This window comes from Streptomyces sp. HP-A2021, assembly GCF_022807935.1.
GTDB lineage: Bacteria > Actinomycetota > Actinomycetes > Streptomycetales > Streptomycetaceae > Streptomyces > Streptomyces afghaniensis.
In genome coordinates, this window is the sequence record NZ_CP094344.1 from 3869222 (window position 1) to 4324204 (window position 454983).

At 70.3% G+C, this 454983-nt stretch carries 422 protein-coding genes, 4 tRNA genes, 3 rRNA genes, 11 pseudogenes and 2 riboswitches (2 of these 442 only partly in view); of the genes and pseudogenes, 147 read left to right on the forward strand and 293 right to left on the reverse strand.

Annotated features, from left to right (window positions below):
- Positions 1-965 carry the 5' portion of a DNA helicase PcrA gene (gene pcrA / locus MQE23_RS17395; protein ID WP_243379553.1) on the reverse strand. The gene continues 1513 nt to the left of window position 1, outside the view, so the window shows 965 of its 2478 coding nt (coding positions 1-965); its start codon is at positions 963-965; its stop codon lies off the left edge, out of view.
- A 290-nt stretch (positions 966-1255) separates the two neighbouring features.
- A riboswitch (cyclic di-AMP (ydaO/yuaA leader) is annotated at positions 1256-1429 on the forward strand.
- 8 nt (positions 1430-1437) lie between these two features.
- Here pcrA and MQE23_RS17400 point away from each other — a divergent pair.
- Together MQE23_RS17400 and MQE23_RS17405 are read left to right on the forward strand one after the other, a co-directional pair.
- Positions 1438-2613: a C40 family peptidase gene (locus tag MQE23_RS17400; RefSeq protein WP_020269456.1), complete on the forward strand. Its 1176-nt coding sequence runs from the start codon at positions 1438-1440 to the stop codon at positions 2611-2613.
- Positions 2614-2737: 124 nt separating this feature from the next.
- Positions 2738-3757, forward strand: a complete 1020-nt coding sequence (locus MQE23_RS17405) for a hypothetical protein (protein WP_243379554.1) — start codon at positions 2738-2740, stop codon at positions 3755-3757.
- Here MQE23_RS17405 and MQE23_RS17410 read toward each other — a convergent pair.
- Positions 3735-4088 (reverse strand): hypothetical protein, encoded by a 354-nt coding sequence (locus MQE23_RS17410; RefSeq protein WP_010036449.1) that lies wholly within the window; start codon positions 4086-4088, stop codon positions 3735-3737. The two genes, MQE23_RS17405 and MQE23_RS17410, sit on opposite strands and share 23 nt — an antisense overlap.
- Before the next feature lie 420 nt (positions 4089-4508).
- Here MQE23_RS17410 and MQE23_RS17415 point away from each other — a divergent pair, with 420 nt between their 5' ends.
- The gene (locus MQE23_RS17415) at positions 4509-5576 is read left to right on the forward strand and encodes a C40 family peptidase (RefSeq protein ID WP_243379555.1); all 1068 of its coding nucleotides are present in this window, start codon (positions 4509-4511) and stop codon (positions 5574-5576) included.
- Positions 5577-5617: 41 nt separating this feature from the next.
- Here MQE23_RS17415 and MQE23_RS17420 read toward each other — a convergent pair whose 3' ends face one another.
- The 5 genes from MQE23_RS17420 to MQE23_RS17440 form a co-directional block, all read right to left on the reverse strand.
- Positions 5618-6346, reverse strand: a complete 729-nt coding sequence (locus tag MQE23_RS17420) for a SprT family zinc-dependent metalloprotease (RefSeq protein WP_243379556.1) — start codon at positions 6344-6346, stop codon at positions 5618-5620.
- Positions 6347-6408: 62 nt separating this feature from the next.
- Complete coding sequence (locus MQE23_RS17425; protein WP_243379557.1) at positions 6409-10074, reverse strand: type I restriction endonuclease; 3666 nt, start codon at positions 10072-10074, stop codon at positions 6409-6411.
- A 113-nt stretch (positions 10075-10187) separates the two neighbouring features.
- A complete protein-coding gene (locus tag MQE23_RS17430; protein ID WP_243379558.1) occupies positions 10188-11237 on the reverse strand; it encodes a MarR family transcriptional regulator in 1050 nt (349 codons plus the stop codon).
- Between the two features lie 260 nt (positions 11238-11497).
- The gene (locus MQE23_RS17435) at positions 11498-11746 is read right to left on the reverse strand and encodes a DUF397 domain-containing protein (RefSeq protein ID WP_243379559.1); all 249 of its coding nucleotides are present in this window, start codon (positions 11744-11746) and stop codon (positions 11498-11500) included.
- Positions 11743-12561 (reverse strand): helix-turn-helix transcriptional regulator, encoded by an 819-nt coding sequence (locus MQE23_RS17440; protein WP_243379560.1) that lies wholly within the window; start codon positions 12559-12561, stop codon positions 11743-11745. The genes MQE23_RS17435 and MQE23_RS17440 overlap by 4 nt, the downstream gene beginning before the upstream one ends.
- 131 nt (positions 12562-12692) lie before the next feature.
- Here MQE23_RS17440 and MQE23_RS17445 point away from each other — a divergent pair, with 131 nt between their 5' ends.
- Entirely contained in the window at positions 12693-13133 is a 441-nt protein-coding gene (locus MQE23_RS17445; protein WP_347710136.1) for an ATP-binding protein, read from the forward strand.
- Here MQE23_RS17445 and MQE23_RS17450 read toward each other — a convergent pair whose 3' ends face one another.
- The 6 genes from MQE23_RS17450 to MQE23_RS17475 form a co-directional block, all read right to left on the reverse strand.
- Positions 13134-14324, reverse strand: coding sequence for a restriction endonuclease subunit S (locus MQE23_RS17450; RefSeq protein ID WP_243379562.1), 1191 nt, complete (start codon positions 14322-14324; stop codon positions 13134-13136).
- On the reverse strand, positions 14314-17082 hold the full coding sequence (locus MQE23_RS17455) for a class I SAM-dependent DNA methyltransferase (protein ID WP_243379563.1): 2769 nt from the start codon (positions 17080-17082) through the stop codon (positions 14314-14316). Before MQE23_RS17455 ends, MQE23_RS17450 begins: the two co-directional genes overlap by 11 nt.
- Positions 17083-17227: 145 nt before the next feature.
- The gene (locus tag MQE23_RS17460) at positions 17228-17941 is read right to left on the reverse strand and encodes an RloB family protein (RefSeq protein WP_243379564.1); all 714 of its coding nucleotides are present in this window, start codon (positions 17939-17941) and stop codon (positions 17228-17230) included.
- Positions 17941-19200, reverse strand: a complete 1260-nt coding sequence (locus MQE23_RS17465) for an ATP-binding protein (RefSeq protein WP_243379565.1) — start codon at positions 19198-19200, stop codon at positions 17941-17943. Before MQE23_RS17465 ends, MQE23_RS17460 begins: the two co-directional genes overlap by 1 nt.
- Before the next feature lie 62 nt (positions 19201-19262).
- Complete coding sequence (locus MQE23_RS17470) at positions 19263-20006, reverse strand: response regulator transcription factor (RefSeq protein ID WP_020271967.1); 744 nt, start codon at positions 20004-20006, stop codon at positions 19263-19265.
- A complete protein-coding gene (locus tag MQE23_RS17475; protein WP_243379566.1) occupies positions 20003-21295 on the reverse strand; it encodes an ATP-binding protein in 1293 nt (430 codons plus the stop codon). The genes MQE23_RS17470 and MQE23_RS17475 overlap by 4 nt, the downstream gene beginning before the upstream one ends.
- 177 nt (positions 21296-21472) lie before the next feature.
- Between MQE23_RS17475 and MQE23_RS17480 the strand changes: the two genes are divergently transcribed.
- Both MQE23_RS17480 and MQE23_RS17485 read left to right on the forward strand, forming a co-directional pair.
- Positions 21473-22873, forward strand: a complete 1401-nt coding sequence (locus MQE23_RS17480) for a PspC domain-containing protein (RefSeq protein WP_243379567.1) — start codon at positions 21473-21475, stop codon at positions 22871-22873.
- Complete coding sequence (locus MQE23_RS17485) at positions 22860-23099, forward strand: hypothetical protein (protein ID WP_243379568.1); 240 nt, start codon at positions 22860-22862, stop codon at positions 23097-23099. The genes MQE23_RS17480 and MQE23_RS17485 overlap by 14 nt, the downstream gene beginning before the upstream one ends.
- Positions 23100-23132: 33 nt before the next feature.
- On the opposite strand, the gene MQE23_RS17490 is transcribed toward MQE23_RS17485, so the two are convergent.
- Both MQE23_RS17490 and MQE23_RS17495 read right to left on the reverse strand, forming a co-directional pair.
- Positions 23133-23663, reverse strand: coding sequence for a DoxX family membrane protein (locus MQE23_RS17490; protein WP_037668567.1), 531 nt, complete (start codon positions 23661-23663; stop codon positions 23133-23135).
- Positions 23664-23825: 162 nt separating this feature from the next.
- A complete protein-coding gene (locus MQE23_RS17495) occupies positions 23826-25100 on the reverse strand; it encodes a hypothetical protein (RefSeq protein WP_243382668.1) in 1275 nt (424 codons plus the stop codon).
- A 339-nt stretch (positions 25101-25439) separates the two neighbouring features.
- On the opposite strand from MQE23_RS17495, the gene MQE23_RS17500 reads away from it, so the two are divergent.
- Positions 25440-26336: a DUF4429 domain-containing protein gene (locus MQE23_RS17500; protein WP_020271974.1), complete on the forward strand. Its 897-nt coding sequence runs from the start codon at positions 25440-25442 to the stop codon at positions 26334-26336.
- Between the two features lie 10 nt (positions 26337-26346).
- Here the strand turns inward: MQE23_RS17500 and MQE23_RS17505 are convergent, their stop codons facing one another.
- Positions 26347-27141, reverse strand: coding sequence for a class II aldolase/adducin family protein (locus MQE23_RS17505; protein WP_243379569.1), 795 nt, complete (start codon positions 27139-27141; stop codon positions 26347-26349).
- 231 nt (positions 27142-27372) lie between these two features.
- Here MQE23_RS17505 and MQE23_RS17510 point away from each other — a divergent pair, with 231 nt between their 5' ends.
- Entirely contained in the window at positions 27373-27846 is a 474-nt protein-coding gene (locus tag MQE23_RS17510; protein WP_243379570.1) for a pyridoxamine 5'-phosphate oxidase family protein, read from the forward strand.
- Between the two features lie 3 nt (positions 27847-27849).
- Here the strand turns inward: MQE23_RS17510 and guaA are convergent, their stop codons facing one another.
- Positions 27850-29430 carry a glutamine-hydrolyzing GMP synthase gene (guaA, locus tag MQE23_RS17515; RefSeq protein WP_243379571.1) on the reverse strand — a complete coding sequence of 527 codons (1581 nt, stop codon included), beginning with the start codon at positions 29428-29430 and terminating at the stop codon, positions 27850-27852.
- Positions 29431-29757: 327 nt separating this feature from the next.
- Between guaA and MQE23_RS17520 the strand changes: the two genes are divergently transcribed.
- Complete coding sequence (locus MQE23_RS17520; protein ID WP_243379572.1) at positions 29758-30039, forward strand: chorismate mutase; 282 nt, start codon at positions 29758-29760, stop codon at positions 30037-30039.
- Positions 30040-30562: 523 nt separating this feature from the next.
- Here the strand turns inward: MQE23_RS17520 and MQE23_RS17525 are convergent.
- On the reverse strand, positions 30563-31699 hold the full coding sequence (locus tag MQE23_RS17525) for a hypothetical protein (protein ID WP_243379573.1): 1137 nt from the start codon (positions 31697-31699) through the stop codon (positions 30563-30565).
- A 214-nt stretch (positions 31700-31913) separates the two neighbouring features.
- Here MQE23_RS17525 and MQE23_RS17530 point away from each other — a divergent pair, with 214 nt between their 5' ends.
- Positions 31914-32903, forward strand: coding sequence for an LAETG motif-containing sortase-dependent surface protein (locus MQE23_RS17530; RefSeq protein ID WP_243379574.1), 990 nt, complete (start codon positions 31914-31916; stop codon positions 32901-32903).
- Positions 32904-32992: 89 nt separating this feature from the next.
- On the opposite strand, the gene MQE23_RS17535 is transcribed toward MQE23_RS17530, so the two are convergent.
- From MQE23_RS17535 to MQE23_RS17565, 7 genes are all read right to left on the reverse strand, one after another.
- Positions 32993-34780, reverse strand: a complete 1788-nt coding sequence (locus MQE23_RS17535; RefSeq protein ID WP_020271981.1) for a GMC family oxidoreductase — start codon at positions 34778-34780, stop codon at positions 32993-32995.
- Positions 34781-34815: 35 nt separating this feature from the next.
- Positions 34816-36444: a succinic semialdehyde dehydrogenase gene (locus tag MQE23_RS17540; protein ID WP_243379575.1), complete on the reverse strand. Its 1629-nt coding sequence runs from the start codon at positions 36442-36444 to the stop codon at positions 34816-34818.
- A 137-nt stretch (positions 36445-36581) separates the two neighbouring features.
- Positions 36582-38279: a serine/threonine-protein kinase gene (locus MQE23_RS17545; RefSeq protein WP_243379576.1), complete on the reverse strand. Its 1698-nt coding sequence runs from the start codon at positions 38277-38279 to the stop codon at positions 36582-36584.
- An 86-nt stretch (positions 38280-38365) separates the two neighbouring features.
- Positions 38366-39577, reverse strand: coding sequence for a serine/threonine-protein kinase (locus MQE23_RS17550; RefSeq protein WP_243379577.1), 1212 nt, complete (start codon positions 39575-39577; stop codon positions 38366-38368).
- 75 nt (positions 39578-39652) lie between these two features.
- Positions 39653-41392, reverse strand: coding sequence for a serine/threonine-protein kinase (locus MQE23_RS17555; RefSeq protein ID WP_020271984.1), 1740 nt, complete (start codon positions 41390-41392; stop codon positions 39653-39655).
- A gap of 166 nt (positions 41393-41558) precedes the next feature.
- Entirely contained in the window at positions 41559-44057 is a 2499-nt protein-coding gene (locus tag MQE23_RS17560) for a protein kinase (RefSeq protein ID WP_243379578.1), read from the reverse strand.
- 152 nt (positions 44058-44209) lie between these two features.
- Positions 44210-46231, reverse strand: coding sequence for a serine/threonine-protein kinase (locus tag MQE23_RS17565; RefSeq protein WP_243379579.1), 2022 nt, complete (start codon positions 46229-46231; stop codon positions 44210-44212).
- 183 nt (positions 46232-46414) lie between these two features.
- Here MQE23_RS17565 and MQE23_RS17570 point away from each other — a divergent pair, with 183 nt between their 5' ends.
- A complete protein-coding gene (locus tag MQE23_RS17570; RefSeq protein WP_243379580.1) occupies positions 46415-47458 on the forward strand; it encodes a serine hydrolase domain-containing protein in 1044 nt (347 codons plus the stop codon).
- 102 nt (positions 47459-47560) lie between these two features.
- Here the strand turns inward: MQE23_RS17570 and MQE23_RS17575 are convergent, their stop codons facing one another.
- Positions 47561-49267, reverse strand: a complete 1707-nt coding sequence (locus MQE23_RS17575; RefSeq protein ID WP_037672834.1) for a glycerol-3-phosphate dehydrogenase/oxidase — start codon at positions 49265-49267, stop codon at positions 47561-47563.
- 290 nt (positions 49268-49557) lie between these two features.
- Between MQE23_RS17575 and MQE23_RS17580 the strand changes: the two genes are divergently transcribed.
- Positions 49558-50766: a nucleotide sugar dehydrogenase gene (locus MQE23_RS17580; protein WP_243379581.1), complete on the forward strand. Its 1209-nt coding sequence runs from the start codon at positions 49558-49560 to the stop codon at positions 50764-50766.
- Between the two features lie 404 nt (positions 50767-51170).
- On the opposite strand, the gene MQE23_RS17585 is transcribed toward MQE23_RS17580, so the two are convergent.
- From MQE23_RS17585 to MQE23_RS17600, 4 genes are all read right to left on the reverse strand, one after another.
- Positions 51171-52295: a GuaB3 family IMP dehydrogenase-related protein gene (locus MQE23_RS17585; RefSeq protein WP_020276389.1), complete on the reverse strand. Its 1125-nt coding sequence runs from the start codon at positions 52293-52295 to the stop codon at positions 51171-51173.
- A 104-nt stretch (positions 52296-52399) separates the two neighbouring features.
- Positions 52400-53905, reverse strand: a complete 1506-nt coding sequence (guaB, locus tag MQE23_RS17590; protein ID WP_243379582.1) for an IMP dehydrogenase — start codon at positions 53903-53905, stop codon at positions 52400-52402.
- Positions 53906-54057: 152 nt separating this feature from the next.
- Positions 54058-54645 carry a sigma-70 family RNA polymerase sigma factor gene (locus tag MQE23_RS17595; RefSeq protein WP_010036508.1) on the reverse strand — a complete coding sequence of 196 codons (588 nt, stop codon included), beginning with the start codon at positions 54643-54645 and terminating at the stop codon, positions 54058-54060.
- 487 nt (positions 54646-55132) lie between these two features.
- The gene (locus MQE23_RS17600; protein ID WP_003948568.1) at positions 55133-55744 is read right to left on the reverse strand and encodes a response regulator transcription factor; all 612 of its coding nucleotides are present in this window, start codon (positions 55742-55744) and stop codon (positions 55133-55135) included.
- A gap of 380 nt (positions 55745-56124) precedes the next feature.
- On the opposite strand from MQE23_RS17600, the gene MQE23_RS17605 reads away from it, so the two are divergent.
- Positions 56125-56454, forward strand: coding sequence for a WhiB family transcriptional regulator (locus MQE23_RS17605; protein ID WP_037672815.1), 330 nt, complete (start codon positions 56125-56127; stop codon positions 56452-56454).
- A 129-nt stretch (positions 56455-56583) separates the two neighbouring features.
- Here the strand turns inward: MQE23_RS17605 and MQE23_RS17610 are convergent, their stop codons facing one another.
- Entirely contained in the window at positions 56584-57480 is an 897-nt protein-coding gene (locus MQE23_RS17610; RefSeq protein ID WP_020276386.1) for a LysR family transcriptional regulator, read from the reverse strand.
- Between the two features lie 80 nt (positions 57481-57560).
- Between MQE23_RS17610 and MQE23_RS17615 the strand changes: the two genes are divergently transcribed.
- A complete protein-coding gene (locus tag MQE23_RS17615; protein ID WP_243379583.1) occupies positions 57561-58229 on the forward strand; it encodes an MOSC domain-containing protein in 669 nt (222 codons plus the stop codon).
- A gap of 119 nt (positions 58230-58348) precedes the next feature.
- The gene (locus MQE23_RS17620) at positions 58349-59122 is read left to right on the forward strand and encodes an SDR family oxidoreductase (RefSeq protein WP_020276384.1); all 774 of its coding nucleotides are present in this window, start codon (positions 58349-58351) and stop codon (positions 59120-59122) included.
- Between the two features lie 13 nt (positions 59123-59135).
- Here MQE23_RS17620 and MQE23_RS17625 read toward each other — a convergent pair whose 3' ends face one another.
- Positions 59136-62702, reverse strand: a complete 3567-nt coding sequence (locus MQE23_RS17625; RefSeq protein ID WP_243379584.1) for a hypothetical protein — start codon at positions 62700-62702, stop codon at positions 59136-59138.
- Positions 62703-62797: 95 nt separating this feature from the next.
- Here MQE23_RS17625 and MQE23_RS17630 point away from each other — a divergent pair, with 95 nt between their 5' ends.
- Positions 62798-63505 (forward strand): ester cyclase, encoded by a 708-nt coding sequence (locus MQE23_RS17630; protein ID WP_020276767.1) that lies wholly within the window; start codon positions 62798-62800, stop codon positions 63503-63505.
- 72 nt (positions 63506-63577) lie between these two features.
- Here the strand turns inward: MQE23_RS17630 and groL are convergent, their stop codons facing one another.
- The 4 genes from groL to MQE23_RS17650 form a co-directional block, all read right to left on the reverse strand.
- Positions 63578-65203, reverse strand: coding sequence for a chaperonin GroEL (gene groL / locus MQE23_RS17635; protein WP_020276766.1), 1626 nt, complete (start codon positions 65201-65203; stop codon positions 63578-63580).
- A 116-nt stretch (positions 65204-65319) separates the two neighbouring features.
- Positions 65320-65628: a co-chaperone GroES gene (groES, locus tag MQE23_RS17640; protein WP_003974211.1), complete on the reverse strand. Its 309-nt coding sequence runs from the start codon at positions 65626-65628 to the stop codon at positions 65320-65322.
- Between the two features lie 217 nt (positions 65629-65845).
- Entirely contained in the window at positions 65846-66583 is a 738-nt protein-coding gene (locus MQE23_RS17645; protein WP_037673312.1) for a polysaccharide deacetylase family protein, read from the reverse strand.
- Complete coding sequence (locus tag MQE23_RS17650; RefSeq protein WP_243379585.1) at positions 66580-67458, reverse strand: polysaccharide deacetylase family protein; 879 nt, start codon at positions 67456-67458, stop codon at positions 66580-66582. Before MQE23_RS17650 ends, MQE23_RS17645 begins: the two co-directional genes overlap by 4 nt.
- A gap of 450 nt (positions 67459-67908) precedes the next feature.
- Between MQE23_RS17650 and MQE23_RS17655 the strand changes: the two genes are divergently transcribed.
- The gene (locus MQE23_RS17655; protein WP_243379586.1) at positions 67909-69072 is read left to right on the forward strand and encodes a methyltransferase domain-containing protein; all 1164 of its coding nucleotides are present in this window, start codon (positions 67909-67911) and stop codon (positions 69070-69072) included.
- 3 nt (positions 69073-69075) lie between these two features.
- On the opposite strand, the gene MQE23_RS17660 is transcribed toward MQE23_RS17655, so the two are convergent.
- From MQE23_RS17660 to MQE23_RS17675, 4 genes are all read right to left on the reverse strand, one after another.
- A complete protein-coding gene (locus MQE23_RS17660) occupies positions 69076-70356 on the reverse strand; it encodes an RNA polymerase sigma factor (protein WP_020276762.1) in 1281 nt (426 codons plus the stop codon).
- A gap of 47 nt (positions 70357-70403) precedes the next feature.
- On the reverse strand, positions 70404-70760 hold the full coding sequence (locus MQE23_RS17665) for a YciI family protein (protein ID WP_020276761.1): 357 nt from the start codon (positions 70758-70760) through the stop codon (positions 70404-70406).
- Between the two features lie 130 nt (positions 70761-70890).
- A complete protein-coding gene (locus MQE23_RS17670; protein WP_243379587.1) occupies positions 70891-71946 on the reverse strand; it encodes an LCP family protein in 1056 nt (351 codons plus the stop codon).
- A 216-nt stretch (positions 71947-72162) separates the two neighbouring features.
- Positions 72163-73224, reverse strand: a complete 1062-nt coding sequence (locus MQE23_RS17675) for a LacI family DNA-binding transcriptional regulator (protein WP_020276759.1) — start codon at positions 73222-73224, stop codon at positions 72163-72165.
- A 126-nt stretch (positions 73225-73350) separates the two neighbouring features.
- On the opposite strand from MQE23_RS17675, the gene MQE23_RS17680 reads away from it, so the two are divergent.
- Together MQE23_RS17680 and MQE23_RS17685 are read left to right on the forward strand one after the other, a co-directional pair.
- The gene (locus tag MQE23_RS17680) at positions 73351-75672 is read left to right on the forward strand and encodes a glycoside hydrolase family 3 N-terminal domain-containing protein (protein ID WP_243379588.1); all 2322 of its coding nucleotides are present in this window, start codon (positions 73351-73353) and stop codon (positions 75670-75672) included.
- 37 nt (positions 75673-75709) lie between these two features.
- Positions 75710-76240 carry a hypothetical protein gene (locus tag MQE23_RS17685; protein WP_020276757.1) on the forward strand — a complete coding sequence of 177 codons (531 nt, stop codon included), beginning with the start codon at positions 75710-75712 and terminating at the stop codon, positions 76238-76240.
- Here MQE23_RS17685 and MQE23_RS17690 read toward each other — a convergent pair.
- The 4 genes from MQE23_RS17690 to tsaB are packed head-to-tail and all read right to left on the reverse strand — an operon-like array spanning position 76191 to position 78724.
- Entirely contained in the window at positions 76191-76448 is a 258-nt protein-coding gene (locus MQE23_RS17690; protein ID WP_243379589.1) for a hypothetical protein, read from the reverse strand. The genes MQE23_RS17685 and MQE23_RS17690 overlap by 50 nt on opposite strands.
- Entirely contained in the window at positions 76445-77551 is a 1107-nt protein-coding gene (gene tsaD / locus MQE23_RS17695; protein ID WP_020276755.1) for a tRNA (adenosine(37)-N6)-threonylcarbamoyltransferase complex transferase subunit TsaD, read from the reverse strand. The genes MQE23_RS17690 and tsaD overlap by 4 nt, the downstream gene beginning before the upstream one ends.
- Complete coding sequence (rimI, locus tag MQE23_RS17700) at positions 77544-78041, reverse strand: ribosomal protein S18-alanine N-acetyltransferase (RefSeq protein ID WP_037673319.1); 498 nt, start codon at positions 78039-78041, stop codon at positions 77544-77546. Before rimI ends, tsaD begins: the two co-directional genes overlap by 8 nt.
- Before the next feature lie 29 nt (positions 78042-78070).
- Positions 78071-78724 (reverse strand): tRNA (adenosine(37)-N6)-threonylcarbamoyltransferase complex dimerization subunit type 1 TsaB, encoded by a 654-nt coding sequence (gene tsaB, locus MQE23_RS17705; RefSeq protein ID WP_037672652.1) that lies wholly within the window; start codon positions 78722-78724, stop codon positions 78071-78073.
- Between the two features lie 137 nt (positions 78725-78861).
- Here tsaB and MQE23_RS17710 point away from each other — a divergent pair, with 137 nt between their 5' ends.
- On the forward strand, positions 78862-79419 hold the full coding sequence (locus MQE23_RS17710) for a hypothetical protein (protein WP_243379590.1): 558 nt from the start codon (positions 78862-78864) through the stop codon (positions 79417-79419).
- On the opposite strand, the gene MQE23_RS17715 is transcribed toward MQE23_RS17710, so the two are convergent.
- The 6 genes and pseudogenes from MQE23_RS17715 to MQE23_RS17740 form a co-directional block, all read right to left on the reverse strand.
- On the reverse strand, positions 79416-79592 hold the full coding sequence (locus MQE23_RS17715; RefSeq protein ID WP_020276259.1) for a hypothetical protein: 177 nt from the start codon (positions 79590-79592) through the stop codon (positions 79416-79418). The two genes, MQE23_RS17710 and MQE23_RS17715, sit on opposite strands and share 4 nt — an antisense overlap.
- 142 nt (positions 79593-79734) lie before the next feature.
- Complete coding sequence (gene tsaE / locus MQE23_RS17720; RefSeq protein WP_020276260.1) at positions 79735-80253, reverse strand: tRNA (adenosine(37)-N6)-threonylcarbamoyltransferase complex ATPase subunit type 1 TsaE; 519 nt, start codon at positions 80251-80253, stop codon at positions 79735-79737.
- Positions 80222-81478 carry an alpha/beta hydrolase gene (locus MQE23_RS17725; protein WP_020276261.1) on the reverse strand — a complete coding sequence of 419 codons (1257 nt, stop codon included), beginning with the start codon at positions 81476-81478 and terminating at the stop codon, positions 80222-80224. Before MQE23_RS17725 ends, tsaE begins: the two co-directional genes overlap by 32 nt.
- Positions 81479-81588: 110 nt before the next feature.
- On the reverse strand, positions 81589-82758 hold the full coding sequence (gene alr / locus MQE23_RS17730; protein WP_020276262.1) for an alanine racemase: 1170 nt from the start codon (positions 82756-82758) through the stop codon (positions 81589-81591).
- Positions 82759-82818: 60 nt separating this feature from the next.
- Positions 82819-83509 (reverse strand): annotated as a pseudogene (locus tag MQE23_RS17735) (L,D-transpeptidase).
- A gap of 216 nt (positions 83510-83725) precedes the next feature.
- A complete protein-coding gene (locus tag MQE23_RS17740; RefSeq protein WP_243379591.1) occupies positions 83726-85189 on the reverse strand; it encodes an NAD(P)H-hydrate dehydratase in 1464 nt (487 codons plus the stop codon).
- Positions 85190-85349: 160 nt separating this feature from the next.
- On the opposite strand from MQE23_RS17740, the gene MQE23_RS17745 reads away from it, so the two are divergent.
- Complete coding sequence (locus MQE23_RS17745; RefSeq protein ID WP_037672665.1) at positions 85350-86504, forward strand: hypothetical protein; 1155 nt, start codon at positions 85350-85352, stop codon at positions 86502-86504.
- A gap of 43 nt (positions 86505-86547) precedes the next feature.
- On the opposite strand, the gene MQE23_RS17750 is transcribed toward MQE23_RS17745, so the two are convergent.
- Both MQE23_RS17750 and MQE23_RS17755 read right to left on the reverse strand, forming a co-directional pair.
- Positions 86548-87552 (reverse strand): BtrH N-terminal domain-containing protein, encoded by a 1005-nt coding sequence (locus MQE23_RS17750; RefSeq protein WP_243379592.1) that lies wholly within the window; start codon positions 87550-87552, stop codon positions 86548-86550.
- A gap of 40 nt (positions 87553-87592) precedes the next feature.
- On the reverse strand, positions 87593-87964 hold the full coding sequence (locus MQE23_RS17755; protein ID WP_086601633.1) for a holo-ACP synthase: 372 nt from the start codon (positions 87962-87964) through the stop codon (positions 87593-87595).
- 65 nt (positions 87965-88029) lie between these two features.
- On the opposite strand from MQE23_RS17755, the gene MQE23_RS17760 reads away from it, so the two are divergent.
- On the forward strand, positions 88030-88695 hold the full coding sequence (locus MQE23_RS17760) for an ankyrin repeat domain-containing protein (RefSeq protein ID WP_243379593.1): 666 nt from the start codon (positions 88030-88032) through the stop codon (positions 88693-88695).
- A 91-nt stretch (positions 88696-88786) separates the two neighbouring features.
- Positions 88787-89134, forward strand: a complete 348-nt coding sequence (locus MQE23_RS17765) for a hypothetical protein (protein ID WP_086565406.1) — start codon at positions 88787-88789, stop codon at positions 89132-89134.
- Positions 89135-89191: 57 nt separating this feature from the next.
- On the opposite strand, the gene glmS is transcribed toward MQE23_RS17765, so the two are convergent.
- The 3 genes from glmS to MQE23_RS17780 all read right to left on the reverse strand — a co-directional run bounded on the left by glmS (position 89192) and on the right by MQE23_RS17780 (position 92953).
- Positions 89192-91039, reverse strand: a complete 1848-nt coding sequence (gene glmS, locus MQE23_RS17770; protein WP_037672669.1) for a glutamine--fructose-6-phosphate transaminase (isomerizing) — start codon at positions 91037-91039, stop codon at positions 89192-89194.
- A 97-nt stretch (positions 91040-91136) separates the two neighbouring features.
- Positions 91137-91949, reverse strand: coding sequence for an ABC transporter permease (locus MQE23_RS17775; RefSeq protein WP_243379594.1), 813 nt, complete (start codon positions 91947-91949; stop codon positions 91137-91139).
- Complete coding sequence (locus tag MQE23_RS17780) at positions 91946-92953, reverse strand: ATP-binding cassette domain-containing protein (RefSeq protein ID WP_243379595.1); 1008 nt, start codon at positions 92951-92953, stop codon at positions 91946-91948. Before MQE23_RS17780 ends, MQE23_RS17775 begins: the two co-directional genes overlap by 4 nt.
- 173 nt (positions 92954-93126) lie before the next feature.
- On the opposite strand from MQE23_RS17780, the gene coaA reads away from it, so the two are divergent.
- Together coaA and MQE23_RS17790 are read left to right on the forward strand one after the other, a co-directional pair.
- Positions 93127-94116 (forward strand): type I pantothenate kinase, encoded by a 990-nt coding sequence (gene coaA, locus MQE23_RS17785; RefSeq protein WP_020276273.1) that lies wholly within the window; start codon positions 93127-93129, stop codon positions 94114-94116.
- A 32-nt stretch (positions 94117-94148) separates the two neighbouring features.
- Positions 94149-95081: a DUF389 domain-containing protein gene (locus tag MQE23_RS17790; RefSeq protein ID WP_020276274.1), complete on the forward strand. Its 933-nt coding sequence runs from the start codon at positions 94149-94151 to the stop codon at positions 95079-95081.
- 95 nt (positions 95082-95176) lie between these two features.
- On the opposite strand, the gene glmM is transcribed toward MQE23_RS17790, so the two are convergent.
- From glmM to MQE23_RS17810, 4 genes are all read right to left on the reverse strand, one after another.
- Complete coding sequence (gene glmM / locus MQE23_RS17795; RefSeq protein WP_020276275.1) at positions 95177-96535, reverse strand: phosphoglucosamine mutase; 1359 nt, start codon at positions 96533-96535, stop codon at positions 95177-95179.
- 180 nt (positions 96536-96715) lie between these two features.
- Positions 96716-97228 (reverse strand): 30S ribosomal protein S9, encoded by a 513-nt coding sequence (gene rpsI / locus MQE23_RS17800; RefSeq protein WP_020276276.1) that lies wholly within the window; start codon positions 97226-97228, stop codon positions 96716-96718.
- A gap of 42 nt (positions 97229-97270) precedes the next feature.
- Positions 97271-97714 carry a 50S ribosomal protein L13 gene (gene rplM / locus MQE23_RS17805; RefSeq protein WP_010036634.1) on the reverse strand — a complete coding sequence of 148 codons (444 nt, stop codon included), beginning with the start codon at positions 97712-97714 and terminating at the stop codon, positions 97271-97273.
- Between the two features lie 214 nt (positions 97715-97928).
- On the reverse strand, positions 97929-98255 hold the full coding sequence (locus MQE23_RS17810; RefSeq protein WP_167338042.1) for a hypothetical protein: 327 nt from the start codon (positions 98253-98255) through the stop codon (positions 97929-97931).
- 65 nt (positions 98256-98320) lie between these two features.
- Between MQE23_RS17810 and MQE23_RS17815 the strand changes: the two genes are divergently transcribed.
- Entirely contained in the window at positions 98321-99202 is an 882-nt protein-coding gene (locus tag MQE23_RS17815; protein ID WP_020276278.1) for a hypothetical protein, read from the forward strand.
- Between the two features lie 19 nt (positions 99203-99221).
- Here the strand turns inward: MQE23_RS17815 and MQE23_RS17820 are convergent, their stop codons facing one another.
- The 5 genes from MQE23_RS17820 to MQE23_RS17840 form a co-directional block, all read right to left on the reverse strand.
- Positions 99222-100307, reverse strand: a complete 1086-nt coding sequence (locus MQE23_RS17820; RefSeq protein WP_020276279.1) for an NlpC/P60 family protein — start codon at positions 100305-100307, stop codon at positions 99222-99224.
- A 39-nt stretch (positions 100308-100346) separates the two neighbouring features.
- Positions 100347-100829 carry a poly-gamma-glutamate biosynthesis protein PgsC/CapC gene (locus MQE23_RS17825; protein WP_020276280.1) on the reverse strand — a complete coding sequence of 161 codons (483 nt, stop codon included), beginning with the start codon at positions 100827-100829 and terminating at the stop codon, positions 100347-100349.
- A gap of 71 nt (positions 100830-100900) precedes the next feature.
- Positions 100901-102391 (reverse strand): poly-gamma-glutamate synthase PgsB, encoded by a 1491-nt coding sequence (pgsB, locus tag MQE23_RS17830; RefSeq protein WP_243379596.1) that lies wholly within the window; start codon positions 102389-102391, stop codon positions 100901-100903.
- 7 nt (positions 102392-102398) lie between these two features.
- Positions 102399-104645: a HAMP domain-containing protein gene (locus tag MQE23_RS17835; RefSeq protein WP_243382670.1), complete on the reverse strand. Its 2247-nt coding sequence runs from the start codon at positions 104643-104645 to the stop codon at positions 102399-102401.
- Between the two features lie 201 nt (positions 104646-104846).
- Positions 104847-105989: a CapA family protein gene (locus tag MQE23_RS17840; RefSeq protein ID WP_020272628.1), complete on the reverse strand. Its 1143-nt coding sequence runs from the start codon at positions 105987-105989 to the stop codon at positions 104847-104849.
- 230 nt (positions 105990-106219) lie between these two features.
- Here MQE23_RS17840 and MQE23_RS17845 point away from each other — a divergent pair, with 230 nt between their 5' ends.
- Positions 106220-107035: a hypothetical protein gene (locus MQE23_RS17845; protein WP_020272629.1), complete on the forward strand. Its 816-nt coding sequence runs from the start codon at positions 106220-106222 to the stop codon at positions 107033-107035.
- 17 nt (positions 107036-107052) lie between these two features.
- On the opposite strand, the gene truA is transcribed toward MQE23_RS17845, so the two are convergent.
- The 33 genes from truA to MQE23_RS18010 form a co-directional block, all read right to left on the reverse strand.
- The gene (truA, locus tag MQE23_RS17850; protein WP_037669191.1) at positions 107053-107907 is read right to left on the reverse strand and encodes a tRNA pseudouridine(38-40) synthase TruA; all 855 of its coding nucleotides are present in this window, start codon (positions 107905-107907) and stop codon (positions 107053-107055) included.
- Between the two features lie 141 nt (positions 107908-108048).
- Positions 108049-108534 carry a 50S ribosomal protein L17 gene (gene rplQ, locus MQE23_RS17855; RefSeq protein ID WP_020272631.1) on the reverse strand — a complete coding sequence of 162 codons (486 nt, stop codon included), beginning with the start codon at positions 108532-108534 and terminating at the stop codon, positions 108049-108051.
- A 117-nt stretch (positions 108535-108651) separates the two neighbouring features.
- Positions 108652-109674, reverse strand: a complete 1023-nt coding sequence (locus tag MQE23_RS17860; RefSeq protein ID WP_003966937.1) for a DNA-directed RNA polymerase subunit alpha — start codon at positions 109672-109674, stop codon at positions 108652-108654.
- A gap of 150 nt (positions 109675-109824) precedes the next feature.
- A complete protein-coding gene (rpsK, locus tag MQE23_RS17865) occupies positions 109825-110229 on the reverse strand; it encodes a 30S ribosomal protein S11 (RefSeq protein WP_003956432.1) in 405 nt (134 codons plus the stop codon).
- A gap of 64 nt (positions 110230-110293) precedes the next feature.
- On the reverse strand, positions 110294-110674 hold the full coding sequence (gene rpsM, locus MQE23_RS17870) for a 30S ribosomal protein S13 (RefSeq protein WP_010036675.1): 381 nt from the start codon (positions 110672-110674) through the stop codon (positions 110294-110296).
- A 187-nt stretch (positions 110675-110861) separates the two neighbouring features.
- Entirely contained in the window at positions 110862-110975 is a 114-nt protein-coding gene (rpmJ, locus tag MQE23_RS17875) for a 50S ribosomal protein L36 (RefSeq protein ID WP_003974245.1), read from the reverse strand.
- A gap of 56 nt (positions 110976-111031) precedes the next feature.
- Positions 111032-111253 (reverse strand): translation initiation factor IF-1, encoded by a 222-nt coding sequence (infA, locus tag MQE23_RS17880; RefSeq protein ID WP_003948620.1) that lies wholly within the window; start codon positions 111251-111253, stop codon positions 111032-111034.
- A 261-nt stretch (positions 111254-111514) separates the two neighbouring features.
- Positions 111515-112351, reverse strand: coding sequence for a type I methionyl aminopeptidase (gene map / locus MQE23_RS17885; protein ID WP_243379597.1), 837 nt, complete (start codon positions 112349-112351; stop codon positions 111515-111517).
- Between the two features lie 175 nt (positions 112352-112526).
- Positions 112527-113189: an adenylate kinase gene (locus MQE23_RS17890; protein ID WP_020272634.1), complete on the reverse strand. Its 663-nt coding sequence runs from the start codon at positions 113187-113189 to the stop codon at positions 112527-112529.
- Positions 113189-114502, reverse strand: coding sequence for a preprotein translocase subunit SecY (secY, locus tag MQE23_RS17895; protein ID WP_020272635.1), 1314 nt, complete (start codon positions 114500-114502; stop codon positions 113189-113191). Before secY ends, MQE23_RS17890 begins: the two co-directional genes overlap by 1 nt.
- Before the next feature lie 235 nt (positions 114503-114737).
- Positions 114738-115193 (reverse strand): 50S ribosomal protein L15, encoded by a 456-nt coding sequence (rplO, locus tag MQE23_RS17900; RefSeq protein WP_010036696.1) that lies wholly within the window; start codon positions 115191-115193, stop codon positions 114738-114740.
- Positions 115194-115195: 2 nt separating this feature from the next.
- On the reverse strand, positions 115196-115378 hold the full coding sequence (gene rpmD / locus MQE23_RS17905) for a 50S ribosomal protein L30 (protein ID WP_003974250.1): 183 nt from the start codon (positions 115376-115378) through the stop codon (positions 115196-115198).
- Between the two features lie 2 nt (positions 115379-115380).
- Entirely contained in the window at positions 115381-115986 is a 606-nt protein-coding gene (gene rpsE / locus MQE23_RS17910; RefSeq protein ID WP_009190144.1) for a 30S ribosomal protein S5, read from the reverse strand.
- 43 nt (positions 115987-116029) lie between these two features.
- A complete protein-coding gene (gene rplR, locus MQE23_RS17915; protein ID WP_003992369.1) occupies positions 116030-116413 on the reverse strand; it encodes a 50S ribosomal protein L18 in 384 nt (127 codons plus the stop codon).
- 3 nt (positions 116414-116416) lie between these two features.
- Entirely contained in the window at positions 116417-116956 is a 540-nt protein-coding gene (rplF, locus tag MQE23_RS17920; protein WP_010036705.1) for a 50S ribosomal protein L6, read from the reverse strand.
- A 23-nt stretch (positions 116957-116979) separates the two neighbouring features.
- A complete protein-coding gene (gene rpsH / locus MQE23_RS17925; protein WP_003992367.1) occupies positions 116980-117378 on the reverse strand; it encodes a 30S ribosomal protein S8 in 399 nt (132 codons plus the stop codon).
- 213 nt (positions 117379-117591) lie between these two features.
- Entirely contained in the window at positions 117592-117777 is a 186-nt protein-coding gene (locus MQE23_RS17930) for a type Z 30S ribosomal protein S14 (protein WP_003948630.1), read from the reverse strand.
- A 5-nt stretch (positions 117778-117782) separates the two neighbouring features.
- Positions 117783-118340, reverse strand: coding sequence for a 50S ribosomal protein L5 (rplE, locus tag MQE23_RS17935; RefSeq protein WP_030233867.1), 558 nt, complete (start codon positions 118338-118340; stop codon positions 117783-117785).
- Entirely contained in the window at positions 118340-118663 is a 324-nt protein-coding gene (gene rplX, locus MQE23_RS17940) for a 50S ribosomal protein L24 (RefSeq protein WP_010036713.1), read from the reverse strand. The genes rplE and rplX overlap by 1 nt, the downstream gene beginning before the upstream one ends.
- A gap of 2 nt (positions 118664-118665) precedes the next feature.
- Positions 118666-119034, reverse strand: a complete 369-nt coding sequence (gene rplN, locus MQE23_RS17945; RefSeq protein WP_003998823.1) for a 50S ribosomal protein L14 — start codon at positions 119032-119034, stop codon at positions 118666-118668.
- Positions 119035-119221: 187 nt separating this feature from the next.
- Complete coding sequence (gene rpsQ, locus MQE23_RS17950) at positions 119222-119509, reverse strand: 30S ribosomal protein S17 (RefSeq protein WP_010036717.1); 288 nt, start codon at positions 119507-119509, stop codon at positions 119222-119224.
- Positions 119509-119733: a 50S ribosomal protein L29 gene (rpmC, locus tag MQE23_RS17955; protein WP_010036720.1), complete on the reverse strand. Its 225-nt coding sequence runs from the start codon at positions 119731-119733 to the stop codon at positions 119509-119511. The genes rpsQ and rpmC overlap by 1 nt, the downstream gene beginning before the upstream one ends.
- A complete protein-coding gene (rplP, locus tag MQE23_RS17960) occupies positions 119733-120152 on the reverse strand; it encodes a 50S ribosomal protein L16 (protein ID WP_004984526.1) in 420 nt (139 codons plus the stop codon). The genes rpmC and rplP overlap by 1 nt, the downstream gene beginning before the upstream one ends.
- 5 nt (positions 120153-120157) lie before the next feature.
- Positions 120158-120982, reverse strand: a complete 825-nt coding sequence (gene rpsC / locus MQE23_RS17965) for a 30S ribosomal protein S3 (RefSeq protein ID WP_086560684.1) — start codon at positions 120980-120982, stop codon at positions 120158-120160.
- The gene (gene rplV, locus MQE23_RS17970) at positions 120982-121329 is read right to left on the reverse strand and encodes a 50S ribosomal protein L22 (protein WP_010036727.1); all 348 of its coding nucleotides are present in this window, start codon (positions 121327-121329) and stop codon (positions 120982-120984) included. The genes rpsC and rplV overlap by 1 nt, the downstream gene beginning before the upstream one ends.
- Before the next feature lie 44 nt (positions 121330-121373).
- Complete coding sequence (rpsS, locus tag MQE23_RS17975; protein ID WP_010036728.1) at positions 121374-121655, reverse strand: 30S ribosomal protein S19; 282 nt, start codon at positions 121653-121655, stop codon at positions 121374-121376.
- Positions 121656-121667: 12 nt separating this feature from the next.
- Positions 121668-122504 carry a 50S ribosomal protein L2 gene (gene rplB / locus MQE23_RS17980; protein ID WP_037669203.1) on the reverse strand — a complete coding sequence of 279 codons (837 nt, stop codon included), beginning with the start codon at positions 122502-122504 and terminating at the stop codon, positions 121668-121670.
- Positions 122505-122542: 38 nt separating this feature from the next.
- Positions 122543-122962: a 50S ribosomal protein L23 gene (gene rplW / locus MQE23_RS17985; protein WP_020272643.1), complete on the reverse strand. Its 420-nt coding sequence runs from the start codon at positions 122960-122962 to the stop codon at positions 122543-122545.
- Positions 122962-123618, reverse strand: coding sequence for a 50S ribosomal protein L4 (gene rplD / locus MQE23_RS17990; RefSeq protein WP_020272644.1), 657 nt, complete (start codon positions 123616-123618; stop codon positions 122962-122964). The genes rplW and rplD overlap by 1 nt, the downstream gene beginning before the upstream one ends.
- A gap of 4 nt (positions 123619-123622) precedes the next feature.
- The gene (gene rplC, locus MQE23_RS17995) at positions 123623-124267 is read right to left on the reverse strand and encodes a 50S ribosomal protein L3 (protein ID WP_010036739.1); all 645 of its coding nucleotides are present in this window, start codon (positions 124265-124267) and stop codon (positions 123623-123625) included.
- A gap of 17 nt (positions 124268-124284) precedes the next feature.
- The gene (gene rpsJ, locus MQE23_RS18000; RefSeq protein WP_003948644.1) at positions 124285-124593 is read right to left on the reverse strand and encodes a 30S ribosomal protein S10; all 309 of its coding nucleotides are present in this window, start codon (positions 124591-124593) and stop codon (positions 124285-124287) included.
- Positions 124594-125576: 983 nt separating this feature from the next.
- Entirely contained in the window at positions 125577-125735 is a 159-nt protein-coding gene (locus MQE23_RS18005; RefSeq protein WP_243379598.1) for a hypothetical protein, read from the reverse strand.
- Between the two features lie 86 nt (positions 125736-125821).
- Positions 125822-126418 (reverse strand): TetR/AcrR family transcriptional regulator, encoded by a 597-nt coding sequence (locus tag MQE23_RS18010; protein ID WP_020272647.1) that lies wholly within the window; start codon positions 126416-126418, stop codon positions 125822-125824.
- Positions 126419-126488: 70 nt separating this feature from the next.
- Between MQE23_RS18010 and MQE23_RS18015 the strand changes: the two genes are divergently transcribed.
- Positions 126489-127076 carry a dihydrofolate reductase family protein gene (locus tag MQE23_RS18015; RefSeq protein ID WP_020272648.1) on the forward strand — a complete coding sequence of 196 codons (588 nt, stop codon included), beginning with the start codon at positions 126489-126491 and terminating at the stop codon, positions 127074-127076.
- On the opposite strand, the gene MQE23_RS18020 is transcribed toward MQE23_RS18015, so the two are convergent.
- The 4 genes from MQE23_RS18020 to MQE23_RS18035 all read right to left on the reverse strand — a co-directional run bounded on the left by MQE23_RS18020 (position 127063) and on the right by MQE23_RS18035 (position 128917).
- Positions 127063-127509: a hypothetical protein gene (locus MQE23_RS18020; protein ID WP_243379599.1), complete on the reverse strand. Its 447-nt coding sequence runs from the start codon at positions 127507-127509 to the stop codon at positions 127063-127065. The two genes, MQE23_RS18015 and MQE23_RS18020, sit on opposite strands and share 14 nt — an antisense overlap.
- A gap of 11 nt (positions 127510-127520) precedes the next feature.
- Positions 127521-127766, reverse strand: coding sequence for an SMI1/KNR4 family protein (locus MQE23_RS18025; protein WP_347710165.1), 246 nt, complete (start codon positions 127764-127766; stop codon positions 127521-127523).
- Positions 127767-127841: 75 nt separating this feature from the next.
- Positions 127842-128042 (reverse strand): DUF397 domain-containing protein, encoded by a 201-nt coding sequence (locus MQE23_RS18030; protein WP_020272651.1) that lies wholly within the window; start codon positions 128040-128042, stop codon positions 127842-127844.
- A complete protein-coding gene (locus MQE23_RS18035) occupies positions 128039-128917 on the reverse strand; it encodes a helix-turn-helix transcriptional regulator (RefSeq protein ID WP_243379600.1) in 879 nt (292 codons plus the stop codon). The genes MQE23_RS18030 and MQE23_RS18035 overlap by 4 nt, the downstream gene beginning before the upstream one ends.
- 152 nt (positions 128918-129069) lie before the next feature.
- Between MQE23_RS18035 and MQE23_RS18040 the strand changes: the two genes are divergently transcribed.
- The 4 genes from MQE23_RS18040 (at position 129070) to MQE23_RS18055 (ending at position 132306) form a co-directional block, all read left to right on the forward strand.
- Positions 129070-129480: an ATP-binding protein gene (locus MQE23_RS18040; RefSeq protein WP_243379601.1), complete on the forward strand. Its 411-nt coding sequence runs from the start codon at positions 129070-129072 to the stop codon at positions 129478-129480.
- 282 nt (positions 129481-129762) lie between these two features.
- Positions 129763-130617, forward strand: coding sequence for a helix-turn-helix domain-containing protein (locus MQE23_RS18045; protein ID WP_243379602.1), 855 nt, complete (start codon positions 129763-129765; stop codon positions 130615-130617).
- Positions 130618-130666: 49 nt separating this feature from the next.
- Positions 130667-131278 (forward strand): Uma2 family endonuclease, encoded by a 612-nt coding sequence (locus tag MQE23_RS18050; protein WP_020274923.1) that lies wholly within the window; start codon positions 130667-130669, stop codon positions 131276-131278.
- Between the two features lie 32 nt (positions 131279-131310).
- A complete protein-coding gene (locus tag MQE23_RS18055) occupies positions 131311-132306 on the forward strand; it encodes a hypothetical protein (RefSeq protein ID WP_243379603.1) in 996 nt (331 codons plus the stop codon).
- 86 nt (positions 132307-132392) lie between these two features.
- Here MQE23_RS18055 and tuf read toward each other — a convergent pair whose 3' ends face one another.
- From tuf to rpsL, 4 genes are all read right to left on the reverse strand, one after another.
- Positions 132393-133586 (reverse strand): elongation factor Tu, encoded by a 1194-nt coding sequence (gene tuf, locus MQE23_RS18060; protein WP_020274921.1) that lies wholly within the window; start codon positions 133584-133586, stop codon positions 132393-132395.
- Positions 133587-133741: 155 nt separating this feature from the next.
- Entirely contained in the window at positions 133742-135868 is a 2127-nt protein-coding gene (fusA, locus tag MQE23_RS18065) for an elongation factor G (RefSeq protein WP_020274920.1), read from the reverse strand.
- A 39-nt stretch (positions 135869-135907) separates the two neighbouring features.
- Positions 135908-136378, reverse strand: coding sequence for a 30S ribosomal protein S7 (gene rpsG, locus MQE23_RS18070; protein WP_003998848.1), 471 nt, complete (start codon positions 136376-136378; stop codon positions 135908-135910).
- 2 nt (positions 136379-136380) lie between these two features.
- Positions 136381-136752 (reverse strand): 30S ribosomal protein S12, encoded by a 372-nt coding sequence (gene rpsL, locus MQE23_RS18075; RefSeq protein ID WP_003948652.1) that lies wholly within the window; start codon positions 136750-136752, stop codon positions 136381-136383.
- Positions 136753-137093: 341 nt separating this feature from the next.
- On the opposite strand from rpsL, the gene MQE23_RS18080 reads away from it, so the two are divergent.
- The gene (locus MQE23_RS18080) at positions 137094-137540 is read left to right on the forward strand and encodes a DUF5946 family protein (protein ID WP_279345150.1); all 447 of its coding nucleotides are present in this window, start codon (positions 137094-137096) and stop codon (positions 137538-137540) included.
- Here the strand turns inward: MQE23_RS18080 and MQE23_RS18085 are convergent.
- The 12 genes from MQE23_RS18085 to nocL are packed head-to-tail and all read right to left on the reverse strand — an operon-like array spanning position 137533 to position 153498.
- A complete protein-coding gene (locus MQE23_RS18085) occupies positions 137533-138030 on the reverse strand; it encodes a YdhR family protein (RefSeq protein ID WP_243379604.1) in 498 nt (165 codons plus the stop codon). The two genes, MQE23_RS18080 and MQE23_RS18085, sit on opposite strands and share 8 nt — an antisense overlap.
- Positions 138027-139280, reverse strand: coding sequence for a cytochrome P450 (locus MQE23_RS18090; protein ID WP_243379605.1), 1254 nt, complete (start codon positions 139278-139280; stop codon positions 138027-138029). Before MQE23_RS18090 ends, MQE23_RS18085 begins: the two co-directional genes overlap by 4 nt.
- A gap of 10 nt (positions 139281-139290) precedes the next feature.
- A complete protein-coding gene (locus MQE23_RS18095) occupies positions 139291-140517 on the reverse strand; it encodes a cytochrome P450 (protein ID WP_020274915.1) in 1227 nt (408 codons plus the stop codon).
- A 13-nt stretch (positions 140518-140530) separates the two neighbouring features.
- A complete protein-coding gene (locus MQE23_RS18100) occupies positions 140531-141571 on the reverse strand; it encodes a lantibiotic dehydratase C-terminal domain-containing protein (RefSeq protein ID WP_243379606.1) in 1041 nt (346 codons plus the stop codon).
- Complete coding sequence (locus tag MQE23_RS18105; protein WP_243379607.1) at positions 141558-144356, reverse strand: lantibiotic dehydratase; 2799 nt, start codon at positions 144354-144356, stop codon at positions 141558-141560. The genes MQE23_RS18100 and MQE23_RS18105 overlap by 14 nt, the downstream gene beginning before the upstream one ends.
- A gap of 50 nt (positions 144357-144406) precedes the next feature.
- The gene (locus MQE23_RS18110; RefSeq protein WP_243379608.1) at positions 144407-146005 is read right to left on the reverse strand and encodes a hypothetical protein; all 1599 of its coding nucleotides are present in this window, start codon (positions 146003-146005) and stop codon (positions 144407-144409) included.
- A gap of 43 nt (positions 146006-146048) precedes the next feature.
- Complete coding sequence (locus tag MQE23_RS18115; RefSeq protein ID WP_243379609.1) at positions 146049-148019, reverse strand: TOMM precursor leader peptide-binding protein; 1971 nt, start codon at positions 148017-148019, stop codon at positions 146049-146051.
- Entirely contained in the window at positions 148016-150010 is a 1995-nt protein-coding gene (locus MQE23_RS18120) for a hypothetical protein (RefSeq protein ID WP_243379610.1), read from the reverse strand. The genes MQE23_RS18115 and MQE23_RS18120 overlap by 4 nt, the downstream gene beginning before the upstream one ends.
- Positions 150011-150023: 13 nt before the next feature.
- Complete coding sequence (locus MQE23_RS18125) at positions 150024-151349, reverse strand: AMP-binding protein (RefSeq protein ID WP_243379611.1); 1326 nt, start codon at positions 151347-151349, stop codon at positions 150024-150026.
- A complete protein-coding gene (locus MQE23_RS18130) occupies positions 151319-151582 on the reverse strand; it encodes a hypothetical protein (RefSeq protein WP_020274906.1) in 264 nt (87 codons plus the stop codon). Before MQE23_RS18130 ends, MQE23_RS18125 begins: the two co-directional genes overlap by 31 nt.
- Positions 151579-152304, reverse strand: a complete 726-nt coding sequence (locus MQE23_RS18135) for an alpha/beta hydrolase (RefSeq protein ID WP_243379612.1) — start codon at positions 152302-152304, stop codon at positions 151579-151581. The genes MQE23_RS18130 and MQE23_RS18135 overlap by 4 nt, the downstream gene beginning before the upstream one ends.
- A gap of 6 nt (positions 152305-152310) precedes the next feature.
- Positions 152311-153498, reverse strand: a complete 1188-nt coding sequence (gene nocL / locus MQE23_RS18140; RefSeq protein WP_020274904.1) for a 3-methyl-2-indolic acid synthase — start codon at positions 153496-153498, stop codon at positions 152311-152313.
- 291 nt (positions 153499-153789) lie between these two features.
- Here nocL and MQE23_RS18145 point away from each other — a divergent pair, with 291 nt between their 5' ends.
- The 4 genes from MQE23_RS18145 to MQE23_RS18160 all read left to right on the forward strand — a co-directional run bounded on the left by MQE23_RS18145 (position 153790) and on the right by MQE23_RS18160 (position 157837).
- Positions 153790-153942 (forward strand): thiocillin/thiostrepton family thiazolyl peptide, encoded by a 153-nt coding sequence (locus MQE23_RS18145; protein ID WP_082319995.1) that lies wholly within the window; start codon positions 153790-153792, stop codon positions 153940-153942.
- Positions 153943-154064: 122 nt separating this feature from the next.
- On the forward strand, positions 154065-155312 hold the full coding sequence (locus MQE23_RS18150) for a radical SAM protein (protein ID WP_020274902.1): 1248 nt from the start codon (positions 154065-154067) through the stop codon (positions 155310-155312).
- Positions 155309-156439, forward strand: coding sequence for a hypothetical protein (locus MQE23_RS18155; protein WP_243379613.1), 1131 nt, complete (start codon positions 155309-155311; stop codon positions 156437-156439). The genes MQE23_RS18150 and MQE23_RS18155 overlap by 4 nt, the downstream gene beginning before the upstream one ends.
- A 570-nt stretch (positions 156440-157009) precedes the next feature.
- Entirely contained in the window at positions 157010-157837 is an 828-nt protein-coding gene (locus MQE23_RS18160) for an AfsR/SARP family transcriptional regulator (protein ID WP_051185653.1), read from the forward strand.
- 63 nt (positions 157838-157900) lie between these two features.
- Here the strand turns inward: MQE23_RS18160 and MQE23_RS18165 are convergent, their stop codons facing one another.
- The 11 genes from MQE23_RS18165 to MQE23_RS18215 form a co-directional block, all read right to left on the reverse strand.
- Positions 157901-161800: a DNA-directed RNA polymerase subunit beta' gene (locus MQE23_RS18165; RefSeq protein WP_020274899.1), complete on the reverse strand. Its 3900-nt coding sequence runs from the start codon at positions 161798-161800 to the stop codon at positions 157901-157903.
- 96 nt (positions 161801-161896) lie between these two features.
- Complete coding sequence (rpoB, locus tag MQE23_RS18170) at positions 161897-165382, reverse strand: DNA-directed RNA polymerase subunit beta (RefSeq protein WP_020274898.1); 3486 nt, start codon at positions 165380-165382, stop codon at positions 161897-161899.
- Between the two features lie 575 nt (positions 165383-165957).
- Positions 165958-166347 (reverse strand): 50S ribosomal protein L7/L12, encoded by a 390-nt coding sequence (rplL, locus tag MQE23_RS18175; RefSeq protein ID WP_020274897.1) that lies wholly within the window; start codon positions 166345-166347, stop codon positions 165958-165960.
- Between the two features lie 115 nt (positions 166348-166462).
- Positions 166463-166993, reverse strand: coding sequence for a 50S ribosomal protein L10 (gene rplJ / locus MQE23_RS18180; RefSeq protein WP_010036787.1), 531 nt, complete (start codon positions 166991-166993; stop codon positions 166463-166465).
- A gap of 295 nt (positions 166994-167288) precedes the next feature.
- Positions 167289-168116: a lipoprotein gene (locus tag MQE23_RS18185; RefSeq protein ID WP_020274896.1), complete on the reverse strand. Its 828-nt coding sequence runs from the start codon at positions 168114-168116 to the stop codon at positions 167289-167291.
- Between the two features lie 93 nt (positions 168117-168209).
- Positions 168210-169067, reverse strand: coding sequence for a hypothetical protein (locus tag MQE23_RS18190; protein WP_243379614.1), 858 nt, complete (start codon positions 169065-169067; stop codon positions 168210-168212).
- A gap of 128 nt (positions 169068-169195) precedes the next feature.
- Positions 169196-169921, reverse strand: a complete 726-nt coding sequence (gene rplA / locus MQE23_RS18195; protein WP_010036794.1) for a 50S ribosomal protein L1 — start codon at positions 169919-169921, stop codon at positions 169196-169198.
- A gap of 76 nt (positions 169922-169997) precedes the next feature.
- Positions 169998-170432, reverse strand: a complete 435-nt coding sequence (gene rplK, locus MQE23_RS18200; RefSeq protein WP_010036796.1) for a 50S ribosomal protein L11 — start codon at positions 170430-170432, stop codon at positions 169998-170000.
- Between the two features lie 163 nt (positions 170433-170595).
- On the reverse strand, positions 170596-171420 hold the full coding sequence (gene nusG, locus MQE23_RS18205) for a transcription termination/antitermination protein NusG (protein WP_243379615.1): 825 nt from the start codon (positions 171418-171420) through the stop codon (positions 170596-170598).
- Positions 171421-171500: 80 nt separating this feature from the next.
- Complete coding sequence (gene secE, locus MQE23_RS18210; protein ID WP_020274892.1) at positions 171501-171785, reverse strand: preprotein translocase subunit SecE; 285 nt, start codon at positions 171783-171785, stop codon at positions 171501-171503.
- A gap of 108 nt (positions 171786-171893) precedes the next feature.
- Positions 171894-171966: transfer RNA gene (locus MQE23_RS18215), tRNA-Trp, on the reverse strand.
- A gap of 306 nt (positions 171967-172272) precedes the next feature.
- On the opposite strand from MQE23_RS18215, the gene MQE23_RS18220 reads away from it, so the two are divergent.
- Positions 172273-173499 (forward strand): pyridoxal phosphate-dependent aminotransferase, encoded by a 1227-nt coding sequence (locus tag MQE23_RS18220; protein WP_243379616.1) that lies wholly within the window; start codon positions 172273-172275, stop codon positions 173497-173499.
- Between the two features lie 123 nt (positions 173500-173622).
- A complete protein-coding gene (locus tag MQE23_RS18225; protein ID WP_020275019.1) occupies positions 173623-174654 on the forward strand; it encodes an adenosine deaminase in 1032 nt (343 codons plus the stop codon).
- Positions 174655-174884: 230 nt separating this feature from the next.
- Here the strand turns inward: MQE23_RS18225 and MQE23_RS18230 are convergent, their stop codons facing one another.
- The 9 genes from MQE23_RS18230 to MQE23_RS18270 form a co-directional block, all read right to left on the reverse strand.
- Positions 174885-175940 carry a UDP-N-acetylmuramate dehydrogenase gene (locus MQE23_RS18230; RefSeq protein ID WP_020275020.1) on the reverse strand — a complete coding sequence of 352 codons (1056 nt, stop codon included), beginning with the start codon at positions 175938-175940 and terminating at the stop codon, positions 174885-174887.
- A 95-nt stretch (positions 175941-176035) separates the two neighbouring features.
- Positions 176036-176416: a hypothetical protein gene (locus MQE23_RS18235; RefSeq protein WP_020275021.1), complete on the reverse strand. Its 381-nt coding sequence runs from the start codon at positions 176414-176416 to the stop codon at positions 176036-176038.
- Between the two features lie 27 nt (positions 176417-176443).
- Complete coding sequence (locus MQE23_RS18240) at positions 176444-177880, reverse strand: MFS transporter (RefSeq protein ID WP_020275022.1); 1437 nt, start codon at positions 177878-177880, stop codon at positions 176444-176446.
- Between the two features lie 92 nt (positions 177881-177972).
- Complete coding sequence (locus tag MQE23_RS18245; RefSeq protein WP_020275023.1) at positions 177973-178542, reverse strand: TetR/AcrR family transcriptional regulator; 570 nt, start codon at positions 178540-178542, stop codon at positions 177973-177975.
- Positions 178543-178658: 116 nt separating this feature from the next.
- Positions 178659-179087, reverse strand: coding sequence for a MaoC family dehydratase (locus tag MQE23_RS18250; RefSeq protein WP_020275024.1), 429 nt, complete (start codon positions 179085-179087; stop codon positions 178659-178661).
- Between the two features lie 8 nt (positions 179088-179095).
- A complete protein-coding gene (locus MQE23_RS18255; RefSeq protein ID WP_010036815.1) occupies positions 179096-179548 on the reverse strand; it encodes a MaoC family dehydratase N-terminal domain-containing protein in 453 nt (150 codons plus the stop codon).
- A 100-nt stretch (positions 179549-179648) separates the two neighbouring features.
- On the reverse strand, positions 179649-179813 hold the full coding sequence (gene rpmG, locus MQE23_RS18260) for a 50S ribosomal protein L33 (protein ID WP_003948671.1): 165 nt from the start codon (positions 179811-179813) through the stop codon (positions 179649-179651).
- Between the two features lie 88 nt (positions 179814-179901).
- A tRNA-Met gene (locus MQE23_RS18265) sits at positions 179902-179974 on the reverse strand.
- A gap of 47 nt (positions 179975-180021) precedes the next feature.
- Positions 180022-180094, reverse strand: a tRNA-Thr gene (locus MQE23_RS18270).
- 248 nt (positions 180095-180342) lie between these two features.
- Between MQE23_RS18270 and MQE23_RS18275 the strand changes: the two genes are divergently transcribed.
- Both MQE23_RS18275 and MQE23_RS18280 read left to right on the forward strand, forming a co-directional pair.
- Complete coding sequence (locus tag MQE23_RS18275) at positions 180343-181602, forward strand: amidohydrolase family protein (RefSeq protein ID WP_243379617.1); 1260 nt, start codon at positions 180343-180345, stop codon at positions 181600-181602.
- A 130-nt stretch (positions 181603-181732) separates the two neighbouring features.
- A complete protein-coding gene (locus MQE23_RS18280; RefSeq protein WP_037671423.1) occupies positions 181733-182389 on the forward strand; it encodes an NAD(P)H-binding protein in 657 nt (218 codons plus the stop codon).
- An 18-nt stretch (positions 182390-182407) separates the two neighbouring features.
- On the opposite strand, the gene MQE23_RS18285 is transcribed toward MQE23_RS18280, so the two are convergent.
- Positions 182408-182620 carry a hypothetical protein gene (locus MQE23_RS18285; protein WP_020275027.1) on the reverse strand — a complete coding sequence of 71 codons (213 nt, stop codon included), beginning with the start codon at positions 182618-182620 and terminating at the stop codon, positions 182408-182410.
- Between the two features lie 206 nt (positions 182621-182826).
- Between MQE23_RS18285 and MQE23_RS18290 the strand changes: the two genes are divergently transcribed.
- The 3 genes from MQE23_RS18290 (at position 182827) to MQE23_RS18300 (ending at position 185378) form a co-directional block, all read left to right on the forward strand.
- Positions 182827-184332: an MFS transporter gene (locus MQE23_RS18290; protein WP_243379618.1), complete on the forward strand. Its 1506-nt coding sequence runs from the start codon at positions 182827-182829 to the stop codon at positions 184330-184332.
- Positions 184329-185123 carry a carboxypeptidase-like regulatory domain-containing protein gene (locus MQE23_RS18295; protein ID WP_243379619.1) on the forward strand — a complete coding sequence of 265 codons (795 nt, stop codon included), beginning with the start codon at positions 184329-184331 and terminating at the stop codon, positions 185121-185123. The genes MQE23_RS18290 and MQE23_RS18295 overlap by 4 nt, the downstream gene beginning before the upstream one ends.
- A 66-nt stretch (positions 185124-185189) precedes the next feature.
- Positions 185190-185378 carry a hypothetical protein gene (locus MQE23_RS18300; RefSeq protein WP_243379620.1) on the forward strand — a complete coding sequence of 63 codons (189 nt, stop codon included), beginning with the start codon at positions 185190-185192 and terminating at the stop codon, positions 185376-185378.
- Between the two features lie 345 nt (positions 185379-185723).
- On the opposite strand, the gene MQE23_RS18305 is transcribed toward MQE23_RS18300, so the two are convergent.
- Positions 185724-185805, reverse strand: a tRNA-Tyr gene (locus tag MQE23_RS18305).
- Positions 185806-186027: 222 nt separating this feature from the next.
- Between MQE23_RS18305 and MQE23_RS18310 the strand changes: the two genes are divergently transcribed.
- On the forward strand, positions 186028-186516 hold the full coding sequence (locus MQE23_RS18310; protein ID WP_020275031.1) for a YajQ family cyclic di-GMP-binding protein: 489 nt from the start codon (positions 186028-186030) through the stop codon (positions 186514-186516).
- Positions 186517-186655: 139 nt separating this feature from the next.
- Here MQE23_RS18310 and MQE23_RS18315 read toward each other — a convergent pair whose 3' ends face one another.
- A complete protein-coding gene (locus tag MQE23_RS18315; RefSeq protein WP_020275032.1) occupies positions 186656-186922 on the reverse strand; it encodes a GlsB/YeaQ/YmgE family stress response membrane protein in 267 nt (88 codons plus the stop codon).
- 193 nt (positions 186923-187115) lie between these two features.
- On the opposite strand from MQE23_RS18315, the gene MQE23_RS18320 reads away from it, so the two are divergent.
- Positions 187116-188372 (forward strand): APC family permease, encoded by a 1257-nt coding sequence (locus MQE23_RS18320; RefSeq protein ID WP_020275033.1) that lies wholly within the window; start codon positions 187116-187118, stop codon positions 188370-188372.
- A 199-nt stretch (positions 188373-188571) separates the two neighbouring features.
- On the opposite strand, the gene MQE23_RS18325 is transcribed toward MQE23_RS18320, so the two are convergent.
- From MQE23_RS18325 to MQE23_RS18380, 12 genes are all read right to left on the reverse strand, one after another.
- Positions 188572-188964 carry a YccF domain-containing protein gene (locus tag MQE23_RS18325; protein ID WP_020275034.1) on the reverse strand — a complete coding sequence of 131 codons (393 nt, stop codon included), beginning with the start codon at positions 188962-188964 and terminating at the stop codon, positions 188572-188574.
- Positions 188961-189824, reverse strand: a complete 864-nt coding sequence (gene htpX, locus MQE23_RS18330) for a zinc metalloprotease HtpX (RefSeq protein WP_020275035.1) — start codon at positions 189822-189824, stop codon at positions 188961-188963. The genes MQE23_RS18325 and htpX overlap by 4 nt, the downstream gene beginning before the upstream one ends.
- Before the next feature lie 238 nt (positions 189825-190062).
- Positions 190063-191586 carry an NADH-quinone oxidoreductase subunit N gene (locus MQE23_RS18335; RefSeq protein WP_020275036.1) on the reverse strand — a complete coding sequence of 508 codons (1524 nt, stop codon included), beginning with the start codon at positions 191584-191586 and terminating at the stop codon, positions 190063-190065.
- Positions 191583-193157 carry an NADH-quinone oxidoreductase subunit M gene (locus tag MQE23_RS18340; RefSeq protein WP_243379621.1) on the reverse strand — a complete coding sequence of 525 codons (1575 nt, stop codon included), beginning with the start codon at positions 193155-193157 and terminating at the stop codon, positions 191583-191585. Before MQE23_RS18340 ends, MQE23_RS18335 begins: the two co-directional genes overlap by 4 nt.
- Before the next feature lie 6 nt (positions 193158-193163).
- On the reverse strand, positions 193164-195158 hold the full coding sequence (locus MQE23_RS18345) for an NADH-quinone oxidoreductase subunit L (RefSeq protein WP_020275038.1): 1995 nt from the start codon (positions 195156-195158) through the stop codon (positions 193164-193166).
- Positions 195155-195553: an NADH-quinone oxidoreductase subunit NuoK gene (gene nuoK, locus MQE23_RS18350; RefSeq protein WP_020275039.1), complete on the reverse strand. Its 399-nt coding sequence runs from the start codon at positions 195551-195553 to the stop codon at positions 195155-195157. The genes MQE23_RS18345 and nuoK (MQE23_RS18350) overlap by 4 nt, the downstream gene beginning before the upstream one ends.
- Positions 195553-196272: an NADH-quinone oxidoreductase subunit J gene (locus tag MQE23_RS18355; protein ID WP_243379622.1), complete on the reverse strand. Its 720-nt coding sequence runs from the start codon at positions 196270-196272 to the stop codon at positions 195553-195555. Before MQE23_RS18355 ends, nuoK (MQE23_RS18350) begins: the two co-directional genes overlap by 1 nt.
- Positions 196269-196919 (reverse strand): 4Fe-4S binding protein, encoded by a 651-nt coding sequence (locus MQE23_RS18360; protein WP_020275041.1) that lies wholly within the window; start codon positions 196917-196919, stop codon positions 196269-196271. The genes MQE23_RS18355 and MQE23_RS18360 overlap by 4 nt, the downstream gene beginning before the upstream one ends.
- Positions 196920-196921: 2 nt before the next feature.
- Positions 196922-197890, reverse strand: a complete 969-nt coding sequence (locus MQE23_RS18365; protein WP_010049241.1) for a complex I subunit 1 family protein — start codon at positions 197888-197890, stop codon at positions 196922-196924.
- Positions 197887-199302: an NADH-quinone oxidoreductase subunit C gene (locus tag MQE23_RS18370; RefSeq protein WP_243379623.1), complete on the reverse strand. Its 1416-nt coding sequence runs from the start codon at positions 199300-199302 to the stop codon at positions 197887-197889. The genes MQE23_RS18365 and MQE23_RS18370 overlap by 4 nt, the downstream gene beginning before the upstream one ends.
- Positions 199299-199925, reverse strand: coding sequence for an NADH-quinone oxidoreductase subunit B (locus tag MQE23_RS18375; RefSeq protein WP_037674189.1), 627 nt, complete (start codon positions 199923-199925; stop codon positions 199299-199301). Before MQE23_RS18375 ends, MQE23_RS18370 begins: the two co-directional genes overlap by 4 nt.
- Positions 199916-200323, reverse strand: coding sequence for an NADH-quinone oxidoreductase subunit A (locus tag MQE23_RS18380; RefSeq protein WP_010041427.1), 408 nt, complete (start codon positions 200321-200323; stop codon positions 199916-199918). The genes MQE23_RS18375 and MQE23_RS18380 overlap by 10 nt, the downstream gene beginning before the upstream one ends.
- Positions 200324-200586: 263 nt before the next feature.
- Between MQE23_RS18380 and MQE23_RS18385 the strand changes: the two genes are divergently transcribed.
- The 5 genes from MQE23_RS18385 to MQE23_RS18405 all read left to right on the forward strand — a co-directional run bounded on the left by MQE23_RS18385 (position 200587) and on the right by MQE23_RS18405 (position 207371).
- Positions 200587-201807: a sensor domain-containing protein gene (locus MQE23_RS18385; protein ID WP_020277444.1), complete on the forward strand. Its 1221-nt coding sequence runs from the start codon at positions 200587-200589 to the stop codon at positions 201805-201807.
- A 128-nt stretch (positions 201808-201935) separates the two neighbouring features.
- On the forward strand, positions 201936-203297 hold the full coding sequence (locus MQE23_RS18390) for a sensor histidine kinase (RefSeq protein WP_243379624.1): 1362 nt from the start codon (positions 201936-201938) through the stop codon (positions 203295-203297).
- A 217-nt stretch (positions 203298-203514) separates the two neighbouring features.
- A complete protein-coding gene (locus tag MQE23_RS18395; RefSeq protein ID WP_020277446.1) occupies positions 203515-204186 on the forward strand; it encodes a response regulator transcription factor in 672 nt (223 codons plus the stop codon).
- Between the two features lie 184 nt (positions 204187-204370).
- Positions 204371-206299, forward strand: coding sequence for a 2-oxoacid:acceptor oxidoreductase subunit alpha (locus MQE23_RS18400; protein WP_243379625.1), 1929 nt, complete (start codon positions 204371-204373; stop codon positions 206297-206299).
- Positions 206292-207371: a 2-oxoacid:ferredoxin oxidoreductase subunit beta gene (locus MQE23_RS18405; RefSeq protein ID WP_020277448.1), complete on the forward strand. Its 1080-nt coding sequence runs from the start codon at positions 206292-206294 to the stop codon at positions 207369-207371. Before MQE23_RS18400 ends, MQE23_RS18405 begins: the two co-directional genes overlap by 8 nt.
- Positions 207372-207405: 34 nt before the next feature.
- Here MQE23_RS18405 and MQE23_RS18410 read toward each other — a convergent pair whose 3' ends face one another.
- A complete protein-coding gene (locus MQE23_RS18410; protein ID WP_020277449.1) occupies positions 207406-207792 on the reverse strand; it encodes a helix-turn-helix domain-containing protein in 387 nt (128 codons plus the stop codon).
- 91 nt (positions 207793-207883) lie between these two features.
- On the opposite strand from MQE23_RS18410, the gene MQE23_RS18415 reads away from it, so the two are divergent.
- Both MQE23_RS18415 and rarD read left to right on the forward strand, forming a co-directional pair.
- On the forward strand, positions 207884-208738 hold the full coding sequence (locus tag MQE23_RS18415; RefSeq protein WP_020277450.1) for an SDR family oxidoreductase: 855 nt from the start codon (positions 207884-207886) through the stop codon (positions 208736-208738).
- Positions 208739-208867: 129 nt separating this feature from the next.
- Positions 208868-209668: pseudogene (gene rarD / locus MQE23_RS18420) on the forward strand (EamA family transporter RarD); the annotation flags it as partial.
- Here the strand turns inward: rarD and MQE23_RS18425 are convergent.
- Entirely contained in the window at positions 209653-211116 is a 1464-nt protein-coding gene (locus MQE23_RS18425; RefSeq protein ID WP_243379626.1) for an MFS transporter, read from the reverse strand. The pseudogene rarD and the gene MQE23_RS18425 sit on opposite strands and share 16 nt — an antisense overlap.
- A 67-nt stretch (positions 211117-211183) precedes the next feature.
- Positions 211184-211807: a CGNR zinc finger domain-containing protein gene (locus MQE23_RS18430; protein ID WP_243379627.1), complete on the reverse strand. Its 624-nt coding sequence runs from the start codon at positions 211805-211807 to the stop codon at positions 211184-211186.
- 21 nt (positions 211808-211828) lie between these two features.
- Between MQE23_RS18430 and MQE23_RS18435 the strand changes: the two genes are divergently transcribed.
- Together MQE23_RS18435 and MQE23_RS18440 are read left to right on the forward strand one after the other, a co-directional pair.
- Positions 211829-212302 (forward strand): VOC family protein, encoded by a 474-nt coding sequence (locus tag MQE23_RS18435; RefSeq protein WP_037674194.1) that lies wholly within the window; start codon positions 211829-211831, stop codon positions 212300-212302.
- 152 nt (positions 212303-212454) lie between these two features.
- Positions 212455-213402 (forward strand): M28 family metallopeptidase, encoded by a 948-nt coding sequence (locus MQE23_RS18440; RefSeq protein ID WP_020277454.1) that lies wholly within the window; start codon positions 212455-212457, stop codon positions 213400-213402.
- A 6-nt stretch (positions 213403-213408) separates the two neighbouring features.
- On the opposite strand, the gene MQE23_RS18445 is transcribed toward MQE23_RS18440, so the two are convergent.
- Positions 213409-214821, reverse strand: a complete 1413-nt coding sequence (locus tag MQE23_RS18445; protein ID WP_243379628.1) for a tetratricopeptide repeat protein — start codon at positions 214819-214821, stop codon at positions 213409-213411.
- A gap of 157 nt (positions 214822-214978) precedes the next feature.
- Here MQE23_RS18445 and MQE23_RS18450 point away from each other — a divergent pair, with 157 nt between their 5' ends.
- From MQE23_RS18450 to MQE23_RS18460, 3 genes are all read left to right on the forward strand, one after another.
- Positions 214979-215482 carry a DUF6668 family protein gene (locus MQE23_RS18450; RefSeq protein WP_037674196.1) on the forward strand — a complete coding sequence of 168 codons (504 nt, stop codon included), beginning with the start codon at positions 214979-214981 and terminating at the stop codon, positions 215480-215482.
- A 5-nt stretch (positions 215483-215487) separates the two neighbouring features.
- Complete coding sequence (locus tag MQE23_RS18455) at positions 215488-216642, forward strand: amidase (protein ID WP_243379629.1); 1155 nt, start codon at positions 215488-215490, stop codon at positions 216640-216642.
- A gap of 108 nt (positions 216643-216750) precedes the next feature.
- Positions 216751-217332, forward strand: coding sequence for an NAD(P)H-dependent oxidoreductase (locus MQE23_RS18460; RefSeq protein WP_020273379.1), 582 nt, complete (start codon positions 216751-216753; stop codon positions 217330-217332).
- Between the two features lie 35 nt (positions 217333-217367).
- On the opposite strand, the gene MQE23_RS18465 is transcribed toward MQE23_RS18460, so the two are convergent.
- From MQE23_RS18465 to MQE23_RS18480, 4 genes are all read right to left on the reverse strand, one after another.
- Positions 217368-218243, reverse strand: coding sequence for an ABC transporter permease (locus MQE23_RS18465; RefSeq protein WP_037669932.1), 876 nt, complete (start codon positions 218241-218243; stop codon positions 217368-217370).
- Entirely contained in the window at positions 218230-219210 is a 981-nt protein-coding gene (locus tag MQE23_RS18470; RefSeq protein WP_243379630.1) for an ABC transporter ATP-binding protein, read from the reverse strand. The genes MQE23_RS18465 and MQE23_RS18470 overlap by 14 nt, the downstream gene beginning before the upstream one ends.
- A 26-nt stretch (positions 219211-219236) precedes the next feature.
- On the reverse strand, positions 219237-220490 hold the full coding sequence (locus MQE23_RS18475) for an outer membrane lipoprotein carrier protein LolA (protein ID WP_020273376.1): 1254 nt from the start codon (positions 220488-220490) through the stop codon (positions 219237-219239).
- A gap of 231 nt (positions 220491-220721) precedes the next feature.
- Complete coding sequence (locus MQE23_RS18480; protein WP_243379631.1) at positions 220722-221732, reverse strand: polyprenyl synthetase family protein; 1011 nt, start codon at positions 221730-221732, stop codon at positions 220722-220724.
- 505 nt (positions 221733-222237) lie between these two features.
- Positions 222238-222411, forward strand: a riboswitch (cyclic di-AMP (ydaO/yuaA leader).
- 3 nt (positions 222412-222414) lie between these two features.
- On the opposite strand from MQE23_RS18480, the gene MQE23_RS18485 reads away from it, so the two are divergent.
- Positions 222415-223185 carry a LysM peptidoglycan-binding domain-containing protein gene (locus tag MQE23_RS18485; protein ID WP_020273373.1) on the forward strand — a complete coding sequence of 257 codons (771 nt, stop codon included), beginning with the start codon at positions 222415-222417 and terminating at the stop codon, positions 223183-223185.
- Here the strand turns inward: MQE23_RS18485 and MQE23_RS18490 are convergent.
- The gene (locus MQE23_RS18490) at positions 223149-223997 is read right to left on the reverse strand and encodes a Cof-type HAD-IIB family hydrolase (RefSeq protein ID WP_020273372.1); all 849 of its coding nucleotides are present in this window, start codon (positions 223995-223997) and stop codon (positions 223149-223151) included. The two genes, MQE23_RS18485 and MQE23_RS18490, sit on opposite strands and share 37 nt — an antisense overlap.
- A gap of 192 nt (positions 223998-224189) precedes the next feature.
- Between MQE23_RS18490 and MQE23_RS18495 the strand changes: the two genes are divergently transcribed.
- From MQE23_RS18495 to MQE23_RS18505, 3 genes are all read left to right on the forward strand, one after another.
- Entirely contained in the window at positions 224190-225254 is a 1065-nt protein-coding gene (locus MQE23_RS18495; RefSeq protein ID WP_020273371.1) for a GNAT family N-acetyltransferase, read from the forward strand.
- A 20-nt stretch (positions 225255-225274) separates the two neighbouring features.
- The gene (locus MQE23_RS18500; RefSeq protein WP_020273370.1) at positions 225275-226570 is read left to right on the forward strand and encodes a glycosyltransferase; all 1296 of its coding nucleotides are present in this window, start codon (positions 225275-225277) and stop codon (positions 226568-226570) included.
- Positions 226571-226713: 143 nt separating this feature from the next.
- Positions 226714-227469 carry a polysaccharide deacetylase family protein gene (locus tag MQE23_RS18505; protein WP_037669928.1) on the forward strand — a complete coding sequence of 252 codons (756 nt, stop codon included), beginning with the start codon at positions 226714-226716 and terminating at the stop codon, positions 227467-227469.
- A gap of 13 nt (positions 227470-227482) precedes the next feature.
- Here MQE23_RS18505 and MQE23_RS18510 read toward each other — a convergent pair whose 3' ends face one another.
- From MQE23_RS18510 to MQE23_RS18530, 5 genes are all read right to left on the reverse strand, one after another.
- Complete coding sequence (locus MQE23_RS18510) at positions 227483-228634, reverse strand: glycosyl hydrolase (RefSeq protein WP_020273368.1); 1152 nt, start codon at positions 228632-228634, stop codon at positions 227483-227485.
- Positions 228631-229071: a hypothetical protein gene (locus tag MQE23_RS18515; protein ID WP_020273367.1), complete on the reverse strand. Its 441-nt coding sequence runs from the start codon at positions 229069-229071 to the stop codon at positions 228631-228633. The genes MQE23_RS18510 and MQE23_RS18515 overlap by 4 nt, the downstream gene beginning before the upstream one ends.
- Entirely contained in the window at positions 229068-230882 is a 1815-nt protein-coding gene (locus MQE23_RS18520; protein WP_243379632.1) for a glycosyltransferase, read from the reverse strand. Before MQE23_RS18520 ends, MQE23_RS18515 begins: the two co-directional genes overlap by 4 nt.
- Before the next feature lie 197 nt (positions 230883-231079).
- Positions 231080-233338 carry a lipopolysaccharide biosynthesis protein gene (locus MQE23_RS18525; RefSeq protein WP_243379633.1) on the reverse strand — a complete coding sequence of 753 codons (2259 nt, stop codon included), beginning with the start codon at positions 233336-233338 and terminating at the stop codon, positions 231080-231082.
- Positions 233331-234590, reverse strand: coding sequence for a DegT/DnrJ/EryC1/StrS family aminotransferase (locus MQE23_RS18530; protein WP_279345151.1), 1260 nt, complete (start codon positions 234588-234590; stop codon positions 233331-233333). Before MQE23_RS18530 ends, MQE23_RS18525 begins: the two co-directional genes overlap by 8 nt.
- Before the next feature lie 310 nt (positions 234591-234900).
- Here MQE23_RS18530 and fahA point away from each other — a divergent pair, with 310 nt between their 5' ends.
- The 8 genes from fahA to MQE23_RS18570 all read left to right on the forward strand — a co-directional run bounded on the left by fahA (position 234901) and on the right by MQE23_RS18570 (position 244377).
- Complete coding sequence (gene fahA / locus MQE23_RS18535) at positions 234901-236112, forward strand: fumarylacetoacetase (RefSeq protein ID WP_243379634.1); 1212 nt, start codon at positions 234901-234903, stop codon at positions 236110-236112.
- Between the two features lie 251 nt (positions 236113-236363).
- The gene (locus MQE23_RS18540) at positions 236364-237302 is read left to right on the forward strand and encodes a M56 family metallopeptidase (protein WP_037669925.1); all 939 of its coding nucleotides are present in this window, start codon (positions 236364-236366) and stop codon (positions 237300-237302) included.
- Between the two features lie 140 nt (positions 237303-237442).
- On the forward strand, positions 237443-238231 hold the full coding sequence (locus MQE23_RS18545; protein WP_020273361.1) for a GntR family transcriptional regulator: 789 nt from the start codon (positions 237443-237445) through the stop codon (positions 238229-238231).
- A 33-nt stretch (positions 238232-238264) separates the two neighbouring features.
- Positions 238265-238492 (forward strand): ferredoxin family protein, encoded by a 228-nt coding sequence (locus tag MQE23_RS18550; protein ID WP_037669921.1) that lies wholly within the window; start codon positions 238265-238267, stop codon positions 238490-238492.
- A 45-nt stretch (positions 238493-238537) separates the two neighbouring features.
- Positions 238538-239884: an ABC transporter substrate-binding protein gene (locus MQE23_RS18555; protein ID WP_020273359.1), complete on the forward strand. Its 1347-nt coding sequence runs from the start codon at positions 238538-238540 to the stop codon at positions 239882-239884.
- Entirely contained in the window at positions 239881-240768 is an 888-nt protein-coding gene (locus MQE23_RS18560; RefSeq protein ID WP_243379635.1) for an ABC transporter permease, read from the forward strand. The genes MQE23_RS18555 and MQE23_RS18560 overlap by 4 nt, the downstream gene beginning before the upstream one ends.
- A complete protein-coding gene (locus tag MQE23_RS18565) occupies positions 240752-241549 on the forward strand; it encodes an ABC transporter ATP-binding protein (protein ID WP_243379636.1) in 798 nt (265 codons plus the stop codon). Before MQE23_RS18560 ends, MQE23_RS18565 begins: the two co-directional genes overlap by 17 nt.
- 11 nt (positions 241550-241560) lie before the next feature.
- On the forward strand, positions 241561-244377 hold the full coding sequence (locus MQE23_RS18570) for a fumarate reductase/succinate dehydrogenase flavoprotein subunit (RefSeq protein WP_243379637.1): 2817 nt from the start codon (positions 241561-241563) through the stop codon (positions 244375-244377).
- A gap of 45 nt (positions 244378-244422) precedes the next feature.
- Here MQE23_RS18570 and recQ read toward each other — a convergent pair whose 3' ends face one another.
- Positions 244423-246522: a DNA helicase RecQ gene (gene recQ / locus MQE23_RS18575; RefSeq protein WP_243379638.1), complete on the reverse strand. Its 2100-nt coding sequence runs from the start codon at positions 246520-246522 to the stop codon at positions 244423-244425.
- Positions 246523-246722: 200 nt separating this feature from the next.
- Between recQ and MQE23_RS18580 the strand changes: the two are divergent.
- Positions 246723-246998, forward strand: a pseudogene (locus tag MQE23_RS18580) (Uma2 family endonuclease); the annotation flags it as partial.
- A gap of 202 nt (positions 246999-247200) precedes the next feature.
- On the opposite strand, the gene nuoN reads toward MQE23_RS18580, so the two are convergent.
- The 14 genes from nuoN to MQE23_RS18650 are packed head-to-tail and all read right to left on the reverse strand — an operon-like array spanning position 247201 to position 263281.
- On the reverse strand, positions 247201-248850 hold the full coding sequence (nuoN, locus tag MQE23_RS18585; RefSeq protein ID WP_243379639.1) for an NADH-quinone oxidoreductase subunit NuoN: 1650 nt from the start codon (positions 248848-248850) through the stop codon (positions 247201-247203).
- Positions 248847-250418 carry an NADH-quinone oxidoreductase subunit M gene (locus tag MQE23_RS18590; RefSeq protein ID WP_020273466.1) on the reverse strand — a complete coding sequence of 524 codons (1572 nt, stop codon included), beginning with the start codon at positions 250416-250418 and terminating at the stop codon, positions 248847-248849. The genes nuoN and MQE23_RS18590 overlap by 4 nt, the downstream gene beginning before the upstream one ends.
- A 5-nt stretch (positions 250419-250423) precedes the next feature.
- A complete protein-coding gene (nuoL, locus tag MQE23_RS18595; RefSeq protein WP_020273467.1) occupies positions 250424-252388 on the reverse strand; it encodes an NADH-quinone oxidoreductase subunit L in 1965 nt (654 codons plus the stop codon).
- 15 nt (positions 252389-252403) lie between these two features.
- Entirely contained in the window at positions 252404-252703 is a 300-nt protein-coding gene (gene nuoK, locus MQE23_RS18600) for an NADH-quinone oxidoreductase subunit NuoK (protein ID WP_003992252.1), read from the reverse strand.
- Positions 252700-253542: an NADH-quinone oxidoreductase subunit J gene (locus MQE23_RS18605; protein ID WP_020273468.1), complete on the reverse strand. Its 843-nt coding sequence runs from the start codon at positions 253540-253542 to the stop codon at positions 252700-252702. The genes nuoK (MQE23_RS18600) and MQE23_RS18605 overlap by 4 nt, the downstream gene beginning before the upstream one ends.
- Entirely contained in the window at positions 253539-254180 is a 642-nt protein-coding gene (gene nuoI, locus MQE23_RS18610) for an NADH-quinone oxidoreductase subunit NuoI (protein WP_020273469.1), read from the reverse strand. Before nuoI ends, MQE23_RS18605 begins: the two co-directional genes overlap by 4 nt.
- Positions 254173-255552: an NADH-quinone oxidoreductase subunit NuoH gene (gene nuoH, locus MQE23_RS18615; RefSeq protein WP_037670103.1), complete on the reverse strand. Its 1380-nt coding sequence runs from the start codon at positions 255550-255552 to the stop codon at positions 254173-254175. The genes nuoI and nuoH overlap by 8 nt, the downstream gene beginning before the upstream one ends.
- Positions 255549-258053, reverse strand: coding sequence for an NADH-quinone oxidoreductase subunit G (locus MQE23_RS18620; RefSeq protein WP_020273586.1), 2505 nt, complete (start codon positions 258051-258053; stop codon positions 255549-255551). The genes nuoH and MQE23_RS18620 overlap by 4 nt, the downstream gene beginning before the upstream one ends.
- The gene (gene nuoF / locus MQE23_RS18625) at positions 258050-259399 is read right to left on the reverse strand and encodes an NADH-quinone oxidoreductase subunit NuoF (RefSeq protein WP_243379640.1); all 1350 of its coding nucleotides are present in this window, start codon (positions 259397-259399) and stop codon (positions 258050-258052) included. The genes MQE23_RS18620 and nuoF overlap by 4 nt, the downstream gene beginning before the upstream one ends.
- On the reverse strand, positions 259396-260256 hold the full coding sequence (gene nuoE, locus MQE23_RS18630) for an NADH-quinone oxidoreductase subunit NuoE (RefSeq protein WP_020273588.1): 861 nt from the start codon (positions 260254-260256) through the stop codon (positions 259396-259398). The genes nuoF and nuoE overlap by 4 nt, the downstream gene beginning before the upstream one ends.
- Positions 260253-261599, reverse strand: coding sequence for an NADH-quinone oxidoreductase subunit D (locus MQE23_RS18635; RefSeq protein ID WP_020273589.1), 1347 nt, complete (start codon positions 261597-261599; stop codon positions 260253-260255). The genes nuoE and MQE23_RS18635 overlap by 4 nt, the downstream gene beginning before the upstream one ends.
- On the reverse strand, positions 261596-262357 hold the full coding sequence (locus tag MQE23_RS18640; protein WP_020273590.1) for an NADH-quinone oxidoreductase subunit C: 762 nt from the start codon (positions 262355-262357) through the stop codon (positions 261596-261598). Before MQE23_RS18640 ends, MQE23_RS18635 begins: the two co-directional genes overlap by 4 nt.
- Positions 262354-262908: an NADH-quinone oxidoreductase subunit B gene (locus tag MQE23_RS18645; RefSeq protein WP_010041554.1), complete on the reverse strand. Its 555-nt coding sequence runs from the start codon at positions 262906-262908 to the stop codon at positions 262354-262356. The genes MQE23_RS18640 and MQE23_RS18645 overlap by 4 nt, the downstream gene beginning before the upstream one ends.
- Positions 262909-262921: 13 nt before the next feature.
- The gene (locus MQE23_RS18650) at positions 262922-263281 is read right to left on the reverse strand and encodes an NADH-quinone oxidoreductase subunit A (protein ID WP_003974383.1); all 360 of its coding nucleotides are present in this window, start codon (positions 263279-263281) and stop codon (positions 262922-262924) included.
- 724 nt (positions 263282-264005) lie between these two features.
- Here MQE23_RS18650 and MQE23_RS18655 point away from each other — a divergent pair.
- The gene (locus tag MQE23_RS18655) at positions 264006-264845 is read left to right on the forward strand and encodes an NlpC/P60 family protein (protein WP_037670107.1); all 840 of its coding nucleotides are present in this window, start codon (positions 264006-264008) and stop codon (positions 264843-264845) included.
- Between the two features lie 309 nt (positions 264846-265154).
- On the forward strand, positions 265155-265781 hold the full coding sequence (def, locus tag MQE23_RS18660; protein ID WP_243379641.1) for a peptide deformylase: 627 nt from the start codon (positions 265155-265157) through the stop codon (positions 265779-265781).
- A gap of 66 nt (positions 265782-265847) precedes the next feature.
- On the opposite strand, the gene MQE23_RS18665 is transcribed toward def, so the two are convergent.
- Positions 265848-267140, reverse strand: coding sequence for a geranylgeranyl reductase family protein (locus MQE23_RS18665; protein WP_020273593.1), 1293 nt, complete (start codon positions 267138-267140; stop codon positions 265848-265850).
- 239 nt (positions 267141-267379) lie between these two features.
- On the opposite strand from MQE23_RS18665, the gene MQE23_RS18670 reads away from it, so the two are divergent.
- Positions 267380-267691 carry a PASTA domain-containing protein gene (locus tag MQE23_RS18670; protein ID WP_082319916.1) on the forward strand — a complete coding sequence of 104 codons (312 nt, stop codon included), beginning with the start codon at positions 267380-267382 and terminating at the stop codon, positions 267689-267691.
- Between the two features lie 3 nt (positions 267692-267694).
- On the opposite strand, the gene MQE23_RS18675 is transcribed toward MQE23_RS18670, so the two are convergent.
- Both MQE23_RS18675 and MQE23_RS18680 read right to left on the reverse strand, forming a co-directional pair.
- Entirely contained in the window at positions 267695-268390 is a 696-nt protein-coding gene (locus tag MQE23_RS18675) for a demethylmenaquinone methyltransferase (protein WP_020273595.1), read from the reverse strand.
- Positions 268387-268581, reverse strand: a pseudogene (locus tag MQE23_RS18680) (acyltransferase); the annotation flags it as partial. The gene MQE23_RS18675 and the pseudogene MQE23_RS18680, both read right to left, overlap by 4 nt.
- A gap of 789 nt (positions 268582-269370) precedes the next feature.
- Here MQE23_RS18680 and MQE23_RS18685 point away from each other — a divergent pair.
- Positions 269371-270399, forward strand: coding sequence for a chitinase (locus tag MQE23_RS18685; RefSeq protein ID WP_243379642.1), 1029 nt, complete (start codon positions 269371-269373; stop codon positions 270397-270399).
- Between the two features lie 56 nt (positions 270400-270455).
- Here the strand turns inward: MQE23_RS18685 and MQE23_RS18690 are convergent, their stop codons facing one another.
- From MQE23_RS18690 to MQE23_RS18705, 4 genes are all read right to left on the reverse strand, one after another.
- Complete coding sequence (locus MQE23_RS18690; protein WP_243379643.1) at positions 270456-270902, reverse strand: hypothetical protein; 447 nt, start codon at positions 270900-270902, stop codon at positions 270456-270458.
- An 18-nt stretch (positions 270903-270920) separates the two neighbouring features.
- Positions 270921-272120, reverse strand: a complete 1200-nt coding sequence (gene mqnC, locus MQE23_RS18695) for a cyclic dehypoxanthinyl futalosine synthase (RefSeq protein WP_243379644.1) — start codon at positions 272118-272120, stop codon at positions 270921-270923.
- 70 nt (positions 272121-272190) lie between these two features.
- Positions 272191-272949, reverse strand: a complete 759-nt coding sequence (locus MQE23_RS18700) for an A24 family peptidase (RefSeq protein ID WP_020272667.1) — start codon at positions 272947-272949, stop codon at positions 272191-272193.
- The gene (locus MQE23_RS18705) at positions 272946-275930 is read right to left on the reverse strand and encodes a BTAD domain-containing putative transcriptional regulator (protein WP_243379645.1); all 2985 of its coding nucleotides are present in this window, start codon (positions 275928-275930) and stop codon (positions 272946-272948) included. Before MQE23_RS18705 ends, MQE23_RS18700 begins: the two co-directional genes overlap by 4 nt.
- A gap of 331 nt (positions 275931-276261) precedes the next feature.
- Between MQE23_RS18705 and MQE23_RS18710 the strand changes: the two genes are divergently transcribed.
- From MQE23_RS18710 to MQE23_RS18745, 8 genes and pseudogenes are all read left to right on the forward strand, one after another.
- Positions 276262-276927 (forward strand): hypothetical protein, encoded by a 666-nt coding sequence (locus MQE23_RS18710; RefSeq protein ID WP_243379646.1) that lies wholly within the window; start codon positions 276262-276264, stop codon positions 276925-276927.
- Positions 276915-278012 carry a hypothetical protein gene (locus tag MQE23_RS18715; RefSeq protein WP_243379647.1) on the forward strand — a complete coding sequence of 366 codons (1098 nt, stop codon included), beginning with the start codon at positions 276915-276917 and terminating at the stop codon, positions 278010-278012. The genes MQE23_RS18710 and MQE23_RS18715 overlap by 13 nt, the downstream gene beginning before the upstream one ends.
- A 90-nt stretch (positions 278013-278102) precedes the next feature.
- Positions 278103-278771, forward strand: a complete 669-nt coding sequence (locus MQE23_RS18720) for a hypothetical protein (protein ID WP_243379648.1) — start codon at positions 278103-278105, stop codon at positions 278769-278771.
- 290 nt (positions 278772-279061) lie between these two features.
- The gene (locus MQE23_RS18725; RefSeq protein ID WP_243379649.1) at positions 279062-279712 is read left to right on the forward strand and encodes a hypothetical protein; all 651 of its coding nucleotides are present in this window, start codon (positions 279062-279064) and stop codon (positions 279710-279712) included.
- Complete coding sequence (locus MQE23_RS18730; RefSeq protein WP_243379650.1) at positions 279709-280797, forward strand: hypothetical protein; 1089 nt, start codon at positions 279709-279711, stop codon at positions 280795-280797. The genes MQE23_RS18725 and MQE23_RS18730 overlap by 4 nt, the downstream gene beginning before the upstream one ends.
- Before the next feature lie 150 nt (positions 280798-280947).
- The gene (locus tag MQE23_RS18735; protein ID WP_243379651.1) at positions 280948-281595 is read left to right on the forward strand and encodes a hypothetical protein; all 648 of its coding nucleotides are present in this window, start codon (positions 280948-280950) and stop codon (positions 281593-281595) included.
- 6 nt (positions 281596-281601) lie between these two features.
- A pseudogene (locus MQE23_RS18740) lies at positions 281602-282081 on the forward strand (hypothetical protein); the annotation flags it as partial.
- A gap of 202 nt (positions 282082-282283) precedes the next feature.
- A pseudogene (locus MQE23_RS18745) lies at positions 282284-282485 on the forward strand (hypothetical protein).
- Between the two features lie 88 nt (positions 282486-282573).
- Here MQE23_RS18745 and MQE23_RS18750 read toward each other — a convergent pair.
- The 12 genes from MQE23_RS18750 to MQE23_RS18805 all read right to left on the reverse strand — a co-directional run bounded on the left by MQE23_RS18750 (position 282574) and on the right by MQE23_RS18805 (position 291505).
- Positions 282574-282801: a hypothetical protein gene (locus MQE23_RS18750; protein WP_020272659.1), complete on the reverse strand. Its 228-nt coding sequence runs from the start codon at positions 282799-282801 to the stop codon at positions 282574-282576.
- Positions 282802-283092: 291 nt separating this feature from the next.
- On the reverse strand, positions 283093-284142 hold the full coding sequence (locus MQE23_RS18755) for a hypothetical protein (protein ID WP_243379652.1): 1050 nt from the start codon (positions 284140-284142) through the stop codon (positions 283093-283095).
- Positions 284142-284801 (reverse strand): hypothetical protein, encoded by a 660-nt coding sequence (locus MQE23_RS18760; protein WP_243379653.1) that lies wholly within the window; start codon positions 284799-284801, stop codon positions 284142-284144. Before MQE23_RS18760 ends, MQE23_RS18755 begins: the two co-directional genes overlap by 1 nt.
- Positions 284802-284880: 79 nt before the next feature.
- Positions 284881-285351 carry a pilus assembly protein TadG-related protein gene (locus tag MQE23_RS18765; protein ID WP_020272657.1) on the reverse strand — a complete coding sequence of 157 codons (471 nt, stop codon included), beginning with the start codon at positions 285349-285351 and terminating at the stop codon, positions 284881-284883.
- A complete protein-coding gene (locus MQE23_RS18770; RefSeq protein ID WP_020272656.1) occupies positions 285348-285782 on the reverse strand; it encodes a TadE/TadG family type IV pilus assembly protein in 435 nt (144 codons plus the stop codon). The genes MQE23_RS18765 and MQE23_RS18770 overlap by 4 nt, the downstream gene beginning before the upstream one ends.
- Entirely contained in the window at positions 285782-286240 is a 459-nt protein-coding gene (locus MQE23_RS18775; protein WP_037669214.1) for a TadE family protein, read from the reverse strand. The genes MQE23_RS18770 and MQE23_RS18775 overlap by 1 nt, the downstream gene beginning before the upstream one ends.
- Before the next feature lie 63 nt (positions 286241-286303).
- The gene (locus tag MQE23_RS18780) at positions 286304-286555 is read right to left on the reverse strand and encodes a hypothetical protein (protein ID WP_020272654.1); all 252 of its coding nucleotides are present in this window, start codon (positions 286553-286555) and stop codon (positions 286304-286306) included.
- A 68-nt stretch (positions 286556-286623) separates the two neighbouring features.
- Positions 286624-287547 (reverse strand): type II secretion system F family protein, encoded by a 924-nt coding sequence (locus tag MQE23_RS18785; protein WP_020272653.1) that lies wholly within the window; start codon positions 287545-287547, stop codon positions 286624-286626.
- A complete protein-coding gene (locus tag MQE23_RS18790) occupies positions 287547-288497 on the reverse strand; it encodes a type II secretion system F family protein (RefSeq protein WP_037667904.1) in 951 nt (316 codons plus the stop codon). Before MQE23_RS18790 ends, MQE23_RS18785 begins: the two co-directional genes overlap by 1 nt.
- Positions 288498-288552: 55 nt before the next feature.
- Positions 288553-289860 carry an ATPase, T2SS/T4P/T4SS family gene (locus MQE23_RS18795; RefSeq protein WP_243379654.1) on the reverse strand — a complete coding sequence of 436 codons (1308 nt, stop codon included), beginning with the start codon at positions 289858-289860 and terminating at the stop codon, positions 288553-288555.
- Positions 289857-290759 carry a hypothetical protein gene (locus MQE23_RS18800; protein WP_020271097.1) on the reverse strand — a complete coding sequence of 301 codons (903 nt, stop codon included), beginning with the start codon at positions 290757-290759 and terminating at the stop codon, positions 289857-289859. Before MQE23_RS18800 ends, MQE23_RS18795 begins: the two co-directional genes overlap by 4 nt.
- Positions 290760-290776: 17 nt before the next feature.
- The gene (locus tag MQE23_RS18805) at positions 290777-291505 is read right to left on the reverse strand and encodes a hypothetical protein (RefSeq protein WP_020271098.1); all 729 of its coding nucleotides are present in this window, start codon (positions 291503-291505) and stop codon (positions 290777-290779) included.
- A gap of 545 nt (positions 291506-292050) precedes the next feature.
- Here MQE23_RS18805 and MQE23_RS18810 point away from each other — a divergent pair.
- The 3 genes from MQE23_RS18810 (at position 292051) to MQE23_RS18820 (ending at position 296208) form a co-directional block, all read left to right on the forward strand.
- Positions 292051-292752, forward strand: coding sequence for a hypothetical protein (locus MQE23_RS18810; protein ID WP_243379655.1), 702 nt, complete (start codon positions 292051-292053; stop codon positions 292750-292752).
- Positions 292753-292913: 161 nt separating this feature from the next.
- Positions 292914-294968, forward strand: coding sequence for a hypothetical protein (locus MQE23_RS18815; protein ID WP_243379656.1), 2055 nt, complete (start codon positions 292914-292916; stop codon positions 294966-294968).
- Positions 294958-296208 carry a hypothetical protein gene (locus MQE23_RS18820; protein WP_243379657.1) on the forward strand — a complete coding sequence of 417 codons (1251 nt, stop codon included), beginning with the start codon at positions 294958-294960 and terminating at the stop codon, positions 296206-296208. The genes MQE23_RS18815 and MQE23_RS18820 overlap by 11 nt, the downstream gene beginning before the upstream one ends.
- Here MQE23_RS18820 and MQE23_RS18825 read toward each other — a convergent pair whose 3' ends face one another.
- Positions 296209-297381: an LCP family protein gene (locus MQE23_RS18825; RefSeq protein ID WP_243379658.1), complete on the reverse strand. Its 1173-nt coding sequence runs from the start codon at positions 297379-297381 to the stop codon at positions 296209-296211. It lies immediately after the preceding gene.
- Positions 297382-297415: 34 nt separating this feature from the next.
- On the reverse strand, positions 297416-299347 hold the full coding sequence (locus MQE23_RS18830) for a glycosyltransferase (RefSeq protein WP_243379659.1): 1932 nt from the start codon (positions 299345-299347) through the stop codon (positions 297416-297418).
- 425 nt (positions 299348-299772) lie between these two features.
- Here MQE23_RS18830 and MQE23_RS43670 point away from each other — a divergent pair, with 425 nt between their 5' ends.
- From MQE23_RS43670 to MQE23_RS18845, 3 genes are read left to right on the forward strand one after another with little or no spacing between them, the layout of a single operon-like run.
- Positions 299773-300546, forward strand: a complete 774-nt coding sequence (locus tag MQE23_RS43670) for a hypothetical protein (protein ID WP_347710137.1) — start codon at positions 299773-299775, stop codon at positions 300544-300546.
- A 25-nt stretch (positions 300547-300571) separates the two neighbouring features.
- The gene (locus MQE23_RS18840) at positions 300572-301228 is read left to right on the forward strand and encodes a hypothetical protein (RefSeq protein WP_243379660.1); all 657 of its coding nucleotides are present in this window, start codon (positions 300572-300574) and stop codon (positions 301226-301228) included.
- Positions 301216-302268: a hypothetical protein gene (locus MQE23_RS18845; protein WP_243379661.1), complete on the forward strand. Its 1053-nt coding sequence runs from the start codon at positions 301216-301218 to the stop codon at positions 302266-302268. The genes MQE23_RS18840 and MQE23_RS18845 overlap by 13 nt, the downstream gene beginning before the upstream one ends.
- 1481 nt (positions 302269-303749) lie before the next feature.
- On the opposite strand, the gene MQE23_RS18850 is transcribed toward MQE23_RS18845, so the two are convergent.
- The 5 genes from MQE23_RS18850 to MQE23_RS18870 all read right to left on the reverse strand — a co-directional run bounded on the left by MQE23_RS18850 (position 303750) and on the right by MQE23_RS18870 (position 308239).
- Positions 303750-304988 carry a mucin-2 gene (locus tag MQE23_RS18850; protein WP_243379662.1) on the reverse strand — a complete coding sequence of 413 codons (1239 nt, stop codon included), beginning with the start codon at positions 304986-304988 and terminating at the stop codon, positions 303750-303752.
- Between the two features lie 101 nt (positions 304989-305089).
- Positions 305090-305896: a hypothetical protein gene (locus MQE23_RS18855; protein ID WP_243379663.1), complete on the reverse strand. Its 807-nt coding sequence runs from the start codon at positions 305894-305896 to the stop codon at positions 305090-305092.
- A gap of 77 nt (positions 305897-305973) precedes the next feature.
- Positions 305974-306555 carry a hypothetical protein gene (locus tag MQE23_RS18860; protein ID WP_243379664.1) on the reverse strand — a complete coding sequence of 194 codons (582 nt, stop codon included), beginning with the start codon at positions 306553-306555 and terminating at the stop codon, positions 305974-305976.
- A 540-nt stretch (positions 306556-307095) separates the two neighbouring features.
- Positions 307096-307674, reverse strand: coding sequence for a hypothetical protein (locus tag MQE23_RS18865; RefSeq protein ID WP_243379665.1), 579 nt, complete (start codon positions 307672-307674; stop codon positions 307096-307098).
- Between the two features lie 46 nt (positions 307675-307720).
- Positions 307721-308239 (reverse strand): hypothetical protein, encoded by a 519-nt coding sequence (locus MQE23_RS18870; protein ID WP_243379666.1) that lies wholly within the window; start codon positions 308237-308239, stop codon positions 307721-307723.
- Positions 308240-308595: 356 nt separating this feature from the next.
- Here MQE23_RS18870 and MQE23_RS18875 point away from each other — a divergent pair.
- From MQE23_RS18875 to MQE23_RS18895, 5 genes and pseudogenes are all read left to right on the forward strand, one after another.
- Positions 308596-309130, forward strand: a pseudogene (locus tag MQE23_RS18875) (IS5 family transposase); the annotation flags it as partial.
- Positions 309123-309347: pseudogene (locus MQE23_RS18880) on the forward strand (PE-PGRS family protein); the annotation flags it as partial. The pseudogenes MQE23_RS18875 and MQE23_RS18880, both read left to right, overlap by 8 nt.
- A gap of 74 nt (positions 309348-309421) precedes the next feature.
- Entirely contained in the window at positions 309422-310024 is a 603-nt protein-coding gene (locus MQE23_RS18885) for a hypothetical protein (protein ID WP_243379667.1), read from the forward strand.
- A 510-nt stretch (positions 310025-310534) separates the two neighbouring features.
- Entirely contained in the window at positions 310535-310984 is a 450-nt protein-coding gene (locus MQE23_RS18890) for a hypothetical protein (protein WP_243379668.1), read from the forward strand.
- Between the two features lie 174 nt (positions 310985-311158).
- The gene (locus MQE23_RS18895) at positions 311159-312595 is read left to right on the forward strand and encodes a PE-PGRS family protein (RefSeq protein WP_243379669.1); all 1437 of its coding nucleotides are present in this window, start codon (positions 311159-311161) and stop codon (positions 312593-312595) included.
- Positions 312596-313133: 538 nt separating this feature from the next.
- On the opposite strand, the gene MQE23_RS18900 is transcribed toward MQE23_RS18895, so the two are convergent.
- Together MQE23_RS18900 and MQE23_RS18905 are read right to left on the reverse strand one after the other, a co-directional pair.
- Positions 313134-313973, reverse strand: a complete 840-nt coding sequence (locus tag MQE23_RS18900; RefSeq protein ID WP_243379670.1) for a hypothetical protein — start codon at positions 313971-313973, stop codon at positions 313134-313136.
- 39 nt (positions 313974-314012) lie between these two features.
- Positions 314013-314273 (reverse strand): hypothetical protein, encoded by a 261-nt coding sequence (locus tag MQE23_RS18905; protein ID WP_010043348.1) that lies wholly within the window; start codon positions 314271-314273, stop codon positions 314013-314015.
- Positions 314274-314478: 205 nt separating this feature from the next.
- Here MQE23_RS18905 and MQE23_RS18910 point away from each other — a divergent pair, with 205 nt between their 5' ends.
- On the forward strand, positions 314479-314739 hold the full coding sequence (locus MQE23_RS18910) for a WXG100 family type VII secretion target (protein ID WP_010043351.1): 261 nt from the start codon (positions 314479-314481) through the stop codon (positions 314737-314739).
- Positions 314740-314936: 197 nt separating this feature from the next.
- Positions 314937-315557 (forward strand): hypothetical protein, encoded by a 621-nt coding sequence (locus MQE23_RS18915; protein WP_243379671.1) that lies wholly within the window; start codon positions 314937-314939, stop codon positions 315555-315557.
- A gap of 67 nt (positions 315558-315624) precedes the next feature.
- On the opposite strand, the gene MQE23_RS18920 is transcribed toward MQE23_RS18915, so the two are convergent.
- Together MQE23_RS18920 and MQE23_RS18925 are read right to left on the reverse strand one after the other, a co-directional pair.
- Positions 315625-320106, reverse strand: coding sequence for an FtsK/SpoIIIE domain-containing protein (locus MQE23_RS18920; RefSeq protein WP_243382677.1), 4482 nt, complete (start codon positions 320104-320106; stop codon positions 315625-315627).
- Positions 320107-320204: 98 nt separating this feature from the next.
- Positions 320205-322547: a serine/threonine-protein kinase gene (locus tag MQE23_RS18925; protein WP_243379672.1), complete on the reverse strand. Its 2343-nt coding sequence runs from the start codon at positions 322545-322547 to the stop codon at positions 320205-320207.
- 108 nt (positions 322548-322655) lie between these two features.
- Between MQE23_RS18925 and MQE23_RS18930 the strand changes: the two genes are divergently transcribed.
- A complete protein-coding gene (locus MQE23_RS18930; protein WP_243379673.1) occupies positions 322656-323321 on the forward strand; it encodes a hypothetical protein in 666 nt (221 codons plus the stop codon).
- On the opposite strand, the gene MQE23_RS18935 is transcribed toward MQE23_RS18930, so the two are convergent.
- Positions 323236-325068, reverse strand: a complete 1833-nt coding sequence (locus tag MQE23_RS18935; RefSeq protein ID WP_243379674.1) for a serine/threonine-protein kinase — start codon at positions 325066-325068, stop codon at positions 323236-323238. The genes MQE23_RS18930 and MQE23_RS18935 overlap by 86 nt on opposite strands.
- Before the next feature lie 93 nt (positions 325069-325161).
- The gene (locus MQE23_RS18940) at positions 325162-326010 is read right to left on the reverse strand and encodes a menaquinone biosynthesis protein (protein ID WP_020270611.1); all 849 of its coding nucleotides are present in this window, start codon (positions 326008-326010) and stop codon (positions 325162-325164) included.
- Positions 326011-326329: 319 nt separating this feature from the next.
- Between MQE23_RS18940 and MQE23_RS18945 the strand changes: the two genes are divergently transcribed.
- The 4 genes from MQE23_RS18945 (at position 326330) to MQE23_RS18960 (ending at position 328468) form a co-directional block, all read left to right on the forward strand.
- Positions 326330-326533: a cold-shock protein gene (locus MQE23_RS18945; protein WP_003992177.1), complete on the forward strand. Its 204-nt coding sequence runs from the start codon at positions 326330-326332 to the stop codon at positions 326531-326533.
- A 131-nt stretch (positions 326534-326664) separates the two neighbouring features.
- Positions 326665-326910, forward strand: a complete 246-nt coding sequence (locus tag MQE23_RS18950; RefSeq protein WP_020270612.1) for a hypothetical protein — start codon at positions 326665-326667, stop codon at positions 326908-326910.
- Between the two features lie 290 nt (positions 326911-327200).
- On the forward strand, positions 327201-327482 hold the full coding sequence (locus tag MQE23_RS18955) for a hypothetical protein (RefSeq protein WP_243379675.1): 282 nt from the start codon (positions 327201-327203) through the stop codon (positions 327480-327482).
- A gap of 326 nt (positions 327483-327808) precedes the next feature.
- Positions 327809-328468, forward strand: coding sequence for a class I SAM-dependent methyltransferase (locus tag MQE23_RS18960; protein ID WP_020270615.1), 660 nt, complete (start codon positions 327809-327811; stop codon positions 328466-328468).
- A 36-nt stretch (positions 328469-328504) separates the two neighbouring features.
- Here the strand turns inward: MQE23_RS18960 and kstD are convergent, their stop codons facing one another.
- The 6 genes from kstD to MQE23_RS18990 all read right to left on the reverse strand — a co-directional run bounded on the left by kstD (position 328505) and on the right by MQE23_RS18990 (position 336996).
- Positions 328505-330286: a 3-oxosteroid 1-dehydrogenase gene (kstD, locus tag MQE23_RS18965; RefSeq protein ID WP_051185491.1), complete on the reverse strand. Its 1782-nt coding sequence runs from the start codon at positions 330284-330286 to the stop codon at positions 328505-328507.
- An 89-nt stretch (positions 330287-330375) separates the two neighbouring features.
- Positions 330376-331587: an MFS transporter gene (locus tag MQE23_RS18970; RefSeq protein WP_020270617.1), complete on the reverse strand. Its 1212-nt coding sequence runs from the start codon at positions 331585-331587 to the stop codon at positions 330376-330378.
- A 91-nt stretch (positions 331588-331678) separates the two neighbouring features.
- On the reverse strand, positions 331679-332278 hold the full coding sequence (locus MQE23_RS18975) for a TetR/AcrR family transcriptional regulator (RefSeq protein ID WP_037667557.1): 600 nt from the start codon (positions 332276-332278) through the stop codon (positions 331679-331681).
- 51 nt (positions 332279-332329) lie between these two features.
- The gene (locus tag MQE23_RS18980) at positions 332330-333424 is read right to left on the reverse strand and encodes a substrate-binding domain-containing protein (protein ID WP_020270619.1); all 1095 of its coding nucleotides are present in this window, start codon (positions 333422-333424) and stop codon (positions 332330-332332) included.
- Positions 333425-333562: 138 nt separating this feature from the next.
- A complete protein-coding gene (locus MQE23_RS18985; RefSeq protein WP_243379676.1) occupies positions 333563-335482 on the reverse strand; it encodes an AMP-dependent synthetase/ligase in 1920 nt (639 codons plus the stop codon).
- Between the two features lie 230 nt (positions 335483-335712).
- The gene (locus MQE23_RS18990; protein WP_020270621.1) at positions 335713-336996 is read right to left on the reverse strand and encodes an acetyl-CoA C-acetyltransferase; all 1284 of its coding nucleotides are present in this window, start codon (positions 336994-336996) and stop codon (positions 335713-335715) included.
- A 94-nt stretch (positions 336997-337090) separates the two neighbouring features.
- Between MQE23_RS18990 and MQE23_RS18995 the strand changes: the two genes are divergently transcribed.
- Positions 337091-338398, forward strand: coding sequence for a 3-oxoacyl-ACP reductase (locus MQE23_RS18995; RefSeq protein ID WP_020270622.1), 1308 nt, complete (start codon positions 337091-337093; stop codon positions 338396-338398).
- Positions 338398-339285 carry a MaoC/PaaZ C-terminal domain-containing protein gene (locus MQE23_RS19000; protein WP_243379677.1) on the forward strand — a complete coding sequence of 296 codons (888 nt, stop codon included), beginning with the start codon at positions 338398-338400 and terminating at the stop codon, positions 339283-339285. Before MQE23_RS18995 ends, MQE23_RS19000 begins: the two co-directional genes overlap by 1 nt.
- On the opposite strand, the gene MQE23_RS19005 is transcribed toward MQE23_RS19000, so the two are convergent.
- The 9 genes from MQE23_RS19005 to MQE23_RS19040 all read right to left on the reverse strand — a co-directional run bounded on the left by MQE23_RS19005 (position 339273) and on the right by MQE23_RS19040 (position 345667).
- Complete coding sequence (locus MQE23_RS19005) at positions 339273-339938, reverse strand: TetR/AcrR family transcriptional regulator (protein WP_020270624.1); 666 nt, start codon at positions 339936-339938, stop codon at positions 339273-339275. The two genes, MQE23_RS19000 and MQE23_RS19005, sit on opposite strands and share 13 nt — an antisense overlap.
- A gap of 77 nt (positions 339939-340015) precedes the next feature.
- Complete coding sequence (locus tag MQE23_RS19010; protein WP_020270474.1) at positions 340016-341317, reverse strand: dicarboxylate/amino acid:cation symporter; 1302 nt, start codon at positions 341315-341317, stop codon at positions 340016-340018.
- Between the two features lie 64 nt (positions 341318-341381).
- Positions 341382-341483, reverse strand: a complete 102-nt coding sequence (locus MQE23_RS43675) for a putative leader peptide (protein ID WP_342364977.1) — start codon at positions 341481-341483, stop codon at positions 341382-341384.
- A 142-nt stretch (positions 341484-341625) separates the two neighbouring features.
- Entirely contained in the window at positions 341626-341925 is a 300-nt protein-coding gene (locus tag MQE23_RS19015; RefSeq protein WP_020270475.1) for a DUF4229 domain-containing protein, read from the reverse strand.
- Positions 341926-342029: 104 nt separating this feature from the next.
- On the reverse strand, positions 342030-342551 hold the full coding sequence (locus tag MQE23_RS19020) for a GNAT family N-acetyltransferase (protein WP_020270476.1): 522 nt from the start codon (positions 342549-342551) through the stop codon (positions 342030-342032).
- A gap of 16 nt (positions 342552-342567) precedes the next feature.
- Positions 342568-343218 carry a UdgX family uracil-DNA binding protein gene (locus MQE23_RS19025; RefSeq protein WP_037667427.1) on the reverse strand — a complete coding sequence of 217 codons (651 nt, stop codon included), beginning with the start codon at positions 343216-343218 and terminating at the stop codon, positions 342568-342570.
- Between the two features lie 24 nt (positions 343219-343242).
- On the reverse strand, positions 343243-344406 hold the full coding sequence (gene mqnE, locus MQE23_RS19030; protein WP_020270478.1) for an aminofutalosine synthase MqnE: 1164 nt from the start codon (positions 344404-344406) through the stop codon (positions 343243-343245).
- A gap of 38 nt (positions 344407-344444) precedes the next feature.
- A complete protein-coding gene (locus tag MQE23_RS19035; protein ID WP_020270479.1) occupies positions 344445-344900 on the reverse strand; it encodes an Lrp/AsnC family transcriptional regulator in 456 nt (151 codons plus the stop codon).
- An 80-nt stretch (positions 344901-344980) separates the two neighbouring features.
- Positions 344981-345667, reverse strand: coding sequence for a UbiX family flavin prenyltransferase (locus MQE23_RS19040; RefSeq protein WP_243379678.1), 687 nt, complete (start codon positions 345665-345667; stop codon positions 344981-344983).
- Between the two features lie 90 nt (positions 345668-345757).
- Here MQE23_RS19040 and MQE23_RS19045 point away from each other — a divergent pair, with 90 nt between their 5' ends.
- Positions 345758-346360 carry a rhomboid family intramembrane serine protease gene (locus MQE23_RS19045; RefSeq protein ID WP_243379679.1) on the forward strand — a complete coding sequence of 201 codons (603 nt, stop codon included), beginning with the start codon at positions 345758-345760 and terminating at the stop codon, positions 346358-346360.
- Here MQE23_RS19045 and mqnP read toward each other — a convergent pair.
- Positions 346350-347252 carry a menaquinone biosynthesis prenyltransferase MqnP gene (gene mqnP, locus MQE23_RS19050; RefSeq protein ID WP_243379680.1) on the reverse strand — a complete coding sequence of 301 codons (903 nt, stop codon included), beginning with the start codon at positions 347250-347252 and terminating at the stop codon, positions 346350-346352. The genes MQE23_RS19045 and mqnP overlap by 11 nt on opposite strands.
- Entirely contained in the window at positions 347249-348700 is a 1452-nt protein-coding gene (locus MQE23_RS19055) for a menaquinone biosynthesis decarboxylase (RefSeq protein ID WP_020270485.1), read from the reverse strand. The genes mqnP and MQE23_RS19055 overlap by 4 nt, the downstream gene beginning before the upstream one ends.
- A gap of 69 nt (positions 348701-348769) precedes the next feature.
- Here MQE23_RS19055 and MQE23_RS19060 point away from each other — a divergent pair, with 69 nt between their 5' ends.
- The 3 genes from MQE23_RS19060 to MQE23_RS19070 all read left to right on the forward strand — a co-directional run bounded on the left by MQE23_RS19060 (position 348770) and on the right by MQE23_RS19070 (position 350113).
- On the forward strand, positions 348770-349069 hold the full coding sequence (locus MQE23_RS19060; protein ID WP_020270486.1) for a PLD nuclease N-terminal domain-containing protein: 300 nt from the start codon (positions 348770-348772) through the stop codon (positions 349067-349069).
- A 91-nt stretch (positions 349070-349160) separates the two neighbouring features.
- The gene (locus MQE23_RS19065) at positions 349161-349769 is read left to right on the forward strand and encodes a DUF6232 family protein (RefSeq protein WP_020270487.1); all 609 of its coding nucleotides are present in this window, start codon (positions 349161-349163) and stop codon (positions 349767-349769) included.
- The gene (locus MQE23_RS19070; RefSeq protein WP_020270488.1) at positions 349766-350113 is read left to right on the forward strand and encodes a hypothetical protein; all 348 of its coding nucleotides are present in this window, start codon (positions 349766-349768) and stop codon (positions 350111-350113) included. The genes MQE23_RS19065 and MQE23_RS19070 overlap by 4 nt, the downstream gene beginning before the upstream one ends.
- A gap of 1 nt (position 350114) precedes the next feature.
- Here MQE23_RS19070 and MQE23_RS19075 read toward each other — a convergent pair whose 3' ends face one another.
- Positions 350115-350228: a DUF397 domain-containing protein gene (locus tag MQE23_RS19075; protein WP_243382681.1), complete on the reverse strand. Its 114-nt coding sequence runs from the start codon at positions 350226-350228 to the stop codon at positions 350115-350117.
- A complete protein-coding gene (locus MQE23_RS19080; RefSeq protein WP_243379681.1) occupies positions 350176-351135 on the reverse strand; it encodes a helix-turn-helix transcriptional regulator in 960 nt (319 codons plus the stop codon). Before MQE23_RS19080 ends, MQE23_RS19075 begins: the two co-directional genes overlap by 53 nt.
- Before the next feature lie 105 nt (positions 351136-351240).
- On the opposite strand from MQE23_RS19080, the gene MQE23_RS43680 reads away from it, so the two are divergent.
- Positions 351241-351846 (forward strand): hypothetical protein, encoded by a 606-nt coding sequence (locus MQE23_RS43680; RefSeq protein ID WP_347710138.1) that lies wholly within the window; start codon positions 351241-351243, stop codon positions 351844-351846.
- Positions 351847-351897: 51 nt separating this feature from the next.
- On the opposite strand, the gene uvrA is transcribed toward MQE23_RS43680, so the two are convergent.
- The gene (gene uvrA, locus MQE23_RS19090; RefSeq protein WP_020270491.1) at positions 351898-354399 is read right to left on the reverse strand and encodes an excinuclease ABC subunit UvrA; all 2502 of its coding nucleotides are present in this window, start codon (positions 354397-354399) and stop codon (positions 351898-351900) included.
- 81 nt (positions 354400-354480) lie between these two features.
- On the opposite strand from uvrA, the gene MQE23_RS19095 reads away from it, so the two are divergent.
- Positions 354481-355221: a MerR family transcriptional regulator gene (locus tag MQE23_RS19095; RefSeq protein ID WP_243379682.1), complete on the forward strand. Its 741-nt coding sequence runs from the start codon at positions 354481-354483 to the stop codon at positions 355219-355221.
- 114 nt (positions 355222-355335) lie between these two features.
- Positions 355336-356733 carry a condensation domain-containing protein gene (locus tag MQE23_RS19100; protein WP_037668364.1) on the forward strand — a complete coding sequence of 466 codons (1398 nt, stop codon included), beginning with the start codon at positions 355336-355338 and terminating at the stop codon, positions 356731-356733.
- Positions 356734-356798: 65 nt separating this feature from the next.
- Here MQE23_RS19100 and ccsB read toward each other — a convergent pair whose 3' ends face one another.
- The 7 genes from ccsB to hemL all read right to left on the reverse strand — a co-directional run bounded on the left by ccsB (position 356799) and on the right by hemL (position 364545).
- The gene (gene ccsB / locus MQE23_RS19105) at positions 356799-357881 is read right to left on the reverse strand and encodes a c-type cytochrome biogenesis protein CcsB (protein WP_020271778.1); all 1083 of its coding nucleotides are present in this window, start codon (positions 357879-357881) and stop codon (positions 356799-356801) included.
- Complete coding sequence (locus MQE23_RS19110; protein ID WP_020271779.1) at positions 357878-359620, reverse strand: cytochrome c biogenesis protein ResB; 1743 nt, start codon at positions 359618-359620, stop codon at positions 357878-357880. Before MQE23_RS19110 ends, ccsB begins: the two co-directional genes overlap by 4 nt.
- A gap of 3 nt (positions 359621-359623) precedes the next feature.
- The gene (locus tag MQE23_RS19115) at positions 359624-360394 is read right to left on the reverse strand and encodes a cytochrome c biogenesis protein CcdA (RefSeq protein ID WP_020271780.1); all 771 of its coding nucleotides are present in this window, start codon (positions 360392-360394) and stop codon (positions 359624-359626) included.
- 13 nt (positions 360395-360407) lie between these two features.
- Entirely contained in the window at positions 360408-361055 is a 648-nt protein-coding gene (locus tag MQE23_RS19120) for a TlpA disulfide reductase family protein (protein ID WP_020271781.1), read from the reverse strand.
- Between the two features lie 66 nt (positions 361056-361121).
- Positions 361122-362411 (reverse strand): hypothetical protein, encoded by a 1290-nt coding sequence (locus MQE23_RS19125; protein WP_082319824.1) that lies wholly within the window; start codon positions 362409-362411, stop codon positions 361122-361124.
- A 119-nt stretch (positions 362412-362530) separates the two neighbouring features.
- Entirely contained in the window at positions 362531-363232 is a 702-nt protein-coding gene (locus MQE23_RS19130; RefSeq protein ID WP_020271783.1) for a histidine phosphatase family protein, read from the reverse strand.
- Positions 363229-364545: a glutamate-1-semialdehyde 2,1-aminomutase gene (gene hemL, locus MQE23_RS19135; RefSeq protein WP_243379683.1), complete on the reverse strand. Its 1317-nt coding sequence runs from the start codon at positions 364543-364545 to the stop codon at positions 363229-363231. The genes MQE23_RS19130 and hemL overlap by 4 nt, the downstream gene beginning before the upstream one ends.
- 488 nt (positions 364546-365033) lie before the next feature.
- Here hemL and MQE23_RS19140 point away from each other — a divergent pair, with 488 nt between their 5' ends.
- Both MQE23_RS19140 and MQE23_RS19145 read left to right on the forward strand, forming a co-directional pair.
- Entirely contained in the window at positions 365034-365471 is a 438-nt protein-coding gene (locus MQE23_RS19140; protein WP_003974483.1) for a hypothetical protein, read from the forward strand.
- Positions 365472-365583: 112 nt separating this feature from the next.
- Positions 365584-365742 (forward strand): annotated as a pseudogene (locus tag MQE23_RS19145) (tetratricopeptide repeat protein); the annotation flags it as partial.
- A 65-nt stretch (positions 365743-365807) separates the two neighbouring features.
- Here the strand turns inward: MQE23_RS19145 and MQE23_RS19150 are convergent.
- Positions 365808-366686, reverse strand: a complete 879-nt coding sequence (locus tag MQE23_RS19150; protein ID WP_020271787.1) for a helix-turn-helix transcriptional regulator — start codon at positions 366684-366686, stop codon at positions 365808-365810.
- Positions 366687-366788: 102 nt separating this feature from the next.
- Here MQE23_RS19150 and MQE23_RS19155 point away from each other — a divergent pair, with 102 nt between their 5' ends.
- Positions 366789-367484: an SDR family NAD(P)-dependent oxidoreductase gene (locus MQE23_RS19155; RefSeq protein WP_243379684.1), complete on the forward strand. Its 696-nt coding sequence runs from the start codon at positions 366789-366791 to the stop codon at positions 367482-367484.
- A gap of 121 nt (positions 367485-367605) precedes the next feature.
- On the opposite strand, the gene MQE23_RS19160 is transcribed toward MQE23_RS19155, so the two are convergent.
- Positions 367606-367800 carry a hypothetical protein gene (locus tag MQE23_RS19160; RefSeq protein ID WP_154693886.1) on the reverse strand — a complete coding sequence of 65 codons (195 nt, stop codon included), beginning with the start codon at positions 367798-367800 and terminating at the stop codon, positions 367606-367608.
- A gap of 147 nt (positions 367801-367947) precedes the next feature.
- Between MQE23_RS19160 and MQE23_RS19165 the strand changes: the two genes are divergently transcribed.
- Entirely contained in the window at positions 367948-368574 is a 627-nt protein-coding gene (locus MQE23_RS19165) for an NAD(P)-binding oxidoreductase (RefSeq protein WP_243379685.1), read from the forward strand.
- 83 nt (positions 368575-368657) lie between these two features.
- Entirely contained in the window at positions 368658-369134 is a 477-nt protein-coding gene (locus tag MQE23_RS19170) for a tautomerase family protein (protein ID WP_243379686.1), read from the forward strand.
- Between the two features lie 26 nt (positions 369135-369160).
- Here MQE23_RS19170 and MQE23_RS19175 read toward each other — a convergent pair whose 3' ends face one another.
- Positions 369161-369745, reverse strand: a complete 585-nt coding sequence (locus MQE23_RS19175) for a TetR/AcrR family transcriptional regulator (protein ID WP_020271793.1) — start codon at positions 369743-369745, stop codon at positions 369161-369163.
- A 103-nt stretch (positions 369746-369848) separates the two neighbouring features.
- Here MQE23_RS19175 and MQE23_RS19180 point away from each other — a divergent pair, with 103 nt between their 5' ends.
- Both MQE23_RS19180 and MQE23_RS19185 read left to right on the forward strand, forming a co-directional pair.
- Entirely contained in the window at positions 369849-370280 is a 432-nt protein-coding gene (locus tag MQE23_RS19180) for a tautomerase family protein (RefSeq protein WP_243379687.1), read from the forward strand.
- Positions 370273-371307 carry an alcohol dehydrogenase catalytic domain-containing protein gene (locus MQE23_RS19185; RefSeq protein WP_243379688.1) on the forward strand — a complete coding sequence of 345 codons (1035 nt, stop codon included), beginning with the start codon at positions 370273-370275 and terminating at the stop codon, positions 371305-371307. The genes MQE23_RS19180 and MQE23_RS19185 overlap by 8 nt, the downstream gene beginning before the upstream one ends.
- A 4-nt stretch (positions 371308-371311) precedes the next feature.
- On the opposite strand, the gene MQE23_RS19190 is transcribed toward MQE23_RS19185, so the two are convergent.
- Positions 371312-371551, reverse strand: a complete 240-nt coding sequence (locus MQE23_RS19190; protein ID WP_020272815.1) for a hypothetical protein — start codon at positions 371549-371551, stop codon at positions 371312-371314.
- A 161-nt stretch (positions 371552-371712) separates the two neighbouring features.
- On the opposite strand from MQE23_RS19190, the gene MQE23_RS19195 reads away from it, so the two are divergent.
- On the forward strand, positions 371713-372519 hold the full coding sequence (locus MQE23_RS19195) for a GNAT family N-acetyltransferase (RefSeq protein ID WP_243379689.1): 807 nt from the start codon (positions 371713-371715) through the stop codon (positions 372517-372519).
- Positions 372520-372550: 31 nt separating this feature from the next.
- On the opposite strand, the gene MQE23_RS19200 is transcribed toward MQE23_RS19195, so the two are convergent.
- On the reverse strand, positions 372551-373597 hold the full coding sequence (locus MQE23_RS19200; RefSeq protein WP_243382684.1) for a LacI family DNA-binding transcriptional regulator: 1047 nt from the start codon (positions 373595-373597) through the stop codon (positions 372551-372553).
- A gap of 126 nt (positions 373598-373723) precedes the next feature.
- Between MQE23_RS19200 and MQE23_RS19205 the strand changes: the two genes are divergently transcribed.
- Entirely contained in the window at positions 373724-374344 is a 621-nt protein-coding gene (locus MQE23_RS19205; RefSeq protein WP_243379690.1) for an antibiotic biosynthesis monooxygenase, read from the forward strand.
- Positions 374345-374346: 2 nt separating this feature from the next.
- On the opposite strand, the gene MQE23_RS19210 is transcribed toward MQE23_RS19205, so the two are convergent.
- The 4 genes from MQE23_RS19210 to MQE23_RS19225 all read right to left on the reverse strand — a co-directional run bounded on the left by MQE23_RS19210 (position 374347) and on the right by MQE23_RS19225 (position 378350).
- Positions 374347-375747: a HAMP domain-containing sensor histidine kinase gene (locus MQE23_RS19210; protein ID WP_243382686.1), complete on the reverse strand. Its 1401-nt coding sequence runs from the start codon at positions 375745-375747 to the stop codon at positions 374347-374349.
- Positions 375748-375765: 18 nt separating this feature from the next.
- Entirely contained in the window at positions 375766-376488 is a 723-nt protein-coding gene (locus tag MQE23_RS19215; RefSeq protein WP_082319871.1) for a response regulator transcription factor, read from the reverse strand.
- Positions 376489-376606: 118 nt separating this feature from the next.
- Complete coding sequence (locus MQE23_RS19220; protein ID WP_020272809.1) at positions 376607-377683, reverse strand: LLM class flavin-dependent oxidoreductase; 1077 nt, start codon at positions 377681-377683, stop codon at positions 376607-376609.
- 64 nt (positions 377684-377747) lie between these two features.
- Entirely contained in the window at positions 377748-378350 is a 603-nt protein-coding gene (locus MQE23_RS19225; RefSeq protein WP_243379691.1) for a TIGR03086 family metal-binding protein, read from the reverse strand.
- 62 nt (positions 378351-378412) lie between these two features.
- Between MQE23_RS19225 and MQE23_RS19230 the strand changes: the two genes are divergently transcribed.
- Complete coding sequence (locus MQE23_RS19230) at positions 378413-379243, forward strand: helix-turn-helix domain-containing protein (RefSeq protein WP_243379692.1); 831 nt, start codon at positions 378413-378415, stop codon at positions 379241-379243.
- A 49-nt stretch (positions 379244-379292) separates the two neighbouring features.
- Positions 379293-379628 (forward strand): YnfA family protein, encoded by a 336-nt coding sequence (locus tag MQE23_RS19235; RefSeq protein ID WP_020272806.1) that lies wholly within the window; start codon positions 379293-379295, stop codon positions 379626-379628.
- A 21-nt stretch (positions 379629-379649) separates the two neighbouring features.
- On the opposite strand, the gene MQE23_RS19240 is transcribed toward MQE23_RS19235, so the two are convergent.
- Positions 379650-380084, reverse strand: a complete 435-nt coding sequence (locus MQE23_RS19240; RefSeq protein WP_020272805.1) for a nuclear transport factor 2 family protein — start codon at positions 380082-380084, stop codon at positions 379650-379652.
- 126 nt (positions 380085-380210) lie between these two features.
- Between MQE23_RS19240 and MQE23_RS19245 the strand changes: the two genes are divergently transcribed.
- Together MQE23_RS19245 and MQE23_RS19250 are read left to right on the forward strand one after the other, a co-directional pair.
- The gene (locus MQE23_RS19245) at positions 380211-380987 is read left to right on the forward strand and encodes an SDR family NAD(P)-dependent oxidoreductase (protein WP_020272804.1); all 777 of its coding nucleotides are present in this window, start codon (positions 380211-380213) and stop codon (positions 380985-380987) included.
- Complete coding sequence (locus tag MQE23_RS19250; RefSeq protein ID WP_020272803.1) at positions 380987-381145, forward strand: hypothetical protein; 159 nt, start codon at positions 380987-380989, stop codon at positions 381143-381145. Before MQE23_RS19245 ends, MQE23_RS19250 begins: the two co-directional genes overlap by 1 nt.
- 129 nt (positions 381146-381274) lie before the next feature.
- Here MQE23_RS19250 and MQE23_RS19255 read toward each other — a convergent pair whose 3' ends face one another.
- Positions 381275-382468, reverse strand: a complete 1194-nt coding sequence (locus tag MQE23_RS19255; RefSeq protein WP_037669378.1) for an RtcB family protein — start codon at positions 382466-382468, stop codon at positions 381275-381277.
- A 171-nt stretch (positions 382469-382639) separates the two neighbouring features.
- Here MQE23_RS19255 and MQE23_RS19260 point away from each other — a divergent pair, with 171 nt between their 5' ends.
- The 3 genes from MQE23_RS19260 (at position 382640) to MQE23_RS19270 (ending at position 385872) form a co-directional block, all read left to right on the forward strand.
- Positions 382640-383470: a DUF3558 domain-containing protein gene (locus MQE23_RS19260; RefSeq protein ID WP_243379693.1), complete on the forward strand. Its 831-nt coding sequence runs from the start codon at positions 382640-382642 to the stop codon at positions 383468-383470.
- A 118-nt stretch (positions 383471-383588) separates the two neighbouring features.
- Positions 383589-384494 carry a DUF3558 family protein gene (locus MQE23_RS19265; protein WP_037669376.1) on the forward strand — a complete coding sequence of 302 codons (906 nt, stop codon included), beginning with the start codon at positions 383589-383591 and terminating at the stop codon, positions 384492-384494.
- A gap of 115 nt (positions 384495-384609) precedes the next feature.
- Entirely contained in the window at positions 384610-385872 is a 1263-nt protein-coding gene (locus tag MQE23_RS19270; RefSeq protein WP_243379694.1) for a DUF2637 domain-containing protein, read from the forward strand.
- Positions 385873-385925: 53 nt separating this feature from the next.
- Here MQE23_RS19270 and lysS read toward each other — a convergent pair whose 3' ends face one another.
- Together lysS and MQE23_RS19280 are read right to left on the reverse strand one after the other, a co-directional pair.
- Positions 385926-387671, reverse strand: coding sequence for a lysine--tRNA ligase (gene lysS / locus MQE23_RS19275; RefSeq protein ID WP_020272797.1), 1746 nt, complete (start codon positions 387669-387671; stop codon positions 385926-385928).
- 87 nt (positions 387672-387758) lie between these two features.
- Positions 387759-387959: pseudogene (locus MQE23_RS19280) on the reverse strand (transposase); the annotation flags it as partial.
- Between the two features lie 312 nt (positions 387960-388271).
- Here MQE23_RS19280 and argS point away from each other — a divergent pair.
- Positions 388272-390044, forward strand: a complete 1773-nt coding sequence (gene argS / locus MQE23_RS19285; RefSeq protein WP_243379695.1) for an arginine--tRNA ligase — start codon at positions 388272-388274, stop codon at positions 390042-390044.
- A 108-nt stretch (positions 390045-390152) separates the two neighbouring features.
- Here argS and MQE23_RS19290 read toward each other — a convergent pair whose 3' ends face one another.
- Complete coding sequence (locus MQE23_RS19290; RefSeq protein WP_020272795.1) at positions 390153-390596, reverse strand: peptidoglycan-binding domain-containing protein; 444 nt, start codon at positions 390594-390596, stop codon at positions 390153-390155.
- A gap of 304 nt (positions 390597-390900) precedes the next feature.
- Here MQE23_RS19290 and MQE23_RS19295 point away from each other — a divergent pair, with 304 nt between their 5' ends.
- Positions 390901-391677: a peptidoglycan-binding protein gene (locus tag MQE23_RS19295; RefSeq protein WP_243379696.1), complete on the forward strand. Its 777-nt coding sequence runs from the start codon at positions 390901-390903 to the stop codon at positions 391675-391677.
- A complete protein-coding gene (locus MQE23_RS19300; RefSeq protein WP_020272793.1) occupies positions 391674-392522 on the forward strand; it encodes an XRE family transcriptional regulator in 849 nt (282 codons plus the stop codon). The genes MQE23_RS19295 and MQE23_RS19300 overlap by 4 nt, the downstream gene beginning before the upstream one ends.
- 18 nt (positions 392523-392540) lie before the next feature.
- On the opposite strand, the gene MQE23_RS19305 is transcribed toward MQE23_RS19300, so the two are convergent.
- The 4 genes and pseudogenes from MQE23_RS19305 to MQE23_RS19320 all read right to left on the reverse strand — a co-directional run bounded on the left by MQE23_RS19305 (position 392541) and on the right by MQE23_RS19320 (position 397174).
- Positions 392541-393368 carry an arylamine N-acetyltransferase gene (locus MQE23_RS19305; protein WP_243379697.1) on the reverse strand — a complete coding sequence of 276 codons (828 nt, stop codon included), beginning with the start codon at positions 393366-393368 and terminating at the stop codon, positions 392541-392543.
- Between the two features lie 84 nt (positions 393369-393452).
- Positions 393453-394676, reverse strand: coding sequence for a PLP-dependent aminotransferase family protein (locus tag MQE23_RS19310; protein ID WP_020272791.1), 1224 nt, complete (start codon positions 394674-394676; stop codon positions 393453-393455).
- 95 nt (positions 394677-394771) lie between these two features.
- Positions 394772-395674, reverse strand: a complete 903-nt coding sequence (locus MQE23_RS19315) for an SAM-dependent methyltransferase (RefSeq protein WP_020272790.1) — start codon at positions 395672-395674, stop codon at positions 394772-394774.
- Between the two features lie 103 nt (positions 395675-395777).
- Positions 395778-397174: pseudogene (locus MQE23_RS19320) on the reverse strand (helix-turn-helix transcriptional regulator).
- A gap of 226 nt (positions 397175-397400) precedes the next feature.
- On the opposite strand from MQE23_RS19320, the gene MQE23_RS19325 reads away from it, so the two are divergent.
- Positions 397401-398111: a DUF4232 domain-containing protein gene (locus tag MQE23_RS19325; RefSeq protein ID WP_243379698.1), complete on the forward strand. Its 711-nt coding sequence runs from the start codon at positions 397401-397403 to the stop codon at positions 398109-398111.
- On the opposite strand, the gene hemB is transcribed toward MQE23_RS19325, so the two are convergent.
- Complete coding sequence (hemB, locus tag MQE23_RS19330; protein WP_037671594.1) at positions 398105-399103, reverse strand: porphobilinogen synthase; 999 nt, start codon at positions 399101-399103, stop codon at positions 398105-398107. The two genes, MQE23_RS19325 and hemB, sit on opposite strands and share 7 nt — an antisense overlap.
- Positions 399104-399422: 319 nt before the next feature.
- On the opposite strand from hemB, the gene MQE23_RS19335 reads away from it, so the two are divergent.
- On the forward strand, positions 399423-400811 hold the full coding sequence (locus MQE23_RS19335) for an FAD-binding oxidoreductase (RefSeq protein WP_243379699.1): 1389 nt from the start codon (positions 399423-399425) through the stop codon (positions 400809-400811).
- A 22-nt stretch (positions 400812-400833) separates the two neighbouring features.
- Here MQE23_RS19335 and MQE23_RS19340 read toward each other — a convergent pair whose 3' ends face one another.
- The 5 genes from MQE23_RS19340 to MQE23_RS19360 all read right to left on the reverse strand — a co-directional run bounded on the left by MQE23_RS19340 (position 400834) and on the right by MQE23_RS19360 (position 406606).
- Positions 400834-402540, reverse strand: a complete 1707-nt coding sequence (locus MQE23_RS19340) for a bifunctional uroporphyrinogen-III C-methyltransferase/uroporphyrinogen-III synthase (protein WP_243379700.1) — start codon at positions 402538-402540, stop codon at positions 400834-400836.
- Entirely contained in the window at positions 402537-403496 is a 960-nt protein-coding gene (hemC, locus tag MQE23_RS19345) for a hydroxymethylbilane synthase (protein ID WP_243379701.1), read from the reverse strand. Before hemC ends, MQE23_RS19340 begins: the two co-directional genes overlap by 4 nt.
- Entirely contained in the window at positions 403493-405253 is a 1761-nt protein-coding gene (locus MQE23_RS19350; protein WP_243379702.1) for a glutamyl-tRNA reductase, read from the reverse strand. The genes hemC and MQE23_RS19350 overlap by 4 nt, the downstream gene beginning before the upstream one ends.
- Positions 405250-406014: a redox-sensing transcriptional repressor Rex gene (locus tag MQE23_RS19355; RefSeq protein WP_020275182.1), complete on the reverse strand. Its 765-nt coding sequence runs from the start codon at positions 406012-406014 to the stop codon at positions 405250-405252. Before MQE23_RS19355 ends, MQE23_RS19350 begins: the two co-directional genes overlap by 4 nt.
- A gap of 322 nt (positions 406015-406336) precedes the next feature.
- Positions 406337-406606 (reverse strand): glutaredoxin family protein, encoded by a 270-nt coding sequence (locus tag MQE23_RS19360; RefSeq protein WP_037671606.1) that lies wholly within the window; start codon positions 406604-406606, stop codon positions 406337-406339.
- 170 nt (positions 406607-406776) lie between these two features.
- Here MQE23_RS19360 and MQE23_RS19365 point away from each other — a divergent pair, with 170 nt between their 5' ends.
- From MQE23_RS19365 to MQE23_RS19375, 3 genes are all read left to right on the forward strand, one after another.
- Positions 406777-407694 (forward strand): HAD-IB family hydrolase, encoded by a 918-nt coding sequence (locus MQE23_RS19365; protein ID WP_082320012.1) that lies wholly within the window; start codon positions 406777-406779, stop codon positions 407692-407694.
- Positions 407695-408058: 364 nt separating this feature from the next.
- Positions 408059-408829, forward strand: coding sequence for an ECF subfamily RNA polymerase sigma factor, BldN family (locus tag MQE23_RS19370; protein WP_037671603.1), 771 nt, complete (start codon positions 408059-408061; stop codon positions 408827-408829).
- 236 nt (positions 408830-409065) lie between these two features.
- Positions 409066-410313: a DUF5667 domain-containing protein gene (locus tag MQE23_RS19375; protein WP_243379703.1), complete on the forward strand. Its 1248-nt coding sequence runs from the start codon at positions 409066-409068 to the stop codon at positions 410311-410313.
- Between the two features lie 80 nt (positions 410314-410393).
- On the opposite strand, the gene MQE23_RS19380 is transcribed toward MQE23_RS19375, so the two are convergent.
- From MQE23_RS19380 to MQE23_RS19430, 11 genes are all read right to left on the reverse strand, one after another.
- Complete coding sequence (locus MQE23_RS19380) at positions 410394-411449, reverse strand: lysophospholipid acyltransferase family protein (RefSeq protein ID WP_037671604.1); 1056 nt, start codon at positions 411447-411449, stop codon at positions 410394-410396.
- 14 nt (positions 411450-411463) lie between these two features.
- The gene (locus MQE23_RS19385) at positions 411464-412525 is read right to left on the reverse strand and encodes an NAD-dependent epimerase/dehydratase family protein (RefSeq protein WP_020275189.1); all 1062 of its coding nucleotides are present in this window, start codon (positions 412523-412525) and stop codon (positions 411464-411466) included.
- A 203-nt stretch (positions 412526-412728) separates the two neighbouring features.
- Positions 412729-412827, reverse strand: coding sequence for an AURKAIP1/COX24 domain-containing protein (locus MQE23_RS19390; protein ID WP_003948845.1), 99 nt, complete (start codon positions 412825-412827; stop codon positions 412729-412731).
- A gap of 156 nt (positions 412828-412983) precedes the next feature.
- Positions 412984-413196, reverse strand: a complete 213-nt coding sequence (locus MQE23_RS19395) for a helix-turn-helix domain-containing protein (RefSeq protein ID WP_004984898.1) — start codon at positions 413194-413196, stop codon at positions 412984-412986.
- A 129-nt stretch (positions 413197-413325) separates the two neighbouring features.
- Positions 413326-414141, reverse strand: coding sequence for a phosphatase (locus tag MQE23_RS19400; RefSeq protein WP_020275190.1), 816 nt, complete (start codon positions 414139-414141; stop codon positions 413326-413328).
- Between the two features lie 97 nt (positions 414142-414238).
- The gene (locus tag MQE23_RS19405; protein ID WP_037671608.1) at positions 414239-415411 is read right to left on the reverse strand and encodes an acetoin utilization protein AcuC; all 1173 of its coding nucleotides are present in this window, start codon (positions 415409-415411) and stop codon (positions 414239-414241) included.
- Positions 415362-416582: an MFS transporter gene (locus MQE23_RS19410; protein ID WP_020275192.1), complete on the reverse strand. Its 1221-nt coding sequence runs from the start codon at positions 416580-416582 to the stop codon at positions 415362-415364. Before MQE23_RS19410 ends, MQE23_RS19405 begins: the two co-directional genes overlap by 50 nt.
- A gap of 75 nt (positions 416583-416657) precedes the next feature.
- Positions 416658-417302, reverse strand: coding sequence for an HAD family hydrolase (locus MQE23_RS19415; RefSeq protein ID WP_243379704.1), 645 nt, complete (start codon positions 417300-417302; stop codon positions 416658-416660).
- A 61-nt stretch (positions 417303-417363) separates the two neighbouring features.
- Positions 417364-417480, reverse strand: a 5S ribosomal RNA gene (gene rrf / locus MQE23_RS19420).
- 86 nt (positions 417481-417566) lie between these two features.
- Positions 417567-420685: ribosomal RNA gene (locus MQE23_RS19425) — 23S ribosomal RNA — on the reverse strand.
- 308 nt (positions 420686-420993) lie between these two features.
- Positions 420994-422521 (reverse strand): 16S ribosomal RNA (locus MQE23_RS19430).
- Together the 16S, 23S and 5S rRNA genes form the textbook arrangement of a ribosomal RNA operon.
- 833 nt (positions 422522-423354) lie before the next feature.
- Here MQE23_RS19430 and trpS point away from each other — a divergent pair.
- Positions 423355-424398: a tryptophan--tRNA ligase gene (gene trpS / locus MQE23_RS19435; protein ID WP_243379705.1), complete on the forward strand. Its 1044-nt coding sequence runs from the start codon at positions 423355-423357 to the stop codon at positions 424396-424398.
- 49 nt (positions 424399-424447) lie between these two features.
- On the opposite strand, the gene proC is transcribed toward trpS, so the two are convergent.
- The 6 genes from proC to MQE23_RS19465 form a co-directional block, all read right to left on the reverse strand.
- A complete protein-coding gene (gene proC, locus MQE23_RS19440; protein WP_020275643.1) occupies positions 424448-425257 on the reverse strand; it encodes a pyrroline-5-carboxylate reductase in 810 nt (269 codons plus the stop codon).
- Between the two features lie 118 nt (positions 425258-425375).
- Complete coding sequence (locus MQE23_RS19445; RefSeq protein WP_243379706.1) at positions 425376-426149, reverse strand: ABC transporter permease; 774 nt, start codon at positions 426147-426149, stop codon at positions 425376-425378.
- The gene (locus MQE23_RS19450; protein WP_243379707.1) at positions 426146-427033 is read right to left on the reverse strand and encodes an ABC transporter ATP-binding protein; all 888 of its coding nucleotides are present in this window, start codon (positions 427031-427033) and stop codon (positions 426146-426148) included. The genes MQE23_RS19445 and MQE23_RS19450 overlap by 4 nt, the downstream gene beginning before the upstream one ends.
- Positions 427034-427065: 32 nt before the next feature.
- Positions 427066-427851: a class I SAM-dependent methyltransferase gene (locus MQE23_RS19455; RefSeq protein ID WP_020275640.1), complete on the reverse strand. Its 786-nt coding sequence runs from the start codon at positions 427849-427851 to the stop codon at positions 427066-427068.
- Between the two features lie 61 nt (positions 427852-427912).
- Positions 427913-428395, reverse strand: a complete 483-nt coding sequence (locus MQE23_RS19460) for a hypothetical protein (protein ID WP_020275639.1) — start codon at positions 428393-428395, stop codon at positions 427913-427915.
- Between the two features lie 386 nt (positions 428396-428781).
- The gene (locus tag MQE23_RS19465; RefSeq protein ID WP_020275638.1) at positions 428782-429102 is read right to left on the reverse strand and encodes an SH3 domain-containing protein; all 321 of its coding nucleotides are present in this window, start codon (positions 429100-429102) and stop codon (positions 428782-428784) included.
- Positions 429103-429282: 180 nt separating this feature from the next.
- Between MQE23_RS19465 and MQE23_RS19470 the strand changes: the two genes are divergently transcribed.
- A complete protein-coding gene (locus MQE23_RS19470; protein WP_243379708.1) occupies positions 429283-431436 on the forward strand; it encodes a serine/threonine-protein kinase in 2154 nt (717 codons plus the stop codon).
- Between the two features lie 58 nt (positions 431437-431494).
- On the opposite strand, the gene ilvD is transcribed toward MQE23_RS19470, so the two are convergent.
- The 4 genes from ilvD to MQE23_RS19490 all read right to left on the reverse strand — a co-directional run bounded on the left by ilvD (position 431495) and on the right by MQE23_RS19490 (position 435965).
- Entirely contained in the window at positions 431495-433348 is a 1854-nt protein-coding gene (gene ilvD / locus MQE23_RS19475) for a dihydroxy-acid dehydratase (RefSeq protein ID WP_020275635.1), read from the reverse strand.
- 131 nt (positions 433349-433479) lie between these two features.
- Positions 433480-434118 (reverse strand): TetR family transcriptional regulator, encoded by a 639-nt coding sequence (locus tag MQE23_RS19480; protein ID WP_020275634.1) that lies wholly within the window; start codon positions 434116-434118, stop codon positions 433480-433482.
- A complete protein-coding gene (locus tag MQE23_RS19485; RefSeq protein ID WP_243379709.1) occupies positions 434115-434939 on the reverse strand; it encodes a sugar phosphate isomerase/epimerase in 825 nt (274 codons plus the stop codon). Before MQE23_RS19485 ends, MQE23_RS19480 begins: the two co-directional genes overlap by 4 nt.
- Positions 434940-435032: 93 nt before the next feature.
- Positions 435033-435965 (reverse strand): Ppx/GppA phosphatase family protein, encoded by a 933-nt coding sequence (locus MQE23_RS19490; protein WP_243379710.1) that lies wholly within the window; start codon positions 435963-435965, stop codon positions 435033-435035.
- A gap of 71 nt (positions 435966-436036) precedes the next feature.
- Between MQE23_RS19490 and MQE23_RS19495 the strand changes: the two genes are divergently transcribed.
- The gene (locus tag MQE23_RS19495; protein ID WP_037672020.1) at positions 436037-436852 is read left to right on the forward strand and encodes a hypothetical protein; all 816 of its coding nucleotides are present in this window, start codon (positions 436037-436039) and stop codon (positions 436850-436852) included.
- 4 nt (positions 436853-436856) lie between these two features.
- On the opposite strand, the gene MQE23_RS19500 is transcribed toward MQE23_RS19495, so the two are convergent.
- Positions 436857-438578, reverse strand: a complete 1722-nt coding sequence (locus tag MQE23_RS19500) for a hypothetical protein (RefSeq protein WP_243379711.1) — start codon at positions 438576-438578, stop codon at positions 436857-436859.
- Between the two features lie 196 nt (positions 438579-438774).
- Here MQE23_RS19500 and radA point away from each other — a divergent pair, with 196 nt between their 5' ends.
- A complete protein-coding gene (gene radA / locus MQE23_RS19505; RefSeq protein WP_020275630.1) occupies positions 438775-440184 on the forward strand; it encodes a DNA repair protein RadA in 1410 nt (469 codons plus the stop codon).
- An 80-nt stretch (positions 440185-440264) separates the two neighbouring features.
- Entirely contained in the window at positions 440265-441389 is a 1125-nt protein-coding gene (gene disA / locus MQE23_RS19510) for a DNA integrity scanning diadenylate cyclase DisA (RefSeq protein WP_029181796.1), read from the forward strand.
- Between the two features lie 112 nt (positions 441390-441501).
- On the opposite strand, the gene MQE23_RS19515 is transcribed toward disA, so the two are convergent.
- A complete protein-coding gene (locus MQE23_RS19515) occupies positions 441502-442377 on the reverse strand; it encodes a hypothetical protein (protein ID WP_082320029.1) in 876 nt (291 codons plus the stop codon).
- A gap of 175 nt (positions 442378-442552) precedes the next feature.
- Between MQE23_RS19515 and MQE23_RS19520 the strand changes: the two genes are divergently transcribed.
- Positions 442553-443194: a phosphatase PAP2 family protein gene (locus tag MQE23_RS19520; protein WP_243379712.1), complete on the forward strand. Its 642-nt coding sequence runs from the start codon at positions 442553-442555 to the stop codon at positions 443192-443194.
- 120 nt (positions 443195-443314) lie between these two features.
- Here the strand turns inward: MQE23_RS19520 and MQE23_RS19525 are convergent, their stop codons facing one another.
- Together MQE23_RS19525 and MQE23_RS19530 are read right to left on the reverse strand one after the other, a co-directional pair.
- On the reverse strand, positions 443315-443971 hold the full coding sequence (locus MQE23_RS19525) for a response regulator transcription factor (protein WP_020275627.1): 657 nt from the start codon (positions 443969-443971) through the stop codon (positions 443315-443317).
- On the reverse strand, positions 443968-445575 hold the full coding sequence (locus MQE23_RS19530; protein ID WP_243379713.1) for a histidine kinase: 1608 nt from the start codon (positions 445573-445575) through the stop codon (positions 443968-443970). Before MQE23_RS19530 ends, MQE23_RS19525 begins: the two co-directional genes overlap by 4 nt.
- Positions 445576-445694: 119 nt before the next feature.
- Between MQE23_RS19530 and MQE23_RS19535 the strand changes: the two genes are divergently transcribed.
- The 5 genes from MQE23_RS19535 to cseC all read left to right on the forward strand — a co-directional run bounded on the left by MQE23_RS19535 (position 445695) and on the right by cseC (position 450289).
- Entirely contained in the window at positions 445695-446630 is a 936-nt protein-coding gene (locus MQE23_RS19535; protein WP_243379714.1) for an A/G-specific adenine glycosylase, read from the forward strand.
- Positions 446631-446913: 283 nt separating this feature from the next.
- Positions 446914-447453, forward strand: a complete 540-nt coding sequence (locus MQE23_RS19540) for a SigE family RNA polymerase sigma factor (protein WP_010048809.1) — start codon at positions 446914-446916, stop codon at positions 447451-447453.
- Positions 447441-448097 (forward strand): hypothetical protein, encoded by a 657-nt coding sequence (locus MQE23_RS19545; protein WP_020270115.1) that lies wholly within the window; start codon positions 447441-447443, stop codon positions 448095-448097. Before MQE23_RS19540 ends, MQE23_RS19545 begins: the two co-directional genes overlap by 13 nt.
- Before the next feature lie 137 nt (positions 448098-448234).
- Positions 448235-448936 (forward strand): two-component system response regulator CseB, encoded by a 702-nt coding sequence (gene cseB / locus MQE23_RS19550; protein ID WP_020270117.1) that lies wholly within the window; start codon positions 448235-448237, stop codon positions 448934-448936.
- A gap of 9 nt (positions 448937-448945) precedes the next feature.
- On the forward strand, positions 448946-450289 hold the full coding sequence (gene cseC / locus MQE23_RS19555) for a two-component system sensor histidine kinase CseC (protein WP_020270118.1): 1344 nt from the start codon (positions 448946-448948) through the stop codon (positions 450287-450289).
- Positions 450290-450307: 18 nt separating this feature from the next.
- Here the strand turns inward: cseC and MQE23_RS19560 are convergent, their stop codons facing one another.
- From MQE23_RS19560 to MQE23_RS19570, 3 genes are all read right to left on the reverse strand, one after another.
- Positions 450308-450754: a VOC family protein gene (locus tag MQE23_RS19560; RefSeq protein WP_243379715.1), complete on the reverse strand. Its 447-nt coding sequence runs from the start codon at positions 450752-450754 to the stop codon at positions 450308-450310.
- Between the two features lie 62 nt (positions 450755-450816).
- Entirely contained in the window at positions 450817-451251 is a 435-nt protein-coding gene (locus MQE23_RS19565; protein WP_020270120.1) for a helix-turn-helix transcriptional regulator, read from the reverse strand.
- A 105-nt stretch (positions 451252-451356) separates the two neighbouring features.
- Positions 451357-452946 (reverse strand): MDR family MFS transporter, encoded by a 1590-nt coding sequence (locus tag MQE23_RS19570; protein WP_020270121.1) that lies wholly within the window; start codon positions 452944-452946, stop codon positions 451357-451359.
- A 124-nt stretch (positions 452947-453070) separates the two neighbouring features.
- On the opposite strand from MQE23_RS19570, the gene MQE23_RS19575 reads away from it, so the two are divergent.
- A complete protein-coding gene (locus MQE23_RS19575) occupies positions 453071-453667 on the forward strand; it encodes a TetR/AcrR family transcriptional regulator (protein WP_020270122.1) in 597 nt (198 codons plus the stop codon).
- Between the two features lie 18 nt (positions 453668-453685).
- On the opposite strand, the gene MQE23_RS19580 is transcribed toward MQE23_RS19575, so the two are convergent.
- Complete coding sequence (locus MQE23_RS19580; RefSeq protein WP_020270123.1) at positions 453686-454399, reverse strand: M23 family metallopeptidase; 714 nt, start codon at positions 454397-454399, stop codon at positions 453686-453688.
- Positions 454400-454838: 439 nt separating this feature from the next.
- Here MQE23_RS19580 and MQE23_RS19585 point away from each other — a divergent pair, with 439 nt between their 5' ends.
- Positions 454839-454983: the start of an HAD family acid phosphatase gene (locus tag MQE23_RS19585; RefSeq protein ID WP_037667053.1), read on the forward strand. It continues 488 nt past the right edge of the window; only the first 145 of its 633 coding nucleotides appear in the window; it begins with the start codon at positions 454839-454841; the stop codon falls past the right edge of the window.

Genomic DNA, 454983 nt, shown 5'->3' on the forward strand with positions numbered 1-454983 from the left:
CACAGCTCGGCGGGCGGGACCTCGGCCTCGGGCGGTACGTCGACGGGGTGCTCGGAGGTGCCGACGAGCTCCCGGACGAGGGCGTACTGGGCGTGGTTGGTGTCCTGGTACTCGTCGACCAGCACGTGGCGGAAGCGGCGGCGGTAGTGCTCGGCGACGTCCGGGAAGGCGCGCAGCAGGTTGACCGTCGTCATGATCAGGTCGTCGAAGTCGAGGGCGTTCGCCTCGCGCAGCCGCGACTGGTACATCGCGTAGGCCTGGGCGAGGGTCTTCTCGAAGCCGTCCGTGGCCTGGGCGGCGAAGTCCTCCTCGTCGATCAGCTCGTTCTTCAGGTTGCTGATCTTGGCGCTGAAGGACTTCGGCGGGAAGCGCTTGGGGTCGAGGTCCAGGTCACGGCAGACCAGGGCCATCAGGCGCTTGGAGTCGGCGGCGTCATAGATCGAGAAGGAGGACGTGAAGCCGAGCTTCTTGCTCTCGCGCCGCAGGATGCGCACGCACGCACTGTGGAAGGTCATCACCCACATCGCGTTGGCCCGCGGGCCGACGAGCTGCTCGACGCGCTCCTTCATCTCGCCCGCGGCCTTGTTGGTGAAGGTGATCGCGAGGATCTGGCCCGGGTGTACGTCCCGCTCGGCGAGCAGGTGGGCGATGCGGTGGGTGAGCACACGGGTCTTGCCGGAGCCGGCGCCGGCCACGATGAGCAGCGGGGAGCCGGAGTGCACGACGGCGGCGCGCTGGTTGTCGTTCAGCCCCTCCAGGAGGGCGGCGGTGTCCACCACCGGGCGCGGGGCGCCGTCGCGGTAGTAGGCGTCCCGGTCCGGGGGCACGTCGAACTTCCCGCCGAACAGATCGTCCGGAACCGGCTCCGGTACGTGATCGTCCTCGGGTGGCGGCGGGGGCTCGTCCGCGGGGCCCCGCTGGGCCTGGAGGTCCGCCAGGAAGCTGTCGTCAAAGAGGCTGCTCATCGCTCTCCGAGTCTAGGGCGCCCCACTGACAGCCCGCCGCCGCCCTGAGAACATCGCCGAAAGGACCCCCTCGTCACCCTGTATCCCCGCATGATCACAGCCCGCTACGGACGTCACGATTATGGACGACTCGTGACCAACCCCCCTCGACCGGTCACTCTCGGCGACGCTCCGGGATAAGGTCACGAAAATGTATCGGGCATATCACCCATCAACCTTCACAAGGGCCACACGAGTTGGCTACCGTGCGGGCAGGCCGCACGACCCCCACCGGCGAACGTCGCCGGGCCGCGCGGCCTCCGCCGAGTCCGGTGTGCCGCAGCGGCAGCCGGAGCCGGGGACCCAACCGAGAACTCTGGGGTGAATCGGCCCGACTCCCTCCGCGGAGACGGCCGTAGGGCAACCCTTCCGATGTACCCGCCCGAACCCGACAGCTAACCCGGTAGGCGGAGCACGGAAGGAGTCGCCTCCCTTGGCGTCGCACCGCAAGTCGCGTCCCGCTGGTACGCGCGTCGCAGGCATACGGACCCCCGCCCTTGCAACGGCGGCCCTCACGTCCGTCGCCCTGCTGTCCCAGTCGGCCAACGCCGCCCCCGAGGCCGACGACAAGCCGAGTCTCGAGGAAGTCGAGAAGAAGGTCGACGACCTGTACCGCCAGGCCGAGTCGGCGACCGAAAAGTACAACTCGGCCAAGGAGAAGACCACCAAGCAGCGCAAGCGCGTCGACACCCTCCTCGACGACGTCGCCAAGCGCACCCAGAAGCTCAACGAGGCACGGGAGGAACTCGGTTCCTTCGCCGCCGCCCAGTACCGCACCGGCGCCTCCGCCCCGGACACGGCGACGTTCCTGCTCGCGGACACCCCGCAGGACTACTTCGACCAGACCCAGCTGATGGACCGGATGACCGGCCGTCAGAAGGTCGCGGTCGACGACTACGTCACCCAGCAGTCCGAGACGATGAAGAAGCGCCAGGAGGCCACCGAGAGCCTCCAGACGCTCACCGAGACCCAGGGCGACCTGAAGACGGCCAAGGCCACCGTCCAGCGGAAGCTCGCCGACGCGCGCGACCTGCTGTCGAAGCTGACCGCCGAGGAGAAGGCGCGGCTCGCGGCGATCGAGCGGGAGAAGCAGCAGGAGGCCGCCCGCAAGGCCGCCGAGCTGGCCCGGCAGCAGGCCGCGCAGCAACAGGCGCAGGAGCAGGAGCAGACCGCCCAGCAGCAGGACAGCGGCTCCTCGTCGGCGGGCTCCGGCTCGTCCACCTCGACGGCCCCGGCCGACTCCTCGTACGCCACCAAGGCCGAGAAGGCGCTCGCCTTCGCCCGCGCCCAGATCGGCAAGCCGTACGTCTGGGGCGCCGTCGGCCCCGGTTCCTACGACTGCTCCGGCCTCACCCAGGCCGCCTGGAAGGCCGCGGGCGTCACCCTGCCGCGCACGACCTACGACCAGGTCAACGCCGGCACCACGGTCCCGCTGGCCGACGCCCAGCCCGGTGACCTGGTCTTCTTCTACGACGACGTCACCCACGTCGGCATCTACATCGGCAACGGCATGATGATCCACGCCCCGAAGCCCGGCACCTACGTGCGCGAGGAGTCGATCTACTACGACGGCGAGTCGGCGATCCACAGCGTGGTGCGGCCGGCCTGAGGGCCGTAGTCACGGCAGGCGGGTCACTGAGGGCACGCGCGCGTGAGGGCGCTCGCGCGTTTTTGAGGCGCCCCGCGCGCGTGCCCCGCTCACATCGCGCGCGGCGCCTCCTAGCATCGGCCCCATGCCCGGCCCCTCCCCCTCCCCCTCCACCGACTGGTGGGCGCAGCGCGCGCCGTCCGCCAGTGCCGCCGTGCTGACGACCGGCACCCTGTCGGTCGGCCTGGATCTGGCGGGGTACGGCGTCCTCTCCCGCATCGCCCTCGGCCTGGCCTGCGCGGCCTGGCTGATGTTCGCCGCGGACTTCACCCTGCGGCTGCTGCCGGCCGGCACGAGGTGGCGGGCGCAGGCGGGGGTGCCGGGTCTTGTGGACACCGTGGCGCCGGCCGCCCTCACCACCGTGGCGGCGACGGCCGTCCTGGGCACCGGCTTCTCGGCGGCCGGCTCGCAGGCTCTGGCCGCGGCCCTGCTGGTGCTGGCCGTACTGCTCTGGCCCGTGTCGCTGGCCCTCCCCGCGCAGGGCGGGGAGCGGCGCAGGCCCGGGACGGTGTTCGCGCGCTGCATGGCCACGCAGGGGCTCGCCGTGCTCGGCGCCACGCTCGCCGCTGCCGAGTCGGCCGCCTGGCTCGCCCACGCGGCGCTGGTGCTGTTCTGGCTGGGGCTCGTGCTGTACGTCCTCGCCCTGGCCCGTTTCGATGTGCGGCAGGTGGACGAGGGACGCGGTGACCAATGGCTCGTGGCCGGGGCGCTCGCGCTCTCGGCGCTTGCCGGGGCGCGGCTGATCAGCTCCGACAGCGCGCACCTGTACCTGTGGAACGTCGACGACCGCGGCGTCCTGCGCCATGTGACCGTCGTGCTGCTCGTGGTCACACTGGTCTGCTGCGCCGTCCTGCTCGCCGCCGAGTTCCTACGGCCCCGGCCCCGCACCGACATCCGCCGCTGGGCGACCGTGTTCACCTGGGCCAAGACGGCGACGGCGGCACTGGCCGTCGCCGCCGCCCTCGACGTCTCCTGGCTCGACGGCCTCGGGGAGGTACTGCTGTGGGTCTCGGTGGCCGCGTGGCTCGTGGTCACCGCCTGGGCGGTCACCTCGGCCCGGGCCTGCGTCGTGCCCGGCCGGGTCAGGTCCAGAGCACGGCGATGAAGACGTTCGCCGTGGTCAGCGCCCCGACCAGGCCGAACAGGCCCTTGTCCACCTTCTCGTCGTCCCGCTTCACATAGACCAGGCCGAGGATCACGATCAGCAGGGCCAGCTTCACGCCGATCTTGATGTTGTTCACGGACTGGTCGTCGGCCTGGTTGAGGCCGACCAGGATCACACCGGTGACCAGCATCGTCAGCGCGCCGTGCAGCATCGCCGGGGTGTAGCGGGCGGTGCCCTCGCCCATCGCCTTCATCTGGGTGAGGAAGCCGCCCAGGAGGGACGCGATGCCGATGATGTGGAGGCCGACGAAGAGGTGGATGAGTACGTCCATGAGGCCGGAGCCTAATGAGGGGCTCCACAGCCGCCCGCACCGGCCCGTCGGTTGCATATATGCGCCCCATAGCACCCGTCCGCCGCCCCGCGCCCGTGATTCGGCGCATCGGTCATCACGCTGAGTTAAGTCGACGGCGCTGAGACGAGATCTCGGTCGCATACGGTCACCGCCGGTCCTCTCGGGACACTTCCGCGCACCCGCCACCGGGCCGCCGCGGCGAGGTTTAGCGTCCTCCACCAGGTGCCCGGCTCCCCACCGCCGCCCGGGCCAGGGGCGGCAGTCGGACACCACCGCCGAAAGGTCCGGCGGCGGTCCGCTTCCCCTGTGCGGGCCGCCGCCGGACGCGCGCCGCCCGTCCGCTCCCCCTGGCGGCCGTACACACCCGTCGGCGGTCGCAGGAAAGGACGTGGCCCCCAGGTGGCAGCGCACCGCAAGCCCCGCCGGCGCTCCGCGAGCGGCAACACGGCCCGTACGGCCGCCACGATCGCCCTCGCGGGCGCGGCGACCGCGACGGGCTTCGACGGCACCGGACACGCCGAACCCGAGCTCACCCCCGGCCAGGTCAAGGCCAAGGTGGACGAGCTGTACCAGGAAGCGGAGGTCGCCACCGAGAAGTACAACGGCGCGAAGGAGCAGGCCGAGGCTGCCGGACGGCGGCTGAAGGACCTCCAGGACCAGGCGGCACGCAAGGAGGAACGGCTCAACTCCGCCCGCGAGGCACTGGGTTCGGTCGCCGCCGCCCAGTACCGCGCGGGCGGCCTCGACCCCGCGCTCCAGCTCGCCCTGTCCGACGACCCCGACCGGTACCTCGACAACGCCGAGTTCGTCGAGCGGGCCGGCAACCGGCAGCGGGCCGACGTCGCGCGCGTACGACGGCAGCTCCGGGAGATCGAGCAGCTGCGCGGGGCCGCCCACATCGAGCTGACCTCCCTGAAATCGCGGCAGACGGAGCTGAGAGGGCACAAGAAGACGATCACCGGCAAGCTGGGATCCGCGCGTCAGCTGCTGTCCCGGCTCACCGCGCAGGAACGTGCCCGCATCGGCGACACCAGGAGCACGGACCGCGCCTCACGCTCCTCGACGGGTGCGCGTGACGGCCTGACCGTCCCCGGGTCCGTCAGCGCACAGGCGCCCAACTCCCGTGCGGCCGCCGCCGTCTCGTACGCCTACCGGAAGCTCGGCAGCCCCTACGTGTGGGGTGCGACGGGCCCGAACGCCTTCGACTGCTCGGGCCTCGTCCAGGCCGCGTACCGCTCCGCGGGCGTCTCCCTGCCCCGCACGACGTACTCCCAGATCGACGCGGGCCGCCGCGTCTCCCGCTCCGAACTGCTCCCCGGCGACCTGGTGTTCTTCTACGCCGGCATCAGCCACGTCGGCATCTATGTGGGCGACGGCCGGATGATCCACGCCCCGAGCCCCTCCGCCCCGGTCCGGGTCGCCCCGCTCGACGAGATGCCGTTCACGGGGGCGACCCGGGTGGTGTGAGGGCTGTCCGGCGGCAATCGGCCAGCGGAGGAGGTACGAGGTCAGGTTTTTTCTGGGAAGTCTCCGAGCCACAACCGACGCCCGAGGTCATCCAGCTCTGTTTTGCGTTCCTCGCACTCCGGGATGGCCTGCCGGAGCAGAGACCAGTAGTCGGCTCCGTGCCCCGGAATCCTGGTGTGAGCGAGTTCGTGAGCGATGACGTAGTCGACCAGGTGAGCTGGCAGCTGGAACAGAGCCCAGTGCAGCGCCATGGTCCCGCGAGCACCGTGGCCCTGCCGGTAGGTGCCCCATCGGTTGCCGACATCTCGTACGACGACGTCCGGCTCCCGGACCTCCATACGCGCGGCCCATGGCTGAAGCCTGCCCTGTGCCCAGCGTTGTCCTGTACTCCGGTACCAGCCGATCAGGGCACGTCGAGCCGCGACCGGGTCCCGTACGAGACCTTCACCGATCACCATCCGACCGGCGACAAGCCGGACAGTGGCCTGCCCCTCGCCGCCGATTTGGAGCCGGTAGGCACGGCCCAGATAGGCAAACGTCTCGCCGTCCCGGAACTCACGCACAGGGTGGGCCGACGGATGGTCCTCGCGTCGTCGCAGCTTGTCGGCGAGCCACGTCTCGCCCTCCCGCAGGAAGGTCTCCGCCCGCTCGGCGTCACAGCCCTGCGGCGCGCGCAGGACGAGGGATCCGTCGCGTTCCACCGTGAGCCCAAGGCGTCGGCGGCGTTCGCTGACGACCACACGGAACTCCCTGCCTCCCACAACGATCACCTGACCGTCCTCCAGGACGGTTCGGCACGGGTCTCGCGGGTCGGCAGTCGTCGGCACGCCGCCTATTGTCCCCGAGCCGCTGCCCGGAACGCCGCCGCATGCCGCTGGGCGTGCCCGGTCAGCGCTTGCGACAGGTTCTCCAGGGGCTCCTTGGCACGCTCCCTCGGCTTGACGCCCGCCCGGCGCAGTCCACGCCACAGCTCGCTGTGCAGCGAGTCCAGGCTCGCCTCGCTGTCCGACCAGGCGGCACTCGACACGTGGCGCTCGATGATCGCGGCGAGCTCGACCGTCACGCTCCTGAGCACGGCGGGATCTGGCAGGTCGAAGGCCGGGTCCTCGGTCATCCGGTCGGAGAGCTTCGTGTAGAGCTGCTGCTCGGCCGCCGTCAGGTCGGCGACCTCGGGATCGACCTCCTCGGCCTGCCGGGCCCGGTCGATCAACGGACCGATACGTATCTTGATCTCATCCCAGCGTCCCGCGAACTCCTCCAGGATCACTTCCAGCTCCTCGGAGAGGGTCCGCAGCACGGGCCGGTCCTCCGTCTTCCGCCTCTCCTCCAGGTGGTAGCGCAGCGCCTGCACCTGCTCGGCGGCGGACTCCCGCACGTCCGGGATGCGCTCCACCACCTCGTCGAAGTCCGGGGCCAGGATGGAGACCGGCGCGATGACCTGCTCGATCTCGGGCATTTCGAGGTGATCCGCCACCATGGCGCGCACCTTGCGTCCATACGCCCGTACGGAGAAGGTTCCGCCCTCGGCGTCCCGGTAGTGCCGCCGTACCCGCTTCTGCAGCAGCGTCCAGTTCCGTGCCTCGGGTACCAGCTTCAGCGCCGCCTCGTGCGGCAAGACGCGCTCCAGCGCGGAGGTGAAGCGGCTCATACGGGCGTCGAACTCGGTTCTGGCGCCCTCGTCGCCGAGCGTGAGCATGCCCTGGGCGATGCCGCCGGGGGTGTCGAGGCCGGTGATACCCAGGTCTGTGAGGAACTCCCTCAGCTTCTTCGCCGCCTCCCACATCTCCGGGACCTCGACCTTGTCGAGGCTGCGGACCGTCCGCAGCGCGCGCCCGTCACCCTTGTACGCGGGCAGGGTGACCGCAAGGTCACTCAGCACGCCGTAGTAGTCCACGACCCGGCCCTCGTACTTGCCGCGTCGCGGGCGGTTCACGCGGGCGATGGCCTGGAGCAGTTCGGCGTCCTGGATCGGGCGGTCGAGGTACAGCGCCTGCTCGATGGGGGCGTCGAAGCCGGTGAGCAGCATGGACTTCACGATGAGGAAGGCCACGGGCCTCGGTTCCTCGACGTGCGGGTCGGCCACCCCGCTCCAGGGGTTCCGGCTGATGCCGCCCGCCGGCACGGGATCATCCTCGGGGATATGGTGCGTCACCCACGGGTTGTCCGGCGGGAGCTGTGGGAACGGCTCCAGGAACCGCTCGACGTGCTCCTGCTGGGCCACCGGGTCGGTCCACTCACGCCATTGCCCGCGCTTCTTCTCGCTTCCCGCTGAGATGACGGGCACGAAGTCGATCCGGCGCAGGATCTCCTGGTAATGCCAGGCCCGCAACAGCACCAGCTCGTCCCAGGTGTAGTCGGCGAGGTCCTTGTGCCGCAGGGACTTGGGGTCGAAATCCCGTACCCGCGCCAGGAGTTCGGCACGGGCGTCGTTAAGCATGTGCCGGTAGAGCACGGCGGCACTGCGGCTCACTGCCGCCACCTGCGCCTTGAATCCGCCGGTCAGCGGCCCGGTGACGTAGTGCTCCAGCATGTCCTTGGCCTTGGCGCGGATCACGGGGAGCGACTCAGCGACGGTACGGCTGGTCGGCTTGAGCTGCCTCCGTATCTTCGCCTGCTGCCCGGTCCGCAGCTGGGCGATCAGGTTCTCGAACTTCCCGTTCAGCTCTTCCTTGTCGCGTACCCCGGCCGGGCCCGTACGGCCCTCGTAGCGCACGGGCACGACGACTTTGTCCCGCTCGGCCTCGTCCATAAGGTACGAGTCGAGGAATGCGCCGTCCGGCTCCATTCCGAAGATCCGCCCGGTGTCCGAGAGGCGCCCCTTCATGATCGGCGTACCCGTGAAGCCGACCCGTGCCGCCTTCGGTACGGAGTCGCGGAGGCAGGCGTGCAGCACCGAGGTGTGAGACCGGTGCGCCTCGTCGACGAGCACGAGGACGTACGGCGAAGGGCTGCACTCGGTGAAACGACGGCGCACCTCGTCGACAGCCGCGTCGACGGGTGTGGGATCGGACGCCTCCTCGGCCGACGCGCCCTCGGCCAGGCGCTCCTGTGCGGCCTCGAACTCCGCCACCGGGTCACGGTCGTCGCTGGACTCGCCCTCTCCGGTGCCGATGACGCCGGGGATCCGCCCGAGGTACTTCTGGATCATCGTGAAGATGACGGCACGTCCGCCGCGCCTGCCCGCGCGTTCCAGCATGCCCTCCACGTCGGAGCGGGACTGCGCGACCCGCACGTCGGCCCCACTGACCCGAACCGCGGCGGCCAGTTGCTGTTCCAACTGTCGCCGGTCGGTGACGACCAGCAGAGTGAAGCGGTTGAGCTCGGGATCACGGCTGGTCTGGAGCCTCCGGGCAAGGAAGGCCATCGTGAGGCTCTTGCCGGACCCCTGGGTGTGCCAGATGACCCCGCCGCGCTCGTCCCGCCCGGCGGCCGGATCGTCCACGGTCCGCCCGGTACGCAGCTTGCGCACGATCTTCTCGACGGCACGGTACTGCTGGTGGCGGCAGACGGCCTTGACGGTGACGGGCGGCTCCCCCGGCTTCGTCTTCACGGGCATCTCGAAAACGTAGTGCCGCACGATGTTCAGCAGATTGCGGGGCTTGAGCACGATGCCGACGAGACGCTGGAGGTCGGTGGGCGCCCCGCCCGGTTCGAGCAACCGCGTCCCGTCGGTCCGCCGCACCTCCTGCAACGCGCGGGCGAAGCCCTTGTCGTCGTTGTAGTCCGGCGTCACGCTGCGCCAGGCCGCGAAGTGGTTCTCGTCGGACGTGATGGTGCCCAGCGCCGCGTGCTTCCCGGCGGCGGCTATGAGCAGCTGCACGGGGGCGAAAAACTCGGGCACCTGGGAGCGCGGGTCACGGCGGTCGCGCCCGTTGTCGTCGTCGAGCGGTACACCCGCGTAACCGCGCAGGTCACGGATGGCCTCGCCGATGGCGTCCTTGACGTCCGGGCCCTTGCACTCGACGACGGCGAGGGGGACGCCGTTCACGAACAGCACGAGATCGAGGATGATCTCCGCTCCGTCAAAGGTGCGTACGCGCAGCTGGTCGACGACGAGAAAATCGTTCCTGTTCAGGATCTGGGCGTCGTCCAGGCCCTCCAGGTCCCAGTCGATGAACTGGGCGTGCACGGTGGAGCCGTGGTGATGCTCCTCGTCACCGGTGACCGGCGTTCCCTTGATCAGCCGGCTGGTCACTTCACCGTTGACGGCGACGAGAGAAGTGGTCGCGACATTACGTGCCGTACGCCGCAGGTCGTCGATGGCGGCATCGGCGTCCGCGTCCGTCATCCAGGAGCCGCCGTTGCCGGGGAGCCGGTTGACGCGCCGGACGGCGGAGCGCAGCCGCTTGAGCAGGAGCAGATCGCTGTAGGCACGTTCGTCGCCGTCGGGGTCCGCCTTGCTGAGGTCGGGCCCGTGGACGTGCCGCCATCCCATCGCCTTCATCTGGTCGATGATCGGCAGTTCCGTCTCGTCCCGCTCGGCCGTGCCCCGTGTCATGTCCCCCGTGCCTCTCCGTGCGACCGCGCTGACGCTCGGGCAACGACCGTCAAGCCGCTGACCGTTCCCTCATTCTGCGACCCGTGAGGCGTGGGTGACACGAGTCCGCGCAGCTACGACGGGTGACTTGCCGTGTGAGGGCGCAATTTGGCTGATTGTCGACGGTCACGGGCGGCGAGAGCTTCGCGGACGAGGCCGTCCGTGCTCTGTCGGCGCGGCTGTGAACCGGACTGAGGCACTGGGCTGGGAGCACCTTGTACGGCGGTCGTACGGCAGCCCCGGCACAGGCCACCGACGAAGGCAGCGGGGCGTCCTGGAACGCCGCATTCGGTGCACTCCGGCATGAGACGGCGGGGACGGTCCGAGTGGGGCTCATCGGAAACCGTCGATACGGAGGCGGGCATAGGTTGGGGCGGCAGCTTGTCCCGCAGTCGGCGGGCGACGAACCCACGTGGCGCGTGGACGGCGTCGGGCAGGCCGGCGGTCAGGGCCTGGATCACGGACACGGTGCTTGCTCCGCGCTCCAGCCAGGGGATGACCAAGTCGGTGAGGGCATCGCAGTCCGCGGCAGACAGGGCGAGCCGGGGTTCGATGCTGCCGAGCCGGGCGAGGACGCGGTAGGCGGTGGTGGCGCGCGGTTCGGCGGACGCGGGCTCGGCTGGGGCGTCGGTGGATGGAGTGGTGTGGTCGGGCGTCGGGTTGACGTCCGGCGCGACAGTGCTGTCCGGGGCCGGTACGTCACCGCCCTGGGCTGTGTCCGGGGCCTCGCCGCTGCCCAGGAAGGTCGCCCACCAGGCGTCGTCCCGTGCGGTGCGGGACCAGTACGTACGGAACACCCAGCGTGTGCCGTTGTCGCCGGTGGCGGCCAGACCCCGAGCGCGGTGCAGGTGCCCGGCGCGGGACAGGGCGGTGAGGGCGCTACTGACAGCCTGCTGACCGTACAGGGGCAGTGCTTTGGCGAGGCTCTTGATGTCCATGGCAGCGCCGTCGGGCAGCCGGTCGATGAATGCGGCGATGTAGGCCTCGCGGGGAGGCATGTGCGAGAAGTCGGCGGCGCGGGCGGCGGCGCCGGGCTCGGCCCGGACGGTTCGTTTTCCGTAGCCGGGGTTGGCCGTGGGGTGTGCGGGGGTGGGCAGAGCAGCGTTAGAGTTTTCACAAGCCACGAGATCGTCCTAACCGATCTTGGGGTGAGACCCCGGCGGGTGTTGGTAGCACCCGACCGGGGTTGTTTGTTGTCGCGAACGCTAGAGGGTGACGACGGCGCGTCGCAAGCCGGTCACAAAAAGTCATGTCGCCTGGCAGGGGCGCAGGTTGAGCACTGGACGACTCGCCACTGCGAGCCCGGGAGGGTGGGTGGTGGGTTCAAACCAACCACCCATTCCTTACAAACGGCGCTCGACTCCCGGGCCTTGACGCTCGAAACTCAAGCGTCGGTACGGGCGTACGCGACGAACGCGGTCCAGGCGGCTCCGGCGACGGCGAACCGGTGGCTCCGGGAGCCGAGCTTCGAGTCTCGGACATGGATGACATGGGGGCAGGGGGCCACTTCGAGGCAGGCGCCACCCTGACTGTCACTGCGGCTGGACTTGCGCCGCTCGAGGGCGACTTCGAGGCAGTTGCTGCCTTCACTGTCGCTATAGCTGGACTTGATCCATATGAGGTGGTCGCTCACTGATTCTCAGCCACCCTTCTGATGAACTCGGCAGACTCCTCAACGCTGAGAGCGTGCATGCGGATCATGCCATGCTTGCGCGCCAGCTCACTGACCTTGCTCGGGTTGGCGTACAGGGCACTCGTTCCCTGCCCTTCAGCGAAGGCATAGAGCTCATGCTTCCCAGTCTCCAGCAGCACGATCGGCCCGTTAAGCGCGACTCCGCCACAGCGACCGAACGGCAAGATCTGGATCGACACATTGCGAAGGCTGCCGACCTTCAGCAGATGCTGTAACTGATTCTGCATGACTTCTGCTCCGCCCACCCCGGTATGCAACGCAGCCTCGTAGATGACGAAGCCGTACATCACGCCGGTTCTGCGCCTCAGCGCCTCCGCCCTGCGCAGCCTGGCGGCGACACGTTCAGCAACGGTCTCATCGTCAAGCGGCGGGCAGCTACCCCCGATCAGAGCCCGCGCGTACTCCTCCGTCTGCAACAAGCCGGGCATGAGCAGCGGCTCGTAACAGGAGAAGCTGATGGCCTCCGCCTCGATGGCCATGAACTCCTTTGATCGGGCGGGAAACGGCTCTGGCTTCAAGTACTCCTGAGCCGCAACGAGCTTCCCACCGGCCCCGCAGACCTGGTCGGCGATCTGCAGCAACCGCAGCGTGGGCCGACGGCGGCCGTTCTCCATGGATTTGACGTACTCGTAGTCGTAACCGGCCTCGTTGGCCAGCGCCTCCCGACCGACACCGGCGTCCGTACGCCACAGCTTGATCTGGCTGCCGCAGTACCGCCACGCAATCGGCGGCTGGGAGTTCGCCTCGGTCGCCACACACACCTCCGCCGGATCCACACCGGGTACAACCACCCGCTGTACCCACGCCGTTACTCGCGAGGCTAGGCGCGACCCGGGACCGTGATCTGGCCAAACGCCAAAACATCAACGCAAGGGGTGTACAGCGCATGCAGACCCCGTGGCCCCCACTCCCTACGACAGTCGCCCCAAAGGACATCGAGTGGCGCCTGCCGCGTCACGCCCGAAGCGTGGGCAGGGCACGCGCCCTGTTCCGCGAACAGGCGGCGTCCTGGGGGCTGCCACAGGAGGTGACGGACACGGCGGAGCTTCTCCTGAGCGAACTGATGACGAACGCGTACCGCCACACGAAGGTCCCGGTCGGCCGTGAGATCTGGGCGCGTTGCGTCGTCACGGAGGACCGGGTCCGTGTCAAGGTGTCCGACGCGGACGACACACTCCCGACCCCGGGCACGACATCCCTGGACGCCGAGTCGGGCCGGGGCCTCGCGCTGGTGGCAGCGCTGGCGGACGACTGGGGCGCAGAGAGAAGGGAGTGCGGCATCGGCAAGGAGGTGTGGTACGAGCTGGCCCTCAGCGCCGTGGAGTAGCTACGCGGTGAGTTCGCAGGGTTTCCCCGACAGCAGGTTATCCAATACGCCCCGGCGGAGCGTTCGAAGCTTCTCCAACTCCAACGCGTCCGACCTGAGCTTGGCGTCGAATGCTTCAATGGGAGCAACGATGGCACCCTGCTCTTCGACTGGCGGAAGCGGAAGCCGAATTGCCGCGACAAGAGCACCGTTCAAGTTCGTCTGGTTGGACCCATGGCCGACCTTACGGATCTCCTCGTAGTGCCCCTCGAGCCAGTAGTAGAGATACCTGTAGTCGATCTTTTGTGGATCACAGACGATGGCCGCAGTAGCCTGATTGACAGTCGCATGGGTTCCCAGGACTGCACTTCTCCCCCGCGTGACCCCTTCGCCGTACATGGCCAGAAGCACGCTTCCAGGCGGATAAACGCGAAGGCCGGTTTCCGCTACCGCCTTCCTCGTAATGCACTCAGAAGTTTCACTAATCACGTCGAAGCAGATTTCAGCCGTACGCACCCAGGGGATGGCGCCTTCCGTCCAATAATCCGAGCGGGAGCGGGACGGGGTGCTGCCAGATCCCACAACAGCAACGTCCTCGACAGCTACAAACGCCGTCCCCGCACGCGACAACAACTGACGGGCGACTTCTTGACGAATCAAACGCGCTTTGGCAATCGCCGCCTCGATGGCACGCTCCTTCTCGCCCAGCGCATCAAGCACCTCGACAATGTGCCGCTGCTTGCCGAGATTTGCAGGCATGTCGATTTCCAACTGACATAGTCGGGTCGGATTGACGTTGACCTGCTGGACGGCGACCGTCGCAATAGCCCGAACGCGTTGACGAGTGACTGGATGCTGAAGCCACTCGACCAAGTACTCCGGCAGGATTCTTTCCTTGTTCGGGTTCAAGCGGACAAGGTAGGAGGCAAACGTCGCCGCTGGCAGCTCATTCGTCCAGAGCGCCGATTTCCCAACGAGGTCGATGCTGTTCGTGCGGTTGAACAACACATCCCCACGCCGCAGATAGAGTCGTTCGGGCACGCGGCCGGGACAGTATCTTAGGTCACTGACCTCGGGCCGGCCGTCCTGCAGGTTGTTCATGCGCAGAACTGGTAGCCCGGAAGGATCGTTGACTAGGGGTTCCGAGATCCCGTAATCGACGGAAGTGACCACGTCGTTCAGCGGAACCCGCAGCCAGCCACTATCCGACATATCCCAGCTCCTTCAAAAATCCTTCCAACGCCTCCGCAGCCGCTTCCCGCCGCCCTTCGATCTCCCGCAAAGAGGCCCCGTACTTCTGCTCCCATACCCGATAAGCCTCCACCAACTTCCGTCGGCGCCGCACCACATGACCGTCGAGCTTGGTCGACAGGTCGGCACGGAGGATGTCGAGTACCACGTCCCGTTCGCCACCTCTCTCGGCCAGCTCTCTGCGAGCCTTGGTGAGGCCCGCTTCCAACGGCTCGGAGGCAACCGGTGTCTCTACCTCAGTAGTAACGGGGAGCTCTATGAGCGCCCCCTGGCCGGTCCCCTCCTCCGCCGCAACCGCCCGCTTTCGCTTGCCGGAACCCGGAACCGCCTTCTTCTTCGCGGCCTTCTCCCGCTCCGCCTCCCGTCGTAGGCGAATCGCGGCCACCGGCCAGAACCCGTCCTCCAGGTCCTCGACCAGCCGCTTCGCCTCCGTACGCCGCTTCACGAGGTCCCGCATCTCGGTCTTGCTCAGGACGGCCTCCGCCAGCGCCGGATCGATGCCGCCGCCCTCGTCCGTACCCGACTCGGAGTCGTCGCCGTCCAGTGCTGCCTGCCGGGCCTCGGCCAGCGCAGCCTCCGCCTCCTGTGCCGCCTTCACCTTCGCGTCCAGTTCAGCGTGGGTGCGCTCCGCCGACGCAAGGTCCTCCAGGAACTTCGGCGCGATCGCGGCAATCACCTTGTGGTCGTAGGCCTGCCGCCGCTCCGCCGCCGTCCGCTCCCGGCGGCCTCCCGTGCGCGGGTCCGGCTCCGGGGCCAGCATCGTATGGACCGTTTCGACCCAGCCGTCGACCACGCCCGCGAAGCCGTTCACCGACAACGCCTTCAACTCGTTCTTCGCGTCGTGCCACCAGCCGGCCACCGCACCCGCGAGTGCGTACCGGTCGAGGAGCCCCACCGACAGCAGACGCTCGCGGAAGCTGCCGATCAGGTCCCCCCGCAGCCGCGCCAGCTGGGCCTTGCGCTCCTGGTCGGTGCGGTCGTCGCCGTCCACGGGCTCAAGCGCCGCGATCTGCTCAGCCTCCGCCGCCCACCACGCGTCGAAGGCATCCCACAGCTTCCGCTCCCGCCCGCTCGCTAGCTCAGCGAGACGCGCCGCGTCCGGACGACGCTCCGGCTCGGGGAAGTCGACATAGGCCGGGTCGTCATCCCGTACGTCGAACAGGTCCGACACCTCGATGTCGTACGCGTCCAGCAGCGGCTTCTTCGCTTCGATCTCCGCCACCGGCACGCCACCCACCAGGTGCGCCCGAACGTCCTGCGGTTCCGGTGGCGGGGTGTTGTCGACGTAGCTGCGGATGTTGAAGTTGAAGTCGTTCTCCGCCAGTTCGTCGCGCGTCACCGCGCGCGCGAAACCGGAGACGTCCTCGAAGACCTCGTCGTCCTGCCACGAGTGGAACGTCGAGACGATCTTTTCGATGTGCTCGGGAAGGAGGACGTTCTGCGCTCGCTCGGCGTGGAACTCACGGTCCGCGTTGATGAAGAGGACCTTGCCCCGGCGGTCGGGGCGGCGCCGGCTCGGCGGGCGCAGGACCAGCACGCAGGCCGGGATGCCGGTGCCGTAGAACAGATTCGGCGCGAGGCCGATGACGGCCTCGATCAGGTCGTGCTCCATCAGCAGCTTCGCGCGGATCTTCTGTTCCTCGCCACCCCGGAAGAGCACACCGTGCGGCATGACCGTGAAAACCGCGCCCGACCGCTGCTTCACCATGTCCAGCATGTGCTGGAGGAACATCAGGTCCGCCTTGCCACGCTCGGACGTCTCGCCGTGGGGCATGCGCGCCTTCAGGCGCGGGACCTCGTCCTTCTTGTAGTCCATCGAGAAGGGCGGGTTGCTGAGGACGAGGTCGAAGCCGCCCTCGGGGTGGAGGGGGTTAGTCAGGGTGTCGCCTGTGCGCAGGGAGAACTTCTTCGCACCGTGGAACAACATGTTCATCGTGGCCATCACCCAGGAGCCGCTGTTGGCGTCCTGCCCGGCGAGGCCCAGGTTGCGGGAGTCGCCGCCGTGCTCGTCTACGTACTCCATGGCGTGGATGAGCATGCCGCCCGAGCCCACGCACGGGTCGTACACCCTCATGTCACCGTGCGGGCGGGCCAGTTCCACCATCATGCGGACGACGGCACGGGGGGTGTAGAACTCGCCGCCCTTGCTCCCCGCCGAGTCCGCGAAGTCCTTGATCAGGTACTCGTACGCGGCACCGATCATGTCGGGGAACTCGAAGTCCTCCCCGCGCAGCCGGATGCTGCCGAAGTGGTCGATCAGAGCAGCGAGGCGCTTGTCGGCCAGTTCGGCGGCCGACTGGCGGGCACTGCCGCCGCCGATGCGGTTGAAATTGACGTGCGCGAAGAGGCCACGCAGCTCGCTGTTGCCGGGTTGGCGTTCGAGGGCGTCCAGGGCGGGCTGGAGATACTCACTGGCCACGTTGTCGACCGCGCCCGCCAGGTGGTCCCAGCGGGCGGTCTCCGGGACGAAGATCGCGCCGTGTGCGTCGTACCACTGGTACGACTCGGCCTCGTCCTCCGCCTCCTCCTGGGTGTCACCCTCCGCGAGGCGCTCCTTGATGATCGCCTCGCGGGCCGCCTCGAACTCGTCGTTGACCCTCTTAAGGAACAGCAGCACGAAGATGAAGTCGCGGTACTCGGCGGCGTCCATCGTGCCGCGCAGGATGTCGGCCGCCGCGAAGAGATGGCGTTCCAACTGCGCGAGCGTGAGCTTGGCCACGTACGGCTCTCCCCTGGTGACTGATCGACTTCCGGTCGCCCCCTCGTATGGCAACGCGAGGATGCAAACGGAAGCCTACGGTCTTCGGTAAGGCCGCATTCACCGTATGCGCGCGGTGGCCTTGAATGGTCCGGGGACCGCCCGGTCAGTAGTCGGAGACGTCCAGGCCGTCCTCGACAAACCTCCAGACGTCCGTGTACGGGTCCCATCCGTTCTGGTCCTGGCGGCCGGCGTGGCGGCGAGCGAGACGCTCCGCGTAACGCTGCGCCGTCTTGTACCGGCCGCTCAGCTGACCGGGCATGATCTGCTTGGCCTGTTCCGGGGAGACGGAACGGATCGTGGGACCGTAGGTCTGCGCGAAACCCGACTGCTGCTTCAGCATGTCCGCCGCGCTGTCGCACACTCCCGCGAAGGTGCTCGTGTAGTTCTGGTAGTGCAGCAGTCGCCACAGTTCGAAACACGGGTGGGAGTAGGCAACGTGTATGGCCTCCCTCCTGGCCCTGGAGAACGCCGTGGAGATGTCCTCGTGCTGATCCCGGTCGAACAGACACCACACCTGTGGCCAGTTCCAGTCGTCAGGCCCGATTCCGGCCTTCCTGGCCGCGCGCTGGACCTCACGCCACTTGGTGATGGCCTCTTCCACCAGGGGAAGCGGCTTGCGGCGCTTGGTCGGCGCACTGCGGTTCTCGACCTTGCAGACGATCTCGTGGCCGGGCTCCTTGCGCGTGCCGTTCTCGGTCACGAAGGTGATGAAGCCCGGTTCCGTGACCGCGCCCTCGGTGAAGACGTACACCTCGCGCCGCAGCTTCCGCTGTCGCTTGGCCCGTGCCGGATTGTCCCGCCCCTTGTCCCTCGCCATCAGGAACGCTCTGCCTCCCCTGCCAGTGCCGTGAGCACCTTGCGTCCGATCTGGCCCTGGTCGACGTTCGGTACGGCACCGTAGGCACCGGCCAGGTACGAGTCCTCGAGGTCTTCTTCAGGCTTGGGGTCGAAGTCGCTCAGCGGGTACAGCTCGGTGGCTCCGCGCTTGTCCTTCTCCGTCAGCCAGATCTGCCCCGGTTCGAGAAGCCGCCCTCCTCGGGGACTCTTCAGGAGGGAAGCGTCATGCGAGGTGAAGAGCAACTGGGCGTTCTTCTTGTTGGACCAGGGGGCCTGGAACAGCCTGACCACCTCGGATGCGAACTTCGGGTGCAGGCTCGCGTCGAGTTCGTCGATGAGCAGTACGGCGCCACTGTCGAGGGCCAAGAGGAGCGGGCCGATCAGAGCGAACCAGGAACGGGTACCGAACGACTCCTTAGCCCAGTCGAGGGCCACCGCCGTGTCACGGTCGTTTCCGTGCAGCAACCTCACCGTGGGGGCTCTGCCTCCCGGCTGGCGTTCTACTTCGGCACCCTGGATTCCCAGGTCAGCGACTCTCAGCAGGTCCCGGACCCGCTCGCTGTTCCTGTCGTCGAGGAGTTGCTGGGCCGTGTAGCCTTCTCGGTCCTTCAGCTCGGTCTCAGGAGTGATGTCCCAGAGGTTCGACCGGAACCAACTGTAGATGCGGGACAGCTGGGGATGGTTGTCGCTCGCGGCGCGACTGAGAAGCAGCGCATTGGGACGCGTGGAACGTGCCAGACGAGCCCGGTCCTGAACACGGTCGCCCGGGAAGTCGTAAACGTTGTCCCTCGTAGCATCCCGGTCCAGCCAGACCTGCCGACGGCCTTTGGGATAGGCGTGAAGCCATTCCGACTCGACCCGTCGGTCCCCGAGCTCGAAGCCGTAGGTCCAACGCACCCCGTCGTCCAGGACGAAGTCCGCCTCGTAAAAGGTGCTCTTGCCTGCCGACTCGACATCAAGGACGAAGGGCTCGCGTTCGGGGACACCGGTGTAGGAAGTCCACAACCCATAGGAATCCAGGACCGCACTTCTCATCTTCTTCAATGCGGTGATGACGTTGGATTTCCCCGAGGCGTTGGCGCCGAAGACTCCTATCACTGGGTAGATACCCAGTTGCTTGCCATCCGAGAGCTGCACCGTTCGCGCCGCGTCGGATTCCTCACCCGGTGGGACGACGAAGGACAGCTCCTGCTCGTCGCGCAGTGACCGTAGGTTCGCCGTACGGAAACGCAGCAGCATGCGAGCCCTCCTCCCGTCGGGCACAGCGTAACGGGATGATCGTCGGCGCGACTACCGGACGGTCACACCAGCCGGCGGGCCGTCGCCCAGCGCGTCAGCTCGTGCCGGTTGGAGAGCTGGAGCTTGCGGAGGACCGCCGAGACGTGCGACTCGACCGTCTTCACGGAGATGAACAGCTGCTTGGCGATCTCCTTGTACGCGTATCCCCGGGCGATGAGCCGCAGCACCTCGCGCTCGCGCTGGGTGAGGCGGTCCAGGTCCTCGTCGACCGGCGGCGCGTCCGTGGAGGCGAAGGCGTCGAGGACGAACCCGGCCAGCCGCGGGGAGAAGACCGCGTCGCCCTCCTGGACACGGAAGATGGAGTCGACCAGGTCCGTGCCGGTGATCGTCTTGGTGACGTACCCGCGGGCCCCGCCGCGGATCACGCCGATCACGTCCTCGGCGGCGTCCGACACGGACAGCGCGAGGAAGCGGACGGGCTGCTCGGTGTCGGCCATCAACGGGGCACAGCGGCGCAGCACTTCGACACCGCCGCCACCGGGCAGGTGCACGTCGAGGAGGACCACCTCGGGCCGGGTCGCGGTGATGACCGTGACCGCCTGGTCGACGTCCGCGGCCTCGCCGACGACCTCGACTCCGGTCTGCTCGGTCTGCCCGATCTCGGCCTGGACCCCCGTACGGAACATGCGGTGGTCGTCGACCAGGACCACGCGCACACGGCGACCGCCGGTGCCGCCGTCCGACTCCGCGGGCCCGGCCGCCTCCGCCGATCCCGCCGTACCGTTCGCCTCGGTCGGGTCGCTCATGACGTCTTCTCCGCCCTCTCCATCTCCAGCTCGACCTCCGTGCCGCCGTCCGGCACCGCGCGCAGCCGCGCCGTACCGCCGTTGCGCTCCATGCGGCCGATGATCGATTCTCTGACACCCATCCGGTCGGCGGGTATCGAGTCGAGGTCGAAGCCGGGGCCGCGGTCCCGGACGGACACGAAGACCGTCTTCCCCTCGACCTCGGCGAAGACCTGTACGGCTCCGCCCTCGCCACCGTACTTGGCGGCGTTCACCATTGCTTCGCGCGCGGCCTGCATCTGTGCGGCGATCCTCTCGTCGAGCGGGCAGTCGCCGACGACCACGACCTCGATGGGCACGCCGTGCTTGTCCTCCACCTCCGCCGCGTTGCGCCGCACGGCGTCGGCGAGGGTGGCGGGCTCGTCGGCCTCGTCCTTGCCCGTGCCCTCCGGCTTGTACAGCCAGGTGCGCAGGTCACGCTCCTGGGCGCGGGCGAGGCGGCGCACCTCGCTCGCGTTCTCCGCGTTGCGCTGGATCAGGGTGAGGGTGTGCAGCACCGAGTCGTGCACATGCGCGGCGACCTCCGCCCGCTCCTGGGCGCGGATGCGCATCAGGCGCTCCTCGGAGAGGTCCTGCGTCATGCGCACCAGATACGGCCCGGCGAGAAGCGTTATCCCGACGAGGACCGCGAGCGCCGCCTGCAGGACGGAGCCGAGGTGGGCGGCGGAGCCCTGCATGACGAAGATGCCGGAGACGCCGGCCGTCACCAGCAGCACACCGCCCACCGAGCGCAGCAGCGTGACCGTACGCCGGCGGCGGCCGACCTCGGCCCAGCGGGCCCGGCGGGCGTTGTCGGCCTGCCGCCAGACCAGGGCGACGCCCGCGCCGACGAGCACCGCCGGCCAGAGATACGCCCTGGCCCCGCCGCTGAGGTTCACATTGCCCACGAACACCATGGCCACGACGACCATGAGGAGCAGGGCCACGATCTGGCCCTTGTCGGGCCTGCGGGCGACGAGTCTGCGGCGGCCGTCGGGCGAGGTCTCCGAGGCGACCGGCGACGGCGGCTTCTGCGCCTCGACGCCGCCGACGCCGAGCGGGACGAAGAACCAGAACGCGGCGTACAGCAGCGCACCGAGGCCGTCGGCCATGAACAGGCCGATGAAGACGAGCCGAACCCAGACCACGGGGAGCCCGAGGTGCCCGGCGAGCCCTCGCGCCACACCACCGAGCCAGCGTCCGTCACTGCTGCGGTAGAGCTTGCGCGGCGGCCGCGGTTCGGCGAGTGGCGCTGCTGCGGCTTCCGACATGCCATTGATGGTCACACGGCCGGAAGTCCGGAGCATCAGGGTCGGCCCCTAAGACTCCCCTGATCTCCGAGCCCAGGCCTTCGAACGCTTCCCGAGCCGCCCCTCAGGGCCGATATCAGGGTCCGGCCAGGGTCATTCCGGCTGCCGCAGCGCCGCCGCGCCCGTCACCATGGACCCATGACCGATCACGAGCACGCCGCGACGGGTCCGGGACCCGGCTCCGGCCCGCGCCCCGCACCGGGCGCCGGGTCGCAGGATGCCGCGCCCGCCGCGGCCGGCCCCGTGGGGGAAGCCGCCCCGCCCGGACCACCGCACAGGTTCCGGCGCGACCGCCGCCACAAGGCCCTGGCCGGCGTCTGCGCCGGGCTCGGACGGCAGTGCGACATGGACCCGGTGATCTTCCGGATCACCCTCGCGGTGCTGTCCGCCACCGGCGGCATCGGCCTCCTCTTCTACGGCTTCGCCTGGCTCGTCGTGCCCTACGACGACGAGGACGAGAACGAGGTGCGCAAGCTGCTGACCGGCCGCGTCGACGGCCAGGCCCTGACAGCGGTGCTGTTCGCGCTGGTCGGCTGCGGCGTGTTCCTGACGCTGCTGAACAACGGCGGGGTGCTGACCTTCGCCGTCGTCCTCTCCCTCCTCCTCGCGGGCGCCGGCTACTGGTCGCGCCAGCGCGGCGCGCCCAGCCCCGACCCGCTGGCCGCCCAGGCCGCCGCCGACGCCCCGCCCGAACCCCAGGCACCGCCGGTGTTCATCACCTACCCGTCCTGGTGGCGCGATCCCATCGTCAAGGACGGCACCCACATCGGTGGCACGGGCTACCTCTGGGGCCCGCGCGACACCCGCGACCTGGACGTCGCCGCGGCCATCAACATCAGCCTCGGCACCCAGGCCGGCGACCGCGAGGACATACCCGTCCCGCGCACCCGGCCGCCCCAGCCGCGCGGCCCCCGCCGGATCGGCGGCTGGGTCTTCCTGCTGGCCCTGCTCGCGGGTGCGCTGGGCACGAGCCTGACCTGGGACCAGCACCCGCTCGGCACGAGTCTGCAGACCGGCCTGTCCTGCGCGCTCGCCGTTCTGGGTCTGGGCATAGCGGTCAGCGCCTTCCTGGGGCGGACCGGCGCCGGCTCGATCCTCCTGGCGATCATCACGGCCGGGCTGCTCGCCGGCTCGGCGGCACTGCCCAAGGACATCGGCACGCAGTGGGAGCGCACGACCTGGCAGCCCACCACGGTGGCGGGCGTACACCGGCAGTACGACCTGGGCACGGGCGTCGGCACCCTGGACCTGACCAGGGTGGCCCTGGACCGGAACCAGACCGTCACGACCCGCGCCGACATCGGCGTGGGCCGGGTGAAAGTACTCGTGCCCGAGGACGTGACCGTGCGGCTGAGCGTCGAGGTCGGGATCGGAGACCTCCAGCTGCCGGGCGACGACGAGAAGGACGTGGACGTGCAACCGGGCCGGCACAAGGAGATAACCCTCTCCCCCGCCCAGGGCGTCACGAAGTCGGGCACCATCGACCTGGATCTCCAGGTCGGCATGGGACAGGCGGAGGTGGCCCGTGCTGCGTCATGAACTCCACCCCGGAAAGCTGGTCGCCGGCACCGTCCTCGCCCTGGCGGGCGTCCTCTACGCCGGTGACGCGGGCGGCGCCTGGGAGACGCCGTGGTTCGCGGCGATACCCCTCGTCACGGGCGGGCTCTTCCTGGCCGGCGCGGTGGCGTTCGTGACGGGCCGGATACGCCGGCGCCGGGCGTCGGGCCGTGCCACCGACGAGCCCGGCCCGGACATGGCCGCCTGACGCAGACCACGCCCACCGCGCAGCCTCCGGACGCTACCGGTAACCCCCTGTCCGCTGCCGTCGCCGCGACCGCAAGGCGGCGTCCACGGAGAACAGGGGAGCGCCGGCGAGCACGAGGGGGATCCAGGCCATGAGGTAGGCGAGGTCGTTGCCGTAGTAGTACGGGTCGGAGGCCCAGCTCACGGTCAGCCACAGGCTGAGGGAGATCAGCGCGCCGCCGAGTGCGGCCAGACGGGCGAGGAGGCCGAGCAGCGTGCCGATGCCGACGGCCAGTTCTCCGAAGGCGATGGCATATCCGAAGCCGACAGGGCTCTTCAGGGAGAGGTCCACCAGGGCGGGGATGGCGGAGGAGTCGCGGACGGCGCGCATCATGTCGCCGATCGAGCCGGAACCGGCGTCTTTCATGAAGGCGCTGTCGGTGAGTTTGTCCAGGCCGGCGTAGATGAAGGTGACGCCGAGGAAGACCCGTAGGGGAAGGAGGGCGTAGCGGACGGCGGTGTCCCGCCAGTCTCCTCCGTTGCCGAAGTGGGGGGTGTGCGTGTCCGTTCTCATACCGTGAGTCATCGCTGCTAGCCGCCTCTCGCCCGCCGGTGCCGAGACCCCCTCAACGACCATACGTACGACAAACCGACCCCGCTCAATCCTGTGCGGCGGCTTTTGTTACCGGGGCCCGGCAACCGGCGTTTCCAGGTGCTCGGTTTCACCACGACCGCGCAGGCGCAGCCGTCATTCCGTCACGTCGACCGCATACCGGTTCGTCTCCACGCCCGCCGCCGTGACCACCTGCACCTCCACCCGCCCCGGCTCGACATCCGCCGGTACCGGCACGGTCAGCAGCGTGTTCGTCGGGTTGTCGAAACCCCCGGGCACCGGCACCAACGGCACGTGCACGTGCACGGCACCGACGCGGACGACCATCCGGGCCAGCCGGTCCGGCCCCTGCGCACCCGGCGGCACGAACCCGGCGCCCCGGATCTCGATGTCGTCGCCCGTGCGGATCGGCCCGTCCAGGTCACCCGCCTCCCGTGACCGCACGACGGAGAGGATGACCGGCCGGCCGCCCTCCGCGTACTTGCCGGCCAGGTACGTCGCCGCCGACACCAGGACCACCACCGCCAGCCCCCACGGCAGATCCGGCAACTGGTCAGGCCGCCGGGCCAGCCGTACCGCGGCGAAGACCAGGGCGACGGCGCTGATCACGACGTACTGGATGTCGGCGAAGGTGCCCCGGCCCGCGTCGTCGGTCAGCAGGTCGGCGGCTCGCGGCCGGTCGGCGGGTACCTTCTGGAGCCGCTGCCCCAGCACCCGAAGACCGACCACCCGCCGCACGAGCACGGCGATCCCGCACACCACCGCGAGCACGGTCACCATCCCCGCCCCGCGGGCGAGTTCCAGCCCGGAGAGCAGCGCGTCCCGGTCGGTGTGCCGGGAGGCGCCCGCCAGCCGCCCGGCCAGCACGAGCACCGAGTAGGCCACGAACAGCACCCACACGGCGGCGACCGTACGGGAGGTGGACAGCCGGTTGTCCTCACCGATGACGGGCGCCAGCGCACCGCCCTTCGCCCGGTGGAACCACGACGCCGCCGTCAGCGCCCCGGCGACCACCAGCGCGGCGGCCAGCCCGGCCGTGCGCGCCGAAGTCCAGCCGGCGCCGACCGCGGTGAGGGACTGGCCGAGGAGCAACAGCACGACGGCCGCCCACACGACACCCGCCGTGCGGCGCCACAGGCCGGCCAGCCAGGCCTGGCCCTCGGCCCGGCCGCGCTCGGCGACGAGTTCCGCGGACTGCGCCAGTTCCTCCGAGACCCACTGGCGGGAAGCCGAGGCGGAGTGGGCCACCGCGGCGGGCAGCCCGTGCCCGGCCGCGAACTCGTCGCGCCTGCGCAGAAACGCGGCGACGGCCCTCCGGTGCCCCTCACGCGCCCCGTGCGGGCAGTCCCCGCAGGCGCACCCCCCTCCGTGCCCACCGTTGTGCACACCACCGTGGCCACCGCCGTCCATACCTCCGGGCGCACTCCCCTGCACGGCGCCGCGTCCGCCCGCGTACCCACCGGCATACGCCCCCGCGGCTCCACCGGTGTACCGCCCCGCATACGCACCCGCGTCCGCATACGGACCCGCGTCCGCACCGCCCTGTCCCGCCTCGCGCACCGTCACGCCCGACGCCCGCCTTCCCGCGACCCAACCACCGTCGGCCTTCCGGACCCCGGAAACACCGCTGTACAACTCCCGTGCGACGACAGCGGATTATCCCTTCACGACCTGGTCCGCGTCCGCCCCGTCTGGTCAACACGGGTGAAGTTCGGCGTGCCATGTTGACCAGGCTGCGAGAATTCCCTTATGGCCGAGATCATCCAGCGTGACGGGACCTGGGCCTTCGACGGCAGTACGGTGCGGATCACGCCCGGTCTGCACCGCTCCGTGCCGCTGTTCCGGCAGACGTACGGTGAGATCTCCGTGCCGCTGGAGGCGGTCTCGGGTGTCGTCCTCGAACCGGAACGCAGGCGCGGACGGCTCCGGTTGCGGCTGCGGGAGGGCGCCGACCCGCTGCTCCAGGCGACCGGAGGGCGGCTGCCGGACGCGGCCGATCCGTACCGGCTGGCAGTGGAGGTCGACCGGACGGGGGTCGCCGAGTACGTCGCCGAGGAGATCCGCCGCGCGCTGCTTCTCGACCAGGTCCCGAAGGAACCGGCCAAGGCCTACCTGCTGCCCGGCCCGCCGGTTCCGGTGTCGGTGCGCTCGTCCGACGGGACGGTCTCCTTCGACGGGACCCGGGTACGGATCGACTGGGCCGACACCTCCGAGCGGGTCAAACGCGCCACCGGCCCACGCATCATCGACCTGGGCGACCTGGTGCGGGTCGAGTGGCTGCCGAACTCCGGCCACGAGGACGGCTTTCTGCGTTTCGTGACCCGCGAGACGGTGTTCTCGAAACTGCCACCGGAGAAGGACCCGTACGCCCTGGACCTGTGGGGCAGCGTGCGCCGCGACCTGCTGACCGCGCTGGTCGCGACGGCGGTCACCGCCCGGCTGCCGCACCCGTCCACCCGCACCGCGGCCGGGAACCACCAGGCCGGCGCGCACGGCCCCCGCACGGCCCCCGCCGTACCGCCCGCGGCCGACCACCACGACGTACTGCTGCGCCGCCTGCGCGAGTTGGGCGAGCTGCACCGGGACGGTGTGCTCACCGACGAGGAGTTCGCCAGGACGAAGGCCGTGGTGCTCCGCGGCTTCTGACGGCGGCCGCTCAGCTCAGCAGATCCGGCTCGCTCCGGCTGACCTCCTGCCACATCGGCTGGTAGTTGATCCACGCCACCAGGTCGCCTCCCAGCTGTTCCCGTGTCGCGACCGCCATCCGGTGGTCGATGCGGACCGGCCGCCCGGCGGCCTGCGCCGTCAGCTGCACCTGGCAGGACCGTTCCATCGACACGAACCACCAGGCGGCGGCGTCCACCGAGTCGCCGACGGTCAGCAGCCCGTGGTTGCGCAGCACGAGCGCCTTGCGGGAGCCGAGCGCGGCCGCGATGCGCCGCCCCTCCTCGGCGTCGACGGCGACGCCGGTGTAGGCGTCGTAGAGGGCGTGATCCTCGTAGAAGGCGCAGCTCTCCTGGGTGATCGGTTCCAGCAGCTCGCCGAGGGCGGCGAGCGCCCGGCCGTGCACCGAGTGGCAGTGGGCGACGGCGACCACGTCGGGGCGGGCGGCGTGGACCTGGGCGTGCACGGTGAAGGCGGCCTGGTTGACGTGGTAACCGCCCTCGACGACCTGGCCGTCCTGGTTGGCGAGCACCAGGTCACTCACGGTGACGTGCCGGAAGGGCATCCCGAACGGGTTGACCCAGAAGCAGTCGGTGTACTCGGGGTCGCGGGCGGTGATGTGCCCGGACACGCCGTCCTCGTAGCCGAGCCGCCCGAAGATCCGCAGTGCGCCCGCGAGCCGTTCCTTGCGGTGCCGGCGCTCGTCCTCGACCGACTCGTGCATGGGCGGCATCGCGAACCGCAGCCGGTCGGTGGGCAGCGGCAGGGGCGGGGTGGGCCCGTGCATAGGTCCTCCAGCGCTGGTTCTACGTACGGGGCGGAAGCTACCGCCGGTCGGGCAGGAAAGAACAGAACCGTTTGGTGAAGATGAGACGAGCGACCCGGCGAGCGCCCCATGAGCGCCCACGAGTACCCGTGAGCGCCGGCGAGCACCCGTGCGCACCCCGTTCGCCCCCGGTCTCCCCCACCCCACGAATAGCCGACAGAGGATGTCGGGTTTCGGCGCCAGACTCTCCGTATGACAGCGAACTGGGCGGCATTCGCCACCGCCGAACCGGATCTGGCCGGCACCGTCGAGAAGCGCTTCGGCGCCTACACCCACCACGTCCTCGCCACCCTCCGGAAGGACGGCTCGCCCCGCACCAGCGGCCTGGAGGTGCGGTTCCTGAACGGCGAGCTGTGGCTCGGCATGATGCCGGACTCGCTCAAGGCGCTCGACCTGCGCCGCGACCCGCGCTTCGCGCTCCAGGCGAACCCCGGGGAGGGCACGGGCATGGGCGGCGGCGACGTGCGGATCAGCGGGCGGGCGATCGAGGTCGACGACGTGGAGACGAAGGCGCGGTACGTCGAAGAGGTGGAACCGCCGGAGCCGTTCCACCTCTTCCGCACCGAGCTCACGGAGGTCGTGCGGACCTACGTCGAGGACGACAAGTACCTCGTCGTCCAGATCTGGACGCCCGGCGAGCCCCTGCGCACGATCAAGCGCACGTAGGGGTCACTCCCACTCGATCGTCCCCGGCGGCTTCGAGGTGACGTCGAGGACGACCCGGTTGACGTCCTTGACCTCGTTGGTGATGCGCGTGGAGATCCGGGCCAGGACGTCGTACGGCAGGCGCGACCAGTCGGCGGTCATCGCGTCCTCGGAGGAGACGGGCCGCAGGACGATCGGGTGGCCGTACGTCCGGCCGTCGCCCTGGACGCCGACGCTGCGGACGTCCGCGAGCAGGACCACCGGGCACTGCCAGATGTCCCGGTCGAGGCCGGCCGCCGTGAGCTCCTCGCGGGCGATGGCGTCGGCCTCGCGCAGCAGGTCCAGGCGGTCCTTGGTGACCTCGCCGACGATCCGGATGCCGAGGCCGGGGCCGGGGAAGGGCTGGCGCTGGACGATCTCGTCCGGCAGGCCGAGCTCCTGGCCGACCATGCGGACCTCGTCCTTGAAGAGCTTGCGCAGCGGCTCGATCAGCTGGAACTCGAGGTCCTCGGGGAGGCCGCCCACGTTGTGGTGGGACTTGATGTTGGCGGTGCCGGTGCCGCCGCCGGACTCGACCACGTCGGGGTAGAGGGTGCCCTGCACGAGGAACTCCACCGCCGGGCCCTCGTCCGCGATGATCTCGGCCTGGGCCTGCTCGAAGACCCGGATGAACTCGCGGCCGATGATCTTCCGCTTCTCCTCGGGGTCGGAGACCCCGGCGAGCGCCTTGAGGAACCGCTCCTCGGCGTCCACGACCTTCAGCTGCACGCCGGTCGCGGCCACGAAGTCCTTCTCGACCTGCTCGGTCTCGCCCTTGCGCATCAGGCCGTGGTCGACGTACACGCAGGTCAGCTGGGAGCCGATGGCCTTCTGGACGAGGGCCGCGGCGACCGCGGAGTCCACGCCGCCGGACAGCCCGCAGATGGCGCGCTTGTCGCCGACCTGCTCACGGATCGCGGCGACCTGCTCCTCGATCACGCTGCCCGTGGTCCAGGACGGGGTCAGGCCCGCGCCCCGGTACAGGAAGTGCTCCAGCACCTGCTGCCCGTGCGTGGAGTGCATCACCTCGGGGTGGTACTGGACTCCGTACAGCTTCTTCTCGTCGTTCTCGAACGCGGCGACCGGCACGACGTCCGTGGAGGCCGTGACGGAGAAGCCCTCGGGGGCGGCGGAGCAGGCGTCGCCGTGCGACATCCAGACGGCCTGCTCGGCGGGGGTGCCCTCGAAGAGGGTGGAGGACGACTTGGAGACGTGCAGGTCGGTGCGGCCGTACTCGCGGGCTCCGGTGTTGTCGACGGTGCCGCCGAGGGTCTGCGCCATCAGCTGGAAGCCGTAGCACATGCCGAAGACGGGGACGCCGGCCTCGAAGAGCGCGCGGTCCAGGCGCGGGGCGCCTTCCTCGTAGACCGACGAGGGGCCGCCGGAGAGGATGATCGCCGCGGGGTTCTTGGCGAGCATCTCGGCGACCGGCATGGTGCTCGGCACGATCTCGCTGTAGACCCGCGCCTCGCGGACACGACGGGCGATGAGCTGGGCGTACTGCGCGCCGAAGTCGACGACCAGGACGGTGTCGGCGGCGCTGGCAGCGGGAGTCGCTGATGACACAGGGTGCCTTCCGGCGGTGGGGCGGGGGTCTTGTGCCACCCGATTCTACCGGGGTGCCGGGGGGCGTCGTCCGGGCGCCGGGAGCCGGGGCCGTCTCAGGATGCGAACCGGGTTGGACGCCCCCGGGGAGCGGGGCATACTGGCCCCATGCTCCAGCACCAGACGTTCGTCTTTACCTATGGCACCCGGCCCGCCGGCTGCCATGGTCGTGCTGCTTGAGCAACTGACAAGCGACTTCCCAGGCGCCCCGGGCCGACAAGGCCCGGGGCGTCTGCCGTCGTCCGGGCCTTGCCGCTCCGGGGCACCCCTTGACGACAAGGAGCCCCCATGAACGCCACCGACGTGACCGGCGCCCGCACCCCCGAGGCCGTCGGCGTGATCACCGGCGCGCGTGAACGCATCGACGCGCTGGACGACCGGATCATCGGCCTGATCCAGGAACGGGCGGCCGTCTCCGCCGTCATCCAGGAGGCCCGGATCTCCTCCGGCGGCCGGCGCGTGAACCTCTCCCGTGAGATGGAGGTCCTCGGCCACTACCGGGAGGCGCTGGGCAAGCCGGGCACGGCCCTCGCGATGACCCTGCTGGAGCTGTGCCGGGGCAGGATCTGAATCCCCGTTCCCAGGACAGACGTGCGCCCCCTTCTCACCCGTACGGCGCGTGACCGTCCCGCGAGCCGCTTCGTTGTCCCGGTGTCCGTGCCAGCCAGGGGCGGGCCCGAGAGAACCACGCGTGGCTCACTGGAGCGATGAGACGTACGGATCGTGCCGTGCGTCGTGGGACCTCGCTCCAGGGAAGTGACCGGACGGCAGGGGACAGCAGCCCGGTCACCCAAGAGAACGGTCGGCTCCGGGGACGCCCGGAGCCGACCGGCGGACCTTGCAAAAATGCACAAGACCGGATCGAACGGTTGCGGGCGCCGCGTTCATCCAGCACGATGCGTAGACAGCCCAAGTCCCCTCGTCGGCATCCGCATTGCCCCCTTGCCAGAGGTACAGACCAGCGGCGCAACCCCCCGGCGCCGCTCCCAAAGCACCGGCGCTGCCCTGACGTCGGTGCTGACGAGAAGAAGGGCCCCGCGGCTCCACCCCGCGGGGCCCTTCGCTCTGCGTCGCCGGCCGTCCCGAGGGGCGGTCAGGTGCGCGACACCGTCCCGCACTCGTCCTGGTCGTGGTCGATGTCCTTGCTCCGGTCGTACGGATCCGTCGTCGGGCCGCTCGGCTCAGCGCCCGTGGGCCCGCTCGACGGGAACTCCGGGTGCAGATAGCCGTCGTGGACGTCGCAGGAGGAGTTGCCGATCTCCTGGTCGTACTCCATGAGCAGCAGCCGGCCCTGGGTGACCTGGTATCGCGCGGGGTCGGCGAGTTCGACGTCGAGCACCCGGCGCACGATGGTGCGGGTGACCTCGGTGGGACCGTCGGCCCGTACGACGGGGTAGACGAAGGTGTAGTCGGCGCGCACGGCCACGCCCCCCTGCGTTCCCTTCTTGAACGTCATGCGGCCGCGGGTCTTGATCACGTCGCCGACCGGACGCACCTCGTCGGGGTCGAACCGGCTGAACAGCGTCACCGGGTCGTGCTTCCTGCTCGGGGAGCGCAGGGCGGTGCCGAGGCCGTCGAGGACGCCCGGCTGCTTGGGGTCCAGTACGGAGAGCGCGGCCTCGGGGCGGGCGCCGCGCACCGCCTTCGGGTCGAGGTTGGCGCCCACCAGCAGCTTCTTCGTCAGCTTCAGCGCCTGCTCCACACGGTCCTTGGGGACCGGACCGACGGCTTCGGCCTCGGGCAGCACGATGCCGGCCTCGCCGTCGGCCCAGCGCAGCGCCGGGGAGCCGGCGAACGGCTTGTCCAGGGTGGGGGTCTCGGGGTCCGACGCCCCGGGCGCGGCACTGGGGGCCGCGGTCTCGTCGGGCAGCGGTGAGGCCGCGGCCGGTGACTCGTCCGTGCCGAAGGGGTCGCCGGGCAGCAGCGACGGTTTCAGCGCCACCAACGCCACTGCGACGGCGAGGGGCACGCCGAGGACGGCCCACAGCTTGCGGCGCCGCGCCGCCCGGCCGTTCATCTCCTGCCAGGCCGGGCCCGTCCGCCACCCGGGAGGCGACTCGCCCCGGGCTTCCTGCTGGCGCAGGCGCTCGGTCACCATGCGCGCCCGTGCGGACGGCTCCTTCGGGACGGAGGACTGACTGTTCCGCTCGGCGTCGCGGAGGAACTGCTCCCAGGCGTCGTCGGGGAGCTCCGAGGCCGACGGCTCATCGTCGGACGGCTTTTCAGGCACGAAGTCAAGATCTAAGCGGGTGGGCGGCGGCTTCACAAGAAGGTCTTGAGTGTGACTCAGCCCACATAAAAGTTCTGTGAATGCCAGCACAACCATTCACAGGCTTCACGGATCAAACCTGCCGAACCAAGGGCACTCCCGCGCCCCACACGCGGAGGCCTCCCCCAACGTTCGTACCGCACCCTGCGGTACGCCCGGACTCTCCGAGGTCTTCATGAAGCTTCGCCGCGCCATGGCAGCAGCGGCCGCTACGGCGGTCATAGCCCCGGTCGCACTGCTCGCGGCACCGGCCGCGTACGCGACCGACGAAACGTCGCCCAGCCCGAGCACGTCCGCGAGCGAGTCGGCCACCGAGACGCCGCCCGCGCCGAGCACGTCCGCGAGCGAGTCCGCCACCCAGACACCGCCCGCACCGAGCACGTCCGCGAGCGAGTCCGCCACCCAGACACCGCCCGCACCGAGCACGTCCGCGAGCGACTCCGCCACCCCGGCGCCGTCCACCTCCGAGCCCGAGGAGTCGGAGTCCCCCGACCCCGAGCCCTCGGTGTGCGAGGACACCAAGGTCGACGTCAGCATCTCCGGTCTGCCCGGCAAGATCGCCGCGGGCAGCGGCTGGCACAAGTTCTCGCTGAACGTGCTCAACAACTCCGACTCCACGCTCAACGACCTCGACTTCTTCGCCGGGGCCTCCCCCGACAAGAACGGCGAGGAGCTGTTCTCCAGCAAGCAGGTCCAGCTCCAGGCCTGGGACCCCCAGGACAAGATCTGGGTCGACCTCAACGAGGGCGGCTACGCGGTCGGTTACGTCGGTTACACCGACGAGCTGAAGCCCGACTACCAGGTCAACATCCCGCTGCGCCTCAACGTCAAGCCGTCCGCCCCCGTCGGCGCCGGCTTCTCGCTGGGCGCGACGATCTACGGTGACAACGACGCCGAGTGCACCGGCTTCGGCGATGTGTCGTACAAGTTCCAGATCGTTTCGGCCGGTACGGACACCGGTGGCACCAAGCCGACTGAAGGCGGCAAGGCGCCGGTCACCGACGAGAAGCCGAGCGGCAACACGCCGGAGGTCACCGGCAGCCTCGCCGAGACCGGCTCCAGCTCCGCCCTGCCGATGATCAGCCTCGTCGGCGGTGCCGCGGTCGTCGCCGGTGCCGGCGCGATCTTCGTCGTGCGTCGCCGCAAGGCCGGCGTCCAGGCGTAAGCCACAGCGGCCGACAGGCCGTTGCACAAGCAGAAGAGGGACCTGCGCTCGGAGGGGGCGCAGGTCCCTCTTCTGCTGTCCGTTGCCGGTCAGCTCTTCGGCGGCATGGCCGGCAGGCCGAGGAACGGCAGCCGCAGCGCGCCGAACGCCTCCGCCGGGACCGCCGGAGACTTGGGCTCGACCGGCTGAAGGCGCTCGTAGGCCGCGCCCTGCCGCGGTCGCGGGTCGGGCTCGCCCTTGTTGGGCCAGAAGGACATCGCCCGCTCGGCCTGGGCGGTGATGGTGAGGGACGGGTTGACGCCCAGGTTGGCGGAGACCGCGGCGCCGTCGACCACCGAGATGCCGGGGTGGCCGTAGAGGCGGTGGTACGGGTCGATCACGCCGGTCTCGCGGGAGTCGCCGATCGGGCAGCCGCCCAGGAAGTGGGCCGTGAGCGGGGTGCCCATCAGTTCGCCGACGTTCGAGCCGGCGAAGCCGTTGATCTCGGCGGCCAGGGCCGACGCGCTCTCCGTGGCCGCCTTGATCTGCTTCGGGTTGGGCGCGCCGTGGCCCTGCCGGGCGGTGAGCAGGCCGCGGCCGACACCCGACGGTTTGAGGTACGTCGTCAGGGAGTTGTCCAGCGACTGCATCACCAGGCCGATGATGGTCCGCTCCGACCAGCGGCGGTTGGACAGGGAGCGCAGCACCAGCAAGGGGTGTTTCGCCGCGTGGGCGAGGAAGCCCAGGACCCGTGAGGTGCCCGAGCCGCTCCCGGCGTACGGGACCTGGAGGATCGACAGGCTGCCCATCGAGTTGGAGCCCTTGCCGTAGCGGACGGGCTCGATGTGGGTGTTCTCGTCCGGGTGGATCGAGGACGTGATGGCCACGCCCCGCGTGAAGTCGGCCTTCGGCGCGCCGTGCGCCTTGCGGTAGCGCCGGTCGTCGGTCTGGGCGCCGACCAGGGCCTCCGAGTTGGTGCGGGTCAGCCCGCCCAACCTGTCCGATAGGTGCGGCAGCTGTCCGCCGGCCTTCATGCGGTGCAGCAGCGTCTGGGTGCCGTACGTGCCGGCGGCGAGGACGACCTGGCGGGCCCTGTAGGTCCGGCCCCCGGCCTTGCGGCGGTCGTCGGTGGGCAGAGTGGCGACCGCGTACCCGCCGCGCGAGTCGTCGGTGACCGAGACGACCGTCGTCAGGGGGTGCACGACCGCGCCGGCCTTCTCGGCGAGGTACAGGTAGTTCTCGTTGAGGGTGTTCTTCGCGCCGTGCCGGCAGCCGGTCATGCACTCGCCGCACTCCGCGCAGGCCCTGCGGGCCGGGCCCGCTCCGCCGAAGTACGGGTCGGGCACCTCCTGGCCCGGCTTCGCCTTCGCCGTGCCGTCGGCGTCCTCGCCGTCGCCGAAGAAGACGCCGACCGGGGCGAGGTGGAAGGAGTCGCCGCAGCCCATGCGCTCCGCGGCGGCCTTCAGGTGCACGTCGGACGGGGTCATGGTCGGGTTGAGCCGTACGCCGAGCATGCGGCGGGCCTGGTCGTAGTACGGCTTCAGCTCCTCCTGCCAGTCCGTGATGTCCCGCCACTGGGGGTCCTCGAAGAACGGCTCGGGCGGGACGTAGAGGGTGTTGGCGTAGTTGAGGGAGCCGCCGCCCACGCCCGCTCCCGCCAGGACCATGACGTTGCCCAGCAGGTGGATGCGCTGGATGCCGTACATGCCGAGTTTCGGCGCCCAGAGGTAGTTCTTGAGGTCCCAGGAGTTCTTGGGCAGGGTCTCGCGGGTGAAGCGGCGGCCGGCCTCCAGGACGCCTACGCGATACCCCTTCTCCGTGAGGCGCAGGGCGGTCACCGAGCCGCCGAAGCCGGAGCCGACGACGATGACGTCGTAGTCGTAGGTGTCCTGGGGCACGGGCTCTCCTCGTCGAGAACGGGTGTGGTCTGGCTCTAGCGGAACCGGAACGCCTTCATCAGGCGGAGGCTCCTGCTCATGAACTGGGCGTACTTCTCGTCGTCCATGCCCAGTGAGGGGGCCATGGGGAGCACGCGCTGGTGGGCGACCGTCTGGGCCTCGGTGTACTTGAGGATGCCCTCGGCGCCGTGGCGGCGGCCGAGGCCGGAGTCCTTCATGCCACCCATGGGCGACTGGACGCTGCCGTAGGCGGGGGCGTAGCCCTCGTTGATGTTGACCGTGCCGGTGCGCAGGCGGGCCGCGACCTCCTGGCCGCGGCGGCCGTTCTTCGTCCAGACCGAGGAGTTCAGGCCGTACGCCGTGGCGTTGGCGCGCTCGATCACCTCGTCCTCGTCCGTGAAGCGGTAGACCGAGACGACCGGGCCGAAGGTCTCCTCCGTGCAGACGGACATGTCCGTGCCGACCCCGTCGAGGATCGTGGGCTCGAAGAAGTACGGGCCGATGTCCGGTCGCGCCACACCGCCCGCGACGACCTTCGCACCCTTGGCGACCGCCTCCTCCACGTGCCGGGTGACGGTCTCCAGCTGGCGTTCGCCGACCAGGGAGCCCATGTCGGCGCCGTACGCCAGGGACGTGCCGAGGCGGATGGCCTTCGTGCGGGCGGCGAAGCGCTCCAGGAAGGCGTCCGCGATCGACTCGTGGACGTAGAGCCGCTCGATGGAGATGCACAGCTGGCCCGCCGAGGAGAAGCAGGCGCGGACGGCACCGGCCGCGGCCTTCTCGATGTCGGCGTCCTCCAGCACCAGCATGGCGTTCTTGCCGCCGAGTTCGAGGGAGACGCCGACCAGCCGGGCGGCGGCGCCCTGGGCGACCTCGCGGCCGGTGCGGGTGGAGCCGGTGAAGGAGACGTAGTCGGCGTGCCGGACGACCTCCGGGCCGACGACCGGGCCGTCACCGAGGACGACCTGGAAGACGTCGGCGGGCAGACCGGCCTCGATGAGCAGGTCACGGGCCCACAGGGCGGTCAGGCAGGTCTCGGTGTCAGGCTTCATGACGACCGCGTTGCCCGCGACGAAGGCGGGGAGCGCGTCGCCGACCGACAGTTCCAGCGGGTAGTTCCAGGGCGCGATCTGGCCGACGACGCCGCGCGGGTGGCGCAGTTCGGTGACCTTGGTGAGGGTCGGCATGGCGCCGGCGTGCCGCTTCGGGCGGAGGTAGGCGGGGGCCTTGCGGCCGTAGTGCCGGGCGGCGACCGCGACGGCCTGGACCTCCTCGTGGGCGTGCAGCCGGGCCTTGCCGGTCTCCAGCTGGATCAGGTCGAGCACCTCGGCCTGGCGCTCCAGCACCAGGTCGTGGAAGCGCAGCAGGACGGCGGCGCGCTGCCGTACCGGGGTCTGCGCCCACACGGCCTGGGCGGCGCGGGCCAGTTCGAAGGCCTTCGCCACGTCCTCGGGCGTCGACTCGGGCAGGTCGGCCAGCTTCTCGCCGGTGAACGGCGTGTGGTTGGCGGTCCGGCCGGAGCCGGCCACGCCCTTGGTGAGCTGGGCGACCAGCTCGGGGGTGACCACGTCGGCGGCGGTGCGGGCGCCCTCCGGGGCGGGGGCGAGGGGGTTCGTGCCGGTGTGTGCCGTGCCGGTCTTCTCCGGGGCGTGCGCGTCCGTCATGAGGCGCAGGGTATGCCCCGGCGGAGCCTTTGGGTACCCGTCGGTAATACGGCTTCACCGACTGCACACAAGGCGCCAGTGGCTGCTGGCAACGAACGCCCTGATCAGGGCGTTGTGCGGTGACCAGTTGGTGTGATTCAGCCTTTTACGATCCCGAGCCGGTCCCGGGCGCCCTTGAACACCGAGGTGCCCTCCTTCTCCTCGGGCGTGCCCTTGGGCATGTCGACGCGCAGTTCGTACATGCGGTCGTCGTCGGTGCGGATCACCACTCGCATCACCCGCCTGGGGTCCTCGTCCAGGTTGTAGGTGGTGTCGGCGAGGGCGGCCTCGTAGCCCTGGACGCTGGTACGGGTGTACTGCGTGTCCCCCCGAACGACCGGTACGTCCCGGACCTGGTCCATCGGGGAGCCCGAGGCCCGGTCCCAGAGGAGGAGGCGGACCTGGACGGTGCCGCCCTGTTCGTCGCCGTAGAGCACCGTGCGGGGCTGGTCGGTCGCGCTGCCGGTCCGGTCGAGTTCGCGGTAGTGGCTCGGGAGATGGAGTACGGCCGCCAGGTCCGGATCGCGGTGCGGGGTCCAGGTCTCCATCGCTTCGGCGGTCTCCGCGCTGCTGGTGTCGCCGAGGTGGGTGGCGACGCCTATGCCGCCGGCGAGGAGGGCGCTCATCAGGGCGAGGGGGCCGGGGCGGAGAAGGCTCTGGCGCTTCGGCGGTACAGGGTCGTGCTGCGTTGCGGAGTCGTTCCGCGTCACGGGGCCGGGGCGGGGTTCCTCCGGCGGTGCGGCCGTGGGGTCTGCGAGCCGGAGCGTGTTGGGGTCCTCCGCCGCGGAATCCCGTACGTTCGGGGACTTCCGTATGTCCGCGGCCTGCTGAGACTCCTTCGGTATCTCCTCCGCCGCCGGCCACTGCCCGGCCGCCGCCTCCAGCGCCTTCGCGACCTCATCGGCGTCCGGCCGCTGTTCGGGTTCCTGCACCAGCAGTCGTGCGATCAGCTCTCCGAGCGGTCCGGCCTGCTTCGGTTCGGGCGGCTCGGCGGCGAGGATCGCGGCGATGGTGGCCTCCGGCGTGCCCCGGCGGAACGGGGACGCCCCTTCGACGGCCGCATACAGCAGTACGCCCAGGGACCACAGGTCGGAGGCGGGCCCGGCGATGCGGCCGGACATCCGCTCGGGCGCGACGAACTCCAGCGAGCCGACGAACTCGCCACCCGCCGTGAGCGATTCCTCGCCCTGCACATGGGCGATGCCGAAGTCGGTGAGGACGACGCGCCGATGCGGGCCGAGCAGCACATTGGCCGGTTTCACGTCCCGGTGCACGATGCCGACGGAGTGCGCGGCACGCAGGGCACCGAGGACGGCGAGGCCGATCCGGGCGGCTTCGCGCGCCTCCACGGGGCCGCGCCGGAGCACCTCGTGCAGGGACTCGCCCGGCACCAACTCCATGACGATCCAGGGGTGTCCGTCGAGCACCGCGTCGACCGCGTCCAGCCCGTCGCGTCCGAGCCGGCCGGGGCGGTCGATCCGCCCGGCGGGTGCCTGCCGCTGCCGCTCCGGCTCGACGACCACGTCGTGGATGGTGACGGCGGCGGGATGGTCGACGCGGGCGGCGGCGCGGGCCTCGCGGTAGAGCCGGTGGGCCGCACGCCGACGGCTCTCGTCCTCCGGGTCGTCCGGACCGCCCGGCAACCGGGGCTGCTTGACGGCGACTTCCCGCTGCACGAGCTCGTCGTAGGCCCGCCAGACGGTGCCCATCCCGCCGGAGCCGATGCGCTCGATCAGCCGGTACCGCCCGCCGACCGACCGGCCTTGGGCGCCCGTCCCGCCCCCGTCGTTGCTCATGCCCCATCAGTACCCCGCGGGGCGGCCGCTTGTCGACGTGAGGCCGTGGCGGAGGGTCCTGGAGCAGCACACCGCCGCACACCGCGTCAGGGCGAGGGGGAGACGGCCGCGGTGGTGGTGGCGCCGGTGGCCGCCGGGGTGCTCGGAGCGCCCGTGCCGCGGGAGGAGGGTCCGGCCGAAGGCGTCTTGGGCGCCGAACTCTTCGGCGTACGGCCGCCGTCCCCGCCGCCCTCGTCCATGAGCAGCGCCGCCGCCGACACACCCGCCCCGGCCATCGCGGCGACCAGCAGCGCGGCCACGAGCACCCGGCGCGTGGGCTGCCGGAGCAACTGCTCGTGCCGCCGGTCCGGGCCGGGCAGGTCCGTCGGCGGCATCGGCGGTTGCCGATCGGCGCTGTCCTGCGGCCGTCCGTGCGGGGCACCCCGCACCATCGGCGCGTACCCGGGCGGCGGAGCCTGCGGCGTGCTGCCCGTCTCGCGGAACACCCGCAGCATCCGCTCCGCCCGGTCCGCATCCAGCCGCCGGTCCGGATCGCGTTCCAGCAGGCCCTGTACGACGGGCAGGAGCGGCCCGGCCTGCGCGGGCGGACGAATGTCGCCGACGACGACCGCGTGCAGGACGCCGCCCAGCGAGTCGCGATGGAACGGCGACTCGCCGCTGAGGGCCGCGCACAGCAGCGCGCCCAGCGACCACAGGTCGGATTCGGGCCCGGTCCTGACTCCGGACATCCGCTCGGGCGCGGTGTACTCGGGCGAGCCGACGAAGGACCCGTTCTCGGTGAGCGTGGGGGCGCCCGCGACCTGGGCGATGCCGAAGTCGGTGAGGACGACCCGGTCGGTACCGGCCTCCAGCAGCACGTTGTCGGGCTTGAGGTCGCGGTGCAGAACCCCGGCCGCGTGCGCGGCGCGCAGCGCGCCGAGCAGGGCGATGCCGATCCGTGCGGCCTCGGCGGCCTCGACCGGGCCTTCGGTCGCGAGCCGGTCGGCGAGCGAACCGCCCTCGATCAGCTCCATGACGATGTACGGGCGTTCGTCGTCCTCGACGACGTCGTGGACGACGATGATGTGCGGATGGCTCAGCTGGGCGACCGCCCGCGCCTCGCGCAGCGTACGGTCCCGCTGCCGGCGCGCTTCCGCCGCGGAGAGCGTCTCGTCGAAGGGGAGCTCCTTGACGGCCACGCCCCGGCCGAGCAGCTGGTCGGTCGCCCGCCAGACCACGCCCATGCCACCGCGCCCGAGCCTCGCCTCGAGCCGGTACCGGCCCGCGATGACACGCATGTTGTGCCCCTCGGTCCCCATGCGGCAATCATGCCCCACCGGAGGGGCGGGCTCCGGGGCAACGGCCCCCGGGTGGCCGAAACACACGGCCCTGCGTCAGGGGGTCTTCTCGTGCCAGCCCTGCAGCAGCGACGTGAACTGCTTGCGCGCCTTCGCCCAGTCCTGCGCGGGCGCCGACATGTAGAGCGCGTACTCGGTGCCGTCACGGGCGACGTACGTCTCCTCGATGGCCCTGCGCGGACCGGGGAACTTGGTGTCCTTCGGCTGCGCGGTCCAGGTGTACTCCCACAGCGCGCCGTCCCGGTCGCGGTAGACGTTGCGTTCCAGCTTCACTCGCTTGTAGTCGACCAGCCGCTGCAACTGCTGCTCCAGGTCGAGCTGGTGGGCGTACGGGTCGGCGAAGTCCGGGGAGGTGTCGACGGCGATCCGGACGAAGTGCCGGCCGCCGTCGGGCGTGTAGTCGATCTGCTTGAGCTCGCCCTGCGGGCCGAAGGTCTGGCGCTTCCAGCCCTTGGGCAGGTAGAGGCTGAAACCCGCGGGGTCGTCGCGGCGGGTCCAGCCGGCGGGAACCGAGCCCCCGGGCTGCTCCGTGCTCGTGGTACGGGAGGAGCCGGATGCGCTGCCCGACGTCTGCCGGCTCTCGTTCCACTGCTGGAGCACCACCGCGGTGCCTCCGCCGATGATGGCCGCGAGAGCGACGACGAGGGCGAGGGTACGAAGCCGGCGGCGCCGGCCCGAGCCGGTCGGCTGCTGCCCCGTCGCCATCGGGCCGATCATGGTGGGATCGGGAGTCCCGTGCCCGGTGGCGAAGGCCCCGGCTGCGGGAGTGCCGGCCGTGGTGGCGCCGGCCGGTGTCCCGGCCAGCGGCGGGAGCGGCGTCCGGGTGTGCGATCCGGAGCCGGTACCGACCGTGCCCGTGCCGGACGGATGCGTGCCGGACGGATTCGTGCCGCTGTGCGCGTCCCGGTACGGCGACGATCCGCCGTACTGCGTCGGCACATACGCCTGCGCCCCGCTCGGCCGCCGGCCCTCCGCCGCCTCGGCGAGCATCTGCTCGGCCTCGGACGCGTCGGGCCGGGTGGCGGGATCCTTGCGCAGCAGGGCGGTGATGACGGGCGTGAGCGCGTCCGCGTGCCGAAGCTCGGCGGCCTCCTCCTCGACCACCGCCTGCATGGTGGTGAGCGGTGTGGTGCGGCGGAACGGCGAGCGGCCCTCCACCGCCGTGTAGAGCGTCGCGCCGAGCGCCCACAGGTCGGAGGACGGGCCGGGGTCGTGGCCGCGCACGCGCTCGGGCGCCAGGTAGTCGACCGAGCCGACGACCTCTCCGGTCCGGGTGATGGTGGTGTCGCCCTCGATCTGGGCGATGCCGAAGTCGGTGAGCAGGACCCGCCCGTCCCGGGCGAGGAGGACGTTGCCCGGCTTGACGTCGCGGTGCAGGACGCCGGCGGTGTGCGCGGCGCGCAGGGCCCGCAGCACCCACATGCCGATGCGCGCCGCCTCGCGCGGCTCGACGCGCCCCTCCTCCTTGACCGCGTCGGCCAGGGAGCGGCCCTCGACCAGCTCCATCACGATCCACGGGCGGCCGTCGTGCTCCAGCACGTCGTGCACGGTGACGACTGCCGAGTGGTTGATCCGCGCGGCGGCCCTGGCCTCGGCCCGGGTGCGCGCCAGCAGGATGGCCTGCTCGCTCTCGGAGACGTAGAGCGCGGCCGTCAGCTCCTTGATGGCGACGGACCGGTGCAGCACCTCGTCATGTGCCCGCCATACCCGGCCCATACCGCCACTGCCGATGGAGTCGGCAAGCCGGTAGCGGCCCGCGACGAGCAGGCCCTGCATCTGATTCACGTTGCCCCGCAATGGTCTTGACAGGGTCAGCGTAAGGACCCGCCCTTCCCCAGGGAACAAGCGGGGTACCACGGTGACCGCACTGTGACGGTTGTGGCGCCTGAGACAAGAGGGAACCGTGAGGTGAACTCCAGCGCACGGCAGTCGGGTCAGAAGATCATTTCGTCGCCTTGTACGTCGCCGCCGCCTGCTCGTACAGCCGCGTCACCTCGTCCCGTTCGGACTCCGGGCCGCGCACCTGGACCACGTGGTACCGCCCGCCGACCAGCATCGCGAGATTGCGCACATACAGCTCGCCCCCGTCGTCGCCGGTCCAGGTGAACTGCCCCTCGGCCATGGTCCGCCCGCCCACCTCGATCGTCTTCAGCCCCGTGGAGGTGGCCCAGCTGGAGTCGCGGTACGGCTGCAACTCACGCTCCTTCTCCCGCTGGTAGACCATCGGATCGCCGCCGTACTCGGACGCGCTGTCCCGGCCCGGTACGACGATGAGCTCGAAGTCGCCCTTCGCGTAGACCACCTGACCGCTGGCCCGCGAGGTGCGGTCCCAGCCCTTGGCGACGGCGACCTGGAAGCCCGCCGAGTCCTTGCGCAGGGTGAAGCCGTCGGCGACCTCGGGGCCGGTGGTCTGCGTCTGAGTGGAACCGGCCGACGTCGACGGGCTCTTCTCCGGCTCGGGCGACGCCCGGTCGGGCCGGGGCTCGCCGCTGGCCTCCGGCTCGGGCGCCTGGCCGGCCTCACCGGCGGCTCCGGTGCGGTCCGTGCCCTGCGCGCCGTCGGTCTGCGACTTGGGCATGAAGAGCATGGCGTAGGCGATCGCCGCGGCCATCACGAGCAGGACGAGGAGGAGCAGGGTGCGGCCGAGGCGGTGCGGCGACCGGGACTCCTTCCTGGCCCGCTTGTGCCGCCCGTGGTGCGCGGGCAGCCCGGCCCGCCGCCTGCGCACGAGCTCGCCCCGGCGCCGTACGACGGGCAGCCGGCTCGCGTCGGCGGGCGGCGCAGCGACGACGTGCACACCGGCCTCCGGCTCGGGCGCCGAGCGCACGAGCGAGCGCAGCCAGCCGCGCAGTTCCTCGAAGTCGAGGCGCTCGGTCGGGTCCTGACGCAGCAGCGACTCCACGACCGGCCTGAGCGGCCCGCACTCCTCGGCGTACGCGGGCGGTTCCGCGCACACCATCTGCACCAGCTCGGCCGTCGACTCCTCCGGATAGGGCGCATGCCCCTGTACGGCCCTGAAGAGCAGCGCGCCGAGCGCCCACAGGTCGGTGGCGGGACCGATCGGCGCGGCCAACTGCCAGTTCTCGTGCACGGGTCCGGCCTGCTCGGGCGCCCAGCGCTCCGTCACGGGACCCACCACGGCCATCCGGGCCTGCCGCGCCCGCTCGGCGGCCAGCGCCGTGGCCGGGCCGCGCCGGGGTGCGGGGGTGTGGGCGACCAGGTCGTCCCACCGCGTGGGCTCGCCGGGGGCAGCGGGGTCCGGGGCCGGGGGGAGAGCCGTCTGCTCCTGTCCCTGCGGCAAGGGCGCGTTGCCGGTTGCGCCGCGGGGTGTTGCGCCGTGCCAGGCGGTCGTCCGGGGGGCGCCGCCCACGCCGTAGGGGTCGGCTATCTGCCCTGGCGGGACCGCCCCGGGCCCGGTGCTCTGCCCGGGGACGTACGGCGACTGCGCCGAGCCGTTGGCGTGGGGCCCGGGTCCGCCGTCCGGGGCGGGCCGGGCACCGGGCAGTGCCGCCCGGCCGTTCTGCTGCGTCTCCTGGACCCGGGCCGCGGCCCGGGCACCCGCCCGGTAGGCGGCGATCGCCCCGGCTCGTGCGGCCCGCGGGTCCTCGCTGTCCTCCGCGCTCCTGCGGGCCGGCACGGGTGAGCCCCCACTGCCCGTGTCGACTCCGGTTGCCGGCAGCCCCCGGGCCTCCCGGGCCTCTATGGCGGCCCGTCGCGCGGCCTCGGGATCACCCGCGCCACCGACGCCTCCCGGGCCACCGGCACCGCCCGCGCCATTGACCATCCCGGCGCCACCGGTCTCGTGGCCGGGCTCGTCGAAGGCCGGAGCCGGCACGGGGTCGTACCCGCACAGCGCCTCCTCTGCCGCACCCACCGCCAGCCCGGTCAGCATCACCCGGCCGTCGTCGCAGACGAGGACCGTGCGCGCGGTGATGTTCCGGTGCACCCAGCCGTGCGCGTGCAGCACCCGCAGCGCCATGAGGACGTCGGAGGCCACCTCGGCCGCCCGGTACGGCGTCAGCGGCTTCTCGGCGAGCAGCGCCGCCAGGGGACGCGCGGCCACCAGCTCGCTGACGATCCACAGCGAACCGCCCTCGGCGAACACGTCGAAGACCTGGTCGAGACGGGGATGGTCGGGAATGGCCGCCGCGGCCTGCGCGGCCTCGACCGCGCGCCGTACCACCGGATCCGTGGGCCGCCGGGTGCCCGGACGGGCGCCGGGCCTGCGCGAGCCACCGTCACGTGCCGTGAAGCCGTCGGGCAGCCCCTCGGCGTCGAGGACCTCCGCCTCGACCACCTCCGGCAACGGCACTGCCCTGGCCAGGACTTCCTGTCCGCTGTAGGTGTCGAAGGCCCGGGACTCGGTCAGTTCGTACTCGTCGGACGGCGGCAGCGGCAGGCGGTAGCGGTCGGCGAGCACCCGTCCCGCATAGTCGTCCACGATGCCTCCCCCGGCAGCCTGGTCGGTCACATCCGTTCGCCCCACGGTCCGTTCCGGCTGCGTACGGTCCGCAAACATTTACGATACGTGCCGCAGGCAACCCGCATGCGGGGATGCCAGATCTCACTCCCCAAACCCGGGGCCGCTCATGCTCAGGACTTGGGTTCGAAGGTCTTGGTCAGCGTCCGCCAGGTCTGCTTGCGCAGTTCACCGCCCCAGCCGGCCGCTTTCGCCGTGTACATCAGCGCGTAGCCCTGCCGGTCGTCGACGACGAAACCCCGGTCGATGGTCCGGTACTTGGTGCCACTCTCCACGTAGGTGAACTCCCAGTCGGCCGTGTTCCAGCCGCGGTAGTCCACCTGCTCTATTCGGATCTTCTTGTACTGCGCGCGCTGCATGTAGCGCTCCTGGCTCTTCCAGTCCGCCACCGGGTCACCCTTGGGCGTGGACGTCCAGGCGATGAGCAGCTTCTGCCCGTCGGGCCCGGTGAACCGGTCGCCCGCGGCACCCGTGGACTGGTACTTCCACCCCTTCGGCAGTCCGATCGAGTATCCCTGGCTGCCCTGGTGCGTCGACTCCGCGGCGGTGCCCTTGCCGCCACCGGAAGACTCGCTCGCGCGGCCGCTGGGCGTGCTGTTCGAGGCGGGCCCCGACGGCGCGGGCTGCGTCGCCGTGCTGTCGGTGCGCGTGCCGTCGCTCTTGTCGCCCTTGGTGTCCGCGCTGCTCGACGCGGAGGCGACGGTCTTGCCGCCGCTCTCGCCGGCGGCCCCCTTCGGGTCCTTGTCGTCTCCGCTGAGCGCGATGGCGAGTACCGTGCCGATCACGGCGAGCACCACGACCGCCGCGATGATCATCATGGTCCGCCGCGGCACCACGTCGGTGAGCGGCGCCCTGGGCGCGGGCCGCGGCGGCAGGTCCGGCCGCTGCATGACGGGCCACCCCGAACTCCGGCCCCCGGGCTCGGCCTTCGCCCCCTGCGCACCGGCACCGCCAGTCGCCCCCGAGGCCGACTCCGACGCCGAACCGGACTCCGGCACGGACGCACCCGCGTCCCCGGCCCCGGCCTTCCCGCCTGCCGGTCCGGAAGCGGTCGTACCGCCCTCGGACCCGGTCCGGGACGCGGCCGACGCCCCGGCCGTTCCCACGGCGGCCTTGCGCACGGAACGCAGCGCTCCGCGCAACCGCTCCCCGGCCTCCTCGCTCCGCTTGCCCCCGGAACCCGCCGGACTCCCCTTGCGCGAGGACTTGTCCGGCTGCGCCGGCAGCGGCACGACCTTCGTCGCGTCCATCGGCTCCGGCTCGGCCGTCGCCGGCGCGTGGATGACCGAGTTCAGCATCGCCCGGGCGCCCGCGTCGTCGAGCCGCTTGGCGGGGTCCTTGGTGAGCAGTCCGTGGATGACGTCCCTCAGCGGGCCGGCGTTCTTCGGCTCCTCCAGCGGCTCGGTCATCACCGCCGTGAGAGTCGCTATGGCCGACCCCTTGTCGTACGGCGGCGTGCCCTCCACCGCCGCGTACAGCAGCCCGCCGAGCGACCACAGGTCGGCCGCCGGGCCCGGCTTGTGCCCGCGCGCCCGCTCCGGGGAGATGTAGGAGGGCGCGCCGACGAGCATGCCGGTCGAGGTGATGGACGGGTCGCCCTCGACCTGGGCGATGCCGAAGTCCGTGAGCACGACCCGGCCGTCCTCGGCGATGAGCACGTTGGACGGCTTCACGTCGCGGTGCAGGATGCCCTCGCGGTGCGCGGACCGCAGCACGTCCAGGACGGCGAGCCCGACCTCGGCGGCCCGCTTCGGCTCGAGGAGGCCGTCCTCCCGGATGACCTCGGCGAGCGACTTGCCCTCGACGAGCTCCATCACGATCCAGGGCCGGTCGTCCTCCTGGACCACGTCGAAGACCGTCACGGCGCTGTTGTTGCGGATCCGCGCGATCGCCTTGGCCTCGCGCAGCGTCCGCGTGATCAGCCGCCGCTTCTCCTCCTCGTCGATGTTCGACGGGAACCGCAGCTCCTTGACGGCGACCGTCCGCCCGAGGGTTTCGTCCTGGGCCCGCCACACCGTGCCCATGCCCCCGCGGCCGAGCACCTCGCCCAGCCGGTAACGCCCCGCGAGGAGACGCTCCCTGTTGTCCTGACGAGTGTCCTGACGAGATGTGCCCGCCCGCTCCGCCTCCGACATGCGTCCCCTCATACAACCCGCCCTGACAGAGCCTCCATTGTCTCTCACCCGACAAGTGCCCAGCGCCCAGGGGCCCCCTGGCGACACGCCCTCGCCGGCCCACCCGCCCGGAACCCGGGTGCGGCGCCGCGCGCGCAGCCTTGCATGATGGGTCCCCGACGCCCCGACCAGGGAGGAGCCGGCGTGCCGCCCTTTCGGACCTTGCTGGCGCTGCCTGTGTCCGTCGCCCTGCTCGGCCTGCCTCCGGCCGACTCGTCGGCTCTCTCCGCTCCGCCCACGGACGCGGTGCTCCCCCTGCTGGTGACCCGGGGCGGAGCGCCCGCCGCGGCCCTGCTCGCCCAGGAGGGAACCACCACCCGCTATGCCCATGCCGGGCAGGGAATCGCCCGGTCGGACCGCTTCCGCGGCGGCAGCGTCACGAAGACGTTCATCGCGACGGTCGTGCTGCAACTGGCCGCCGAGCACCGGCTGTCACTGTCCGACACCGTGGAGCAGCACCTGCCGGGCCTGGTGCGGGGAGCGGGCAACGACGGCCGCGCGCTGACCCTGCGCTCCCTGCTCACCCACACCAGCGGCCTGTACGACTACACGAGGGACACCGGCGGAACCGCACCCGTCACACCCCGTCAGGCCGTACGCATCGCACTCACCCACCCCCCGGCCGCACGCGGCCGCTTCTCCTACTCGAACACCAACTACGTCCTGCTCGGCCTGGTCGTGCAGCAGGTCACCGGTCACTCGTACGCCACCGAGGCCGAGCGGCGCATCATCACTCCCCTGCGTCTGACGGGCACCTCCTTCCCCGGATCCCGCTCCTCGCTGCCTTCTCCGCACGGCCGCGCCTACGCCGCCGACGGAACCGACGTCACCGATCTCGACCCGCGGGTGGCCGGCGCCGCGGGCGAGCTGGTGACCACGCTCGCCGATCTCGACCGCTTCTACTCGGCCCTGCTCGGCGGCCGGCTGCTGCCCCCGCGCCGGCTGCGCGAGATGCTCGACACCCGTGCCGCACACGGCGCGTACGGCATGGGCCTGTTTCCCGAGAAACTGCCGTGCGGCACCACGGTGTGGGGGCACAACGGGCACATCTCCGGCAGCTACGTGCGCACCGCGGCCACCGTCGACGGCCGACGTGTCCTCACCTTCCGCGTGAACACGGACGCGATCGCGGACCCCGGTCTCGAACCCGCGGTGCTCGCGGCCGAGTTCTGCCCCCGCACCTCGTAGAACGACCGGGTTCCGAACGAAGATCCCGGCTCCCGACACTCGTTCGGGTGATGTCGAAAGCAGTGATGCCGAAAGCACCGCCCGGTTCGCGGAAGCAGCCGCCTACAGCGGCACGATGTCCGGCGCCCCCAGCCGCGCCGCGTCCGCCGTCAGGTCGTCCGGCTGGCGCTGCGACTCCCGCTCCGCCTCCACCCGCTTCTCGTAGTGCTGCACCTCGCGCTCTATCTGGTCCTTGTCCCAGCCGAGGACCGTCGCCATCAGCTCGGCGGCGTCGCGTGCGCTGCGCGTGCCCCGGTCGAAGGTCTCGATGGAGATGCGGGTCCGCCGGGTCAGCACGTCGTCCAGGTGCCGCGCCCCCTCGTGCGAGGCCGCGTACACGATCTCGGCGCGCAGGTAGTCGTCGGCCGCCGGCAGGGGCTCGCCCAGGGACGGGTCCTCGGCGATGAGCGCGAGGAGTTCCTCGGTCATCGTCCCGTACCGGTTCAGCAGGTGTTCCACCCGCACCACATGCAGCCCGGTCCGGGCGGCGATCCGCGCCCGGGCGTTCCACAGCGCCCGGTAGCCCTCGGCGCCCAGCAGCGGCACGTCCTCGGTGACGCACTCGGCGACGCGCATGTCGAGCCCGTGCACCGCCGCGTCCACCGCGTCCTTGGCCATGACCCGGTAGGTGGTGTACTTGCCGCCCGCCACGACGACGAGCCCGGGCACCGGATGCGCCACGGTGTGCTCGCGCGACAGCTTGCTGGTGGCGTCCGACTCGCCCGCGAGCAGTGGCCGCAGGCCCGCGTACACACCCTGGACGTCGTCCCTCGTGAGCGGCACCGCGAGGACCGAGTTCACATGTTCCAGCAGGTAGTCGATGTCGGCGCTGGACGCGGCCGGGTGGGCCTTGTCGAGGTCCCAGTCGGTGTCCGTGGTGCCGACGATCCAGTGCCGGCCCCAGGGGATGACGAACAGCACGGACTTCTCCGTGCGCAGGATCAGTCCGGTCGTGGAGTGGATCCGGTCGCGCGGTACGACCAGGTGGATGCCCTTGGACGCCCGGACGTGGAACCGGCCGCGCTCCCCGACCATCGCCTGGGTGTCGTCCGTCCACACACCGGTCGCGTTGACGACCTGCTTGGCGCGGATCTCGTACTCGCCGCCCGCCTCGACGTCCTGCACCTTCGCGCCGACGACCCGCTCGCCCTCGCGCAGGAAGCCCGTGACCCTCGCGCGGTTGGCGGCCTTCGCGCCGTACGCCACCGCCGTACGCACCAGGGTCGCCACGTACCGGGCGTCGTCCATCTGGGCGTCGTAGTACTGCAGCGCCCCGACCAGCGCGTCCTTCTTCAAGCAGGGCGCCACGCGCAGGGCGTGAGAGCGGGTCAGGTGGCGGTGCATGGGCAGGCCACGGCCATGACCCCGGGCCATGGACATGGCGTCGTACATCGCGACGCCCGACCCGGCGTACAGGCGCTCCCAGCCCTTGTGCTGCAAGGGGTACAGGAACGGCACGGGCTTCACCAGGTGCGGGGCGAGCCGCTCCAGCAGCAGGCCGCGCTCCTTCAGGGCCTCCCGGACGAGCGCGAAGTCGAGCATCTCCAGATAGCGCAGGCCGCCGTGGATCAGCTTGCTGGACCGGCTGGAGGTGCCGGACGCCCAGTCACGCGCCTCGACCAGTCCCGTGGACAGGCCTCTGGTCGCGGCGTCGAGGGCGGTGCCCGCACCGACCACGCCTGCGCCCACCACCAGCACGTCCAGCTCGCGCTCGGCCATTGATGCGAGTGACTCGACGCGCTGCGCCGGCCCGAGTGTCGCTGTCCTCACCGCTGCCTCCCGCTCATCGCGGCGGCTGGTGCCGCCTCGGTCGCGCCGGCCGCACCCGTCGGGTGAGGCCCCGTCCGTATCCCATGCCCAAATTCTGACCGTGTTGCCCGACTTCAGCCACCACGGGCCGTCAGCCTGTGGACAACGCCCACGGGACACTCACCGAAACTCGGGCCAGCAATCCCACATAACGGTCATATTTACTCCTAGTCTGACATTGCGCTCGCCCGTCCTGTCCACAGGGCTTGCGCACCTGTCCCACTTCGGCTATCGGGAAGGACGGCCACGCCATGCCCGCAGATCTCGCCGTCATCGGACTCGGCCCGTACGGCCTGCCCCTGGCGCAGGCCGCCGTCGCCGCAGGCGTCGCCACCATCGGCTACCGGACCGGTCCGGAGGCCGGCTCCCTCAGCCCCGCCGAACAGCGCCGGATGCTCTCGGGGGGCTTCCGGCCGACCACGAACGCGGCCGAGCTCGGCCGGGTGCGCACCGCTGTCATCTGCGCACCGACCCCGCGGGGTGCGGACGGCGGACTCGACCTGAGCCAGCTGGAGGCGGCCGCCCGCACGCTGGCCGCGCACCTGCGCCCGCACACCACCGTGATCCTTGAGTCCCCTGTGTACCCGGGGACGACAGAGGAATGTCTGCGCCCCCTCCTCGAAGAGGGATCGGGTCTGCGCGCGGGCCGCGACTTCCACCTCGCCTACTCCCCCAGCCGCGTCGACCCCGGCAACCGCGACTTCACCCCCGCCAACACCCCCAAGGTCATCGGCGGCCTCACCCCGGCCTGCACGGAGTCGGCCGCGGCCTTCTACGGACGGCTCACCGACAAAGTGGTACGCGCGCGTGGACCCCGCGAGGCGGAGACCGTGCAGCTCCTGGAGACCAACTACCGGCACGTGAACATCGCCCTCGTCAACGAGATGGCCGTCCTCTGCCACGACCTGGGCGTCGACCTGTGGGACGTCGTCCGCTGCGCGGAGACCAAGCCGTTCGGCTTCCAGGCCTTCCGCCCCGGCCCCGGCGTCGGTGGCCACGCCGTCCCGCAGGACCTGACCGCCCACGGCGGCCGCACCCTGCGCATGGTGGAACTGGCCCAGCAGGTCAACAGCCGCATGCCCGGCTACGTGGTCCAGCGCGGCGCCACGCTCCTCAACGAGCACGGCAAGTCGGCCCGCGGCGCACGCGTGCTGCTCCTGGGCGTCACCTACAAGCCCGACCTCGCCGACCTGCACGGCACGCCCGCCCAGGAGGTCGCCCTGCGTCTGATGGAACTGGGCGCCTCGGTCAGCTACCACGACCCGTACGTCCCCGCCTGGAGCGTCCTGGACCGCCCCGTCCCCCGCGTGGACTCCCTCTACGAGGCGGTCGCCGACGCGGACCTGACCATCCTCCTCCAGCAGCACCGCACGTACGACCTGCAAGGCCTGTCGGTGAAGGCACAGCTGCTGCTGGACACCCGGGGGGCGGCGCCCACGGGGGCGGCGCATCGGTTGTGAAGAGGGGCGCGTGGGGGCGCTGAGCCCCTTGGGCTGGTGGCGGCGGGCACCCCGCCGCCAGTACCTTGGGAGACGGCGGAGCCCACCGCAGGGGCCACTGCGGCAAGCTCCTGGATGGATCACGGAATGTCCGCCCCTAGGTTTCGTGGGGGCGGCCGCTCACCATCCGAAAAGTCGCAAGATCCACCTCCTCCGGCACCGCACCACCCGAAGACGGAGTCGGTCCCAGCGGGTGGGCTTGCGGTGGCGTCCCATGGGCGCCCCCTTCCACGACGCCACCCACCCGAAGGCAACCACGCGCCCCCATACGGCAACACGCGCCCCGTCAGGGCCAGTTGGGCACGCAGAAGGGCCTGGTCACTCACACGAGTGACCAGGCCCTTCCTCGTCCTGAGGGCTACCGACTACCGCCGGTGCTGCGAGTCCGCCACCGTCACCTCGACCCGCTGGAACTCCTTCAGCTCGCTGTACCCGGTCGTGGCCATCGCCCGACGCAGCGCGCCGAAGAGGTTCATCGAGCCGTCGGGGGTGTGGGACGGGCCCGTGAGGATCTCCTCGATCGTGCCGACCGTGCCGAGGTCGACCTTCTGGCCGCGCGGCAGCTCCTCGTTCACTGCCTCCATGCCCCAGTGGTGGCCCTTGCCCGGGCCGTCGGTCGCGCGGGCCAGCGGGGAGCCCATCATGACCGCGTCGGCGCCGCAGGCGATCGCCTTGGGCAGGTCGCCGGACCAGCCGACACCGCCGTCCGCGATCACGTGCACGTAGCGGCCGCCGGACTCGTCCATGTAGTCGCGGCGGGCCGCGGCCACATCGGCGACCGCGGTGGCCATCGGGACCTGGATGCCCAGCACGTTGCGCGTGGTGTGCGCGGCGCCGCCGCCGAAGCCGACCAGCACGCCCGCCGCGCCCGTGCGCATCAGGTGCAGGGCCGCGGTGTACGTGGCGCAGCCGCCGACGATCACCGGGACGTCCAGTTCGTAGATGAACTGCTTCAGGTTCAGCGGCTCGTGCGAGCCGGAGACGTGCTCGGCGGAGACCGTCGTACCGCGGATGACGAAGATGTCCACGCCCGCGTCGACGACGGCCTTGGAGAACTGGGCCGTGCGCTGCGGGGAGAGCGCCGCGGCCGTGACCACGCCCGAGTCGCGCACCTCCTTGATCCGCGCGCCGATCAGCTCTTCCTTGATGGGCGCGGCGTAGATCTCCTGGAGGCGCCGGGTCGCCGCCTCGGCGGGCAGCTCGGCGATCTCGTCGAGCAGCGGCTGCGGGTCCTCGTAGCGCGTCCACAGACCTTCGAGGTTCAGCACGCCGAGGCCGCCGAGCTCGCCGATGCGGATGGCGGTGGCCGGGGAGACGACCGAGTCCATGGGGGCGGCCAGGAACGGCAGCTCGAAGCGGTAGGCGTCGATCTGCCAGGCGATCGAGACCTCCTTCGGGTCCCGCGTACGGCGGCTGGGGACGACGGCGATGTCGTCGAAGGCGTACGCCCGGCGGCCGCGCTTGCCGCGCCCGATCTCGATCTCAGTCACGTTGGTGGCCTTTCCCTTTGCGTTTCAGCGTCTTCCAGTATCGCCGACGGGCATGGCAAGGGCGGCCCCGGATGCTCCGGAACCGCCCTCGGCAGGCCTGGGGACTACTTACTACGGCTGTAGTTGGGCGCCTCGACCGTCATCTGGATGTCGTGCGGGTGGCTCTCCTTGAGACCGGCGGAGGTGATCCGGACGAAGCGGCCCTTGGTGTCCATCTCCTCGATGGAGGCGGCACCCACGTAGCCCATCGTCTGGCGCAGACCGCCGACGAGCTGGTGCAGGACATTGGCCAGCGGGCCGCGGTAGGGCACCTGGCCCTCGATGCCCTCGGGCACGAGCTTGTCGTCGGAGCCGACCTCGGCCTGGAAGTAGCGGTCCTTGGAGTAGGACTTGGCCTGGCCTCGGGACTGCATCGCACCGAGCGAGCCCATGCCGCGGTACGACTTGAACTGCTTGCCGTTGATGAACTGAAGCTCGCCCGGGGACTCCTCACAGCCGGCGAGCAGGCTGCCCAGCATGACCGTGTCGGCGCCCGCGGCGAGCGCCTTGCCGATGTCACCCGAGTACTGCAGACCGCCGTCGCCGATCAGCGGCACGCCGGCCGGACGGGCGGCGAGGGACGCCTCGTAGATGGCGGTGACCTGCGGGACGCCGATACCGGCGACGACCCGGGTGGTACAGATCGAGCCGGGGCCGACGCCCACCTTGATGCCGTCGACACCGGCGTCGATCAGCGCCTGGGCACCGTCGCGCGTGGCGACGTTGCCGCCGATCACATCGATGCCGACGCTCGACTTGATCTTCGACATCCAGCTGAGGGCGTTGCTGTTGTGGCCGTGCGAGGTGTCGACGACCAGGAAGTCCACACCGGCCGCGGCGAGCGCCTGGGCCCGCTCGAGCGCCTCGGGGCTGGCGCCCACGGCGGCACCGACGATCAGACGGCCCTCGGCGTCCTTGGCCGCGTTGGGGTACTGCTCGGCCTTGACGAAGTCCTTGACCGTGATGAGGCCCTTGAGGACACCCGCGTCGTCGACCAGCGGCAGCTTCTCGATCTTGTGGCGGCGCAGCAGCTCCATGGCGTCGGGGCCGGAGATGCCGACCTTGCCGGTCACCAGGGGCATGGGGGTCATGACCTCGCGCACCTGACGGGAGCGGTCGGTCTCGAAGGCCATGTCGCGGTTGGTGACGATGCCGAGCAGCTTGCCGTTGCCGTCGGTGACGGGGACGCCGCTGATGCGGAACTTGGCGCACAGGGCGTCGGCCTCGCCGAGCGTCGCGTCCGGGTGCACCGTGATCGGGTCGGTGACCATCCCGGACTCGGAACGCTTCACCAGGTCGACCTGGTTGACCTGGTCCTCGACGGAGAGGTTGCGGTGCAGGACGCCGACGCCGCCCTGGCGGGCCATGGCGATCGCCATGCGCGACTCGGTGACCTTGTCCATGGCGGCGGACAGCAGCGGGATGTTGACCCGCACGTTGCGGGAGATGCGGGACGAGGTGTCGACCGCGTTGGGGAGCACTTCGGATGCACCCGGCAGCAGCAGCACGTCGTCGTAGGTCAGCCCGAGTGTCGCGAATTTACCGGGCACTCCGTCGACGTTGGCAGTCATGACACCTTCCCCAAATGGCCTTGATCGGTGCGGATGTCCATGCTAACGGGAAGCGCGGCTGTCTCATTCCACGGTTCCGCCTGGCTCCGGGCTTCGTATGTTCGTACGGAAGCGGCACACCGCCTGTTCAACAAAGGGGTTGTTCCCGCGGGCTACTGCTCGGCCAGCGCCCGCAGCCGGCTCAGCGCCCTGTGCTGCGCCACCCGGACCGCGCCGGGTGACATTCCCAACATCTGGCCCGTCTCCTCGGCCGTGAGGCCCACCGCGATCCGCAGCAACAGCAGCTCCCGCTGGTTCTCGGGCAGGTTGGCCAGCAGTTTCTTGGCCCATTCCGCGTCGCTGCTGAGCAGGGCGCGCTCCTCCGGTCCCAGGGAGTCGTCCGGGCGCTCGGGCATCTCGTCCGAGGGGACAGCCGTCGAACCGGGGTGACGCATCGCCGCGCGCTGGAGGTCGGCGACCTTGTGGGCGGCGATGGCGAAGACGAACGCCTCGAAGGGGCGCCCGGTGTCCCGGTAGCGGGGCAGTGCGAGGAGCACCGCCACGCAGACCTCCTGGGCGAGGTCCTCGACGAAGTGCCGGGCGTCGCCCGGGAGGCGGGACAGACGGGTGCGGCAGTAGCGCAGGGCCAGGGGGTGGACATGGGCGAGCAGGTCGTGCGTGGCCTGCTCGTCCCCGTCGACGGCGCGGTGGACGAGCGCGCCGATCGCCCCTTGGGCATTGACCGCCTCGTCGTCGCGCATCGGTCCATGGTGCCTTGCGGCCGCCGGGTCCGTGGCACCGCGCCCGTTGTTGTGCACCGAAGCGTTATGAGCAGGTGCGCCGGAACTCATCCCCTGCGCCCTCCCCTTCCGCTCGACCGACTCGTCCCCGAGGAACTCCACACCCTCAAGGATGCGGCATCCGCGGCGAAACGAGCAGCGGGCTCCCGGCGGACCCCGGGTCCACCCCCGCCGACCTGGCTTTCCGTGCCCCCACTGCGACCGCCGCGATCGCCCCTGGGGCCTGCCGTTCGGATCATTCCGGGGCCGCGGCTCCTCGCGTGCACCCTCCCGAGCTCTCGGCGTCGCCCGGGCGGGGACGGATCCCCTCCGGGGCTGTCGTCGGCCGCCGGCTTCGGCACACGCGTGTACGGCTCGCGCGGGGGCATCCGCGTGCCCCCGCTCTCCGGCCCCGGCCGGAGACCGCGCGTCGAAGCCGGCCCGGTCCGGAGGATCCGAAGGACAGGCCCTAGCGCACCAGACCCCACCGGAAGCCGAGCGCCACGGCGTGGGCCCGGTCCGAGGCGCCGAGCTTCTTGAACAGGCGCCTGGCGTGCGTCTTGACGGTGTCCTCGGAGAGGAACAGCTCGCGGCCGATCTCCGCGTTGGAGCGGCCGTGGCTCATGCCTTCGAGGACCTGGATCTCACGCGCCGTGAGCGTCGGCGCGGCGCCCATCTCGGCCGAGCGCAGCCGGCGCGGGGCGAGCCGCCAGGTCGGGTCGGCGAGGGCCTGCGTCACCGTCGCGCGGAGCTCCGCGCGGGAGGCGTCCTTGTGCAGATAGCCGCGGGCACCGGCGGCGACCGCGAGGGCCACGCCGTCCAGGTCCTCGGCGACGGTGAGCATGATGATGCGCGCACCGGGGTCGGCGGACAGCAGCCGCCGGACCGTCTCGACGCCGCCCAGGCCGGGCATGCGTACGTCCATCAGAATCAGGTCCGAGCGGTCGGCCCCCCAGCGGCGGAGGACTTCCTCGCCGTTGGCCGCCGTCGTCACGCGCTCTACGCCGGGCACGGTCGCCACCGCACGACGGAGCGCCTCTCGGGCAAGCGGGGAGTCGTCGCAGACGAGGACGGAAGTCATGACCGCCCTCCGCAGCTGATGCGCGTCACCTTGAGCCTCCAGGCTGGTACGAAATCGTCACCTGTGCGGTCGACCGTCTCGGACGCCTGCCCGAGCGCTTGTTCCTTCAACCGCCTCGCACTCTCAACGACGGTCACTCGAAAGAGTTACGGGGGCGGTTGCCATCTTCGGCACTCTACGTGAGGGGCCGGACACGGTGCAGACATGCGCAACAGACCCTCGAACTTTCATCACAACCTATGCCCCGTTCGGACCTATTTCTTCCGCTTTGCCAGTGTCTGGAGCTAGATTCGCAATGAGTCATATTTTCATCTCCTTAGATCGTAGTTGTACGGTCGTGGACACCGGATCCGCCCATAACGGCTACAAGGGGTCACGTAATGGCAGATTTCTCCCGCCTTCCCGGACCGAACGCGGACCTGTGGGACTGGCAACTGCTGGCTGCCTGTCGCGGGGTGGACAGCTCGCTCTTCTTCCATCCGGAGGGTGAGCGCGGTGCGGCTCGGAGCGCTCGCGAGAACTCGGCCAAAGAGGTCTGCATGAGGTGCCCGGTGCGTGCCGAGTGCGCCGCCCACGCGCTGGCGGTACGGGAACCGTACGGCGTGTGGGGCGGGCTGACCGAGGACGAGCGTGAAGAGCTGATGGGGCGGGCGCGCAACCGGCTGGTGTCGGCGTCGGCATCGGGCGGGCACGCCGCCTCGAACACCTGAAAGAACGTTTCTGCGAGACAGGCACGCGCACGCGTGCCGTTGGTTTTTGACGCGCTTGCGCCATGACTGGACGCGTTTGCGCTGTGGCGGGACGCGCTTGCGCTGTGGCGGGACGCGCTTGCGCTGTGGCTAGCGGTGGGCGGCCCGTGCCAGTTGGCCGAGCGTCGCCGCCACCGCCGGGACCTGTGCGAGGTCGGGCAGGGTGAGCGCGACGATCTCCCGGCGCACCGCCGGTTCCAGCGTCACGGTCCGTACCCCCCGGGGCCGCACGGACTCGATGGCCAGCTGGGGCAGCACGGCCACGCCCAGACCGGCGCCGACCAGGCCGGCGACCGCCGGGTAGTCGTCGGTCGCGAAGTCGATGCGCGGGGTGAAGCCGGCCGCCGCACACACCTCGACGAGCTGGCCGCGGCAGCGCGGGCAGCCCGCGATCCACGGCTCCCGCGCGAGTTCCCCGATCGCGACGGACTGCGCGCCCGCGAGCCGGTGCCGCTCCGGCACGAGTGCGACGAGCCGGTCCGTCAGCAGCGGCCGTACGACGAGGTCCTCCCACTCCTCGGCGCCCGCCGCCCCCTCGTAGCGGAAGGCCAGCGCCACGTCGCAGTCGCCCTCGCGCAGCATGCCGACGGACGCGGGCGGTTCGGCCTCCTCCAGGAAGACCCGGGTGCCGGGGTGCGCGTCGCGCAGGGCGGCGAGGGCGGTCGGCACGAGGGTGGAGCTGCCGCTGGGGAAGGAGACGAGCCGGACCCGGCCCGCCCGCAGCCCGGCGATGGCGGCGACCTCCTCCTCGGCGGCCGTGAGTCCGGCGAGGATCCCGGCGGCGTGCCGCACCAGCGCCTCGCCTGCCTGGGTCAGGCGCATCTCGCGTCCCGTGCGGATCAGCAGAGGCGTGCCGACGGAGGCTTCCAGGGCCTTCATCTGCTGACTGATTGCGGGCTGGGTGCAGCCCAGTTCGCGGCCGGCGGCGGAGAAGGAGCCGGTGGCCGCGACGGCGCGCAGGACGCGGAGATGACGTGCTTCGATCACCCTTCGAGGATAAGCGACCCTTTGAAGGCACTCCGAATAATGCGTCGACGCTTTGGGGCCGGGTCCCCTACCGTGCGGGCATGAAGCTTCTGTCTGTGAATCTGGGCCGAGCCAAGGCTGTGCCGTACACGGACAACCCGGAGGGTGTGACCGGAATCGACAAGCGGCCGGTGGACGGGCCGGTGCGGGTCTCGGCGCCAGGTCCCAAGGGCGTCGGCGGGAGCGGGCTGGCCGGGGACGCGGTGTGCAAGCTGGAGCACCACGGCGGCGACGACCAGGCGGTCTACGCCATGGCGCGCGAGGACATGGACGTGTGGGAGCGCGAGCTGGGCCGGACACTGACCGACGGGGCGTTCGGCGAGAACCTCACGACACAGGGTCTCGACGTGTCCGGCGCGCGGATCGGCGAGCGCTGGCGCATCGGGCCCGAGGTGGTGCTGGAGGTCACCTGCGGGCGGATCCCGTGCCGCACGTTCCAGGGCCATCTGGACGAGAAGCACTGGATGAAGCGGTTCACGCAGCGCGGCGCGCCCGGGGCGTATCTGCGGGTGATCGAGCCCGGCGTGATACGGGCGGGCGACCCCGTCGAGATCGTGCACCGGCCGGACCACGACGTGACGGTGACCCTCCAGTTCCGGGCGGTGACCACCGAGCGGACGCTGCTGCCGCGGCTGCTGCCGGCGGGCGAGGCGCTGCACCCGGAGTCGCTGAGGCTGGCGCGGGAGTACGCGGAGAAGCACGGGGTCTGACGGCTGCTCGCCGCTCGGACCTCACGGGCCGGTCGCCGCGCGGGTCTCCACCGACCCTTCACCGGCGGGACCCCCGCAGGCAAACCGATGCACGTAGTCCAGGTCACTAACCTGCTGCCATGACAACGGCTCTGATTACGGGATCGACGGCAGGCATCGGGGCCGCGTTCGCGCGGCGACTGGCGGCGGACGGGCACAACCTCGTGCTGGTGGCCCGCGACACCAAGCGGCTCCGGGAGCAGGCGACCGAGCTGCACGACCGGCACGGCATCGAGGCGGAGGTGCTGACGGCCGACCTCGCCGAGGACAAGGGCATCGAGTCGGTGGCCGACCGGCTGGGCGACCGCAAGAACCCCGTCGACCTGCTGGTCAACAACGCCGGCTTCGGCAACAAGGGCCGCTATCTCGACGTCTCCATGGCCGACGAGCTGCGGATGCTGAAGGTGCACTGCGAGGCGGTGCTGCGGCTGACGTCGGCGGCGACGGAGGCCATGCGGGAGCGCGGTCGCGGCGGCGTCGTGAATGTCGCGTCGGTGGCCGCGTTCGTCCCGCGGGGCACCTACGGCGCGTCCAAGGCCTGGGTCGTGCAGTTCACCCAGGGCGCCGCGCGGGACCTGGCCGGCAGCGGCGTACGGCTGATGGCGCTCTGCCCCGGTTTCGTGCGCACCGAGTTCCACGAGCGGGCCGGCATGGGCACGGACAACATCCCGGCCTGGATGTGGCTCGACGCGGACAAGCTGGTGGCGGCGGCACTGCACGACCTGGCCCGCGGCAAGACGCTGTCCATTCCGGACCCGCGCTACAAGGCGCTGATGGGGGCGGCGAAGCTGGTGCCGCGGGGAATGCTCGGGGCGGTGTCGTCCAGGACGGGGCGGAAGTACGGGCCGCAGTAGGCGCCCCGTGGTGCTACCCGCAGGCGGACTTCATCGCGTCGGCCGCCTCCACCACGAGCGGAACCGCGTCCGGTGCCTGCCTGAGGAGGGCGGGCAGGGCCGACACCCACTCACCGCCCTGGAGGGCCAGGGCAGTCAGTCGTCGGGCCTGTTCGCCGTCGGTCGTCGCGGCCGCGATGCGCGCCCGGGCCCTGGCCAGCGTCGCCGGAGCGGACAGCGTCCGTGCGAGTTCCTCGGCGCGGGCGCACTCTCCCGACGCGGCCAGCACCTCGACCAGGGCGAGCGTCCCCTGAGCGCGGTCGTACGGGTCCTCGATGGTCTGCAGCGTTTCCCTGGCCCGCTCGTGGTGCCCGAGGGCGGTCAGGGCCTCGGCCACGGCTGTGGCCCCGATGTACCAGGCGGAACCGCTCGGCGGGCCCGGAGGCGGCATGGCGTCGAGCGCGGCCCGGGCGGCCTCGGTCTCCCCCGCCGCGGCCAGGGCCCTGACAAGAGCGCTCAGTTCCATCGTGGAGGGGCGGTCGTACTCGCCCTGGAGCGTGATCACTTCGTCGACGATGCGCCGCGCCCTGTCGGTGTGACCCGTTTCGGTCAGCGTCACGGCGAGTTCGCAGAGTGCCGAGGTAACGGTCCCGGGCCAGGCGTCCTGGCGCACGCGGGCCTCGGCCGCGTCGAGGTCGCCGGCTTCGGCCAGCCCTCGGGCGAACGGCACGACCAGCGGCGACAGGATTCCCGCGAAGGCGGAATCCGCCTCGGCCTCGGCCCTCATCACCGCTTCGGCCGGGGCCACCTCCCCGGACCTGGCCCATGCCCGCACCACCGGGACCAGGAGGTGTCGTCGCTCGAAGTCGTCCGGCGCCCACCCTGCCAGCCTCTCCGCCCGGTCCAGCTCTCCGGTGGCCGTGCGGGCGGCGACCAGCTCCCGCAGGGCCAGGCTGTAGTCCCCCGGCGAAGTGTGGGGTTCGCTCGGGCGGTTCATGACGAGCGGCTCGGCCCCGTCGAGCACCGCGAGCGCCGCTTCCCGGTGCCCCGCTTCGGCCAGAGCCGTGGCGGCGACGCCGAGTTTCCGGGCGGCCGTCAGCGGATGGAGCACTCGGGTCCGGCTCTCGACGTCGAGCAGGAGCCGCTCGGCCTCCTCGCTCCGTCCTGCCCGCGCCAGTGCGGCAGCCACTTCGACCGACGCGTGCGTGTGCTCCACCGGGCGGGCCAAGGAGTCGGCGAGCGTCCGGGCCCGATCCGGGTCCCCGGACTGCGCGAGGGATTCGACGACCTCATAGAGGGCTGACGGGCCCTCCGCCCGGGGGCCGAGGGTGCGTGCCAGCGCCTCGGCCCGGTCGGCCTCGCCCCCGTCCGCCATGATGCGCACGATCGAGCACAGCGTCGCCCACGCGACATCCGCCGCGGGGATCTGCCGGGCCAGTTCCTCGGCCTGCTCGTAGCGCCCGGCTCTCGCCCGGGCCTGTGCCACCTCCCGCAGCACGTGGTGCTCTCTGCCAGGGCCGACCGTGTCGAGCAGTGCCTCGGCCCGGTCGAGCTGCCCGGCCCACGCCAGCCACCCGGCCAGCCCCTCCGTGGCCTCCCAGTGGCCCGCCTCGCCGTGCAGACCGGCCAGGAACGCCTCGGCCTGGTCGAACTCGCCCGCCTCGGCCAGGAGGTCCACCACCTGATCGGGCTCCGCACGGTCCCGCGCCGACGCCACGGCCTCGGCGCACAGGGCGTCAGCGCGCTGCTGCTGCCCCGACTCGCGCAGTGCGGAGGCCAGAGCGATCAGCGCGCCGGCGCGGGCGCCCGGTTCGCCGGCTCTGGCCATCGCTTCTGCCTCGGCATGACGGCCTGCCGCCGCGTGGGCCTCGATCACGGTGTTCCTCATACCGGTGCGGCACTCCTGGTTCGGCGCGCCGTCGACCATCTCCTGGGCGAGATCCCACCGCTGGGCCGCGAGGCAGGCCTTGCCGACCTGAACGTACGTGTGGATGGCGAAGTACTGGGTGCTGACCGTCCGCGCGAGCGCTGCCGCCCGGTCGAACTGCCCGGCCCGGGCCAGGAGGTCCGCCACCGTGCAGCGCGCCAGGTCGTCCCGGCCCTGTCCCTCGCCCTGGCGCGCCGCTTGCTCCGCCTCGGCGAGCAGTTCCAGCGCCCCGTCGACGTCTCCCCGCTCCAGCAGTACATCGGCGACGGCGGCCAGGCCCATGGCCCGGCGACGGCCGTTCGGGAGGCTGCGGGCCAGTGCGACGGCCCGGCCGGTCTGGCCGGCCAGGGCCCAGGCGTGCGGCAGGGAGTCCGGGGCGCCCGCGCTGCGGTCGACCAGCCGTTCCCGGTGGATCGCCAGGCGCAGTGAGTCGAGCGGCCGGCGCGCACCGCGCTCGATGATGAGGTCCTCGGTGAGGTGGATCTCGTTCACGGCGGTCGCGTCACTGCCGGTGCGGGCCAGCATGCGCTCCTGGCGTCGGGTGTCCGCCCCGCATCGGAGCATCCGCTCCAGGTCACCGGTGGAGCGGAGCATCCGGAAGTACCCCCGCAACAGATACTCCGGGGTCTCCTCCGGCCAGTCGCGCCCGCGCCACTCCTCCGCCCAGGTGTGCAGTTTCGCGCGGTAGAGGTCCGTCTCGGACGTGCCGAGCATCTCCTCCGCCTGGGACTGCAACTCCTCGTGACCGAGCAGGTAGACGTCGACGCGCAGGCCGAAGGTCCGCCCCGCCCGGGTGCTCAGGACATCCCGTACCCGGTACGGAACGGCTCCGGTGAGCGCGGCCAGGTCCTCGGCCGTCAGGCCACCGCCCGCCACCGCCACCAGGCCCAGCAGGTCGTGCTCCAGGCCGCCCGCCTCGATCAGCCGCTTCAGCTCCCGTTCCGCCTCCGCGCGGATCGCCCGGGCGTACGGGGACGGCGACAGCGTCCGTACGATCGCGGGGTCGCGCAGCGGATGGTCCTCGGGTACGTCACCGGGCAGCGGCGGGTTGAGCCGCCCCGCGACCAGGACCCGCATCCCGGCCTCCGGGCGGGTGGGCAGCAGGCTCGCGATGCTGTGGGCGTCCGGGCCGGTGGTGACGCCACGGTCCTCGTCCAGGCCGTCCACCAGGAGGACCAGGCGTTCCCCGCGCTCGGCGCAGGCGCGGGCGGCGGCGCCGTACAGGTACAGGAGGTGGGCCTCGCGGGTCGCCACGGTCAGGTGGGCGGGGAGGGCTTCTCCGGACAGCTCCGCCAGCTGTTCGAGTACGACGTCCACGTACGCCGCGACGTCGTTCTGGGCGCCCAGGCGGGCCGTGATGAAGAACGGCACGATCCGTACGTCCTGCGGAGGGTGCAGGGCGAACCACGACAGCAGCGCCGTCTTGCCGGCCCAGGCGCCCGCGCGCCACCAGGCGTACGCCGGGCCGGAGTCGGCCGTGCAGAAGGCGGACAGCTCGGCCGACTCCTCCTCGCGGTCGACGAGTCGGGGCGGGGCGATGCGGCGGACCTGCTCCCAGTACGCCGAACGGACCGGCGGGGTGAGCAGGATGCGGTTGTGATCGCCGGTGACGGCCACCGCGATGTCACCGCCCGCGGTCACCGACCGCTCCCCCCGCTTCCCCCACCAGCGCATGGCCTCATGATGCCAAAGGGCCGGGAGGCGACGAGCGGCTCTCGCGGGGACAATGGAGCTGTTCAGCCGGACCCAGGGGGGCCGGAGGCGAGGCCATGACCTTCGTACAGCTCATCGAATGCAGGACCAGCCGGCTCGACGAGATGAACCGGCTGATGGACAGGTGGGTCGAGCAGACCAAGGGGAAGCGGACCGCGACGCACAGTGTGGTGGCCAAGGACCGGGCCGACTCCTCGCACATCGTCGAGATCGTGGAGTTCCCGTCGTACGAGGAGGCGATGCGCAACTCCGGGCTTCCGGAGACCGACCGGATCTTCCAGGACATGGTGGCGCTCTGCGACGAGACGCCGACGTTCACGGACCTGGACGTGGTGCGGGACGAGCAGCTGAACTCGGCCACCGCGCGCAGGTTCTTCGAGCTGGCGCCCGGGCAGGGTGCGGCGCCCCCGTTCAACGACGTGTTCATCGAGGGCTACCACGACCACGATCCGTCCAATGTGCAGGACGTCATCGGGCTGGACGCGTTCCGGCGCGAGGTGGAGGTGTGGCGGGGAGGCTTCGACTTCTCGTTCACGATCGAGGACCAGATCGCCCAGGGCGACCGGGTGTGCACGCGGTGGACCTGGAAGGGGCACCACAAGGGGGAGTTCCTCGGGATTCCGCCGACCGGGAAGGACGTCACCATGACCGGGACGACCGTCCACCGGTGCACGCCGGACGGGAAGATCGCCGAGGGCTGGTGGCAGTACGACCGGCTGGGGCTGATGCAGCAGCTCGGGGCGCTGGACCCGCTGGAGTTGTGACGGGACCCGCATACGGGAGAAGCCCCCGTTCCGCGCGAGGCGGGGCGGGGGCTTCTCGCAGAGGTCGGTGCCTCAGTGGGCGTGGCCGTGGCCGTGGCCCGCGGCGGCCGGCTCCTCCTCTTCCTTCTTCTCGACGACCAGGGTCTCGGTCGTGAGCAGGAGGGAGGCGATGGAGGCGGCGTTCTCCAGGGCGGAGCGGGTGACCTTGACCGGGTCGATGACGCCGGCCTTGACCAGGTCGCCGTACTCGCCGGTGGCGGCGTTGAAGCCCTGGCCCTTGTCGAGCTCGGCGACCTTGGAGGTGATGACGTAGCCCTCCAGGCCGGCGTTCTCGGCGATCCAGCGCAGCGGCTCGACGACGGCGCGGCGGACGACCGCGACACCGGTGGCCTCGTCGCCGGTCTTGCCGAGGCTGCCCTCGAGGACCTTGGCGGCGTGGACCAGGGCGGAGCCACCACCGGAGACGATGCCCTCCTCGACCGCGGCGCGGGTCGCGGAGATGGCGTCCTCCAGACGGTGCTTGCGCTCCTTGAGCTCGACCTCGGTGGCGGCACCCACACGGATGACGCACACGCCGCCGGCCAGCTTCGCGAGGCGCTCCTGGAGCTTCTCGCGGTCCCAGTCGGAGTCGGTGGTCTCGATCTCGGCCTTGATCTGGGCGACGCGGCCCTGCACGTCGTCCTTGTTGCCGGCGCCGTCGACGACCGTGGTGTCGTCCTTGGTGACGGTGACGCGGCGGGCGGAGCCGAGGACGTCCAGGCCGACCTGGTCGAGCTTGAGGCCGACCTCCTCGGAGACGACCGTGGCGCCGGTGAGGACCGCCAGGTCCTGCAGCATCGCCTTGCGGCGGTCGCCGAAGCCGGGGGCCTTCACCGCGACGGCGTTGAAGGTGCCGCGGATCTTGTTCACGACGAGGGTCGACAGGGCCTCGCCCTCGACGTCCTCGGCGATGATCAGCAGCGGCTTGGAGGCGTTGGCCTGGATGACCTTCTCCAGCAGCGGCAGCAGGTCCGCGATGGCGGAGATCTTGCCCTGCGTGATGAGGATGTACGGGTCGTCCAGGACGGCTTCCATGCGCTCCTGGTCCGTCACGAAGTACGGCGACAGGTAGCCCTTGTCGAAGGCCATGCCCTCGGTGAAGTCCAGCTCCAGACCGAAGGTGTTGGACTCCTCGACGGTGATGACACCGTCCTTGCCGACCTTGTCCATCGCCTCGGCGATGAGCTCGCCGACCTGCTGGTCCTGGGCGGACAGCGCGGCGACGGCGGCGATGTCGGACTTCTCGTCGATCGGGCGGGCCGAGGCGAGCAGGTCCTCGGAGATCGCGGCGACGGCCGCGTCGATGCCCTTCTTCAGGGCGGCCGGGGAGGCACCGGCGGCGACGTTCTTCAGGCCCTCGCGCACGAGCGCCTGGGCGAGCACGGTCGCGGTGGTCGTACCGTCACCCGCGATGTCGTTGGTCTTGGTCGCCACCTCCTTGACCAGCTGGGCGCCGAGGTTCTCGTACGGGTCCTCGATCTCGACCTCGCGGGCGATCGTGACACCGTCGTTGGTGATGGTGGGGGCGCCGAACTTCTTGTCGATGACGACGTTGCGGCCCTTGGGGCCGATCGTCACCTTGACCGTGTCGGCAAGCTTGTTGACGCCGCGCTCGAGGGCGCGACGGGCGTCCTCGTCGAACTTCAGGATCTTCGCCATGGGAGCGTGAGCCCTCTTCCGGAATCAGGGTTAACGGCACTGCGCCCCGGGCGCCCGGCTTCTTAGCGATCGCGGGGGGCCAGGGGCGCAGCTCAAAGCAATGTGCTTGGGGTGAATTACTTCTCGACGATCGCGAGCACGTCGCGGGCCGAGAGGACGAGGTACTCCTCGCCGTTGTACTTCACCTCGGTGCCGCCGTACTTGCTGTAGAGCACGACGTCGCCGACGGAGACGTCGAGCGGAAGACGGTTGCCGTCCTCGAAGCGGCCCGGGCCCACGGCCAGGACGACGCCCTCCTGGGGCTTCTCCTTGGCGGTGTCCGGGATGACCAGGCCAGAGGCGGTGGTCTGCTCGGCGTCGAGCGGCTGGACCACGATGCGGTCCTCGAGCGGCTTGATGGCAACCTTGGAGCTGGTGGTCGTCACGATCCGACCTCCCCCTTCGGAGATCTCACGGGGTTAACTGTCTGAGGTGGCGACCAGGTGGATCCGTCGTCGCGGGTGCCGGACCTGCCCGTCGCTGTGTTGGCACTCTCCAGTGGGGAGTGCCAGAGCCGAGACTATGACTGTGATTAGCACTCGGTCAAGCGGAGTGCCAATTGCCGGGCGGCGCGTCGGCCAGGATGTGGTGCCGGGCGAGACATCACAGGTAGTCCTCCAGCCGCCCGACCCGCAGTCCTCGCGCCTCGATCTCCCGCAGCAGTCGCACGGTCCGTTCCGTCAGGGTCGGGGACGCGGGCTCCCCCGACGGTACGGAGACGATGTCGCCGGGGCGCAGGCCGGGCTTGCCACGGGTGTAGGTCAGGGTGCCGCCGGGCTCCAGGGACGCCCGCCAGAGGACGACCGCCCGGATGCCGCAGTCGGCGGCGGCGTGCAGGGTCGTCGTGTCGTACGTGCCGTAGGGCGGGCGGAAGAGGCGGGGGCGGATGCCGAAGAGGGAGCGGAGCTTGTGCTGCTGGCCGCAGATCTCGGCGCGCTGGCCGGCGTAGGGCAGGCCGCGCAGGGCGGGGTGGTCGAGGGTGTGGTTCTGGATGGACGCGCCGACCGCGCGGAGGCGGGCGAAGTGGCCGTAGCCGGGCCCTACGACGCTGTCCGTGAGGAACATGCTGACCGGAAGCCGCCGTTCGCGGACGAGGCCGACGAAGCGGGGGTCGCGCTCGGCGCCGTCGTCGTAGGTCAGGAAGACCACCCGGTCGTGGGTGCGGACGTGGTCCACGACGGGCGGGAGGCCGCCCGGGTCCGGCCCGCGGACGTCGCTCGAACGTTGTGTCGGGGACCGGCCCCGGCCGTCCGCGCCCGCGCGCTCCCCGACGGCTCCGGCGCAGCCGGCCAGCAGGATCGCTCCCGCGCACACCACGGCGGCCGGCGACCCACGCCTCACAGGTAGTCCTCCAGCCGGCCCACCGCGTACCCCTCGGCCGTGACCTTGTTCAGGAAGCGGCGGATCATGTCCGGCATCGTGCCCTGCCACTGGTCACGGCCGCGGAAGTGGGTGAGGACGATGTCGCCCGGGTGCAGCCTCCGGTCCCACTCCCGGTACTCCCAGCGGTCGGCGAAGACCTCCTCGTTCCAGAGGGGGGCGTACTCGATGCCGCAGGCCTTGGCGGCGCGCAGGGTCGCCCTGTCGTAGCTGCCGAACGGCGGGCGGAAGAGGGTCGGGCGGGTGCCGTAGCGCCTCTCGATGAGGCGCTGCATGCCGCAGATCTCGCGTTTCTGCGCGCGGTACGACAGGCCGCGCATGTAGCGGTGGCGCAGGGTGTGGTTGTTCAGGACCACGCCTCGGTCCTGCATCTTCTCGAAGTAGCGGTAGTCGTCCTTGATCAGGTAACCGCTGAGGAAGGCGCTGTAGGGGACCTTCAGGTCGGTCATCATGCGCAGGAACGCCGGGTCCTTCTCCGCGCCGTCGTCGATGGTGAGGAAGACGACCTTGTCCCGGGTGGGGACGGTGGTGAAGACGGGCGGGAGGTTCAGTCTGCGGTGGCCGCGCACCTCGAAGCCCTCGCGGGTCCTGATCCTCGGCTTCTTCGCGGGGGCCGGCGGGGCGGTCAGCGGGACCGCCCTCAGCCCCCAGCGCTGCGCGGCGGCGACCCGGACGGCATGCGCGCCGCGCAGTTTGGAGGCGTAGGAGTCGAGCGCGCGGGCCGGGGGCGCGTCCAGGGGCTGCTGGCCGCCGGCCGGGGGGATCCGGCCGCTGTCGCCCTGCGCGCAGCCCGAGGCGATGGCGGCGAGGGTGAGTACGGCGAGGCCGATCCGCACACCGCCAGATGCCCGGCTTTTGTCATTTTGTACGACTGCTCGCATGATGCGGGATCCTCGCAGCCGGTCCTCCCGGATCGGCCTCGACACCGCGACGGGCGGCGCACCATCCACCGAGTGGCCCACACACCGTCCGGACCGGACCCGGGCCGACTTTTCGGCGCGCACACAGACGGACCACGGCCCGCCGCCCAGTCCGGGGCGGGCCGAACTCCGCGGCACGACGGACCACCGGGCCGGATGCCTCGTTCCGGCGGCGCCCCAGGTTGCCGGAGCCGGCGCCGCGCCCGGTGCCACCGGAGCAGCGGACGCCCACGGAGCAGGAGCCCGCCGCGCGGGACCCGGGCCGCCCCGCGTGCCGGCCCGGACCGACCGGCGTCCCGGGCGGACCGACGGGCACCAGCCCGGACTGCTCCACCGCCCACACCACCCGTGGCCCACAATGATCCGGTGAACGACCTCGCCCTCCTCCTCAGCCCCGAAGGCCGCGCCCTCCTCGACGAGGTGCGGGACACCGATCCGGCGCGGGAGCTGGCCGTCGCGACCCGGTTGCGCCGCGAGCACCCCGCCGAGCTGGTGTCGGCGGCGCTGGGCCAGGCGCGGCTGCGGCAGCGGGCGGTGGTGAAGTTCGGGGCACAGGACGCGGCGCGGATGTTCTTCACGCCGAACGGGGTGGAGCAGTCGACCCGGGCGAGTGTGGCGGCCTACCGGGCGCGGCGGTTCGCGGAGTCGGGCGTGACCTCGGTCGCCGACCTGTGCTGCGGCATCGGCGGTGACGCGATCGCGCTGGCCCGGGCCGGGATCCGGGTCCTGGCCGTCGACCGGGACCCGGCGACGGCCGCGGCGGCGCGGGCGAACGCCGAGGTGCTGGGGCTGTCCGGCCTGATCGAGGTGCGGGAGGCGGATGTCACGGAGGTGGACACGGCCGGTCACGACGCCGTGTTCGTCGATCCGGCCAGGCGCGGCGGCCGGGGCCGGATCTTCGACCCCGAGGCGTACTCACCGCCGCTGTCCTGGGCGGTGTCCGCGGCCCGCCGCGCCCCTAGCACCGCCGCGCTGAAGATCGCCCCCGGCATCCCGCACGAGGCGGTCCCCGAGGACGCCGAGGCCGAGTGGATCTCCGACGGCGGCGACGTGAAGGAGGCGGTGCTGTGGTTCGGCACCGAGCCCGGGGCGGTACGGGCCACCCTGCTGCCGGGCCCCCGTACCCTGCTCTCCCGCGGCCTGCCCGACCCGGAGGTCCGCCCGCCCGGCCGTTACCTGTACGAGCCCGACGGCGCCGCCATCCGGGCCCACCTGGTCGCCGAGGTGGCCGAGGAACTCGACGGCGGCCTGCTGGACGCGACGATCGCGTACGTCACCGCGGACGAGCTGCGCCCGACCCCGTACGCCACCGCCTATGAGATCACCGACCACCTCCCCTTCAACGTCAAGAAGCTGAAGGCCCTGCTGCGGGAGCGGGAGGTCGGCAACCTCACCGTGAAGAAGCGGGGTTCGGCGGTCGAGCCGGAGGAACTCCGCAGGAAGGTCAAGCCGCACGGCCCGCACGCGGCGACGGTGTTCCTGACGCGGGTGGCGGGAGCGCCGGCGATGCTCATCGGGCATCCGGCCTGACCTTCAGGACTGCTGCGCCGCCCGCCGCAGCAGCAGTTCCCGCTCCCGCTCGTTCCGCGTCAGGGAGGCCGCCCGTTCGAACTCCGCCCGGGCCTCCGCCGTGCGGCCGAGGCGGGCGAGGAGGTCACCGCGGACGCTGGGCAGCAGGTGGTAGTCCCGCAGGGCGGGGTCGCCGCGCAGCGCGTCGATGAGGGGCAGGGCGGCCTCCGGGCCCTCGGCCATCGAGACGGCCACCGCGCGGTTCAGCTCCACGACCGGGGACGGGGTACGGGCGGCCAGGAGGCCGTACAGCGTGGCGATGCGGGGCCAGTCGGTCTCCTCGTACGTGTAAGCGTGCGCGTGGCAGGCGGCGATGGCGGCCTGGAGGAGGTACGGGCCCGGGGCGCCGGAGGAGGTGGCCTCGGCCCTGCCCAGTGCGGCGACGCCGCGGGCGATGAGCATGCGGTTCCAGCGGGCGCGGTTCTGGTCCTTGAGGAGGACCGGTTCGCCGGAGGGGCCCGTGCGCGCCGCCGTGCGGGACGCCTGGAACTCCAGGAGCGCGGTCAGGCCGTGCACTTCGGGTTCCTTCGGCATGAGGGCCGAGAGCACCCGGGCCAGGCGCAGGGCGTCCTCGCACAGGGACGGGCGGAGCCAGTCGTCGCCGGCCGTGGCGGCGTACCCCTCGTTGAAGACGAGGTAGATGACGTCGAGGACCGAGCCGAGGCGGGCCTCGCGGTCGGGGCCGTAGGGCACCTCGAAGGCGATGTTCTTCGTGGCCAGGGTGCGCTTGGCGCGGACGATGCGCTGCGCGACGGTCGGCTCGGGGACCAGGAACGCGCGGGCGATCTCGGCCGTGGTCAGGCCGCCGAGGAGGCGCAGGGTGAGGGCGGTGCGGGCCTCGGTGGACAGGACCGGGTGGCAGGCGGTGAAGACCAGGCGGAGCAGGTCGTCGTCGATGTCGTCCGGGTCGGCGGGCTCCTCCGGGGGAGACACCGCCGACAGGTCCCGGCCGATCTCCGCCAGCTTGCGGGCGTAGTTCTCGCGGCGGCGGACCAGATCGACGGCGCGATTGCGGGCGGTGGCCATGAGCCAGGCGCCCGGGTTGTCGGGCACCCCGTCCCGCGGCCACCGCTCCAGCGCGGCGACCAGCGCGTCCTGCGCGAGTTCCTCGGCGATGCCGACGTCCCGGACGACCCGGGTGACGCCGGCGATGATGCGGGGCGACTCGATGCGGAAGACCGTCTCGATGGCCTCGGCGGTCCGGTCGGGCCGGGGCGCCGGGGAGGGGGTGGGCTGCGGGGTCACAACCCACCATCAGACACCCCTGGCGCCGCCCGGCCAAGGAGGACCGGTCAGCCCTCGGCGATCTGCCGGACCTCCGCGGTGATCGTCCAGTAGTCCTCGTGCAGGGCCAGGAACCGCTTGGTCCACTCGATCGCCTCGGCCTTGTCCTTGCACTGGCTGATCGAGTAGCCGCCGATGACCTCCTTGGACTCGGTGAACGGCCCGTCGGTGACGGACAGCTGCCCGCCTTCCCAGGTCACCCGGGTGCCGTCCGAGGTCGGGGTGAGACCGGCCGTGTCGAGCATGACCCCGGCCTTGGTGATCTCCTCCAGGAGCTTGCCCATGCGCTCCTGGAGTTCGGGGCTCGGGCCCTCGGCGGGGGCGTTCTTCTCGTCGATGCGGATCAGGGTGAGAAAGCGCGGCATGGTGACTCCTCGGGGCTCTGCGGAGCGAGGCCTTTCCTCGCTCTCACCCCTGCGTCGACCGGGAGACCGCCGGATCGACACGCTCGACGGATTTTTCTCCGGGAATTTTCGCTGGGCACGTTCGCGCAGGTCAGCGCAGCGACTTCCACAGTTCCCGGGCCTCCGGCTCCTCGGCCACCACCCGGTTGGGGTCCGACGGCGCCCGCACCACCGGCATCGTCACCGTCCGCACCGCGCTCGCCGACAGGCCCTGCAGGCTCTGCCCGAGCCGGGTCAGCTCGGCGAGGGAGTCCAGGCCGGTGTCGGTGGTGAGGCCGGCGGTCACGGCGTCCGCGACCCGGTACAGCTTCGCCGGGTCGGTGAGCAGGTCCTGCGCGGCGATCTGGTCCAGCAGTGCCTTCACCAGCTTCTGCTGGAGGCCTATGCGGCCCAGGTCGCTGCCGTCGCCTATGCCGTGCCGGGTGCGGGCCAGGGCGAGGGCCTGTGTGCCGTCCAGGTGGTGGGTGCCCGCCTTGAGGCGCAGATGGCTGTCGTCGTCGGCGATGTCCTCGTCCGTGGTGACGGTGACGCCGCCGAGCGCGTCCACGAGTTTGGCGAAGCCGGAGAAGTCGATCTCGATGTAGTGGTCCATGCGGACGTCGGTCATCGACTCGACCGTCTTCACCGCGCAGACCGGACCGCCCACCGCGTACGCGTTGTTGAACATGGAGTTGTAGGCGACGGCCGTCGACCCGCCGGACGGGCGCGGGCAGGAGGGGCGGGTGACCAGGGTGTCGCGCGGGATGCTCACCACCGTCGCGCTGGTACGCCCGGCGTCGAGGTGGACGACCATCGCCGTGTCGGAGCGGGCACCGGTGCTGTCGCCGCCGCCGAGCCTCTGGTTCTCCTCGCCGCTGCGCGAGTCGGACCCCAGGACCAGGATGTTGAGGGCCTCGCCGGGCAGGGCCGAGGCGGAGGGAGACGGCGTGACCACCGGCTTGGGCGGGCGGTTGTCGCCCAGCGCGTTGTCGATGTCGACGCTGGTGATGTTGTCGTTGAGATGCCAGTAGGCCCAGCCCGCCGAGCCGATGCCCAGCACCAGCGCACCCGCCAGGGCGAGGCCGGCGATCCGCAGCGCTCTCGGCCGCCGGCCCACTGCTCTGCCCGCGTCCTCGTTCCCGCCCCCGTGTCCGTCACGTCCCGTCACGGGCAGGAACGTAAGTCCGAATTATGACGAGCAGGGACCCCAGGGAGCTTTTTCTTCGGAAATTCTCAGACTTCTCGGTCCGTTCTCACCCCAAGGCCGCCAAGCACCGACCCGTCATGCCGCGAGCGAGCGCCTCCGAAAGTTTCGATGGTGCAACCGATTGGCTTCGTGCAGGGGTGGAGGCGTCCGGAACACCCGTCGATGCAGCAACACAGGTCAGCCGGCGGGCGCCGACGTACTGCTGCGCACCACCAGGCTGGTCGCCAGCTCCACCCGGGTGGCGGCCGGGGTGCCCGCCTCGCGGCCGAGGTCGAGGACCAGCTTGGCCGCCGCCTCGGCCATCTCCGTCAGCGGCTGCCGTACGGTCGTCAGCGGCGGCCCGACCAGGGGCGCCAGCGGCAGATCGTCGAACCCGACCACGCTGAGGTCCTCGGGGATGCGCAGGCCCAGCTCGCGCGCGGCCTCGTACAGACCGAGCGCCTGCAGGTCGTTCCCGGCGAAGACGGCGGTCGGCCGGTCCGGGCGGCGCAGCAGCTCCAGGCCCAGCCGGTAGCCGGCCTCGTGGTGGAAGTCGCCGTTCGCGATCAGCGCGGGGTCGACCGGCAGCCCGGCCGTCTCCAGCGCGGCCCGGTAGCCGTCGACCCGGGCGCGGCTGCACATCATCTGCGTCGGCCCGCTGATCGCGCCGATCCTGCGGTGCCCTAGCTCGACCAGATGCCGGGTGGCCGCGAGACCGCCCTGCCAGTTGGTCGCGCCGATCGAGGGCACGTCGGCGCCCGGGTCGCCGGCCGGGTCCATCACCACGAACGGGATGGCACGGCTGGTCAGCAGCGCCCGCTGGGACTCGTCGAGCCCGGACAGGACCAGGATCACGCCGTGCGGGCGGCGAGCGGCGACCTGGTCGGCCCAGGTCCGCCCGGGGGTGAGCCGCCCCGCGCTCTCCGACAGCACCACGCTCAGCCCCGCGTCCCGGGCCACGTTCTCCACGCCCCGGATGACTTCCAGCGCCCAGGCGCTCTCCAGCTCGTGGAAGACCAGGTCGATCAGGGGCGAGCGGGTCGCCTCGGCACGGCGGCGCCGGTAGCCGTGGGCGCGCAGCAGTTCCTCGACGCGGGCCCGGGTGGCGGGGGCGACGTCGGCCCGGCCGTTGAGGACCTTCGAAACAGTCGGCGCCGACACACCGGCCTCACGGGCGATCTCGGCGAGCGTCGCCGTCTGCGCGCTGCGCCCCTGCGTCCGTGTTTGCGTCCGGCTTTCAACCGGCTCCGGGGATGTCATGGCGGCGATCGTATCCCTGCGGGCCCCCTTGACGAAGTCCCCCGGGCGCCATAGGTTCCCGGAACATTCGACATACTTACCGAAACATTCGTTGAGAGGGCCGTCCGTCCACCCGACAGGAGCTTCATGACCACCGCGCCCTGGCGTGACCCCGCCCTGCCCGCCACCGCCCGCGTCGACGACCTGCTCTCCCGGATGACCCTGGAGGAGAAGACCGCCCAGCTGTACGGCGTGTGGGTGGGCGCTTCGACGGACGGCGACGGAGTCGCTCCGCACCAGCACGACATGACGGTCGACTACTCCGACGAAGCATGGTCCGAACTGATCACCCGCGGCCTGGGCCAGCTCACGCGCTCCTTCGGCACCGCCCCCGTGGACCCGGCGCTGGGTGCGCAGGCACTGGCCCGCGCCCAGCGCCGCATCACCGAGGCCGGCCGCTTCGGCATCCCGGCGGTCGCGCACGAGGAGTGCCTGGCCGGCTTCACCGCCTGGCAGGCCACGGCCTACCCGGTCCCGCTGGCCTGGGGCGCAACCTGGGATCCCCCGCTGGTCGAGGAGATGGCCCGCCGCATCGGCGAAGACCTGCGCTCGGCCGGCGTCCACCAGGGCCTCGCGCCCGTCCTGGACGTCGTACGCGATCCGCGCTGGGGCCGCGTGGAGGAGACGATCGGCGAGGACCCGTACCTGGTCGGCACGGTCGGCACGGCCTATGTGCGGGGCCTGGAGTCGGCCGGGGTCGTCGCCACGCTGAAGCACTTCGCCGGGTACGCCTCCTCGGCCGGCGCCCGCAACCTGGCCCCGGTACGGGCCGGCACCCGCGAGTTCGCGGACGTCACGCTCCCGCCCTTCGAGATGGCGCTGCGCGAGGGCGGGGCCCGTTCGGTGATGGCCGCCTACACGGAACGGGACGGCGTCCCGGCCTCGGGGGACCCCGAGCTGCTGACCGGACTCCTGCGCGAGGAGTGGGGCTTCACCGGCACGGTCGTCGCGGACTACTTCGGCATCGGCTTCCTCCAGACCCTCCACCGGGTCGCCGGCACCCCGGCCGAGGCGGCCCACGCGGCCCTGGAGGCCGGCATCGACGTGGAACTGCCGAGCCTCAAGTGCTACGGCGAGCCGCTGGTGGACGCGGTCCGCTCAGGCGAGATCCCCGAGGAGCTCGTGGACCGCGCGGCCCGCCGCGTCCTGCTCCAGAAATGCGAACTGGGCCTGCTGGACGAGGACTGGACTCCCGAGCCGGCCGCCCCGGTCGACCTCGACTCGACGGGCAACCGGATCCTGGCCCGCCGTCTGGCCGAGGAGTCCGTCGTCCTGCTCGACAACCCCGACGGCCTGCTCCCGCTCGCCCCCGACACCCGGATCGCGGTGATCGGCCCCCGGGCGGCCGACGCCCTGGCCATGCTGGGCTGCTACTCGTTCCCGTCGCATGTCCTCACCCACCACCCCGGCGTCCCGACCGGCATCGAGATCCCGACGGTCCTCGACGCCCTGCGCACCGAACTCCCCGACGCCAAGGTGACGTTCGCGCAGGGCTGTGACGTGACGGACCCGGACACCTCCGGCTTCGAGGAGGCCATCGCCCGCACCGCCGAGGCGGACGTGTGCGTGGCGGTCCTCGGCGACCGGGCGGGCCTGTTCGGCCGCGGCACCTCGGGCGAGGGCTGCGACGCGACGGACCTCGCCCTGCCGGGCGCCCAGGGCGAACTGCTGGACGCGCTGGTGGCCACGGGCGTCCCCGTGGTGCTGGTGCTGCTGACCGGCCGTCCCTACGCGCTCGGCCGCTGGCACGGCCGCCTGGGCGCCGTCGTCCAGGCGTTCTTCCCGGGGGAGGAGGGCGGCCCGGCGGTGGCGGGAGTGCTGTCGGGCCGCGTCAACCCGTCGGGCCGCCTCCCGGTCAGCGTCCCGCAGGTCCCCGGCGGCCAGCCCTGGACGTACCTCCAGCCGCCCCTCGGCCTCGCGGGCGAGGTCAGCAACCTCGACCCGACCCCGCTCTACGCCTTCGGGCACGGCCGCTCGTACACGACGTTCGCCTGGGAGGCCGGCACGGGCGGCGAGGAGCCGGCGGAGATCGGCACGGACGGGACGTACGAGGTCTCGGTGACCGTCCGCAACACCGGCGACCGCGAGGGCGCGGAGGTCGTGCAGCTGTATCTGCACGACCCGGTGGCGTCGGTGACCCGCCCCGACGTACGGCTGATCGGCTACCAGCGCGTGCGGCTGGCGCCGGGGGAGGCGGCCCGGGTGCTGTTCCGTTTCCACACGGACCTGTCGGCGTTCACCGACCGTTCAGGCCGCAGGGTGGTCGAACCGGGCGCCCTGGAACTACGGTTGGCGGCGTCCAGCGCGGACGTACGCCACACGGCCCACCTCACCCTCACGGGCCCGGTCCGGGTGCTCGGCACCGACCGGCGGCTGCGGTGCGAGACGGAGGTGTCAGGGGTGGGGTGACCCAACGCGCGGGGGATCACGGGGGATGCGGGGGCGCATGGACAGGCTGGTGCACCACGAACTGCGGGCCGTCGTCTCGGTCCTGGCCGCCATGGCCGTCGCCCTGACGACCGTGGGCCTGGTCCACGGCTTCTCCGCACCGTCCGAACCCGGCCGGCTGGGACTCTACGCCGCCGCCGTGCTCGCCTGGATCCTGGTGTGGACGCTCCTCAAGGCCACCAGGATCAAGTGGTTCAGCGAGGTACGGGACTTCGAGAAGGCGGTCCCCGTCGAGGAGTCCGGCGCGGTCCTGCCCACCGAGCGCTTCCTGCGGGACCAGCCGTTCAGCCCGCGCCTCTTCGTGCTGTATCTGCTGTTCGCCGTGCCCCTGTCCCTGTGGGAACCGTGGGCGGTCCTGCTGCCCCTGTGGTCGGCCCTGGACTCGCTGGGCAAGGCCGCTGTGGTCGCACACTGGGAGCGCGGGCACGGCCTGCTGCTGTGGCGGGGCCACGTCGCGAGCAGGCCGTGGGAGCTGTCGGTCAGCCGGCGTCCACCGACTCGAACCGCCACCGGTGCACGGCCCGTGTGACCAACTCCCCGCCTGGCTCCGGCAGTTCCGGCAACTCGGCGTCGTACGGGGCGTCCCACCAGGTGATGACGAGGACCCGGTCCTGGGGAGCGCGCAGGGTCTCGCGGCGCAGGGGTTCGCCGGGGAGCTCCTGCGCCCGTGCCCAGGCCAGCAGGTCCTCGCCCCGGCCGGGCACCGCCCGCGCCTCCCACATCAGGGCGACCGTCACGAGTAGAGGTTCTCCTTGCTGATCTCGTGCACATGGTCGTGGCCGTGGTGGTGGCCCGGGACGTGCGGCTCCGTCACGGGCAGCGAGGAGTCCGCCGGCAGGTCCCAGTCCGACGCGGCCCGGTTGCGGGCCACCATCTCGGCGCCGAGCGCGGCGACCATCGCGCCGTTGTCCGTGCACAGCTTGGGCCGCGGCACCCGCAGCCGGATCCCGGCCGCCTCGCAGCGCTCCTGGGCCAGGGCGCGCAGCCGGGAGTTGGCGGCCACCCCGCCGCCGATCATCAGGTGGTCGACGCCCTCGTCCTTGCAGGCCCGGACGGCCTTGCGGGTCAGCACGTCCACGACCGCCTCCTGGAAGGAGGCCGCCACGTCCCGCACCGGCACCTCCTCCCCCGCCGCCCGCTTCGCCTCGATCCAGCGGGCCACGGCCGTCTTCAGCCCGGAGAAGGAGAAGTCGTAGGCCGGGTCGCGCGGACCGGTCAGACCGCGCGGGAAGGCGATCGCGTCCGGGTCGCCCTCGCGTGCGTACCGGTCGATGACCGGGCCGCCCGGGAAGCCCAGGTTCAGCACGCGGGCGATCTTGTCGAAGGCCTCACCGGCCGCGTCGTCGATGGTCGCGCCCATCGGGCGGACGTCGGAGGTGATGTCCGAGGACAGCAGCAGCGAGGAGTGGCCGCCGGACACCAGCAGCGCCATGGTCGGCTCGGGCAGCGCGCCGTGCTCCAGCTGGTCGACGCAGATGTGCGAGGCGAGGTGGTTGACGCCGTACAGGGGCTTGCCGAGCGCGTAGGCGTAGGCCTTCGCCGCCGAGACGCCGACCAGCAGGGCACCGGCGAGGCCGGGACCGGCGGTGACGGCGATGCCGTCGAGGTCGCGGGCGCTGACTCCCGCTTCCTTCAGCGCGCGGTCGATGGTCGGGACCATCGCCTCCAGGTGCGCCCGGGAGGCGACCTCGGGCACGACACCGCCGAACCGGGCGTGTTCGTCGACGCTGGAGGCGACGGCGTCGGCGAGCAGCGTGGTGCCGCGGACGATGCCGACACCGGTCTCGTCGCAGGAGGTCTCGATGCCGAGAACGAGAGGCTCGTCGCGTGAGTCAGTCATTGATCTGGGTTCCTTGTACGGGAGCCGAACCCGCGGCGGAGCCGCTGTCGGGTTTCGTGGTCAGTCGCATCACCAGGGCGTCCACGTTCCCCGGCTGGTAGTAGCCGCGCCTGAAGCCGATGGCCTCGAAGCCGAAGCGCTCGTACAGCTTCTGCGCGCGGACGTTGTCCACCCGGCACTCCAGCATCACTTCGGCGCACTCGAAGGCGGTCGCGGCCCGCAGCAGTTCGGTGAGGAGCCGGCCGCCCAGCCCCGTCCCCCAGTACTCCCGGGTGACGGCGATGGTCTGGATGTCGGCCTGCTCGCCGGAGGAGGCGACACCGGCGTACCCGACGATCCGCTCCCCCGCCTCGGCCACGAGGTACTTCCGGGTCGCCTCCGGCCCGCGCGCATGGGCCAGCTCGGACCAGAACATGCCCCGCGACCAGGCGTCGTCGGGGAACAGGTCCCGCTCCAGCTCCAGCACGGGGTCGATGTCCCACCAGCGCATCTCGCGCAGCACACACGTCTCGGACCCGGTCACTTGGGGGTGACCACCTTGTAGTTCTTGGGGACCTGGGCATCGGGGCGGCGCAGATACAGCGGCCGGGGCGCGGGGAGTTCCGCGCCCGCCGCCAGCTTCTCCGCTGCCAGCCGGGCGAGCGCGGCGGCGGACACGTGCTCGGGTTCGTGGGCCTGGGGGAAGGTGTCCGGGTACAGCAGCGCGCCCGCGCCGACCGCGGGCAGGCCCGCGACCTGCTCGGCGATGTCGGCGGGCCGGTCGACCGCCGGGTCGGTGACGCGGGTGCGGGAGTCGGCGTAGCGCGCCCAGTACACCTCCTTGCGGCGGGCGTCGGTCGCCACCACGAACGGGCCCTCGAGGTCGGCGGCGTAGGCGAGACCGTCCAGCGTGCACACGCCGTGCACGGGGACGCCGAGTGCGAGCCCGAAGGTCTCGGCGGTCATCAGACCGACGCGCAGTCCGGTGTACGGGCCCGGACCGATGCCGGCGACGACCCCGGTGACGGCGTCGAGCTTCAGACCGGCGTCGGCGAGCACCCGGTCGATCGCGGGCAGCAGCAGCTCCCCGTGCCGGCGCGCGTCCACCTGACTCGACGAGGCGATGACGTCCCGGCCGTCGTGCAGCGCGACGGTGACGGCGGGTGTGGCGGTATCCAGAGCGAGCAAGAGCACGCAAACAGCCTACGGCTCCCCGGGGCCCGTGTCGGACGTACCTGTCGAGCCGTCACCTGCTGCTACCGTCACCTTCCGTCACGGCGCGGCAGGCGCACCGTGCACGACAGGGACGTACGACGCGGAGGTGGACGCCGGTGGCAGTCAGCAGCTCGGGGATCGTGGCCGGGCTCACCGCCGCGGCCCTCGCGACGGTCGGCTACCTCGCCCACCAGGCGGCCCAGACCCTCCCGGCCGGCCTGGGCCGGGCGCACGCGGGCGCCGCGCCGTCCGCCGACGCTTCGAAGGCGCCGCCCCGGACCAGGAAGGACCCCGCCCCGCTGCCCGTCGGATCCGGTGAGGGCGCACGGGTCGTGTACTCCCTGCGCGGCGACCGGGTGTGGCTGGTCGGCGCGGACGAGGTGATCACCCGCACGTTCGAGGTGGCCCCGAGCGCGGTGGACCCGGCCCCGGGCAATTACGCGGTCACGTCCCGCTCGAACGCGGTCACCGGCTCCGACGGTGTCCCCGTCGAGCACGTCGTGCGCTTCACTACCGTGGGCGGCGTGGTGATCGGCTTCAGCGCGGCCGTGGACGGCTCGACCGCCGCACCGGCCACGAAGGTACGCACGGGCGGCATCCGCGAGTCACGCGCGGACGGCGAGGCCATGTGGACGTTCGCGACGATCGGCCGCAAGGTCGTGGTCGTCCCCTAGGCCGCTTCGCGGTGGTCGGCCAAGGGCTCGACCGGCTCGGCGAGCTCCGGCTCGGGAGCCCGCGGTGGCGTGGAGATCAGCGCCGCCGCCTCGCCCGCCGCCAGCAGGTCACGCATGGACACCCCGGCGACCGCGAACGGCAGCGGCCGCCCCTTGCTCTCTGTAGCCGACATGGACGCCTCCCGAAGGCGGGGCGGACGTAGTTAGGTACACCTAACTACGGACTGGGTACCATGTGACCACGCACAAGACGCCGAACGCAACATTTTGCCGACGCCTTGTCGGAACGTTCATCAAAACACCACGCGCCGGGAGCTACGCCGCGAGCACGCTCAGGTCCGCCGACGCCCAGCGTTCCCCCACACCGGTGATCGTCATCTGCCGGACCTCGTCGGTCGTGTCGCCCACCGCGCGGTGGATCACCACCTGGAGCCGGTCCTCGGTCAGCTCCTCGACCTTGCCCTCGCCCCACTCCACGACGACCACGGACTCGGGCAGCGAGACGTCGAGATCGAGGTCCTCCATCTCGTCCAGCCCGCCGGACAGCCGGTAGGCGTCGACATGGACCAGCGGCGGCCCGTCACCGAGCGAGGGGTGCACCCGGGCGATCACGAACGTCGGCGAGGTGACGGCCCCGCGCACGCCGAGCCCCTCGCCCAGCCCACGCGCCAGTGTCGTCTTGCCCGCCCCGAGCTCTCCGCTGAGCATCACCAGGTCACCGGCGCGCAGCAGTTTCGCGAGCCGGCGACCCAGCTCCCGCATCTGCTCGGGGGACGTGACGACGATCTGGACGGACCCGGGCTCAGCCGGGCTGTGCGGTGCTGCTGCTTCCATAGCCCTTCACGGTAGCCCCTGCAGGCACGGCACCCGTGCGGGTGAGCAGGTCGGCGAGGCGGTCGGTGACCACTTCCGGGTGTTCCAGCATCACCAGGTGCCCCGCGTCCGGCACCAGCACCAGCTCGGCGTCCGGCAGCAGATCGGCGATGGCCTCGCTGTGCTCACTCGGCGTGACCAGGTCCTGCACCCCGGCCAGGACCAGGACCGGCATGTCGGCGAAGTGGGCGAGCGCCTCGGTCTTGTCGTGGTCGTTGAACGCCGGGTAGTACTCGGCGACCACGTCGATGGGCGTGCTCTCGATCATCCGCTCGGCGAACCGGGCGACGGCCGGGTCGACGTCCCGGGACGCGAACGAGTACCGCTTGATGACCCCGGCGAACAGGTCCGCGGTGGCCCGGCGCCCCTTCTCCACCAGCTCGGCCCGCTGCCCCATCACCTTCAGCACACCGGGCAGCACCCGCCGCACCGCGTTGACCCCGGCCACCGGAAGCCCGTAGTTGACCTCGCCGAGCCGCCCCGAGGACGTCCCCACGAAGGCCACCCCGACGACCCGCTCCCGGACCAGCTCGGGGTACTGGTCGGCCAGCGCCATCACCGTCATGCCGCCCATCGAGTGGCCGACCAGCACGATCGGCCCCTCGGGCGCGGCCGCGTCGATGACGGCCTTCAGGTCGCGGCCCAGCTGCTCGATCGTGACCGGCTCGTCCCGCCCCTGGGCCACGCCCCGTCCGGACCGGCCGTGGCTGCGCTGGTCCCAGTGGACGGTCCGTACGACACCTCGGAGCGCCGCCCGCTGGAAGTGCCAGGAGTCCTGGCTGAGGCAGTAGCCGTGGCTGAAGACGACGGTGACGGGGGCGGGGGCCTTGCGGCCGAAGAGCCGGCGGCGGCGCGGGCCGATGGCGGCGGGGGCGGCCTCCGGGTCGAGGTCGTCGACCTCGTAGTACAGCTCCGTGCCGTCGTCGGCGAACGCTTTGCCGGGCATGCCGCGCAGCGAGCCGTAGGGTCCCGCGGAGTCGAGGGCGAGCCGGGCCTTCTGGCGCATGCCCCGGCCGACCGTCATCCGCTCCAGGGCGACACCGGCGGCCGCGCCCGCGGCCACCACGCCTATCGCGACACCGGCGATGCCGGTCGCCCGGCGCCAGCCTCCCGCCGCCCCCGCGGCGGAGGCCGCGACGGCCGCGGTGGCGGCGTTCGCGACGACCTCCGCACTGCTCTCGCTCACGTACCGCTCCTCTTCGCCGGGCTGCTGCCGATGCTCGTGGTGATGGTGATGGTGGTGCTGGTGTTGTCAGGGTGCCTGTTGTTCTGCGCGTGACCGGTCCTCTGTGCGAGTTACCCGTCCTGTTCCTCATTCACATAGACGCGAGGAACGCGCGTTCCGATCCGGGTCACGATCTCGTAGGCGATGGTTCCGGCCGCCTGGGCCCAGTCCTCGGCGGTGGGCTCGCCGCGGTCCCCGGGACCGAAGAGCACCGCCTCGGCGCCCGGCGCGGGCTCGTCGCCGCCCAGGTCGACCACGAACTGGTCCATGGCGACCCGCCCCGCGATCGTGCGCCACTTGCCCTCGACCAGGACCGGCCCGGCCGAGGAGGCGTGCCGTGGGATGCCGTCGGCGTAGCCCAGCGGGACGAGGCCGAGGGTGGTCTCGCCGGGCGTCACGTACCGGTGGCCGTAGCTGACGCCGTGCCCGCCCGGCACGTGCTTGACCAGGGCGAGCGAGGCGGACAGCGTCATCACCGGGCGCAGCCCGAAGTCGGCCGGGGTGCCCAGCTCGGGGCTGGGCGAGATGCCGTAGGTGGCGATGCCGGCGCGGACCAGGTCGAAGTGGCTCTCGGGCAGCGTGAGCGTGGCCGGCGAGTTGGCGATGTGCCGGACCTCGGGGCGGGCGCCCCGCTCCTCGGCGTACGCGACCATCTCCCGGAAGCGGCCGAGCTGGGCGGCGATGGAGGGGTGGCCGGGCTCGTCGGCACAGGCGAAGTGCGACCACAGCCCCGTCACGCGCAGGACCCCCTCGGCCTCGGCGCGCAGCGCCTCCCGGACCAGATCGGCCCAGTCCTCACCGGGCTGGCAGCCGCCCCGCCCGAGCCCGGTGTCGGCCTTGAGCTGCACGCGCGCGGACCGGTCCGCCCGCCGGGCGGCCTCGGTGACCTCCCGCAGGGCCCACATCCCGCTGACGGACACGTCGACGTCCGCCTCGATCGCCTCGCGCCAGGGCCCGCCCGGCGTCCACAGCCAGCACATGATCCGGCCCGGCAGCCCGGCGGCCCGCAGGGCGAGGGCCTCCTCGGGCGTCGCAGTGCCCAGCCAGTCCGCTCCCGCGGCGACGGCCGCGCGAGCACACGGCACGGCCCCGTGGCCGTACGCCTCGGACTTCACCACGGCCATCAGGGCAGCACCCGGCGCGTGGGCACGCAGCGCCCGCACATTGGCCCGCAGGGCGGCCAGGTCGATCTCCGCGCGGGCCCGCAGGGGCGCGGTCCGCGGGGCTGTTCTCTCGCTCATCGCGCCCAGTGTCTCAGAGGGGCCCGGCCCGCCCGAGGCAGCGGCCCCCGACGGCAACCGCTACGTCCCGGGCCTGCGCCCCCACACGAACACCCGGTCACCCTTCTTCAGCACGCTCCACAGCCACCGCGCGGCGGGGACGGAGAGATTGACGCAGCCCATGGAGCCGACGGTGGTGTGGAGGCCGCCGTAGACGCCGTGGAAGGCCTGCCCGCCGCTGAAGAACTGGGCGTACGGCATGGGCGTGTTGTACAGCGTCGACCAGTGACAGGTACTGCATCCGGCCCCACGTCACGGGCCCGGCGAACCCAATGGCCGGTTTGATCCCCTGCCGCACCTGGAACGCCCGGATGACCCGGCAGTCGGCCGCCGACTGCACCCCGCCCGCCCTCAGCCCCGGCCACCGCTCGACCTGCCGCTGATACGGCCCGGCCTTCCCGGTACAGCTCACCCGCGCGACCGCCTCCCCCAACGGCACGTACTCGACGAGCGCGTACGTCCCCTCCACCGCCCTCCGCGGCTCGACGGCCTCCTCCTCGGCCGACGGTGTGTACACCAGCGGCGGCAGCGCCTGGTCGGGCGTGTCGACGGACCAGGGCTGCGCGGGCCCCGGCGCGACGCCCGGGACGAGCTCGCCGAGGGGGCCGGGAGCGGGCGGTACGGGAGCGGCACCGGCGATTCCGACGGGCAGCGCGGTGACAGCGGCGAGCAGGAGGGCGAGGGCGCGCCCGGCGGTGCGCCTGCTGGTCATGTGATCAGAGAAACGGGGTGGTGGGGGCGGCCCGGGGTTGCCGCGCGGCGTGGGTCACCCAGACGCATCAGCCGTATGTCAGCCCGTCCGGCGCTTGAGGACGAGGCCGTCCAGGCCGAAGCGGGGGCCCGGGGGCGGCAGCCCCCGGACCGGGACGGGAAGGGAGGAGGGGGCGACCCACCGCCACAGCAACCCCCACTGCCCCCTCCCTCTCACTCAGCCGAGAACGTTGCGCCACGCCTCCGAAACCGCCTCCGCCACGTCATGCGCCCCCACCGGCGCCCCGTCCGCCGCCAGCCTCCCGGCCAGCCCGTGCACATACGCCGCCACACTCCCCGCGTCCACCGCCGAAAGACCCGCCGCCAGCAACGACCCCGCGAGCCCCGACAGCACGTCCCCACTCCCCGCCGTGGCCAGCCAGGACGTCCCCGTCGGATTCACCCGCACCGCGCCGCCCCCCGAGTCGGCGACCAAGGTCGTGGACCCCTTCAGCAGCACGGTCGCCCCGTACCGCCCGGCCAGCTCCCGAGCCGCCGCCAGCCGACCGCCCTCGACCTCCGCCCGGTCGACCCCGAGCAGGGCCGCCGCCTCCCCGGCATGCGGCGTCATCAGCGTCGGCGCCCGCCGCGCCCGTACGACCCCCGCCTCGGCCAGCCGCAACCCGTCCGCGTCGACCAGCACCGGGACATCTGCCGCCAGCACCTCCCCCACCGTCGCCGCGTCGTCCCCGGCCCCCGGCCCTACGACCCACGCCTGCACCCGCCCGGCGTGCTTCGGCCCCTGGTCGGACACGAGCGTCTCGGGGAACCGCGTGATGACGGCGTCCCCGGCCGGCCCGACGTACCGCACGGCCCCGGCCCCGCCCCGCAGCGCACCGGCGACGGCGAGCACGGCGGCCCCGGGGTAGCGCGCGGACCCGGCGGCGATGCCGACGACACCCCGCCGGTACTTGTCGCTCTCGGCCCGCGGCACCGGCAGCAACTCCGCCACGTCCGCGTGCTGCAACGCCTCCAGCTCCGGCTCGACCGGCAGATCGAGACCGATGTCGACCAGCCGCACCGACCCCGCGTACTCCCGCGCCGGATCGATCAGCAGCCCCGGCTTGTGCGTACCGAACGTCACCGTCAGATCGGCCCGGACCGCGACGCCGCGCACCTCCCCGGTGTCGGCGTCGACCCCGCTCGGCAGATCGACGGCGACGACGGCGCCCCGCGACCGCCGGGCGGCGGCGGCCAGCGGCACCGCGTCCGGCCGCAGCCCGCCCTTCCCGCCGATCCCGACGATGCCGTCGACGACGAGGTCCGCCCGCTCGACCAGTTCCTCGACGCCCTGCGCGCCCCCGCCGGCACCTTCATCAGCGCCACCGGCGCTCACGACCCGCCCCCCGGCACGCCGCAGCGCCGCGAGTCCCCCGGCGTGAACCCGCTCCGGCGCGAGCAGCACCGCCGTGACACCGGCCCCCCGCCGGGCAAGCCGGGCCCCGGCGTACAACGCGTCGCCCCCGTTGTCGCCGCTCCCGACCAGCAGCACGACCCTGCTCCCGTACACCCGCCCCAGCAGGTCGGCGCAGGCCGCGGCGAGTCCGGCGGCGGCGCGTTGCATCAGCGCCCCCTCCGGCAGCCGCGCCATCAGCTCCCGTTCGGCGGTCCTGACCGTCTCCACGCTGTACGCACTACGCATGCGGTCGAGTTTCCCGTACGACCGCCCGGCCACTCCCCCGTATCTCCCGCAACTCCGAAGCGTGTCGCATCCATTGACGCTTTGCCTGCCCTTTGCCAGACTCACCGGCCGCGCAGAAAGCGCTTGCACACCCCCCACATTCGACGAATCCGAGGCCACCATGGGACGCAGAGCCGCATTCCTCGCCGCCGCCGGTGCCACCGCTGTCCTCACCGCCGCCGGCACGCTGACCGCCCCCGCCACCGCCGCCCCGACCCGGGCGGCGGCCTGCGGGGACGGCTCCTACCAGGCCGAGGCGGTGCAGAACGGCAGCAACTGGACCGCCCGGCGCGGCAGCAGCACCGTCTACACCGGCACCGACATGCGCGCCGCCGTCCAGGCAGCCGTCAACAGCCTCACCTCGGGCCGCACGTCGAAGGAGCGGGTCGTGGTCCGCGGCTCGGGCTCGGTCTCGGCAGGCTCACGCATCTCGCTCCCGAGCTACACCGTCCTCGACGTCTGCGGCACCATCAACGTCACCGGCAGCGGCTCCGGCGACCAGGCGCCGGTCTACTCCCGCGGCACCCGCGACGTGGAGGTCCAGAACCTCAAGCTCACCGGCACCCCGCTCTACGGCATCTTCATGCGCAACGTCCAGAACGTCGTGCTCGGCCAGATAGACATGCGCCTCTCCCGCGGCCTGGGCATCCGCATCGACAACCGCGGCGACACCAGCCAGTGGACGCGCAACGTCCGCATCGACAGCGTCTACGTCTCCGGCGCGTCCAGCCACGCCGTCGAGACCTACGGCGTCGACGGCATCACCATCGGCACGGTCACCGCCCGCAACGTCGGCGAGTCCGGCCTGCTGCTCAACCAGACGATCAACGCGAGCGTCACCAAGGTGGACGCGGAGAACGCCGGCACCGGCACCGGCTACGCGGCCTTCCGCATGGCCAACCGCAACGGCCGGGTCGGCAGCGGCTACCCGACCAACATCCGGGTCGGCGAGGTCATCGCGCGCGGCGGCGGACGCGGGGTGTTCTGCGTCTCGGAGAGCGGCGGAGCGACGATCAACAAGGTGACGATCTCCAACACCGGCAACAACTCCGTCCTGATCGAGAACTGCTACAACGTCAACCTCGCGGCGCAGAGCGGCACGATCTCGGGCGGCGGCGAACTGCGCCTGGCCGCCCGCTCGGAGTTCCCGAACAACAAGGACATCACCATCCAGAACCTGACGGTCACCAACTCGGCCATCAGGGAGAGCCCGTGCGGTGAGAACACGACGTTCCGCAACCTCACACGGGTGAACAGCAGCCAGTCGATCTGCTGACGCCCGCGCCGGCGAAGCCCGCGCGCCCGTGAAGCCCTCGCCGTCATCCGGCGGGGGCTTCACCACGCAGGCGGCTCAGCGATTCCATGGCTTCGCGTTCGATGCGCGCGATGTCGCGGAGGACGGTGCCTGCCCGTGCGAGGCACTGCTCGTCGCCCGACTCGCCGGCGTTCGTGATGAGCGCCGCGACCTCCGTCCACAAGCCGGCCGCTTCCGAGTACAGCCTGTGGCCGGTGCGCAGATGGCCGCTGTCGACCACCTGGGCGCATTCGGCGAGGAAGTCACGGTAGAGGTTGCGGAACAGTGCACCGCCGGTGCCGGCCTTCTCCATCAGCAGGGCCGCCTGCGGCAGGTCCCGTCGGGGAGCGTCGGTGCGCTGGAGCCAGCCGGGGACGAGCTTCCCGGCCTTCTCGATGCCTCGGTGGCCGAGGTTGGCGATGGGCGGGTCGAGGAAGGCGTCGGCGCATTCGGTGATGGCCGGAATGATCCGGCTCTCCAGGGAGGGCACCTTCCCGGCGGCGGTGAGCGTGAAGGACCGGTGCCTGGCGGTCATCGGCCCGCGCGCGGCCCGGGCCCGGGCGAGGCTGTTCAGGCCGGTGGACACGGCTCCGCCCTGCTGGTCGGTGTCCACCAGGTGGGCGTCGTGCTCGTCGTAGCCGTACAGGGCGACGATGTGACCGCCGAAGTGCACCTTCGTGGAGAAGTAGTCCAGGTGGTAGCTGTCGAGCTGGAGCCCGACGGGCCGGCCGGCGTCGATGGCGGTCGCCACGTTCTCCCACGCCTTGCGGGCGGAGCCGGTCTCCTGCACCACGAGCTCCAGCCCCAGCCCGGCGGCCAGGTTCCTGGTGAGCTCGAAGGGCTTGACGCGCCCGCCGAGGAAGGGGAAGTCCATGTTCTTGCTGTCCCAGTAGATGAAGGACAGTCCGGCCCCGAGGCCGAAGAGCATGGGCTCGGACAGATCGAGTCCCTGGTGCCGCAGCAGCACCCCCAGAGCCGACGTCTCGCAGTGCTGCGTACCGCGAGGGTCGACGCCCTTCACCGTGACCATGTGCCCTCCTGGTCCATGTCGCGACTCCCCGGCCTCCGGCTCACCCCTCCGCGATCACCACGGCCGAGGCGACACCCGCGTCATGGCTCAGGGACACGTGCCAGGACCGCACCCCGAGCTCGGCGGCCCGCGCGGCCACGGTCCCGGTCACCCGCAGCCACGGCTGCCCACTGTCCTCGACACACACCTCGGCATCGGTCCACAGCAGCCCGGCCGGAGCCCCGAGCGCCTTGGCCAGGGCCTCCTTGGCGGCGAACCGGGCAGCCAGGGAGGCGACCCCCCGGCGCTCCCCACTGGGCAGCAACAACTCCCGCTCCACGAACAGCCGTCCGGCCAACGCGGGCGTACGCTCCAGCGACGCCGCGAACCGATCGATCTCGGCGACGTCGATCCCGACCCCGATGATGCTCATGCGCAGCACCCTACGGTGAGACCCGCGCCGCCACCGGTCTCGACGGCGTCACTAGCATGATCAGCATGGAATGGGACGGCCTCACCGACCGCGAGCGCTACGGCGACTGGTACCTGAAGGAGCGGGACCGGTTCTCGGACCTGGCCCGGGACGCCGACTGGGACGGCCTGTTCGGGGAGCTGGTGAAGAATCCCGAGCGGGTCAATCTCGCCCGCCCCGGGAACCGCAGCGGGTTCGCCCCGCTGCACCAGGCCGCCTGGCACGGCGCCACGATCGCGGTCGTCTCCCGGCTGATCGCGCACGGCGCCTGGCGCACGCAGCGCACCCGGGACGGACGGCGCCCGGTGGACATCGCGCGGGAGCGGGGTCACACGCACCTGCTGGAGCTTCTGGAGCCGGTCGCGATGCGGCAACTCCCCGCTCCCTCCGAAGCGTTGGAGCGCCACTTCCACGCGATGCTGCGGGAGCGCACCGGCAGCTGCTTCGACGAGATCGAGCACCTCCTGCCGCCGCTGTCCCCCCTGACGGAGGGTGCGGACGTGCGGATCTTCTTCCGGGTGGTCGGCATGATGGGCGGCTTCCACTACCGCCTTCACGCGGACATCGTGCACGTGCACGGCAGCTCGCGGATGGACGGCGACAACGGGGACTTCTACCAGGTGACCCCCGACGGCTGGACCAAGCTCCCCTACAGCCCCAAGCCGCCTCCGCCCTGGAACTACCCGTACTGAACCCCCGATCTTGAACTCCCCCTCCCCCTTGTACAGTTCGCGATGACCGCGATGTGCAAACGGCATCGCACAACGGGAGGAACGCACCACCATGAAGTTCAAGTCGCTGGGAACCGCGGCCACTTCGATAGCTCTCTTCGCAACGGCCCTCACCGGCACCGTCGCGACCGCCGGTACCGCCGCAGCGGCCCCGCCGAAGGACTGCAGCAAGGCGATCGTCAACGTCAAGGCCAAGGAGACCGTCAAGGTCCGGACCTCGCCGAAGACGTCCGCCACCGCCCTCGGCATCTGGGGCAAGGGCAAGCGCGGCGGGATCTGCAACGACGGCAAGGCCTACAAGGGCGGTTCGTACACGGCCTGCGGCAAGAAGAGCAACATGTGGTACTACGGCGGCGACAAGGTCAACGGCTGGGTCCCGAAGACCTGCATCAACTGGTGATCACCCGGCCGACCGGCTGAAGAGGGGCGAACGGCAGTCGGCCGTTCGCCCCTTTCCTCACTCCACCGTCACCGACTTCGCCAGGTTCCGAGGCTGATCCACCTCGTTCCCGCGAGCCGTCGCCAGCTCGCACGCGAACACCTGGAGCGGCACCGCCGCCACGAGCGGCTGGAGCAGGGTCGGCGTGGCCGGCACCCGGATCAGGTGGTCCGCGTACGGCACCACCGCCTCGTCCCCCTCCTCCGCGATGACGATCGTCCGCGCACCCCGCGCCCGGATCTCCTGGATGTTCGACACGATCTTGTCGTGCAGCACGGACCGCCCGCGCGGCGACGGCACCACGACGACCACCGGCAGATCCTCCTCGATCAAGGCGATCGGCCCGTGCTTCAACTCCCCCGCCGCGAACCCCTCGGCGTGCATGTACGCCAGCTCCTTGAGCTTCAGCGCGCCCTCCAGCGCCACCGGATATCCCACATGGCGGCCGAGGAACAGCACCGTGTTCTTCGAGGCGAGCGTGCGCGCCAGCTCCCGCACCGGCTCCATCGTGCCCAGCACCTGTTCCACCGCACCGGCGATCGAGGACAGGTCGCGGATCACCGCCCGGATCTCGTCGCCCCACTTGGTCCCCCGCACCTGGCCCAGATACAGGGCGACCAGGTAGCACGCGACGAGCTGCGTCAGGAACGCCTTGGTGGAGGCGACGGCCACCTCGGGACCGGCATGCGTGTACAGCACCGCGTCCGACTCGCGCGGGATCGTCGAGCCGTTGGTGTTGCAGATCGCCAGCACCTTGGAGCCCTGCTCGCGGGCATGCCGCAGCGCCATGAGCGTGTCCATGGTCTCGCCGGACTGGGAGATGGCGATGACGAGGGTCTGCGCGTCCAGGATCGGATCCCGGTACCGGAACTCACTGGCCAGTTCCACCTCGCACGGCAGGCGCGTCCAGTGCTCGATGGCGTACTTGGCGATCATCCCGGCGTGGAAGGCCGTACCGCAGGCGACGATGACGACCTTGTCGATCTCCCGCAGCACCCCCGCGGGGATCCGCACCTCGTCCAGGCTCAGCGAACCGGAGCCGTCGATCCGGCCCAGCAGCGTGTCGGCGACCGCCTTGGGCTGCTCGGCGATCTCCTTGAGCATGAAGTAGTCGTAGCCCCCCTTTTCCGCGGCCGACGCGTCCCAGTCGACGTGGTACGAGCGGACATCGGCCGGGCGGCCGTCGAAGCCCGTCACCGTCACGCCGTCCCGGCGCAGCTCCACCACCTGGTCCTGGCCCAGCTCGATCGCCGACCGTGTGTGGGCGATGAACGCGGCGACGTCCGAGGCGAGAAAGGCCTCACCCTCTCCGACGCCCACCACCAGCGGCGAGTTCCGCCGCGCGCCCACCACCACGTCCGGCTCGTCGGCGTGCACCGCGACCAGCGTGAACGCGCCCTCCAGCCGCCGGCACACCAGCCGCATCGCCTCGGCGAGGTCCGCGCACGACGAGAACTCCTCGGCGAGCAGATGCGCGACGACCTCGGTGTCGGTCTCGGAGGCCAGCTCGTGCCCCCGCTCCTCCAACTCGGCCCGCAGCAGGGCGAAGTTCTCGATGATGCCGTTGTGCACCACCGCGACCCGTCCCGCGTTGTCGATGTGCGGGTGGGCGTTGGCGTCGGTCGGGCCGCCGTGTGTGGCCCACCGGGTGTGTCCGATGCCCGTCGTGCCGGCCGGGAGCGGCCGACCGTCCAGTTCCTTCTCCAGGTTGAGGAGCTTGCCGGCCTTCTTCCCCGTCGCCAGCCCGCCGTCGGCCAGCACGGCGACGCCCGCCGAGTCGTACCCCCGGTACTCCAGCCGCTTCAGCCCGGCCATCACGACCTCGAGCGCCGACTGCGGCCCCACGTATCCCACGATTCCACACATGGGCGGCAGCTTAGGGTCGTTTTCCGCGCCGAACCGGCCGCAGCGTGCCCGAAATCGGAAATTCCCACCGGGGTACGAACAGCTCGGTCCTCTGCCCTCAGACCTTCGCCCGATACGCCCTCATGGCCAGCGGATAGAACACGAGCGCGATCCCCGCCGCCCACACCAGCGACCACAGCACCGGCTCCGCCACCGCCCCGCCGAGCAGCAGCCCGCGGAAGGCGTCGGACAGGTGCGTGACCGGGTTGACGTCGCTCCACGCCTGGAGCCAGCCCGGCATGGTGTCGACGACGACGAAGGCGCTGCTGGTGAAGGTGATCGGGAAGATGAGGGTGAAGGCGAAGGCCTGCACCTTCTCCGCGTCACCGGCCAGCATCCCGATCAGTACGGCGCTCCACGACACGGCCGCGGCGAACACCACCACGAGCAGCAGCCCGAGCAGGAACCCGCCGAAGCCGCCGGTCACTCGGAAGCCGAGGGCGAGCCCGAGGCCGATCATCAGCAGCATCGCCCAGACATGCTTCGCGAGGTCGGCGGTGATCCGCCCGATCAGCGGGGCCGAGCGCGCGATGGGGAGGCTGCGCAGCCGGTCGAAGACGCCCTTGGTGAGGTCGGTGTTGAGCGCCATGGCCGTGTACATCGTCATGAACAGGGTGTTCTGCACGATGATCCCGGGCAGCGCGTACTTCAGATACGCCTCCGGCGATCCGGCCATCTGCCCGCCCAGCACGTAGGTGAACAGGAACACGAACATGATCGGCGTGATGCTGTAGTCGACCAGTTCGAGCGGGTTGTGCTTGACGGCGACCAGGCTCCGCCAGGCCATCGTGAAGGTCTGCCGCACCCCCGCGAGGGGCGGCACGCGGCCCGACGCGGTGACCGGCGCGGTGATGGTGGTGGTGGCGGTCATGCCCGGCTCACCGCCTTCTCCAGCGTGTCGTCGTCCCGGTCGGCCGCACCGCCGTTCTGCTCTGGAGCGCCCGGTTCGGCCCGGTGGCCGGTCAGGGCGAGGAAGACCTCGTCGAGCGAGGAGCGGCGCAGGGCCAGCTCGCCCACCGCGATCCCCTCCCCGTCCAGCGCGCGCACGACGGCCGGCATCAGCTCGGGGTCCTTCACCGGCGCGGTGATCCTCTCGCCGTCGATCCTGGCCTCCGGGCCAGCGGCGGCGGCCACCAGCGCGTGCGCCCGTGTGAGGTCCTGCCCGAGGATCGGCCGGAGCTCCAGCACCTGGCCGCCGACCTGGGCCTTCAGCTGGTCCGGCGCGCCCTCGGCGATCACCCGGCCCTTGTCGATCACCACGATGTCGTCGGCGAGCACATCGGCCTCGTTCAGATACTGCGTGGTCAGCAGGGCGGTCGCACCGTCCGCGACCAGGCCGCGCAGCAGGTCCCACAGCTCACCGCGGCTGTGGGGGTCCAGGCCCGTGGTCGGCTCGTCGAGGAAGAGGATGCTGGGCCGCCCCACCAGGCTGGCCGCGAGGTCCAGGCGCCGGCGCATGCCTCCCGAGTAGGTCTTCGTGGCCCGGCCGGCCGCGTGCGTCAGCTGGAAGCGCTCCAGCAGTTCCCCGGCCCGCGCCTTCGCCTCCCGTCTCGGCAGCCCCAGCAGCCTGCCGATGAGCAGCAGGTTCTCCGTGCCGGTCAGGTTCTCGTCGACCGCCGCGTACTGCCCGGTCAGCCCGACCGTGGCCCGCACGACCCCGGCCTCCCGGACCACGTCGTGGCCGGCCACCCGGGCCCTGCCCCCGTCCGGGCGGAGCAGCGTCGCGAAGATCCGCACCGCGGTCGTCTTCCCCGCACCGTTGGGGCCCAGCAGCCCGAGCACCGTGCCCTTTCGGGCCGCCAGGTCGACACCGGCCAGCGCCTCGGTCTCCTTGAACCGTTTGACCAGGCCTTCCGCCTCTATCGCATACGTCATGGGTCACCCCTCGGCGTTCCTGGACCCCGGCCCGGGCCCACCTCTCCCACAACTGTGACGCACACCACTGACATTCCTCCCTTTGGCCGCTTTTCTCCCATACAGGAGAAGCCGAGGACGCTGCGTGACGGATCCCACCTCACCGTCCGTTCGTACGCCCGTAACAATGGACTGTGATCTCTCCGGTCTCCTCGATACCCCGGAGCGCCCACCGGCAGCGGCCGGAGGCGACTCCCTACGTCGACCTCACCCGAGCCGAGTGGAGCGCGTTGCGCGACAAGACGCCGCTGCCGCTGACGGCCGAGGAGGTCGAGAAGCTGCGCGGTCTCGGCGATGTCATCGACCTCGACGAGGTGCGGGACATCTACCTCCCGCTGTCCAGACTTCTCAACCTCTACGTCGGTGCCACGGACGGCCTCAGAGGCGCGCTCAACACGTTCCTGGGCGAGCAGGGCTCCCAGTCCGGCACCCCGTTCGTCATAGGAGTCGCCGGCTCGGTCGCCGTGGGCAAGTCGACGGTCGCCCGGCTCCTCCAGGCCCTGCTCTCGCGCTGGCCGGAACACCCGCGCGTCGAGCTGGTCACCACCGACGGCTTCCTGCTCCCCACCAAGGAGCTCCAGTCCCGCGGCCTGATGTCGCGGAAGGGATTCCCCGAGTCCTACGACCGCCGCGCGCTGACCCGCTTCGTCGCCGACATCAAGGCCGGCAAGGACGAGGTCACGGCCCCCGTCTACTCCCACCTGATCTACGACATCGTCCCCGACAGGAAGCTCACGGTCCGCCGCCCCGACATCCTGATCGTCGAGGGCCTGAACGTCCTGCAGCCCGCCCTCCCCGGCAAGGACGGCCGCACCCGGGTCGGCCTCGCCGACTACTTCGACTTCAGCGTCTACGTCGACGCCCGTGTCGAGGACATCGAGCGCTGGTACCTCAACCGCTTCCGCAAGCTGCGCGCGACCGCCTTCCAGAACCCGTCCTCGTACTTCCGCAAGTACACCCAGGTCTCGGAGGACGAGGCCCTCGACTACGCCCGGACGATGTGGCGCACGATCAACCAGCCCAACCTGGTCGAGAACATCGCCCCCACCCGCGGCCGCGCCACCCTCGTCCTGCGCAAGGGCCCGGACCACAAGGTGCAGCGCCTCAGCCTGCGCAAGCTGTGACGCCCGGGGCAAAGGCCGGTTAGATAGTCGCCATGCTCCACCTGCGACTGATCACACCGTCCGGGCAGACCGACGACGTGCTGCGGCTGATCGAGAAGACGGTCGGCACCACCCACCTCGTCGTGCTGCCGGACGCCGCCCGCAACCCCGCCGGGGACGTCGTGATGTGCGACGTGGCGCGGGAGGCGGGCGACGAACTGCTCACCGGCCTGCGGAAACTCGGCATCGACACCAGCGGTTCCATCGCCGTCGAGACCATCGACCTGTCACTGTCGGAGCGGGCCGAGCAGGCCGCGGCCGACGCACCCGGCGAGGGCGCCGACGCGGTCCTGTGGGAGCACCTCAGCGACGCGACGCACGAGGAGTCGACCCTCTCCGTCACCTACCTCGCGTTCATCACCCTCGCCACGATGATCGCGGCCTGCGGCGTGGTCCTGGACAACGCGATCCTGATCGTGGGCGCCATGGCGGTCGGCCCGGAGTTCGGCCCGCTCGCCGGTATCTGCACCGCCGTCGTCCGCCGCAGAGCCCGCCTGGCCCTGCGCTGCGCGATCGCCCTCCTGGTGGGCTTCGCGGTGGCCATGGCGGTGACGGTCGGCTTCAGCCTCTTCATGGACGGCGTCGGACTCTTCACCCAGGCCCGGTTGGATGCCGACCGCCCCAACACCGGGTTCATCTACGCCCCCGACTGGTTCTCCTTCGTCGTGGCGGTCCTGGCCGGCATCGCCGGCACGCTCTCCCTGACCTCCGCCAAGTCGGGCGCTCTGGTGGGCGTGGCCATCTCGGTGACCACGGTCCCGGCCGCCGCGAACGCCGCCGTCGCCCTCAGCTACGGCGACACGAACCAGACCTGGGGCTCCACGGAACAACTCCTGCTGAACCTGCTGGGCATCATCGTCGCCGGCACCCTGACGCTGCTGGCGCAGAGGTGGTTCTGGTCCATGCAGCGCAAGAAGACGCCGTAGGGGCAGCGTCCTCAGGGGCGCGGGGAACTGCGCGACAAGCCACACACGACCCGCAGCCCGCCCACAACAGAACCCCCCACCCCCGGGCCCGCTCCCTAGCCGAGCGCGGACTTCACCACATCGGCCAACCGCCCGGCCACAGACCGAGCCTGCTCGATATCAGCCGCCTCCACCATCACCCGCACCAACGGCTCGGTCCCCGAGGACCGCAACAACACCCGCCCGGTGGCCCCGAGCTCCCGCTCGGCGTCGGCAACCGCCGAGGACAGCTCGGCCGACGTCGTCACCCGGGACTTGTCGACATCCCGCACATTGATCAGCACCTGCGGCAGCCGCTCCATCACAGAGGCCAGCTCCCGCAGCGAACGCCCGCTCTGCGCGACCCGCGCAGCCAGCAGCAGCCCGGTCAGCGTGCCGTCGCCGGTCGTCGCGTGGTCGAGGATGATCACGTGCCCGGACTGCTCGCCCCCGAGGGCGAACCCGTGCTCCTTCATCTCCTCCAGCACGTACCGGTCGCCCACGGCGGTCTGCACGAGCCGGATGCCCTCTCGCTCCATGGCGAGCTTGAAGCCCAGGTTGGACATCACCGTCGCCACGACCGTGTCGGACCGCAGCGTGGAAGCCTCCCGCATCGCCAGGGCGAGCACGGCCAGGATCTGGTCGCCGTCCACCTCCTCGCCGGTGTGGTCCACGGCGAGGCACCGGTCGGCGTCACCGTCGTGCGCGATGCCCAGGTCGGCCCCGTGCTCGACGACCGCGGCCTTGATCTTGTCCAGGTGCGTGGAGCCGCACCCGTCGTTGATGTTGAGCCCGTCCGGCTCGGCGCCGATCGTGACGACCTCCGCGCCGGCCCGCTGGAACGCCTCGGGCGAGACCCGGTAGGCGGCGCCGTGCGCCTCGTCGAGGACGACCTTCAGCCCGTCGAGCCGGTTCGGCAGGACGCGCAGCAGATGCTCGACGTACCGGTCGGCGCCCTCCTCGGAGTCGCGCACGCGGCCCACTCCGGCCCCGGTCGGCCGGTCCCACGGGGCGCCGGTGCGGTGCTCCTCGTAGACGGACTCGATCCGGTCCTCCAGCTCGTCGGCGAGCTTGTGCCCGCCGCGGGCGAAGAACTTGACGCCGTTGTCGGGCATGGCGTTGTGGCTCGCGGAGAGCATCACACCGAGGTCGGCGCCGAGCTCTCCGGTCAGGTACGCCACCGCCGGCGTCGGCAGCACGCCGACCCGCAGGACGTCCACGCCGGCGCTGGCGAGGCCCGCGACCACGGCGGCCTCCAGGAACTCCCCGGACGCGCGCGGGTCACGTCCGACCACCGCGGTCGGCCGGTGTCCCTCGAACGTGCCCGCCTCGGCCAGTACGTGCGCCGCGGCCACGGAGAGGCCGAGGGCCATCTCCGCCGTCAGGTCCGCGTTGGCGACACCGCGCACGCCGTCCGTGCCGAAGAGTCGTCCCACTGTGGTGTCCTCCGAATTACGAGAGAGTGCGGCTCCAGTACATCCCCTGAGACCTGAAACGGTCCGGCATCCGCAGGGGTTGTGTACGGGAACGCCCCGGCGGCACAGAACGTGCCGCCGGGGCGATCGTTGCGAAAACAGTCGCAACGTGCGAAGACAGTCGCAAGGACAGCGACGCGATTAACGCTTGCTGTACTGCGGGGCCTTGCGGGCCTTCTTCAGACCGGCCTTCTTGCGCTCGACCGCACGGTCGTCGCGCTTGAGGAAGCCGGCCTTCTTCAGCGGGCCGCGGTTGTTGTCGACGTCCGCCTCGTTCAGCGCACGGGCGACACCGAGACGGAGCGCACCGGCCTGGCCGGAGACACCGCCACCGGCGATGCGGGCGACGACGTCGTAGCGGCCCTCGAGCTCGAGCACCTTGAAGGGCTCGTTGACTTCCTGCTGGTGCACCTTGTTCGGGAAGTAGTCCTCGAGGGTGCGACCGTTGATCTTCCACTTGCCGGTGCCCGGGACGATCCGGACACGGGCGATGGCGTTCTTGCGACGGCCCAGGCCGGCGGCCGGCTGGGGCTCGCCGAAGCGGGAGGCCATGGACTCCGAGGTGTACTCGCCCTCGACGGGGACCTCGGACTCGGTGGTGTAGCTGTCGATGTCAAGCTCTTCGAGCGGCTGCTCGGCAGTGGTCTCGGCCACGATTCTCCTCAGATTCTCTTCAGTCTTAGGGGGTGGCCGGACTTACTGCGCGACCTGGGTGATCTCGTACGGCTGCGGCTGCTGCGCGCCGTGCGGGTGCTGGTCACCCTTGTAGACCTTCAGCTTCGAGAGCATCTGACGGCCCAGAGTGTTCTTGGGGAGCATGCCCTTGACGGCCTTCTCGATGGCCTTCTCGGGGTTCTTGTCGAGCAGCTCGTCGTAACGGACGGAGCGCAGACCACCCGGGTAGCCGGAGTGGCGGTACGCCATCTTCTGGGTCCGCTTGTTGCCGGACAGGTGCACCTTGTCCGCGTTGATGATGATGACGAAGTCACCAGCGTCGACGTGGGGCGCGTAGATCGGCTTGTGCTTGCCCCGGAGGAGGGTCGCTGCGGTGGTGGCGAGACGACCCAGGACAACGTCCTGAGCGTCGATGACGTGCCACTGGCGCGTCACATCGCCGGGCTTGGGGCTGTACGTACGCACGGTTCGTAGCCTTCGCTTCGAGTGAATGGTCCTGAACAGGTCACCGAAACGATCACGACAGCCTTGACCGCACAGCGGTGACGCAAACCGCGTGCTGGTCGCTGGTCATCGGCCCGGTGGACCGGTGTAAGGGCCCGTCCCGTGAGAATGAGCAAGCCAATACACAACGAAAGAGCAGAATACCGGGGCTCACCACAAGGGTCAAAACGCGGGATCATCGCCGCCCATTGACTACGGAGACGCACAGGCCTGCACAGAGAGTAACAGCCCTCCGCAGGGTCCGTCGCCGCACCAGCGGCATCGGCCGCGCATACGGAAACACCGACGGAAGCAGCACGTCGGCGAGCACTGCGACGCACCGGCGCGGCAGCGAGCCGCCACCGCGCGGAAGGCGCAGCGCCCGCAGCACCCCGGCCGCGACCGACGGCCACACCCCGATCGCGGCCGCGGCCGCCGGCCAGGACCGCAGGCACACCAGCAGCGCCACGGTCGGCAGCAGCCGTCCCAACCACCCGCAGATGTCGCCTTTGCCCGTCCGCATGGGAGGAACGCTAGGTGCTGCAGGGCCCATCCAGGCGGACCAGCACGCCCCATGTCCCGTCTAAGATGCGCCCCATGAGCTTTGGGCAGGGGGGACCTCAGTCCCAGTGGGATCCCTGGAAACCGCAGTCGCAGCAGCCCTGGAACAGCGGGGGCGGCCAGTCTCCGGACTGGGCCGCGCTCGCCGAGGCGTCCGAGGCCCGTAACAAGCGACGCCGGCTGTTCCTGGTCGGCGGCGGCGCGCTCGCCACCGTCGCGATCGGCGCCGCCGTCGCCGTGGCCGTGGTCTCCGCGGGCAGCGACAGCCAGGCGGGCAGCCCGACCTCCCAGGTGCCCTCGGCCGACATCCCGAGCGAGTCCGCCTCGGCCCCGTCCTTCGCCCCGACCAGCGCCCCGCCCCCGCTGGACCCGAAGGACTTCATCGCCAGCGCGAAGAAGGACACGGCTCCGCTCAGCCCGGAGACCCTCTTCCCGGGCACGCAGCTGACCATGGGCGAGACGACGTACAAGAAGGGCCCCACGGCCGACACCAAGAACTGCGCCTCGGCGTCGGGCGGCACGCTGCCGAAGATCCTCACGGCGAACGACTGCACGCGTCTGATACGCGTCACCTACTCCGCGGACGGCATAGCCGTGACGGTCGGCGTGGCGGTCTTCGACACCGAGGCGCAGGCCGCCAAGGCCAAGGGCCAGACCAACAAGAAGAGCTTCGTCAAGTCGCTCTCCGGCGGCGGAGTGAAGCCCTTCTGCGAATCCGGGTTCTGCCGTACGACCAGCAACTCCTACGGCCGCTACGCCTACTTCACCAACGCCGGCTTCACCAGCGGCAAGGACGTGACGACGAAGGACACCGAGGTGTTCACCACGGGCGACAACCTCCAGCTGTTCACGTTCCGTCAGATCCACCGCCGCGGCCAGGCCCAGGCGTCGGCGGCGGCCAACGGGTGACCGGCCGCCGCGCGCCCGGTCACAGCCGCTTCGCGCTGCGCAGCGTCTTGGCGTAGTAGCCGTTGCCGTCCAGCCGGGAGACTCCGCCGACATCACCGATGGTCGGTCCGTTGACCTCCTCGCGGCTGGAGACGAAGAGCAGGTGGCCCTCGGTGTCGTAGCCGAGCACCATGCCGACGTGGTCCAGGCGCTGCTTCGTCCGGGTGTCGAGCTTGAAGAAGACGAGGTCCCCGGGCTGCAGCTGGTCGATGCCGGTGGGCCGGTCGTCGGGCGAGATGCCGGTGAGCGGCAGGATGTCGGTCCCCTGCTTGGACCGGGCCATGCCGTTGGCGGTGCGCGGCAGGCCGTCGCCCGAGTCGTCCGAGGACATCAGCGGGTAGCGGGCGCGGTAGCCGAACACCATCCGCATGTATCCCGAGCAGTCGACCGACCGGGCGCGCGCGGTCTCCGGCTGGCCGATCACGCCGTCCCGGAAGGGGTACTGGACGCCGAGGTAGTCGTAGAAGTCGGACTGCTCCAGGCGCAGGTCGCCGCCCTCCGCCCCGCTCGTGTTGAGGGGCCCGAAGTTGGCGTCACCGGCGTAGACGGTGCCCTGCTCGTCCTTCTTCTGCTTGGCGCCCGCGACGTACTGGAAGGCGATGGCCAGGAGGTCGTCCTCCTTGCTGGTCTCGTACTCGGCGTACCAGTCCTTGAACCACTTCTCCTTGTCCGCGCCCTTCTTCCAGGGCTCGGGCATGAGGCGGACCCAGTCGGTGGTGGAGACCTTGGAGCTCGTCGACGAGGGCTCGGCGAAGGTGCGGGCCGGTCCGGTCAGGGTCGCGGTGCGCGCCCCGTCGGTGAACACCGCCCTGACCTGGCCGTCGGACCCGCGCAGCACGGAGCGGGCGGGGTTCTCCAGCCGGGACCAGCTCTCCCCGCCCTTGTCCCGGGTCTTAGCCGCGCCGCCGGCCCGGTCCGAGCCGTCCAGCACGCCGACGTTCGTGATCTCCGGGACGCCCTTGTCCTCCTGCTTGCGGAGCTCCACGGTGAGGTAGCCGGAGGTCGCGACGAGCCCCAGCACCACGAGGCCGGACAGGACCGGCCTCGATTTCTTCTTCCCTGCCATGTGTTCTCTCCTGGGTTGTCGGTCGCCGGGACGCCGGTCTCAGACGGTGGGCATGATGCCGAGCAGCAGTCCGGCGGCGACGACGATGTAGGCCATGAGCGAGACGGTGCCGGTCGCCAGCAGCGTCGCCCCCTTGGGCTGGCGGACCATCTGGTACGCGATCAGGCCGGGCACGATGAAGCCGAGGGTCTGGTTGCCGTAGAGCAGCGGGAACTCGATCGAGAGCACGATCATCACGGTGGCCTGGAGCAGCACGCCCAGCAGGACCACGGCGGCGAACAGCCGCTTGCCGTAGAGGATCACCAGCCGCTGCATGACCTTGGTGCCCGCGTAGGTGAGGGCGGTGACGCCGACCACCATGGCCGCCCGCTGCAGGTCCTCGATGAGGGTCAGGGCGAGCCAGCCGGGCGTGATCATGCCGCCGGGCGACAGGTTGGTGGTCAGGTAGCACAGCAACGAGAAGAACAGGCCGATGGCGATGCCGAGGGCGGCCATCTCGGGGGTCAGGGCGGCGGTGGTCAACGAAGTCTCCGGGCACGGGTGCGGGTGCGGGCGAGCGGTGGGCGTGAGTCGTGGGGTCCCGCCCGTGGACGTCAGGGACGGGGAGGTTGTCCCCCCTCGTCGGCCGGGACGTACCCGTAGGGCTCGTCGGCGTACTGCTGCCACGTCTGCTGGGCCGGAGCGGCGTACGGCCCCCGCTGGTGGGGAGCCGGGTCGGCGTACCCGGCGTCGGCGTACGGCCCCGACGGCTGGACGGGGATGCGGACCACCGGGATCTCCTGGGTCTGGGAGGCCTGGTAGCGCTCCTCGTAGGCCATGGGGTACGAGGCGTAGGGGTCCAGGCGCGCCGGCTGTGCCGGTGCGGCCGTGGCCGAGGGCCGGGCGGCGTCGGCGGTCGCGGCCTCGTCCGCCGGGAGTTCGGCCAGGTACTCCAGCAGTTCCTCGCCCTGGCCGTGGATGTTGCCGATGGCGACCAGGGAGGAGTCGGCGGACAGACGCCCCAGCAGGGCGGGCATGAACTCCTCGGCCGACCGCCGTTCGCCCCCGAGGTCGACCGCGCGGTCGCGCCATTCGGCGGGGATGGCGTCGATCGCGCTCTTGGCGGGGTGCCCGATGACGAAGACGTGGTCCGGCTGGAGGTCGGGGATGATCTCGCCCATCTGCCCGTTGCGCTCCACGCGGTCGGGCCGGCAGTTGATCACGACGTTCAGCGGCCGGTGGATGGCTCCGAGGTCGAGCAGCTGGTTGATGTTCATCAGCGTCGACTCGGGGTCGTTGGCCGCGAAGACGTTGGCGAAGGCGAGCCGCTTGCCCTCGGGCGCCGCGTAGCGCTCGACGGACAGCACGCCCGGGTCCGGCGGGGCGTCGTACATGCCCTGCAGGGCGACCCGCCGTTCCACGCCGAGCAGTTCGGCCACGACGAGGGCGATCGCGACGTTCTCCTTGAAGGTGAACCAGCTGAAGCCGCGCAGCTCCTCGTCGGTGACGGTCTCCGGGTCGGCGTAGATCAACTGGCAGTTACGGGCGTCCGCCTCCTCCTGGAGGATGTGGAAGCGCTCCTTCTCGGCGGTGACGCAGATGCCGTCCTCCGGCATGGAGCGGCACAGCGACCGCGCCACGTCGTCGAGGGTGGGCCCCATCTCGGCGAGGTGGTCCTCGCGGACGTTGCAGAGCACGCCGATCGTGGAGCGGATCAGCTTGCTCTGGTTGACCTCCTGCAGGGCCGGCATGACGGCCATGCACTCGATGACGAGGGCGTCGGGCCGGTAGGTGGCGGCCCGGCGCACGATGCCGATCTGCTCCACCACGTTGGCGATGCCGAACTTGCGGTAGACCGGCTCCTCGGTGGCGTCCGGGTGGATGAACCGGGCCGCCGTGCCCGTGGTCTTCGCCACGGTGACCAGGTCGCCGCCGCGCAGCGCCCCGGCGCACAGCCGGGTGATGGAGGACTTGCCGCGGATGCCGTTCACGAGCACGCGCGACGGGATGCTGTGCAGGCTGGCGTAGTGCCGCCGCTGTTCCACGATGCCCGCCACCAGCAGCAGCACGCTGCCGGTGAGCAGGACGAAGTACAGATAGAGCACGGCTGGGTCACCTTCCCCGAACGCCGGCTTCCGGCTCCACGAGCCGGCGCGCCTGGGTCTGCTTACGGGCGTGGAGTTGCTGGCGCAGCAGTTCGAGGCTGCGCACGACGGCGCCGACCTCGTCCTGGTAGCGGGGGTACAGCACGGACTTGAGGTCGCCGTCGGCCAGCTTCTCCGCACTGGCCGCCAGGGCCCGCATGGGCCGGGCCACGACCAGGTACACCCAGCCGAGGCAGACGACGATCAGGGCCAGGCCGAGCAGTCCGGCCAGGACGCTGCGGTCCTCGCGCTGGTACGGGGTGATCTGGAAGTCCTTGGCGTTCTGCCAGCTCACCACGGTCCAGCCGATGTCGGCCGCCACGCCGCCGCCGGAGAACGGGGCGGCCGCGGCGACCGTGGTCCCGCGTCCCTCGCGGATCAGCAGGCCGTTCTCGACGGGACCGGCACCGACGTGGACGCTGCCGGCCCGGACGAGGTCGGCGAGCGCGTCGCGCGGCAGGTCCTCGAAGGCCAGGAAGCCGTCGCTGGCGGCGATGGTCTGCGTCTTGGAGTCGACCACACGGACCTCACCGAGCCCCGGCCGCTTCAGCAGCGAGTTGAGGAACTCGACCCGGACCTCGCCGACCAGGGTCATGCCCTTGCCGCCCGGCAGGGGCGCGGCGGCCTGGACGACCGGCTTCTTCCCGCCCTTGCCGGCGACCCGGACCAGCGGCAGATCGTCCCCGTCGGCGAAGTCGGCGCGCGGCTCCTTACCGGCGCGGGCGACGACCTCGCCGTCCTCGTCGAGGAGGTACAGCGCCTGGTAGCGGGTGTGCTCGCGCAGCGTCTCCTCCAGCAGCGCGCGGCCGGCGTCGGCGTCGTCCGGGTCGATCAGCCGGGACGTGGACACCAGGTCGGCCTGCGCCTCGTTGAGCGCCCGGCGCACCCGGTCGGCGACCAGGTCGGTACGGTCGCGCTGGTCCGCGACCATGCTGGCCGGGATGCTGACGGAGTCGTCGGTGCGGTTCAGCAGGAGGCCGACGGGCAGGCACCACAGGAGCAGCAGTACGGCGGTCAGCGCGAGCGGACCGCGCACCCCGAACCGCCCCTTGACGCGCTGACGCCCGCCGGAATCACCGGCCGGGCCGCCCAGCTGCGCGCGCAGCCTCTCCAGGGCGGAACCGATGCGCGCGGCCTCGCCCCAGCGGGGCACGTCCACCGGGCGGGTCAGGTCGCCCCGGGCCAGTCGGCGGGACTCCAGGAACAGCCGCAGCAGCGGCCGCTGCACGGTCGCCCACAGCACGGCGGCGGCGAGCAGTCCGAGCACCACCAGGGCTCCGGCCGCCAGCAGCCCGTAGAGCTCCCGGTCCGGACCGGCGGCCTGCTGCCGGACCACGGGCAGCAGGGCGACGACGGTGAGCCCGAGGCCCGCACCGACGCTCTTCTTCTCCTCCGGGTCGGCGGAGGAGAGGGAGGCGTAACCGGCGGTGGCGACACGGCCGTTGTAGCTCTCCCCGACCAGGGTCCCGCTGACCCCGGGGTAGCCGCGGGAGCCCGGTTCCCTGGCGCTGACCGGGTCCTGCTCGGTCTCCCGTGCCGCCTGGGCGGACAGCCCGCTCATCTGCTTCTGGAGGAAGGACAGCTCCTTGCGCTCCTGGTCGGTGTTGAGCGCCTCGGACTGCTCGAAGCCGGCCGTGGCGAGGACCTCCCCGCCGGTGGCGACGACCGCCATGGAGCGGAACTGGCCCAGGTTGATGGCGGGCACGGACAGGCTGTTGGAGGCGAGCAGCAGTTGCTGCGGCCGGTCGTCGAAGTCGAGGACCGCCATGGTCATCAGGCGTACGTCGCCGGTCTCCAGCCGCACCATGCGGGGCTTGAGGGCCGCGTCCCCGGTGAGGACGTCCTTGTCCAGCCACTCGAGGGGAATCGTTTCCCCCCTGGCGGCCAGCACCTTGCCGCTCTCCAGGTCCAGGACGGTGGTGCCCGTCCACTTCTGGTACGTCTTGCCCAGGTCGGACAGGACACGCTCGGGCTTGACCGGCGGCCCCGCGTTCAGCGCGGCGGCGGTGCGGTTCAGGTCGGTGACCCGCTCGTCGATCGAGGCACGCAGGGCGATGGCGCCGTCCTCCGCGAAGTGCTGCTGCGAAGAGAGCACCGCCTGCGGTACGGCCTGCTCGCCGGCAGGGCCGAGCACCTGGGCGGTGAGGCCCGCGAGGGCCAGCACGAGGACGCACAGCAGCGCGATCGGGGGACGGACGCCGCCGAGCAGCGGCATGTCCGCGCGTCGTCGACTGCGCCGCCGTCCCCCCTTCACGGGGCGCTCGGCGCGGGTGGGTGTCACCGGTGGTCTCCTCCGGCCTCTGGGTGAAGAACGGCCGCTCCGACACCGCTCCCGAGGGAGGGGTGACGGACCGCCGTATACAAGACTGTTGGGGAGGGCCGAGGTTGTGCCGCTCGCCCCCTGTGCGCTGTGGTGCTAGTCACGCTCCAGCGGGAGCTCCTTCAGGCCGTCGCCGCCCGGCGCCCCGCGGTTGTACAGGAAGCCGCGCGTACGGTCGGCCGCCAGCCGGTAGCGGGCGAGGCGCTCCTCGGAGAGGTCGCCCGGCGTGTCGAGCGCCCGCCGCACGTCCACCACCCGGTGGTCCTCGACCGCGCCGGCGGGCGGCTTCTCACCGGCCTCCACCTCGGGCGGGATGTCCACCAGCGTCGTGGCGTAGCGGGCGGAGACGTCCCAGCCGTCGGTCGCCTCACGGAACTCGAACCAGCCGATCGCGCCCTCCTCGGTGACCCCGGTGGGCGAGGAGTGCCGGGCGACCTGGTTGCCCAGGCTGTAGGCGACCCAGGTGCCGTTCACCTTCTGGATCGGCTGCACCGCATGGGAGTGGTGCCCGATCACCAGGTCGATCCCGGTCTCCTCGCTGAGCCGTTCCGCCAACCGCAGTTGGGCGACGCTCGGTTCGTTGTAGTGCTCGGCTCCCCAGTGGAGCGAGAGGATGACCACCTCGGCGCCCTTCTCGCGGGCCCGGGCCTCGGCGTCCTTGATCGCGTCCGCGTCGAGCTCGTTGAAGGCCCATTTCTCCTTCTCCGGCGTCGGGTGGCGGAACGACATCCAGGAGAACGAGAGGTGGGCGACCTTGACGCCCTTCACGTCACGGATGTTGATCCGTTCCGCTTCCTCGGGTGTGCGAGCCGAGCCGGTGTGCCCGAGGCCGGCCTTGTCCATGGCGTTCAAGGTGCGCCGCACGGCCCCCAGGCCGTGGTCGTAGGTGTGGTTGGAGGCCGTCGAGCAGGTGTCGTAGCCCACGTCCTTGAGCGTCGTCAGGATCTGCGGCGGGACGAGGAACTCCGGGTACCCCTCGAAGGGCCCCCGGGGCTTTCCGACGGGCGTCTCCATGTGACAGATGGCCAGATCGGCCTTGCTGATGACCGGCTTCACCCCGGCGAGCAGCGGCCCGAAGTCCAGTCCGGCCTCTCCTTCGCCGGTCTTCTTGGCATCCTTGGCAGCCTGGTCGACCAGCTCGGGGTGGATCAGCACGTCACCTGCGGCGGCGACGGTGAACGAGCGCCCGCCCGGCTTCAGCTGCGGGGCGGAGGCCGCGGAGGTGCACGCGGTCGCCACGGCGGCAGTGGCCAGGAAAGCGGTTGCCACCCGAGCGATCCGGAGAGGATTACGAAGTGTCACCGCATCATATTCACATGAAGCACACAAGCACCACGGAAGTTACCGTCACAAGACAGTCACATTTGACTCGCATTTTGGTCCAATTCGGACTCGTCCTCGCCTTGTTCGGCTGTCAATCGGCACCAGACCGGTCAACGGACGACTCCACTCCGCACGCCCGGGAGCTGGTGGACCTCCGCAGCAGGATCCTCACGTACACGGCGGATCTGGAGCCCGACGCCGGGTACTCCCCACCGGACGACACCCAGCGCGAGCGCGTCGCCGAGAGCGTCGGCCACCTCCTGGACGGCGACGCCCCACAGGCCGAAGAACTGCTCGCCCCCCTCGGCCTCAAGCTCACCCGCCTCACCGACACCGAGTCAGGCCGCAGGTACGACGAGATCGCCGCCGCCCGGCCGGGCCGGGCCGAACGCTGGGGGCGCCTCTACCTGACCGCCGACTCCGACGTCCGCTGGAACGCCCAGGTACCGCACCCGGTCTCCGACCGCGACACCGAACGCCTGGGCGTGCGGCTGCTGGAGGACAACCCCGGCGGCTCGCTGGTCCTGGCCGGCGCGCACCGCGAGGCGGGCCGGGGCGACGCCGCCGACGTCGCCCACCGGGAAGACAGCCTCTTCCACGCGATCGTCGTCGAGCTCCAGAAACGCGACGTCCCGGGCGTGCAACTGCACGGCTTCGCCAAGGACTCGGAGCGCCCCTACGACGCCGTCCTCTCCACCGGAGCCGCACGGAGCACCCTCACCGAGGCCGCCGCCCTGGCCGACGGCATGCAGGCCGACGGGCTGCGGGTCTGCCGGAGCTGGTCGGCCCGCTGCCCCTTGGAAGGCACCACGAACGTCCAGGGCAAGGCCGCGGAGCGGCACCACGCCAGGTTCCTCCACGTGGAGCTCTCCCCCAAGGCACGCGGCGACGGCTCCGACGCCGCCGCCGCCGCGAGGGCCCTGTCCGGACTGGTCGGGACCTGGAACTCCGCCCGCCGGTGAGGACGGTGGACATCCGGTCAGCAGCATCCCGCCGACGGCAACGACCGCTTGTTCCGCGCCTCCTTGTTGCGCGCGGCCAGCAACTCGTCGGCCGGGTAGCCGACCTCCTCCAGCGTCAGCCCGTGCGGCCGCACGACGTGCACGGCCGAGTCCCGTACGCCGGCCGCCAGCACCTTCGCGGGCCAGTCCGGCGGCCGGTGCCCGTCGCCCACGAACAGCAGCGCCCCGATGAGCGAGCGCACCATGTTGTGGCAGAAGGCGTCGGCCCGCACGGTCGCGGTGATGATCCCGTCGTCGCCCTTCACGAGACTCAGCTCCTGGAGCGTGCGGATCGTCGTCGCGCCCTCCCGCTTCTTGCAGTAGGCGGCGAAGTCGTGCTCCCCGAGCAGCCGCCGCGCGGCCTCGTTCATGGCGTCGACGTCCAAGGGCCAGTCGTGCCACAGCACATGGTTGCGCAGCAGCGGATCGACGCCCCCTGGGTTGTCGGTGACCCGGTACGCGTACCGCCGCCAGATCGCCGAGAACCGCGCGTTGAAGCCGCTGGGCGCCTCCCTGAGGGCCCACACCCGTACGTCCCTGGGCAGCCGCCCGGCGAGCCGCTTCAGCAGCTTCTGGTGGTGCTCGGCCCAGACCTCACGCGGCAGATCGACATGCGCCACCTGTCCCCGGGCGTGCACCCCGGCATCGGTACGCCCCGCCACGGTCAGCTCGTACGTCCGACCCGACCGCGTCACGGTCCGCAGGGCGTCCTCGATCTCCCCCTGCACGGTCCGCCGCCCCCCGGCCTGCTTGGCCCACCCGGAGAACTCGCTCCCGTCGTAGGACAGATCAAGACGCACACGAACAAGACCGGGTGCCACTTCGTCACTCACACGCAGATCCTCTCAGCAACACAAAAGCGGGCCCGCCCCTCAAAGAGGAACGGACCCGCCAACGCCCTTCAGGGGCGCGGGGAACTGCGCGACAAGCCACAACAAACCCGTAGCCGCCGGCAAACAGCCCCCGGCAGACGCTTAGGCGTCCTTGGACTCCTCGGCGTCATCAGCCTTGGTCACATCGACCTGAGCCTCGGCAGCCTCGGCGTCCTTGGCGGCACGCTTGGTCGCGGCCTCGGCCTCACCCGTCGCCTCCTGCGCCACCGTCAGCGCCTCGACCAGCTCGATGACAGCCATGGGCGCGTTGTCGCCACGGCGGTTACCGATCTTGGTGATGCGGGTGTAGCCACCCGGACGGTTCTCGTAGCGCGGGCCGATCTCGGTGAAGAGCGTGTGGACGATGCTCTTGTCCGTGATGACCTGGAGCACCTGACGGCGGTTGTGAAGGTCGCCCTTCTTCGCCTTGGTGACCAGACGCTCGGCGTACGGACGCAGCTTGCGCGCCTTCGCCTCGGTGGTGGTGATGCGACCGTGCTCGAACAGCGCCTTCGCGAGGTTCGCGAGGAGCAGCTTCTCGTGCGCGGCGCTGCCGCCCATACGGGCACCCTTGGTGGGCTTCGGCATGGTGTTTCTCCTAGGTGTCTGCCCCGGCCGTATCAGGTACCGGGGTCAGTATCCGAGCAGGCGGGTTTGCCTGTCGGAGATCCGGGGTCCGCTGACGCGAACCCCGGAAGCAGAGACTCAGTACTGCTCGGTCTCCACGAAGCCCGCGTCCGCGTCGTCGTCGGCGCCGAAGGCGTCCGCCGCAGCGGTCGGGTCGAATCCGGGCGGGCTGTCCTTCAGGGCCAGGCCCATGCCGGCCAGCTTCGCCTTGACCTCGTCGATGGACTTCGCACCGAAGTTACGAATGTCGAGGAGGTCGGCCTCGGAACGAGCCACGAGCTCACCCACGGAGTGGATGCCCTCGCGCTTGAGGCAGTTGTACGACCGAACGGTGAGCTCCAGCTCCTCGATCGGCAGCGCCAGGTCGGCGGCAAGGGCGGCGTCCGTGGGGGACGGGCCCATGTCGATGCCCTCGGCGTCGATGTTCAGCTCGCGGGCGAGACCGAACAGCTCGACCAGGGTCTTACCGGCGGACGCCATGGCGTCACGCGGACGCATGGCCTGCTTCGTCTCGACGTCGACGATCAGCTTGTCGAAGTCGGTCCGCTGCTCGACACGCGTGGCCTCGACCTTGTACGTGACCTTGAGCACCGGCGAGTAGATCGAGTCGACCGGGATCCGGCCGATCTCCTGGCCGACCTGCTTGTTCTGCACGGCGGAGACGTAACCGCGGCCACGCTCGACCGTGAGCTCCATCTCCAGCTTGCCCTTGCCGTTGAGCGTGGCGAGGACGAGGTCGGGGTTGTGCACCTCGACACCGGCCGGGGGCGCGATGTCGGCGGCGGTGACCAGACCCGGGCCCTGCTTGCGCAGGTACATCACGACCGGCTCGTCGTGCTCCGAGGAGACGACCAGCTGCTTGATGTTGAGGATCAGGTCGGTGACGTCCTCCTTGACGCCCGGCACGGTGGTGAACTCGTGCAGGACACCGTCGATGCGGATGGACGTGACCGCCGCACCCGGGATCGAGGACAGGAGGGTCCGGCGGAGGGAGTTGCCGAGGGTGTAACCGAAGCCCGGCTCCAGCGGCTCGATCACGAACCGGGAGCGGAATTCGTCGACGACCTCTTCGGTCAACGAGGGACGCTGAGCGATCAGCATGTGTGGATCAGATCCTTCAGTCGGGGGCGCCCGCTATATGACGCCCGACTCGACCGTCCCCGACAAAAAGGGACGGGTACTGCAAGGGTACGGGCGATACGGCCCGAAGGAGCCGTACCGCCCGAAAACCGAGAACCCGAAGGCGTCGCGTCAGACGCGGCGGCGCTTCGGCGGACGGCAGCCGTTGTGCGGGGTCGGGGTGACGTCCTGGATGGAGCCGACCTCGAGACCGGTCGCCTGGAGCGAACGGATGGCGGTCTCACGACCGGAACCCGGGCCCTTGACGAACACGTCGACCTTGCGCATGCCGTGCTCCTGGGCGCGGCGGGCAGCCGACTCGGCGGCCATCTGCGCGGCGAACGGCGTGGACTTCCGGGAGCCCTTGAAGCCGACGTGGCCGGCGGAGGCCCAGGAGATCACGTTGCCGGACGGGTCCGTGATCGAGACGATCGTGTTGTTGAACGTGCTCTTGATGTGCGCGTGGCCGTGAGCGACGTTCTTCTTTTCCTTGCGGCGCACCTTCTTGGCAGCGCCCTGACGACCCTTGGGGGGCATCTATAACTCCTACGGGAGGTGGTCGGTCCTGCAGCGAAGACCGCTGACGAGCGTCCGCTGAGGACTACTTCTTGCCCGGCTTCTTCTTGCCGGCGATGGCGCGACGCGGGCCCTTGCGGGTGCGGGCGTTGGTGCTGGTGCGCTGACCGCGGACGGGCAGACCGCGACGGTGACGCAGACCCTGGTAGGTACCGATCTCGACCTTGCGGCGGATGTCGGCCTGGATCTCGCGACGGAGGTCACCCTCGGTCTTGATGTTGTTGTCGACGTACTCGCGGATCGCGACGAGCTGCTCCTCGGAGAGGTCGCGAACGCGGGTGTTCGGGTCGACGCCGGTGGCGGCCAGCGTCTGCTGCGAGAGGGTCCGGCCGATGCCGAACACGTAGGTGAGGGCGATCTCCACGCGCTTGTCGCGCGGGATGTCAACACCGGAAACGCGTGCCATTCAATGGCTCCAGTTACTTGACGGAGGTCTTCCGCAGAACCGACTCCCAGCCGCCGTATGAGGTACGAACTGGGTCCCCGGCCTCCGACCGGGGGTGTCAGACCCGGGGGTCTGGGTCCTGCGTATGAACATATTCAGCTTGCGTCGCGCGAATCCCTGCGATGAAGGCAGAGGGATCGGTCGTGCGTCAGCCCTGGCGCTGCTTGTGGCGCGGGTTGTCGCAGATGACCATGACCCGGCCGTGACGGCGGATCACCCTGCACTTGTCGCAGATCTTCTTGACGCTCGGCTTGACCTTCATGGGTGAGGTTCTCCGGGTCAGTGCCACCACCCCGGAAGCCGGGGCGCGGGCAAGATCTACTTGTAGCGGTAGACGATCCGGCCACGCGTCAGGTCGTACGGAGACAGCTCCACCACGACCCGGTCGTCAGGGAGGATGCGGATGTAGTGCATACGCATCTTGCCGCTGATGTGTGCCAGGACCTGGTGGCCGTTCTGGAGCTCGACCTTGAACATGGCGTTCGGAAGAGACTCGACGACAGTGCCCTCGATCTCGATGGCACCTTGCTTCTTGGCCACGCTTCGCCCTTCGAATCGACTACCTTGATCGACTCAGTGCGAGCGCATGCAGACATGCGGATGCACAAGAGCCGACGAGTCAGTCTACGTCAGGGCCCTCGGAAACACGAATCGAGAGAGCCTGCCCCAGCGGACAGATCTTTAAGCGCGCCGCATAGGGGCGCGAGGCTGTGTCGATATGCGGCTCCGCCGCGTGGGCGCGACAAGCCCCCACGCACCCGCAGCCGCCGGCCGACAGTACGCGCCGCCCCGGTAGGCGACTCAGCCCAGAGGATCCGGCGCGGCGACGATGCCGAGCTCGGCGAGTTTCGCCTTACCGCCGTCGGGAGACGTCAGCACCAGGGGGCCCTCCTCCGTCAGTGCGACGGAGTGCTCCCAGTGGGACGACCACGTGCCGTCCGTGGTGACGACCGTCCAGTCGTCCTGGAGGACCTCGGTCTTCGGGGTGCCGAGGGAGACCATGGGCTCGATCGCGAGGCAGAACCCGGGGACGAGCTTGGGCCCCTTGCCCCGACGCCGGTCGACGTAGTTCAGCAGGTGCGGGTCCATGTGCATCTCGGTGCCGATGCCGTGGCCGCCGTAGTCCTCGATGATCCCGTAGCGGCCGCCGCCGAGCTTGGGCTGGCGGCGGATGTACGTCTCGATCGCCCGGGAGACGTCGACCAGCCGGTTGCCCTGCTTCATGGCCGCGATGCCGGCCCACATCGACTCCTCGGTCACCCGGGAGAGCTCGACCAGCTCCGGGGCGTGACCGGAGCCCACGAAGGCCGTGAACGCCGCGTCGCCGTGCCAGCCGTCGATGATCGCGCCGCAGTCGATGGAGATCACGTCCCCGTCCTTGAGGACGACGTCGTCGGACGGGATGCCGTGGACGACGACCTCGTTCACCGAGGTGCAGATGGTCGCGGGGAAGCCGCCGTAGCCGAGGAAGTTCGGCTTGGCGTTGTGCTCGGCGAGCACCTTGCGGGCTACCTGGTCCAGATCCTTCGTCGTGGCCCCCGGCACGGCGGCTTCGCGGGTCGCCGCGTGTATGGCGGCGACGACCAGCCCCGCCTCACGCATCTTGGCGATCTGCTCGGGGGTCTTGATCTGCACCATGATGGGTTGCGCCTCCTGGCCACTGGTATCGCGACGCACCAGGATACGCGTACGCACAGACGTACGCCGAAGCGGAGGACGGGTCCGCGGGACACGACCCAACTTGCTTGCAGCAAAGAAGCCCCCGTCGTCCACCAGGGGACGCCGGGGGCTTCTCACGGACTCTCGGACGCTTCTACTGACCGTCCTCGTCACGCTGCAGCGCCTCCATGGCGCGAGCCGTGACCTCCTCGACCTTGCCGAGCGCGGAGATGGTCACGACCAGCCCCTGCGCCTTGTAGTAGTCGATGATCGGCTCGGTCTGCGTGTGGTAGACCTCCAGCCGCTTGCGGACGGTCTCCTCGGAGTCGTCGTCCCGCTGGTACAGCTCGCCGCCGCAGACGTCGCAGACGCCCTCCTTGGCCGGCTGCTTGTACGTCACGTGGAAGACGTGCGCGGAGTCGTTGCGGCAGATGCGGCGGCCGGCGATCCGCTTGACCACCTCGTCCTCGGGGACCTCCAGGTCCAGCACCGCGTCGAGCTGCATGCTCTCGGTCTCGAGCAGCTCATCGAGGGCTTCGGCCTGGGAGACGTTGCGGGGGAAACCGTCCAGCAGGAAGCCGTTCTCGGCGTCCGGCTGCTCCATGCGGTCCTTCGCCATCGCGATGGTGACCTCGTCGGGCACGAGATTGCCCGCGTCCATGTAGGACTTCGCCAGTTTGCCGAGTTCCGTCTGCTGGCTGATGTTGGCCCGGAACAGGTCGCCCGTGGAGATGTGCGGGATCGACAGGTTCTTGGCCAGGAACGCGGCCTGCGTTCCCTTACCGGCACCCGGCGGCCCGACGAGGACGATACGCATCAGCGGAGGAACCCTTCGTAATTGCGCTGCTGGAGCTGGCTCTCGATCTGCTTCACCGTCTCGAGACCGACACCCACGATGATCAGGATGCTGGTCCCGCCGAACGGGAAGTTCTGGTTTGCCCCGAAACCAACCAACGCCATCGTCGGTACGAGAGCGATCAGACCCAGGTACAGCGAACCCGGCCAGGTGATCCGGTTGAGTACGTAGCTCAGGTACTCAGCGGTCGGTCGGCCAGCCCGGATGCCCGGGATGAAGCCACCATACTTCTTCATGTTGTCGGCGACTTCCTCGGGGTTGAAGGAGATCGCGACGTAGAAGAATGCGAAGAAAACGATCAGCAGGAAGTACGTGGCGATGTAATACGGGTGGTCCCCCTTGACGAAGTGTTGCTCGATCCAGGTTTTCCAGCCCGAGGTGCCTCCGGCGAACTGGGCGATCAGCGCCGGGATGTAGAGCAGCGACGAGGCGAAGATGACGGGAATCACACCCGCCTGGTTCACCTTCAGCGGGATGTACGTGGACGTACCACCGTAGGAGCGGCGGCCGATCATGCGCTTGGCGTACTGAACCGGGATGCGGCGCTGAGCCTGCTCGACGAAGACCACCAGGCCGACCATGACGAGGCCGACCGCGATGACGGTGCCGAACTCGATCCAGCCGCCGGCCAGGTCGCCCTGCTCCTTGATGGCCCACAGGGCGGACGGGAAGGTGGCGGCGATCGAGATGAACATCAGGATCGACATGCCGTTGCCGATGCCGCGGTCGGTGATGAGCTCGCCGAGCCACATCACGAACGCCGTACCGGCGGTCATGGTGATGACCATGGTGATGGTGACGAAGATCGACTGGTCCGGGACGATCTGGCTGGCCACCGGGCAGCCCTGGAACAGAGCGCCGCTGCGGGCGGTGGCGACGAGGCCGGTGCCCTGAAGGATGGCGAGGGCCACCGTCAGGTAACGGGTGTACTGCGTGATCTTCGCCGTACCGGCCTGGCCCTCCTTCTTCAGGGCTTCCAGGCGCGGAATCACCACGGTCAGCAGCTGCAGAATGATGCTCGCCGTGATGTACGGCATGATGCCCAGCGCGAAGATCGTGATCTGGAGCAGCGCGCCGCCGCTGAACATGTTGACCAGACCGAACAGGCCCTGGTTGGCCTGGGCGGCGTCGATACAGGTCTGGACGTTCCGGTAGTCGACTCCTGGGATCGGGACGTGCGTACCGATCCGGTAGACCACGATGATGCCGAGCGTGAAGAGCAGCTTCTTGCGCAGGTCGGGCGTCTTGAACGCCCGGGCGAACGCGGTGAGCACGGTGCCTCCTGCGACCCCCGCGCAACTGCGTCAAGGGTGACGGTCTTGAGGTTCGACGAATAAGTAACGGGCAACTGCCGCTCAGAGTGCCCGAAGTGCAGCACCCTGTGAAAAGTGGGCAGTGCAGGCCACCTTACCGGCGAGACTGCCGCCCTAGGAACGACCAACCGGGGATACCCCATTTGTGGAGTATCCCCGGTCGGGATCGCTCAGGTCATCGAGACGCCTGCGGAATTCAGACGAGCTCGGTGACGGAACCGCCGGCGGCGGTGATCTTCTCCTTGGCGGAGCCGGAGACGGCGTCGACCGTCACCTGCAGCGCCACGGAGATCTCGCCCTGGCCGAGGACCTTGACGAGGCTGTTCTTGCGAACAGCGCCCTTGGCCACCAGCGACTCGACGGTGACCTCGCCACCCTCGGGGTAGAGGGAAGCCAGCTTGTCGAGGTTCACGACCTGGTACTCGGTCTTGAACGGGTTCTTGAAGCCCTTCAGCTTCGGGAGACGCATGTGGAGGGGCATCTGCCCACCCTCGAAGCGCTCCGGAACCTGGTAGCGGGCCTTCGTGCCCTTGGTACCACGACCGGCCGTCTTACCCTTCGACGCCTCACCACGACCGACACGGGTCTTGGCGGTCTTGGCGCCCGGGGCGGGACGGAGGTTGTGGATCTTGAGCGGGTTCTGCTCCGCCATGATCAGTCGACCTCCTCGACCGTCACGAGGTGGCGGACGGTGTGCACCATGCCGCGGAACTCGGGGCGGTCCTCCTTGACGACCTGCGTGTTGATCCCCTTGAGACCAAGGGAGCGCAGGGTGTCACGGTGGTTCTGCTTGCTGCCGATGTAGGACTTGACCTGCGTGATCTTGAGCTGCGCCATGATTACGCACCCGCCCCGGCACGCGCACGCAGGAGAGCCGCGGGAGCGACGTCCTCGAGGGGCAGACCACGGCGGGCCGCGATCTCCTCGGGACGCTGCAGGCCCTTCAGGGCCTCCACGGTGGCGTGCACGATGTTGATCGCGTTGTCGGAGCCGAGCGACTTCGACAGCACGTCGTGGATACCGGCGCACTCGAGCACGGCACGCACCGGACCACCGGCGATAACACCGGTACCGGGCGACGCGGGCTTGAGCAGGACGACGCCGGCAGCCTTCTCACCCTGGATGGGGTGCGGGATGGTGCCCTGGATACGCGGGACCTTGAAGAAGTGCTTCTTGGCCTCCTCAACACCCTTGGCGATGGCGGCCGGCACCTCCTTGGCCTTGCCGTATCCGACACCCACGGTGCCGTCACCGTCGCCCACCACGACCAGCGCGGTGAAGCTGAAGCGACGACCACCCTTCACAACCTTGGCGACGCGGTTGATCGCGACAACGCGCTCAACGTACGCGGTCTTCTCGGCGGCAGCTGCGCCGCCGTCACGGCCCTTCCGGTCCCGCCGCTCGCCGCCACCGGCACCGCCACCGCGGCGCTGGGGTCCAGCCATTGGAATTACCTCTCTCTGTCTCCGCTAGCTACGGAACCAGGACTCAGAACTTGAGTCCGGCCTCGCGGGCGGCGTCCGCCAGGGCGGCGATGCGCCCCGCGTACTGGTTACCACCACGGTCGAACACGACGGCCTCGACACCGGCGGCCTTGGCGCGCTCGGCGACCAGGGCGCCGACCTGCTTGGCCTGCGCGGACTTGTCGCCCTCGCCACCGCGGATCGAGCTGTCCAGGGTGGACGCCGACGCCAGGGTGTGACCCTTGATGTCGTCGATCACCTGGGCCACGATGTGGCGGTTCGAGCGGGTAACGACCAGACGCGGACGCTCCGCCGTACCGTTGATGTGCTTACGGATCCGGATGTGGCGGCGCTTGATCGCGGCGCGCTTGTAGGCGTCGCCCTTAAGGATCTTCTGTCCGTATGCCATGGCTTACTTACCCGCCTTTCCGACCTTGCGGCGGATGACTTCGCCCTCGTACTTGACGCCCTTGGCCTTGTACGGGTCGGGCCTGCGCAGCTTGCGGATGTTGGCCGCAACCTCGCCGACCTTCTGCTTGTCGATGCCCTCGACCGAGAAACGGGTCGGGGACTCCACCTTGAAGGTGATGCCCTCGGGGGCCTCGACCAGGATCGGGTGGCTGTAGCCGAGGGAGAACTCCAGGTTGGAGCCCTTCGCCACGACGCGGTAGCCGACACCGCTGATTTCGAGCTTCTTGACGTATCCCTGGGTCACACCGGTGATCATGTTCGCCACCAGCGTGCGGGACAGGCCGTGCAGGGCCTTGCTCTGCCGCTCGTCGTTGGGCCGCAGCACCTGAAGGGTGCCGTCCTCGGCCTTGGCGATGTCGATCGGCGCGATGACGGTGTGGGTCAGTTCGCCCTTGGGGCCCTTGACCGCGACCGTACGGCCGTCGATGGTGACGTCCACGCCGGCGGGAACCGGGATGGGGAGCTTGCCGATACGCGACATTGTGTCTCTCCTCCGTTCCCGAACTACCAGACGTAGGCGAGGACTTCCCCACCCACGCCCTTCTTCTGCGCCTGCTTGTCGGTCAGGAGACCGTGGGACGTGGAGATGATGGCCACGCCCAGGCCGCCCAGCACCTTCGGCAGGTTGGTGGACTTCGCGTACACCCGGAGACCGGGCTTGGAGATCCGCTTGATGCCCGCGATGGAGCGCTCACGGTTGGGGCCGAACTTCAGCTCCAGGACGAGGTTCTTGCCGACCTCGGCGTCCTCGACCTTCCAGCCCGTGATGAAGCCCTCCTGCTGGAGGATCTCCGCGATGTGCGACTTGATCTTCGAGTGCGGCATCGCCACGGAGTCGTGGTACGCCGAGTTCGCGTTCCGCAGACGCGTCAGCATGTCTGCGATCGGATCAGTCATGGTCATGAATTGGCCTTCGGCCTCTCTCGCCGGGGTTTCCTGGTGCGCCATCCCTCTCCCCGATCCGAGACGGGACGGGTGCGGCGCGGTGGACCTACGGCGTAGTAAGTCGTAAGGGCGGCGGCAGACGCCCAACCCCACAAGCCTAAGGCATGTGAGCTGGACGTCCTGCCGCCCCAGATGCTTACCGAGAGCCCTGCTAATCCCTGATTGGGGGGATTACCAGGAGCTCTTGGTCACGCCCGGCAGCTCGCCACGGTGAGCCATCTCACGAAGGCACACGCGGCACAGGCCGAACTTGCGGTACACGGAGTGCGGGCGGCCGCAGCGCTGGCAGCGGGTGTAGCCACGCACACCGAACTTGGGCTTGCGAGCAGCCTTGGCAATCAGAGCCTTCTTCGCCATCTCGCTCACGCCTCCTTGAAGGGGAAGCCGAGGTGACGAAGGAGCGCGCGGCCCTCAGCGTCGTTGGTCGCCGTGGTGACCACGGTGATGTCCATACCCCGGACGCGGTCGATCTTGTCCTGGTCGATCTCGTGGAACATGACCTGCTCCGTGAGACCGAAGGTGTAGTTGCCACGGCCGTCGAACTGCTTGGGGGACAGGCCGCGGAAGTCGCGGATGCGCGGGAGCGCGAGCGACAGGGTGCGGTCCAGGAACTCCCACATGCGGTCGCCACGGAGCGTGACGTGGGCACCGATCGGCTGGCCCTCACGCAGCTTGAACTGCGCGATGGACTTGCGGGCCTTGGTGACGGCCGGCTTCTGACCGGTGATCGTGGTGAGGTCCTTGATGGCGCCCTCGATCAGCTTGGAGTCGCGGGCGGCGTCGCCCACACCCATGTTGACCACGATCTTGACGAGACCGGGGATCTGCATGACGTTCTCGTACTTGAACTCGTCACGCAGCTTGCCCGTGATCTCCTCACGGTACTTCTGCTTCAGGCGCGGAGTGGTGGTGGTCGTCATCAGATGTCCTCACCCGTCCGCTTGGCAACGCGGATCTTGTTGCCTTCGTCGTCGAAGCGGTAACCGACGCGGGTCACGACCTTCTTGCCGTCCTTCTCCACGACCAGCTGGACGTTGGAGACGTGGATCGGCGCCTCGGTGGTGACGATGCCGCCGGCCTGCGAACCGCGAGCCGTCGGACCGGCCTTGGTGTGCTTCTTGACCCGGTTGACACCCTCGACCAGGACACGGTCCTCGCGGGGGAAGGCCGCGATGACCTTGCCCTGCTTGCCCTTGTCCTTACCGGTGATGACCTGGACCAGGTCGCCCTTCTTGATCTTCATGCTCACAGCACCTCCGGCGCGAGGGAGATGATCTTCATGAACTTCTTCTCGCGCAGCTCACGGCCGACCGGGCCGAAGATACGGGTGCCACGAGGGTCGCCGTCGTTCTTCAGAATGACGGCGGCGTTCTCGTCGAAGCGGATGTACGAGCCGTCCGGACGGCGGCGCTCCTTGACGGTGCGAACGATGACCGCCTTGACGACGTCACCCTTCTTCACGTTGCCACCGGGGATCGCGTCCTTGACGGTGGCGACGATGACGTCACCGATACCCGCGTAGCGGCGACCGGAGCCGCCGAGCACACGGATGCAGAGGATCTCCTTCGCACCCGTGTTGTCGGCGACACGCAGTCGCGACTCCTGCTGGATCACGTCTATCTCCTGGTTGTCTGCCGGTTCCCGCAGGGCCCTTTCGGGACGCACCTGCGAGCCTGGCGGAACTGTCCTGCGGGGTGGCCCCCCGAAGGAATTACTTAAGCCTCTGTGGGCGAAAACCCGCGCCGGGGGCCGCATGGCCGCCCCCGGCGGGGGTCAGCAGAGGGCTTGCGCCCCCGCTTGGTTACTTCGCCTTCTCGAGGATCTCCACGACGCGCCAGCGCTTCGTCGCCGAGAGCGGGCGGGTCTCCATCAGGAGAACCCGGTCGCCGACGCCGGCGGCGTTCTGCTCGTCGTGCGCCTTGAGCTTGTTCGTACGGCGGATGACCTTGCCGTACAGCGCGTGCTTGACGCGGTCCTCGACGGCGACGACGACGGTCTTGTCCATCTTGTCGCTGACGACCAGACCCTCACGGGTCTTGCGGAATCCGCGGTCCGTCTTGGTCTCTTCAGTCACGTTGCTCTCGCTCATCAGGCGCTCTCCACCGTCTCGATGCCCAGCTCGCGCTCACGCATCAGGGTGTAGATCCGCGCGATGTCCTTGCGGACGGCCTTGAGCCGACCGTGGTTCTCGAGCTGGCCCGTCGCCGCCTGGAAGCGGAGGTTGAACAGCTCTTCCTTGGCCTCGCGGAGCTTGTTGAGCAGCTCCTCGTTGCCCAGCTCGCGCAGCTCGGACGCCTTGGTACCGGCCGACATCACGCTTCACCTGCCTCGCGCTTGACGATCTTGCACTTCATCGGCAGCTTGTGAGCCGCACGGGTCAGGGCCTCGCGCGCGATCTTCTCGTTGGGGTACGACAGCTCGAACATCACGCGTCCGGGCTTGACGTTGGCCACCCACCACTCCGGCGAGCCCTTACCGGAACCCATGCGGGTCTCGGCCGGCTTCTTGGTGAGGGGGCGGTCCGGGTAGATGTTGATCCAGACCTTGCCACCACGCTTGATGTGACGCGTCATGGCGATACGAGCGGCCTCGATCTGGCGGTTCGTCACATAGGCCGGGGTCAGCGCCTGGATGCCGTACTCGCCGAACGCAACCTGCGTGCCACCCTTGGACATGCCGTTGCGCTTGGGGTGGTGCTGCTTGCGGTGCTTGACCCTACGGGGGATCAGCATGTCGGTCAGGCCTCCGTTCCGGTGCTCTCAGCCGGAGCGGCGGACGCGGGAGCCTCGGCCTTGGGGGCCTCGGCGCCGGCAGCCTGCTGCGGCTTGCGACCGCGCCGCTCGCCACCGCGGCCACCACGGGCCGGGCGGTCGGCACCGCCGCGGGCCGGGCGGTTACCCGCACGGGCAGCGGCGTTCTCGGCGCGGACCTCGGCGATGTTCTTGACGTCGCCCTTGTAGATCCAGACCTTCACACCGATGCGGCCGAAGGTCGTCTTGGCCTCGAAGAAGCCGTAGTCCACGTTCGCGCGGAGCGTGTGCAGGGGCACACGGCCCTCGCGGTAGAACTCCGAGCGGGACATCTCGGCGCCACCGAGGCGGCCACCGCACTGGATCTTGATGCCCTTGGCGCCGGCCTTCATCGCCGACTGCATGCTCTTACGCATGGCGCGGCGGAAGGAGACGCGGGAGGAGAGCTGCTCGGCGACGGCCTGGGCAACCAGCTGAGCGTCGGTCTCGGGGTTCTTGACCTCGAGGATGTTCAGCTGGACCTGCTTGCCGGTGAGCTTCTCGAGGTCACCGCGGATGCGGTCGGCCTCGGCGCCGCGGCGGCCGATGACGATGCCCGGACGAGCGGTGTGGATGTCCACACGCACGCGGTCACGGGTGCGCTCGATCTCGACCTTGGAGATGCCGGCGCGCTCCATGCCGGACGTCATCATCCGACGGATGGCGACGTCTTCCTTGACGTAGTCCTTGTACAGCTTGTCGGCGTACCAGCGCGACTTGAAGTCGGTCGTAACGCCGAGCCGGAACCCGTGCGGGTTTACCTTCTGGCCCATTACCGGGTTCCTTCCTTGCTGCTGACGACCACGGTGATGTGGCTGGTCCGCTTGCGGATCCGGTAGGCACGGCCCTGGGCGCGCGGACGGAACCGCTTCAGGGTCGGGCCCTCGTCGACGTAGGCCTCGGAGATGTAGAGGCTGTCGACATCGGTGTGGTCGTAGTTGTGCGCGGCGTTGGCAATGGCGCTGTCCAGCACCTTGCCGACCGGCACGCTCGCGGCCTGCGGGGCGAAACGCAGGACCGCCTGAGCCTCCGTGGCGTTCAGGCCACGGATGAGGTCCACCACGCGGCGGGCCTTCATGGGCGTGACGCGGATGTACCGCGCCTGGGCCCTGGCTTCCATGGTTGTCCCTTCAGTGTCTGTCATGATCATTCACACCCCGCTGACTAGCGGCGCTTCGACTTCCGGTCGTCCTTGACGTGACCCCGGAAGGTGCGCGTCGGCGAGAACTCGCCGAGCTTGTGGCCGACCATCGACTCGGTGACAAACACCGGGATGTGGGTCTTGCCGTTGTGCACCGCGATCGTGTGGCCGAGCATGGCCGGGACGATCATCGAGCGGCGGGACCAGGTCTTGATGACGTTCTTGGTGCCGGCTTCGTTCTGGGCGTCCACCTTCTTGATCAGGTGGTCGTCGACGAAGGGCCCCTTCTTGAGACTGCGCGGCATCTAAACCCGCTCCTAGCGCTTCTTGTTCGTCTTGCGGCGGCGGACGATGTACTTGTTCGACGCCTTCTTGGGCGAACGAGTACGGCCTTCCTTCTTGCCCCACGGGGACACCGGGTGGCGACCACCGGAGGTACGGCCTTCACCACCACCGTGCGGGTGGTCAACCGGGTTCATGACCACACCACGCACGGTCGGGCGGACGCCCAGCCAGCGCTTGCGACCGGCCTTGCCCCAGTTGATGTTGCTCTGCTCGGCGTTGCCGACCTCGCCGACGGTGGCGCGGCAGCGGACGTCGACCAGGCGGATCTCACCGGACGGCATGCGCAGGTGGGCCATCTGGCCCTCCTTCGCGAGCAGCTGCACGGAGGCGCCGGCGGAGCGGGCGAACTTCGCGCCGCCGCCCGGACGCAGCTCGATGGCGTGCAGCGTGGTACCGACCGGGATGTTGCGCAGGGCAAGGTTGTTGCCCGGCTTGATGTCGGCCCCGGGACCGTTCTCGACGCGGTCGCCCTGCGACAGGCCACGCGGCGCGAGGATGTAGCGCTTCTCGCCGTCCGCGTAGTGCAGCAGCGCGATACGCGCGGTGCGGTTGGGGTCGTACTCGATGTGCGCGACCTTCGCCGGCACGCCGTCCTTGTCGTGACGACGGAAGTCGATCACGCGGTAGGCGCGCTTGTGGCCACCACCCTGGTGGCGGACGGTCACACGACCGGAGTTGTTACGGCCACCCTTGCTGTGCAGGGGGCGGACCAACGACTTCTCCGGCGTGGACCGCGTGACCTCGACGAAGTCGGCGACGCTGGCACCACGACGGCCAGGAGTCGTCGGCTTGTACTTGCGGATACCCATTTCTCAGTCCTCGTCCGATTCCGGACGATCCTGACCGCTTACGCGGTCGGACCGCCGAAGATGTCGATACGGTCGCCCTCGGCGAGGGTCACGATCGCGCGCTTGGTGGACGCGCGCTGGCCGAAGCCCGTGCGGGTCCGCTTGCGCTTGCCCTGGCGGTTGATCGTGTTGACCCCGGTGACCTTGACCGAGAAGACCGCCTGAACGGCCTGCTTGATCTGGGTCTTGTTGGCGCTCGGGTCGACGATGAACGTGTACTTGCCCTCGTCGAGGAGCGCGTAGCTCTTCTCCGAGACGACCGGCTTGAGCAGCACGTCACGGGGGTCCGTGAAGGACTTGCTCAGCGGGGTCTCGACGGTGTTCTTGCCCTCGGTGGCGTGGCGACGCGCCTTCTTGACGCGAGCCTCCTTGGCCTTCTTCGCGGCCTTCGAGGCGATAGCGGGGTGACGGATGGCCATCAGACCTCGCTCCCTTCGGTGTCGTTGGCCTTCGGGCCGGCGACGAAGGACTCGAAAGCGGCCTTGGTGAAGACCACGTCGTCCGAGACGAGAACGTCGTACGTGTTCAGCTGGCCCGGCTCCAGGATGTGGACCTGGGGCAGGTTGCGGGCGGACAGCCACGCGGCCTCGTCGGCGCGGTCGACGACCAGGAGCAGGTTCTTGCGCTCGCTGATCTTGCCGAACAGGCTCTTGGCGGCCTTCGTGGACGGCGTCTCGCCCTCGACCACGCCGGAGACGACGTGGATGCGGTTGTGACGGGCCCGGTCGGTGAGGGCGTGACGCAGCGCGGCAGCCTTCATCTTCTTGGGCGTCCGCTGCGAGTAGTCACGCGGCACGGGACCGTGCACGACGCCACCACCGGCGAACTGCGGCGCGCGGGTCGAACCCTGACGGGCGCGACCGGTGCCCTTCTGGCGGTACGGCTTCTTGCCACCGCCGCGGACCTCGCCACGGGTCTTGGTCTTGTGCGTGCCCTGGCGGGCAGCGGCCAGCTGCGCGACGACGACCTGGTGGATCAGCGGAATGCTGACCTTCTCGACGTCGAAGATCTCCGCGGGGAGCTCGACGGAACCGGCCTTGTCGCCCGCCGGCGAAAGGATGTCAACAGTGCTCATTACCTCAGGCCCCCTTGGCCGCGGTGCGGACCAGGACGAGGCCGCCGTTCGGACCGGGAACCGCGCCCTTGATGAGCAGCAGACCCTTCTCCGCGTCAACGGCGTGGACGGTCAGGTTCTGGGTGGTGACCCGCTCGTTGCCCATGCGACCCGCCATGCGGAGGCCCTTGAACACACGGCCCGGGGTGGCGCAGCCACCGATGGAACCGGGAGAGCGGTGCTTGCGCTGGGTGCCGTGTCCGGCGCCGAGGCCACGGAAGTTGTGGCGCTTCATGACACCGGCGAAGCCCTTGCCCTTGCTCTTGCCGGTCACGTCGACCTTCACGCCGGCCTCGAACACCTCAGCGGTGATCTCCTGGCCCAGCGTGTACTCGGAGGCGTCCGCGGTGCGGATCTCGACGAGGTGGCGACGGGGGGTGACGTCGGCCTTGGCGAAGTGGCCCTTGAGGGGCTTGTTCACCTTGCGCGGGTCGATCTCGCCGAAAGCGATCTGGACGGACTCGTAGCCGTCGACATCGTTCGTACGGACCTGGGTGACGACGTTGGGGCCGGCCTTGACGACGGTGACCGGGACGACGCGGTTGTTCGCGTCCCACACCTGCGTCATGCCGAGCTTCTCGCCCAGGATGCCCTTGATCTGCTTAGCCATCTCTCAGATCACCGGCCTCAGAGCTTGATCTCGATGTCGACACCGGCCGGGAGGTCGAGTCGCATCAGAGAGTCAACGGTCTTGGGGGTGGGGTCGAGGATGTCGATCAGGCGCTTGTGCGTGCGCATCTCGAAGTGCTCGCGCGAGTCCTTGTACTTGTGCGGCGACTTGATGACGCAGTACACGTTCTTCTCAGTGGGCAGCGGCACCGGGCCCGCGACCGACGCACCAGTACGCGTCACCGTCTCAACGATCTTCTTCGCCGAGCTGTCGATGACCTCGTGGTCGTAGGCCTTGAGCCGGATGCGGATCTTCTGTCCCGCCATGGCTACTCAGTAGTCCTGTCTCTCGTAACGCTCTGGAACCCGGTGTTCCATTTCTCTTCCCTCTCCGACCCACGCGGTCGGGCGTGTCGCTCTCCCGCTGACACAGATGCCCCTTGTTCGAACATCCCTGCGGGATTGCACACGGCCCTTCCGGTACCGCGAGCCGGAGGCGAAAGCCCACCGGGTGCCTGGCCGGCGCCGCACTGACACTTCCCGAAAGATTCCCGTACGTCCGCCCCAGCGCTGCCTTACGGCAGTTGGAACGACGAGTACTGTGGGACTCGCTTCCGGTCCTCCCGGCGGGAGGCGCGCAGCATCAACACTCGACCGAGCAACTCGGACAGTCTGCCATACGGGGCACGGCGGACGCCAATCGAGCCGGAGAGAATACCCCGGGGGTGACGTAGGTCAAACCGGGGCGGCCGTGGGCCCGCCGAAGGACGCCAGGAAGTCATCGACAACACTCCTGGAGAACGGGTCCGTGTCCGGGGTGTGACGATGCTGACGGCGTAGCCGTGTTCCTCCAGAAGTCCTCCGTCTCCTGGCCAGAGCTGAACGTGACGATGCCCGAGAGGCCGTCGTCCTCCGGCTCGGGCAACCGCCAGTCGGCCGGGACGCCGGGCGAAAGCGGTTCCCCGTACAGGAAGATCCCGGGCCACCGCTGCCGGCCGAGTCGCACGAAGCGAGGCATGCCCTCGGGGAATGACGCGTCCACGACGAAGTCGGTCCGGTGAGATCCATGAGAGTGCCTCGCGGTGGTGTGGAGTGTCTGCGGCCGGTGCTGCGGTCAGGCCTTCCAACCCGATGTCGGACCGTGATACCTGATCGCGTCGCGTGGGATGGCCACGTCGCTGTTGGAGAACCAGATGTGATCGCGACCACCCCTGAGGCGTCCCGAGAAGAGCAGCAACCGTGCCTGTGCGCGACTCGCCGCCAGGACGCGTGTAGGTGTCAACCGCGCAGCTGACGAGGTGGTGATCGAATCAGCAAATCGGCCACTCCGCCGTACGCAGGACGACGACGAGCTGCACCGGTGCCTCGTTGTCATCGTGTTTGACCCCTGCCAGAGGGATCTTGCCGGAGACCCTCCATGCGGTGTGGTCGATGAAGTCCGCCCCGTCCGTCAGGTCCTCGTCGGACACCTCGAGGCGAGTTCCGAGCGCTCCGGACTGGAGCTGGGAGACGACGGCCGGGAGTTCGGCGGCAGCGATGTCACTAACGGCGCCTGTCAGCCCGGATGGGGAAGGCTCGTCGTCAGTCGTTCGACCGCGGCCGTCACAAGTCGTTCGCGCTCCGCCTCCGAGAGCACGTCCGGGAGAGTGAGCTGCTCGACGATCAGCCAGTTGAGCGTGAGGTACAGCAACTGGACGGCGGTGGCGTCGCCGGGCAGGCCGGATTCCTCGTGGTAGGCCACGTTGGCCCCGAGGTCGGCACGCACCTGTTCGGTCAGCACCTTGCGGAGCTGTGGCCGCCGGGTGGCCTCCAGGCGCAGTTCGAGGAGTGCGAGGTAGCCAGTGCGGAAGTCGCTGATCCGGCCGACGAGTTCGCGCATCAGGGTCGCGTAGGTCTCCCGGTCCCGCGCCCTCGTACTCGCCCGCTGCCGGGCGATGGTCGCCTCGTCGGGCTGGAGCCGCTCGTAGACACGCGCGCCGGCCTGGGTGAGCAGGTCGTCGCGGTTGGCGAAGTAGTTGGAGGCCGTACCGGCCGGCACAGCAGCCTCGGTGTCCACCGCCCGGAACGTCAGACCGCGCGCGCCCTCCCTGGCCAGGACCTCGATGGCGCCGTCCACGAGGGCCGCCCTGCGTTCGTCGTTCCTGCGCACCATTGACACCACTCCAGACGTAGTACTACGTTCACAGTACTCCGAGCAGAGTACTACGAATGGAGTTGCATCGATGCGAGAACTCGTCTACTACGTCGCCGTCTCCCTCGACGGCCGGATCGCCGGCCCCGGCGGAGAGTTCGACTTCTACCCGGCAGGCGACGATGAGCAGGCAGCCGCCTACAGCGCCTGGATGAATGAGCGCTATCCCGAGACCGTCCCCACCGCGCTGCGCGCCGCGCACGGCTTAGCCGATGCGCCCAACCTCCACTTCGACACCGTGCTGATGGGGCTGGGCACCTATCGCGCCGTGCTGGATGCGGGCATCACCAGCCCGTACAGACACCTGCGTCAGTACGTGGTGTCGAGCACGCTCGGGGTCGGCCCCGACCCGAACGTGACCGTGGTCAAGGACAGCCCGCTCGAACTGGTCCGCAAGCTCAAGGCAGAAGAAGGGAAGGACATCTGGCTGTGCGGAGGCGGTCGGCTCGCGGGATCTCTGTTGCCCGAGATCGACAGACTGATCATCAAGAGCTATCCGGTGGTGGCCGGGGCCGGTATCCCGGCGTTCGACGGGGCGTTCGACCCCACGCTCTTCAGCGTGACGGAACGCCGGTCGTTCGCCAATGACGTCACGGCGACCTGGTTCACGCGGCGGTAGGGAAAAGGATCAGTGCCGGGAACGACGCCCGCGCCCCGCCCGCCGCGTCTCCCCGACGGCGTCCGCGAACTGCAGCCACCAGCCCTCCACCTTGTTCCGCACCGTCGCGAGTCAGGGTGTCGTTGATGGCGTCCTCGGCCAGGCCCTTGGGCCCCTCCCTGCGCAGCACCGCGTACAGCTCCGGCGTCAGCTCCCGGTTGAGTCGCGCTGCGGTACCCGCGGCGGTGAAGGCGTACCCCCGCTGCTCGGGGTGCGGCAACTGCGTCGCCCTCACGATCCGAGGCGAGGCCTCCTCCAGCGAACACTGGAGCGCCAACCCGATCGCCGCTGTGCCGAGACAACTCTCACCGCGCTCCCACGCGGCATCCCACTCGGCGGGGTCGTCGATGCCCAGCAGGCCCTTGCCGCTTTCCCAGTCACGATCCGACGCCATGAGCAGTATCCCTACCGATACCAATCCTCGCCGTCGCTCTCCAGCGCACTGCGCACATACCGCTCCAGGCTCGGCGCCACGAGGATTCTGCTGTCCGTCTCATGGTCCCAGACGAACACCTCGTGGCGTTCGAGTCGCCGGACGAAGGCGAACTGGTCTCCCCCGCCGTTGTCTCCGAAGAACATGAGCGAATCGAACTTCATGTACAGGGACTTGTACTGTTCGTCGTTGCGGAACGAGAGATTGTCACCGAGGATCCGCTCGGCGGACCAGACGACGTCGAAGCGGGACTCCGCGTTCGACCGCGCGGTGAGCGTCCTGCGGAACGACGGCTAGACCGACGCCACGAAGTCCGACCAGGCCTCCGGCGCGAGGGCGAGCCGGGGGCCTGCGGCCTGCTTTGAGTCGCGGACGTGAATCACACCCGGAGTGGTCGCGATCTCCACGCAGGAGTCGCCATCAGGGCCACTGCTGTAGCTGCTCTTGAACCACGCCAGTTCGGAGGCGTCCCCGATCGAGGGCTTGCGGATCATGTCTCTCCCAGCAGTTGCTCAATGAAGGCCAGCGACTCCCGTGGTGGAAGGGCCTGAGCTCGGATGGTGCCATACCGCAGTTCGAGGATCCGGATCTGCTTCGGATCAGTGGTCGGTCGCCCGTTGAAGGCGCCGTCGGACCGGCCCACCGCAGTACCGTCCCCGAACTTCAGCACCTCGATCCTCCCGTTCAGACCGGGATGGGCCTCGCTGCTCGTCGGCATCACCTGAAGCCTGACGTTACGCAACCGCCCCACCTCCAGCAGGCGCTCAAGCTGCTGACGCCAGACCATTGTGCCCCCAACCGGGCGCCGCAGCGTCGCCTCCTCCTGGACGAAGCTGAGCGACGGCGCCGGTGACCGCTCGAACACGGACTGCCGGGCCGTGCGCGCAGCCACCAGACGCTCCACCTCGTCCGGCGCGTACGCAGGCTGCCAGGACTCGAACAGGGCTCGCGCGTGATCCGGGGTCTGCAACAGGCCGTTGATGCTGATGCTTTCGTACACCCCGATCTCAACCGCCTGCCCCTCCAACTTGGCCAGCTCCCGCACCCGCTTGGGATACCGAACCCTCTTCACGTCCTCCCACGTCGCCGCAATCAGCCCACCCGCCCCCAACACCTCATCTGCCCTGACCAGATAGTCCTGCCGAGGAATCCGCTTCCCGCCCTCGATCTTGTAGACCATGTCCTCGCCGTACCCGACCGCCGTCCCGAACTCGGCTGCGCGCATCCCCACTGCCTCCCGCCGCAGCTTGAGCTGCCGCCCTACGGTCGCGATGACGGCGACACCCCACTCGTCGTCCGGATCCACCTCCCAACCCGGCTCGTCCGCCTCGCCCTTGAGCCGACCCGCGTCCGCCTCGACCGCCGTCATCCCGCACCCTTCCGTCGCACGACCGTGCCCAGCGCCCTACCCGTACGCCCGGCCCCGACAGCCCGGACACGACCGGACAAGCTCCGGACAGTTACCGTACGCACCCGCTGAGTCACTGTTCACTGTAAGCACGGACGGCCACGCTGAGTGACGTGAAGCAGCAACCCCCTGAACTCACCACCCCTGTCCGCAACTTCAGCGTCCAGCTGTCTCCCACTCCCCGCGGCGCCCGCCTGGCCCGTCTCCTGGCCACCGAACAACTGCGCTCCTGGGGACTGCCGTTGGACCCGGCGAGGCAGGTCATCGCAGAGCTGTCGGCCAACGCGGCGGAACACGGCCGCATCCCGGGCCGCGACTTCCGCCTGCTCCTCTACGTCGTGGCCGGCACCCTCCGCATCGAGGTCACGGACACCCGCGGCGACCGACTGCCGACACCCCAACTGCCCAGCCACGAGCCCGAGTCCGGCCGCGGCCTGCTCATCGTCGACGCGCTCGCCGACCGCTGGGGTGTCACCCCGGGCCTGCCGCCGCGCAAGACCGTCTGGGCCGAACTCACCCTCTGACCTGGAGCACCGGGTCCCAACACCTCGCGCTCCGGTGCCGCAGGCGGTCTCCTTCAAGGACCACGAGGAGGAAAGAACCCCACCAAGCCCCACCCCTCCCGCCCAGGCCGCCGACTCACTCGCTCGCTCACTCACGCGAGTGAACATCGCCAACTCAGCTGGATTCGGGAGCCATTGCCTGCCCTACGCTCAGCGCAACACAACCGCAGACATGCGACGGCCCTCGCCGGGACTGGCATCCCAGTGCGAGGGCCTGACCACCGAGGAAGAGAGAGCTTCCCGATGGATACGCAGAACCCTAACGTGCCCTCGCACGCCCACACCCCCGTAACCGGGAAGAAGCACCCGAACCGGCGGCACCCCCACGCCGGCCTGGTTCACGACAACACCCGCCACACCGCCCGCTTCACGGTGATCGGCAACCATCTCGCTCAGCACGCGGAGCTGTCGCTCCTCGCAATCGGGCTGGCCGTGCACATCCAGTCGCTCCCGGCGGGCGCCCGAATCGACATCAAGACCCTCGCCGCCCGCTTCCCGGAGGGCACAACGCGTATCGCCGCGGCTCTGCGCGAGTTGGAGACCCACGGCTACCTACGACGCGTGCGCGAACGCGTCCCCGGCGGCCGGATCATCACCCGCACGATCTCCTGCAACCAGCCAGGTCACGGCCGTACGGACGCCCTTCGCCCAGCCCCGGGAAAGCAAACGAGGCCGCCCGGCAGCAAGCTCCTCCCGGCCGTACCGCACCCGGCCTACCCCGCACCCGCCCTCCTCCGACAGGCCACGGACCTCCTCGCAGGCCTCCACCGCGAGGACACCCGCCTCCTGCTCTCCACCCGCGACGTCGCCCACCTCGCCCCCGGTGTCGCCGCCTGGCTGGAACGCGACGTCTCCGCCACAGCCGTACGCCACGCCCTGACGGCCGACCTCCCACCCGAGTCCCTCCACCGCCCGGCCGCCCTCCTGGCCCACCGCCTCACGGCTCAGCTGCCACCCCCGCCCCCGTTCCGCGCGCCTGCGCCCCGGCCGACCGCACCTCACCGATTCCAGACCTGCGACGGCTGCGACCGCGCCTTCCGCGCACCGGCCCCCGGCCACTGCCGCGATTGCCGATCAAGTCTCCCGGAGGCCGCTTAGCATGAGAGCGACGATCCTTGCCCCTGGGCACAGACGAGGAGCGAGCGCCATGACCACCGCCTCGGAGAACGAGCAGCAGGGCGCCTCCCACCGGTATCGGGCCATGCGGGACTTCGTCCAGACCACGGACGACTCCCTGCCCGGCAAGTTCGAGGTCACCAAGGAAGGAATCGTCCACGACATGATGGCGCCCGTGGGTCCGCACGAGCTGACCACCCTCCACCTGCGGAGACGCCTCGAAAAGGTGATGCCGGAGGAGATCGTGGCCCACACCGGCGAACCCGATGTGGAGGACGAGTCCGAGGGCATCATGCGCCGTCCCGACGTGATGGTGATCGCCCTGGAGGACATGGACGTCCCGGGTTCCTTCGACCCCCGCACGCTGGTCGCCGCCATCGAAGTCGTCTCCCGCTCGAACCCGGACAACGACTGGGTCACCAAGATGCGCGACTACCCCCTCATCGGCATCGCCGTCTACGCCGTCTTCGACCCCCGCACCGGCACCGGCACCGTCCTCACCGACATCCACCCCACACCGGACGGCCCGCGCTACGCGACCCGCAAGGACTTCGTCTACGGCGAGGACGTGACCATCGCCGACTGGACGATCGCGACGGACGGCCTGCCCCTGTACCGGGACAGCGGCGCCCCGCAGGAGTGAGCCGATAGCGGCGCCCTTTAGGCTCCCTGCCCATGGCACGCACCACCCCACCGCGCCCTGTCGACGTCCTAGCCCACTTCCCCGAGCTGACACCACACGCCCGGACCACCGTGCGGCTGCACCCCCGCGCCGGTGCGCCCACCACCGGCGACAGTTCGATCGGTGGCCCGCTGCTGTGGCCGGCCGACGAACCGTGGCCGACCTGCCCGGACCACTCCGGCCCCTGGCAACGCGGCGTCGTGCCCGACGACGTACGGCTCCGCCGGCGCATCCTGGACGAGGCGTGGAGCAGGCCCCGGGCCGATGGTGCGGACCTGCTGACGGCCGAGGAACGTGTGATCGTCGACCGCGCGGAAAAGCGCCGGCGCGTACCGCAGGAGAACGACGAGGCCCTGATGGTCCCCGTCGCCCAGCTCTACGCCCGGGACGTCCCCGGCCTGCCCCGCCCGGACGGCCGCGACGTGCTGCAGGTGCTGTGGTGCGCGGCCGACCATGCCGGGGACTACCTGCCACGCACCGCACTGCGCTGGCGCACCGCCACCGACGTGACCGACCGGCTCGCGGCCACCCCGCAGCCGTCGGTCATCGGCAAGGGCAACTTCCTGCCCGAGCCCTGCGTCCTGCACCCGGAACAGGCCACCGAATACCCGGCTCCGCACGAACTGCCCGAAGAACTGGCCGACCGGATAGAGGCCTGGGAGGACAGCCAGGGGGTGGTCTACCAGTATGACCTGGCGGTGGCGCCCGGCTGCAAGGTCGGCGGCCACGCCCCGTGGAGCTTCACCGACCCTTTCCCCATGGCCTGCGCGGAGTGCGGATCGGACGTCATGCCGCTGCTCTACGTCAAAGGCAGCGAGTGGGACGGCGGCAGCCTGAGCTGGCGACCGGTCGAGGACGTGGACCGCACCGGTCCTGGGCTGCGCCGCCCGGGCAACGCCACTCAACTCACCATCGGCCGCGGCTACGGCATGCAGATCTACCTCTGCACGGCCTCGTACGACCACCCCCACCTACAGAACCTGCAATAACCAAAGGCAAAGGGGCCCGCACGACCGAAGTCGTGCGGGCCCTCCGAGCCACTCAGGTCAGTGGACCCTCAAGCCAGTCCGAAGACTCACTTGTTGATCTTGGTGACCTGGCCGGCGCCCACGGTCCGGCCACCCTCACGGATGGCGAACTTCAGGCCCTCCTCCATGGCGACGGGCTGGATGAGCTCCACCTTCATCTCGGTGTTGTCACCCGGCATGACCATCTCGGTGCCCTCGGGGAGGGTCACCACGCCGGTCACGTCCGTCGTACGGAAGTAGAACTGCGGGCGGTAGTTGTTGAAGAACGGCGTGTGGCGGCCACCCTCGTCCTTGGACAGGATGTAGGCCTGCGCCTCGAACTCGGTGTGCGGGGTGACCGAGCCCGGCTTGATGATGACCTGGCCGCGCTCGACGTCCTCGCGCTTGATGCCACGGAGGAGCAGACCGACGTTCTCACCGGCCTGGCCCTCGTCGAGGAGCTTCCGGAACATCTCGATGCCGGTGACCGTGGTGGTGGTCTTCTCCTGCTTGATGCCGATGATGTCAACGGTCTCGTTGACCTTCAGGACACCACGCTCGATACGGCCGGTGACGACCGTACCGCGACCGGTGATCGTGAAGACGTCCTCGATCGGCATGAGGAACGGCTTGTCGACGTCGCGCTCCGGCTCCGGAATGGCGGTGTCGACGGCGTTCATGAGCTCGAGGACGGAGTTGCCCCACTCCTTGTCGCCCTCGAGGGCCTTCAGAGCGGAGACCTTGACGACGGGAACGTCGTCGCCCGGGAACTCGTACTCGGTGAGGAGCTCACGGACCTCGAGCTCGACGAGCTCCAGGATCTCCTCGTCGTCCACCATGTCGGCCTTGTTCAGGGCGACGACGATGTACGGAACGCCGACCTGGCGGGCCAGGAGCACGTGCTCCTTGGTCTGCGGCATCGGGCCGTCGGTGGCGGCGACCACGAGGATGGCGCCGTCCATCTGCGCCGCACCCGTGATCATGTTCTTGATGTAGTCCGCGTGACCGGGGCAGTCGACGTGGGCGTAGTGACGCGTCTCGGTCTGGTACTCGACGTGCGCGATGGAGATGGTGATACCGCGCTGGCGCTCCTCAGGAGCCTTGTCGATCTGGTCGAAGGCCGAGGCCTCGTTCAGGTCCGGGTACGCGTCGTGCAGCACCTTGGTAATGGCGGCCGTGAGGGTCGTCTTACCGTGGTCGATGTGACCGATGGTGCCGATGTTGACGTGCGGCTTAGTCCGCTCGAACTTCGCCTTCGCCACTGGGGTCCTCCTGTGGAGTGGTTCTGGTACGCCTTACTCATCGGCGCCAGGTGATCTTTGCTGGAAAGCCCGGGCCCCGGGGCACTCTCACCAGATTGCGGCGGAATGCCCCTCAAGGCTCCGGAGTCAAGCCTACGGCGTGCAGACGCTGTGCGTTACTCGCCCTTGGCCTTCGCGATGATCTCCTCGGCGACGTTCCGCGGAACCTCGGCGTAGGAGTCGAACTGCATGGAGTAGCTGGCGCGGCCGGACGTCTTGCTGCGCAGGTCGCCGACGTAGCCGAACATCTCCGAAAGGGGCACGAGGCCCTTCACGACGCGGGCACCGGCCCGCTCCTCCATGGCCTGGATCTGGCCACGGCGGGAGTTGATGTCACCGACGACCTCACCCATGTAGTCCTCGGGCGTGGTGACCTCGACGGCCATCATCGGCTCGAGCAGTACGGGGCTGGCCTTGCGCGCGGCCTCCTTGAAGGCCTGCGAACCGGCGATCTTGAACGCGAGCTCGGAGGAGTCGACCTCGTGGTAGGCACCGTCGAGCAGCGTCACGCGGACACCGGTCATCTCGTAACCGGCGAGGATGCCGAACTGCATGGCCTCCTGCGCACCGGCGTCCACCGAAGGGATGTACTCCTTCGGCACACGGCCACCGGTCACCTTGTTGATGAACTCGTAAGAGGCGTCGCCGCCCTCGATCGGCTCGATCGCGATGATCACGCGAGCGAACTGGCCGGTACCACCCGTCTGCTTCTTGTGGGTGAACTCGACCTTCTCGACGGCCTTGCGGATCGTCTCGCGGTACGCGACCTGCGGCTTGCCGACGTTGGCCTCGACCTTGAACTCGCGCTTCATGCGGTCGACGAGCACCTCGAGGTGAAGCTCGCCCATACCGCCGATGACGGTCTGGCCGGTCTCCTCGTTGGTGTGCACCTGGAAGGAGGGGTCCTCCTCGGCCAGGCGCTGGATCGCGACGCCGAGCTTCTCCTGGTCGCCCTTCGACTTGGGCTCGATGGCGACCTCGATGACCGGCGCCGGGAAGTCCATGGACTCCAGGATCACCGGGTTCTTCTCGTCCGCCAGCGTCTCACCGGTGGTGGTCTGCTTCAGGCCCATGACGGCGACGATGTCGCCGGCGCCCACCGACTCGATCTCCTCACGCTTGTTGGCGTGCATGCGGTAGATCTTGCCGATGCGCTCCTTGCGGCCCTTGACCGAGTTCAGCACGGCGGTGCCGGAGTGCAGGCGGCCGGAGTACACGCGGACGAAGGTGAGCTTGCCGAGGTGCGGGTCGCTCATGATCTTGAACGCGAGCGCGGCGAGGGGCTCCTCGTCCGACGGCTTGCGCGCGATGACCTGCTCCGGGTCCTTGACGTCGTGGCCCTCGATGGCCTCGACGTCGAGCGGGGTGGGCAGGTAGCGCACGACCGCGTCGAGCAGGGGCTGAACGCCCTTGTTCTTGAACGCGGTACCGCAGAACACGGGGGTGACGGTGGTGCCGCCGCCCTTGCCGGACGCGATGGTGATGCGACGGATCGCGGCGTAGAGCTGCTCCACGGTGGGCTCGGTGCCCTCCAGGTACAGCTCCATCAGCTCGTCGTCGTTCTCGGCGACGGCCTCGAGCAGCTTGCCGCGGTACTCCTCGGCAGCCTCGACGTGGGTGTCCGGGATGTCGACGGTGTCGTACATCTCGCCCTTGGTCGCCTCGGCCGACCAGACCAGGGCCTTCATCGTCACGAGGTCGATGACGCCCTTGAAGTCCGCCTCGGCACCGATCGGCAGCTGCATGACCAGCGGCTGCGCGCCCAGGCGGTCGCTGATCATGTCGACGCAGCGGTGGAACTCCGCGCCGGTGCGGTCGAGCTTGTTGACGAAGCAGATACGCGGAACGCCGTAGCGGTCCGCCTGACGCCACACGGTCTCGGACTGGGGCTCAACGCCGGCGACACCGTCGAACACCGTCACGGCACCGTCGAGCACGCGCAGGGAGCGCTCCACCTCGACGGTGAAGTCGACGTGACCCGGGGTGTCGATGATGTTGATGGTGTAGTCGTCGCCCTCGAGCGGCCAGTGACAGGTGGTGGCAGCAGAGGTGATCGTGATGCCACGCTCCTGCTCCTGCTCCATCCAGTCCATGGTGGCGGCGCCGTCGTGGACCTCACCGATCTTGTACGAAACGCCGGTGTAGAACAGGATCCGCTCGGTGGTGGTCGTCTTGCCCGCGTCGATGTGGGCCATGATCCCGATGTTGCGGACCCTGGCCAGGTCAAGCGAAGTGGTAGCCATAAGGCTTCAGTCTTCTCTCGGTCTCGATGGGGTCTGCGACTACCAGCGGTAGTGCGCGAAGGCCTTGTTGGACTCGGCCATCTTGTGCGTGTCCTCGCGCTTCTTCACAGCGGCACCCAGGCCGTTGCTGGCGTCGAGGAGCTCGTTGAGCAGACGCTCGGTCATGGTCTTCTCGCGACGGGCGCGGGAGTAACCGACGAGCCAGCGCAGCGCCAGGGTGTTGGCACGGCCGGGCTTGACCTCGACCGGGACCTGGTAGGTGGCACCACCGACACGGCGGGACTTGACCTCGAGGGTCGGCTTGATGTTCTCGAGAGCGCGCTTCAGCGTGATGACCGGGTCGTTGCCGGTCTTCTCGCGCAGGCCCTCCATGGCGCCGTAGACGATGCGCTCGGCGGTGGAGCGCTTGCCGTTCAGCAGCACCTTGTTGATCAGGGAGGTCACCAGAGGAGAGCCGTAGACCGGGTCGATGATGACCGGGCGCTTCGGGGCGGGGCCCTTACGAGGCATTCTTACTTCTCCTTCTTGGCGCCGTAGCGGCTGCGGGCCTGCTTGCGGTTCTTGACACCCTGGGTGTCGAGCGAGCCGCGGATGATCTTGTAGCGAACACCCGGCAGGTCCTTCACACGGCCGCCGCGCACGAGCACGATGGAGTGCTCCTGCAGGTTGTGTCCCTCACCCGGAATGTAAGCGGTGACCTCGATCCCGCTGGTCAGACGCACACGCGCGACCTTACGCAGGGCCGAGTTCGGCTTCTTCGGGGTGGTCGTGAACACACGCGTGCAGACGCCGCGACGCTGGGGCGAACCCTCGAGTGCGGGCGTCTTGTTCTTCTCGACCTTGTCCTGCCGGCCCTTGCGGACCAGCTGCTGGATCGTAGGCACTACTTCTCCGGTTTCTGTGTGCCGAATGGTGAAGCTAACCTGGAACGTCGCCGACCCACGCGGTCGGGTGTGTCGAATCTCGCGGACTCCCGCCGCCAGGCAGAATTAAGCGCAGATTGCGGTGGCCGGTGTCAGCTCGCAGTGCGGGTGATGGCACGCACGAGAGCCAGGGCACACCCCAGGCACAAGGTCTGAGCGTACCTATCGCAACCACTCCGGTCAAAACAATGGGCCGGCCCCCCAACACGCCGGACGAGCTGATCGCGGGTGGTGCCGGAGGTGGGAGACGGTGGACGAGTGGGCACGCGTCGTGCTCGCGGGAAGGGCGATGACGGAACGTGATGTACGGGACCTTCGACTGTGAGCGGTGCCGGGCTCCCTATATGGAACTGCTCGCCGCCTCGTACATCGACGAGGATCGCCGGCCGCTGCACCAGATCCTCGTGGACGCCTACTTCGTCCAGCACCCCGGCGGCGACGATCACCGCGCGGTGCAGCGGCTGTCGATCTGCCTGATGACCCTGGGCATGTTCGTGGAGGACGATGCCGATCCCCGGCTCGGCCCGCGGCTCCACAAGCGCATGGTGGCCCACGGGGGGTTCCGCCCGCTGGAACCGCGGCCGTCCGCCGAGACACTGCACTCCCGGATGTCCGCCGCCGACGTGGTGCGCGCGGCGGGCGCCCAGGAGTACCGGACGCTGCTGCGGGCCTGGGGCGCGCAGGTGTCGGAAGCCTGGGCCGCCCACCACGCCCAGGTGCGCGAGTGGATCGGCCGGACCCTCAGCTGACCGGCCGCTGCGGGGGGTGCGGGGCCGGGGCCGCTGGGATGAAGGCGTCCTTGCCGGGCGGCAGGAACTCGCGGGGCCGGGTCAGCGGTTCCGGCGCCCCCTCCCGGTAGGCCAGCCCGAGCCCCGCGACGAGCGGCCCGACCGGGCTCGGGCCCTCGGTGGCCGCCTCGACGCTGAAGTACCGGCGCTCGGTGGGGCGGTATCCGATGAGCTCGACGACCTTCGACACCCCGGGCGGCCGCCCGTACGCGGCCTCCTCGGTGTCCCACAGGTAGACGGCGCCCCACTGCTCGCCCTCGGGGCCGGTCGAGGAGATCCACACCTTCTGGCGCAGTCCCGGCGTCTTCGCGTACGCCTCGACCGCGTAATCACGCAGGTAGCTCCGCAGTGACGCGACCGTCTGCTGCGAGCGGGACAGGTCCCACAGGATGACCGTGCAGTACAGCGGGCACGTCTCCCCGGCCGTCTCCTCGGTCGTCTTCTCGGTCATGACCACACCACCGTGAGTTCGCGCGGATAACGGTGAAAGAGGTTGGCGGTGAACTCCACCGCCTCCGGACTGTCGTGGGGACGCAGCGTGGGGAACCTCCGCAGGAGCCGGGCGATCCCCTCCTGGAGCTCCACGCGGGCGAGCGCCGCGCCCAGGCAGAAGTGCGATCCCGCGCCGAAGGTGAGGTGGTGGTGGGGAGCGCCCTGGCCCAGGTCGAACTCGTCAGGGCGGTCGGTGTGGCTCTCGTCCCGGCCCGCCGAGTCCAGTGAGATGAAGACGGTGGATCCGGCGGGGATGGTCTCCCCGCCCAGCCGGACGTCCTCCGTGGTGACGGTCGTACCGGCGAAACCCGTGCCGGCCTGCGCGTACCGGAGGATCTCCTCCACGGCCGCCGCCGCGGAGACCTGGCCCGCACGCAGCCGTGCCGCCTCGCCGGGGTGCTGGAACAGCGCCAGCAGTCCGTTCGCGAACTGGACGGCGGTGGACTCGTAGCCGGCGGTCGCCAGCAGCATCACCGTCGTGAGCAGTTCTTCGTCGGTCGGCGCGGCCTCCTCCCCCGCGGCGGTGAGCAGCAGACCGATGACGCCCTGGCCGGGAGCGGCGCGTTCCTTGTCCACCAGGCGCCGGGCGACGCCGTACAGCGAGCCCATCGCCTCGCCGAAGGCGGCCGTGGACGGGGCGGCGGCTCGTACCAGCGCGGCCCAGGCGCGGAAGGCCGGGCGTACGTCCTCGGGCAGGTCGAACAGCTCGCACAGGACCCGCACGGGCACCTGGTAGGCGAAGCCGGAGACCAGGTCCGCGGGCTGCGGGCCGCCCTGGAGCTCGTCCAGGGTCTCCTCGACGGCCCGGGCGACCCTCTCCCGGAGCGATTCGGCGTGCCTGGGTGTGAGGACCGAGGCGAGCGTACGCCGCCATGCGGCATGGCGGTCCGGGTCGGACAGCGACATCCCGAAGTCGAACCGGCCGGACGGAGGCGGGGTGATACGGGCGCTGCCGCCCTGGGGCGCCGGGGCCGGGGCGCCCGGCGGGCCGCCGCGCACGGCGGCCTCGCGGACCTGACGGCGGCTGAAGCGCGGGTCCGTCAGCACGGTGCGGACGTCGTCGTACCGCGTGACGAGCCACGCCGTGCCGCCGTTGGCCAGCCGCACCTGGGACACGGGGGCGTTCCTGCGCCGCCAGGTGAGCTCCTCCGGCGGGGCGAAGGGGCACTTCTGCTCGAAGGGATACACGCTCTGAGCTGCTGCTTCCACGGCCGCCTCCTCAGACCCGCACCGGCAGTACGGCCGGGTAGAACGTGAACAGGTTGCTGGCGAGCGGGACGCCGTCCAGATCGGGGCCGTCGAACCTGAGGTCCGGGAACCGGGCCAGCATCCGGGCGATGCCCTCCTGCATCTCGGCCCTGGCCAGTGCCGCGCCCAGGCAGAAGTGGGGCCCGTGGCCGAAGGCGGTCTGCCGGTGGGCGCAGCCGCGGCCGACGTCGAACACGGCGGCGTCGTCGCCGAAGATCTTCTCGTCCCGATTGGCCGAGGCGAGCGAGACGAAGACCGTGGAGCCGGCCGGGATCTTCGTGCCCGACACCTCGAGGTCCTCGGTGGTGAACTTGGCGATCGCATAGCCGGTGCCCATCTGGGCGTAGCGCAGTATCTCCTCGACCGCGCCCTGGATCAGCTGCGGCTCGGCCCGCAGCCTGCGCATCTGCTCGGGGTGGCGCAAGAGTGCGTAGAAGGCGTTGCCGAGCTGGACGGCGGTGGACTCGTAGCCGGCCATCAGCAGCAGGATCACCGTGGAGACCAGCTCCTCGTTGTTGAGCCGCCCGTCGTCCTCGTCCCGCAGGCCGATCAGGGTGCTCAGCAGGTCGTCGCCGAGGTTCTGCCGTTTGCGGACGATCAGGCCGATGGCGTAGCGGCCGATGGACTGGAGTGCCTGGCCGAATTCGATGAAGGAGGACTGCATGTCGCGCCGGGTGAGCTGGGCGGCCAGGGCGGTGAACTCGGGGCGGGCCTCGTCCTCCAGGCCCAGCAGGTCGCAGATGACCCGGATGGGCAGTTTGTAGGCGTAGTCGGCCATCAGGTCGAAGCCGCCGTCACGCGAGGCCAGGTCGTCCAGCAGTTCGTCGGTGTGCGCGGCGATCGCGCCGCGCATGGCCTCCGCCTGCCGTGCGGTGAACGCCTGGTTGACGATCCGCCGCCAGCGGGTGTGGCCGGGCGGCTCGGATATCGAACCGCCGAAGTTGAAGACAGGACTGGACGCGTCGGCCTGGAAGCCGGTGTCCACCCGCGCGGCGCCTTCGCGGTTGATGGTCCGGCTGAAGCGCTGGTCGGTGAGGGCCGCGCGCACGTCCTCGTACCGGGTGATCAGCCAGGCGGTGTCACCGCTCTCCAGGCGTACCTGGCTGACGGGCCGGTTCGCCCGCAGCCAGGCGAACTCCTCCGGCATCTGAAAGGGGACGTGGCGGGTGAAGGGATAGGTACGGTCGGCGATGTCCAAGGGAGTCTCCTGTTCAGTAGTGCCCGGACGGCACTTCGGGATGCGCCGCGAGACGTGCCCTGCGGTGTTCGCGTACGCGGTCGAGCAGACCGGCCGACGGGTCGGTGCCGGCGACGTCGCTGACGACGTGGTGGCCGAGGTATCCCAGGAACGACTCCTGTTCGGGGATCAGGCCCAGCCTGTTGTTGTGCGTGTGCAGGTAGCTGAGCAGGACGATCTGCCGCCGGCGTTCCGGCGAGGCGTCGTCGCCGCCGAGCGTGACCGCGGGCAGCACGCTGCCGCTCGCGCCGTCCAGCGCCTGCCACGCCTCGTGCACGGCCCGGCCGAACGGGTCCGACGGCGCGTCCGGCGGGTGCGGCAGGCCCAGCAGCCGTGCGGCGTGCGCGGCGGTGGGGGCCCGGCGCCGGCTCAGCAGGTCCGGCCAGGTGTCGAGGAACCGGTCGAAGACGTACGGCGACCACACCAGGCAGTAGTGGGCGAAGAAGGCCGCCATGTCGGCCGGGGACAGCCGGGCGGCGCCCAGACCGCGCAGCATCATGGAGAAGGCAGTGCCGAGCCGCTTGGCGGAGGACCCGTCGATGGCGCGCAGCGCGGCCAGCGCCACCGCGCTGCTGCGGTCGAAGAACCGCTCGGCGATGGCGACGCCGTCCTCTCCCCCGTACTTGCCGTACTCCGGCGTGTACGGGACCCGGTGGATGGAGTCCGGCGGGCGCAGCTCGTCGGGCGTCTCCGACTCCAGCGCCGCCATGGTGGCCTGGGCGTCCCGGAACTCCTCGGCGGTGGGACCGGTGCCTCCGGGGAACTCGGCCAGGTGGGCGGCGAGCCGGCCGGCCACCTCGCGTACGTGCCGCTCCCCGGACTCGGGGTCGGGCCCGGCGAGACGCAGTCGCAGGCGGATGTGGTGGCCGCCCTGCCAGTAGCGGAGGAAGAAGGAGCGCTCCAGGACCCCCGAGTCGTACAGCGGGGCGACGGCCGGGGCCACCGCGTCCACCAGGAAGGCGTCCTGCTCGGTGTAGCGGTGGATGTGCAGGCCGTACCACTCAGTCGTTGACATCGTCGTCCCCTCGGGTGTGCGGGTCCGCGTCGGCCGCCGAGGGTCCGAGGGTGAGCTCGACGAAGAACTCCTCGGCGCCGGTGGGGCGGCCGTCCCGTCCGTCGTAGTCCTCGGCGTGCGGCAGGCATTCGTGGAAGGTGACCGTGGCCCCGTCGCCGGCCTCCGCGAGCTGCCGGGCCAGGATCTGGAGCAGGAAGGGGTTGCGGGCGTCGAGGTAGTGCGGTTTGTGCAGCCTGGCCGTGCGCGCTTCGAGAGCCCACCGCCTGGTCTCCGCCAGCAGGTCGTGCTCGCCCGGCGCGACGGCCGGTGCCGCGGTGATGCGGAAGAAGGTGTGCCGGGGTATGCCCCGGTCCCGGCGCCAGCGGTCGAACGCGGCGAGGGCGCCGGCCTCCTGGCGTTCCAGACCCTCCCCGGCCGGAACGGCATCGGTGGGACACCGCCACGACGCGCGGTCGAGCACCATGTCCCCGAGGAGTACGCGCGGCCGCGTCCGCTCGGCCGTCGGTGCGCCGGTGTGCCCGGCGGCCCGTCCCGCGAGGGCGTCGGCCCGGTCCAGCTGGTCCCACAGCCCGCCCCGGTATGTACGCGTGGGGGCGAACGCGCACAGCAGCCGGTAGAGGGCGGGCGCCGCCGCGGGGTAGAGGAAGTTGAGCGGTACGAGGTCCAGCGGCTGCCCGTCCCGGACGCTGACCAGCGTCAGCACGCGCCGCGCCGGATCGGGCCGGACGACGAGGTCCGCGAGGGTGAGCGTGTGGTCGCGGTCGGCGGCGGTGTGCGGGACGGAGCCGGGGTAGACGAGTTCGTACGGGCTGAGGCGTGGGTGCAGGTTGAAGTTGAGGCCGAGCACCGCCGTGATGTCGCACTGCCGGGGTGTCGTCTCGGCGATCCGGTCGCGCAGAGCCTCGGTGAGGCTCCAGGTGTCCGGCCGGTCCGGCTCCAGCAGTTCGCAGAAGCGGGAGAAGAACACGCCGTGTCCGGTGGTGACGCCGTTGACGACGGCGATCCGCCGGCCGGGGTCGGCGGCGAACTGCACGCGGTAGGCGGCGGACCGCCAGGGGGCCAGGGCCGGGGGCAGCCGGTCCGCGAACGCGCGCAACCGGTCCGGGTCGAGGCGGAGTTCGGTACGTGCTTCGGTACGCGGTCCGGTACGCAGTTCGGTACGCAGCAGATCAGCGAACTCCCGGCGCAGCCGGCGGATGTCGTCGCAGTGCGGATCGCCGAGGCCGCCGGCGACCGCGCTCGCCTCGGCCGGGGACAGCTCGGAGAAGGCCCGGTAGAACTCGGTGAACGGCACGTCGGCCGCCGGCTCCCCGTACCGGCCGGTGAAGAAGGCGTACAGGCCCGCCTTCTCGATGCTCGCGTCGTCCAGCACGGGGACGACCCGCTGGAACACCTCCAGGGCCCAGCGGTTCTCCTCCAGGAGCGCTGGCTGCCAGGTGCGGGCGGGTTCCCGGGTGCCGACGTCCTCGTACAGCGTGGAGCGCATCGCCTCGGGGGCCGGTGCCCGGCAGCCGACGGCGGCCACGAAGGCGTCGACCTGTTCCCGTACCTCGGCCAGGAGCGCGGCACGGCGCCGCGCCGTCGCGGCGGAGAAACCGTCCTCGATGGCCTGGAGGCGCTCGAAGACCACGGCGCAACCGCCCGCCTGGTCGGTGCCCAGTCCGCGCAGCCGCTGGGCGATGGCCTGAGCCGGACGCGGGTGCTGGTCCGGCAGCCCGAGTCCACGGTGGCAGATACCGGCCCGGACGAGCTGGTCCAGGGCCTTGGCCGCGGCCTGCGGGGCCAGTCCGGCCGCCACCAGCCTGTCGCGGACGTACCGTTCGGGCCGTTCGCCGTCCGCGAGCAGCTGCCGCAGCAGGTGCAGCAAGGCGGTGTCGCGGGCGCTGACGACGCGCGAGGTGCCGTACGCGGCCTCCTCGGCGCCGTCGGGGGCGCGCTGGACGCAGAACACCCGGTCGCCCCGCGCGGTCAGCGAGTTGTTGAGCCGGATGCGCATGAGCTCGTCGGCGCGGTCGAGCCGGTGCAGTTCGTACGCCATCCAGGAGAGCAGGCCGGCGCTGAGCCGCGCCTGCACGGGCCGTCCCTTCGGCGCGGGCTCCGGCTGGTGCTCGGTGGTGCCCGGTTGCCACGGGGCGGCGCCGATCTCGGTGAAGGACGCGAACGGCGAGGGCTTGAAGACGACCCGGTACGCGAAGCTGGTCAGGGTGTTCTCGACGCGGCGTCTCCGGCTGGGCTTGCGGCGAGGTGAGAACGGATCGGCGGCGTAGTCGAGCACGGTCCGCCAGGTGCGCTCGTCCGACAGCTGGAGCCCTCGCTGGAAGTCCTCCTGGTGGGCGGTGTCCGCCAGGACACGGCGGCCCGCGTCCAGTTCGGCGGCGAGCGCGGCCTCCGCCTCCCGCATCAGCCGCGTGCCGTCGGCGCGGTGCCGCAGCCATGCCTCCAGCAGCTCGCGCGGCTCGTCCTCCAGGAGCCGGACGGCGTCCGGGGCGTCGGGGAGGCGGTCGTTGTGGATGGCACGACGCAGCCCCAGGATCTCGTGCCGCTCCTCGGTGGCCAGCGCCGGTACGGCTTCGTACAGCGCGTCCTCCAGCCGGTCGCGCAGCTCCTCGCGGCGAGCCCTCGCGCGCTCGGCCTCCGCCAGGAGCGGCCACGTCCGGCTCGGTGCCAGCCCTTCCAGCGCGGGCAGGCCGAGCGTGCCGCGGCGGAAGAGGTAGTACGGGCTGAATCCGGCCGCCTGCTGTGCCCGGTCGCGTGCCGTGACGTCCTGCGCTGAGCTGCGCAGCACTGCTGCGTCCCGCGCTGCTGCGTGATGTGGCGTGTCATGGTCGGTCGTCGTCACCGCGGAATCACCGCAATCTCCCAGTTCGGATCGGAGCGCAACGCCCCCACGCAGACCTGCGCCTGTGTGCCGCTGCCGCTGTCTTCGAGGCCGTAGGCCCGGTCCATCGCCGTCACGTCGAACCCGAGCACGGCGTGCCCGCTGAGGTCCTCCGCCGCGGCCGCCGCGCAGAGCGTCACGCCCTCGACCGCCGCGCCGACGGCCAGTTGCTGCTCGCGGTAGGGCCGCGCCCCCACCGCGCCGCGCCAGTCGAGCGGGGTCACCACGTGCACCGTGAAGGCGGCCAGCTCGGCGTTGAAGGAGGCCGCGAACAGAGCCTCCTGGACCCGCCGCGCACAGTCCGGGTCGGCTCCCGCGCCGACCGGCAGCAGGGCGTGCGGACCCGCCAGGTAGCGGTACCAGCCCGGGGCGACACCGTGGACGCGGTGCACCGCGCAGTACAGCGCCGTCTCCGCCGCTCGCGCGCCGAGTCCGTCGGGACAGTCGCGTGCCAGCTCGCGCAGCCCCTCGGCGGTGTGGTGCAGCACGGTCGCGAGCCGCTCTCCGGTCACCTCGGAACCGGTGAACAGCCGCCCGCGCGAGGCGCGCCGGGCGAGCACGGGCGCGGCCAGCAGGTCGGGTCGGTGCGGTGCGGGCAGGCCGAGGGTCACGTCATCGGCCGGGACGGTGGGGGGAGAACTCGGCGGGCGTGGCGGCGTCCGGCCTGGGGCGCGAGCGGCCCGCTGGAGCGCGTCGAAACGGACGGAGCGCTTGATCACACGCGAGCGCTCCAGTACGGCGGGCACGGGTCCGGGGGCGGCAGCCGGCGTGGCGCCTTTGCCGGTGCCCGTGACCGGGTGGCCGAGGCCGATGACCGTGAGGACGTTCTCCACCGTCTCGTCCAGGCCCAGGCAGGCGTGCAGCGCCGTGTCGTCGAACGCCGAGCGCACATCGGCGTGTCCGAAGGCGGCGCGGGCCAGCCGTACGGCCCGTCCCACCGCCACACCGGCGTCGACCGCACCCAGCCGGGCGGAGAAGTCGCCGTACTTGTAGAAGTTCTTCCAGAAGCGGCTGGTGATCACGAGCAGCGCGGGCGGGAGGGGCTCGTGGGCGGACATGCCCAGGGCCGTACGGACGGCCCGGACCGTCCCGCGGCCCCGCACGCGGGTCAGCTCATGCCGGTAGGGGTCGTAGTGGCATCCCAGGTCCTCGCCGGTGAGGACGGTGTACGCCTCCGTCGGGTACATCGACCCGCCCGACGGGATCGGACGGCGCAGCTGCACGCTGGAGCCCCGGTGCGGCCGCGGGTCGGACGGGGTGGCGTGCACTCCGCCCGCCGGGTCGGCGCGCACCCGGCTGATCGCGAAGGCGTCGTACAGCAGCCGGTGCAGGGCGGCGAGGTGCGGGGCGCCGTCCGGCCCCAGCCGCAGCCGGCGTCCGCCGGTGTAGACCTTGACCGGCCACGGCCCGTCGTGCCAGTCGACCCGCCAGTCCTCCGGGTTGGCCGTCCGGGGGTCGAGCCGGAGCCCGGAGGTGTAGGCGTACGCCTCGTCCGCCGTGAGGGCAGCCGGTGCGCCGGTCGCCGTGCCGGTCGCGGGTGTGCGCGGCTCGTTCATCACTGTGTGCTCTCCCTTCCGGAGCCTGCCGGTCCGATGCGCGTCACGGGAACGGGTGCGGGACGGAGCCGATCTCGTGCTCCGGCGCGAGCCTGCTGCGGTAGGGCAGCCCCGTTCCCTCCGTGAGCCGGGGCAGGCCCCGGGTGCGCCGGTTGCGGTGGCCGAAGGTCATCGGGATCAGCCCCGGGACCAGGACCCGTACGCAGCTCAGCCTGTTGCGCCCCAGCTCGGGCATGGTCTGGTCGACGACCAGCACGTCCAGGCCGCGGTCGAGGATCCCGGACACGGCGGTGAACAGATCCGCCCTCAGATCGGGCGCGTCGGAGCGGAGCGTCTTCGGCACCCGGGCCAGCGGCACCGGACCGGGGCCCTGTCCGCCGTCGTCCCGGTCGAGGAGGAACGAGAACCGTTCGCGTGCCTCGGGCAGGGCCCCCACCGTGGAGTGGTCCTCCATGCGCCGTATCAGGTACGGGTCGTCGAGCATGCGCAGGGCCTCGGGCCGGCGGCGCTCGTAGGCGTCGCGGGTGGCGAGGATCGTGCCGACGAGCTCCTGCAACCCGCCCGCGACCGCCTGTACGGGATCGGGGTGGGAGCCGCAGCCCGCGAAGATCCGTGGGCCTGCGGCGTCCTCGTTCTCGGCCGTCAGGACGAGGGCGGGGATGCCGTACTCCATCGTGGCGTCGAAGCAGCGGAACCCGAACCCGGTGAACAGCCGGGCCTTGGCGAGCAGATGGTCCAGGGTTCGGTCGGCGCCTTCCATGGAGACCTCGGGGAGATCCAGTTCGCGGTACCAGGTGAGCAGGAAGGCGTCCCGCTCGGCCAGCTCACGCAGGCCGTGCAGGACCGCCTCCTCCACCGAGTTGCCCAGCGCGCAGCCGTTGGAGGTGTCGTAGAAGAACGAGACCTCGTCGTCGTGGCGCGGTCCCCAGAACGCCGCCCGCTCCGGTACGAGGACGCGGTCGTCCCTGCGGAAGGAGTACGCCCAGACCCAGTCGACCTCGGTGTCCGGGTCGAAAGGGCGGTAGCGGAACCCTTCCGACCGGTAGCTCTCCTCGGGGTGCGTGCCCAGGTCCGGCGGGTACAGCGCGCGGTCCGCGATGTCCGCGTACCGCGCCCGTACGGGCGGTGCGGCGCCGCCGCGGTGGAGGCCGGCGTACCGCTCCAGCCCTTCCAGTACGGCGATGGTGCGGCTCGTCCGGTAGTCGGCGGCCCGGCCGATGGCGGGTTCGCGGCGGCCCCAGCGGGCCGGCAGCTCCACCGAGCAGGCGCCGAAGGGGCTCTGCAGGTCCTGGCGGAGTTCCTTGAACAGGCCGAGCCCGGGATAGAGGTAGTCGCGGCGTACGGTCTCCTGGTCCACCTCGCGCGTACGCAGCACGGACGGGGTGATCTTGGTGAGCGGTACGTCGCGCGGGGTGAGGGCGGGTGCCGTGTCCCCGCGCAGCACACCGCAGCTCGGACAGGCGGAGTCGGCGAGGAGGGTCTGTTCCTCGACCGTCCCGGTGGCGCCGTCCACCACGACGACCCTCCCGCCGGGGTCCGGGCGCCGCCGGGCGAGGCAGGCCCGGACGTGGTGCTCGACCAGGCGCAGCACGCCCGGCCCCCACACGCGGACCTCGGGCCCGTGCGACCAGGACTCGGCGAAGTCGTCGCCCACCAGGTCGGGGCCGAACGGGGAGTTCGCGGTCCGGGTCACCAGACAGTTGGGGCAGCAGCCCTGCGAGCCGGGAACCCACATCGGTCCCAGGTAGGCCAGCGACCGCCAGGTGCCGACGAACAGGAGCGGACCGCCCGTCACCAGGCAGTCCACCACGGTGTCCTGGAAGTCACCGATCCCGTCGAGTTCGGCCACCAGCACCGTCGTCGCGGGTGCCGCGCCGTGCGCCGCCCCCAGTGCCATGCCCTGTGCCGCCCCCTGTGCCGTACGGTGACCGGCTTCGCCGGCGGCGAACCGTTCGGCCAGGTGGTCGGCGAGCACTCCCCTGCCGACGACGGCCGGTGCGGTCACCGGGCTCATGCGGGCACCTCCGGCGACGGTACGGCGACGACATGGGGGCCGCCGGAGCCGAGGAACGGCAGCATGGCGGTGAACTCCAGGGCACCGTCGGGTCCGGGTTCGCGCAGCGTGTCGGTCCAGGTCGCGACGGGCGGGGCGAGGAACGCCACCACTTCCCGGTCGTCCGCCCCGGCGGTGCCGCCCGCGCCCGTGGCGGCGTGCCGTGCGACGGCCCGGGCCAGGGCGTGCCCGACCGCCTGGTCGCGGTGGGTACCCACGCCGGTGACGGTGGCTCCGCTTCCGGTACGGACGTGCGCGCGGACGACACCGTGGGGCAGCGTCTCCACCGCCGTCGCCTTCCACGGGTCGCCCTCCACGGTCAGCGCCCCGGCGAGGAACCGTGACTCCGGCCCGCCGACGTCCGAGCCGCCGGGAGCCGGTGCCCAGTCCAGGACGCCGGCCGGCGCGGCGAGCGCGGCGTTCAGACGGGCCCTGCAGTGTGCCTCGGCGGACGACCATCCGGCGCCGAACCGGTAGCCCTGGCCCGGAGCGGCCGCGCCGGCAGCGGCGGCCGCGGCGAGCCCGTTCTCCCGGGCGACCCGTTCGGCCAGCCACTCCAACGCGAACAGCACGGCCTGGTTGCGGGCCTCGCGGGGAGCCAGCGCCCGGCACACCACCCGCAGGCCGCCGGGGTCGGCGGCGTCGCGCGCCGGGTCGGCGATCCGGCAGGCGCTCGCCGACAGCGGCAGCTGACCGAGATCGTCCTCGCCGAGGGCGAGCAGCGGGCCGGTGAGCGGGTCGGTGAGGCGTGCGCTCACGGCGACGATGCGGTCCGAGACCTCGACCCGGGTCGGCGGGTCCTCCGGGGCGGGTATGTCGGGCCGTACCGCGTCCTCCGGCGTCACCACCCGGGGCGAGGCGTCCGCCGGCACGGGCCGCAGCGGTGGATGGTGGGGGCAGCACGGGTGGCGCGCCACGGAGTGGTTGCGTACGACCGGGGCGAGCGGTTCCACCGTGGTCACCGGTTTCCCGTCGAGCGGTGTCCCGTCGACGGGCTCGACTCCGGCCAGGAGGACGAAGGTGTGCTCCGCCAACCGCAGGGCGCCGACGGCCGACGGTGCGACGGCCGGTTCCAGTCCCTCGGTCTCCCCGACAGCCCTGCCCGCCACGGAGCGGTGGACGCACTCCCAGCACCAGGGCGTGTCCCGGCCGGGTGCCACGGCGGTCACGAAGTCACCGCACCCGGCCAGCACGCCGACGGCGGCACCACCCGCCCACAGCGCGCGCTGCGCCCGGGCCAGCCCGGCCGCGTCCGCATAGTCGTAGGCCAGCAGGACCACGTCGGCCCCGGCCACTGTGGGATGGTCCGCGACGGCGGCCGGGTCGGCCGGGCCGAGGCCGTCGTGCAGGCGCCAGCGCGCGCCGGGATCCGCCGCGGCCGTGTCGGCCAGCAGCGGCTCCAGACCGGGGTCGCCGTCGGCCAGGACGTCCACCCGGGCGATGCCGAAGTCGCGGAGCGCGTCGAGGAGGGCGCGCAGCGCCGTACCCCGCCCGGCGCACACCACGCGGCCGGTGCGGACCCGCTGGAGCCGGGTGACCGGCCGGTCGGCGTGGTGCTCCAGGAAGGCGAGGTGGGTGGCGTACCGCTCGCGCATCCACGCGGGGACCGGTTCAGCCGGGTGCGAGACCTCCTTGATGAGGCCGTTGCGCAGCAGCGCGTTGACCACGCTGAGCACCGAGCGACGGGCCCGTTCCGGGACGTTGCCGTAGATGTCCAGCAGGGTGCGTTCGCCGTCCAGGCCCGCGAAGAGGGAGCTGACCAGCTCGTACGCCCCCTGACCGCGTACGGAGAAGGAGCCGGTGTTGTTGCCCAGCCATACGCCGTCCTGCTGGCGTACGTAGAAGGCGTCGGCGCGGACGCGGAAGGTCCTGTTCAGCCCCGGGTCGGCGGCCGCGGCCGGACCGGGCGTCGTCGCGGTGCGCGTCGTGTCGGTTGCCTCGTCTGGTGCCATGCCTGATGCCATGTCAGAGCTTTCCGTGCGTGCTGTAGGCGGATGCGGCCTCGCGCTCGGACGCGCAGGTGATACGGGCGGGCCGGCTCCGTTCCGGGAGGGCGGCGCAGTGCTCCCGCACCGTGTGCGCGTCGACGCTGCCGACGACCTTGGCGGTCAGGAACTCCAGGCCGGTGGACGCGCGTTCGACGGTGACCCGTACATCGCTGACGCCGGTGAGGTCGAGGACGTGGCGCTCGATCTCGCGCGGGTAGACCAGGACGCCGGCCAGCTTCTCGCCACCGTCGACGCGCCCTTCCAGGCAGAGGTTGCCGTCGGCGTCGAACCGGGCGTAGTCGGTGCCGGTGGCGTGGCCGGGCGGGCTGGCGACCGGGTCCGTACCCGGACGCCACAGGTGATGGCAGCGGCCCGGCCCGTCCACGGCGAGGGCTCCGATGCCGCGCTGGTCGGCGTCCCGCACCCAGACGGCCTTGCCGGGCACCGGGCGGCCGACGTGCCGGTTGTGTCCGGGGTCGTGGTCGAGAGCGATGGCGCCGGTCTCCGCGGTGCCGTACAGGTTGCTGACGGCCACGCCGGTGAACCGCTCCCTGATGAGGTCCACCCGGGGGGCGCTCAGATGCCCGCCGCCGAGGAACAGGGCGACGGAGCTCAGGTCGACGGCGGACTCCTCGGTCAGGCAGGCGGCGGCGGCCAGGGCCGGCACGCCGAGCGCCAGCACGCGCCGGCCGGCCGCCAGCTCGTACAGCGGCCTCCAGTCGTGCGCCGGGAAGACGAGCAGGTCGCGGCGGAAGTACAGGGCGGGCAGCACGGACATGAAGAAGGCGGCCGAGAAGCCCAGGGGCAGGCACGTCGCGAGGGCCTCGGGCGGGCCGCCGGGAAAGACGTCCCCGTACATCGCGGCCTCGCAGTGCAGGGCGATGAGCTCCCACTCGTCCGCGTAGCCGATCGCCGCCTTGGGCCGGCCGGAGCTGCCGGAAGTGCACACGCCCCACAGCGGGCGGTGGTCCTCGCGGGGCAGCGGCAGCTCACCGTCCGCCACCTCGAACAGGGCCGGCGCGACCTGCCGGTGGGGCACGCCGAGGGTCACCGGGGACGCCCACAGCAGCACCGTGCCGGCGACGGTGGCCACGGCGAACAGGGAGGCCAGCGACTCCGGCCCGGCGGCCGGGTCCACGGCGTACGTCGCTCCGGGGCGGACCTCCGACGACCGTTCACGGCCGCGAGCCAGCAGGGCGTCCCAGGTGACGAACGCGTCGTCCCACCGCACTCCGGTGGGCGGCGTCCCGGCGGCGGTGTGCTGCCGGCCCGTCAGGAACCGGAGGAACGCCGGACGGCCCATGTCACCCACCCTTCGATGGTCTTCGGGGCGTCGGCGGGTCCGGGGACGGCGCCCGCTTCCGGGATGCGCTTGGTGAAGTACGCCCTCACCACGACGTTTTCGAGCGAGTCGAGCTGCCGGTGCGGGTCGCTCTCCTGAAGGAGGGCGGTGAGTCCGGCGCGCAGCTCCGACTCCGTTTCCGTTCCCGGCCCCGTTCCCGACTTCGTCCCTGGCGGTGGTGTCGCTGCTGTCACGCGTTGTCCCTCTCGCTCGTCTGCCAGAAGGCCTCCACGGCCTCGTTGAACTCCTCCGGCCTGTCGTGGCAGACCAGGTGCCCGGCTCCCTCGACGACCCGCCCGCGCACTCGCCCGCCCAGGCCGTCGGCGCGCTCCGCCGCGGCCTTCTCGGCCGACTTCAGCGAGCCGTTGAGGATGAACACGGGGACGCGCAGGGAGGCGAGGTCCTCCGAGCGCACGAGCACCGTCCGCTCGAAGTCCCGGCCGCAGTGCCCCGTGACCGCGGCGAGCGTCTGCTTCCAGCGCCCGGTGTGCAGCCGCTCGTACTCGGCCGCCAGAGCCGGCTGCTCCGCGGCCAGCCGGTCGAACCCCGCGATGAGTGAGAGGAAGGCCTCCCTGCCGGCATCCGGGGCGAAGCCGGTGAGGACCAGGGAGGAGACCAGGTCGGGCCGGGTGGCCGCGCAGCGGAAGGCGAGCGGACCGCCCAGGTACGAGGCGCCGACGAGCCGTCCCCGGCCGAAACCGTCCACAAGCGTGACGAGGTGACGCAGAGCCCCGTCGAAGTAGTCCTCCTCCGCGTCCCGTGGGCAGCGGCCGTGTCCTGGCAGGTCCACCGGGATCACCCGGTAGCGGTCGCGCCACGCCCCGATCTGCCGGCTGAAGTGGGCGTAGCCCGTACCGAGCAGGCCGTGCACCAGGTAGACGGTCGGTTTCCCGCCGGTCGCGGTCTCCTCCGCCATGGGACGTCAGCCCGCCGTGGGAGCCGACGAGGACGGGTCCACGAAGTGTTCGACCGGGCGTCCCCCCGCTTCGATACGGCTCAGGATGTGTCGTGGCCTGCGCAGGTCCGCCACCAGGAACTGCGAGCTGGCCTCGTCGTTACGGGCGCGGGAGTCCGGTCGGTAGGGGGCGACGTCGGGGCTGCCGGGCGAGATCACCCCGGCCAGGCCCATCGCCACGTCCTGGAACTCCTGCGGTTCCCGGGTGGTGAGGACCAGCCGCTGCTCGGGGCAGGTGAAGGCGACCGCCGACATCATCCGCAGGTAGTCGTCGTCGTTGACCCGGGTGGTGTCCCGTGACGTCATCGCGGGGCGCATCCGGGGCACCGACAGGTCGACGACCGCACCCCGGGCCCGCAGGTGCGCGCCGTGGGAGACCAGGCTGACGATCTCGGCGGAGAGGTCGTCGTGCAGGCCCACCAGCACGCCGGGGTTGACGTACCGGAAGCCCGCGTCGAGCCAGCGGTCGAAGGAGACCACCCGGCGGTCGAAGTTCGCCTTGGGGACCTGGGCGGAGGTCTGGCCCATGAACCGGCCGTAGGTCTCCTTGTCGTAGCTCTCCTGGAAGACGCACATGGTGACCGGTTCCTCGTGGCCGATCCACTCGCCGAGGACGTCGATCTCGTCCGGCTCCATGCTGCCGATGTTGAAGTAGACCCGCTCGTAGCCCATGTCGAGGGCGGTGCGGATGGCCCAGCCGATCCGGAAGGCCGAGCTGAGCCGGGTGTGCTTGTCCTCGTACTCGCCGGTGAGGAAGCCGACTCCGCGGACGCCCTCGTGGTGGTAGAGGATCTCCAGCTGTGCGGTGATCTCCTTGCGGCCGGAGAACTTGCGGTCGAGGCGGAGGTTGCCCTTCCGCATGGAGCACATCTTGCACTCGGAGTCGCAGTAGTTGGTCGTGTAGAGCGGCACGAAGGTGTGCAGGCGGGGCGTGCGGGCGGCGCACCGGGCCTCGGCGGCGGCCTTCAGCTCCTCGGTGCTGATCGACCGGTCCTCCCACAGCGCCAGGGCCATCGCCTCCCTGGACCAGGCCGGCTCCTCGCTCTCCGGAAGCGCCAGAACGGCATGGGTGTCGACCTTGGCGGCCTCGCGTCGTACGTCCTCCAGTTCCGGGAGCGTGAAGTCGCCGGCAACTGCTTCTGGGCTCTGCGTCATACGAAGATCTCCCTGCGGTGGACTCCGGAAGAGACGCTGAATTTATATCTGCCGCAAAGCAGCGGGAACAAGGAAGAGGAAAACCAGAACCCCGACTCCATGACGAAAACACACCAGCAGTACAGCAGCGGTTGAGCGCGGCTTTAGCGGTGATTTAGCGGCAACACAGCGAGAAGGCAGCGGGAAAATTGAATATCTTGTTCCTTGACGCCGACAAACCAACCCGCATAGCCTCCGAGTCGTGCGCAAAAATTGCGCTCTACATTTCACCGGAAACGAAAGGAGCCTCCAGTGGACGCTGTGCACCTGTCCGAGCTGGACGTCGACGCCCTTGAGATCTCCGAGTTCCTGGACGACAGCCGCCTCGAGGACAGCGAGGTCGTGGCCAAGGTCATGTCGGCCTCCTGCACCACCTGTGAGTGCTGCTGCTCCTGCTCCTCCTGACGCGGTGCGCCAGGTCGGGTGAGCCAGCGGCACAGTGATGTGCCGACCGGTGCCCCGGGCCGAATCTCCGGCCCGGGGCACCGCTGCAAGTCCTCAGCAGCGTCAGCATCGAAAGGAATCCCATGGGCGGCCTGGAGACACGACTACTGGACACTCAACTCGCGGAACTCCCCTCCAGCTCTCCGCAGCGGAACCTGCTGATGCTCTATGTGCACGTACCTTTCTGCCATTCCAAGTGCACCTTCTGCGACTGGGTCCAGGCGATTCCCACCAAGGACCTCCTCCGCAAGCCGGATGATTCGGTACGGCAGAAATACATCACCGCACTGTGCAAGGAAATAGAGGTACGCGGTGCGGCCCACCGGTCTGCCGGGGACATTCCGTACGTCATTTACTGGGGCGGCGGTACGGCGAGCAGCCTGGACGAGCGCGAGGCGACCGCCGTCATGGAGGCGCTGCGCACCTCCTTCGACCTGAGCGAGGTCGCCGAGGCCACCATCGAGTGCAGCCCCGACACTGTGGACGCGAGGAAGCTGGCGTTCTTCCGCGGCCTGGGCTTCAACCGGGTGTCCAGCGGAGTGCAGTCCTTCGACGACACCCGGCTGCGCCGCCTCGGTCGTCGGCACACCGCCGCGCAGGCCACCCGTATCGTCCACGCCGCCCGCGAGGCCGGCTTCGAGGACGTGTCCATCGACCTCATGTCCGGCTTTCCGGACCAGGAGGCCGACGAGCTGGCCCGGACCGTCGACAAGGCCCTGGAACTGCCCGTCAACCACTTGTCGCTCTATTCGTTCCGGCCGACACCGGGCACCTTCATGCGCCGCCGGATGGAGACCTCCGAGCGGCGGGACTATCTGCGGCGTCAGCAGGTCCTGTTCGCCCGCGCCCGCCGGGCCATCGACGCCTCCGGGCTCACCGAATACGCCAACGGTTACTTCGGCAAGGTGTCGCCGTTCGCGGCCATGTACTTCCAGCTGCGAGCCGACACCGTGGGCCTCGGCTCGGGCGCGATCTCCTTGGTCAACCAGCAGTTCCAGTCCCATGCGAAGGGCCTGCTGCACCCCTACATCGCCGATCCGCTCGGCTTCGACATCGATGTGCCCGCCGGGCAGGACCGGGTACTGGTCTCGCTCCTCCAGGCGGGCCTCGCGATGTTCGATGGCGTACCGAGGAAGGACTGGTCCTACCGGACCGGCACGGACCTGGCCGAAGTCCTCACCCGGCCCGCCATCGCCCCGCTCGCCGACTTCCTCCGGGGCCGCGGCCTGATCGAGGACGACCGGGGCATCCGGCTGCCGCGCCGGCAGGCCGGTCTCACCCTGATCGAGCTCGCCTTCGAGATGGCGATGTCCCAGCCGGAACTCGTATGACGGCGCCCACGCCCCGGACAGACGCCGGGAGCACCGCTCACCATCGGCAATGGCTGGAGATCGCGCTGACGGCGCCACCCGGTACCGCCGACCTGCTGCTGGCCGGGATCGTGCGACCGCTGCTCACCGAGCCCCCGGCCACGGACGCGCCGACACCGGCATTCTTCGTACGCGGTACCGGTCCGGCGCAGCCCACCCTGTCCGTGCAGCTGGCCCTGGGGCCGGAGGACGGCGAGGCCGCGCGCGAGTACGCCGCACGAGCACGGGAGCTGGCGGGCCGACTGGGCTCCGGAGCCGGGACCGGGGCCGGGGGCCGAGTCGGCACGGAAGTGCAGGTCGTGACGGGGCCCGCCCGGCTCGTTCCGCTCACCGGCTCCGTGTTCGACGGTCCTGCCCTGGCGCCGTTCACCCGCACGGTGCTGGCCGACCTGTGCCCGGCCCTCCTCGCGGTCGGTGCGGCCGGAGAGGCGGGCCGCCCGGCCCTGCTGGCGGCCGCCGCCGCGCTGATGGCCGCCCACCTGCGCGGCGTCAGCGCCTCGGGGGCGCCGACCGCACAGGACTACGAGCTGGGCAGGGACGGCGTGCCGCTCGGCTTCCTCAGCTACCGCTCGCACGCGGAGGCGTTCCTCGCCACCAGCCGGAATCCGCAGGCCGCGCGGTCGGCGATGAGCGAGCAGTACGCGCGGGTCGCCCCCACGCTGCTGGGCTTGGTCGACGCGGTGCTCACCCAGTGCGAGGGCCGTGGACCGGTGGTGTCCGAACCCGCCCGGCAGTGGTTCGAGGCCGTTCGCCCGGCGAAGCCCACGGCGACCGATCTGTTCCGGTCGGGTACGGAGCTGAGGCTGCTGGGGGACGAGGAGGAACAGGACGCCACCGCGCTGGACGAGAGCGCCTTCCACCGGATCGTCGGCGCGTCCGACGGGCTGCGCGACTTCCTCAACCGCGACCCGGCCTTCCTGGCCGCGCGCCTGCTGACCAGCCTGCTGTACCTGGGTCTGCACAGTGCAGGGCTGACCCTCACGGAGCGCTACTTCCTCTGCTACGCGGTGAGCCGCGCCTGTGAGGTCCTCTATGAGACGGACGCCCTGACGGTGCTCTCCGGGCTGGCCGGCGTACATCGCTTTTGAGACGGAAAATACGCCGTACGACACCGCCCGGCGGGAGTCGCGGCCGGTCGATCCGGGCGCTGTCCTCCGACCACTGCACCGAAGCGCCACCGCACGAGCATATCGCTGCATTGGCCACATATCACGTCTCATCTGCGGATTACCCCCGCGGCCACTAAACCGCGCTCCGGTGAAATCGCTTTCCCCTTGCGCCATGACCCGCTGGCCACTTTCCACGCATGACCATGAAAGATCAACTGAACTTCACGTAATGTCAGGTGTCGCAAATACGATCAAGCATCCAGTATGTGCCACAGGTCGGGGGACAGGTGCCCGTGCGGGAGCAGGCGAGAGAAAAACAGAGCGTCGGCCAGGTCCTTGGTTCCTACGGCGTGAACATCGCCGACGTGATGAATGAGTTCCTTGAGAGCTCCGCAGCCCACCGCGGCCTCCACGGCGACAAGGCCCGGCTGCGCATTCAGCGCCAAGGCAATGTGAGCTCTCCGTTCTCGTCTGTTTCTCCACCACCACGGGAAAACGTTTCCTCAGTAGTCGGCATCAACCGCATGTGTCTCACAACGGGGGAATTCCATGGAGGTCGATGTACTGGGACCGCTCGCGGTCTCACAGCAAACCGCTTCGATCGTACCGACGGCCGCCAAACCGCGGACCGTGCTGGCCATGCTTGCCGTGCAGGCCAACCAGTTCGTCCCTCTCGCGTCCCTGATGGACGAACTGTGGTCGACGGAGAAGAAGCCTGCCAGCGCCAAGACAGCGATGCAGAGTTACATCCTGCATCTGCGTAAGAACATCGCCACGGCCGCCGGAAGGGATCCCGACGGCTGTCCCGCCAAGACGCCCGGGGCCAAGGACATCCTGGTCACCCTGCCCGGCGGCTACCTCCTGCGGGCCCCCGTCGGGCGAGTCGTGCTGGACAACTTCGAGCAACTGGCCGCGGCCGGCCACCGGGCCAGGGAGAAGGGCGATTTCGAGGCCGCATCGGAGAATTTCGCGCAGGCGCTGGGGCTCTGCCGCGGCCAGGCCCTGGCGGACGTGCAGGCCGGCCCCCGATTGCAACGGGAGGTGGAGAGGATAGAGGAAGCCCGGCTCAACTGCCTGGACCGCAGAATCGAATCCGACCTTCGCCTGGGCAGGCACCACGAGCTGCTCAGCGAGCTGCGGAGCATCATTGCGCAGCACCCGACCCATGAAGGCCTGTGCGCGCATCTGATGCTCGCGCTGTACCGCTCGGGGCGCCGATCGGAAGCTCTGGACGTCTACCAGCGCATGCGCGCCACTCTGGTCACCGAACTGGGCCTCGAACCCTCGCCGGCGCTCAGGCGCCTACAGCGCTCCATGCTGCTCTCGGACCACGGGCTCAGCGAGCTCAACGTCACCTGGGACGTCTCCACCTTCTGACCTGTACGCCAAAGGGCGGCCACCCCTCACCGAGGGATGGCCGCCCTTCACATGGCTGCTCGCTTACTGGTTGTACGGACCGTAGTCGTAGTCCTCCAGCGGCACGGCCTGGCCGGAGCCCGTGCCGAACGGCGAGTAGTCGATGTCGTCGTAGCCGACGGCCGAGTACATCGCGGCCTTGGCCTCCTCGGTCGGCTCCACCCGGATGTTGCGGTAGCGGGACAGACCCGTACCGGCCGGGATGAGCTTACCGATGATGACGTTCTCCTTGAGGCCGATGAGCGAGTCGGACTTGGCGTTGATCGCCGCGTCGGTGAGGACTCGCGTCGTCTCCTGGAAGGACGCCGCCGACAGCCAGGACTCCGTGGCCAGCGAGGCCTTGGTGATACCCATGAGCTGCGGACGACCGGAGGCCGGGTGACCGCCCTCCTGGACCACACGACGGTTCTCGGTCTCGAACTTCGAGCGCTCGACCAGCTCGCCGGGCAGCAGCTCGGCGTCGCCGGACTCGATGATCGTCACACGGCGGAGCATCTGCCGGATGATGATCTCGATGTGCTTGTCGTGGATCGACACACCCTGCGAGTTGTAGACCTTCTGGACCTCGCCGACCAGGTGGACCTGGACGGCACGCTGGCCCAGGATGCGCAGCACGTCGTGCGGGTTGGTGGCACCCACGGTGAGCTTCTGGCCCACCTCGACGTGCTCGCCCTCGCTGACCAGGAGTCGGGCGCGCTTCGAGATCGGGTACGCCGTCTCGTCGCTGCCGTCGTCCGGCGTGATGACGATCTTCTTGGTCTTCTCGGTCTCCTCGATCCGCACGCGGCCGGAGGCCTCGGAGATCGGGGCGACACCCTTCGGGGTACGGGCCTCGAAGAGCTCGACGACACGCGGCAGACCCTGGGTGATGTCGTCACCGGCCACACCACCGGTGTGGAAGGTACGCATCGTCAGCTGGGTACCGGGCTCACCGATGGACTGGGCGGCGATGATGCCGACCGCCTCACCGATGTCGACCAGCTTGCCGGTGGCCAGCGAACGGCCGTAGCACATCGCGCAGGTGCCGACGGCGGACTCGCAGGTCAGGACCGAGCGGGTCTTGACCTCCTCGACGCCGTGGCGGACCAGCTCGTCGATGAGCACGTCGCCGAGGTCGGTACCGGCCGGGGCCAGCACCTTGCCGTCGACCACGATGTCCTCGGCGAGGCAGCGCGCGTACACGGACGTCTCAACGTCCTCCGCCTTGAGCAGCGTGCCCTCGGCGTTCCGGCTCGCGATCTGCAGACGCAGACCGCGCTCGGTGCCGCAGTCCTCCTCGCGAATGATGACGTCCTGGGAGACGTCGACCAGACGACGGGTGAGGTAACCCGAGTCGGCGGTACGCAGAGCGGTGTCCGCCAGACCCTTACGGGCACCGTGCGTGGAGATGAAGTACTCCAGCACGGACAGGCCCTCACGGAAGGAGGCCTTGATCGGACGCGGGATCGTCTCGTTCTTCGCGTTCGACACCAGACCACGCATACCGGCGATCTGACGCATCTGCATCATGTTGCCTCGTGCACCCGAGTTCACCATCATGAAGATCGGGTTGGTCTTCGGGAAGTTGTCGTTCATCGCCTCGGCGACCTCGTTGGTCGCCTTGGTCCAGATCGCGATGAGCTCCTGCGTGCGCTCGTCCTTGGTGATCAGACCGCGCTCGTACTGCTTCTGGACCTTCTCGTCCTGCGCCTCGTAGCCCTTGACGATCTCCTTCTTCGCCTCGGGAACGACGACGTCGGAGATGGCCACGGTGACACCGGAACGGGTCGCCCAGAAGAAGCCGGCCGCCTTCAGGTTGTCGAGCGTCGCCGCCACGATGACCTTCGGGTAGCGCTCGGCGAGGTCGTTGACGATCTCGGAGAGCTGCTTCTTGCCGACCTCGTAGTCGACGAACGGGTAGTCCTCGGGCAGCAGCTCGTTGAACAGCGCACGGCCCAGGGTGGTGTTCAGCCGGAAGCTGTCACCCTGCTGCCACTCGGGCTCACCCTCCTCACGCGCCGGCGGGGTCCAGCCACGCGGCGGGATGGTGCCGACCGGGAAGCGGACGTCGATCCTCGACTGGAGCGACAGCTCGCCCGCGTCGAAGGCCATGATCGCCTCGGCGACCGAGGCGAAGGAACGGCCCTCGCCCTTGAGGTCGCGCATCTCGCCGTCGGTGGTGAGGAAGAACAGACCGAGGACCATGTCCTGGGTCGGCATCGTCACCGGACGGCCGTCGGCCGGCTTGAGGATGTTGTTCGAGGACAGCATCAGGATGCGGGCCTCGGCCTGCGCCTCCGCGGACAGCGGCAGGTGCACGGCCATCTGGTCACCGTCGAAGTCCGCGTTGAACGCGGTGCAGACGAGCGGGTGGATCTGGATGGCCTTGCCCTCGACCAGCTGCGGCTCGAAGGCCTGGATGCCGAGGCGGTGCAGCGTGGGCGCACGGTTCAGCAGAACCGGGTGCTCCGCGATGACCTCTTCCAGCACGTCGTACACGACCGTGCGGCCGCGCTCGACCATGCGCTTCGCCGACTTGATGTTCTGCGCGTGGTTCAGGTCGACCAGGCGCTTCATCACGAACGGCTTGAAGAGCTCCAGCGCCATCGCCTTCGGCAGACCGCACTGGTGCAGCTTGAGCTGCGGACCGACGACGATCACGGAACGCGCGGAGTAGTCCACACGCTTACCGAGCAGGTTCTGACGGAAGCGACCCTGCTTACCCTTCAGCATGTCGCTGAGGGACTTCAGCGGGCGGTTACCGGGACCGGTGACCGGACGGCCACGGCGGCCGTTGTCGAACAGCGCGTCGACGGCCTCCTGGAGCATGCGCTTCTCGTTGTTCACGATGATCTCGGGCGCACCGAGGTCGAGAAGCCGCTTCAGTCGGTTGTTCCGGTTGATCACACGGCGGTACAGGTCGTTCAGGTCGGAGGTCGCGAAGCGGCCACCGTCCAGCTGCACCATCGGACGCAGGTCCGGCGGGATGACCGGGACGCAGTCCAGCACCATGCCCTTGGGGCTGTTGCTGGTCTGCAGGAACGCGGAGACGACCTTCAGGCGCTTGAGCGCACGGGTCTTCTTCTGGCCCTTGCCGGTCCGGATGATCTCGCGGAGGCGCTCGGCCTCCTCGTCGAGGTCGAAGGACTCCAGGCGCTTCTGCAGCGCCGCGGCACCCATCGAGCCGTCGAAGTACGTGCCGAAGCGGTCACGCAGCTCGCGGTAGAGCAGCTCGTCGCCCTCGAGGTCCTGGACCTTGAGGTTCTTGAAGCGGTTCCACACCTCGTCGAGACGGTCGATCTCGCGCTGCGCACGGTCACGCAGCTGCTTCATCTCGCGCTCGGCACCCTCGCGCACCTTGCGGCGCACGTCGGCCTTGGCGCCCTCGGCCTCCAGCTCGGCCAGGTCGGTCTCGAGCTTCTTGGCGCGGGCCTCCAGGTCGGCGTCGCGGCGCTGCTCGATCTGCTGGCGCTCGACGGAGACGTGGGCCTCCAGCGAGGGCAGGTCGCGCGTACGGCGCTCCTCGTCCACGTACGTGATCATGTACGCCGCGAAGTAGATGACCTTCTCCAGGTCCTTCGGGGCGAGGTCGAGCAGGTAACCCAGCCGCGACGGAACGCCCTTGAAGTACCAGATGTGCGTCACGGGCGCGGCGAGCTCGATGTGGCCCATCCGCTCACGGCGCACCTTGGCACGGGTGACCTCGACGCCACACCGCTCACAGATGATGCCCTTGAAGCGGACGCGCTTGTACTTGCCGCAGTAGCACTCCCAGTCCCGGGTCGGACCGAAGATCTTCTCGCAGAAGAGTCCGTCCTTTTCGGGCTTGAGCGTGCGGTAGTTGATGGTCTCGGGCTTCTTGACCTCGCCGTGGCTCCACTGACGGATGTCGTCAGCGGTAGCCAGACCGATCCGGAGCTCGTCGAAGAAGTTGACGTCGAGCACTATGCGTCAATCCCTCTCAGGGTTGTAAGTCTTTGGTCTGATACGGGGGTCCTGGGGCCGGCGGGCCTTGGTCTCCCAAGGCCCGCCGGACTCCCGTCAGACCTCTTCGACGCTGCTCGGCTCGCGCCGGGACAGGTCGATGCCGAGCTCCTCCGCAGCGCGGAAGACGTCCTCGTCGGTGTCACGCATCTCGATGGACATACCGTCGCTGGACAGCACCTCCACGTTCAGGCAGAGAGACTGCATCTCCTTGATGAGCACCTTGAAGGACTCGGGGATGCCGGGCTCGGGGATGTTCTCGCCCTTGACGATGGCCTCGTAGACCTTCACGCGGCCGGTCACGTCGTCGGACTTGATGGTCAGCAGCTCCTGGAGGGCGTACGCGGCGCCGTAAGCCTCCAGCGCCCACACCTCCATCTCACCGAAGCGCTGGCCACCGAACTGGGCCTTACCACCCAGCGGCTGCTGGGTGATCATCGAGTAGGGGCCGGTCGAACGGGCGTGCAGCTTGTCGTCGACCAGGTGGTGCAGCTTGAGGATGTACATGTAGCCGACCGAGATCGGCTCCGGGAACGGCTCACCGGAGCGGCCGTCGAACAGCCGCGCCTTGCCGGACGGGAGCACCATGCGCTCGCCGTCGCGGTTCGGGATGGTGTGCTCCAGCAGACCGGCCAGCTCGTCCTCGCGGGCACCGTCGAAGACCGGCGTCGCGACGTTGGTCCGCGGCGGGACCTGGTCGGCGTCGATGGCCTGGAGACGCTGCGCCCACTCGTCGGCGAGACCGGAGACGTCCCAGCCCTGGCTGGCGAGCCAGCCGAGGTGGATCTCCAGCACCTGTCCCGGGTTCATTCGGGACGGGACACCGAGCGGGTTGAGGATGATGTCGACCGGGGTGCCGTCCTCCAGGAACGGCATGTCCTCGATCGGCAGGATCTTCGAGATGACGCCCTTGTTGCCGTGACGGCCGGCGAGCTTGTCACCGTCGGTGATCTTGCGCTTCTGCGCGACGTAGACGCGCACCAGCTGGTTCACACCGGGGGGAAGCTCGTCGCCCTCCTCGCGGTCGAAGACGCGCACACCGATGACCTTGCCGGTCTCGCCGTGCGGCACCTTCAGCGAGGTGTCACGGACCTCACGGGCCTTCTCACCGAAGATCGCGCGCAGCAGGCGCTCCTCGGGCGTCAGCTCGGTCTCACCCTTGGGCGTGACCTTGCCGACGAGGATGTCACCGGCGATGACCTCGGCACCGATGCGGATGATGCCGCGCTCGTCGAGGTCGGCGAGGACCTCCTCGGAGACGTTCGGGATGTCCCGGGTGATCTCCTCGGGGCCGAGCTTGGTGTCACGGGCGTCGACCTCGTGCTCCTCGATGTGGATCGAGGAGAGGACGTCGTCCTGCACGAGGCGCTGCGACAGGATGATCGCGTCCTCGTAGTTGTGACCCTCCCACGGCATGAACGCCACGAGCAGGTTCTTGCCCAGCGCCATCTCGCCCCGCTGGGTGGCCGGACCGTCGGCGAGGACCTGGCCCTCGATGATCCGGTCGCCCTCGGCCACGATGACCTTCTGGTTGACCGAGGTGCCCTGGTTGGAGCGGGCGAACTTGGCCAGGCGGTACGTGATGTACGTGCCGTCGTCGTTGGCGGTGGTGATGTAGTCCGCGGAGACCTCCTGGACCACACCGGCCTTCTCGGCCTTGACCACGTCGCCGGCGTCGACCGCGGAGCGGTACTCCATGCCGGTGCCGACGAGCGGGGACTCCGCCTGGATCAGCGGAACGGCCTGGCGCATCATGTTCGCGCCCATGAGGGCACGGTTGGCGTCGTCGTGCTCCAGGAAGGGGATCATGGCGGTCGCGACCGACACCATCTGGCGCGGCGAGACGTCCATGTAGTCCACGTCCTCGGGGCCGACGTAGTCGACCTCGCCGCCCTTACGGCGGACCAGCACGCGGGCCTCGGCGAAGCGGAGGTCGTCCGTCAGCGGCGCGTTGGCCTGCGCGATGACGAAGCGGTCCTCCTCGTCGGCCGTGAGGTAGTCGACCTGGTCGGTGACCTGGCCCTCGAACACCTTGCGGTACGGGGTCTCGACGAAACCGAACGCGTTCACACGACCATAGGTGGCGAGCGAGCCGATCAGACCGATGTTCGGGCCTTCAGGGGTCTCGATCGGGCACATGCGGCCGTAGTGCGAGGGGTGCACGTCACGGACCTCGAAGCCGGCCCGCTCACGGGACAGACCACCCGGGCCGAGCGCGGAAAGACGCCGCTTGTGCGTCAGACCCGACAGCGGGTTGTTCTGGTCCATGAACTGGGACAGCTGGCTGGTGCCGAAGAACTCCTTGATGGAGGCGACGACCGGCCGGATGTTGATCAGGGTCTGCGGCGTGATCGCCTCGACGTCCTGGGTCGTCATCCGCTCGCGGACGACACGCTCCATACGCGCCAGACCCGTACGGACCTGGTTCTGGATGAGCTCGCCGACGCTGCGCAGGCGGCGGTTGCCGAAGTGGTCGATGTCGTCGGTCTCGACGACCACGGACGTGCCGTTGTCACCGACCGTCTCGGTCTCGCCGGCGTGCAGCTTCACCAGGTACTTGATCGTCGCGATGATGTCCTCGACGGTCAGGATCCCGGCGTCCAGCGGGGTGTCCGTACCCAGCTTCTTGTTGACCTTGTAACGGCCGACCTTGGCCAGGTCGTAGCGCTTGGGGTTGAAGTAGAGGTTCTCGAGCAGCGTCTGCGCGGCCTCACGCGTGGGGGGCTCGCCCGGGCGCAGCTTGCGGTAGATGTCGAGCAGCGCGTCGTCCTGGCCCTGGGTGTGGTCCTTCTCCAGGGTGGCGCGCATGGACTCGTACTCGCCGAACTCCTCGAGGATCTGCTCGGTGGTCCAGCCGAGCGCCTTGAGCAGGACGGTGACGGACTGCTTGCGCTTGCGGTCGATGCGGACACCGACCATGTCGCGCTTGTCGATCTCCATCTCCAGCCAGGCACCCCGGGACGGGATGATCTTCGCGGAGAAGATGTCCTTGTCGGACGTCTTGTCGATGGAGGAGTCGAAGTAGACGCCGGGCGAACGGACGAGCTGCGACACCACGACACGCTCGGTGCCGTTGATGACGAAGGTGCCCTTGTTCGTCATGAGCGGGAAGTCGCCCATGAAGACCGTCTGAGACTTGATCTCACCGGTCTCGTTGTTGGTGAACTCGGCGGTGACGAAGAGCGGGGCCGCGTACGTGAAGTCGCGCTCCTTGCACTCGTCGATCGAGTTCTTCGGCGGCTCGAAGCGGTGGTCGCGGAAGGTCAGCGACATCGACCCGCTGAAGTCCTCGATCGGGGAGATCTCCTCGAAGATCTCCTCGAGCCCGGACTTGGTGGGGACGTCCTGACCGTTCTCGAGAGCCTCCTCGACCCGACTCTGCCAGGCGGTGTTGCCGAGCAGCCAGTCGAAGCTCTCGGTCTGCAGCGCGAGCAGGTTCGGAACCTCGAGAGGCTCCTTGATCTTTGCAAAAGAGATGCGCAGCGGGGCAGTGCTGGCGGCGTTGTTCGTATTCGCGGTCGAGGCGTTGCGCGAGGCGGCCAAGAGGGGGTCCTTCCGAGGGCTCGGACTCACTACGCGCGTACCGGCCCCTCTCCCGTACACAGAGACAAGCTGCGTCGGTCCGGCCTAAAGGCCAGGTCAGACAGCTCTTGTCGTCGATGCTCGGGCGAGGGCAGACCCCTGGTGACGGGCAGGGGACAGCTAACAGGCAGCGCAAAGGGTCAGTGTAGCCACTTGGCACACTGATGTCCAGTCCGGGTTGTGAAACCCGTGTTGACCCTCGTTGTTCCACTCCTGCGACAAGGCGCTGCCCTCAACGCACGTTGATACTGCCCTCTTCGTCGCCGATCCATACCTCGGATTCGGATCCTTGTGACGACGCGTCCTGAGAATTGCGCGCTGCGTGCGGTTCGTCAAGGCCCCCCTGCCCGAACCGGGGCCCCGCCCAGAGACACGACGAAGATCACCATACCCCCCGCCACAGAGGGTGCAAGGCAACCGTGGCCGGACCCCGGAAACGCCGAAGAGCGACCACCCGGATGGATGATCGCTCTTCCGCGCTTACGCGTTACACGCCCAGCGGGACGTGTCGTGGATCCTGGCGGATCCGGGAGGTCTTACTTGACCTCGACGGAGGCACCGGCGCCCTCGAGGGACTCCTTGGCCTTGTCGGCGGCCTCCTTGTTGACCTTCTCCAGAACCGGCTTCGGCGCACCGTCGACCAGGTCCTTGGCCTCCTTCAGGCCCAGGGAGGTCAGCTCACGCACGACCTTGATGACCTGGATCTTCTTGTCGCCGGCACCGGTGAGGATGACGTCGAACTCGTCCTTCTCCGGCTCGGCCTCGGCGGCGGCGGCGCCACCGGCGCCACCGGCCATGACGACCGGGGCGGCCGCGGCGGCGGTGACGTCGAACTTCTCCTCGAACGCCTTCACGAACTCGGAGAGCTCGATGAGGGTCATCTCCTCGAACTGCGCGAGCAGGTCTTCCTGGCTGAGCTTCGCCATGATTGGCGGTCCTTCCACTAAATCGGCAGGTGCCGGATGTACATGTGAGGCGGGCGTACTACTGGCCCGCGACGGCCTCCGCGTTCAGGCAGCGGGGGCCGGGATGCGAGCCGAGTTACTCGGCACCGCCCTGCTCGTCCTGCTTGGCACGGAGCGCGTCCACGGTGCGGACGAGCTTCGACGGCAGCGCCTGGAAGACAGAGGCAGCCTGGGACTGCTTGCCCTTCATGGCACCGGCCAGCTTGGAGAGCAGAACCTCGCGGGACTCGAGGTCCGCAAGCTTCTTGATCTCATCGGCGGACAACGCCTTGCCGTCAAGGACGCCGCCCTTGATGACCAGGTTGGGGTTGTCCTTGGCGAAGTCACGGAGACCCTTCGCCGCCTCGACCGGGTCACCGGTCACGAAGGCGACGGCCGACGAACCCGTGAAGAGGTCGTCGATCGCGGTGATCCCGGCCTCGTTGGCCGCAATCTTGGTCAGCGTGTTCTTCGCCACACGGTAATGAGCGTTCTCACCGAGTGAACGACGCAGCTGCTGCAGCTGCGCCACGGTGAGACCGGTGTACGCAGTAACGACAGCGCCGTTGGAGTCGCGGAACTTGTCCCGCATCTCCTCGACGGCATCGACCTTGTCAGGCCTCGCCATGAGCCTCGGCCTCCTTCCGGGTGATTCGGACCGCGCGGACCCGAAGGAGGACTGGGGAAAACGAAACGCCCCGGCGCAGGGGCACGGGGCGCAGCTCGACCGCTTGCACGCACGCACGGGGCGGCGGACTACGGGAGCTTCTCCAAGTGTCACCTGCGCGGGCCGTCCGCCGTTCAGCGGATCCTTCGGCCACCGCGCCCTCGTCCGAGCGCGCGGTAAACGACCAGCGGTCTTTGGCTTCTGTAGGAGGGTACGGGAACGGATCGCCGTCAAGCAAATCCGCCCGTACGACGGATCAGCTCGCGTCGAGTTCCTTGAACAGGTCGGCGAGGTCGGCGACGTCCTTGGCCGGCGGGGCCGTGACGTTCACCGGCTTGTTGTAGTCGAGGAAAGTGATGGTCATGTCGAGCGGGCCCTTGTCGGCGTCGCCCTTCATCCGGAACTGCTTGGTGTGGTCGTCGCCGTCGACCCACATGTCCATCGTGAGCTTGTCGACGCCCAGCTTCTCGTACTGCTTGATGCTCTTCTCCCGCTGCTCGCGGGTGTCCGCCTTGCCGTCCTTGAGGGACGCGCGGAGGTCCTTGAGCGTGACGGTGCCCGTGTAGTGGGTCGTCTCGACGCCCTCGACCTTCTCGGAGCCGACCTTCTTCACGTCCTTGGCGCCCGTGAGGAAGGTGGACTCCGCCGCCGGGTTCTGCTCGGCCTGGCTGGTGGACCCCAGTTTGTCCAGGTCCTTGCCCGCGTCGGACCCGGACAGGTCGAACTTCATCCAGGTCTTGCCGTCCATCTCCTTGGCCATCTCGGCTCCCCCACCGATGTACATGGCCTTGTCGACGAGGCGAATCTCCACGGCCTCGGTGGCTCCCTGGGCGGGCGCCGTCATCTTCATGCTCATGGCGATCGTGGGCTTCAGGCGCATCGACGCCTCACCCTTGACCTGGCCCGACTCCGGCACGGTGCCGCTCATGCGGTAGCGGAGGGACGTGATGTCCTCCGTGTTCTTCGCCGCCTTGGCGACGGCGGCCGCGGGCGTCATCTCCGGCGACTGCTCCGAACCGCAGCCGACCGCGCCGGCGGCGAGCAGCAGGGCACCCAGCCCGGCGACAGGTATGGATGTCTTCATTGATTCCCCCCAAGGAATGCGTGGTTGCTTCACAGCAAGGCCGTGAGCCTATCCCAGAGGGGCACAAGTGATCTATGCGGATTCACGGGGAGCTCAGGGCGTACCCGCCTTCTTCCGCATCAGGTCCTCGAAGTCCCCGGTGTCGGACACCGGGGGCCGCTCGGCCCGGACCGGCACGCCGTAGTCGCCGTAGTGCGCGGTCTGGGTCATCAGGCCCGTGCTCATCCGCGCCTTCTCCACCTTCTTGACCAGCAGGTTCCGCTCGTCGATCCAGATGTCGACGGTCTCGGTGGTGACACCGGCCTCCGTGAGCTGCTTCTTCAGGGCGGCGTCGGTGACGTCCGCGGCGGCCACGGTGCCGGAGTAGTGCGTGGCGCGCCGGCCGCGCACGGACTCCTCGCCGGCCTTCCTGACGTCCCCGGAGGCCAGCAGGAGCTTCACGGACTGGTTCGGTGTGGTGCTGCGCATCTGGTCGCCGAGATGGGCTCCGGAACCCCCGGCGAGGGCCTTCAGGTCCTCGTAGGCGTACCGGATCCAGTGCTTGCCGCCGGCCTGCTCGGCGAACTTTTCGCCCATGCGCGCGTAGTAGGCGTCGGGCAGGTAGCGGGCCTCCATGGAGGTGCTGCCGAGCCTGCGCATCGTGTCGGCCAGGGCGCCGCCGGTGTACGTGATGCTCAGGGTGCCGGTGATGCCGTCGCCCCAGCCGAGGGTGCCGTCGGCGGTCATGGACATCAGCGAGCCCATGGTCGTCGTGGACTCGACCCGGGCCGATCCGGCCCGCTCGGTGGCGCGCTCGGCGGAGCGCAGGGCCGCGACGGACCGGCCGTGGGCGGCGCGGTCGTCCTTGCGGGGGCCGTCGGAGGAGTCCGCGGAGGTGCAGGCGGCCACCCCCGTCAGCGCGCTCGCCACCGCGAGCACCAGGCCCACGCTGCGCACGGTCCTGCCCTGCATACGTCCCCCCGTTCGCATCCGGTTCCCGCACGTTAACCCAGGCCACCGGCGTACGTACCGGAAAAGGGAACGGGCCCCGCACCTGTGAGAGGTGCGGGGCCCGTGACCGGTTGCGTGAGCTGTCAGGCTCAGACCGCGGCCGGGTCCTCCTCGACGAGGAGGTTGCGGGTGCGGTTCGGGTCGACCGGGATGCCGGGGCCCATCGTGGTGGTGATGGCGGCCTTCTTGATGTACCGGCCCTTGGCGGCGGACGGCTTCAGACGGAGGATCTCCTCCAGCGCGGCGCCGTAGTTCTCCACCAGCTTGGTGTCGTCGAAGGACGACTTGCCGATGATGAAGTGCAGGTTCGCGTGCTTGTCCACACGGAACTCGATCTTGCCGCCCTTGATCTCGGTCACGGCCTTGGCCACGTCCGGGGTCACGGTGCCCGTCTTCGGGTTCGGCATCAGACCACGCGGACCGAGCACACGGCCGAGGCGGCCGACCTTGCCCATGAGGTCCGGGGTGGCGACGACGGCGTCGAAGTCCAGACGGCCCTTCGACACCTCGTCGATCAGCTCGTCGGCGCCGACGATGTCGGCGCCCGCGGCACGCGCGGCCTCGGCACGGTCGCCGGTCGCGAAGACCAGGACCCGGGCGGTCTTACCGGTGCCGTGCGGGAGGTTCACGGTGCCACGGACCATCTGGTCGGCCTTGCGCGGGTCGACACCCAGACGGAAGGCGACCTCGACGGTGCCGTCGAACTTGGTCGTGGAGGTCTCCTTGGCGAGACGGACGGCCTCGAGCGGGGCGTAGAGCTTCTCCCGGTCGATCTTGGCGTCCGCAGCGCGAAGGGACTTGCTGCGCTTGCTCACTACTGCTCCTGTGGATTCTTAGGAGTCGTGGTCCGGGCCGAGCAGGCCCTGCCACTTCTGCTGATGGGGTTGGGGCTCAGCCCTCGACCGTGACGCCCATGGAACGGGCGGTGCCGGCGATGATCTTCTCGGCGGCGTCCAGGTCGTTGACGTTGAGGTCGGGCATCTTGGTGGTGGCGATCTCGCGGACCTGGTCACGCGTGATCTTCGCGACCTTGGTCTTGTGCGGCTCGCTCGAGCCCTTCGCCACGCCCGCGGCCTTGAGGATCATCTTCGCGGCCGGCGGGGTCTTGGTGATGAAGGTGAAGGAGCGGTCCTCGTAGACCGTGATCTCCACCGGCACGACCCAGCCACGCTGCGACTCGGTCGCGGCGTTGTAGGCCTTGCAGAACTCCATGATGTTGACGCCGTGCTGGCCCAGCGCGGGGCCGACCGGCGGGGCCGGGTTGGCGGCACCGGCCTGGATCTGGAGCTTGATGAGCCCCGTGACCTTCTTCTTCTTGGGAGGCATGTGCTCTCTCCGGGTCCTAGTGAGAGTTTTCCAGCCTCCGATCCGGATCAGCCGGATGGAGGCATACCGCACAACGATAACGGGTATCTATGCGCGGCCAAAAACCGAGCAGGTCAGGCAGACTCCAGGAGCCCGTCTGACCTGCTCGGAAGCCGGGGTGGTGCTAGTTCTTCTGGATCTGGTCGAAGGAGAGCTCGACCGGCGTCTCGCGGCCGAAGATCTCCACGAGGCCCTTGACCTTCTTCGAGTCCGGGTTGATCTCGTTGATGGTCGCCTGGAGCGTGGCGAACGGGCCGTCAGTGACGGTGACCGAGTCGCCGACCTCGAAGTCCAGCACCTGGACCTCGACCTTGCGCTGCGGAGCCGGCTTGCCCTCGGCCTCGGCGGCCTCGCGGGCGGCCTTCTCCTCGGCCTCCGGGGCGAGCATCTTGACGATCTCGTCCAGCGTCAGCGGGTACGGGTCGTAGGCGTTGCCCACGAAGCCGGTGACACCCGGGGTGTTGCGGACGACGCCCCAGGACTCGTTCGTCAGGTCCATACGGACCAGGACGTAGCCCGGGAGCTTGTTCTGCTTGATCGTCTTGCGATCGCCGTTCTTGATCTGGACGACCTCTTCCTGCGGCACCTCGGCCTGGAAGATGTAGTCCTCGACGTTCAGCGAGACGGCGCGCTGCTCCAGGTTGGTCTTCACGCGGTTCTCGTAGCCGGCGTAGGTGTGGATGACGTACCACTCGCCGGGCAGGACCCGCAGTTCCTCGCGGAGCTTCTCGATCGGGTCGCGGTCGTCCTCGGGCTCTTCCTCGAGTTCTTCCGCGGCCTCTTCGGCGTCCTCGGTCTCCGCCTCGGCGGCGTCGTCCGCGACGGCGTCGGCAGCCTCGACCTCGGCGGAGGTCTCGGTGTCCTCGCTGTCCGCGCCCTCGACGGTGTCGAGCTCGTCCTCGACGGACTCGACAGGCTCGATGGCGTCGTTCACGTTCGGGTCAGACACGGTGGCTGCTTCTTCCTGGATACATAGGGGTGGAACATGCGAAAGGAGCGCCGGGTACCTCGGCGCTCTTCGCGGGCGGCTCAGCCGAACACGTACTTGGCGGCGTTGCTGAGTCCATAGTCAATCACGGTGACGAGGCCGATCATGACGACCACGAAGATGATCACCACGGTCGTGTATGTCGTCAGCTGGTTGCGGGTCGGCCAGACGACCTTCCGCAGCTCCGCGACGATCTGGCGGTAGAAGAGGGCAAGCCGCTTGAGCGGGCCCTTCTTGCCGCGCTTGCCGCCCTTGCGGGCCTTCTTGGACTCCGGCGCCTCGTCCTGGGCATCAGGCATGTCGATGGAGCCCACGGCGTCCGTCACTCGTCCTCACCTGATTCCGGGTCGTGGCCGTGCCGCGCCCGGTCTGAGCCGCACGGCGGTGCATTGCTGTACGTACATGCGCACACATCCTGGCGAAGGTGTGTGTAGCAGGGCCGGAGGGACTTGAACCCCCAACCGCTGGTTTTGGAGACCAGTGCTCTACCAATTGAGCTACGACCCTTTGTGTGTCCCCCAACGTACCGCATCCGTCCGGATGCTTGGTGTGCACCGAACGGGCGCGGCCTGCGGGAGGCCAACGAGGTGAGAGTGTACGTGGTCTGCGGCCGGTCGTCGAACAGAAAGGGCTCCGGCGGGGCCTCGTTGGCGGAAGATCGCCTGCGGAACAGGGTGCGGACGGCTGGACTCCGGCTGAAGATCGCCCAGGCCGTGCGGTCGATCCGGACTGTTGTTCAGGGGTTTGCCCGGCGTTGTTCAGTCTGTGAAACCCCCGTGCCGCGCACGTTTCCAGTCTGAAACGATGGGGCGCATGAGCGCTGCAACCCCTCCCACCGAGCGCCGGGTCTCCGCCCGAGTCGGCGCGATCTCCGAGTCCGCCACCCTCGCCGTGGACGCCAAGGCCAAGGCCCTCAAGGCCGCCGGGCGGCCGGTGATCGGCTTCGGCGCCGGTGAACCCGACTTCCCGACTCCGGACTACATCGTCGAGGCCGCGATCGAGGCCTGCAAGAACCCGAAGTTCCACCGCTACACGCCCGCCGGCGGTCTGCCCGAGCTGAAGGCAGCGATCGCCGCGAAGACGCTGCGCGACTCCGGCCTCGAGGTCGACGCGTCGCAGATCCTCGTCACCAACGGCGGCAAGCAGGCCATCTACGAGGCCTTCGCCGCGATCCTCGACCCGGGCGACGAGGTCATCGTGCCCGCGCCGTACTGGACGACGTACCCGGAGTCGATCCGGCTGGCCGGGGGTGTCCCGGTGGAGGTCGTCGCCGACGAGACCACCGGCTACCGGGTGACCGTCGAGCAGCTGGAGGCGGCCCGTACGGAGAAGACGAAGGTCGTCCTGTTCGTCTCGCCGTCGAACCCGACCGGCGCGGTCTACGGCGAGCAGGAGACCGAGGCGATCGGCCGCTGGGCCGTCGAGCACGGTCTGTGGGTGATGACCGACGAGATCTACGAGCACCTGGTCTACGGCGACGCCTCCGCCGTGTCGCTGCCGGCGGTGCTGCCCGAGCTGCGCGACAAGTGCATCGTGGTGAACGGTGTCGCGAAGACGTACGCGATGACCGGCTGGCGGGTCGGCTGGATCATCGGCCCGAAGGACGTGGTCAAGGCCGCGACGAACCTCCAGTCGCACGCCACGTCGAACGTGTCCAACGTCGCCCAGGCCGCCGCGCTGGCCGCCGTCTCCGGCGACCTGGTCGCCGTCGAGAAGATGCGGGAGGCCTTCGACCGGCGCCGCAAGACCATCGTGCGGATGCTGAACGAGATCGACGGCGTGGTGTGCCCGGAGCCGGAGGGCGCGTTCTACGCCTACCCGTCGGTCAAGGCGCTGGTCGGCAAGGAGATCCGGGGCCGGCGGCCCAAGGACACGGTCGAGCTGGCCGCGCTGATCCTGGAGGAGGCCGAGGTCGCGGTGGTGCCGGGTGAGGCGTTCGGTACGCCCGGGTATCTGCGGCTGTCGTACGCGCTGGGTGACGAGGATCTCGTCGAGGGCGTGAGCCGGATGCAGAAGCTGCTGGCGGAGGCGCGGGACTGACGTCCGCTCCGTCGGCCTGGGGCACATACCGAATTCGGTATGTGCCCCATTTGTTTGTGCGAGCAAGACCACTAAAGGGGAAACAGCTTCCGGGACGGCTGGGGCGTACGGCAGGATCCTGGAATGGAGCGTGTACGTGATGTCTCTGAGCTGCCGAAAGCCCATCTGCACCTGCACTTCACCGGGTCGATGCGGCCCTCGACCGTGCTGGAACTGGCCGACAAGCACGGGGTGCGTCTTCCTGACGCGCTGACCGATGCGCTGGCCGGCGGGGAGCCGCCGAGACTGCGGGCGACGGACGAGCGGGGCTGGTTCCGCTTTCAGCGGCTGTACGACGCGGCGCGCTCGTGTCTGCGGGAGCCGGAGGACATCCAGCGGCTGGTGCGGGAGGCCGCGGAGGAGGACCTGCGGGACGGGTCGGGGTGGCTGGAGATCCAGGTCGATCCGACGTCGTACGCGCCGCGGCTGGGCGGGCTGATCCCGGCGCTGGAGATCATCCTGGACGCGGTGGAGACGACGTCGCGGGAGACCGGGCTCGGGATGCGGGTGCTGGTCGCGGCGAACCGGATGAAGCACCCGTTGGACGCGCGCACCCTGGCGCGGCTGGCGGTGCGGTACGCGGACCGGGGGGTCGTCGGGTTCGGGCTGTCGAACGACGAGCGGCGGGGCATGGCGCGGGACTTCGACCGGGCGTTCGCGATCGCCCGGGAGGCCGGGCTGCTGTCGGCACCGCACGGGGGTGAGCTTGCGGGAGCGTCGTCGGTGCGGGACTGTCTGGACGACCTGGGGGCGAACCGGGTGGGGCACGGGGTGCGGGCGGCGGAGAATCCGTGGCTGCTGCGGCAGCTGGCCGAGCGCGGTGTGACGTGTGAGGTGTGCCCGGCGTCGAACGTGGCGCTGGGGGTGTACGAGAAGCCGGAGGACGTGCCGCTGCGGACGCTGTTCGAGGCGGGTGTCCCGATGGCGCTGGGCGCGGACGATCCTCTGCTGTTCGGCTCCCGGCTGGCGGCGCAGTACGAGATCGCGCGGCGGCATCACGGGTTCACGGACGAGGAACTGGCGGAGGTGGCACGGCAGTCGGTACGAGGGTCGGCGGCGCCGGAGGATGTGAAGGCGAAGCTGCTGGCCGGGGTGGACGACTGGCTGCTGTCGTAGCGCCTATCGGGGTGCGGTGGGTCGGGGCCGCGCCGGGGGGTGTCCGTCCTCGGAACGGCGCGATGGGGTCGGATACCGACTAACCGTCCGTTGACGCGCCAACCGCTGCGGGCCGCCGGTCCCGCTCAGCTGCGGGCAATCGTGCCGCTAAGGGCGGCACGGGTGGGCGCAGCGGCACCTCGTCGCGCCGAGCTGCGCACCCACCCGTCCTCGGCACCGACGCCGGGTGCCTACAGGCTCACTCCCACCGTCACCGGCTCGTTCACCAGCGTGATCCCGAAGGCCTCGCGGACCCCGGCCACGACTTCCCGGGCCAGGGCGAGCAGGTCCTCCGTGGTCGCCGTGCCCCGGTTGGTCAGGGCCAGGGTGTGCTTCGTGGAGATGCGGGCCGGCCCGTCGCCGTACCCCTTCGTGAAGCCCGCCTTGTCGATCAGCCAGGCCGCGGAGGTCTTGGTGCGGCCCTCCCCCGCGGGATACGCGGGCGGCTCCACACCCTCGCCGAGCCGCTCACGCACGCGCGCGCGGAACGTCGCGAAGTCGGCATCCGTGAGGATCGGATTGGTGAAGAAGGACCCGGCCGACCAGGTGTCGTGGTCCTCGGGGTCCAGGACCATGCCCTTGCCGGCGCGCAGCTTGAGGACCGTGTCGCGGGCCGAGGCGAGCGGGACGCGGTCACCGGCCTCGACTCCGAGGGCGCGGGCCGTCTCGGCGTACCTGAGGGGGGCGGAGAGGCCGTCCGCGTCCTCCAGGGAGAAACGGACGCGCAGGACCACGTATCGCTCCGGGTCGGCCTTGAAGCGGCTGTGGCGGTAGGAGAAGGCGCAGTCCTCGTTGGCCAGGGTGACCGTCTCGCCGGTGCGGCGGTCGTAGGCGACGACCTCCATGATCGTCGAGGAGACCTCCTGGCCGTACGCCCCGACGTTCTGGATGGGGGTCGCGCCCGCCGAGCCGGGGATGCCGGCCAGGCACTCGATGCCGGCCAGGCCCGCCTCCACCGTGCGGGCGACGGCGTCGGTCCACACCTCACCGGCGGCCAGCTCCAGCCTCGTGCCGTCGAGGGAGTAGCCCTTGGTGGCGATGACGAGGGCGGTGCCCTCGAAGCCCTTGTCGCCGATGACCAGGTTCGAGCCGCCACCGATGAGCAGCAGCGGGGTGCCCGTCTCGTCGGCTTCGCGTACGACGGCGATCACCTCGTCGTCCGTCGTCGCGGTGACCAGCCGGGTCGCGGGGCCGCCCAGCCGGAAGGTGGTCAGCGGGGCGAGGGGGGCGTCGTGGAGTTCCTGCACGGGCTCAAGAGTACGAGACGGCACCGACAGCCTCCGGCACGCGTACGTGCGGCCCTCGTCCGGGAGACGAGGGCCGCACGCGCGTGGTGTCGGTTTCAGGGCAGGCGGCGGAACGCCTCCGCCCAGGAGAGCGGCAGGTCGTCGCTGTTCGCCTGCCATGTGGTGAAGCTCGCGTCCCTCATCTGCGGGGCGAGGCCCCGGGCAGCGGGTCCGTGGGCGCCCGCGCGGACGAAGTCCTGGAGTGCGGCCTTCGACTCCCAGGCGGACAGTGTCCAGAAGGTCCGTTTGAGGGGCTTCGCCTTCAGCGTGGCCCCGTAGACGCCGGGGCTGCGGCGCACCTGGCGCCAGACGGCGGGTGTCCCGGCGAGGAACTTCAGCGCTCCCCACAGGGTGCGTGTCTCGAAGCGGGAGGCGAAGACGTGCACCTCGGTGTCGCGGGGCGGAGTGTTGGGGACGGTCCAGGGAAGAGTCGGCATGACCGTTTCTCCTTCGGGTCGTCGGGGTCAGTGGGAGGCGGTTTCCAGCACGGGGGCCGGTTCGGCCGGGGCGGCCTGCCGCTCGGCGCGTCGCCGGGTCGGGATCAGCAGGGCCGCGACGCCCGCGAGGGCGACCACCGCGGAGCCCGTGACCAGCGCGGGGCGCATGCCGTCGACGAAGGTCTGGCCGGTCTCGTAGCCGCCCTGCGCCGCGAAGATCGACGCCATGACGGCGATGCCGAGCGCTCCGCCCACCTCGCGCAGGGCGTTGTTGGCGCCGGAGGCGATGCCCTGCTCCGAGGGCCGGACGCTGGACATCACCAGGTGCGAGGCGGGGGCGAAGAACAGGGCCATGCCGATGCCGCTGACGATCAGGGCGGGCAGCTGGGCGGCGTAGGAGGCGTCGGCCGTGGCCACGACCGACATGTAGCCGAGACCCAGGGCCTGGAGGAACAGGCCCGCGGCGACGACCGGGCGGCCGCCGATGCGGTCGGCGAGGATGCCGGCGATCGGGGCGACCAGCATCGGCATGCCGGTCCAGGGCAGCATCCTGAGGCCCGCCTCGGTGGGCGAGTAGCCGAGGACGCCCTGCATGTACTGGCTGAGCAGGAAGATCGAGCCGAACATGCCGAGGAACATCAGCAGGCTCGCCGCGTTGATGCCGGCGAAGGCCCGGGAGCGGAAGAGCCGCATCGGGAGCATGGGGTTGGCGGCGCGCGTGCTGTAGAGGACGAAACCGGCGAGCAGCGCGGAGCCCGCGAACAGGCCCGTGAGGACCATCGAGCCGGTCCAGCCGTCGACGGGGCCGCGGACCAGGCCGTAGACGATGCCGAAGAGGCCGCCGCTGGCGAGCAGGGTGCCGGGGATGTCGAGCGGGGCTCCGGTGCCGTGGGACTCGGCGAGGCGGAGTCGGGCGAGGGGCAGCAGCGCCAGACCGAGCGGAACGTTCAGCCAGAAGATCCACTGCCAGGAGATGTGTTCGGTGAGGGTGCCGCCGACCAGCGGCCCCGAGGCGACGGCGAGTCCGTTGACGGCTCCCCAGATGCCGTAGGCCATACCCCGCTTGGCCGCGGGCACGGCCGCGGTGAGCAGGGTGAGCGTCAGCGGCATCATCACCGCCGCGCCCGCGCCCTGGATCGCGCGGGCGGCGATGAGGGAGTCGATGCCGGGCGCCAGGGCCGCCGCGGCGGAGGCGCCGGTGAAGACGGCGAGCCCGGCGATGAAGAGCCGGCGGCGGCCGAACCGGTCGCCGAGGGCCGCACCGAACATCAGCAGGACGGCGAAGGTGAGCGTGTAGGCGCTCACGGTCCATTCCAGATCGTGCAGGCCCCCGCCGAGGTCCTCGCGGATGGAGGGCAGGGCGGTGGTGACGACGAGATTGTCGAGAGCCGCCATGAATCCGGCGACGCTGGTGATGACGAGGGCCCAGGCGGCTCCCCCGCGGCGTGCGGTCTGCTGTGACATCTCTCCCCCAGAGAGGTGATTCGCTTGATCGGTTAGTTATTGATCACTAACTTTTGAGATCATGAAAAAGCGCAGCGCTCTCGCCTTCCCTGTCAGATCTCCAGCCGGCCCTTGAGCCGCGCCGACGGGTACAGCCCCTCCCAGACGCGGTGCTCGGGAGGGAAGCCCATGGCCGCCAGGCAGTTGACGAGCATCCCGTAGGCCATGAAGGTCGTCGTCTCGTTGACGTCGGCGCCCAGCGGCAGGTGAACCGTGTCCCACAGCCGCATCCAGCCGGCGCGCACCGACTCGCCGAACTCGTGGTCGCCCTCTTCCTCGGCGGCCTTCACTGCGACGTACATCTGCATCTGCATCATGAGCCGCTCGGGCCGCTCCGCGATGACCTTGGTGTACGCGTTCCCCATGGCGTGCAGGGCCTCTTCCCCTTGAAGCCCCTCCGAGGCGTCCGCGAATGTGCGGATCGTGTCCTCCACGCACCGCTCGGCCGCCGCCAGGAAGATCGCCTTCTTGCCGGGGAAGAGCCGGAAGAGATACGGCTGCGAGACGCCGACCCGCCGGGCGATCGCCTCGGTCGACGTGCCGTGGTAGCCGCCGCGGGCGAACTCGATCGTCGCCGCACGGATGACGCTCTCGCGCCTCTCCTCCGCGCTCATCCTGACCATGCGAGTAAGTTAGTACTCAATCACTAACTACGTCAAGCGGTAACGATGGCCCGTACGCGTAAGGGGCGCCTCGCAATGGAGAGCGCCCCTTACCCGTCACCCGTCGGTCTGCCGTCTCAGGCCAGCCGTACGACCGCACGCGACATGCCGAGCACCTTCTGCCCCGCGCACGTCGCCGTGAGGTCCACGCGGACGGTGTTGTCGTCGAGCTTGGCCGCGACCTTGCCGGCGACCTCGATCACGGCGCCCTGGTCGTCGTTCGGGACGACGACGGGCTTGGTGAAGCGGACGCCGTACTCGACGACCGCGCCCGGGTCACCGGCCCAGTCGGTGACCACGCGGATCGCCTCGGCCATGGTGAACATGCCGTGCGCGATGACGTCCGGCAGGCCGACCTCCTTGGCGAACTTCTCGTTCCAGTGGATCGGGTTGAAGTCGCCGGAGGCGCCCGCGTACTGGACGAGGGTCGCGCGGGTCACCGGGAAGGTCTGCGCGGGCAGTTCGGTGCCGACCTCGACGTCGGAGTAGGAGATCTTCGCCGTCATGGGATCGCTCACGCCTCCTCGGCCGCGCGGGCCACGAGCTTGGTCCAGGCGGTCACGACGTGCTCGCCGGCCTCGTCGTGGACCTCGCCGCGGATGTCCAGGATGTCGTTGCCCGCGAGGGACTTGATCGCCTCGATGGTGGAGGTGACCGTGAGCCGGTCGCCGGCGCGGACCGGACGGCGGTAGGCGAACTTCTGGTCGCCGTGCACCACTCGGCTGTAGTCCAGGCCGAGCTGGGGGTCCTGGACGACCTGCCCGGCGGCCTTGAAGGTGATCGAGAAGACGAAGGTCGGCGGCGCGATCACATCGGGGTGGCCGAGCGCCTTGGCGGCCTCCGCGTCCGTGTACGCCGGGTTGGCGTCCCCGACCGCCTCGGCGAACTCACGGATCTTCTCCCGGCCCACCTCGTAGGGCTCGGTGGGCGGGTACGTCCGCCCCACGAAGGACTGGTCGAGCGCCATGCCCCGGCACCTCCTGGTTGCGCTGCTGAACGGTACGGGTCATTCAACGACGCGAGGCCGCCCCCGATCACTCGGGAACGGCCTCGCGTACGAGCCTGATTTATCGCGTTTCGCGGTGCGCGGTGTGCGCGTTGCAACGCGGGCAGTGCTTCTTCATCTCAAGACGGTCCGGGTTGTTACGCCGGTTCTTCTTGGTGATGTAGTTCCGCTCCTTGCACTCCACGCAGGCCAGCGTGATCTTCGGGCGGACGTCGGTGGCAGCCACGTGAGTGCTCCTAAGACGAACGGATGGACTGTTTAACGCAAGAAGAGTAGCCGATCGAAGGACCGACCCCACAATCGGCTACTGTCAGTAGCGGTGACCGGACTTGAACCGGTGACACAGCGATTATGAGCCGCTTGCTCTACCGACTGAGCTACACCGCTTTGATGTGGTCCGGACCCCGCCTCGCGGCGGGAACCAGTCACACCAGAGCCCCAAAACGGAATCGAACCGTTGACCTTCTCCTTACCATGGAGACGCTCTGCCGACTGAGCTATTGGGGCGAGCGATGAAGACATTACACGCTCCGCCGCCGTTCGCCCAAATCCGTTTCGGGGTACCCGCCCGGGTCGCACGGACCGTCCTCCCAGCAGCCTCGTGCGTGCCTGTCGTACCGATCTCGTTCCGTGCGGCGGGCCACGCCGGTACGACTATTGCGCTCCTCCCCGCTACGGGCGGGAGGCCGTCCTAGGCTCGACTCACTCTGAGTGATCATGCGTCCTCGCGTGCGCAGCCGAGCCCCAGGAGCGCGATGCCCGACAGCCAGCCGCAGCCACCGCCGCCCCCGTCGTCCTCCCCAGGTCCGGCCGACCACTCGTCGCTGCTGCTGTGCGGGGCGCGGCTCACCGACGGCCGGACCGTGGACGTACGGCTGGGCGGCGGCCGGATCGAGGCGGTCGGCACGGCCGGCAGCCTGGCGGCGGGCGGCACGCGCGCGTGCGGGGCGCGAGTGGACCTCGGCGGCTATCTGCTGCTGCCGGCCCCGGCCGAGCCGCACGCCCATGCCGACACGGCACTGTCGGCCGACGCAGGGGGCCCGGTCTCCTACGAGCCCCAGGACGTACAGCGGCGGGCGACCGAGGCCGCGCTGCTCCAGCTCGGGCACGGGGCGACGGCGGTGCGGGCCCACGTGCGCGTGGGGGACGTCCAGGGGCTGGGCGCGCTGGCGGCCGTGTTGCAGGCGCGGCGGGCGCTGCGGGGGCTGGCCGAGCTGACGACGGTGGCGATGCCCCGGGTGCTGACCGGGGTGGCCGGGGCGGACGGGCTGGCGGTGCTGCGGGACGCGGTGAAGATGGGCGCCTCGGTGGTGGGCGGCCGGCCGGATCTCGACCCGGATCCGACGGGGTACGTGGAGGCGGTCCTGGAGGTGGCCTCCGAGCACGGCTGCCCCGTCGACCTGCACACGGACGCCGGGGATCCGGCCCGGCTGGCCCGGCTCGCCGCGATGGCGGGCGGGCTGCGTTCCGGGGTGACCCTCAGCCCGTGCGGCGATCTCGGCCGGCTGCCCTCCGAGGTGGCCTCGCGGACCGCCGACCAACTGGCGGCGGCCGGGGTGACGGTGGTGATGCTGCCGCAGGGCGGCTGCGGAGGCGTGGACCGGCGGGGCGCGGCTCCGGTACGGCTGCTGCGCGCGGCCGGGGTGCGGGTGGCCGCCGGGAGCGGAGCGCTGCGGGACGTGTCGAACCCGGTGGGGCGCGGGGACCCGCTGGAGGCGGCGTTCCTCCTGGCCTCGCGCTACGGCCTGTCGCCCGAGGAGGCGTACGACGCGGTGAGCGGGTCGGCGCGGGCGGTGCTGGGGCTGCCGGAGGTGCGGGTGGAGGCGGGTTTCCCGGCCGAGTTGCTCGCGGTGCGCGGGGGCGGGCTCGCGGGGGCGCTCTCGCTGGCGTACAGCCGGGTGGTGGTGCACCGGGGGCTCGTGGTGGCGCGGACCAGCGCGGTGCGGGAGTACTGCAGTTCGGCGGCTTCTGTGGAGCTGGGGCTGCCGCGGCAGGGGCGGGGGCAGTTGTCGTAGGGCCCTTGGTGGGTGGGGTGTCGGGATGTGGCGGCAGAGCGTGGCGCCGGGGTGTGGAGTCAGGGCGTGGCGTCGGGGGGTGGCTCAAGTCGTGCGGCGGACGGGGCTGTCCGGGCGTACGGTCGAAGGCATGCGTACTGTCATCGCTGGTGGTCATGGTCAGATCGCGCTGCGGCTGGAACGGCTGCTCGCCGCGCGCGGGGACGAGGTCGCGGGGATCATCCGCAAGGCCGAACAGGCCGACGATCTGCGGGAGGCCGGTGCCGAACCGGTCGTGCTCGACCTGGAGTCGGCGTCCGTGGACGAGGTCGCGGAGCGGCTGCGGGGTGCCGACGCGGCGGTGTTCGCGGCGGGCGCGGGCCCGGGCAGCGGGGCGGCCCGCAAGGACACGGTGGACAAGGCCGCGGCGGTCCTCTTCGCGGACGCGGCGGTTCAGGCGGGCGTACGGCGCTTCGTGATCGTGTCGTCCATGGGCGCCGACCCGCGGCACCAGGGCGACGAGATCTTCGACGTGTACCTGCGTGCCAAGGGCGAGGCGGACGCGTACGTGCGCGGGCTGGACGCCCTGGACTGGACGATTCTGCGCCCCGGTCAGCTCACCGACGACGCCGGCACCGGCCTCGTACGCCTGGAGGCGCACACGGGCCGTGGGCCGATCCCGCGTGACGACGTGGCCGCCGTGCTGGCGGAGCTGGTGGACACGCCCGCGACGGCCGGCCTCACGCTGGAGCTGATCAGCGGGCCGGCTCCGGTGTCCGTGGCGGTGAAGTCCGTGGCGGGGAACTGACGACGCCCCAACCCGCCCTTAGAACAAGGGCAGTTGGCCCGGAAAATCGGGCACCGCGTAGCCGTCCAGGGAAGGCTGTTCCGGGCCGGGCCTCGCCTGGCGGCGGGAGCCCGGGCATGAGGTGAGTTCGCCGTGTTCCCGGGCGCCGGGCGGGTCGTGGCGCGCGTACCGCCCGGCGACGACGGCGATCTCGCGACGGCACTCGGGACAGGTTCTGCGACGGGAGGACATGGGGCCAGTGTGCCGCGCGAGCGGCTCGCGTATGCCTGTGGACCGGCCCCGCGGTTTCTCGGTCTGCTTACCGCGTCTCCACCTCTTGCCGTGCTTCGACGCCAACCTCTTGCCGTGCCTCCACCTCCATCAGATTGCTTAAGTCAATCAATCGGCTTAGCTTTGACGGGTCGCGCTGTCCCTGACGCCCCTACGGAGGCCCGGCCATGTCCCAAGCCCTTCCCCGACCCGCCGGCGACGGGAGGACCGCCGCACCGCGGGCGAACGCCGTCGTGGCGGTCCTGGCCTTCGGCGGGATCGTGGTCTCACTGATGCAGACCCTGGTGATCCCGATCGTCCCGGAGCTCCCCCGGCTGCTGAACGCCCCTGCGTCGGACACCGCCTGGGCCGTCACCGCCACGCTGCTCGCCGCCGCCGTCGCCACCCCGATGACGGGCCGGCTCGGCGACATGTACGGCAAGCGACGGATGCTTCTGATCAGCCTGGTCATGCTGGTGGCCGGCTCGGTGACCGCCGCGCTCAGCGACTCGCTCGCCCCGATGGTCGTCGGACGGGCGCTGCAGGGCCTCGCGTCCGGTGTCATCCCGCTCGGCATCAGCATCATGCGGGACGAACTGCCCGCCGAGCGGCTCGGCTCGGCGACCGCGCTCATGAGCGCCTCCCTCGGTGTCGGCGGCGCCCTCGGGCTGCCCGCCGCCGCGCTGATCGCGGACAACTTCGACTGGCACGCCCTGTTCTGGGCCTCGGCCGGACTCGGTGTCGTCGCCCTCGTGCTGGTGCCGGCCCTCGTGCCCGAGTCGGCGGTACGCACCGGCGGGCGCTTCGACCTGGTCGGCGGCGTCGGCATGGCGGCGGGGCTGGTGTGTCTGCTGCTGGCGATCTCCAAGGGTGCCGACTGGGGCTGGAGCAGCGGCACCACGGTCGGTCTGTTCGCGGCGGCGGTCGTCGTCCTGCTGGTGTGGGGCCGGTGGGAACTGCGCGTCCGGGAACCGCTGGTCGACCTGCGCACCACCGCCCGCCGTCAGGTGCTGGTCACCAATCTCGCCTCGATCGCCGTCGGGTTCGCGATGTTCGCGATGTCCCTCGTCATTCCGCAGCTCCTGCAGTTGCCTGAGGCGACCGGCTACGGGCTCGGCAGGTCGCTGCTCGTCGCCGGTCTGACGATGGCGCCGTCCGGCCTGGTCATGATGGCCACGGCCCCGGTCTCCGCCGCCCTGTCCAAGGCCAAGGGGCCGAAGATCACCCTGATGACCGGCGCGCTGATCGTGGCCGCCGGGTACGGGCTGAACATCGTGCTGATGTCCGAGCTCTGGCACTTCGTGCTCGTCACCTGCGTCATCGGCGCCGGTATCGGCTTCACGTACGGTGCGATGCCCGCGCTCATCATGAGCGCCGTGCCCGCCTCGGAGACGGGCGCGGCGAACAGCCTCAACACGCTCATGCGGTCCATCGGTACGTCGACCGCCAGCGCGGTGGCCGGGGTGATCCTGGCGCAGATGACGACGGCCTTCGGACAGACCGCCCTGCCGTCCCAGGACGGATTCAAGGTCGTCCTGGCCATCGGGGCCGGGGCCGCGCTGCTCGCCTTCGCCGTCGCGTCGTTGATTCCACGGCAGCGGGTGGCGGAGGGGCGGCGGACGGGGTGGCGGCCGAGGCCACTGAGGCTGTCGAGGCTGTCGAGGCCGCTGAAGTCTTCGAGGCGATTGGGGTGACGGAGGCGGGCGAGGAACCGGTCGCGGCGGCCGGGATCCCCGTGCGGGGGCGTGTTCTGGGCGCCGAGCGGGCGCCGGTCGCCGGGGCCGCGGTGACGTTGATCTCGCTCGGCGGGAAGCAGCTCGGGCGGGCGGTCTCGCGGGACGACGGATCGTACGACGTAGGTGCGCCGGGCGCCGGTTCGTACGTGCTGATCGCCTCGTCGGACGGCTGCCAGCCGCAGGCCTCGACGATCGTCGTGGCCGATGAGCCGGTGGCGTACGACGTGCTGCTGAGCGGCACCAGCGGCCTCGCCGGTGTGGTGCGGTCCGCGGACGGTGGGACTCCGGTCACCGAGGCCGTCGTCATCGTGACGGACGTACGCGGGGACGTACTGGCCACCGCACGCACGGACGTGCTGGGCGAGTTCACCGTCACCGGCCTGGTGCCGGGCCCGGTGACCCTCGCGGTCAACTCCCCCAAGCACCGCCCGCTGGCCCAGGTCGTCGAGGTCGGCGGGGCCGGAACCACCCGGGTCGAGCTGGAGTTGCGGCCCGGCGCGCAGGTGCGGGGCACGGTGCGCGGAGGGGGCGCTCCGCTGAGCGACGCGCGGGTGACTCTGGTGGACGCGGCGGGGAACGTGGTCGCCACGACGCGGACCGGCGTCGACGGGGCGTACGCCTTCTCCGACCTGGACACCGGTGCGTACACGGTCATCGCGACGGGCTACCCGCCGCAGGCGGCGCCGGTGACGGTCCCGGGCACCGGTGTGGACGACCACGACATCGAACTCGCCCACGCCGACGAGTAGACCGCCGCCCGTTCGAGCCCCGCCTGACAGGATGGCGCGGACCATCACACGAAACGGGGGTCGAGCATGCTCGTGCTCATACTGTCGGTCGTCGTCCTGCTCGTCATCGGCGGCTGCGTCTGCGTCTTCTGGACGGCCCGGGGCGACGCCCCGCGCTGGGCACGTGGTGTGGCCAAGGCGACGCTGCTCGGCAGCGAACTGGCCCGCAGCGCGAGCCGGAATTCCCGCTCACAGCGCAGCGGCGGGGACGACTAGGTCCTGCCGCAAGCGGCCCGCCGACCACGCGGTCGCCCTTATGATCTTCCTCACGCCGCGGTGTCCACGTGGCTCAGCTCCGGCGTCGAACCTCAGCTCGTCACCGAACGGACCGGCCCCAGTCCGGGCCCTGCTGTTCCGCATGTGAGCCCTGCTCGTCTCCGCCCTTCAGGCACCGACTGATCGGTGTGGACGGCCGTCCTCGCCCCGTCCACACAGCCCGAGACGGGACGGACGAAGACGGTCGGACACGAGACACGGTGGGACAGCCGGATGAACTGGCGACTGCATGACGAAGGGCCCCTGACCTGCGTTCTTCGCAGATCGGGGCCCTTCGTTCCCGTGTGGCGGCGCCAGGATTCGAACCTGGGAAGGCTGAGCCGGCAGATTTACAGTCTGCTCCCTTTGGCCGCTCGGGCACACCGCCGGGGTTGCTGCCCGTCGAACCGCCTTCTGCGGCGGTGCTCCGTGGCAACGACGTAAACAATACCTGATGCAGAGGGGTGCTTCGCCACCCGATTGATCGGCGCCCGTAGGGCGGGGGGTGGCTAGGCTTGTCCGGATGCGGCCCGGGACCTGAACCGGCCCGGCGGCCGCCCACGTACGCCGGTACGCACGATTCGCACCCCGATACAAGGAGCCACAGGACATGGCCGACTCCAGTTTCGACATCGTCTCGAAGGTCGAGCGGCAGGAGGTCGACAACGCACTCAACCAGGCCGCCAAGGAGATCTCGCAGCGCTACGACTTCAAGGGCGTGGGTGCTTCGATCTCGTGGTCCGGCGAGAACATCCTCATGGAGGCGAACTCCGAGGACCGGGTGAAGGCGATCCTCGACGTCTTCCAGTCCAAGCTGATCAAGCGTGGCATCTCGCTGAAGGCTCTGGACGCGGGCGAGCCCCAGCTCTCCGGCAAGGAGTACAAGATCTTCGCGTCGATCAAGGAGGGCATCTCCCAGGAGAACGCGAAGAAGGTGGCGAAGACCATCCGCGACGAGGGCCCCAAGGGCGTGAAGGCGCAGGTGCAGGGTGAGGAGCTGCGGGTCAGCTCCAAGAGCCGTGACGATCTTCAGGCCGTCATCACCCTGCTGAAGGGCAAGGACTTCGACTTCGCCATGCAGTTCGTGAACTACCGGTAGGTCCGGTCGGGTCCTCGGAGCTCCTGATCTGCGTGGGCTCCCGGTCTGCGCGGTGACGAGGAAGGGTGGGCACCTGCTGGGTGCCCACCCTTCTCGCCTGCTGGCTGCGGTCGATGGGCGCGTGCTGCCGCGGGCGCGGTCAGTTGCGGGAGTTGCCGAACAGGAGGCGGTAGGCGACCAGGAGGACGAGCGATCCGCCGATCGCCGCGGCCCAGGTGGCGCCGTCGTAGAAGTCCTTGGTGATCGGGTGGTCCATCCAGCGAGCCGATATCCAGCCGCCGATGAACGCGCCCGCGATGCCGATCAGAGTCGTGCCGATGAGGCCGCCCGGGTCACGTCCCGGCAGCAGGAACTTCGCGATGGCTCCGGCCAACAGTCCCAGGATGATCCAGCTGATGATGGTCATGCCGTGAACCTGCCCTTTCACGCTGTGCCCGCACTGTCCCGCCCATGTGATCTTGCTCCCGGCGGACCGTGCTCGTGCGTCGTACGCCTGGCGTTCCGCGTGCGTCGTCCTCGCCGCGCGCGTTCACGCCGTGTTGTTGGGGAGGACGCCCTGGCGGCGCCCGCCGGTTGCACTGATCAGTAGGGTGCGATGCATGACAGCCTCCGCTCCTGGACTGCGCCGCACCCTCGGCGTCGGGGACGCCGTCGTCGTCGGGCTCGGCTCGATGGTGGGAGCCGGGATCTTCGCCGCCCTCGCGCCCGCGGCGCACGCGGCCGGCTCCGGACTGCTCCTCGGGCTCGCCGTCGCCGCTGTCGTCGCGTACTGCAACGCCATGTCGTCGGCGCGGCTCGCCGCCCTGTATCCCGCCTCGGGCGGGACGTACGTGTACGGGCGTGAGCGACTCGGGGAGTTCTGGGGGTATCTCGCGGGCTGGTCGTTCGTGGTGGGGAAGACGGCCTCCTGTGCGGCGATGGCGCTCACCGTGGGCACGTACGTCTGGCCGGGGCAGGCGCACGCGGTGGCGGTCGCGGCCGTGGTGGCGCTGACCGCGGTGAACTACGGCGGTGTCCAGAAGTCCGCGTGGCTGACGCGGGTGATCGTGGCGGTGGTCCTGGCTGTCCTCGCTGCCGTGGTGGTCGGGTGTCTGGTGTCGGGCGAGGCCGATGCCGGGCGGCTGGACATCGGTACCTCGGACGGCGTGGGCGGTGTGCTTCAGGCGGCAGGGCTGCTGTTCTTCGCGTTCGCGGGGTACGCCCGGATCGCGACCCTCGGTGAGGAGGTACGGGACCCGGCGCGCACCATTCCGCGGGCGATCCCGCTGGCGCTGGGCATCGCTCTGGTGGTGTACGCGGGCGTGGCGGTGGCTGTCCTTTCGGTGCTGGGGTCGGACGGTCTCGGGGACGCGACGGCGCCGCTGGCCGACGCCGTGCGAGCGGCCGGGATGCCCTGGCTCGTGCCGGTGGTGCGGGTCGGTGCGGCCGTGGCCGCGCTGGGGTCGCTGCTCGCCCTGATCCTGGGCGTCTCACGGACGACGCTGGCCATGGCCCGGGACCGTCATCTGCCGGGCGCGCTGGCGGCCGTGCATCCGCGCTTCCGGGTGCCGCACCGGGCGGAGCTCGCCGTCGGTGCGGTGGTCGCGGTCCTGGCCGCCACAGTGGACGTCCGGGGCGCGATCGGGTTCTCCTCCTTCGGGGTGCTGGCGTACTACGCCGTGGCCAACGCCTCGGCCTGGACGCTGGATTCGGCGCCGACGGCGCGGGTGGTGCCGGTCGTCGGCCTGCTCGGGTGTGCGGTGCTGGCGTTCTCGCTGCCCGGGGTTTCCGTCGTCGTGGGCGCGGCTGTGCTGGTGGTGGGGGCGGTTGCGTACGGAGTGCGGCGGTCGGTGCGGGCGAAGGCTGGGAGGGCCTAGGGCTGCCCTCTTGGCCGTGTTCGGGGCCTTCTTGGCCACGGTCCCGTTTTATCGGCTGCTGCCGGAGCGCGCTGGGCCGACTGGGGGCCTCTCAACTGCTCGATCGCGGTCATGGGTTCATGATGCAGGCCGCCGCTGACAGCCGGGCGGACCTGTGGACAACCCCGGACCTGTGGAAACCGGGCCGCGTTGCCTGTCGTCAGCGGGCCGCGAACGGCTCGTTCGTCCGCACGATGTCGCGGCCCAGCGGGAGCAGCGAGACCGGGATGAGCTTGAAGTTGGCGACGCCGAGCGGGATGCCGATGATCGTGACGCACAGCGCGATGCCGGTGGCGATGTGGCCGAGGGCCAGCCACCAGCCCGCCAGTACCAGCCACAGCACGTTGCCGACGCAGGACGGCGCGCCCGCGTCACGGCGTTCGACCGTCGTGTACCCGAAGGGCCACAGCGCGTAGACGCCGATGCGGAAGGCCGCGACGCCGAACGGGATGCCGATGATGGTGATGCAGAGGAGCAGGCCCGCGAGCATGTAGGCGAGGAACAGCCAGAAGCCGCTGAAGACGAGCCATATGACGTTCAGGATGGTCTTCATTGATTCCCACCTGCCATCTTCTCGAGCCGGGCGATGCGTTCCGCCATCGGCGGGTGTGTGGAGAACATCTTCGACAGGCCCTGGCCGGGGCGGAACGGGTTCGCGATCATCATGTGGCTGGCGGTCTCGATGCGCGGCTCGGGCGGCAGCGGGAGTTGCTTCGTGCCGAGTTCGAGCTTGCGCAGGGCGCTGGCCAGGGCGAGCGGGTCGCCGGTGAGCTGGGCGCCGGAGGCGTCCGCCTGGTACTCCCGGGAGCGGCTGATGGCCAGTTGGATGAGAGAGGCGGCCAGCGGGCCCAGGATCATGATCAGCAGCATGCCGAGCAGGCCGGGGCCGTCGTCGTCGTCCGAGCGCCCGATCGGGATCAGCCAGGCGAAGTTGACCAGGAACATGATCACGGAGGCGAGGGCACCGGCGACCGACGAGATGAGGATGTCGCGGTTGTAGACGTGGCTGAGCTCGTGGCCGATGACGCCGCGCAGCTCGCGCTCGTCCAGGAGGCGCAGGATGCCATCGGTGCAGCACACTGCGGCGTTGCGCGGGTTGCGGCCCGTGGCGAAGGCGTTGGGCGCCTCCGTCGGGGAGATGTACAGGCGCGGCATGGGCTGGCGGGCCTGGGTGGAGAGCTCGCGGACCATGCGGTAGAGCCCGGGCGCCTCGAACTCGCTCACCGGGCGGGCGCGCATCGCGCGGAGGGCCAGCTTGTCGCTGTTCCAGTACGCGTACGCGTTGGTGGCCAGCGCTACCAGGACGGCGATGACGAGCCCCATGCGGCCGAAGAAGCTGCCGATGACGATGATGAGTGCGGACAGTCCCCCGAGGAGGACTGCTGTCCTGAGCCCGTTGTGCCGGCGGTGCACGGTACGCCCTCCAGGTGGTGCGGCAGGGGGACCCTTGCTTGCTGATTGCGGTGCCACTGGTGCCGTGATGTCACGTCCAGTGGACCCTCCCGTACTGGTCAACGCCAGGCGGGAGGCACTAGTTCCCTTGTGCGCACGGCGGCGGAGTGTGGACCGTCCGGGTGAACGGCTCCCGTACGCGGCACGCGCGCGTGGAGGGCCGGGTGCCCCACGCGCGCGTGGCGAATGCGGCTGTTGTTCAGAAGAGGGCGGTGTCGGTGAACCGCAGGACCAGCTGTGGCGCTCCGGACAGGGCGATGCCGAGGACTCCGGTCAGGGCGATCGCGGCGGTGAGCGGGGCGGGGACGCGGTGCTCCTCGGGTTCGCCCTCCGGGGCGCGGAAGAGCAGGGCGGTCCACTGGAGGTAGTAGAACAGCGCGATGACGACGTTGACCGCCATGATCACTGCCAGCCAGCCGAGGCCGGCGTCGACGGCCGCCGAGAAGACGGTGACCTTGGCGAAGAGGCCGATGATGCCCGGCGGCAGCCCGGCGAGGCAGAGCAGGAAGAACGCCAGGAGCAGCGCGGACAGGGGGCTCGACGCGTACAGGCCGCGGTAGTCGGAGACGCGGTTGAGGGACTTCGTCCGGCCGACGAGCGCGGCCACGGCGAAGGCGCCGAGGTTCACGGCGCCGTACATCAGGGCGTAGGCGACGGTGGAACCGATCGACTTCTCGGCGTCCCCGGAGTACGCGGCGGCCGCGATCGGCACCAGGAGGTAGCCGGCCTGGCCGACGGACGACCAGGCGAGCAGGCGTACCGCGCTGTACGCGCGCGTGGCCTGCTGGCGCAGGGCGCCGACGTTGCCCACGGTCATGGTGAGGGCGGCCAGGGCGGCCAGGGCCGGGCCCCAGACGTCGGCGTACGAGGGGAGCGCGACGACCGTGACGAGGATCAGGCCGCTGAAGCCGACCGCCTTGCCGATGACCGACAGGTAGGCGGCGATGGGCAGGGGCGCACCCACGTAGGTGTCGGGCACCCAGAAGTGGAAGGGCACGGCGGCCGTCTTGAAGGCGAAGCCGACGAGGGTGAGGACGACGCCGGTCTGGGCGAGCGTGTGGAGTTGTCCGTCGACGTTCTGGATGCGGTCGGCGACCTGGGTGAGGTAGAGGGTGCCCGTGGAGGCGTACACGAAGCTGATGCCCATGAGGCTGACCGCGGTCGCGGTGACCGAGGACAGGAAGAACTTCAGGGCCGCCTCGGAGGACTTCCGATCGCCGTGCCTGAGGCCGACCAGCGCGAAGGCGGGCAGCGAGGCGACCTCCAGGGCGACGATCAGGGTCGCGAGGTCGCGGGAGGCGGGCAGGAGGGCGGCGCCGGCCGCGGAGGACAGCAGCAGGAACCAGTACTCCCCTTCGGGCAGCTCCTTGCGGGCGTCCTTCAGGGCGGTGACCGACAGGAGGGCGGCGAGGAGGGCGCCGCCGAGGACCAGGAACTGGATGACCAGGGTGAAGCGGTCGGCCGTGTAGCTGCACACGGTGGCGTCGCCGGTCAGGCAGAAAGTGCTGCGGTCGCCGTCCAGGAGGGGCAGCAGCATCAGCGTGGCGGCGGCCAGGCCGGCCACGGACGTCCAGCCGAGCAGCGTCTTGCGGTGCTCGGCGACGAACAGGTCGGCGACCAGGACGACGAGGCCGATGACCGCCGCGATGGTGGGCGGTGCGATGGCGAGCCAGTCGACGGACTGGACCAGCGACGCGGCCAGGGGCTGGGCCGGGGAGCTCATCGGGTGCCTCCTGCGAGGAGCTGCTGGACGGCCGGGTCGCTCAGGCCGAGGAGGGCCTTGGGCCACAGACCCGCGACGACGGTGAGGACGACGAGCGGGGTCCAGGCCGCGAACTCGTAACTGCGGACGTCGGTGAGCCTCGGGGCGTCCTGCGGCAGGGCGCCCATGCACACGCGGCGGACCACGACCAGCAGGTACGCGGCCGTCAGGAGCGTCCCGAACGCGCCGATCGCCATGAACGTGAGGAAGGCGGGACGGCTGAGGCCGGCTGCCGGCTGGAACGCGCCGAACAGGGCCAGCATCTCGCCCCAGAACCCGGCCAGGCCCGGCAGGCCGAGCGAGGCGACCGCGGCGAAGGCGAGCAGGCCGCCGAGGCGCGGGGCCCTGCCGTAGAGCGCGGCTCCGGTCTCCTCGGCGAGGGTGTCGAGGTCGGTGGTGCCGGTGCGGTCCTTCAGGGCGCCGACGAGGAAGAAGAGCAGGCCGGTGATGAGGCCGTGGGCGATGTTGGCGAACAGGGCGCCGTTCACGCCGGTCGGGGTCATCGTGGCGATGCCGAGCAGGACGAAGCCCATGTGGCCGACGGAGGAGTAGGCGATGAGGCGCTTGAGGTCGCCCTTCGCGCCCTGCTTGGCGAGGGCAAGGCAGGCCAGGGATCCGTAGATGATGCCGACGACGGCGAGCGCCGCGAGGTAGGGCGCGAAGGTGCGGAAGCCGTCCGGTGCGATGGGGAGGAGGATTCGGACGAACCCGTACGTACCCATCTTCAGCAGGACACCGGCCAGCAGGACCGAGCCGACGGTCGGCGCGGCGGTGTGGGCGTCGGGCAGCCAGCTGTGCAGCGGCCACATCGGTGTCTTGACCGCGAGGCCGATCCCGATCGCCAGAACGGCGATGACCTGCACGGATGTGGTCAGGGACCGGCCGTTGTCGGTGGCGAGTGCCATCATGTCGAACGTGCCCGCCTTGAGCCCGATCAGGAGCAGGCCGAGCAGCATGACCACGGAGCCGAGCAGCGTGTAGAGGATGAACCGCCACGCGGCCTGGCTCCGGCCCTCGCCGCCCCAGCGGGCGATGAGGAAGTACATCGGGATGAGGACCATCTCGAAGGCCAGGAAGAACAGCAGCAGGTCGAGGACGGCGAAGGTCGCGAGCGTGCCGGACTCGAGGACGAGCAGCAGAGCGACGAAGGCCTTCGGGCTCGGGCCTTCGGGCATTTTGAAGTACGAGTAGAGCGCGCAGAGGAAGGTCAGCAGCGCGGTCAGGACCAGAAGGGGGAGGGAGATGCCGTCGATGCCGAGGTGGATGCGCACGTCGAGTGCGGGGATCCAGCTGATGTCCGTGCTGGCCTGCATCTTCGACGGCTGGTCGTGGTCGAAGCCGAGCGCGAGGACGATCGCCGCGATGAGGATGGCGCCGGTGACGGTGACGCCGTGCCGGAGCACGGCCTGCTCGGGCGACTTCCCCTTCAGCCCGGGCGGGGCCGGCAGGAGAGCCGCGGCGGCGCCGAGGAGCGGGCCGACGACGACGAATGCCAGAAGGAACTGCATCACGGACTCGTTGATATCGATCACGCCTGCTCACGCTCCCGTGGCGACGAGGACGACGGCGACCGCGAGGACGACGGTGCCGGCGAGCAGCGCGCTCACATAGGTCTGGACGTTGCCGGTCTGGGCGCGCCGTACGGCGGCGCCCAGCCAGCGAGGCAGCGCACCCGCACCGCGGACGTAGGTCTCGACGACCTCCCGGTCGAGGAACCGGACGAGGCTCGCCCCGGCCTGGACCGGTCGGACGAAGAGGGCCCTGTACACGGCGTCCATGTGGAAGCCGGCGGCCGCGTGGCGGTGCAGCGGGCCGAGCAGGAGCCGTCCGGGGTCGGCGGGGTCGGGCGCGTAGGCGATGTCGCCGTAGGCCGGCTCGTGGGTGGCGATGGCCTCCGCCTCGACCTGGGCGGCGTCGCCCTCGGGATGGGCGGCGACCGCGCCCAGCGGGGCACGTTCGGTGAGCGCGGTGGTGTGCCGCCAGGCGCCGTAGGTGACGATGCCGCCGACCAGGGCCACGCCCGTGCCGAGCACGGAGGTGGTGAGGGTCGGGCTGAGGTCGCGGCCGTCGAACCAGTCGGGCAGCAGGCGGAACGCGAACCCGCCGAGGGCCAGGGACGGGGCGGCGAGCACCCACAGCACGACGGTCATCGTCAGCGGCTGCCTGCCGTGGTCGGGAGCTTCGGCGCCCCGGCCGCGGAAGGCCAGCAGCCACAGGCGCATCGCGTAGGCGGCGGTGAGCACAGCCGTGAGCAGGCCGGCGACGAGGACGATCCAGCCCGCGGCGGCGGGGGCGTGCTCGGTGTGACCGGTGACGACGTGTTCGGCGACGCCGAGGACGGCCTCCTTGGAGAAGAAGCCGCTGAACGGCGGGATCGCGGCGAGCGCGAGCAGCGCCACGGTCATCGTCCAGTAGGCGTCGGGGACGCGATCGCGCAGGTTCCGCATGCGGGACATGGCGGCGAGCGAGTTGGTACCGGCGGCGTGGATGATCACGCCGGCCGCGAGGAACAGCAGCGCCTTGAAGGCGCCGTGGGACAGGAGGTGGAAGACGGCGGCTCCGCGGTCGCCGACGGCGAGGGCGCCGGTCATGTAGCCGAGCTGACCGATCGTCGAGTAGGCGAGGACGCGCTTGATGTCGTCCTGGGCGAGCGCGGCGAGCGCCGAGCCGGCCATCGTGACGGCGGCCATGACGGCGAGGACGACCATCGCGGCCTGCGAGGCCTCGAAGACCGGGAGGAGACGGGCGATGAAGTAGACACCGGCGGCGACCATCGTCGCAGCGTGGATCAGCGCGGAGACGGGGGTCGGGCCGGCCATCGCGTCGGGGAGCCAGGTGTGCAGCGGGAACTGCGCGGACTTGCCCGCCACGCCCGCCAGGAGCAGCAGGGCGATCAGCGTCGGATGGTCGAGCGAGCCGCTTGCGACGGCACCCAGGACCCGGGTGATGCGGAACGAACCGGCGTCGGTGGCCAGGGCGAACAGACCGATGAGGAAGGGGACGTCGCCGAGCTTGGTGACCAGGAAGGCCTTGAGGGAGGCGGCGCGGGCCTGAGGGGTCTCCCAGTAGTGGCCGACCAGGAAGTAGGAGCAGATGCCCATGACTTCCCAGCCGACCAGCAGCACGATCAGGTCGCCGGAATAGACGACCAGGAACATCGCGGAGGTGAACAGCGAGACCAGGGCGGCGTACGAGGGGTAGCGCGGGTCGTCGCGCAGGTAGCCCGTCGAGTAGATCTGCACGCAGGAGGCGACCAGGCCGACCAGGACGGCGACGAGGGCGGCGAAGCCGTCGATGTGCAGGGCGAGTTCGATCGGGACGGAGCCGGTGGGGGTGAGTTCCGTGGCCGCGTTGACGGCCGCGTCACCGCCCTGCCGCACGGCGACCAGCGCGGCGAGCACCAAGGAGGTGAGCGTCGGCAGGACGGCGAGCGGGCGGACGAAGCCGGGTGCCGTGCGACCCAGGAGCAGGCCGGCGACGGCGCCGAGGAACGGAAGGAGGGGGACGAGGACGGCGAGGGTGGTCGTGGTCACGCGGTGGCCTCAGCCTTCTGGGCCTCGCCGGACTGCTCGGCCGTAAGGGCGTCGTGGTCGGTGCCGTCGGGGTCGTGCCGTTCGGCGGTGTCGCGGAGTTTGTCGATGTCCGCCGTGCCGCGGTTGCGGTGGACGGCGAGGACGATGGCCAGGCCGATGCCGATCTCGGCGGCGGCGATGGCGATGGTGAACAGGGTCAGGGCCTGGCCGGAGTGCAGGGTCTCCTCGGCGGTCCTGCTGAGCCAGACGTCGAAGGCGACCAGGTTGAGGTTGACGGCGTTGAGCATCAGCTCGACCGACATCAGGACCAGGATCGCGTTGCGGCGGGCGAGGACGCCGTACAGGCCCGTGCAGAAGAGGAGGGCGGAGAGGACGGCGGGATAGGCGAGGTGCATCAGCGGGTCCCTTCCTTCTCGATCCCGTCCTTCTCGATCCCGTCCTTCTCGCTTCGGCCCTTGTCGCTTCGGTCCTTCTCGATCCGGTCCTCCTCGCTCCGGGCGGCCGGGGTGCTCTCGGTCGCGATCGCCGCGGCGGCCTTCGCCTTGCGGGACAGGACGATCGCGCCGACCAGGGCGGCGAGGAGGAGGACGGAGAGGGCCTCGAAGGGGAGGACCCAGTTCTGGAAGAGGCTCGCGCCGGTGGCCTCGGTGGAGCCGGCGGCGGGGCCGTCCAGGTCGATCCAGGTGGTGCGGAAGGCGTCGACGACGACCCAGACCAGGGCGGCAGCGGCGGCGACGGCGACGGTGAGGGCGGCCCAGCGGTTGCCTGAGTCGGCGTCCGGGGAGCGGCCGATGGGGGCCCTGGTGAGCATCAGACCGAACAGGAGGAGGACGACGACGGAACCGACGTAGATGAGGACCTGCACCCAGGCGATGAACTCGGCGGTGAGCAGGAGGTACTCGACGGCCAGGCCGCCGAGGGTGACCACCAGCCACAGGGCGGCGTGCACCAGTTGCCGGGTGGTGACGGTGACGAGCGCGGCGCCGAAGGTGACCAGACCGACGAGGAGGAAGGCGATCTCGACGCCCGTCGGGGAGAGGAAGCCGTGGGTTTCGGCCGCGGCCCTGGTGGTCGGGCCTGCCGTGAGGAGGCCTGCAGTCGCTGCGAGGGTCATTCCCGGCCCTCCTGCCCCGGCCTGGGCTGGTCCGTCTGCTGCTTGGAGTCGCCCTGCGGGCGGGTCGGTCGCTCGGCTGCCCGGGCCTGCTCGTCGGCGTGCGGTTCGGTGGCGGGCGGGGCCTGCTGGGCGGCCAGCTTGTCGGCGGTCTTGCGGGCGGTGGCGAGTTCCTTCGGTTCCTCCGCGCCGGGGTCGAGGGCCGGCGGGGCCGGGACGGTCCACATCCACTCGCGGAGCTTGTCGCGCTCGTGGGTGAGGTCGCGGATGTCGGTCTCGGCGTACTCGAACTCCGGGGACCAGAACAGGGCGTCGAAAGGACAGACCTCGATGCAGATACCGCAGTACATGCACAGGGAGAAGTCGATGGCGAAGCGGTCGAGGACGTTGCGGCTGCGTTCGCGGCCGCCGGGGGTCGCCGCCGGGACCGTCTCCTTGTGGGAGTCGATGTAGATGCACCAGTCCGGGCACTCGCGGGCGCACAGCATGCAGACCGTGCAGTTCTCCTCGAACAGGCCGATCACGCCGCGGGTGCGGGGCGGGAGGTCGGGCTGGGCGTCGGGGTACTGCGCGGTGACGGACTTCTTCGTCATCGTGCGGAGGGTGACGGCCAGGCCCTTGGCCAGGCCGCTGCCGGGGATGGGGGCCATGGTTACTGGATCACCACCTTGACGATGCCGGTGAGGGCGATCTGGGCGAGGGAGAGGGGGACGAGGAGGGTCCAGGACAGTTTCTGGAGCTGGTCCTCGCGCAGGCGGGGGTAGGTGACGCGCAGCCAGATGACGAGGAAGGCGAGGACGGCGGTCTTCAGCAGGGTCCAGACCCAGCCGAGGCCGTCGGCGCCCCAGGGGCCGTGCCAGCCACCCAGGAAGAGGACGGTGGTCAGGCCGCACAGGACGACGATTCCGGCGTACTCGGCGAGGAGGAAGAGGGCGAAGCGGAGGCCGGTGTACTCGGTGTACGCGCCGAAGATGATCTCCGAGTCGGCGACGGGCATGTCGAAGGGCGGGCGCTGGAGTTCGGCGAGGCCGGCCACGAAGAAGACGATCGCGCCGACGATCTGCCAGGGCAGCCACCACCACTCGAAGGCGTCGAGGATGCCGGGGATGGAGACGGTGCCGGCCGCCATCGCCACCGAGGCGGCGGTGAGGAGCATCGGCAGTTCGTAGGCGAGGAGCTGTGCGGCGGTGCGCAGGCCCCCGAGGAGGGAGAACTTGTTCGCGGACGCCCAGCCGGCCATGAGCGAGCCGAGGACGCCGACGCCCATGACGGCCAGGACGAAGAAGACACCGGCGTCGATGACCTGGCCGACGGCTCCCTCGTCCGGGCCGATGGGGATGGCGAGCAGGACGAGGAGGTACGGCAGGAGGGCGACGGCGGGTGCCAGTTGGAAGATGCGGCGGTCCGCGCCCGCGGGGACGACGTCCTCCTTCTGCGCGAACTTCACGCCGTCGGCGATCAGCTGGGCCCAGCCGTGGAAGCCGCCGGCGTACATGGGGCCGAGGCGGCCCTGCATGTGGGCCATCACCTTGTGTTCGGTCTGGCCGATGATCAGCGGGAAGGTGAGGAAGACGACGAAGACGATCAGGAGACGCAGGGTGACGTCGAGCACGTCGTTCACCGCGGGCCTCCTGTGGGGTCTTCGGGGTTGTCGGTGGGCTGCGGGTTGTTCGCCGGTTCTGAGGGTTCGGGGGTGTCCGGTGACTCCGAGGTGGTGTTCGGGGTCTTCGGGTCATCCGACGGCTCGGGGGTCGGCAGCGCGCCGGCCTCGGGGGACGGTTCGGGAGCCGGTTCCTCGAAGGCCGGGCGGGCGTGGTGCCAGGGGGCGTCCGAGCTGCGCGGGGGCCGTGCTGCCCTGCCCGGCCGGCTGTCGCCGGGGCCGGAATCGGACCGCTGACTGCCGGATCCCTCCGAAGCGCTGCGCGCGCGGCGAGGGCCGGCAGCGGCATCTGGCTGGGCCTGCTGCGATGCCGAGCCGTCACTCGCGCTGCGCGCCCGGCGCGGCTCCGGCGAGGCGGCCGGGGTTCCGGGCCCGGTGTCCGGCGACTCCGGCTCGGTGACCGGTGGCTGAGCGCCGGTCGCGGTCGCCGCTGATTCGCCTTCGGTCGCCCGGGCTTCGGAGCCGGAGGTCGTGGGTTCGGGACCGGAGGTCGTGGCTTCGGGACGGTTGGACGTCTGGCTCGCCGAGCCCTCCGCCGCCGTCCGCGCACGGCGCGGGGCAGCCGCAGACGGCGTGGCCGCATCACCGGCAGCGGCCTGACTGGCCGAGCCCTCCGCCGCCGAGCGGCTACGGCGCGGCCCCGCCGAACCCGGAGCAGCCGACTCCCCGGTCGCGGCCTGGCTCGCCGACCCCTCCCCCGCCGTGCGGGTCCGCCGCACCGGGCGTTCGCCCGCGGGGCGGGCCGTGCCCCGGGCCGGGCGGTCGCCTGCCGTGCGGCCGGCGCCGCGGGCCGGGGCCGGGGGGAGCTGGCCCTTCAGGGGGCCCCATTCGTTGGGGTCGGGGACTCCGGGGGGAAGCATCTGGCGGCGCTTGGGGCCGCCGTGTTCCGACTCGCCGGGTTCCTTCGCGCCGGGCCAGGCCTTGGCGACGCGGGCGGCCAGGACGAAGTCCTTGCGCAGGGGGTGGCCTTCGAAGTTCTCCGGCAGGAGCAGGTGGTCCAGTGCCGGGTGGCCTTCGAAGGCGATGCCGAACATCTCGTGCGTTTCGCGTTCGTGCCAGGCGGCGCCCGCGTAGACACCGACCGCCGAGGGCAGGGTCGGGGACTCGTGCGGGACCGTCGTACGCAGGAGGAGGCGTCGGAGCGGAGACAGTGCCGCGACGTGGGCCGTGACGCGCAAGCCCGTGCCCGGTTCGTCGACCGCGCTCAGCCAGTCGAAGTACGTGCAGGTCAGGCGGTCGCGGGCGGTCTCCAGGGCGGAGATCCAGGTCGTCGGTGGTACGTCGACCGTCAGGACCTCGTACGACTCCTCGGCCGTGGCGTCCGTGCCGAAGAGTTCCTCGACGTCGGCGGGGAGCCAGCCGACCGCGGTCATCGCCCCTCCCCCGGCGTCGAGTCGGTGCCCGGGGCGGGGGCCGGCGGCTGCACCAGACCGCTCTGCAGCGCCGCTGCCGAAGGACGGGCGGCGCCGCTTCCGTACCGCTCCCCCAGCGACTCGCGGGCGATCTTCTCCTGGAGCTTGAGGATGCCCTGGAGCAGCGCTTCGGGCCGGGGCGGGCAGCCGGGGACGTAGACGTCGACGGGGATGATCTGGTCGACGCCCTTGGTGACGGAGTACGAGTCCCAGTAGGGGCCGCCGCAGTTGCTGCACGCGCCGAAGGAGATGACGTACTTGGGTTCCGGCATCTGCTCGTAGAGGCGCTTCACCGCCGGCGCCATCTTGTCCGTGACCGTGCCGGACACCACCATCAGGTCGGCCTGGCGCGGGCCCGGGGCGAAGGGGATGACGCCGAGCCGGATGAAGTCGTGGCGGGCCATCGACGCGGCGATGAACTCGATCGCGCAGCAGGCGAGGCCGAAGTTGAAGACCCAGAGCGAGTAGCGGCGGCCCCAGTTCAGGATCACCTTCATCGGCTCGGGTGCGAGACGCGCCAGGGCGCCGAGCCGCTTCGGCTCGGGAAGCAGCACGGGCTCGGTGCCGGCGGGGGTCACGTCCATGCCAGGACGCCCTTCTTGTATGCGTAGAGCAGGCCCACGGCCAGGAAGCCGAGGAAGATGAACATCTCCACCAGGGTCGTCGCGCCGTAGCCGGGGGCTGCGAAGACGGTCGCCCAGGGGAACAGGAAGATCGAGTCGACGGCGAAGATCACGTACAGGAACGCGTAGACGTAGTAGCGGACCTGGGTGTGGGCCCAGCCCTCGCCGACGGGGTCGACTCCGCACTCGTACGTCAGGAGCTTCTCGGGGGTGGGGACCACGGGCCGCAGCAGGCGGCCGGCCCCGAAGGCGACGGCGACGAACAGCACGCCGACGACGGCGAGCAGTCCGACGACCGAATAGGACTGGAAGTAGTCCGCCGCGACGACGGTCGTGGTGACGACGGTCGGTTCCGGCACGTCCGTCCCTCGCTCCCTGAAACTCGGACTGGATCCTGCGACGGTTCCGCGGCTCCGGGGCACGGCCGGGAACAACGGACGCCGCCGTTCGTCGAACGACGGGTGCCGCCGTTCGACGATCTGTACGCACGGGAGTCTAGGCCCTGATAAAGGCAGGGTAAGCAGCCCGTCACGCCCTGGCACGCGGGGGTGGGGTTTACCTCAGTTGTTCCTGGCGGTCTGCCTCATGGCGCGGCTGCCCGCCGCCGGGCACGCTAACGCATATGACCGAACGCATTCCGTCCTCCGGCACGAGCTCGGCCACTGCGGCGGCCGGGCAGGACGACCGCCCGCCGCCGCCCCGTCTCGCCTACGACCGGCACACCTGGAAGGAGATCGCGCACCTCCTGGCGAACCTTCCGGTCGCGCTGCTCGGATTCACCTATGTCGTGACGGTGCTGTTCACCAGCTTCGGGCTGACGATCACGGTGATCGGGTTCCCACTGCTCGCGGCCGGACTCATGGGCGCGCGGCTGCTGGGCCGGATGGAGCGGACGAGGGCCAGGGCGTTGCTCGGGGTGCGGGTGGACGAACCGAGCCGGCTGCCGCTGCGCGGGGCGGGCGGCTTCCTCCCGCAGCTGTGGATGTCGCTGAAGGACCCGGTGGGCTGGCGCACGGTGCTGTACGAGTTCATACGGCTGCCGTGGGGTGTCCTCACCTTCGTCATCACGCTGACCTCGCTGTTCGTGCTGTGGCCGGTGCTGCCGTTCATCGCGCGGGGCCTGGCCAACGCCGACCGGGCCATGGTGCGCGGGCTGCTGTCGCCCTCCGACGAGCTGGAGCGGCGCATCGTCGAGCTGGAGTCGGACCGGGGGGTCGTGGTCGACACGGCGGCGGCCGATCTGCGCCGCATCGAGCGGGATCTGCACGACGGGGCGCAGGCCCGGCTGGTCAATCTGGCCATGGGGCTGGGCCTGGCCAAGGAGAAGGTGCTGGAGGACCCCGACGCGGCGGCGGCGATGGTCGAGGAGGCGCACGGCGAGGTGAAGCTGGCGCTCCAGGAGCTGCGCGACCTGGCCCGGGGCATCCACCCGGCGGTCCTGACCGACCGCGGCCTGGACGCGGCCCTGTCCGCGGTCTCCTCGCGCTGCACCGTCCCGGTCAAGGTGACGGTCGACCTGCCGGCGCGGCCGGCCGCGGCCATCGAGGGCATCGCCTACTTCACCGTCTCCGAGCTGCTGCAGAACGTCAGCAAGCACAGCGCGGCGAAGTCGGCGTCGGTGGATGTGTGGCGGACGAACGACCGGCTGCTGATCCAGGTGTGGGACGACGGCCGCGGGGGCGCGAGCCTCGACGGCGGTACGGGGATGAGGGGCCTGGCCGAGCGGCTGGACGCCGTCGACGGGCTGTTCGTCCTGGAGTCCCCCGAGGGCGGCCCGACGACGGTCACGGCGGAACTGCCCTGGCGCGACCGCACGGACGACTCGGGCACTGGCGCCCCCTGAGGGGTGCACGGAGGTAGGGAAAACCCCCCGTCCAAGACGCCGACGGACTCCATGGTCCGCCGACCTGCGGCGGAGCAGGGTGGAGGTACGGGAAGACAGCCGCAGGACGAGGGAGAAGGACGACGCCGATGGCCACGGAGTACGGACAGGAGTACGGGCTCGACGGCAGGCCCGGGTTTTCCGGGAGCACCGAGCGGCGGCACCGGCTGCCCGCCGCGCTGCGGGCGCCGGTCGAGGGCCGCACCTGGCGCGAGCTCGGATATGTGCTGCTCAGCCTGCCGATCAGCATCCTGCTGTTCACCTACGCGGTCACGATGGTGTCGCTGGGGGCGGGACTGCTGGTGACGTTCCTCGGCATTCCGGTGCTGGCGGCGGCGCTCGCCGGGTGCCGTGGTCTCGGGTCGCTGGAGCGGCTGCGGGCGCGGGCGCTGCTGGACCTGGAGGTGGCCGGCCCGGAGCCGCTGCAGATGAAGAAGCCGGGCGCCATGGCGTGGATGGGGGCCGTGCTCAAGAGCGGCGCCTCGTGGCGGGCCCTGCTGTACGCGGTGCTGCATCTGCCGTGGGCGGTGTTCTCGTTCGTCGTCGCCGTGAACCTCTGGGTGCTGGGCTGGGCGCTGCTGACGTACCCGCTGTGGTTCTGGGTGTTCCCCATGTACGCCGGGCAGGACGGGGTCCAGCTCTACGGCGACGAGACGCACCGGGTGTACCTCGACAACCCCTTCGAAATCACGGTGACCGCGCTGGTGGGTCTGCTGCTGACGATCGCCACGCCGTGGATCGTGCGGGCGCTGACGATGGTGGACCGGCTGCTGGTGTACGGGCTGCTCGGACCGTCGCGGCTGGCCTCGCGGGTGGTGGAGCTGGAGTCGGACCGGGGGGTCGTGGTCGACACGGCGGCGGCCGACCTGCGGCGCATCGAGCGGGATCTGCACGACGGGGCGCAGGCCCGGCTGGTGGCGCTGGCCATGGATCTGGGACTGGCGAAGGAGAAGCTCCAGGAGGATCCGGAGGCGGCCCAGCGGATGGTGGACGAGGCGCACGGCGAGGTGAAGACGGCGCTCCAGGAGCTGCGCGACCTGGCCCGGGGCATCCACCCGGCGGTCCTGACCGACCGCGGTCTGGACGCGGCCCTGTCCGCGGTCTCCTCGCGCTGCACGGTGCCGGTGCAGGTCGAGGTCGACCTGGCGGAGCGGCCGGCGCCGGCGATCGAGGGGATCGCGTACTTCACGGTGTCGGAGCTGCTCCAGAACGTCAGCAAGCACGCGCGGGCGACCTGGGCCGGGGTGGAGGTCTGGAGGACGGAGAACCGGCTGATGCTCCAGGTCGTGGACAACGGCGTGGGCGGGGCCGACGTGTCCCAGGGGTCCGGCCTTGCGGGGCTCGCTGAGCGGCTCGACGCGGTGGACGGGATCCTGGTGGTGGACTCGCCGGCGGGCGGGCCGACCCGGGTGACCGCGGAGTTGCCGTGGCGGGGCGCGCACGTGAGGTGACCTTCGGATCCCCACCCGAATCGGCCGGATCCCCCCATCGAGCCGGTCGGATCACCACCACCTCGCCGCCACCCGAATCGGTCGGATCGGCCGGGCAACAAGCCGGTCCACCCCCATCCAGCGCCCGTTCCTGAAATGCTGGACCCGTCGCACGGGTGGGCGCGGAGCCGTTGTGGGCTGCGGACGGGCGGCGTCGGGCTGTGGGGGGCCGAACATCGTGGAGGACAGGGTGCGGGTCGTCATCGCCGAGGATTCAGTGCTGCTCAGAGAGGGCCTGACGCGGCTGCTGACCGACCGGGGGCACGAGGTGGTCGCCGGGGTCGGCGACGGCGCGGCGCTGATCAAGACCATCACGGAGCTGGACGCGCAGGGCGAGCTGCCGGACGTCGTGGTCGCCGATGTGCGGATGCCGCCGACGCACACCGACGAGGGGGTGCGGGCGGCGGTGCAGTTGCGCAAGGCGCACCCGGGGCTCGGCGTGCTGGTGCTGTCGCAGTACGTGGAGGAGCGCTACGCCACGGAGCTGCTCGCGGGGTCCAGCCGGGGGGTCGGCTATCTGCTGAAGGACCGGGTGGCCGAGGTGCGGGAGTTCGTGGACGCGGTGGTGCGGGTGGCCGAGGGCGGTACGGCCCTCGACCCGGAGGTCGTCGCGCAGTTGCTGGGCCGCAGCCGTAAGCAGGACGTGCTCGCGGGGCTGACCCCGCGGGAGCGGGAGGTGCTGGGGCTGATGGCCGAGGGGCGGACGAACTCGGCGATCGCCCGGCAGCTCGTGGTCAGCGACGGAGCGGTCGAGAAGCACGTCAGCAACATCTTCCTGAAGCTGGGGCTCTCCCAGAGCGAGGGAGACCACCGCCGGGTGCTGGCCGTGCTGACGTATCTGAATTCCTGACCGCCGGCGATTCCGGACACCGGAGAGCGGAAAACAGGACAAGTCCGGGCCTGTGATCGTCTCAAAGTCGTGTCCAAGATGCGAATGACCCGAAGAAGGCGACCCTTACGGTCGTAGTGTTGATCCTGGGAACGCCTGCGGGAAGGCCTTCCCAGGACAGCCGCCTCGAGGGAGGTCCAGTTCAGTGACCAGCCAGGTCAGTAGCCCAGCGGAGCAGGCCGACGAAACAGTCGTAGGAGAGCAGCGCAAAGCGGCGGGCACGAAGGACGTTCGTCGCCTCGACCGAGTGATCATCAGGTTCGCGGGGGACTCGGGTGACGGTATGCAGCTCACCGGTGACCGTTTCACCTCGGAGACCGCGTCGTTCGGCAACGACCTGTCGACGCTGCCGAACTTCCCGGCCGAGATCAGGGCGCCCGCCGGGACCCTGCCGGGCGTGTCGTCCTTCCAGCTGCACTTCGCCGATCACGACATCCTCACGCCCGGTGACGCGCCGAACGTGCTGGTGGCGATGAACCCGGCCGCGCTGAAGGCGAACATCGGCGACCTGCCGCGTGGTGCCGAGGTGATCGTCAACACGGACGAGTTCACCAAGCGGGCGATGCAGAAGGTCGGCTACGAGACGTCTCCGCTGGAGGACGGGTCGCTGGACGGCTACCAGGTCCACCCCGTGCCGCTGACCACGCTCACCGTGGAGGCGCTGAAGGAGTTCGACCTCACCCGCAAGGAGGCCGAGCGCAGCAAGAACATGTTCGCGCTGGGCCTGCTGAGCTGGATGTACCACCGGCCCACCGAGGGCACGGAGAGATTCCTCCGAGCGAAGTTCGCGAAGAAGCCCGACATCGCGGCGGCCAACCTCGCCGCCTTCCGGGCCGGCTGGAACTTCGGCGAGACCACCGAGGACTTCGCCGTCTCCTACGAGGTCGCCCCGGCCGCCACGGCGTTCCCGCCGGGCATCTACCGCAATATCTCCGGCAACCTGGCCTTGTCGTACGGCCTGGTGGCCGCGAGCCGGCAGGCGGATCTGCCGCTGTACCTGGGGTCGTACCCGATCACGCCGGCGTCGGACATCCTGCACGAGCTGAGCAAGCACAAGAACTTCGGGGTGCGGACGTTCCAGGCCGAGGACGAGATCGCCGGTATCGGGGCGGCGCTGGGCGCGGCCTTCGGCGGTTCGCTGGCCGTGACCACGACGAGCGGCCCCGGTGTGGCGCTGAAGTCGGAGACGATCGGTCTCGCGGTCTCGCTGGAGCTGCCGCTGCTGATCGTGGACATCCAGCGCGGTGGCCCGTCGACGGGTCTGCCCACCAAGACCGAGCAGGCGGACCTGCTCCAGGCGATGTACGGGCGCAACGGCGAGGCTCCGGTCCCGGTGGTCGCGCCCCGTACGCCGGCGGACTGCTTCGACGCTGCGCTGGAGGCGGCGCGGATCGCGCTGACGTACCGCACGCCGGTGTTCCTCCTCTCCGACGGTTACCTGGCCAACGGCTCCGAGCCGTGGCGCGTCCCGGACCTGGAGGAGCTGCCCGACCTGCGGGTGCAGTTCGCGCAGGGCCCGAACCACACGCTCGACGACGGCACCGAGGTGTTCTGGCCGTACAAGCGCGACCCGCAGACCCTGGCCCGCCCGTGGGCGATCCCGGGCACGCCGGGTCTCGAGCACCGGATCGGCGGCATCGAGAAGGAGGACGGCACGGGCAACATCTCCTACGCCCCGGCCAACCACGACTTCATGGTGCGCACCCGGCAGGCGAAGGTGGACGGCATCGAGGTCCCGGACCTCGACGTGGACGACCCGAACGGAGCCAGGACCCTGGTCCTCGGCTGGGGCTCGACGTACGGGCCGATCACGGCCGCGGTGCGGCGGCTGCGCCGGGCCGGGGAGTCGATCGCGCAGGCGCATCTGCGCCATGTGAACCCCTTCCCGAAGAACCTCGGCACGGTCCTCGAGCGTTACGACAAGGTGGTGATCCCCGAGATGAACCTCGGGCAGCTCGCCACGCTCATCCGGGCGAAGTACCTGGTGGACGCCCACTCGTACACCCAGGTCAACGGTATGCCGTTCAAGGCGGAGCAGCTCGCCACGGCTCTGAAGGAGGCCATCGATGGCTGAGACGTCCACACACGGCGCGGGCACCATCGAGGCGCTTTCCCTCGTCCCCAAGGCCGAGGGCAGGCAGTCGATGAAGGACTTCAAGTCCGACCAGGAAGTGCGCTGGTGCCCCGGCTGCGGCGACTACGCCATCCTCGCCGCGGTGCAGGGCTTCATGCCCGAGCTGGGGCTGGCGAAGGAGAACATCGTCTTCGTCTCGGGCATCGGCTGCTCCTCCCGCTTCCCGTACTACATGAACACCTACGGGATGCACTCCATCCACGGCCGCGCCCCGGCCATCGCCACGGGCCTGGCCAGCTCCCGCCGCGACCTGTCGGTGTGGGTCGTCACGGGTGACGGTGACGCGCTGTCCATCGGCGGCAACCACCTGATCCACGCGCTGCGGCGCAACGTCAACCTCAAGATCCTGCTGTTCAACAACCGGATCTACGGTCTGACCAAGGGCCAGTACTCGCCGACCTCCGAGGTCGGGAAGATCACCAAGTCGACGCCGATGGGCTCGCTGGACGCGCCCTTCAACCCGGTGTCGCTGGCGATCGGCGCGGAAGCGTCGTTCGTGGCCCGGACGGTCGACTCCGACCGCAAGCACCTGACGGAGGTGCTGCGCCAGGCCTCCGCCCACCAGGGCACGGCCCTGATCGAGATCTACCAGAACTGCAACATCTTCAACGACGGCGCCTTCGACGCCCTCAAGGACAAGCAGCAGGCCGAGGAGGCCGTGATCCGGCTGGAGCACGGCAAGCCCATCCGGTTCGGCGGCGACCTGGCCAAGGGTGTCGTCCGGGACCCGGTCACCGGTGATCTGAAGGTGGTGGCGGTGACGCCGGACAACGAGGACCAGGTGCTCGTCCACGACGCGCACGCCGAGTCCCCGACCACGGCGTTCGCCCTGTCCCGCCTGGCCGACCCGGACACCCTGCACCACACGCCGATCGGTGTCCTGCGCTCCGTCGACCGGCCCGTCTACGACACGCAGATGGCCGACCAGCTGGACCACGCGATCGAGCAGCACGGCAAGGGCGACCTGGCGGCGCTGCTGGCGGGCGGCGACACCTGGACGGTCGTCGGCTGAGCATGCTCCTCGGAGATCGAGGCCCGGGACCGTCTCAGGACGCGGACCGGGCCTCGTCGTATGCCCGGCGTGCCTTTTCCACCTCGTCCATGCGCCGGTGCGTCCACTGGGTGAGGGCCCGCACCTGCTCGGCGGCCTCGCGGCCGAGGTCGGTGAGGGAGTAGTCGACGCGGGGCGGGATCACGGGCTTGGCGTCGCGGTTTACGAGGCCGTCGCGCTCCAGGGTCTGGAGCGTCTGGGTGAGCATCTTCTCGCTGACGCCCCGGCCCCCGTAACGGCCGATCGCCCGGCGCAGCTCGCTGAACCGGTGCGGGCGTTCCAGAAGCTCGATCAGCACGAGCACGCCCCAGCGGCTGGTGACGTGCTCGAGCACCAGCCGGTACGGGCACAGGGCCTCGGCCTCGCCATTACTTACTCCCATGCCAGTACCTTACTTCAAAGTGGGTACTTTCCAAGAGTTAGCGCCTCTCGTAGGGTTAGTGCCATCGCACCCCACAAGGAGAGTCGCCCTCATGAGCATCATCGTCACCGGAGCCACCGGAAACCTCGGCCGTCACGTCGTGGAGCAGCTGCTGGAGAAGGTCCCCGCCGAGCAGATCACCGCGGTCGTCCGCAACGCGGAGAAGGCCGCCGACTTCGCGGAGCGCGGTGTGAAGATCGCGCTGGCCGACTACAACGCGCCGGCGTCCTTCGACGGGCTCTTCTCCGCCGGTGACAAGGTGCTGCTGGTCTCCGGCAACGAGTTCGACAAGGGCCGTGTGCAGCAGCACAAGGTCGTCATCGACGCCGCCAAGGCGGCCGGTGTGGCCCTGCTCGCCTACACCAGCGCCCCGGGCACGCTGACGGCCGCGCTCGCCGACGACCACCGCGGCACCGAGGAGCTGCTGCTGGACTCCGGCGTGCCCTACACCCTGCTGCGCAACGGCTGGTACCACGAGAACTACACCGAGAACCTCGCCCCGGTGCTGGAGCACAACGCGGTCGTGGCCGCCGCCGGCGAGGGCAAGGTGTCCTCCGCCGCCCGCGCCGACTACGCCGCCGCCGCCGTCGCCGTACTGACCGGCGAGGGGCACGAGAACAAGACGTACGAGCTGGGCGGCGACACCGCGTGGAGCTTCGCCGAGTACGCGGCCGAGCTGAGCCGTCAGACCGGCAAGGAGATCACCTACAACGCGGTCTCGACCGAGGTGCTCACCGGGATCCTGACCGGCGCCGGCCTTCCCGAGCCGCTGGCCCAGACGCTCGCGGGCGTGGACGCCTCCATCGAGAAGGGCGAGCTGGTCGTCTCCACCGGCGACCTGTCCCGGCTGACCGGCCGCCCGACCACCCCGTTCTCCGAGGCCATCGCCGCGGCACTCAAGGGCTGAACTCCCCCCGGCGGGCCCTTGAGCCGCCCCACCCCCGGCTGTCATGACCGTATACCGATACGGGCATGACAGCCGGGGTGCTCGGCGTTACCGTCGTGACCGCGGAACACACGTACGGAGGAGGGGCCCGTGAGCGGCAAGCCGAGGGGCGAGCGGCACATAGGACTGCTGAACGGCTTCGCGGCCTACGGGATGTGGGGCCTCGTTCCGCTGTTCTGGCCCCTGCTGAAGCCCGCCGGGGCGCTGGAGATCCTGGCCCACCGGATGGTGTGGTCGCTGGTCTTCGTGGGCGCCGCCCTGCTCGTGCTGCGCCGCTGGGCCTGGGCCGGTGAGCTGCTGCGGCAGCCGCGCAGGCTGGGCCTCGTCGCGGTCGCCGCGACGTTCATCACCCTCAACTGGGGCCTGTACATCTGGTCCGTGAACTCCGGGCACGTCGTCGAGGCCTCGCTCGGGTACTTCATCAATCCGCTGGTCACCATCGCGATGGGTGTGCTGCTGCTGAAGGAGTGGCTGCGGCCGGTGCAGTGGCTGGCGGTCGGGACCGGCGCCGCGGCGGTCGTCGTGCTGACCGTCGGCTACGGCCGGCCGCCGTGGATCTCCCTCGGCCTCGCCTTCTCCTTCGCCACGTACGGGCTGGTGAAGAAGAAGCTGAACCTCGGCGGCGTGGAGTCGCTGGCCGCCGAGACCGTGGTCCAGTTCCTGCCCGCCCTCGCCTTCCTGGTGTGGCTGAGCGCGCGGGGCGAGTCCACCTTCGCCGCCGAGGGCGCGGGGCACGCGGCGCTGCTCGCCTCGGCCGGCATCGTCACCGCGCTGCCCCTGGTCTGCTTCGGCGCCGCCGCCATCCGCGTGCCCCTGTCCACGATCGGCCTGTTGCAGTACCTGACGCCGGTCTTCCAGTTCCTGCTCGGCGTCTTCTACTTCCACGAGGAGATGCCACCGGAGCGCTGGGCCGGGTTCGCGCTGGTGTGGCTGGCGCTGACACTGCTCACCTGGGACGCCCTGCGCACCGCCCGCCGGGCCTCCCGGGCACTGACCAGCGAGATCAGCGCGCCCAGCACCACCAGGGCCACCGGCACGATCAGCGCCACCCGGAAGGCCGACAGCGTGGCCTCGGGGCCGGACCCGGTGGACGCCAGGCCGTAGACCGCGGTCACCGCCGCGATGCCGATGGCGGAGCCGAACTGCGTGGCGGTGGTCAGCAGCCCGCCGGCCAGACCCTGCTCCGACCCGGTGACCCCGTCCGTGGCCGCGATCGTCAGCGGCCCGTAGGCCAGGGCGAAGGCGAGGCCCGAGAGGAACAGGGTGGGGAACATCGCGGCGTAGGACCAGTCCATGCCGACCGGCAGGAACAGCCCGTACGCGATCACGGCCAGGACGAAGCCGCCGACGATCACCTGGGCGTTGCCGAAGCGGGCGACCAGTTTCGGGGTGAGCGTCGGGGCGAGGACGGCGTCGACGCCCATGACGATCAGGGCCACCGCCGTCTGGAGGGGCGACCAGCCGCGCAGTTCCTGCAGGTAGAGCGTCACGATGAACTGGAAACCGAAGAAGGCGCCGAGGAAGAGCAGCGCTCCCAGGTCGGCGCGCACCACCGGGCCCTGGCGCAGGATGCCGAGGCGGACGAGCGGATCCGGGCAGCGGCGTTCGACCACGACGAAGGCACCGGCCAGGACGAGCGCCGCGAGGCCGGAGACCAGGGTGAGCGGCCAGTCGTGCAGGCCGTGTTCGAGGCGTACGACGGTGTAGGCGGCCAGCAGCATGGCGCCGGCGGCGGTGATCACACCGGGCAGGTCGAACCCGCGTCGGCGCGCCGGCGGGCCGTCCTGCCGGGGTACCAGGCGTACGGCCGCGACGAGCAGCGCCGCGGCCAGCAGTACCGGCGCGAAGAACACCCAGCGCCAGCCGAGCTGGGTGAGCAGACCGCCGATGACCAGGCCGAGGGAGAAACCGGCCGCGCCCGTGCCGGCGAAGACCAGCAGGGCCTTGTTGCGCCGCGGGCCCTCCGCGTACGAGGTCGTGATCAGGGAGAGCGCGGCCGGGGTCATGAACGCGGCGGCGACGCCCGTGACGAAACGGGCGACGACCAGCATCCAGCCCTCCGTCGCGAGGCCGCCGAGCCCCGAGAAGGCGAGGAAGACGCCCAGCCAGAGCAGGAACATCCGCCGCCGCCCGAGCAGATCGGCTGCCCGGCCGCCCAGCAGGGTGAACCCGGCGTAGCCGAGCACATAGCCGCTCATCACCCAGGCCGCGGTGTCGGTGGCCAGCCCGAGGTCGGAGCGGATGGCCGGGATCGCCACCGCCATCATCGCGACGTCGATGCCTTCGAGGAAGATCGTTCCACAGAGGACGAACAGCAGCGCCCAGCCCCGGGTGCCCATGGGGCAACCCTCCTCTTGTGAGGCTCGGTCACGCAACTGAGTTGTTCGACCGCGTGGGCCGCGGAGGCTACGACGTCCTGGGAGCCTGCCGCGACCGGTGGACCCGGGCCTTCTCGCGGTTGCCGCAGTGCTCCATCGCGCACCAGCGGCGGCGGCCCGGGCGGGAAGTGTCGACGAAGAGCAGGTAGCAGTTGTGGGCGCCGCACTCACGGACGCGGTGGGCGTAGGGGCCGGTGAACAGGTCGATCGCGTCCCGGGCGACCGTGGAGAGCAGTTGGGCTCCGGTCGCGCCCGGGGCCCAGGCGCGGGTGCCGTCCGGCTCGATGCGGGCGACCAGCGGGGGCCCGGCCGCGGCGGCGTTGACGACGTCCAGATGGGCTGCCTGCAGCGGGCGGCCGTGGGCGCGGTCGGCGGCGAGCGGGAACACGGCGTCGCGCAGGGCGCGGAGGCGCTCCAGCTCGTCCGCGGTGACGGTGATGTCGAGGCCGTCCGGGAGGCGGCTGCGTGCGGTCCAGGCGACCAGGTCGGCGGGCTCGTGCAGCACTTCGTACCGCGCGAACTCCCCGGGGCCGCCCGTCGTCAGCAGCTCCAGGCACAGGGCGCCGGGGTCGAAGCGGTAGGCCTTCCCCTGGTGCGAGACCAGCGTCAGGCCGGGCGTCCGGTCCGGCGTTTCCCCTGCGCGTCCACTCACCTAACCAGTATAAGTGGTTACATGACACAGACCCCGGCACCATCCGCCCCCGTGCACTGGAAGATCGTCATCGACGCGAACGATCCGCACGCGCAGGCCGACTTCTGGGCCGCCGCCCTCCGGTACGAGGCCGAGGACAACAGCGCCCTCATCGAGAAGCTGCTCGGCTTCGGCGCCCTGCCCGAAGAGGCCACGGTCGAGTTCCACGGCCGCCGCGCCTTCCGTGACCTGATCGCCGTACGGCACCCCGAGGACCCCTTCGAGGAGGAGAGCGGGACCGGGCTGGGGCGACGGCTGCTGTTCCAGCGGGTGCCGGAGGCGAAGACGGTCAAGAACCGGCTCCACCTCGATCTGCACCCGGGCGAGGGGCGGCGCGAGGAGGAGGTCGCACGGCTGGAGGGGCTCGGTGCGCGTGTGCTGCGGCGGGTGGCGGAGCAGGGCGGCGAGTGGGTCGTGATGGCGGACCCGGAAGGGAACGAGTTCTGCGTGCAGTGACCTTCCCGGGCCGGTCCGGCTCATCACAACGCCCTGGCCGGATACGCCTCTTGACGGAGAGTCAGTAACAGCTTCACCATCCAGGCACCCCATTCACTGTGGGCTGCCCGTGGACACCCCACGGGCTTCCCCATGGAATTCGGAGCCCCCACATGAAGCTCTCCGTTTCCGCGCGTGCCGTGGTGTCAGGTGCCGTGGCGACCGCCATGCTCCTGGCCGGCGGTGCCGTGGCGGACGCCGCGTCCACTCCCCCGAGACCGGCCGCCGCGCCCGACATACCCCTGGCGGGCGTCAAGGCGCACCTGTCCCAGCTCCAGTCCATAGCCACGGCCAACGGCGGCAACCGCGCGCACGGCCGCCCCGGCTACAAGGCCTCGATCGACCACATCAAGGCCAAGCTGGACGCGGCCGGGTACACCACCACGGTCCAGCAGTTCACCGCCTCCGGCCGCACCGGCTACAACCTGATCGCCGACTGGCCGGGCGGCGACGCGAACCAGGTCGTGATGGCCGGCTCGCACCTCGACAGCGTCTCCTCCGGGCCCGGCATCAACGACAACGGGTCCGGCTCGGCCGCCGTCCTGGAAACGGCCCTCGCCGTGTCCCGGGCGCAGTACAAGCCCGCCAAGCACCTGCGGTTCGCCTGGTGGGGCGCGGAGGAACTCGGCCTGGTCGGCTCCCGCCACTACGTCAACCGGCTGGCCACCGGCGACCGTTCGCGGATCGGCGCCTACCTCAACTTCGACATGATCGGCTCCCCGAACCCCGGCTACTTCGTCTACGACGACGACCCGGCGATCGAGAAGACGTTCAAGGAGTACTTCAGCGGCCTCGGCGTCCCGACCGAGATCGAGACCGAGGGCGACGGCCGCTCCGACCACGCGCCCTTCAAGAGCGCGGGCGTGCCGGTGGGCGGCCTGTTCACGGGGGCCAGCCGGACGAAGACGGCGGCGCAGGCGGCCAAGTGGGGCGGTACGGCCGGGCGGGCCTTCGACCGCTGCTACCACTCCTCCTGCGACACCACCGCCAACATCGACGACACCGCCCTGGACCGCAACAGCGACGCCGTCGCGTACGCGGTGTGGGAGCTGTCGGAGTAACGGCGCCTACTGGTTGCGGGCCCGTTCGGTCAGCCGGCCCATGCGGGCGCGGGCCGACTCCAGTTGCTCGATCTCCTCGGCGGCGGGGCCGTCCTCGGCGGCGAGTTCGGTCCACAGGCCGATCAGGTCCCGCCCCAGCTCCAGCCCCACCGCCGGGTCGCGCACGGCGCGCCAGGCGGTGGCCGCGCTCTGCACGTTGCCGTAGGCGGCCTCCGCGTCGCCCGAGCGGCGGCGGGCGCCGGCCAGGTCGAGGGAGAGATGGAAGGCCCGGAGCGGGTCGCCCGCCAGGTAGGAGATGTACGCGGTCAGTTCGCGCAGCCGGAGCACCTCGGGGTGCTCCGGCCCGAGCGTCCCCGACGCCTCCACGACGGTCCGGTCCGCCAGCCCGGCCGCCGCGTCGATCCGGCCTTCCTTGACGGCCTCGTTGATCCGGGCGATCGGCTCCGCGAGGAGGGCAGGGGCGGCGGGGTCGTCCGGGGCGCCGAGGGGTTCGTCGCCGAGCACGGCCTCCGCGACGGCGTCGAAGCCGCGGGCGGGGGTCGGCTTGGCGTCGGCTTCGGCCGCGAGCAGCTCCGCTTCGGACATCGGCTCGGGTTCCCGCCTGCGGTGCGGGGCCGGGCCGGTGCCGGGGACGGGGAGCGGCCTGACGTCCATGAGCGGAGGCGGACCGAACTCACCGGTCGGCGGTGCGACGGTGCCGGGGGGCGTCGTGGCCGGGCCCGGTGGTGCGTCTTCCGGCTCGGACTGCGGCGGTTCCGGTACGGCGCGCAGCTCGAAGGTCGGTACGGGCTGATCGGCCGGCTGCGGTTCGGGCACGGCCCGCAGCGGGAACGTCGAGGCCGGGCCACGGCCGGGCTCCGGCACGGGGCGCAGGACGTGCGTGACCCTGTCGTCCTGCGGGTGCTGCGGCTCCGGCTCCGGCTCCGGCGCGGGCGGTGTCGGACCGGGTGGGGGAACGGGCGGCGTCGGACCGGGCGGTGGAACGGGCGGCTTCGTCGCCGTACCCGCCGCAGGCGTTCCCGCGGCGGCGACGGCGTCGTCCGGCGGGGCCGTGCGGACCGGCTCGGCGGTGAAGCGGCTGGAGCCGTCCGGGTCGACCTGGAGCGGCACGACGTAGCCGATGCGCTCGTCGTGGATCGTGGCGAGGACGGGATGGCCGGTGGCCAGGGCGATGTGGTGGAGGCGGTTCAGGACAGCCTGCTGGATCTCCTCGCCGGGAGCCGCGAAGACGGGGACACCGCCGACCGACGCACCGTCGGAGACACCCCCCGCGCCGGCTCCCCGCCCCGCTGCGGCCGGGTCCGCTCCTGCCGGGTCCGCTCCTGCCCCGGGGACACGGACGTCGATCGGCGCCGCCGGGGTCGCCGCGCGCGCGGCCTGCTTCTGTTCCCGCTTCTTCTCGCGGCTGAGTCGAGCCATCGTCCCCTCATTCGGCGTCGTCCTACTGTCGAGTGTGTCCGCTCGCTCCCGTTTCTCACGTCACCGCGGTGTCACAGGCTCGTCCCAAGGGTTCCAGGTCCCGGTATGGATCGTTCCGGATGGCATGAGGATCGGCAGCACGAGGGAGGAGAGAGGCATGCAGACAGGCATGCGACAGGGGCCGGAGATCTGGATCCGCGGCCCGGTGGCCACACAGGAGCCGGGGCCGCCGGAGCCCGCTCACGCCCATGCCGCGGCACGGCGTTTCTCCTGGGTCGGCACACACGGCGGCGCGGGCGTCTCCACCCTCGCCGCGGTCTACGGCGGCCATGACAGCGGCCGCGCCTGGCCCGGCCCGGGCGATCCGGCGTCGGTCCTGCTGGTCGCGCGGACACACGCGGCCGGGCTGGACACGGTCGCCGGTGCCGTGGAGATCTTCCGGCGCGGTCAGGCCCCGCCCGGGCTGGACCTCGACGCCGTCGTCCTCGTGGCGGACGCCCCGGGCCGGCTGCCGCGTCCGCTCGCCCAGCGGGTCAGGTCCCTGGAGTCGGTCATCGACGTGTACCGCGTGCCGTGGGTGCCGGCCTGGCGGCTGGGCGAGCTGGGGCATCCGCCGCGCGAGACATCCGCCCTGGTACGGCTGACGGGAGCGGCACACTGACGGCGGTGCCCCTGCCGGCCGGGGAGATCGCGGCGGGCGTACGGGCCCGGGAGTTGCGCGCGGTCGACGTGGTCGCGGCGGCGCTGGAGCGGATCGAGCGGGCCGACCCGGAGCTGTGCGCGTTCGTCGAGGTGTGGCGCGAGGACGCCTTGCGGCGGGCGCGCGAGGTGGACGCACTGCTCGAAGGGCGTGCCGCAGATGTCACTCGAAAGAGGGAAGCGCTGCCGCTGGCCGGGGTGCCGATCGCCGTGAAGGGGCGGCACGGGCTGCGTGCGGCGGGGCCGCTGCTCGCGGCCGGTGGTGTCGCCGTGGGCGCGACGTCCGTGCCCGGGCCGGGAACGCCCTGGCAGACCTGGGGACTCGGCGCCCGTGGCCGGACCGTCAACCCGTGGCGGGCGGACCGTACGCCGGGCGGCTCGTCGGCCGGGGCCGCGGTGGCGGTGGCGGCCGGGCTGGTGCCGCTGGCGACGGGCAGCGACGGGGCCGGGTCGGTGCGGATCCCGGCGGCGTGGTGCGGTGTGACCGGCCTGAAGACCACGGCCGGACGGCTGCCCTCCGCCGACCGTACGGGGCTCGCCGTCCCCGGTGTGCTCGCGCGCTCGGCGTCGGACGCGGCGAGCTGGTGGCACGTGGTGTCGGACGAGCCGGTGCCGACCGGCACACGGCTCCCCGTCACCGCCGTCTGGTCGTCCGACCTGGGCTTCGCCGGGCCCGACCCGGAGCCCGTCGCGCTCGCCCGGGCGGCGGTCGAACGGCTCGTGGCGGCGGGCGTCGTACGGCTCGTACGGCCGCGGGTGCCGTTGCGGCTCACGGACCCCGGGCCCGCCTGGCTCGCCCTGCGCACCCCCGGCGCCGATCCGGGCGAAGCCCACCGCGTCCGGGCGGAGAACGACCGGCGGCTGGCCGGGCTGTTCGCCGAGGCGGAGCTGCTGCTGACGCCGACCACGCCCACCCCGCCGCACGGCCACGACGGCCCGGGCGACCGCTACTCCACCTCTCTCACCTGGGCGTTCAACCTCAGCGGACATCCGGCGCTGAGCCTCCCGGCGGGCTTCGGCGGGGACGGCTGCCCGGCCGGGCTGCAGCTGGTGGCGCCGCACGGCCGGGAGGCGCTGCTGCTGGGCGTGGCGCGGGAGGCGGAGCTGCGCATCGGGAGCTGACGACCCCTCTGGCGGATCCCCTGGCGGATCCGCCTGGCGGATTTAGATGCGCGCGCATATGATGCAAGCGCGTGTAATTGACCCGCGCCTATTTTCTGGGGGACACCCATGACCCGTCGCTTCCTCTTCGTCCTGGGCAGCGCCCGTGCCGACGGCAACACCGAACTGCTGGCCCGCAGGGCCGCCGAGCAACTGTCCTCCGATGTCGAACAGCAGTGGATCGACCTCGCCGAGCATCCGGTGCCCGACTTCCAGGACCTGCGGCACGACAGCGACCACGTCCGCCCGACCGAGGGCAACCTGGCGCTGCTGCTCGACGCCACCCTCGCGGCCACGGACATCGTGATCGCCTCGCCCCTGTACTGGTACTCGGTCTCCGCGCACACCAAGCGTTACCTGGACTACTGGTCGGGCTGGCTGCGCACGCCCGGCCTCGACTTCAAGGCGACCATGGCCGGACGCACCCTGTGGGGCGTCACCGCGCTCGCGGACACGCAGCCGGAGGTGGCCGACCCGCTGGTCGGGACGCTCAACAACTCGGCCGCGTACCTGGGGATGCGGTTCGGCGGAGTGCTGCTCGGCAACGGCAGCAAGCCCGGTGACGTGCTGAACGACACCGAGGCGCTGACCCGGGCGAAGACGTTCTTCGCGCAGGAGGCGCCGCCGGCCCGGTTCGTGTACGAGGACTGAGGCTTACGCGGACTGAGCGCTACGAGGACCGAGCGCTACGCGGTGATGTCCTTCGTCGTGAAGCGGGCCCAGGCCGCCGAGCCGAACACCGCCGCGTACAGGGCCTGGAGGCCGAGGTTCTTCGCCAGGTCGTCCCAGTAGACGGGTTCGCGCATGAGGTCGGCGAAGGACAGCCAGTAGTGCGAGAAGAAGTACGGCTGGAGGGCGTGCAGTTGCGGGATCTGGTCGAGGATCTGGACCGTGATCAGCAGGCCGACGGTGGTCGCCATCGCCGCGATGCCGCTGCCCGTGAGCGTCGAGACGAACAGCCCGAGCGCCGCGACGCCGATCAGTGACGCGGCGACGGCCAGGGCGATCAGCAGGGCTCTGCCCAGGCCCTCGGCGAAGCTGATCTGCGTGCCGGAGATGGTCGTCAGGTCGCCGAGCGGGAACAGCAGCGCGCCGACGGTCAGCGCCGAGACGGCGACGACGAGGGTGGCGGCCAGGCAGAAGATGACGACGGTCGCGTACTTGGTGAGTAGCAGGCGGCTGCGGCCGGCCGGGGCGACGAGCAGGTAGCGGAGCGTGCCGGCGTTCGACTCGCCGGCGATCGCGTCGCCCGCGACGACGCCGATCGCCATCGGCAGGAAGAACGGGAGGGTGGCGGCCAGCGCGGTGAAGACGAGGAACAGGCCGTTGTTGGTGATCTGCGAGATGAACGCCGGTCCCCCGCCACCGCCGCCGGGTGACGAACCGTCGCTCGTCTCCATCTTGACGGCGATGCCGACCAGGACGGGAACGGCCGCCAGCACGGCCAGCAGCGCGAGGGTGCGCCAGCGCCGGAAGGTGGTGGTGAGCTCGCTGCGCAGCAGCCCGAAGGTCCACAGCGGGCTCACCGGCCGTACGGGCTCCACGACTTCAGCCTGCGACATCGAAGCCCTCCCCGGTCAGCGCCACGAACGCGTCCTCCAGCGAGGCCCGTTCGACCGTGAAGCCGCGGACGCGCACACCGGCCGTGACCAGCGCGGCGTTCACCTCGGCGAGGTCGCTCTCCGGTGGTTCGCCGGTCACCCGGTCGTCCGTGACGACGACGTCGCCGACGCCCTGCTCCTTCAGCACCCGGGCCGCCTCCGCCGGGTCCGGCGTGGTCACCACCAGCCGGCCGCGCGCCCCGGCGGACAGCTCGGCGACCGGGCCCTGGGTGATCAGACGGCCCTGCGTCATCACGGCCGCGTGCGTGCAGACCTGCTCGATCTCGTCGAGCAGGTGGGAGGAGAGGAAGACGGTCGTGCCGTCCGAGGCCAGCTCCCGTATCAGGGTGCGGATCTCGCGCATGCCCTGCGGGTCGAGGCCGTTGGTCGGCTCGTCGAGCACGAGCATCCGGCGCGGCTGGAGCAGCGCGGCCGCGAGGCCCAGGCGCTGTTTCATGCCCAGCGAGTACGCCTTGGCCTTCTTGCCCGCGGCGGCCGTCAGGCCCACCCGGTCCAGCGCGGCGGCGACCCGGGCCTTGCGGGTGCGCGGATCGGCGGCCGGATCGGCGGAGTCGTACCGGATGAGGTTGTCGCGGCCGGAGAGGAAGCCGTACAGGGCGGGGCCCTCGATGAGGGCGCCGACGTGCGGCAGCACGGCGCGGGTGGCCCGGGGCATGGGCTGCCCGAGCACCGTCGCCGTGCCGGAGGTGGGCTCGATGAGGCCCATCAGCATGCGGATGGTGGTGGTCTTGCCGGAGCCGTTGGGGCCGAGGAAGCCGAAGACGCTGCCCGCCGGGACGGTCAGGTCGAGGCCGTCGACGGCGAGCTGTCCGCCGCGGTAGCGCTTGGTGAGCGCGCGGGTGTCGATGACCGGGTCCCCGGCCTGATCGCCCCGCTGCTCCGGCTCCGTGGCGGACGGTTCGCCCATCGGCTTCCTCGTTCTCTCGACAGGACTTACTTCCCGGCGTCGGCCGCCTTGACGAGCGCGTCCTTGGTGACGGCGCCCACGTAGACCTTGCCGTCGTCGGTGATCAGGGCGTTGATCAGCCGGGTCGAGAAGACCGTGCCCGAGCCGAACTTGCCGGTGACCTTGTCGCCGAGCGAGTCGATGAAGCCGCCGAACTCGCCGCCGGCCTTGCCCGAGGGCATGCCCTCGCCGCCGGTGTCGAAGGTGGCTATGGAACTCCAGCCCTCGCCGATGGTCTTCATGCCGTCGAGGCCCTTGCCGTGGTCCTCACCGGCCTTGGGGGCGTGCTCGCGCGCCCGGCCCTTGTCGAAGCCCTTGCCGAAGTCCTTCTCGGAGCCCTTGCCGAACTCCTTGGCGGCGTCCTTCTCCTCGGTGACCTTCGCGCCCTTGGGCGGGGTGAAGTCGAAGGTCGACGCGGCCGGCTGGGCGAAGCTGACCTGGGTGAAGCCCGCGTCGACGACGGCCGCGCCGCCGCTCGCCGGGGTCAGCGTGAACTTCAGCGGCATGCCGGTCTTCGCATCCACCGCCACGGTGACCGCGCCGACGGTCGAGCCGGACTGCTTGGGCTTGATGACCAGCTTGTAGGCGTCCCGGCCGGCGACCTGGGCGGTGCCGTCCACGGTCACGGAGGTCGTGTCGTCGGTGGCCTTCAGGGCCTCCTCGGCGAAGTCCTTCGGCGTGGCCGGCGGCTGCTGGTCCTTCCCGCGCTCCGGGCTTTCGGAGGCGGTGCCGTGGTAGACCTCGTTCGACTTGCTGTCGTAGCCCCAGACGTCCTTGCCGTTGTGGACGATGCTGTACTCGGCGGCGTTCTCCAGCAGCGACAGCTTCTGCTTGTCCGGGCCGTCGGCCGCGACGCGCAGGGTGTGCGTGCCGGAGGCCAGTTCCGTGAGCTTGGCCGTCGGGTCGGCGGAGGAGCCGCCCTCGCCCTGGCCCGCGGCACCGGACATCAGGCTGCTCTCCAGCCCGCCGAGGTCCGGCAGGCCGAGGTCCGTGCTGATCTTCACGGTGCCGGACAGCTGCTGGACGTCCGACTTGGCGATCTTCTCGATGAGCTGCTGTGCAGTGATCTTCGGGAGGTCGGGGTCACCGGAGTCGGCGAGTGCGGGGACCAGCCCGATCGTCGCGGCCGCCACCCCCACCACCGTGACCGGGACGATGTACCGCGCGGCTTTGCGCCGCCCGGAGCGCTGCTCGTCGACCTCCCCGGCGGTCGTGCTGTCGTCGGATGCGTACGGTGCCATGTGTGCCCTACCTCCGTGATCGGCGGCGGCTGTCCGTGTCGTGCACGCACTCGTCCCTGAGCCGCCATTCTCACCCGAACTGGTGAGGAGTGGTGATTTCCGTGGTGACTATCTGACCAAATCGGCCGGCGAGATACGTCAGACCCCGGGCTCAACTCCACGTACTGCTCCGGTATGACACGAGAGGGCTGCTTCTCCCCCGACCCGTAGGGGTCGTGGGGGAAAAGGGCGCTAGCCGGCCCGGTGCACCACGGCGTCGGACAGCTCCACCAGCGCCGTCTTCGCGGCGCACTCGGGCAGCGGGGCCAGCGCCGAGCGGGCGTCCTGGGCGTAGCGGACGGTGTCCCGCCGGGCCTGTTCCAGCGCCGGGTGGGCCCGCAGCAGGCGCAGGGCCTCGGCGTGCCGGTCGTCGTCGGTGAGGTCGGAGTCCAGCAGCTCGCACAGGGCGATGTCGTCCGCGAGCCCGAGCCGGGCCGCGCGCTCGCGCAGCCGCAGCACCGGCAGCGTGGGGATGCCCTCGCGCAGGTCGGTGCCGGGGGTCTTGCCGGACTCGTGGGAGTCGGAGGCGATGTCCAGGACGTCGTCCGCGAGCTGGAAGGCGACGCCGAGCCGCTCGCCGTACTGGGTCAGCACGTCCACGACCGTCTCGTCGGCGCCGGACATCATCGCGCCGAACCGGCACGACACCGCCACCAGCGAGCCGGTCTTGCCGCCCAGCACGTCCAGGTAGTGCTCGACCGGGTCGCGGCCGTCCTGCGGTCCGGCCGTCTCCAGGATCTGCCCGGTCACCAGCCGCTCGAACGCCTCGGCCTGCACCCGCACCGCCTCCGGGCCGAGGTCGGCCAGGATGTGCGAGGCGCGGGCGAAGAGGAAGTCACCGGTGAGGACCGCGACGGAGTTGCCCCAGCGGGCGTTCGCGCTCGCCACCCCGCGCCGCACGGCGGCCTCGTCCATCACGTCGTCGTGGTACAGCGTGGCGAGGTGGGTCAGCTCCACGACGACGGCCGACGGCACGATCCCGGGCGCGTACCGGTCGCCGAACTGGGCGGCGAGCATCACGAGCAGCGGACGGAACCGCTTGCCGCCGGCCCGGACCAGGTGCTGGGCGGCCTCCGTGATGAAGGGCACCTCACTCTTGGTGGCCTCGAGCAAGCCTTCCTCGACAGCCGCCAATCCGGCCTGGACATCGGCTTCCAGAGCCTGGTCCCGCACGCTCAGCCCGAACGGCCCGACGTCGGTCACGAGGGGTCTCCTGTCTGCTGGTGTCTGCCGGTGATTACGCGGTTTGTCGATAGGTCGCTGCCATCACTCGAGTCAGCGTATCCGGTCACGTTTCGATCACCACCAGCGCCCAGGGTTACAGGCCGGGTGGTATCCGATCACGACCGCTATGTTTTCGATCAGCTCATAAGAGTAGACATTTATCGACTTACCACGCGATAGCGAGCTATGCACGATTTGCGGTGTTGGATAAGCGAATTCCCCTTGGTGCAAATTGCCCCACGGACTTGTGATCAGTGAGTTGAATCACGTTATCCCCTGCGACATCCCACTCCGGCACCGACCCGTACCTCCTTCCGCCGCACGCAAGTTGAGCCTTGGCTTCAGCAAAGGATCAAGTGCCTCATACGCCCCTGACCAAGGTCAACCGCTCGATATGTGACTCCGGTGCTTGTTCCCGACATGTGCTCTCGCATACGTTCCGGGCCTGTCCGGCGGACGCCGAATCCTGCCACCGCCCGGACACCCCACGAACCCACTCACTCACGCAGGGCAGGAGCGGGGGACCCAGGTAAGTCGCCGGTCCGCGCAGCGGAACGGCTCGGGGTGAAGCCGCGTACGGCACACAGCGCCGTAGGCGGCCGGGCACCTCCCGGCCCGAACCCGACAGCTCACCTCGCAGGCGCCGGAGAGGAACATCGCCATGCCCCGAGGCAAGCACCGTCGCCCCAGAAGCAGTCAGCTCACCCGTCGTGTCGTAGCCGCCGGCACCGGCGGAGCGGCACTCACCCTCCCGCTGCTCGGCGCGACGCAGGCCAGCGCCGCCCAGCCGGCTCAGAGCGCACCCACCACCGTCGCGCAGTCCGTGCCGCAGGCGGCCAAGACCGCCAAGTCCGTCACGTACACCGTCACCAAGGGCGACTCGCTCGCCCGCATCGCGGACAAGTTCGACGTGTCGGGCGGCTGGAAGCAGCTGTACAAGGACAACCGCGCCGCCGTCGGCGACGACCCGAAGCTGATCCACCCGGGTCTGAAGCTGAAGGTGAAGACGGCCAAGGCGGACGCCGCGAAGAAGACGGCGACCAAGTCCTCCGCCCCCGCCAAGCCGGCCGGCGGCGTCGCCCAGGCCACCCAGGCCTCCGCGAAGACCTACGCGAACAACCTGGACGGCTGGATCCGCGAGGCGCTGGACGTCATGGCGCAGAAGGGGATTCCGGGTTCGTACGACGGCATCTACCGCAACATCATGCGGGAGTCGTCCGGCAACCCCCTGGCGATCAACAACTGGGACTCGAACGCCGCCCAGGGCACCCCGTCCAAGGGTCTGCTCCAGGTCATCGACCCGACCTTCGCCGCCTACCACGTGCCCGGCACCTCCTTCGACCCGTACGACCCGGTCGCCAACATCACGGCGGCCTGCAACTACGCGGCGGCCCGCTACGGCTCGATCGACAACGTCAACGGCCCGTACTGAGCCGTCCCGCCCAGCAGTCGTTCGAGGACGACGGCGATGCCGTCGTCCTCGTTCGACAGGGTGATCTCGTCGGCCACGGCCTTGAGTTCGGGATGGGCGTTGGCCATGGCGACGCCGTGGGCGGCCCAGTCGAACATCGGGATGTCGTTGGGCATGTCCCCGAAGGCGACGGTGTCCGCCGGCCGAAGGCCCAGGTGCTCGGCGGCCAGCGCCAGGCCCGTCGCCTTGGTGACGCCGCACGGCTGGAGCTCGACCGTGCCGGGCCCCGACATCGTCACCGTCGCCAGTGAACCGACCACCGAGCGGGCCGTCGCCGCCAACTCGTCGTCGCTCAGGCAGGGGTGGCGCAGCAGCACCTTGCTGATGGGCTCGCCCCACAGGTCGTCGCGCCGGTCGACCCGCACCGCCGGCAGGGTCGGGTGCGGCATGAGATAGCCCGGCTCGATGAGCGTGAGCCCGTCGACCCCGTCCTGGTCGACCGCGGCGTACACCTGCCCGACCTCGGCCTCGATCTTGCCGAGGGCGGTCTCCGCCAGCTCCCGGTCCAGGGTGATGGACCACAGCAGCCGGTCCGCGCCGGCGTCGTACACCTGCGCGCCCTGCCCGCACACCGCGAGCCCCGTACAGCCGAGGTCGTCCAGGAGCGGCCGCACTCTCGGCGCCGGCCGGCCCGTCACCACGAGGTGCTGGGCACCGGCGTCCGCCACCCGCGCGAGCGCGGCGAGGGACCGGTCGGACAGGGTGTCGTCGCCGCGCAGCAGCGTCCCGTCCAGGTCGGTGGCGATGAGTGAATATGCGATGGGTGCGGCCATGATCAGAGAATACGGACAGTGCGCCCTTTCGTTTCATCCCGCGGCGGACACCGATTGCCCGGTTGAAGGCCTCTGCACCAGTTGGCAACAACATGGTCCGCTACCTACCGTCGAGGCCGTCTCGGGCGGTACCTTCCAAGTGTCCAGGGGGGACTTGATCGGGGGGTCGGGTTGAGCAGTGGGCGTGTTCGTGTGGGTGTGCCCGGGGAGCTCGGCGAGGGGGAGAAGGAGCGCTGGCGCGCGCTGCGCGCGGCGTCGGAGACACCGCGCAACCCCTTCATGGAACCGGAGTTCACCGAAGCCGTCGGGCTGGTGAGGCCACAGGCGCGGGTCGCGGTGGTGTACGAAGGGCTGGAGCCGGCCGGCTTCCTGCCCCATGAGCGGGGCCCGTTGGGGCAGGGCCGGGCGATCGGGCTGGGCGTCTCGGACGCGCAGGGCGCGATCCTGCGGCCGGGCCTGCGTCTGGACACGGGCGAACTGCTGCGGGCCTGCTCGCTGTCGAGCTTCGCCTTCGACAACCTGGAGGCCGAGCAGCGGCTGTTCGTCCGGTACGCGGCCGAGGAGCACGCCACCTACGTCATCGACGTGGAGAAGGGCTACGAGACGTACGAGTCGGTGCTGCGCGCCCAGTCGCCGAAGTTCCTGAAGACCACCCTGGCCAAGGAGCGCAGGCTGGGCCGGCAGGTCGGCGAGCTGCGGTTCGTCTTCGACGAACGCGAGCCGGCCGCGCTGCGCACGCTCATGGAGTGGAAGTCGGCGCAGTACCGCAGGACCGGCCGCCGGGACCGGTTCGCCCAGGAGTGGATCACCCGGCTCGTGGGGCGGCTGGCCGCGACCCGGGCACCGGAGTGCAGCGGCACGCTGTCCGTGCTGTACGCCGGTCGGCGGCCGCTGGCCGCGCACTTCGGACTGCGCTCGGCATCCGTCCTGGCCTGCTGGTTCCCGGCCTACGACCCGGAGTTCGCGAAGTACTCGCCGGGTCTGGTGCTGCACCTGCGCATGGCCGAGGCGGCGGCCGCCGAGGGCATCGGCATGCTCGATCTGGGGCGGGGCGCGGCCGAGTACAAGGACGCGCTGAAGACGGGCGAACTGCCCGTGTACGAGGGCGCGGTGACGCGCCCGGGGGTGGGCGCGGCGCTGCACTGGCTGAGCCGCGAGCCGGCGCGCCGCGCGCACAGCTACGTCCGCGGCAGGCCGCAGCTCGCGGCGCTGGCCGCGCGGACCTTGAAGGGCGCGGCCCGGCTGCGCCGTACCTGACGACGAGGGGGGTGGGGCCCATGGCCCGTTCGGGACATGCGCAGGAGGAGATACGGCGGTTCCTGGACATCGGGGCGGTGCAGGTCGCCGAGCTGGACCTCGACGGTGACGAGGCGGTGCTCAGACCGGGCCCGGGGAGCCCGCCGGTGACGCACGGCGAGGTGTTCGTACTGGTCAGGCGGCGCGGGCGGCCGGTGGGGACGCTGCTCGGGCGGGTGCCTGAGGGGGCGGACGCGAAGACGGTGCTCGCGGCGCGGGCGCGGGCGGAGTATGCGGCCGTGCAGGGTGGTGAGCCCGGGGAAGGCGGCGGGGCCGGAGAGCCTCCGTACGCGAGTGTCGTCGTCGCCACCCGGGAGCGTGCCGGGCAGCTGGCCCGGGCGCTCGACTCGCTGCTGGCGCAGGACCATCCGCGGTTCGAGATCGTCGTCGTGGACAACGCCCCGGTGACGAGCGAGACGCGGGAGCTGATCGAGCGGAAGTACGCCGAGCGCGTGCGGTACGTCTGCGAGCCGGTGCCCGGCCTCGCGGTCGCGCACAACACGGGGCTCGCGGCCGTGCGGGGCGAGGTCGTCGCCTTCACGGACGACGACGTGGTCGCCGATCCGCGCTGGCTGACCGAGCTGACCGTGCCCTTCGCCGCCGACCCCGGACTCGGGTGCAGCACCGGGCTGATCCTGCCCGCGCGGCTGACCACCCCGGCCCAGGTGCTGCTGGAGAGCCACGGCGGCTTCGCGAAAGGCTTCACTCCAAGGACGTACGACCCGGCGCGTCCGCCGGGCGACGAGCCGCTGTTCCCGTTCACGGCGGGGCGGTTCGGCTCGGGTGCGAACATGGCCTTCCGGACGGCCGCCCTGCGTTCCGTCGGCGGTTTCGACCCGGCCACCGGTGCCGGCACGGCCGCCCGGGGCGGCGACGACCTCTACGGCTTCGTCCGGGTCCTCGCCCAGGGCCACCGGCTGCGCTACACCCCGTCCGCCCTGGTGTGGCACCACCACCGGGAGACCTGGCAGGACCTGGAGACCCAGGCCTACGGCTACGGCGCCGGGCTCACCGCGTATCTCACCGCGGTGCTGGTGAACCGCCCCGCGCTGCTGCCGGCGTTCCTCGCGAAACTGCCCCGCGGCCTCGCCCACGCTCGCGCGCTGACCGCCGTACGCGAGACGGAGGGCGGCGGGGCGCCGGGCGACCACGACACACGGACGCATCCGTGGCCGCGGCGGCTGTCGCGGTTGCAGCGCCGGGGGATGGTGTACGGGCCTGTCGGCTATCTGCGCGCGCGGCGGGCGCTGCGCACGCGGGGTGAGGGGGCGAGATGAGGACGTCGGCACGTGCGCGGGACGAGGGCCAGGGGGACGGCAGAGGCCGGGCGGAGCGGGGCGCGCAGGATGGTGAGGGGCCGATATCGCCACCGGGTGCCATCGGCTCCCCGGCCATCCCCGTCTTCCTGTACCACTCGGTGATGGACGATCCGCCGGACTGGATCGCGGAGTTCACGGTCACTCCGACGCAGTTCGCCGCGCATCTCGACGCCGTGGTCCGCAGCGGCCGTACGCCCGTCACCATCAGCGCGATCGCCGACCATCTGGCCGGGCGCGCGCCCCTGCCGCCCCGGCCGGTGCTGCTCACCTTCGACGACGGCTTCGCCGATCTGCCCGGCCCCACCGCCGAGGCGCTGGCCGAGCGGGCGCTGCCCGCCACCGCCTACCTCACCACCGGCGCCATCGCCCCGGGCGGCCACAGCCTGCTGCCGCCCGCACCGATGATGACCCTGGACCGGGCGGCGGAGCTGGAACGTTACGGCATGGAGATCGGCAGCCACACGGTCACGCACGCGCAGCTCGACACCCTGTCCGGCAAGGGCCTGGCGTACGAACTGCGCTCGTCGAAGGCCGTGCTGGAGGACGCCCTCGGGCACGAGGTCCGCCATCTCGCCTATCCGCACGGCTACAACAGCCCGCGCGTGCGGGCGATGTCGGCCCGGGCCGGCTACGAGACGGCGACGGCCGTGCGGCACGCGCTCAGCTCCGACCGCGACGAGCGCTACCGCATCGCCCGGCTCATCGTCCGGCGTACCCACACCGTCGCCGACGTCGAGGGCTGGCTGGCGGGTGCGGGCGCCCGGGTCGCGCCGTACCGGGACGGGCCCAAGACGATCGCGTGGCGGTGGTACCGGCGGGCCCGCGCGGTGGTGCACGGGCCCGAGTTCGCGGGCTGAGGGTGCTGCGGGGTCATTTCCGCGGCTGGTCGAAGTACGGGTCGGCGACCGCCTTGCGCAGGCTCTCCCAGGCCGCGTCGTTCGCCAGGGCCAGGTTGCAGTGCGGTCCGGGGTCGCGGTAGTTCCACTGGAGGGCGGCCTTGACGCCGTCCAGGCCCTTCAGCACGCCGGGCACCTGCGCGTACCACTGGGCCTGCCGCTGCGGGCGGGACGGGTCCGCGGCGGTGCCGAACTCCGAGAGCATCAGCGGCTTGTCGTCGGAGATGTTCTCGCGGATCCAGTCGTGCACGGAGTGCTGTGTCTGCGCGAAGGTGCGCCAGCCCGTGTTGTGGCAGCGGTAGTAGTTGTACTGGTTGTAGCCGATCCAGTCGACGTACTCGTCGCCGGGATACATCCGCTTCATCTCGTCGGCGTGGTCGAGGTAGCCGGTGGTGATCCACGTCCACACCACGTTGTCGACGCCCAGTTCGCGGAACCGGTCGTGGATGTGCCGGTACGCCTTCACGTACTCGGCGGGGGTGCCGTTGGCCGGGGTGCGCGTGTCCATCTCCAGGTCGAAGGAGAGGAACACCTTCTTGCCGTAGTCCTTGACGCGCTCGGCCTGGACGTCGATGACGGTCTTGTCCAGCTCGCCGGAGGCGATCTGCTTCCAGGTCGGCTGCTGCTCCTTCGTGCCGCCCCACCACTTGCTCTCCCAGGACAGCAGCAGCAGACGGTCCTCGCCGACGCGCTGCTCCTCCGGGGTGAGCAACTGGCCCTCGCGGCGGGTGCCCTCGGGCAGCGACATGTCGTGGTACGTGTACACGATGTCGAGTTCGCGGCCGACGCGCTTCTCGTAGGCGCGCACCTTCTCCGGCAGGTCGTCCCGCTCGTGCGGCACGAACGCCCCGAACCAGGCGCCGCAGGGCGGCTCCAGGATCGCCGTGGGGCGGCAGTCCGCCTGGGAACCGGTGGCTCCCGGGTCCGGCCCGGAGGCGTTCCGGAGGGCGAGTGCGCCGACCAGGACCGCGCTGACGATCGTGGCGGACGTGATCAGCAGTCGGCGCCGGCTCGATGTGAACGGGCCGGCGGACGGCTGCTCCCCGTGTGGCTGTGACCTCCTGCGGTGCTGTCCGGTCGTGGTCGGCGTGCGGCGAAAGGGACGGTGGGGACGGTTGAACCTCACTGAGCAGAACCCTTCGGTGTCCTCGGTGTCGTCCTCGGCGGCGGGGAGGCGCGCAGCGGCGGACAGAACGCGGCGAGTGTGGTCAGCAGCGTCAGTGTCAGCAGCACGCGCTGCGCGCTGAAGGCGTGCGTGGCGATCAGCACGGTCGCGACGAGCATCACGGCGCCGATGCTCACGAACAGCACCAGCATCAGCCGCTCCAGCAGGTCGGAGTGGCGGGCGAAGTCCGGGTCGCGACGCTCGACGGGGCCTTCGGCGGGGCGCGCCCCCAGCGCGGGGGCGCAGACTCTGACCACGGCCGCGCCCGGGCCCGCCGCCAGGAAGAGGGCGACGGCGGCGCCCCGCAGCGGCGATCCGCCGGGCAGCGCGAGGGCGGCGAGCGCGAGCCAGCCGCTGAACGGCGGCAGCATCCGGACCACGAGTTCCTGCGGTGTCATCGCTCCACTCCCCCGGTCTGCTTCAGTACGTAGAGCCATCCCGCGCTGTTCTCCGCCACGAGCTGGAAGCGTGGTGAGGCGGCGACGGACTTCTGGATGCGGCTCAACTGGGCGTGGTCGAGCTGCCCGTTCATCTCGGAGTTGGCCAGCTGCCCCTGGGTGAGCAGGAAGTAGGCCCGGGCCGGCCGCTCCACCCCGGCCATGTCACTGGCGAGCGTGCCGGCCGGGTTCTCGACGATCCGGTCGACGTGACTGCGGGCGTCGTCCAGGAACCAGTAGTGGTCGACGCTCCAGTAGGAGGCGTACGCGAGCGGGTAGTTGCGGTTGGCCGCCACGACCAGCGAGCCGTCGGGCGCCTGGTCGAAGAGCTGCCGTACGAGGGCCACTTCCTGCGGCGGGAAGTAGTTGATCCGGTCCTTGCCCGAATAGGCCGGGACGAACGCCAGGGTTCCGCCGAGCAGTGCGGCCAGCCCCACCCAGGTGCCGAGCCCACGTCTGCGGGCCTGCACGGGGGCGGCCTGCCGGCTGCCGGCCTCCTTCGCGGCGGCGTCGGCGGCGAGCGTGCGGACCTTGGGCAGCAGCGCGGCGGCGGCGAAGAACGCGGCGCCGGGCAGCATGAACAGCAGCACCCGGAAGATCATCTCGCTGCCGTAGCTGCTCGCCGCGAACATCGGCAGCGGGGCCGCCGCGATCAGCAGCAGGGGCCGGGCCCGGTGCCGCAACACCCGTTGGCGCAGGACGCCGACGGCCGCGAGCAGCAGGACGGAGGCGGACAGCAGCCGGGCCGCCCAGGAGGTGGCGATCGCTCCGGTGCCGGTCGGGGTGGCGCCGTACCCCGTCTCCACGTTGGCGCCGACGTCACCGACGGAGCGGATCATGTCCGGCATCGCCGCGGACAGGAAGGGCAGCGCGGCCGTCAGACACCAGGCCAGGAAGATCACGACGGTCGTGACCACCGGGACCCAGTCGCGGTAGCGGCGGCTCAGGCACAGGGCGAGCAGGCAGACGACCAGCATGCCCGGGGTGAGCTGGTGGGAGATGACGATCGCCACGACCATGACGATGAGCACCACCGTCCACACGGCCTGCCGGGGCCGCCCGCCCCGCACGGCGGACCGGCCGAAGCGGCGCAGGACCAGGGCCAGGACGCCGACGTGCAGCGCGTACGCCACGGACTGGGGGGAGAAGTAGTCCTGCCCGACCCAGTTGGCGACGTAGAAGAGCCAGACCGCGGTCCAGATCAGTCGCCGGTCCTCCGTGAAGGTGCGGTAGATCAGCAGCAGCGGGAGCAGCAGCATCAGGCTGGAGACCAGGGGCCACCAGGCCATGAACATCGCCACCGAGTCCACGCCCAGCAGCCGCAGCAGGGCGGCCTGCGCGGCGAAGAAGCCGGGCCACTGGTCGTACACCGCCATGTCGCCGACCTGGTCGGCCGTTTGCAGACCGCCCGCCGTCAGCAGATGGTGGATGACCGCCTCGTGCTTCCACGCCCAGGCGTACAGCGGGGTCGGGTAGACCACGGCCTGCGTGACCCGCTCCATCACCAGCAGCCCGAGGACGTACGCCGCCGCCCAGGCGCCCGGCCGGCGCGGATCGCGGACCGTGAACCAGAAGCCGGTGGTGAGCACCGCGAGGCCGGCCCAGAAGGCCGGGTGCAGCGCGGTGACCAGCCCGTAGTCGTCGAGCCGCGAGACGTCGGTGTGCCGCACGGCGTACGCCCACAGGGCGAGCGCGACGAGCAGCGGAACGCCGGGCCATGCCAGTGCGCGCCGCCCGGACCAGGCGGGAGGCAGGTCGGACAGATCCGTCACGGGCTCATGGGCGGGGCTCGACGACTCCGAGGAGGAGGAGCTGGAGGACTGGCCGGCGGTCTCGGGGCTGCTGCCGGGGGTGCTCGCGCCGTCCCGTGCCGGTGTGGGTTCTGGCGTGGATCTCTCCCTCGGAGTTACTGGCGGACGCACGGTGGTTCCCCCCTGGCGGTTCGGCTCTGTTCGGCTCTGGTGCTTGATCAGGCGCTGGGTCGGCCGTTCGGATGTCTGCGGTGCGGTCGTCCCATGGCCGACGCGGCACGGCGGCAGAGCGGCAGGAGCAGGACGAGTACGACGAGTACGGCGAGCAGGGGCGGCGCGACCGGTGCGAGCTCCTCACGCCACACCCAGCCGCCGACCGCGACGAGATACAGAACCCCCCAGCGCCCCGGCCACGTCAGCCGTCCGCCCGCGCTCGCGAGCAGCAGCCACAGCGGTACGAGGCACAGCAGCTGGCAGACCGGCGGCGCCCAGCGAAGCAGCGGCTCGGGCCCGTCGAGCCCGAACGCGTCCGCGAGGAAGCCGGCCGTCTTCACATACAACGCCCCGTCCACCGCCCGCGGTTCCCGCCCGAGGGCGACCGGTGCGGCGTACAGGGCGAGCAGGGCGGCGCACAGCGCCGTGCCGGGCAGCCACGGGTCGCGCCGGGCGCACAGCGTGACGGCGGCGACGAACACCACGAGCAGCAGGCCTCCCGCCGTGAGCGACGGCAACGGCAGGCCCTCCAGCAGCTGACGTCCCGTCAGTGCCGCTTCGCCGGCGCCGTCGAGCCAGGGCAGGTCGCGCAACGGCGCCCAGAAGAAGACGGTGGCGACACCGAGCAGGCTCCACAGGGCGCCTCTCAGCCGCCGCTCCTGCGGCTCCTGGTCCGGTTCCGCCGGTTTCGCGAACTCGTGGCGCGGTGGCTCGCCGGCCGTCCCTTCCGGCCGCACGATCAGCGCCAGCGTGTCCGCCTGGAGCGCCTCACGTTCGTATCCGGGGCGCCCTATGAACAGCGTGACCGTGTCCTCGTCGCCGTCCTTGGGCTGGTACGCCGCCCGGCGGGCCCAGGTCGTGCCGTACCCGGCGGTGGCGTTCAGCTTCGCCCAGCGGGTGCCGTAGGAAGGGTGGGAGGGGTCGGCGGACGTACGGGCCGCGGGCGCGCTGTCGTTGTGCCGCAGGGCCGACCTCAGCCCGGCCGTGGAGACGACCGCGATCAGCGTCATGCTCAGCAGCACCGCCCAGCCGGCGCCCGCGATCCCGGCCGGGGTGAACAGTACGGCCGCGCTGCCCAGCACCAGGGCGCACATGGCGCCCTGGAGCGCGGCAAGCACACCCGTGCGCCCCTGCACGCGCAGTACGCCGATGTACAGCTCCACCACCACCCGCGGCAGCGCGCCGAGGGCGAGCAGCCGCAGGACGGTCGAGCCGTGCTCGGCGTAGTCCGGGCTGAAGGGCGTGAGGATGTACGGGGCGAAGAGGACCAGCACCAGCACGACCGGGACCAGCAGCAGCGTCATGCGCCGCAGGGCCCCCCGGACGCCGTCTGCGAGTTGTCGCGGGTCGTGGGAGGCGTGCGCGGTGAGGGACGAGGCCATGTTGATGGCCATGAACTCCATCGTGCCGCCGACGGTGTACGCCACGTAGAAGTAGCCGTTCTCCGCGGCGCTGAAGCGGACCGCGACCATCACGGGCAGCAAATTGATCATCGCCAGGCTGAACAGCGCGCCCAGCGAGTCCCCGGCCAGGAAGCGGCCCATGTCGCGGAGCTTGGGGGGCTCCTTCTCACGTTCGAGTTCGGCCTGGCGCGGGATGAGCCGGCGGAAGATCAGCCAGCCCAGCGGCAGTGTGGAGAAGGCGATCGCCACGGCCCAGGAGACGAAGATGCCGAGGACGGGCAGCGTGCCGGCGAAGACGGCCAGCAGGGCCAGTTTCCCGACCGAGAACACCGCGTTCCCGGCGGGCACCCACTCCGCCTTGCGCAGTCCCGTGAGCACCCCGTCCTGGAGCGTGAGCAGCGCCCAGGCCACGCACGCCGCGACGAACACCGCGCCCGCCATGGGCGTGCCCAGCGGGGCGTACGACGCTCCCCACGCGTCCAGCGTGAGCAGGAAGACGGCGGCCGCGAGCGCCACGATGAGCGAACTGGCCGCGTACGTGCCCCACACCAGGCGTCCGGTCTCCCGGCCCGCGCGGGGGACGAAACGGACGACGGCGCCGATCATCGTCGTCGCCGTGATGCTGGCGAGCAGCCGCATCGCGGCGATGGCGGCGGAGCCCTGGCCGACGGCCTCCTCGGAGTAGTAACGGGCGGCCACCAGCCAGAACCCCAGGCCCAGTACGGCGGACACGCCGGTGCTGAGCATGAGGAAGTAGGCGTTCTTGAACAGCGAGTCGTGCGTGTGCTCGTCGGCGGCAGGCTTCGGTCCGCCGCCGTCGGCGCGCGTGGTGGCGGGCTCGTGCACCTGGATCTCAGCCACGGGACTGAACCGGCCCTTCCGGTGCCGGCCTGCCGCGGGGTGGTTCTCCCGGTGCCTCGACCGGCCGCGCGCCGGACCGCTCCAGCACCTCGACGACCGTCCGGGCCCGCAGCGGGTCCACGGGCAGCGCGTGCCGCGCGAACCAGCGGGCCGCCTCGGGGGCCGGTGAGAGGTCGGTGAACTGCTCCCCGGCGTAGTCGTCCAGGGGCGGGTCGTAGAGGTAGCCGACGACGATGCCCTGCCGTGCCAGCGCGGTGATCGCCGCGTCCCGGTCCGCCACGAACAGCGGGACGCGGAACAACGGCTGGGTGCCGTACGCGTCACGCGGCTTGGCCCAGGGCGTGGACAGCAACAGCTCCGTGCCCGCCCGGCAGGCGTCCAGCACCTCGTCCAGCCGGTCGAGCTTGCGCCCGACGCGCCGCAGCCGCAGCCGGCCGGACTCCTGGCGGTAGTCGTGCATGTCGACGCGTACCCAGGGGTGGTGGGCGTCGAGCCCGGGGGCCCGGTGGGCGGCCCGCGCGAGTTCTTCCGGGCGCAGCGGCATCCGGATCTCCTCGCGGTCCGCCAGCCCCAGCAGCCGGATCGCGGCCCAGGCGGCGCGCCGCAGCCGCAGCCCGCGCACCGCCGCCTCCGCGTACGGCCGGATCACATAGGCCAGTTCGGAGCTCGGCCGGCCCGGCGTGAGCAGCCCCGCGCAGGTGTTCTCCACCGCTTCCCGCAGCCCCGGGTCGGCGAGGGAGAGCATGCCTCCGGCCTTGGCCCCGACGTGCTTGGACAGGCTGAACGCGGAGGCCTCGCCCCACGCCCCGACCGGCCGGTCCCCCACCCGGCTGCCGATGGCGTGCGCCGCGTCCTCGAACAGCGGGATCCCCAGCGCGTCGCACTTCTGCCTGAGGCTCGGGGCCGGGTCCGGGTTCCCGTACAGGTTCGTCGTGAGCACGGCCGACACCGATCTCCACGTCTCGTCCGGCACGGCATCGACGTCGATGGACGCGTCGAGCGGGTTCAACGGCGCCTGCACCGGACGCAGTCCGGCCGCGAGCACGACGAAGAAGATGACGTCGTCGTTGACCGGCGACATCAGCACCCGGCCGCCGGGCGGGCACCAGTGGCGCAGCGCCACGTACAGCCCCAAACGGCATGACGGTACATACACGCATTCCCGGCCGAGCCGCACGCGCATGGTCTCTTCCAGCCGTTTGAGCTGCGAACCATGCCGTACCGAGCCCGGACCGGCCTCCCCAATGGCCATCCGCCCCCCTGGTGTGCCGTCGGAACGCCCCCTCCCCGAGGCCTTCCGGCACCCGCCCAGAGTCGCCCCGTTCGCACCGCTCCGTCAAGATTGCGTCGCGTCCTGTGGATAACTTCCGGCACGCACGAATATGACGCCCCGTCCGCTGCGCCGGAGCCGCGCCGTCCGGTCCCACCCGGGCCCACCTGCCCCGTTCGCCCGTATTCGCCTCCTCGGACACTGCCCAGGACCGGTGTGCCACCCGTAACGTGTGGCACGACCACGAACACGTGGCGACGACACGGCACACCCGAAAGCGAGGCAGCACCCGATGCCCCCCTTCGATGTCCCCGAGGGCGACCCCTTCGGCCCGCACAACCTGCCGTACGGCGTGTTCTCCCTCCCCGGCTCCTCCCACCGGACCGTGGGCGTCCGGCTCGGCGACCACGTACTGGACGCCGGCGCGGCGGCCCACGCGCTCGGCTCCCCGTACGCCTCACTGCTCGCACAGCCGACCCTCAACCCGCTGCTGGCCGCTGGCCGCACGGCCTGGTCGGACGTCCGCCGGGCGCTGACGGCGTGGGTGACCGTGCCGTCCCACCGCGAGACCGTCGCACCGATGTTCCACCCCCTGTCCTCGGTGACCCTGCACCTCCCCTTCGAGGTCGCGGACTACGTCGACTTCTACGCCTCCGAGAACCACGCCCGGAACGTCGGCCGGATCTTCCGCCCCGACGCCGAGGACTCCTTGACCCCCAACTGGAAGCACCTGCCGATCGGCTACCACGGCCGCTCCGGCACGGTCGTCGTCTCGGGCACGGACGTCGCACGCCCGTCGGGCCAGCGCAAGGCGCCCGCGGACCCGGCTCCGGTCTTCGGCCCCTCCGTGCGCCTGGACATCGAGGCGGAGGTCGGTTTCGTGGTCGGCGTGCCGTCCCGGATGGGCTCGCCGGTGTCCCTCGACGGCTTCCGCGACCACGTCTTCGGCCTCTGCCTCCTCAACGACTGGTCCGCGCGCGACATCCAGGCCTGGGAGTACGTCCCGCTCGGCCCGTTCCTCGGCAAGTCCTTCGCCACGTCGGTGTCGGCGTGGATCACCCCCCTGGACGCCCTGGAGGAGGCCCGGGTGAACCCGCCGGCCCGGACGCACGGGCTGCTGCACTACCTGGACGACAGCGACGAGGAACCCGGCGGCTACGACCTGCGGATCAGCGTCGCCGTCAACGGCCACGTCGTCTCCGAGCCGCCCTTCTCCACCATGTACTGGACGGCCGCCCAGCAACTGGCCCACATGACCGTCAACGGCGCCTCCCTGCGCACCGGCGACCTGTACGGCTCGGGCACGGTCAGCGGCCCGGCGGACCGCGAACGCGGCTCCCTCCTCGAACTGACCTGGAACGGCCGCGACCCGCTCGAACTCCCCGACGGCAAGCGGACGTTCCTGGAGGACGGCGACGTGGTGACCCTGTCGGCCTGGGCCCCGGGGCCGGACGGTGCGCGGGTGGGGCTGGGCGAGGTGACGGGGCGGGTGGTGCCGGCCTGACGGTTCCGCGCGGCCCTGGTCCGGCCGGCAGTCGCCCCTCCCGGCGCTTGTGATGCCGCTCGACACCTGACTCACACCGCCCGGCACCGTCATACTGGGCGTCGGGCGGTGTGCCCGCACGTGCGCGGTGCACGGCACGTTCGGGGCGCTCGTCGGTGTGCACTTCAGCCGCGTCATCGGTGCGCTCGGCAGCCGCCCTCCCCCGCACGACCCGTAGCCGCCCCTCTTCCGACCCACCGGAGCCCGTGGCCATGACCGTCTGCCTGCTCCTGCTGAGCGTTGTCGCCGTGACGGCCGCCGTACCCGTTCCCCGTGCGCTGACCCGGGCCGCCTGGCCCGAGCGGGAACCGGTGGTCGGGCTGTGGGTGTGGCAGTGCCTGGTCGCCACCGTCCTGCTGTGCTGCGTGACAGCACTCGCCCTGGGCGCCGCCGCCGTCTTCGGCACGGTCCGCGCCCAGCTCTTCGCCCCGGCTCCGCCTGCCGTGACGGCGGCGTACGACCTGTCCACCGCCCCGCTGTGGGCCGCGGCCTTCACCCTGCTGCTGGCCTGCGGTGCCGCCTGGACGACCGCGATGCTCGCGCGGGAACTCGTCGAGGCGCGCCGGCGCCGCGCCCAGGCCCGCGCCCACCTCCGCGAACGCGCCCCCGACCTGCCGGCCGGCCTGCCCGCCGCCCGCGGACCGCTGCTGGTCCTGGAGGACGAGTACCCCGACGCCTGGTGGATGCCCGGCAGCCCGCCCCAGCTGATCGTCACCACGGGCGCCCTGCACCGCCTCACGGACCACCAGCTCGACGCCGTCCTCACCCACGAGCGCGGCCACGCCCGCGCCCGCCACGACTGGCTGCTGCACCTGTCCACCGCCCTGGCCACGGGCTTTCCCCGCATCCCGCTGTTCGCCCACTTCTGCGACCAGACCCACCGCCTGGTCGAACTGGCCGCCGACGACACGGCCTCCCGCCGCTGCGGCCACCTGACCACGGCCCTGGCGCTGATCGAGCTCAACCAGCACCGCGGCGTGCTGTCCTGCGCCTCCAGCCACCGCCTGCTGGGCGAGCGGGTCGACCGGCTCCTGGAACCGCCGCCGCGGCTGGGCCGCCGGCACCGGGCCCTGACGACGACCACGGCCGCGCTGGTACCGCTGCTGCCCCTGCTGATCGTGTTCGCGCCGGGGCTGACCGCCCTGTCGTAGCCGTACCGGGGCGGCGGTCGATGGCGGATGTCCTGACCGGCGCGTCGAAAGTCCAGCTCAGCAGCCCCACCGGTCGCCCTCCCGATGGCGCAACATTCCCGCAACACCACTTTTCCTATCGGATAGGTATGGTCCGAGCCATGCCCAGCGACCGCATCCGAGACCACGCCGGCCAAGGAGCCGCGACCACCGTCGCCGCCCACCGCGCGCGGCGCCGGCTGCGCGCCGACCGGGCCCGGCAACTGGCCGACCTGCTCCGCAGGCAACTGCTCACGGGCGCCTTCCCCGACGGCGCCCTCCCCCACGAGTCGGCCCTCGCCAGCGACTACGACGCCAGCCGCAACACGGTCCGCGAGGCGCTCGACCTGCTGCGGGCCGAGGGCCTCGTGGCGCGCCAGCCCGGCGTCGGCACCGTGGTCGTGGCCCACAAGTACCCCCACGGCCTCGACCGTCTGATGGGCCTCGCGGAAACCCTCCGCGAACACGGCCGGGTCACCAACGAGGTCCGCACCATGGGCCCCGCCCCGGCACCCGCACCCGTCGCCGGACGCCTCCAGCTCGCGCCCGGCACCGACGTCCTCTACATCGAACGCCTGCGCCGCCTGAACGGCCTCCCCCTGTCTCTCGACCTCACCTACATCCCCCTCGACATCGGCACCGAACTGCTCGGCGCCGACCTGGAGAACACCGACGTCTTCCGCCTCCTGGAAGCCGTCACCGGCCGGCGCCTCGGCCACGCCGAGATCACCCTGGAAGCGGTCAGCGCGGACACCCACTCGGCCGCCGTGCTCGAGGCCCCGCGCGGCACCGCCGTCCTCATGCTGGAACGCCTCACCCACCTCGCGGACGGCCGCCCGGTCGACCTGGAGTTCATCCGCTTCCGCGGCGACCGCATCACCATGAGCGGCCTGCTGCACCGGTCCCAGTAACCAACCCGCTCGCGCAGATTCCTGGAGACAGCCATGACCTTGGCGCCCCAGCGGGCCGACGTGCCCGTGACCATCGACGAGTCGAAGTGCATCGACGGCTGCACGCTCTGCGTGGACATGTGCCCGCTGGACTCCCTCGCCATCGACGAGCGCAACGGCAAGGCCTACATGCATGTCGACGAGTGCTGGTACTGCGGCCCGTGCGCGGCCCGCTGCCCCACCGGAGCCGTCACGGTCAACATGCCCTATCTGCTCCGGTGAGAGGCCCGAACCGCCATGTCCCGAACCACCCGTCCCAGAACACCCATGAAACGCACAGCGGTCGCCGTAACCGCGGTCGCCCTCCTGCTCCCGCTCAGCGCCTGCGGCGGTGACGCCGAGGCCGGCAGCGGCTCCACGGTCACCGTCACCGTCGGCTACCAGTCCAGGACGATCAACACCGTCACGGCGGGCACCCTCCTGCGTTCCCTCGGCTCCTTCGAGAAGCAGCTGAACGCCCTGCACGACGGCGTCCGCTACAAGGTCGACTGGCAGGACTACGCCACCGGCGCGCCCATCACCGCCCAGATGACCGCCGGGAAGATCGACATCGGCTCGATGGGCGACTTCCCGCTGCTCATCAACGCGGCCCGCGGCAAGCAGCTGAACAGCCCGACCCGGCTGGTCTCGGTCACCGGCTACAATCTGCGCGGCGGCCTGAACACCATCGTCACCGCGCCCGATTCGAAGCTCGCCGCGCTGCGGGACCTGAAGGGCAAGAAGGTCTCCACGAGCGTCGGCTCGGCCGCCGACGGCACCCTCGTCCGGGCCCTCCAGCGCGCCGGCATCGACCCGGACAGCGGCATCGAGAAGCTCAACCAGCAGCCCTCCGTCGGCGCCTCCGCCCTCACGGCGGGCAGCACGGACGCGCTGTCGCAGTTCGTCGCCTGGCCGGGCCTGCTCGCCTACCAGGGCAAGGCGAAGGCGATCTACGACGGTGCCCGGCTGAACCTGCCCACCTTCCACGGCGTCACCGCCCGCGAGGACTTCGCGAAAGAGCGCCCAGCCGTGCTGGAAGCGTTCCTGAAGGCCCAGGCGGAGGCGACCGACTACCTGAACGACCACCCGGTGGACGCCGCCGAGAAGGTCGCGAAGGCGACGGGGCTGCCCGCCGAGGTCGTCTACCTCTACAACGGCGCTCACGGCATCGCCACCTTCGACCCGGCGATCAAACCCCGGCTGGTCTCCGCGCTGAAGCAGGACGTCTCGATCCTCAAGTCGGCGAAACTCACCGGCGACGTGGACGTCGACTCCTTCGTCGACGACCAGTACGTGAAGAAGGCCCTCGGACCTGAGGCGTACGCCGAGCGGCTCGCCGCGAAGCCCGCACCGGCCGCGAGCGAGGCCTGGCCCAAGGGCGCCTCGAAGACCGTCACCTTCAACTCCCCCTCTCAGCTGCTGCGTTACGTGGCCGGGCATCGCGACGCCCTGCGCGCCGCCTACGTCCCCGACACCACCACCGGCACCCTCTGGTTCGCCGACAAGGCCGTGTGGGTGGCCGACGGCGACAAGCTGCTGCCCTTCGTCGCCCCCGACACCGCGCAGGCGTACGTCGCCGGGCACGGCGGGGCGCGGGTCGTCCCGTACGCCGACGCTCTGGAGCGGGCGTCGTGAGGCGGTATGTGCTCCGCGCGGTCTCGCTGGCCGCCGCCCTCGGCCTGTGGCAGGCCCTGACCAGCCTCAACATCGACCTGTGGCTGCGCTTCTCGCAGTTCCCGACGGTCACCGACGTGGCCCGGGCCTTCGCCGTCCGGCTGTCCGGGCCCGACTACTGGACGGACCTGACCGACAGCCTCACCCGGATCCTCACCGGCTTCCTGCTGGCCGCCGTCCTGGGCGTGGCCACGGGCGTGCTCGTGGCCCGCTCGCGTCTCGCCGAGGACCTGCTCGGCCCGCTGCTGGAAGTGGTCCGGCCGATCCCGGCCATCGCGCTCGTCCCCGTCGCGATCCTGCTCTTCCCCTCCAACGAACAGGGCATCGTCTTCATCACGTTCACCGCCGCGTTCTTCCCGGTCCTGGTCTCCACCCGGCACGCGGTGCGCGCCCTGACCCCCACGTGGGAGGAGGCCGTGCGCACCATGGGCGGCGGCCGGTGGCGGATCCTCGGCTCCGTCGTCCTGCCGGGCGCGCTGCCCGGCGTGTTCGGCGGCCTGTCCGTCGGTATCGGCGTCTCGTGGATCTGTGTGATCTCCGCCGAGATGATCTCCGGCCAGTACGGCGTCGGCTACCGCACCTGGCAGGACTACACCGTCGTCGACTACCCGGGCGTGTTCGTCGGCATGGTCACCATCGGCGTGCTCGGCTGGGTCACCTCCACGGCCGTGGAACTGCTCGGCCGCCGCCTCACCCGCTGGCTGCCCCGCACCGCGTACGCACCCGGTGCCCGGCCGCCCAGGCCCGCCCGGTTCGTCCGGTCCGTGAAGCCCGCGCCCGCTGCCTCCGCCGCCGTGCCCGGCGGGCCCGCATCCGAGGAGGTACGCGATGAGCACCTCGTCTGAGACCGTTGTGAGCACCTCGTCCGAGGCCGTCGCCGCCGGCGCGCCGGTCCGCGGCACCCGGCTCACCCTGTCCGGCGCCTGTCTCGGCCGCCCGGGCGCGCCCGCCCTGGACGGTGTCGACCTGGACATCGCCCCCGGCGGGATCCTCACGGTCGTCGGCCCCTCCGGCTGCGGCAAGTCGACCCTGCTGCGCACCCTGGCCGGCCTGCTGTCGCCGCTCGCCGGGGAGATCGCCCAGGACGGGCACCCGCTGACCGGCCCCTCGGCCGACCGCGCCCTGGTCTTCCAGGAGGACGCCCTGCTGCCGTGGCGCACCCTGCGCGCCAACGTCGAACTCCCCCTCGCCATCCGCGGCGTGGCCCGAGCCCAGCGCCGGGAACAGGCCCAGGCCTGGCTGGAGCGGGTCGGGCTCGGCACGCAGGCGCGGCAGTTGCCGCACCGGGTCTCCGGCGGCCAGCGCCAGCGGGTCCAGCTGGCCCGCGCCCTGGCCGCGCGCCCCCGCGCCGTCCTGATGGACGAGCCGTTCGGCGCGCTCGACGCCCAGACCCGCGCTGGCATGCAGGACCTGCTGGTCGAGGTGCTGCACGGCACCGGCGCGACCGTCGTCTTCGTCACCCACGACGTGGACGAGGCGCTCTTCCTCGGCGACCGCGTGGCCCTGCTCGGCGCGGGCGGCCTCGTCGCCGTACGGGACGTGCCCCGCCCTCGAGACCGCGGCGCGCACGACGACCCGGCGCGCCTGGCCCTGCGGCGCGACGTCCTCACCTCGCTCGGTACGTGAAAGGCACCCCGGTGACCACCTCCGTGAACCCCCCTGCGGACGCTCCCCTGGCCGTCCCGTCCCTCGCCGACGCCGAGGAACTGACCTGCGACGTCCTCGTCATCGGCGGCGGCACCGCCGGCACCATGGCGGCCCTGACCGCCGCCGAGCACGGCGCGAACGTGCTGCTCCTGGAGAAGGCCCACGTCCGCCACTCCGGCGCGCTCGCCATGGGCATGGACGGCGTCAACAACGCGGTCATCCCGGGCCGCGCCGAACCCGACGACTACGTCGCCGAGATCACCCGCGCCAACGACGGCATCGTCGACCAGTCCACCGTCCGCCAGACCGCCACCCGCGGCTTCGCCATGGTGCAGCGGCTGGAGTCGTACGGCGTGAAGTTCGAGAAGGACGAGCACGGCGACTACGCGGTCCGCCAGGTCCACCGCTCCGGCTCCTACGTCCTGCCGATGCCGGAGGGCAAGGACGTCAAGAAGGTCCTGTACCGGCAGCTGCGGCGGCGCGAGATGCGGGAGAGGATCCGCATCGAGAACCGGGTGATGCCGGTGCGGGTCCTCACGGCGGACGGGCGAGCGGTCGGGGCGGCCGGCTTCAACACCCGCACGGGGCGGTTCGTCCAGGTCCGCGCCGGTGCGGTGATCCTCGCGACGGGCGCCTGCGGCCGCCTCGGCCTGCCCGCCTCCGGCTACCTCTACGGCACCTACGAGAACCCCACCAACGCGGGCGACGGCTACGCCATGGCCTACCACGCGGGCGCCGAGCTCACCGGCATCGAGTGCTTCCAGATCAACCCGCTGATCAAGGACTACAACGGCCCCGCCTGCGCCTATGTCGCCAACCCCTTCGGGGGCTACCAGGTCAACCGGCACGGTGAACGCTTCGTCGACTCCGACTACTGGTCCGGCCAGATGATGGCCGAGTTCGCGGCGGAGGTGGCCTCCGACCGGGGCCCGGTCTACCTGAAGCTGAGCCATCTCCCCGAGGAGTCCGTCTCCGCCCTGGAGACGATCCTCCACTCGACCGAACGCCCGACCCGCGGCACCTTCCACTCCGGCCGCGGCCATGACTACCGCACCCACGACGTCGAGATGCACATCTCCGAGATCGGCCTGTGCGGCGGCCACTCCGCCTCCGGCGTCCGCGTGGACGACCATGCCCGCACGACCGTCCCCCGTCTGTACGCGGCCGGCGACCTGGCCTGCGTCCCGCACAACTACATGATCGGCGCGTTCGTCTTCGGCGACCTGGCCGGCGCGGACGCGTCCCAGTACTCGGCGTACGAAGGGGAGTTGCCCGGTGAGCAGCTCCGGGAGGCGCACGAGCTGATCTACCGTCCGCTGCGCAACCCCGACGGCCCGCCGCAGCCCCAGGTCGAGTACAAGCTGCGCCGCTTCGTGAACGACTACGTGGCCCCGCCGAAGTCCGGTGCCCGCCTGTCGCTGGCCCTGGAGGCGTTCGAGCGGATGCGCGCCGACATCGCGGCGATGGGCGCCCGCACCGCGCACGAGCTGATGCGCTGCGCGGAGGTCACCTTCATCCGCGACTGCGCGGAGATGGCCGCGCGGTCCTCCCTGGCCCGGACGGAGTCCCGCTGGGGCCTCTACCACGACCGTCTCGACCATCCCGCTCGCGACGACGCGTCCTGGTTCCACCATCTCGATCTGCACAAGTCCCCCTCTGGTGCGATGGAGTTCACGGCTCGTCCCGTGGCTCCCTATCTCGTTCCGGTCGACGGCTTCGCCCCCGTCGGCGGCCTGTCCCGTTCCCTCGGCGAGGTCCACGCCGAGGACGTGGCGACGGCGGGGTCGCGGGATGTGGCACCGGTGGCGACCCGGGCGGGGACGGCGGAGCCGGAGGCGGCTTCGACTCCGCATGCCTCGCCCACCGCGCCGTCCGGCGAGCGGTCCGCCGCCCGTCTCCTCGAACTCGTCGCCCTCGCCGACGAGGAGCCCGAACTCGGCGCCCTTCTCCCCTACCTGACCGACCCGGTGCCCGCTGTACGCCGTGAGGCCGTCGCCGTGCTCACCGAGACGCTGCCACCGGGGACGGCGACCGCCCTCGCCGCCGCTCTGCGCGACACCGCCGCCGAGGTGCGTGCCGCCGCCGCAGCGTCACTGCGCGAGCTCGTCGAGACGCTCCCGGCCGAGCCCGACCTGCGCGACGGCCTCGCCGCCGCCCTGGCCGAGCCGGACCCGGTGGTCCGCGCCGCGGCGCTGGACGTCCTGCGTGCCCTGCGCCTGGGAGACGCCGCCTTGTTCGCCGTCTCCCTGGCCGACTCCGAGATCGCCGTCCGCATCGAGGCCGTGCGCGCCCTCGTGTCGGTCGACGCCGCCGGTGAACTGGCCCGGGCGGCGGCCGGCGACCCGTCCCGCGAGGTCCGAGTGGCGATCGCCAAGGGCCTCGCCACGGTGGGTGCCGAGCGGCCGGCGCATGACACCACGGCCGCCGCCGATCCCGCCGCCGACGCCATCGAAGCGGCCCTCACCGGCCTCCTCGACGACCCCGACGCCCTGGTCCGCGCAGCGGCCTACGGAGCACTGGGCACCACCGGCTGCCCCGAGCCCCTCACCGCCCGTGCTGTGGCCGCCCTGTCCGAGTCGGCCTGGCAGGTCCGGGCCGGAGCCGCCACGGCCCTGTCCGTCGCCGACCCCGAGGTGGCCGTCCCGGCGCTCGCCAAGGCCCTCGCGGACGCCAACGCCGATGTCCGCAAGGCCGCCGTCCTGGCACTGACCCGGCACCGCGTCACCGAGGAGGCCCGGGCGGCCCTCGCCACGGCGACGACGGACTCCGACGCGGATGTCAGGGCGTACGCGGGAAGGGCGCTGTGACCGGCCCGGCTCCCCACTCCCTGTGAACTCGGCCGGAGCCCGGCCCTATATCCAGTCGTCGGGCTCCGGCTCCGCGTCCGTCTCCGGCCAGTGGTCCGGCTCCCCCGCGTCCTGACCGGCGGCGGCGTGGGCCGGAGCCTGGCCGGACGGCTGAGCCGAGGGCGAGCCGCCCGCAGGAGCAGAGCCTGCCGGCCCGCCCAGCGAGGCGAGCACCTCCAGCACGCCCTCCCCGTACGTCGCGAGCTTCTTCTCCCCCACTCCGCTGATCCCGCCGAGCTCGGCCACCGAGTTCGGCCACACCGTGGCGATCTCCCGCAGCGTGGCGTCGTGGAAGATGACGTACGCCGGGACGCCCTGTTCGCGAGCCTGCTCGGCCCGCCAGGCGCGCAGTGCCTCGAAGGCCAGCAGCAGTTCCTCGGGCAGCTCGGCGGCGGCCGTCTTGCCCTTGCGCTCGCCCCTCCCCGAGCCCGAGGACGACGAGGACCCCGAGCGGGAGGTCACCGGCTTCTTCGGCTCCTTGCGCAGCGGCACCTCACGCTCCCGCCGCAGCACCGCCCCGCTCGCCTCGGTCAGCACCAGCGTGCCGTACTCGCCCTCCACCGCGAGCAGCCCCTGGGCCAGCAACTGCCGGATGACGCCCCGCCATTCGCCCTCGGTGAGATCGTCGCCGATGCCGAACACCGACAGCTGGTCGTGGTCGAACTGGATGACCTTGCCGGTCCGCTTGCCCAGCAGGATGTCGACGATCTGCACCGCGCCGAACTTCTGCCCGCGCTCCCGCTGGAGCCGCACCACCGTCGACAGCACCTTCTGCGCCGCGATCGTGCCGTCCCAGGTCTCCGGCGGGGTCAGGCAGGTGTCGCAGTTGCCGCAGGCAGGCTGGTCCGGGTCCTGGCCGAAGTAGGCGAGGAGCTGGCCCCGGCGGCACTGGGCCGTCTCGCACAGCGCCAGCATCGAGTCCAGGTGGGCCTGGGCCCGCCGCCGGAACGCCTCGTCGCCCTCGCCCGACTGGATCAGCTTGCGCTGCTGTATGACGTCGTTCAGCCCGTACGCCATCCAGGCCGTCGACGGCAGCCCGTCACGCCCCGCCCGGCCCGTCTCCTGGTAGTAGCCCTCGACCGACTTGGGCAGGTCGAGGTGGGCGACGAAGCGGACGTCCGGCTTGTCGATGCCCATCCCGAAGGCGATGGTCGCCACCACGACCAGGCCGTCCTCCCGCAGGAAGCGGGACTGGTGGGCCGCGCGCGTGCCCGCGTCCAGGCCCGCGTGGTACGGCACCGCCGCGATGCCGTTGCGGCTGAGGAACTCCGCGGTCTTCTCGACCGAGTTGCGCGAAAGGCAGTAGACGATGCCCGCGTCGCCCGCGTGCTCCTCACGCAGGAAGCTCAGCAGCTGCTTCTTCGGGTCCGCCTTCGGCACGATCCGGTACTGGATGTTGGGCCGGTCGAAGCTCGCCACGAAGTGCCGGGCCGCCGGCATGTTCAGCCGCTCGGTGATCTCCTGGTGCGTCGCACGCGTGGCCGTCGCCGTGAGCGCGATCCGCGGTACGTCCGGCCAGCGCTCCCCGAGCAGTGACAGCGCGAGGTAGTCCGGCCGGAAGTCGTGGCCCCACTGGGACACGCAGTGCGCCTCGTCGATCGCGAAGACGGAGATCTTCCCGCGTGAGAGCAGGTCGAGCGTGTTCTCCAGCCGCAGCCGCTCCGGCGCCAGGTACAGCAGGTCCAGCTCGCCGGCGAGGAACTCGGCCTCGACCATCCGCCGCTCGTCGAAGTCCTGCGTGGAGTTCATGAACCCGGCCCGCACGCCGAGCGCCCGCAGCGCGTCCACCTGGTCCTGCATGAGGGCGATGAGCGGGGAGACGACCACACCCGTACCCGGCCTGACCAGGGACGGGATCTGGTAGCACAACGACTTGCCGCCGCCGGTAGGCATGAGCACGACAGCGTCGCCGCCCGCCACGACGTGCTCGATGACGGCTTCCTGCTCACCACGGAAGGCCCCATAGCCGAAGACCCGGTGCAGGGCGGCCAGCGCCTCGCTCGCGTCGGCGCCGAGGGGCCCGGCGAGGCCGCCGCCCGCACCGCTCCCGTTCCCGGTCACCGCGTCCAGTTCCGTCATCACACCCGTCCCGCCCGTAGCGCCCATCGTTCCGTCCCCCGTGCGTCGCGCCTCGACCACTGCGTCCACCATAGGCGCCCGCACCGACAGCCCCGGAGTTATCCACAGGCCGCCCCGAACGCCTGCGTCAAGGACACGATCGTCGTTCACACGTTCGCGGGAGACCCCGTCCGTTTCCGCCCGATAGCCTGAAAGACCCGGCGAGCCTCCGTCCCATGGGAGCACTGATGAGCGTCGCACCGAAGGCGTCCACGCCCACCTGGCCGACCCCGCCGGAAGGCGGCTGGACCGCCGACGACCTGGACCGCCTCCCGAATCTGCCGCCGCACACGGAATTGATCGACGGAAGCCTGGTCTTCGTGAGTCCGCAGACCCTATTCCGCTCGCGCGCTGTGAGTTTCTTCGAATGGCAGCTCCAGTCTCTGGCCCCCTAGGAATTCGAGGTCATTCGCGAATTCACCATCGATATCGACCGCCAGAACCGCCCCGAGCCGGATGTGATATCCGCTCACGGAAGATCCCGGTGCTGGTGTACGCACCGGTGGTGGGCTCCAGCTCGAAGGTCAGCGCCCCGTTCCCCGTGGATCTGGATCTCACCGGCATCAAACCCCGCCGCAAGAGCGGCGAGTAACCGCCACGACGCACAGGACAGCGGCCCGGCACCCCCGAGGGGAACCGGGCCGCTGTCTCGCACCGAGCGGAGCGTCAGCGCACGAACACCCCCGCCTGCCCCGCCAGATCCAGGAAGTACTGCGGCGCCACACCGAGCACCAGCGTGACCGCCACGCCGACCCCGATCGCCGTCATCGTCAGCGGCGACGGCACCGCCACCGTCGGGCCCTCCGGCCGCGGCTCGCTGAAGAACATCAGCACGATGACGCGGATGTAGAAGAACGCCGCGATCGCCGACGAGATCACACCGATCACGACGAGCGGGGCGGCCCCGCCCTCCGCCGCCGCCTTGAACACGGCGAACTTCCCGGCGAAGCCGGAGGTCAGCGGAATGCCTGCGAAGGCCAGCAGGAACACCGCGAACACGGCCGCCACCAGCGGCGAACGCCGGCCGAGCCCCGCCCACTTCGACAGGTGCGTCGCCTCACCGCCCGCGTCGCGTACGAGCGTGACGACCGCGAAGGCACCGATCGTCACGAACGAGTACGCGGCCAGGTAGAAGAGGACGGACGACACACCGTCCGGCGTGGTCGCGATGACACCCGCGAGGATGAACCCGGCGTGCGCGATCGACGAGTACGCCAGCAGCCGCTTGATGTCGGTCTGTGTGATCGCGACGATGGCTCCGCCCAGCATGGTGACGATCGCCACGGCCCACATCACCGGCCGCCAGTCCCAGCGCAGGCCCGGCAGGACGACGTACAGCAACCGCAGCAGCGCGCCGAACGCCGCCACCTTCGTCGCCGCCGCCATGAAACCGGTCACCGGCGTCGGCGCGCCCTGGTACACGTCCGGCGTCCACATGTGGAACGGCACCGCGCCCACCTTGAACAGCAGGCCCATCACCACCAGCGCCGCACCGATCAGCAGCAGCGCGTCGTTGCCCATGGTGTCGGCGAGCGCCGGGTTGACGTCGGCGACCGTACCCTCGACGACCTGCGCGATCGTCGCGTACGACATCGAGCCCGCGTAGCCGTACAGCAGGGCGATGCCGAACAGGGTGAACGCGGAGGCGAACGCGCCGAGCAGGAAGTACTTGACCGCCGCCTCCTGCGACATGAGCCGCTTGCGGCGGGCCAGCGCGCACAGCAGGTACAGCGGGAGCGAGAGGACCTCCAGCGCCACGAAGAGCGTCAGCAGGTCGTTGGCCGCCGGGAAGATCAGCATGCCGGCGACGGCGAACAGCAGCAGCGGGAACACCTCGGTGGTGGTGAACCCGGCCTTGACCGCCGCCTTCTCGCTCTCGCTGCCCGGCACGGACGCGGCCTGCGCGGCGAAGGAGTCGACCCGGTTGCCGTGCACCACCGGGTCGAGCCGCCGCTCGGCGAAGGTGAACAGGCCTACCAGGGCCGCCAGCAGGATCGTGCCCTGCAGGAAGAGGGCCGGTCCGTCGACGGCGATCGCGCCCATCGCCGCGATGCGCGCCTTGGTCGTGCCGTAGCCGTCGGCCGCGAGGGCGACGACCGCGGCGAAGGCGGCAGCGAGCGCGACGACGGACACGAACATCTGGACGTAATAACGCGATTTGCGCGGTACGAACGCCTCGACGAGGATCCCGACGATCGCCGCTCCGACGACGATCAGGGTGGGCGCCAACTGTCCGTACTCGAACTTCGGCGCGTCGATCTTGGTGATCGGTTCGGCCGCGGTTGTCCACAGGCTGTGGACGGCTGTTGCGCTCACTTGGCCGCCTCCACCTCGGGCTGGGGGTCCTTCTTCTGTACATCGGACATGGTCTGTTTCACCGCAGGGTTGACGATGTCCGTGACGGGCTTCGGGTAGACGCCCAGGAAGATCAGCAGTGCGACCAGCGGGGCGACGACCACGAGTTCCCGCACCCTGAGGTCCGGCATCGCGCTGACCTCGGGTTTCACCGGCCCGGTCATCGTCCGCTGGTAGAGGACGAGGGTGTAGAGGGCGGCGAGGACGATGCCGAAGGTGGCGATGATGCCGATCACCGGGTAACGCGTGAACGTGCCGACCAGAACCAGGAACTCGCTCACGAACGGCGCCAGTCCCGGCAGGGAGAGGGTCGCGAGGCTGCCGATCAGGAACGTGCCGGCCAGCACCGGGGCCACCTTCTGCACTCCGCCGTAGTCGGCGATGAGCCGCGAGCCGCGTCGGGAGATCAGGAAGCCCGCCACCAGCATCAGCGCGGCGGTCGAGATGCCGTGGTTGACCATGTAGAGCGTCGCGCCGGACTGGCCCTGGCTGGTCATCGCGAAGATGCCCATGATGATGAAGCCGAAGTGGGAGATCGACGCGTAGGCGATCAGCCGCTTGATGTCCCGCTGGCCGACCGCGAGCAGCGCCCCGTAGATGATGCTGATCAGGGCCAGGACGAGGATCGCGGGCGTCGCCCACTTGCTGGCCTCCGGGAACAGCTGGAGGCAGAAGCGGAGCATCGCGAAGGTGCCGACCTTGTCGACGACCGCCGTGATCAGCACGGCGACCGGGGCGGTGGACTCCTGCATCGCGTTGGGCAGCCAGGTGTGCAGCGGCCACAGCGGCGCCTTCACCGCGAAGGCGAAGAAGAAGCCCAGGAACAGCCAGCGTTCGGTGTTGGTCGCCATGTCCAGCGAGCCGTTGGCGCGGGCGGCGGCGATCTCCTGAAGGGAGAAGTTCCCGGCGACCACGTACAGGCCGATCACCGCGGCCAGCATGATCAGACCGCCGACCAGGTTGTAGAGGAGGAACTTCACCGCCGCGTACGACCGTTGCGTCGCCGCCGTCTTCTCGCCGTGCTCGTGGGCTCGGTCCCCGAAGCCGCCGATGAGGAAGTACATCGGGATCAGCATGGCTTCGAAGAAGATGTAGAAGAGGAAGACGTCGGTGGCCTCGAAGGAGAGGATCACCATCGCCTCGACGGCGAGGATCAGGGCGAAGAAGCCCTGCGTGGGCCGCCACCGGGTGCTTCCTGTCTCCAGCGGGTCGGCGTCGTGCCAGCCCGCGAGGATGATGAACGGGATCAGCAGGGCGGTCAGCGCGATCAGCGCCACCGCGATGCCGTCCACGCCCAGTTCGTAGCGGACACCGAAGTCCGCGATCCAGGCGTGGGACTCGGTGAGCTGGTAGCGCTCGCCGCCCGGGTCGAAACGCACCAGGACGGTGATCGCCAGGACGAGCGTGGCGAGCGAGAAGAGCAGCGCCAGCCACTTGGCGGCGGTGCGCCGCGCGGCCGGTACGGCGGCCGTGGCGATCGCCCCGACGGCCGGGAGGACCGCTGTCGCTGTCAGCAGAGGAAAGGACATCGGTATCAGACCGCCCTCATCAGCAGGGTCGCGGCGACGATGACCGCCGCGCCGCCGAACATCGAGACCGCGTAGGAGCGGGCGAAGCCGTTCTGCAGCCTGCGCATCCGCCCGGAGAGGCCGCCGACCGAGGCCGCCGTGCCGTTGACGACGCCGTCGACCAGGGTGTGGTCGACATAGACCAGGGACCGCGTGAGGTGCTCGCCGCCGCGGACCAGGACGACGTGGTTGAAGTCGTCCTGGAGCAGGTCGCGCCGGGCGGCGCGGGTGAGGAGCGAGCCGCGCGGGGCGACGGCCGGGACCGGGCGGCGGCCGTACTGCGCCCACGCCAGGGCGACACCGATGATCATGCACGCTACGGTCGCGCCGGTGACCACACCCGCGCTGATCGGCGGGTTGCCGTGACTGTGCCCGGTGATCGGCTCCAGCCAGTGCAGGAAGCGGTCGCCGATGCTGAAGAACGCACCGCCGGCCACCGACCCGACGGCCAGCACGATCATGGGGATCGTCATGACCTTGGGCGACTCGTGCGGGTGGGGCGGGGTGTACTCGCCGCGGGTCTCGGCGGCGGGCTCCACGTCCGGTTCGGCCGGCGACGGCGTCGGGGCGTTGCGCCAGCGCTCCTCGCCGAAGAACGTCATCAGCATCACGCGCGTCATGTAGTACGCGGTGATGGCCGCGCCGAGCAGGGCGCAGGCGCCGAGGATCCAGCCCTCGGTGCCGCCCTTGGCGAACGCCGCCTCGATGATCTTGTCCTTGGAGAAGAAGCCGGACAGGCCCGGGAAGCCGATGATGGCCAGATAACCGAGGCCGAAGGTGACGAAGGTGACCGGCATGTACTTCCGCAGGCCGCCGTACCTCCTCATGTCCACCTCGTCGTTCATGCCGTGCATGACCGAACCGGCGCCGAGGAACAGCCCGGCCTTGAAGAAGCCGTGCGTCACCAGGTGCATGATCGCGAAGACGTAGCCGATGGGGCCGAGGCCCGCGGCGAGGATCATGTAGCCGATCTGCGACATGGTCGAGCCGGCCAGGGCCTTCTTGATGTCGTCCTTCGCGCAACCGACGATCGCACCGAAGAGGAGCGTGACCGCACCGACGATGGTGACGACCAGCTGCGCGTCCGGGGCGCCGTTGAAGACGGCTGCGGAGCGGACGATCAGGTACACGCCCGCCGTCACCATGGTCGCGGCGTGGATGAGGGCCGAGACCGGGGTCGGGCCCTCCATCGCGTCCCCGAGCCAGGACTGCAGCGGCACCTGGGCGGACTTGCCGCAGGCGGCGAGCAGCAGCATCAGCGCGATCGCGGTCAGCTTGTCCTCACCGGCGGCACCGGCGAGCCCGGCCTCCGCGTGGTCGCCGAGCACCGGCCCGAAGGCGAAAGTGCCGAACCACAGGAACATCAGCATGATCGCGATGGACAGGCCCATGTCGCCGACGCGGTTGACCAGGAAGGCCTTCTTCGCGGCCGTGGCAGCGCTGGGCTTGTGCTGCCAGAAGCCGATCAGCAGGTAGGAGGCGAGACCGACACCCTCCCAGCCGACGTACAGCAGCAGGTAGTTGTCGGCGAGGACGAGCAGCAGCATCGCCGCGAGGAAGAGGTTCAGGTAGCCGAAGAAGCGGCGGCGCCGCTCGTCGTGCTCCATGTACCCGACGGAGTAGAGGTGGATCAGCGATCCGACGCCCGTGATGAGCAGGACGAACGTCATGGACAGCTGGTCTAGCTGGAAGGCGACGTCCGCCTGGAAGCCCTCGACAGGGATCCAGCTGAACAGGTGCTGGCTCATGACGCGGTGTTCGGGGTCCTGGGCCAGCATGTCGCTGAACAGCACCAGGCCGAGCACGAAGGAGGCGGCCGCGAGCAGCGTGCCGATCCAGTGGCCCACGGCGTCCAGCCGGCGTCCGCCGCACAGCAGGACCGCCGCTCCGAGCAGAGGCGCCGCCACCAGCAGCGCAATGAGGTTCTCCACGATTCTTCCGACCCCTTACAGCTTCATCAGGCTGGCGTCGTCGACCGAGGCCGAGTGGCGGGCGCGGAACAGGGACACGATGATCGCGAGCCCGACCACGACCTCCGCGGCGGCGACGACCATCGTGAAGAAGGCGATGATCTGGCCGTCGAGGTTGCCGTGCATCCGGGAGAAGGCGACGAACGCGAGGTTGCAGGCGTTGAGCATGAGCTCGATGCACATGAAGACGACGATCGCGTTGCGCCTGATCAGCACGCCGGTGGCACCGATCGTGAACAACAGGGCCGCGAGATACAGATAGTTGACCGGGTTCACTTCGACGCCTCCTCGGGCCGCTTGAACGTGGTCGGCTCGATGGCCTTCCGCTCCAGGCGCTCCTCGGCACGCTGCTCCAGGGCCCGCAGGTCGTTGAGCGCCTCCTGCGACACGTCCCGGATCTGGCCCCGCTCCCGCAGCGTCTTGCTGACGGTGAGGTCGGACGGTGTGCCGTCGGGCAGCAGGCCCGCGATGTCGACCGCGTTGTGCCGGGCGTACACACCAGGGGCCGGCAGGGGCGGCAGCTGCCTGCCTTCGCGCACCCGCTCCTCGGAGAGTTCGCGCTGCGTCTTGGCGCGCTCGGTGCGCTCGCGGTGCGTGAGCACCATCGCGCCGACGGCGGCCGTGATGAGCAGGGCTCCGGTGATCTCGAACGCGAACACGTACCGGGTGAAGAGGAGGGTGGCGATGCCCTCCACGTTGCCGCCGGCGTTCGCCTGGCCGATGCCGTTGAACTCGCTGAGGGAGGCGTTGCCGATGCCGGCGATCAGCAGGACGCCGAAGCCGAGGCCGCACAGCGCGGCCAGCCAGCGCTGGCCCTTGATGGTCTCCTTCAGGGAGTCCGCCGCGGTGACGCCGACGAGCATCACCACGAACAGGAACAGCATCATGATCGCGCCGGTGTAGACGACGATCTGGACGACGCCCAGGAAGTAGGCGCCGTTGGCGAGGTAGAACACCGCCAGGATGATCATGGTCCCGGCGAGGCAGAGCGCGCTGTGCACGGCTCTCTTCATGAGGATGGTGCACAGGGCGCCGATCACCGCGACGGTGCCGAGGATCCAGAACTGGACGGCCTCTCCGGTGGAGGTGGAGTAGGCGGCGAGCTGGGTGGTCATCGGCCGATCACCTCCTCCGACGCCGGTTCCGTCCCGCCGAAGGTCGAGTCGCCCTCCTGGACGACCTCGCCCTTGGAGTGGGCGACCTGCCGCTCGGTGCCGGGTGCGGCTTCCGTCACCAGGCCCCGGTAGTAGTCCTGTTCGTCCGTGCCCGGGTAGATGGCGTGGGGCGTGTCGACCATGCCCTCGTCCAGACCGGCGAGCAGCTGCTCCTTGGTGTAGATGAGGTTGGCCCGGCTGGAGTCGGCGAGCTCGAACTCGTTCGTCATCGTCAGCGCGCGTGTGGGGCACGCCTCGATGCACAGGCCGCACAGGATGCAGCGGGCGTAGTTGATCTGGTAGACGCGGCCGTACCGCTCGCCCGGCGAGTAGCGCTCCTCTTCGGTGTTGTCCGCGCCCTCCACGTAGATCGCGTCGGCGGGGCAGGCCCATGCGCACAGTTCGCAGCCGACGCACTTCTCCAGGCCGTCGGGATGGCGGTTGAGCTGGTGCCGTCCGTGGAAGCGCGGAGCCGTGGTCTTCTGCTGCTCCGGATACTGCTCGGTCAGCCGCTTCTTGAACATGGCCTTGAAGGTCACGCCGAAGCCGGCCACCGGGTTCTGGAAACCGGGCTTGGTGTCCTTCGGTTCCTCAGCCATCGGACGCCTCCTTTCCATCCGTAGTTCCGCCCAGAGATTCGTCACTCTGAGTATCGGGCCCACCACTGACAATCAGCTCCCGCTCGCGGCGCGAGCGGCGTCGCGGGACCGGTGGCAGCTCCTGTCCCGGCAGTGGCGGTACGGGGAATCCGCCCGCCATCGGGTCGAAGGCGGCCGGGGTCTCGGCCGGCTGCTCGGCCTCCTTCGCCTTCTCGCGGAACATGTCGACGACGAAGGAGAGCACCAGCAGAGCCAGCACGCCGCCGCCGACGTAGAGGGCGATGTCGGCGAAGTCGTAGCCCTCGTTCCTGAAGGCACGCACGGTCGCGACGAGCATCAGCCACACCAGCGAGACCGGGATGAGGACCTTCCAGCCGAGCTTCATCAGCTGGTCGTAGCGGACGCGTGGGAGCGTGCCGCGGATCCAGATGAACATGAACAGCAGCAACTGGACCTTGACCGTGAACCAGAGCATCGGCCACCAGCCGTGGTTCGCGCCCTCCCAGAAGGTGCTGATCGGCCAGGGGGCCCGCCAGCCGCCGAGGAACAGCGTCGTGGCGACGGCCGAGACGGTCACCATGTTGACGTACTCGGCGAGCATGAACATCGCGAACTTGATCGACGAGTACTCGGTGTTGAAGCCGCCGACCAGGTCACCCTCGGACTCCGGCATGTCGAACGGGGCGCGGTTGGTCTCGCCGACCATCGTCACGATGTAGATGACGAAGGAGAGCGGCAGCAGCAGGACGTACCACCGGTCGGTCTGCTGCTCGACGATCGTCGACGTCGACATCGACCCCGAGTAGAGGAACACGGAGGCGAAGGCGGCGCCCATCGCGATCTCGTACGAGATCATCTGCGCGCAGGACCGCAGACCGCCCAGCAGCGGATACGTCGATCCGGAGCTCCAGCCCGCCAGCACGATGCCGTAGATGCCGACGGAGGCGACCGCGAGGATGTAGAGCATCGCGATCGGCAGGTCGGTGAGCTGCATCGTGGTGCGCTGGCCGAAGATCGAGATCTCGTTGCCGGCCGGGCCGAAGGGGATCACCGCGATCGCCATGAAGGCCGGGATGGCCGCGACGATCGGCGCGAGGACGTACACCGCCTTGTCCGCGCGCTTGACGATGACGTCTTCCTTGAGCATCAGCTTGATGCCGTCGGCGAGCGACTGGAGCATGCCCCAGGGCCCGTGCCGGTTGGGGCCGATGCGCAGCTGCATCCAGGCGACGACCTTGCGCTCCATGACGATGGAGATCAGCACGGTCACCATCAGGAAGGCGAAGCAGAACACCGCCTTGATGACCACCAGCCACCAGGGGTCGGTGCCGAACATCGAGAGGTCTTCAGCAGCGAGGTACGACGGGCTCATGCCTCCACCTCCTTGGGGGCCTCGCCGGCGAGGGTCGCCGGGCCGATGCGGACGAGGGAGCCGGGCCGCGCCCCGGTGTCGGAGGCGACGCCGCCACCGGTGGAGTTCAGCGGGAGCCACACCACGCGGTCGGGCATCTCACTGATCTGGAGCGGGAGTTCGACGACTCCCTGGGGACCGGTCACCGCGAGGAGGTCGCCGTCCTTGACGCCCGCCTCGGCCGCCGTCGCGGCCGACACACGCGCGCGGGCGGCGTGCCGGGTGCCGGCGAGCGCCTCGTCGCCCTGCTGGAGGACGCCCTGGTCGAGCAGCAGCCGGTGTCCGGCGAGCACTGCCTCGCCGGCGGCCGGACGGGGCAGGGCGCCCGCCGTCTCCAGGGGTTCGGTGGCCCGCGGGCCGTCCCAGGCGCCGAGCCGGTCGATCTCCGCCCGTACGGTGCGCAGATCGGGCAGTCCGAGGTGGACGTCCATGGCGTCGGCCACCATCTGCAGCACGCGCGCGTCGGTGGGCGCGAGGCGGCGCGTCATGTGGTCGGGCTTGAGCGCGGCCTCGAAGAAGCGGACCCGGCCTTCCCAGTTGAGGAAGGTGCCGGCCTTCTCGGCGACCGCGGCGACGGGCAGGACGACATCGGCCTTGCGGCTGATCTCGCCGGGCCGCAGTTCGAGCGAGACCAGGAAGCCGACCTCGTCGAGTGCCGCACGCGCGCGTGCCGGGTCGGGCAGGTCGGCGATCTCGACGCCCGCCACCAGCAGGGCCTGGAGTTCGCCGGTCGCGGCGGCCTCCACGATCTGGCCGGTGTCACGGCCGTAGCGGTGCGGGAGGCCCGCCACGCCCCAGACGGTGGCGACTTCGTCACGCGCGCGTGGGTCGGTGGCCGGACGCCCGCCCGGCAGCAGCGACGGCAGCGCGCCCGCCTCGATGGCACCGCGTTCCCCGGCCCGGCGCGGGATCCACGCCAGCCGGGCACCGGTGGCGGAGGAGATGCGCACGGCGGCGGTGAGACCGCCGGCCACCGCGGCCAGCCGCTCACCGACGACGATCACGGACCCCTCGGCGCGCAGCGCCTCGGCGGCCGCGGCGCCGTCGCCCTCCAGGCCGACGTTGCTCGCGAGCGCGTCCAGCCACTCGGTCTCGGTGCCGGGGGCGGCCGGCAGCAGCGTCCCGCCGGCCTTCTCCAGACCGCGCGTGACGTGTGTGGCCAGGGAGAAGACCTTCTGCCCGTGCTTGCGCCAGGCCTTGCGCAGCCGCAGGAAGACGCCGGGCGCCTCCTCCTCCGCCTCGAAACCGACCAGCAGGACGGCCGGTGCCTTCTCCAGCGCGGTGTACGTGACGCCCGTGCCGTCGAGGTCCCGGCCGCGCCCGGCGACCTGGGCGGCGAGGAAGTCGGCCTCCTCGCTGCTGTGCACGCGCGCGCGGAAGTCGATGTCGTTGGTGTCGAGCGCCACGCGCGCGAACTTGCTGTACGCGTAGGCGTCCTCGATGGTGAGCCGTCCGCCGGTCAGGACACCGGTGCGGCCCCGGGAGGCCAGCAGCCCCTGGGCCGCGATCTGGAGCGCCTCGGGCCAGGAGGCCGGTTCCAGCTCGCCCTCGGCGTTGCGCACCAAAGGCGTCTCCAGCCGGTCCCGCTGCTGCGCGTACCGGAACCCGAACCGCCCCTTGTCGCAGATCCACTCCTCGTTGACCTCGGGGTCGTTGGCGGCGAGCCGCCGCATGACCTTGCCGCGCCGGTGGTCGGTGCGCGTGGCGCAGCCGCCGGAGCAGTGCTCGCACACCGACGGGGAGGAGACGAGGTCGAAGGGGCGGGAGCGGAATCGGTACGCCGCCGAGGTCAGCGCGCCGACCGGGCAGATCTGGATGGTGTTGCCGGAGAAGTACGACTCGAACGGGTCGCCCTCGCCGGTGCCGACCTGCTGGAGCGCGCCCCGCTCGATCAACTCGATCATCGGGTCGCCCGCGACCTGGTTGGAGAACCGGGTGCAGCGGGCGCACAGCACGCACCGCTCACGGTCGAGCAGCACCTGCGTGGAGATCGGGACGGGCTTCTCGTAGGTCCGCTTGCGGCCCTCGAAGCGGGACTCGGCGTCACCGTGCGACATGGCCTGGTTCTGCAGCGGGCACTCGCCGCCCTTGTCGCAGACCGGGCAGTCCAGGGGGTGGTTGATGAGCAGGAGCTCCATCACACCCTTCTGGGCCTTCTCCGCGACCGGCGAGGTGAGGTGGGTCTTGACCACCATCCCGTCGGTGCAGGTGATGGTGCAGGACGCCATGGGCTTGCGCTGGCCCTCGACGTCGACGATGCACTGGCGGCAGGCGCCGGCCGGGTCGAGGAGGGGGTGGTCGCAGAACCGGGGGATCTCGATGCCGAGTTGTTCGGCGGCCCGGATGACCAGGGTGCCCTTGGGCACGCTGATCTCGATGCCGTCGATCGTCAGCGTCACGAGGTCCTCCGGCGGGACCGCCGCCTCTCCCCCGCCTGAGGGAGCGTTGGTGGTCACGGTCATGCGTTCACCTCCGTGCGGTCGGCCCAGGCCGTCGACTTGGCCGGGTCGAAGGGGCAGCCCCGGCCCGTGATGTGCTGCTCGTACTCCTCGCGGAAGTACTTGAGCGAGGAGAAGATCGGCGAGGCGGCACCGTCGCCGAGGGCGCAGAAGGACTTGCCGTTGATGTTGTCGGCGATGTCGTTCAGCTTGTCGAGGTCGGACATCCGTCCCTTGCCGGCCTCGATGTCGCGCAGCAACTGCACGAGCCAGTAGGTCCCTTCGCGGCAGGGCGTGCACTTGCCGCAGGACTCGTGGGCGTAGAACTCGGTCCAGCGCGTCACGGCCCGCACCACGCAGGTCGTCTCGTCGAAGCACTGGAGAGCTTTTGTGCCGAGCATGGAACCCGCGGCGCCCACTCCTTCGTAATCAAGAGGGACGTCGAGGTGCTCGTCGGTGAACATCGGGGTCGAGGAGCCGCCCGGCGTCCAGAACTTGAGGCGGTGCCCGGGGCGCATCCCGCCGCTCATGTCGAGGAGCTGGCGGAGGGTGATCCCGAGCGGCGCCTCGTACTGGCCGGGGCTGGCGACGTGGCCGGACAGGGAGTAGAGCGTGAAGCCGGGCGACTTCTCGCTCCCCATCGACCGGAACCATTCCTTGCCCCGCTGCATGATCGCGGGAACCGACGCGATCGATTCGACGTTGTTCACCACAGTCGGGCACGCGTAGAGGCCCGCGACGGCAGGGAAGGGGGGACGAAGCCGCGGTTGACCCCGGCGGCCTTCGAGCGAGTCGAGCAGTGCGGTCTCCTCACCGCAGATGTACGCGCCCGCGCCCGCGTGCACGGTGATGTCGAGGTCGAGTCCGCTGCCCAGGATGTTCTCGCCGAGGAAGCCCGCCTCGTAGGCCTCGCGTACGGCCGAGTGCAACCGCCGCAGCACCGGGACGACTTCACCACGCAGATAGATGAAGGCGTGCGACGACCTGATGGCGTAGCACGCGATGATCATGCCCTCGATGAGGCTGTGCGGGTTCGCGAAGAGGAGCGGGATGTCCTTGCACGTCCCGGGCTCCGACTCGTCGGCGTTGACAACCAGATAGTGCGGCTTTCCATCCCCCTGGGGAATGAACTGCCACTTCATCCCCGTGGGGAAGCCCGCGCCGCCGCGCCCGCGCAGACCGGACTCCTTGACGTACGCGATCACGTCGTCCGGCGACATGGCGAGCGCCTTGCGGAGTCCGTCGTACCCCTCGTGCCTCCGGTAGACGTCCAGCGTCCAGGACTTGTCCTCGTCCCAGAAGGCCGACAGCACCGGTGCGAGCAGCTTCTCGGGGCTCATGTCTTTCAGCTCGGGTGCCAAGGTCATCACTCCCCCTCCTCGGCGACGGGCCCGGCCGGGTGGGCCGGGTCGGAGGCCGACGTGTCCTGCGGCGCGTCGTGCGAGCTGAGGTGTTCCGTCGGTGACGGCTCGTGCGGCGGCTCGTCCCGGGGCGCCTCGCCGCGCGGATGCACCACACGCGCGGGAGCGGACTCGCCCTTGGCGAGCTTCAGGCCGACCAGGGAGGCGGGTCCCGCGCTTCCCCCGGACTCGACGGCCCCGTCCCGCTCGTCGGGGAAACCGGCCAGGACCCGGGCGGTCTCCTTGAAGGTGCACATCCGTGCCCCTCGCGTGGGGGTGACCGGCCGGCCCGCGCGCAGGTCGTCGACGAGGCTTTTGGCGCTCGCCGGGGTCTGGTTGTCGAAGAACTCCCAGTTGACCATCACGACCGGCGCGAAGTCGCAGGCGGCGTTGCACTCGATGTGCTCCAGGGTGACCTTGCCGTCGCCGGTGGTCTCGCCGTTGCCGACGCCCAGGTGCTCCTGGAGCTCCTCGAAGATCGCGTCCCCGCCCATCACGGCGCACAGGGTGTTGGTGCACACCCCGACCTGGTAGTCACCGCTCGGCTTGCGCCGGTACATGGTGTAGAAGGTGGCGACCGCGGTGACCTCCGCCGTGGTGAGGCCGAGCATGTCCGCGCAGAACCGCATGCCCGTGCGCGTGACGTGGCCTTCCTCGGACTGCACGAGGTGCAGCAGCGGCAGGAGGGCGGACCGGGAGTCCGGGTAGCGGGCGATGATCTCGCGCGCGTCGGTCTCCAGACGGGCCCGGACGTCGTCCGGGTAGGCGGGTGCGGGCAGTTCGGGCATGCCCAGGCTGACGCCCCGCTCGGAAGAAGAGGTGGTCACCGGTCGACGCCTCCCATCACGGGGTCGATGGACGCGACGGCGACGATGACGTCGGCGACCTGGCCGCCCTCGCACATCGCCGCCATGGCCTGAAGGTTGGTGAAGGACGGGTCTCGGAAGTGGACCCGGTAGGGGCGAGTGCCGCCGTCGGAGACGACGTGCACCCCGAGTTCGCCCTTGGGCGACTCGACCGCCGCGTACGTCTGTCCCGGTGGGACGCGGAAGCCCTCGGTGACCAGCTTGAAGTGGTGGATCAGGGCCTCCATGGAGGTGCCCATGATCTTCTTGATGTGGTCGAGGGAGTTGCCGAGGCCGTCGGGCCCCAGGGCGAGCTGGGCCGGCCAGGCGATCTTCTTGTCGGCGACCATGACCGGGCCGGGCTGGAGCCGGTCCAGGCACTGCTCGACGATCCTGAGCGACTGGCGCATCTCCTCCAGGCGGATGAGGAAGCGGCCGTAGGCGTCGCAGGTGTCGGCGGTCGGGATGTCGAAGTCGTACGTCTCGTAGCCGCAGTAGGGCTGCGTCTTGCGCAGGTCGTGCGGCAGGCCGGTGGAGCGCAGGATCGGGCCGGTCGCGCCGAGGGCCATGCAGCCGGCCAGGTCGAGGTAGCCGACGTCCTGCATGCGGGCCTTGAAGATGGGGTTCCCGGTGGCGAGCTTGTCGTACTCCGGGAGGTTCTTCTTCATCTTCTTCACGAACTCGCGGATCTGGTCCACCGCGCCGGGCGGCAGGTCCTGGGCGAGTCCGCCGGGGCGGATGTACGCGTGGTTCATCCGCAGGCCGGTGATCAGCTCGTAGATGTCGAGAATGAGTTCACGATCACGGAATCCGTAGATCATGATCGTGGTGGCGCCGAGCTCCATGCCGCCGGTGGCGATGCACACCAGGTGCGAGGAGAGCCGGTTCAGCTCCATCAGGAGCACACGGATGATCGTGGCCCGGTCCGGGATCTGGTCCTCGATGCCGAGGAGCTTCTCGACGCCGAGGCAGTACGCCGTCTCGTTGAAGAACGACGTCAGGTAGTCCATGCGCGTCACGAACGTGGTGCCCTGCGTCCACGTCCGGTACTCGAGGTTCTTCTCGATGCCGGTGTGCAGGTATCCGATGCCGCAGCGGGCCTCGGTGACGGTCTCGCCGTCGATCTCCAGGATCAGACGGAGCACGCCGTGCGTGGACGGGTGCTGCGGGCCCATGTTCACGACGATGCGCTCGTCGTCGGCGCGGGCCGCGGACTGGACGACCTCGTCCCAGTCACCGCCGGTGACCGTGTAGACGGTGCCCTCGGTGGTCTCGCGCGCCGCGGCGGCCGCGGCGGCGGCGTCGGATGCGTGCGACGTGCTCATGAGTACGACCTCCGCTGGTCCGGAGCCGGGATCTGGGCGCCCTTGTACTCGACGGGGATGCCGCCGAGGGGATAGTCCTTGCGCTGCGGAAAGCCCTGCCAGTCGTCCGGCATCATGATCCGTGTCAGGGCGGGGTGGCCGTCGAAGACGATGCCGAAGAAGTCGTACGTCTCGCGCTCGTGCCAGTCGTTCGTCGGATAGACCGAGAACAGCGACGGGATGTGCGGGTCGCTGTCGGGGCAGCTGACCTCCAGGCGGATCAGCCGGTTGTGGGTGATCGAGCGCAGGTGGTAGACGGCGTGCAGCTCGCGGCCCTTGTCGTTCGGGTAGTGGACGCCGCTGACGCCGGTGCACAGCTCGAAGCGCAGGGCGGGGTCGTCGCGCAGGGTGCGCGCGACGCGGAGCAGGTGCTCGCGCTCGATGTGGAAGGTCAGCTCGTCGCGGTCGACGACCGTCTTCTCGATGGCGTTCCCGGGGAGGAGTCCCTGCTCCTCCAGGGCGCCTTCCAGTTCGTCGGCGACCTCGTCGAACCATCCGCCGTAGGGGCGGGTCGCCGGTCCCGGGAGCCGGACCGAGCGGACCAGGCCGCCGTAGCCGGAGGTGTCGCCGCCGTTGTTCGCGCCGAACATGCCGCGCTGAACTCGGATCTCCTCGCCGCCCTGGCCTCGCCGGCCCGGGAGGTTCGACGCGCTGAGGTCCTTCTCGGGGTTGACCCCGTTCGACCCGTTCGCGCCGTTGGTGCCGTTCGCGTCGCTCACCGCAGCAGCCCCTTCATCTCGATCGTGGGCAGGGCCTTGAGCGCCGCCTCCTCCGCCTCGCGGGCCGCCTCCTCGGCGTTCACGCCGAGCTTGGAGGTCTGGATCTTCTGGTGGAGCTTGAGGATGGCGTCCATCAGCATCTCCGGCCGGGGCGGGCAGCCGGGCAGGTAGATGTCGACCGGCACGATGTGGTCGACGCCCTGGACGATGGCGTAGTTGTTGAACATGCCGCCGGAGGAGGCGCAGACCCCCATGGAGATCACCCACTTGGGGTTCGGCATCTGGTCGTAGACCTGCCTGAGCACCGGCGCCATCTTCTGGCTCACCCGGCCGGCGACGATCATCAGGTCCGCCTGGCGCGGTGAGCCCCGGAAGACCTCCATGCCGAAGCGCGCCAGGTCGTAGCGCCCGGCGCCGGTGGTCATCATCTCGATGGCGCAGCAGGCGAGGCCGAACGTGGCGGGGAAGACGGACGACTTGCGCACCCAGCCCGCGGCCTGTTCGACGGTGGTCAGCAGGAAGCCGCTCGGCAGCTTTTCTTCGAGTCCCATGACTTGTGGCCCCTCAGTCCCATTCCAGGCCGCCGCGCCGCCATACGTACGCGTACGCGACGAAGACGGTGAGCACGAAGAGCAGCATCTCCACGAGCCCGAAAATCCCCAGGGCGTCGAAGGTGACGGCCCAGGGGTAGAGGAAGACGATCTCGATATCGAAAATGATGAAGAGCATCGCCGTCAGGTAGTACTTGATGGGGAAGCGCCCGCCGCCGGCCGGCGTGGGGGTCGGCTCGATCCCGCATTCGTAGGCCTCGAGCTTGGCCCGGTTGTACCGCTTGGGCCCGATCAACGTGGCCATGACCACGGAGAAGATCGCAAAGCCTGCCCCGAGGGCTCCCAGTACGAGGATGGGCGCATAAGCGTTCACCGCTCCTCGCTCCTCTCAGTCGGCACTGACTGCTGGCGGTTTGCGTCAGGCTCACATCCGGCCCACCCGTCCCTCGAACCCCGCCCGCCCCGGCGAAGATCGGGAACATGTGAAGCAGGTCACAAGCCCAACCGCGTGCATCTTATGCCCGACGCTCTGTGATCTGCGACACGGGGTATTGCACAAGCTTTGTGATCTCCACCACCTGACGATCGATCATGAAGTCGGATGAGCGGTGATCTTCACACCCGAAGCGTCCGAGTGATCACCAGACGTGACATTTTGGCTCGTCAGCGCAGGCCGGAGGGGGCGTCTCAATATCAAGAGAGTTCCCTTGCATGCAAATTGGCGATGGAATCGATCTCTTGATAGTGGCGCGTTCACACGTCAGAGGGCGCGCGGAGCGGGGTGTGGACGCGTGCATTCGTTCACGATCTTCGCGAGGCCGTGATCCGGCCGTGATCTCCGACGCCGGACGCACCGACCGCGACAGCCGTTCCGTGACCTCCGTCACACACATGAGAGGTCCATGAGAACGGGGCTTGGCCAACCAGCCCAACCGATGGTAGGTGCGGGGCAATTCGGGCGTATTGATCAAAGACCGTGATCACAGGCCGATCACGGTGCGCCCGCAATGTCCGTTACGGCGTCAATAAAGGGCCTCGCGCAGGGGTTTTGGGGACCCGATTGAACAACTGTGGCGCAGCCCACGTTTCTTGAAGATATGAAGGAGCCCCTGGTACCGGTTGTTCCCATGTCCCACACCGCTCACATACGCAGCCACCGGAAGCCCCGCCGCAGCGCGACCTCTTCGATCGCCCTGCGTGCCGGAGTTGCCGGTGGCGTTCTCAGCATGGCAGCGGCGGGTGCCTCGGCCTCGGCGAACGCCGCCGAGCCGGTCACCCAGACCATCGAACTGCCCACCCTGACGGCCGACATGTCCGCTCAGGTCGCCCAGTCCGCCGCCGCCACCCAGCAGGCGGCCGCGAACTACGAACTGCGCGCCGAGCGTGACGCCGCCGCCGCCAAGGCCGCCGCGGAGGCAAAGAAGGACCTCGCAGAGGCGAAGAAGAAGGCGGAGGCCAAGAAGAAGGCCGCCGAGGCCGCCCGCAAGGCCGCCGCCGAGCGCGCCACGCGCAGCACCGAGCGCGCCACGCTCTCCGCTTCCGCGTCCGCGTCCGCCTCCACGTCGGTGTCGGCGCCCTCCAGCGGCAGCGTCGCGACCGTCATCGCCTTCCTGAAGGCTCAGGTGGGCGACGCCTACGTCATGGGCGCCACCGGTCCCAACGCCTGGGACTGCTCCTCCCTCGTGCAGGCCGCGTACAAGCAGGTTGGTGTGGACCTGCCGCGCGTCTCGCAGGACCAGTCGATGGCCGGCACGGACGTGCCGCTGTCCGACGTCCAGGTCGGCGACATCCTCTACTGGGGCGGCAAGGGTTCCGCGTACCACGTCGGTGTCTACATCGGCGACGGCCAGTACCTGGACGCGGCCAACCCGTCCAAGGGCGTCGTCATCCAGGACCTGTCGGGCTACCCGGCGTCGGGCGCAGTTCGCGTCCTCTGACCGCACGCATACGGGCTTGAGGGCCGCTGCCACTCGGGGGCAGCGGCCCTCCCGGCATGTCCGGAGGAGGGGCGAGGCGCCCTGCTGCCGCAGGAGGCCGCCGCGGCGGCCGCGAGGCCCGGCCCCTCGGCGATGGCCCCGGCGGCTCCCCTGGCGGCCGTCAGGGGCGTCTACGGGTGTGGCCGGACTGCTGCTGGGACTGCTGCGGGTGTTCTGCTGTGATGCTCCCTGACGGCAGGGAGGGGGTTCCGAGGCGGAAGCTTCCGTTCCCTGCCACCCACAGCAGGCTCAGCAGACAGGGAGAGACAGATGCCGAGCGTCTTCGTACAGGGACGGCCCGTCGACTCGTACCCGCGGCTCGCGCCCGAGGCCCGGCGCGGCCGGGTCCGGCGGATCACCGAGGTCGGTGAGGAGGTCCTGCACAAGCCGTGCCGGGACGTCACCGAGTTCGGTCCGGACCTCGCCGCGCTGATCGACGACATGTTCCTGACGATGTACACCGCGGACGGTGCCGGACTCGCGGCGAACCAGGTCGGGGTCGACCTGCGGCTGTTCGTGTACGACTGCCCGGACGACGAGGGGGTGCGGCACGTCGGGCACATCGTCAACCCGGTGCTGGAGCCGCTGGACGCCGCTCACCGGAGGCTGCTCGACGAGGGCGAGGGGTGCCTGTCGGTGCCGGGGGCCACGATGGACGTGCCGCGTCCGGACCGGGCCGTGGTGCACGGGTACGACCGGGACGGCGAACCGCTCGTGATCGAGGGCACGGGTTACTTCGCCCGCTGCCTGGAGCACGAGACCGACCATGTGAACGGACAGGTGTACCTGGACCGGTTGTCCGGGCGGGAGCGCAAGGACGCGCTGCGGCAGATGGCGGACCGGCGCGAGGCGGTGTTCGCGCGCCGGGCCGCCAACATCGCGGCTTTGAGCGGCTGAGCGGCTGAGCGGCTGAGCGGGCCTTCGGCACCGAAGGCCCGCGTACGCGAGTGCCAGCGTGCCTGATCAGGCCTTCGGCGCCACCTTGCTCAGGCCGTTGATGATGCGGTCCATCGCGTCGCCGCCGGTCGGGTCGGTGAGGTTCGCGAGGAGCTTCAGCGTGAACCTCATCAGCATCGGGTGCGTGAGTCCGCGCTGGGCCGCGATCTGCATGACCTTCGGGTTGCCGATGAGCTTCACGAAGGCCCGGCCGAGCGTGTAGTAGCCGCCGTAAGTGTCCTTGAGGACGCGCGGGTAGCGCTGGAGGGCCATCTCACGGCCGGCCGGCGTCGCCCTCGCGTGCGCCTGGACGATGACGTCGGCGGCGATCTGGCCGGACTCCATGGCGTAGGCGATGCCCTCGCCGTTGAAGGGGTTCACCAGGCCGCCGGCGTCGCCCACCAGCAACAGCCCCTTGGTGTAGTGGGGCTGGCGGTTGAAGGCCATGGGGAGGGCGGCGCCGCGGATGGGCCCGGTCATGTTGTCGGGGGTGTAGCCCCAGTCCTCCGGCATGGATGCGCACCAGGCCTTCAGGACCTCGCGCCAGTCCAGTTCCTTGAAGGAGTCGGAGGTGTTGAGGACACCCAGACCGACGTTGGACGTGCCGTCGCCCATGCCGAAGATCCAGCCGTAGCCGGGCAGGAGACGGTCCACGGGGCCGCGGCGGTCCCACAGTTCCAGCCAGGACTCCAGGTAGTCGTCCTCGTGGCGCGGGCTGGTGAAGTACGTCCGTACGGCCACGCCCATCGGGCGGTCCTCGCGGCGGTGCAGGCCCATCGCCAGGGACAGCCGCGTGGAGTTGCCGTCGGCGGCCACGACGAGCGGGGCGCGGAAGGTGACCTCGCGCTTCTCCTCGCCGAGCTTGGCGTGCACGCCGGTGATGCGGCCCGTGCGGTCGTCCAGGATCGGCGCGCCCACGTTGCAGCGCTCGAACAGCCGGGCGCCCGCCTTCTGGGCCTGCCGGGCGAGCTGCTCGTCGAAGTCGTCGCGCTTGCGGACGAGGCCGTAGTCGGGGAAGGACGCGAGATCCGGCCAGTCGAGCTGGAGCCGCACCCCGCCGCCGATGATGCGCAGGCCCTTGTTGCGCAGCCAGCCGGCCTCCTCCGAGATGTCGATGCCCATCGCCACGAGCTGCTTGACGGCGCGTGGGGTGAGGCCGTCGCCGCAGACCTTCTCGCGCGGGAACTCGGTCTTCTCCAGCAGCAGGACGTCGAGGCCCGCCTTGGCGAGGTGGTAGGCGGTCGTGGAGCCGGCCGGCCCCGCGCCCACGACGATCACATCGGCGGTGTTCTCGGAGAGGGGCTCGGTCACGACGGTCACGGCGGGATCTCCCCCAGTTCGGAATCTGCGTGCCGACCGGCACTGGACACGGGCAGTCTATGCAGCGGCACTGATCACCCGGCTGAAGGGCCGCCTTCAACGAACCGGGCGTCCAGCAGCAGAGAGTAGTCGACTGTCACAGAAAGACACCTGTCGCTTCCGGTCGCTGTGGAGCGGGAGTTACCCTTCCTGTACCGCTGGGGGTGACATCTGTGCACATATCCCGCAAAACACCCGGAGTGCGTGTACCGCGTCTGGTGGGCCTGATGGCCGTGGACGCGCGTGAGACGGCCCGGGCGCAGGGCCTGCTTCTCAACGCACCGGACCGGCCCGACATCCATCTCGCCGTCGTCGACTACGTCGTCCGCCAGTACCCGCACCCCGGTGCCGAGGTGCCGCGGGACTCGATGGTCTACGTGTGGTTCGATTTCGGTCCCGGCGAGGGCGGCGGGGGCGTGCACGAGCCGCGGATCCCGAAGCCCCCCAGGGGCGGTCTCCGGCGCGAGCTGGACGAGCCCGGCGACCCGTACCCGGCCCTCAGCTCCCCGTAGGGTTCAGCTCTCCTTGAAACCCCGGTGCAGGGCGACGATGCCGCCGCTCAGGTTCCGCCAGGCCACCCGGGACCAGCCGGCCTTGCCCAGCCGCTCGGCCAGCGCGGGCTGGTCGGGCCAGGCCCGGATGGACTCGGCGAGGTAGACGTAGGCGTCGGGGCTGGAGGACACGGCCCGCGCCACCGGCGGCAGGGCCCGCATCAGGTACTCGGTGTAGACGGTGCGCAGCGGCGCCCAGGTCGGATGCGAGAACTCGCAGATCACGACCCGCCCGCCGGGCCGGGTCACCCGGTACATCTCGCGCAGGGCGGCGTCCGTGTCCTGCACGTTGCGCAGCCCGAAGGAGATGGTGACGGCGTCGAAGGTGTCGTCCCTGAAGGGGAGCCGCGTCGCGTCCCCGGCGGTGTAGGGCAGCCAGGGCTGCCGCTGCTTGCCGACCTTGAGCATGCCCTGGGAGAAGTCGCAGGGGACGACGTAGGCGCCGGTGCGGGCGAAGGGCAGCGAGGACGTGCCCGTGCCCGCCGCCAGGTCGAGGACCTTCTGCGCGGGGCGCGCGTCGACCGCCTTGGCGACCTCCTTGCGCCATCGCCGGTCCTGGCCGAGGGACAGCACGTCGTTGGTCAGGTCGTACCGTTCCGCCACGTCGTCGAACATCGAGGCGACTTCGTGCGGCTGCTTGTCCAGGGATGCGCGGGTCACGGGCCCATTCTTGCAGTACGCCCGCCCGGGAGAAGCCGCGGCTTGCGCCGTGCCGCCACGTCCTCCAACCCACCCGCACAGCAGCACGGATACGCCTCGAACGCGGGCACGTCCCGGAACCGGTCGATCAGCGGTACGACGAGGACCAGCGTGATCTCGTGCCAGAGGCAGATCGTCACCGCCCGGGCGTTGAGCCGGCCGTCCGGCGGCTGCCGGGCATACCGGAGGACGACGACCGGGACGAGGGACGGCGGCAGGACCGGGACGGGCGCGAGCCGGAACACCTCCGGGAGGGGGCGCGGCGGCGGCCGCGGGAGGGGGGTCGTGGACATACGGCGACCCTCGGTCAGTCGGCGACCGCGGAGGCGGACGTGGATGCGGACGTGGATGCGGACGGCGAGAGGGACCGGGACGGGGCCGACGTGGGACCGACAGTGGCGCTTCCCTGCGGCGGAGCCGAGGGGACACCGCCGGGCCGGACACCCCGCCCCCCGGGACCGCCGGGCCCACCGGAGCCACCCCCGGGCCCCGCACCCGCGAACGGCAGCAACTGCGACGGCGTGAGCGAGGTGCCCCGGCCAAGGCCGCGCCGAACACTGTCGCCTATCCGAGGCGGACGGCCCCAGGAGGAGGCCGATCCGGCGCAGCAGCCGGGCCCGGCGTCCGGAATTGGCAATGAACACGGGACCTTCGGCGGACTCGTTGCCGCGTTTGCGGCGGCGACCGCGGGTGACGCGGCTTTCGATGGCCGGCTCGGAATGTATTCCCCGGACACCAGGAGGCGTTCATGTGCCCTAAACTCGGGTTTTCATGTGAGAGAACCACGAGAAACGACTCAGCCTGTCCTTTCTCCGAGAGTTCTCGCGTTTGTCTGCGGAACTCGCCCTGGGCACCAGAATTGATGTGAGACGTTTGCGGCCGGGAAACGTATGGGGTCTTGAACCGCGGACAGCGACATCAGGAGAACGGGAGCGTGCGCCATGAGGAGTTACCGGAAACCGGCGGCGGTCGGGCTGGGCGGCCTGCTCGCCCTGGTCACCACGGGGTGCTCCGAACAGGCCGAACCGGTCGACCGAGCACGCCCGGCGCCCTCGGCGACAGCCGCTCCCAGCACCTCGTCCCCTGCCGGGACCGGCACCGCGTACGCCCCGTACGTCAGCGCCACCGATGCCGCCGGCACGGACTCGGCCGGCTCCCCGACGACGTACAACCTGGCCTTCGTCCTGGCCGACGGCGACGACTGCACCCCGCGCTGGGACGGCAGCCACGCGATCGGCGACCCGGCGGTGAAGTCCCGTGTCGCGCGACTGGTGGAGAACGGCGCCCAGGTCCGGGTCTCCTTCGGCGGCGCCTCCGGCAAGGAACTCGCGGCGGTGTGCGACAGCGCGACGGAACTGGCGGCGGCGTACGGCACAGCCCTCGACGCGGCCGGTGCCACCCGGGCCGACTTCGACGTCGAGGGCGACGAGCTGGCCGACTCCGCCTCCGTCGACCTGCGCTCGAAGGCGATCGCGCTGCTCCAGAAGGAACGTACGGATCTGGAGGTCTCCTTCACGCTCCCGGTCATGCCCTCGGGCCTGGGCAAGGACAGCCTGGCGCTGCTCGGCTCCGCCAACGACAACGGCGTCCAGGTCGCCACGGTCAACCTGATGACGATGAACTACGGCACCTCGTACGACGGCGACATGGGCGGCTACGCGCTCACGGCCGCCAAGGCCGCGCACACCCAGCTGAAGGAGGTCTTCGGCACCTCGGACGCGGCCGCCTGGCGGGGCATGGCGCTCACCTCGATGATCGGCGTCAACGACGTCAAGGGCGAGACCTTCACGCTCGCCGACGCGGCCGAGGTCCGGGCCTTCGCCGAGGAGAAGGGCATCGGGTGGGTGTCGATGTGGTCGGCCGCGCGGGACCGGCAGTGCGCGGACGGCTCCGCCTCGGACCGGCCCGCGACCGATTGCAGTGGGGTGAAGCAGCGTTCGGGGGCGTTCGGGGAGGCGTTCGCGGGCTGACGGATCACCTGTGCGGACTGACGGATCAAGCGGACCGACGGATCAAGGGACGCTGATCAGCGCCGCCGGTGCACGAGCCGCCCCGCGCACACCGTCACGACGCACTCCCCCGCGTCGTCGAAGACGGCGAGGTCGGCGCGGCCGGTCGGGACGATCGCGGTGCCGCGCGCACGCGGCAGGACGACGACGTCGTTGCGCTCGGCGGCGGACCGGAGTTCCGGCGAGTCGACGTACTCCTCCAGGACCGCGACCGCGCCGAGCTTCAGCACCTCGTGGACGCGTTCGCGCGGGCTCGGGGCGTCCGGGAGCGGGCCCTCGTGGACCCGGGCGGGACCGAGGGTCCCGGGCCACCTGCGGACCCGGGCCCGGGGGAACGCCTCGCGTACGTCGTCGAGCTTTCCGACGGCACCGATCCGGTCCCGTCCGACGGCCACGGCACCGCCCTTGACGGGCTCGGAGTCCCAGGTGACGCGGACGGCGTCGGCCGTGTGAATGGTTTCCAACTACCTCTCCGCGGCCGCTCAGTTGGAGGCGAGCAGCTTCAGCTCGGGGTGAGCCGTGCCGCCGTCGATCGCCGTGGACGAGATGTGCGAGACCACGCGGTCGTCGACGGGGTCGTTCGCCGGGTCGTCGTGCAGGACGAGGTGCTCGTACGTGGTCGACCGCTGCGCGGGCACCCGCCCGGCCTTGCGGATCAGGTCGATGATCTCCATCCGGTTGGACCGGTGCTTGGCGCCCGCGGAGGAGACGACGTTCTCCTCCAGCATGATCGAGCCGAGGTCGTCGGCGCCGTAGTGCAGGGAGAGCTGCCCGACCTCCTTGCCCGTGGTCAGCCACGAGCCCTGGATGTGGGCGATGTTGTCCATGAACAGCCGGGCGATCGCGATCATCCGCAGGTACTCGAAGAGGGTCGCCTGCGTCCGGCCCTTCAGGTGGTTGTTCTCGGGCTGGTAGGTGTACGGGATGAAGGCGCGGAAGCCGCCCGTGCGGTCCTGGACGTCCCGGATCATCCGCAGGTGCTCGATGCGCTCGGCGTTGGTCTCGCCGGTGCCCATGAGCATGGTGGACGTGGACTCCACGCCCAGGCCGTGCGCGATCTCCATGATCTCCAGCCAGCGCTCGCCGGACTCCTTCAGCGGGGCGATGGCCTTGCGGGGCCGCTCGGGCAGCAGCTCGGCACCGGCACCGGCGAAGGAGTCGAGCCCGGCGGCGTGGATGCGCCGGATGGCCTCCTCGACCGACACCTTGGAGATGCGGGCCATGTGCTCGACCTCGGAGGCCCCCAGGCTGTGGATGACCAGCTGGGGGAACTCCTTCTTGATCGCCGCGAAGTGCTTCTCGTAGTACTCGACGCCGTAGTCCGGGTGGTGTCCGCCCTGGAACATGATCTGGGTGCCGCCCAGCTCGACCGTCTCGGCGCACCGGCGCAGGATGTCGTCCAGGTCGCGCGTCCAGCCCTTGGCGGTGTCCTTGGGGGCGGCGTAGAAGGCGCAGAACTTGCACGCCGTGACGCACACGTTCGTGTAGTTGATGTTGCGCTCGATGATGTACGTCGCGATGTGCTCGGTGCCGGCGTACCTGCGGCGGCGTACGGCGTCGGCCGCGGCGCCCAGCGCGTGCAGCGGGGCGTCCCGGTACAGCGCGAGCGCCTCGTCGGGGGTGATCCGCCCACCGGCGGCTGCACGGTCGAGGATGGGCTGAAGGTCGGCCTTCTCGGTCACCGGGCGTCCCTTTCGTAAGGGTTGTGGACGGACCAGCCCAGCGTACGCCAGCCGTTCGGGCCGCTGGACGTCAGGCCGCGTAGGCCCCGGCCAGGAGTCCGAGGAAGGCGCCGGAGATCAGGAACGGCCCGAAGGGGATGGCCGTCTTGCGCCCGGCCCGCCGCGCGACCACGAGGGCACCGCCGTACAGCGCGCCCAGCAGGAACCCGGCGAAGGTGCCGAGCATCACCGTCGGCCAGCCGTACCAGCCGAGCACCGCCCCCGCGCCCAGGGCGAGCTTGACGTCGCCGAAGCCCATCCCGGCGGGGTTGATGAGGAACAGCACGAAGTAGCCGCCGCCCAGCGCGAGCGAGCCGAGCAGGGCGGTCGTCCACTCCCCCGCGTGCTCGGGCACGAGCGCGGTGAGGCCGAGCAGTACGAGCGCGGCCGCGGCAAAAGGGAGGGTGAGCGGGTCGGGCAGCCGCCGTACCCGGAAGTCGACGGCCGTCAGCAGCACCCCGACGGGCGCGAGCAGCAGCCAGACGCCGAGCTCGGGCCGGGTGCCGGTGGCGGCGGCGAGGGCGGCACAGACGAGGGCGGTGGCGATCACCAGTGGTGTCGTACGAGGCCCGTATCCGGCCTCGTCGCGCTCTGCGGCCTCCGCGCACTCCGGGCACGCGGCCCGTCCGAGCCAGCCCGTGAGCCGGCCCTTGAGGGCGTGCCCGCCCGGGCACCGCTCCCGCCACGGCTCCCCCGAGGGGGCCGAGAACCGGTAGGCCGCGCGCGGCAGGAACGCGCCCGCCGCCGCGCCCCACAGCGCGGCGGCGATGACCAGGACCCCGGTGTTCATCCCACCGCGGCGATCGCGTCGCGCCACGTCGGCAGCAGCTCGTCGAGCAGTGCCTCGGTACGCGGCGGCAGCCCGCGGGCCCCGCTGCGGCCGATGAGATCGGTGGCGAGCGCGGTCAGCCGGGACGTGTCGCCGGTGGCGTGGGTGGCGCGCAGCAGCTCGTGCCACAGGCGCTCGTCGGCCGGGGCGGTGCGCAGGGCGGCGTTGAGGGCCTCGATGGCCTTCTCGGCGCGGTTCTTCTCCATGTGGAACTCGCACAGCGCGAGCCCGGTGTCCGCGACGAGCAGCGGCAGCTGGGCGTCGACGATCTCGTGGGTGAGCCACCGGTAGCGGCCCTCGGGCCGGTCGGCGAGCAGCGGCCCGCGCACCAGCACGAGCGCGTCGGTGAGCAGTCGCCCGCGCACGGCCCGGCTGCCGACGCCCTTGCCCTGCGTGGCCTCGTGGTAGAGGGACCGCAGTACGTCCAGGTCGGAGACGACGGACTTGGCGAGCGTGAGCCGTCCGGTCGCGTCCCTGCCGAGGCGGGGTGTGCCGTCGGGGTCGGCGCCGAGCCAGTCGCGCAGCCGGTCCAGGAGCGCGCCCCGTACGTCGTCGGTGACGCCGCGCGGCCACAGCGCGGAGGACAGCACGCGCGGGTGCACGCCCTCGCGGTGCAGGAGCAGCAGGGCGAGCGCCTCGTGCAGCAGTGCGCTGCGCTCCCCGTCCGGGGTGTCGAGGCCGATGATCTCGTACGGTCCGACGAGCCGGGCGTAGACGGCCGGCCGGCCCTGCTCGCTGATGTCGACGAGGAACGGCGGGGTGTTCGCGGGCCTGTCGGATTCGCGCTCCGGGTCCGCCTCGACGAACAGCTCGACCACGGCCCGCTGCTGCGCGACCGGCAGCAACTGGGCGTCGAGTTCGAGCCCGAGGAGGGGGGCGAGGAGCTTGCCCTGGCCGGTGATCTCCATCTCCCAGGCGGCGCCCGGCAGGTCGCCGGTCTCGGTGCCGACGAGGTAGCCGATGCCGAGCCGGCTCGCGTCGGAGGCGAGTTCGGCGAGCTTGACGGCGTTCTCGGCGGACGGCTGGGCGGCGAGCAGGACCAGGTGCGGGGCCCAACGGGTGTGCTGGGCGGGCCCGGTGCGCCCGGTGAGGACGGAGTCGTGCCCGGCGGCGCCCAGCGCTCCGCGCCGCTGCCGCGTCTCGGCCTCCATGGTCTCGACGAGCGCCTCGATGTCCTCGAGGTGCCGGATCCGGTTGGGGGCGAGCGGCGTCAGGTCCTCACCGAAGCCGACGAGCGTGATGGTCATGCGGTCGGACCACCCGTTCGTCGCCAACTCGGCGGCGACGGACGCGAAGACGGCGGCCCGGTCGGCCTCCCGGCCGGAGAGGGAGACGATGCCGGGCACGGCCTCCAGGTTGAGCAGCAGCCGCGAGTCGTCCATGGTGCCGAGGCTGACGAGCCCCGGGTAGGGCGCGGCCGTGTCGACGTCCTCGTAGCGCTCGGCGTCCGTGCGGGCCAGCATCCAGAAGGTCTGGTCCTGCCCCTGCTGCCAGGGGGCCGGGGGCTTCCCGGCGGGCTGGGCGAGCTGGAGGTGCAGGTCGCCGTTGCTGAGCCAGGCCGCGTACACGACCGGCAGCGCGCGCGACTCCTCGGCGAGGGAGGCGGCGAGACCGCGCAGCGACCGGTCGAGCAACCGCACACCCTCGGGGTCGGCCCCGACGAGCAGCGCGTCCTGCACGTCCTGCGCGTCCCCGCTCGGCGTGGGCGGTTCCATACCGCGCCGCCCGCCGACGGCCCCGAACGCCGACTGCCACAGCGCCTGCCGGCGCCGCCGCCCCAGGGCACCGAGGAGACCGGCGGCGAGGAGGGGAGCGCCGAGGAGGGCTTCGGGCAGACCGAAGGAGCTCTCGGACTCGGCGTCGACGCCGGTGGCCTGCTGGTGGCCGGAGTCGGGGGCGGGGCGCTGCTCGGGCAGGGACACCTGGGATGCGGAGGGGCCGCCACCGGCGTGCTCGTGCCCGCCGCCCTGGGCACCGCTGCCTCCGCCCTGGGCGTGGTCCCCCGTCTGGGCGTAGTCGGCGATCTGCTGCTGCACGTCCGGCGACACGTTGGGAGCCTCGTCCGGCATCTCCACGAGCTCGCCGCCGCGCGCGTCGCCCGGCATCTCCATGATCCATCCAGGCCGGATGAGGCTGGCCTCGGAGAGCTTGGACCCGTCCGGCTGGATGCGGTCCTTGTTGAGCTCGAAGATCTCCTTGTAGCGACGCCCGTCGCCGAGGTGCCGTTCCGCTATCTCCCACAGGGAGTCGTGGTGACGTCCCTCGGGCGGCTGGATCCGGTAGTACTTCGTGTCGCCCTGCTTGGCGGTGCTGCCACCGGCGTCGGCGTGCGAGGCCTGCTCGGCGAGGGCGGACGCGGTGTCGGCGGCCTGCTCCTGCTGCTGGGCGAAGAAGCCCGGGGTCTGCTGGGCCGCGGCGACGGTGGGCTTCTGGTTGGCGTCGTACCCGCTCTGCCCGAGCTGCGACAGCCCGGGCGTGAAGCTGGCCGCGGTGGCGCCGACGAGCAGCAGCGCGGCGACGAGCTGCCGGGCGAGCAACTGACTGGGCCCGGCGCCCGGTACCCGCCCCGGCACACCGACACCGGACAGCGCGGCCTTCATCTCCACGAGCACGCAGGCGGTGAACTGGGCCCACGCGAGCCACACCACGACGGTGAGGATGTTCAGGAACGTCTGAACGGTGATCTCTTGCTGGAGCCAGTCGAGACTCGGCACCCCGTTCGGCAACGGCCACCCGATCTGCGTGGCCAGCGCGCCGGGCACGCCGACGAGGAGAACGGCCAGGGCGACGAAGGCGAGGAACGCCTTGACGAAGTCCCCGAACGACCGCCGCCGCACCCTCACCGGCTGCGGCGTCCGGTTCCTCGGAGTCGTCGTCGGGGCCGTCGTTCCCGTCGTACTTCCCGTCGAGCTTGACGAGCTGGAGGTGCGGCGTCGCGGCATGGCGGGTGTCCTGGGGTCGTGTGTGAGCGCGGTGAGGCGAACTGGTGGCGAGAGGTGTGCTGAGCCTGAGGTGTGCTGAGCCTACAGAGATCTTATGGACTCTTATTGAGGTCGTCGAAGGGCGTGGGGAACGAACGGGGTTGACGTCCGATTTGCCCCGCCGGCCGCAGGCGGTTGACCGTGCGACCGAGGCGCCGCGAGCACGTCTTCGCGACTGCCACGCATGCTCCTCACACGTCCCACACAGTCCCCCATGGTCACGCATGGAGGCACGAACGGCCCCTGATAGCTTCGTTCTCTGTCGCACACGCCGAACCTCGGGGGAGAAACCGTGGCACGCCGCGCTCTGACCACCACAGCTGCCGCGCTCGCCGCAACGGCGGCGCTTCTGCTCACCGCATGCGGCGGAGGCGGAGACGACAAGTCGTCGGACGACATCAAGGGGGCGGACGCGGGCACGAGGAGCCCGTCGGCAACCGCGTCCGGCTCCGCGGGGGCAGACCGCCCGGACGTCAGCGTGCCGAAGGATCTGAAGCTGGTCTTCGACTTCGACCAGCCGTCCGATGCGAAGCACGCAGCCGCGCTCACCGACGCACAGAACTACATCCGGGCGCTGGACCACGGCATCGCCAAGCAGGACCCGAACGACCCGGCCTACCAGTTCTATTCCATTCCCGGTGGACAGGCCGCGCAGTACGCCAAGTCGCAGATCGAGGGCTGGACGAAGCGAGGACTGACCGTCACCGGGACGGACAAGTACTACGACGAAGACGTCACCACGCTGAACGGCGGCCAGGGCATCCTCGTCTCGTTCTGCAGGAACCAAGCCAAGTTCTTCAGCAAGGAAATCAAGACGGAGAAGATCCTCTACACCAAGGAGAGCCTGAGCAGCTATCAGAAATTCAGGCTGCGCATGGTCCGCCCGTCCGGCTCCTCCAAGGTCTTGAAGGCCTGGAACATCGAGGTCATCGGCGAGGCGAAGGAGTGCCGGCGGTGATCTCACGACGGTCGCTGCGCTGGAGCGCTGCCATGGCCGCCGGCGGAGTGCTGTGGACGAGTGGCGTGGCTCACGCCGACGGCTCCTTTGGAAACACGACGGTTCCCCCGGCTTCCTCCGGCCCTTCGGGCAACGCGAACAGCGGAGAGCTGTCGGCTTCCGTCACCCAGTCCCGGATCAAGGTCACCCAGGAGAGCGGCCCCACCGGCGGCAACAGCGGCAACCTCTCGTCGACGGACGTGAACTGGGAACCCCCGCCCTGCTGGTACGAGCCCGTCTACACGCCGGAGCAGCTCAAGGAGTTCTCGGAGACAGGCCTCGCCATGGGCCACGTCAGCCCCCACATGGAGTGGGGCGGCCAGAAGCTGTGGACGGATCACTACCGGGACGGCAAGGACGCCTACAACTACAACGACAAGGAACAGTCCCTCATCCCCCGCGAGGGCTACAAGAACTACAACATCGGCAAGGACGGCTACTTCTGGCGCGGCGTGGCCCGCGATCCCGACGACCCCAACTCGTACGGCTGTGAACGCGTGATGTTCTGGCAGGACGCCGGCGAGATCCCCGAGGTACCGAACGCCCCCACACCCAAGACGCTCGCCGAGTACGCCTACGACAAGGTCAAGGTCCCGGACACGGAGATCGACCTGAAGCCGGAGAACAAGTCCACGGTCAACCTGCCGACCTGGGTCTGGCTGGACAAGGGCACCTTCAAGGAGGTCAAGGTCCGCGCCGAACTGCCCGACACCGGCCTGTGGGCGGAGACGACCGCCAAGCCGGTCGCCCTCCACCTGGAACCGGGCACGGACGATGCCGAGACCTTCCCCGCCTCCGGCGACTGCCAGATCAACGAGGACGGCTCCATCGGCACCCCCTACACCAAGGGCGACGCCAAGAAGACCCCGCCCTGCGGCATCCGCTACCTCCGCGCCACCAACAGCACCCCGTACCAGCTCTCCGCCAGCGTCACCTGGCAGATCTCATGGGAGGGCACGGGCGGCGAAAACGGCGACCTCCCGGACGGCACCTTCGAGACGACCCAGGACATGAACGTCCAAGAGATCCAGTCGATCAACCGCTGACGCGTTCCCGCCACCGCCTCTCAAGGTTCCATTGCCCGCCCCTGCCAACTTCGTTCCCTGTCGCACACGCCGAATTTCGGGGGAGAAACCGTGGCCCGCCGCGCTCTGACCACCACAGCTGCCGCGTTCACCGCAACAGCGGCGCTTCTGCTCACCGCATGCGGCGGGGGCGGAGACGACTCGTCGGACGACTTCAAGGGAGCCGACAAGGGGGCGAGCAGTCCTTCCGCTTCGCCCTCCGGCTCGGCGTCGACGGATGTCGGCCGGCCTGACGTGAGTCTTCCGAAGGACCTCGACGTGGTCTTCGACTTCGAGAAGCCGTCGGATCAGGACAGCGCTGCAGCCCTCGATGACGCCGCCAACTACATCCGAGCGCTGAACCACGGCATCACGAAGCAGGATCCGGGAGATTCCGCCTTCCAGTTCTACTCGTCGGGCCAGGCCTCCCGGTACGCGCACTCGCGGATCAAGGAGTACGTGGACGGCGGCTGGACGCTCACGGGCAAGGACCGGTACTACCAGGCCGAAACCAGCCCGGACGACGAGTCGGAGAAGGTCAAGACGGTCAGCGTCACCTTCTGTGAGGACCAGTCCAGGGTCTACGGCAAGGAAGTCACGTCGGAGAAGGTGCACCGCACGAAGGAAAGCCTGGCCAGCTTCCAGAAATTCACCGTCCTCATGGCGTCCGTGAAGGGCAATCCGGTGTGGCGCGCCCAGCGGGTCACCGTCGAGGGGAAGGCGGAGGAATGCCGAGGCTGACCGGCGCCGGGCGCACGAAGCCGGTCGTGGCCCTGGCCGCGGGATGCCTCGTCTGCGCCGCCGGCCCGGCGCGCCGACGAACAGCACCGCCGAGGGCCAGAAGAATGAACGTCCAGGAAACCCAGTCGATCAACCGCTGACGCGTTCCCACATCGTTCGCAATCGCCACGCTACTTTCCTCACCTCCCCACACAATCCACCATTGCCCCTCAAGGGCCCATTACCGACCCCTGATAGCTTCGTTCCCTGCCGCACATCGGATGACGATCGAACACCGGGGGAGACGAACCGTGGCACGCCGCGCTCTGACCACCACCGCCGCCGTATTCACCGCGACAGCGGCACTCCTGCTCAGCGGATGCGGCGGAGGTAACGACAAGTCGCCGGACGACATCAAGGGCGCGGACACCGATGCGGGGAGCCCTTCGGCTTCCGCCTCTGCCGTCGCCGGTCGGCCGGACGTAAGCCTGCCGAGCGACCTCGAGGTCGAGTTCGACATCACGAAGCCGTCCGACACACGGCACGCGGCAGCCCTCGACGGCGCAGAGAACTACATCCTGGCGTTGAACCACGGCATCACAGCCCAGGACCCGGAGGATCCGGCATACAAGTTCTACTCACTGGGAAACGCCACGAAGTACGCCCAGTCACAGATCCAGGCATGGGTTGACGACGACTGGACGGCGACGGGAACGGACAGCTATTACCAGGGCAAGACCGACGATGTCGGCACGTCCAAAGGCGTCCTCGTGACCATGTGCCGAGACCAGGGCAAGTTCTACGGCAAGAACGTCAAGACGAAGAAGATTCGGTACACGAAGCCAAGCCTCAACGACTTCCAGGAGTTCCGCCTCCTGATGAAGCCGCCCCAAGGATCCCAGAAGGTCTGGAAGGTCCTGCAGATCGAGGTGGAGGGGCGAGTGGAGGGTTGCCGGCGATGAGCCGCACGCGACGCACTCTGGCCTGGTCAGCCGGTCTGACGGCAGCCACCGTTCTGTGGTCCGGAAGCATCGCATACGCCGCGGGACCGGAAGACAACACCAATGTGCCGCCGGCCGACGAGCAGAGCGGCGGTGGCACTGACGGCAAGGGCAGCCTGTCGGCATCCGTCTCCAACATTCAGATCAAGTACGTGAGCGGTGGGGACGGCGGCGGCAAGGAAGGCAACCTTGGCACGGTCGACCCCAACTGGAAGCCTCCGGCTTGTTGGTACGAACCCGCCTTCAGCCCCGCACAGTTGAAGAGGTTCGTTGACACGGACGGCGGCGGTGATGTCGGCATCCACGAGTCCTGGATCGGCAAGGGGCTCTGGACGGACCACTATCGAGACGGCAAGCCGGCGGACAACTTCGATCTGGAAGCGCCGACGAACAGCACCGCCGAGGGGTACAAGAACTACAACCTCGGCAAGGACGGCTACTTCTGGCGCGGCGTGGCGCCCGACCCCGGTGACTCCGACTCCTGGGACTGCGGCCGCATCATGTTCTGGGTCGACGCCGGCGAGGTCCCGGACGACCCGAACACGCCCACCCCGAAGACGCTCGCCGAGTACGCATACAACAAGGTCAAGGTTCCGGAAACGAAGGTCGACCTGAAACCGGAAGGCAAATCCACGGTCAACCTGCCGACCTGGGTCTGGCTGGACAAGGGCACCTTCAAGGAGGTCAAGGTCCGCGCCGAGCTGCCGAACACAGGGCTGTGGGCCGAGACCACCGCCAAGCCGATCGCGCTCCACCTGGAGCCGGGCACCGAGGACGCCGAGGTCTTCCCCGCTTCCGGCGACTGCGAGATCAATGAGGACGGTTCGATCGGTACCCCGTACACCAAGGGCGACGCCGACAAGACCCCGCCCTGCGGCATCCGCTACCTCCGCGCCACCAACGGCACCCCGTACCAGCTCTCCGCCAGCGTCACCTGGCAGATCACCTGGGAAGGCTCCGACGGCACCAACGGCGACCTCCCCGACGGCACCTTCGAGACCACTCAGGACATGAACGTCCAGGAGATCCAGTCGATCAACCGCTGACGCTTTCCCACGTCATTCGCAATCGCCACGCCACACTCCTCACCTCCCCCACACAACCCACCACTGCCTCCCAAGGGCCCATTACCGGCCCCTGATAGCTTCGTTCTCTTCCGCACATCGGATGACGATCGAACACCGGGGAGACGAACCGTGGCACGCCGCGCTCCGACCACCACCGCCGCTACGCTGACCGCGACGGTTGCGCTGCTTCTGACCGCCTGCGGTGGAGGTGACGACAAGTCACCGGAGGACACCAAGGGCGCTGGTTCAGGATCGAGCCCCTCGACTTCGGCATCGGCATCGACGCCATCCGGTCCCGAGCGCCCCGACATCACCATCCCGAGCAGCTTCCAGCTCACCTTCGAGAACTGGACAAGCAGCGATCCCGTCGAGCAGGCCGTGCTCAACGACGGCAAGGAGGAAGTCCGGGCCGGGTACGCGGCGATCATCGAGAACGACCCCGACAGCGAGGCCGTCGCCTTCTACGACACAGAAGGGGTTCGCGGGCTGACCAAGGAGTGGATCAAGTCCTACACGGACAAGAACGTCACCGTCATCGGCAAGCTGCCCGCCTTCAACCCCAAGGTCAACCTGGCCGAGAACGGCAAGGGAGCATCGCTCAGTTACTGCACGGACGAGAGCGCGGCGAAGACCAGGAACCGCAAGACCGGCAAGGTCGAGGGCAACCCGGCAGGCACGGACCCCTACGTCCTCTACTCGGTCTCCCTGGCGAAGAACGAGCAGGGTGTGTGGCAGAACGCGTCGGTGCACTCCGAGCGAGGAGGATGCTCCAGGTGACTACGAGGGGCGCCGGTGCAACTGCATCCGGGGGACCTGAGCTGGTTCTGGCGGTCAGGTGCGGGAGCGATCCCCGCAGCGGTGCGGACGTGGAGACGGAACCGAGGGATTCCTCGCCGTGGGACTGCTTGACGGTCCCGGGTTGTTGCGGATGACGATCGCGCCGGACGCGTGCGGATCGTGGCGGTCGGGCCGGAGCAGGCACACGACTTTGTAGCCGTCCATCGGGCAGCGTGGGACGGGTCGAGGTTCACGGATGAGCGCTGACATCGTGGTCATCACTACGGCAGGCCCATCAGCATCGCCGCGGCGGCCGCACCCCAGGAGCTGGGCTCGTCCAGCGCGATCGTCTGCACCCCGAGCTCCAACGCCGGCGCCGTCGCCACCTACGAGTCAGCGAGCCTCCGGCAACTCCCCCGATCCGGGACCGAATACGGACGCCTGATGTCTGGCGCTCGGATGCCATCGTGCTGTTCGACTGGCTGATGAAGACCGACCTGAACGCCGTACCAATTACGCGAGGAAGAGATCGCCGCAGCCCAGGAAGAGGTGGCCAAGGATATGGGCTGGTAGGCGGCCGGTACGGTGTCGCGGACGTGCTCGTGCCATGACATCTTCGACGCTGTGATGCGTATGTACCGTTTCATCTGAGCCGTCTGAACACGGCAAGAGCGACCTCGCGCTCCCGCTGACCGAGTTGGAGAGTTACAAACTGGGAGGACGGGCGCGAGGACATCACGCAGCAGCTCGATGCGCTGGCGAGTATGTCCGATGCCATCGTCCGTGAGTTCAAGAAGCTTGATGACGAGCTCGCCAAGCAGGTCAACGATGCGATGAAGACCGAGGACAAGCGGGGCGGGAAAGGCGGTAAAGGGGGCGGGGGTAAGTAGGCCCGCAAGCCCGCTATCCGCTATCCGCTATCCGCTGACGTGAAAAGGCCCCGGATCCTGAGATCCGGGGCCTTTCGTGTGCCTGCGGTCAGGAAGCGACCGCGGCGTTGAGGTGCAGGTCCGCCGCGATGCCCGCGGGCGAGACGGCGAGGCCCACGCCGCCGCCGACACCGGTGGTGACACCGGCGGCCGTCGTCTCGACGTAGAGACCGGCCGCGGCGCCGGCACCCGCGGTGCCGCCCGCCTGGCCGCCGGCGATGGTGTCCAGCTCGGCGTCGGACATGTGGGCGGTCTGGATCTGCGGGGTGAAGGCCATGGAGGGCGGTTCCCTTCGTTTAAATCATTCGAAGTGCTGGAGTGCGACCGATCAAAGCACGTCGGGAGAAGGAACGGCCAGTCAGTGGTTATCGGGGTGCGACGGAGTTCGGTGACCGAAGTCATGAATGTGAGCCTTCGGTCACCGAAATGCCTGTCGTCTTCACATGTTCTGCCACTGCGCGGTACCGGAGGGCAATGCACGGCGGGGTGAGTGAGTGGTGCTCGGTTCCCGCCCTCGTTTCTCACGACCTCGCGGTGAACGGTGTGCAGATCCACCGAATGTTCCGGATCAGCGGTTCACCGACTGGATCTCCTGCACCGTCACGTCCTGCGTCGTACCGAATGTGCCGTCGGGGAGGTCACCGCCCTCGCCGTTCGTGCTCGTCCAGCTGATCTTCCAGGTGACCGTGGCGCGCAGCGGGTAGGGGCCGTCGGAGCCGGACGAGCGCAGGTAGCTGACGCCGCAGGGCGGTGTCTGGTCGGCCTTGCCCTTCGCGTACGGTGCGCCGATGCTGCCGTCCGCGTTGATCGCGCATTCGCCGGAGGCCGGGTAGGTCTGGGCGTCGGCCGTGCCCGGTTCGACGTGCAGGGAGACGGGTTCTGCAGTGGTGGTCGCGGACAAGCCCGTCCCGGGCAGGCTCGCCGTCACCGACAGCTTCTTGAACTTGGCCTTGTCGAGCCAGATCCAAGTGGGCAGGTTCACGGTCGACTTGCCCGTGGGTGCCATCTCGATCTCCGTGTCGGGGACGGGGAGTTCGTCGTAGGCGTATTCGGCCAGGACCTGGGGGGAGACGGCCAGGGGCTCGTTGGGGGGTTCACCCTCGTCGACCCAGAAGGGTTGTTTGTCGCAGGAGTTGGCTTCGGGGTCGTCCTTGCGCTTCGGGTTCTTCACCGCCGCCCAGAACATTCCCTCGCCCTGCTTGTCGAGGTTGTAGTCCTTGTAGGGGTGCCCGTCCTTGTAGCGGTGGTCCAGCATGTCGCCGACGAAATCCCCGACGCCGGGCAGCACGAACCCATCGATACTCCGCCACAGCTTCACCGTGGTCTCGATCTCCTTGGGCGAGAAGGACGGCTCGTACCAGCATGCGGGCGGTGTCCAGTTGCTGTTCGACGGGGTCAGGGTTCCCGTGGAGGATCGGGAGCCGCCGTCGGTGGTGACCCTGATCTTGGTCTGGGCCCTGATCACGCGGTCGTTCGCGGAGCCCTCCGCGCTGCCCTCGTAGCCGCCGTTCTCACCGCCGCCGCGACCGCCACCAGCCGTGGCCGTTGACGGCACAGCCGCCACGGCGAGGGCCAGAGCCGATGCTGCGACGGCGCGCGGCACAGTCGTACGCCGCATCACATGCACCTCTTCGCGGCCTCCGTGGACGAGACAGTGGTGGTCTGCCAGACGCCTTTGGCGTTCTTCTCGAGACGGGTGTTGTAGAAGACGTAGTCGCTCGGGGACGCCTTGACCGACCGGTCGACCTTGCCGGTCGTCCCGTCCTTCGGGTACGTCTGTGTCGCGTCCATGCAGTACGTGACGGAGGCGGCGCCGGCCTTGTGGAGCGTGACCTCGCGGTCGTAGTACCGGGTCTTGCCGGTGAAGCTCCGGTTCTCGTCACGGAAGGACATGATGTAGGAGGCCGCCGACACCAGCGCGTCGCCCTTGGAGTAGAACTTCAGGGCGGGGTACTTCTTGGCGTTGACGGTGATCGCCTGGTCGATGGAGTTGATGCGCCGTTCGTTGTCCGCCAGCACCGCATCCTTCGCCGGATCCCCGGTCGTACCGCCCTCGAAGACGTTCTCCACGTCGGACGGCAGCTTGATCTCCGGCCGCTCGATGTCGTCACCAGTGGCGGACGTCGACGGCTTCGAAGATCCCGAACCCGAATCCGCTCCCGCGATCTTGTCCGAGTCCTTCGAGCCCGACGAGTCCGAGCCGCCACAGCCCGTCAGCAGCAGCGCCACCGCCGCGGTCAGGGCGGTCGCGGCCGCCGTGGTCGTGCATGTGCGCATGGGGGTGTACCTCCAGTGGGGGAAATCGTGCTCAGTGCTCAGCGGAGCCGAGAGGGTCGGGAAACGGGCGCGGCGGGCATCAGCCGACCTCGTTCTCCGCCACCGCCTGCCCGTGCACGACCACGTCGCCGCCGTAGAACATCCCCGTGAAGACCGGGGAGTAGGTGAGCTGCACCTCGACCTGTACCTGCTGGGCGTCCGCCGCCACGCAGTGGGTCGCCGCGATGTCCGCGCCCGTCATGTCCATCTCGCGGGCGAAGGTCTTCACGCGGGCGTTGCAGTTCTCGAAGTTGATCGGGGCGGGGCCGCCCTCGTTCTCGTAGAGGGCGTCGCGGTCGATGTCCTGGGCGGCGTAGCGGGCCGCCTGTTCCGCGATGTCGGCCGCCCGTTCCCGCTTGGAGATGGACAGGCCGCCGTCGATCACGAACGCGGAGAGGGAGAGGAAGACCAGCGCGAAGATGATGACCGCGCCGGCGCCGGAGCCTCGGTCGTCCAGGTGTCCGCGACGGGAGGCCCACCACGACCGGCAGCAGGGCGGGAGGCTTCTCACGCCGACCTCCGGAACGGGTCGAGCGGGGAGCTGAAGCTCGCCGACAGCGTCGTCGGGACGTCGAGGCCGAGCATGGCGAGGCCGCGCACCTGGCAGCTCACCTCGACGGTGAAGATGGTGTCGGGCTCGAAGCCCTGGCTCGTCTGGACGACCGACACGGGGCCGGAGCAGACGTCCGCCAGGTTCGCCTCGGCGGCCTTCTCGGCCTCGGCCATGGCGGTGGCGTGGTCCTTCTGGATCGAGCCCGCGCGGGCGGCGTCCCGGGCGGCTCCGTCGAGCGCTCCGCGGCCGTCGACGAGCTGGCCGAAGGCCACCAGGACGAGGATGAAGAGGATCATCACCGGGGCGAGGATCACGACCTCGATCGTGGACAGGCCCCGGTCGTCCGCCCGTCGGTTGTCCTTCCAGGAAGCCGGAGGAGACGGAGTCATCAGTTCTCCTCCTGTACGAACCGCTCCACCGGGCCGGCCGACTGCGCGTGCACCGTCAGGTCAAGCCCCGGGAACACCGTCGGCACCCGGGCCTCGATCTCCACACCGACGGTGTTCTGGTCCGGCTGGAGCATCTTCACGTCAGGCCCCAGCACCAGTTGCGGGCCCAGCTGCTGGATGTAGCTGTCCACCACGTCCTGGGCCTCGCCCCGCCACGCGCCCGGCTGTTCGTCGGCCGTGGCACGCGCCTTGCGCGCTCCCGCCTGGGCCGCCGCCTGGGCGACGTGGTCCGCGAAGAAGTACAGGGCGAACTGCACGGTCGCGAAGATCATGAAGAACAGTACGGGAGTGAGCAGCACGAACTCGATCGCGGTCATGCCGGAGTCACCGCGGGCGGCCGCCGCTCTCCGCGCGGCCCGCACCCTGCGGCGTATCCGTCTGCTCACGTCTGCCGGCATCCCCGTGAATCCCGTTGTCCGTACGACTGTCGTGACTGCCCCTGCGACCGTCCCTGTGACGGATCAGCAGGTCTTGCCCGCGTCCGCGCCCTTGATGCAGTCGCCGACCTTGTTGGCGCCCTCGCTCAGCGCGGCGTTGATGATGGCGGCCACGACACCGACGATCGCCACGACGACCGCCGAGATGATGACCCACTCGACCGCGGAGGCGCCGCGGTCCAGCTCGCCGGAGCGGGCGCGCTCGGTACGGGCCTGGAGGAAGGTGACCAGGAAGTCCACGGCCGGGATGCCCGTGTGGAAGTTGCGTCCGATCATGACGACTTGTCCTTTCGAAATCAGTTCCGGGAAGTTCTGGAGTTGTGAAGGTCGGCTCACTGCACGGCTCACTGCACCTGGAACACCCGCATCGCCGCCGGAAAGATCAGGAACACCAGGAACCCGGCGCACAGCAGCAGCTGCGCCACGAGCATCGACTGGGACTTCTCGCCCGCGCTGCCCTCGATCTCGGCGAGTTCGCGGTGCCGCATGGTCTCGGCCCGGGAGGCGAGGGACTCGCGCACCTTCGCACCGTCGTCCGCGACCAGGGCCAGGGAGGCGGAGAGGTCCTTGAGCTCCTCGACGCCGATCTCCTCGCCGAGCTGGCCGAGCGCCTGCCACTGGCTGAGGCCGGTGATGCGGGCGTCGGAGAGGGCGTTGCGGATGCGCTGGTTGGCCCAGCCGTCGGAGATCTCGGCCGCCGCCATCAGGGCCTCGGGCAGACCGCGTCCGCCGGCGAGGCTCATCGACACCAGGTCGAGGTACGCGCCGATCACGCGCCGCAGGTCACGCCGCTTCTCGGCCGCGTCCCGCCGTACCTCCAGGTCGGGCAGGAAGAAGAAGATCACCGCGAAGAGCAGCGCCAGCCACACCGGGATGATCGGGCTGCGGCCGACGCCGAGCGTGTAGACGATGGCGAACAGGAACGGGCCGAAGAACAGGCCCGCCACACCCAGCAGCACCTTCGTCGCCAGGAACTTCTCCCAGCTGCGGTCCAGGACCGACAGGTCCGCGCGCAGCGAGCGCTGCTCCCAGCCCTGCTGGAGGTAGAACTCGGAGACCCGCAGGCCGACTTCGGCCCGCAGGGCGCCCAGGCGCCCCTTCTCGCGTTCTACGCGGGCCGACTCGTAGGCCGAGCCGCGGGCCCGCATCGCGTCGATCCGCGCGACCTGTGAGATCGCGCTGCGCTTGCTGGGCATGAGGGCGCGGACGAGGGCGTAGATGCCCAGGCCGAGGACGGCGCCGACGACGAGCGGCATCGTGAGGTCCATCAGCGTGCCCCCTCTTCCTGCGGCAGCCGCTGCTGGGACTGCGCTTGCGACGGCGTCCTGGGGCGGACGAACTGGACGGATGCCTCGTCGCGGACCAGGAAACGCTCGGGCGTCTCGATGGTGGACAGCTTGCGCAGCCACCAGAAGCCGAGTGCGAACAGACCGCAGACACAGGCCAGGACGAGCTGTCCGACGGGGGTGCCGTACGGCTCCACGAAGTCACGGTTGAAGATCGACAGGCCGAGGACGAAGGCGATCGAGACCGCGACGACGATCTGCACGGACCGCCGGGTCGAGGCGCGCTGGGCCATCACCCGCTGCCGCATGTCCACTTCCTCGCGCGCCGACTTGGCCAGCGCGCCGAGCACCTGGCGCAGACCGGGTCCGCGCAGGCGGGCGTTGAGGATCAGGGCCGCGACGATGATGTCGGCGGAGGCGTCGTCGATCTCGTCGGCGAGGTGCTGGAGTGCCTCGGGCAGCGGGGTGCGGGCGCGCAGGCGGTCGACGAGGGCGTCGAGGTGGGGGCGCAGGACCGGGGCGGCGGCGCGGGCGGAGGCCGGGATGGCCTGCTCCAGGCCCACCGCGCCGGCGATGGTGTCGCGCAGCGACTCGGTCCAGGAGGCCAGGGCCTCCACGCGGCGCATGGCGGCCCGCTCCTCACCGGCGCCGCCGAACAGGCGGTCCCAGAAGAAGACGAGGACACCGGCCGCGATACCGGCGACGGCCCAGCGGGTGAGGACGAGGACGACCAGGCCGACGATGGCGGCGAGCGAGCCGCGCTGGCCGGCGAACCGGATGAGTTCGCTCGCCCGCTGAGCGGCCTTCTGCTTCTCGTGGTCGGGCTTGACGGGCAGTCCACGTACGGCGACGAGGAGGAGGGCGATGCCGCCGCCGACGGCGACGCCGCTTCCTATCGAGTACAGGACGGTGGTGGAGAACAGGCCGCCCATGGAGCCGAGCGAGCCGAGTGCGGCGAGAGTCGTGTTCGTCGTGTTCATCCCCGGCTCACCCCCAGGTCCCGGACGGCCGGTAGCCGTGTGCCATCAGTTCCTCCAGGCAGGCTATGGGGGCGTGCGGCACGATCCGGCCGTCGGGGGCCTCCGCGAACACCTCGCTGGACAGGACGCGTCCGTCGACGCCGTTGACCTCGCGGACGGAGGTGACCATGCGCTGGAGGCGGCCGCCGTTGCCGAAGTCGTTGCGCCGCTGGATGAAGACGACGAAGTTCACCGCGCCCGCGATCAGCAGCTGGCTGGCCTCGATGGGCAGCCGCTCGGAGGCCTGCAACGCGTAGGTGGAAATACGGTTGAAGACCTCGCTGGAGCTGTTGGCGTGGATCGTGGACAGCGAGCCGTCGTTGCCCTGCGACATGGCGTTGAGCATGGTGACGATCTCGTCGCCGAGGACCTCACCGACGATGACGCGGGAGGGGTTCATACGCAGCGAGCGGCGCACCAGTTCCGCCATGGAGATGGCGCCCTGGCCCTCGGAGTTGGGCAGGCGCTCTTCGAAGGCGACGACGTTGGGGTGCAGGTCGGGGAAGGTGTCGAGCCCGAGCTCCAGGGCGCGCTCGACGGTGATGAGGCGCTCGTGCGGCGGGATCTCGTTGGCGAGGGCGCGCAGGAGCGTCGTCTTACCGGCGTTGGTGGCGCCGGCGATCATGATGTTCTTGCGGGCGCGGACCGCGCAGGCCAGGAAGTGGGCGACCTCGGGGGTCAGCGTGCCGTTGCCGACGAGGTCGGAGATGAACACCTTGCCCATGCGCGCGCGGCGGATGGACAGCGCGGGGCGCCGGGCGACGTCCATGACGGCGGACAGACGCGAACCGTCCGGAAGCCGCAGGTCGAGCTGCGGGTTGGCCGAGTCGAAGGGGCGGGAGGACAGACCCGAGTAGGCGCCGAGGACCTGGATGAGCTCGATGAGCTCCTCGTCGGTCTCGGCCACGGGGTCGCCCTTCACCTCGCGCCCGTCGGCGTAGCCGACGAAGACCTGGTCGCACCCGTTGATGTCGATGTTCTCGACCTCGGGGTTGTCCAGCAGCGGCTGGAGCCGGCCGACGCCGAACAGCGCCGCGTGCACGGCGGCCGCGTACTGCTCCTCGGTCTCGGCGTCCAGCGGCGTACGGCCCGCGTTGATCTCCGCGCGGGCGTACTCCTCCAGGATCTGGGCTATGACGGCACGCGCGTACTGCCGTTCGTCCTCCGTGGACATCGGAGTGACGTTGTTGAGCTGGTCCTGTCGGCGCTGCTCGGCGATGCGGTCGCCGGCGTCCTGGCGGAACCGCTTGACCAACTGGTGGTCGACAGCGGTCATGTGCCGGCCCCCGCGTGGCCCTGCATCTGGCCCGGGTGGTTGTGCTGGACGTGGTGGGCCTGCTGAACGTGGTGGGCCTGGTTCGCCTGGGCGGAGGCGGCCCAGGCGGCGCCGTACTGCTGGTAGAGGTCGGCGGCGACCTTGCGGGCCGAGCGGATCAGCAGCGACTTGTCGAGACGGCCGCGCCTGCGGCCGGCCAGCTGTCCGGCGCCGGCCGGGTCGTCGGCGATGGTGCCGACCACGCGGGCGCCGGTCTGGGCGTGCACGAGCATGTCGTTGACCTGTGAGGCGAGCTTGCCGGCGTTGCCCGTGTCGGCGATCAGGACGACGCCGATCACCGGGTTGGCGAGGCTCGCGGCGCCGCGCGGTCCGCCGTGCAGCTTGCCGGCGAGCGCCGCGGCACGGTCACGCACCCGTGCGATCGCCTCCGGCTCGGTGCGGGAGAGCAGCAGCACGAGGGAGGCGTGCGGGAACAGCTCGACGGCAGGGGTGTCCCCGCTGATGCGTCCGCAGTCGGCGATGACGTCGGCGGCGGCGTTCGGGGAGTCGGCGAGGGAGGCGAAGGCGTGCCCGAGGGTGGGCCACAGCCCCGCGAGCCCGGCGGCCTGCTCGGCGATACCGAGCCCGACGAGCACTTCCAGTCCCCCGCTGAGCGGCTGTACGTGGTCCCAGAGCTGGTCCGGTACGAGTCCGCGGCGCGCGGTGGCGGCGATGGACAGCATGCCGGTGTTGGGGTTGAGCGGTCCGCCGTGCGCGGCGGCACTGCGGTAGACGAGGTCACCGCCCGCCGGGTCCGTCTCGGCGAGCAGGACGCGCCGCGGCCAGACCGCCGCGAGGGCGACGGCCGCGGTGGTGACGCCGGGGGAACCCTTGTCGGCGGCGAGAGCGATGAGCGCCATGGGTCGGGTGCCGCCTTCTAGTTGCCGGGGACGTGCACGATGGCGACCTCGTTCGCGGCCGCCGCCGAGGCGAGCGCGGCCGCGTCGGCCTGGTCGACGAGGAGGGTGAGCGAGAGGTTGCCCGTGCTCACGGTGGCGTCGCTGTCGTCCTCGACGGCGTTCACGCGGGCGTTGTCGACGAGGGCGCCGCCGCCGGAGGTCGAGGTGCCGCCCGAGCCGGTGCTGTCGTCGGAGCTGTTCGAGCTGGAGCCGGTGGTGCCGACGCGGTAGGCGGAGACGACGTCACCGGCCTTGATGTCCGACGGGTACTGGCCCGCCTTGAGGGCGAGACCGACGGAGGCCTTGCCGGCGGGCAGGCTCGCCTTCTTGGCGAACATCTCACCGACCGCGATGGTCCCGGGGTAGATCGTGGACTTGGCCTTGTACGTCTGGATGGTGGCCAGCTGGGACCACTCGACGTAGTGGATGCTGTCGTCCTTGGCAACCATGACGGAGGTCACGTCGCTCTTCTTGAGGGACTCCCCGGCCTGGACCTCGTTCGTCACCTTGACGACCTCGATCCGGTCACCGGCCTGGAGCACGAGCATCGTCGCGCCCAGCGCACCCACCAGGATGAGCAGCACGGCGAGGGCCGCCAGTGCCGGTTTGCGCTCGCGAGGTGGTGTGGGAAGCCGGTCACCGACCGACGGCTGAGCCGGAGCGGCGGAACGACCGGCGCCCGCCCCCGTACGCTCTTGGATCTTCACGCAACCGCTCCCCGTACACCCAAGAAGTTATTTACCAAATAGGACACTTCGCACTTCTCGGCCCGTTGGATTGATGCCTGAGCTGGCCGAATAACCAGCGCCGAAGTGAGTGTCAAGCCATGGCACCGTATCAGCCGCACATAAGCCCCTCAAGGCGCGTCCGAACTCAGAGAACACACCACCCGCACCGTTATCCGTCTGCAACTTCTGGCAGGTGAACGCTGGTTGCGACAAGGGCCGAACTATCGGGTCTGGTGTGCTGCAGCGAACTCGCCGCGGCAGCGGGTGCGCACCCGCCCCGGGGCGGTCAACACCTCCCGGCCATCATGCCTGCACGATTCACTCACAAGGCGCGCTCCGGGGCATCGAGGTCCAGGCGCCCCCGGATGCCGGTACTCCGGGAGGTTCCACGCTGCCCGTCGCAACCTCCTGGAAGAGAGGATTTGCTCCAGCACTTCATGGGCCCGTCGGGAGCGGACAGTGGGTTCAGTAGAGTGCGGCGGCGACCTCATCTCGGTCACCATCCCCCCAGGAGGAGTCCCCCCGTGAAGCGCGTCACCCTGGCAGCCGTCTCCCTCTTGGCCTTGGCCTCCGCACTGACGGCCTGCTCGGGCAGCGAGGACACGCCCGCCAGTTCGCCGTCGGCGCCGAAGGCCAAGCCGGTCACTCCGGCGCAGCGGCTGGCGAAGGTCATGGTGACGAAGGACGACCTGCCCGGCTACAACGTGTCCAAGCCCGACGCCGAGTACGCCTTCGCCAAGTCCTCGGACGAGGTCACGGTCGACAAGCCAGGCTGCACCCCGCTGGTCTACGCGATGAACCAACTCCCACTCGGTGAACCGCAGGCCGACCTCACGCGCAGTGCCGGGGCTGGTTACGGCAAGGAGATCACGTCCATCACTCTCGCCTCGTACGAGCCGGCGGCAAAGGCCGAGTCGGTGTTGGCCGGTTTGGCGAAGGCCGTGTCCGAGTGCGGCGACGGTTTCACCGCCAAGGCGGGCAAGAACACCTCGGCCTACGACTCGGTCACCGCCGAGAAGGGCAGGACGACTGGTGCCGTCGCCTTCCGGTCGACGATGACGTTCCGGGGTGTCACCCACACTCTGCACACCGAAGCCGTCCGCCACGGCGACGTGCTCGCCGTCTACTTCTCGGTGAACGGCTTCGCCATCGCCGACGGCATCCGGCCCAGCGACGCCAAGATTCCCACGAACGTAGTGAAGGCGCAGAACGCGAAGCTGGGCTGAGGCCGGCCGCCCCTACGAATCCTCAGCTACCGGCACCGGTCCTCGGCCCCCACGGCGCCACCCGGGGTCGGACCGCGCCGCAACCAGCCGACCTGTAGCACTCGCGAAGCCCCGAGTAGAGTGCGGCGCGGACAGTGATCGGGCCGCGGGGGGTCACACCGGTGAGGGCAGTCACGGCAAGCGAGTCCTACGCAGGACAGACATGGGCAAGAAGCGGTGGCGGAACTCGTGTCCTCTGGCTGTTTCTCGCCCTCTGGACGCTGACGGCCGTCTTCGCAAACGCCACCCCGGCCAGAGCAGCGGACACGATCCCCGCCACCCAGGCCGCCTACCTCGCCGACCGCCTCCGCGAGAACCCGGTCCACGTCACCGACCAACTCCCCCGCGAGGTCCCCCGGTCCACCGCCCCCGACTTCGCCAGGCTCGCGAAGAGGACCGGCGTCCCGACCTACGTCCTGGTCCTGCCCATGCAGAGCAGCACGGACGGCAAGCAGCTGCTCGGCGCGGTGCACGACCGGCTCGGGCGTGATGGGCTGTACGTCCTGTTCGAGGGGACGGATCTCGCGGCGGCCACGGCTTACGGCGTCCGCGCCCCTGCGGACGCCGCCGCCACCGTCGCTCTGTACGAACTCCCCTACGACGCGGGCCCGTTGCGCAGGTTCGAGCGCTTCGTCGACGTCATCGCGCAGGGCGAGGAGAAGGCCACCGCCCGTGCGGAGGCCGCTCGCCAGAAGTACCAGGACGACGAGCCCGCCGAGATGTACATCGGCCCGTCCGACCGCCGCAACCAGTCGTTCCTCACGGGGAGCCTGCTGACCGGCGTACCGCTGCTGATCGTGCTGGGGGCCTGGTACGTGCGGCGCCGCCGTCGGCGTTCCGGGGCGGAGCGGCGCGTCCCCCGGTGGGTCGTGCCCGGGGCGGCCGTCCTCACCGCCACGGCGATCGCCCTCACCGCTCCCGTCGTCTTCGACCAGACCAAGTCGAGCGCGGCTGAGCCGCCCACCCCCACCGATCTGACCGCCCGTGTGGAACGCGTCGCGTCGGGACTGAAGCAGGACCCGGTCTATGCCGACCCGGAGAGCCCCCGCGTACTCGACTCCCGCCAACTCGACGCGCTGCACGACCGGATCCGGGACTTCCGGCGCTCCGACGGCGGCGGCCCGGTGTTCGTCTCCCTCGTGCCGCAGACGCCCGAGAGCGAGTCGGCCGGTGACGCGATGCTGTTCGCCGCGGCGGTGCACGCCAAGGTGGGCGAGGACGGGGTGTACGTCGTCGCCGATCCGGACGACGGCACGATCGACGTCTACAACCACGGGCTGCGGCTGGACTCCACCCGCCTGTCCTTCGGCCTGCCGGACTCCGTCACGTTGGGCGACAGCAGGGCGGACGAGGCCGACGACCACCTCCTCGGCGAGCGCCTCGACAAGCTCATGACGTTCATCGACGAGACCCCCCGCACTGACCGGCCGCAATCCGAACCCGCCCCGGCCCCCGCCCCGAGGGCCGCCGACGAGAACACCCTCCCTCCCCTGTTCGCCACCGACTTCTGGCCCGGCCTGTTCGTGGGCGCCTTCCTGGCTCTTCTGCTGTCCGGTCTGGTGGCCGGACTGACGTGGGGTTTCGGCGGCCTGCTGCGGTGGCGCTCTCCCGCCCCCGAGCCGACCCACCGCCTGCCCCTCACGGCCCCGACCGAGCCGTCGGTGTCCTACCTCCGGCGTACCGCCTACGCCGAACTCACCACCCTCACCGAGGAATTCGCCGGCCGGGACGAACGCGGTCGCGCCTGGGACCACCTCGACGCGGCGCTGCTCCTCGTCGACGGCGACCTCGACCGCGTCAGGGAGTCGGGCACCGACCCCGCGACCCTGGTCGCGGTCATCGTGCTCGCTCGAGCGGGCCGTGCCGCGCTCGCCGACGACACGACGGACCTGTGCTGCGGCGTCAACCCCCTGCACGGGCCCGGCGTCAGCCGCCACCACGTCCGCGTCTCGACCGAGGGTGTCGCCCGCCGCCTGCTCCCCGTCTGCGAGTTCTGCCGCAACACGGCCATCGCCGACCCGAGCGGCATCCCGGGCAGTTTGCTCAAGCTGCCCGACCCGTCCTCGGGCAACAACCGCCTGCCGTACTACGCCGTGACCGACGGACCGCTGACCGCCCTGCCCCACGGAATCGCCCGGCTCGTCGACAAGGTGAGGGAGACCGCAGGTGTCCACTGACGTCAAGCGCCTGATCACCGTCCTCGCGGCGCTGCTGCTGGCGGCGCTCACCACCACGCCGGCCCGTGCGGCGGACGGTGACGCCCCGAGCGCCGGGCAGCGCATCGCCGAGGCCCTGCGTACCTCGCCCGTCTACGTCGACGAGGCGTACGCCGATGCCGTACCGCCCTCCCGGCAGCGGCAGTTGGCGGACCGGATCCGCCGGACGGGCCTGCCGGTCAAGGTCGTTCTCACGCCGCTCACCAAGGGCGACGCCTTCGACGGCGACTCCGGTGTCCTGGCCGGAATCGTCCGTGACCGGCTCCAGGACCAGCGCGAACTCATCCTCATCACCACGGACGGCGACTTCCCGGACTCCCTGAACGGCTACGAGTGGCCCGCCGACACCCACCAGACGCGGGATGCCGTGGCCGCCGCCGGTTTGCTGGACGAGACGCGGGACGCGGGGCTGGCCGACCTGACCGCCGAGGCGGTGGATCTGGTGGCGGAGGGGAAGGGCACGCAGCGGTACGAGGAGGCGGTGAAGGAGCTGGACGGCTCGGCAGCACCCGATGCGCAGGCCTCCGGCTCACCGGCGTCCGAGTCGTCTTCGGACGGCACCGGCGGGTGGTGGCTCTGGCCGCTCATCGCCGTGCCCACCCTGGCCCTGACCGCCCTCGCGACCCGCGCCCTGGTCCGTTCCCGCAGGACCCCCTCGGCCATCCCCCAGCTCGTGTTCGCCACGGCCCGTGCGGCCGACGAGGCGGAGCTGCGGCACCGGGCCGAGGCGGAGGTGCTGGCCCTCGGCGAGGCGACCCAGGCGGCCGACGTCTCCACGACACCCGCTCTGCAGCGCGCCCTCGACGCTTACGCCGCCGCCGGCAGGGTCCTCGACGAGGCCCGGGGCGTGCCGGACCTGGCGGGCGTCCTGGCCCTGGCGCAGGAGGGCCGCGACGCCCTCGCCTGCTCCCCGGCCCTTCCCCTCTGCTTCTTCGACCCCCGGCACGGCCGTGCCGCCCTCCGCACCGGCTGGCGCCAACTCGGCCGACGCGACCGGCTCGACGTGGCGGTGTGCCAGGGGTGCGCGGACGCGCTGCGGGCCCGCAGGGCGCCCGAGGTGCTCACCGACACGGACGAGGACGGCCGTACCGTGCCCTACTTCGAGCTGCAGGCCGGGCGGAGCGTGTGGGCGGCCACGGGGTACGGCTCGCTGATGTCACCTCTGGACGGTTTCAACGCCCGCCGTACCGCGACTCGTTGATCAGCCGGTCGGCCGGTCCTCCCGCAATGCCGTGAACAGGGCGCGGGCCCGCCGGTCGTCCCACTTCACCGCACTGCCCTTGGGCGTACGCAGGTCCGGGTCGGCCACGGGCACGTTGAGCTGTCTGCCCCCGCCGGACGCGGCCTTCCGCAGGGCCTCGAACAGCGACATCAGGTCGGGCAGCTCCGTCTCCTCGTCCACGATGAGCGTGTCGAGGCCGGCGCGCAGGGTCGGGAAGGACTTGGACGGGTCGGCGAGGGTGGACGGAGTGACCGCCTTGCGGGCCAGGGCGGCGAGGAACTTCTGCTGGTTGCGGGTGCGGCCCAGGTCCCCCTGGGCCTCCTGCTTGCGCTGCCGTACGAAGGCGAGCGCCTCGGCACCGTCGAGCGTCTGGCAGCCGGCCGGCAGGTCGGCGCCGGAGTCCTTGTCCCGTACGGGCTTGTCCAGGCACATGTCCACGCCGCCGACCGCGTCCACCACCCCCACGAAACCGGCGAAGCCGATCTCCGCGTAGTGGTCGATGTGCACACCGGTGTTGCGTTCCACGGTGCGTACGAGCAGATCGGGGCCGCCCAGGGAGAACGCCGCGTTCAGTTTGTCCGGCGCGGCCCGGTAGCTGCGGCCGGTGTCGGGGTCGACGTAGGGAGGCAGGGTCACCCAGGAGTCGCGCGGCAGGCTGAGCATGGTGGTGCCGTTCGCCCCGGTGTGCAGCAGGATCACCGAGTCGGTGCGGCGCCCCTCGGCCGAGCCGGTGTTCAGCTCCTTCCGGTCCTGCTGGGACAGTCCCTCGCGGCTGTCGGAGCCCACGACCAGGTAGTTGGTGCCCTCGCCGCGCGGCACCCGGCCGGAGAGCGTGCCGAGGTCGACCTCCTGGTTGAGCCGGGTGTCGGCCCAGACGTACGTACCGGCGCCGGCGAGCAGCAGGACGGACGACAGGACGGCCGCAGTACGCACGAACCGGCGGCGCCGGCTGGGACGGCGCCGGTTCCTGCTGCCGCGGCCGTCGCGTGGGTGGATGCTGGTGGCATAGCGTCCGGGGGCGGCGGGCGAGGGCATGCCCGGCAGGGGGGCGGTGCGGGTCGAGGGCGGTGGTGCGAGGGAGGGGGCGGGCGGTTCCTGCCGTGGAGCCCACCCGGGACGGGGTTCTCCCGGACGGTCGGTCCAGTCGCTCATCGACGCCTCGAAGGTGCTGTGGGGGTCTCTCAGGTCAACGCATCGGCACGCTCCCGCTCCTATACGGAACCGGCCCGCCGATCTGTTCAGCGGCCGTCCCGGAGCGCTTCATCCGCTGCCACCGCAGCCGGCTGCCGAGCAGCAGCGCGACGAGCGACTGGATGACGACGAGATACATCAACTGCCGGTAGACGACGATCTGGAACGGCATCGACCACAGGGCCCGGACCGGCTCGCCGTCGAGTCTCAGCGCGTAGCCGGAGCAGACGATCTGCACGCCGAGGAACGCGAACCACACCGCAGCCGACTCCCACGGGTCGCGGAACAGCACGCCGTACAGGGCGTAGACGTCGATGACGGGCGCGAGCAGCGGCAGGGCGACCTGGAAGAGCGCGAGGTAGGTCAGCCCGCGCCGCCCGAACCGCCCGGCGGGCCCCATGGCGAAGAGGGCCCCGCGATGCTTCCACATCGCCTGCAGGGTGCCGTAGCACCACCGATAGCGCTGCCGCCACAACTGCCTCACGCTGGTGGGAACTTCGGTCCAGGCGACGGCGGACTCCTCGTACAGCACCCGCCAGCCGGCCCGCCACAGGGCCATCGTCAGGTCGGTGTCCTCGGCGAGGGTGTCCTCGCTGACCCCGCCGACGCCGATCACCGCGTCCCGGCGGAAGGCCCCGATGGCGCCCGGCACGGTCGGCATGCACTCCAGCACCTCGAACATGCGCCGGTCGAGGTTGAACCCGAAGACGTACTCGAGGTGCTGCCAACGGGCCAGCAGGCTGCGCCGGTTGCCGACCTTGGTGTTGCCGCTGACGGCCCCCACGGCGGGATGCGCGAGCGGCTGCACGATCCGCTCGATGGCATCGGGCTCGAAGACGGTGTCGGCGTCGACCATCACGACGATGTCGTACCGCGCGTGCGCGAGCCCGGTGTTGAGGGCGGCGGCCTTGCCGGAGTTGGGCTGCCGTACGACCTCCACCCGCGGATCCCCCGTGCTCTCGGCGATGTCGGCGGTCCGGTCGCTCGACCCGTCGTCGATGACGACGACCTGGAGCTCCCGATGGGTGGAGTCGAGCAGCGACCGCAGGGTCGACCCGATCCCGGCCACCTCGTTGTACGCCGGAACGAGCACAGTCACGGGTCCGGAAGTGTCCCGCATCCAGGGCGCCCCGGTCCGGAACCGCTCCAGCCGGCGCACATGGGCCCGGGCGAACAGGGCGAGCAGCAACAGCCGCAGCACGCCGAGCCCCCCGGCGACGCCGAGGATCCAGATCATGGCGGTGGAGAAGGCCTGCCCGAGTCGCGTGACCTGGATCAGCCCCTGCCCCAGCCACCGCTCGACGAGGGACGGGGACGTGTAGGGAACGAGCCCGAGCCCCTGGGACACGGTGGTGAACCGGTCGACACTCCGGTCCCTCAGCAGCCTGCGCGCTTCCAGATAGGCGCTCTCCGTCTGGCCGAGCTGCCGCACGATCCCCTGCGCCGGCTTGCGCGCCCCCTTGTCGGCGGCGACGAGCACGTACCCGTACCCGGTGGCGCGCCGCGCCGCCTGCCACTCACGACCGCACAGGGTGTCGGGGGTGGTGGTCCGCGGCATCCGCAGCAGATTCGTACGCAGCCCGGTGGCGCCGGCCAGCGCGCTCTGGGTCAGTTCGAGCTCGGACCGGAAGCGGGGCGCGGACGACTCGCCCAGCACGGCCCCGGTGTACGTGTTGGACCCGATCTCGTGCCCCTCGGCACGGATGCGACGGACGAGTTCCGGGTGCCGGGCAGCCTGTGCGCCATGCAGGAAGAAGGTGGCGCGAGCCCCGTTCTGCTTGAGGAGTTCGAGCAGCCGTGGGGTCCAGACGGGGTCGGGCCCCCCGTCGAAGGTGAGGGCGACGGTCCGGGCGGGCATCGAACCGGACCGGATCCCGTCCCGGTTGATCCCGATCACGGGCCCGCCCTTCGCGACGGCCTCCGGCACGGGCGAGGCACAAGGCGTCCGCGCCTTCGCGGCGTCGACCTCGTGCTGGGTCCAGCCCTCGAAGATCAGGAGGGCGAAGACGATAGGGAGGGTGAGGGCGAGTAACAGCCAGTGGGCGCGGGGGTCTCGGGACTGCTTGTGACGGGCTCGGGCTTTGGATATGGCGGAGGTCAGGGCGCGTCACCGCCCCCGGGCCCGGACCGAACACCGACTCCCGCGGACCGTCTTCTCCACACGCTTCCGTAGAACTCACCGGGTGAAGCGGACGTCTTTATGCTGCGGGAGTTACGCATGGGGCGCGAGTGTAGTTTCGGATGTCTGGCTGTTGGGGCGGAACGGTGAGCTTCACAGGCCGGGGGCTCCCGCCGATGGCCCCACTCGGCGATTCGAACACTCGGCACTCTTAGTGACCTGAGCCGGACTGCGTGGACGTGTCCCTGCCCAGCGAACATGGACCTGTCTTCGAGTGGGACAAGCCGAAGGATAAGAACGAGGCGGCTGCGATGGAGGATGCCGCGAACTACTTCCGGGCCATTTATCGGGGCGTGGCCAAGCGCACCACCAAGGACCCGGCCGTTACCGCTTACGCCGCCGGCGATGGGGTGCACTACGCGGGTACGCAGATCAACGCCTGGATCGACGGCGGCTGGACCGCTACCGGGACACTGCGCCACTACGACGCCGCCACGTGCTCCGCTACGAACCGCAAGTCGGTGGACGTGGCGTTCTGCGCGGACACAGGCAAGTTCTACGGCAAGGAAGTCAAGACGGACAAGAATCTCAAGACCAAGCCCATCATTGAGGACTTCGACTATTTCAAGATCGTCACGGTCAAGTTCCCCACGGTCATGGAACCGTGGCAGGCATCAAGGTGTTCGTCGAGACCAAGGCGGAGAAGTGCCGGTGAGCCAGTCACACCGTGGAGCCTCGGCACCAGCGCTCCGGACGACGCACACTGCGGCGCGCGGGGACATCCCTGCATAGGCACGATCAAGGCGCAACAAGCTCCCCAAGGCCCCATACAGACCGACCACCCGGGTTCCTCATCGAGCAGCCGGGGCCGGTCGCCAGAACGCGGACGATCCGGACGCGGCGTAGATCACAAACCATCCGGTAAGTCCAATATCACCCACGTTTGCATCAAAGTTCAGTATGGCGAAACCGAGAACCTCACCGATACCTTCAGATCACTTGACTGAGTCTTTGTCACACCGGGGAGCCATCTTGAAACGCCGTCCTCTGTCCGCCGCTGCCGCGCTCACGGCGACCGCTGCCTTGCTCCTAGCGGGCTGTGGCAGCGGCACCGACTCGTCGAAGGGCAACGACAAGATCACGGGTGCAGATCAGGGCAGGACGAACGACACGTCCTCACCAAGCGGCAGTGCGTCCGGTGCGGCAAAGCGTCCGAAGATCACGCTGCCGAGCGATGTCAAGAACGTCTTCGAGAACTGGAAGACCGGAGACGCGACCAAAGACGCGCTCCTCGGGGACGTCAAGGAACGGATCAACGCGACCGACGCCGCCATCGTGGCTGCGAACCCCGGCTCCGAGGCCCTCAAGTTCTACTACAAGGGCGAGGCCCTCTCCGGCGCAGCCGAGTGGATCCAAGGGTACGTGGACGACGGCAAGTCGATCACGGGGACCGTGCGCTTCTACAATCCAGATCTTCTAATGGTCGACAAAGACACGGCCGCCCTCGCTTACTGTGCTGACGAGAGCAAGGCATTTGATAAGGACCGCAAGAGCGACAAGGCCGAGAAGGACCCCGTGACCAGGGACTCCTACGTGGCATACAACACGCGCGTCCAGAGGACGGAGCAGGGTGTCTGGCAGACCACAAGCCTCCTCTCGGACAGGGGGAACGCGAAGTGCACATCGTGAGGTCTCGGAGGACCTGGCTCCTGGCGGGAGTGACAGCTGTGGCCTTGGCTCTGACCTCAGGTACCGCGTTCGCGGGGCGGGGAGATGGCCGTGCGCAAGGGAGTAATCCTGCCGAAACGAGCGGCACCCGGTCAGGCAAGTACCTGTCTTCGGTGGTCCGCTTCTCTGGCAACACGGTCAGTAGCGGCGACACCGGCACCCAAAAGGTCCTGCCAGTGGGTGACTGGAGCCCGCCTGCTTGCTGGTACGAGCCCCGCACGGCGCAGGAGTTCTCCAAGTACGTCGAAGACAACTACAACGACACCATCAACACTCCAGGGCAGCACAGCTACGCCAAGGCGCTTGTCGGCCAGTTCCGAAACCGGTACAAGGACGGGAAGTACAAGAACTACAACCTCGACAAAGCAGACGAGGGCAGCTGGTGGGTAGCTGTGCGCGACGAAGACCGCTGGATGGAACCAGAGGCACAGGTCTGCGACAGGGACCCGTTCTGGGTGGAGACCGGCGCCACCCCCGACGTCCCCAACGCCGTCACCCCGCAAGTCCTCGCCGAACTCGCCTACAACCGCATCCAGCTGCCGTCGACCGAAGTAGCCCTCGCCCCAGAGGCGGTCACCAAGGTCAACCTCCCGACCTGGGCCTGGCTGGACAAAGCCAGGTTCAAGGAGGTATCCGTAACTGCGGCGCTCAACGTGGGCGGCCTCAACATCCAGGCGACCACCACTGCCAAGCCGGTCTCGCTCAGACTGGAGCCCGGTACGCCCGACGCCGAGACCTATCCCGCCTCCAGCGAGTGCACGATCAACGACGACGGCTCGATCGGCGAGCCGTACGGCAAGGGCAAGGCCGACCAGAACCCGCCTTGCGGCATCAGGTACCTCCGCTCCTCCGGCGACGGCACCTTCAACCTCCAGGCCACCGTCACCTGGGAGATTACCTGGACCGGCACGGGCAACCCCAACCCGACGCAGCTCCCCAACGGCACCTTCGGGAACGAGCAGAAGGTCACCGTTCAGGAGATCCAGTCCGTCAACAGGTGATGGGGCCGAATAGGAGACAGAAGGCGTGGAAGGCACACCCCACCCCCCGACGACGTAATGCGGCTGCCCCTCCGCTGCGGTACGAGCGGCATTGGGGCAGTCGGGGTACGAGCGGCAAGAAGCCCGAGAGCGGTGCTGACCGACGATGGGCGGGACCGCGGGTTCGGCGATCGGCGACAGGTAGCGGGCCCACTATGTAGCCGCTACGAGCTTGTGCTCCCTGGGACTGCTCTCCAGCCGGGCATTCAATATAAATTAAGGAAATCCGTTTCCAGGCAATGAAGGGCGCGGCCAAGGTTATGCAATACGAAGAAAAGACGCCAAAAACATGGTCCGGGATATGCATCATCTCCTATCTGGCCGGCATGGGTTACATGGCACTAGACACGATTCCCGATGAGACCGGTCTCTGGCTCGGCCTGTGCGCATTGTTCCTCTTGGTTCTACTGCCCTGTCTGGCTGTTCCGGCCTCCAAATTTATCTACAACCGAATTCAGATAGGTACACAGACGCTCCGAGTGGGTCGAGAGTGCATTGCACTCGCCGACATCGACCCCAATTCCATACGAGAGGCCTCCCAAGCGGTGCTTCCCACCGCAGCCCATCGGTACACCGAATCAATAAACGGGATTAACGCATCCGGACAAGGACAACACGGGAATGGACCAAGCAATCCCCGGCTTGTGGGTGGCGGTTGGGGTGTTCCCATGGGTATGGACAGTGTCGTGATCCGCACTCGGAATGGCGAGCAGCTCCGCTTCGCCACACGTGATCGCGTGGCCTTTCTCACCGCACTACTCCAGGCAGTGACCGCCCATAACGAAACGCGTCGTCCGTAGGTGCTGATCAGAACCTCAAAAGGGCTTTAGCGGACATCGCGTTGGCCGAGAACTGGGTACCGCGTGCAGTGGACGACCACGGTGCGGCCCTTCTCCGCCCCAGGTACGGCCCGACCTGATTGGAACGTATGCCGGGTTGGCCAGCCGGACGCGGACCGCTTCCGTGTCCTGCTCGACCACCCGCCTATCCGTGGCACGCGTCCACAGTTGCCCAGCCTGGTCCACGCGCAGGAGCGGTGATCTAGTACGGCCTGCCGGATCCTGCCGCTCGGCCTCATCGAGAACCTCATGTTCGCCGACCCGGCGCCCGCGTAGCTGGGCGCCAGCGCCTCCCGCCCGCCCTGCCAGTCACTCGCCCACCACTTGTCGACGGCCTTGAGAGAGACCTGGAGGACTGCCCTGCCGCGCAACATCCTCGCGAGGCCAGCCCGCCACCGCCCGTATCCGAAGGGCCTCCTACGCAGGCGGCAATTGCCGTGCGTTCCCCCGGCAGTGCACTCACCCAGGGATCAAGCCCTGCCTCTTAATCTCCAGTTTGGCCTTCACCACTCAACAGCTCACAGGATGGGGGTCCGGTAAGCGCCGCAGCTGGAAAAACGATATTTGCGGCTGTCTCCTGCCCTACACCTCTCGAGGGCAAAATCAGTCAAAGGGATTGAGTGCACTGCCCAACTCCTTCGCCCCATCGACGAGCTTCCCCGCCCCCTCGCCGATTTTCTTCCCTGCCCAGGCTCCGGCGTCCGCGACCTTTCCAGGGAACTCTTTGACGGTTTCCCAGTTGTCGACGATGGACGCAACACCGTAAACCGCGCCTGTGACAACTGCCGCACCAAACGTCACGGGATTGGGCGCGACCATGGCGGCAGTGAGCGAGGCATTGAAGGCCACACCCGACACCTTGGCAACGTATCCCGCCTTGTCTCGCTTGAAGGCCTTGGCAGGGTTTCCCTCCTGAAAGACGTCAACCGCCCCGATGCCCGTGGCCAGGACGCTGCCGCCGATGCCTGTCGCACGCCAGAATCCGGCGGTACGCAGTGCGCCCCCCGCCCCGGAGGCGAACGCCCCCAGTCGGCTCGCCCCGGCGACCCGCGAGGCCGCGCCCATGTTCTTCCCGACCCTGAGGAGGTTCGCTTCCCAGGCGTGCAGGCGCCCGCCGTGTAGTTGGGCGAGTGTGTCAGATCCGGTGAGGATCTTGAGGACGACGGGGGGCGTGTTCCGGCCGATCTGCGCACCGAGCAACCTTATTCGGGCCGGGAGGAGTTTGGATCCCTGGCCCTTGAGGATCTGGGCGAGTGTCGTCCCTGGCGCCTTCATCAAGTCGCCGTGCTTGAAACGCTTGTACAGCTTCCACGTTCCCAGGGCTGCCGTCGAGAAGGCGCCCGGAACGGTCGAGACGAGGGCCGTCAGGTCGATGTAGTCGCTGACGACCTCGCCGAGGTTCTTATTGCCGCTGATCTTGCCTACAGCGTCACCCGGGATACGTTGCAGCCAATCCTGGTACGTCTCGCCCGGCTTGCGTTGCAGCCAGGCGGCATCAAACTTGTCACCATTCGCGATAGCGGCGTTCGCGATGAGCATGGCGTCAGGCGGGAGTTCCCCAGACTTGAGATCCTCTGGCCGGAATCCCGCGTACAGCGCAGCCGCCCTGGGGTCCCCGTTCTCGGCCCGCAGAATGGCCGCCCGCCGGCGTAGGTCGACTGCCGTGTCGTCGGTCCACGACCTCAGCGGTTTGATGGGACCCAGCTTGTCCCCTACCCCAAGTCGAGAAGCCCGGCTGAAGGCCTCGTCCAGCTTGTCCCGCAGATTGCCTCTGCCATCGAGTAGCTTGGCCAAGTGCTCCATGTCCTCGGGATTGGCCATGCGCTTGGAACTGTCGCTCATTCTTCCCCGTCATGTGCTGCGCTATGTGGTTAGGCCGGTGCCGCTAAGCGAAAGGCTCGAACGCCACGGACTGCTTCAGAAACGCCGAGGCGTGCGCCGGGCTAGGACATGGCCTGGGAATGCTGTGCGGAGGCGAGCTGCGCCCCGTCCGGAAGTAGATCCGTGATCATCTGCCATAGTTCTTTGGCCGAGGTACGCCGAACCCGCAGTTCACTGCTCGCGTCCACCTGGCGCTCGATGATGGGCTCGGCAGGCAACTCCCGCAGCCAGTACCCCTCGATTCCGCAGTCCCACACTACGAGGGCCCGTACTGCCAGGCCGCTGCCCTTCGTTTCAGCCCCCCGCCAGGCCATGGTGATACGCCACATGCAGTTCAGCTGGGCCAGCACCTCGGCCAGCCGCACCGGGGCGTCCACTGCTCGGGCCACAGCCTCCGGCTCTTCGAACTGCCCCGCCTCCATACGCTCGACCACACGATCGAACGTGCTCATCGTCGACGTAATCACTTCACCGGAGTCCCCCTCTTCGGTGAAGTCCCGGTGCAGATCGACCATCCGGGCCAGCGCCCACACCAGCGTTTCGGGCTCTGCGGGAACGTACTCCGACTCGGCGTCACCAGGCCAGTTCTCGTGCGTGTAAATGAAATCGTCCCCGATGACGGCTCCACTCTGGGTGACACCCTGCGGCCCGGTCATCTCGACTCGGGCGATGAGCCGGGGCTCCATGAGCGTCGCAACGATCGGATAGAGATCGGCCGAGATCTTGTCCTCGGCGTCGAGCATCCCTGCCTCTCGCAACTCGGCCCGTACCTGCAGCAGCTCGTCGGGGATCTGCTCTTCTTCCACAAGAAATCCCAGCACGCTGACATGGGAATCGGTCAGCCGAAATCGGCGCCGGGCCGCATCCATGGAAGGCATTCTGTTGTGTCCCCCTGAAGTCATGAAGTCAGAGATAATTGAAGAATCAGAGATCGTTTGACGGGTGATCATAGAGAGCTGAACCGGTTGAGGAAACGTCCGGGCAGCGACACGAGCGCACCGCGCGTCGTGAGGTTCCGCGTGTAGACGCCCTCAAGGACGAGAGCGAGACTGATGTCCAGGGCATCCGCCTCGCCCAGGCATGTCCCAGAAAGGGTGCGTGGGTTACTCCAGCTTGAACGCCTCATGTGCACGGCGGCACCTGAGCGCACCAGTTCGTGGCTGCGCTTGCCGCCCCGCTCGGCGTAGGTGTACTCACGCCCCTTGACCAAGATCCGCAGAGCACGCCCCCTGCGGCCGGGCCACCACACGTTCCTGGAGAGCTCCGCTGGATCCCAATCGACTCGCAGCTCCCCACTGGCCAGCAGGGGGCGACGGAGATAGCGCAGCCCGAGATATGTGGTGAGCGGCAAGTTCTGCCCGCTCGCGGCCACCTCGCAATATTCCGACGGGTAGTCGCTGTACTCCGTAGGGAAGGCCAGCTCGATACGCCCGAGTCCCTCCACGTGCCCCACCCACGAGTAGGTATCGCCATGAGGACCCTTGCCGGATGACGCAGCACGCTGCAGCTCGAACGACACCCCGCTCATACGCTTGACGCCTTCCCCTCATCCATCAGTCCGGTCACTTCCATGCCCACCAGATCTATACGGCCACAGACAGGCGCGACATCAGGCACTTGAGAACAGCGTCTCACCCAGCCCAGCAAGCCGCACAGCGCAACTGGCCTGCCACGTCAAGGCACGCAAAGCAAAGGCAATCGAACCACATGGCAGGCTGGCCGGGGGCACACAGCACACATCGTTGCATGCGGGCAAACAGCAAAAAGGTCAATTGCCCTATCCACCTCAAAGCATCATGCAAGCTGACATCTGCGGCGTCGGCGGCGAGAGAGGCCCTCCAGAAGCAGCTGCATGTGGCGAGAGAGAGTGACGGCTCATGGAAATTCCGACCATCTGCTCCTACCAGATGGTCCTGAATCCGCAGGACGAGGAAGTCAAGGCCGCGGTGGCGGCAGCCCCGACTCGCTCAAGCCGGAACCGACCCCGCGTGCTGTCATACGAGGGCATTGGGTGTCGCTTTCGTCAGCGGAAACGTTTGGCGGTGATGGCTCAGGGAATACATGCGGGTCACTGAAATACGTCCAGCCACTGCAGCGACCTGGCGAAGAAGGCGCGGACGGCCCCTGCTCTGGTGAGATTTCGAGTGTTGACGCCGCACATCACGGCGGCCAAGGCGAGGTCGGTGGCGTCGGCCGGGCCCAGGACGGTGAACGTGGCCTTTTTCCGTGCACCGCTGCCGTGGCGACGGATCCGGACCTCCACACCGTTCCGGATCAAGGCCCGGTCGCCGTGCCGTGCGCTGGTCGCGAGGTAGCGATACTCCCGCCCGGCCACCTGCATCCGCAGCGCACGACCGGCTCTGGTCTGTGCCCATCGGTTGCGCTTGAGCCGGACTCCGGCCCCGCCGACACTTAGCTCCGCTATGTAAAGCGAGGGCTTTCGTCCGTAGGCCCAGCCCATGAAGGAGGTGACGGGCACCGCGTCACCCCTGACCTCAGTGACATGACGGTCGCCGCGCCGGCTCGACGGATAGACCACCTCGATCCTGCCGAACCCCCCTACTGTGCCCCGATACCCGAACTTCCAGGTCAACCGATGACCTGAACGGTCCTCCCAGTGGTCGAGCGTATACGTGTGCTGCTCCATGGTTCCTTCCCTCGCGCCGCCCGGCGCGGATGTGCCACAGTCGGCTTCAGTCGAACGGATTGAGGGCGCTCCCGATCTTCTTGGCACCGTCGGAGATGGCCTCGCCAGCCTTCACCGCCTTGTCACCGACCCAGTCGGCGGCCTCCTCCGCACCCTCGACGTTTTTGTCCCCGTTGTCCCACGGCAGAGTTCCTGCATAAGCAACTCCAGTGCCGACGGCCAGACCGACGGTGACAGGGCTGGGGGCAACCATAGCGAGGGTGAGCGAGGCGTTGAACGCCGTACCTGTCCAGTTGGAAAGGTACTTGGCTTTGTCCTCTTTCCACGCCTTGCCGTGATCCATGGTCGCCGGGTTGGCCGCACCCCAGGCGGTAGCACCGACAGAACCGACAATGCCTACGCCGCGCATCCACCCGGCGGTCTTGGCCGCGTTGGCGAGACCGCCGCGTTGCGCGACGCGGAGCAGGTTGGCCTCGGTGGAAGTGGGCATATAGAAGGCGCCGTTGCGCATGTACCCGGCGAGCATCGCCGCCTCATCGGAGCCGGCGATCACACTGGTCAGCACCCGGGTCCGCCAACTCCTGGCCCTGGGAATCCGAGACAGCTTGTCCCAGTGGCCGTTGATCAGGCGGGAAGTGAGGGTGCACGGGACTTGAGCACTGGGGACGTTTTGAGGTACTTGATGAGCGATGTGCCGCCCGCCAGCGCTGTGGTCGACGAGGTGAAGAACGCCGGCAGGTTGGCGGCCCCTCGATGTATGTCGCGACGGTCTTGCCGAGCTTCTCGTTGCCTGTGAGCTGGGTGACAGCATCGCCCTGCACCCCGACAAGCCAGTCGTCGAGGGTATCGCCGTCCTTCTTCTATAACCAGTCCTCGTCGAGATCGCTGTCGGACCGGTTGCATTGGCGACCAACACGATGTCTGGTGGCAGGTCCTTGTTCTTCAGGTACTCAGGGGTACGGCGAGCCGCTGCTGCCGCAGCGCGAGCGGCGCTTCAGGTACCCGGGCCGCAAGCCGCTGCCGGACCGGGATGTGCTGTGCGGGATCCTCTACGTACTGCACACCGGGATCCAGTGTGAGTACATGCCGAAGCAACTCGGTTTCGGCTCGGGCATGACGTGCTGGCGACGGCTGCGGGACTGGAACGAGGCCGGCGTGTGGCAGCGGCTGCACGAGGTACTGCTCGCCGAGCTGAACGCGGCGGCGAAGCTCGACTGGTCCCGCTGCGTGGTCGACTCCTCGCACGTCAGGGCATTAAAGGGGGATCCACACGGGCCCCTCGCCGGTCGACCGGCGCCGGGCCGGCTCGAAACATCACCTGATCACCGACGGGCACGGCACCCCGCTCGCGGTCCTGGTGACGGGTGGCAACCGCAATGACGTCACCCAGCTGCTGCCGTTGCTCGACGCGACCCCACCGGTCCGTGGCCGGGTCGGCCGTCCCCGCCGCAAGCCGGACCGCGGCGATGGTCGCACCCAATCCGGTCACGGTCGGTCTCGCCGTAGGGACCGGCATCGTCTACGGAGGACTGAAGGTCGTCGAGCACTGGGACGACATCACGGAAGGTGCCGGCAAGGCAGCCGACTGGGTGGGCGACAAGGCGAGCGACATCGGGAACGACATCGCCGACGGCGCCAAGAAGCTGGGCAGTGCACTCAACCCGTTCGACTAGCAACAACGGGGGCCGCAGGGCAGCGAGATTCAGAGCTCCAGAAAAACGTCCGCATGAAATGAGCAGGTGTCGTCATGGAAACGAGTAGTGATTCCCTGAAGTTCGATCTGACGCCGTACAGAATCAGCTCCAAGAAAGAGCTGCCCAAGGCCGGAATCAAGGGAGAGGTGGAGCACTTCGGATCCTTCACAGTGGAGCGCTGCCCGCTCTATCGGCCGCTCGAAAAGGGAATGGACACCGCTCGGCTGAGCGGTCCCGCCTTCCCGGAGACAACCTTCCGCGGGAAGCGCAGGTCGGGACAGCCTTCGCTGTTCAAGGCCGAGCTCACCCTTGACGGCAGGCACGCGGAGCTGCGGTTCAACGCGCGGGCCCTGCGAAAGGAAGACCGGGCGTTGCGCATCGCATACGAGGGCCGGGAGTACGTCTACTCCGTGGAGGGCCTGGGCGCGGCGAATGTTCTGGAGAGAGAGGGTGTTCGGGTCGCCATCGAGCCCGGTCAGTACATCCCGTCTGCCGGGACCGTCCGGGCGGGCACAGCCACCGGCCCGGTCGACGCCGTGGACCTGGCGATCGCCATCGTGCTGGAGGAGGTGGACACCGATGTCCTCACCCTGGGCGGCGCCGTGATGTCGTCCCCATTCGCCCTGATGCAAAGATTCTCGGACACGGCGGAGTAGCGAACGCTCAAATCAGAGGGGGACCGGCGGAATCGGCGCGAGTTGTTCGGGAATCAAGGTGGCCGGTTAAGAGGACCTACGGACAGGTGACGCGACTGAGCTCGCGGGCGTCTTGTCCAAGGTATCCGAGTTGTCCGACGACGTCATACGGATGAAGCGGACAAGCGCGTAGCGCACTGGAGTGCGCAGCTCGACCTCAGCCTCCGGATGCCCGGCCGTCCGCGACCTCACCGGCTGGGGTTATGGTCGGAACCCATCCCCGCAGTGACCCGGAGAGGCACCGTGTTCGGCAAGAACAGGCACGTAGACGAACCTCCTATTCACGTCGTCCCTTGGACGGACGTCTGGGAATTCGTGATCACCGACGAGGAACGGCCTGCCACAGATCAGCGCAAGCGTGCCGCGCTCGGCGTCCGTGCCTTCAGGGTTCCGCAGGGCTCAGGTGTCCAACGCGTCAACGCCCCCTGTGCCTTCTTTCCGCCGCAGTCGTCGGCTGCGGACGATCGGCGCTTGTACGAGGACGCGGAAGGCGGCAGGCTGCTCTGCTCCATCGACGAGCCGCAGGACGTGGAGGGCCAGCGTCACTACGCGGTGCGTGACGTGCAAGGGCAGGTCATCGGGACGATTCAGCGCATCGCTCCGCTGAAGCACGCCTTGAAGCCGACCTGGCGCATCGCCCAGCCAGGGCACCCCGAGATCGTGACCAGCGCGGAGTGGGCAAAGGGTGGCCCCAAGGAGATGGTCCAGCGCGGCGCGGGCAAGATGCTGCTGGGCGTGGTCCAAGCCGTCGCCGACATGGGGGCGGAGGGCGGTGACCAGCCGGCCAAGTCGCGGGTCCTCGAGTGGAAGGCCGGCGACGAACTCGTCCTGACCTCCGAGGGCGACCGTAGGTTCCTACTCCGGGCCGCGTGGCTGGACCGGCGCCTCGTCTTCGCATATGCGCTCCTGCGTACCATCTGAGCACAGCCGAAGAGCGTGCCGAGTCAAGGCTTCTCTTAAGAGCGCGTTTGCATACAGTAAAGAGATGGTGATCAAACGATCTTACGGGAAACCTCTTCCCTATCCTGGAGCAGCGACTCCACAGCCTTGACCGGCTGGTTCCGGGACACACGCTCTGGGGAATGAAACGTGGGCATGAGGACGGTCAATCCGGACGACCTGGACCAGCTCGCGAAGCTGCTCGACGGGCGCGGCGGGGTGCAGGACCGACTGGATGAAGCATTCACCAGAGCCTCGAGGCTGGGCGTCACGAGCAAGTTGACTGCGCTCAAGCCGCTGCGCGGCTGGGCCAAGGACACGGCACCGGATTTGCGCAAGCGGGCCGTCTTCGCCCGGTTGGAAAGCGGTGACCCCCAAGCCGGACTCATGTGGGCCGGGTTCAGCCCCAAAGAGATCGAGAAGTACAAGAGCGAGGGGCTCGGCCCCGACGCTCTCCTCCTGGCCAACTCCGTCGCGGCCAGCGACGATCCGAACGCCTACAAGTTCAAGCGACAGCCCGACGAGTCGCTGGCGGACTGGATCCAGCGGCTGGAGGCTCACGCCATAGCTCAGATCCCCGGGCTGCAGCCGCACGAAGAGACGATCGCCTCCATGATCGGTCTGTACGGCGACTGGGGCTCCGTGACCGCTGCCACGGCCGTCGTCACGCTCCAGGGCACGTCACTGACCAAGGTGCTGCTGGGTAACTCTCTGAAGGCGGGCGCCCTTCGGACCTGGAAGACGCGGCTCGGCGTGGTCCTGCGCGGCTCCGAGAGCGGACTCATACGGTCCGCTGGGAACGGCCTGATCAAGTGGACACCCAAGCTGCGTTCACTGAGTGCGCCGGGCAGTTGGCTGCCCGGTCAGCTCGGCTCGCTCTTCGGCCGTAGCACCACCTATCAGAGCCTCTCCCGTATCCCCCTCACCAGCGGCATTCGCGGAGACCTGATCGGGCAGGGCTACAACTGGGTGCGCGCCACGCCCTTGATGAATACGCTTCGCGCCAACGGCGTCATCGACTTCCTGGTCGGCTCCGACCAGGCGGCCAGGATGTACGGCGGTTTCACACACTCCGGTCAGGCTGTCGCCCGCGCGGGTAACGCGAGCCTGATCAAGGTGTTCACCAAGGCCGCGAACAGCCAGCGGTTCGCCAACTCCGTGGCGGAGGCCACGAATGCCGCACGAGGCGCAGGGGCCCTGCGCACCGGCCTCGGCGCCGCTGCCAAGACCGCCGGGTTCCTGCGCGGCGCCGGCATCGTGGGCGGTGTCATGTCGACCGGCTTCAGTGCCGCCAACGTCATTTCTCAGGGCAACCCCGTCGACGCCTTCAAGAGGAAGGGTGCCGCATACGTCGCCGACGTTGCCGAGGTCGGCTTCAACGCCTCTCTCACGGCGGCCATGGTCGCCCCGAACCCGGTCACGATCGGCCTCGCGGTGGGGACGGGTCTCATCTACGGCGGCGCGAAGGTCGTCCAGCACTGGGACGACATCAAGGAGGGCGCAGGCAAGGCGGCCGGCTGGGTCGGTGACAAGGCGAAAGACCTGGGGAAGAGTATCGCCAAGTCCAAGGCGAATCCGATGAACTGGTTCTGACTTCCGCTCAGGGGCTGAGGGCTAAGCCCGCAGCCCCCCGCCGCCGAAGCCGTCCGTACAGTACAAAAGTTTCTGTCGCGGTGAGCAACCCTGCGGACGTCCAGACCAGGTATGGCGCCACGCCGTTGACGTGACTGCCCAGCCGTGGCTTCAGCCAGCCCTCCGGATCGACCACCAGAGTCACGTTCTGCCCTTCCCTGAGGTCGCCGTCACAGCCGTCGGGGTCGTCCACCTCGCAGGCGTCGGACTTGTCGGTATCAGTTGTCACGACCCCGGCCCCACAAAGAGCATGAAGGCAAACCCGGAGACTGCTACGCACGCACCCGGTCCGGCACCACACATGGCCCAGGCAACTACCAGCGAGAGCATGGCCAGGATCGCGCCCGCCAACATCAGTGGGCCTTGGTGCTGAGCCAGCCACGCTTACCCGGTCAGCGCCAGGGGCAGAAAGACGAGGACCCCCAGCGTGCCGAGCCGACGCCGCAGTTCCTGTCGGCTCGCACGCGGATACACCTCGGTCGTGTCCGAGACTCCGGTCTCACTCGCCCGCGATCAGCAGTTCTTCCTTGTCCGGCAACAGATCCGTCAGTTTCTCCCACACCTCGGCGGAGTCGGACTTCACCAGAACGAGCGCGCTGTCCGGGCCGACTTGGCCCGGCATGATGGGTTCTTCGGGCTGCTCGCGGATCCAGTAGCCGAGGGGGCCGCAGTCCCAGACGGCCAGGGCGCGGACCATGGTGGAGCGCTGGCCCTCGTGTTCGCCGTCCCAGGCGGTGGTGATGCGCCAAGTGGCGTTCAAGGAGACGACCAAATCCAGGAGTTGGCCCAGGACCGGGTCCTTGAGCTTGGTGTCCGCCTCGCTGAGTGCCTTGCGAACGAGGTCGCGGGTCGTGTCCTCGTCGGCGCCGGACTCTTCCAGAGTGACGAACGCGGCGTCCAGAGCACCCATGGTCGTCTCGACTCGTACTTCGGGAGCGCCTTCCACCGGCTTGTCCCCGCGATGCAGGTTGACCTTGCGGGCCAGTTCCCACACGAGGGTGTTCGGCTCGATGGAGACGTACTCGGACTCTTCCTCGCCCGGCCAGCCGTCGTGTGAGATCACGGCCTCCTGGCCCACGACCACACCGTGGTTGACCACGCCGTGCTCGCCCGTGATCTCCACCTGGATCATGACCATCGGGTCGGCCAGGGCGCCGAGCGGCTCGCGGAGAACCGGAGCCAGTTCTCCCTCCTCGCCTACCAGGCCGATGCGCTGGAGCTCGACCAGTGACTCCCACAGCTCCTCAGGCGGCGTCTCACCGTCCAAGAGGTGTGCGAACACAGCGATGTGGCGGTCGGCCAGCCGGAAACGGGCCCGGGAGCTGTCGTACGAGGGCACTGGTACAGGTTCCTCTCGCCGTAGCGGGGGCAGCGCCCGCTACTTCTTCTCGTCCTTCAGGTCCTTGGCGTCCTGCGCGCACTTGTGCGCTTCGTCGCGCAGCGCCTTGGCGACCGTGCCGCACGTGGTCTGCCAGCCCTTGAGCCGCCCGCGCACGTCGTCCGCGTTGGGGCCCGACCAGGTCTTCATCCCGATGGTGCTGTGCTTCTTGGCGGCATCGACAAGTGAGTCGATGTGGTCGGCCAGCGACCTCAGCTGGCTGGCCCGCTGGTTGAGTTCCTGAATGTCAGGATTTGCCATAGCAGCCTCCCCCGCTGTCCCTGGAGCCTCAGCATACTGGGGCTCCGTGTAGACCTTCGTCGGGCTCCCGGCCCAGGCCAACACCACTCGTTCACACGAAGCTCCCATCTCCCAAGGCGCTGGACTGCAACTACGTCTGGTGCGGTAGCGTCCCTTGTTGCAAACGGATAGTCCGTTTACCTAACGTGACACGGGGAGGATCGCCATGGATCGCGGTGCAGATCTCACTCAGCTTCGGGAGCTGTCAAAGCTCTTCGGCAAGAAGGCCACCGACCTTCAGGGCCTCATCAAGGCTCTGGAGACGGCCACCAGCCGGAGCTCGGGTTACTGGAAGGGCCCCAAGGCCGACCGCTTCCGGAACGACTGGCACGACGTGAAGCCGACGTTCGACAAGTGGGTCGACACGCTGAACGAAGCCAGCAAGTCGGCCAACACCAGCGCCGACAACATCGAGCGCGCCACCTGAGCCGACGCGGCCGCGCCGATGCCACAGCCTGCCGGGGCATTCCTTCGAGGTCATCAAACCTCGTACGGGGTGCCCCCGGCGGCGTTTTAGCAGGGCACACGGACTCGATAAGAAGGCCGCGCTCTTCTGTGGCCGGTTCACGAAGGACCCGACAGCCGCATTCAACCGGGCACTGATGCAGAGCCTTGGGGCCAACGATGAAGAAGAAGCAGCAGCAGCGCCGTCCTGCAGACAACTATCGGCTACCCCCTAGGGCAGAACGCGCACGGCAGGCTGCCGCCAGAGTGGCACAATTCAAGCCACGGCCACCGCTCCCAGGATTGCGTGTTATCTGGGCTTGCATCGGCTTGTGCGCGTCGTTTGTCGGGATGGCTCTTTTCTTCTGGCTTCCGTCGCGCTCCTTGGTTGAGGATCTGCGCTCCCATGGCGTCACCGTGGCCGCCACGGTCATTGACGTCGACACCAAGCCCAAGTACGTCAAAATCCGTCTCGTTCAGGGCCCTGAGAAAGGTACCGCGGTCGAGCTCTCTGAGATCGCCGGGATGCTTCCCGACGCACATACCGGTGATTCGATGCTGGTGACCTACGATCCCAAGGATCCGTCGCGCATTCTTGCCCGCAGTTGGGTGACGGCTCCCCCCGCTGACCTGCCGACGTACGGCACAGCGGCTCTCGCTGCCTTCTTCCTATCCGGATCGGTCGCCTTGACGCTCCGCCGCCGTTGGATCCTCCGAACCTGGCCTCCGGACTCCTTGGTTCCCGATCCAGCGCAGCCGCAAGAGCCCGGCTCCAAATCCGTCCGTCTCACCAAGCCGTAACCGCGGAACCAACACAGCGGACCCCGTCTGCAAAGGCAGGGCCCGCTGTGTCGTCATTGGCCCTCGGTCAGCCGTTCATCACTGCCTGAACCGGTACGAACGCCCCGCCAGTCACGAACAACCCGCTGCCGGCTGCCCCGCCACCGCTGTTCGCAGGCAGCCGGATGCCGAACAGTTCGCCGTCCGACGTGCTTTGCGGCGTCAGCAACATGCCGTTGCGGGACTTGCGGGCCTCAACTGCGAAGCCCCGGTACTGGCCGGACAGTGAGTCCGTCGTGCCGGCGGCGAGCAGGCCCACACCGCCGTCGGCTCCCTGACGGATGACCCCTTCCAGCGGCTCGTCCAGTGGCGCGTCATAGAGGAGTTCGGCGTCGTCGACCACGACGACGTACGGTCGCCCGTCGAGTTGGTCCTGGAGATCTTCCAGGTCGTCACCCGAGCTTTCCGCGTTGAGCACGCCGAGTACCCCTTCTCGACCCTCGAGCTCCCGCAGCGGGGACCGGCGAGGTGTCACGACCACCAGAGGAGTGCCTGCTCGCAGAAGGGACTCGGCGGCGGACAGCAGTGCAGTCGAACGGCCGGACTTCGGTGGTCCGGCAATGACAAAGCCGGGTCCGTTCTCCTCCAAGTCGATGCCGATGGGGTGGAGTTCGTCGCCTCCCACGGCGACCAGCGCCCACAACGGCGACGGCGGCACGAAGTCCGGGTCCAGGGCCATCGCCTCCGACGCTGTGATGCGCGTCGGCAGAGCGTCGACGCGCAGGGGGCGGCGGCCCGCCGGGACTCGGCCGTAGCGCGTTCGCGCCTCCTCCGCGATCTCGCGGAGGGCGCGGACCTGGGCCTGGCCGGCCGGATCCGGCGCCAGCAGACCGATCTGTGTCTCGTCCACGCCCGTGTCCGTGATACGCAGGGCGCGCCCGGGCGGCATGTTCTTCGGAACCTCGCGGGCGTGGAGACCGGCCGTTGAATAGTCGTTCGGGTCGGCGAAGCGCATGACGAGTCGGTCGGCGAAGGCCGAGGAGACGTGACCGCTCAGACCACTGCGGTCGGCCGTCATGACGACCTTCAGGCCCGCTGCGGATCCCTCACGGAAGAGTCTCTGGGCCGCTTCCAGCAACTGGCCGTAGTTGTAGTTCTCGAAGGTCGACGCGAAACCTTCCCAACTGTCCAGGAGCAGAACCATCCAGGGCAGGCGCTCCTCCGGGGAAGCTCCCGCGCGCTGCTCCGCCGCGCTCGACGCGCCCTCCATCGCCAGTAGTTGCTGACGGCGGGCGATCTCCACCTGGAGGCGCTGGATCAGCCTGCGGACCCGGTCCGGCTCATCGCGTGTCACGACGGCGCCGACGTGCGGCATACGCACCAGGGGCAGTAGAGCGTTGGAGCCGCAGTCGATGGCATAGACGTGCACGTCGTGCGGGGATGTGTTGCGGGCCAGTGAGCCGGCGAGCGTGCGCAGTGCCGTCGAGCGTCCGGAACGAGCGCCACCGAGCAGCAGGGTGTGCTCACCGTGCACCAGGTCCAAGGACACCGGCATGCGGGTCTGCTTCGCCGGCAGGTCGATCAGGCCGTACGGGATGGGAGCCACGTCGTCGCCAGGGATGGTGGCCGGTGCGCCACCGTAAGTGGACAGTTCGTCCAGCGTGACGGACTCCGCCAGCGGCGGAAGCCACGGGCTGCGCTGTTCGCCGAAGCCCATCCGCTCCGCACCGTTGCGCACCGCGTCCACGAGGACGGCCAGGTCGGTGACCATCGTGCCGTCGTCCTCGGCCTCTTCCCGCTTGGGCAGCGGGCGAGCGTAGGCGTTCCAGGGCAAGGGCACAAGCGTGGCCTTCGGCCCCGTCTGCCCCGTGGCCGGGCGACGGCCACCGATACGGGCCGACTGCACACCGACGAGTGACTGGGCGCCGGAACGGACGTACATACGACCTGGCGTCGACTTCGAGATCGCGCCCGAGTCCGGTGCATCGATGACGTCCATCGACTCGGCGGCGTCCGTCACCCGGAGGGCGATGCGGAGGTTGGTGTTGGCCCGGATGTCGGCGCTCACCACACCCGCGGGACGCTGCGTCGCGAGAATCAGGTGCACGCCGAGAGAGCGGCCTCGGCGTGCGATGTCGACCAGTCCCGCGATGAAGTCGGGCAATTCCGCGACCAGGGACGCGAACTCGTCGATGACCAGGACGAGCCGGGGCATCGGCTCCAGTTCGGGGCGGAGCTTGCGGGTGTCGTTGTAGTCCTCGATGTCCTTGGCGGCGGCGTCGAAGAGAATCCGCTCCCGGCGATGCAGCTCGGCGGCGAGCGAGGCAAGGGCCCGCTCGGTCAAGTGGGCGTCGAGGTCGCTGACCATGCCGACGGTGTGCGGCAGGCGAGCGCAGTCCATGAAGGCGCTGCCGCCCTTGTAGTCGATGAGGACGTAGTTCAGGGCGTCGGGGCGATTCGCCACCGCCAGCGAGGCGATGATCGTCTGCAAGAGCTCGGACTTACCGGCACCCGTCGTACCGGCGACCAGGGCATGCGGCCCATCGCGGCGGATGTCCAGGACGAATACGCCATCGGCGGCGATTCCAATGGGTGCGGACGTCGTCGAACCACCGGCCTGCCAGATGCGCTCCACGTCGACGCCCGCCGGGTTGGGCATGTTCAGCAGGTTCAGCAGTCGGGCCGAGGTGGGCAGTGCGGAATTCGCGTCGTCACGACTGACATCCCGGATGGGGGCGAGAGACCGGGCCAGGAGTTCGCACCATTCGTAAGGCACCTGGTCGGCGAGGACGTCACCGACGGCCTCCAGGCCGTAACCGCGCACCCGGACGTGGTGGGCCGCGTCGGGCGACCACGCCACGACGGCCTTGCACTCCTCGGGAAGCAGCCGCTCGTCCTCGTCGATGCAGAGGGCGAAGATCCCGTACTGCGGGCCCTCGGCCAGGAGTTGGGGAACGCCGGGTACGCGCCGCAGCAACCGTGCCCCGTCGAGTATCAGGAGCACGTTGGCGTCCGGATACAGCTGGCCTGTCATGTTGTGCTGCTCGCGGGCCGCCTTGCGTCGAGCCAGCTCGTTCAGAAGTTCGTTGACTCGGCGGCTGATGCCCTCCGAGTCGAAGCCGACCAGAGCGACGCAGTCCTGTCCCTCGTCGGGGTTGGTGTGGGGCAGCCAGTGTGCCCAGTGCCACTCGGCGCCGGCGGCGGGTGTCGCAGCCAGCGACACCAGTGACAGGTCTCGGGGGCTGTGCAGCACGGCGGCCTGCACGCTCAGCCAGCGCGCAGTGGCGAGGGCGCGGGCGCGGTCCCCCGCGATACCGACCACGCCGAGCCGGGCAAAGGGCAGGGTGACCGGGACATCCGGCAGGAGCGGGGGCTCCGGGGGCTCCTCGTCGTGCGACGAGCCGCCGCGTGCGAAAACGAGTTCCACGTCGGACGGCAGAGCGCCGACCCCGATACGCAGTTGCATCGCGTCCGGGTCGGTGAGGCGGCGCTCCCACAGACGGCGGCGGGGGCCGGTCGCGTAGAGGAGGACCTCGGCCGGGTCGGGGTTGTCCTCGCGCCGGGCGCGCTGTTCTTCCTTGCTGAGGGTGACGAGTTCGGCCTCATAGGCCGCGAGGTCCTTCTTGTACTGCTTGAGGGACGTCTTGTGCTTCTTCTTGCCCTCGCGGTTCTCACTGATCCACTGGCCCAGCATCATGAGCGGGCTCATCAGGCAGAACAGCAGCATGTAGATCTGCTTGGTGAAGAGGTACATGGCCAGCCCGAACAGCATGGGCATGAACGCCATGATGAACTGGAAACGCGCGCGGTCCCCCTTCGTGGGGGGCACCGGCACGGCCAGCCTCCGCCGAGGCCGCAACGGCGAAAGGCGAGGAGGGCGGTTGTAGGCGAGGCCGCCCTCGCTCATCGGAGCCAAGTGCGCGTCCGGCTCGACCACCTTGTCGAGTACGAGCAGCGTGTCACCGACCCGTACGACACCGCCGAGCGGCCAAGGAGTCCCGGCCGTCACCGGATCGTCGTTCAGCCGGATGTCGGCGCCGGCCTCCGGTGCGAGCACGACGTTGCCCTGGAGGTCGACCGTCAGCCGGAGGGCGATCGGCGGCAGCGAGACATCCGGCAAGGGCAACGAACAGGTGGGTGCCGATCCCGCGGTGGCCGCGCCGACACCCAGCCGGACCACCCGTCCGGAACCGGGACCACCGGTTACCCGCAACTCGTACTGTCCTACGGGCTCACCCTTGCGCAGCAACGGGCCTATCGAGCTGTCGACGGAGACGCGCATGCCGTCCCGCAGGACTCCGGCCGCCGGTGCCTCCGGATCACACAGCACACCATCGGCCCACAGCGCCGGCGCTCCGGTCACCGCCGTCCCGTAGCCAGGCAGCGAAGCCAGTGAGGTGCCGGGCATGGCCACGACGTTCCCTGTCCCACCGCCATGCGGTGCGACGCTCTGTCCGACGGCCTGCGCCAGTACCTCCGCGACATCGCCTGCCGTGGCGGTGTCGTCGGCGGTGACGACGACGTCCTCCGGCTCACCGCCTTCGCGTACGACCGTGACCAGCATCTGCATGGTGGTCATCCTCCCCGTCGGCCCCTGCGGCCACGTTCGTTAACTTCAGCTAACGGAGACTATGGCAGTCCCCGGCCTCGCTCCCCAGCGCCCCGGCGTCAGACTGCCGGCATCGCGTAGATCTCCGGCCCGTTCGTCACCAACAGCCGGTTTCCGGCATGGGCTATCTGCCACGGGGCGCCGGAGTCCTTGTCGTCGGTCCAGGTCCAGCGCACCTTGCCGGTCTTGGCAGCAAGGGCGATGACACCCCCCGACAGGGGTCCGGAGGCGCAGTACAGCGTCGTGCCGACCCTCACGAAGGTCTCCGGCCCGCCACGGTCCTGGTCCTCACACAGCCAGAGCCGCTGCACGCTCTTGACGTCGACGGCCCATACGCCGCGGTCGTAGTCGCTGACATAGAGCACGCCGTCGATGACGGCAGGGTTGTTGAAGCCGCGGCGTCCCTTGGGTGAGAGCGTCCACCGTGTGCTGCCTGTCTCCGCGTCGACCGCCGTGAGCTTCTCGCCGGGCAGAAAGACGAGGCCGTTCGCGACCGTCGGCTGCCAGGCCCAGTCGTCGCCGATCTTCTGGGTCCACAGCTGGTCACCGGTCGCGGTGTCGCGCACGGTGAGGTTGTAGTTGGAGTCCGTGTAGACGAGGTGCTTGCCGGAGACGGTGCCCTGCACGTCGTAATCCTTCGTGCCCCAGTCGCGGTGCTGCAGCCACACCTTTCCACCGGTGCTGTGACTGACCGCGGCGACCGCAGTGCGGTACTCGGTGGCGCTCGCGGCCCGGGAGTAGTCGGTCACCGTGACGTACACGTTCTTGTCGTCGATGGCGATGGTGCCCTCGATGCCGAGTTGCTTGCCGAGGCGGCTGCGCCACACCTCCTCGCCGGTCTTCACATCCCGCGCGACGAGGACTCCCTCGGCGCCGCCATCGGTCAGGAACACCTTGCCGTCACGGAACAGTAGCTGGGAGCCGGGGGCACAGATGTCAGGCTTCGACCAGCGGGCCTTTCCGGTCTTCACGTCGTACGCCACCAGGGGATCGCCGCTGACCAGGAGCAGGCCGTCATGGATGAGGAGCGGTACGTCCGTGGTGGTGCTGTCCTCCGCCGCCTGCTCGTGCCACAGAGGTTGGGGGGCGACTCCGGCCGGCGGGGTGGTGAAGTTCTCCTCGACTGGTTGCGCGGAACCGCCGACGCCACTCCTGCCGGTCGCCGTGCCGGAGGGGTCACCGTCCCGGCCGAGCCACCAAGCGACGGCTCCGCCCGTCACAGCCACAGCGCCGGCACCGCCGAGCGCAAGACCGAGGACGCGGCGGCGGGAGGGAGCGGTGGCGAGGACTGGCGCGGTGCTCCCGTGTCCCGGGGTCTGCGCGTCACCCGGCGGTGTGGCGTAGCCGGGCATCGGGGTGCTGTAGGCAGCCGCAGGGGTGCCGCCATGTCCAGAGGCCGACGGGTACCCGTACCCCGGCGTCGGTGTGCTCGCCGACGCCGCCGTCCCACCCGTCATCGCCGGTGCGGGCCCGAAGGACGCAGCGACCGGGGTCTGAGGCTGCTGCGGTGCCTCCAAGTCCAGTATTCCGGCCGCATGCGTGGCGATCGTCGATGCCACCGCCGACGGCAGCCAGTCGCTGAGGACACCCTCGACGCCCTGTGGTGCGAGTGCCGCCACGATTTCCGACGGCGCCGGTCGATGCGCCGGGTCCTTCGCGAGACATGCGCGTACGAGGCCCAGCAGTTGCTGCGGTACGCCCTCCAGATCGGGCTCGCCATGCACAACCTGGTAGAGCAACGAGGCGTGCGAGACGGCTCCGTGACCGAACGTGCCCCTGCCTGTCGCCGCAAACGCGAGCACGGCACCCAGCGAGAAAACATCACCCGCCGGGCCGACATCCTTACCGAGCGCCTGCTCCGGTGACATGTAACCGGGTGAGCCGACCACGACTCCCGTCTGTGTCATACGGTTTCCGTCCACCGCACGCGCGATACCGAAGTCGATGACGCGCGGGCCATCTGCCGCCAGCAGGACGTTCGACGGCTTGAGGTCCCGGTGGATCAACCCCGCCGCGTGCACCTCCTGGAGGGCAGCGGCGAGGCCTGCGGCCAGTGCCCGCACGGTCCGCTCCGGCAAGGCACCGTGCGCGGCGACCACATCCGTGAGATCCGGACCGAGCACGTACGACGTCGCCAGCCACGGCAGCGGCGCGTCAGGGTCGGCGTCCACGACAGGGGCGGTGAAGCGGCCGGAGACTGCCTTGGCTATCTCGACCTCGTGCCGGAAGCGGCCGCGGAAGTCGCCATCCGCTGCCAGATCCGGACGTACGACCTTCACGGCGACGGTACGGCCACCGGGCGAACGGGCCAGGTAGACGCGGCCCATGCCGCCGGCACCGAGTCTTCGCAGGAGACGGTAGGTGCCCAACTCCGTTGGATCGTCCGGTTGCAGCGTCTCCATTTGTGGGCCTTCCCCGTGTCACGCGTTGCGATGTGCTGGGCGCATCTGATGGTGTTCGCTATCGCAGACACAGTAGTGACCGCTTGAGCAGGGTGAGAGTCAGGGGCCATGGGCGGAAGTTCGGCGAAGCCGAAGCGGAGAAAGGCGGCCAAGGCCGCCCTGCGGTACAAGCACCGGCCCGGCCGGCCCGCCGCCGGGCGGCTGAAGAAGCCGGACTGGGGATGTGCCGTGGGTTGTGCGGTGATCCCCGGCGTCTTCGTCCTGCTGACGCCGCTGTACTTCTTCGACATGTACTGGGGGGACGACCTCTGGAGCGGCTTCGCCGCCGCGTGGCCCGGCGGCGCGTATGCCTTCGCCGCCACCGTGGGGGCACTGGTACCGCTGGTCTTCCTCGCCTGGGCCTGGCCCCTGACCCGGATGAACTGGAAGAAGAGCAAGCCGCGTTCGCTGGCCTGGGCTGCCGCCTCGCTGCCCGGGCTGGCGGCGGGGTACCTGGTCGCCGGGGTGATCGTGGGGACCACACGGCCCAAGCGGCGCCGCGACTGGGACTCCGACTGTTACAGCGAGGGCGGGCCCTGCTGGGTGCATGTGCACTACCCGTGGCTGTGGGCCGTCGGTCTCGTCGCCACCCTCGCCGCGGCCGCGCTGCTGATCACCCTGTTCTTCAAGTACGGCGGTCGGTCCTCCGCTACCGCACCTTCGACATCCGAGCCTGAGGACGACCCGAGTCCTCGCTCTCCGACCGGTACTGGAGATCGTCACCCACCGGCGTGAAGCGCACCGTCGTGGGGGCCGGGTTGCAGCCGCTGTGGTTGGTCTTCGCGCCGACCGACGTCGCGACGAGCTCCTTCTTCGTCACCTGCTTCAGGGTCAGTACGTCGACGCAGACGCCGCCGATCTGGTCGGTCTGGCGGAGCCTGCCCAACTCTTCGCCGACGGCGGCCCGTTCGATCGTGATGCGGAATGTGCCGAGGGGCAGTCTGCCGTCGAGGGCGACGCCCTGGCCCTCCCAGGTGCCGAGGTACGCGGCGGGCACCGCGCCGGCGGAGGGGGCGGAGCTCGCGGTCGCCGCCGGGGGCGAGTCGGACCCACTGCCCGAGTCCGCGTCGTCCTGGCCGCCCCGGCCCGGCAGCAGGTCGAAGACGAACACCGAGCCGATCGTCACGGCCGCCATCGCCCCGGCGACCGCCAGTGCCACGGTGCAGCTCAGCCTCCGCACCCGCCCGCCGCCCTCCGGCGTGGACGTCGCCGCCACGGAGAGGGACACCCTGCCGGGGCGCCGGCCGGTGGGCGACGGGGCGGCGGTGTCGTCGTGCGGACCGGCGTCCCGGGGTGCGGGTACGGCGGCCGGTACGGCGGTGGAGGGGGCGGGCGGCGTGGGCATCACCGGCGGCGGTCCGAATGCACCGGGCGTACCTGCCTCCGTCGGCGTCACTGCCTCCGCCGGCGTCACTGCCTCCGCCGGCGTCACTGCCTCCGCCGGCGTCACTGCCTCCGCCGGCGTCACTGCCTCCGCCGGCGTCACTGTCTCCAGCGGCGTCACTGTCTCCAGCGGGGCCACGGACGGGCTGCTGAAACCGACCGGCCCCGAAGGGCCCCCGGCCCCGCCTCCGGTCCCCGGCCCCGTCGCCTCCAGGTTCAGCAGCCGCACGGCGCTCCGGCTCACCTGCTCCACCAGCGCCCCCGGCAGCCACCCGCCCGCCACCAGCCGGGCCGCGCCCTCGGGCGCCAACCGCCGGGCCACCTCGGCGGGGGCGGGCCGCGCGCCCGGGTCCTTCGTCAGGCAGGCCGCCGTGAGCTCCCGCAACTGTCCGTCCAGCCCGCCCAGTTCCGGCTGCTCGTGGACGACCTTGTAGAGCAGGGCCGCCGAGGAGTCCCCGGGGAAGGGCGGTTCGCCGGTCGCCGCGTAGGCCAGGACCGCGCCGAGTGAGAAGACGTCCGCCGCGCCCGTGACGCCCTTGCCGAGGATCTGCTCGGGCGACATGTAGCCGGGCGAGCCGATCGACACGCCCGTGGACGTCAGGGACGCCGTACCGTCCGTGGCCCGCGCGATGCCGAAGTCGATCAGCAGCGGGCCGTCGAGCGTGAGCAGGACGTTCGACGGCTTCACGTCCCGGTGCACCAGGCCCAGCTCGTGCACCGCCGCCAGCGCCTCGGCCAGCCCCGCCCCCAGCACCCGTACGGTGTGGGCCGGCAGCGCGCCGCCCTCGCCGACCGCGGCCGACAGTGAAGGGCCCGCCGCGTACGCCGTCGCCACCCACGGCACGCGCGCGTCCGGGTCCGCGTCCAGGACGGGCGCCGTCCACGCGCCGCCCACCCGGCGCGCGGCCTCGACCTCGCGGCGGAAGCGGGCCCGGAACTCCTCGTCGAGCGCGAAGTGCGGATGGACGATCTTCACCGCGACCGTACGGCCGCCGGCGCTGCGGCCCAGATAGACCCGGCCCATGCCGCCGGAGCCCAGCCGGCCGAGCAGCCGGTAGGGTCCCACGACGGTGGGTTCGTCGACTTCGAGCGGCCGCATGGCGTCACCCCTCCCCCGTAGGCGCCCGCAGGCCCTCGCCGGCCCCCGTACGCGCGCACGTCCCAGCAGCGTAGTGCGGGAGCGCGTGCCCGCTCAGGGGTGGAGCAGGTCCACCTTCACGTCCGCGGGGAAGCCGGTCGTCGGGCCGACCCGGCGGGCGAACTCGGCGACCGCCTCCAGCTGCGGGCCGCCGAAGCGGAAGTCGAGCGTCGTGAAGTAGCGGGCGAGGGTCTCCTCGTCGAAGGCCTCCCAGCGGGCGGCCTGCTCGGCGACCTTGCCGACCTCCTCCAGGGAGAGGTTGCGGGACTCGAGGAAGGCCTCGTGCACCTTGCGTGTGATGACCGGCTCGCGCTCCGCGTAGTCGCGGCGCGCCGCCCAGACCGCGAAGACGAACGGCAGGCCCGTCCACTCCTTCCACAGCGCGCCGAGGTCGTGCACGTCCAGGCCGAAGCGGGGCCCGTCGACCATGTTGGCGCGCAGCGCCGCGTCGCCGATGAGGACGGCGGCCTCGGCCTCCTGCATCATCAGGCTGAGGTCGGGCGGGCAGGTGTAGTAGTCCGGCTGTACGCCGTAGCGCTCGGCGAGGAGCAGCTGGGCGAGGCGGACGGAGGTGCGGGAGGTCGAGCCGAGCGCGACGCGGGCGCCGTCCAGGCGGTCCAGCGGGACCTGCGAGACGATCACGCAGGACATGACCGGGCCGTCGCAGCCGACGGCGATGTCGGGGAAGGCGACGAGGTCGTCGGCGTTCTTGAGGAACTCGACCAGGGTGATCGGACCGATGTCGAGATCGCCCTGCACCAGCTTCTCGCTGAGCTTCTCCGGGGTGTCCTTGGTGAGCTCGAAGTCGAGGAGCGTGCCCGTTCTGGCGAGCCCCCAGTACAGGGGCAGGCAGTTCAGGAACTGGATGTGGCCGACGCGCGGCCGGGTGCGAGGATTGTCCACATCGTGAGGCTAGCCCTCTTGGCGTAGGGGGTAGCGCCCGGCCCCGCCGTGGGCCCGGGACGGGCGGTCGGCGCCTGCACCGCCAGTCGGCGGTGCGGGTTCAAACATTCGGGTGACGTGATCTTGACCCCTATTGCATTCCGGGGCCTGCGTGCTACGCTCGTCGCAAGTTGCAGTTTGGTTTCCCTTGCAGTACAGAGCCTGCGGAGCATGTGACCGCGGGCTCTCGTCATTCTCAGACGTATGCAGTTGTGCAGAATTCATCTTCACACTTGCTGGTTCTGGAGCAGGGCAACCCTTTTGAGCCCAAGGAGGGCTTATGGCTACCGGAACCGTGAAGTGGTTCAACGCCGAAAAGGGCTTTGGTTTCATCGCCCAGGAGGGCGGCGGCCCCGACGTCTTCGTCCACTACTCCGCGATCAACGCGAGCGGCTTCCGCTCTCTCGAGGAGAACCAGCAGGTGTCTTTCGACGTCACGCAGGGCCCGAAGGGTCCGCAGGCTGAGAACGTCACGCCGGTCTGATCAGTAGTACCCAAGGAGCCCCGCGCCGTCAGGCGGCGGGGCTCCTGCCTTTTGTCCCTTACCCCCCGGTGAATTTCCGGCGAATTCTCCACGTGGCCCCTGCTCCTCGTGGCCCCTGAGAGAATGGCCGGATGCAGACAGACCCGCAGCACGAGGGGGGAGACAGCGGCACCCCCGCCGACAAACGCCTGGCCTTTGGCCTGTCCCTCGGCCTGTCCCTCGGCACGGCAGCAGGACTCGCCCTCGGCCTGACCGTCTTCGACAACATCGGTCTGGGCCTGGCTCTGGGCATGGGCTTGGGCACGGCGATCGGCGCGGGGGCCGGGCTCGGGGCACGGCAGGCGGACGAGGACCGGGGAGACGGACCTACGCGGTAGGACGCAGATCGCCTGCCCAGCTCGTCCGCACGCCGGGCCCGGTCCCGTGCCGGGTCCGCCCCGCCGCCGACCGCAGCGCCGCCGGGGCCCGCGCCGCGAGGGGCGCCGGCCGTGACGGGCACGGTGGTCGCGACGAGCACTGGCCGTGTCGGGCACGCCGACGACCACCGGCCATGACCGGTACGCGGGCGGTGTCGGGCACGCCGACGGCGGCGAGCACTGGCCGTGATGGGCACGGTGGCGGCGACGAGCACTGGCTGTGTCGGCGCGGGCGGCGACGAGCACTGGCCATGACGGACACGCCGGACGACGACGGACGCCGCCCCCTGACGGACACGCCAGACGACGACGGACGCCGCCCCCTGATGGACACGCCGGACGACGACGGACGCCGCCCCCTGACGGACACGCCGGACGACGACGGACGCCGCCCCCTGACGGACACGCCGGACGACGACGGACGCCGCCCCCTGACGGACACGCCGGACGACGACAACCACCGGCCACGACGGACACACCGACGGCGGACGCTGGCCATGACAAGCACGCCGGACGGCGGACGCTGGTCGTGACAAGCGTCGAGGGTGACGGGCAGGCCGGGCTGGTCCCGGAGCACCCCGCGATCACGTACCCAGACGGTGGACGAGCCCGTGACGACCGCCCCGCCATGACCACCCCGGCGCGGTGGCGGGCTCCGGCCGAGCCGGCCGCCCCCGCTGACCGGCCCGGGCGGTGCACCAGCCCCCGCCACCACCACCCGGGCCCGAGGCGAAACCCGTGACGACAGCCCTGCCCTGACCGGACCGCGGCGGCAGGTCGCTGTACGGCGGCCGTGTGAGGGCGGCGGGACGCCGCAGGAGCGCCCCGCGATGTCAGACGCCCGCAATAGGGTCGGGCCATGACCGAAGTCGACTTCCTGACCGAGACCCGGGCCTTCTACGACGCCGTGGCGGAGGACTACGCCGTCCACTTCAGCGAGCCGCTCGTGGGGACACCGTTGGACCGCGGGGTGCTGTACGGATTCGCGGAACTCGTGGGTGAGGGGGGCGAGGTCGCCGATCTCGGGTGTGGGCCGGGGCGGGTGACCGCGTACCTGGCGTCACGGGGGCTGTCCGTGTTCGGGCTGGACCTGTCGGAGTCGATGCTCGCGATCGCCCGGCGCGAGCATCCCGGCCTGCGGTTCGAGCAGGGCTCGATGCTGGAGCTGGACCTGCCCGACGGCTCGCTCGACGGCGTCGTGTCCTGGTACTCGACCATCCACACCCCGCTCGACCGGCTGCCGGCCGTCTTCGCCGAGTTCCGCCGGGTCCTGCGGCCCGGAGGGCACCTGCTCCTCGGCTTCCAGGCCGGTGAGGAGCCCCGCCGCTACGAGGAGGCCTTCGGGCACCGGGTTGCCCTGACCTTCCGGCGGCGGCAGCCGGAGCAGATCGCCGCCCTGCTGGAAGCCGCCGGTTTCGTCCTGCGCTCGCGGACCGTCCGGGAGCCCGACGAGGAACTCGGGGAGCCGGTCCGCCAGGCGTGCCTGGTCGCCCGCAAGCCCCCCGAGCCGGTGTCCTAGGAGGACCCGCCCCCAACGGCACCCCCGCGACACCCCCTACAACACCCCCGCGACATCCCTCGCCGCGATGTACCCGAACGTCATCGCCGGCCCGATCGTCGAGCCCGCGCCCGCGTAACTGTGGCCCATCACCGCCGCGCTGGCGTTGCCCGCCGCGTACAGGCCCGGGATCACCGAGCCGTCGGGGCGCAGGACGCGGGCTCGGGCGTCCGTCCGCATGCCACCCTTCGTGCCGAGGTCGCCGGGGACGATGCGGAAGGCGTGGTAGGGCGGCAGCCGGAGGGGCGCCAGGCAGGGGTTCGGGAGGACCGACGGGTCGGTGTAGTAGTGGTCGTAGGCGCTGTCGCCGCGGTGGAAGTCGGGGTCCTCGCCCCGCCGTGCCTGCGCGTTGAAGCGGTCGACGGTCGTGCGCAGGGCCGCCGCCGGAACGCCGATCGACGCGGCCAGGGCGTCCAGGGTCCAGGCTTTGTGCGCGGCGCCCGAGTCGTACCAGGCGTCGGGGAGGGGCAGGGCCGGCAGGACGTCCTTGAAGAGGTACCGGTTGCGGTAGTTCTGGTCGACGATCAGCCAGGACGGGATGGCCGGGTCGGTGTCGTGGACGTCGTACATGGTGTGGACGACGTCGCTGTAGGGCGCGGCCTCGTTGACGAAGCGCCTGCCCGATCCGTTCACCAGCAGCCCGCCGGGGAGGGTGCGTTCGGCGAGGCAGAAGTACGGCTGGCCCGGGACCGGGATCGCCGGGCCCCACCACGCGTCGTCCATCAGGTCGAGCGCCGCGCCGAGCCGCTCCCCCGCCCGGATGCCGTCGCCGGTGTTCTCCTTGGCGCCGACCGTCCAGTCCGTGCCGATGGGCGGGCGCTGGTAGCGGTCGCGCATCGCCGCGTTGTGCTCGAAGCCGCCGGAGCCGACGATCACGCCCCGGCGGGCGCGGACCAGCCCCGGACTGCCGTCGCGGGTGACGACCGCGCCGGTGACCCTGCCGTTCTCGACGTGCAGGTCGCTCAGGGGCGTGTTCAGCCATACCGGTACGCCTGCGGATCGCAGTCCGGCTCGCAGGCCCGCCGCCAGGGCCTGGCCCATCGTCAGGGGCTTCTGGCCGAGCGCCGCGGCCTTCGTGCCACGGGCCAGGCACTGGGCGGCGACGGCGGCGCCCCGGGCGTTCACGGCGGCCAGGGCCAGCCACTTGTAGTCGGCGCTGAAGACCACCATCCCGGCGGGGACGTCCATGTACGGCGGGTTCAGCCGGGCCAGTTCGGCCCCGAGGAGCTTGCCGTCGAGCTGGTCGGGCTCGATGGAACGGCCGTTCGGCAAGCCGCCGGGCAGCTCGGGGTAGTAGTCGCTGTAGCCCTCCATCCAGCGGAAGCGCAGGGGGCTGTGGGCCATGACGTAGGAGATCGTCGCCGGGCCGTGGGTGAGGAAGGCTCGCTGCCGGTCGGCGGGGACCTCCGGGCCGACAACGGCGGCGAGGTAGGCGGCGGCCTTGGCCGGGGTGTCGGGGACGCCGGCCGCGAGGATCACCGGGTTGTTCGGGATCCAGATCCCGGCACCGGAGCGGGCGGTCGAGCCGCCGAAGGCCGGGGCCTTCTCCACGACGACGCAGCTCAGGCCCTGCCCGGCGGCGGTCAGCGCGGCGGTCATCCCGGCGGCGCCGGAGCCGATGACGACGACGTCGTAGGTGCCGAGCGGAGGTAAGTCGGCGGCGTGGGCGCCCTGTTGCACTCCTGCGGCGACCGCGAGGCCGGCACCCGCGGCACCGGCCAGCACTCGTCTTCGGGACGGGGCCCCGGGAGTCCCGACGGAGTTCGTGCTCATGGTCATGGCCACTCCAGCCCGAAGAGGAACGCGAAGGGGTGGGGAATGTCGCGCGAGAGCCTTGCGAAGTCAAGAGCCGTGCAGGCAAGGCGAGTTCAGACCCGCTCCCGGGACGCGGAGCCTGCGGGGGCCGGACGTCGGGCGGGGCGAGTCGGCTCCGCGGGCGTCCCTGGCCGCCCGCGGGTGAGCTCGGGCAGCAGGGTCGTCAGCCCGAGGACGGCCATACCGGCACCGAGCCAGAGGGTGGCCCGCAGGCCCCACGTTTCGATCGCGACGGCACCGAGCGAGGAGCCGAGGATGACACCGAGGGTGATGAAGGAGGTGTGGACGGTGTTGACCAGTGGGCCGGCGTTGCCGGTCCGCTGGACGCGGGTGACCATCGCCGGGTTCATGGTGACGCCGACCAGCCCGATGCCCAGCATGCAGACGACGGCGGGTGCGGGCATGTCGGCGAGGAGTGCGAACCCGGTGAGGAACAGCGCGTTGAGCAGGAGGCCGACGGCGAGGACGGGCACGGTCCGGCGGTCGGCGAGGCGGCCGACGACGGTGTTGCCGAGGACGGTGGTGGCGCCGTAGGCGATCAGAAGGGCGGGGACGGTGCCGGTGGAGAAGCCGGTGACCTCGGTGAGGATGGGGTTGAAGTAGCTGAAGGCAGAGAACGTCGCGCCGATGATCAGCGTGCTGGTGGAGAGGGCCAGCCAGAGCTTCGGGGTGCGGAAGACGCCGAGTTCCTCGCGGAGTGAGCCGCCGCTTCCCGTCCGCTCCAGAGGGGGTATCCCGGCGCGGGTCACGGCCGCGGCGACGAGTGCCAGTGCCGTGATCGCCCAGAACGCCGCGCGCCAGCCGAACCGCTCACCGACCAGGGTGGACAGCGGCAGTCCGAGCAGCGTGCCGAGCATCAGCCCGTTCATGACGACCGCGATCGCCCGGCCGCGCACCTCCGGGCGGGTGAGCTGGACGCACAGCGAGACGGCGACACCGAAGAAGGCCTGGGAGGCCACGCCGGTGATGACGCGGGCGGTTGTCATCACCGCGTAGCCGGGTGCGGTCGCGGCCAGGACGTTGCCCGCGAGGAAGACGGCGAACAGCGTCATCAGCGCCGTACGTGGGGGGAGTTTGGCCACCGCCATGGTCAGGAACGGGCCGCCGGCCGCCATGGCCACGGCGAAGGCGGTGATCAGGTACCCGATCTGCGGGACGGTGACGTGCAGGCCCTCCGCCATCTGGGGCATCAGCCCGGCGACCACGAACTCGCTGGTCACCATGGCGAAGATGCCGAGCGCCAGGATGTATACGGCACGGGGCACGATGAGGCTCCTTGTCTTCGGCTGCTTGTTTTGTATCGGTCAGTTCAAAATGTAAGCACGTGAAAGCCCGAGGGCCGCTGAGGCGCCGGGCTCAGGGAGTCAGCGCGTCCATCGCGGTCTCGGCGATCGCCTCCAACTCGGCCCGGCCCGCGCCGCCCTGACTGGAGACGCGCAGACCGGCGACCGTCGCGTTGAGGAAACGGGCCAGCGCCTCCGCATCGCGCGAGGAGGTGATACTGCCGTCACGCCGGCCGGCCTCCATCACGGCCCGGTAGACGGCCAGGCGCCGGACGGTGTCGCGCTCCAGCAGCGCGGCCGCCGCGGGGTCGCGCCCGGCCAGCTCCACGACGGTGTTGACCCCCAGGCAGCCGAGGGCGCGCCCGGAGCCCTTGCGGCACTCCGCCTCACCCTCGACCACGAGGGCGAGCAGTGCGCGCACCCGGTCGGCGGCCGGCCGCTCCACGTCGTCCAGGACGGCCGTCTGCGTCACGGTCATCGCGTCCAGGTAGCGGGCGAGGGCCCTCTCGAACAGCGCGTGCTTGCTCTGGAAGGTGTTGTAGATGCTGCTGCGCCCCAGACCGGTGGCGTCGCACAGGTCCTGAGTGGAGGTGGCCTCGTAGCCACGCTCCCAGAACACGTGCACCGCCGCGTCCAGGGCCCGCTCCTCGTCGAACATCCTCGGCCGGGCCATGGCAGCACGCTAACAGTTTTGAACTGAAGGTTCCAATACTCTGGGGGCGACCTAGTCGAGGCCGATCGCCGCGCAGTCCGCCTTGTACTCAGCCGTGCAGATGTCCTTGACGGTGTAGACCCCGTCCGTGATCACCGTCTCCTTGATGTTGTCCTTGGTGAGCGCGACCACCGGCACCAGCATCGCCGGGATGTCCTTCTGCGTGGGGCTGTCCACCGTCTCCCGGGTCAGCGCGGCGAACTCGATCGAGCGCCCCTGGACCTTGGCCACGGCGATCTTCGCGGCGTTCGTCGCCTCCAGCAGGAACGACTTGTACACGGTCATGTACTGCTCCCCCGACACGATCCGCTGCACCGCGTCCAGGTTGGCGTCCTGCCCGGTCACCGGCGGGATCTTCGTGGCACCCGCCTCCTTCAGCGCCTCGATGACCGCGCCCGCCATGCCGTCGTTGGCGGAGTAGACGGCGGCGATGTCGTCCAGCCCGACGGCCTGGATCGCCTTCTTCATGTTGGCCTTGGCGATCGAGGGCTTCCACTCCTTGGTGTCGTACTGCTGGACGATGTCCACCTGCCCCTGGAGCTCGCTGAGCGCGCCGTCCTTGAACCGTGCCGTGTTCGGGTCGGCGGGGTCGCCGTTCATCATGACGACCTTGCTCTTCTGGGCCTTGTCACCGAGCTCCCCGACGATGGCGCGGCCCTGCACCTGCCCGACGAGTTCGTTGTCGTGGGAGACGTAGGCGTCGATCGGGCCCTCGGCGAGCCGGTCGTAGGCGATGACCGGGATGCCGGCGTCCTTGGCCTTCTGCACATCCGAGGCGATGGTCTTGGAGTTCAGCGCGTCCACCAGGATGACGTCGACCTTGTCGTCGATCATCTTCTGGAACTGCTCGCTCTGTCTGGACACGCTCGCCTCGGCGTTGGCGTACTTGACCTTGCCCTGGTTCTCGGTGAGGGAGGCGACCTCCTTCTTGATCAGGGGGTAGTCGAACTTCTCGAAGCGTGCCGTGTCCCGGTCGGGCAGCAGCAGGCCCACCGTGATGTCGTTGCCCTTCTTCACGCCCGCGGAGTCGTCGCTCCCGCTGTCGCCGCAGGCGGTGAGGGACAGGGCCGCTGTGGAGACCGCCAGGGCTATGGAGAGGGGACGCACAGCGGACCGACGGGTGTTACGCGCTTTCACTGGTGAAGCCTTCCGATGGGGGGGAGCATCGTGACGCGGTGGCTGAAAGCCAAAGGGCAGACGCCTTGCGACGTCAAGAACCCCGTGTGAAGAGATCGCAAAGGTGCCTCACCGCGTGTACAGACCCTCTACTTCTGCCGCGAAGGCGCGCATCACCGCCTCGCGGCGCAGCTTCATCGACGGGGTCAGATGGCCCGCCTCCTCGGAGAAGTCCTCGGGGAGGATCGCGAAGCGGCGGATGGACTCGGGGCGGGAGACCATCTTGTTGGCCTCGTCGACGGCGCGCTGGAGGACGGCGCGGAGCTCCTCGTCGTCGACGAGGAGCTTGGGCGGTACGGGATGTTTGCCGTTCATCTGGCGCCAGTGGGTGATGCCGTCCGGGTCCAGGGTGATCAGGGCCGAGACGAAGGGGCGGCCGTCGCCCACGACCATGCACTGGGAGATCAGCGGGTGGGAGCGCAGCCAGTTCTCCAGGGGCGCCGGGGCGACGCTCTTGCCGCCCGCGGTGATCAGCAGCTCCTTCTTGCGGCCGGTGATCGTCAGATAGCCCTCGTCGTCCAGTTCGCCGATGTCGCCCGTGGCGAGCCAGCCGTCGGGGGCGGCGGGTACGACGCCACCGGCCTGGGGGTCCCAGTAGCCGCGCAGGACGTGGTCGCCGGCGAGGAGGATCTCGCCGTCGGCGGCGATCCGGACGCGGGTGCCGGGCAGCGGCCAGCCGACCGTGCCCAGACGGGGTTTCAGGGGCGGGGTGACGGTCGACGCCCCCGTGGTCTCCGTCAGGCCGTAGCCCTCGAAGATCTCGATGCCGGCTCCGGCGTAGAACGCGGCGAGGCGGCGGCCCAGCGGTGAGCCGCCGCAGATGGCGTAGCGGACCCTGCCGCCCATGGCGTTGCGGATGCGGCGGTAGACCAGGGGGTCGTAGAAGACCCGGGCGGCCCTGAGGGCGTGGGAAGGGCCGGGGCCGGTGCCCGTCTGCTGGGCCTCCATCGCCTCGCCGTAACGCCGCGCCACCGCCACCGCGCGGTCGAACGACGTCACCCGGCCGCCCGCCTCGGCCTTGGCGCGGGCCGCGTTGAAGACCTTCTCCAGCATGTACGGGATGGCGAGCAGACAGGTCGGCCGGAAGCTCGCCAGGTCCGGCAGCAGGTTGTCCGCCTTGATGCTCGGGGCGTGGCCCAGCCGTACGCGGGCGCGGACGCAGGCGATCGCCACCATGCGCCCGAAGACGTGGGACATCGGCAGGAACAGCAGGACCGAGGCCTCTTCGCTGGTCTTGGCCCTGAAGACGGGGTAGAGCAGCTCGATCGCGTTGTCGACCTCGGCGAAGAAGTTGCCGTGGGTGAGCGCGCAGCCCTTGGGGCGGCCCGTGGTGCCCGAGGTGTAGACGAGGGTGGCGAGGGTGTCGGGTCCCAGCATGCCGCGCCGCACCTCGACCTCCTGGTCGCTGAGATGCGCGCCGGCTTCGGCCAGCCGCTCGATGTGGCCCTTCTCCACGACCCACATGTGCCGCAGGTCGGGCAGGCGTTCGCGTTCCGGGCCGAGGGCTGCGGCCTGCCCGGCGAACTCGGTGACCAGGGCGACCGCGCCGGAGTCCTGGAGGATCCAGCGGGCCTGGAAGACGGAGGACGTGGGATAGATGGGCACGGTGACCAGACCGGCCGCCCAGGCCGCGAAGTCCAGGACGGTCCACTCGTAGATCGTGCGGGCCATCACGGCGATCCGGTCGCCGGGCATCAGTCCTTCGGCGATCAGCCCTTTCGCCACGGCCAGCACCTGGCCGGCGAACCGCGCCGCCGTGACGTCGTTCCAGCGCCCGTCGGCGTCCTTGCGGCTGAGCGCCACGGCGTCCGGGTCCGCGCTCGCGTTGTCGAACGGCAGGTCGGCGAGCGACCCGTGGGTCCACGGCGGCGCCAGCGGCGGTACGGACGCCTCCCGCACGGCCCCGTCCAGCCGCCGCGTCTCGGGTTCGACCAGGACCGGTCCGCCGTAGATGTCGCCGTAGGCGGAGGAGGGATGGGCAGTGGACACGGGCGGCTCCTGGGGCGCGCAGCGAAGGAACTGCTTGCTGCATGAGTACGTGCCTCGCACGCCGAGGCGCTCAACCGGCTGAACCCCCAGAAAGGGGTTACTGACGGTAGGAACGGGATCGTACGGGCCTCACGTGGCGGGTTTGTGCGGGTTCGGGGATGGTCCGGAGCCAGGCCTGTGCATTCTCGGGGGTTACGTGAGGGGCCTTCATGTTCGGTACGCCGTCGCCCTCAGGCCCGCTCCAGGATCGCCGTCACGCCCTGCCCGCCCGCCGCGCAGACGGAGATCAACCCGCGGGCGGGCGCGTCCCGTTCGGCGAGCAGTTTGGCCAGGGTCGCCACGATCCGGGCGCCGGTGGCGGCGAAGGGATGGCCGGTGGCGAGGGACGAGCCCGCGACGTTCAGCCGGGCGCGGTCCACCGAGCCCAGGCCCCGCTTCTCCCAGGCCGCGAGCGTCGCCAGCACCTGGGAGGCGAAGGCCTCGTGGATCTCCACCAGGTCGAAGTCGGCCAGGCCGAGCCCGGCCCGCTCCAGCATGCGCGGCACGGCGTACGCGGGCGCCATGAGCAGCCCGTCCTCGCCGCCCGCGACGTCTCCGCCGACGAAGTCGACGGCCGCCGTCTCGTAGGCGGTGAGATACGCCAGCGGCTCCAGGCCGCGTTCCCTCGCCCACTCCTCGCTCGCCAGCAGAACGGTCGCCGCCCCGTCGGTCAGCGGGGTCGAGTTGCCGGCCGTCATGGTCGGTTCGGGGTGGTCGAGGCCGAACACCGGCTTGAGGGAGGCGAGTTTCTCCACGGTCGAGCCGGGGCGCAGGTTCTGGTCTCGGGCCAGACCCCGGAAGGGGACCACCAGGTCCTGGAAGAAGCCGCGTTCGTACGCCGCCGCCAGCCGCTGGTGACTGGCCGCCGCCAGTTCGTCCTGCGCCTCGCGTCCGATGCCCCAGGCGCGGGCGGTGACGGCGGCGTGTTCGCCCATGGACAGCCCGGTGCGCGGCTCGGCGTTGCGCGGGATGTCGGGGACGAGGTGCCCCGGGCGCACCTTCGCCAGGGCCTTCACGCGCCCGCCCAGCGACGTCGCCCGGCGCGCCTCCAGCAGGATGCGGCGCAGGCGGTCGTTGACACCCAGGGGCGCGTCGCTGGCCGTGTCGGCGCCGCCCGCGACCGCCGACTCGGTCTGGCCGAGTGCGATCTTGTTCGCGGCGGCGATGACGGCCTGGAGTCCGGTGCCGCAGGCCTGCTGGATGTCGTAGGCCGGGGTGGTGGGGTGCAGACGCGAGCCGAGGACGGTCTCGCGGGCCAGGTTGAAGTCGCGGCTGTGCTTGAGGACCGCGCCGGCCACGAACTCGCCGACCGCGCCCGGCTCCTGGAGCCCGTACCGCTCCACCAGGCCGTCGAGAGCGGCGGTGAGCATCTGCTGGTTGGAGGCGGTGGCGTACGGGCCGTCGGTGCGGGCGAACGGGATGCGCGCTCCGCCGACGACCGCCACACGCCGCACCGACATCTTCTGGGGGCTCATCTCGACCCGCTCCTCGCCTGTGACGTAGCCTTACCTACGGTAACCTTACTCCAGAGTAAGCAATTGCGAGCAGTCATCCGAGCTGGGAGTCGCCATGGCCGACCGCTATCTGAGCTTCACCGCCACCGCGCCCGGCCGATTCCTCACCCGTCGGCTCGGTCTGCCCCAGCCGGCGGCGCTGGCCCGCTGGTCCCCCGAGCGGCCCGCCCTGGACGGAGGCCTGCGCCACCTCACCGCCGGCCGGTCCGCCCTCGACCTGGCGCCGGTCCTCGCCCGTACGGGGATCGGCCCGGCCGGCTCCGACCGGGCGGCGGCCGTCGTCCTGGACGCGAGCGGGGTGCGGGACGTCGAGGGCTTGGCCGAGGTGCACGCGGCCCTGCACCCCGTCGTACGGTCGGTCGTCGCGAGCGGGCGCGTAGTCGTGGTCGGCGCGCCGCTCGACCCCGCCGACCACCATCAGGCCGCCGCCCAGCAGGCCCTGGAGGGTTTCACGCGCTCCCTGGGCAAGGAGATCGGCCGGGGCAGGACCGTGAACCTGGTCCGGCTCACGGACGCCTCGGCCGCCGAGTCCACGCTCCGTTTCCTGCTGTCGCCCAAGTCGGCGTACGTGAGCGGGCAGGTGATCGAGGTCGGATCCGGCGACGAACCCTCCACCCCCTTCGACTGGGACCGGCCCCTGACCGGCCGCACCGCCCTGGTCACCGGTGCCGCGCGCGGCATCGGGGAGGCGGTCGCCGAGACGCTCGCCCGGGACGGGGCCCGGGTCGTCGTCCTGGATGTGCCACAGGCCGAGCAGGACGCCCGGCGCGTCGCCGACCGGCTCGGCGGCACCGCGCTGCTCCTCGACATCACGGCCGCCGACGCGGGCGCGCGGATCGCCGAGGCCCTGCCGGACGGCCTGGACCTGCTGATCCACAACGCGGGCATCACGCGGGACCGGCGACTGGTGAACATGCCCGCCGAGCGCTGGATCCCGGTGCTGGAGGTGAACCTGGCGAGCGTGCTGCGCACGACGGACGCGCTGCTGAAGGCCGGGACGCTGAACCGGGGCGGCCGGATCGTGGCGACCGCCTCGATCGCGGGCATCGCCGGCAACGCGGGCCAGACCAACTATGGGGCGAGCAAGGCGGGCATCGTCGGCCTGGTCCGCTCCCTCGCGCCGCGCGCGCTCGCCGAGCACGGGGTGACGGTCAACGCGGTCGCGCCGGGCTTCATCGAGACGAAGATGACGGCCGCCGTCCCGCTGTTCATCCGCGAGGCCGGCCGTCGCATGAACTCCCTCGCGCAGGGCGGTCTTCCGGTCGACGTCGCCGAGACCACCGCCTGGTTCGCGCACCCGGCCTCGGGCGCGGTCAACGGGCAGGTCGTACGCGTATGCGGCCAGAGCCTGCTGGGGGCGTGATGGCCGACGCCGCTCTCGTCCTCACCGGGTCCCCCTCCCTCGCCCCGCTCCTCGCGCGCGGCGCTGTGCTGTCCCCCTTCAAACGCCCGGCCCCCGACGCGGAGTTCCCGCGCACCCGGCTCGTCCTGCCCGGCCTGCGCGTCGACCTCGCGCGGCTGGCGGCGTACGAGCGGGTCTGCGGGTTCCCGACCGGGGAGGACGCGCTGCCTGTGACCTATCCGCACGTGCTGGGATTCCCCCTGGCCATGCGGCTGATGAGCGGCCGGGACTTTCCGCTGCCGCTGCTGGGACTCGTCCACACGTCGATCACGATCACCCGGCACCGGGCGATGCCGGCCACCGGCGCGCACGAACTCACGGTGTACGTCCAGGGGTTGGCACCCCACCGGCGCGGCACGGAGGCGACGGTCGTCACCGAGGTGCGCGAGGACGGGGACGTCGTATGGGAGTCGAGGAGCACCTACCTCGCCCGGCACCGCACGCGCCGGCCCGCCGAGGCGCCCCGGGAGGAGACCGGGATGTCCCGGGAGGGGACCGGGATGCCCCGGGAGGAGGTACGGAAGCCGCTGCCTGCCGTCGGCGAGTGGCGGCTCGCCGAGGATGTCGGACGGCGGTACGCGGCGGCGTCCGGCGACCGCAACCCGATCCACCTCCACCCGCTCACGGCCCGCCTGTTCGGCTTCCCCCGGGCCATCGCCCACGGCATGTGGACCGTCGCCCGCTGCCTCGCCGCACACGGCACGCCGGCCTCCTGCCACGTACGCGCGGAGTTCCGGGCGCCGGTCCTGCTGCCCGGGACGGTGACGTACGGGGCACAGGACGGCCGGTTCGAACTGCGGGGCCGGGAGGACCGGATCCACCTGACGGGCGACGTCTACCCCACCTGAGTGCCCGCCTGCTCCTCCGGCGGTGACCACGGCCGCCCCGCCATGAGGTCGCCCAGCCCCGCCCAGGCGAAGTTCATCATCGTGGCCGCGGCCTGCCGGGCCGTGACGCCCGGGGTGGCGTTGGCCCAGGCGGCGAGCGACTCGGCGGCGCCGACCAGTGCCTCGGCGAGGCCGGCGACCTCCCGCTCCGGCAGGTCGGGGTCGCGGTGGGCCTCGCGTGCCGCGGCGAGGATCAGCTGCGTCACGAACGTGACGATCTCCTCGCGCATCGCGGCGACTTCGGAGGCGAAGGGCTCGCCGTGCGTACGGGCCTGGAGGTGCAGGACCGCCCATGCGTCCGGGTTGCGCGCGGTGTGCTCGAAGAACGCGCCGAGCCCTTCCCAGAGTTGCCGGTCGGCGGGCAGATCGGGCCGGACACCGGCCCGGACGGCCTCGACGAGTGCCTTGGCCTCGCGGCGGATGCAGGCGGTGAAGAGGTCTTCCTTGGAGTTCAGGTACAGGTAGACCAACGGCTTGGACACGCCCGCGAGTTCGGCTATCTCGTCCATCGACGCGGCCATGTACCCCCGTTGTCCGAAGATCTGCACGGCGGCGTCCAGCATCTGCTGTTCACGGACCGCACGCGGCATCCGCTTGGTCTTCACGGCACCCATACCGCTTAGCGTACGGTCCCCCGGCCGGCCCCCGGCCGGGAAACCGGAGGAGGGCCGGCCGGGGGGCGTCGTCTGCGTCAGGCCGCGGCCGGGACCTGCTCGGCCTGTGCCTCGCGCGGTTCGTCCAGGGAGGAGCCGTCGGCCGTGGCGTAGGCCTCGCGGTCGAGCAGGTTCTCGCGGGCGGAGACCAGGACCGGGATCAGGGCCTGACCGGCGACGTTGGTCGCGGTGCGGATCATGTCGAGGATCGGGTCGATCGCGAGGAGCAGGCCCACGCCCTCCATGGGCAGGCCGAGGGTGGAGAGGGTGAGGGTCAGCATGACCGTCGCGCCGGTGAGACCGGCGGTGGCCGCGGAGCCGACCACCGAGACGAACGCGATCAGCAGGTAGTCGCCGACACCCAGCTGGATGTCGAAGATCTGGGCGACGAAGATCGCGGCGATGGCCGGGTAGATCGCGGCGCAGCCGTCCATCTTGGTCGTGGCGCCGAACGGCACCGCGAAGGACGCGTACTCCTTCGGCACGCCGAGCCGCTCGGTGACCTTCTGGGTCAGCGGCATCGTGCCCACGGAGGAGCGGGAGACGAAGGCCAGCTGGATCGCGGGCCAGGCGCCCTTGAAGAACTGGACCGGGTTGGCCTTGGCGACGGTCGCGAGCAGCGCAGGGTAGACGCCGAACAGCACGATCAGGCAGCCGACGTAGATGTCGGCGGTGAACGTCGCGTACTTGCCGATCAGGTCCCAGCCGTAGGTGGCGATGGCGTTGCCGATGAGGCCGACGGTGCCGAGCGGGGCGAGCCGGATGACCCACCACAGGGCCTTCTGGAGCAGTTCGAGGACGGACTCGCTGAGGGTGAGGATCGGCTGGGCCCTCTCACCGAGCTGGAGGGCGGCGATACCGGCGACGGCGGCCATGAAGACGATCTGGAGGACGTTCAGCTGGGTGAACGGCGTGATGACGTCGGTCGGCACGATGCCGGTCAGGAAGTCGATCCAGGAGCCGGTCTCGTCGGGCTTCGCACCGTCCTTGGGGGTGAGACCGGTGCCGGCGCCCGGGTTGGTGACCAGGCCGATGACGAGGCCGATGCTCACCGCGATCAGCGACGTGGCCATGAACCACAGGAGGGTGCGCGAGGCCAGGCGGGCCGCGTTGTTGACCTTCCGCAGGTTGGTTATGGAGACCAGGATCGCGAAGAAGACGAGCGGGGCGACGGCGAGCTTCAGCAGGCCTATGAAGGTGTCGCCGACCTTCTCCAGGGACGTGACCAGCCAGGACAGGTCCTGGCTGCGGGCGAGCCAGCCGAGCAGCACGCCCAGGACGAGACCGGCGATGATCTGGGCCCAGAAGGGCACCTTGAAGGACTTCGTGCGTGAGGACACGGACGGGCTCCGTTGGGGGACGCGTAGGGACTGACGTGGGAGACGACGGGGGGGTTGCGTGACGTCAGGGACGACAGGCAGCGGACGCGCACCGGCAGAGATCCACGTGCAGGCGCGCCACGAGCGGAACGCTCTCAGGCATGGGGGGCGCGACTGCTGACTTCATGACATCGACCTTAACACCCGAGCTTTGAGGACCCCAAAGCCTGCCTTTGACAGGCGGAAACGCATACTCACCCACACAACACAAAGCGCCCCGTTTCCGCGTATACACGGAAACAGGGCGCTGTACGCCTGTGTGAGAGGACCTACGAGGCCTGGCCCTGCGCCCGCGACGTGTCGTCGGCGGCGTCCTCCTGGCTGCGGTTGGCCTCCAGGTTGGCCTTCATCCGGTCCACCCGCTGCACGATCTGCACGGACGCCCGGTCCCGCTCCTTGCGCAGCACGACGAAGCTGATCGGCGCGGAGAGCAGCAGGGCGAGCAGCACGACCCACAGGCCGTTGCTGGAGCCGAGGCCGCGCGGGGCGAGGCCGGAGTAGACGAGGCCCCAGACGACCACGAGGCAGCCTGCGAAGATCCCGAGGCGCATCAGCGTGTAGCGGAGCATCTCAATCCACTCTTCCGGTTCGAACGGTCAGAACGCACCCAAAGGGGCACCGTCCAGTGAAGCACGCCGGACCGTCGATCTTGCAGGGGGGTACGAGGCGGGGTTCAGGCGAGCGGCAGCAGCATGAAGATGTCGTCCCGGTCTTCACCGGGCCCCACCCGGATCGCGCCGGGGACGCGGCCGACCTCCTTGTACCCGCACGACGCGTAGAAGCGCTCCAGGCCGAGACCACCCCGGCAGGTGAGGCGGATCGCCTCGAAGCCGAGGCCACGGGCCGCGTCCTCGGCGGCGGCCAGCAGATCACGCCCGTAGCCCTTGCCCTGGTGACGCGGATGCACCATCACCGTGTAGAGCCACAGCCAGTGCGTCATCAGGCGGTGCGTGTTGAACGTCAGAAACGCGGTCGCCGCGACCCGGCCCTCCTCGTCCTGCCCGACGAGCAGTCTTGCCCGGCCCTCCGACATCGCCGCGAAGTGCCTCAGCAACTCGGGGCGCACGTCCTCGCGCGTCACCGGCGGCACGAAGCCGACGGCTCCCCCGGCGTCGGTGACATCGGTCCACAGATCGAGCAGGCCGTCGCGCAGGGCGGGGGTGATGGCGGGGTCGAGGGTGAAGGTAAGGGGCATAGGCCGATAATAGCTATTACGAGAGCGCCTGCGCCGCCACTTTCAGGTCGGACAGCAGCCCCCGGTACGCCGCTTCCCGGTCGTCCGCCCGCAGCACCGACGACGGGTGCACCGTCGGCACCAGCCGCTCCGGCCGGCCGTGGATCTCCTCCTGAAGCACCGTGCCCCGCACCTGCGTGACCCGGAAGGAGGACCCGAGCAGCGCCTTCCCGGCGGTGGCCCCGAGGACGACGATCAGCTCCGGCTCCACGACCGCGAGCTCGGCGGCCAGCCAGGGACCGCAGGCGGTCATCTCCCGCAGGTTGGGCGCCTTGTGGATCCGGCGCTTGCGCGGCTCGGCCTGGGTGAACTTGAAGTGCTTGACCGCGTTGGTGACATAGGCCTCGGAGGGATCGATGCCCGCCTCCTCCAGGGCCCGGTCCAGAAGCCGCCCGGCGGGCCCGACGAACGGCTTCCCCTGCCGGTCCTCCTGATCCCCGGGCTGCTCCCCCACGAGCATGACGCGGGCGTCCTTGCTCCCGGCCCCGAACACGGTCTGGGTGGCGTCCCGGTGCAAGGGACACCCCCGGCACTCGGCAGCGGCCCGCCGCAGAGCGGGCAACCCTCCGCGATCCGGAACGAACGGTTCAGCGGTGTAGGCGTCCTCAGGCGCCTTGATGGCGACCATGCCCTCCGGGTACCCAGCTCAGGGTCAGACCCGCATCGGCTGAGGAGACTCCCGACGCTCCGGGTCGGGCCCGTCGTACTCCCGAATGATCTCGTACCGCGTATTCCGCTCCACCGGCCGGAACCCGGCATCGCGAATGAGATCCAGCAAGTCCTCACGGGTCAGCTTGTTCGGCGTACCGAAGTTGTCCGCGTCATGCGTGATCTTGTACTCGACGACCGACCCGTCCATGTCATCGGCACCGTGCTGCAGCGCGAGCTGCGCGGTCTGCACGCCGTGCATGACCCAGAAGACCTTGACGTGCGGCACGTTGTCGAACAGCAGCCGCGACACGGCGAAGGTCTTCAGCGCCTCCGCCCCGGTCGCCATCTGCGTCCGGGCCTGCAGCCGGTTGCGAACCTTCCCGTCCTGCATGTCGACGAAGTCGTGCTGGTACCGCAGCGGGATGAAGACCTGGAAACCCCCGGTCTCGTCCTGGAGCTCACGCAGCCGCAGCACATGGTCCACCCGGTGCCGCGGCTCCTCGATGTGGCCGTACAGCATCGTGCAGGGGGTCTTCAGACCCTTCTCGTGCGCCAGCCGGTGAATCCGGGACCAGTCCTCCCAGTGGGTCCGGTGGTCCACGATGTGCTGCCGGACCTCCCAGTCGAAGATCTCCGCACCGCCGCCGGTCAGCGACTCAAGACCCGCGTCGATCAGCTCGTCGAGGATCTCCGACGCGCTCATCCCGGAGATGGTCTCGAAGTGGTGGATCTCGGTCGCCGTGAAGGCCTTCAGCGAGACGTGCGGCAGCGCGGCCTTCAGCTCCCGCAGTGAGCGCGGGTAGTAGCGCCACGGCAGGTTCGGGTGCAGACCGTTGACGATGTGCAGCTCGGTGAGGTTCTCGCTCTCCATCGCCTTGGCGAGCTTGACGGCCTCCTCGATGCGCATCGTGTACGCGTCCTTCTCCCCCGGCTTGCGCTGGAAGGAGCAGTACGCGCAGGAGGCCGTGCACACGTTGGTCATGTTGAGGTGGCGGTTGACGTTGAAGTGCACGACGTCGCCGTTCTTGCGCGTGCGCACCTCGTGCGCGAGGCCGCCGAGCCAGGCCAGGTCGTCCGACTCGTACAGCGCGATGCCGTCCTCACGGGTCAGCCGCTCACCGGAACGGACCTTCTCCTCCAGCTCGCGCTTGAGCCCGACGTCCATGTGCACACCTTTCTCCGACAGCCCGACCAACCGTACGCCTACACCTCTTCCGGCAGCTCTCCGACCCGGTTCTCCCACTTGGTGGACAGAACGATGGTCGTACGCGTCCGGGACACACCCTTCGTGCCGCTGAGCCGTCGGATGATCTTCTCCAGGCCGTCCACGTTCTCGGCCCGCACCTTGAGCATGTACGAGTCGTCGCCCGCGATGAACCAGCAGTCCTCGATCTCCGAGAGGTCCCGCAGCCGCTGCGCCACGTCCTCGTGGTCCGTGGCGTCGGAGAGCGAGATGCCGATGAGGGCGGTGACACCGAGGCCGAGCGAGGCGGCGTCGACGGTGGCCCGGTAACCGGTGATGACTCCGGCCGCCTCCAGCCGGTTGATGCGGTCGGTGACGCTGGGTCCCGACAGCCCGACGAGGCGTCCCAGCTCCGCGTAGGAGGCCCGGCCGTTCTCCCTCAGGGCCTGGATGAGCTGCCTGTCCACCGCGTCCATTGCGATCGAAGCCTTCCGCTGAAGTTGTCTGAAAAGTCTGTGGTTGTGATGACGTACAGGTGCTGTGCAGGGGGTGTGGCTCAGTCGGCGCGGTGTGATCCGCCGCCGAGCTCACCTTGCCAACGGCGGTAGAGCCGGTGCGGCACGCCCGCCGCGTCGAGTACGCGTCCGGCGACGAAGTCCACCAGGTCCTGGATGTGCGTCGCGCCCGCGTAGAAGGCGGGTGAGGCGGGCACGACGGTCGCGCCCGCGTCGTCGAGGGTGACCAGGTGCCGCAGGGTCTGGCCGTTCAGCGGGGTCTCGCGTACGGCCACGACCAGGGGGCGGCTCTCCTTCAGGGTCACGCTCGCCGCCCGCTGCAGCAGGTCCTTCGACAGCCCGAGCGCGACACCGGCCACGCTCGCGGTCGAGGCGGGCACGATCAGCATGCCCTTGGTGGGGTACGACCCCGAGGAGGGCCCGGCGGCCAGGTCGCCGGCGCTCCAGTGCCGTACGGCACCGATGTCCACGGAGAACGTGCCGGGCTTGCCGTCGGCGCCCCGGGACAGCCATTCCCGCAGGTCGTCCTGCCAGTGGGCGTCCCGGAAGGAGATCCCGGTCTCGTCGAGCAGGGTGAGGCGGGAGGCCCGGGACACCACGAGGTCGACGCTCTCGCCGACGGCGAGGAGCGCCCGCAGCACGGCAGCGGCATACGGGGTGCCGGAGGCGCCGGACACCCCTACGATCCAAGGCGTACGCGGTGTCTCGCCTGGCTTGACTGGGTTCACAACACCGAGCCTATCCGGCGTCGCAGGGTGGGAACCGGCCAAGGGGGGCGGGGCGTTCCCCGGAGGGACGAGCGAGCACTGGGGGTCGCCATGTCGGGTAGCGGAGCCGGATGGTCACGCGGCGACCGTGCGAGGGCCGCGGGCAAGCTGATGCTGGCCTGGGTGGCGCTGCTGTGGCTGCTGGAAGTGGTGGACGTGCTGAGCGGGCACGCGCTGGACGGCCTCGGTGTCACGCCGCGCACACCGTCCGAGCTGGTCGACGTCGTCCCGTCGGCCTTCATCCACTTCGGCTTCGCCCATCTGGCGGCGAACACGGTGCCGCTGCTGGTCCTCGGCTTCCTCGCCGCGCTGGCGGGCCTGCACCGTTTCCTGCTGGTCTGCGCGCTGATCGTGCTCGTCGACGGCCTGGGCGTCTGGCTCATAGCCCCGGCCCACACCAACACGGCGGGCGCCTCCGGCCTGATCTTCGGCCTCTTCGGCTTCCTCCTGGTCAGCGGCTTCGTCGAGCGCCGCCCCTGGGGAGTCCTGGTCGGCATCCTGATCGCCGCGATCTGGGGCGGCTCGATCCTGTCGGGCCTGGCCCCCACCCAGACGGGCGTCAGCTGGCAGGGCCACCTCCTGGGCCTGCTGGCGGGGGTGGCGGCGGCGTTCGTGTTCAGCCGCCGGGCCACGCCCCACGCGCTCACACCGTGAGGCCACGCACCAGGAGATCCAGCAGCGCGCACACGAACAGAGCTATGCCGATGAAGCCGTTGACGCTGAAGAACGCGCGGTTCACCCGGGACAGGTCGTGGGGGCGGACGATGGTGTGTTCGTAGAGGAACGCGGCGGCGACGATCAGCAGGCCCAGCCAGAAGAAGGCGCCGGCGTCGGTGACGAGGGCGTACCAGACGAACAGGGCCGTCGTGAAGGTGTGGCAGACCCGCGCGCCCCAGATCGCCGCCGGGATGCCGAAGCGGGCCGGGACGGACATGACGCCGATCTCGCGGTCGGTCTCGACGTCCTGGCAGGCGTAGATCAGGTCGAAGCCGCCGATCCAGATGCCGACGGCCAGACCGAGGATCACCGCGTCCCAGGACCAGGAACCCGTGACGGCCAGCCAGCCGCCGACCGGGCCCATCGCCTGGGCCAGGCCCAGGATGGCCTGCGGGAAGTTCGTGAACCGCTTGCCGTACGGGTAGACCACCATCGGGATCACCGCGATGGGGGCCAGCGCCAGGCACAGCGGGTTGAGCAGGGCCGCCGCGCCGAGGAAGACGACCAGGGCGATCAGGGCCCCGGTCCACGCGTGCCGGACCGACATCGCGCCGGTCACCAGTTCGCGGTGCGCGGTGCGCGGGTTACGGGCGTCGATCTCGCGGTCGATGATCCGGTTGACCGCCATCGCGAAGGTCCGCAGCCCCACCATGCAGACGGTGACCAGCAGCAGCCGGCCCCAGTGGATGTTCTTGTCCAGCTGGAACATGGCCGTCAGCGTGGCGATGTAGGCGAAGGGCAGCGCGAAGACCGAGTGCTCGATCATCACCAGCCGGAGGAACGCCTTCGTGCGTCCCGGCTGCGGGATCGCGGCGGAAGCGGAAGTCACAGGCCGTACTCCTTCCAGCGGCGGTCCACCTTCGCCGCCGTCTCCGGATCGGACTCCACCATGTCGGGCCAGCCGCCGTCACGCGTGTAGCCCTCCTCGGGCCACTTCCTCGTCGCGTCGATACCGGCCTTGCCGCCCCAGAACTGCTGGTAGGAGGCGTGGTCGAGGTGGTCGACCGGCCCCTCGACGATGCTCAGGTCGCGGGCGTAGTCCGTGTTGCCGAGCGCCCGCCAGGCGACCTCGTGCAGGTCGTGGACGTCGCAGTCGGAGTCGACGACCACGATGAGCTTGGTCAGCGACATCATGTGCGCGCCCCAGATGGCGTGCATGACCTTCTGCGCGTGCTTCGGGTACTTCTTGTCGATCGAGACGATCGCGCAGTTGTGGAAGCCGCCCGCCTCGGGCAGGTGGTAGTCCACGATGTCCGGGACGATGATCTTCAGCAGCGGCAGGAAGAAGCGTTCCGTCGCACGGCCGAGCGGTCCGTCCTCCGTCGGGGGCCTGCCCACGACGATCGACTGGAGCAGGGGCCGCTTCCGCATCGTCACACAGTCGATCTTCAGCGCGGGGAAGGGTTCCTGCGGCGTGTAGAAGCCGGTGTGGTCGCCGAACGGGCCCTCCGGCAGCATCTCGCCCGGCTCCAGCCAGCCCTCGATGACGACCTCCGCCTGCGCCGGCACCTGGAGCGGCACGGTCTTGCAGTCGACCATCTCGATCCGCTTGCCCGCGAGGAACCCGGCGAACAGGTACTCGTCGATGTCCCCGGGCAGCGGGGCCGTGGACGCGTACGTCACGGCGGGCGGGCACCCGAAGGCGATCGCGACGGGCAGCCGCTCACCGCGCCGGGCCGCCACCTGGTAGTGGTTGCGGCTGTCCTTGTGGATCTGCCAGTGCATGCCGATCGTGCGCTTGTCGTGGCGCTGGAGGCGGTACAGCCCGAGGTTGCGGATGCCCGTCTCCGGGTCCTTGGTGTGGGTCAGCCCGAGGTTGAAGAAGGAGCCGCCGTCCTTGGGCCAGGTGAACAGGGCCGGGAGCTGGTCCAGGTCGACGTCGTCCCCGGTGAGGACGACCTCCTGCACCGGGCCGTCCTTCACCTTCTTCGGCGGTACGTGCGTCATCGCGCCGAGCTTCCCGAAGGCCTCCCGCACGCCGACGAACCCGTGCGGCAGCTCGGGCTTCAGCAGCCCGCCGATCCGCTCCGAGATCTCGGCGTACGACTTCAGGCCCAGCGCCTTCAGCAGGCGCCGGTCCGTGCCGTACACGTTCATCGCGAGCGGCATGCGCGACCCGCGTACGTTCTCGAAGAGCAGCGCGGGGCCGCCGGACTTCTGCACCCGGTCGACGATCTCCCCGACCTCCAGATACGGGTCGACCTCGGCCTTGATGCGCTTGAGGTCGCCCTCGCGCTCCAGAGCCCTGAGCAGGGAGCGAAGATCGTCGTAAGCCATGCGGTCCAGTATCCCCGAGCCGCTACCCTGGCCCTGAACCGCCCACCCGCTTTCGCTGAGAGGCCGCGCATGCTCCGGGTACTGATGTTCCTCGTGCCGCTGGCGCTGAGCGTGTACGCGTTCATCGACTGCATCAGCACGAAGGACGACGAGATCCGGCACATGCCCAAGCCGCTGTGGGCGATCCTCGTGCTGCTGTTTCCGCTCGTCGGCTCGATCTCCTGGCTGATCGCCGGCAAGAAGCGAGGTGCCGCGGCGGGAGGCCGTCCGCGTCCCCGGCAGTGGGTGGCGCCCGACGACAACCCCGACTTCCTGAAGTCCCTCGACGAGGAGAAGCGGGACGACGACCCCAGGCGCGACGACTCCTGAAACCACTTGCCCTCGGGCAACGCATGGTCGTCAATGGTGTTCGGACAGTTACGGCTGTCACTCAGAACCCGTCGGCCCCCAGAAGGACTTCATGGAGACCCAGCAGCAGCCGCCGGGGCAGTGGGACGTCCCGCCCCCGCCCGCCACTCCGCCCCAGGCCATGACCGACATCGAACTGCGCGTCAGCAAGCGGCTGTTATGGGTCGGCGGCGCGGCCTACCCGTTGCGGAACATCGCGCGGGTGTACACCTTCACCCTCCACCCGAGGCGCAAGGAGGCGGTCATCCGCTTCCTGACACGCACCGGGATCACCCTCGCCGTGGCCATCGGCCTGTCGATCATCGGCAGCGTGACGTTCCTCGCGAGCAGGTCCACGGGCAGCGGTCTCCTCACCTTCGTGTGGATCGGCTCCGGCGCGGCGCTGCTCTACTTCCTCGTGGACATGCTCTCCGTCGTCACCGCCCAGTCGCACTACGTCCTCGCCATCGAGACGGCCGGCCCCTCCACCGCGATGGTGACCAGCCGGAACCCGCAGCACCTGGACCAGCTCGTGGGCTACGTCGCCGGCGCGCTGGAGAACCCTGACACCGAGTTCCATGTGACGGTCGAGCGTCTCACCATCAGCTCGCCCACCAACTACTACTTCGGCGACAACGTGAACATGTACGGCGGCAACGGCAACGTGGGGATCGCGGCATGAGCGGCAACAACTACTACTACGGCGACAACGTCACCATGCACGGCGGCAGCGGCAACACGGGCATCGTGAAGAACGGGGCGACCGGCGACGCGATGGATCCCACCCTGCGGCTGGCCATCGCGGAGCTGCTCCAGGGCGTCCGCGAGTTGCGCGAGCAGCTACCGCAGCCGAGCGCGCAGCTCATCGACGAGTCCCTGCCGGTGCTGTCGGCTGACGCCGCGCCTCCCGAGGAACGGCACCGGGCGCTGATGGCTGTCGCCGCGATCGCCGCAGCCGTCGGGGCCGTGGGCCAACCGGTGGCGGAGGCGGCCAACCGGATCCTGCAGATGCTGGGCGGGCAGTAGTTCAGCGCACGCCGGAGAGGAACGCGGACCAGGCGGACCGGGTGACGAGCAGGACCGGTCCGTCAGGGGTTTTGCTGTCGCGGACGGGGACGGTGTCGGGGAAACCGGGGGCTATTTCCACGCAGTTGCCGCCGTTGTCGTCGCTGTAGCTGCTCTTGATCCATTGCGCCGCGCAGAGCTCGTACCGGTCCATGATGCTCGTACCCCTCCATCGCGTCGCTGATCAGGGCGGCGGATTCGCGGGCTGACGGGATGTCGGCCCTGAGCACATCATAGGTCTGGGAATGCCGCTGGTAGACGGCCGGATCGTTGTTGAAGTGGCCACGGTCCAGGGACTCCGAGTACACCCATCGCTCGTCAGCCAGTTCGATCAGCGACATGGATCCTCGGGGCCGGACGAGCCCGAAAGCGTCTGATGGGGCGACCTGGATACGGATGTTCCGGCGCTGCCCGACCGTCAGCAGGTGCGCGCACTGCTCACGCATGATCTCCGTGCTGCCCACACCGTTGCGCAGACAGCTCTCGTCAAGGATGACGACGTACAGCGGACCGCCGTCGGCCAGGAAGCGTTGCTGTCGGCTCAGACGAGCCCGGACGCGCGAGTCCACCTCCTCGGCATCCGCACCACGGCGACTGAACAGCGCACGGGCGTAGTCCGCTGTCTGCAACAACCCCGGAATCACTCGCTCCTGGTACTCCCGCAAGGCGACGGCCACCTCGTCCATCTCGGCCCATCGCCGAAACCAGTCAGGATGCTCCACCTGCGGATACCAGTCGATCCGCCCCCACAACCGCAGCAACACCCCACCCGTGCCAAGAAGTTCGTCGCACTTCTTCGCGAAACCCTCCTGCGGAACCCTCGTGCCCGCCTCCACCCGCGCCACGTGCGAGCGGTCGCACGGGATCTGCCTCGCCAAGCCCTCCTGCGTGAGCAGCGCCGCCTCGCGGAAATGCCGCAGCACCTCGCCGAACACGGCCGCCGTGCTCGCCCCCGACTCCGCCCCGCCATTCCGTCGGCTCACGGCTTCCCCCTCCGTGACAGTGCACCGGTGTCACACGCCAAGCATTGAACCAGACTGTTCCCCTGCGCAACGCTCGATACACCCAGAGTTACGGAGGTGCACGGAATGGAACCGGGAACGCTCGTCTACGACCCTGCGACGCGCAAGGTCGGCGAGTACCAGGACAGGACCGGCCCGTATGTGATGCTGCGCCCGGTCGGCGGCGGCCGGGAGTGGCAGGCGGACCCGGCGCGGATCCGGGTGGCCACCCTGGAGGAACGGCTCAGCGCGGGCGTACGCGCGGCCAACGACCGTTCCAGGGAAGGGCTGTCGGCCGACCCGAGCCGGCCGCCCGTGCCCGTGTCCGGGTGCGCGGTGTGCGAGGAGCTGGCCGTCCGCCGGGACCAGGCACGTGCCGCGTTCGACGGGAGTGCCGTGACGGACGCGAACGTGCTGCTGCGCCAGCACCAGCGGCAGGAGCACGGCGGGGAACCGGCGGGGCGCCGGATCTTCCGGTACGTGCCGTACTCGATCGTCCAGGACGCGTCGGCCGTCCCGGAGTACCAGGCGTACTGCGTCTCGGGAGAGGAGGAGGACTGCGGGGCGAGTTCGGGGCCGCGGCAGACCCCGGCCGAGGTGGAGGAGTGGCAGCGCAGGCACACCCAGGAGACCCGGCACCTGCGCTACCGCCGCAGCTTCGCCGACTACGCGGTGCTGGAGAGGCAGGGCTGACGGGGCACGACTCCGCCGAGGAAGCGGGCCATCCCGAGAGCCCTGCGCAGGTCACCCGGCCAGAAACCCGCCGGTCCGCGACGCCTGCACGGCCGCCACCTCCCGCGGGGTCCCCTCGGCCACCACCCGGCCCCCGCCGGCCCCGCCGACCGGCCCGAGGTCGATCAGCCAGTCCGACGCCCGCATGACATCGACGTTGTGCTCGATGGTGACGACGGAGTGGCCCGAGTCGACCAGCCGTTGCAGCACCTCCAGCAGGCGTGCCGTGTCCGCCGCGTGCAGGCCGGTCGTCGGCTCGTCGAGGACGTAGAGCGTCCGGTCGGCCGCCCGGCGGCCCAGCTCCTTCGCCAGCTTGAGGCGCTGGGCCTCGCCCCCGGACAGTGTGGGCGCGGGCTGTCCGAGCGGGAGGTAGCCGAGGCCGACGTCCGCCATGCGCTGAAGTCGGCCGGCCACGTTGGGCACGTCCCGGAACACTCCGAGCGCCTCGTCCACCGTCGCCTCCAGCACCTCGGCGATGTCGTACCCCTGGTACCGCACCGCCAGCACCTCGGCCCGGAAGCGGCGGCCCTGGCAGGTCGGGCAGCGCACCTCCACGGCCGGGAGGAAGTGCATCCGTACGGTGAGAACGCCCGCGCCCTCACAGCGTTCGCAGCGTCCGCCGGGGACGTTGAAGGAGAACCGGCCCGCAGTCAGGCGCCCTTCGCTGCTCGCGGCGAAGACCTCCCGGATGGGTGTGAAGACGTCCGAGTACGTCGCGGCGTTGGAGCGCGGGACGCGGCTGATCGGCTCCTGGTCGATGAGGACGGCCTTGGAGAGGTGCTCCCAGCCGTCCATGCCGTCGTGTTCGGCCGGGAGTTCCCCCGCCCCGTGGAAGTGGCGGCGGGCGGCCCGGCCGAGGATGTCCAGCAGCAGCGTCGACTTGCCCGAGCCGGACGGGCCCGTGACCGTGACCAGGCGGTTCAGCGGGATCCGTACGGTCACGTCCTTGAGGTTGTGGGCCCGGGCCCCGCGGATCACGACCGCTGAAGTGCTGTCGCCGCGGCCACGGGACGCGGGCGCGGGCAGCCGGCCCGACAGATACGCGCCGGTCACCGAGCCTTCGGCCCGGCCCACCTCCTGCGGCGTGCCGGCCGCCACGATCCGGCCGCCGTTCCGGCCGGCCCCGGGGCCGACGTCCACCACGTGGTCCGCCGCCCGCAGCACGTCCAGGTCGTGCTCGACGACCAGCACGGTGTTGCCCAGGTCGCGCAGCCGGCGCAGGACGCCGATCAGGCGGGCGGTGTCCGAGGGGTGCAGACCGATGGTCGGCTCATCGAGGACGTACAGCACGCCGGTCAGGCCGGAGCCGAGCAGGGCGGCGAGCCGCAGCCGCTGGGTCTCCCCGGCGGAGAGGCTCGGCGTGGACTGCTCCAGGCTGAGGTAACCGACTCCGACGTCCACCAGGCGCCGTACCCGCTCCTCCAGGTCGGCGACGACCGGCTCGACGAGCAGCCACTCGTCCCCGGCCGACCGCTCCTTGAGGGCGGCCAGCCAGCCGTCGAGTTCGGTGAGCGGCAGTCGCGCCGCCTCGACGATCGTCAGTCCGTGCACGGTCACCGCCCGGCTCTCCGGCCGCAGCCGGGTGCCCTCGCACTCCCGGCAGGGCTGTTTCACCAGGCCCTGTTTCTCGGCCCGTTCGCGGTACTCGGGGTCGTCGGCGCGCTCGGTGTAGCGCCGCAGCAGCGCCGTCGCGACCCCTTCGAAGCGGCCCGCCGCCACGGTCGTCGGCGCCTCGACCGACGGGAAGTGCCTGCGGAACTCGGGGCTTTCGACGCCGTACACCAGCAAGTCCCGCTGCGGCTCGCCCAGTTCATCGACCGGGAGGTCCGCGTCGAAGATGAAGTCGTAGTGGCGGGCGGCGGCCCGCAGCGCGGTGAGGTTCCAGTCGGTGAGCTTGGGGTTCCAGCCCCGTACCGCGCCCTGGGCCAGCGAGCGGGAGCCGTCGACCAGGCGTCGTACGTCGGGCCGGATGACCTCGCCGAGGCCGGTGCAGGACGGGCAGGCGCCCGCGGGCTTGTTGAAGGAGAAGGAGCCCATCACCAGCTCGGGCACGAGCGTGCCGCAGTGCGGGCAGGGGATGTGCTCGCCCTCGGCGTCCTCGTCGGCCGCGGTGGCCTCGGCGGCGTTCGCGTACGACGGCGGGATGCTCTTGCCGCAGCCGGGGCAGGGGCGGGTCCCGATCCGCGACCACAGCAGCCGAAGATAGGTGAACACCTCGGTGACCGTGCCGACCGTGGAGCGCGGGCTGCGGTTGGTGAGGTGCTGGTCGACGCTGATGGACGGGGACAGGCCGCTGATCGAGTCGACGGCGGGTTTGCTGACGAAGCCGGTGACCATGCCCAGCGACTCCAGGTACTGCCGCTGGCCTTCCTGGTGGAGGGTGTCGAAGGCGAGCGTGGACTTGCCGGATCCGGACAGGCCGGTCAGGACGACCAGCTTGTTCTTCGGGACGGAGAGGGAGACGTTTTTGAGGTTGTGGAGGCGGGCGCCGGTGACCCGGATGCTGTTGTCCATTCCTTCAAGTCTTCCATTGAAGTGCGATGTTGAGACTTTTCCGGCATGGCGGCTGGTCCCTCTGCCGTAACCTTCAAATCGATGACCAACGAACGCCGTCTCCGCCCCGTCGATCTCGCCCGGCTGGCCGGTGTCTCGACGCAGCAGATCCGCAACTACGAGGACGCCGGAGTACTGCCGCCGGCCGCGCGCACCGAGTCCGGCTACCGCGTCTTCACCGATATCCATCGCAGCGCGCTGCTGGCGTACCGGGCCCTGATGCGGGGGTACGGGCCGCTGACGGCGACGCGGATCATGCGCGCCCTGCACGACGATGACGTCCCGGGCGCGCTCGCGCTGGTCGACGCCGCGCACGCCGCCCTGCACGAGGAGCGGGTCTCCCTGCGGGCCGCGAGCGAGGCCCTGGAGCTGCTGGCGGCCGAGCCGCCCGCCCCGCTGCCCCGCTCCGGCGGGCTGCGCATCGGGGAGGTGGCCGCGCTGCTGGGCGTACGGACGTCCGCGCTGCGGGTGTGGGAGGGGGCCGGGCTGCTCACGCCGGGCCGCGAGCGCGGCACGGGGTACCGGGTCTACGAACCCGCCGATGTGCGCGACGCCCGGCTCGTGCACACGCTGCGCCGCAGTCACTATCTCTTCGACCAGATCCGTCCGGTGCTTCAGGGGCTGCGCCGGGAGGGCAGCAGCGACGCCCTGCGGGCGGCGATCGCGGCCCGCGGAGAGGCCCTGACGGCTCGCACCAGGGGCATGGTCGAGGGGGCGGGCGCCCTCCACGCCCACCTCGAACGGGTCACCGCGTCAACCGAACGCACCGGTCAGAGCTCGTAACACCGTTCGAGATGCCATCCGATCCATTGAAAAACCGGCGACACCCGGTGTCGCCGGTAGCGGGTTCGCCATTCGTTTGGTCGGGTCTATCCCACCTGCGAACGGAGACCCCCTGTGCGAATGACTGATATCCAGCGCTGCGAGGTCCGACCTGGGCGACTCGTCGAATGGACACTCAGTCCGGCGACCGTCGCGACGGCGAAGGCTCTGCCAGAAGACTCCAGGCCACCGGCGTACATCCAGGAGTCGCACATCCGGACGGCCCGGTCCGTGCGGGAGGACGGACTGTTCGTCCCGACCTGGCTGGGCGCGGCGTTCGACATCCCGGGACGGGCCGACCTGGACGCGCTGGGCGAGGCGCTGCGCGGCTGGACGCTGCGCCATGAAACGCTGCGCAGCGGCTTCCGCTGGGCGGGCGGGCCCGGCGACTCGATCCGCCGCTTCACACTCGACCCGTCCTCCGTGTCCCTGCACCGGGAGGACGTCGGCGACTTCACCGACCCGGCGGCCCTGGCCCAGCACCTCCAGGACCGCTTCGACACCACGGCCGACGCCCTGCGCTGGCCCAACCTCATCTACACGGCGGTCGTCCGGGACGACTGCACCAGCGTGTACATGGCCTTCGACCACAGCAATGTCGACGCCTACTCCATCCACCGCATCCCCGCCGAGATCCACGAGCTGTACGAGGCCGGGGTCGCGGGCAGGGCCGAGGGGCCGGAGCCGGCGAGCAGTTACGTCGACTTCTGCGAGGCCGAGCGGGCGGACGCCGACCGCATCGACGCGGACCACGACATCGTCGCCCGCTGGCGGGAGTTCATCCAACGCTGCGGCGGACGGCTGCCGAGCTTCCCCGTCGACCTCGGCCTGGAACCCGGGGGCGGACTGCCCACGCAGAAGTTCATGCGCGAGATGATGGTGGACGCGGATGCCGCCGCCGCGTTCGAGTCGTACTGCCGCCCGTACGGCGGGAGTCTGGTCGGGGTCCTCGCGGCCACCGCCCTCATCGTCCACGAGATCGGCGGCGAGCCCGTCTACCGCACGGTCGTGCCGTTCCACACCCGCGTGAAGTCCCAGTGGTCGCAGTCGGTCGGCTGGTACGTGGGCGGCGCCCCGATCGAGATTCCCATGTCCGAAGCCGTCGACTTCCCGAGCGCCCTGCGCACCGTGCGCGCCGCCCTCCAGGCCAACCGCCGGCTGGCCCGCATCCCCCTGGCCCGCGTCCTCCACCTGCTCGGCAGCGACTTCCGCCCGACCTCCCCCGACCTGTACTCGATCGTCTCGTTCGTCGACACCCGCGGTATCCCCGGCTCCGACCACTGGACGGACCAGAAGGCGTACGGGCTGCTCAGGGTCTCCTACGGTGACCAGGTCTGCGCCTGGATCACCCGCCTCCACGAGGGCCTGTGGTTCGCCGGCCGTTACCCGGACACGGACATCGCGTACAAGAACATGCGGCTGTACGCCGAGCGGCTGCGGGACATCGTGACGGGCACGGCCGGCAGGCCCTGAACGACGTCGAAGGCCGGTTCCCGTGACCCGAGTGGTCACGGGAACCGGCCTTCGACGGTACGGGGCTAGACGCCCGCGTAGGAGTGCTTGCCGGAGACGAAGATGTTCACGCCGTAGTAGTTGAACAGCCAGCAGCCGAAGGCGATCAGGGCCAGGTAGGCGGCCTTGCGGCCCTTCCAGCCGGCGGTCGCGCGGGCGTGCAGGTAACAGGCGTAGGCGACCCAGGTGATGAAGGACCAGGTCTCCTTCGGGTCCCAGCCCCAGTACCGGCCCCAGGCGTCACCGGCCCAGATGGCGCCCGCGATGATCGTGAACGTCCACAGCGGGAAGACGGCCGCGTTGACGCGGTAGGAGAACTTGTCGAGGGAGGCGGAGGAGGGCAGCCGCTCCAGGACGGACGTCGCGAAGGTGCCGGGCGTGCCGCCGCTCGCGAGCTTGTTCTCGTAGGAGTCCTTGAAGAGGTACAGGATCGTGGCGACCGCGCCGACGTAGAAGACGGCGCCGCAGAAGATCGCCGTGGAGACGTGGATGTACAGCCAGTACGAGTGCAGGGCCGGGACCAGCTGGTCGCTGGCGGTGTAGAGGACCGTGACCGCGAGGCCCAGGTCCAGCAGGACCGAGGTGATCAGGAACAGGCCGAGCCAGCGCACGTTCTTCTTCAGCGCCAGCAGCCCGAGGTACACGCCGACGGCGACCGTGGAGAACGTGATGTTGAACTCGTACATGTTGCCCCACGGCGCCCGCTCCACCGAGGCCGCGCGGGCGACGACGCCGCCCAGCTCGACCAGGAAGGCGAGCACAGTGAGGGAGATGGCGATCCGGCCGTACAGGTCGCCCTGTTCGTCACCGCCGTGCGCCCCGGGCCCGTCCGGCACGTCCCGCTGCCCGGTCGCGGCCCGCACCGTGACCTTGGGCCGCTCCAGGACGGCGGTGCCGCCCGCCTGGTTCACGGTGACGGCGGGCGTCTTCTTCGCCTCGGCCGGCTTGGCCGTGAGTGCGGCGGCGGTCTTGGCGACCTTGCTGCGGCTGCCGAAGAGCCATTCGGCGATGTACGCGAAGAACGCCAGGGTGTAGACGGCCATCGCGGAGTAGATCAGCACATTGCTGATGTTCGCGAGGTTTTCGTTGGTGGCGGCGGCGAGAGTCACTTCTCAGCCCCTTCGGCAGGTACGGGGGTTTCGGTACCCGGCTCCTGGTCGGTGTCGGGGGAATCTGCGGGGTCGTCGGGGCCGGGCGCGGCCGGTGCCTGGTCGTAGAGGATCCCGGCGAGGTCGCCGAGTTCCTCGGGGACCTTGGCGGACTCGCTGCGGCCGAGGCCGGCCATCTCCACGACGGTGACGCCGTCGGCGCCCTTGACCGCGCGCACCCAGACGCGGCGGCGCTGGATGAACAGGGAGGCGGCGAGGCCGCCGATGGCCGCGAGGGCCCCGGCGAGGGCCCAGCCGCCGCCGGGCTCCTGGACGACCTGGAAGCCGGCCCACTCCTTGACGTCCTTGCCGAAGGTGACCGAACCGGCGCCGTTCGGGAGCTTCATGGTCTCGCCGGGCCGCAGCAGCTTCTTGAACAGCTTGCCCTTGGAGTCCTTGAACTCCTTCATGTTGGTCTTGTCCATCTGGTACACGCTCTGCGGGATGCCGGAGTCGGCCCCCAGGTCGCCGTGGTAGGCGGACAGCGCGAGCACCGGATAGTCCAGCGCGGGGAACTGCGACAGCATCGTGCCGCTGGCGGCGCCGCCGAAGGTCGGCACGAAGAACGCGTTGAAGCCGAGCTGTTCCTTCTTGCCCTCGGGGTTGCGGTAGCCGTCGAGGACCTTGACGACGCCGGAGGAGGTGACGTTGGCGTCGAGCGGCAGCAGCGGTACGGCGTCGTCGTAGACGACGTCGCCCTTGGCGTCGCGGACGGTGATGACCGGGGCGTAGCCGTGGCTGACCAGGTAGACCTTGGCGTCGCCGATCTGCAGCGGGTGGTTGACCTTGACGGTGGTCTTCTCGTCCTTGCCGTAGGGGCCGTCGCTGTAGGTGAGGTCGGCCTGGTAGACGCGAGGAGTGCCCTTGTTGGGGCCGCTGCGCTCGTAGGTGCCGGTGAACTTCTTCAGGTTGAAGCTGAAGGGCACCAGGTCGTCGGAGGTGAAGAGGCTGCCGGACTTGAAGTCGTCGTACTGGGTGAGGGTGTTGGAGAAGCCGTCGCCCTCGACGACGAGCTTGTTGCCCTCGGACTTGTACAGCTGGCCCCAGGCGAAGGCGACCAGCAGCACGATGAGGGCGATGTGGAAGACGAGGTTGCCCAGTTCGCGCAGGTAGCCCTTCTCGGCGGCGACGGCGTCACCGGCGAGGTGGGCGCGGAAGCGGCGCTTCTTCAGCAGGGCCAGGGCGGCGCTGTGGACCTGCTCGGGCTCGGCCGTGGTGCGCCAGGTGGTGTGGGCGGGCAGCCGGTTCAGCCGCCGGGGCGCGCGGGGCGGACGGCCGCGCAGCTGGCCCACGAACTGCCAGGTGCGGGGGACGATGCAGCCGATGAGGGAGATGAACAGCAGGATGTAGATCGCGGAGAACCACACCGAGCTGTAGACGTGGAACAGGCCGAGCTTGTCGTAGACGTCCCCGAGGGCCGGGTGGGCCTTGCGGAAGTCGGCGACCTTCGTCTCGTCGGTGCCGGTCTGCGGGATGAGCGAGCCGGGGATCGCGCCGAGGGAGAGCAGCAGGAGCAGCAGCAGCGCGACCCGCATGGAGGTCAGCTGCCGCCAGAACCAGCGGGCCCAGCCGATGACGCCGAGGGCGGGCAGGTTGGGCGCGTCCTCCGTGGGGGCGGTGGACAGCTGGGAGCCGGCGTCGCCGAGTTCCTGGTCCTCTGCGGCTGTCGGGGCCGGGTCGGAGGCGGTGGTCTTGCTCATCGATCAGATCCCCACAGTGAAGCCGTCGGACCAGACCTGCATCTCCTGCACGATGCGGTCCCAGGCGCCGGTCAGCAGCAGCAGACCGGTCACGATCATCATGGTGCCGCCGATCCGCATCACCCAGACGTAGTGGCGCTTGATCCACCCGAAGGCGCCGAGGGCCTTGCGGAAGGCGACCGCGGCGAGCACGAACGGCACGCCCAGGCCCAGACAGTACGCGATGGTCAGTACCGCCCCGCGACCCGCGCTGCCCTGGTTCAGGGCGAGGGTCTGGACGGCGGCCAGCGTCGGGCCGATGCAGGGCGTCCAGCCGATGCCGAACAGCGCGCCGAGCACCGGGGCGCCGACGAGACCGGCCGCCGGCTTCCGGTGGAAACGGAACTCGCGCTGGGTGAGCCAGGGCATCAGGCCCATGAAGAAGACGCCCATGAGGATCATGAAGACGCCCAGCACCTTGGACAGCACGCCCCGCTCTTCCTGGAGCGTCTGGCCGAAGTATCCGAAGAAGGCCCCGCCGGAGACGAAGACGGCGGTGAAGCCGAGCACGAACAGCGAGGCCCCGGCGACCATCCGGCCGCGCCGGGCCTCGGCCAGGTCGGTGCCGCTGACTCCGGTGACGTAGGACAGGTAGCCGGGCACGAGCGGCAGCACGCAGGGCGAGAAGAAGGAGACGAGTCCACCGAGCAGGGCGATGGGCAGGGCCACCAGCAGGGCGCCGTTGAGCACCGTGCCGTTGGGGTCCGCTACCGCGGCGAGGGTGAGCGCGCTCACGTCACTACTCCGCTCACTTCTCGGCGACGACCGGCTTGAGCATCTTCACAAGCCGTTCCTCACTGAGGGCGGACAGCGAGCGGGCCGCGATCTTCCCGTTCCGGTCGAGGATCAGGGTGGAGGGGATGGCCTGCGGGTTGAGGGTGCCCTTGTCGAAGCGGAGCAGCAGCTTGCCGGTCGGGTCGTAGAGGCTGGGGTAGGTGATGCCCCAGTCCTTCTCGAAGGCGAGCGCGGCGCCGGTGGAGGTGTCGCGGGTGTTGATGCCGACGAACTGCACGCCCTTGCCGGCGTACTCCTTGGAGACCTTCGCGAAGTACTTGGCCTCGGCGCGGCAGGGGTTGCACCAGGATCCCCACACGTTGAGGACGACGACCTTGCCCTTGTAGTCGGCGACGTCGAGGGTCTTGCCGGCGATGGTCTTGCCGGACAGGTCGGGTGCCGGGGTGCGCTCGCCCTTGGCGACCGTGGCGATGCCGTCGGTGCCGGTGACGAAGTTGGTGTTGCCGCCCCCGCCGGAAGTGCCGCCCGAGCCGCACGCGGTGACGAGCAGCGCGGCCACGGCGGCACCGGCGGTCAGGGCGGCGCGGCGACGGACCCGGTTCGAGGGGGTCGTGCGGGGCGAGCGGTTCGAGCGCAGGGGGGCGCGGCTGGCGGCACTCATGTGAAAAGTTTCGCATGTCCGTTCCGGGGCTCTCGCCCACCCCCCTTGCGGGCGGAAAACCGCATTTCAGGCGGCGTTCCGGGAGGGCGTACCGGCACCTGACGGCGTCTTCTCGACGAACCCCTTCCAGCCACCTGCCGGTTGCTGCCCGACCTCGAGCGTACGGAGCTTTTCGAGCACCTCGGGCTTCTGCACGTCCAGCCAGTCGGTGAACTGCCGGAAGGAGACGAGACGCACATCGGCGCCCTTCTCCTTCTCCCGCGCGATGTGCTTGAAGGCCTCCTCCACGGCGTCCATGTAGATGCCGCCGTTCCACTGCTCGAAGTGATTACCTATGAAGAGCGGCGCCCGATTAGTCTCGTATGCCCGCTTGAATCCCTGGATGTACGCCTGGGCCGACTGCTGCCGCCAGCCCGGGTAGTTGTGCGCCGGGGCCTTGGTGGTGCTGATGGACTGGTTCGCCAGCATGTTGTAGTCCATGGAGAGGACCTCGAAGCCACGGCCGGGGAAAGGTATCTGCTGCAACGGCAGGTCCCAGATCCCCTGCCGCTTCACCGGCCAGACCTGGCGGCCACCGGGCGAGGAGGCGTCGTAGCGCCAGCCCAGCTCACGGGCGGTGGGCAGCAGGTTGTCCTGGCCGAGCAGACAGGGCGTACGGCCGCCGACGAGTTCCTTGTCGTAGTCGAACGGCAGCGGCGGCATATCGGTCCAGCCGGTGTTGGTGCGCCACTCCTTGACGAAGGACTTCGCCTGGTCGATCTCGCTGCGCCACTGCCGGGGCGTCCAGTTCTTGACCGAGCCGTAGGTCTCGCCGCAGAAGTGCCCGTTGAAGTGGGTGCCGATCTCGTGGCCCTCCAGCCAGGCCCGGCGGACGTTCTTCAGCGTCTCCTTGACGTGCTCGTCGGTGAGGTAGCCGATGTCGGAGGCGCCGCGCGGGTTGTTCGGCGGGTCGTAGAGGCGCTTCTTCGACTCGGGCAGCAGGTACAGCCCGGACAGGAAGAAGGTCATGCTCGCGCCGTGCTCCTTGGCGAGGTCAAGGAAGCGCGGGAAGAGGCCGTTGCCGACCTCGCCGGCGCCGTCCCAGGAGAACACGACGAACTGCGGCGGCGTCTGACCCGGCTCCAGCGGCTCGGGCTTGGCGGGCTGGTGGGGCTGCTTGCCGGTGTAGGCGGTGGAGCCGTCGCCGATGGGCCGGGCGGCCGGCTTCGGCTTCGACCCGCCCTGTGCGGATTCCCCGGAACCGTCGGCGTGGCTGGACCCGTCCGACCCGGTGAGTCCGCCGCACCCGGCGAGCGAGACGGCGGCCGCGGCCCCCGCGCCGATTCCGAGCATTCCCCTGCGGGAGTAAGGGCGCATTGCATCCCCGTTCATCACGTTCTCTGGTGGTCACCCAGTCAGAGGACGTGACGAACGGGGAGGTTCCGTCGATATTTGCAGATTCCGTAACGAGGCCGTCAGAAGCGAACAGAAAGGGCCTACGCGCCGAACGCCTTGGCCTTCCCCTTCACCGGCTTGGCACCGGCGAGGAGATGCGCCGGGACGAGATCGCGGGCCGGCTCGGTGTAGCCGACGGAAACGATCCTGTCGCCCCGGTAGGTGAAGGTCGTCAGCGAGGCGAGCGTGCACTGCCGCTTCCGCGGGTCGTGCCAGAGCCGCCGCCGCTCGACGTACGACCGCACGATCCAGATCGGCAGCTGATGGCTGACCACGACGGCCTCGTGGCCCCGCGCCCGGTCCTTCGCCGTGCTGAGCGCGTTCATCATCCGCACGACCTGGTCGACGTACGGCTCGCCCCAGGACGGCCGGAACGGATTGACCAGGTGCTTCCAGTTGCCGGGCCTGCGCAGCGCCCCGTCCCCGACGCCGAACGTCTTGCCCTGGAAGATGTTGCCGGCCTCGATCAGCCGCTCGTCGGTGGCGAGGTCAAGCCCGTGCGCCTTGGCGATCGGCTCCGCCGTCTCCTGCGCCCGCTCCAGCGGCGAGGCCACGACGTACGTCACATCGCGGGTCGCGAGGTGCTCGGCGACCCGGTCGGCCATGCGCCGGCCCAGCTCGGAGAGGTGGTAGCCCGGCAGCCGCCCGTAGAGGATGCCGTCCGGGTTGGCGACCTCGCCGTGCCGCATGACGTGGACGACGGTGATGTCGCCGTTCGTGTCGTGGTTCGTCTCGTTGCTCATGCCGTGGCCTCCGCGGCAGCTCGGGCCGCAGCCGGGAGGGCGTCGGCGATCCGCTGCACGGCCCGCTCGTCGTGCGCGGTGGAGACGAACCAGGACTCGAAGGACGACGGCGGCAGGTAGACGCCGCTCGCGAGCAGCGAGTGGAAGAACGCGGTGAAGCGGAAGGACTCCTGCGCCTTGGCGTCCTCGTAGTTCCGCACGGGCCGGTCGGTGAAGAACACGGAGAACATGTTGGAGGCGTTCTGGAGCCGGTGCGCGACGCCCTCCTTGGTCAGCGCCTCGCTGACGAGCTCCTGGATCTGCTTCGACACGGCGTCGACCTTGTCGTAGGCGGCGTCGTCGAGGAGGCGAAGCTGGGCGAGCCCGGCCGCCGTGGCGACGGGGTTCCCGGAGAGGGTGCCGGCCTGGTAGACGGGCCCGGCCGGGGCGAGATGAGCCATCACGTCCGCACGCCCGCCGAAGGCCGCGGCGGGGAAGCCACCGCCCATGACCTTGCCGAAGGTCATGAGGTCGGGCCGGACCCCGTCGACCCCGTACCACCCGGCCCGGCTGGTCCGGAACCCGGTCATGACCTCGTCGGAGATGTAGAGGGCGCCGTTCTCGGCGCACAGGTCCTTCAGGCCCTGGTTGAAGCCGTCCGCGGGCGGGACGACGCCCATGTTGCCCGGGGAGGCCTCGGTGATCACGCAGGCGATCTCGCCGGGGTGGGCGGCGAAGGCGGCGCGTACGGCGTCGAGGTCGTTGTACGGCAGGACGACGGTGTCGCCGGCCTGGGCGCCGGTGACGCCGGGGGTGTCGGGCAGCGCGAAGGTGGCGACGCCACTGCCCGCCGCGGCGAGCAGCGAGTCGACGTGCCCGTGGTAGCACCCGGCGAACTTGATCACCTTGCTGCGCTGGGTGAACCCGCGCGCGAGCCGGATCGCGGACATGGTCGCCTCGGTCCCGCTGGACACCAGGCGTACCTGCTCCAGCGGCTCGATCCGCGCGACCATCTCCTCGGCGAGTGCGACCTCGCCCTCACCGGGCGTGCCGAAGGACGTACCGCGGGCGACGGCGTCCTGCACGGCGGCGATGACCTCGGGGTGCGAGTGCCCGAGGATCATGGGCCCCCAGGAGCACACCAGGTCGACGTACTCCCGCCCGTCGGCATCGGTCAGATACGGCCCCTTGCCGGACACCATGAACCGCGGTGTGCCGCCGACGGCGCGGAAGGCCCGCACCGGCGAGTTCACGCCACCGGGTGTGACGGCCGCCGCACGGTCGAACAGAGCCTGCGAGGCCGGTGCTTCATACGGATATGCCAGTTCGCTCATGACCTGCGACTTCTCCGACCTTCTCCGACGTCGTCGGGATCCGGGTGCGTGTGACCTGTTCAGGGTAGGACAGTGCCCTGCAACCGGTCCCCGAACCTCTGTCGTCTGCGAGACTGGGGCGTGATACACACAGCTCAAACGGCCCAGGGTGGTCGGAGGCTGCGAAGATCCCGCGGGCAGATGTTTCAGCGCACGTTTCGGCGAGCGGCCGCGGGGGAGGTCACTGACACGATGATCGGGTTGCGCGGCGGGGGCGACGCGTCCTAGAAAAGCAGTCGGGTGGAGATATGCATCGCGGTGGCGGACTGGGCGAGGGGACTGATGACCTGGGTCCTCGACGTGCCCGGCGGGGAAGGCACCGGCGCGAAGCGGAGGACACGCAGGAAGCACGTCAGACGCAGGGGCTGCCGAGTGAACCGGACCGGCTCGACCGCCGTACTGAACGTCGGATGGACGATCTTCGGACGGGGAGCAGGAATGGTGGTCGGGTGGGGGTGACGTACAAGTACTTCGGCGCGCCCGACGGGGCGACCGCGGCCCGCGTCCCGATCTCGATGCGTCCCGAGGAACTCGGCGGCGACGAGCTCGGCATGAACGGCATGTTCACGAAGATCAAGCCGGAGACCATGGCGGCGATGGTCCTGACGGGCATCGAGGGCGTTCCCCTGCACAAGGTGCCGCCCCTGGAACTGGTCGTCCTGCACCCCGACTACGCGGTGGTCAAACTCCCGATGACCGTCGTCGACCCCCTGCGGGGCATCGGCGAGGAGGCGGTGGGCGCGGCGGCCTTCATCTGGTCGACGGTCCCGGACCGGGGCGGGCCTCGGGACGCGTTCAATGTGTACCAACTGCTGCACGAGTGGCAGGACTTCAGCCATCGGTTGCATGAGGCGGGGCATCAGCCGTACTGCTTGGTGTGGCCCTGAGCCGGGGTTTCCTGGGTTCGGGCGGGGACTTCGGGCCTCGCCCTTTCAGTGCCGGAGAGGGGCAGTCAGGCGGCCAGGGCACATTGAGAGCCCCGCGCTGGCGGGGGCCTTCGCCGCCTGGTCCCAGGCCGTGTCCCTCATGGAGGGCATGACCTCGGACCGCACGCGCAAGGCGATCACCTCACTCCGTTCCACCCTCGCCCTCTACCAGCGTCGCAGAGTGCCCGGAGCCTCCGAACTCGCCCGTCCCGCACGCCAAGCACTGGCCTGAGCTGCCCACCAACCGGCCGGCGAAGGGGTCTGCGTGCTGGACGAGATCCGACCGGCCCGATCACGTCACGGCCTGGAGAACAGACCGGGCCCCGGAGGCGAGGAGCCATCGGCGCGGACGCCGTTCGTGACCCGCAGGAACTCCAACTTTTCCGCATCGGCGGAACCCGCCGCCACCGTGTAGACGACGAGGCGTACGTCGCAGCCCGGGACGGTGAGCACGTCGCAGTCGCATGTCACCTCGCCGACCTGGGGGTGCACGATGGTCTTGCGGGCCGAGACGTGCGGACCGACCGCACCCTCGTCCCACTGCCGGGTGAACTCCGCACTGGTGGAGCGCAGTTCCGCGACAAGATCGATCAGTTCACGGTCGCGGGGGTAGTTGACGAGAGCCGTGCGCAGATCGGCCACGAGGGCGGGGCCAAGGGCGTCGTCGTCCTGGAGCACGGGCCAGGCCGCGAGCCCTGAGGGGCCTGCGGCGAAGACCGCCCGCACCAGGTTGCGCTCGGCGTGTGTCCGTGCGCTGGGGTCGCCCAGCAGCACTGCCCATGCAGGAGTCCAGGACAGCAAGGTCCAGTCGGCACTGAACACGCCCACGGGGAACTCCCCGAGGCGAGCCAGCATCCGTTGGACCCCCGCTGGAACATGCGTGGAAATCGTCCCCTCCTGGGGAGGGAGGAGGCCGGCCAGCCGGTAGGCGTAATCGCGCTCCACGGGTTGCAGCTGGAGGGCCCTGGCCAGGCTCGCGACGACCTGCGCCGAAGGGCTCGTGGCGCGGCCCTGCTCCAGCCGCACCACATAGTCGACCGACAGCCCCGCGAGCTCGGCCAGCTCCTCGCGTCGCAGCCCCACCGCACGGCGTCCGGCTCGCGAAGTCCGCCCTACGTCGGTGGGAGAAAGCCGGTCGCGCCAGCGGCGCAGTGCCGTGCCAAGGGTCTCGTCCACTCGACCATTGTGTCCGCCGGACAGCCGATGTGCCTGGTACTGGCCGTCCTACCGTCGCCCAGGGCACTGGTCGTCCTCTCGTCACGGACCGAGGGTGAACGCATGACAACAACGTTCATCACAGGAGCCAACAAGTCCCTCGGGTACGAGACCGCCCGCCGCTTGATCGAGGCCGGCCACACCGTCCTCATCGGCGCTCGTGATCCCGAGCGTGGCCAGGCGGCCGCCGACGCACTCGGTGCCCGTTTCGTCCAGATCGATGTGACGGACGACGCGTCGGTGGCTGCGGCCGCCGCCGACGTCGAGGCTCGCGAGGGCAGCATCGACGTCCTGATCAATAACGCCGGCGTCTTCGGAACACACCGTCCCACCGACGAGATCACGGCCGCTGACGCCAGCGAGGTGTTCGAGGTCAATGTCGTGGGGATCGTCCGGGTGACACACGCGTTCCTGCCCCTGCTGCGCAAGTCCGCGAACCCCGTCATCGTCAATGTGTCCAGCGGCATGGGGTCGTTCGCGGCCACCCATGACACCGGGCGCGTCGAGGGCCGGGCCACCGCGCCGCTCTACACGGCGTCGAAGGCTGCTGTGACCATGCTGACCACGCAGTACGCGAAGTCCTGGCCGGACGTGAAAGTGAACGCGGCCGACCCGGGCTACACCGCGACCGACTTCAACGGGCACAGTGGCCCGCAGACGGTGACCGAGGGGACCGACGCGATCGTCGAACTCGCCACCGTCGGGGCGGACGGACCGACCGGAACCTTCCGTGACCGTCACGGTGAGATGCCCTGGTGATCCGCCTCTGAATTCGGACGCGCCCGGCACGGACGAGGGTTCTGGAGTGGCGAACTCGTGCCGACGTCGTTCATCTCGCGGGGCATGGCGCCCGGGGTCGCCTTGGTTTGGCTGGGCTGGATCATGGCGTGTGCTGCACCTCGAAGCCGTGGGTCGCCACCTCACGCAGGGCCTCCCGGTCGCGCTCGTCGGCGAGGACGGCGGGACACTCGCTCCAGCCCGGCAGCACAACTCGCGTACCCGAGGTGCCGCGCCGCATCCAGCGGCGAGCGGGCTCACAGGCGCCCGGCCAGGTGTTCGAGGTCGCGTGCGACATGCCCGGTCGCCCTTGCCATCCAGGGCACGGGGCCCCTCTCCCACCTGGAGCAGAACATGGCCGCCGCCGCGATCACCCTCACCGAGGAAGACCTCGCCGACCTCGCGTGACACCGACCCGAACCCGTAGACGAAAGACGCCCATGTCATGAAGCTGTTGATCCTCGGAGCGACCGGCCCCACCGGCCGCCGCCTCGTCGAGCTGGCCCTGCGCGCAGGCGACCAAGTCACCGCCCTGGTCCGTAACCCGGCGGGGCTGGGGGACCTGGCGGATCAGGTCACGGTGGTCATGGGAGACGCGACCTCCCACCGCGACGTCTCCGCCGCCCTCGCCGGGCAGGATGCCGTCGTCTCCGCCCTCGGCCGGGGCGCTTCAGTGATCGCCGGCGACCTCTTCATGCGCGCCTCGGCGGCTTTGATCGCGGCGGTGGAGGAGACCGGCGTGTCCCGTGTGGTGTGGCTGTCGTCCTTCGGGGTCGGCCACACCCTCTCGTGGGCGAGCGTGCCGCAGAAGGTCATCTACCGGACCTTGCTGCGCTCGATCTACGCCGACAAGGAGATCGCCGACGACGCTGTCCGCGCCAGCGGGCTGGACTGGACCGTGGTCTACCCGACCAGGCTGACCCACGGCCAGGCCAAGGGCACCTACCGCGCGGACGACCGGCTGCCGATGAAGGGCAACCCGACGATCAGTCGGGCGGACGTAGCCGTCTTCATGCACGAGGCGGTGCACGGGAGCGAGTGGATCGGCCGCTCGGCTGTCATCTCCGACTGAGCGTTCACAGCACCGATATGACAGTCGTTATAGACGGGGTGTAGCGTGACCAGCGCCTATAACGACTGTCATAGGAGGATGCCGTGACGATCATCACGGTGAGCACCCCGAAGGGCCGCCTGAGCCAGGAGCAGCGCCGGAAGCTGGCCGAGACACTGACGGACGCGGTGCTCGTGCCGGAGGTCGGGCAGGTCGCACCGGCCGCGCGGGCCGGGTTCCAGGTGCATTTCGTCGAGCGTGCGGCCGACATGATGGCCATCGGCGGGCGGCTCCTCGCGGACACCGGCCCGGACGCCGACGTCATGGTGATCGACGTGACGGTGATGGACGGGGACTGGCGCCAGGAGGTCCGGGCCGAGGTCATCGAACGCGTCCTGGCCGCGATGACCGACGCCTGCGGCCTCCCCGAGCCGTCACCGGCCTGGTGGGTCACCTTCCGGGTGATCGACGAGGGCAGCTGGGGATCGCGCGGCGGTGTGCTGTCCGTCCTCTCCCTCCTCGACACCGGCGTGTTCACCCAGGAGAAGGCCGAGGCCGTCCGCGCCGCACTCGGCGCCTGACCCGGGTCCGTGCACCCTGGCGGGTGTCAGTGCTTGATCGCGCCGGCGATGAGCGCCTGCAACTGCTCGGCGGTGTCGTCGAGCGGCTGTGCGCTGCGCTTGGCGCGGCACATGGCGACCGTGCCCTCGACGGCCGCCACGACGAGGGTCGCGAGCTGGGCGGCCTGTTCCGCCTCGGTGCCGTGCTCGCGCAGCGAGGCGGCCAGCAGGGCCTCCCACTGGGCGAACACCGCTGCCGCGGCAGCCACAGCGGGCGGGATCTCGTCGGCCGGGGGCTCCTCGATGGCCACGGCCAACACGGGGCAACCGGCGTGGAAGTCGCTCTCGACGACGATCTTGCGCCACAGGGCGAGGAATGCCCGCAGCCCTTCGACCGGCCCCGACTCCAGCTCCTTGCGCAGGCTGCGGGCGACCCACTCGCCCGTGTACCGGACGGCTTCGGTGGCCAGTTGCTGCTTGCCCTCGGGGAAGTAGTGATACGTCGAGCCGAGCGGCGCCTTGGCGTGCTTGGCCATCTCCCGGATGCTCGTGGCGCTCAGACCACGCCGACTGATCATGTCGGCGGCCCCGGCCACGATCCGCTCACGCGACGGCGCACTTCGCTCGGCCACTTGTGCACATCCCCTCTGGCTATAACAGCCGTCATAGTCTAGCGTGATCACTCGTTATAACGACCGTCATAGACGGTGACTGTCGGCGATTCGAGGAGCTGCCATGCCGATGATCAGGCTGACCGTCCCGACCGGTGCCCTCACCGATCAGGGGCGCACGACCGTCCAGCGCGACCTGGCCGCCGTGCTGCTGCGCTGGGAGGGCGCGCCCGACACCCCCTTCTTCCGCGCTCAGGCGTGGAGCTACCTCGTCGAACTGCCCGAGGGTGCCCAGACCACCGCCGGGGACGACGAACCGCGCTTCCTGGTGGAGGTCGTCGTCCCACAGGGCGCCCTGTCCGAGCGCCGCAAGGCGGGGTTGGTCGAGGAGGCGACGAAGACCGTCCTGGGCGCCGCCGGTCTCGGCCCGGACGCCACGCTGCGGGTGTGGGTGCTGGTGCACGAACAGCCCGACGGCACCTGGGGCGCGGGCGGCTCCGTCGTCCGGTACGCCGATCTGGTGGCACTGGCGAAGGGGCAGCGCACCGATGCGTGAACTGGCCTACGTCGCCAAGCGCACCGTCGCATGGCGAGAAGCACCCGATCCCAGGATCCAGTCGGACGGCGAGGCGATCGTCGCGCCGGTGGCCGCCACCCCGTGTGACGTCGACTCCGCCATCCTCGCCGGGCACGGCTTCATCGAGCCGCCCTTCGCCCTCGGCCACGAGTGCGTCGCCCGGGTCGTGGAGACCGGCGACGCCGTCACCGCCGTCGCCCCCGGCGATCTCGTGGTCGTCCCGTGGTCCGTCAACTGCGGCGACTGCGACCGCTGCCGGGCCGGACTGACCGCGCACTGCACCGCCGTGCCCTACATGGCGATGTACGGCGCGCCGATCGGCGGCACCTGGGGCGGACTCTTCTCCGACCTGGTCCGCGTGCCCTACGCCGACGCCATGCTCGTCCCCCTGCCCACCGGTCTCGACCCGGTCGCCATGGCCTCCGCCAGCGACAACTGGTCCCTGGCCTGGCGCCTGGTCGCACCTCACCTCAAGGCCCGGCCCGGAGCACGGGTGCTGGTCGTCGCCCGCGGCAGCATCGGCCTCTACGTGTGCGACATCGCCCGCGCGCTCGGCGCCTGCGAGGTGCTCTACGTCGACCCCGCCCCCGAACACCGCGAACTGGCCCGCGCGTTCGGGGCCGCCACCGCCGAGACGCTGGAGGCGGTCCCGCAGGGCTTCGACATCGCCGTGGAGGCCACCGGCCGCGTCGACCAGCTCGGCCTGGCCGTCAAGTGCCTCACCCCGGAGGGGATCTGCGAGAGCGCGGGCAACCACTTCCGCCCTGGGGAACTGCCCCTGCTCGACATGTACCTCACCGGCGTCACCCTGCGCGTCGCCCGCGACAACGTACGCGCCCACATCCCCGACGCCCTCGCCCTCGCCGCCTCCGGCAAGGTCGCCCCCGAACGGGTCGTCTCCCACGTCATCGACTGGGAGGACCTGCCGGCCGCACTGCCGGAGAAACACCTCAAGCCGGTCTTCGTCCGGGCAGACGACGGCTGCTCACCGACCTCGGCAACGTGACCGCTCAGTCGTCGACGCACTTGGGGTACTTAGAGCCCCGGTTGCAGTCGTGGTAGTCGTACTTGCTGACCCTGAACTTCTTCTCGCCGCCGGCCTTGGCAGGATCGACGACCAGGTAGAACTTCTTCCCGTCCTTGACCTTCTCGGTGACCTTGCCCTCGGGGCCCTGGTCGAAGTTCTGCGCGCACCCGGCGACTGCGAGGACGCCGGCCGCCACGAGAACAGCGGCAAGGCGACGATGCATGTCGTACTCCGATCATCTTGAAAACGCGGCTCAGTGTAGGGGTGAGCACGCTGCAGTTCATGATCGCGAAGGTTCCCGGGTGTGGATGAGGAAGGCCTGTGGAGGGCAGTGTGTGCAGTGCGGACAACTCCCTTGTCCCGCCGCCTATCTGAGGGGTTCTCATGCGCGATCTCACGGACTCGATCGAATCGGTGGAGCAGCTCGCCACGGTGTGGCGGGTCATGGTGCTCGACCGGGATCCGCAGGCGGACGTCCGCGACCTGCCGGGGATCGCCGTCCGCTGGGCCGACTGCCGGTTCGCCTTCTGGAACTGCGTCACGCTGACCGAGCCCGGCACGACCTCCGGACTGCTGAAGCAGCGGCTGGACGAGGCCGCGGAGGTCATGCGGGCCAAGAAGCACCCCGGTTTTCTGTGGGTCTTCGAGGATCTGCTGGACGACGAGGCGCGCGCGGGGCTCGGGGACGCCGCCGAGCGAGCCGGGCTCGTGCACGCCTTCGCCGGGACGGGCATGGCGGGGGATCTGCTGCCCCTTCCCGAACCCACCCATCCCGAGCTGACGTTCTTACGCGTGACCACGGACGATCAGCTGCGCGCCTTCGCCGACATCAACTCGCGTGCCTACGGCTTCCCCTTGGAGGACGGTCGTGACGGTCTCGGGCGCTCCTCGCTGTGGAAGAACCAGGTGTACGCCTACCTGGGCGTGCGCGCCGACGGCACCCCCGTGACCTGCGCCGCCACCGTCGAGGCCGACGGCCGCCTCTTCGTCCTGCTCGTCGCCACCGATCCGGCGTGGGAGCGCCGGGGATACGGAGAAGCGGTGACGCGCAAGGCCCTGCACGAGGGTGGCCGGGCCACCGGACTGGCCCGGGCGACCCTGCACGCCACCGCCGCCGGAGCGCCCGTGTATCCGCGCATCGGCTTCGAGGCGAACTCACCGATGCGGTTCTTCGCCCTCGCGGAGGGCTGACACGCCGGTCCAGGCGCGTCCGCCCCGCGCGTCACCCGGGTGCCGGCTCGCCGGCCTGCTCCCCCTCGCCCCAGGCCATGGCCCGGGCCACCGGAGCGGTCGTGGCCCGCGGGATCACATACGTCGGCAGTACGACATGCCGCTCGTGGTCGGCCCCGGAGTCGTCGATGAGCTTCAGCGCCAGCTCCCCGGCCTCCCGCCCCATGTCCGACGGTGACTGGGCGACCGTGGACAGGTCGAACCAGTCGGCCAGCGGCTGATCGTCGAAGCCGAGCACGGAGATGCGTTCGGGTACGGCGATCTGCGTCCTGCGCAGGTTCCAGATGAGGGCGACGGCGACCTCGTCCTGCTCGGCGAAGACGGCGGTGGGCGGCTCGCGCAGGCTCAGCAGCATGCCGAGCACCTCGGCGGCGGCGCGCTTGTCGCCGGCCCTCGTGGACACCACCAGGTCGTCGTCGAGCGGGACCCCCGCCTCGGTGAGGGCCTGCTGGTAGCCCAGCAGCCGTTCGTCGGAGCTGAAGGAGAAGCCGCTCGAACCCGCCGTCTGGACGAAGGCGATCCGGCGGTGGCCGAGGTTGAGCAGGTGCCGGGTGCCGTTCAGGGCGCCGGCCACGTCGTCGACGTAGATGCTCGGGCGTCCTTCGACGTGCCGGCTGACGTAGATCACCGGCATGCCGAGGTCGTCCAGCCGGGCGGTCTCCTCGTCGGTGAGGTCGAAGGAGAACACCAGGAGCGCGTCGGCGTTGCGGCGTGCCGGGAGGTGCTCGAAGAACGCGGTGCGCTCGGCCAGGTCGGGGATCTCGTAGACGTTCAGCTGCATGCCCGCCGCCCGCAGCAGCGGGGCCAGGCTGGACAGCGCGGATCCCATGAACCAGGAGTTGAGGGTCGGGACCAGCACCGCCACCGTCCCGGTCCGGCCCGTGACCAGGCTCGCGGCCTGCCGGGACACGGCGAAGTTCAGCTCGCGCGCGGCCTTCTCGACGCGGGCCCGCACCTCCGGCGAGACCGTGGACAGGCCGCGCAGCGTGCGCGAGACGGTGGAGGTGGAGACCCCGGCCCGTTCGGCGACGTCGGCCATCGTGGGGTGCCGTTGAGCTGGAGGCATGAGCGGACGGTAGCACCGCGTTCAAAAGCAGTTGACCGCTCCCGGCAGCCCTCGGGCACGATCACGGTTCCGCTCCCGTCCACAAAAGGAGTTCCGTCCGTGACTTCAGCCCCCTTCCCGGACCTGACCACCCCCGGCACGCTGGTGATCGGCACGCAGTACGCCGACGGCCTGGAGCGGCAACAGGCTGTCGTAGCAGCCGAGTTACAGTCCCTGACGACCCCACCCGCCGGGCCCACCGCCGTCAGCTGGTTCCTCAGTACGGACGGGGAGACGGTGCTGACGCTCGCCCAGTGGGCCGACGACACCGCCGTTCCGCCGGCCGGTCCGCCCCGTTACCGGCTGTACCGCAGCCTCGTCGAGGAGCACGAGACGCGCGTCCCGGGGTGTCTCATCACCGCCGCCTTCGACGTCGACGGGCCCGAGCGGCAGCGCTCCTTCACCGACGCGGTGGTCGAGGCCCAGCCGCGCGAAGGCGGTCACCCCGGGGCGATCTCCGCCCACTTCCTGCACAGCATCGACGGCAGCCGGGTGCTGCTCTATACCGAGTGGACCACCGTGCAGGCCCACCAGGAGTCCGCCGAGGCCGGGGACCACGACAAGGGGCACGAGCTGTTCTCGGGGACGCCCGGGGTGCGGCTCACGCACGGTGGGCGGTTTCACCTGTACCGCGCCCTGCGCCGGGATCGCGCGGGGGGAGCCTCACGCGGAGGCGGGTGACGTCAGTCCAGCCCCCCGCCCACCGTGAACCCGATCACCGTCCCGCCCCCCTCCCGCCGGAACGCGAACGGCGCTCCCCCGTGGGCGAGAGCCACCTCCCGGACGATGGACAGGCCCAGGCCGGAGCCCGGCAGGGAGCGGGCGTCGGCGGCGCGGTAGAAGCGGTCGAAGACGCGGTCGAGGTCCTTGTCGGCGATGCCGGGGCCGCGGTCGAGGACCTCCACGCGGATCGTGCCCGGCCGGGCGGGCCCGGCCACGACGATCTCGATGGGGGCCGTGCCGCCCTGGTCGAACTTGACCGCGTTCTCGACGAGGTTGGACAGCGCCCGGGTCAGCATCCCGGGCCGCCCGTCGGTGGTGGTGTCACCGCTCGCGCGGAGCAGGATCCGCCGGCCGCTGCGGCGCCGGGCGAGGCCCGCCACCTCCTCCGCGATGTCGGCGACGCTCACCCGCTGCGGCGGCTCGGTGTCGGACTGCCCGGCCGCGAGGTCGACGAGCTCGTTGACCAGGTCGGTCAGCTCGCGGGCCTCCTGGCCCAGATCGGCGACCAGTTCCTCACGGGTCCCGGGCGGGAGTTCGTCGATCCGGCGGAGCAGGGAGATGTTCGTACGCAGGGAGGTCAGGGGCGTACGCAGCTCGTGGCCCGCGTCCTGGACGAGGCGGCGCTGGTCCTCCTCGGACTGGGCGAGCCGCCCCAGCATGCGGTCGAAGGCCCGGCCGAGCCGGCCCACCTCGTCGTGACCGGCGACGGGCACCTGGATGCCCAGCCGGCGGGTGCGGGCGACGTCCTCGGCGGCGTCGGTCAGGACGACCAGGCGGCGGGTGATCCGCCGGGCCAGCCACCAGCCGAACAGGCCGGCGGCGATCACGACGGCGGCCATCAGCAGGAGCGTCCGCCGCTGGAGCGCCCGCAGCAGGTCCTCGACATCGCTGAACTCCTGCGCGACCTGCACCGCGCCCCGGCCGCCGCCGAGGGAGACGGTCGCGACGCGGTAGACGTCGTCGCCCACGTCGACGTCCTTGTGCTCGGCCACCCGCCCGGACGTCGCGGCCCCGGCGATCCGTACGTCGGCGCCGGTGACCGGCAGTCCGGGGCTGCCCGGGTCGACGACATGGCCGTCCGGGCCGAGCACCTGCACGTCGGTACGGGCGGGCCGGACCAGGTCGTGGCCCGGCGCGGCGGACGAGAAGTCGCCGGGCGTCATGTGGTTCTGCCGCACCTCGTCGCGCAGGTCCTGCACGACCTCGTCGAACACGGTCTGCTGGTCCACCCGCACCAGCCGGGCCGCCGCGCTGTACGACAGGATGCCGACCAGGATCGTCACGGCCGCCGTCACCGCCGCGAACGACACGGCGAACGTGGTGCGCAGCGAGACCAGCTTCAGCCGCCGCCCGCCCAGCATCCGGCCGAGGCGGCCCACTCAGTCCTCCCGCAGCACGTAACCCACGCCACGCACCGTGTGGATCAGCTGCGGCGCGTCCGGCTCGTCGAGCTTGCGGCGCAGATAGCCGACGTAGACGGCGAGGTTCTTCGAGCCGGGGCCGAAGTCGTAGCCCCAGATGCGGTCGTAGATCGTCGAGTGGTCGAGGACGATGCCCGCGTTGCGGACCAGCAGCTCCAGCAGTTCGAACTCGGTGCGGGTCAGCTCCAGCTCGCGGGCGCCCCGCCAGGCCCGGCGCGCCTGCGGGTCCATGCGGATGCCGGCCGCCTCGATGAACCGCTCGGGGACCGGCCGGGGCGCCTCGGCGGGCGCGGCCGCGCTCCCGACGCCGACCGGGCTGGTGCGGCGCAGCAGGGCGCGCAGCCGGGCGAAGACCTCCTCCACGTCGAAGGGCTTCACCACGTAGTCGTCGGCGCCCGCGTCCAGGCCGGCGATCCGGTCGGCGGTCTCCACGAGGGCGGTCAGCATCAGGATCGGCGTCCGGTCGCCCTCGGCGCGCAGCACGCGGCACACCTGGAGCCCGTCGATGCCGGGCATCATCACGTCCAGGACGAGGACGTCCGGACGGTTGCGGTGGGCCTGCGCCAGTGCCTCGACACCGTCGGCGACCGCCATGACCTGGTAACCCTCCAGGGTCAGGGCGCGCTCCAGGGCGTTGCGGATGGCGCGGTCGTCTTCGGCGAGCAGCACTGTTTGGGACACGCGTCCCAGTGTGCCCCGCCGCCGGGTCCACGGGACCGGATGAGCTGCGCCGGAGCGTCCTTCTTACTGCCCTCTCACCAGGGGGCACGCAACCACAGCCCCGGTGACTACCGTCCTCTCACCCTCGGGCCGCGGCGAGCCGGGCCGCGTGCGTCGGCGCCTCCGGCACGTCCGCCGGGCGGCCCACGGCGAACTCCTTGCGCAGCACCGGTACGACCTCCTCGCCCAGCAGGTCGATCTGCTCCAGCACGGTCTTCAGCGGCAGCCCGGCGTGGTCGACCAGGAACAGCTGGCGCTGGTAGTCACCGGCATAGTCGCGGAAGGCCAGCGTCTTCTCGATGACCTGCTGCGGGGAGCCGACGGTCAGCGGCGTCTGCGCCATGAAGTCCTCCAGCGACGGCCCGTGCCCGTACACCGGCGCGACGTCGAAGTACGGCCGGAACTCGCGCACGGCGTCCTGCGCGTTCCGCCGCATGAACACGTGCCCGCCGAGCCCGACGATCGCCTGCTCGGGCGTGCCGTGCCCGTGGTGCGCGTACCGCGTCCGGTACAGCTCGACCATGCGCTTGGTGTGCTCGGCCGGCCAGAAGATGTTGTTGTGGAAGAAGCCGTCGCCGTAGTACGCGGCCTGCTCGGCGATCTCGGGCGAGCGGATCGACCCGTGCCAGACGAACGGCGGTACGCCGTCCAGCGGACGGGGCGTGGCGGTGAAGCCCTGCAACGGCGTACGGAACTTCCCCTCCCAGTCGACGGCCTCCTCGCGCCACAGCCGGTGGAGGAGGGCGTAGTTCTCGATCGCGAGGGGGATGCCCTGCCGGATGTCCTGGCCGAACCAGGGGTAGACGGGGGCGGTGTTGCCGCGGCCCAGCATGAGGTCCACCCGGCCGTCGGCCAGGTGCTGGAGCATCGCGAAGTCCTCGGCGATCTTCACCGGGTCGTTGGTGGTGATGAGGGTGGTGGCGGTGGAGAGGATCAGCCGCTCGGTGCGGGCGGCGATGTGGCCGAGCATGGTGGTCGGGGAAGACGGCACGAACGGCGGGTTGTGGTGCTCGCCGGTGGCGAAGACGTCGAGGCCGGCCTCCTCGGCCTTCAGCGCGATGGCGACCATGGCTTTGATGCGCTCGCGTTCTGTCGGCGTCCGGCCCGTGGTCGGGTCGGGCGTGACGTCGCCGACGCTGAAGATCCCGAACTGCATGGTCGCTCACCCTCCAGGTTGTTTACCCTTCAACCGTACCTGGGAGGGGGCAACAGGCAGGTCGTCACGTCCGGTACGGGTCCCTGCCGGTCTGCCCGAGCAGCCGCTCGAAGGCCGACGCACCCTCCGCCACCGGCACCGGCTCCGCGAACACGCCGGTCGACCGGGCCGTCGGGGCCAGCTCGGCGACCGTGCCGGCGAGCTGCTCCAGGACCGGTACCAGCTCGTCGTCCGCCCGGTACTCCTGACCCGTGGCCCGGGCCAGGTCCCACGCGTGCACCGTCAGATCGAGCAACGCCATCGCCCCGACCAGCCGCGCGGGCATCCGCCACGCCCCTGCCGTGCCCTCCTCGGCACCGGGCGCCGACCAGGCCGCCACCAGCCTGTCCGTCTCCTCGGCGAACCGCTCCCTCCAGTCCGACCCGGCACCGACCCGGTCGGGCGTCGTGGAGAAGTCCGACTCGCCCTTGGCGGCCAGTTTCTGGAACTCCACGACCACCTGGAAGAGGTGGTTGACCAGGGACTTCACGTCGTAGTCGGCACACGGTGTGGGCGCGGAGAGCGCCTCGTCGGGAACCCCCCGGACCACGGGCACGGCCCGCTCACGCGCCACCGCCAGAAGTTCGCCCAGGGTGTGGCTCTTCGCTGCACTGCGCTTGGTGTCCATACAGCGACCGTAGGGACACCCGGGGCCGCCCCTCTTGAAGAAACGCGACGTACGATCCGGCCATGGAGGCACCCCGCCACGACACCCGCGGGATCGTCGACCCGTCCGGGCTGCTGAACCACGTGCGATTCCGCCGCCACGAGCCCGCCGAGCCGCTGCGCCGGTACGTCGAGTGGTACTGGCTCATCGACTGGGACCTGCCCGCGCCCTACGCCTCCCACATCGTCCCGCACCCCGCCGTCAACCTCACCTTCCAGTGGGACGGGGCCGACGAGAAGGACGCGCCCTACGGCGAGGTCACCGGCGTCGCGCTCGGCCTGTACACCAGGAAGCTGTCGGGCCGGGGCCGGGTCTGCGGGGCGAAGTTCCGGCCCGGCGGCTTCCGGCCGTACGCCCCAGAGGCGCCGGTTTCCCGGTGGACCGGCTGCACGCTGCCCGTCCGGGAGGTGTTCCCGCAGGCCACCGGCGACACCGCCCGCTCGGTCGTCACCCCCGCGGACGACCGCGGCCGGGTGGCCGCCCTCGATGCCTTCCTGCTCTCCCTGCCCTGCGCCCCGGATCCCCAGGCAGACCTCGCGATCGACCTCGTCCGACGCATCCAGGCGGACCGCACCGTACGCCGCGTCGGCGACTTCGCCCATGCGCGAGGACTGTCGGTACGGGCCCTGCAACGGCTCTTCTCGACCCATGTCGGCGTCAGCCCCAAGTGGGTCATCCTCCGCTACCGCATCCACGAGGCCCTGGAACAGGCCGGCAGCCGCAGCGACGTCGACTGGGCCGCCCTCGCCGCCGACCTCGGCTACGCCGACCAGGCCCATCTGGTACGCGACTTCACGACGACGGTGGGAGTGTCCCCGGCGGCGTACGCCGCCGGAGCCCGAGCCGGGCGTTAGGGGGCTTCCCACCGAGGCGGAGGTCGGGGCGCGTGCGAAGCTGACCACCATGCTCGTGCTCCGCTCCGCCGCCCTCTTCGTCGTCGCCGCCCTCTTCGAGATCGGCGGCGCGTGGCTGGTCTGGCAGGGCGTGCGCGAGAACAGGGGCTGGCTGTGGGCGGCCGGCGGCGTCCTCGCGCTCGGCGCGTACGGCTTCGTCGCCACGTTCCAGCCCGACGCCCACTTCGGCCGCGTCCTCGCCGCGTACGGCGGGATCTTCGTCGCCGGTTCGATCCTGTGGGGCGTGGTCGCGGACGGCTACCGACCGGACCGCTGGGACATCACGGGCGCACTGATCTGCCTCGCGGGCATGGCGGTGATCATGTACGCCCCGCGAGGAAACTGACCGGCCTGCGGGCCGGGGGGCTCAGAACGGCTCGTCGGGCAGCAGCCCCAGCTGACCCAGGAAATCCATCTCGTCGAAGTACAGGCGGTAGTCGACGATCCGGCCGTCCTTCACGGTGGCGATGTCCACCCCGCGGATCCTGATCTCCTTCTGCGTCGGCGGCAGCGTCTCGCCGTTGGGCAGCTCCAGCGGCCCGGTGTTGCGCCCGCTGAAGATCCCCTCGTCGATGGCCGTGTCACCGACCTCGTAGGAGTGCAGCGACTGGAACGTCGCCTCGGGGAGCGCCTCCGTCATCGTCCGCCAGTACTCGACGATGCTGTCCCGCCCGCGCAGCTCGCCCTCGTCGGGCGTGAAGGCGACCGCGTCCTCGGCGTACAGCTCGCTGATGACCTTCAGATCGGCGTGCGTGGTGACCGCGTCGGTGAGCCGGTCCATGACCTCACGTGCCTCGCCCATGATCCACCTCCGGTGGTGTCAGGGGATCACCCGCACTCATTCTCCCACCGCGAGGCCCGCCTATCCTGGCCGGAGCCCTGAGGCCGACGCCGGCCCGACACCGCACACCACGTCCGAGGAGCTCCCATGGCCACCGCCGCCCCGTCCGCAGCCTCCCGCATCGCCGTCGTCACCGGTGCGAGCAGCGGAATCGGCGCCGCCACGGCCCGGCAGCTCGCCGCCGCGGGCTACCGCGTCGTCCTCACCGCCCGCCGCAAGGACCGCATCGAGGCGCTCGCGGAGGAGATCACCAAGGCCGGCCACCAGGCCACGGCCTACGCCCTCGACGTCACCGACCGCGCGGCGGTCGACGAGTTCGCCACGGCCTTCAAGACGATCGGCGTGCTGGTCAACAACGCGGGCGGCGCGCTCGGCGCCGACCCGGTCGCCACCGGCGACCCGGCCGACTGGCGCCAGATGTACGAGACGAACGTCATCGGCACGCTCAACCTCACCCAGGCCCTGCTGCCCAAGCTGATCGCGAGCGGCGACGGCACGGTCGTGGTCGTCTCCTCCACCGCGGGCCACGGCACCTACGAGGGCGGCGCGGGCTACGTCGCCGCCAAGCACGGCGCGCACGTCCTCGCCGAGACCCTGCGCCTGGAGATCGTCGGCCGGCCGGTCCGCGTCATCGAGATCGCCCCCGGCATGGTCAAGACGGACGAGTTCGCCCTCACCCGCTTCTCCGGCGACAAGGAGAAGGCGGAGAAGGTCTACGAGGGCGTCGCCGAGCCCCTCACGGCCGACGACGTCGCCGACACCATCACCTGGGCGGTCACCCGCCCCAGCCACGTCAACGTCGACCTCCTGGTCCTGCGCCCCCGCGCCCAGGCCTCCAACACGAAGGTCCACCGGGACCTGTGATGCCGGCCGCCGAAGGGGACCGGGAACGGGAACAGCAGCGCCTCGCCCAGGAGACGAAGAACGAACGCCACATGTGGTGGTGGCTCGCCTACTTCCTCTTCGGCATCCACATCGTGGCGTTCGTCATGATCTACGCGGTGCTGCACGCCCCGAAGTAGCTCCCACCCACAGGAGTGAACATCCTGCTGCAATCTCCGGCTCTGGCGCCTGCGCAGTGGGCAAGTACCCCGACCCGTCAGCGAATAAGGGAAACCAAGTGCCCCGGTTCTGACCGGGGCACTTGTGCGTCAGCCCTTCACGCAAACCACCTGCTTGATCTGCGCCACGACCTCCACGAGGTCCCGCTGCTGGTCGATGACCTGCTCGATCGGCTTGTAGGCGCTCGGGATCTCGTCCACGACGCCGGAGTCCTTACGGCACTCCACGCCCCGCGTCTGCTCCTCCAGGTCCTTCGTCGAGAAGCGGCGCTTGGCCGCGTTGCGGCTCATGCGCCGGCCCGCGCCGTGCGAGGCGGAGTTGAAGGACTTGTCGTTGCCGAGGCCCTTCACGATGTACGAACCCGTACCCATGGAGCCGGGGATGATCCCGTAGTCGCCGGATCCGGCCCGGATCGCGCCCTTGCGGGTCACGAGCAGGTCCATCCCGTCGTAGCGCTCCTCGGCCACGTAGTTGTGGTGCGCGCTGATCTCCGGCTCGAAGGTCGGCTTGGCCTTCTTGAACTCCTTGCGGATCACGTCCTTCAGGAGCGCCATCATGATCGAGCGGTTGTACTTCGCGTACTCCTGCGCCCAGAACAGGTCGTTGCGGTACGCCGCCATCTGCGGGGTGTCCGCGACGAAGACGGCGAGGTCGCGGTCGACGAGGCCCTGGTTGTGCGGGAGCTTCTGAGCCACGCCGATGTGGTGCTCGGCCAGTTCCTTGCCGATGTTGCGGGAACCGGAGTGAAGCATCAACCAGACAGAACCGGTCGTATCCGTGCAGACTTCGACGAAATGGTTACCCCCACCGAGCGTTCCCATCTGCTTCGTGGCACGTTCCTGACGGAACTTGACCGCCTCCGCCACCCCGTCGAACCGCCCCCAGAAGTCCTCCCACCCGGCAGTGGCCAACCCATGGAACCGCCCGGGGTCGACGGGATCGTCATGCATCCCCCGCCCCACCGGAATCACCTGCTCGATCCGCGACCGCAGCCGGGACAGATCCCCGGGCAGGTCGTTCGCCGTCAGGGACGTCTTCACCGCCGACATTCCGCAGCCGATGTCGACACCCACCGCCGCCGGGCACACCGCGCCCTGCATGGCGATGACCGAGCCGACCGTCGCACCCTTGCCGTAGTGCACGTCGGGCATGACGGCCAGGCCCTTGATCCAGGGCAGCGTGGCGACGTTCTGGAGCTGCTGGAGCGCGGAGCCCTCGACCGTGGCCGGGTCGGCCCACATCCGGATCGGCACTTTCGCACCAGGTATCTCTACATACGACATAGCGTCCTCAATCCCCCGTAAACGAACAGAAGTCCTCAACAGCAAATACCGGAGCCAAGGTCGACGAAAGGGAATCCGGACCGGCGTCCACGGCAGTGCGTGCGATACACATTGTGTTCATCGGCTGCCCCGAAGCGGCAAGCCGATATCCGCGTCGAGAGGAGCCACCACGTGCAACGGAAGGCGTACGCACCCGGTATCGCCGCGCTCCTCGCGGCCCTGCTGGCCGGCTGCACCGGCGGCTCCGGCGACGGCGGCCCGACGGACGACTCCAACCCGGGTGACACGGGCACGGCCTCGGCCGCCGCCGAGCCGGGCCGGTACCGCACCCTGCCCGAGCCCTGCGGCGCCGTCGGCCAGAGCTCCCTCGACGAACTCCTGCCCGGTATCCGGCAGATCACCGACGAGGAACAGCGCGAGAAGGCCTACGAGGGCGAGGCGACGGTCACGTACGACACCGACCGCAAGGTCGGCTGCCAGTGGAAGGTCGACGCACCGCAGGCCACCGACCATCTGCTCGTCGACTTCGAACGGGTCGTCTCCTACGACAACGCGGTCAGCGACGACAGCCAGGCCGAGCAGCTCTTCGCGGAGAAGGAGGCGGCGGCCCACCTGCCCGCGCCGACCGCCACCGAGTCGACGACCCCGGGCAGCACCCCGGCCGGCGGAGCCACCCCCGCGCCGAGCGGCTCCCCGTCCCCGTCCGGCACCTCCTCGCCCTCACCCTCGACGTCCGCCTCCGCCTCCGCCACCCCGACCGACCTCCAGCCCCGCGTTCTGGAGGAGGTCGGCGACGAAGCCTTCCTCGACGACGAGCTGAGCAGCTCCGGTTCGACGGCCAAGCAGCGGACGGTGACTGTGGCATTCCGCACGTCCAACGTCATCGTGACCATCGAGTACGCCGAGCAGCCGGCCACCGTCGGCGTCGTCCCGGACAGCAAGGAAATGCAGGACAAGGCCCGGAAACTGGCCTCGCAGCTGGCCGATTCGCTGAGCGACTGAGGCCCCTTCACGCCCCCTTCACGCGCACCCGCAAAGCACCCGAAGGAAGAACACACCGCTGCCTCACGGCGTACCGTGACCACTCGGACCCGTTCCGACCGCAGGAACCACGAGCGTCATGAGTGAAGGAACCATGCAGCGACGAGCACAGCGAGACCAGCGAGATCAGCGAGCGAAGCGAGTCAACCGCGTCCTTGTCTGCGCGGCCGCCGTCCCCGTGATGCTGGTCGCCGCCGGCTGCTCCTCGGACTCCGGCTCCGGCGACAGCACGGACAAGGCCGCCAAGGCCGCCGCTTCGGCGTCCGCGAGCCCGTCGCCGACCGTTGAGGCGGCGGCGTACGGCAAGCTCCCGGAGCCCTGCAAGACGCTGTCGAAGAAGACGCTGAAGGACCTCGTCCCGGAGAGCAAGTCCGGCAAGGAGGGCAAGTCGGACGACATTTCGACCCGCGGCAGCTGCTCCTGGAACAGCCTCGACAACAACGGCGTCAAGGGCTCGCAGTTCCGCTGGCTGAACGTGTCGATGCTGCGCTTCGAGTCGGACGTCACCCGCGGCCCGGCCGACAAGCTGGCCCAGGAGTACTTGGAGAAGCAGGTCCAGGACGCCCAGGCTGTGGCGGGTGCCAAGAGCACCAAGTCGGAGCCGGTGCCCGGGACCGGCGACGAGGCGACGGCCGTGCGGTACGAGCTGAAGAAGAAGGAAGGCACCTTCAAGCAGCAGACGGTCGTGGCACGCGTCGAGAACGTCGTCGTCACCCTCGACTACAACGGCGCGGGCCTGGCCGGCGACAAGAGCCCGAGCGCCGACGACCTGATGAAGGACGCGAAGAAGGCCGCCAAGGAGGCGGTGGCGGCGGTGTCCGACGCGAACGGCGCGGGCGGCGGCAAGGCGAGCGGCGCCCCCTCCAAGGCGCCTTCCAAGGCCCCGTCGAAGTCGGCGTCCAAGTCTCCGTCGAAGGATGCCTCCGAGGAGCCCGCCAAGGAAGCCTCGACGTCGCCGTCGAAGAAGCCCGCGTCGAAGAGCTGAACGTCTCCGACCGGATCCGGCCACCCGTTCTCCGTACACATGTGCCACCCTGTTGCGCGCAACAACACGCAAGGGGAGGGGAGTACGGGTGGCCGCGCCACTACAGCTGACTCGGATGCACCGCGTTCTCATCGGTGTGGTCGTGGCCGGCGCCGTGATCATCGCCGGCATCGGCTTCGCCGGTTCGTACGCGGCGGTCCGCGAGTTGGCCCTGAAAAAGGGCTTCGGGAACTTCTCCTACGTCTTCCCGATCGGCATCGACGCGGGCATCTGCGTCCTGCTGGCCCTGGACCTGCTCCTCACCTGGATCAGGATCCCCTTCCCGCTGCTGCGCCAGACGGCCTGGCTGCTGACGGCGGCGACGATCGCCTTCAACGGCGCGGCCGCCTGGCCGGATCCGCTCGGTGTCGGCATGCACGCGGTGATCCCGATCCTGTTCGTGGTCGCGGTGGAGGCGGCCCGGCACGCGATCGGCCGGATCGCCGACATCACGGCGGACAAGCACATGGAGGGCGTCCGCCTCACCCGCTGGCTGCTCTCCCCCGTCCCGACGTTCCTCCTGTGGCGCCGCATGAAGCTCTGGGAGCTCCGCTCCTACGACCAGGTCATCAAGCTGGAGCAGGAACGTCTCGTCTACCAGGCCCGGCTGCGTTCCCGCTTCGGCCGGGCGTGGCGCAGGAAGGCCCCGGTGGAGTCCCTGATGCCCCTGCGCCTGGCCCGCTACGGCGTCCCTCTGGCGGAAACGGCCCCGGCGGGCTTGGCAGCGGCAGGCATAGAGCCTGCCTTGATCCCCCCGCCGCCGCAGCCGCAACTGGACACAGGCATGGCTGCGGGCAGTCGTGCCGCTGGGCCGGCACCCGTCCCACAGAGAGCGGCACCTCCCAGCGAGCAGCGCCCCCAACTCGAGAGCAACCAGGACGCCGAGCAACCGGACAACACCCCGGAGCCGGACCAGAGCCCCTGGTTCAACACCCCCCGCGAGGTCGAGTACCAGGGCGGCTACGACCCCGACTACGATCCCGCGGAGCAGTACGCCCAGTGGATCGCGGAACAACAAGAAGCCGAGCAGTACCAGACCCAGTACGAGCAGGAACCCACCCCGGAGGACACCGGCAGCTTCCCCATCCCGGTGGGCCCGGGCCGCACCCGGGAACTGGGCGACGGCGGCGGCACCCCGCCCGCTCCCGAGCCGGACGAGGAGTCGTACTACCAGGTGTTCCGTCAGTCGATCGACGGCAGCTACCCCACGCCCCGCGCCCTCGGCGACAACATCCAGGCGACCTACGGGACGACGCTGAGTCCCAGCGCCCTGAAGACCCTGGCGGAACGCTTCCAGAAGCGCCACACGGCGGAACTGGAAGAGGACCACATCGCATGACGGCATGAAGGAAGGGGCCCTGCGAACAGGGCCCCTTCCTTCAACACCGGCGACTACTCCCCGAGCAGAGCCCGGACCCGCTCCTGCCCCACCGCCAGCAACAGGGTGGGCAGCCGCGGTCCCGTGTCCCGCCCCACCAGCAGGTGGTACAGCAGGGCGAAGAAGGACCGCTGCGCGGTCTTGATCTCCGGCGGCAGCTCCTTCGGCGTGGCGTCGGCCGAGAACCCGGCCTGCACCTTGGGCACGCCGTACACCAGGTGAGTCAGCCCGTCGAGCGACCAGTGGTCGGCCAGCCCGTCGAGCAGGAGCCGCAGTGACTGCTGGGACGCCTCGTCCAACGACTTCAGCAGCTCCGCGTCCGGCTCGTCCCGCACGATCGTCCGCTGCTCGGCCGGCACGTGCGTGTTGATCCAGGCCTCGGCCTTGTCGTACCGCGGCCGGGCCTCGTCGAGCGAGGTCAGCGGCTGCTCCGGGTCCAGCTCGCTGAGGATCCGCAGCGCCTGGTCCTCGTGCCCGGCGGTGATGTCCGCGACGGACGCCAGCGTCCGGTACGGCAGCGGCCGGGCCGTCCGCGGCAGCTCACCGGCGGCCGTGCGCACCGCACGCGAGTGCGCGGCGACGTCGGCCGGCAGGGCGCTGCCGTCGGCGACCTTGGCGTCGAGCCGGTCCCACTCGTCGTACAGCCGCTGGATCTCCTGGTCGAAGGCGACCTTGAAGGACTGGTTGGGCCTGCGCCGGGCGTACAGCCAGCGCAGCAGCTGCGGCTCCATGATCTGCAGGGCGTCGGCCGGGGTGGGCACGCCGCCCTTCGAGGAGGACATCTTCGCCATGCCGGAGATCCCGACGAACGCGTACATCGGCCCGATCGGCTGCTTGCCGCCGAAGATCCCGACGATCTGCCCGCCGACCTGGAACGACGACCCGGGCGACGTGTGGTCGACGCCGCTCGGCTCGAACACGACCCCTTCGTACGCCCACCGCATCGGCCAGTCGACCTTCCAGACCAGCTTGCCGCGGTTGAACTCGCTGAGCCGGACCGTCTCCGAGAAGCCGCAGGCGGTGCAGGCGTAGGTCAGCTCGGTGGAGTCGTCGTCGTAGGAGGTGACGGTGGTGAGGTCCTTCTCGCAGTTGCCGCAGTACGGCTTGTACGGGAAGTACCCGGCGGAGCCGGAGCTGCCGTCGTCCTCGGCGGCCGCGCCGGAGCCCTCGGCGGCCTCCAGCTCGGCCTCGTCGACCGGCTTCTGCCCCTGCTGCTTCTTGGCCGGGGCCTTCTTCGTCCGGTACTGGGCGAGGATCGCGTCGATGTCGCCGCGGTGCTTGATGGCGTGCAGGATCTGCTCGCGGTACACCCCTGAGGTGTACTGCGCGGTCTGGCTGATGCCGTCGAACTCCACGCCCAGCTCGGCCAGCGACTCGACCATCGCGGCCTTGAAGTGCTCGGCCCAGTTGGGGTGGGAGGAGCCCTTCGGCGCCGGGACGGACGTCAGCGGCTTGCCGATGTGCTCGGCCCACGACTCGTCGACGCCGGCGATGCCCTGGGGCACCTTGCGGTACCGGTCGTAGTCGTCCCAGGAGATCAGGTGCCGCACCTGGTACCCCCGGCGGCGGATCTCGTCGGCGACGAGGTGCGGGGTCATGACCTCGCGCAGGTTGCCGAGGTGGATGGGGCCCGACGGTGAGAGGCCGGACGCGACGACGACGGGTTTGCCCGGGGCCCGACGCTCCGACTCCTCGATGACCTCATCCGCGAAACGGGAGACCCAGTCGGTGGTCTCGGTGCTCTGAGCCACGATCGGCACGTCCTTCTTTCTGCATCGGGCAGCCGGTACGGTCGCACGGCTGACCGCACCATTGTCCCAGACCTCCTCGCGCCCGGAAAAACGGCTTTACCGGTCCTGAGGACTGAGCGGGAGTGAGTCCTGTTGCCAGGGCTCGTGCTCAGCCGCGTGCTCCGAGCGGTGTTGGGCACGCTGGTCGCCCGCTTTCGCTCCGCGTCCGGGCGGCACGCATCTGATGCGTGGTCCGGGATTGCGGGGGCGGGGTCCCTCACGCCCCGGGGTCTCCGGTCCGGCCTGGACGGTCCGATGCGCGTACCGCCCACGCACCCGCATCATGCGGCACACCCTGCCGCGAGCGCACCGAAAGATCCCACGACGCCAGTGAGCCGAGGAAGGAGCCGACCTCGCGCAGCCCACCCACCCCGCTCACCCCCCACGCCTGGCACCGAAGACCCGACACCGACCCAACGAGCCACGCCCCCGAGCGCACCCCACTGCAGACCGCTGCTCACTCACACTCGCCCCAGTACGCTCGCTTTCAATCAAGCGGCAGCAGCACAACCCCCCATGGGATACTGGCCGTGTCTATCCATTCCCTCGAGGAGAACGGCACCCTTTCCTATGGCCTCGGTCACGTCCCTCAGCGACTCCGTCCACCAGCGCCTCGCGGCGGCCCTGTCGGCGGCTCTGCCGCAGGCCGGCTCCGCGGACCCGCTGCTGCGACGAAGCGACCGGGCCGACTTCCAGGCCAACGGGATCCTGGCCCTCGCGAAGAAGGAGAAGGCGAACCCGCGGGAGCTGGCGACGCAGGTCGTCTCCCGGGTCGAGTCGGGTGACGTGATCAAGGACGTCGAGGTCTCCGGCCCCGGCTTCCTGAACATCACGATCACCGACCGGGCGATCACCCAGAACCTCGCCGCGCGCTACGCGGACGACACCGGCCGCCTCGGCGTGCCGCACACCGAGCACCCGGGCACCACGGTCATCGACTACGCCCAGCCGAACGTGGCGAAGGAGATGCACGTCGGTCACCTGCGCTCCGCGGTGATCGGCGACTCGGTGGCGCAGCTGCTGGAGTTCACCGGCGAGAGCGTGGTCCGGCGTCACCACATCGGCGACTGGGGCACCCAGTTCGGCATGCTCATCCAGTACCTGGAGGAGCACCCGCACGAGCTGGACCACCACGACGGCGAAGACCTCCAGGCCTCCGGCGAGCAGGCGATGTCGAACCTGGACCGCCTCTACAAGGCCGCGCGCAAGTTCTTCGACTCCGACGAGGAGTTCAAGACGCGGGCCCGGCGCCGGGTGGTGGACCTCCAGGCGGGCGATCCGCAGACGCTCGCCATGTGGCAGAAGTTCGTGGACGAGTCGAAGATCTACTTCTTCTCCGTCTTCGAGAAGCTGGACATGGAGATCCGGGACCCGGACATCGTCGGCGAGTCCGGCTACAACGACATGCTCGCGGAGACCTGCCGCCTGCTGGAGGAGTCGGGCGTCGCGGTCCGCTCCGAGGGCGCGCTCTGTGTCTTCTTCGACGACATCAAGGGCCCGGACGGCAACCCGGTCCCGCTGATCGTGCAGAAGTCGGACGGCGGCTACGGCTACGCGGCGACCGACCTCTCCGCGATCCGCGACCGCGTCTTCAACATCAAGGCCAACACGCTCCTCTACGTCGTGGACGCCCGCCAGTCGCTGCACTTCAAGATGGTCTTCGAGACGGCCCGCCGGGCGGGCTGGCTGAACGAGGACGTGCACGCGGTGCAGCTCGCCTTCGGCACGGTCCTCGGCAAGGACGGCAAGCCGTTCAAGACCCGTGAGGGCGAGACGGTCCGGCTGGTGGACCTGCTGGACGAGGCGATCGACCGTGCCTCGGCGGTGGTCCGGGAGAAGGCGCAGGACCTCTCCGAGGAGGAGATCGCCGAGCGGGGCACGCAGGTCGGCATCGGCGCGGTGAAGTACGCGGACCTGTCGACGTCGGCGAACCGCGACTACAAGTTCGACCTGGACCAGATGGTCTCGCTGAACGGCGACACGTCCGTCTATCTCCAGTACGCCTACGCCCGGATCCGGTCGATCCTGCGCAAGGCCGGCGAGGCCCGGCCGGTGGCGCACCCGGAGCTGGACCTGCACGAGGCGGAGCGTGCGCTGGGTCTGCACGCCGACTCGTTCGCGGCGACGGTGGCGGAGGCGGCGGCGGAGTTCGCCCCGCACAAGCTGACGGCGTACCTGTACCAGCTGGCGTCGCTGTACACGACGTTCTACGACAAGTGCCCGGTCCTGAAGGCCGAGTCGCCGGAGCAGATCGAGAACCGCCTGTTCCTCTGCGACATCACGGCCCGCACGCTCCACCAGGGCATGGCCCTGCTGGGCATCCGGACGCCCGAGCGGCTCTGACGCCCGCGTACGGGTGCGGCCCAGCCCTCCGCATACGGGTGCGGCCCGTCCTCTCCCCCGCTGGGAGGACGGGCCGCAGTCAGTTGACGGAGCCGGCCGGGGCCGGGGTCAGCAGTTGGGGCAGGCGTTCGCCATGCGCTTGAACGCGGCCCGGGTACCCGACCCGGGGTCGCCGTCGATCTTGCCCTTGTACCCCCACTTGGCCTTCAGCCAGCGCTGCAGCGCCTTCACCGTGTTCGGGCCGACCTTCCCGTCGATCTTGTCCTTGTAGGCGTAGTTCTTCTTGAGGAAGCGCTGCAACGCCTTCCAGCTCTCGGTGCCGAGCTGCCCGTCGATCTTGCCCTTGTACTGCCAGTGCTCCTTCAGGACGCGCTGGACCTTCTTGGCCTCACCGGACGTCAGACCGAGGTTGACGACCGCGAGCGGGCTGACCTCGGCGCCGGCCGCCGGCCGCGTCTCCGCCGCGACACCGGGACCGGCGGTGGCCAGGCCCCCGACGGCGATCCCGATGGCGGTGGTGGCACAGACGAGTGTCTTCGTGAGTGCTCGCATGAGTTCCCCTCCGATGGTTGCGAGTGCTCTGGGTGCTGCGTGGCAACGAGACTGCGGCCCGGGGACCCGGAGCCGCCACAGTCGCCGCGGAAGTGACGTCCTGACGGGACGTCCCACGCGCTGACCTGCGGTGACGCCGTACGCCGGGACGACGTGGCGGGACGGTCGCGGCGAGGTGTGGCCGAATCGGTAGGGGGCGGCGGGGAGAACGGAACCGATGTATGGGGCACCGCGTGGATGCTGATGCAGAATGCGGCGTTGACGGGACCGCTGACCACGGTCCACGAACGCGAGTGGGGGGAACATGTCGCGTTGGAAAGGGCTGCCCGAAGAACTCGACCCGTGCGTACGGCAGTTGGTGGTGCGCTTACGCCGGGTGAAGGACCACAGCGGACTGAGCCTGCGCCAGCTCGCGGCCAAGACGGGGTACAGCACGTCGTCCTGGGAGCGCTACCTGGCCGGCAGGTCGCTTCCGCCCAGGGAGGCCGTCGAGGCGATGGCCCGCCTCGGCGGTGACGACCCGACCCGCCTCCTCGCCCTGCACGAGGTCGCCACCGAGGCGTGGGGCAAGGGGGCGGACCCGGCACAGCCCGGAACCGGGCCCGGAACCGAGCCGGGACCCGGCGCACCCCGCCCCCACGGCCGGGCGCTGCGCATCACGCTCACAGCCGGATCGGTGGCCCTGGTACTGGCCGTGGCCGCCTCGGTCCTGCTGGCCGTACGGCTCACGGACGGCGAGGGCAGAGCGGCGGCGGCCGGCCTCACCGCCACCGCCACGACGGCAGCGGGGTCGCCCGAGGAGTCGGACCGGCCCCGGTACACCTGCCGGGCGGAGCGGATCGAGGGCCGCTGGTACGCGGGCAACAGCCGCACCATGAAGGCCGTCCTGGCCGAGGGGCACGCCGGACCGGAGGTGGCCGAGGCACAGTGTCTGCTGCGCGAGGCGGGCCTCTCACCGGGCGCCGTGGACGGCATCTTCGGCCCGCACACGAAACGTGCGGTCAGGGACCTGCAGAAGAGGGCGCACCTGGTCGTGGACGGCATCATCGGCCCGCACACCTGGAAGGCCCTGCGGGAATGACGCGGACCCCGCCCGGCCCGCTGCCGCCCGAACGCGCCCGGCTCGCCTCCGCGCTGCGGGAGCTGAGGGCGGGCACGGGCCTGAGCCTGGCGGCCCTCGCGGCGAAGACCACGTTCAGCAAGTCGTCCTGGGAGCGCTACCTCAACGGCAGGACGCTTCCGCCGCGCGAGGCGGTGCAGGAGCTGTGCCGGCTCGCGGGCGAACCGGAGGGCCGGTGTCTCGCGCTGTGGGAACTGGCGGAGTCGGAGTGGAGCGGCCGGGCCGCACCGTCGACACCGAGCGCGCCCACAGACCCGCCCTCGCCCCCGGAGGCGGACGTCTCGAAGCCTGCCGCCGGCGGCAGGGGCGCGGTCCTGGCCGTCCTCGCGTCGGTGTGCGCGACAGCGGCCGGCGGCCTGTCCGTGGCCCTGGTCCTCCTCGCGGGCCAGTCCGGCGACCCCCGGCCGTCCCTGCCGTCCCCGCCACCCCCGTCCGCCCCGGCACCCCGCTGCCGTGGAGCCACCTGCGAGGGCAAGAGCCCCATGCACATGAGATGCGGCACGGCCCCGCTCACCCTCGCCTCGCACCGCACGTCCACCGGAGCCCAGCTCGAACTGCGCTACAGCGACAAGTGCGCGGCCGGCTGGGCCCGGATGTGGAGCACGCGGATCGGCGACCGGCTGGAGCTGAACAGGACCGACGGAGGCCGCCGTCCGCACGCCGCCGAGATCACGGACGGCCTCGCCGCCCAGTCCTACGTCTACACACCCATGACCGAAGCCCTCCCCGGCGCGACCGTGCGGGCCTGCTTCCGTCCGGTGACGGGAGGCAGCAGCGAGTGCTTCGACGCCCGCGTGGAACAGTAGGAAGAAGCCCGGTGTCCTCTAAAGCAGCGTCATCTCCTCCGGCGCGGTGATGCCGAACTCCTCCTCCAGGAGCCGCCGCGCCTCCGCTTCACCGGTCACCTCCCGCTCGGTGACCGTGCCGTCGGAGCGGGTCTCGGTGAGAAGCCGGCCGTCGAGCAGGAGGTGTCGGGTGGCGCCGAGGTGCTGGACGTAGAGGCGCCGGCTGAAGGGCGAGCGCGGGTTGGTCGCGATGTGCCAGTTGATGACGTCGAAGTCGGGCTTCTCGAAGGGCTCCAGGGTGAAGGCGTACTGGCCGCTCCAGTCGTCCTTCCCGGGGTCGTGGGCCTGGAGCAGCCACATCTCCAGCGGTCCGTCGTGCGGCACGTGCACCAGGCGGTGCCGCCGCCCGGCCCCGGCGAACTCCACGTCCGCGACCAGGGGCACCGGCTCCAGCAGCGCGCCGATCGCTCCGAAGCCGACGTCCGCGAGGTACGGCCGCGGTTCGCCGGGGACCTCGGCCAGCAACGCCATGTGGGTGCGCGGCCGGCTCGCGATGCTGTCGGCGCCGACGACCACCCGCGCGGCCAGCAGGGTCACCCGGAAGCCCAGCGCCTCCAGCGCGCGGGCGAACAGCGTGTTGTGCTCGTAGCAGTAGCCGCCGCGCCGGCTGTGGACCAGCTTCGCCGTCAGGTCGGCCGGATCGAGGGAGGGAGCCCCGCCGCGCAGCGCGTCGAGGTTCTCGAACGGGATGGCCCGCATGTGCGCCAGATGCACACCGCGCAGCGTGGCCGGGTCGGCCCGCCGTTCCCCCTCCCACCCGATCCGCCGGAGGTACACGTCGAGGTCGAACGGTATGGAATCGAGCATGACGGCACCGTAATCACACCCGGCCCACCCTGTCCGCGGTCCACAGCCGGAAACGCCGCTCCCCCGTTGGTCCTAGGGCCCGTCCTAGGCCCCCGGCGTACCGGCCCGAAGCCCCTTGCCCAGCCGCCGCAGCCCTTCCTCGATCTCCTCGGGCGTCTGCGTCACGAAGCACAGCCGCAGGGTCGTACGGTCGGGCGGGCCGGCGTAGAAGGGAGCGCCGGGGACGTACGCCACGTCGTGCCGCACCACCTGCGGCAGCAGGGCCGTGGTGTCGTACGGCTCCGGCAGGCGCGCCCAGAGGAACATGCCGCCCTCGGGCCGGGTCCAGACCGACCCCTCGGGCAGCGCGCCGGGCAGCGCCGCGAGCATGGCGTCCCGGCGTTCGCGGTACACGCCGGCGACGCGCGTGACGTGGGCGTCCAGGTCGTGGTCGGCGAGGTACCGGGCCGCGGCGAGCTGGTTGACGGTCGGCGTGTGCAGGTCGGCGGCCTGCTTGGCGACGGCACAGGCGCGCCGCAGCTCATCGGGCGCGCGCAGCCAGCCCAGCCGCAGACCGGGCGCCATCACCTTGGAGAAGCTGCCGAGCAGGACCGTACGGTCCTCGGCGCCCGGGAGGGAGGCGATCCAGGGCACGCGTTCACCGTCGTACCGCAACTCCCCGTAGGGGTCGTCCTCTATGATCCACAGCCCGCGGCGGGCGGCGACCGCGGCCACGGCGGCGCGCCGCTCGGCGGGCAGCGTGCGGCCGGTGGGGTTCTGGAAGGTGGGCACGGTGTAGAGCAGCTTGGGCCGCTCGCGCACCACGAGCTCCTCCAGCGCCTCGGGATCGACACCGTGCTCGTCACCGGGCACGGGCACGACCCGTGCTCCGGCGAAGCCGAACGCCTGAAGGGCCGCCAGATAGCAGGGGTTCTCGACGAGGACGGTGTCCCCGGGTTCGAGCAGCGCGGTGGCGAGGAGCGAGAGGGCCTGCTGGGAGCCGGTGGTGACGAGCAGGTCGTCGGGACCGGTCGGCAGCCCGCGGACCGTGGTGCGGCCGGCGAGCGCGGCCCGCAGCGTGGGCTCGCCCTCGGTCGTGGAGTACTGCAGCGCCCGCGCGGGTTCCTCGGCGAGCACGGCCCGGTACGCGGCCGCGATGCCCGCCGCGTCGAACAGCTCCGGCGCCGGCAGCCCGCCCGCGAAGTTGATCACCTCGGGACGGGCGGTCACGGCGAGGATGTCCCGCACGGGAGAACCGCCGACCGACCGCGCCCGCGCGGCGAGCGGCGGCACGGGAGAGTGGGCGGGCGCGGGCTCGGTGACGGTCATACACGGCTCCTTCGACTGCGGTGACGAGTTGTCCGCCGCAGCCTAGAGAAGTGCATGCCGCCTACAAGCACCTTTCCGCGATCCGGACGCCCTGCTCAGCCCTTGGCGGCCAGCCCCGCGTACACGTTGATGTCCGCGTCCGTGACGTCGTTGATGTCGCGGTAGCGGACCTTCTCGATGTCGTCGAGACCGGCGAGGTACGACTCCTCCGGCTGCTCGGGGACGGGAGCCGCGCCATCGGGCCGCCAGCGGTGCGCCGGGACGACCCCCGGGTCGGCGATCTCCAGGGAGTTCTCCGTGAAGAACCGCTCGACCTCCGCCCGGGACCGCAGCACGAAGGTGAACCCCCGCTCGGTGTACGTCCGCTGAACCGCGCGGATGTTCTCGGGGTTGAGGTCCTCGGTGAGGTGGCTGAGCACCAGCCGGCTGCCGACGGGCAGTGCGTCGATCAGCTCGCGCACCAGCGGATAGGCCTCCTCGTCCGCGACGAAGTGCAGGATGGCGACCAGGCAGAGCGCGACCGGCCGGTCGAAGTCCAGGGTTTTGGCGGCCTGTTCCAGGATGCGGGCCGGATCCCGCAGATCGGCGTCGATGTAGTCCGTACGCCCCTCGGGACCGCTCGTCAGCAGGGCCCGCGCGTGCGCGAGTACCACCGGGTCGTTGTCGACGTACACGACCCGCGAGTCGGGCGCGATGCGCTGCGCGATCTGGTGCACGTTCTCGGCGGTCGGCAGTCCCGTGCCGATGTCGAGGAACTGCCGGATGCCGTCCTGCTCCACCAGCGTGGTCACGGCGCGGCGCAGGAAGTCTCGGTTGTGCCGTACGTCGAGGTACCCGCGCGGGTTGGCGGCGAGCGCGGCGGCGGCCGCGTCCCGGTCGGCCGGGTAGTGGTCCTTGCCGCCGAGGAAGACGTCGTAGACCCGGGCCGGGTGCGCCTTGCTGCTGTCGATCCTCCTCTGCAGCTCGGCGGGATCGTGGCTGAGGGCGTCACCGGTCATGGACGTCTCCCTGAAGAGTAGGTGGTTCAATCAGCAACCACTTCGACGGTCAACAACCTAACGGTTCAAGCGATTTGATGGTGCCCGTGCGCGTTCCACCGAGTCAGTCGGTGGTTCCGGCCGGGACCCACTTGTCGCCGCCCAGCGGGAACTCGTACGCCGGGCGCCCGTTGTTGCCGCTCGTGCGGAAGGGCCGGCCCCGGTCGTCCACCGCCAGCGTGCCGCTCCGGCCACCGCTGGACCATCTCAGCTCCAGGTACCAGCTGACGTCGTACGCGGAGGCGTCGGCCCGGATGTAGTAGACCTCCGGGTCGGACTCGCTCACCTTGAACGGGAAGTCGTCGTGCCCCGCCTCCGGGACGACGGCGGGACGCGCGGCGTCGAGAGCGACCGTGAAGGAACGGGTCGGCACGTTGCCGCCGCAGCCGACGCCCGGATAGCCCATGGCGTAGTCGTTCCACGCGAGCGGCGCACGCTTGGCGGCCATCCGGACCGTCAGCCGGTCGACGACCACCGTCTCCTTCCCGGTGCCCTGCACGGTGACCTTCAGATACTGCTCCCCCGACGGCACGGCACCCATCGCCCCCACCCAGGCGGGCGCGTCCTGCTCCGGCGGCGGCGGCCCCACGCGCCCCGGCGGCCGGTTCACCAGGTAGCGCTGGGAGCAGGGGCTCTCCCAGGCGTGCGGGTCGGTGCGCACGTTGAGGGGGCGGCGCCCGAGGGGGCGGTGGCGTCCCGCCCCCTCGGGCGCTCGGCCCCGGCACCGCTACCGCTACCACTACCGGTGGCGGAGGCGGAGGCGGACGAGGTCGGCGTGGCGGAGGCGGCGTCCCTTCCGCCGCCCTTCTTCCCGCCGCTGCCGGAGGAGGGACTGCCAGAGGGCGACACCGATGCGGCCGGGCCGCCGTCCGGCTGCTGCCGGTGCCCGTCGGAGACCGCCACCGAGCCACGACGCCCGTCGTCGTCCTCCCTGCCGGAGGGCAGGGCCACGGCGAGCCCGACCCCACTCAGGACGACGGCGACGACGGCAGCGGCGAGCAGGGCGGGACGGGGGTGGCGTGGACGACGCGGCCGGCGGTCCACCGGCACCCCTGACACAACGTCGCCCGGCTCCTCCGAAGCCCCGGCCCGATCCTCGGTGACGCGCTCGCCCGGCTCCTCGGCAACGCGCTCGCCCGGCTCCTCCGCAATGCCACCGCCCGGCTCCTCGACAACGCGCTCGGCCGGAGGGGCGCCAGTCCCTTTACGCCCTCGGCCGGCATCCGCCAGCACCCACCGCCGATGCAGCTCGACAAGCTCCTGCGGCGACGCCTTGCACAGCCGGGCGAGCCTCTCCACAGGCGCGTAGTCGGTGGGTACGGCATCCCCGTTGCAGTACCGGTGCAGCGTCGACGTACTCATGTGGAGCCGCTTGGCGAGCACCCCGTAGCTCAGCCCGGACCGCTCCTTCAACTCCCCCAGCAACGCGGCGAAGTCCGCCGCGGCCGTGCCCTCCGACACCGTTCCTCCATCCCCCATGTCCCGTTCCCCCGTTCCAGGGGAGGGTCGTTTCCCCTGGTCAAGGCCGGTGCGGGCGTTCCAGCGTCCCTGATCGCCCGCCGACTGTGGCGGCTGGGACGGGTCACCGCACAAGCTCTGGTCATCCAAGCACGCCGCTCCCAGCCGACCGGTAGAGCGGCTCGCTCAGGCCTTCTTGCCGACAACGTTTGTCCGAAAGGGAACCACCATGCGCAAGTACCACGCTCTCCCCGCCGCCCTCCTCGCCGCCCTCGCCCTCACGGCGTGCCAGGACGGCACGGGCACGCAGGACGAGGGCGCAGCCAAGCCGCAGCTGACGGCGACGGCGAACACCGCGCCCACCGACGCGGCCTCCGGCAAGGCGGACAACACGGCTGCCGACACGGCCACGATCGCGAAGGCCACGAAGGCCGCGAAGGCGTCGAAGCCCGGGAACACGAAGGGCACGAACGCGAAGGGCACGAAGCCCGGGTCGGCCCCCGCCCCCGCCGCGCGGATCTCCTGCAACGGCACCAACACCACCGTCACGGCCAAGCAGGTCCGCCGCCCCGTCAACCACATGCTGATCACGGTCAAGAACACCGGCTCGAAGATGTGCGACCTCACCTACTACCCGGTGCTGCGCTTCGACGAGATGCAGTGGGCCCCGCAGCCGATCGAGGACTCCAAGCCGCAGGCGGTGACCACCCTGGCCCCCGGCGAGTCCGGCTACGCGGGTGTCCTGCTGTCGGCGGCCGACGGCAGCGGCACCGGCGGCACCACCGGCCGCAAGCTCACGGTCGGCTTCCAGGGCCCCACGCCGAACAGCAGCGGCGGCCCCTCGGCGATCCCGCAGCTGCCCGCCGAGGGCGTGTACTACGACAGCTCGCTGTCCGCCACGTACTGGCTGCGGGACATGGAGCAGGCCCTGTCCTACTGATCCTTGAGCCGCTGGGCCACTTCGGTGGCCCAGTAGGTGAGGATGTTCCGGGCGCCGGCCCGCCGGATACCCGTCAGGGCCTCCATGATCGCGCGATCCCGGTCGATCCAGCCCTTCTCGGCGGCGGCCTCGATCATCGAGTACTCGCCGGAGATCTGGTAGGCGGCGACGGGCACGTCCACGGCGTCCGCGACCCGGGCGAGGATGTCCAGGTACGGCCCGGCGGGCTTGACCATGACCATGTCGGCGCCCTCCTCGAGATCGAGGGCGAGTTCCCGCAGGGACTCACGCGCGTTCGCCGGATCCTGCTGATAGGTCTTCCGGTCGCCCTGCAGGGACGAGCCGACGGCCTCCCGGAACGGCCCGTAGAACGCGGAGGCGTACTTCACGGTGTAGGCGAGGATGGCGACGTCCTCCCGCCCGATCTGGTCGAGGGCGTCACGGACGACGCCGATCTGCCCGTCCATCATCCCGCTGGGCCCGACCACATGGGCGCCGGCATCGGCCTGCACCTGGGCCATCTCGGCGTACCGCTCCAGGGTCGCGTCGTTGTCGACCCGCCCCTGGGCGTCGAGCACCCCGCAGTGCCCGTGATCGGTGGTCTCGTCGAGACACAGGTCGGACATGACGAGAAGATCGTCACCGACCTCGGCCCGCACGTCCCGGATGGCGACCTGGAGAATCCCGTCCGGGTCGGTGCCCGGCGTCCCCAGGGCGTCCTTCTTCGACTCCTCCGGCACGCCGAACAGCATGATCCCGGAGACCCCCGCCGCGACGGCCTCGGCGGCGGCCTTCTTCAGGGTGTCCCGGGTGTGCTGCACGACCCCCGGCATGGCCGCGATCGGCACCGGCTCGCTGACGCCCTCCCGTACGAAGGCCGGAAGAATGAGATCGGCAGGGTGCAACCGGGTCTCGGCGACCATCCGACGCATGACGGGAGTGCTCCGCAAACGCCGCGGCCGCGTACCGGGAAAAGATCCGTACGTCGTCATGCCACCTACGCTACGCCCGCCCTATACCCCCCGATGCCGACGCACTGTCGGACCCAGCTGCGGGCATGCGTGCCTCCCCCAGTGCCTTAAGGGCCGGGGAGGTACCCCCAGGGCGGCACGGGTGGGCGCAGCGGCACCTCGTCGCGCCGAGTTGCGCACCCACCCGGCCCCAGCACCCACGCCGAGCACCCCACAGCCCCGCAATGCGCCCACCACCCCCCAGGTCCATCCTGAAAACAACACCTAAGGACAAGGACCCCGACGGCCGACACCACCCCCGCCGCCGCCGTCCCTCCGTACGCCCCCCACGGAGGACGCGATGACCGCCCGCCACGACACGCCCGACCTCTTCGCCCTCTCGGAAATCCACGGCCCGGTCCTGCGCCCCGGCGACCCCGCCTACGCCGACGAGGTCACCGGCTTCAACCTGGCCGCCCTCCACACCCCCGACGTGGTCATCGGAGCGGCCTCCCCCGACGACATCGTCACCGCCATGCGCTGGGCGAAAGCCACCGACACCCCCGTCGCCGTCCAGGCAACCGGCCACGGCGCCAACTTCCCCATCGAGAAGGGCCTGTTGATCAACACGGCCCGCATGACCGACGTACGGGTGGATCCCGCCACCCGCACGGCCACCATCGCCGCGGGCGCGAAGTGGAGCCACGTCATGGCCGCGGCCGCCCCGCACGGCCTCGCCGGCCTCAGCGGCACCTCCACGGACGCGGGCGTCGTCGGCTACACCCTCGGCGGCGGCCTCCCCGTCCTCGGCCGTGCCTACGGCTATTCCTCCGACCTGGTCCGCTCCTTCCAGGTCGTCACCCCGGACGGTCACCTGCGCGAAACGGATCCCCAGCACGAACCGGAACTGTTCTGGGCCCTGCGCGGCGGCAAGGGCAACGTGGGCGTCGTCACCTCACTGGTCACCGAACTGCTCCCCCTCCCCCGCATCTACGGCGGCGGCATCTACTGCCGGGGCGAGCACACCGAGGCCCTGCTCCAGGCCTGGGCGGACTGGACCCGCACCGTCCCGGACCAGATGTGCAGCGCGTTCACGATCCTCCGTCTGCCGCCCATCCCCCAGATCCCGGAGCCCCTGCGCGGCGGCTTCTGGGCCCGCGTGGCGATCGCCTGGCCCGGCCTCCCGGCCGAGGGCGAGGCCCTGATCGCGCCTCTCCGCGCAGCCGCCCCCGTGGCCGTCGACACGGTCGAGGTGATGGACCACGCGGCCCTGGACCGCATCCACATGGAACCGCAGGACCCGCTCCCCGGAAGGGAGTCCTGCCTGCTCCTGCGCGACCTGACGCCCGACGCCATCGGCACGTTCCTGGACCAGGCCGGCCCCACGGCCGGCGCCGACCACCCGCTGCTGATGGTCGAGATACGCCACATGGGCGGCGCGATGTCCCGCCCGTCCCCCGTCGAGGACGCCGTCTGCGCCCGCGACGCCCTGTACTTCATCGACTCCGTCGGCATCATGGCCGCGCCACCCGCCGCCGAGGCCATCGAGCAAGCGACGCAGCAGCTCTACACGGCCATGGCCCCTTACGGCACGGGCCGCACCATGGTCAACATCCACGGCACCCCGGGCGACGACCAGGACCGCGCCCGCGCCTGGACCCCGGAGGTCTACGAACGCCTGCGCCACGACAAGGCCACCTACGACCCGTCCAACCTGCTCCGCTACGGCCACGCGGTGACTCCCGCGTAGCCGCAGCGAACACTGGAACCGCCTACGTCGTCGAACGCCGCCGCCGAGCCCCCGGCCGCCGCTCACTGGGCCGCGTCACCGGATCCCCGGCCTCCACAGCGGCGGCTCTGCGCTTCGCGCCGAAGTCGGCCAGCGCCTCCGCCAGCTTGTGCACGGACGGCTCCGGAGCCATGACATCCACCCGGAGCCCGTGCTCCTCGGCCGTCTTGGCGGTGGCGGGGCCGATACACGCGATCACGGTCACGTTGTGCGGCTTGCCGGCGATACCGACCAGGTTCCGCACGGTCGACGACGACGTGAACAGCACGGCGTCGAAGCCACCGCCCTTGATCGCCTCACGCGTCTCCGCCGGCGGCGGCGAGGCCCGCACGGTCCGGTAGGCCGTGACGTCGTCGACCTCCCAGCCCAGCTCGATCAGCCCGGCGACCAGCGTCTCCGTGGCGATGTCGGCACGCGGCAGGAACACCCGGTCGATCGGGTCGAAGACCGGGTCGTAGGGCGGCCAGTCCTCCAGCAGCCCGGCGGCCGACTGCTCGCCGCTCGGCACCAGGTCCGGCTTCACGCCGAAGGCGATCAGCGCCTTGGCCGTCTGCTCGCCCACGGCCGCGACCTTGATGCCCGCGAAGGCACGCGCGTCGAGCCCGTACTCCTCGAACTTCTCCCGCACGGCCTTGACCGCGTTCACCGAGGTGAAGGCGATCCACTCGTAGCGGCCCGTCACGAGCCCCTTGACCGCCCGCTCCATCTGCTGGGGCGTGCGCGGCGGCTCGACGGCGATGGTCGGCACCTCGTGCGGCACGGCCCCGTACGACCGCAGCTGGTCGGAGAGCGACGCCGCCTGCTCCTTGGTGCGCGGCACGAGCACCTTCCAGCCGAACAGCGGCTTGGACTCGAACCACGCGAGCTGGTCGCGCTGGGCGGCGGCGGAACGCTCACCGACCACGGCTATCACCGGCCGGCCGCCCTCGGGCGAGGGCAGCACCTTGGCTTGCTTCAGCGTCTGCGCGATCGTGCCGAGCGTGGCGGTCCAGGTGCGCTGCCGGGTGGTCGTACCGGCGACGGTGACCGTCATCGGGGTGTCCGGCTTGCGGCCCGCGGAGACGAGCTCGCCGGCCGCCGCGGCGACGGAGTCCAGCGTGGTGGACACGACGACCGTGCCGTCCGACGCCCCCACCTCCGTCCAGCACCGGTCCGACGCCGTGCGCGCGTCGACGAACCGCACGTCCGCACCCTGCGCGTCCCGCAGCGGCACACCGGCGTACGCGGGCACACCGACGGCACTCGCGATACCGGGGACCACCTCGAAGGGCACCCCGGCGGCGGCGCACGCCAGCATCTCCTCGGCGGCGTACGTGTCGAGGCCCGGGTCCCCGGACACCGCACGCACGACCCGCCTGCCGCCCCGCGCGGCCTCCATGACAAGATGTGCGGCATCCCGCACCGCGGGGGCGGCTGCGGCGGTTGACGTACCGTCAACAACCGTCAGCTGGGGCGTTCCTGTGCCCGGAGCCGGATCCTGGGAAGGATCCGAATCCGTGTTCACTTCGGAGACGCCCTGCCTGGCGTGCTGACGTACGACGTCGAGCACCTCGTGCTCGGCGACGAGGACGTCCGCGTTCGCCAGCGCCTCGACGGCGCGCAGAGTCAGTAGTCCCGGATCTCCGGGTCCGGCACCCAGGAAGGTGACGTGCCCGTGTTCAGGACCGGCGGAAAGGGTGGTGGGGCTCAATGTGCTCGCTCCCCCATCAGACCGGCCGCGCCCTGGGCGAGCATCTCGGCCGCGAGTTCGCGACCGAGCGCCGTTGCCCGGTCGTGCGTCTCGGGCACGGGACCGGTGGTGGACAGCTGCACCATCCGCGTGCCGTCGGTCGTGCCGACGACGCCGCGCAGGCGCATTTCCTTGACAATCTGCCCGTCGGCCAAAAGGTCGGCCAGCGCGCCCACAGGGGCGCTGCAACCGGCCTCCAGGGCGGCGAGCAGTGACCGCTCGGCCGTCACGGCGATCCGCGTGAACGGGTCGTCGAGTTCGGCGAGCGCGGCGACGAGGTCCGCGTTGCCCGCGGTGCACTCGATCGCCAGGGCCCCCTGGCCGGGGGCGGGCAAAACCGTGTCGACCGACAGGAAGTCGGTCACTTCGTCACCCCGGCCGATCCGGTTCAGTCCGGCGGCGGCCAGCACGACCGCGTCGAGCTCACCGGAGCGTACGTATCCGATCCGGGTGTCGACGTTGCCGCGGATCGGGACGGTCGCTATGTCCAGGCCGTGGCTGCGCGCGTACGCGTTGAGCTGGGCCATGCGGCGCGGCGAACCGGTGCCGATGCGGGCCCCGCTGGGCAGATCGGTGAACTTCAGCGCGTCCCGGGCGACGATCACGTCCCGCGGGTCCTCCCGCGTCGGCACGGCGGCCACCACCAGCTCGTCGGGCTGCGTGGTCGGCAGGTCCTTCAGCGAGTGCACCGCGAAGTCGACCTCGCCCTTGAGCAGCGCGTCGCGCAGGGCGGTCACGAACACGCCCGTGCCGCCGATCTGGGCGAGCTGCTCGCGCGAGACGTCGCCGTACGTGGTGATCTCGACGAGCTCCACGGGCCGCCCGGTCACCCGGCTCACGGCCTCGGCCACCTGCCCGGACTGGGCCATGGCGAGCCTGCTCCGCCGGGTGCCGAGCCTCAGCGCCTTGTCGTTCATGCCGGCCCTCGGTCTTTCTCTGTGCTGTCCTCGGCCCGGGAGACGGCGGCAACCGTCTCCGGGTCGAGGTCGAACAGGGTGCGCAGCGCGTCCGCGTACCCGGCGCCGCCGGGCTCGGCCGCGAGTTGCTTGACCCGTACGGTCGGCGCGTGCAGCAGCTTGTCCACCACGCGCCGCACGGTCTGGGTGATCTCCGCGCGGTGCTTGTCGTCGAGGCCGGGAAGCCGTCCGTCCAGGCGGGCGATCTCGCTGGCCACGACATCGGCGGCCATGGTGCGCAGGGCGACCACGGTCGGCGTGATGTGCGCGGCCTTCAGTGCTGCCCCGAAGGCCGCGACCTCGTCGGAGACGATACGCCGGACCTGGTCCACATCGGCAGCCATCGGAGCGCCCGCGGAGGCCTCCGCCAGCGACTCGATGTCCACCAGCCGCACCCCGGTCAGCCGGTGTGCGGCCGCGTCTATGTCGCGCGGCATCGCCAGGTCGAGCAGGAAGAGCACGGGCTCGGGCCGCGGCGGCTCGTCGGCCGGCTCGGGCCTGCGCCGCTCGGGGATCCGGCCGACGGTGGCCACGGTCGCGGCGAGGGCCGCGATGGCGTCGGCGTCCGGTGCGGGGTCGAGCGGGCCGGCCGTCCCCGGCCGGGCCGCGCGCTGGGCGCCGCCCACCGTGCCGTTGTCCACCCACGCCGCGTGCTGCTCCAGGTCGGCGGCGGCCATACCGGCCACGGCCGCCTCGCCCAGCACGGAGAATCCGGCGGTGCCCTGCACCGCGGGCAGGTCCAGCGGACAGCCGTCCTCGCCGCCGAGTCCGGTGGCCGGCAGGTTGCCCCGCTGCGCTCCCGTGGCTGCCGTCCGGCCCGGTCCGCCGCCCGGAGCGGGCGGTCCGTCGCCGTCGGGCGCGGCCGGCGGGGCTGTCGTACGGCCCTCCACCGCGGCGGCGACCGACTCGGCCGTCAGGACCAGACCGGTCGCGCCGGTGCAGGAGACGGCGACGTCGGCACGTGTCAGTTCGACCGGCACCGATTCCATCGGGACCGCACGGGCCAGCACGTCCGTGTCGTCGCCCTCGGTCAGGATCTGGGCGAGGCGCTCGGCGCGGTCGAGGGTGCGGTTGGCGACGACGACCTCGGCGACCCCGGCCCGCGCGAGCGTCGCGGCGGCCAGCGAGGACATCGACCCGGCGCCGATGACCAGGGCCTTCTTGCCCCGGGCCCAGGTCTCCACATCGCCGCCCGCGGCCAGCTGCTCCAGGCCGAAGGTGACCAGGGACTGGCCGGCCCGGTCGATGCCGGTCTCGGAGTGGGCGCGCTTGCCGACCCGCAGGGCCTGCTGGAACAGGTCGTTCAGCAGCCGGCCCGCGGAGTTCAGCTCCTGCGCGCGGGCCAGGGAGTCCTTGATCTGGCCGAGGATCTGCCCCTCGCCGACGACCATCGAGTCCAGGCCGCAGGCCACCGAGAACAGATGGTGGACGGCCCGGTCCTCGTAGTGCACGTAGAGATAGGGGGTGAGTTCCTCCAGGCCGACCCCGCTGTGCTGGGCGAGCAGCGTGGACAGCTCGGCGACACCGGCGTGGAACTTGTCCACGTCGGCGTAGAGCTCGATGCGGTTGCAGGTGGCGAGCACCGCGGCCTCGGCGGCCGGTTCGGCGGCGACCGTGTCCTGGAGCAGCTTGGTCTGCGCGTCCGTGTTGAGCGAGGCCCGCTCCAGCACGCTGACCGGGGCGCTGCGGTGGCTGAGTCCGACGACGAGGAGGCTCATGCCGGCATCACGGCGGGCATGTCCCCGTCGGGTCCCTGGTCGGCGGAGTCGCTGCGCGCGGCGGCGGCCGGGACGCCGCCGTCGGAGGCGGCGGCCTCCTCGCCGGCCTTGCGCTGCTCGTGGAAGGCGAGGATCTGCAGCTCGATGGAGAGGTCGACCTTGCGCACGTCGACGCCGTCGGGCACGGACAGCACGGTCGGCGCGAAGTTCAGGATGGAGGTGACACCGGCGGCCACGAGCCGGTCGCAGACCGCCTGGGCGGCACCGGCGGGAGTGGCGATGACACCGATCGACACGCCGTTGTCCTGGATGATCTTCTCCAGGTCGTCGGAGTGCTGCACGGGGATCCCCGCGACCGGCTTGCCCGCCATGGCCGGGTCGGCGTCGATGAGCGCGGCGACCCGGAAGCCGCGGGAGGCGAACCCGCCGTAGTTGGCCAGGGCGGCGCCGAGATTACCGATACCGACGATCACGACCGGCCAGTCCTGGGTGAGGCCCAGTTCGCGGGAGATCTGGTAGACGAGATACTCGACGTCGTAGCCGACGCCCCGGGTCCCGTAGGAGCCGAGGTAGGAGAAGTCCTTGCGCAGCTTCGCGGAGTTGACCCCGGCAGCGGCCGCGAGCTCCTCGGAGGAGACCGTGGGCACCGAGCGTTCCGACAGCGCGGTCAGAGCGCGGAGGTACAGCGGAAGCCGGGCGACGGTGGCCTCGGGAATCCCTCGGCTGCGGGTCGCCGGTCGGTGAGTTCGGCCAGTTGCCACGGTGCTCCTGCGGGTAGAGCGGGGCTGTAGGCGGTCATACGTCCCTACATGACCGCCCCGTCGAAAGCAGGCTATGTCTTTGTGAACGCGTGCACAAAGATGGTGTCCGATTTGCCCGCCCAACGTGACCGGGCTCACGCACCCCCGGCGCACTCGTGGGGAACCGGCGCATACGCACCACCGTTCCTTTGCTTCTGGGGGCAAAACCGCACACTCTCCTCTGTGTATCCCGCCCCCGAGACCAGCCACCGACGATCCTAAGCGACCTGACGGCCTCTTTGGACTGCTCGGTCAGTTGCCGGACCGGGCGTGATCAGCGGGATCAGTCGGTCAGCGCCTTGCGCAGGCGGTCCTCGCCGACGCGCCAGAACGTGTGCTGCCTGCCGTCCACCAGCACGACCGGGATCTGCTCCCAGTACTGGTCGTGCAGTTCCCGATCCTCGGTGATGTCCTTCGCCTCCCAGGGGACTCCCAGATCACCGCACACCTTCTCCACAACGACCTGTGCGTCATCACACAGATGACAGCCGGGTTTGCGGATCAGGGTGACGAGCCGGTCCCGAGGGGGCCTGCGACGAAAGAGGGGACTCATGTCGGCCATTGTCGCGCGCCCGTGAACGAGGGGAACCCTCACGAAAGCACCGGCGACGCGCCGACCACGTCCGTCCGGAACGACCTCTTTAACGGCACGCTTGCCGAGAGTTCACAGGCTCCAAACCTCTCGACTCCGGAAACCCCGAACAAACTGGCTATGCTCACGCCATGGCCGCTCTCGGATGGCTCACCCCCCGTAGGCGCTCTGCCACGGCGCGGAGCGTTTTGGCAGGCGAGGCCTCGGCGGAGGCTGCCCGCAAGTCCTCACAGGAGGCCGCCGGCACCACCGAGGAACCGCAGTTCCCGGTCCACGGCGACGACCGGGCCGCCGCCTTCTTCGACCTGGACAACACCGTCATGCAGGGCGCCGCCCTCTTCCACTTCGGGCGGGGCCTGTACAAACGGAAGTTCTTCGAGACACGGGAACTCGCCCGGTTCGCCTGGCAGCAGGCGTGGTTCCGGCTGGCCGGGGTCGAGGACCCCGAACACATGCAGGAGGCCCGCGACTCGGCGCTGTCGATCGTCAAGGGCCACCGCGTCGCCGAGCTCCAGTCGATCGGCGAGGAGATCTACGACGAGTACATGGCCGAGCGCATCTGGCCCGGCACCCGTGCCCTGGCCCAGGCCCACCTGGACGCGGGCCAGAAGGTCTGGCTCGTCACGGCGGCCCCCGTCGAGATCGCCCAGGTCATCGCCCGCCGCCTGGGCCTGACCGGCGCCCTGGGCACGGTCGCCGAGTCCGTCGACGGCGTCTACACGGGCAAGCTGGTCGGCGAACCGCTGCACGGCCCCGCGAAGGCCGAGGCGGTCCGCGCCCTGGCCGCGGCCGAGGGTCTGGACCTCAGCCGCTGCGCCGCCTACAGCGACTCGCACAACGACATCCCGATGCTGTCCCTGGTCGGCCACCCCTACGCCATCAACCCGGACTCCAAGCTGCGCAAGCACGCCCGCGACCTGGACTGGCGCCTGCGCGACTACCGCACCGGCCGCAAGGCGGCCAAGGTCGGCATCCCGGCCGCGGCCGGCGTGGGCGCGGTGGCCGGCGGCACGGCGGCGGCGATCGCCCTGCACCGCCGTCGCCGCTGACGACCGACCAGGCAGGCGACCGATCAATCCGGGACACCTTCGTTTACGGGATGACAAGCCCCGTAAATCCAACTGGCGTACCCCCACAACCTCGCATCCAGTCCTCTTGGCTGGACACGGCCACAACACGCCCTGGACCCAGCCTGAATCCGAACCTTTTCGATCAACAACCGTTCACACTCTGGCACTTGATGCGGCGTCAATCGGTTACGGAAGCGACGTAACCGATGATTTGAGCAACTCGGTGTAGCAGGGCCTACACGAAGCGTTATTCTCCTCAGACGCAATCCGGTACCCCTCCGTCGCTACGACGGGTGAAAGGTCCCGCACTGCACGTGATGGAAGCTCTGCCTCTGGGAGTCCCGTGTACCCACACGTCGGGGTTGACGCCTCGGGCCTGGCTACGCTGCGCGCAACGGTCCTCGACCTGTTGCGCGGCTTCGTCCCCACCGCGTACGCCGGCCCCGCATTCGCCACCGCCGCGCCCGTAGGCCCGTGCTATGCACTGGCCGACGGCAGCGCCGCGGTCGGCAGACGAGGGCGCCCGTCCGGCGCGGCCACCGCCCGACGGCCGGCGGCGGACAGCGACAGCGCCCGCATGATGGACCTCGTGGAGCGCGCCCAGGCCGGCGAGGCCGACGCCTTCGGCCGTCTCTACGACCAATACAGCGACACCGTCTACCGGTACATCTACTACCGGGTCGGAGGAAAGGCGACCGCCGAGGACCTCACCAGCGAGACCTTTCTGCGCGCCCTGCGCCGCATCGGCACGTTCACCTGGCAGGGCCGTGACTTCGGCGCCTGGCTGGTCACCATCGCCCGGAACCTCGTCGCGGACCACTTCAAGTCCAGCCGCTTCCGCCTCGAGGTCACCACCGGCGAGATGCTCGACGCCAACGAGGTCGAGCGCTCCCCCGAGGACTCCGTCCTGGAGTCCCTCTCCAACGCCGCCCTGCTCGACGCCGTACGGCGGCTCAACCCCCAGCAGCAGGAGTGCGTGACGCTCCGCTTCCTCCAGGGCCTCTCCGTCGCCGAGACCGCCCGTGTCATGGGCAAGAACGAGGGCGCCATCAAGACCCTCCAGTACCGGGCCGTCCGCACCCTCGCCCGGCTCCTCCCGGAAGACGCCCGCTGACCCGGCCGCACGCTCGGCGACGGCCAACTCACGTTCCGTGACAGTCCGTTGACTTCGGCATCCGATCATCCGGCGTCCGTAACCCAAGTGCCGCGCCGCTCGTTGTGCGGGATGCAGGCTCCCTGTGGTCACCCCCTGACCGGCTCCGATCACCCGATCGTGTGGTCGTGGTCAGGGTGTGCAACCCTCAGGACCCCCTGGGGAGTCGACCGTCATGACGAGAGGAGGTGCCGCCAGTGATCGCGAACGTATCGGCGCACCGGCGGGCGAACGCCTTCGCCCAGGCCCTTCAGGAGCAGTCCGAGCAGGGCACGGCGGCCGAGCAGTCCGAAGGATCGGCACCTGCCCCGGCCGCTGCGGAGCCGACCGAACAGGCACGCCTGCTGGCGCTCGCCTCCGGTCTCGGCGCGCTGCCCAAGCCGGAGCTCGACCCGGAGGTCAAGGTCGTCCAGCGGGCCCAGCTGGTGGCCGCGTTCGAGGCCATGCTCCAGGAGGGCACCGCGGGCGGCGGGGCGACGGACGGCGCGTTCCCCGAGCAGCGCTCCCCCCGGGCCCATGGCGCCCACCGAGCGAGCCCACTGAAGAAGTTCCGGCCCCGTTCCCGCCTCGCCAAGGGCCTCACCGCGGGCGGGCTCAGCGTGGGCGTGGCCGCGAGCGCCCTCGGCGGCGTCGCCGCCGCCAGCTCCGACGCGCTGCCCGGCGACTCGCTCTACGGCCTCAAGCGCGGCATCGAGGACGTCAAGCTCGGCCTCGCCGACGGCGTCGACGAGCGCGGCCGGGTCTATCTCGACCACGCCTCCACCCGGCTCAGCGAAGCCCGCCGCCTGATGGAGCGGGGCCGCAGCGGCCCGCTCGACCACGAGTCCCTGGGCGAGATCCGCCGCGCCCTGTCCGGCATGCGGCACGACGCGTCGGAAGGCCACCGGCTGCTGAGCGAGGCGTACGAGCGCGACCCGGACTCCCTGGAGCCCATCCAGGCCCTGTCCGCCTTCTCCCGCTCCCACCGCGAGGCCTGGGGCGAACTGCGCGAGAAGCTCCCCGTCCAGCTCGGCGACGTCAGCGACCAGGTGTCGTCGGTGTTCGACGCCATAGAGCAGGACGTCGCCCCGCTGCGGTCCCTGCTGCCCGAGCCCCCGTCCCGGAGCGGCGGCGGCGACGGCAATCGGCGGGGCACCTCCGAGTCGGCCTCCAGCGGCTCCTCGGCCACCGACCGGTCGACCCGGCCCAGCGACAGCGGCCGCGGCCACTCCGACAAGGGCGGCACCGGCAGCGACAGCCCCAGCCACTCGGCAGGCAGCGACAAGGACGGCCTGATCGGCGGCAACACCGGCGGCCTGCTCGACCCGCCGCGGCAGTCCAGCGACGCGAGCACCTCGCCGTCGGCGGAAGGCGTCCCGTCCGTCCCCCAGCCGGACGTGACGCTCCCGCCGCTCCTGCCCGACCTGCTGCCCGGACTGGGCATCGACGGCGAGGACACCGACTAGCCGACGGTTCGACAGTGGGGGCGCCCTCGTCAGGGGGGCGCCCCCATCGTCGTAGGCCCTGCCTCAGTGGTGCGCGTGCCTCAGAAGAAGACCGACCGGCGCTGCACCAGCAGCTTGTACAGCGTGTGCTGGATCTGCTCCCTGACCTGGTCGGTCAGGTTGAACATCAACATCGGGTCCTCGGCCGCCTCCGGCGGATAGCCGTCCGTGGGGATCGGCTCGCCGAACTGGATCGTCCACTTGGTCGGCAGCGGAACCGCCCCGAGCGGACCGAGCCACGGGAACGTCGGCGTGATCGGAAAGTACGGGAAACCCAGCAGCCGCGCGACCGTCTTGGCGTTGCCGATCATCGGGTAGATCTCCTCGGCCCCCACGATCGAGCAGGGCACGATCGGCGTACCGGCGCGCAGGGCCGTCGAGACGAAGCCGCCGCGGCCGAAGCGCTGGAGCTTGTAGCGGTCCGCGAAGGGCTTGCCGAGGCCCTTGAAGCCCTCCGGCATCACCCCGACCAGCTCGCCCTGCTCCAGCAGCCGGGACGCGTCCTCGGCGCAGGCCAGGGTGTGACCGAGCTTGCGGGCCAGCTCGTTGACCACCGGCAGCATGAACACCAGGTCGGCGGCGAGCAGCCGCAGGTGCCGGCCCGCCGGGTGGTTGTCGTGCACGGCGACCTGCATCATCAGGCCGTCCATCGGCAGCGTCCCGGAGTGGTTGGCGACGATCAGGGCGCCCCCCTCGGCCGGGATGTTCTCGATGCCCTTCACCTCGACCCGGAAGTACTTCTCGTACAGCGGGCGCAGCAGGGACATCAGGACCTGGTCGGTGAGCTCCTCGTCGTAGCCGAAGTCGTCGACCTCGTAGTCCCCGGTGAGGCGGCGGCGCAGGAAGGCCAGGCCGCCCGCGATACGCCGCTCCAGGCCGCCCTCGCCGCCCTGGGACCCCTCCGGCGGTTGTTCCTCAGGTGTCACAGGAACATCATCCTGCGGAACAGCCCTGGTGGGCAGGGGCTGCACCTCACGTACCGGCACGGAATCCGTGCCCGGGCGACGGTTCCCGGCACTCCGGCGCCGCTGCGGACGCTGCACGGCGCCCCCGCGGGACCGGTCGTCGTCGAACGGAATGACCTTGGCATCCGCCATCGTTGATGCGCTCCTCAGTTGGCGCTCTGCGTCGGGGGGTGGCCGCCGCCCGCGAGGGGCAGCGCGGCGATCCGGTCGACGGCCCCCGCAAGGGCCTCCGGCGGAAGAAGTCCGGGACCTTGACTGCGTGCGAAGTCCGCGAACGTCTCCGCGGTCGTGTACTTGGGCTGGAATCCCAGCGTCTCGCGCATCTGGCCCGTGGCCACGACCCGGCCGTGGGTGAGCAGCCTGATCTGCTCCGGCGAGAAGTCCGTCATCCCCAGCGTACGCACCAGCGAGCCCGCCCAGGTGACGGCGGGGAGCAGCAGGGGCACGGTCGGGCGCCCGAGGCGCCGGGAGCACTGCGAGAGCAGCAGCACGCCGTCACCGGCGATGTTGAAGGTGCCACTGTTGAGCGTGCCCCGCCGCGGCTCGTGCGAGGCGATCCGCAGCACCTCGATCACGTCCTCCTCGTGCACGAACTGAAGCCGCGGGTCGTAGCCGAACACGGTCGGCAGGACCGGCAGCGCGAAGTACGAGGCGAGCGGGGTGTCCGCGGTCGGGCCCAGGATGTTGGCGAACCGCAGCACGCACACCGCCACGTCGGGCCGGCGGCGCGCGAAGCCGCGGACATAGCCCTCGACCTCCACCGTGTCCTTGGCGAAGCCGCCGCTGGGCAGGGACTTGGGCGGGGTCGTCTCGGTGAAGACGGCCGGGTCGCGGGGCGCCGACCCGTAGACGTTCGTGCTGGACTTCACGACCAGCCGCCGCACGTTCGGGGACTTCTGGCAGGCACCGAGCAGCTGCATGGTGCCGATGACGTTGGTCTCCTTCAGGGAGGCCCGGTTGCCGCTGCCCAGCGGCGTGCCCGTCACGTCCAGGTGGACGATCGTGTCTGCGCCCGTCTCGGCGAGCACCCGCGCGATTCCGGGCTGCCGGATGTCGGCCTGGACGAAGTCCGCACCGCCCAGATGGTGCTCGGGCGGCACCGCGTCCACGGCGACGACCCGGTCCACCTCGGGGTCACGCTGGATCCGCCGTACGAACCGGCCCCCCAGCTGGCGGGCCACACCGGTCACGAGCACGACCTTGCCCAAGATCCGCGCCTTCCTTCCAGAAAACCTCTTGCCCCGCCGCGTTCCCCCGTGGGGCCAACTTAGCGGTTCGGTGTTGCGCTGTGATGACCGCCCGATGCGCGAAGTGACGACAAGCAGCCGGACGCAGGAGCCGGAACACGCGTGGCCCCCCACCGGTGGGTGGGGGGCCACAGCAACGCTCTCGCGGCGTCCGCGTCGCGAACTTACTTCTTGTTGCGACGCTGAACGCGCGTGCGCTTGAGCAGCTTGCGGTGCTTCTTCTTGGCCATCCGCTTGCGCCGCTTCTTGATAACAGAGCCCACGACTACCCTCGCTCACTTCTCATCACTCGGTTGTTTGGGCGCCATGGGCCCACACGACCTACGAGGGGCTAGCCTACCCGCCCGAGCGCTGAGGTCGTAATCGAGGAGGCCAGGGTGATCCCGAGTGCCCTGTGAGGGACCACCCCGCCCCAGCCGTCAGGCGGTTTCCACCCCCACGTAACTCTCGCGGAGGTACTCGTGAACCGCTTGCTCCGGGACGCGGAAGGACCGCCCCACACGGATCGCGGGCAGATGACCGCTGTGCACCAACCGGTACACGGTCATCTTCGACACTCGCATGACCGAGGCGACTTCCGCCACGGTAAGGAACTGAACCTCGTTCAGAGGCCTCTCGCCAGCTGCAGCCATGACACACCTGAACCTTCCGCACTCGACGGCCACCGGCTTCCCCTTCCGGTGACTCTTCGTCGCTGCGTGCTCACTCCCCAATGTAGGGGCGGGTGATGCGAGTGGGGAAGAGGTGCACCCATCGGCGGACTACTGTGACAGACACGCCCGATTGAGTACGTAGCGGGTAAGCGGCAGGTAGTAATCAGACCGCACACCGTCATCAAGTGGAACGACGACGGAGACGGACCCCTCCGCCTCACCGACGAACGGGGCGGGATCGTCCGTATCGGCCGCCCCGATGGCCTCGAACCCCAGCTGACCTGCCCCGCAGACCCACCCGTGATCCCCGATGACCAGCTCGGGAAGGGGCCCGCCGGCCTCCGCGGCAGCGGTCAACACGGTACGAACCGGGAGAGGTGAGTGCGTATGTGCGCCGGGCTCACAACCGGGGCGTTCCGTGCGGGGCCCCCGCACCAGCGCGACTCCTCGTACGTAGTCGAGGTTGTACGTGCGTAGGCCGAACCGGGTCGTTATGTCGACACGACGACCCTGCGCCGGAGTGAGGACAGCACACCCCGCCGCCGACAGCGCGTCTGCCAGAGCGGCGTAGAAACCGAGCAGCCGGTGAGGGTGCCCGGTGCCGAGGAGCACGGGTGCGCCGCGCCGGGCGATCTCGGCGAGGCGCTCCGCGAAGGCGTCCAGCGCGGCCAGGGTGCGCTCCGGATCGATCACGTCCTGGCCGGAAGTCCATCGGGAATCGGCCGAAACCCCGCACCTGTCCGCCATCAGCTCGATCACATCCCGCTGACGCCAGGCTCCTTCGGGATCGAGGCCGAGGAGCACCCGGGGATCCCGGGCGGCGAACAGCCGGTAACTCCGCAGGCTCTCCTCACGAGACGTGGCCACGGTCCCGGCGAGGCGTGCGCCCACCAGGTGCGCACGAAGGGCTTCGGGGGTCAGCACGAGGAGATCGTGCGCGACGAGGGCCCCACGTGTCCCGAGAACGGACGAACACCGCACGGCCGGCCTACCGGGCACCCGTTGCCCACTGGTCCCCCGGTCAGGCCAGCAGACCCCGCAGCGGGAACACCGCCCGCCGAGCCGCCAGCACCGCCTGGTCCAGCCGGTCCGCGGGGTCGTAGCCCTCCTCCCAGCCGGGGAACGCCACGGGCCAGCGCCCGTCCGTCATCCGCGCCGGGGCCAACTGCCGCGTCCTCGCGAAAACTTCCTGCCGCCAGCCCTCGGGAATCACCGCCTCGGGCGCCACGGCCCGGCCCGCCGCGATCCCGACCAGATGCGTCCACGACCGAGGTACGACGTCCACCACGGCGTAGCCGCCCCCGCCCAGCGCCACCCACCGCCCGTCGGCGTATTCGTGCGCCAGGTCGTGACAGGCCGCCTGCACCGCCCGCTGCGCGTCCAGCGACACCGCCAGATGCGCCAGCGGGTCCTCGAAGTGCGTGTCGGCCCCGTGCTGCGTCACCAGCACCTGCGGCCGGAAGTCGGCGATCAGCTCCGGCACGACCGCGTGGAACGCCCGCAGCCAGCCCGCGTCCCCCGTCCCGGCCGGCAGCGCCACGTTCACCGAAGAGCCCTCCGCGCTGTCGGCGCCCGTCTCCTCCGGCCACCCGGTCTGCGGGAACAGCGTCCGCGGATGCTCGTGCAGCGAGATCGTCAGCACCCGCGGATCCTCCCAGAACGCCGCCTGCACCCCGTCCCCGTGATGCACGTCCACGTCGACGTACGCCACCCGCTCGGCCCCCAGCTCCAGCAGCCGGGCGATCGCCAGCGACGCGTCGTTGTAGATGCAGAACCCGGACGCACCGCCGGGCATCGCGTGGTGCAGCCCGCCCGCGAAGTTCACCGCATGCAGCGCCTGACCGCGCCACACCGCCTCCGCGGCCCCCACCGACTGCCCGGCGATCAGCGCCGACACCTCGTGCATCCCGGCGAAGGCCGGATCGTCCATCGTCCCCAGCCCGTACGACTGGTCCGCCGCCCCCGGATCCGCCGACGCGGCCTTCACCGCCTCGATGTAGTCCTGCCGGTGGACGAGCCGCAGCGTCGACTCCCCGGCCGCCTTCGCGGCGACCACCTCCACCTCACGGTCCAGCCCGAAGGCATCGACCAGTGTCCGGGTCAGGGCGAGCCGGACCGGGTCCATCGGATGCCCCGGACCGAAGTCATAGCCCGTTACTGCCTCGTCCCACATCAGCTGTGCGCGGCCGCTCATGCCCGCCACCGTATCGGTCCGGTTGAGCAGCGAACGACCGGGCGTACACCAGCGTCACCAGCACCAACACCATCGGCACGAGCATGGCCCCGCGGTAGCTCCACAGGTCCCCGAGCGCACCGACCAACGGCGAACCGATCAAAAAGCCCACATAGTTGAAGACATTCAGCCGCGCCACGGCAGCGTCCGAAGCACCGGGGAACAACCGCCCGGCCGCCGCGAACGTCTGCGGCACCAGCACACACAACCCGAGCCCCAGCAGCGTGAACCCCAGCATCCCCACCCACGCCCCGGGCGCCGCGGCCACCACGGCGAACCCACCCGCCGCCACCAGCGCACCACCCCGTACGACGGCGACGGCCCCGAACCGCCGCACCCCGAGATCCCCGATCGCCCGCCCCAGCAGCGTGGTCACCATGTACACGTTGTACGGCACGGTCGCCATCTGCTCCGAGCTCCCCAGCACGTCCTGGAGGTACTTCGCGCTCCAGTTGGAGACCGTGGAGTCCCCGATGTAGGCGACGGTCATCACCAGACACAACGGCAGCAGCCACTTGAACACGACGGCCTGACCCTCACCCGCCGCCTTCTCCTCCACCGCCGGCGCCACATCCCCGTCGTCGACGTACCACCGGCTCCCCACCAGCACAGCCGGCAGCAGCACCGCCACGACCGGCAGATAGGACACCCACAACGCCAGATCCCAGTGCGCCCCCACCCACGCCAGCGAGGCCCCCACGATCCCGCCCAGGCTGTAGGCCGCGTGGAAACTGAGCATGATGCTGCGCCCGTACGACCGCTGCAGGCTCACCCCGAGCATGTTCATCGACGCGTCCAGCACTCCGACGGCGAGCCCGAACGCCGCGAGCGCGACGCCCAGTTCCACCATCCGCTCCCCGGCCCCGACCCCGAGCAGCGCCAACAGCACCACGGGCTGGGACCACCGCAGCAGCCGGCTCGGGCGCACCCGCTTCACCAGGCGCTCGGTGGTCACGCTCCCGACACCGGCGAGGATCGGCACAGCGGCCAGGAACGCCGGCAGTAACGCGTCGGAGACCCCGTACCGGTCCTGGATGGCCGGAATCCGCGTCACGAGCAGAGCGAAGGCGACCCCCTGCACCAAGAAGCTGAACGCCAACGAGGCCCTGCCGCGCCGCAGCACATCAGTCATGGCGGCGAGCGTAGGGCCCAGACTTACTCATGGGTAGATCCAGCCAAAGATGAATTCGCCTCAGCTTCTACGTCCTCACATGAGCAGCTCGGTCAGTTCCCTCATATCGGAGAAGAGCCGCCCGGCCCCGGCCAGCCTCTCCGCCGGCGTCATGGCGGTGAAGCCGTACACGTCCATCCCCGCAGCGACCGCCGCCCGCACCCCCAGCGGACTGTCCTCGATGACGACACACCGCTCCGGCGCGACCCCCATCCGCTCGGCCGCGTACAGGAACAGATCGGGAGCCGGCTTCCCCCTCCCCACATCCTCCGAGCTGAAGATCCGCCCCTCGTCGAACCACCGGTCGAGCCCGGTCGTCCGGTGCCCCACCCGGATCCGCTCATGGCTCCCGGACGACGCCACGCAGTACGGCACGGAGTCGGCGGCGAGCTTCTGCAGGACCTCCTCGACGCCGGCGACCGGCTTCAAGTCCCGCTCGAAGGCCCCGAAGACCCGAGCATGGAACACGTCGTCGAAGTCCACCGGCAGCCGCTGCCCGGTCCGCTCCGCGACGAGGTCGTGCACGCGGTGCATGGCAGCTCCCATGTAGTCGCGGAGGGAGTCCTCGTACGACGTGGGGTGCCCGAGTTCGGTCAGATAAGCGGCCAGGAGCCGGTTGGAGATGGGCTCACTGTCGACGAGGACACCGTCGTTGTCGAAGATCACGAGGCCATAGCGCATGGCTCGACCCTAAACGCAGAAAACCCCCGCATCCGAAGATGCGGGGGTTTTCCCAATAATTGTTCGGCGGCGTCCTACTCTCCCACAGGGTCCCCCCTGCAGTACCATCGGCGCTGTAAGGCTTAGCTTCCGGGTTCGGAATGTAACCGGGCGTTTCCCCTACGCTATAACCACCGAAACACTATGAAACTATCCAGCCGCACCACGTGTGGCAACGTGGGGCTGTTCGTGGTTTCAGAACCAACACAGTGGACGCGAGCAACTGAGGACAAGCCCTCGGCCTATTAGTACCGGTCAACTCCACACGTTACCGTGCTTCCATATCCGGCCTATCAACCCAGTCGTCTACTGGGAGCCTTACCCTCTCTAGGAGGTGGGAGTCCTCATCTCGAAGCAGGCTTCCCGCTTAGATGCTTTCAGCGGTTATCCCTCCCGAACGTAGCCAACCAGCCATGCCCTTGGCAGAACAACTGGCACACCAGAGGTTCGTCCGTCCCGGTCCTCTCGTACTAGGGACAGCCCTTCTCAAGACTCCTACGCGCACAGCGGATAGGGACCGAACTGTCTCACGACGTTCTAAACCCAGCTCGCGTACCGCTTTAATGGGCGAACAGCCCAACCCTTGGGACCGACTCCAGCCCCAGGATGCGACGAGCCGACATCGAGGTGCCAAACCATCCCGTCGATATGGACTCTTGGGGAAGATCAGCCTGTTATCCCCGGGGTACCTTTTATCCGTTGAGCGACGGCGCTTCCACAAGCCACCGCCGGATCACTAGTCCCGACTTTCGTCCCTGCTCGACCCGTCGGTCTCACAGTCAAGCTCCCTTGTGCACTTACACTCAACACCTGATTGCCAACCAGGCTGAGGGAACCTTTGGGCGCCTCCGTTACTCTTTAGGAGGCAACCGCCCCAGTTAAACTACCCATCAGACACTGTCCCTGATCCGGATCACGGACCCAGGTTAGACATCCAGCACGACCAGACTGGTATTTCAACGACGACTCCACACTAACTGGCGTTAGCGCTTCACAGTCTCCCAGCTATCCTACACAAGCCGAACCGAACACCAATATCAAACTGTAGTAAAGGTCCCGGGGTCTTTCCGTCCTGCTGCGCGAAACGAGCATCTTTACTCGTAGTGCAATTTCACCGGGCCTATGGTTGAGACAGTCGAGAAGTCGTTACGCCATTCGTGCAGGTCGGAACTTACCCGACAAGGAATTTCGCTACCTTAGGATGGTTATAGTTACCACCGCCGTTTACTGGCGCTTAAGTTCTCAGCTTCGCCCCACCGAAATGGAGCTAACCGGTCCCCTTAACGTTCCAGCACCGGGCAGGCGTCAGTCCGTATACATCGCCTTACGGCTTCGCACGGACCTGTGTTTTTAGTAAACAGTCGCTTCTCGCTGGTCTCTGCGGCCACCCCCAGCTCAGAGCGCAAAGCTCATCACCAGATGTGGCCCCCTTCTCCCGAAGTTACGGGGGCATTTTGCCGAGTTCCTTAACCATAGTTCACCCGAACGCCTCGGTATTCTCTACCTGACCACCTGAGTCGGTTTAGGGTACGGGCCGCCATGAAACTCGCTAGAGGCTTTTCTCGACAGCATAGGATCATCCACTTCACCACAATCGGCTCGGCATCAGGTCTCAGCCTTGTGTGCGACGGATTTACCTACCGCACGGCCTACACCCTTACCCCGGGACAACCACCGCCCGGGCTGGACTACCTTCCTGCGTCACCCCATCACTCACCTACTACCAGATCGGGTCACCGGCTCCACCACTTTCCTTTCCCCGAAGGGTCCGGAACGGCTTCACGGGCTTAGCATCACTGGATTCGATGTTTGACGCTTCACAGCGGGTACCGGAATATCAACCGGTTATCCATCGACTACGCCTGTCGGCCTCGCCTTAGGTCCCGACTTACCCTGGGCAGATCAGCTTGACCCAGGAACCCTTAGTCAATCGGCGCACACGTTTCTCACGTGTGAATCGCTACTCATGCCTGCATTCTCACTCGTGAACCGTCCACAACTACCTTCCGGTGCTGCTTCACCCGGCACACGACGCTCCCCTACCCATCACAGCCGGCGTTGGCCGTATTGCTGCAATGACACGACTTCGGCGGTACGCTTGAGCCCCGCTACATTGTCGGCGCGGAATCACTAGACCAGTGAGCTATTACGCACTCTTTCAAGGGTGGCTGCTTCTAAGCCAACCTCCTGGTTGTCTGTGCGACTCCACATCCTTTCCCACTTAGCGTACGCTTAGGGGCCTTAGTCGATGCTCTGGGCTGTTTCCCTCTCGACCATGGAGCTTATCCCCCACAGTCTCACTGCCGCGCTCTCACTTACCGGCATTCGGAGTTTGGCTAAGGTCAGTAACCCGGTAGGGCCCATCGCCTATCCAGTGCTCTACCTCCGGCAAGAAACACACGACGCTGCACCTAAATGCATTTCGGGGAGAACCAGCTATCACGGAGTTTGATTGGCCTTTCACCCCTAACCACAGGTCATCCCCCAGGTTTTCAACCCTGGTGGGTTCGGTCCTCCACGAAGTCTTACCTCCGCTTCAACCTGCCCATGGCTAGATCACTCCGCTTCGGGTCTTGAGCGTGCTACTGAAACGCCCTATTCGGACTCGCTTTCGCTACGGCTTCCCCACCCGGGTTAACCTCGCAACACACCGCAAACTCGCAGGCTCATTCTTCAAAAGGCACGCAGTCACGAGATGGAAGCAAGCTTCCATCCGACGCTCCCACGGCTTGTAGGCACACGGTTTCAGGTACTATTTCACTCCGCTCCCGCGGTACTTTTCACCATTCCCTCACGGTACTATCCGCTATCGGTCACCAGGGAATATTTAGGCTTAGCGGGTGGTCCCGCCAGATTCACACGGGATTTCTCGGGCCCCGTGCTACTTGGGTGTCTCTCAAACGAGCCGCTGACGTTTCGACTACGGGGGTCTTACCCTCTACGCCGGACCTTTCGCATGTCCTTCGCCTACATCAACGGTTTCTGACTCGTCCTGTTGCCGGCAGACAACAGAAGAGAGATCCCACAACCCCGTATACGCAACCCCTGCCGGGTCTCACACGCATACGGTTTGGCCTCATCCGGTTTCGCTCGCCACTACTCCCGGAATCACGGTTGTTTTCTCTTCCTGCGGGTACTGAGATGTTTCACTTCCCCGCGTTCCCTCCACACTGCCTATGTGTTCAGCAGCGGGTGACAGCCCATGACGACTGCCGGGTTTCCCCATTCGGAAACCCCCGGATCAAAGCCTGGTTGACGACTCCCCGGGGACTATCGTGGCCTCCCACGTCCTTCATCGGTTCCTGGTGCCAAGGCATCCACCGTGCGCCCTTAAAAACTTGGCCACAGATGCTCGCGTCCACTGTGCAGTTCTCAAACAACGACCAGCCACCCGTCACAGCCCACTCTCGTGGACTTTTACCGGGGCCGGCACTGAGGAAAGTTCATTCCCTCAGACACCCAACAGCGTGCCCGACCAGCTCCCGTCCGAAGATCATGCGTTCCACGCTCTTGCGAGCAGTACTAGCAGCCTCCGGCCCAAGATCCTGGCCGAGTAGTCAACGTTCCACCCATGAGCAACCAGCATCAGACGTTCGCTGATGTACTGGCCTCTGAACCAGCCCCGAAGGACCGGCTTAGAAGTGCTCCTTAGAAAGGAGGTGATCCAGCCGCACCTTCCGGTACGGCTACCTTGTTACGACTTCGTCCCAATCGCCAGTCCCACCTTCGACAGCTCCCTCCCCACAAGGGGGTTGGGCCACCGGCTTCGGGTGTTACCGACTTTCGTGACGTGACGGGCGGTGTGTACAAGGCCCGGGAACGTATTCACCGCAGCAATGCTGATCTGCGATTACTAGCGACTCCGACTTCATGGGGTCGAGTTGCAGACCCCAATCCGAACTGAGACCGGCTTTTTGAGATTCGCTCCACCTCGCGGTATCGCAGCTCATTGTACCGGCCATTGTAGCACGTGTGCAGCCCAAGACATAAGGGGCATGATGACTTGACGTCGTCCCCACCTTCCTCCGAGTTGACCCCGGCGGTCTCCCGTGAGTCCCCAGCACCACAAGGGCCTGCTGGCAACACGGGACAAGGGTTGCGCTCGTTGCGGGACTTAACCCAACATCTCACGACACGAGCTGACGACAGCCATGCACCACCTGTACACCGACCACAAGGGGGACCCTGTCTCCAGGGTTTTCCGGTGTATGTCAAGCCTTGGTAAGGTTCTTCGCGTTGCGTCGAATTAAGCCACATGCTCCGCCGCTTGTGCGGGCCCCCGTCAATTCCTTTGAGTTTTAGCCTTGCGGCCGTACTCCCCAGGCGGGGCACTTAATGCGTTAGCTGCGGCACGGACAACGTGGAATGTTGCCCACACCTAGTGCCCACCGTTTACGGCGTGGACTACCAGGGTATCTAATCCTGTTCGCTCCCCACGCTTTCGCTCCTCAGCGTCAGTATCGGCCCAGAGATCCGCCTTCGCCACCGGTGTTCCTCCTGATATCTGCGCATTTCACCGCTACACCAGGAATTCCGATCTCCCCTACCGAACTCTAGCCTGCCCGTATCGACTGCAGACCCGGGGTTAAGCCCCGGGCTTTCACAACCGACGTGACAAGCCGCCTACGAGCTCTTTACGCCCAATAATTCCGGACAACGCTCGCGCCCTACGTATTACCGCGGCTGCTGGCACGTAGTTAGCCGGCGCTTCTTCTGCAGGTACCGTCACTTTCGCTTCTTCCCTGCTGAAAGAGGTTTACAACCCGAAGGCCGTCATCCCTCACGCGGCGTCGCTGCATCAGGCTTTCGCCCATTGTGCAATATTCCCCACTGCTGCCTCCCGTAGGAGTCTGGGCCGTGTCTCAGTCCCAGTGTGGCCGGTCGCCCTCTCAGGCCGGCTACCCGTCGTCGCCTTGGTGAGCCATTACCTCACCAACAAGCTGATAGGCCGCGGGCTCATCCTGCACCGCCGGAGCTTTCCACCACCAAGAGATGCCCCTAGTGGTTGTATCCGGTATTAGACCCCGTTTCCAGGGCTTGTCCCAGAGTGCAGGGCAGATTGCCCACGTGTTACTCACCCGTTCGCCACTAATCCCCACCGAAGTGGTTCATCGTTCGACTTGCATGTGTTAAGCACGCCGCCAGCGTTCGTCCTGAGCCAGGATCAAACTCTCCGTGAATGTTTTCCCGTAATCGGGATGAACACCACGAGAGCGGAACAGCCAGGCGGAATAAGCCCGGCCGTTCACAGCGTCCTCGCTGTGTTTTTTCAAAGGAACCTCGCCCCAGCAGATGCTGGAGACGGGGTATCAACATATCTGGCGTTGACTTTTGGCACGCTGTTGAGTTCTCAAGGAACGGTCGCTTCCTTTGTACTCACCCTCTCGGGCTTTCCTCCGGGCGCTTCCCTTCGGTCTTGCGTTTCCGACTCTATCAGATCTTTTCTCGACCCGATTTCCTCGGCGCTTTCCAGGTTCCCGCTTCCGCGTTTCCCTTTCCGGCGGCTCCGACTCTATCAGATCCTTTCGGGCCTGATTCCCAGTCAGCGGGGTTTGTCTTCGCGGCTGTTGGGCCGTTCCGACGAGTGAGACTTTAGCGGATTCCCCTGCTCCCGAGCCAATCGGGGGCCGCGTCCTTTCGAACGGGGATTCCTCATTCCGTAAATACGCATGCCAATGAAACGACGACAGAACTACTTCGTCGAGTAGTGGTTGGTACTTGCGGATTGGCTGCCCGGGGACCGACCGGGGTCGGCGCTCACGTCGGGCAACTCGGAGAACACTACGGATGGGGTCTGGGCGTGTCAACTCAAGGGCGGACGGCACTCCGGGGGCGTAGTCTGGGGGGCATGACGACGCGTACGTGTAGCCAGCTGTGGTGGGCCGCCTGACGGCGGCCGTCCTCACGTATGCACTCAACGGCCGCCGCTTCGGCGGCCGTTCTTGTTTCTCCCTCCAGGACCACCGGGGGGCGGCCGCCGGAGCGGCGGTCTCGGCCAGGAGGTGGAGGAGAGATGACACGGGTCTTCAGCGGGGTCAAGCCGACGGGGCATCTGACGCTGGGGAACTACCTGGGAGCCATGCGGCGGTGGGCTGCCGTCGACCAGCACGAGGCGGACGCCTTGTTCTGCGTCGTCGATCTGCACGCTCTGACCGTGGACCACGATCCCGCGCGGGTGCGCAGGCTGAGCCGGCAGGCGGCGACCTTGTTGCTGGCGTCCGGGCTGGATCCGGAGCTCTGCACGCTGTTCGTGCAGAGCCATGTGGACGAGCATGCGCGGCTGTCGTACGTGCTGGAGTGCGTGGCCACCGACGGTGAGATGCGGCGGATGATCCAGTACAAGGAGAAGGCCGCGCGGGAGCAGCGGCGGGGCGGGAGTGTGCGGCTGTCGCTGCTGACGTATCCCGTGCTGATGGCGGCGGACATCCTGGCGTACGCGGCCGATGAGGTGCCCGTGGGGGACGACCAGGTTCAGCACGTTGAGCTGACGCGGGATCTGGCGGTGCGGTTCAACCAGCGGTACGGGCATACGTTCGTGGTGCCTCGGGCCACGCGTCCGGGGGTGGCTGCGCGGGTGATGAACCTGCAGGATCCGACGTCGAAGATGGGCAAGAGCGATGACGTCGGGCCGGGGATCGTCTATCTGCTGGACGAGCCGGACGTGGTGCGGAAGAAGGTCATGCGGGCCGTGACCGACAGCGGGCAGGAGGTCGTGTACGACCGGGAGGCCCGGCCGGGGCTCGCCAATCTGCTGGAGATCCTCGCCGCGTGCTCGGGTGGGACTCCTGAGGAGCTGAGCGGTGCGTACGCGTCGTACGGGGACTTGAAGAAGGACACCGCTGAGGCTGTGGTCGAGGTGCTCAGGCCCGTCCAGGAGCGGCACAAGGAGTTGTGTGCGGATCCCGGTTATGTGGAGCGCGTGCTGCGGGACGGCGCGGAGCGGGCTCGGGGGATGGCTCGGCCGACCGTGGATGCGGCTTATCGCGCGATCGGGTTGCTGCCCGCCGTGCCGGAAGCGGCGGCGGACGCGGGTGGGGTCGGCGTGCTGAGGGTGTGAGGTGGTGCGGGCGTCGGGGGCGGGTCGGCCCCGACGCCCGCAGTGCTCCTCAGTTGTTGCCGGAGGCCAGGGCGCGGCTGCGGTCGCGGGCGGCTTCGAGGGCGGCGATGAGGGCGGCTCGTACGCCGTGGTTCTCGAGTTCTCGGATGGCGTTGATCGTCGTGCCGGCGGGGGACGTGACGTTCTCGCGGAGCTTGACGGGGTGTTCACCGCTGTCGCGGAGCATCGTCGCGGCGCCGATGGCGGACTGGACGATCAGGTCGTGGGCCTTGTCGCGGGGCAGGCCGAGGAGGATGCCCGCGTCGGTCATGGCTTCGACCAGGTAGAAGAAGTAGGCCGGGCCGGAGCCGGAGAGGGCCGTGCAGGCGTCCTGCTGGGACTCGGGGACGCGGAGCGTCTTGCCGACGGCGCCGAAGATCTCCTCGGTGTGGGCCAGGTGGTCGGCGGTGGCGTGCGTGCCGGCGGAGATGACGGACATGGCCTCGTCCACCAGGGCGGGGGTGTTCGTCATGACGCGGATGACCGGGGTGCCGGGGGCGAGGCGTTCCTCGAAGTACGCGGTGGTGATGCCGGCGGCGCCGCTGACGACCAGGCGGTCGGCGGGGACGTGGGGGGCGAGTTCGTCGAGGAGGGTGCCCATGTCCTGCGGTTTGACCGTGAGGATCAGGGTGTCGGCGATCTTCGCGGCTTCGGGGTTGGTGACCGGGGTGACGCCGTAGCGGGTGTGGAGTTCTTCGGCTCGTTCCTGGCGGCGGGTGGTGACCAGGAGGTCGGCCGGGGTCCAGCCGGCTCGGATCATTCCGCTGAGCAGGGCTTCACCGATCTTGCCGGTGCCGAGGACTGCGACTTTCTGGGTCATGGCGCGGGGTGCCTCCGGGGGTGCGTCGTCCGGGGTCCATCCTCGCATCGGGGAGGGGCCGGCGGCTTGGGTGTCCGTTGGGCGGGATGTCGGTGGTGCCCCGGGCGGCGCTGCCGGCTTATGCCGTCCTGCGTCGTAGGGTCGCCGCGCCCAGGGTGAGGACCAGCAGGGCGCAGCCGGCGACTATCAGGGTGTCGCGTACGAACGTGGCGGTCATGTCCGTGTGGCGGAGGACCTCGTTCATGCCGTCCACCGCGTAGGACATGGGGAGGACGTCGGAGATGACCTCCAGGGCCGGGTGCATGTTGTCGCGGGGTGTGAACAGGCCACAGAGGAGGAGCTGGGGGAAGATCACCGCCGGCATGAACTGGACCGCCTGGAATTCCGAGGCCGCGAAGGCCGAGACGAAGAGGCCGAGGGCCGTGCCGAGGAGGGCGTCGAGGAGGGCCACCAGGAGGAGGAGCCAGGGGCTGCCGGTGACGTCGAGGCCGAGGAACCAGACCGCGAGGCCCGTGGCCAGGGCGGACTGGATGATCGCGAGGGTGCCGAAGGCGAGGGCGTAGCCGGCGATGAGGTCGGCTTTGCCGAGGGGCATGGCGAGGAGGCGTTCGAGGGTGCCCGAGGTGCGTTCGCGCAGGGTGGCGATGGACGTCACCAGGAACATCGTGATCAGCGGGAAGATCCCGAGCAGGGACGCGCCGATGCTGTCGAAGGTGCGGGGGCTGCCGTCGAAGACGTAGCGCAGCAGGAACAGCATCACGCAGGGGATGAGGATCAGCAGTGCGATGGTGCGGGGGTCGTGGGTCAGCTGGCGCAGGACGCGGGTGGCGGTGGCCATGGTTCGGGACGCGCTCAGGGTCCGCGGCCGGGTGGGGGTGATCGTGGTGGTCATCGGGTCGTCTCCTTGGTGCGGGCTGCGGCCTTGGCCTCGTCCACCAGGTGCAGGAAGGCTTCCTCGACCGTGTCCGCGCCGGTGCGGGTGCGCAGGGCCTCGGGGGTGTCGTCGGCGAGGAGCTCGCCCTCGCGCATGAGGAGGAGGCGGTGGCAGCGCTCGGCCTCGTCCATGACGTGGGAGGAGACGAGGAGGGTCGCGCCGCGGCTCGCCGCGATGTCGTGGAAGAGGGTCCACAGGTCGCGGCGCAGGACAGGGTCGAGGCCGACGGTCGGTTCGTCGAGGACCAGGAGCTCGGGCGTGCCGAGGAGGGCGACGGCCAGGGAGACGCGGCTGCGCTGGCCGCCGGAGAGGTTGCCGGCCAGGGCGTCGGCGTGGGTGGTGAGGTCGACGTCGGCTATCGCGCGGGTGACGTTGTCGTGGCGGCGGTCGGCGGCGGGCCGGCCGGGGTCGAGTATCGCAGCGAAGTAGTCGAGGTTCTGGCGGACGGTCAGGTCGTCGTAGACGGACGGGGCCTGGGTGACGTAGCCGATGCGGGTGCGGAGGGTGGGGTGGCCTGCGGGGTGGCCTAGGACGTCGAGGGTGCCGGTGACCTTGGCCTGGGTGCCGACGATGGCGCGCATGAGGGTGGACTTGCCGCAGCCGGAGGGGCCCAGCAGGCCGGTGATCTGGCCTCGGGGGACGGTGAAGGCGAGATTGCGCAGGACCTTGCGGGGGCCGCGGGTGACGGTGAGGTCTTCGGCGTGGACGGCCGGGGGGTTCTTGGTGTGGGTTGCTGTGGGTTCCGTGGTGGTGCTGGTGACGGTGTTTGTGGTGCCTGTGGGGGTGCCTGTGGTGCCTGTGGGGGTGTCGGGGTGTGGTGGATCGGGAGCATTATTCATCATGTGATGAATAATGCTCCTGAGGGCTGGGGGCGTCAAGCGGGTGTCTTCGCCAGGAGGAGGATTACGTCGTAGACCTCTTCGACGATGCCGTCCGGGAAGGCCTTGAGGAGGTGCTCGCGTTCCTCGGCCAGGAAGGCCGCGGTGTGTTCCTCGCCGTGTACGAGGAAGACCGAGTGGCTGCCGATGTTGGCGAGGTGGGTGTCGATCGGGATGCGGCGGCTCCAGCGGACCGTGCGGCGGGTGAAGTCGAGGCGGCCGGTGGGGTCGGCGGCGCGGGCGTTGACGTTTCGTCGCTCGGCGGCCGTGTCGATGTCGAAGTGGCGTTCCGTGCGGGCGGCGGCTTCGGCGATCCACGGGACGTCCAGGGCGTCGGTGTTCCACCAGAGGGCGAGGGCGCCGCCGGGGCGCAGGACGCGGAGGGCCTCCGGGACGGAGCGGGACTGGTCGGTCCAGTGCCAGGCCTGGGCGTAGGTGACGAAGTCGACGGAGGCGTCGGCGAGGGGGAGGTCGTCGCCGGTGCCGCGGACGATCGGGACGTCGGGGAGGGTGCTGCGGAACTGGGCCGCCATGCCGTCGCCCGGTTCTACGGCGATGACGTGCGCGCCTCGGGCGTGGAGGAGGGCGGTCGCTATGCCGGTGCCGGCGCCGATGTCTGCGACGCGGGAGCCGGGGAGGGGGTGGTCGGCCAGGGCTTCTATCGCGTCGAAGAGGGCTGGAGGGTAGGAGGGGCGGTTGGCCGCGTATTGGGCTGCGGCCGTGTTGAAGGAGTGGGCGCGGGCGGCGCGGGTGGGGTGGTGGGCGGAGGAGTGTGTGGTCATACGGCCATGGTGGCCGGGGTGGGGGCGGGAGCTGGTGAGATTCCGGTGAGAGGCCCGGGAGTTATGCGGAGCGGCGCTTTTTCGACGGGTTGCCCGAGCGGCGGGTCGTGCGCTTCTCGTGGTGCCTGCGGGCTGCCTCGTACTCCTCGCGGTGGAGCTTTTCGCCGGGGGCCTCGGTGAGGGAGCGGAAGAAGTACGCGAGGAGGGAGCCGACGAAGCCGATGGTCAGGAGGCCGCGGAGGGAGGCCTGGCGGTCGGGGTCGGGGCGGCGGGTGAAGCCGTCCCAGGTGTGGCGGAAGGCCATCGCGCTGCAGATCGCGAACATCACGACCATGAGCAGGGTCACGAAGTTGCCGATCGCGGCGATCTGGAGGCCCTGGTAGGCGAGGCGGAGGACGAGGCAGGAGGCGACTGCGGTGGCCAGCGAGCCGAGGGCGACGCCGATGCGGCGGGCGGTGTAGCCGTTGTCGTGGTTCAGCCAGGTCGTGCCGAAGAAGCGGATCGGCTCGGGGCGGGGGGCGAGGGGGGCGTTCTCTGCGCTCACCGGTCGATTATGGCTTGGGGGTGTGGTCGTTGTATGCCTGCGGCGGCCTGGGGCTGCTTCGGTGGGGGGTGCGCGTAGCGCCTACCGGGGTGCGGTGGGTCGGGGCCGCGCCGGGGGTGTCCGTCCTCGGAACGGCGCGATGGGGTCGGATACCGACTAACCGTCCGTTGACGCGCCAACCGCTGCGGGCGGACACCCCCCGACACGTCCCCTTCCGTGCGTCGGCGGGTGCGGGCGCGTCTCGGCTTAGCTGCCGCAGGCCGCCGCGCTGCGGGCCGCATTAGCTGCGGGCAGTCGTGCCGCTTGGGGCGGCACGGGTGGGCGCAGCGGCACCCTCGTCGCGCCGAGTTGGGCGCCCACCCGGCCCCAGCATCTGCTGCCGCAGGTCACCCGCAGCGGGGGCGGATGTAGCCGTCGCTGCCCGTGTTCACGTAAGCGTCCGAGACGTACTGGCCGCTCGCGATGTTGTCCCAGATGTTCGTCGTGCCGTAGGGGCCCGTGACCGTGGTGCCGGGTGTCTGGCAGTGGATCGGGACTCGGGAGCCCTCGGGCAGGACCTTGACGATCGGGTAGCCGGTGCCGGGACCGCTGCGGACGTTGAGGCGGACGCCCGGTGCGACCGAGAAGTACGTGGCCGCGGCGGCCAGCGTGGTGACCAGCGGCTTGCCGGCCTCGTGTGTGCTGCGCTCGGCCTCTTCTACTGACATGAAAACCTCCCCCGTTGACCCCATGGCTGCCATGGGATCCCGTTGATTCCCCTGAATCACGCCATCAAACACCTGTACGTGACTCGCCAGCGGAGGCTAGCAAGCCGCCTCTGTCCCGTACGAGTCATCGACTAGGCTCCGTGCGTCGCGCGCGCGGACGAACAGCACGGGGGTGGTCCCATGGCGCCACAGCGGAACGTCGGAGCGGGCCCGGAAGCGGAACTTCCTGAGTACGCCGGTCACTACCGACTGGAGTCCTGTCTGGGCTCGGGCGGCATGGGCGTCGTCCATCTGGCCCGGAGCACGTCCGGGATGAAGGTCGCCGTGAAGGTCGTGCATGCGGAGTTCGCCAAGGACCCCGAGTTCAGGGGCCGTTTCCGGCAGGAGGTCGGGGCGGCGCGGCGGGTCAGCGGGGCTTTCACCGCGCCCGTCGTTGATGCCGATCCCGAGGCCGGACGGCCCTGGATGGCCACACTGTTCATTCCGGGCCCGACGCTGGCCCAGGAGGTGAAGCGGAACGGGCCCCTGGCCTCGGCGCAGTTGCGTCGGCTGATGGCCGGGCTCGCCGAGGCGCTGCGGGACATCCACCGGGTCGGGGTCGTGCACCGGGATCTGAAGCCGAGCAACGTGCTGCTCGCCGAGGACGGGCCGAAGGTCATCGACTTCGGCATTTCCCGGCCGAAAGACAGCGAGTTGCGGACCGAGACCGGGAAGTTGATCGGAACGCCGCCCTTCATGGCGCCGGAGCAGTTCCGGCGGCCCAGGGAAGTGGGGCCCGCCGCCGACGTGTTCGCCCTCGGGTCCGTCATGGTGCATGCGGCCACCGGGCGCGGGCCGTTCGACTCCGACAGTCCCTACGTCGTCGCCTACCAGGTGGTGCACGACGAGCCCGAGCTGGCCGGCGTACCGGAAGAGCTGGCGCCGCTCGTGCTGCGGTGTCTCGCCAAGGAGCCCGAGGACCGGCCCTCTCCCGACGAGTTGATGCGGGAGCTGCGGTCGGTGGCGGCCTCGTACGACACACAGGCGTTCATACCGGCCCAGCGTGTCGACGAGGTGGTGGTGGAGGAGGAAGCGGCGGCTGTTGCGGGGCAGGGCGGCGGGGTTTCTGACGCCGACCCGTCCGGGGTCGAGCAGCCGTCGCGTCGGTCCAGGTTGCGGCTCGGCAAGCGGGCCGCCCTCGGTGCCGGGGCTCTCGGGCTGGCCGTCGTCGGTGCGCTGGCGGCCGTTCCGCTCCTCGTGGGCGGGAGTCCGGCGTCCGAAGTCACCGCGCCGCGGACGACGGCGGCCGCGTTCTCGGCGTGGGAGGCGCCGCCGTTGTCCGGGGAGAGCATGCCTCAGTGTGCGTACGGGGCGGGGAAGCTGCTGTGTGCGCAGACCGGGCTGGTCTTCGCTCTCGATCCTGTCGACGGGCGGCTGCTGTGGCGGCATCCTCTGGACGGGGTCGCCGCGAGCGGGCCGCCGAGCGGCGCTCCGGTCGTGTCGGGTGGGCTGGTGCCGGCCGGGCTGGGCCAGGGGCGGCGGATGACGATGCTCGATCCCGGCTCGGGTGACGTGGAGCGGCGGCAGGAGCTGCCCGCGTACGGGGGGCTGCGGGCCGTCGGCGGCATGCTGCTGCTCACGGCGGCCGACGGGACGGTGAGCGGGGTGGAGAGCGCCTCGGGTGAGGTGAAGTGGAGTCATCGGATTCCGGGGCAGGACGTGCCGTATTTCGTCTCGTTCCCCGGGGATCCGCTGGCCTACGCGGCGAGTACGTCCGGTGATGGGGCCCGCACGACAGTCACGGCGGTGGACCCGGGCACGGGTGACGTGCGGTGGCACGCGCGGCTGGAGGGGGCCTTGCAGCCTCTCGGCACTGGGGACGGGGCGGTCGTGTTCGTGGCGGTCGACGCCGTGCGCGGGGAGGCTCGGGCCGTGGTCCGTTACGACCCGGAGCGCCGGGCGAGTGTGCGGGTGCCGTTGCGCATCCCGCTGCAGCAGGTGGCGGGGAGTGTGCACGGGGACGTCGTGCACCTCATGGCGACGGGTGGTGCGCTGGTCGCCGTCGATCTGGAGGCGCGCAGGCAGCGGTGGAGTCTGGAGACGGGGGTCGTCCGGGGGTCGACGCCGGTCGCCGACGACCGGTACGTGTACGTCACCGCGCCGGACGGGCGGCTGCTCGCCGTCGACGCGCGGCGCGGGAAGCTCGTCGGGCAGACGTCTCCGCGGCTGGGCGAACGGTCGGACCGGGTGCCGGCCGCGCTTCCCGAGCCCGTGCTCGTGGGCGACCGTGTCTATGCCGGTGCGCCGGACGGGTCCGTCTTCGCCGTGAGCGGGCGTGATCCGTCGGGGTGGTAGTGCGTACGCGGAAGGGCCGCGCCCGGGAGACCGGGGGCGGCCCTTGTGCGTGGAGTGGTCAGCCCAGCTTCGTGACGTCCCGCACGGCGCCCTTGTCGGCGCTGGTCGCCATCGCCGCGTAGGCCCGCAGTGCCGCCGAGACCTTGCGGTCGCGGTTCTTCGGGGCGTACACGCCGTTCAGCGCCTGCTCGCGGCGGGCCAGCTCGGCGTCGTCGACGAGGAGCTCGATGGTGCGGTTCGGGATGTCGATGCGGATGCGGTCGCCGTCCTCGACGAGGGCGATGGTGCCGCCGGCGGCCGCCTCGGGCGAGGCGTGGCCGATGGAGAGGCCGGACGTGCCGCCGGAGAAGCGGCCGTCGGTGATCAGGGCGCAGGCCTTGCCGAGGCCGCGGCCCTTCAGGTACGAGGTCGGGTAGAGCATCTCCTGCATGCCGGGGCCGCCCTTGGGGCCCTCGTAGCGGATGACGACGACGTCGCCCTCCTTGACCTGCTTCAGCAGGATCTTCTCGACGGCCTCCTCCTGCGACTCGCAGACGACCGCCGGGCCCTCGAAGGTCCAGATCGACTCGTCGACGCCGGCCGTCTTCACCACGCAGCCGTCGACCGCGAGGTTGCCCTTGAGGACCGCGAGGCCGCCGTCCTTGGAGTACGCGTGCTCGACGGAGCGGATGCAGCCGCCCTCGGCGTCCTCGTCGAGGGCCTCCCAGCGCTCGGACTGGGAGAAGGCCTCGGCGGAGCGGACGCAGCCGGGGGCCGCGTGCCACAGCTCGACCGCCTCGGGGGACGGGGAGCCGCCGCGCACGTCCCAGGTCTTCAGCCAGTCGGACAGGGACGGGCTGTGGACCGCGTGCACGTCCTCGTTGAGCAGGCCCGCGCGGTGCAGCTCGCCGAGGAGGGCGGGGATGCCGCCGGCGCGGTGCACGTCCTCCATGTAGTACGTGCGGTCCTTGGCGACGTTCGGCGCCACCTTGGCCAGGCAGGGGACCCTGCGGGAGACCGCGTCGATCTCCTCCAGGCCGAAGGGGACGCCGGCCTCCTGGGCCGCCGCCAGCAGGTGCAGGATCGTGTTGGTCGAGCCGCCCATCGCGATGTCGAGGGCCATCGCGTTCTCGAAGGCCGCGAAGGTGGCGACGTTGCGCGGCAGGACCGTCTCGTCGTCCTGCTCGTAGTAGCGGCGGGTGATGTCCATGACCGTGTTGGCCGCGTCGACGTAGAGCTGCTTGCGCGCGGTGTGGGTGGCCAGGACCGAGCCGTTGCCGGGGAGGGAGAGGCCGATGGCCTCGGTCAGGCAGTTCATCGAGTTGGCGGTGAACATGCCGGAACAGCTGCCGCAGGTCGGACAGGCGTTCTCCTCGATGCGGAGGATGTCCTCGTCCGAGATCTTCTCGTTCACGGCCTCGGACATCGCGTCGACCAGGTCCAGCGTGCGGACCGTGCCGTCGACGAGCGTGGCCCGGCCGGACTCCATCGGGCCGCCGGAGACGAAGACCGTCGGGATGTTCAGGCGCAGGGCCGCGTTGAGCATGCCCGGGGTGATCTTGTCGCAGTTGGAGATGCAGATCAGGGCGTCGGCGCAGTGGGCCTCGACCATGTACTCCACGCTGTCCGCGATCAGGTCGCGGGAGGGGAGGCTGTAGAGCATGCCGCCGTGGCCCATGGCGATGCCGTCGTCGACGGCGATCGTGTTGAACTCGCGCGGGATGCCGCCGGCCTCGACGATCGCCTCGCTGACGATCCTGCCCACCGGCTGGAGGTGGGTGTGGCCCGGCACGAACTCCGTGAAACTGTTGGCGACCGCGATGATCGGCTTGCGGCCGATGTCCGCACCCGGTACACCGGAGGCGCGCATAAGGGCGCGGGCGCCCGCCATGTTGCGGCCGTGGGTGACTGTGCGGGACCTCAGCTCGGGCATCGTCGCTCGCTCCTTCAGAGACTGCGTCAGAGGATTCGGAGATTTCTGACTCCTACCGAGCGTACGCCGGTCATCCAGAGGGCGGGACGGAGTGTCCGGAATGCGGGATGCATGTCTCGGCCGGCGGCGGTTCAGGACCCGGTGAGGTGGCCCTGCACGACCGGTGCCAGGCGCGCGATGATCTGCTCGGGGTCCGCCGAGGCCAGCGGCTCGACCTTGATGACGTACCGCAGCATCGCGGTGCCCACGAGCTGGGCGGCGGCGAGCTCGGCCCGCAATTCCGCGTCCGGCAGGTCCAGTTGTCCCGCGATGCGGCGCAGCACCTGGGTGGCGACGATACGGCGGAAGACGGCGGCCGCCGTGTCGTTGGTGACGGCGGAGCGGACGATGGCGAGCAGGGGCGCGCGGGTCGCCGGGTTCTCCCAGACGCCGAAGAAGAAGCGGGCCAGGCGCTCCCCGACGCCGTCGAGCGGGCCCTCCTCGATGGCCTTCGGCGCGTCGAGGGCGGGTCCGAAGGACAGGGTGATCGCCGCCTCGAAGACCTGCTCCTTCGTCCCGAAGTAGTGGTGCACGAGCGCCGGGTCGACCCCGGCCGCCTTGGCGATGCCGCGTACGGACGTCTTCTCGTAGCCGCGCTCGGAGAACTCCTCACGGGCGGCGGTCAGGATGCGGTCCCTGGTGTCGGCCGACTCCGTGCGCGGCGGGCGGCCTCGGCGGCGGGCGGTGGCCCCCGTGCCCGGGCCGGTGCCGGCCGGGGGCACGTCGCTCATCGCCTCGGCACCTTCACCGCCGAGGCCAGGTGCAGGCGCGTGAAGGCCAGTGCCTCCGCAAGGTCGGCCTCGCGCTCCGCGCTGGACATGGCGCGGCGGGTGTTGACCTCGATCACGACGTGCCCGTCGAAGCCGGTGAGGGCGAGCCGCTCCAGCACCTCTGCGCAGGGCTGGGTGCCGCGGCCGGGCACGAGGTGCTCGTCCTTGGCCGAGCCCCTGCCGTCGGCGAGGTGGACGTGGCCCAGGCGGTCGCCCATGCGGTCGACCATGGCCAGCGCGTCGCTGCGGGCCGTCGCGGTGTGGCTGAGGTCGATCGTGAAGTGGCGGTAGTCGTCCTTCGTCACGTCCCAGTCGGGGGCGTACGCCAGCATCTCGCGGTCGCGGTAGCGCCAGGGGTACATGTTCTCGACGGCGAACCGTACGTCCGTCTCGTTGGCCATGCGCCAGATGCCGGCGACGAAGTCCCTGGCGTACTGGCGCTGCCAGCGGAACGGGGGGTGGACGACGACCGTGCTCGCGTCGAGCTTCTCGGCCGCCGCGCGGGCCCGCTGGAGCTTGGTCCAGGGGTCCGTGGACCAGACGCGCTGCGTGATGAGCAGGCAGGGGGCGTGGACGGCCAGGACCGGGATCTGGTGGTAGTCGCTGAGTCTGCGCAGGGCCTCGATGTCCTGGCTGACCGGGTCGGTCCAGACCATGACCTCGACTCCGTCGTAGCCCAGGCGCGCGGCGATCTCGAAGGCCGTGGCCGTCGACTCCGGGTAGACCGAGGCCGTCGACAGGGCGACCTTCGCGTCCGGGATCCTTACGGCTGGCTCTGCCATGCAGGACAGATTACGGGGTGTGGTCGGGGTGGAGCGGGGTGCCTATTCGCCGTTGTGGTGTTTGCCATAGACGGCCCCGCCCTCGCTGCGGGCTCACACCGACTCCATGTGATCCAGGCGGCGGAGGATCACGCCCTCTCTCAGTGCCCACGGGCAGATCTCCAGGCGCTCCACGCCGAAGAGGTCCATCGCGGCCTCGGCCACCAGGGCGCCCGCCAGCAGCTGGCCCGCCCTGCCCTCCGAGACGCCCGGGAGCTCGGCCCGTTCCGCCTCCGTCATGCCGGCCAGCCTCGGGACCCATTCCTCCAGGGACTTCCGCTTGAGTTCGCGCTGGACGTAGAGGCCCTCGGCGGAGCGGGCCGCGCCGGCGATGCGGGCGAGTTGCTTGAAGGTCTTGGACGTGGCGACGACGCGGTCGGGCGGGCCGAAGCGGCTGAACTCGCCGACCGTGCGGGCGACCTCGGTCCGGACGTGGCGGCGCAGCGCCCGGACGTCGTCCGGGGCGGGCGGGTCGCCGGGCAGCCAGCCTGCGGTGAGGCGGCCGGCGCCCAGCGGCAGGGAGGCGGCCGCGTCGGGCTCCTCGTCGATGCCGTAGGCGATCTCCAGGGAGCCGCCACCGATGTCCAGGACCAGCAGTTTCCCGGCCGACCAGCCGAACCAGCGGCGGGCGGCGAGGAAGGTGAGGCGGGCTTCCTCCTCGCCCGTGAGGACCTGGAGCTCGACGCCGGTCTCGGTGCGCACGCGCGCGAGGACGTCGTCGGCGTTGCGGGCCTCGCGCACGGCGGAGGTGGCGAACGTCAGGAGGTCCTCGACGCCCTTGTCCTCGGCGGCCTGGAGCGACTCCTGGACGACCGAGATCAGCCGGTCGACGCCCTGGGGGCCTATCGCGCCGTCGTCGTCGAGGAGCTGGGCGAGGCGCAGTTCCGCCTTGTGCGAGTGCGCGGGCAACGGGCACGCGCCGGGGTGCGCGTCCACCACGAGCAGATGCACCGTGTTCGATCCCACGTCGAGGACACCGAGTCTCATGTACGGAACGCTACTGCCAGCCGTGCCGTCCGCCGTCCTCGGTGTGGGTACAAGGCCCGTACTCTGGACTCGTGCCAAAGACGAAAAAGGCGAAGCGCGACAAATCACCGGGCGTCCCGCGCTCCGGCGAGAAGGGTCCCGACGAGAAGGGCCTCGACTTCGCCCGCGCGTGGGTGGAGTTTCCTGATCCGGCGGACGACGAGCAGGTCTTCCGCTGCGATCTGACATGGCTGACCTCTCGCTGGAACTGCATCTTCGGCAGCGGCTGCCAGGGCATCCAGGCCGGCCGCGCGGACGACGGGTGCTGCACGCTGGGTGCCCACTTCTCCGACGAGGACGACGAGAAGCGGGTCGCCGAGCATGTGGCGAGGCTCACCCCGGACATCTGGCAGCACCACGCCGAGGGCACGAGCAACGGCTGGATCTCCGAGGACGAGGACGGGGACCGGCAGACGCGCCCCTTCCAGGGCTCGTGCATCTTCCAGAACCGGCCCGGCTTCGCGGGCGGCGCGGGCTGCTCGCTGCACATCCTCGCCCTGAAGGAGGGCCGGGAACCGCTGGAGACCAAGCCGGACGTGTGCTGGCAGCTGCCGGTGCGGCGGACCTACGAGTGGATCGACCGGCCCGACGACACGCGCGTGCTCCAGGTGTCGATCGGTGAGTACGACCGCCGCGGCTGGGGGCCGGGCGGCCACGACCTGCACTGGTGGTGCACCTCGGCGACCTCGGCGCACGGCGCGGGCGAGCCGGTGTACGTCTCCTACCGGCCGGAGCTGATCGAACTGATGGGCAAGGCCGGCTACGACCGGCTGGTCGAGCTGTGCGAGGAGCGGCTTGCTTCGCAGCTGCCGTTGCTGGCGCCGCATCCTGCGGATCCGGTCGACTGACCGTCTAGGACGTGGACGGGCTCGGGTCGCCGCTGTCCGAGGGCGGGGGCGACGAGTCCGTCGGGTCCGACGGGTCCGGGTCCGTGGGTGTGGGGTCCGGGTCGGGTGACGGGGGCGGAGTGGTCGGCGCCGGGTCCGGTGGTGCCGAGGTCGAGGGCGTCGGGTCGGGCTGGGTCGGGGGCGGGTCGCCCGGGTCGCTGGGGTGGGGGTCCGGGCGCGGGCCGGGGCCGGAGGGGCTGGGCGCGGTGCCGTAGCCCGCGATGTGGACGACGGCGCCCACCGGTGCGACCGCCACCTGCGCGTGCCAGGGGCCGGCGGGCTCCCGCAGATGGTCGACGTACACCTTGATCGTCAACGACTCGCCGGGCCGGAGCGTTCCCGACGACTGGCTCAGGTAGAGCCAGTCCGCTCCCGTGGACGCGGACCAGCGGACCGGGGCCGGGCCCGTGGCGGTCAGGGTGACGAGTGTGGTGTCGCCGCTGTTGTCCGCCGTGACGTCCAGGGTGCTCGTACGGCCGGCGCCGGCGACGCCGAGGACCTCCACGGAGACGTCGGCCTTGCCGTCCTTGCGGAAGCGGGGGCCGGGCCTGGTGCTCGCGTTGCCGGTGTTCTCGTAGCCGCCGCCGGCCATCTCGCCGTCCAGGGCGAACGGGTCGTCCGCCTCGCGTGCGGAGGCGGAGCGGCCGTCCTGGGCCTCGCCGACGGGGGTGCCCCGGTAGGCGGCCCACAGGGCGAGCACGGGGGCGGCCACGACGGTGGCGACGACGGTCGTCGTGACGGCACGCGCGCGGAGGCGGTCCCTTCGGGCGGCGCGGTCCTTGGGGTCCATCGGGAAGCCGCGCCGGTCGAAGCGGGGTCCGGCGCCACGCGCGCGTGCGTGCCGGCCCATGGCGACGTGCAGGGCCGCGCGCGGGGCGGACAGGACGGGCAGTTCGGCGGGTGTGACGCTGGTGCCGGGCCAGCGGCCGGGGATGGCGCGCTCGGCGGTGCGGCGGCAGCGCGGGCAGTCGTCGACGTGCCGGACGAGTTCGCGGCGCAGGGTCGTGCCGAGCACGGGCCGGTCCTCGCCGACGAGGTGGGCGACGCTCGGACACGCCCCGGTCTCGACGACGGCGAGGGCCGCACGCGTGCGTTCGACCTCGCAGGCGGCGGAGGCGAGCAGGTCGCGGGCGGCGGCCAGGTCCATGCCCAGGACGGCGGCGACCTCGTGGGCGGCGAGGTGGTGGCGCACGGCCAGTTCGAGCGCCTCGCGCTGCTCCGGGGCGGTGCCGGCGGCCTCCGGCCAGGCCAGCAGGGCCAGTTCCTGCCGCCGCCGCTCCTGGACCTCCTCGGAGACGGCCGGGCCGGACGGCCGGTCGGCGGACTGCGTGCGGCCGGCGGCATGACTGCTCTGACGTTTCTGCTTGGCCTCGGCCAGCTTGCGCAGGCACGCCCAGCGGGCCAGCGCGTACAGCCACGCCCGGCGGTCGGCGGGGGCGTCGGGGACGTGCCGGCCGCGGCGTTCGGCGAGGGCGAGGGCGTCGCCCAGGGCTGCGGTCGCGGCGTCGTGGTCGCACAGCACGGACAGGCAGTAGGTGAACAGGCCGTCCAGGTAGGGCTCGTAGCGCGCGGGCGGCCGCTGCGCCAGCGTGCGCGCCGCCCCGCGGTCACGCGCTTCCCGGTGCGCCCGGTGCGGGCCGGCCGTGCGGGTGGAGCGGGTCGAGATCTCCGGAGTACTGCTCATCATTCGGCGACCGTAGGGGGCCGGGAGTGACACCTTACGGCGGCTTGAGCACATTTAATCCGTACGGGTGAAACGATCCCTCAATCGGGGACATGAACCAGTGGTTCCGGCGCTGGCGCGGGGTGGCGGGGCCCTGGCGCACAGGTGGCCGCCCCGGTCGGTCCGCGCGTTGTCAGTGCCGACGGCTACGGTTTCGTCCATGGCTGCCCGTACGAAGACCACCAAGGACCGCCCGTCCTACCGCTGCACGGAGTGCGGCTGGCAGACGGCGAAGTGGCTCGGCCGCTGCCCCGAGTGCCAGGCCTGGGGGACGGTCGAGGAGTACGGCGCGCCCGCGGTCCGTACGACGACGCCGGGCCGGGTCACCACCTCCGCCCTGCCCATCGGCCAGGTGGACGGCCGCCAGGCCACCGCCCGCCCCACCGGCGTGCCCGAGCTGGACCGCGTGCTCGGCGGCGGACTCGTCCCCGGCGCGGTCGTGCTGGTCGCGGGCGAGCCGGGTGTCGGCAAGTCGACGCTGCTGCTCGACGTGGCGGCCAAGTCGGCGAGCGACGAGCACCGCACGCTGTACGTCACGGGCGAGGAGTCGGCGAGCCAGGTCCGGCTGCGCGCCGACCGCATCGGCGCCATCGACGACCACCTCTACCTGGCCGCGGAGACGGATCTGGCGGCGGTGCTGGGCCACTTGGACGCGGTGAAGCCGTCGCTGCTGATCATGGACTCGGTGCAGACGGTGGCCTCACCGGAGATCGACGGCGCGCCCGGCGGCATGGCCCAGGTGCGGGAGGTGGCCGGAGCCCTGATCCGGGCCTCCAAGGAGCGCGGCATGTCCACGCTGCTCGTGGGCCATGTCACCAAGGACGGCGCCATCGCGGGCCCGCGCCTCCTGGAGCACCTCGTGGACGTCGTCCTGAGCTTCGAGGGCGACCGGCACGCCCGCCTCCGGCTCGTCCGGGGCGTCAAGAACCGCTACGGCACCACCGACGAGGTCGGCTGCTTCGAGCTGCACGACGAGGGCATCACGGGCCTGGCCGACCCGAGCGGACTCTTCCTGACCCGTCGGGCCGAACCGGTCCCGGGCACCTGCCTGACCGTCACCCTGGAGGGCCGCCGCCCGCTGGTCGCCGAGGTCCAGGCGCTCACGGTCGACTCGCAGATCCCCTCCCCGCGCCGCACCACCTCGGGCCTGGAGACCTCCCGCGTGTCGATGATGCTCGCGGTGCTGGAACAGCGCGGCCGGATCAGCGCCTTGGGCAAGAGGGACATCTACTCCGCGACGGTCGGCGGTGTGAAGCTCTCGGAGCCCGCCGCGGACCTGGCCGTCGCCCTCGCCCTGGCCAGCGCGGCGAGTGACACACCTCTCCCCAAGAACCTCGTCGCGATCGGGGAAGTCGGTCTCGCCGGCGAGGTGAGACGGGTCACTGGTGTGCAGCGCAGGCTGGCCGAAGCCCACCGTCTGGGCTTCACACACGCCCTCGTACCGGGCGACCCGGGCAAGATTCCCTCGGGTATGAAGGTCCTGGAGGTAGCGGACATAGGGGACGCCCTGCGGGTCCTCCCCCGGTCCCGTCGCAGAGAGGCCCCCCGGGACGAGGAGGGTCGCCGGTAGACTTTGCCCTGGTCTCGCCCGTCCGTGCGAACCGAGCGCGCGACACGGGGGCGCCCAGAACCTGCGACCGGAGGAGTGCAGTGGCAGCCAACGACCGGGCATCAGCTCCCGGAAAGTCCGGCGGGAGTGCCGGTACCGATGGCCTGATGCGCGCCTCGCTGAGCGCCGTGGCACCCGGCACCGCCCTGCGTGACGGCCTGGAGCGCGTGCTCCGCGGCAACACCGGCGGACTCATCGTCCTCGGCTCCGACAAGACGGTCGAGGCGCTCTGTACCGGCGGTTTCGTGCTGGACGTCGAGTTCACCGCGACCCGTCTGCGCGAGCTGTGCAAGCTGGACGGCGGCATCGTGCTGTCCTCGGACCTGTCGAAGATCCTGCGCGCGGGCGTGCAGCTGGTCCCGGACCCGACGATCCCCACGGAGGAGACGGGCACCCGGCACCGCACCGCGGACCGCGTCAGCAAGCAGGTCGGCTTCCCGGTCGTCTCGGTCTCCCAGTCGATGCGGCTGATCGCCCTGTACGTGGACGGCCAGCGCCGCGTCCTGGAGGACTCGGCGGCGATCCTGTCCCGTGCCAACCAGGCCCTGGCGACCCTGGAGCGCTACAAGCTCCGCCTCGACGAGGTCGCGGGCACGCTGTCGGCGCTGGAGATCGAGGACCTGGTGACCGTCCGGGACGTCTCGGCGGTCGCCCAGCGCCTGGAGATGGTGCGCCGCATCGCCACGGAGATCGCCGAGTACGTGGTGGAGCTGGGCACGGACGGCCGGCTGCTGGCCCTCCAGCTCGACGAGCTGATCGCCGGCGTGGAGCCCGAGCGCGAGCTGGTCGTCCGGGACTACGTGCCCGAGCCCACCGCCAAGCGCTCCCGCACGGTCGACGAGGCGCTGGCCGAGCTGGACGCCCTCACCCACGCCGAGCTTCTCGAACTGCCCACGGTGGCCCGGGCGTTGGGCTACACCGGCTCGCCCGAGACGCTGGACTCGGCGGTGTCTCCGCGTGGCTTCCGCCTGCTCGCCAAGGTGCCCCGGCTCCCCGGCGCGATCATCGACCGCCTGGTCGAGCACTTCGGCGGCCTCCAGAAGCTGCTCGCCGCGAGCGTCGACGACCTCCAGACGGTGGACGGCGTCGGCGAGGCCCGGGCGCGCAGCGTCCGGGAGGGGCTGTCGCGGCTGGCGGAGTCGTCGATCCTGGAGCGGTACGTCTGACGCTCACGTCATCGCTTGAGCTGGGACGGCTGCACCGGCTGGAACCCTTGAAACGGCTGAGGGCGGTACCCCGGCAAGGGGTACCGCCCTCAGGTGTCTGAGCCGCCGGGTGCTAGTCGGCCGACAGCACGAACGACGTCTGCACCTTCGCAAAGCCCGGAGCCTTCGCTTCCACCAGGTACGTGCCCGTCCCGGCCGAGCCCGCCGGAGGCGTGGCGCACTCGGGAGCGCTCGGCTTGCGGTCCCAGTTCACGGTGTAGGTGATGCCGCTGCCGGCGGGCACCCGGTACAGCTGGTGCGCGGCGGCCTTGGGGCAGTCCTTGGACGACCAGTAGTCGTCGTCGGAGCTCGCCGGGGTGACCGTGAACACCGCGTTCTTCGGCCCGAGATCGATCTTGCAGTCGCTGCCGGAGATGTTCCGCGCGGTCAGCAGGAACGTGGGCGTCTGCTCGGGGTCGTAGGTGTTGTGCCGGCTGCGCAGGCTGAACTTGACGACGCTGGCGGTGCAGTTGGGCAGCGTGGAACCGGCCGGCAGCGTGTCACCCACGCCCACGCCGACGCCGCCCACCGCCGTACCGCCACCGGATCCACCGACACCGCTCGACCCCTCGGAGCCACCCGAGCCGCCCGAGCCGGAACCGCCGCCGGAGCCCGAGCCGGAACCGTCCCCGGAGCCGTCACCCGAGCCGTCGCCGGAACCGTCCCCGGACCCGGACGACGAGCCGCCGGAGCCCGCGCCGCCCGACTCGTCACGTCCGCCCGGCGCTTGGCTGATGGCCGGACCCGAGCTCGACGGGCCGGGTGTGATGGAGGGCGCGGGATTCTTGCCGTTGGCGCCGTTGTCGCCGTCCTTGCCGCCCCCGCCGCCCATGGTCACGATCCAGGTGATCAGCAGCGCCAACAGGGCGACTACAGACACCAGTACGACCCTCCGACGCCAGTAGATGGAGGAGGGAAGCGGCCCGACCGGATTGCGCAGAGATCCCACGGCGCAAACCTTACGAGAGATCGGCGCGTTCGCCGGTCCCACCCGCCGCTCGGGGCCACAACTTTTCCGGATCATCATCTCGGAATCCCGGGGTCCACCCCTGTCTTTCGACAGGTACGGCACGCGACGATCGCTGGGTGTGACGGTACCGACCTTCCGCCTACCGTCCGTGACCATGAACTCCGAGGACAGCGCGCTCTACCGCGACATCACCGACTTCGCCCATGACACCCCGATGTGGGTACAGCACGGGGCCGGCATATGGACGGAGGCCGGACTGCTCGTCTTCGTCGCGCTGTTCGCCACCGCCTGGTGGCGTGCCCGCCGCGACACTCCCCACGCGTTCGCGATCGCGGCCCTTGCACCCGTGGCCACGGCCGTGGCGTACGTGTGCAGCGAGGTGCTCAAGTCCGCGGTCACACAGGAGCGTCCGTGCCGGGCGGTCGCCGGTGCGGCCGCGTCCCTCGCCGAGTGCCCGCCGCACGGCGACTGGTCGTTCCCGTCCAACCACGCCACGATCGCGGGCGCGGCGGCGGTCGCCCTGGCCCTGGTCCGGCGCGCGCTCCTGTGGCTGACGGCACCGCTCGCGCTGCTCATGGCCTTCTCCCGGGTCTTCGTCGGCGTGCACTATCCGCACGACGTCCTCGCGGGGCTGGTGCTGGGCACGCTCGTCGCCCTCGTCGCCGTACGGCTGGGCAGGGGCCCGGCGACGCGGCTGGCCGAGGCGATGCGCACCTCGTCGGCGCCGGCCATGCGGTGGTTCACCGGACCGGGCGCGGCGCGAGTCACGTCGTACGGCTCGCACGCGCGGCGCTGAGGGGGCCCGCATGCGCGTCGCCGAGCCGGGACGCGCCCCCACCGCTGGGCCGACCCGAGGCGTCACGACTCCGCTGAGCCGGTCCGGGGCGTCACGACTCCGCTGAGCCGGTCCGGGGCGTCACGACTCCACGAGCCCCGCCTCGTACGCCACGATCGCCGCCTGCACCCGGTTGCGCACGCCCAGCCGGTCCAGGACCGCGCTCACATACGCCTTCACCGTGCCCTCGACGAGGTGCAGCCGGGCGGCGATCTCCGGGTTGGAGAGGCCGGCCCCGACCAGGCCGAGCACCTCGCGTTCGCGGGGGCTCAGCACGGCCACGCGCGCGCGTGCCCGGGCCTCTCGGGTGAGACGGCCGCCGCCGAGGCCCTCGTCGATGACGTACCGGGCCACCTTGGGTGAGAGGAACGCGGCCCCGGCCGCCACCGCCCGTACGCCGGCGATGAGTTCGTACGGGTCCCCGGACTTCAGCAGGAAGCCGGTGGCGCCGCCGCCGAGGGCGCGGGTCACGTAGGCGCCCTCGGAGAAGGTGGTGAGCATCGCGACGGCCGTGCCGGGCACGGTCCGTACGATCTCCTCCGCCGCCGTGAGGCCGTCCATGCGCGGCATGCGGATGTCGAGCAGGGCCACGTCGGGGCGGTGGGCGCGGGCCAGCTCGACCGCCTCGCGGCCGTCGCCCGCCTCGGCGACGACGTCCGTCACGCCGCTGCTGCCCAGGATGGCGCGTACTCCCGCCCGGACCATGGCCTCGTCGTCGGCCAGCAGAACGCGGATCACTGTGCGAACTCCTCGTATTCCTCTCGGCCCTCGCCGGGCAGACCGATACGCGGGACGACGTCCTTGGCGACGAGCCGGCCGGCGTCGAAGCACAGTCTGAAGTGGTCGACGGAGACGAACAGTTCACCGCTCGCCCGGTAGTAGCGGCAGTCGGCTCCCTCGGGCGGGGCAGGGGCCCGGTCGTCGGGCGGGTCGTGCACGTCGCGTTCGGGCAGCACGTGTTCGACCTCGGCCGCCGGGGTGCCCAGGCGCAGTTTCGCGTACGCGGCGGGTTCGAGCACCGAGTGCTTCTCCGCGTACGCGTACCAGCCGAACGCCACGCCGACCAGAACGACGCCCACACCGGCCGCCGTGCCGAAGCCGACGGCGACGCGGCGGCGGGCGTGCCGGAAGGGCGCGGGGCCCGGGGGCCTGGCGGTGGACTGCTGCTCGGGGGCGTCGGGGACGTATGCCGATACCCGGAACCCCTCCTCGTGTGGTCCCGACTCGAACGTGCCGCCGACGGCGGTCACGGCGGCCCGCAGCCCGAGCAGGCCCGTACCACCGCCGGCGGGGCGGGAACCCTTCTGGGCGGGCGGGCCGTTGGTGACGGTGACGGACGTCCCCGCGGCCCTCCCCGTGCCCGCGGTCCGTCCCGTCACCGCCACGGTCACGGGAGCGCCCGGCGCGTGCCGTGCCGCGTTGGTCAGTGCCTCCCGGACCACGCGGTGCAGCAGCCGTTCGGCGACCCCGCCGGGCTCCGCGGCCGGGCCGCCCTGCCCGGCGGGCTCCCAGCGCACCGGCAGACCCGATTCCGCGGCGCGGGCGACGAGTTGCTCCAGCGTCTCGCCCGCCGGGGCGAGCGGCACGGGCTCGTCGTCCTCGCGCAGGACGCCGATGATGCGGTGCAGCCGGTCCGTCGCGTCGGCGGCGGCCGCGCGCAGGTCGGCCGCCGCGGACCGGTGCTCACCGGCGAGGCCGGGGGCGACCTGGAGGGCGCTCGCGCGCAGGGCGATGAGGCTCAGCTCGTGGCCGAGGGAGTCGTGCATGTCCTGGGCGATCCGGGCCCGTTCGCGCAGCCGGGCGCGTTCCTCTGCGAAGCGGGCCTCGTCCTCCAGCCGGGCGGCGCGCAGCCAGCCCGCCTCGGCCAGCTCGCGGCTCTGCCGCCAGTAGCGACCGCCGAGCCAGGGGAAGACGCAGCCGAAGAGCAGCGTGCCCGTCATGACGAGCCACTCCGGGGCCGGGTCGACGCCGACGACCACGATCCGGGCGGTGCCGGCGCAGCCGACGGCCGCGAAGCACAGCACCGCGCGGCGCGCCCGGCCCGCCCGCAGACCGAGCAGCAGCGCGAACACGCCGAGGGCGGGGCCGTAGGAGACGGTGAACAGGGCCGGCGCGGCGGCGAGGCCCAGGGCTGCGGTCAGCCCGAAAGCCGCGAGCGGCAGCCGCCGGGACAGGGCCACCGCGACCGCCAGCACCGCCACACCGGCCGCCTGCTGCCAGGCCGGACGCGGCTCGTTCAGCCCGAGCCGGTCCGCCGTGAGTGCGGGCAGGGCGAGGGCCGCCCAGAGCAGGGCTTGGCCGCCCAGTACCCCGACAGGCCGGGTGGGACGAGGACGTTCCATTCGCCCGACGCTATAGGCGGGCGGCAGGGCGGCACTGCTGCTGATCGTCAGGTACGCCTGTCCCTCCTGGGTGGTGGTGTGCCCGGATCGCCGTCTCCGCGTGGCAGGATCGAATGGCCATGACTGCTCCCACGAAGCCCCCGCACACCAGCCCCGCCGGCCCCGCCTCCGGCCCGCCCTCCGGCGAGCACCTGCACGCCCCCGTCATCGACTGGTTCGACGAGAACGCCCGTGACCTGCCGTGGCGGCGCCCCGAGGCCGGGGCGTGGGGGGTGATGGTCAGTGAGTTCATGCTCCAGCAGACGCCGGTGAACCGCGTCCTGCCCGTCTACGAGCAGTGGCTGGCCCGCTGGCCGCGCCCCGCCGACCTGGCCAAGGAGGCGCCGGGTGAGGCGGTCCGCGCCTGGGGCCGGCTCGGCTACCCGCGCCGCGCCCTCAGGCTGCACGGCGCCGCCGTCGCGATAACGGAACGGCACGGCGGTGACGTACCGGCCGACCACGCCCGGCTGCTGGCGCTGCCCGGCATCGGCGAGTACACGGCCGCCGCCGTCGCCTCCTTCGCCTACGGGCAGCGCCACCCGGTGCTGGACACCAACGTGCGCCGGGTCTTCGCCCGCGCGGTCACCGGCGTGCAGTACCCGCCGAACGCCACCACCGCCGCCGAACGCAAGCTGGCCCGCGCGCTGCTGCCCGAGGACGAACCGACGGCCGCCCGCTGGGCCGCCGCCTCGATGGAGCTGGGCGCGCTGGTGTGCACGGCGAAGAGCGAGTCGTGCCACCGCTGCCCGATCGCCGCGCAGTGCGCGTGGCGGCTGGCGGGCAAGCCGGAGCACGACGGGCCGCCGCGCCGCGGTCAGACGTACGCGGGCACCGACCGGCAGGTGCGCGGGCGGCTGCTCGCCGTGCTGCGGGAGGCCCACGGTCCGGTGCCGCAGTCGGCGCTGGACCGGGTGTGGCACGAGCCGGTGCAGCGGGCCCGCGCGCTGGACGGCCTCGTCGCCGACGGTCTCGTGGAGCCGCTGGCGGGCGGGCTGTACCGGCTGCCGCTGACCTGACGTACAGGCAGGTCACAGACGCGGGTCGCGCGTCACAGTGATCGCGGGGCGGGCAAATCACCCGGAACCCGCCCCAAAGCGCCCACGGTTTTACCCCGTTCCGACGTCCGTTACACAACCGACGGACAGCCGAGTGCTAGCCGAAGGCTGCTTCGGACAGTGCCGTGACAACGCCTCCGTACCTTCAATTCCGTTCCCGGAAGACACGGGACGACCAAGGAACACAGGCAGTGCACGGGCGGCGGGAAGTCGGCCGTAACGGGGAAACGGGAGGCGGTTCACCATGGCGCAGGGCGAGGTGCTCGAGTTCGAGGAGTACGTCCGCACGCGGCAGGACGCGCTGCTGCGCAGTGCCCGCCGCCTGGTCCCGGACCCGACGGACGCGCAGGACCTGCTCCAGACCGCACTGGTCCGGACGTACGGCCGCTGGGAGACCATCGAGGACAAGCGGCTGGCGGACGCCTACCTGCGCCGGGTGATGATCAACACGCGGACGGAGTGGTGGCGGGCCCGCAAGCTGGAGGAGGTGCCGACCGAGCAGCTCCCGGACGCCTCGGTCGACGACTCCACCGAGCAGCACGCGGACCGCGCCCTGCTGATGGACGTCCTGAAGGTGCTCGCCCCGAAGCAGCGCAGTGTCGTCGTACTGCGACACTGGGAGCAGATGTCCACGGAGGAGACGGCCGCCGCCCTCGGCATGTCGGCCGGAACGGTCAAGAGCACGCTGCACCGGGCGCTCGCCCGGCTCCGCGAGGAGCTGGAGTCCCGCGACCTGGACGCACGCGCGCTGGAGCGTGAGGAGCGGGAGCGGTGCGCGGCCTGACCGGCGAGGGGTCTGCACGGACCCCGGGCAGCATCCAGGCGGTGAGTACGGCCCTGGCCGTGCTCGCCGCCCTCGGCCTTTCCGTGTCCGCGTGCGGTGCGGGCGGCACCGGCGCCCGTGACGAGGGCCCGGCCCACTCCGACTCGGTGGCGGGCGCCGCTGCCGCCACACCGTCCGCAGCGCCGTCGAAGACGCCCGAAACGGTCGACGCCGTCCGGCTCGTCAAGCACGACCCGAAGGTCTCCCCCGAGGTGAAGCGCGAGCTGAAGCCGTGCGTCGCCGACGAGTACCCCGTCGACGTGTCCTACGGCAACCTGACCGGCGGATCGGGCGACGACGTGGTTGTCAACGTGCTGACCTGCGGTGACGCTGTGGGTGTGGGCAGTTACGTGTACCGCGAGCAGGACGGCTCGTACAAGAATGTGTTCAAGGCGGAGGAGACCCCGGTCTACGCGGAGATCGACCGCGGCGACCTGGTCGTGACCAAGCAGGTGTACGAGAAGGGCGACCCGGTGTCGAGCCCCTCCGGGGAGAACGTGATCACGTACAGATGGGCCTCCGGCCGGTTCGACGAGGAGTACCGCACGCACAACGACTACGGGAAGGTCGGCGGCGACACCCCCTCGCCGGAGCCCGCGAGCTGACGTGGGCGCAGGGCGCGTGAACCGATCGGGCCGCTCGGACCGATCCCCCGGTGAACGCATCACACGGATCGCGCGTCCCCCTCAGAGAACGCGACAGAACGCACCCCACGAACCACACGAGGACTGAGAGCACCGGGATGGCAGACCAGACCCACGTCCTGTTCGTCGAGGACGACGACGTCATCCGTGAGGCCACGCAGCTCGCCCTGGAACGGGACGGCTTCGTGGTCACCGCCATGCCCGACGGGCTGTCGGGCCTGGAGGCGTTCCGAGCGGACCGCCCCGACATCGCGCTGCTGGACGTCATGGTTCCCGGCCTCGACGGGGTCAGCCTGTGCCGCCGTATCCGGGACGAGTCGACCGTGCCGGTCATCATGCTGTCGGCGCGGGCCGACTCCATCGATGTCGTGCTGGGACTGGAGGCGGGCGCCGACGACTATGTGACCAAGCCGTTCGACGGTGCCGTGCTGGTCGCCCGGATCCGCGCGGTGCTGCGCCGGTTCGGGCACGCGGGCGGCGGCCGGGCCGAGGAGCCGGCCTCCCCGGCCAGCGGCGGTGTGCTGACCTTCGGGGATCTGGAGGTCGACACCGAGGGCATGGAGGTCCACCGGGCCGGGCAGCCGGTGGCGCTGACGCCGACCGAGATGCGGCTGCTGCTGGAGTTCTCCACGGCGCCGGGCACCGTGCTCTCCCGCGACAAGCTGCTGGAGCGGGTGTGGGACTACGGCTGGGGCGGGGACACCCGCGTCGTCGACGTGCACGTGCAGCGGCTGCGGCAGAAGATCGGCCAGGACCGCATCGAGACGGTCCGCGGCTTCGGCTACAAGTTGAAGGCCTGAGCAGGGGTTATGAGGGGGCACTTCCGGCGCCTGGTCGCCACGGGCTTGGAGCGGGCGGGCATCCGCACGGGCCTCAGATGGAAGCTGAGCGCGGCCATCGCGCTGGTCGGGGCGTTGGTGGCGGTCGCGCTGAGCCTGGTCGTGCACAACGCCGCCCGGGTGTCGATGCTGGACAACGCGCGCGACCTCGCCGACGAGCGCATCATGATCGCCCAGCGCAACTTCGAGCTGTCGGGGCGGATGAACTTCCCCAACACCAAGATCGACGACCCGAACCTGCCGGCGGCGCTGCGGCAGCGGGTGGAGGCGGGCCAGCGGGCGACGTACGTGGCGGACCGGCCCGGTGACGTGCCCGACATATGGGCCGCGGTGCCGCTGAAGAACGGGCATGTCATGTCCCTGCACTCGGGCTTCACCGACCGCAGCTCGGACATCCTCCAGGACCTCGACCAGGCCCTGCTCATCGGCTCCATCGCGGTCGTCCTGGGCGGTAGCGCGCTCGGCGTGCTCATCGGCGGGCACCTCTCGCGGCGGCTGCGCAAGGCGGCCGTCGCGGCCAGCCAGCTCGCCGGCGGCGAGACGGACGTGCGGGTGCGGGATGCCATGGGCGGGGTCGTCCGGGACGAGACCGACGACCTGGCGAGCGCGGTGGACGCCATGGCGGACACGCTGCGGCAGCGGATCGAGGCCGAGCGGCGGGTCACCGCCGACATCGCGCACGAGCTGCGCACGCCGGTGACCGGGCTGCTGACCGCCGCCGAACTGCTGCCGCCCGGACGCCCGACCGAGCTGGTGCTGGACCGGGCGAAGGCCATGCGCACGCTCGTGGAGGACGTGCTGGAGGTGGCCCGGCTGGACGGGGCCTCGGAGCGGGCGGAGCTCCAGGACATCATGCTGGGCGAGTTCGTCGCCCGGCGGGTGGCGGCCAAGGACCCGGATGCCGAGGTGCGGATCGTGCACGAGTCGGCGGTCACCACCGACCCCCGGCGCCTGGAGCGGGTGCTGTTCAACCTGCTCGCCAACGCGGCCCGGCACGGCAAGCCGCCCATCGAGGTCACCGTCGAGGGCCGGGTCATCCGCGTCCGGGACCACGGCCCGGGCTTCCCCGAGGACCTGCTCGCCGAGGGGCCGAGCCGCTTCCGCACCGGCAGCAAGGACCGGGCCGGGCACGGCCACGGCCTCGGCCTGACCATCGCGGCCGGGCAGGCCCGGGTGCTGGGCGCCCGGCTGACCTTCCGGAACGTCCGCACACCGGGCGCGCCGGAGGGCGTACCGGCCGAGGGCGCGGTGGCGGTGCTGTGGCTGCCGGAGCACGCGCCGACGAACACGGGGAGTTATCCGATGCTGTCCTAGGGCGTGTCCGCAGGGCGGTCAGCAGGTCCAGTCCTGGTCCAGGTCGAGTCCGCCCTCCCGGGGCTGTGTGAAGGAGAACCAGTTGCCGGAGTCGTCACGGAACAGCGCCTCCGTGCCGTACGGGCGCTCCTGCGGCTCCTGGAGGAACTCCACGCCCCGGTCCTTGAGCTTCTTGTAGTCGCCGTGGATGTCGTCGGTGGTCAGCACGCCGGCGCCGAGCGCGCCCTTCGTCACCAGCTTGCGGAGCATCTCGGCGGACTCGGGGTCCATCGCGGGCCCGCCGGGCACCATCAGCGTGAGCTCCACGTCGGGCTGGTTCGGCGAGCCGACGGTGAGCCAGCGCATGCCGCCCTCGCCCATGGTCATGTCCGTACGGACCTCCAGGCCCAGTTTCTCGGTGTAGAACTTCTTGGCCCGGTCCTGGTCGAGGACCCAGACGGTCGAGATGGCGAGACCCTTGATCATGGCGTGCTCCTGCTGGTCGGGGCCGGTTGGGGCTTGCCCTGCAACCGTAGGCAGCGGGGGTGTCAGCCCGCTTCTCCGGAATTGCGCTGTTGCCCTGGGCCGGGTGCCGATCGGAAGCCGCCGGCCCACAGCATGGCGTAGCAGCCCGGTATGAGTGCCGCTCCGCGGCCCACGTGCTTCGTCCGGTACTCGCTGGGCGTCAGGCCGGTCCAGGCCTTGAACCGGGCCGAGAACGTGCCGACGCTGCTGAAGCCGACCAGGTGGCAGATCTCCGTCACCGACAGGTTCGCGGTGCGCAGCAGGTCCTCGGCGCGTTCTATGCGGCGGTGCGTGAGGTACTGCCCGGGGGTCTCGCCGTACGCCTCCTTGAAGGCGCGGATGAAGTGATACCGCGAGTACCCGGCGTGTGCGGCCACGGCGCCCAGGTCCAGGTCCGGATCGGCCCAGTCCCGGTCCATGGCGTCCTTGGCGAGGCGCACCTGCCGCATCTTGTCCATGGATCCGATGGTGGCACGAGGGTCTGACAGCGGGGTCTGTGCGACCGGCGCATGACGGAGGCCCCCGGGGTGGAGAACCCCGGGGGCCTTTGTCATGCGGTCCGGTCAGACGGTCTCCGCCACGGGCGGCTGCGCCGCCGGGGCGTCCGGCTCGTCCTCCGCCTTCGGTCCCGCCCCCTTGAGCGGGACCTCCTTGACGAACACGGCCGCCGCCAGGGCGAACACCGCCACCACGGCTCCCAGCAGGAACGCCGAGTGCGTACCGGCGGACACCGCGTGCTGGTACGCCTCCCGGACCAGCACCGGGAGCTTCTCCAGGCTCTTGGCGTCGAGCTGCGCCGACTGCTCGGTGATCTTGGAGCCCAGCGCACCGCCCCGCTCGGCCATGACGTCCTGGACGCGGTTGTTGAAGAGCGCGCCCATGATCGCGACGCCGAAGGAGGACCCGAGGGTGCGGAAGAGGGTGGTCGACGAGGACGCCACGCCCATGTCCTTCATCTCCACGCTGTTCTGCGCGACCAGCATGGTGATCTGCATCAGGCAGCCCATGCCGAACCCGACCACGGCCATGAAGACGCCGGACGTGAACCGCGAGGTCCCCGTGTCCATCGTGGACAGCAGGTACAGGCCGACGGTCATCAGGACGCTGCCGAGGATCGGGAAGACCTTGTACCGTCCGGTGTTCGTGGTGACCCGGCCGGCGACCATCGAGGTCACCAGCATCGCGCCGAGCATCGGCAGGAGCAGCAGCCCGGAGTTCGTCGCGGAGGCGCCCTGCACGGACTGCTGGTACAGCGGCAGGAACAGCGTCGCGCCGAACATCACGAACCCGGTGATGAAGCCGATGACCGACATCAGCGTGAAGTTGCGGCTGCGGAAGATGTGCAGCGGCACCACCGGCTCGGCCGCCTTGGTCTGCCAGAACACGAACCCGACGAGCGCGGCGACACCGATGCCGATCAGCTCCATGATCCGCGCGGAGCTCCAGGCGTACTCCGTGCCGCCCCAGGTGGTGACGAGCACGATCGCGGTGATGCCGACGGTCAGCAGGGCGGCGCCCAGGTAGTCGATCCGCGCCTCGGAGCGCTTCTTCGGCAGGTGCAGCACCACACTGATGGCGGCCAGCGCGACCACGCCGAGGGGCAGGTTGATGTAGAACGCCCAGCGCCAGCCCCAGTGGTCGGTGATCGTGCCGCCGACCAGCGGGCCGCCGATCATCGCCAGCGCCATGACGCCGGCCATCATGCCCTGGTACTTGCCGCGCTCCCGGGGCGGGATCAGGTCACCGATGATCGCCATGACGCCGACCATCAGACCGCCGGCACCGAGGCCCTGGATCGCGCGGAAGCCGATCAGCTCGCCCATGTTCTGGGCCATGCCGCTGAGCGCGGAGCCGATCAGGAAGAGGACGATCGACGTCATGAACGTGCCCTTGCGGCCGTACATGTCGCCGAGCTTGCCCCACAGCGGGGTGGAGGCCGCGGTCGCGAGCGTGTACGCGGTGACCACCCACGAGAGGTGTTCGAGGCCGCCCAGCTCACCGACGATCGTCGGCATCGCCGTACCGATGATCATGTTGTCGAGCATCGCGAGCATCATCGCGATCATCAGCGCGAGCAGGACGACCCGCACGCTCCTCGGCTGTTTGCCCCCGGTGTCGGCGCCGACCGCCGGTGTGTCCGTCGTGTCCGCCATTGCTTTCCCACTCCCCCAGCTACCGCTACTTACTTGCCGACCGGCTAGTGAATACACTGGGAAGCTAGCCGCGGAACTAGCCGGGCGTCAAGTAAGTTTTATGGAAAGGGAGCGGCGTAGGAGGATGGGCGGCACCATGGACGGCACCAGGCATCGGCGCCGCGGGGACACCCGCCAGCGCATCCAGGACGTGGCCCTCGAACTCTTCGCGGAGCAGGGCTACGAGAAGACCTCACTGCGCGAGATCGCGGAACGCCTGGAGGTCACCAAGGCGGCGCTCTACTACCACTTCAAGACGAAGGAAGAGATCCTCGTCAGCATCTTCGAGGACCTCACGAAGCCGATCGAGGAGCTGATCGAGTGGGGGCGGCAGCAGCCGCACACGCTCGACACCAAACAGGAGATCATCCGCCGTTACGCGGAGACCCTGGCCGGCGCCACGCCGCTGTTCCGGTTCATGCACGACAACCAGGCGACGGTGCGGGAGCTGCGGATCGGCGACTCCTTCAAGGAGCGCATCCGCGGTCTGCGCGACATCATCATCGACCCGGAGGCCGACCTGGTCGACCAGGTCCGCTGCGTCAGCGCGATCTTCACGCTGCACGCCGGGATGTTCCTGCTCCAGGACCTGGAAGGCGACCCCGAGGACAAGAACAAAGCCGTCCTCGAGGTCGCCACGGACCTGGTGACCCAGGCCCACGAAGGAGCTCAGGGCTCCTAGGGCCGGTGGCCCGAGTCGTCAGACCTTGACGCCCTTGGCGCGCAGGAACTTCACCGGGTCGACCGCCGAGCCGTAGTTCGGGGTCGTACGGATCTCGAAGTGCAGGTGCGGGCCGCTCGAGTTACCGGTGTTGCCGGAGCGGGCTATCTCCTGGCCGGTCTTGACGACCTGGCCGGTCCTCACCTCGACCTTCGACAGGTGGGCGTACTGCGAGTACGTGCCGTTGCCGTGCTTGATCACGACGGCGTTGCCGTACGCGGGGCCGTCACCGGCGCCGTTGCCGCCGGCCTTGACGACGGTGCCGCCGTGGGCGGCGACGACCTGGGTGCCGCTCGGCACGGCGAAGTCCTGCCCGCTGTGCTTGGACTGCCACATGCCACCGGCCTGGGCGAAGCTCGCGGAGAGCGTGTACTTCTTCACCGGGTCGACCCAGGACGGCTTGGCCTTCTGGGCGGCCTTCTTCACGGCGGCCTTCTTGGCGGCGGCGGCCTTCTTCGCTGCGGCGGCCTTGGCGGCCTTCTCCGCCTTCGCGGCCTCGGCCTTGGCGGCCTTGGCCTGGGCGGCGGCCTGCGCCTGGACGGCACTGGCGGTACCGGACGCGGCCGTGGTGTCGGCGGCGGACGCGACCCCGGCTCCCAGTGCGACCGAGACACCGAGGCCGGCGGCCAGCACGGTCGCACGGGTGCGGAGCTGGGACGTACGGGAAGAACGGGACGTGACGCGCTGGGACATCGAAACCTCGCGTGGAAGGGGACGGAGAAAACCACCCGGCGCACAGTCGCTCGCCGAATGGCCATCCCTTGGTAACCCGAAGTCCGACAAACTCCCAAAAGGGTGATCTACGGCCTAAGTTAGTAACTTCGTTCAGTGTTCTACGTCTCTTGACATGACACTCATTCGGGACGAATCACCGCAACACACTGCAGTTCGGCCCGCCCTACAGGGCAAGAATCCCTTTCCTCCCGGCCCGTTCAGCACTATTCCGCCTAGTAACGGACATATCGCCTGTGCGGCATGTCACCGGGGGCCCTCTTCAGCCATTCCGGAAATGTGGCGCACGCCTCTATGCACCTACCGTCCGGTAACCCTACGGTTCCCCTCGCGCCACCCTCGCCCACGAACATGCACACGACATGTTGAAGCGTCACGGACGTGAGAGGACCCCCACGACATGCAGACCCGACGCCCCTGGCTGCGCCGCGCATCAGTGACCGCCGTCTCGGCGGCCGCCCTCGTGGCGATGGCCGCACCGGCCGACGCCGCGGCCCCCGCCGGTGCCACCACCGCGGTCACCGCGGCCGCCGCCGCAGACGTCG

Coding starts and splice junctions, on each gene's coding strand:
- MQE23_RS17790 (WP_020276274.1), top strand. CDS start 94,149: ATGCTCCACCTGCGACTGATCACACCGTCCGGGCAGACCGACGACGTG.
- MQE23_RS18190 (WP_243379614.1), bottom strand. CDS start 169,067: ATGCAGGGCAGGACCGTGCGCAGCGTGGGCCTGGTGCTCGCGGTGGCG.
- MQE23_RS17930 (WP_003948630.1), bottom strand. CDS start 117,777: ATGGCGAAGAAGGCTCTGATTGCCAAGGCTGCTCGCAAGCCCAAGTTC.
- MQE23_RS18905 (WP_010043348.1), bottom strand. CDS start 314,273: ATGGCAAATCCTGACATTCAGGAACTCAACCAGCGGGCCAGCCAGCTG.
- MQE23_RS18415 (WP_020277450.1), top strand. CDS start 207,884: ATGAGCATCATCGTCACCGGAGCCACCGGAAACCTCGGCCGTCACGTC.
- MQE23_RS18865 (WP_243379665.1), bottom strand. CDS start 307,674: ATGGAGCAGCACACGTATACGCTCGACCACTGGGAGGACCGTTCAGGT.
- MQE23_RS18015 (WP_020272648.1), top strand. CDS start 126,489: ATGCGAGAACTCGTCTACTACGTCGCCGTCTCCCTCGACGGCCGGATC.
- MQE23_RS19210 (WP_243382686.1), bottom strand. CDS start 375,747: ATGCTGGGCGGGCGGCGGCTGAAGCTGGTCTCGCTGCGCACCACGTTC.
- MQE23_RS18300 (WP_243379620.1), top strand. CDS start 185,190: ATGCTCGTGCTCATACTGTCGGTCGTCGTCCTGCTCGTCATCGGCGGC.
- MQE23_RS17495 (WP_243382668.1), bottom strand. CDS start 25,100: ATGGACGGCGGTGGCCACGGTGGTGTGCACAACGGTGGGCACGGAGGG.
- MQE23_RS19000 (WP_243379677.1), top strand. CDS start 338,398: ATGGCCGACGCCGCTCTCGTCCTCACCGGGTCCCCCTCCCTCGCCCCG.
- rimI (WP_037673319.1), bottom strand. CDS start 78,041: ATGCGCTGGTGGGACATCGACCCCGTGCTGGAGCTGGAGCGGGACCTG.
- MQE23_RS19005 (WP_020270624.1), bottom strand. CDS start 339,938: ATGGGTGCCGTGAAGACCAAGCGGATGCCGCGTGCGGTCCGTGAACAG.
- MQE23_RS19165 (WP_243379685.1), top strand. CDS start 367,948: ATGAAGCTGTTGATCCTCGGAGCGACCGGCCCCACCGGCCGCCGCCTC.
- MQE23_RS18590 (WP_020273466.1), bottom strand. CDS start 250,418: ATGTCCTTTCCTCTGCTGACAGCGACAGCGGTCCTCCCGGCCGTCGGG.
- MQE23_RS19185 (WP_243379688.1), top strand. CDS start 370,273: ATGCGTGAACTGGCCTACGTCGCCAAGCGCACCGTCGCATGGCGAGAA.
- MQE23_RS18750 (WP_020272659.1), bottom strand. CDS start 282,801: ATGGCCTTCACCCCGCAGATCCAGACCGCCCACATGTCCGACGCCGAG.
- MQE23_RS17780 (WP_243379595.1), bottom strand. CDS start 92,953: ATGACGTATGCGATAGAGGCGGAAGGCCTGGTCAAACGGTTCAAGGAG.
- MQE23_RS17630 (WP_020276767.1), top strand. CDS start 62,798: ATGACCTTCGTACAGCTCATCGAATGCAGGACCAGCCGGCTCGACGAG.
- groL (WP_020276766.1), bottom strand. CDS start 65,203: ATGGCGAAGATCCTGAAGTTCGACGAGGACGCCCGTCGCGCCCTCGAG.
- MQE23_RS17760 (WP_243379593.1), top strand. CDS start 88,030: ATGGAATGGGACGGCCTCACCGACCGCGAGCGCTACGGCGACTGGTAC.
- MQE23_RS18085 (WP_243379604.1), bottom strand. CDS start 138,030: ATGACCGAGAAGACGACCGAGGAGACGGCCGGGGAGACGTGCCCGCTG.
- MQE23_RS19365 (WP_082320012.1), top strand. CDS start 406,777: ATGGCCGCTCTCGGATGGCTCACCCCCCGTAGGCGCTCTGCCACGGCG.
- MQE23_RS18375 (WP_037674189.1), bottom strand. CDS start 199,925: ATGGACGTGACCCCCGCCGGCACCGAGCCCGTGCTGCTTCCCGAGCCG.
- MQE23_RS18055 (WP_243379603.1), top strand. CDS start 131,311: ATGGCACGCACCACCCCACCGCGCCCTGTCGACGTCCTAGCCCACTTC.
- MQE23_RS18975 (WP_037667557.1), bottom strand. CDS start 332,278: ATGGCCCGGCCGAGGATGTTCGACGAGGAGCGGGCCCTGGACGCGGCG.
- MQE23_RS17685 (WP_020276757.1), top strand. CDS start 75,710: ATGGACAGGCTGGTGCACCACGAACTGCGGGCCGTCGTCTCGGTCCTG.
- MQE23_RS19450 (WP_243379707.1), bottom strand. CDS start 427,033: ATGATGAATAATGCTCCCGATCCACCACACCCCGACACCCCCACAGGC.
- MQE23_RS18655 (WP_037670107.1), top strand. CDS start 264,006: ATGAAGGAGCCCCTGGTACCGGTTGTTCCCATGTCCCACACCGCTCAC.
- MQE23_RS18780 (WP_020272654.1), bottom strand. CDS start 286,555: ATGATCGGACGCAACTTCCACACGGGCATCCCGGCCGTGGACTTCCTG.
- hemL (WP_243379683.1), bottom strand. CDS start 364,545: ATGAGCGAACTGGCATATCCGTATGAAGCACCGGCCTCGCAGGCTCTG.
- MQE23_RS17665 (WP_020276761.1), bottom strand. CDS start 70,760: ATGCCGCGCTTTCTCACCCTGATCCGCATCGACGAGAAGAACGCCCCC.
- MQE23_RS18080 (WP_279345150.1), top strand. CDS start 137,094: ATGTACGGGACCTTCGACTGTGAGCGGTGCCGGGCTCCCTATATGGAA.
- MQE23_RS19045 (WP_243379679.1), top strand. CDS start 345,758: ATGTCGGGTAGCGGAGCCGGATGGTCACGCGGCGACCGTGCGAGGGCC.
- MQE23_RS43675 (WP_342364977.1), bottom strand. CDS start 341,483: ATGAAGTCAGCAGTCGCGCCCCCCATGCCTGAGAGCGTTCCGCTCGTG.
- MQE23_RS18110 (WP_243379608.1), bottom strand. CDS start 146,005: ATGAACGAGCCGCGCACACCCGCGACCGGCACGGCGACCGGCGCACCG.
- glmS (WP_037672669.1), bottom strand. CDS start 91,039: ATGTGTGGAATCGTGGGATACGTGGGGCCGCAGTCGGCGCTCGAGGTC.
- rplQ (WP_020272631.1), bottom strand. CDS start 108,534: ATGCCGAAGCCCACCAAGGGTGCCCGTATGGGCGGCAGCGCCGCGCAC.
- MQE23_RS18385 (WP_020277444.1), top strand. CDS start 200,587: ATGACCGAACGCATTCCGTCCTCCGGCACGAGCTCGGCCACTGCGGCG.
- MQE23_RS18925 (WP_243379672.1), bottom strand. CDS start 322,547: ATGGAGACGCTGCAACCGGACGATCCAACGGAGTTGGGCACCTACCGT.
- MQE23_RS19500 (WP_243379711.1), bottom strand. CDS start 438,578: ATGATGAGCAGTACTCCGGAGATCTCGACCCGCTCCACCCGCACGGCC.
- proC (WP_020275643.1), bottom strand. CDS start 425,257: ATGACCCAGAAAGTCGCAGTCCTCGGCACCGGCAAGATCGGTGAAGCC.
- MQE23_RS17750 (WP_243379592.1), bottom strand. CDS start 87,552: ATGGTCACGGTGAAGGGCGTCGACCCTCGCGGTACGCAGCACTGCGAG.
- MQE23_RS17410 (WP_010036449.1), bottom strand. CDS start 4,088: ATGGACGTACTCATCCACCTCTTCGTCGGCCTCCACATCATCGGCATC.
- MQE23_RS18290 (WP_243379618.1), top strand. CDS start 182,827: ATGTCCCAAGCCCTTCCCCGACCCGCCGGCGACGGGAGGACCGCCGCA.
- MQE23_RS17540 (WP_243379575.1), bottom strand. CDS start 36,444: ATGACGGACGCGCACGCCCCGGAGAAGACCGGCACGGCACACACCGGC.
- MQE23_RS18255 (WP_010036815.1), bottom strand. CDS start 179,548: ATGGCGCTCGACCAGTCCTTCGTGGGGCGGACGTACCCGCCCACCGAG.
- MQE23_RS19305 (WP_243379697.1), bottom strand. CDS start 393,368: ATGCTCGATTCCATACCGTTCGACCTCGACGTGTACCTCCGGCGGATC.
- MQE23_RS18915 (WP_243379671.1), top strand. CDS start 314,937: ATGAAGAAGAAGCAGCAGCAGCGCCGTCCTGCAGACAACTATCGGCTA.
- hemB (WP_037671594.1), bottom strand. CDS start 399,103: ATGACGACGTACGGATCTTTTCCCGGTACGCGGCCGCGGCGTTTGCGG.
- MQE23_RS19130 (WP_020271783.1), bottom strand. CDS start 363,232: ATGAGCAACGAGACGAACCACGACACGAACGGCGACATCACCGTCGTC.
- MQE23_RS18050 (WP_020274923.1), top strand. CDS start 130,667: ATGACCACCGCCTCGGAGAACGAGCAGCAGGGCGCCTCCCACCGGTAT.
- MQE23_RS19015 (WP_020270475.1), bottom strand. CDS start 341,925: ATGCTCCGCTACACGCTGATGCGCCTCGGGATCTTCGCAGGCTGCCTC.
- kstD (WP_051185491.1), bottom strand. CDS start 330,286: ATGACCATGAGCACGAACTCCGTCGGGACTCCCGGGGCCCCGTCCCGA.
- MQE23_RS18370 (WP_243379623.1), bottom strand. CDS start 199,302: ATGACCGCGGTCGGCTGGCTCCCCGCCGACGTCGAGGAACTCTTCGGC.
- MQE23_RS19470 (WP_243379708.1), top strand. CDS start 429,283: ATGGCGCCACAGCGGAACGTCGGAGCGGGCCCGGAAGCGGAACTTCCT.
- MQE23_RS19250 (WP_020272803.1), top strand. CDS start 380,987: ATGCCGGCCGCCGAAGGGGACCGGGAACGGGAACAGCAGCGCCTCGCC.
- MQE23_RS18935 (WP_243379674.1), bottom strand. CDS start 325,068: ATGCGGCCGCTCGAAGTCGACGAACCCACCGTCGTGGGACCCTACCGG.
- MQE23_RS19570 (WP_020270121.1), bottom strand. CDS start 452,946: ATGGCGGACACGACGGACACACCGGCGGTCGGCGCCGACACCGGGGGC.
- MQE23_RS18220 (WP_243379616.1), top strand. CDS start 172,273: ATGAGCGCTGCAACCCCTCCCACCGAGCGCCGGGTCTCCGCCCGAGTC.
- hemC (WP_243379701.1), bottom strand. CDS start 403,496: ATGAACGACAAGGCGCTGAGGCTCGGCACCCGGCGGAGCAGGCTCGCC.
- rpmJ (WP_003974245.1), bottom strand. CDS start 110,975: ATGAAGGTCAAGCCGAGCGTCAAGAAGATCTGCGACAAGTGCAGGGTG.
- MQE23_RS18515 (WP_020273367.1), bottom strand. CDS start 229,071: ATGACACCGCAGGAACTCGTGGTCCGGATGCTGCCGCCGTTCAGCGGC.
- MQE23_RS18605 (WP_020273468.1), bottom strand. CDS start 253,542: ATGACCACCCAGCTCGCCGCCTACTCCACCTCCACCGGAGAGGCCGTC.
- MQE23_RS17500 (WP_020271974.1), top strand. CDS start 25,440: ATGGCCGAGATCATCCAGCGTGACGGGACCTGGGCCTTCGACGGCAGT.
- MQE23_RS18100 (WP_243379606.1), bottom strand. CDS start 141,571: ATGTCAACGACTGAGTGGTACGGCCTGCACATCCACCGCTACACCGAG.
- MQE23_RS19360 (WP_037671606.1), bottom strand. CDS start 406,606: ATGAGTCCCCTCTTTCGTCGCAGGCCCCCTCGGGACCGGCTCGTCACC.
- MQE23_RS17715 (WP_020276259.1), bottom strand. CDS start 79,592: ATGTCGGCTACAGAGAGCAAGGGGCGGCCGCTGCCGTTCGCGGTCGCC.
- cseC (WP_020270118.1), top strand. CDS start 448,946: ATGAGGGGGCACTTCCGGCGCCTGGTCGCCACGGGCTTGGAGCGGGCG.
- MQE23_RS17505 (WP_243379569.1), bottom strand. CDS start 27,141: ATGCACGGGCCCACCCCGCCCCTGCCGCTGCCCACCGACCGGCTGCGG.
- fusA (WP_020274920.1), bottom strand. CDS start 135,868: ATGGCTACCACTTCGCTTGACCTGGCCAGGGTCCGCAACATCGGGATC.
- MQE23_RS19095 (WP_243379682.1), top strand. CDS start 354,481: ATGACCAACGAACGCCGTCTCCGCCCCGTCGATCTCGCCCGGCTGGCC.
- MQE23_RS18030 (WP_020272651.1), bottom strand. CDS start 128,042: ATGATCCGCAAGCCCTCGATCGGGGACGCCTCCGAACTGGCGTGGTTC.
- MQE23_RS18995 (WP_020270622.1), top strand. CDS start 337,091: ATGGCCGACCGCTATCTGAGCTTCACCGCCACCGCGCCCGGCCGATTC.
- MQE23_RS19025 (WP_037667427.1), bottom strand. CDS start 343,218: ATGGTCGCCATCAAGGCGCCTGAGGACGCCTACACCGCTGAACCGTTC.
- MQE23_RS17595 (WP_010036508.1), bottom strand. CDS start 54,645: ATGCGCGACGACGAGGCGGTCAATGCCCAAGGGGCGATCGGCGCGCTC.
- MQE23_RS18045 (WP_243379602.1), top strand. CDS start 129,763: ATGGATACGCAGAACCCTAACGTGCCCTCGCACGCCCACACCCCCGTA.
- MQE23_RS18550 (WP_037669921.1), top strand. CDS start 238,265: ATGACCTTGGCGCCCCAGCGGGCCGACGTGCCCGTGACCATCGACGAG.
- MQE23_RS19325 (WP_243379698.1), top strand. CDS start 397,401: ATGCGCAAGTACCACGCTCTCCCCGCCGCCCTCCTCGCCGCCCTCGCC.
- MQE23_RS17510 (WP_243379570.1), top strand. CDS start 27,373: ATGACAGCGAACTGGGCGGCATTCGCCACCGCCGAACCGGATCTGGCC.
- MQE23_RS18410 (WP_020277449.1), bottom strand. CDS start 207,792: ATGGGAGTAAGTAATGGCGAGGCCGAGGCCCTGTGCCCGTACCGGCTG.
- rplL (WP_020274897.1), bottom strand. CDS start 166,347: ATGGCGAAGCTCAGCCAGGAAGACCTGCTCGCGCAGTTCGAGGAGATG.
- MQE23_RS19295 (WP_243379696.1), top strand. CDS start 390,901: ATGTCGCGTTGGAAAGGGCTGCCCGAAGAACTCGACCCGTGCGTACGG.
- MQE23_RS18530 (WP_279345151.1), bottom strand. CDS start 234,590: ATGGCCATTGGGGAGGCCGGTCCGGGCTCGGTACGGCATGGTTCGCAG.
- MQE23_RS18465 (WP_037669932.1), bottom strand. CDS start 218,243: ATGTCGCAGGCTGAAGTCGTGGAGCCCGTACGGCCGGTGAGCCCGCTG.
- rpsJ (WP_003948644.1), bottom strand. CDS start 124,593: ATGGCGGGACAGAAGATCCGCATCCGGCTCAAGGCCTACGACCACGAG.
- MQE23_RS17860 (WP_003966937.1), bottom strand. CDS start 109,674: ATGCTGATCGCTCAGCGTCCCTCGTTGACCGAAGAGGTCGTCGACGAA.
- MQE23_RS18425 (WP_243379626.1), bottom strand. CDS start 211,116: ATGGGCACCCGGGGCTGGGCGCTGCTGTTCGTCCTCTGTGGAACGATC.
- MQE23_RS17480 (WP_243379567.1), top strand. CDS start 21,473: ATGACCGATCACGAGCACGCCGCGACGGGTCCGGGACCCGGCTCCGGC.
- MQE23_RS18225 (WP_020275019.1), top strand. CDS start 173,623: ATGGAGCGTGTACGTGATGTCTCTGAGCTGCCGAAAGCCCATCTGCAC.
- MQE23_RS19350 (WP_243379702.1), bottom strand. CDS start 405,253: ATGAGCCTCCTCGTCGTCGGACTCAGCCACCGCAGCGCCCCGGTCAGC.
- trpS (WP_243379705.1), top strand. CDS start 423,355: ATGACACGGGTCTTCAGCGGGGTCAAGCCGACGGGGCATCTGACGCTG.
- MQE23_RS19035 (WP_020270479.1), bottom strand. CDS start 344,900: ATGGACGCGGTGGACAGGCAGCTCATCCAGGCCCTGAGGGAGAACGGC.
- MQE23_RS43680 (WP_347710138.1), top strand. CDS start 351,241: ATGGAACCGGGAACGCTCGTCTACGACCCTGCGACGCGCAAGGTCGGC.
- MQE23_RS19230 (WP_243379692.1), top strand. CDS start 378,413: ATGGAGGCACCCCGCCACGACACCCGCGGGATCGTCGACCCGTCCGGG.
- MQE23_RS18950 (WP_020270612.1), top strand. CDS start 326,665: ATGCAGACAGACCCGCAGCACGAGGGGGGAGACAGCGGCACCCCCGCC.
- uvrA (WP_020270491.1), bottom strand. CDS start 354,399: ATGGACAACAGCATCCGGGTCACCGGCGCCCGCCTCCACAACCTCAAA.
- MQE23_RS18930 (WP_243379673.1), top strand. CDS start 322,656: ATGGGCGGAAGTTCGGCGAAGCCGAAGCGGAGAAAGGCGGCCAAGGCC.
- MQE23_RS18275 (WP_243379617.1), top strand. CDS start 180,343: ATGCCCGACAGCCAGCCGCAGCCACCGCCGCCCCCGTCGTCCTCCCCA.
- MQE23_RS19465 (WP_020275638.1), bottom strand. CDS start 429,102: ATGTCAGTAGAAGAGGCCGAGCGCAGCACACACGAGGCCGGCAAGCCG.
- MQE23_RS18325 (WP_020275034.1), bottom strand. CDS start 188,964: ATGAAGACCATCCTGAACGTCATATGGCTCGTCTTCAGCGGCTTCTGG.
- MQE23_RS19310 (WP_020272791.1), bottom strand. CDS start 394,676: ATGACCGTCACCGAGCCCGCGCCCGCCCACTCTCCCGTGCCGCCGCTC.
- MQE23_RS17810 (WP_167338042.1), bottom strand. CDS start 98,255: ATGCGGACGGGCAAAGGCGACATCTGCGGGTGGTTGGGACGGCTGCTG.
- MQE23_RS18010 (WP_020272647.1), bottom strand. CDS start 126,418: ATGGTGCGCAGGAACGACGAACGCAGGGCGGCCCTCGTGGACGGCGCC.
- MQE23_RS19560 (WP_243379715.1), bottom strand. CDS start 450,754: ATGATCAAGGGTCTCGCCATCTCGACCGTCTGGGTCCTCGACCAGGAC.
- tsaD (WP_020276755.1), bottom strand. CDS start 77,551: ATGACTGACTCACGCGACGAGCCTCTCGTTCTCGGCATCGAGACCTCC.
- MQE23_RS18470 (WP_243379630.1), bottom strand. CDS start 219,210: ATGGGCGAACCGTCCGCCACGGAGCCGGAGCAGCGGGGCGATCAGGCC.
- MQE23_RS17405 (WP_243379554.1), top strand. CDS start 2,738: ATGCCCGGCCCCTCCCCCTCCCCCTCCACCGACTGGTGGGCGCAGCGC.
- recQ (WP_243379638.1), bottom strand. CDS start 246,522: ATGGGCGCTACGGGCGGGACGGGTGTGATGACGGAACTGGACGCGGTG.
- map (WP_243379597.1), bottom strand. CDS start 112,351: ATGGTGCAGATCAAGACCCCCGAGCAGATCGCCAAGATGCGTGAGGCG.
- MQE23_RS17820 (WP_020276279.1), bottom strand. CDS start 100,307: ATGGCAGGGAAGAAGAAATCGAGGCCGGTCCTGTCCGGCCTCGTGGTG.
- MQE23_RS18475 (WP_020273376.1), bottom strand. CDS start 220,490: ATGGCACCGTACGCATCCGACGACAGCACGACCGCCGGGGAGGTCGAC.
- MQE23_RS18035 (WP_243379600.1), bottom strand. CDS start 128,917: ATGACGGCGGTCGAGGCGGACGCGGGTCGGCTCAAGGGCGAGGCGGAC.
- MQE23_RS19160 (WP_154693886.1), bottom strand. CDS start 367,800: ATGTCGCACGCGACCTCGAACACCTGGCCGGGCGCCTGTGAGCCCGCT.
- MQE23_RS19335 (WP_243379699.1), top strand. CDS start 399,423: ATGACCGCCCGCCACGACACGCCCGACCTCTTCGCCCTCTCGGAAATC.
- MQE23_RS18685 (WP_243379642.1), top strand. CDS start 269,371: ATGAGGAGTTACCGGAAACCGGCGGCGGTCGGGCTGGGCGGCCTGCTC.
- MQE23_RS19240 (WP_020272805.1), bottom strand. CDS start 380,084: ATGGGCGAGGCACGTGAGGTCATGGACCGGCTCACCGACGCGGTCACC.
- rpsG (WP_003998848.1), bottom strand. CDS start 136,378: ATGCCTCGTAAGGGCCCCGCCCCGAAGCGCCCGGTCATCATCGACCCG.
- argS (WP_243379695.1), top strand. CDS start 388,272: ATGGCCTCGGTCACGTCCCTCAGCGACTCCGTCCACCAGCGCCTCGCG.
- MQE23_RS19580 (WP_020270123.1), bottom strand. CDS start 454,399: ATGTCCCAGCGCGTCACGTCCCGTTCTTCCCGTACGTCCCAGCTCCGC.
- rplE (WP_030233867.1), bottom strand. CDS start 118,340: ATGACGACCACCACCACTCCGCGCCTGAAGCAGAAGTACCGTGAGGAG.
- MQE23_RS17445 (WP_347710136.1), top strand. CDS start 12,693: ATGCAGACCCCGTGGCCCCCACTCCCTACGACAGTCGCCCCAAAGGAC.
- MQE23_RS18240 (WP_020275022.1), bottom strand. CDS start 177,880: ATGTCACAGCAGACCGCACGCCGCGGGGGAGCCGCCTGGGCCCTCGTC.
- MQE23_RS18155 (WP_243379613.1), top strand. CDS start 155,309: ATGACGGCGCCCACGCCCCGGACAGACGCCGGGAGCACCGCTCACCAT.
- MQE23_RS17625 (WP_243379584.1), bottom strand. CDS start 62,702: ATGCGCTGGTGGGGGAAGCGGGGGGAGCGGTCGGTGACCGCGGGCGGT.
- MQE23_RS18565 (WP_243379636.1), top strand. CDS start 240,752: ATGAGCACCTCGTCTGAGACCGTTGTGAGCACCTCGTCCGAGGCCGTC.
- MQE23_RS18160 (WP_051185653.1), top strand. CDS start 157,010: ATGGAGGTCGATGTACTGGGACCGCTCGCGGTCTCACAGCAAACCGCT.
- nuoK (WP_020275039.1), bottom strand. CDS start 195,553: ATGCACCTCGCCTATCCCGCCGTCCTCTCCGCCCTCCTCTTCTGCACG.
- mqnE (WP_020270478.1), bottom strand. CDS start 344,406: ATGGACGTCGGGCTCAAGCGCGAGCTGGAGGAGAAGGTCCGTTCCGGT.
- MQE23_RS17545 (WP_243379576.1), bottom strand. CDS start 38,279: ATGAGCAACGACGGGGGCGGGACGGGCGCCCAAGGCCGGTCGGTCGGC.
- MQE23_RS18555 (WP_020273359.1), top strand. CDS start 238,538: ATGAAACGCACAGCGGTCGCCGTAACCGCGGTCGCCCTCCTGCTCCCG.
- MQE23_RS18355 (WP_243379622.1), bottom strand. CDS start 196,272: ATGACCCTCGCAGCGACTGCAGGCCTCCTCACGGCAGGCCCGACCACC.
- MQE23_RS19070 (WP_020270488.1), top strand. CDS start 349,766: ATGAGCGGCAACAACTACTACTACGGCGACAACGTCACCATGCACGGC.
- MQE23_RS18775 (WP_037669214.1), bottom strand. CDS start 286,240: ATGCCGGCAGACGTGAGCAGACGGATACGCCGCAGGGTGCGGGCCGCG.
- nocL (WP_020274904.1), bottom strand. CDS start 153,498: ATGACGCAGAGCCCAGAAGCAGTTGCCGGCGACTTCACGCTCCCGGAA.
- MQE23_RS18770 (WP_020272656.1), bottom strand. CDS start 285,782: ATGACTCCGTCTCCTCCGGCTTCCTGGAAGGACAACCGACGGGCGGAC.
- MQE23_RS18185 (WP_020274896.1), bottom strand. CDS start 168,116: ATGAAGACATCCATACCTGTCGCCGGGCTGGGTGCCCTGCTGCTCGCC.
- MQE23_RS17600 (WP_003948568.1), bottom strand. CDS start 55,744: ATGACTTCCGTCCTCGTCTGCGACGACTCCCCGCTTGCCCGAGAGGCG.
- MQE23_RS18945 (WP_003992177.1), top strand. CDS start 326,330: ATGGCTACCGGAACCGTGAAGTGGTTCAACGCCGAAAAGGGCTTTGGT.
- MQE23_RS19485 (WP_243379709.1), bottom strand. CDS start 434,939: ATGGCAGAGCCAGCCGTAAGGATCCCGGACGCGAAGGTCGCCCTGTCG.
- MQE23_RS17465 (WP_243379565.1), bottom strand. CDS start 19,200: ATGCTGCTGCGTTTCCGTACGGCGAACCTACGGTCACTGCGCGACGAG.
- MQE23_RS19530 (WP_243379713.1), bottom strand. CDS start 445,575: ATGGAACGTCCTCGTCCCACCCGGCCTGTCGGGGTACTGGGCGGCCAA.
- nuoI (WP_020273469.1), bottom strand. CDS start 254,180: ATGGCTGAGGAACCGAAGGACACCAAGCCCGGTTTCCAGAACCCGGTG.
- guaB (WP_243379582.1), bottom strand. CDS start 53,905: ATGACTGCCAACGTCGACGGAGTGCCCGGTAAATTCGCGACACTCGGG.
- rpsQ (WP_010036717.1), bottom strand. CDS start 119,509: ATGAGCGAGAGCAACGTGACTGAAGAGACCAAGACGGACCGCGGATTC.
- MQE23_RS17555 (WP_020271984.1), bottom strand. CDS start 41,392: ATGCAGGGCCTGCTCGTCGCGGGCCGCTACCGGCTTGCCGACTCCATC.
- MQE23_RS18635 (WP_020273589.1), bottom strand. CDS start 261,599: ATGAGCACGTCGCACGCATCCGACGCCGCCGCCGCGGCCGCCGCGGCG.
- rplO (WP_010036696.1), bottom strand. CDS start 115,193: ATGGCGGAGCAGAACCCGCTCAAGATCCACAACCTCCGTCCCGCCCCG.
- MQE23_RS18250 (WP_020275024.1), bottom strand. CDS start 179,087: ATGACGGCGAAGATCTCCTACTCCGACGTCGAGGTCGGCACCGAACTG.
- MQE23_RS18505 (WP_037669928.1), top strand. CDS start 226,714: ATGGACGATCCGCCGGACTGGATCGCGGAGTTCACGGTCACTCCGACG.
- MQE23_RS18895 (WP_243379669.1), top strand. CDS start 311,159: ATGAGGACGGTCAATCCGGACGACCTGGACCAGCTCGCGAAGCTGCTC.
- MQE23_RS17815 (WP_020276278.1), top strand. CDS start 98,321: ATGCGCCCCATGAGCTTTGGGCAGGGGGGACCTCAGTCCCAGTGGGAT.
- MQE23_RS19225 (WP_243379691.1), bottom strand. CDS start 378,350: ATGGACACCAAGCGCAGTGCAGCGAAGAGCCACACCCTGGGCGAACTT.
- MQE23_RS19520 (WP_243379712.1), top strand. CDS start 442,553: ATGAACTCCGAGGACAGCGCGCTCTACCGCGACATCACCGACTTCGCC.
- MQE23_RS18360 (WP_020275041.1), bottom strand. CDS start 196,919: ATGGCCCCCATCCCCGGCAGCGGCCTGGCCAAGGGCCTGGCCGTCACC.
- MQE23_RS19535 (WP_243379714.1), top strand. CDS start 445,695: ATGACTGCTCCCACGAAGCCCCCGCACACCAGCCCCGCCGGCCCCGCC.
- MQE23_RS18760 (WP_243379653.1), bottom strand. CDS start 284,801: ATGCGCACATGCACGACCACGGCGGCCGCGACCGCCCTGACCGCGGCG.
- ilvD (WP_020275635.1), bottom strand. CDS start 433,348: ATGCCCGAGCTGAGGTCCCGCACAGTCACCCACGGCCGCAACATGGCG.
- MQE23_RS18490 (WP_020273372.1), bottom strand. CDS start 223,997: ATGGCCGCACCCATCGCATATTCACTCATCGCCACCGACCTGGACGGG.
- MQE23_RS18285 (WP_020275027.1), bottom strand. CDS start 182,620: ATGTCCTCCCGTCGCAGAACCTGTCCCGAGTGCCGTCGCGAGATCGCC.
- MQE23_RS19410 (WP_020275192.1), bottom strand. CDS start 416,582: ATGACTGATGTGCTGCGGCGCGGCAGGGCCTCGTTGGCGTTCAGCTTC.
- tsaE (WP_020276260.1), bottom strand. CDS start 80,253: ATGGAAGCAGCAGCACCGCACAGCCCGGCTGAGCCCGGGTCCGTCCAG.
- MQE23_RS18245 (WP_020275023.1), bottom strand. CDS start 178,542: ATGGTCAGGATGAGCGCGGAGGAGAGGCGCGAGAGCGTCATCCGTGCG.
- MQE23_RS18645 (WP_010041554.1), bottom strand. CDS start 262,908: ATGGGACTCGAAGAAAAGCTGCCGAGCGGCTTCCTGCTGACCACCGTC.
- MQE23_RS19255 (WP_037669378.1), bottom strand. CDS start 382,468: ATGTCGTATGTAGAGATACCTGGTGCGAAAGTGCCGATCCGGATGTGG.
- MQE23_RS17580 (WP_243379581.1), top strand. CDS start 49,558: ATGCCCGCAGATCTCGCCGTCATCGGACTCGGCCCGTACGGCCTGCCC.
- MQE23_RS17520 (WP_243379572.1), top strand. CDS start 29,758: ATGAACGCCACCGACGTGACCGGCGCCCGCACCCCCGAGGCCGTCGGC.
- MQE23_RS18150 (WP_020274902.1), top strand. CDS start 154,065: ATGGGCGGCCTGGAGACACGACTACTGGACACTCAACTCGCGGAACTC.
- rpsS (WP_010036728.1), bottom strand. CDS start 121,655: ATGCCGCGCAGTCTCAAGAAGGGGCCCTTCGTCGACGACCACCTGATC.
- MQE23_RS19540 (WP_010048809.1), top strand. CDS start 446,914: ATGGCGCAGGGCGAGGTGCTCGAGTTCGAGGAGTACGTCCGCACGCGG.
- rpsE (WP_009190144.1), bottom strand. CDS start 115,986: ATGGCTGGACCCCAGCGCCGCGGTGGCGGTGCCGGTGGCGGCGAGCGG.
- rplR (WP_003992369.1), bottom strand. CDS start 116,413: ATGGCATACGGACAGAAGATCCTTAAGGGCGACGCCTACAAGCGCGCC.
- MQE23_RS17490 (WP_037668567.1), bottom strand. CDS start 23,663: ATGACTCACGGTATGAGAACGGACACGCACACCCCCCACTTCGGCAAC.
- MQE23_RS17475 (WP_243379566.1), bottom strand. CDS start 21,295: ATGTCGGAAGCCGCAGCAGCGCCACTCGCCGAACCGCGGCCGCCGCGC.
- def (WP_243379641.1), top strand. CDS start 265,155: ATGCCGAGCGTCTTCGTACAGGGACGGCCCGTCGACTCGTACCCGCGG.
- rpmD (WP_003974250.1), bottom strand. CDS start 115,378: ATGGCGCAGCTCAAGATCACGCAGGTCAAGTCCTACATCGGCAGCAAG.
- MQE23_RS17775 (WP_243379594.1), bottom strand. CDS start 91,949: ATGACCGCCACCACCACCATCACCGCGCCGGTCACCGCGTCGGGCCGC.
- MQE23_RS17615 (WP_243379583.1), top strand. CDS start 57,561: ATGAAGCTTCTGTCTGTGAATCTGGGCCGAGCCAAGGCTGTGCCGTAC.
- cseB (WP_020270117.1), top strand. CDS start 448,235: ATGGCAGACCAGACCCACGTCCTGTTCGTCGAGGACGACGACGTCATC.
- MQE23_RS19245 (WP_020272804.1), top strand. CDS start 380,211: ATGGCCACCGCCGCCCCGTCCGCAGCCTCCCGCATCGCCGTCGTCACC.
- MQE23_RS18850 (WP_243379662.1), bottom strand. CDS start 304,988: ATGAGCGACAGTTCCAAGCGCATGGCCAATCCCGAGGACATGGAGCAC.
- fahA (WP_243379634.1), top strand. CDS start 234,901: ATGCCCCCCTTCGATGTCCCCGAGGGCGACCCCTTCGGCCCGCACAAC.
- MQE23_RS19565 (WP_020270120.1), bottom strand. CDS start 451,251: ATGGACAAGATGCGGCAGGTGCGCCTCGCCAAGGACGCCATGGACCGG.
- MQE23_RS18785 (WP_020272653.1), bottom strand. CDS start 287,547: ATGGACCTCACGATGCCGCTCGTCGTCGGCGCCGTCCTCGGCCTGGGC.
- MQE23_RS18335 (WP_020275036.1), bottom strand. CDS start 191,586: ATGAGCTCCCCGGCCCAGCCCCTGGCCGCGTCGCTGGTCCAGTCCGTC.
- MQE23_RS18730 (WP_243379650.1), top strand. CDS start 279,709: ATGAGCCGCACGCGACGCACTCTGGCCTGGTCAGCCGGTCTGACGGCA.
- rpmC (WP_010036720.1), bottom strand. CDS start 119,733: ATGTCGGCCGGTACCAAGGCGTCCGAGCTGCGCGAGCTGGGCAACGAG.
- rpsC (WP_086560684.1), bottom strand. CDS start 120,982: ATGGGCCAGAAGGTAAACCCGCACGGGTTCCGGCTCGGCGTTACGACC.
- MQE23_RS17450 (WP_243379562.1), bottom strand. CDS start 14,324: ATGTCGGATAGTGGCTGGCTGCGGGTTCCGCTGAACGACGTGGTCACT.
- MQE23_RS19235 (WP_020272806.1), top strand. CDS start 379,293: ATGCTCGTGCTCCGCTCCGCCGCCCTCTTCGTCGTCGCCGCCCTCTTC.
- MQE23_RS19195 (WP_243379689.1), top strand. CDS start 371,713: ATGCGCGATCTCACGGACTCGATCGAATCGGTGGAGCAGCTCGCCACG.
- rplD (WP_020272644.1), bottom strand. CDS start 123,618: ATGAGCACTGTTGACATCCTTTCGCCGGCGGGCGACAAGGCCGGTTCC.
- MQE23_RS19490 (WP_243379710.1), bottom strand. CDS start 435,965: ATGAGACTCGGTGTCCTCGACGTGGGATCGAACACGGTGCATCTGCTC.
- MQE23_RS18125 (WP_243379611.1), bottom strand. CDS start 151,349: ATGGGCCGTCCGGCGTTCCTCCGGTTCCTGACGGGCCGGCAGCACACC.
- MQE23_RS17835 (WP_243382670.1), bottom strand. CDS start 104,645: ATGCCGCTGCTCGGCGGCGTCCGTCCCCCGATCGCGCTGCTGTGCGTC.
- MQE23_RS17675 (WP_020276759.1), bottom strand. CDS start 73,224: ATGACATCCCCGGAGCCGGTTGAAAGCCGGACGCAAACACGGACGCAG.
- MQE23_RS19300 (WP_020272793.1), top strand. CDS start 391,674: ATGACGCGGACCCCGCCCGGCCCGCTGCCGCCCGAACGCGCCCGGCTC.
- MQE23_RS19220 (WP_020272809.1), bottom strand. CDS start 377,683: ATGCAGTTCGGGATCTTCAGCGTCGGCGACGTCACGCCCGACCCGACC.
- MQE23_RS18545 (WP_020273361.1), top strand. CDS start 237,443: ATGCCCAGCGACCGCATCCGAGACCACGCCGGCCAAGGAGCCGCGACC.
- rpsK (WP_003956432.1), bottom strand. CDS start 110,229: ATGCCCCCCAAGGGTCGTCAGGGCGCTGCCAAGAAGGTGCGCCGCAAG.
- MQE23_RS19575 (WP_020270122.1), top strand. CDS start 453,071: ATGGGCGGCACCATGGACGGCACCAGGCATCGGCGCCGCGGGGACACC.
- MQE23_RS17755 (WP_086601633.1), bottom strand. CDS start 87,964: ATGAGCATCATCGGGGTCGGGATCGACGTCGCCGAGATCGATCGGTTC.
- MQE23_RS17745 (WP_037672665.1), top strand. CDS start 85,350: ATGGGACGCAGAGCCGCATTCCTCGCCGCCGCCGGTGCCACCGCTGTC.
- rpsH (WP_003992367.1), bottom strand. CDS start 117,378: ATGACCATGACTGATCCGATCGCAGACATGCTGACGCGTCTGCGGAAC.
- MQE23_RS18825 (WP_243379658.1), bottom strand. CDS start 297,381: ATGAGCGACTGGACCGACCGTCCGGGAGAACCCCGTCCCGGGTGGGCT.
- MQE23_RS19265 (WP_037669376.1), top strand. CDS start 383,589: ATGAGTGAAGGAACCATGCAGCGACGAGCACAGCGAGACCAGCGAGAT.
- MQE23_RS18990 (WP_020270621.1), bottom strand. CDS start 336,996: ATGAGCCCCCAGAAGATGTCGGTGCGGCGTGTGGCGGTCGTCGGCGGA.
- MQE23_RS19155 (WP_243379684.1), top strand. CDS start 366,789: ATGACAACAACGTTCATCACAGGAGCCAACAAGTCCCTCGGGTACGAG.
- rplC (WP_010036739.1), bottom strand. CDS start 124,267: ATGGCTAAGCAGATCAAGGGCATCCTGGGCGAGAAGCTCGGCATGACG.
- MQE23_RS18315 (WP_020275032.1), bottom strand. CDS start 186,922: ATGACCATCATCAGCTGGATCATCCTGGGACTGTTGGCCGGAGCCATC.
- MQE23_RS18320 (WP_020275033.1), top strand. CDS start 187,116: ATGACAGCCTCCGCTCCTGGACTGCGCCGCACCCTCGGCGTCGGGGAC.
- MQE23_RS18620 (WP_020273586.1), bottom strand. CDS start 258,053: ATGACCGTGACCACCAACGCTCCCTCAGGCGGGGGAGAGGCGGCGGTC.
- MQE23_RS19200 (WP_243382684.1), bottom strand. CDS start 373,597: ATGGCCGACGTCGCCGAACGGGCCGGGGTCTCCACCTCCACCGTCTCG.
- rplV (WP_010036727.1), bottom strand. CDS start 121,329: ATGGAAGCCAGGGCCCAGGCGCGGTACATCCGCGTCACGCCCATGAAG.
- MQE23_RS18885 (WP_243379667.1), top strand. CDS start 309,422: ATGGAAACGAGTAGTGATTCCCTGAAGTTCGATCTGACGCCGTACAGA.
- nuoH (WP_037670103.1), bottom strand. CDS start 255,552: ATGAGCCCGTCGTACCTCGCTGCTGAAGACCTCTCGATGTTCGGCACC.
- MQE23_RS17620 (WP_020276384.1), top strand. CDS start 58,349: ATGACAACGGCTCTGATTACGGGATCGACGGCAGGCATCGGGGCCGCG.
- alr (WP_020276262.1), bottom strand. CDS start 82,758: ATGAGCGAGAGAACAGCCCCGCGGACCGCGCCCCTGCGGGCCCGCGCG.
- MQE23_RS18795 (WP_243379654.1), bottom strand. CDS start 289,860: ATGACCGCTGTCGACCACCAGTTGGTCAAGCGGTTCCGCCAGGACGCC.
- MQE23_RS19065 (WP_020270487.1), top strand. CDS start 349,161: ATGGAGACCCAGCAGCAGCCGCCGGGGCAGTGGGACGTCCCGCCCCCG.
- rplK (WP_010036796.1), bottom strand. CDS start 170,432: ATGCCTCCCAAGAAGAAGAAGGTCACGGGGCTCATCAAGCTCCAGATC.
- rplF (WP_010036705.1), bottom strand. CDS start 116,956: ATGTCGCGTATCGGCAAGCTCCCCATCCCGGTTCCCGCCGGCGTGGAC.
- MQE23_RS17765 (WP_086565406.1), top strand. CDS start 88,787: ATGAAGTTCAAGTCGCTGGGAACCGCGGCCACTTCGATAGCTCTCTTC.
- MQE23_RS18705 (WP_243379645.1), bottom strand. CDS start 275,930: ATGCCGCGACGCCGCACCTCCAGCTCGTCAAGCTCGACGGGAAGTACG.
- MQE23_RS19480 (WP_020275634.1), bottom strand. CDS start 434,118: ATGAGCGACGTGCCCCCGGCCGGCACCGGCCCGGGCACGGGGGCCACC.
- MQE23_RS19190 (WP_020272815.1), bottom strand. CDS start 371,551: ATGCATCGTCGCCTTGCCGCTGTTCTCGTGGCGGCCGGCGTCCTCGCA.
- MQE23_RS18860 (WP_243379664.1), bottom strand. CDS start 306,555: ATGAGCGGGGTGTCGTTCGAGCTGCAGCGTGCTGCGTCATCCGGCAAG.
- MQE23_RS18500 (WP_020273370.1), top strand. CDS start 225,275: ATGGCCCGTTCGGGACATGCGCAGGAGGAGATACGGCGGTTCCTGGAC.
- MQE23_RS18485 (WP_020273373.1), top strand. CDS start 222,415: ATGCCCCGAGGCAAGCACCGTCGCCCCAGAAGCAGTCAGCTCACCCGT.
- rplW (WP_020272643.1), bottom strand. CDS start 122,962: ATGGCCATCCGTCACCCCGCTATCGCCTCGAAGGCCGCGAAGAAGGCC.
- MQE23_RS19455 (WP_020275640.1), bottom strand. CDS start 427,851: ATGACCACACACTCCTCCGCCCACCACCCCACCCGCGCCGCCCGCGCC.
- MQE23_RS18855 (WP_243379663.1), bottom strand. CDS start 305,896: ATGGATGCGGCCCGGCGCCGATTTCGGCTGACCGATTCCCATGTCAGC.
- MQE23_RS18800 (WP_020271097.1), bottom strand. CDS start 290,759: ATGGCGCTCATCGCTCTCGCCGCCGACAAGGGTTCCCCCGGCGTCACC.
- MQE23_RS18955 (WP_243379675.1), top strand. CDS start 327,201: ATGACGGACACGCCGGACGACGACGGACGCCGCCCCCTGACGGACACG.
- MQE23_RS18235 (WP_020275021.1), bottom strand. CDS start 176,416: ATGCCGACTCTTCCCTGGACCGTCCCCAACACTCCGCCCCGCGACACC.
- MQE23_RS19415 (WP_243379704.1), bottom strand. CDS start 417,302: ATGCGCTATGGCCTCGTGATCTTCGACAACGACGGTGTCCTCGTCGAC.
- MQE23_RS17680 (WP_243379588.1), top strand. CDS start 73,351: ATGACCACCGCGCCCTGGCGTGACCCCGCCCTGCCCGCCACCGCCCGC.
- MQE23_RS17470 (WP_020271967.1), bottom strand. CDS start 20,006: ATGAGCGACCCGACCGAGGCGAACGGTACGGCGGGATCGGCGGAGGCG.
- MQE23_RS17740 (WP_243379591.1), bottom strand. CDS start 85,189: ATGCGTAGTGCGTACAGCGTGGAGACGGTCAGGACCGCCGAACGGGAG.
- MQE23_RS19180 (WP_243379687.1), top strand. CDS start 369,849: ATGCCGATGATCAGGCTGACCGTCCCGACCGGTGCCCTCACCGATCAG.
- rplJ (WP_010036787.1), bottom strand. CDS start 166,993: ATGGCGAGGCCTGACAAGGTCGATGCCGTCGAGGAGATGCGGGACAAG.
- MQE23_RS17890 (WP_020272634.1), bottom strand. CDS start 113,189: ATGCGTATCGTCCTCGTCGGGCCGCCGGGTGCCGGTAAGGGAACGCAG.
- MQE23_RS19395 (WP_004984898.1), bottom strand. CDS start 413,196: ATGGCTGCAGCTGGCGAGAGGCCTCTGAACGAGGTTCAGTTCCTTACC.
- MQE23_RS18435 (WP_037674194.1), top strand. CDS start 211,829: ATGACACAGACCCCGGCACCATCCGCCCCCGTGCACTGGAAGATCGTC.
- MQE23_RS19110 (WP_020271779.1), bottom strand. CDS start 359,620: ATGAGCAAGACCACCGCCTCCGACCCGGCCCCGACAGCCGCAGAGGAC.
- MQE23_RS18755 (WP_243379652.1), bottom strand. CDS start 284,142: ATGCGGCGTACGACTGTGCCGCGCGCCGTCGCAGCATCGGCTCTGGCC.
- radA (WP_020275630.1), top strand. CDS start 438,775: ATGGCTGCCCGTACGAAGACCACCAAGGACCGCCCGTCCTACCGCTGC.
- rplB (WP_037669203.1), bottom strand. CDS start 122,504: ATGGGTATCCGCAAGTACAAGCCGACGACTCCTGGCCGTCGTGGTGCC.
- MQE23_RS19055 (WP_020270485.1), bottom strand. CDS start 348,700: ATGGCTTACGACGATCTTCGCTCCCTGCTCAGGGCTCTGGAGCGCGAG.
- MQE23_RS18440 (WP_020277454.1), top strand. CDS start 212,455: ATGAAGCTCTCCGTTTCCGCGCGTGCCGTGGTGTCAGGTGCCGTGGCG.
- MQE23_RS18960 (WP_020270615.1), top strand. CDS start 327,809: ATGACCGAAGTCGACTTCCTGACCGAGACCCGGGCCTTCTACGACGCC.
- rpsM (WP_010036675.1), bottom strand. CDS start 110,674: ATGGCACGCGTTTCCGGTGTTGACATCCCGCGCGACAAGCGCGTGGAG.
- MQE23_RS18310 (WP_020275031.1), top strand. CDS start 186,028: ATGGCCGACTCCAGTTTCGACATCGTCTCGAAGGTCGAGCGGCAGGAG.
- MQE23_RS18445 (WP_243379628.1), bottom strand. CDS start 214,821: ATGGCTCGACTCAGCCGCGAGAAGAAGCGGGAACAGAAGCAGGCCGCG.
- MQE23_RS19270 (WP_243379694.1), top strand. CDS start 384,610: ATGCACCGCGTTCTCATCGGTGTGGTCGTGGCCGGCGCCGTGATCATC.
- MQE23_RS18540 (WP_037669925.1), top strand. CDS start 236,364: ATGACCGTCTGCCTGCTCCTGCTGAGCGTTGTCGCCGTGACGGCCGCC.
- MQE23_RS17605 (WP_037672815.1), top strand. CDS start 56,125: ATGGCAGATTTCTCCCGCCTTCCCGGACCGAACGCGGACCTGTGGGAC.
- MQE23_RS19060 (WP_020270486.1), top strand. CDS start 348,770: ATGCTCCGGGTACTGATGTTCCTCGTGCCGCTGGCGCTGAGCGTGTAC.
- MQE23_RS19405 (WP_037671608.1), bottom strand. CDS start 415,411: ATGAGCGGCCGCGCACAGCTGATGTGGGACGAGGCAGTAACGGGCTAT.
- MQE23_RS19290 (WP_020272795.1), bottom strand. CDS start 390,596: ATGCGAGCACTCACGAAGACACTCGTCTGTGCCACCACCGCCATCGGG.
- MQE23_RS17530 (WP_243379574.1), top strand. CDS start 31,914: ATGAAGCTTCGCCGCGCCATGGCAGCAGCGGCCGCTACGGCGGTCATA.
- MQE23_RS18450 (WP_037674196.1), top strand. CDS start 214,979: ATGCAGACAGGCATGCGACAGGGGCCGGAGATCTGGATCCGCGGCCCG.
- rplX (WP_010036713.1), bottom strand. CDS start 118,663: ATGAAGATCAAGAAGGGCGACCTGGTCCAGGTCATCACCGGTAAGGAC.
- MQE23_RS18280 (WP_037671423.1), top strand. CDS start 181,733: ATGCGTACTGTCATCGCTGGTGGTCATGGTCAGATCGCGCTGCGGCTG.
- MQE23_RS18910 (WP_010043351.1), top strand. CDS start 314,479: ATGGATCGCGGTGCAGATCTCACTCAGCTTCGGGAGCTGTCAAAGCTC.
- MQE23_RS18920 (WP_243382677.1), bottom strand. CDS start 320,106: ATGCAGATGCTGGTCACGGTCGTACGCGAAGGCGGTGAGCCGGAGGAC.
- MQE23_RS18460 (WP_020273379.1), top strand. CDS start 216,751: ATGACCCGTCGCTTCCTCTTCGTCCTGGGCAGCGCCCGTGCCGACGGC.
- MQE23_RS18700 (WP_020272667.1), bottom strand. CDS start 272,949: ATGAACACCGGGGTCCTGGTCATCGCCGCCGCGCTGTGGGGCGCGGCG.
- MQE23_RS19020 (WP_020270476.1), bottom strand. CDS start 342,551: ATGCCCCTTACCTTCACCCTCGACCCCGCCATCACCCCCGCCCTGCGC.
- MQE23_RS18405 (WP_020277448.1), top strand. CDS start 206,292: ATGGCTGAGACGTCCACACACGGCGCGGGCACCATCGAGGCGCTTTCC.
- MQE23_RS17550 (WP_243379577.1), bottom strand. CDS start 39,577: ATGGGGACCGAGGGGCACAACATGCGTGTCATCGCGGGCCGGTACCGG.
- MQE23_RS19315 (WP_020272790.1), bottom strand. CDS start 395,674: ATGACCGGTGACGCCCTCAGCCACGATCCCGCCGAGCTGCAGAGGAGG.
- MQE23_RS17460 (WP_243379564.1), bottom strand. CDS start 17,941: ATGGCGAGGGACAAGGGGCGGGACAATCCGGCACGGGCCAAGCGACAG.
- MQE23_RS18115 (WP_243379609.1), bottom strand. CDS start 148,019: ATGAGCCCGGTGACCGCACCGGCCGTCGTCGGCAGGGGAGTGCTCGCC.
- MQE23_RS18790 (WP_037667904.1), bottom strand. CDS start 288,497: ATGGGCGGCCTGTTCTCCACCACCGTCCTGTACTCGATAGGAAGCGGC.
- MQE23_RS18020 (WP_243379599.1), bottom strand. CDS start 127,509: ATGGCGTCGGATCGTGACTGGGAAAGCGGCAAGGGCCTGCTGGGCATC.
- MQE23_RS19380 (WP_037671604.1), bottom strand. CDS start 411,449: ATGGCGGATGCCAAGGTCATTCCGTTCGACGACGACCGGTCCCGCGGG.
- MQE23_RS17425 (WP_243379557.1), bottom strand. CDS start 10,074: ATGACACGGGGCACGGCCGAGCGGGACGAGACGGAACTGCCGATCATC.
- MQE23_RS18390 (WP_243379624.1), top strand. CDS start 201,936: ATGGCCACGGAGTACGGACAGGAGTACGGGCTCGACGGCAGGCCCGGG.
- MQE23_RS18120 (WP_243379610.1), bottom strand. CDS start 150,010: ATGGCACCAGACGAGGCAACCGACACGACGCGCACCGCGACGACGCCC.
- rplP (WP_004984526.1), bottom strand. CDS start 120,152: ATGCTGATCCCCCGTAGGGTCAAGCACCGCAAGCAGCACCACCCCAAG.
- MQE23_RS19120 (WP_020271781.1), bottom strand. CDS start 361,055: ATGAGTGCCGCCAGCCGCGCCCCCCTGCGCTCGAACCGCTCGCCCCGC.
- MQE23_RS19445 (WP_243379706.1), bottom strand. CDS start 426,149: ATGACCACCACGATCACCCCCACCCGGCCGCGGACCCTGAGCGCGTCC.
- MQE23_RS19125 (WP_082319824.1), bottom strand. CDS start 362,411: ATGCGCCCTTACTCCCGCAGGGGAATGCTCGGAATCGGCGCGGGGGCC.
- MQE23_RS17565 (WP_243379579.1), bottom strand. CDS start 46,231: ATGTCGGAGGCGGAGCGGGCGGGCACATCTCGTCAGGACACTCGTCAG.
- MQE23_RS18135 (WP_243379612.1), bottom strand. CDS start 152,304: ATGGCGGAGGAGACCGCGACCGGCGGGAAACCGACCGTCTACCTGGTG.